Genomic DNA, 460210 nt, shown 5'->3' with positions numbered 1-460210 from the left:
TCTCACCGCCGGAAAAGCCGACGTTCAACGGGCGTTTGAGCATATCCATGTCGATTTTAAGTTCACCCGCGGCTTCCTTGACCTTTCGGATGAAGTCCGGCGTGGACAACTCGTCTTCGCCCCTCGCCTTGCGCTGCTCGTTCATCGCAACCTTGAGGAACTGCATGGTGGCGACGCCGGGGATCTCGACCGGATACTGAAAGGCCAGAAAGATACCGGATGCAGCGCGTTCGCTGACATCCATTTCCAGGATGCTTTCGCCATTGTAGAGGATATCGCCCTCGGTCACTTCGTAGTCTTCGCGACCCGTCAAAACATAGGACAGCGTAGACTTGCCTGACCCGTTCGGTCCCATGATAGCAGCGACCTCGCCGGCCTTGACCGTGAGATTCAGGCCGCGGATGATTTCCGTTCCATCTTCGGCAATCCGCGCGTGAAGGTTTTTGATTTCCAGCATTCCGTTACATCCCAACTTTCTGCGGAGCCATGGTGCACCAGCGTTCCCGGTTCCAGTGATCTCCGAATTGTCTGGCCGGCGTAGCGCCGGCGCTTGATTTTTACAGGCGGCTGATCAGCCCACACTGCCTTCCAGACTGATTCCGATCAGTTTCTGCGCTTCGACGGCGAACTCCATCGGCAATTCCTGAATGACTTCCTTGACGAAGCCGTTGACGATCAGCGCGATGGCTTCTTCTTCGGGAATGCCGCGTTGCAGACAGTAGAAGAGTTGATCCTCTGAAATCTTGGAGGTTGTCGCTTCGTGCTCGAACTGCGCCGTCGAATTTCTCGCTTCGATGTAGGGAACTGTGTGCGCACCGCAATTGTTGCCGATCAGCAGTGAATCGCATTGCGTAAAGTTGCGGGCGTTCGTCGCCTTGCGGTGCGCCGAAACCTGACCGCGATAGGTATTATCCGATTTTCCGGCCGAGATGCCTTTGGAGATGATTCGGCTCGATGTGTTCTTGCCGAGATGAATCATCTTGGTGCCGCTGTCGATCTGCTGTCGACCATTCGATACGGCAATCGAATAGAACTCGCCGCGTGAATTGTCGCCGCGAAGGATGCAGGACGGATATTTCCAGGTTATCGCCGATCCGGTTTCGACCTGGGTCCAGGAAATCTTCGAGTTCGCCCCGCGACAGTCGCCGCGCTTGGTCACGAAGTTATAGATACCACCCTTGCCTTCGGAGTCTCCGGGAAACCAGTTCTGAACAGTCGAGTACTTTATTTCAGCATCCTCGAGGGCGACTAGTTCGACGACGGCGGCGTGAAGCTGGTTCTCATCGCGCTGAGGGGCGGTGCACCCTTCGAGATACGAGACGTATGCAGCCTCTTCGCAGATGATCAGTGTGCGTTCGAACTGACCGGTGTTCTTTTCGTTGATACGGAAATAGGTGGACAGTTCCATCGGGCAGCGCACGCCCTTCGGCACAAAAACGAATGAGCCGTCTGTGAAAACCGCCGAATTGAGCGTCGCATAGTAATTGTCTGTCACCGGCACGACGCTGCCGAGATATTTCCGCACAAGATCGGGATGCTCCCTGATCGCTTCGGAAATTGACATGAAGATCACGCCCGCCTTGGCGAGTTCTTCCTTGAAGGTCGTGACGACCGATACGGAATCGAAAACGGCGTCTACGGCGATCCTCGATTCCTGCACGCCGGCGAGGATTTCCTGTTCACGCAGCGGGATACCGAGCTTCTCGTAAGTCTTGAGTAGTTCGGGATCGACTTCGTCAAGCGTTTTAGGACCCGCCATGCTCTTAGGAGCTGCGTAGTAATAAATGTCGTTGAAGTCGATTTCCGGATATTTGACACGCGCCCACGACGGCGACTCCATCGTCAACCAGCGACGATAGGCGTTCAGACGCCACTCAAGCATCCATTCCGGCTCATCTTTTTTCGCCGAAATGAAGCGAATGATGTCTTCGTTCAGCCCCTTGGGGGCCTTTTCCATTTCGATAAGCGTTTCGAACCCGTACTTATACTGGTCCACATCGATCTGGCGAACCTGATCGATCGTCTCCTGCACAGCAGGCATTGGCGCTCTCCAATCTCGCCGGATTAAAGGTCCGGCAGTTTGTCAACGTCATATTTAAAGCCGTTCGCGATTCCGCGATCGGCAACTCCGCATTTAGTGCATTGAATCTCAAATTCCAATGACGAGGGCAGCTTGTAAGCCGAAATTTATAATATTTCCAGACTAGCCTCCGATTTATTCAATGAGCGCCTTTAGATTGCGTCTTGGCGCTTCTCCGCAATACGCTTCAAAATCGAGGCGAAACGGTCAATTTCATCTTCCGTCGTGTCTGGACCAAGGCTAACCCTGAGTGCCCCCTGGTCAGCATCCATGCCCATGGCCTTCAGAACATGCGAGGGTCCAATCTTGCCCGAGGAACACGCCGACCCCGCCGACAGGGCCACCCCTTCAAGGTCGAAGGCGATCTGAGCTGTCTCTGCTTTGAAACCCGGGAACGCGAAAAAGCTTGTGTTCGGCAGACGCCGTGCTTCCCCGCTGTAGAAGATGACGTCCGGCGCGGCCATGCGAATATGATGTTCCATCTGATCGCGGAGCCTGGCGACCTCCAGTAGTGTCTCCTTGCCTTCCAGATTTGCTTGCGCAGCAGCGCCAAACCCCGCGATCGCCGCAGGATTTTCCGTGCCCGATCGGTGCCCTTTTTCCTGTCCGCCTCCGGTGATCAGCGGGACTGGCATCATGATCTCGCCCTGCGCCACGATTGCGCCGGCGCCTTTTGGCCCGCCCATCTTGTGCGACGACAGGAAAATGTAATCGGCTCCCAGGGTTTGCATGTCGATCGGAATGCGCCCCGCGGCCTGGACGGCGTCTACGACGAGGAGACCGCCAGCGGCTTTCACCAGCAGGGACACTTCTTCTACCGGCTGGATCACGCCGGTTTCATTGTTTGCAAGCATCACGGCAACTAGCGGCATCCCGCTTGTTGAGTCGTGTTTATCGAGCAGCGACTTTAAATGTCCAAGGTTTACGCGCCCCAGACTATCGACATCAATTTGGCTGATCTGATCTGCGTGAAACCGTCCGCCGCTGGTCACGCAGGGATGTTCGACCGCCGAATAATAGAGATGGCCGATATCGATTTTCGAGCGGCCCATCCTGTACCGGGGCGAAAGCAGCGTCGACGCTGCTTCAGTGGCGCCGCTCGTGAAAACGATGTTCTCGTCTGAGGCGTTCACCAGCGCGGCGACTTTTCTGCGCGCATTATCAACCCGCGCGCGCACCTTGCGTCCCTCGCTGTGAACGGAGGAAGGATTGCCTGGCAGAGCAAGCACATCAAGCATCGCTTCGCGCGCGACCGGCAACAGCGGCGCGGTCGCGTTGTAGTCCAGGTAAATTCGTGGATTTTTCATCAAGATCTGCCCGCGTTCGCCACCCGGCGTCATTTTCCTTGTAATTTCGGACACCTATGCCTTAAGACACCACTTCACTTTGCAAGCGACGGGTCCGAGATGCTTTCCCGCGCTCATACATAAGAAATATCGGGAATAGCGCAATTCCCGAAAAACAACCGGAGCCCCAATGCCTGAAGTCATCTTCAACGGTCCCGCTGGACGCCTCGAAGGTCGCTACCAACCCGCAAAGGAAAAGAACGCGCCGATCGCCATCGTCCTGCATCCGCATCCGCAATTCGGCGGAACGATGAACAACCAGATCGTCTACCAGCTCTTCTACATGTTCCAACAGCGCGGCTTTACAACGCTGCGGTTCAATTTCCGCTCTATTGGGCGCAGCCAGGGCGCTTTCGACCATGGCGCCGGAGAACTGTCAGACGCAGCGGCGGCGCTTGACTGGATCCAGAGCCTGCATCCCGACAGCAAGAGCTGCTGGGTGGCTGGATATTCCTTCGGCGCCTGGATCGGCATGCAGCTTCTGATGCGCCGGCCGGAAATCGAAGGCTTCATGTCCATAGCTCCACAGCCGAACATCTATGACTTTGCGTTTCTTGCGCCCTGCCCGTCTTCCGGCCTCATCATACACGGCGACGCCGACAGGGTCGCCCCGGAAAAGGATGTCCAGGGGCTGGTTGAGAAACTGCAGTCGCAGAAAGGCATTCTGATCACCCAGAAGACGATGCAGGACGCCAATCATTTCTTCTCCGAAAAGGTGGACGAACTGATCGCCGAGTGCTCGGAATATCTGGATCGGCGCCTGGCCGGCGAACTGGTTCCCGAGCCGCCCGCAAAGCGCATCCGATAATTTACGGCTGCGCTATCTCGCCTCCAACGGCAGGTTCGCGACATCCGGTTGTTCCCGGCCAGCTTAGCGGCAGGTCTTTTCGAGAGCGAATGGCGAGATAGGCCCAGGCTTCAGCTTCCATGGCGTCGCCGTTCAGACCCAGATCCTCGGCCCGGCATACGGTCGCAGAAGTTTTTTCGGCCAGTTCCTTCAGATCGTTCATGATAACGGTGTTTTGTCGGCCGCCGCCGCAGATGATCCATTCTTTCGGATGCTCCGGAAGATGAGCGGCGGATGCGAAGATGGCCTCAGCCGTCAGCCGCGCAAGGCTGCGTGCGCCGTCTTCCAAAGACGCCGCTGAAGAAGCGGGCGGCAGGAAGTCATTGCGGTCCAGCGATCTGCGCTTCTCGGCATGAAAAAATTTAGCGCTCAGATAGTGATCCAGCAGGTCGCGCAGCACGCCGCCTTCGCTGGCGATGGCGCCGCCCTGATCAAAGGGAATTCCGGCCTTCATCTCTACCCACTGGTCGATCAGCGTGTTTCCGGGACCGGTGTCATAGGCCACAAGCCCACCATCCTTTGCTACGCAAGTAATATTGGATATCCCGCCGATATTGACGAACGCCACTGGCCATTCACCGCCCAGTCCCTTTGCCAGCGCGCCGTGATAGGCCGGCGCGAGCGGCGCCCCTTCTCCACCGGCGACCATATCGGCCGCCCGCATGTCGTAAATAACCGGCACGCCGGTCTTTTTCGCCAGCGCCGGGCCGTCACCCAATTGCACGGTCAGTCCCGCAGCGGGACGATGCAGAACCGTCTGCCCGTGAAAGCCGATCAGGTCGATGTCATCCACTTTCAAATCGTGTTCGCTCATGAACCGGGCGACAGACTGAGCGTGGAGGTCCGTTAGTTCCATTTCGATATCGGCGAGGTCGCCGGGTCTTTGTGAACGCTCTTCGATGGACTTGGCGGTATCGAGTGATGCAGCGAGTCTTTTTCTGAAATCCGGTCCATAAGGCGCGAACAGAAATGGGCCTCGCTCGGCGATCGTTTCACCGTCACTCCTTAAAAGCGCGATGTCGATCCCGTCCATCGACGTGCCGCTCATCAATCCGATCGCTGTCAGTTCTTCCACGCGTCTCGCTCCCGTCCATAAGCTGCGTATATGCGATTCATGCAAATAAATGGCGTGAAATCTGCAGGAAACAGTGTTAAACGCCGCGCCTGTGCGGACTGTCCTGTCCGTCGTATTGCATCCGGTACAGGGAAAGAGCGGTCATGTCGGCCTTCAAATCCGATTTTCTTCATATCATGCAGGAGCGCGGCTTCATCCACCAGACTTCGGATGATTCCGGCCTCGACGACTTGCTGCAAAAGGAAATCGTGACGGCCTATATCGGCTTCGATCCAACCGCGTCCAGCCTGCATGCAGGATCCCTCATCCAGATCATGATGCTGCATTGGTTTCAGCAGACCGGTCACCGTCCCATTGCACTGATGGGCGGAGGGACAGGGATGATCGGCGATCCGAGTTTCAAGGATGAGGCGCGCCAGTTGCTGACGCCGGAAAAGATAGACCAGAACATCCAGGGCATTAATCGCTGCTTCTCCAATTACCTCACCTTCGGCGACGGCGATCGGGATGCGCTCATGATCAACAACGCCGACTGGCTTCTGGGCATCAACTACGTCGAATTCCTGAGGGATGTCGGCCGGCATTTTTCCGTCAACCGCATGCTTGCCTTTGATTCAGTGAAGCTGCGGCTCGACCGGGAACAGTCGCTCTCCTTTCTCGAATTCAACTACATGATCCTTCAGGCCTACGATTTCGTCGAGCTTAACAAACGCCACGGCTGCCGACTGCAAATGGGCGGCTCCGACCAATGGGGCAACATCGTCAATGGCCTGGATCTCGGCCATCGCCTTGGAACGCAGCAGCTCTACGCCGTGACCTCTCCGCTTTTAACCACGTCATCGGGCGCAAAGATGGGAAAGTCGGCCAATGGAGCGATATGGCTCAACGCCGACATGTTCAGCGTCTATGATTTCTGGCAGTACTGGCGCAACACCGAAGACGCCGATGTCGGGCGCTTTCTCAAGCTCTACACGACCATACCGATGGATGAGATCGACAGGCTGCAGGCGCTCGGCGGGACCGAAATCAACGAGGTCAAGAAGATACTCGCCACGGAAGTCACCGCGCTTCTGCACGGGCGTTCTGCTGCAGAGGAGGCCGCGGAAACGGCGCGCAAGACATTCGAGGAAGGCGCGCTTGCCGAAAACCTTCCGTCGATTGATGTGCCGTCCGGTGATATCGCAGGCGGGATTGGCCTTTTGACGCTCCTCGTCTCAGCCGGCATGGCCAGTTCGAACGGGGAAGCCAGACGCCACATCAAGGGCGGAGCAGTGCGCATCAATGACAAGGCTGTCGCTGACGAAAAACGGATTGTCGGCTCCGGCGACCTGACGGATGAAGGCCTTCTGAAGCTCTCTGTCGGCAAGAAGAAGCATGTTCTCGTGCGGGCTGAATGATTACTTTATTCTAATAAAATAATTTAAAAAAACATTATTACCTATTGTTTTGTAAATCTTTTTAAAAATTTTAATCCCGTTTGGCTTTGTTTCGGGAATCGACGTTTTCGCCTCACTGCGCAAATCTGGCTTTGTTTCGGGAATTGACGTTTTTAACGCACAATGTCGGCTTGGCTTTGTTTCGGGATTTCAGAATTTCGGTGTTTCCCTGTCTCGTAAGGTCAGCTGCAACATAGCATATTTGGCGGGAAAAAGCACCAAGGTTGTTCGCCCTGAAAACATCGTTTGAGATACGCAATGCAGCTCTAGCGATCCATTCGCGGTTTTGATGGCGTCACCGTATCGGCTGTTCCACCGCCCCTTCCCTGAGTAAACTGGAACATGGAACGGAAGATTCCCGGCGCGATCACGGATATCGGATTAATGGATAGTTTTGGATCATCAAACTTGCCGGAAAGACGATAGGTGATGCCGATCAATCCCCGATCGCGACCGTTTCCGAGGATTGCGCCGACGATCGGGATTTCCCCAAACAACCGGTTGACGCCGTAGAGCGGCATGAATGTGCCTGTAATGTCTATGTTGCCCCTGGCGTCGTAGACGGTTCCCTGAAACGTTGAGCCAATTTCCGGACCACGCACTACCCCGTCGCTGATGCGCAGATAGCCGGGTCCCTTGTCAATGCGGGCGTAGCCGCGCTGAAATTCGGCGCGCGTCACGTTCAGATCGCGATTGATCGCCTCGTTGAGGCTTTGACCGCCTTGCGGTTTTGAAGAGACGATCGACTCCAGGCGTTCTTCGCCGACAATTGCAAAATCATCGACGGAAACCGTGCCCAGATAAGGGCCGTTATTGGCGCGGTTTAACGCAACGGACAGTTTGCCGCCCTGGATCTTGTCATAGATGTCGACAATTCGACCTGTGGCGCCGGCGTCTCCGGATGTCACGTTGACGCGGGTAACGCCGTTCTGGGTGACCCCATTCGCCGTCAACGATTGCCGACTGCTTGTCGTGCCTTCAACACTCAGTGAAAGCAACGTGCTGCCGACGCCGGAATAGGTCATCCGGAACGGACTGACCGTTTCGTTGTGAAAACCGATCGCCTTGTCGGCGGAGACCGACAATTCCACGCGTTCGTCTGAAGCGCTGTCGGTCGCGACTTCGGAGTCGCTGAAATAGTGTTTGATCGCGGAGCGAAGGTCGACCGCGCGACCATTGACATTGATGACATAGACGTCGTTGCGTCGATTAATCTTGACATCGAACTTGTCGTCGCGCGCAAGCGTCGCGTTGCGAATGTCAGCGTTCAGCAGTCCCACTTCATCGAAATCCAGCGAGCCGGAGGCAGCGAAACCATTGCCTTTCAGAATTACGTCGCTGATCTTTATGACTTTGTTCTGCGTATCCTCGGCGCCCAGGTCGAGGAGAAAGGAAACGGACGCCTTGACCCCGCTTCCCTTGGACCATCCAATCCACGGCAATTCCAGGCGCGCCTTGGTCAGATCGGCCTCAATTCTTTGCTTACCTTCTCCGAGCAACGACAGGTCGAGTTCGATGTCGCCTTTGACGTAGTCGTTCAATTGCGGCGCAAATTTCGCGCGCGCTTCGGCGTCCGCGACGAGTTTGACGTCGCGTTGCCTGTCCTGCGGCCTGTCGTCCGACAAGGGTTCCACGAAATCGATCCGAGCATTGATCCCGTCCAGATCGGCGCTTGTGTCGAAATGGATGTCCTGAGGATCAACGAACATCTTGCCGGTTGCATTGGTTACCTTGACGCCATCGATTAACGGGCCCACGCTGACCTCGCTCAAATCGAGATCGACCGTCCAGTCTGGTTCGGGAGGTTCCTGCTCGATGATCAACCCGAACGTCACTTCCACTTTCGCCTTGATGGAACCGGTGAAGTCTTCAGGCTTGTAGGGCGTGCGCTGCAGCGCGTTGATGGGGCGATAGGACACAAGCTCCGCCACGGCGTCTGCGCTTCCGCTGACCTCTATATCGAGATCCGCCATCAGCGGATGCGCGCGGGTGTCCGGAATCGCGAAATGGCCATTTGCGATGCCGACGCTACGACCAGAAGGGAAAAAGGACCGCCCGCCGTTCAGTTCCAGTTCGAGTTGATCGCCATTCAGTTTGAAAACACCTGTGCCATTGCGCACCGGGGGAATATCGCCGGCAACGTCAAAGCGGGCGTTCTCGATATCGAAATCAAGCGTCAGTTGCCTTCCGCTCATGGAGGCGTCGGGGCCTTGCGCAATCAGTCCCTTTGGAATGAACAACCGTATAGTGCCTTTGGTCACCGTCCCGCCGAACAGGTTCTGATGGACCCAGTTTCTCGCCTGCTTTGCAATCCAGTAAGGCCAGAGCTGCTTGACCGTCGAGGTATCCATTCCGGTGACGTTTGCGACGAAGGAGATTTGCGGGCTCGTATCCGTCAACTGGATGCTCGCCGACGAGTAAAGTGCGCCTCTTCCGGCCGACACGAGAAATTCGTCAACATCAATGCGTTTCTCGTCCCGGAGATAGCGTGCGAAAACCTTCATGGCGACGGTCGCCGGAGGCTCGGACGAATCCGATGGCGCAACGATCCCCTCATCGACGACGAGGTCGAACGCAAAGCCGTTCGTTTTGATCTGGTCTGGCAGACTGTCCAGATCGATCACGCCGCCATTGAAATCATAGGATGATTTTCCGACGTTCAATTGCGAAGGAAGAAGCTCCAGGGAGTTCTTGGTTGAGTCGAATGCAAAATTGATCCTGCTGCGCCGCAGTTCGGCGCCAACACCGTCCATGAACAATTCGCCGCCGGACAATTCAATCCCGCCTGTCAGGCTGGCCTGGCGGGTCTGGTTCGGTCTTTTGACGACCAGGCGCAGATCGGCGTTTCCTTCGAGTCTGAACTTCTGGCGCGACCGTCCGGTCAATTGCCGGATCAACTCTCCGATCTTGAGATTGGAAACCGAAACCTCCAGCGAATCCGGCCGATTCCATAGCCGCGTCACTGATGTATCGATGACAACATGCACAATATCGCCGGCCATCATGACCTGGGAATCGAAGGTAATCGAATTGTCTGGATTGGACGTGAGTTTCGCGCGTTCGACCCGAATGTCCTGCAATTCGTTTTCGGTAGTCTCGCTATGCCTCGTCTCGTCATCCGTCAGCTTCGCGCCGGTGTTGAGAAAGATGAAATCGGTGAGAATGACCGTATCGACTTCCTTGCGTCGCACAATAGCTTCTATGGTTGTCAACCCATCCAGCAGCCTGTTGGCGGCAGGCCCGATATCCTTAATTGTGAACGGGCCCTTTTCCGTGTCTTCTTCATCCTCGACCTCGACCTCGACCTCGACCTCGACCTCGGCTTGCCCGATATATTTCGCATCGACATAGCCGCTGTCGATTTCCACCCGGGACACCGTCGGACGGCCTGAAAGCAACGGCAGAAGACCAAGCCCGAGTTTGACGCTGTTTGCGCCGACAATCTTTTCGCTGGTGTCCTTGCGCACCACGCTGACGCCACGGGCTTCCACGGCGATACGGCCGTTCTCGGTCAATCTCACTCCGACCCCTTGAACAGTTGGCGTTACGGCGTCGCCGAGCGCCGTCTGCATGAATTGTTGAAGCCTGTCTGTTAGCAACCGGTCTCCGGCGCCCAGATTGATCAGCACGACGAGAATGGCAGGCAGACCTATGACAACAATCAGCGTCACGAGCAGAAAACGCCGCCCGCGACCAATCCGCGGCCAATGTCGCGGCGTATGAACCACGATGGCGTCGTCATGCAACGCAGAAGGCATGGTGTCCAGAGACAGGGGTCTCTCATGACTTTCACGGTCCGTGCGACGTTTACGGCCTATCATGAGACCTCGTTTTGCCAATGTGATTGCGCCATTGGAGTTACGCCTGAAAATACGAATCGGCTGCGCAGGCGAATGTTCCCTAACAGACTATATATCGTCGCCGAATGATTGTAACAGACCTCGACCGATAGAAAAGGAACATAAGAATGACCGACATTGCCGAAGGAAACGAGGCGCCTGATTTCGCATTGCCCCGTGATGGTGGCGGAACCGTGACGCTCTCGGAATTGCGCGGTAACAAAGTCGTGCTCTTTTTCTACCCGAAGGACGATACGAGCGGATGCACCGCTGAAGCGATCGCCTTCACCGGACTAAAGAGCGACTTCGAAAAGGCCGGCGCAATCCTGCTCGGCATGTCGCCCGACAAGGCGGCGAAACATGACAAATTCATCGCCAAGCACGATCTGGACGTCATGCTTGCGTCCGACGAAGAAAAGACGACGCTGGAAAAATATGGCGTCTGGGTCGAAAAGAGCATGTATGGCCGAAAATACATGGGCGTCGAACGCACGACGATGCTGATCGACGCGAATGGCGTCATCTCCAAAATTTGGCGGAAGGTGAAAGTGCCTGGCCACTCCGAGGAGGTTCTGGATGCCGCAAAGGCCGGCTGATCCATCAGCCGCCTCATTGCGCGCCGGCGCTGTCCAGGCGGTCTCCTGCTCGGATCCGGACCAGAAAGCGCAACTGACTCGCACGCTTTCACAATCCTGGTTCGCGCGCCGCCTGTCACTGCGTTCTCCGCTCGATCCGCCGGTTCCGGATCGACCGGGGCGGCCGGAAAAGCCTGAATTGCTGCCGCCGAGGCTGGTCAAGAAACGCAACCTGAACAATCCGGCGGGCCGGATCGCCCTGCTCCATGCAATCGCTCATATCGAGCTCAACGCCATCGACCTCGCGTTGGACATCATTGCCCGTTTCGCCTCGGAAAAGATGCCGCGATCCTTTTTCGACGGCTGGATGGGCGTCGCCCGGGACGAAGCAAAGCATTTCCTGCTGGTTCGCGGACGTTTGCAGGCGCTCGGTTCCGACTATGGCGCCCTGCCCGCTCATGACGGCCTCTGGCAGGCTGCGCACGACACCCGCAACGACCTCATGGCGAGGCTGGCGGTCGTGCCGCTCATACTCGAAGCGCGGGGCCTCGACGTAACGCCTTCGCTGCAGCAAAAGATGCGTGATGTGGGAGACGCGGAATCCGCAGCCGTGCTGGACGTCATCTATACCGACGAGATCACGCATGTGGCGGTCGGCGCAAAGTGGTTCCGATTCCTGTGTGATCGTAAGAGCAAGGAGCCGGCGGCGCTATTTCAAACACTCGTGCGCGCCAATTTCCGCGGCCAACTCAAGGCGCCGTTCAACGACGTGGCGCGCGCAAGCGCCGGTCTGACGCCATCATTTTATCGCAGCCTTTCGTCCACGAATACTTCGTAGGCAAAGAAATATTAACCTTAACATTGTTTTATCGGCCCTGCGGTGCAGTTGTTCACGGGGGTTTATGTGTCTCAAGTTTCAGAAGGCAAAATTTTTGGCAGAAAACAACCGCACACCCTGATCATCGCGAATGGAGATTCCATCCGCCACTGGAATATTCATCCCTGGATGATCGGCCTTGCGGTCAGCGTCGTTTCGGTCATAGCGATCGGCTATCTGCTGGCGACAACCTATCTTGTGCTTCGCGACGATCTCATCGGCGCTTCGATGGCGCAGCAGGCGCGGGTTCAATTCGCCTATGAGGACCGCATCGCGTCATTGAGAGTTCAGGTCGACCGCATCACCAGCCGGCAGTTGCTCGATCAGCAGGTATTGGAAGACAAGATGGCGCGCCTGATTCAACAGCAACAGGTATTGAGCTCCCGGCACGGCCGTCTGGACGACCTCCTGCAACGCGCTACTTTCAGTTTCGCAGAGCCGGATACGATCCCGGTGCCCCGCCCGAGGCCCGCGCCTGGTCAATCCGAGGAAAGTCGCCGCGCCAGCGCGAATCGTCCAGCCGGCGCCCAATCAACTGAATTGCTTCTGGCCTACCAGAACGTTCAACCGGCGGCTCGCGCCAAAGCCCGCGCATCCGAAAACATTTTTGCGAAAGTGGACAAAGATCTGCACGCCATGGAACGCGAACAGTTCGACAGAATCGAGTTGCTGATCGCCAACGCCTACCGCAAGGCCGAAGCCATAGATTCGATCTTAGAGAACACGGGACTGCCTTCCGATTTGATGGATGACAGTGTCGGTGGACCATTCATCCCTGCTGCAGACAGCAATTTCGACACGAGCCTGTCTGGATTGGAGACTGCACTCCAGCATCTCAACTCCGTCAGCAGCCAGGCGCGCGCCTTGCCCCTGAAAAATCCTGTGCCGGATCAGCCGGTTTCAAGCAGTTTTGGAAACCGCCGAGATCCATTTCTCAAACGCGCCGCATTCCATTCCGGGATGGATTTCAAGACGCCTTATGGTTTTCCGATCAAGGCGACCGCGAACGGTGTCGTCACCAGCACCGGAAGGCGCGGCGGCTACGGAAAAATGATCGAGGTCGATCATGGCAACGGCATCGTGACGCGCTACGCTCACCTGTCACGGATACATGTCAATGTCGGACAGAAAGTGGAAGCCGGATCCATCATCGGTTCAGCTGGAAGCACCGGCCGATCGACCGGGACTCATCTCCATTACGAGGTCCGCGTGAACGACAAACCGCTTAATCCAAAGCCGCTTCTCAAGGCTGGCGAGCGACTTGATCCACTGTTGTGACATAATGGCACTGTGACGCAATATCGTGCAAAACAGGCCGTTTCGCATTAAATTTTTGTAAGATTTACCCTTATATCAAGTAATTGCGCCGCTTTCCTTGACACTCCCGGACGTTAGGACTAGTCGGACCACAAGATTCGCGGAAAATATCAATTCCGTCGAGTGTTAGACCGACCTGTGAACGGATTCAAAATCTCCATTGACCAGTTTTTCTGACCTGGGCCTGAGCCAGAAAGTTTTGTCGGCCGTCGAAGACGCCGGCTACACAACTCCGACACCTATTCAGCAAAGCGCGATACCGCACGCATTGGCGCATCGCGACCTGCTCGGGATTGCGCAGACAGGGACCGGCAAGACAGCGTCCTTCGTGTTGCCCATGCTGACGATTCTGGAAAAAGGCCGCGCACGGGCTCGCATGCCGCGCACGCTGATTTTGGAGCCAACGCGAGAACTCGCCGCACAGGTGGAAGAAAACTTCACGAAGTATGGCAAATATCACAAGCTCAACATCGCGCTCCTCATTGGCGGCGTTTCCTTTGACGATCAGAACCGCAAACTGGAACGCGGCGCCGACGTGCTGATCGCCACGCCCGGCCGGTTGCTTGATCATTTTGAACGCGGCAAGCTCCTGTTGACCGGCGTCGAGATTCTTGTGATAGACGAAGCTGACCGCATGCTCGATATGGGATTTATTCCCGATATCGAGCGTATTGCGAAGCTGATCCCGTTCACGCGTCAGACGCTGTTCTTCTCGGCTACCATGCCGAAGGAGATTCAGACGCTCGCCGACCGTTTCCTGCAGAACCCGGAACAAATCAAGGTCGCTCCGCCGTCCACGACGGCCAAGAACGTCACGCAGCGACTGGTGAGCGCGCCATCAAAAGATTACGAGAAGCGCGCGGTTCTGCGCGATCTTATCCGGCAGCAGACTGATCTGACGAACGCAATTATCTTCTGCAACAGAAAACGCGACGTATCGGAACTCTTCCGGTCGCTGGAACGGCATGAATTCTCGGTCGGCGCGCTGCATGGGGATATGGACCAGCGCTCCCGGATGACCATGCTGCACAATTTCCGCAACGACAAGATCGACCTCCTGGTCGCATCAGACGTCGCCGCGCGCGGGCTCGACATCCCAGCCGTCAGCCACGTGTTCAATTTCGATGTTCCCATACACGCCGAAGACTATGTGCATCGTATCGGTCGTACAGGCAGAGCCGGTCGCGCCGGCGCCTCTTTCACTCTAGTGACCCGCCGGGAGAAGAAGTACGTGGATGCGATCGAGAAACTCATCGATATGAAGATCGAATGGCAAGGCGAGGAAGTCAGCGAAGCCACTGATGCTTCGTCGGAGACGCAGGATACCGCCAAACACCGCTCCAGGAAGCCGAGATCGGAAAAGCCTGCGACTGCCAAGACCGATGAAGGAAAGGCCGCGACGCCGTCGCCTCAAATTTCAAACGGCGTCGCCAAGGACACGGCCAACAACGACAATCGTCGCAACAGCCGGAGAAAAGATCGGCGTGAAGACGGGCCGACGCCTGTCGGTTTTGGCGATGACATTCCTGCGTTCATGATGATCGGCGCGAAACCCTGATTAATGGCGCCGCCGGTAAATAGTCTGTCAACCAGGACCTAATTTTAGTTACTGATAATATGCTCAGCGCCGTTCAGGCACGGGTTTGGCAGTCTGGTGTAGTGCTGCCGGCGCGGAGTTTGTTCCTGGCGTCTGTGTGCCATTGCTCGCAGGCCACCTGTATACTCTCGAAACATGATCACGCATGGCGAACATCGGCGTCTGTACTCGGGGAAGGCTTTTTATTCCGGCGAAGTTACGGGTTGCATATTGCATCAAAACGCTCAATAAGCGGAGCAGCGATCAAGCCAACCCGAACGTACCGGAGGTCTGTCGACAGTGACCGCCAAGATTTACCGTCCAGCCAAAACCGCCATGCAGTCCGGCAAGGCCAAGACCCACAAATGGGTGCTGGAGTTCGACCAGGAATCCCCAAAATCCATTGAACCAATGATGGGTTACACGTCATCAGGGGATATGAAACAGCAGGTGAGACTGAGCTTCGAAACCGTAGAGGAAGCGATCATCTATGCAGATCGGCACAATATCGCCTATCGCTTGATCGAGCCGCACGAGTTCAAGCGCCGCCGCGTCGCCTACGCAGACAATTTCAGGTCGGACCGACGTCAGCCCTGGACGCACTGACGAACGAAATAAGGCCCCGTAGCTCAGTTGGATAGAGCGTCGGTCTTCTAAACCGAATGTCGCAGGTTCGAATCCTGCCGGGGTCGCCATTTATTATTTATTATCAGTATTCTATTTGTTTTTTCTGATGTATTGAATTCGACGCCAATTGCTCGGCTCCGTGAAGATTCCGTCGATTACTCCGTGGCGCCGCCATTGGAAAAATCTTTATTCAGATCCCTCATTCCAAGAGCAATCAGAATCGACATGACGTGTATCCTGGTCGCTGATCCAGGCTGAAAGCGCGAAGCCTGGGCGTCCACAGGAATATCCGCGAGATCCGTGTCGTCATAACGCGTGAGCATGCTGATCTGATCAGCGACGATCTGCATTTTGAGATAGTGGTCTGCAAGAATTCGCCAAACGTCTTTTGAATCGGAACGAAGCGAATGCGCTCCGGGCCGTTCGTCTTCCAACAGCTGCAGGACTTCCTCATTGCTCAGTCCGCAGATTTCCAAAGCTGTTGAGTAGAGCGTCTCCTGATCCATGACATGAACCTAGTTGGCATGACTGCGGCAGGAAACAGGCGAAGCCGTCGACGGATGGCGCATGACAATCATAAATTCAAACATGGTTAGCACGGAATTAAGTCATAGGTGGCAATATACTTCAAATAGTAGCCAACGATTGTAGCAGTTACAAATGGTCCGGCCCCAGACGCCACCCTTGCTGGCGGTCTGATTGAATGTTGGAAAGAGATGTAGCCTGATGTTTGACTCCATGACGCTTCCGGAAACACCGACAGCAATCGCCCCCGATGGATCGGAGGTGCGCGCGCTCCTGGCGCTGAAAGGAGGCAGCATGGCGCATTTTTCTCTTCCGTCCGGTCAAACGTCTATTGCAGTCGCCCACCGCACCGTCGAGGAGATCTGGTTATTTCTGACTGGCAGCGGCGAGATGTGGCTCAAATACGAGGACAGAGAAGAAATCGTTCCAGTGCGCAAGGGCGTCTGCTTGACGATTCCGCTCGACACGCACTTCCAGTTCAGATCCGCTGGTGAGGAACCCTTGTCTGCGGTGGGTATGACCATGCCGCCCTGGCCCGGTCCCGACGAAGCTTTTGCGGTTGAAGGCAAATGGCCGGCTACGATTGTTGATGACTAGGGCTCGAAGCCGCGCCGGCGACCGCGCTGTGATTCGGTTCGTCTCAACACCAGATTTATCAAACTGGTAAATTTTCCCGGCGAGGTTTCAAGCTGATAACCGGGGTCAATAGAACGCTCGGAAGCAATTTGCCTCATGGATTATTTGCTACAAAAAGCACCTGAAATCCGCCCATTTTGCCTATTTACATATTGAACTAACCTCCTGTTCGTCCGACACTCGTCTCGCCTGCGACAGGCCGGGCGCGACAGGGTGACTCAGTCTGTCGGCGGTGTGACCCGACAACAACACACCGCGTCTGTGCACTCCCCAGTGTGCAGACCGTCCGATATAGGCGCCTTCTGCGCGTCAATGAATTTCTTCATCAAATTATTTTCTTCGACAGGTGGAACCATTGGCCGGATGATGCGTTAACAGGCGACTCTTAGTTTCGAATTCCATTAAAGCCATGCAAACGATCCGATCTTCGCACTTCTTGTCAGCACAGTCGAAGCACGCGTCTTTACGGCCAGGAGTGTAAACGACAGCCATGTTGCGCCACCAGCATTTCCCTGCCGACCCCATGAATTTTCTCTCCGGCTCCAGCGAAATGGCGCAACGGATCAGGAAGTTCGACTGGGAAAACCATTCATTCGGTCCACCGGATAAATGGCCGCAGTCTCTCCGCTCCGCGCTCAGTATTTGTCTGCATTCCAAATTGCCGACCGCCATCTATTGGGGGTCAGAACTTAGATTGCTTTACAACGACGCCTGGTCGGTTATCCCCGGTCCGCGACATCCTGCTGCGCTGGGCGCGCCGGCGCGCGATGTCTGGAGCGATATCTGGCACATTATCGAGCCGCAATTCACTGAGTTGATCAGGACCGGCGAAGGGCTCTATGTCGAAGACCAGATGCTGCCGATGCAGCGGTATGGCGCTCTTGAGGAAACGTACTGGAACTACAGCTTTACCGCCATTCGAGGCGAAGACGGCCGGATTGTAGGCGTTTTCAACAGCGGCAGCGAAACCACTGACAAGGTGCTGGCGCAACGCCAGACCAGCTTTCTTCTTCGTTTTGACGAAAACTTACGCACGCGGGCTGATCCGGAGAGCGCGCGCCGCTTTGCTGTGGAATTTCTGGGAGAACATCTCAAGGTCGCGCAGGTGGGTTTTTGCGAGTTTGGTCCCAAATCCGTGGATCACCCAGTTGTCGAGACCTGGTCTGAGAGCGGCGATATTTGTCCGACGGAAATCATCGGTCTGGAGGCAATCTATCCGTCAGAGACGTACATGCTTGCAAATGGCGTAGCGTTGCGCATCGACAAAATGGACGATGACGCGGTCCCGGCGCGGCTGCGGGAGGTTTTCATTGCCGCCGGCGTCAAAGCCGCCATAGCGGCGCCCTGGATTGATCAAGGCAGACTGGTCAGTGTTCTGTTCGCGCATTCCAGCGAGCCGCGGTCATGGACGCGCTATGAAATAACCACAGTCGCCGAAGTGCTGAGACGAACCTGGGCCTGGATGGAACAACGCCGGGCGCGCGAACGCGAGAGGATCATGATTCGGGAAATTGATCACCGCGCGCGCAACGTGCTGGCGGTGACCAAATCCGTCATTCACCTCACCCAGGCGGAAACGACCGAGCAGTTTCGCGCCAAAATCGAGGACCGGATTGCGTCACTCTCGCGATCCCATTCGCTGCTGTCATCGGAAAGCTGGTCGGATATCGATCTGGCGACAATCCTCAGGGACGAATTGGAGCCCTATCGCGAAGGCGATCTGGTCGTGATCGACATGGACGGTCCCAGAGTGGACCTCTCCGCGCAGATGACCCAAAGCCTGGCGCTGGTCCTGCACGAAATGACGACCAACGCAGCCAAACACGGCCCGCTCTCAGAAGCCGGCGGGCGACTGTCCATCCGTTGGCGAACTGACAACGACCGGTTGGAGCTTGAATGGCGCGAACATGTCTTTGCCGCAAAATCGACGGCGAACGCGCCGAAGGGAGGCTTTGGTTCGAAACTCATGAACCAGATCATTCTGCAGCAACTGGATGGAACGCTGGAACGTCAAATCGAAAGCGACGGTTTGTTTTGTCGCATTGCGTTGCCTCTGGTCGACGGCCTCAGTGTAGAAAAACCAGTCGATAAGAAAGACGTCCCATCGGCTGCGCCCACACAGGGCGTCCTGATTGTCGAAGACGAGGCACTGATCGCAATGGATATCGAAATGATGATCGAGGATCTTGGCCATCGCGTGTCTGCGACGACAAACAGCGTCGCATCGGCTTTGGAGGCCATCGACAATCACACCCCTTCTCTCGCGGTCGTCGATCTCAATCTTGGGGGGGATTCCTCAGAGCCCGTCATCGCGGCGCTCGGCGCAAAAGGCGTGCCGATCATCGTCGCCTCCGGCTATTCGGATTTCGAGACGCCCGAAGGCATTGAAGCGCCAGTCACCAAATTGATGAAGCCGGTTTCTCGGGAATTGCTGGAACAGGCGATCGACAAAGTCAGCAAATCTCCGAAATAAGGCTTCTTCGGCGAATGCGTTTCACGGGTTTCCGATTGAGCGTCGTTGCATGTGAGCGCGACCGTTCAACAATAACGGGCGGTCTGTGCGTGGTGGGGAACGCACAGACTTGAGGGAGGATATTTGGGGGACACCCTACAGCACACGTCATGGAATGACGCTATCGCCCGGCCGGAGTGGCATGTCGACCATAGAGTGAAATGACAATGGGACGCAATGGAATTCTACTTTTTTTTCGGTCTAATCCAAATATTTTTTACAATTATATCAATTACTTGATAGCTAATATCCATAGCGCCAATTAATGTATTGCTAAAGTTTTAGCCTGCCGGCTGAACTTATCCAGAGTGGAAACAACTGGGAGGGCCCCGGACTTTCCGTCCTAAAAAATCGGGATATACTGGCGGCCGGGCGCTCGTTCGAGCGATATGCACACAGTGCACCGTATCACCGACGTCTTTAGTTCGTACATTTTGAGAAATGGTCGGAGCGGCAGGATTCGAACCTGCGACCCTCTGGTCCCAAACCAGATGCGCTACCAGGCTGCGCTACGCTCCGGACTGTTTTGATTCAGCCACGCTTCCCTAAAGCCTCGCCCGGATTTGTACAACCCCGAAATTGCGGATATCCGCCACTTCCGCTGCCCAAATGGCGTTATTGCGCGATTATCGGATGCGATACTCTGTGTCCGGGCTTAACGCCCAACTCCGCCGTCTTCCCTCCATTGACCTCAAGCACATAGGCAACCGGTTCGCGGGAGCTGATAATGCTTTCGTCCAGGGGGCGGGCGTTCTGATGGATATGGGCGATTACGCCATCGCTTCGGATGAAAATCATGTCGAGCGGTATGAGCGTGTTGCGCATCCACATGGTGACCGGCCGCACCTGATCGAAGCGGAACAGCATCCCTGCCCTGTCGTCAAGATGTTGACGGTTCATCAGGCCGACCTGGCGCTGCGCCGGCGTCAAGGCCAGTTCAACGTCAAACGCGTAACACCCGCTGTCTGTGATGATCTGGAGCGAGGATCCGTCTTCGCGCGCTTGTGCAAACGCGCTGCTTGCCGCGAGAAACACGATGAACAGCGCCAGCCAACAGTGTGCGGCGCGCCGGCTGAAAACCTGCATGCGAATTTCTCCCTTCGCCTTACGCCAAGGTAGCACAAAAGAGCGCCTTAGAGGCGCTAATGCGATTTCGGGAAATTATTGTCGATGTCCGGGTGGATTTCGGCGGCCATAAGACCTTTCTCGCCGTTGCCGTAGCGCACGAGCACGACCTGCCCCGGACGCAACTCGGTCAATCCGTAGCGCCGCAGGGTTTCCATGTGCACGAAGATGTCTTCCGTGCCCTCTCCGCGTGTCAGGAAACCGAACCCTTTCGAGCGGTTGAACCATTTGACCAGAGCGCGTTCCATACCGCTGGTTGGCGTGACCTGGACGTGGGTTCGCACAGGCGGCAGCTGGCTGGGATGAACCGCCGTCGACTGATCCATGGAAAGAATGCGGAACGCCTGGTATCCGCGGTCGCGTTTCTGGATTTCACAGACGACACGGGTGCCTTCAAGAGCGGTCTGATATCCGTCCCGGCGCAGGCATGTCACGTGCAGGAGGACGTCCGGCAACCCGTTGTCGGGAACGATGAACCCGAACCCCTTGGCAACATCAAACCATTTTATGACGCCAGATATCTCGATAAGATCCACAGATGCTCCGGACATCGAAGCCTCGGTGGATTGATTCTTCTGTGGAGACTTGTCCCCCATTCACCCCGGCCTCTCGAAAACGCAAACCCCGATCAACGCATGATTCTGCAGGTTAGAATAACATCGGTAGCATAAGGTGATGCAAGCATAACTTTCTCGAAATGTCAGATTGGGTGGTTTTTTTGCGTCCATATGGTATTCAAACCACAAACAGCACTCCTGAAACAAGGGGAAGATCAATGCGTTATCTTCATACTATGGTCCGTGTAAGTAACGTCGAACAGGCGCTGGACTTTTATTGCAACAAGCTGGGTCTTGTGGAAATCCGACGCACGGAAAGCGAAGCCGGACGGTTCACGCTGATTTTCCTGGCGGCTCCGGGCGATGTCGAACATATCGAGACGACGCAGGCCCCGCTCCTTGAACTGACCTACAATTGGGATCCGGAAGAGTATTCAGGCGGACGCAATTTTGGCCACCTCGCCTACCAGGTGGACGACATCCACGACTACTGCCAATCGCTGATGGACAAGGGCGTCACGATCAATCGTCCGCCGAGAGACGGACGCATGGCGTTCGTCCGCTCACCGGACGGCATCTCCGTGGAAATCCTGCAGTCCGGATCGGCGCTGACGCCGCAAGAACCATGGACGAGCATGCCCAATACAGGGAGTTGGTAGCTCTTTCCCACCCGAACCACCGGCTCAGCCGCTGCGCCATGAATTGCGCAACGCAGGCTGAGTTCCGCGCGGATTGTTCCATTCGACCTGTATTTGATTCAGAGCGCGAAATTGACTGTCACATTTTTTAGAAGAATCCCAATTTCACGCTTGCGGGAATCCGGTGACCTGACTATATAGCGTCCCGACGCGCCCTTCGTCTATCGGTTAGGACGCCAGATTTTCATTCTGGAAAGAGGGGTTCGATTCCCCTAGGGCGTGCCATCTTCCACTTATAATTCAATGTTAAAAATCCGAGCGTTAGCTTCGGTCGAGACAGGTTGCGTCCCGCCTACGTACCGGCTTTCCGTACATTCTCGGCTGCAAAGCATTTGGCCTCGCCATACTGCGTGGCCACCATGACCGGCGCCTCGACGCGACAACGGTCGAACGCCTTGACGCAGCGCGGATGAAAGACACAGCCATCCGGGGGTGAGATGGGATTCGGTATCTCGCCGATCACTTCCTCCCGTTCGCGATTCGTCATGTCCACATCCGGCACCGCGTCGAGCAGCATTTGCGTATAGGGATGCTGCGGGTCCTCGAACAATCCCCTCGCCTGCGCATTTTCCACAAGCGCGCCGAGATACAGCACGCCGATCCTGTTCGCCATATGCCTGACCACGGACAGGTCATGACTGATAAAGAGGTAGGTCAGGCCGAGTTCATCCTGCAGGTCTCGCATCAGGTTCAAAATCTGGGCCTGCACGGAAACATCCAGGGCAGATGTCGGTTCGTCGCACACGATGAATTCGGGATTCGATGAAAGCGCGCGCGCGATGGCGATGCGCTGGCGCTGACCGCCTGAAAATTCGTGCGGATACTTCGAACCGTCCGAAGCGGTGAGGCCGACCAGTTCGAGCAGTTCGGCGACGCGCGCGGCCTGGGCCTGGCGATTTTGAACCATATCGAAGGCGATGATCGGCTCTGCTACGATGTCACGGACCTTCCAGCGCGGATTGAGGCTGGCGAAGGGGCTCTGAAAGATCATCTGGAAACGCGAGCGCATGGCCCGCATTGAAGACCCGGCGCCGGTTCCGATCGGCGCGCCGTCAAACAGGATTTCACCCGAGCTCGAAGGCAAAAGCCCGACGACCATTTTTGCAATGGTGGATTTGCCAGATCCGGATTCGCCGACCAGAGCAAAAGTCTCGCCTTTTCGTATCGTGAAGGAAACATGGTCGACGGCTCTCAGAAACCGTTTTCCGTCCCTTTCCAGCACGCGGTTCAGCCAGGGCTTTGACATATCGAAGGTACGCGTCAGATCGCGGACTTCCAGCAGCGTTTCGCTCATGCCGGCGCCTCCGTCGTGGCTTCGTCGTATAGCCAGCATGACACATTGCGATTGCCGTAATGCATGAGTTCCGGCCGTTCCTTCGTGCAACGCGCGAAGACCTGATTGCAGCGCGGATTGAATGCGCACCCTTCAGGGATGTTGTTCAAACGAGGCATGGATCCCGGAATCTGAACCAGCCGATCGTCCGTGCTCGTCAACGAAGGAATGGATCCCATCAAGCCCTTGGTGTAGGGATGCAGGGCGTCCTTGATGACCGAGCGCACCGGACCGATCTCCGCCAGGCGACCCGCGTACATGACAGCGACCCGATCCGCGGTCTCGGCAATAACGCCCATATCGTGCGTAATCAGGATCACCGAAGCGTTCCGCTCCGCGCAGAGTTTCTTCAGAACGTCGATGATTTGCGCCTGAACCGATACATCGAGCGCCGTCGTCGGTTCGTCGGCGATCACCAGTTCAGGTTCTGCTGCAAGCGCGAGCGCAATGACCACACGTTGACGCATTCCCCCGGAGAACTGGTGCGGATAATCATCGATGCGCTGGCTTGCCGCCGGAATGCCGACTTCGTTCAACAAACCGATCGCCCGTTCGCGGGCTTCTTTCGCCGACACCGGCAAATGCACCCTTATGGTTTCGACCAATTGCTCGGCAATGGTGAAGAGCGGATTGAGCGACGTCAGAGGATCCTGGAAAACCATGCCGATCCGCCGTCCCCTGATCTGGCGCATGTCAGCGGACGACAGATTGTCTATTCGCTTGCCTTCAAGCGAGATGGAGCCGCCGGTGATCCGGCCTGGCGGTTCGATAAGTCCGATGATCGCTGCGCCAGTCATCGATTTTCCAGCGCCGGACTCACCCACGAGGCCAAGCACCTCGCCGCGCGCCAGATCAAACGAGACATTGTCGACCGCCGTCAGCATCGCTCCGCGAGAGGGAAACTGCACGGTGAGGTTCTTGACGGAAAGCAAGGGGTGATCTGACACTGGTTCCCCCTACTTCAGTTTCGGATTGAGCGCGTCGCGCAGCCAGTCGCCCAGCAGATTGACCGAGAGCGCCAGCGCCAGAAGCGTAATGGCGGGAAAGAACAGGATCCACCACTCTCCGGAAAACAGGAAGCCCTGCCCAATCCGGATCAGGGTGCCGAGCGAGGGCTGCGTCGGCGGCGCCCCGACCCCGAGAAACGACAGCGTGGCTTCGGCGATGATGGCCAGCGCCAGCGATATCGTGGCGATCACCAGAACCGAAGACAGGGTATTGGGCAATATGTGCCGTATCATGATCACGAAAGAAGATCGTCCGATCAGACGCGCCGCCTGCACATATTCCTTGCTCTTTTCAACCATCGTGGCGCCGCGCACAACGCGCGCAAACTGAACCCAGTCGGACAGTCCGATCGCGATAATCAGAACCCAGATAGCGATCTGGTCGCGCATGGAGGGCGGCGTTATCCCCTTGGCTATACCGAAGATAAGAAGCGCCACAAGGATAGCCGGAAACGTCAGCTGGATGTCGGCGATGCGCATGATAATGACATCTACGCGCCCGCCGACAAAGCCGGAGAGCAGCCCGAGCGAAACGCCAAGCACCATGGCGAACAGCACGGCGGAGAAGCCAACGAAGAGCGATATGCGCATGCCGTACAGGATTGTCGCATAGACGTCCCGCCCCTGATCGTCAGCGCCAAGAATGAATGTGTCGCCGGTAAACTGGTTGGGCTCCATCGGCTTTGAAAAGCCGTTCATCAGGTTGAGCGAGGCCGGGTCGAACGGGTTCTGGTTCGTTACAAACGGCGCCAGCACGGCGCCACCGATTAGAAGAACGGTTACAGCCAACGCAATGATTGCGACCGGCGACCGATTGAATTTGTAGACGAGGTCGGAATCGACAAATCGCTTGATCATTTCCATGCGGTCAATGTCCTCCCCCTGCGGAACCATCCGCCTTGAGCCTCGGATCGATGGAGAAATAGAGCAGATCCACAATCAGATTGATGGTTACGAACAATACGGAAATCAGCATGAGATAGGTCGCCATGACCGGAATATCGACGAACTGGATGGCGTTGATAAACAACAGCCCGACGCCCGGCCACTGGAAAACGGTTTCGGTGATGATTGCGAATGCAATGATTGAACCGAGTTGCAGGCCGGTGATCGTGATGACGGGAACCAGCGTGTTTTTCAGGGCGTGACGAAAGTGAATCCTGCGCGACGGCAATCCGCGCGCATCGGCGAATTTCACATAGTCCGAACGCAGGACCTCGAGCATTTCAGAGCGCACCAACCGCATGATCAGCGTCATCTGGTAGAGCCCCAGCGTAATGGCGGGCAGAATGAGCGCCTTCAGACCGCTGGCCGTCAGAAAGCCGGTCGACCAGCCGCCGATCTTGACCGTTTCGCCGCGGCCGAAACTCGGCAGCCACCCAAGTTCAACGGCGAACACGTAGATCAAGAGAATACCGATGAGGAAGGTGGGAAGCGATACGCCGACAAGCGATAGCGTCATGATGGCGTTGGACAGCCAGCCGTCTCGACGGATTGCCGTGTAGACGCCCAGCGATATACCAAGCACAAGGGCGAAAACAGCCGATACGAACGCAAGTTCAAGCGTTGCGGGCGCGCGTTCGGCGATGATGTCGGCGACCGGTCGTCCCTGACGATAGGAAACGCCAAAGTTTCCGTCGACCACGATGCCTTTCAGAAATTTGAAATATTGAACAGGAAACGGTTGATCGAGGCCCAGTTGCGACCGGACCCGTTCAATATCAGCGACCGTGCGCTCCTGTCCGAGCAGGTTTTCGACCGGGTCGCCGACGAATCGGAACAGCGAAAACGCGACCAGTCCGACCACGAGCAACACGACCACAGACTGCGCCACGCGCCTGATGATGAATGCAAGCATCTAGATGCGTCTGCCGGCTGAGGAATCCGGGGCGCTAGCTTTCGCCCCGGAAACCAATTTCAAAGGATCAGTTATACTGCAGGAACTTGAAGTGCGGCTGGTCTTCCGGCTGCACGGGGAAGTTCACATTGTCCTTCATGCCCCAGTTCAGAACCTGGTTGTGGACCGGCAGATAAACCTGTTCGTCCTGAACGATCTGCCAGATTTTGGCGATCGTATCGTCGCGCTTCTCGATGTCTGTTTCCGAACCGAGTGACTTGATCATCGCGTCGACTTCCGGGTTATTGAAGCGGGATCCGTTCCACGAGCCGCGTTCATCCGTCGTCGAGTGAACGAGGAAGTTGAAGACATATTCCGAATCGAAGGTCGGAACGCCCCAACCGAGCAGGTAGAAATCCGTTTCCTTGCCGGAAATGAGAGGGAAGTGGTTCGCCTTGGTCTGGGCGACCAGGTTCACCTTGATGCCGATCTGTCCCATCATGCCAACCATCGCCTGACAGATTGCTTCATCGTTGATGTAGCGGTCGTTCGGGCAATGCAGCGTAATTTCGAAACCATCACCATAGCCTGCTTCTTCCATCAGCGCCTTGGCGGCGGCGACGTCAGCCTTCGGATATGCGTCCAGCTCTTCCGTCCAACCGTTGACGAAGGGCGGAATGATGACGCCGGTCGGCGCCGACTGGCCGCGCATGACCACCATCTTGATGGCGTCGCGATCGATCGCCATGTTCATGGCCTTGCGAACGCGGATATCGGCGAACGGATTCTTGCCATCGATATTGTCGTTTGCGAGATCATCGTCGCCTGAGTTGATTCCGAAGAAGATCGTCCGGTTCTGGGGCGCGTTGTCGACCTTGAGGCCGTCCGCGTCGGACACGCGCTGCAGGTCCTGCACCGGCACATCCTGAATCAGATCAACCTCTCCAGACAGCAGCGCCGCGACGCGGGTCGCAGCATTCTGGATCGGGGTGTAGATGATTTCCGTGACTTCGAGTGGAAATTCCCCTTTGCCCCAATAGTCAGGATTTGCCTTGAGCACGGTTTTCGTGTCCGGCTCGCGACTTTCCAGCATGAAGGCGCCGGTGCCGTTGGCGTTGCGCACTGCGTAGGTTTCTTCACCCGTGTCGAACTCCGCCGGCGCTTCCACGCCATGAGTTTCAGCCCAGCCCTTGTCCATGATGAACAGGTTGGTGAGATTGTTCGGCAGGATCGGATTCGGTCCGTCCGTCTCCATTTCAATGGTGTAATCGTCAACTGCACGCACTTCCTTGATGGAAACCAGCAGCTCCTTCATGTCGGAGCTTTCCATTTTTGCGCGATTGAAAGAGAAGACGACGTCTTCAGCCGTAAAATCGGCTCCGTCATGGAATTTCACGCCTTCGCGCAGCTTGAAAACCCAGACGTTCGGGTCGCCATCCTTGACGCCCCATTCGGTGGCGAGAGCCGGTATCGGCTTGGCTTCCATATCCGGCGATATCAGCGGTTCGTAAATCTGCTGCGACAGCGCGTGCGTCGGTCCTTCATTCTGGGAGTGCGGATCGAGCGTCAGTGAATCACCGGCTCGGGCCCAGCGCAGTGTTTCGGCGCCGGCTATTGCAGTTGATGCCATGAGTGCGGTTGCGGCAGCGACTGCCAACAATGGACGTTTCATAAGCAACATTCCTCTCTGGTTTGCGCATTTTCTTATTTGCACCTGAAAAGCTACCAACTATCTGGAATACGCGCCAGTCTATTCCATGGCGCGCCAGGTACGACTTCTGTCGCAGAACAACCCGTGAAATGGGCGTTGGCGTTATCATACCCGGGGCGTCGCCGCGTCGATAACGCGAATTTGAACCGTGCGCCGCCCCTGCCAGTGGTTCGTCGAGAGATTTCCAGCGAAATGGAATCGGTTTCCGCGCCCTCCCAATAGCGCTGCTCCCATTTCGGATTCGGCTGCGCGAAACGCTATGGCGTCGATCTTTTGTCCAGCGGCGTCTGCGAGCCGCAATTTGACATGATCTGCGCCGACGATTCGGGCGTCCGTGACCTGATGCGCCGGCATTGCGAATACGGGCTGGGGATGACCTGCGCCGTACGGCCCCGCCTTGTCGAGCTGGTCGTATAGCTGCAGCGTTGCGCCGGACGCAGCCAGGGCAGCGTCGATTTTCAATGTGCGGACCGCCGTTAACGCCGACACTTCCTCACGCGCATAGTCTTCCGCCCATGCCCGCAATTCGCCAAGCCTTGTGCGCTCGACTGTAATACCGGCCGCCATGGCGTGCCCGCCCCCCTTGACCAGCAAGCCCTTGTCGACCGCAAGGCGAACCATTCTCCCCAGGTCGAAGCCGGCAATGGAACGACCGGAGCCGGTTCCCTGACCGGATGCGTTGAAGGCGATGGCGAATGTCGGCCGCTGGAGTTTCTCCTTGAGCCGGGCGGCGATGATGCCGACGATGCCCGCATGCCAACCCTCGCCGGCTGTTATGACCAGAACCGGAGGGTCTCCCACGCCGATTTCCGCCAGCACCTCTGCTTCCGCCTGGGCAAGCGTGTCGCGCTCGATCGCCTGTCTTTCCGCGTTGAGCCGGTTGAGCGTGTCCGCGATCTCTCCGGCTTCGGCGTCGTTGTCGAGCGTCAGCAACCGGCTGCCCAGGGCTGCGTCGCCTATCCGGCCGCCGGCGTTTATACGGGGACCGACCATAAACCCCAGGTGATAGGGCGTGAGCGGGCCGTCAATTCCACTAACCCGCATCAGGGCGGCAAGTCCCGGATTGGACATGCGACGCGCCACCTGCAAACCCTTGACGACAAAAGCCCGGTTCAAACCCTTCAGCGGGACGACATCACAGACCGTGGCCAAAGCCACGAGATCAAGCATTTCAAGCAAATCGACGCACGCCGCGGCCTTGTTTTGCCGGCGTCGCAGTTCTCGCAGCAACGCCACCAGGGCCATGAATACAACGCCCGCCGCGCACAGATGCCCCTGCCCCGAAAGATCGTCCTCCCGGTTTGGATTGACGAGCGCGTGGGCGACGGGCGCCTCAAGATTCATCTGATGATGATCAAGCACGACGACGTCCACGCCGCGTTCGGCCGCGTGCGCGAGCGCCTCCAGGCTCGTTGACCCGCAATCCACTGTTACTATGAGTTGGCAACCGCGGTCGATCAGAGCGTCGATCGCCTTCACATTCGGACCATACCCTTCGAAAATTCTGTCCGGTATGTAGATTTCGGACGGTACATCGAATTGATCGAGAAATCGTTTGAGGAGCGCAGACGACGCCGCCCCGTCAACATCGTAATCGCCGAAGACCGCCACGCGTTCACGGCGCTCGATCGCATCGGCGAGACGCTCCGCCGCCTTGTCCATATCCTGAAAGATGGATGGGTCTGGCATCAGGCCACGGAGCGTTGGATCGAGAAAAGCCTGTGCTTCGCCCTGCCGAACGCCGCGGCCGGCAAGGACACGCGCGACAATATCAGGAACGCCGTCAGTCTGGGAAATCGCCAGGGCGCGATTGACGCCGGCGGAATCGAGTCGCGGGGACCAGCGCTGTCCGAATAGTGAAGACTCCACTTCAAAAAAGGGCGTCAAATCTCTGCTAATACTCAAGTAAATATATATCCCATTCAGGATTCAACGATGCGCATGCGCACGGATATCAATCCCTGTCGCAGGACATTATTGACGTCCATAATGGTGATTGCAATTCCGTCTTTTTAGTCGAACTTGCCGAGGTCCTGGTGCCGGGCGATGATTTCGCGCACGGTGCGGGACGACGACCGCATAACGATTGTATGCGTCACGATCGCGGTTTTCGAAAACCGGACGCCGTTCAGCAGATTACCGTCCGTCACACCGGTCGCCGAAAACACGACGTCTCCGCTCGCCATCTCCTCAAGCTTGTAGATGCGGTCCGGATCGTCAATTCCCATTGTCTTCGCCCGGGCGATCTTTTCTTTCGTGTTGAGCTGCAGCCGGCCTTCCATCTGACCGCCGATGCAGCGCAATGCAGCCGCCGCCAGCACGCCTTCCGGCGCGCCGCCGATACCAAGATAGATGTCGATGCCGGTTTCTTCGGGATTGGTCGTATGGATAACGCCGGCCACGTCGCCGTCGCCGATCAGGCGTATCGCGGCGCCGGTGGAACGCACTTCCTCGATGAGACGCGCGTGGCGTGGTCGATCGAGTATGCAGGCCGTAACGTCTTTCGTTTCAACGCCCTTTGCATCGGCGACCGCCTTGATATTCTCCACCGGCGTTTTTGTCAGCGACACCGTGTTATCCGGATAGCCAGGGCCGATGGCGATCTTCTCCATATAGACATCCGGTGCGTAGAGCAGGCTTCCTTTTTCGGCCATTGCGATAACCGCAAGCGAATTCGGAAGGTTCTTCGCGCAGATGGTGGTGCCCTCCAGAGGATCGAGCGCGATATCCACCTTTGAGCCCTTGCCTGTGCCGACTTCTTCCCCGATGTAGAGCATGGGCGCTTCGTCGCGCTCTCCCTCGCCTATCACCACGGTTCCGGCGATCGGCAAGCGATTGAGTTCCTTGCGCATGGCGTCGACCGCCACCTGATCGGCCTCTTTCTCGTCGCCGCGGCCACGAAGATGCGCTGCGGCGACTGCGGCCCGCTCGGTGACTCGTACGATTTCGAGTGTGAGAATTCGATCGAGACCGCTATTGTCCGACGATTTCGCCATTGGCCGGTGTCCTGTTGCTTGTTTTCGATGCGTTGCAGCGCCAGATATCCCGTCGCCATCATGATTGGCAACGGTTCAATGTGAAAAAAGGGCCTTTGAATGGCTCGTGGAAGTAACACAGCCGGCCTAAATCGATTAAGATTACAGCATGGTCGAGACTGTCCACAGGCGACCGCCAGCAAAGATCGTCGACGCGACGATAAACATGGCTATTTTGACACGGTTCAACAAACCAGATTGCAATGGAGTTATTTGAAATGACAGATGTGAAGGTCGCCTTGATCATGGCGGGAGGAAGTGGAATGGGTGCTGAGGCCGCCCGCCGGCTTGCAAATGACGGCTATAAGGTGGCCATCCTTTCCTCTTCGGGCAAGGGAGAAGCCCTGGCGGAAGAACTGGGCGGCGTCGGCGTGACGGGCAGCAACCTGTCAAATGAAGATCTGCAGGGCCTCGTAGACAGGGCGATGCAGCAATGGGGCCGTATCGATGTGCTGGTCAACAGCGCTGGCCACGGCCCGAAAGGCCCCGTGCTGGAGATACCGGACGAAGACTGGCATCTGGGTCTCGACGTCTATCTGCTGAATGTGATCCGCCCGACGCGCCTTGTCACGCCCATCATGAGACAGCAGAAGACCGGCGTCATCATCAACATTTCCACCTTTGCTGTGTTCGAACCCGATCCAATGTTTCCGACATCCGGCGTGTTCCGGGCCGGGTTGGCGGCGTTCACGAAACTCTTTGCCGACAAATACGCAGCCGACAATGTGCGCATGAACAATGTGCTTCCGGGCTATATCGACAGTCTGCCCGAGAAAGAGGAGCGCCGTGAGAAGATCCCGATGCAGCGCTACGGCTCGGTAACAGAGATTGCAGCGACCGTGTCGTTCCTTGCGTCCGATGGCGCCGGATACATTACCGGGCAGAACCTGCGCGTGGATGGCGGGATAACGCGTTCGGTGTGATCACCGCATTTCCGTCATCAGCCTCTGGCGGACGGCGGCAAGACCACCGCCGTCAAGCGCCAGCGGCGGGGCGCTCGATACGGATGACCTGGGGTTTATCGGCAAGATAGCCTTCGGCGCCGATCGCTTTGACCGCCTTGCGCACGGACGCTTCCATCGTTGCATGTGTCACGAGGATTACAGTCTTCTTGTCGCCGTTGCCGGCGCTTCCCGGGCGCTGAACGATCGATTCAAGAGAGATCGAATTGTCCGACATGTGCTTTGACAGGCTTGCGAACACGCCCGTCCGGTCTTCCACCGTCAGGCGAATGAAGTAACCGCCCTCATGGCTGCGCATGCGCGCGCGCGCGTAGGGCTGCAGGCTCGCGGCCGGTCGACCAAGCACAGGACCGTATTGATATCCGGGGCGGCTCTTGGCGATGTCTGCGATATCGCCCATGACGGCGGACGCCGTCGCGTCGCCGCCTGCTCCGGGACCCGACATCAGCAATTCGCCCAGGACATCGGCGTCGATTGCGACGGCGTTCGTCACGCCGTCGACGCGGGCAATGACCGAATCCTTCGGAACCATGGTCGGATGAACGCGCTGTTCGATCCCGGTTTCGGTTTTCTGAGCGACGCCCAGCAGCTTGATGCGAAAACCAAGTTCATCGGCGGCTTTGATGTCCTCGATGGAAATATTCGATATGCCTTCCAGATAAATCTCGTCCGCGGCGATTTTTGTGCCGAAGGCGATGCTGGTGAGGATCGCCAGCTTGTGCGCCGTGTCATTGCCCTCGACGTCAAAGGTCGGATCGGCTTCGGCGTAACCCAGTCGCTGCGCCTCGGCGAGACATTCCTCGAAGGAGATCCCCTTCTTCTCCATCTGGGTCAGAATGTAATTGCAGGTGCCGTTCAGAATTCCGAACACGCGCTGGATCCTGTTTCCGGTCAGGGATTCGCGCATCGCCTTGATCACGGGGATGCCGCCGGCGACCGCGGCTTCGAAGTTCAAGAGCACGCCCTTGTCTTCGGCAAGCGTCGCCAGTTCCACCCCGTGCCGGGCGAGCAGCGCCTTGTTGGCCGTCACCGCGTGTTTGCCGCTGGAAAGCGCGTCCCGCACAGACTGCAGGGCCGGATCGCCTTCCCCGCCCATCAGTTCGACGAAAACGTCGATATCCGCGGAACGGGCCATTTCAACCGGGTCGGTGTAGAACTTGGCGCCGGAGAGGTCGACGCCCCTGTCCTTCGCAGCATCCCGCGCGCTCACCGCAACAACGTCGATCGCCTTGCCGCAAATCCCGTTCAGAGCCTCGCGCCGCTCGGACAAAATGCGCGCCAGCGCGGCGCCAACGGTACCCAGACCCGCAATACCGATTTTGAGGGCTTCAGACATAGAGCTTCCAGTTACATGATGTGTTCGGAGGAGAGAAACCGACCGAACGATGCGTTCGCGTTAACGCCGGGAATCCAGCCGGACGACGTTTTGCATATTTTCGTCGCCGGATGCAAGGAAGCGTTTGATGTTGCGGGCCGCCTGCCGGATTCGGTGCTCGTTTTCGACCAGCGCGATACGGACATGCGTATCGCCGTACTCCCCGAAACCAATGCCCGGCGATACGGCGACGTCCGCCTTCTCGATCAACATCTTCGAGAAATCGAGCGACCCCATTTCGCGATAGCGCTCAGGCAGCGGAGCCCAGGCGAACATTGTTGCAGCCGGCGCCGGCACCGGCCAACCCGCCTTGGTGAAGGTGTCGACCATCACGTTGCGACGCCGCTTGTAGGTGTTTCGCACCTCTTCAATTTCGGATCCATCGCCATTGAGCGCAGTCGTCGCCGCAACCTGGATGGGCGTAAATGCGCCGTAATCGAGATAGGATTTTACCCGCGCCAGCGCGGCGATAAGACGTTCGTTGCCAACGGCGAACCCCATGCGCCAGCCGGGCATGGAGAAGGTTTTCGACATCGAGGTGAATTCAACGGTCACATCGACGGCGCCGGGAACCTCCAGAACAGACGGTGGCGGCGTATCGTCATAATAGATCTCCGCATAGGCGAGATCCGACAGGATGATGATGTCATGCTTTTTGGCGAAGCTCACCACATCCTTGTAGAAATCCAGCGATGCGACATGCGCCGTCGGGTTGGACGGATAGTTGAGAATGAGCGCAATCGGACGCGGAATGGAGTGACGCACCGCCCGCTCCAGCGAGTAGAAAAAGCTTTCATCCGGCTCCACAGACATGGAGCGGATGACCCCGCCCGACATGATGAACCCGAAAGCGTGAATCGGATAGGTCGGGTTGGGACACATGATCACGTCGCCGGGCGCCGTAATGGCCTGCGCCATATTGGCGAAGCCTTCCTTCGAGCCCAGCGTTGCGACAATCTGCGTGTCCGGATTGAGCTTCACGCCGAAGCGGTTTTCATAATAGCGCGCCTGCGCCTTGCGAAGACCAGGAATACCGCGCGACGTCGAATAGCGGTGCGTGCGCGGATCGCGCACAACTTCGCAAAGTTTGTCGACGATGCTTTGTGGCGTCGGCAGATCCGGATTGCCCATGCCGAGATCGATAATGTCGGCTCCGGCCGCTCGCGCGTCCGCCTTCAGTCTGTTGACCTGCTCGAATACGTAGGGCGGAAGGCGGCGAACTTTATGAAACTCTTCCATTTCGATTCCGGATGGTTGTCTGTGTTTTCGGTGGTTTGAGCCCGAACCGTGGCGAAGCCGGGACGGTCAGAGCCTATTATACGCCCTATTGGCGGGAAGCGGAAATAGTCAGGCAGGCCGTGCTCGAACGCCCGGCGATCAGTTCTCGATTTCCGCCTTGGCCTCGTCGCCATGACTGCGCGCGATCGCTTCGAATTCTTCGGACTGCTTCTTGTAGGCGTCACTTGTCGCTGAGGCGGATGGCGGCTTGCGTTGTTTCAGGATGGATTCCATCTCGTTCTGGATCTGTTTCTTTTCCGCCTCGCTCAGTTGCTCCATGGCGCCGGTAGGCGTCGGGCCGAAGGTGGGAAACGTATCGTCTTGAGCGGCGCCTTCCTGCACGAAAGACGTGTCTCTTGGCGGAGTCTTGCGTTCAGGCCTCGCCCGCCCCTCAGGGCCTTTGGCTGTTTCTGCAGACGGCGCCGGCTGACCCGCGGCGGGGCCGGCCGCATCGCCGGTCGTTCTCGGCGCGGCGTCCTCGAGCGAGGCCGACACGCAGCCGCCAGCCAGGATCGGTAGGATGAGAAGCGCTGCCAGTTGGATATGCGGTTTCAAGACGGGGTCACCATGCCATTCACGTTTTGAGCGAAACCCATAGCGCAGATGCGGGTTCAATGCACAAATAAATTCTACATTCTGTCAACATTTCTTGCATAATGGCCGCCATAAAGGGGAACAGAATCGGCAAAAACGGGTCGATAGTCGCCACAAACGGGAGGTCCAATTGGCCAGCAAGTCAGGCCAGAGCGCCGGGAAGAAACAGGTTTCAATGCGGACGAGCAGGCAAACCAAGAAAGCGCCTCCGCCTCCTGAAACCGCCACTCCCAAAGAGCCGGCCCCCGCGCTCGATGGCGAAGCGCACATACCCAACATGGACGCATTCGTAGTCAAGGATCCCGAAGCCATGGCGCGCAACATGGCGCACATGGTGGAGGAACTCGGAAGAGCGGCGTCCGCATGGGTTCAGCCGCGTGAAAGCGGCGAAAGATCCGATCACCTCGTCGGTCCCCTCACCGATATTATCAGAACCCTGACGAAACTCTCCGAATACTGGATTTCCGATCCGCAACGCTCGCTGCAGGCTCAGACCCATCTCTTCGGCAGTTTCATGACGCTGTGGTCGAACTCTATTCGCAAGATGTCAGGCGAGGCCTCCGAGGATCTCGCCGAAAACCACAAGTCGGACAAGCGGTTCAAGGATGAAGACTGGCGGGAGAACGCCTTTTTCAGTTTCCTGAGACAGGCCTACTGGGTCACGGCCGACTGGGCGGAAAAGCTCGCGAAGGAAGCTGAAGGCCTCGATCCACACACGCGGCACAAGGCCGAGTTCTATGTACGGCAGCTGACAAGCGCGCTCTCGCCCAGCAATTTCATTTTGACCAATCCGGAAGTCTACAAGGAGACTGTCGCAGAAAGCGGACAGAATCTCGTTCGCGGGGCAAAGATGCTGGCGGAGGATATTCAGGCCGGACACGGCGATCTCAGGCTTCGCCAATCCGATTACACCAAGTTTGAAGTCGGCAAGAACATGGCGATGACGCCGGGCAAGGTCATCGCCCAGGACGATGTTTGCCAGATCATCCAGTATGCGCCATCAACCGAAACCGTGTTGAAGCGCCCTCTCCTTGTCTGTCCGCCGTGGATCAACAAGTTCTACATTCTTGATTTGTCGCCGGAGAAATCCTTCATCAAGTGGGCCGTTGACCGTGGCCACACGGTGTTCGTTATTTCCTGGGTCAATCCCGACGCGCGTCATGCACATAAGAACTGGGAGGCCTACGGACGCGAGGGAATCAGTTTCGCCCTTGATACGATCGAGAAAGCGACAGGCGAAAAGGCGGTCAACGCCGTGGGCTATTGCGTCGGCGGCACTTTGCTGGCTGCCATGCTTGCCCTTTACGCGAAGGAAGGCGACGACAGGATCAAATCAGCGACGTTCCTGACGACACAAGTGGATTTCGAAGGCGCCGGCGATCTGAAGGTTTTCGCCGACGCTGAGAATATCGACTACATCGAAGAAACAATGCGCGAGACCGGCTATCTGGAAGGCTCCAAGATGGCGACGGCTTTCAACATGCTGCGGTCTTCAGAACTGATCTGGCCCTTTGTGGTGAGCAACTACCTGAAGGGCAAGGAGCCGATGCCTTTCGACCTGCTCTACTGGAACTCGGACGCCACCCGTCTGCCGGCAGCCAACCACTCTTTCTATCTGCGCAACTGCTATCTGGAGAACAATCTGTCCCAGAACCGTATGGAAATGGGCGGAGGAAAAATCTCCCTGCGGGACGTCACCATCCCGATCTACAATCTAGCGACCCGGGAAGATCACATTGCGCCAGCCCGGTCCGTCTTCAAGGGATGCCAGTATTTCGGTGGCGACGTGACCTACGTCATGGCCGGATCCGGTCATATCGCGGGTGTCGTGAATCCCCCTGCAAAGAAAAAATATCAGTTCTGGAGCGGCGGCAAACCGGAAGGCGATTTCGACACGTGGCTGGAAAACGCCTCTGAACATCCGGGATCCTGGTGGCCAGACTGGGACAAATGGATCAAGAAGCTGGACCGGAGAAGGGTTGACGCCCGCAAGCCGGGCGGCAATGCGCTGAACTCCATCGAGGATGCGCCCGGAAGCTATGTCAGGGAACGCGTATGATCGGCCCCGGCGGCCGACGCCTTTGACGAATGAAATTTCCCAGCCCTTTGATACCCGCCACCCTGGTGCGTCGCTACAAGCGCTTCCTGTTCGACGCTATCCTGGACGACGGGACAGCGATTACCGGTTCGTGTCCCAATACCGGCTCCATGCTCGGCCTGACCGATCCAGGCTCGCGCATCTGGCTTTCGCTTCATGAAAACAACCCGAACCGCAAATACAAACATGCGCTGGAAATCGTGGAGGCCGACGATGTCCTGGTCGGGATCAATACAGGACTACCGAACCGCATTGTCGAGGAAGCGGTGACAGCGGGTCGTGTGGACGCCCTTGCCGGTTACACGGGATTGCGGCGTGAACAGAAATATGGCGCCAATTCACGCATCGACCTCCTGCTGACGCATCCAGAGCGACCAGCCGCCTATGTCGAAATCAAGAATGTGCACTATCGTCGTCATCCGCTGCTCGCGGAATTTCCTGATAGCGCCACGGCGCGTGGGGTCAAACACCTTTCCGAGCTTGGCGACATGGTTGAAGCCGGTCATCGCGCCGTCATGGTTTATCTCGTGCAGCGTCCGGATTGCGATCGTCTCAAGATCTGCCGCGATCTCGACCCCGTCTATGGAGCGGCTTTCGATCGCGCGATTGGCCGCGGCGTCGAGGCGATCGCGCTTGGATGCAGCATCACGCCGGAAGCAATCGAGGTCGACAAGACAATTCCTGTCGACGAATCAGGCGTTGGAACAACGTCTTAACGCTCGGCTCTGGCGAGTTGGATGGATTGCTCGTTGCTGTCCTGCAGGATGGTTTCGACGGCGTCGCCGATGCGTTCGAGGCCATGCGCGTCGATACCGGCGCCAACCGGTTCGTCGTCGGCGATGAGCGCGCGGATGGCGGCGGCAAAATCAAGCGGCCTCGAGGCGACAGCCTCCGGCGCCATACGGCACCAGCCGAGTTCGGCCGCCCGGCTCGCCCGGATATATTGCTCAAGCCGCGGCGTCTGGCGCGGCACGAACAGCGCCTTCTTGTTGCGCGACACAACTTCGCAGAACGTGTTGTAACCACACATGCCGACGACCGCAGAAGCCCGGCGGATCAGCCCTTCTGGCTCCGAATCGAAATCGATCACATGCATCCGGCCCGTGCGTTGCGCCCGCGCGCGGATCGCGTGGGCCTCCTGCGGGTCCGCATAAGGCCCCAGAAGCAGTACCGCCGGCATCGTGATTTCCGCGTCCTGCTCGTAGGCGTCGACCACCGCATTCATCACGAAGTCGCCGTCGCCGCCGCCGCCAGCCGTCACCAGCAGATAGTCTTCAGGCAGTTCGGCGGGAAGCGCCGGCGCACCCGCCTGTCCGAGCGAGCGGTACAGAAAGCCGGTGAAGCTGCAGCTCGACAGAACGCTCTCCGGAAGGCTCATCTCGCGCAAGGGGTGGTGGAAGCTCTCCGTGCCGTAGATCCAGATATGGTCGTACAGCCCCTCGATGCGCTCGTAGATGCCCTTGCGCTCCCATTCCGAGCGCAGCAGAGCGGTATCGTCCAGCACGTCGCGCAGACCGAGCACAAGCGTCGCCCCGCAGGTCTTCAGATAGCCGAGCGCGGGCATCAGTTCGCCGCTGAGGCCAAGCGGCTCCTTGTCGGTGATGAAGATGTCGGCCGGACGGCGTTTGAGCGCCTCCATGATGGCGTGGCTGCGCGCCTCGATCACCTGTTCGTAGGTAAGCTGCGGGTCGGCCGGGCGGTAGCTGCCGTCCGGTTGCTTCTCGATCTGCGGGATCGGCGCGAAGTGAATGCGGTCATGGGCCGGAAACCGCGACGACAGGTCCGATCCGGTGATGATCGTCGCATGCGCGCCGCAAAACCGCTCGACCAGCGTCATGGCGATCTTGCGGCTGCGCCGCAGATGCCCGAGCCCAAAGGTGTCATGGCTGTAAAGTACAATGTGGGGGGCGTCGTTCACAAAGGCCTACCTGTCACAACAATTGTCATTCTGGACCGGAAATCAATGTGGACGTCGCCACGCCGACCAATGATCACACATGATGCCTCTGTTCAATCCCGCTGGTTTATACATGGATGCAGACGTTTGTTACTTTCCGAACCAGCAACGGTCATCGTTGATGACCGCATATTCCGAACTGCGCGCAGAGGATCACAGCTCGTCGGTTGATGCAAGTCGCACTTGTGCATGTTTGCAAAACACATTCCCTTCACGCGCTCTTGCGCCGTCTCTGTCGATTTCTATCTTTTAACTGTGACGACTGTGACAATTGATGAATGGCCGCAAGCAATCCTGAACTGGCGCCATGTCGACCGTTCGCGCAGCGTCCGCAATCTATGCTATTCGTTGGGGTTGATGCCGGCCCGATAAGGTGCAAAGTGAAATGAAGAAACCGGCGACCGGTTTGCTTGAGGTGAGATAATGGTTGGATATGTAGACGCTATCGCAGCCCCGCTGCGCAACACGGGCCAGATCAAGCTGCATGGACCGGAAGGCTTCGAAGGCATGCGTAAGGCCTGCCAGTTGACTGCGCGGTGCCTGGACGAACTCGTAGACATGGTCAAGCCGGGCGTTACCACCAATGCAATCGACAAATTCGTTTTCGAATACGGAATGGATCATGGCGCCTATCCGGCGACGCTCAACTACCGCGGATACACCAAGTCGTCTTGCACCTCGATCAATCACGTCGTTTGCCACGGCATACCCAACGACAAACCGTTGCGCGAAGGCGATATCGTCAATATCGATGTGACGCTGGTGCTCGACGGATGGCACGGCGATTCCAGCCGCATGTATCCGGTCGGCCAAATCAAGCGGGCCGCGCAAAGACTGATGGAAGTCACCCACAAGGCGCTCCTGCTGGGCATCGCCGTGGTCAAGCCCGGCGTCCGTACAGGCGCGATCGGGCAAGCCATACAGCGTTACGCCGAGGCCGAACGCTGCTCCGTCGTGCGCGATTTCTGTGGCCACGGCCTTGGCCAGTTGTTCCACGACGCGCCCAACATCCTTCATTATGGACGCGCCCATGAGGGCATCGAGATGAAGCAGGGCATGATCTTCACGATCGAGCCCATGATCAATCTCGGAAGACCCCATGTCAAAGTCCTGTCCGACGGCTGGACGGCCGTCACGCGCGATCGGTCTCTGACGGCGCAGTACGAGCATTCCGTTGGCGTTACGGCGGACGGGTGCGAAATCTTCACGCTTTCGCCGGGTGGAAAATTCGCTCCCGGCCTTAGTGACTGACACAGGTGGCTGAGCAGTCCGGCCCGACTGCAAATCCAGCCGTGTCCGCCCATGGCGGCCACCGAGACAGGCTGCGCAAGCGCTTCGTCGAAAATGGCCATGAGGCGCTCGCAGACTATGAACTCCTCGAACTGCTGCTTTTCCGGCTGATACCGCGGCGCGACACCAAACCGGTCGCCAAGGCTCTGCTGCGGCGCTTTGGAAGTCTCTCCGAGGTCATGGGCGCGCCTGTGCACCTTTTGTGCGAAGTGGACGGGATAGGAAATTCCGTTGCACTGGACCTCAAGGTCATTGCCGCCGTCAATCAACGCGCGCTGCGCGAGGCGGTGGTGAAACGTCCGGTCCTTTCATCATGGTCTTCGGTGATCGACTATTGCCGCACCGCCATGTCTTACGAGAGCCGCGAACAGTTCCGCATTCTGTTTCTCGACAAGAAGAACGCGCTGATCGCCGATGAAATACAGCAGAGCGGCACGGTCGATCATACGCCGGTCTATCCTCGAGAAGTCATCAGACGGGCTCTGGAGCTCGCCTCAACGGCTGTCATACTGGTTCACAACCACCCGTCAGGCGACCCGTCCCCTTCCCGCGCGGATATCGAAATGACGGGACGGATCGTCGAAGCCGCGAACGCAATGGGCATTCTGGTCCACGACCACATCATCATCGGCAAGGGCGATTACACGAGCCTGAAGAGCCTGGGGCACATATGAAAAAGGCCGCGTTGGAGCGCGGCCTTTCGGATCGGTTGTTTGTCGAAGCCTATTCGGCGTCAGCTTTCTTCTTCGCCGGCGCCTTCTTCTTGGGAGCGGCCTTCTTCTTGGCCGGTTTCTTCTCCTCGGCTGCGGCTTCTTCCTCGTCATCGGCCATGAGCGCTTCCTTTGTCACGGTCTTGTCCGTAACGTCGGCCAGTCCGATGATGTGGTCGATGACCTTTTCTTCGAAGATCGGCGCGCGCAGCTGGGCGACGGCGTCGGGGGTCTTCTTCAGATAGTCCATGACCTGCTGTTCCTGACCCGGAAACTGACGGATCTGGTCATACATGGCGCGCTGCATTTCCTCCTCGGTGACCGAAACGCCGGCCTTTTCACCGAGTTCGGAGAGAACGAGGCCAAGCCGTACGCGACGCTCGGCGAGTTTCTCGTATTCCGCGCGCGCTTCCTCTTCCGTCGTGTCCTCGTCCTCGAAAGTCTTGTCGTTCTGCTGGAGATCGGCCATGACCTGGCCCCAGATGTTGTTGAACTCGACGTCGAGCAGGGATTTGGGCGTCTCGATCTGATAGTCTTCGTCGAGAGCATCGAGGATCTGACGCTTCAGTTTCTGACGGGTGATCTGACCGTACTGGCTTTCGATCTGTCCGCGAACGACTTCCCGCAGCTTCTCGACCGAATCCAGTCCGAGGTTCTTTGCAAGATCGTCGTCGATCACCAGTTCGCCCGGGCTGGCTACTTCCTTCACCGTGACGTCGAAGGTCGCTTCCTTGCCGGCCAGTTCGGCCGCCTGGTAATTTTCGGGGAACGTCACCGTAATCGTCTTCGCGTCGCCGGCCTTCAGGCCGACCAGTTGCTCTTCGAAACCGGGAATGAACGTGTTGGAGCCGAGCACGAGATTGGCGTCAGTGTCAGCGCCGCCTGCGAACTCTTCTCCGTCAACCTTGCCGACATAGTCCATCGTGACGCGATCGCCGTCGGCGGCCTTGCCTTCCTTGGTCTCGTAGCTGCGGGCGTTTTCCGCGATCCGCTTGACCTGCTCTTCGACTTCGTCGTCTTCAATGTCTACGACTTCGCGCACGAGCTTGAGATTGTCGATGTCCTTGAGCTCGATGACAGGAATAATTTCGTAGCTCATGGAGAACTCGAAATCCTTGTTTGCGGAGAGGATGTCCTTTGCCTCGTCCTCGTCTTCCGTCATGGTGATTTCCGGACGCGTTGCGGATTTTTCGCCACGCTCGGAGAGAATTTCCGACGGCTTCTGGCTGATCAGTTCGTTGACGAGTTCGGCCATGACGGATTTGCCGTACATCTTGCGAAGATGCGACATCGGCACCTTGCCGGGGCGAAAACCGTTGATCCGCACCTTTTCTTTCGCGTCCACCAGCCGCTCCGTCATCTGCGATTCCATGTCCTTGGCTGGAATCACCACCTTGATTTCGCGTTTCAGTCCTTCGGACAGAGTTTCAGTAACCTGCATTTTGTAACCTTCGTTTTGCGGCCTGCCCCGAATGCCGGAACATTGCCGAAATGTTGGCTGCCGCAATGGCGTTGTTTTCGGTGCAACTGTCGCGTCCCCGCCGGGATCGGCACCTGTCGAATTTGCTGAACTTATCCACCCGAAGCGGGCTTGCTCCGATTACGGGGCATCAACTTCGAGGAAACGGTCAGCAGGCGTTCGGCGCGCAATAGCAAATTGACACACGCGGTTCAATCACTATTGCCTGCAATCTGGTGTTTCCCTGCCAAATTGGTCGGTATTAAGGCTGGTGCGGGTGGGGAGACTCGAACTCCCACACCTTGCGGCGCCAGAACCTAAATCTGGTGCGTCTACCAATTCCGCCACACCCGCATCGGGAAAGCGCCCAAATGCCACAGTCCTATGCGCAGGGTCAAGCGGACGATTTGCGCTGTTCGGAAAACGATCGCGCAGTCCAGAAAACTTTCCACCAGGCCTTACATGGCCTCATGCAAATAGGCGTAGCCTTCCGAAAATCCCGGCAGGGCGACGTCAATCGTAATTTCACGATCGTTCATCAGCACATAGCGGATCTTTGCCGTGGCGTTCTGCGCCAGCATGTTTTTCCATATGTCCTGAAACTTGAACTCAGCGAAACATCCGATGTTGCTGCAGACAGTATAATCAATCGCAAGAGGATCGGCGCCCGGAAATTGCAAAACGACGCGCTCGGCGAGCTTGACCCCGAGAGGCGTTCTCAACTGCACCTTCTCTCCACCGGCCGGATCGGGGACGATCGACAACGCAAACGCAAAAAAGCGCTGGTTGGTGGTCTTGTTCAATCCTTCAAAATTTTGCATCAGCGTACAGCGATTCTGACCCTCATTGGGCTTTACGCAAGCGACGATCCATTTTTCGAAATTCTTCTGCGCGCGCTCCTGCGCGTGAATGGGCTGCGCAGCGCCCCAGGTCATCAGCGCCACGGCAGTGAAGAGCAGCACTGAACGTACCTTCGATTTCAACGGGTGCATGGTCTATCCTCCTGCCTCAGGGCTGTTTTTAAATAATGACGCTTCGAGAGCAAGCGCGCTCCCGCGCGGTATTACAGCGATTTCGCCCATCTTCGCACTGCACAATATCGCGATGGTTTAATTTCGCATTCATTTGCACGCGTGAACATAAACCAATCATGCTCTTCGCACGCTCTTAACACCAATATCCGACATATCCGCAATAAGACGCCACAACAAACTGGTTTCCGGTTTTTTTTAACAGAAGTCGGAGCCTATTCCGCTTCAGGATTTGCTTTAGAAATTCAGCCATGCGCATGATGCATGGCACCTATGCGCATATTGCGCTGCACAAATTTGAATTTCCTTCATATATTCGGACTCAACAAGGCGGCGCCAAACAGTAATGATTACCGGCGGCCACCGAGAGTAACATAGAGTTTCACAGAGGCATAACTCCTCCTCCCAATGCCCTGTGATGTGATCGGCGATTATCCTCCTCCCAATTGCCGATCGACCTAAATGACGCCCGCTGGATCTCCTCCCCCAGCGGGCGTTATTGATTCTGGCCCGACCTGTTCTCACCCCGCTCCGCGAATTAATCCGACCCTTGCAATAATGCATACCGAACTTGCAAATATTGCACTGCACAAATTTGCTATGCGCACCTATATTGGGTTCAAGACAAACAGCAACGCAAATGAAGAGAATGTCACGATGACTTTCAAACAGTCTTTTCGCAACTGGCGCCAGTACCGCACCACTTGCAACGAACTCTACCGCATGTCGGATCGCGAACTTGGCGATATCGGCATAAGCCGCTCCGAAATTCCGTTCGTTGCCCGTCAGGCCGTACGCTAAAGAATTTGCCGGGTTAACTCCTCCTCCCATAACCCGGCAATAGGATCGGCTGTTACTCCTCCTCCCAAACAGTCGGTCACACCTACGACGCCCGCTGGATCTCCTCCCCCAGCGGGCGTTGTTGTTTCTGCATCCTGCTTTTCTCCCGCAAAAATCCGCGACCGCGACGCTTAACCGTCCAGATTCAGCCTTCTGAGCTCACAAGAGGTCTGATAACGGAGGATTTGCGCGTATCGTCTACATTATCAGCATGCTGTCTATTTTTTATGCGCATGGTTGCACATAATATATGCATAAACTGCATATCAGGGATGAAAAAATCACTCTGGAACTCTCGCCAAAAAAGAATAAATCAGCGCTGTCGTTCAACACCTAATACGGGAGAGACCTATGAACTTCTTGCGTGACTATCAGAATTGGCGCCGCTACTGGAGAACCGTCGATCAGCTCAGCAACCTTTCGGATGCAGAACTGCGCGATATCGGCCTTGAGCGCCACGCCATCAAAGACACAGCTCGCGGCTTCCACAGACATTGAGGCCAGCACTGTGATGAAACGCGACGTCAGCGCCCGGATATAGTTACCAAAGGACACTCATCCGGGCGCTGCTCATTTTTAAAGCTGCCTATTTCCAAATTTCATTGATTGGACGCGCCTGGCGGAAGTGATTAAAAGCCTGCCATGAGCGAACGCAAAAAACCCATTCACATCATCGGCGGCGGCATGGCCGGTTCGGAGGCCGCCTGGCAACTCGCCAGTGCAGGCGTGCCCGTAATTCTGCATGAAATGCGCCCCGTACGCGGAACCGAAGCCCACCAGACCGATGGTCTTGCAGAACTGGTCTGTTCCAATTCTTTCCGTTCCGATGACGCGACGGCGAATGCCGTCGGCGTTCTCCACCAGGAAATGCGTTTGGCCGGTTCGCTGTTCATGCGCGCCGCAGACGAAAACAAGGTGCCCGCCGGCAGCGCTCTCGCAGTCGATCGCGACGCTTTCTCCGCCGCTGTGACGAAGGCGATCGAGGCGCACCCCCTGATCGACATTACTCGGGAAGAAGTCGACGCATTGCCTCCGTCGGAATGGGAAGGCGCGATCATCGCGACCGGCCCCTTGACCTCCCCGGCCCTCGCCGCAGCCATCCGGACCGAGACGGGAACTGATTCGCTGGCCTTTTTTGACGCAATCGCGCCGATCATACACTACGACAGCATCGACATGTCGACGGCCTGGTTTCAGTCGCGCTACGACAAGACGGGGCCTGGTGGAAGCGGCAAGGACTACATCAACTGTCCAATGGATGAAACGCAATACAATGCGTTCATCGATGCTTTGCTCGCTGGTGATAAAACTCAATTCAAGGAATGGGAAGGCACACCCTATTTCGACGGTTGCCTGCCGATTGAAATCATGGCCGAGCGCGGCCGCGAAACATTGCGGCATGGCCCCATGAAGCCGATGGGACTGACAAACACCCATGCGCCGGACATCAAGCCCTATGCCGTCGTGCAATTGCGGCAGGACAATGCTCTGGGCACGCTCTACAATATGGTCGGTTTCCAGACCAAGCTGAAATACGGCGCACAGAAAGACATCTTTCAGATGATTCCCGGTCTGGAGAGCGCCGAGTTCGCGAGGCTGGGAGGGCTCCACCGCAACACCTATATCGATTCGCCCGTTCTTCTGGACGGAACCTTGCGAATGCATTCGCGGCCGGACATCCGTTTCGCCGGCCAGATCACCGGTTGCGAAGGCTATGTCGAATCAGCGGCGATCGGCCTGCTGGCCGGCCGTTTCGCCGCCGCCGAACGACTTGGCCTGGAAATCGTCAGACCGCCGCAGACAACGGCGATGGGCGCAATCCTCGCCCACATCACCGGCGGACATCTGACAAGCAACGAAGAACCCGGCAAACGGTCGTTTCAGCCCATGAATGTCAATTTCGGACTGTTCCCGCCCATTGCGGTGGTCAAACCCGAAGGCGTCAAACGCTTCAGGGGCAAGGACAAGGCCAGAGCCAAAAAACGACAACTCGGTGAACGCGCTCTGGCTGATTGCATGCAGTGGCTCGAAACAGGCGGCCTGAACCGACAAATGGAGGAAACCCTTGCATGAATGCATTAGAGTCTACCTTCTTCCTCGTGGAACGACATGGCTCCGTGGCGCAATTGTCGATGAACCGTCCAGACAAGGCCAATGGCATGACGCCGGACTTCTGGAGTGATCTTCCACGTCTGATAGAGCAGTTCAACGCCGATGAAACGGTCCGCTGCCTGGTACTCACCGGCGAAGGCAAGCATTTTACCGGCGGCATGGATCTGGCCGCCTTTTCCTCGATCGCAGCGCTGTTTTCAAACGAACCCGGCCGCGCGGCTTACGCCATGCGGGAGTTGATTCTGAAACTGCAGAACAGTCTCACGGCGCTAGAGCAGGCTCGTTTTCCGGTTATTGCCGCTGTCCACGGAGCCTGCCTTGGCGGCGGCATGGACCTGATCTCCGCCTGCGATATCAGGCTGGCCGCCCATGACGCCTATTTCTCGATCGAGGAAATCAATATCGGTATGACTGCCGATGTCGGCACGCTGCAACGGCTTCCGAAACTGATTGCGCCGTCGGTTGTCGCCGAACTCTCCTACAGTGGCCGGCGATTTTCCGCAGATGAAGCCCTGCGGATCGGGCTTGTCAGCCATCTCGCCGAAAATCGCGACGCGCTCATCCAACATGCGCTGCAAACGGCGCAGGAAATAGCCGGCCGTTCGCCGCTCGCGATCGCCGGCATCAAGCGCAACCTGGCCTATAGCCGAGATCACAGCGTTGCTGACGGTCTGGATTACATCGCCACCTGGAATGCGGGCATGCTGCGTCCGGACGACCTTACCAAAGCAGTCAGGGCAGCGATGACCAAATCCGAAACCTCGTTTGACAGTCTTTTGAAGCAATCAGACCTGTAATCCCTCAGAAGGCTCCGCGCCTCGCCGCCTGCCAGAGCCACCACTGTCGCCACAATTGCGACATCGCAAGTGGTTTGACCGCGACTGTTTCGCTGCGTCTGGCGGCGATTTCCAGCGTATGCGCGGCAATACCAAGCGGCAGAAACGCCGCGAAACATTCTGGCGGGATGGACGCCGTCCTGTATCTCGCTTCCAGCAGGTGGTCCTTTCCATAGGAGGCGAATGCAACAACGAGCCGCTGCAGCGCGCTCTTGTCATCGCCGGCGAGAAATCCCTCAGCGTCAAGACCCGCGGCGGAGAGGATATCCGCAGGAACGAATACCTGGCCCCTCGCCCTGTGCAGCGGCATCAGCAAGAGACACCCGGAGACAAATAGCGCGACGCCAGCATGGCCGGCTGCGTCGCTGCTTTCTGCTGCTCCATCTCTGCCAAGAACCATCGAAACGAGCTGAATCAGCCCCGAGACGCTTTCACCCGCATGGCCTTCAAATGTGTCCCGGTCAGGCATCGGGTCGTTGTAGAGATCAAATCGGCGCGCCTCGATCATGTTCAGCAGCATGGCGCGAGGAAGTTCGAATTCGTCAATGGTCGCCAATAGTCCCGCGGCGACCGGGTTGGCCGACGCCTCGCCATTATCCGAACAATTGATAAGATCCGTCCACCATTGAAGGCGCATTTCACCGATCATCGGTTCAGCGGTCACGTCCCGGACGCGCGCCAGTTCCAGATTGAAGGCATAGAGGGCCGCAACCGGCGCTCGCCTGTCTTCAGGCGTCAGAAGCGCACACAGATATCTATCGCGATCTCCCTCGCGAAGACGTGCAAGGCAGTGCTCTCCGTAGTCGGGCATCAGGCGCCTATACTGCTATGAGCGCGGCGGCCACGGCGCGCGATTCGGCAAGCATGACATTGTAGGTGCGCACCGCAGCGCCGGTGCTCATCGGATCGGATATGATCGATAGTTCGCGCAGTCTTGCTTTCAACGGCTTTGGCAGCGGGCGAATTTCATGACCGGTCCCGACCAGCAGCACGTCGATTTCGCCGGCATCCTCCAGAACCTTGGTGAAGAGGTCGATGTCGAGTTCGCTGGCTTCATTGGCGCTCCAGCCATGGATTCCGGAAGGTAGACACAGCAGCGAGCCGCGGTGTGACATATCGGCGAATCGGAACCCGCCGTTGCCATAAGCGTCTATCGGCGCCCGGCCCGGGAAATGCGCATCGCGGATTTCGATGCCGCTGCCTCTCATGCGATCTCGCGCCTACGCAATTCCTTGCGCAGATCCCTTGCTCCCGGTTTCCGGACCCTCCGCGCCAATGTCCCGCTGAAAGTTCTCAGGCCGCAGCTTAAACAGGATTAGGACCGGAGCAGCGATGAAGATCGACGAGTAGGTTCCGACGACAACGCCGAAGATCATGGCGAATGTGAAGGAGCGGATGACCTCTCCGCCGAAAATGTACAATGCCAGCAACGCCATCAAGGTGGTGACCGATGTCAGGGTTGTGCGCGACAGCATCTGATTGACCGATAGATCGAGCAAGTCCGGCAACGGCATTTTCTTGTACCGCCTGAGATTTTCCCGAACACGATCGTAGACGACCACCGTATCGTTGAGCGAATAGCCGACAATCGTCAACAACGCCGCGATACTGCTCAAATTGAAGTCGATTCCCGCAAGCACGAGCACCCCGATGGTCAATATGACGTCGTTTAGGGTCGCCACAATTGCGCCGATCGCGAATTGCCATTCGAAGCGGAACCAGATGTATATCAGGATCGCAAAAAGCGAGGCTATGACGGCGATCGTGCCCGCCCACGCCAGTTCGCCCGAGACGGTCGGACTGATTACCTCGACGAATTCGATCGTGTAATCGGTTTCCAGATCTGCGCGGACCTTGGCCACGGCGCTTTGTTCAGCGTTTGCGCCGGCTTCCTGGGACTGGACGCGGATCATCGCCTGATCGTTTCCGCCGCCATATTCCTGGACCTGGATATTGCCAAGATTCAATTCCGAGAGCCGTGCGCGGATGTCTCCGACGTCGACCTGGCCTGAATCTGCCTTTACCTGGACGATAGAGCCGCCTGTGAAGTCAATGCCGTAATTCAGGCCCGGCTTGATGAACAGAACCATCGAAGCGATCAGCGCCAGCGCAGTGAATATGAAGGTGATCTTGCGCAGCCACATGAAGCCGATCTTGGACTCGCCAAACATGTCGGAGATCCAGGCCCTGGGAAGCGCTTTCGGTTTCTTGCGGCGAACCCATTCCGCGATCATCCAGCGCGTGACTGTGAATGCGGTGAACACCGTCGTGACGATACCGATGGCCAGTGTGACAGCGAAACCGCGCACCGGTCCGGAACCGAGATAAAACAGGATGACGGCAGCTATCAGCGTGGTGATATTGGCGTCCAGAATGGTGCTGAAGGCGCGGCTGAAACCTGCGTCGATCGCCTGGATGAGCGACCTGCCCCCGCGTCTCTCTTCGCGAATGCGCTCGTAGATCAGCACGTTTGAGTCCACCGCCATGCCGACCGTCAACACGATGCCGGCGATGCCGGGCAGAGTGAGGGTGGCCCCGATCACCGTCAGCAACGCGATGATCAGAACGACGTTGAAGATGAGCGCGAGGTTGGCGATGATTCCGAGAAACCCGTAGGCCAGCAACATGAAGGCGATCACCAGGATCGCGCCGATCAGACCCGCCTTTTCGCCGGCGGCGATAGAGTCGGCGCCGAGGCTTGGCCCGACCGAACTCTCCTGCAGGATCGTCAGCTTGGCCGGCAAGGCGCCTGCGCGCAGCAGAACGGCCAGATCATTTGCGGACTGCACGGTGAAATTGCCGGATATCTGGCCCGAACCGCCGAGGATCGGCTCGTTGATTCGCGGCGCGGTGATGACGGCGCCATCGAGCACGACAGCAAACAGGCGTCCGACATTGCGCTGTGTCACCTGACCGAAACGCTGTGCGCCTTTCGTGTCGAAGCGGAACGTCACGATAGGTTCGTTGGTGCGCTGGTCGAAACCGGCCTGCGCATCGACGAGGTTTTCACCCGAAACAAGGATGCGTCGCTCCAGGAGATAGGGAATCGGAGGATCGTCGTTGGAATAGACAATTTCGGCGGTCGCAGGCGGACGCCCGTTGACGGCTTCTTCCGCAGACATGGAGGAATCGACCAGATGGAAGGTCAGTTTGGCCACCTGGTTGAGCAGATCTTTCAACCGTTCGGGATCGTCGAAACCCGGCACCTGAACCAGGATGCGATCTGCGCCCTGGCGCTGGATGATCGGCTCTGTCGTGCCGAGTTCGTCGATGCGTCGACGAATGACCTCGATCGACTGTGATGCTGCGGAGGCGACGCGGTTTTCGAGTCCCTCCTCCGTTAGCGTCAGCGTGATGCGGCCGGGTTCCGGTTCGCTCATCACGGCTTCCTGTATGGAACCGCCGCTCATAAGGCCCGCATTGATAAGCTGCGTCAGTTCCGAAAGAGCGTCTTTCGCAGCATCGATGTCCTCAGGATTCCTGATTGTAACCTGGGCGACCCGTCCGTTTCCGGAAAGCCCCGTATAGCCGATGCCGTCTTCGCGCAGCAGACGACGCATGTCGTCAACAGTCGTTTCCAGCCGCTCTTTCTCGATATCCTCCCGGTCGACTTCCAGCAGGATATGAGAACCGCCCTGCAGGTCGAGACCAAGGGTCAGTTGCTGTTTCGGGAACCAGTCCGGCAATTGCGCCAGTTGCTGCTGCGTCAGCAAATTCGGAAACGCAAACAATAGGCCGGCGAGAATGACCAGCCAGATGAGGGTCGTTTTCCAACGGGAGAAATGAAGCATGTCGCTCTCGGATTATGGGGCGGCGGTTCGCCGCCTCCGCTTGCTGATCCAATACGCCCCGTGGATCAGACCTTGTTCTATTTTACTTTTTCGCCGTTTCTTTGACGGGTTCGCCCTTGACCTTCACATCCGCCAACAGCGAACGCGCGACCCGGACTTTGACGCCTTCGGCGATTTCAACCTCGAGCTCATTGTCGTCGACGACCTTCACGATCTTGCCGGTGATGCCGCCGCCGGTGACGACCTGATCGCCGCGTCTGACATTGTTCAGCATTTCCTGTCGTTTTTTCATCTGCTGCCGCTGTGGGCGTATGATGAGAAAGTACATGATCACGAAGATCAGGATGAATGGCAGTATGAAGCCGAACGTATCGCCCATGCCGCCTGCAGCGGCCTGTGCGTATGCCGGTGTTACAAACATTTAGAACTCCTTCAGGGCATTTCGCGGATAGCCGCGTTCCCGGACTTTTGGTGAGCGGAATATAGTCGCAATGCAGGCTATTGCAACTGCGGAAGTCTCAAGGGCGGACTTTTCGCCGCCCCACCTTCGTGCTACGCGACAGCAAAAGGATGATGAAGGATAATTATGTGAAAGACGAAATGCTCATCGGTCTGATTGATCAGGTCAGGAAACTCACGCAAGCCGTTGAATCTCTTTCCGAACCCGGTTACGCCAAGAATGACCTCACTACCGCGGACTGCTTCGTCTGGGTTCCTGAATCACGATTTCTTCAACCCGTCGCGACGCCAAACCGCATCGACATCAGCCTGATCAGGGGCGTCGACCGGGTCAGAGACATTCTCTTCGACAATACGCGGCGCTTTGCAGAAGGATTGCCGGCCAACAACGTTCTGCTATGGGGCGCGCGCGGCATGGGCAAGTCTTCTCTTGTAAAATCGACGCACGCCGCGCTCCAGGCGCGGTCGCCGAAATCCGGTCCTGGGCTGAAACTGGTCGAAATACATCGGGAGGATATCGAGAGCCTGCCCGTGCTGATGGCCTTGTTACGCGACATGGAAGATCGTTTCATTCTGTTTTGCGACGATCTGTCCTTCGATCATGACGACACCTCCTATAAATCGCTGAAAGCTGCGCTCGAAGGCGGATTGGAGGGGCGCGCGGAAAACGTCGTGTTCTACGCGACGTCGAACAGGCGACATCTTCTACCCCGCGACATGATGGAAAACGAGCGCTCCACGGCGATCAACCCGTCGGAAGCCGTGGAGGAAAAGGTTTCTCTGTCGGACAGGTTCGGTCTGTGGTTGGGCTTTCACAAATGCAGCCAAGATGAGTATCTGGACATGATCGAAGCCTACGCGAAACACTTCGAACTGCCGATGGATCCCGATCAGTTGCGGTCGGACGCTTTGGAGTGGGCGACGACCCGAGGCGCGCGCTCCGGCCGCGTCGCCTGGCAGTTCATTCAGGACGCCGCTGGACGGCTTGGAAAGCAGTTGAAATAGGCTTCGCGCCTATTCCAGATAGGTCATGGGATCGACGGGCTTGGCGTCCTTGCGGATCTCGAAGTGAACCTTCGGGCGATTCGCGTCGCCGCTCATCCCCGATAACGCGACCACTTCGCCCCGTGTAACGGTGTCGCCGCGCTGAACCTTCAGTTCACGCGCATGGCCGTAGACGCTTACCAGTCCGTTGTCGTGGCGAACCAGAACCGTGTTGCCATATTCCTTCAGACCATTGCCCGCATATATGACGACGCCATTTTCAGCAGCCTTGATCGGCGTGCCTTCCGGCACAGAAATGTCGATGCCGTCGCTCTTGCGGCCATTGGTGTCCCCGCCGAAGGGCGTCATAACCTGACCTGTCGCAGGCCAGCGAAGTTTGTCTATACCCGTTGCTTTCGGCGCGTCAGCCTGCAAACTGGCCGTCTGGGTCACCGTATCGTTTTTCGGTGCAGCTTCCGTCTTCACCGGCGTCGTCGTAACAGCAGCCGTCTTTACCGGTTCGATCTTCGCGCCGGAGGCCGGAATCTTGAGCGTCTGACCGATACGAATACTCGTACCCGTCAGTCCGTTCGCCTTCTGCAGGTCGGCGACGCTCACGCCGGTGTTTGCCGAGATGCGATTGAGGCTGTCTCCCGACTGCACGACATAGGAACTGCCGGCGGCGCTGGAGGCGCTTGTCTGTTGGCTGGCATCACTCGGCGCCTGCAGGACCTGACGCGGCTCCGGTGCTGAAGAACTGGAGGCGTCGATACGCGTGTTCGTTGCAGCGCTTGCCATCTGTGTTTTCGGATCGTTGTCCGGAGCGGAAACAGGCACGCCGTTTCCGTAATTATAGGTTGGGATGACGAGCGATTGCCCGACCTGGATTGAAGAGGCGTTCGAGATGCCGTTCGCCTTCATGATGTCGTTAGCCGGAACCCCGTAGCGGCGCGACAGACCATAGACGGTGTCGCCTTGCCCGATGGTCACACGGGTTCCGCCAGCCGTCGTCCACCCTTTGCCGGCTGAGGAACCCGTGACCCCCGCTCCTCCGGCGGCCGTCGCCCTTGCCGCCGAACTGAATTCTTTATTCGCCGCCTGCGCGTCAGGGATAGCCACAGGCGCCAAGCTGGATGAATTGACTGTGCTCTGGACAGGCGCCGGCGGATAAGCGCCCTGTGAAACCGACCCGGTTTGCGTCTGGTCTAGCGGCTGCGATCCGGTTCCCGGAAAAGGCTGCGTGTAGACTGGCTGTTGTGATGCGGTTTGCGTTCCCTCGCCGACATTGCCGGGAACAGTACCGGTGAACAGGCCGTCGCTGAAGCGACTGCTCTGGTTGCATCCAGCGACCAGAACCGAGAGACACACCGCTCCCATCAATTTCGTGACAAGGCGAGGTGACGGGGTGGGGCAACTTTTACGCATCAAACTAGCTCACATACTACCGGAACAGGTGAGCTTATTAGACCGCATCAGGGTTACCGGCAGGTTAAAGCGGAGCCCCTGTTTTCGCAAATAAATCCGCGGTTAAGCATATTTCTTGAGGTTCACGCCTCAAAGAACAGCTGCAGCGCCGCTCAGCAGAGGCTGAAACCGCACCGGGAACAGGTCTTCCCGCTCGAACCGGCTGCCGGTTTTCGTCAGACGCACGAGCATCTGCGGCTCCTCGGCGGGGCCGATGGCCGTTATCATGACGCCGCGCGATACAAGCTTTTCCACGAACAGGCGCGGCATGGAATCGAATGCTGCCGTTACGAATATCCGGTCGAACGTTCCGTCAACGACGTCCTTGTCCAGCCCGTTGCCAACCTGAACAACGACATTCTTCAGCCCGAGGTGGTCGATTTTCTGACCGGCAAGTTGGGAGAGCGTCCGATATCTGTCTATGGTGACGACCCTGTCGACGATCCTCGCCATGACGGCGGCCGTAAATCCGGACCCGGTGCCAATCTCGAGCACACGTTGTCCCGCGTCCAATCCCAGAAGGTGCAGCATCCGCAGGCTGAGATCCGCGCCCTCCATGTACTCACCGCAATCGAGCGGTAGAGTTCGCCCCGAATAGGCAAGGTCGGAATAGGCCGGCGGTGCAAACAGGCTGCGCGGCGTCTGTTCGGCGGCCAGTATGAGGGTCCTGTCGGATATCCCCTCCCCGCGAAGCCGCAACATCAGCGATGCGAGACCTTCCTTCTCGGACAATCGGGAATTCAACCGATCGACTCCCTCACGCGATCGACAAGATCATGGTCCGTGAGGTCAAGTTTGAGGGGCGTGACCGAAATTCTCTTTTCATTGACAGCGTTGAGGTCTGTGCCGTCATGGAATTCATGCTGACGACGGGAAAACCGAAGCCAGTAGTAGGGAAAACCGCGGCCGTCCTCGCGCTGCTCCACCTGGAGACCGTGCGTCAACTTGCCCTGCGTCGTAACCTCGGTTCCTTCCACGTCCGCGGCTTCGCAGCGCGGGAAATTGATGTTGAGCAGCGTGCCGGCAGGAAGATCGATATCCACCAGCTTCTTCAACAGATCCGGCGCCAGGGTTTCCGCCGTATTCCAGGGCAGTAAACGGCCATGTTGCGGATCATAAGCCTGGCTGAGCGCAATCGAGCGAATCCCGAGCAAAGTTCCCTCGATGGCGCCCGCAACAGTGCCGGAATAAGTAACGTCGTCGGCGAGATTCTGCCCGGCGTTCACGCCGGACAGGATCAGATCCGGCGGCTCCTTCATCAGCTTGCGCACACCCATGATGACGCAGTCCGTCGGCGTTCCTGTAACGGCGTAGTGCCTTTCGGAAACTTCGCGCAGGCGCAACGGATGGGAAAGCGTCAGCGAATGCGCCAGACCGCTCTGATCGGTTTCCGGCGCGACGATCCAGATATCGTCGGACAGATGGCGCGCGATACGCTCCAGAACGGCAAGGCCTTCGGCGTGAATTCCATCGTCATTCGTCAGCAATATCCGCATGCGTCTCCCCGATTTCAGTTTCGTTCAACCCGCGTCATGCCGCCGGTGTATGGCAACAGCGCGGAAGGCACGGTGATGCTACCGTCCTCATTAAGATAGTTTTCCATAACAGCGATTAGCGCGCGGCCTACTGCGACGCCGGATCCGTTGAGCGTGTGAACGAAGCTGGCGCCTTTTTCACCGCTCTTGCGGTACCGCGCATGCATCCGCCGCGCCTGAAAATCACCGCAGACCGAGCAGGACGAGATTTCGCGATAGGTGTCCTGCCCCGGCAACCAGACCTCCAGATCGTAGGTTTTGCGCGCCCCAAAACCCATATCGCCAGTGCTGAGCACCATGACCTTGTAGTGAAGGTCAAGACGTTTCAGCACTTCCTCGGCGCACGAGGTCATGCGCTCCAGTTCGTCGACCGAGTCGTCCTCGTCGGTCACGGAGACCAGCTCCACCTTGTAGAACTGATGCTGACGAAGCATGCCGCGCGTGTCCCGACCCGCCGATCCGGCTTCCGAACGGAAGCACGGCGTCAAGGCCGTATAGCGGAGCGGCAGCTGGTCGTGTTCCAATATCTGCTCGCGCACCAGGTTGGTCAGCGAAACCTCTGCAGTCGGAATCATCCAGCGATCATCGGTCGTGCGAAACAGGTCCTCGGCGAATTTCGGAAGCTGTCCAGTGCCCACTAGAGCCGCGCTGCGCACCAGCAGCGGCGCATGGACCTCGGTGTATCCGTGCTCGCCTGTATGCAGATCGAGCATGAACTGGCCGAGAGCGCGCTCCAGACGCGCAAGTTGGCTGGACACGATCGTAAAGCGGCTGCCGGCGATCCGGGCCGCCGTCTCGAAATCCATCTGACCCAGGGCTTCGCCGATTTCGAAATGCTCTTTGGCGGGATGATTCCAGCCGGGCTTTCTGCCGACGGTGCGCGCCTCGATATTCGCCGACTCATCCTCGCCAACGGGCACGCCTTCCAGCGGTATATTGGGCACCGACAGCAGGCTCTCTTCCAACTTGGCGTCGAGTTCGCGAACTTCGTCTTCCGCCTGCTGGAGATCGCCTTTCAGCTTGGCCACCTCGGCTTTTAACTTGTCGGCAAGGTCGGCTTCCTTGCGGCCCATGGCGGCACCGATTTCCTTGGACGCCGAATTGCGGCGCGCCTGCATTTCCTGCATGCGCTGGACATGGGAACGACGCTCTTCATCCAACGCGATCAAGGCGTCGGAACGAGTCTCGTTGCTCCGTTGAACCATCGCCTTGTCAAAGGCTTCCGGGTTGTCCCTTATCCATTTAATATCAAGCATGCCTAAAATCCGTACCTGTCGCAGCCGGCCAATTCCTGGCTGACGGCGTCATCTGTCCATCTGTATCCGCAGTCAGGAGCTGGGCGTTTCCGCAGCCGATTCCTCAGTGTCTGAATCGGTATTGTCGGATTGTTTACGTTTCGCACGGGATCGTTCCACCCGCCTGGCGGCATAGATGGCAATCTCGTAGAGAAGGATCGTCGGAATCGCAAGACCGATCTGGCTCGCCGGGTCAGGTGGAGTGAGAACAGCCGCAGCGATGAACGCGCCAACGATTGCGTATTTTCGCTTTTTGGCTAGTCCCTCCGCTGTCACCAGCCCGGCGCGGGCCATCAGCGTCGTGACCACTGGGAGCTGGAATACGAGACCGAAGGCGAAGATCAGCGTCATGATCAGGCTGAGATACTCGGACACTTTCGGCAGCAATTCGATAGCCACCTGTCCGCCTTCGCCTGTCTGTTCCATGGACAGGAAGAACCAGAGAACCATTGGAATAAAGAAGAAGTAGACAAGCGCCGCGCCGATAAGGAAAAGAATCGGAGACGCAATGAGGAACGGCAGGAAGGCGGATCGTTCGTTCTTGTACAGTCCCGGCGCGACGAACTTGTATATCTGCGCGGCAATTACCGGGAACGCGATCAGCAGTCCGCCAAACATGGCGATCTTGATCTGCGTAAAGAAGAACTCTTGGGGCGCAGTGTAGATCAGCTCGATCTGTCTGCCTTCGAGACCTGCCCAGCTGACGGCCCATTTGAAAGGAATGACAAGCAGATTGAATATCTGTTTGGCAAAAAAGAAGCAGAACAGAAAGGCCACGAAAAACGCTCCGACGGCCCAAAGGAGCCGTTGGCGAAGTTCGATCAGATGCGAGAGAAGCGGCTGCGGCGTGTCGTCGATTTCGTCGTTGCTCACGCTTTCTCTCCGCTGCCGCTCGATGCTGTGCCGGGCGCTGTTTTCTTCGCGCCGGCGTTTTCAGCAGACGCCGCTGCCTTGGATTTCGACGCTGCGCTCTTTGCCCGCGTGGTGGTCTTGCGAGTCTTGCTTGCAGCCGGCTTTGTTGAAGCGGCTGCTTTCGTCGAGCCTGCGCCCGTCTTTGCGGCTCCACCAGCAGCCTTGGTCGAGCCGGATTTGGCCGCAGCCGACCCGGAGGCCTTCGACTTTGCTGATGCGGATTTTGCAGACGCGGATTTTGCAGACGCCGACTTTGTGGTCGTTGACTTCGTTGTTGTCGAGGCCGCCTTCCCGCTCGCCGCCGTCTTGCGGGTAGAGGACTTGCGCGTCGCCGGCTTTTTCGCAGCGGCGCCGCCTGCCGTCTTCTTCGACGTTTCAGTCGCCTTCGGCTCCGCAGATTGCGTTTTCTCGGTGACCTTTTCCGTATCCGCGCTCTTTGCAACAGAGGGTGTCGGCCCCGTGGACTTCGCCGCTTCGTTCAATCCGGCCTTGATGTCCCGACCGGCGCTTTCGAGCGGGTCGATTACATCTTTCAACGCATTGCGCGGATTGAACTTTCGCGCATCCGAAATCATCGAACTCACATCGTCGAGTTCGGCTTCTTTCAGAGCGGCATCGAATTGCTTGCGAAAATCACCGGCCATGCTTCTGAACTTTTTCGTAGTCTTTCCGAACGTCCGGAGCATCTCCGGCAAATCCTTCGGACCCACGATGAGAACAAGAACCAAGGCGACAACGATGAATTCCTGCCAGCCCAGATCAAGCATGGACGGTCATCTCCGAAGCGGTGTCATCGGCAAACAGGTGTGACATACGTGTTGTTCAGGCTGTCCCTTGCAATCAGCTTTTTTCTGCGGATTCGTCAGCCTTGTGTTCCACAGTCTTGGATTTATCCGCCTCGGCTTCCTCGTCGGACATTCCCTTGCGGAAACTTTTGATACCCTTGGCGACATCGCCCATCAGTTCCGGAATCTTGCCGCGGCCAAACAGCAGCAGCACGACCACCAGAACGATCAGCCAATGCCAAATGCTAAAACTACCCATACTCGTCTCCTTTGAGGCGTCTCATCCTGATTTAGGATGTTTCGTCGCTCATTTAAACAGCAAAATGTCCCGCTCGTTAACGCAAAGAGACACATCCTGCAAATCAGACTTAAGTGTACCGACCGGCATACGCGCCTGAATGAGTTTGTCAACGCCGGGAACGGACAGCGCAAACTGCTCGTAATCGCCAAGAAATCGTCGATATACGATGCGCGCAGGCACAGAACCGCCATTTTCCAATATGCCGATGCCCGAAACTCTAACCGCCACCGACAGCTTTTCCCCGTCACGCCAACCTTTTGCCTGAAAACGTCCGAGCGGCGTGTCGACATGGCCGGCGATCACGCGCGGGTGAAAAACGGCAATTTCGGCAAAAAAGCCGGCAACGAAAAGATCCGAAGGCGCCCGATAAATCTGTTCGGCTGTGCCGAGTTGCGCCAGTGCGCCGTCCTTCAGCAAGGCAATCGTATCGGCCATCCGCATCGCTTCTTCGGCGTCGTGGGTAACAATTACTCCGGTGGCGCCGGTTTCTGCCAGTATCGAAAGCGTCTCCGTGCGAACACTGTCCCTCAGGCGCGTATCAAGTCCCGAAAACGGTTCATCCATCAACAGCACCGATGGCCGTGGAGCCAGCGCCCGCGCCAACGCCACACGCTGCTGCTCGCCTCCGGACAAAGCGTGGGGATACTGGTCTGCGTAGTGCGCCAATCCAACCCTCTCCAGCGAAGCCATGCCTGTATCGCTGGCCTCCTTCTGCGACAGCGCAGTCAGGCCGAATTTGACATTGTCGAGGACATTCATATGCGGGAAAAGGGCGAAATCCTGAAATACGAAACCAACGCCGCGATATTCAGGCGGCACGAACACGGAAGGTCCGCTGACTTCCTTTCCATCGAGCAGAACCCGTCCACGCGTCGGCGCCTCTATGCCGGCCGCCAGGCGAAGCAGCGTCGTCTTTCCGGATCCGGAAGGGCCGAGCAGACACAGTATCTTTCCCGCCTGTGCGGTCAGCGACAGGTTTCGGATGGTGGCGTGACCGTCATAGCCATGACTGACTTCATCAAAAGTCAATGTTGCGGCGAACGCCGCGCCGGCCGGAGACCGCGATCGTTTGTTTGGCGGAAGCGAATTCACAAAGGGCCTTTCAATTCCCCCTTATAAAGTTTCGCTCACTAGTCCTCTTTTTCGACAGCCGGAGTCAAGAGGCCGAGTTCCTCGAGATCCATTTGCGTAATGGGGTCCTCGTCCTCTTCCAGTTCATCGCCCGAAGGCGGAAGCGGCACCTGGAAATCCGAAGGCACACGCGATGAGAGCAGACCTGCGCCCTTGAGTTCCTCCAGTCCGGGAAGGTCGCGCAATTCTTCCAGACCGAAATGATCGAGAAATTCGAGCGTCGTACCATAGGTGACGGGACGCCCTGGCGTCCTGCGCCGACCTCGCATTTTGACCCAGCCAGACTCCAGCAGGACGTCCAGTGTGCCGCGTGACGTCGCAACGCCTCGAATTTCCTCGACTTCGGCTCGCGTCACCGGCTGGTGGTAGGAAATGATGGCAAGGACTTCCAGCGCCGCGCGCGACAGTTTGCGCACATCCGTCTGGTCACGATGAATGAGAAACGACAGATCGGCTGCCGTCCGGAAAGCCCAGCAATCGCCGACGTGAACGAGATTGACGCCGCGCATCGTGTAAAGTCCGGCAAGACGCTTCATCACGTCAGCGACCGCAACGCCGTCGGGGATTTTCTCGGCGATCAGTTTTTCCTGAACCGGTTCCGACGAGGCGAAGACCATCGCCTCCGCGATTCGTTCGGCCTCGCGCTCAAGGCGGGCGTCGTGCGCGGGCGCCTCATCTGTGTCGTCCGCATCATCTTGCGTCTTGAAGGGCACGATGCGGGCTTGCGATCCTTCAGTCATGGGAGGCGTTTTCCTGTGTTGTCGACGAGGCGGCCGGATCGGAGGCGCTCTTCAGATAGATCGGCGCAAAAGCCTGTTCCTGGCGGATCAGCAGTTTTCCTTCCCGCACCATCTCAAGCGACGCCGCAAACGAACTGGCGATCGCGGTCGCCCTTTCCTCCGGGTCGCTCAGATAACGGACCAGAAAATGATCGAGCGCTGTCCACTCATGCAGGTCGCCGATTATCGATTTCAGAATGACCCGCGCCTCGCTCAACGACCAGACGCGCCGGCGCATGATCGTCACCTGGCGCACGGAACCCCTTTGACGCAGTTGCGCATAGGAATTGAGCAGATCGTACAGGGTGGCGGAAAACTCGGATTTGCGTTCGACCACGACCGGTTCCGGGGCGCCGCGGGCAAAGACATCGCGGCCCAGCCGGTTCCGGTTTATCAGGCGCGTCGCCGCATCGCGCATGGCTTCAAGGCGTTTGAGCCTGAAGGCCAGCTGCGTCGCCATTTCTTCGCCCGATGGTCCGTCATCGCTGTTTTGCTGGGGAATGAGCAGGCGCGATTTCAGATAGGCGAGCCAGGCGGCCATAACCAGATAATCGGCGGCGAGTTCGAGACGCAATTGCCGGGCTCTTTCGACGAAAGCCAGATATTGCTCGGCAAGCGCCAGAACGGAAATCCGCGCCAGGTCGACTTTCTGCGTCCTTGCGAGATGGAGCAGCAGATCCAGCGGCCCCTCAAAACCTTCGGTGTCCACGACCAGCGCCGGCTCGCTGACGCCGCGCTCGTCCCGATCGTCCGACCAAATCCGGTCCATCGGCGCCGCCGGCGTTTTCCTTGGATCGATATGTTCTCTGACAGCGTCGCTCATATACCCTGCTCAAACCATGACGTTGTTCGTCGAAAGGAGATCATCGAATTCCGCTCTCAGCGCAGCCTCGTCGGCCGCCTGGGGTGCTTTGAACATCGACATGACCCTATCGGCCCGTTGCAACGGCTTGCCCTGGAGCATCGGAGTGTTGTCCGCAACATCCGGCATTTCGTCCATGGAACCGTTGCAATGCAGAATTACATCGCACCCGGCTTGAAAAATTGCACTGGTCTTCGATGCGAAATCCCCAGAAAGCGCTTTCATGGATATATCGTCCGACATCAAAATGCCGTCGAAACCCAGCTTCGTGCGAACTACGTCCTCAATCACTTTGCGCGACGTCGTCGCCGGCCCATCTGCGTCAATTCCGGTGTAGACCACGTGCGCGGTCATCGCCATCGGAGCCGAAGCGGCGAGCGCCATGAAGGGAATGAAATCGCTGGCTTCGAGGTCTGAAAGTGGGGCGTCGACTTGCGGCAGATCATGATGCGAATCGACATTCGCGCGCCCGTGGCCTGGCATGTGTTTGATGACCGGAAGCACGCCGCCGGCAATCAACCCTTCCATGGCGGCCGCGCCCATGGCGCTCACCAGATGCGGATCATGACCATAGGCGCGATTGCCGATGACATCGTGGCTTCCCGCAACCGGCACGTCGAGCACCGGAAGGCAGTCGACACTGATACCAAGTTTGGCGAGGTCGACCGCATGGAGACGGGACAGAAGCCATGCGGCCCGCAAACCCTTGTCCTTGTTCACGGCATAAAGATAACCGAGAACGGACGCCGCCGGATATCGCGGCGCCAGAGGCGGTCGAAGCCGCTGGACACGGCCGCCTTCCTGATCGACAAGCACCGGCGCGTCGCTGCGGTCGACGCATTCGCGAAGGTCGCTAACCAAAGCGCGAACCTGATCCGCGTCGTCAATATTTCGCGCAAAAAGAATAAAGCCCCAAGGCCGCTCCTTCGCAAAGAAGGCGCGCTCGTCATCCGTCAGCGCCAATCCGCCGCATCCAAGGATCATCGCTTTTGATTCGCTCATGGTCGAATCATACAGACAAACCGGGAAATGACCAGCATCGCCGGATCCGCAGGCCACACCAAAACGCCTGTATTCAGGCATTTTCAGCCGCAGACGTTATCCTGATGATCCGAATTGGCGTCAGCTTCGCGAGCCGAGAAGAAACTGGCTCAACGGGCGACGAAGCAATTGCCGCCCGCGTTTTTCAGGCTATCGCAAAGCCGCGTCGCATCTTCCTTGCTGCCGGCGGGGATGCGGACGCGATAGAAAACGCCGCGGCCTTCGATATCCGCGCGCACTATCTGTGCGTTGCGGCCGCCGAGTACAGACGCGTATTGCTGCGCCTGACGGTTGTAATCAGCCCGGGCCGCGTCTTCGGAGACCTGCGAGGAGATCTGAACAGAATACCCGCCTGAGCTGGCCGTCTGGCTGCTGCCGGCGAGATTGCCCCGATCCGTTACAGCTTCAACGATATCAACCGGTTGTTCCGCCGGACGCGACGTCGGCACCGGCGCCTGAATGGAACTGCGCAAATTGGTGCCCGCGGCCTCTGTATTCGCTGTTTCGGTAGCGGCGGTAGTGGCCGATGCAAGCTGGGTCTGCGACTGGTTCGACGACGTTGCTGCAGCCGTTGACGCCGGACGCGCGGCGGGCAGCGGTATTTCCCCGCTGTTTCGTATGTTCTCGTCAATCGGCGGCAGCGCTGATGCAGCAGCTTGCTGACCGGATGTTGCGCTGCTTCCGGGAAGCGGCTCCTGTGCAGGAGACGTTTCGCCTGTTTCCTGGACGGACAGACGCGCAGAACTGCTCACCGGAAGATCTTCTCCACTCGTTGAGGCGTCGCTGGCGAAAGCGCTTCTCTCGGCGTCCGGTTCCTGCTCGCGGGAAACGATCGTTCCGTCCGGCTTGACGATCAGCGTCCGGACGCGTTTTGGCGCGACGCCGTAGCTGTCTTCCGCCGCCGCCGCGGGATCCGGATTCATCGAATCCGCAGTCAACCGGTCTTCTGACTTTGCCGGAGAACCAACTGGCTCGGCCACGCCATTGCGGCCTTCAAGCGGAAGCGATTCCGGATTGAGCGTTCTTTGCACGACGTCGATCGGTTCTTCTTCGGTGCTGACGAGATTTTCCTGCGTCGGAGTTTCTGCACCATCTCCGGCGACCCTGTCATAGACAGCGAGATCCTGGTTCGGAACAGTCTTGCCGCCCGGATCAGCCGGTTTGATTTTTACCGGATCGCTGCTGGCGGCGATGACCGGCGGTTCGCCCTGCCCGCTGCTACCGAGGCTGGAATCCCACCAGTAGAAACCCGCGCCGCCGACAAGCAACAGCGCGACGACGGCGACGCCGCCATAAAGCAGTTTGCTTCTTCCGGACTCGCTGCGGATTTCATCCAGTTCGGGAAACTCGTCCATCGCGAATTCGGGATCGAAATCGTCTTCGGCGTATCGCGCAGAGGCCGCATAGCCTTGCTGCGGATAATCATCGTCTTCGAAGTCGTCGCCTTCCGAGAATTCCTCGATGGGTTCATCCGTCCAGTCCGGCGCTTCCTGCTCGAAATGCGTGGACTGATCGTTGAACTCGTGCGACAGGGCGTTCGCATGCGCTGCCACTTCGGCGGCGACCGCCGGATCGGTGTACTCGGACAGGAACTCCGATTCGTCATAGGGTTCTTCAGAGCGATCGTCGCTCGCGTTTGCGGTGTACGAGCTTACGTCGCCGTCCACAGAGATGGCGGCAAGTTCATCTTCGAGCGACATATTGAGATCTTCATCGAGAGGAACAGTCGCGGCTGTTTCTTCCTCTTCATGCTCGGGAACGTCAATAACACCCATATCGTCGGGAGCCATGTCATCCTCGACAATGTCCCCGGCGTCGAAGGGCGACTGATCGTAATCCGTTTCGTCGCTTCCCACACTCGATTCAACCTCCCCGATCTCCGCCGCCAGCAGGTCGCCAAGATCAAGCCCCTGCTCCTCCGCGGCTTCGTTGACAGGATTGTCGTGTTCAGCGTAGCCGTCCGCATCGGACGTCGCCAGCGGCTTCGGGGTCGCATAACTCTGAAACGGGCGGATGGGTTCTTCTTCCACCGGTGTCGAGTGATCCTCATCAGGAGACGAGATCGTTTCCTCATTGTAAGGACCGTCATCAGAGCGACTTGCGTTGTCCAGTTCGGCAAGCGTTGCTGTAAACTCTGCGTCGCCCTCATAGTCGCCATAGGGGTCCGAAGACGGGTACATTGCCTGCTCTGGCCTGTTAGGATCCGCCTGACCTTGCTCGGATCCAGACTTGCCTTCAAGCGCGTCGAAGGCCGCCTGGAGCTCGGCTTCCAGACTCAGCGCTGTCTCGTCTGTTTCCTGCCTTGCATTCGGCCACTGTTCGTTTTTGGGCTCCTTGCCGGGCCCGTCATTGCTTGGTGGTCGATTCATATCGTTTTTCGCGCCTTGTGAGCCTGTACTATGCTCTTGGAATGCTTCGGGTTCCGCTGCTTCTGAATGCTGAGCATCCCCATCCGGGTCGGAGAAATCGATACCCTCAGGATCCAACTCCGATTCCAGATCAAAATCATTTTCCGTTATATCACCTTCGAATAGAGCATCAAAATCCAGCGGAGGCAAATCGGGTGAGTCGGCGAACGGATGCATGGCGGCCGGCTGGTCCGAGCGGGTATCGGCCTCTTCTGTAATCTCTTCCGCGCCTACTTGAACCGGGTCAGGCGTCACGTCATTTGACTGCTTGTCTTCACTTGCGGTCTTCTCGATTAGCGAATGCAAATCTTCCAGTGACAAGGCCTCGAGATCGACCTCCGGCTCCTCCGTCAACTCGGCGCCCGGAGGCGTTTCCTCAGGAGAGTCTTCGTCTTCAATGCTCCTGACAAACAGGGCGTCCAGATCGAAAGGGGTGGGCTCGTCGCCAGGTTCGCGAACCACTTCCTCTGAAATTATCGCGTCGGATTCAATCGAATCCTCGGAAGATGTCAGCGTTTCATCGGAAGCAGGAGCTTCTACGTTCTCGCCGTCCGACAGTGAAAATGTCGAGTAGAAAGCGTCGAAATCGATGACCGGCGTATCTGAAACGTCCTCATTCTCGGTCCGCTTCGCGTCCACCGCCTGATCCAGGCTTGCAATGGCGTCATCGTCGATCGAAGACACATCCAACAAACTCGCATCGTCGTCCAGTTCGTCGGTATTGCTACCATCCGACGCTAAATCGAACTCGCTCGACAGGTCGCCGAAATCGAAGTCGACGGAAACCCCTTCTTCTTCGGTCTCGATCTTTGCAACGGCTGCCTCATCTTCAACATGTCCAATCGCCTGATCATCTCCGGCGTCAAGCTCGCGCATCAACTCCGCTTCGAGATCGACTTCCAGGTTTGTATCGTTTTCCTGATCCTGGCTTTCTTCGGCGTCGACATTGTAGCCTACGATCCTCGCGAGCTCCGCCAGAGGGTCCTCGTCTCTGTCGTCACTCTCGCCGTTCTTGTAATCTCGTGAATACTGGTTCTCGGCCATACTCATGCCTCAAGTCCAAAATGTGCCCGGTTCGGCGGCATCCAGCGCATATGGTTCTTCTTGTTTGGATGCGCCCTGGTCCACGTCGCGACTTCAAGCGCGAGTGCGTGGAAACGGATCAATGCCAGTACATTGTGGGCAAAAGGTGACAACTATCGCATCTCCAACGGAGCCTGGGCGCCTGTAATTCCAAGACCTGACTTGAGCGTCGCTGCGACGGCGCTGACAAGTGCGAGTCTCGCCATGCTCAATTCTGGGTTTTCATGGTTAATAAATCGTAACTCCGGATTTTCCTTGCCTTTATTCCAGTGTTGGTGGAACACGCTGGCGAGATCGTAGAGGTAAAACGCCAACCGATGCGGCTCATGAGCGAGCGCCGCGCTTTCGACGACGCGGGGGTATTCCGCAAGTTTTGCGACAAGCTGCAACTCGGTTTGATCCATCTCGAACGACCGGACGGCGCCGACCGCGTCAAAGTCGCCAGGGTCGAATTCCGGGAAAGCGTCCTGCGCTTGCCGAAACACGGAGTGACACCGGGCGTGCGCGTACTGCACGTAGAAGACAGGGTTTTCCTTCGATTGCTCCGTCACTTTCGCAAAGTCGAATTCCAGTGGCTCCGTGTTCTTCCGGTAAAGCATCATGAACCGAACCGGGTCACGTCCGACCTCATCGACCACGTCGCGCAAGGTCACGAATTCTCCGGACCGTTTTGACATCCGCACCGGTTCGCCGTCCCTGAACAGCTTGACGAGCTGGCACAGGAGCACGGTCAGTTTCGACTTGCCGCCGGACACCGCCTTCGCAACAGCTTCGAGACGTTTGACATAGCCTCCGTGATCGGCGCCGAGCACATAGATCATTTCGGAGAAGCCGCGCTCGTACTTGTCGCGAAAATAGGCGACGTCCGCGGCGAAATAGGTATAGCTTCCGTCCGACTTGATCAGCGGCCTGTCGATATCGTCGCCGACTTCGGTGGACTTGAACAATGTCTGTTCCCTGTCTTCCCAGTCGTCCGGCAACTGGCCCTTGGGCGGCGGCAACTTGCCTTCGTAGACGTGCCCCTTGAAGGTCAGGTCGTTGATCGCCTCGCGGATCGCTTTCTCGCCATTGTCGTGCAGGGTTCTTTCGGAGAAGAAGACGTCGTGATGGATGTTGAGCGCATCGAGGTCGTCGCGGATCATGTCCATCATCGCGTCGATCGCGCGGTCCTTGACCACGGGAAGCCACTGCTTTTCCGGAAGCGCCATCAGATCCCGGCCGAACTCCTCGGCGAGTTTCTGGCCGACCGGAGCGAGATAGTCGCCAGGATACAGGCCCGCGGGTATCTCGCCGATATCTTCGCCCAGCGCCTCCCGGTATCTCAGATACAGGGATCTGGCCAGCGTATTGATCTGCGACCCTGCATCGTTGATGTAATATTCCCGAACGACGTCATAGCCTGCAAATTCCAGAAGATTGGCGAGCGAATCCCCGACCACAGCCCCACGGCAGTGACCGACATGCATGGGACCGGTCGGATTGGCCGACACATATTCCACATTGATTTTCTCGCTCTCGCCGACATTGACCCGACCGTAATTGTCCGGCGCTTCGACGATGCCCTGCAAGACGCCCCGCCAGTAGGCGGACGACAGTTTCATATTGATGAAACCGGGTCCGGCGATCGAGAGGGACTCGATATCCGGGTCGTCCTTCAGTTGCTCGCAAATCTGCTCTGCAAGGGCGCGCGGATTGGTCGACAGGGGCTTCGCCAGAACCATGGCGGCGTTTGTCGCCACATCGCCGTGGCTGGGGTCGCGCGGCGGCTCCGCCTTTATGCGCGAAAAACTGATGTCGCCAGCCTTCTCGCTTATAGCGTCGAGTTTGTGAAGCGCGTCGATGACACGCTCTTCGAAGTCTCGGAATAGATTCATTTCTGTTCGTCCGGGAAACCGATGCAAATGCCGCAACCTTTCCGGTCGATGCGGGCGCAATGCCTTTCGATGGAAGGGAAACCGGCAATTGTGATGCTGTGCAAAATTGCGGGGCCGCTCTAGCGCAATTGCGGCGTATGGTCAAACAAGGCCCTGTGCTGTTCGACGGCGTAGGTGTCGGTCATCCCTGCAAGATAATCGCCCACGCGGCGGGCAAGCGCGTCCGCGCTGAGGATTTCAAGGCCCTCGACCCAGTGGCCGCCCATCAATCCGGGGTTGTCGATATAAGCGTGAAAGAGATCCTTGACGATCGCCGCGGCGCCGCGGCGGACCCGCATGACGTCCGAATGGCGGTACATGTTGGCGTAGAGGAATGACTTGATATCGCGATCCGTTTGCCGCATCTCGTCGGAAAAGCGCACGACGGTGCGCCCGGCGCGTCGGATGTCGTCCGGTGAATTGGGTCGCAAATCCTTCAAGGTTTGCTGCGCCATCGCGATTGCGTCTTCCACCATCAGCGTAATTTGACGACGCATTATTTCGTGCGAAACGCGGCTTTCTTCGAGACCCGGGTAGCGGTCGCGGGTGGCCTTCAGGAGCTCGCCCAGGAATGGCACGTCCTCCAGCATTTCGAGCGTCAGAAGGCCGCTGCGCAAGCCATCATCGATGTCATGGGTGTTGTAGGCGATATCGTCGGAAATCGCGGCTGCCTGCGCCTCTATGCTGGCGTGGCTTGCAAGCTGCAGATTGTTCAGCGCGTTGTAATCGAGGACGGGCTTCGGCACAGGGCCTGACAGACTGTTTCCATCGCTTCCGACCAGCGGACCATTGTGCTTGACGAGCCCCTCCAGGGTCTCCCACGTCAGGTTCAATCCATCGAACTCGGCGTAGCGTCTTTCAAGCGCCGTGACGATGCGCAATGACTGGGCGTTGTGATCAAAGCCCCCCTGATCTTTCAGAAGCTCGTCAAGAACATCCTCGCCGGTGTGTCCGAAAGGTGTGTGCCCAAAATCATGGACCAGCGCCACGCCTTCCGCGAGGTCTTCATCCGCGCGCAAGGCGCGGGCCAGCGCCCGCGCGATCTGCGCCACCTCGATCGTATGCGTGAGGCGCGTTCGATAGTGGTCGCCTTCATGGGCGACGAAGACCTGGGTCTTGTGCTTGAGACGCCGGAAGGCCGTGGAATGGATGATCCGGTCGCGGTCGCGCTGGTATTCCGACCGCGTCGGGCTGACAGGCTCCGGAAAGAGTCTGCCGCGCGTCAGCGCCGGGTCGCACGCCCATGGGGCGCGTTCCCTGAAACCGAAACCGAGCTCGCCTGTATCCAGAGCCATGAAAGGTCCTTCCCCGTTGACGCCGCACGTCATTGTACATACCTATATGCCCAAAGCATTAACACCATATCTCGCCGGTTCTTGAACCCGGTATGGAGGTCTCATGGTAATTGACAAACAGGTCACATTGTCGGACGCGGCGGCTGTCCGCATCGCCGACATTCTCGCCGGGGAAGCCGGAAAATCAGCCTTGCGCGTCTCCGTGGAAGGAGGCGGTTGCTCCGGATTTTCCTATAAATTCGATCTCGTAGACGAAGGCGCCGGCGACGATCTCGTTCTGGAAAAGGGCAATGCGCGCGTCCTGATCGATTCGCTTTCGCTGGTTTACATGGACGGCTCCGAAATCGATTTCGTCGACAATCTCATGGGGCAGTCCTTCCAGATCAACAATCCGAACGCCGTGGCGTCCTGCGGATGCGGTACGAGCTTCTCGATCTGAATGAAGATCGCGACCTGGAATATCAACGGCGTCAAGGCCCGTATCGACAACCTGGTGACCTGGCTTTCCGATAGCCAGCCGGACATCGCCTGTCTCCAGGAAATCAAGTCTGTCGATGAGAACTTTCCGCGCAAGCCCCTTGAGGATCTCGGCTATCACGTCGAGACACACGGGCAGAAAGGCTTCAACGGCGTCGCCCTTCTCTCGAAGATGAAGCCTGACGAAGTCAATCGCGGCCTGCCGCACTATGGAGATGACGGGCCGGCCGACGAACAGGCGCGTTTCATCGAAGGCGTGTTCAGCGTGAAAGGCGGCGCCCTGCGCGTCGTTTCTCTCTATCTCCCGAACGGAAACCCGGTCGATACGGAAAAATTTCCCTACAAGCTGTCCTGGATGTCGCGTCTCGAACGCTGGACCCGGGAGCGCCTGCCGCTCGAAGAGCCGCTGGTTCTTGCGGGCGACTACAACGTGATTCCGGAACCCTTCGACTGTCACGACCCCTCCGTCTGGGAAGGCGACGCTTTGTTTCGGGAGGAAAGCCGCGCGGCGTTCCGCCGGCTGGAAAACCTCGGTCTCGCCGACGGGCTTCGCGCGACCCGCGATGCGTCGGGCGTCTATACGTTCTGGGATTACCAGGGCGGCGCATGGCAGAAGAACAACGGCATCCGCATCGACCATCTGATGCTATCTCCCGAAGCCGCAAACCGTCTCGAATCCGTTTCGGTCGAGCGCCATGTCAGGGCATGGGAGAAGCCGTCGGATCACGTACCCGTTGCGGCTTTTCTGGATTTCGAGACCGTCTGATCGGGCTCTCCGCCGCCAATACCTTGCGCATTCCCGTAATTCAGGCGATCATGACCCAATTGTTGGTCATCATGATGGTCCGGGCGCTATGGGCAAGGCATTTGTTTTCGGCGCAGTAATCGCCACCTTATCGGTTCTGCCGACTGCAGCGTTTGCAGACGAAAGCGGAATCGAGTGCAATTGCGTCGCGAATGGCGAGCGCATCGAGATCGGTCAGGTTGTCTGCCTGAGACCGGGATCCGGAAAACCTTTCATGGCCCGCTGCGAACGCGTTCTCAACAATACGTCGTGGAAGCGGCTGCAGGACGGATGCCCGACAGCCAATCTCGACATTACCGACGGACTGGAAAAACTCTGATCAGTTCTTGCCCTTGGCGATCATATCGTTCGCCAGCGCCATTGCGTTGCGCCGCTCGGCTTCGCTGGCGAGTGAAAAGGCGTGTTCCTGCAGGGAACTGATCCATTCTCGGTCGCTCATCTTGGCGCGATCCAGCGCCACCGTCATCATCGCCAGTCCACGAACCGAATTGCCTTCCTGGAAAATCGCTTCTCCAAGAAGAGCTGTCGCGCCGGGATGTCCGGATTTGCGGGCGCGGTTGAGCCACTTCTTCGCCTGGCGTTTGTTTACACCGCCGCCCTCGCCGTACCACATCATGTAGCCGAGCTGAAACTGGGCCTCGGGAACGCCAAAAGCAGAAGCAGCCTGAAAATACAGTTCACGGGCCTGGTTGAGGTCACGATTGACGGGGCTTCCTGGAATTCCCTTCTGGTAGTAGTTGGCCAGAGACACGAGTGCATTCACGAAGAAACCGGTGTCGCGAGATCCCGGCTCCACGCCCTGTCGTGCGATTTCGTCGAAAATCGTGAAGGCCTGATAGTCGTCTTCGACCACGCCGTCGCCATAGGCGTACATGTTGGCAAGAGCCCAGCGCGCGCCCGGATGTCCCTTTTCGGCCGCATGACGATAGGCCTCGACCGCGTCGTCCTTCTGGCCTTTCTTGTAGGCCGAAAATCCGAACTTGAAGAGCTGCCTCGGCTCTGATTTTTCAGAAATGCCCGCATCCGGATCAAATGCCGCCGCAGGCGCTGTAAAAGCGACCAGCGCTCCTACAACGCAGGCGACAAGACCAGATGACACTTTACCAGCTATCAGCATAACACCGTATTTTCTTCTACTCCGCAGTCACGGGCGACAACGCCTTCGTACGCGGCTACGTCTGTCTGCGCATTGTCGTGATGCGCGCCGGACGCGTCGTCTTCGCATAGTTCCTGCCCGTCAATCGCAGCGTAACAATCGGTGTATATGTTCACCGTGTGTCGCGTTTGATGCGGCGCCTGGGCGGTCATTCGACCAGCAAGTCGGATGAACTCTCCTTTTACGGTTACGCGCATCAAGTTCCTCGATAGTCGTTGCTTCAGCCCGAATTTATGCAGCTAACCCGCCGGATGAGACCGATGCGCCGAGTTTGTGGCGGGATGTGGGCAAATCCCGGCGTAGAATTTCATAGCAAAGCTTTACCAAGAATGTGTTGCCAAACAGCCACAATTGGTACGTTCGCGCCGATATTACTGCCCATTCAGGACTTTTTCTGCGGAGCGGGCATTCTGGCAACAGTCGAATACTGTCTTAAGCACCAGCTTCAGCAACCCGCTGCAGGGCAATGGAAAGACGTTCTTTCTGCTCGATCAGCTCTTTCTGCTTCTCGCGCTCGGCTTCGACGACATCCGGTCTGGCGTTTTGAACGAACTTCTCGTTTTGAAGCTTCTTTTCCGACTTCTCGATATCCGAGGACACCTTGTTGAGCGCCTTTTCCAGGCGGGCCTTTTCAGCGCCAAGATCAATAAGGTTGCCGAGAGGAAGACAATAGACCACGCCGTGCACGACCACCTGCACCGAGCCGCGCGGCGCTTCTTCTTCCAGGATTATGTCGTCAACGCGAGCGAGTCGGTTGATGGCCGGTGTGTGACGCAGCAGTCGGTCGCACACGTGTCTGTCGGCGTCGACCGTAATCAGCGGGCCTGTCGCGGAAGGCGGAATATTCATTTCCGACCGAGCCGAGCGGATCTCGGTGATCAGATCGATCAGCCAATTGATTTCGTCTGCGGCGTGGTCGTCCGCAAAGTTGTCCTGCGGCCACTCGGCGTGACACAACAGGCCGCGCCTCTTGCTGCTCTGGGTCCACAGTTCCTCCGTCATGAAAGGCATGAAGGGGTGGAGCAGCTTGTAGATCTCATCCAGAGAATAGGCCGCGCAGGCCTGCGATTCCCGACGTGATTCTTCATCATCGCCAGAAAAAACAGGTTTCAGCAATTCCACATACCAGTCGCAGAACTGGTTCCAGACAAACCGGTAGGCCGACGATGCGGCGTCATTGAACCGGTAGGTTTCGATGGCTTGCGTAATCTCGGAGCTGGTCCGGGACAGTTCCGTCAGGATCCACCTATTGATCGTCAGGCTTGCGTTTTCGGGCTTGAAGTTCGGATCGCGTGCTACGCCGTTCATCTGGGCGAACCGCGTAGCGTTCCAAAGCTTGGTGCCGAAATTGCGATATCCCTCGACCCGCTGCGGATCGAGTTTTACGTCCCTGCCCTGCGCCGCCATGATGGCCAGCGTGAAGCGCAGCGCGTCGGCGCCGTATTCCTCGATCAGTTCGATCGGGTCGATGACGTTGCCCTTGGACTTCGACATCTTGGCGCCGTTCTTGTCGCGAACCAGCGCATGTACATAAACCGTATCGAACGGCTCCTGTGGACTGTCGTTTTCATCCTTCATGAAATGCAGCCCGAACATCATCATCCGGGCGACCCAAAAAAAGATGATGTCGAAGCCGGTGACAAGCACGCTGGTCGGGTAGTAGGTCGCAAGCTCCGGTGTTTTCTCCGGCCATCCCAGTGTCGAGAACGGCCACAGAGCAGACGAGAACCAGGTGTCCAGCACGTCCTCGTCGCGAACGAGCGCTACGTTTTCGCCGTAGTGTTCGGCGGCGGCCGCGATTGCTTCTTCTTCCGTCTTGGCGACGAAGATATGCTCGTCCGGTCCATACCAGGCCGGGATCTGGTGGCCCCACCACAATTGACGCGATATGCACCAGGGCTGGATGTTCTCCATCCACTCGAAATAGGTTTTCTCCCAGTTCTTCGGCACGAATTTCGTTCTGCCTTCGCGAACGGAAGCAATCGCCGGCCGTGCAAGGACCTCAGCGTCCACGTACCATTGGTCGGTCAGGTATGGCTCGATAGGTACGCCGCCGCGGTCGCCATGGGGCACCGCGTGGACATGGTCTTCGACCTTGTCCAGAAGCCCAAGGGCTTCCATGCGTTCAACGATTTTATTGCGAACGACAAAACGGTCCTGACCGTCATAGGCGCTAATCGTCTCAGACAGTTCATCCGATGACGGCACGCCTTCAAGAAACTCCTCATTGCCGTCCAGAGTAACAATCGCCTCACGGGTCATGATATTGACGGCGCGCAGCCCTGTGCGTTTGCCAACGTCAAAATCGTTGAAATCATGGGCCGGGGTCATCTTGACGGCGCCGGTTCCTTCTTCCGGGTTTGGGTACTCGTCGTCGACGATCGGTATGCGGCGCCCGACCAGCGGCAGAATGACAGTCTTGCCGACAAGATCTCTGTAGCGCTCATCGTCCGGATGAACCGCGACGCCCGTATCGCCAAGCATGGTTTCCGGTCGAGTCGTTGCGACGACCAGATAATCCCGCGTCTCCCATTCCGTCGGATCGCCGTTTTCATCGAAGGTGACCGGATGCCGGTAGGTCGCGCCCTGCTCGAGCGGATAGCGGAAATGCCACAGATGACCCTGCGTCTCGACCTGCTCGACTTCCAGATCGGAAATGGCGGTGTTGAGCTTCGGATCCCAGTTGACGAGACGCTTGTCCTTGTAGATCAGGCCTTCGTTGTAAAGCGATACGAAGACTTCGAGAACCGCCGCAGAGAGACCTTCATCCATCGTGAAGCGTTCGCGCGACCAGTCGCATGAAGCGCCGAGCCGGCGAAGCTGGTTGAAGATCGCGCCGCCCGATTCAGCCTTCCATTCCCAAACCTTTTCTACGAATTGTTCCCGCGTCATGTCCCGGCGGTGGAGTTGTTGCTCCATCAACTTGCGCTCGACAACCATCTGGGTGGCGATGCCGGCGTGGTCCATGCCAGGCTGCCACAACACGTTTTTGCCGCGCATTCGCTCGAACCGGATCAGGATGTCCTGCAGCGTGTCGTTGAGGGCGTGCCCCATATGCAGCGAGCCGGTGACATTGGGCGGTGGAATGACAATGCAGTATGGATCGGCGTCCGGCTTGGACCCCGCGCCTGCGCGAAACGCGCCGGCGTCTTCCCAGCGTTTCGCAATTTCCAGTTCGCTGGAGGCAGCGTCATAGGTCTTTTCAAGCATTCGATCAGCAATCAGATGAGGGAGTTTTCGCAAGGGATGTACCGCCACTGGTCGCGGCTTTCAACCCGTATGGCTGTAGCTGTGGCGGATCAATGGAAGCGACGCGCAGCAGCGCGCGCCCATCTACGTGAAAAGAATCGATCAGCGTCCCTTGGCGATCCGCTCTATCTCTTCCCTTACAAGGCGCTCCACGAGAACCGGAAGATTGTTGTCCAGCCATTCACGCAACATTGGCTGCAACATTTCCTGGGCGATCTCGTCGAAGGATTTCGTCGGACCGGTAACGACCGCCTGGTTAAGATGTTCGAAGGAAGCGGCCACGCGATCACCGGTTTCGGACGACACCAACGCATTCGAGCGCAGGGCGTCGCCGACTGTAAGCTTGTCCGCCGGCTTTGACGCGGCAAAACGATCCGGCGCGGGCTTTTCAGGCATGGTGCGCGTTACCGGAGCGTCCAGCTTCTCGGGCGCTTTGGGCGCTGCGAAGCTTTGCGGATCCGGCTTGGCCGAAGCGGATGGCTGAAAAGTTCCGGCGCGCGCGGCGACTTCGGCGAGACTGACTTGCGGTCTGGTCGCTGAAGTTGCGCCCTGACCCGCCGGTTTGTAGCGGGCCTTCTCGTCCTGCGGTGGCGGCGAGTCAGACCGTGGCGGGTTTCTGTCGAAGCGGTTATCGGAAGCATCGCGAGGCGGCGTCGAAGGAGCCTTCATCGCGGTCGTTCGCGTCGCCTGAGTATTGGCGACTTCGTCCCTGACCCGAGCCAACGTCGGGCTTTCCTCTTCCTCGTCCGTCATATCACTATCGGACGTTGCAAGTTGGTGCAGACCATCATCCGCGCCGTCGGTTGTTTCTATAATCCTGCGTATGGAAGCTAAAATTTCTTCCATGCTCGGCTCACGCGCCGCATTTGACTGTGACATGCCGTTCCCCGTATTTGCCGCACAACATCCAGTGGTCGCCAACAGGCGCAACCGAATCACAGGGATAGTGTATGCCACTCGGCTGCAGATGAGAATTCCCGCGGCCGTGGCGCTGATTAAGTTTCACAGATTAATTTCAGGCGGTAACATCGCCGGCAAAGGCCGCGGCGATTGCAGCCTTTGCTTGCACGCAGGGAGCGATTACTGTCCGTCGACTGTGCGCAGACCGAACCATTTGTCCTTCACCGCTTCGTAGTGAATTTCCGGCTTGTACTTGTCGACGCCGAGATTGAGATAGTTGACTGTCAATCGACCCATCGCGCTCAGCAGGCTGTAGCTGGAAACGATCGCATCCCTGTGCGACTGCGCCAGATCCTCCTGGGCTGTCAGAACGTTTGTCTGTGTCTCGAGAACGTCAAGCTGGGTGCTCTGACCGACCTTCTGCTCCTCGACAACGCCGTTAAGCGCCAGCTTTGCAGCGCTGACCTGCGCCTCGTTTGCGGAAATCGACGCCTTCGAGGCCTGGAAATTGGTGTACATCGAGACCACGTCCTGCTGGACCTGTCGCCGCGCGGAGTCGACAAGTATTTGCGCCTGGCCCAGCGTTTCCTTGGCCTGTCTGACCTGGGCGGAAGCCAGTCCGCCCTGATAGATGGGTACAGACACATTGCCCTGAATGATACCGGTGGTGTAGCCGTACTGGCTGTGCTGGACAGTGCCCTGGACACTAACATTCGGCAGGAAGGTGCCCTCAAGCGACTTCACGTTGAATGACGCTGCGTCCACCGTATATTGCGCGCTGAGAATGGCGGGATGTTCACGCAGGCCGATTTCAACCGCCGCGGTTGTCGACGATGGCAGACCTTTTTGATACGGCGACGGCATTTGCAGGTTCTTGGGCTCGTCGCCTATGATCTGGACATAAACGGCCTCGCTTGAATTTTCGGCGGCCTGGGCGGCCAGCAGTTGCGCGCGCGCCTGTTCGAGCTGCGCCTGGGCCAAGGCCACATCGGTCCGAGTGCCTTCTCCGACATCAAGCCGCGCCTGCGCCGCGTTCCGCTGTTCGTCGAGGAACTCGAGATTTTGCTGACGCGCGGTCACGATAGCGCGGTCGCGCAGCAGATTGGCGTATATCTGGACGGCCGAAAGCAGGATCGTCATTTCATTGTTGATGAGATCCTGCCGCCCGCCAAGCACGTTCGACTTCGCCGCGTTGACATTGTTTTTTGTCTGGAAACCGTCGAACAATGTCTGGGTAAGCGTCACGCCTGCAGATGCGGCGTCGGTAATCGTAGATGTTTCGGAAGGGGCATGCCAGGTTGTCGTGCGCGAGGCCTCGACGCCGGCGATGATTGTTGGACGATAGCCGGATTTGGCTATAGCCACGCCTTCGTCGGTGGCTCTCAGGCCAGCGCGAGCTGCGTTGAGGTCGGGGTTGTTCTCGTAGGCCTTCGCCATCGCGCCGAATATCGTTTCGGCGTAAGCTGCTCCCTGTGCTGCGGCGAGACTTGCTGCAGCGACGGATAGAATTAGTAGTCTGCGGATACTTGACACTATATAAATCCCCAATTGACGAGCGAACGGCGAACATGCCGTCGTCTATCCACTACCCTGTCCCGTTATATGTAGCCGTAATGCTTTTGTTGCAACGGTTCAGCCATGCCAGGGAGTGAAGATGCCGGGACCCTGTAACCCAATGATCACACCTTGCGTCTCAAAAGACGAATTCTTCCGCTCTTTCGAAACCGTTCAACAGTTTGACGGAAGTATTGAAGCCGCGACGCGAAGACGTGTGACCGTCATCCTTCACGTAGAGCTTGGCGCGGCTTGCATTACCGTGCCCTTCGACGACGACGAGTCTGCCGCCGTCGCGCAACTGATCGAAGAGCGCCGTTGGCAGATCTTCAACGGCGCCGCCAATGAAAATCACGTCGTAGGGCGCCTCGGGCTCGTAGCCCTTCCTTAGATCTCCGGTAACCACGACGACGCTGTCATAACCGAGCCGAGAAAGGGTTTCGGTGGTTTCGGCCGCCAGGTCCTCATCGCTTTCCAGCGCAACGACGGAACCCGCCAGCAGCGACAATAGCGCAGAGACGTATCCCGTGCCGCAACCGATCTCAAGCACCACGTCGTCCGGCGTAATATCCGCCAATTGCAGCAGTTTCGCGAGCGGCGAAGGCTCCATGAGGTAGCGCGACGGGCGCCCGTCCTGACCGGTCGACACCGGAATATCGTCGTCGATATAGGCGAGAGGTTTGAATTTCTCAGGCACGAAATCTTCCCGCGCAACCTCCAGAAAGGCCCGAAGAACGGGGTGCGAGGTGACATCGGTCGTGCGTATCTGATTGTCCACCATCTTTTCGCGCGCTGCTTCGTAATCGATGGTCATGCCACTTCTCCAAATAGTCCGCCTAGCGTCTTAATTCGCACGGCTGACAGTTTCAAGCGCCCAGTGGCGCCGCATTGCCTATAACGGCGAACAGGAAGAATATGCCGCAGTATCTAATCATGAATTGGATACCGGAAACTTAATGCAAATTTTCGACAAATGCTTCATTTGCGAAGATCAGTCTTCAAGAGCGCCTGAAAGGTAGCAGATGAAATCATGGATTTCACGCTCCATCCAGGAAAGCGGTCCACCCGTGGACAGGGGCGCCCTGGCGCCCTTGTATATGCCTTCCACGACATAACGATCCTCGTCATTGACCTTGTCGAAAAAACCGATCGTGTCGCGAAGATACGCATCGGGATCGTCGAGACCGGCGAGAACTTCCGGCGCCAGGGCTGCGCCAAACCGCACATGAACCTGTCCCGTTCCCTTCGGCGTCAGCGTCAGATACCAAAGGTGGTCCGGCGCCAGCACGAACATGTGCGTCGGGAAGATCGTCGGCATGACGGAGGTCCGCCGCCACTCCCCTTCGAGGACATCGTTGTTCGCATGGGCGAGGCCGTAGGTCGCGTCCTTGTTTTTCTTGAATGTTTCGTATGTGAAGTGGCTGTGGCGTTGATCGGGAAATCCCGTGTCGTCAACCGGAAACCACGCCCCCACCGTCGCGCGGTGCGCGATCGGCAGATGATAGCTTTCCATGAAGTTTTCGGTCAGGAGCTTCCAGTTCGTGTCCCAGACGTGGTCCTGGGTCGCCACCTGGACATAATTTTCCATGCGGTATCGGTTGACGACTGGTTCGAGTTCGCGGAGCAAATCGCCAACCGGTTCAACTTTCGGGTCAAGGCTTACATACAGCCAGCCCTTCCAGATTTCACATCTGAGCTCAGGTAGAGCGTTGTCGCGCGCATTGAAATCTTCCGTCCTGTTCATCTGCGGCGCGCCTATCAACCTACCGTCAATGTCGTAGGTCCAGGCGTGATAGGGACAGACGATCCGCCGGCAATTGCCCTTGTCTTCAAGAAGAACCATCATCCGGTGAAGGCAGACATTGGCGAAGGCCCTGACTGCACCGTCACGCTGGCGAATGGCGACGACAGGTTGCTCGGAAATGGTGAATGTCAGATAGTCGCTGGGTTCGGAAAGCGCGTCAGCGCGCCCCAGGCAGATCCAGGATTTGCGGAAAATCCGCATCTGTTCCAGATCATGGATTTCCTGATTGGTGTAGATCGCCGGCGGCATGGCGCGCGCCCGTTCCATAGGCGATGCGGCAATCTGCGAGATCTGCCTCAGCAGACGTGCGGATTCGCTCTTTGCAGACGACATTGCCTGGGCCTTTCATCGGGTATAGTCATTTGTACGCCAATGATCTTGTGATCGCCGTTTTTCGTTGTAAAGGAGAATTTTGTAACGCTTTGTGTAGAGTTGGAAATCGCGCTTGGCGCCGCATAGAGATTCCAGGACAGCTATCGTCCGAAGCTGCATAAACAATGACAGGCACAGAGATGTTTTCACGCGAACATATGAATTACGAACCGGTCGATTTGCCTGATCGGATGGATTTCAGCGACGAGCGGATGCTGAGCGAGGCAGCCGCGTTCTACGACCGTATGCGCAAGCGCCACACTGTTCGCGAATATTCCGACCGGCCGGTTGAAAGAAAGGTCATTGAGGATTGCATCCTTGCAGCCGGCACCGCGCCAAGCGGCGCGAACCACCAGCCATGGCATTTCGTCGCCATCGCCGATCCTGAACACAAAAGGAAGATCCGGCTGGCGGCTGAAGAAGAAGAGCGCCGTTTTTACGAGGGCGGCGCCGGCGACGAATGGCTGAAGGCCCTGGAGCCGATCGGCACGAATGACACCAAGCCGCATCTCGAAATCGCGCCGTGGCTCATCGTGGTGTTTGCCCAGCGCTGGGGCCATTTCGACGACGGGACCCGTTTCAAGAACTATTACGTGCCGGAAAGCGTCGGGATCGCTACCGGTTTTCTGATCGCAGCGTTGCACCATGCCGGCCTGGTGGCGCTGACCCACACGCCCAATCCCATGAAATTTCTCAACGGGCTGCTCGGGCGCCCGGATTCGGAAAAGCCGGTAATGATCATCGCGGCCGGGCATCCGGCGGCGGACGCCAAGGTGCCGCAGGTTGCAAAGATCAAGAAGCCGCTTTCGGAAATCCTGACCGTGATCGACTGATCAGGAGTGCAGGAAGCCTTCGACGCTTGTGTAGAGCAGGCGTATCGAGAGGACAGCCAGCAAGATCAGCAAGGCGCGATCGAACGCCTTGGCGGACATCTTGCGGGCCGCCCAGGCGCCAAGCGGCATGGACACGAACAACGGCGGAAGCGCGGCGAGGCTCATCCCGATTGTTGTCGGCGTCATCAGTCCGAAATAGCTAAGCGCGATGACTTGCACGACTGACATTGCGACGAAGAATGCCGAAACAGTCGAGATAAACTGGGCGCGTTCGAGACGCATGGCGTTGAGAAAGCTGACAGCCGCCGGCGCCGATATTCCCGCCATCCCCTGCAGCATCCCACCGACAAACCCCATGGGAAACGCAATCTGCGACGCCCGGGCAAAAGAGAGCCGGAAATCAGGCCGTCCAATGCGAATGCCGATATAGGCGAACACCGCCGCGACAAGCAGGATGGACAGGATGTCGCCGTCAAGCGTCGTGAGCAGCACCGAGCCGGAGAACGCGCCAAGGCCTCCGGCGACAGCGAATCTCAATGCGAAACGATCCGGTAAACGCCAGGCTCGGTATTGCCATTGTTGCCAGACATTTGTCACAAGGTTCGGTATCACCATGATTACGACCGCAAGCCGGATATCCATGAACGCCGCAATCACCGGAACGGCGACAATCGGCGTTCCGGCGCCGGTCGCGCCCTTGACGAGACCTCCAAGAAACAGGGCGCACGCAATAATCGCGAGCGAGAAGAAGCTGATGTCGGACATGGAATTGTTCGCTGGCTATGGTTTTCCGCTCAACCGATATGAGCGGCAAGGAAGGCCTTGCTGCGTTCGTGCGCCAACGCCGCCGCCTCGGGCGTATAGGCGGCGGGCCGCGCATCGTTAGCGAAGGCGTGCCCGGCGTCGTAGATGTGAACCTCAAGTTCGGGCAGATAGGCCTTGACCTGTTCGATGACCTCCGGCGGCGTGTGATCGTCCGTCGATCCGAAATGGCCGATCACGGGCGCCTTGAGCGATGAATCCAGATATTGCTGCAACCGGGTGCCGTAGAAGATCACAGCGCCCACGATATCAAGCTTCTGCGCTGCACGCAGCGCCAGGCCGCCGCCCCAGCAAAACCCCATGACGCCAACCTTGCCACCCTCAACGGAGAGCGCGCGAACGGCCGCGTCGATATCCTGCATGGTCTCTGCAAGGTTCGTCGACTGCATGAGTTCCAGCCCGCGCGCAGCGTCCGAAAAAGGGATCACGGCCCCCTTTGTCTTGCGATCGAACAGCGCCGGTATCGCGACGTCATAGCCAAGCTTCGCATAGGTTTCGGCAAGGGATTTGAGTTGGTCCGTAACGCCGAAAATCTCCTGCAGGATCACTAGCCCGCCCCTGCTCTGGCCTTCGGCGGGCGCCATCCAGCATTCAAGCGCATGCCCGTCGGACGCGGTTATCTGTGTCATCATCTGGGCGAATCCATTCCGGTTACTGATTCAACACAATCGTTGTTTTCCTGAACATCATAACGGGTCGCGTTGCCATGCGCAAAGCACAGGACAGGCTTTGACCCAGCACGACAAATGGCTGGACTCCCGGCAGGGAATAACCAAATTGAACAAGTGCGCGGATGTTGGTAAGCGCTTCGCGAGCGCCTAAAAGAAGGAATCGGATGGTGCAATTCCTTGAAAGGATCCGTCAGAAGAAATCGACGGGACGCGGCATGTCCGGACGCCCGGTTCAGGCAGGTCCGGACTTTCTCTGCGTGGGCGCACAGAAAGGAGGCACGACCTGGTTCTTCGATCAACTGGAACATCATCCCGATTTCTGGATGCCTCCTGTCAAGGAGCTTCACTACTTCAACACACAGTTTCGCATCCACAACGCCGAACGGCTGTACAAAGAGGCCACCAACGGGCTGAGGAAGTTGAACAGGACGCTGAAGAAGTGGAACAAGCGTCCCCTCGAGCAAAGTGATATCGAGTGGCTCAAAGCATTCATCGAACAGGATGGCGATCCGGTCGATTTCGATCGGTACCGACAGCTCTTCTCGCCCAAGGAGAACCGCCTGTCGGGAGATGTCACGCCCAACTACGCTATCCTCCCGGATGAAACCGTTTCCACCATCTGTCGCGAACTGCCGGAAGTAAAAATCATCTATTTCGCTCGCGACCCGATCGAGCGCATCTGGTCGCAATACTGCATGGTCGTCGACATGCTGAAATGGGAAGCTCCGGAGCAGTTCGACACGTTTCTGAAATTCGCGGATCAGTTCGAAAGCAGAGAACACTCCCGTGCCGCGGCCAATGCCGGCCGCTGGAAGGATTATTCCGGCTCATCCCGGTTCGGTCTTTATTTCTTCGACGATATCCAGTCGGATGCCGACGAAGTCAGACGCCGCGTGATAGCCTTTGTCGGCGGCGATCCCGCCAGGAAAAGCGGCAATCTCGGTGGTAGTTTCAACCGGAAAAGCAAAAACCCGAAGATTGCGATGACCGAAGATATCCGCGAACACCTCGTCGACACGCTCGGCGCCGAAGTGATAGCAGCAGCCAGGGAACTCGGCGGACCGGCCGAAGCCTGGCCGGCGCGCTACGGGCTTTAAAGCCAATCGACACTCGGGTTTCGGACACGACGCGTACGGATGATCGTGGTTGTTGCGCTTGCCGCGCTTGCAATCGGAACGACGATAGTCTCGATAGTCTTGACGCTTTGGCTGCCGATCAACGTTGCCGACGAACCGGCTTCGCGTACGATCCGCTAATAATCGGCCACAACAAAGTGGTGATTGGTGGTCTGGAACAGACATTCGCACCGAAAGTGCTGGAACCAGCGACAGATCATCGCCATCCCTGTGAAGTCCTTGGGCAAAATTCGACCAGCGGTTACGCCGAGCAGCACGTAGAAGACGGCGTTCAAGATTCTCGCATTGGCCATTGGCTTGGCCGCTCGGTGGCTGGAGTCTACACGAGGCTCTTCAGACTGGCTTTGACAATCGACTCGGAGTTGGCCATCCACCCCTTGCACATGCATCGGGCCAACTTGTCAGTCAGCAAAGCGAACTGCAAACGACAATCTGTAGGATGTCTGAATTTATCCAGATTTTTTAGGTATATAGGAATGTTGGACTTTATTTTTCTTGCAGAATCAGGATGACGGTACCAGCAACAGCAGATTTCACAGCGCCATTCTGGCGCATTGGCTAAGAGTACGATTTTGGGTGTTATTTATGCATATTTTGGTCATGACCGCAGGCTGGCATTCGGCGCTTGCCTGCATACAATCATTCGGGCGGCGGGGACACCGTATCAGCGTTCCCGGACTTGGTGAGCGATCTCCTAATTCGCGATCCAGATATGTGCACAACGTGATACCGCCATCTCACGGCGCACTGTCTCTGGAAGACGCAAGTGACTTGCTGATCAAGACAACTCTTGAAAATAAAATCGATCTCGTCATCCCGGTAACAGACGAGGATGCCGAAATAGCCGCCCTCGCCCAAGCCAAGACTTCAAACACGGATCTCTTTCCAACCGGGACCGTCGAAGCTGTGCGCATCATGAGAAGTCGCAACAGAACGACCGAGTTGTGTGCGGAGTTGGGGATCTCCACTCCCGCAACCGTTTTCACACATACGGATACACTCATGTCGGACGCGGAAAAGAGGGGGTACCCATTCTTTTTGAAACAGTCCGGCAGCGTAGCTTCGAGAGGAGTGGCGCGCATTGACAATGAGAAGGTCCTGCGAACCGTAGCGCGAGACATCCGTCCCGGAACTGAGATCCAAATGCAGGAGGTGGTCAACGGAGATTTTGTCGGATTGACAGCATTCTGCCGCGCTGGCGAAGTGGTAAAGAATTTTGCTTTCCAGACGCCGTATGAGCTTTCCTTTCGTGGCAATCCGCCCTTTGCGACTGCAAAAACAGTAACGCCGCAGCTGTTGGACTGCATGCGGAAGATCGCCGGTCGTCTCAACTGGAGCGGCGGTATCGACCTCGACTTCTTGCAAGGTGGCGACGGCAAGACATATCTTCTTGAAATCAATCCGAGACTGTCTGGAACTATCGTCTTTGCTCAAAAAATCGGATTGGATTTTCCGTCTGCGTATCTGAATGTGGATGATGAAGTGTTCATACCCGGGCTCAACAGAGGCGCAGATGGTTTTATTTGCCTCCTGACCGAATCCGGTTACCTCCGGCAGGATTTCCCGAGATGGTCCGATTATGCAATCAAATTCCGTTCGGAACATATGTGTGTTGAAAGCGCATATCCCGATGACCCGGGTTTTTCGGGAGCTATGCATGCCGAATACATGAACAACATCCGCGTAGGTTGCGAAAATTCTGGCAGGAGGAAGAGATCAGGCGTTCTGCGTTCAATCCTCAAGCCAAAGCGTCGAAACCGCCCATCGTGAAGAACCGGTCGGCTCAATCGGTATTTGAATACGGAGCGGAATCAGCGCTGAGCCAATCGCCATAAGATGACTTGCAAGACGCCTGTCCGACTACAAGAGCAAGCCGGCGCGTTCGAGGACGCCGTCCAGGCGCTTCTCTAGTTCGGGCGTCAACGGCGCCATGGGCAGTCTGTGTTCGTTGCGCGAGATAACGCCTCTCCTCCTGACCATATATTTGGTGGTGATGGGCGGGGTGTCAAAGCCAATCGACGCAAAGAGCTCCGACATCTCGTCGTTCAGTTTTCGCGCGCCCGCGATATCTCCGCTGTCGAACAGTCTGCACATCTCGGCGACCTTGTCTGGAATGACGTTGGCAATGGAGATCATAGCGCCGGATACGCCCAGCGCCATCATCGCAAGCGTTGGTTGCTCCATCCCTGAAAAGATTTTCATGTCGGGATACCGGTTGAGGATCGCTGTGACCAGCCCCGTGGATTCGTCTGTGTTCTTCAATCCGGCGAAGTTGGGCGACCGATCCCGGATCGCCGCAATCGTATCGACAGTGAGCCGAACGCCGGTCCGACCCGGTATATGATAGATCATGACAGGCAGCTCCGTGCGCGCCATAACATCAACGAAATAGTCCACCATTGCCCGCTCCGGCGGCTTGCAGAAGAACGGCGTCACGATAACAATCACGTCAGGCTGGAGATCATTGTATCGGCGGATCATCTCGGCGGTCTGGGTATGCGATTCCGATGCGGTCCCAACACATACCAGAACCCGGCCGGCCGATACTTCGACGGCGACGCTCGCCAACCGCTACCGTTCCTCCATAGTCAGTGTCGTGTGCTCGCCGCTGGTGGCGTTCGTCAGGAGTCCGTTGGCGCCGTTTTCGATCTGCCATTCGCAGAGCGTGGCGTAATCCTCATAGTCGACTTCGCCGTTCCTGAATGGAACAACGAGCGGCGTAATGGATCCCCGCAAAAAATCGAGATTCTCATGGGCCATTATGGCGCCTCCATCGCAGATTGGCGTCACCCTATCACGACCTGCAATTATTACGCGCAATTTACATGGTGTGAAATTCCTGCTGAAAGGACACGACACCCGGCAGGACACATGTCCTCGGCGAAATTTAGCGCGAGAGCACGCCCGCCTTGCGCAGTTCTGCGATCTGTTCGTCCGAGTAACCGAGATCCGCGAGTATCGCATCGGCATGAACGCCGAGTTCCGGCGGCGGTCCGTCCGGCGCCTCTTCGACATCCATGAACTTCACCGGCTGCGGAACGGATCGAAAACGCCCTTCGAGACCGTCTGTCGGGCGGAAGAAATCCACGGCCTGCAGGTGCTCGTCGTGCATAAGGTCCTGCATCGTATTGACGACGGCGTGTGGAATATCCAGTCTGGAGAAAGTGTCGACCCATTCGGCCGTCGTTCGGCCTGGCAGCGCCTTTACAAGCAATCCGTACAACTTTTCCGAATTCGCGTTGCGGCCTGCCGCCGTCGCAAACCAGGCCTCTTTCATCACCGCCACTTCGCCGATGTCGGCGAGTGTCTTTTCCCAATGCGCGCCGCTGTATGGCATGACGGCGAGCCATCCATCAGAGGTCTTGTAGGGTTTGCGGTTAGGATTGAGAAGCCGGACATAGCCAGGCCTGGCGTCTTCATTGAAACTGGCGCCGTCGAGATGTTCGTTGAGCAGAAATGCCGTGATCGCTTCGAACATCGGCACTTCCACGGCGCAAGCTTCGCCAGAGCGTTCGCGATGCATCAACGCCGCTAGAATAGAATAAACAACATGCAGCGCCGCGACCTTGTCCGCCATGATTGTCGGCGCATATTGCGGCTCCCGGCCCATTTCCAGAGGCAAGGCTGCTATGCCGGACACAGCCTGGATGACGTCGTCATAGGCCGCCCTGCCTGCATAAGGACCATCGCTTCCGAAACCAACCGCCGCGCAGTGAATGATCTTGTCATTCGTCGTGCGCGCCGCCTCCAGGGAAAGGCCGAGGCGGTCTGCGGCCTTCGGACGCATATTGTGCAGCAGCACGTCGGAGTGTTTGATCAGGCGCTTCAGAACAGCCTGTCCCTCCGGTTTGCGCAGATCGACTGCGATGCTCTTCTTGTTGCGATTGTTGTTGGCGAACAGCGCGCCCATGCCGCTCGGACCAACAGTTCCGGAATAGCGCGCGAGATCGCCGTCAGGAGGTTCGAGCTTGATGACTTCAGCGCCGAGATCGGCCAGAATCTGTCCCGCCAGGGGACCCATCACGATTGTCGTTACTTCGAGGATACAAATCCCATCCAACAGCTTTTTCATTCAAAATCTCCAGCCGGCGACGAACCTTCAAGCCGCTGGCGGAATAAAAGTCAATTCCGGCAATTCGAATGACAGAAGACCGATGGCTTGAAGAGCCCGTTGACCGAGCCTAAACATCTCCGATGCGACTGGCCCGTTGGGGCCGATTTGGCGGCTCATGATCAGTTTGGGCGGCCTGACCATCGGCGCGCCGATCACAATCGGCGACCAGCCGGCTTCCGTCTGGTAACATGTGATCGGGCGATCACCACATGGTTTTCTTGTAGCCGTCGGCCAGATTGGCGTCCAATTCCTCGCCGCTCTCGGCAAGCGCGAGTTGATCGCGCATGATCTGTCCGAGCGTCGGCATTTCATTGCGGTCTGGCCAGGTGTCCGGTTGCCAGAGATGTGAACGCATGAACGCCTTGGCGCAGTGCATAAAGACCGCCTTGATCTCGACGACGAGGACCGCCAGCGCCGGTCGTTCGCCGACAGCAAACTTCTGCCGCAGGTCATCATCGGCCGTCAATCTGCCGATACCGTTGATCCGCAGCGTTTCATTCATCCCGGGAATGAGGAAAAGCAGCCCGACGGCCGGGTTTTCAACGACGTTTTCCCAGGTGTCGAGACGGTTGTTTCCCGGCCGGTCCGGGATGGCGATGGTGGTGTCGTCCAGAATTATTACAAAGCCCGGCTTGTCGCCTTTCGGCGTGGCGTCTGCGTTACCCTCTGCGTCCTGTGACCCGATCACAACGAAAGGACTGCGGGAGAGAAAACCCTTGGCATGCTGATCGAGCGTTTTCATTTCCTTGCGCACGGCGCCCACATGGGGTTCACGAAAGACCGTCCGCAATTCTTCTCTGGTTTCAATAAATTTCATGTTTCTACCTTTCATCGCCTTCGCCTCGTCCGCGATTACCGGAGGCGAGGCAAACAAAAGTTCATGCAATCGTGACGATTTTCTCCGAAGACTTTGACGAGCGCCTGATTCCACAATCAGACCCCAGATAAAGCACACCTGTGCCCAGCGCGAAATCGTATACAGCGCACAATCCATGAATAATCATAAAAATGTTGGATCGACGCGCTTGTTGCCGAGACGCTTTGGCTCGCCGAGTCTTATTCGTGAATCGGATCGGTCGTGAATTTCCCGCCCTGATAGACTGCAGCAGGATCGTCCGGTAGCGGACGCTGCGCCGAAAGCGCCACTTTCTGTCTGTAGTCATCCGACTTGGACCGCGGCGTCCAGCCGAGATACCCGACGCCCGCATTGTCCCACCAGGTCGCGCTGTTGTTCGAAGCCCCGTAAACGACCGGACATCCAAGACGCGGAACACGAAACACACATTCAACGAGCGCAACAAGATCGTCGATGCTGAGCCAGGTCGACATCATGCGGTGGTCACTCGGCTCCGCGAAACAAGAACCGATCCGCACCAGCGCAGTCTCGATCCCGAACTTGTCGTGATAGAGATTGGCCATCGCCTCGCCGAAACATTTCGAAACGCCGTAAAGCCCGTCAGGACGCAGGGTCGCCGTGGCGTCGAGCCGCTCGGTTTGCAGATGATATCCGACTACGTGATTGGAGCTTGCGAACAGGATGCGCCTTACGCCGTGGCGGCGCGCTGCCTCATAGAGATGGTATACACCATCAATGTTGGCCCGACGGATCTTGTCGAATCGGTCTTCCAGAGACACGCCGCCCAAATGGACGATTCCGTCGCAGCCTTCGACCAGGCCCATCACGTCTTCCGCGTCGCCAAGATCGCATTGGACAACTTCAGCGGCGACGCTTTCGGCTTCAAACGCCTCGATGTCTGACAGCCTTATATGCTGCGCCAGATGATCGAGCCGGTTGCGTATCGTGGCGCCGACGCCTCCCGCAGCGCCGGTTATCAATAATCGCTCCATTATCGTCACCTCATCAGATTTGGCAGGAACATGGAAATTGCGGGCACATAGGTCACCAGGAGCAGGGACGCGATAATCGCCAGATAAAATGGCCAGATCGTCCGCACGACATGGTCCATGCGCACGCCTCCCACAACGCAGCCGACAAACAGGCAGGCGCCGACGGGCGGCGTGCACAGGCCGAGGCCGAGGTTCATCATGATGATGATGCCGAACTGAATGGGATCCATGCCAATGTCCCGCGCCAGAGGCAAAAATATCGGGGTGCAGATCAGGATCAACGCCGCCATATCCATGATCATGCCGAGCAGCAGCAATACGACATTGATAAGCAGCAGGATTATTAGTGGATTGTCGCTGATGCTGGTGATGCTGGCGGCAAGCGTGTCCGGCACCCGGTAGAGCGTCAGAAGATAGGCGAACGCCGTTGCGGTCGCCACCAGCATCATGACCAGAGACGTTGTGCGAACCGAGGCGAGCACCGCCGTTATGAACCGCTCCCAGGTCAGTTCGCGATAGACCAGCGCCGTCACGACGATCGCGTAGATCGCGCCGAAGGCGCCGGACTCCGTCACCGTCATGACGCCGGACAACACGCCCCCGACAATGATTACTGCTGTCAGCAGGCCGGGAATTGCAACGACAAAACTTATGGCGAGCACCTGCCAGCCGGGAAACGCCTCTGAAGCGTAGCCGCGCCGAACGGCCACCAGATAGGCGGCAAGCGCGAGACAGACGCACATCAGTATGCCTGGCACGACGCCGGCGATGAACAGGCTGGATACCGATACGCCGCCTGCGGCGACGGCGTAGAGGATCATGTTGTGGCTAGGTGGTATGACGACGCCGGCGATCGACGAGGTCACCGTGACGTTTACGGCGTAATCCGCGTCATACTTCTTTTCCTTCATGACCGGGATCATGATCGAGCCAAGGGCGGAGGTGTCTGCTACCGCCGAACCCGATATGCCGCCGAACAACATCGATGACGCGACGTTGACGACGCCGAGCCCGCCGCGGATGTTGCCGACAGCAGCCGAGGCGAGCCGCACCAGCCTGACCGCGATCCCGCCCTGCAGCATGAGTTCTCCGGCGAATATGAAGAACGGTATGGCAAGCAGCGAAAAGACCGAGATCCCGGACATAATCCGCTGAAACGCCACGAATAATGGCAGCCCCTCATAGACGAATGTCAGTACGGTTGCGATACCGAGCGCGAACGCCACAGGCACGCCCGCGATTAACGAGAAGAAGAAGACCCCGAAAAGCAGAATGAGCCCCAAAAGTCAGTCTCCGATGTTCCTGGACCGAACGGCCAGCAGGTGATTGACGAGTGACGCAAGTTCAAAAATCGCAAACAGCGCGATCAGTCCGCCGGAAATAACCATCGGAACAGCGCGCCAGCCCTCAGAAATCTCCAGCATCGGAATGCGTCGCGCCCATGTGCCAGAGGCCAGAAGGCCGCCCTGCCACGCCATGCACACTCCGAACGCCGCCATCAGCGCAGACGCGATCAGTCTCAGGACAATCTGCATGGTGAATGACAAGGCGTCACGAACGAAATCCACGCCGAGGTGAGACTTTCGCCACACGCACGCTGCGCCGCCCAGGAAGGTGATCCAGACAACCAGGACAAGGGACAGTTGTTCCACCCAGGTCGGCGTGTCGTTGAGAGCGTATCTGCCGAACACCAGCCATCCCATCGTCCCGATCAGAACCACAAGCATCGTTCCGGCGACAAGCATGCATGCGGAAACCACAAGTTCGATAATATGGCGAACCGCCGGCCACGAACCGGCGCTGTCGGTCAAACTATCCTTGCTCGCTTCCACCATCAGGGTGCGCCTGTATCCGCCGCAAAAGAAAACGCCCGGATCTTTGGACCCGGGCGCGTTGCTATAAACCTAGTTTAGTTGGTCGCCTGGATGGACTGGACCAGGCCCTTCATGTCCGGATTTTGAGACAGGAAACCATCATAGACCGGCGCCATATGCCCCTGGAATGCGGCCTTGTCCTCGACCTCGTTGATAGCCACGCCTGAATCTTCGACCTTCTTGCGGCTTTCGAGTTCGCGCTCGGCCCAGAGCTTTCGCTGCGTCTCGGCTGCGTTGATTGCGGCCTGACTCACGATGTCCTTGTCCTCATCAGACAGGGCTTCCCAGGCGTCGGTCGAAATGCACAGACATTCCGGAATAATCAGATGGTCGGTGATCGAATAGAACTTCGCCACCTCGTAGTGATTGGAGCTCTCGAATGACGGATAATTGTTTTCCGCGCCGTCGATCACCCCGGTTTTCAGAGCCTGGTAGACTTCCGAATAGGCCATGGGCGTGGCGTTGCCGCCGAGATTGTCGACCATGTCGACGAACAGGCTGTTGTTCATGACACGGAATTTCATGCCGTCCATGTCTTCCGGTTTCATGATCGGCTTGTTGGTGTTGTAGAAGCTTCGTGAGCCGGAATCGAACCACGAAAGCGCGACCAGTCCCTGCTCCGCAAGAGCGTCGGAAAACTGCTGGCCGATATCGCCGTCCATGACCGTGTGCATGTGATCAATACCGGTAAAGATGAAAGGAAGCGAAAGCACATTCGTCGCCGGGACAATCTCGCCCATCGGCCCCATGTTGAAGTTGGCGAATTGCAGGGCGTTGTTGCGGGTCTGCTCGATAGCGTCGGATTGCGAGCCCAGCGTTCCGCTGTGGAAAACTTCCGCGGTCACCCGCCCATCCGTCTTGGAATTGACCTCGTCCACAAACTGGTCCATCGCCACAGAATTTGGATAGCCGGCGGGATGTATGTTCCATCCGCGCCAGTTGTCTGCAAGCGCGGGGGCGGCGAGTCCGGCGGCCACTCCGCCAGCAATCACGGCCGACACCGCCAGACTTCGCATATGAGTTGCAATATTCATGATCCTGTTCCTCCCTTGAAATGCGATCAGCATCCAAATTCATCATACATGTGATCATATTTGCGTCAATACATATTATAAGATAGATTGCCGCCAATAGAATTCATTTGAACCGGAGCCTGCATTCTTGGCAAAAGCAACCGCGAAATCCGGCACGCTCGTTGCGCGCGTCTGCGATGAAATCAGAGAGGCCATCATATCCGGCCGCCACGCCGTCGGCGACAAACTGCCATCGGAAGCAAAGCTGACGGAGATGTTCGCCGTATCGCGGACTGTCGTACGGGAAGCCGTCGCAAGCCTGCGGGCCGACGGCCTTGTAGAAGCACGCCAGGGCGCTGGCGTCTTTGTCATCGCCAATCAGATGTCCAGCGGCCCTTCCCTGCAACAGATCGACGCGCGCCGCGTCTCTTCGATGATCGAGATCCTTGAGCTCAGAACCGCAATCGAGCTGGAATCGGCTGCCTTGGCAGCCAGTCGCCGCTCCCCGGCGCAGGAAGAAGCAATCTATGAAAGACTGGACGATTTCACGCGGGCCTTCGAAAGCGGACGCTCCACAACGAAGGCGGATTTTGCATTTCACCTCGCTATAGCGGACGCCACGAACAATCCGCGCTTTCCCGAGATCATTGAGATGTTCGGGCATTCGGTTATTCCGAGAACATCCCTGCAGAGCGGCGCGACGGAAGACGCCAGCGCCCAGTATCTGCAACTCATCCAGAACGAACACAAGACCATAGCCGACGCTGTATCGCGCGGCGACGCACAAGCCGCGCGCGAAGCGATGCGCACGCACCTGCGCGGTAGCCAGGAACGCTATCGGCGGCTTCTGCGTGACGGACAAATCTGAATATTCATCATACAAGTAGTTGACTTGTCGTGCGTGACTTCTATCATGAATTTACGCGCAACACGAGCAACGGGCTTTGATGATGGAACCGCACGATTTGAAACTGGCCTTGGGCTCCGGACTGTTGTCCTTCCCCGTTACTGCGTTTAACGACCAGGGCGCCTTCAACGAAGCCCCCTATCGCAAACATATCGAGTGGCTGTCGCAGTTCGGCGCTGCCGCCCTGTTTGCCGGCGGCGGCACCGGCGAGTTCTTCTCGCTCGCGCCGGACGAACTCCCGGGCGTCGTTCGCGCGGCCAAGGCGGCTGCTGGCGAAACGCCGATCATCTCCGGCTGTGGTTATGGAACCAGAATAGCCGTCGACATCGCCAAAAGCGTTGAACACGCCGGTGCAGACGGCGTTTTGCTCCTGCCGCAATACCTCATCGAGGCTTCGCAGGAAGGCCTGTACCGGCATGTGAAATCTGTCTGCGACGCGGTGTCCATCGGCGTGATTGTCTATAACCGGGACAATTGCATCATCCATCCCTCGACATTGCAGCGTCTTTGCGCGGACTGTCCCAACTTGATCGGCTTCAAGGACGGTTCGGGCGATATTGGGCTGGTCCGCCAGATCACCGCCACGATGGCGGATCGTCTTGTCTATCTCGGGGGAATGCCAACGGCGGAGCTGTTTGCCGAAGCATATCTGGGCGCCGGTTTCTCGACCTATTCCTCGGCCGTTTTCAACTTCGCGCCCAAGCTTGCGATCGCCTTCTATGAGGCGCTCCACAACAATGACCATGCGCATATCGAGGCCTGCCTGAATGACTTCTTCTACCCCTTCATGGCGATCCGCGACCGCAACAAGGGTTACGCCGTCTCGGCGATCAAGGCCGGGGTCCGGCTTGCCGGGTTCGACGCCGGTCCGGTTCGACCACCGCTGACTGATCTGACGATCGAGGAATGCGCCATGCTGCGCGACCTGATTGAAAGCCAACCTCATGCTTGAACGCATACTGAGCGGTGAAAAGCCGGCAACCGTCATGCCCGCTGGCGCGACTGATACCCAGACCCACATGTTCTTGCCGAACTATGAGGCTCAACCGGGCGGCCCGCCTCTGCCGTCCGGCTGTCCGGGACCGACCGAATACCGGCGGGTCATGAACTGGCTCGGCGTGGAGCGGGTGGTGATCACGCAAGGAAATGCGCACCAGCGCGACAACGCCAATCTGCTCGCTTGCCTTGAGGAGATGGGTTCGATTGCGCGCGGCGTCGTGGCGATTGGTCCGCACACTGATGCGGAAGCTCTGAAACGCTTTCACGAGGCGGGCGTGCGCGGCGCACGAATTATGGATCTTCCCGGCGGCGCAGTCGGGCTCGAGACGCTTGAGGACATGGAGAAAACCGTCCAGCCTTTCGAATGGCGCCTGGCCGTCCAGTTCGACGGTAGCCAAATCCTGGATCATTTCGACCGGCTGGCGGCGCTGCGATGCAACTGGATACTGGATCACCACGGTAAATTCTTTGAGGGCGTCGAACCCGGCGACAAGAACTTCGATGCGCTTCGCCGCCTCATTGACGGCGGCAATTGCTGGTTCAAACTCGCCGGATGCTATGAATCCTCGCTTGCTGGCGGCCCGCACTACGAAGACATCGGCCGCGTCGCTTCTGCGATAGCAGAACACGCCCCAGATCGCGTGATCTGGGGCACCAATTGGCCGCACAATCTGATTCGCGAGACAAAAGACTATCCAAACGACGCCCGGCTTCTGGACACTGTTCTTGGCTGGATTCCGAAGCGGCATCACCAGGCCATTCTTGTCGACAGTCCGGCGTTCCTGTTCGACTTCTAGGCGGCGCTAATATTCACAGCCTCAACCAGGCAGGCTGGCTGCTACGTATCCTGCAATTGCAACGCGACCAAATCAGCTCCGCGATCCGCCTCGAATGCCTCTGTGGCGTGCGCTTCAACGCACAGGCCGCGGATCTTCTCGATCCACTGGCGGTCGCGTGCGTCGACTTCGCGCCCGGCGACGCGAAACCATGCGGCTAAAAAGCGATCCGGATGGCGAGCCACGGCGGCATGATAGATCTCCGGGTCGTGTTGACCCGTGTCGCCGATCAAAACGAACTGGAGCGACGGATTTGCCTCCAGCACCTTGTCGATCATGCTCCCCTTGTGCTCGCCGTGCGAGCCCTTGATGAATTTGTCTTCCGATATTCCAAGGTCTCGCAGGAAAAGCGGACCGCGTATCAGGTCGTTGCGACTGAAAATCTCCACCAGAAACGCATGCAAGTTCCAGGGCGAGGAACTGATGTAGAAGACCGGATTGACGCCGTTGTGAAGAGCCTGGAGAAACGCCACGGAATCCGGAAAGATCTGGCGACTCGCGACGTTTCCGGTTAGCGTATTGTAGATATTGCGCCTCAGTGACCAGGCCTGCGTGCGGATCAGCGTATCGTCGATATCCGAGATGATGCCGAACCTTGCATTGACGCCAGGGATGACGACTGGAAGGCTGGCGCTTGCCTCATGACCCGGCAGGTGGGCTTCCACCGCCTTTCTCTCGCGGTCGCCTACGGGCAGATCGATTGCGAAATAACCCTCTTCGTCCGTGGTCGTCGACAGCCCCTCCACCACGAGCTCGATATCCGGAATTTCGCGGGTGATGAACCGGGCGATCATGTTGCGAAAGTTGCTCCACCTTGAACTGTCGGCCGGCAGGTCGGCGACGGGCGATCCGTTCAGCACCCTGCCCCGCACATGGAGACCTTCAGGTGACGCGTATCCGATAAAGGGATCGATATAGGGGGAATCGAACTTTCCGCTGGGCTTCAATCTGTCCCAGATCCGCTCTCCGCGAATGGCGTTCTTTAGCAGGAAACGTTTCATACTCGGTTGGGTATATATTTATTCGTGAATTGTCCGCAATGACCGGCGATACAAGTTTCCATACTCGCATTTCAAGGCGAAGCTGTTCCCCCGACAGTGGAGTTCGATGGCGTCGAGTACGATACCGGAGTGCTGCGCTACATCGAATTCGGCAGGAACAGCACCAGGCCAGGCAACAGGATCAGGATCAGAAGCCGTACGAGATCAGTCGCCACGAATGGCAGGACGCCGCGAAAAATGCTGCTAAGCTTCACGTAGCGCGCAATCGTGTTGATGACGAAGACGTTCATGCCGATCGGCGGCGTGATCAGACCAAGCTCTACCGTCATGACGATGATCACGCCAAACCAGATCGGATCGAAGCCCAGTTGCAGGATGACGGGAAAGACGATCGGCACCATGAGAATGATCATGGCCATGGCGTCCAGAAAACAGCCAAGCACCACGAAAAGCGCCATGATCAGGAGCAGGGTTCCGTAGTCGCCCAGTCCGAGGTCAATCAGAAAGCGCGTCAGGTTTTGCGGCACCTGCGTGACGGCGAGAAAGTATCCAAACAGGATCGCTCCGATCAGGATGGTATAGATCGCCACCGAAGTTCTCAGCGCTTCGACAAGGCCTTCGAGCAATCCCGCGGCGTTGAGCCTGCCCCGCGCAAAGCTGATAAGAGCCGTCAGCACGGCGCCGACGGCGGCCGCTTCGGTGGCCGTGGCGATGCCGAAATAGATGGTGACGATCACCGCCACGAACAAAAGCGCCACCGCCCACACGCCGCGCAACGCCGAAATCGCCTCGCGCAAACTAAACGGCGCGTCCGCCGGCAACCTCGCGCCGAACCAGAGCCGCACCGTCGCCATGTACATGAAGACGGCCAGAATGCCCGGAACGATGCCGGCGATGAAAAGGGTGCCGATATCCTGCTCCGTTATGTAGCCGTAGACCGCCAGCACGACGGAAGGCGGGATGAGAATGCCCAGCGTCCCGCCCGCGGCGATGACGCCGGTCGCCACTTCGTCTCGATAGCCCGCGCGCTTCATTTCCGGATAGGCGATGTCGGTCATCGTCGCGGCCGTTGCGACGGAAGAGCCGCAAATCGCCGAAAACCCGGCGCAAGCGCCAACCGTCGCCATGCCAAGTCCGCCCTTGAACGAGCCGAGCGTGGCGTTGGCGGCGCGAAAAAGTTCGCGGCTCATGCCGGAACGCGTCGCCAGAACTCCCATCAATATGAAGAACGGTATGAGCGTCAGGTTGAAGTCGGTCACCGTCCGGATCGGCGACGTGGCGAGCAAATTGAGCGCAGGCGTCCAGCCTACAACCAAGCCGAAACCTCCGACGCCGACGATGCCCATCGCCACGCCGATCGGCACGCGGATCAGCATCAGCGCAAAGAGCACGATGAAGCCGCCTGCCGCGATCAGGTCCCGTTCACTCATTCGGAGGCTCCTCGGGAACAGGCTCGTAGTCCTCCAGATCCTCGTGATAGCGCCAGATGCGCAATATCCGGATCGACGTCATGATCAGCGCCGCGACAAGGCCGAGAACGATAGCGCCGAGAAACGGCCAGTGCGGTATGCGCAGGTCCATGGTGACCTCGCCGCCGGTCAATTGCGACAGAACCCGTCCGCTGATCTTCCAGACGAGACCGGCCGTAAAGATCAGCAGCACGGTCCATGCAGCCACGTCCAGCCAGCGGCGCATGCCAGGGCGCAACATGTGGGCCAGCAGATCGACCTTGATGTGGCTGCCCCGATAGGCCACGGAAGCGAACCCCCATATGATCGCCACGGCCAACATCAGCCTGGAAAGATCGAAAGCGTCCGGAAGCGGCGCCGTAAACAGGTAACGCCCGATCGCCGATACGAAGATGATCAGCGTCACCAAGCCCAGCATCACGGCGGCGATGCGTTCAATCCACAGAGCGACACGATCCGTCGACCGCCGGCGATCAGAAGCCATGGCGTGTTCCCTCTTTGCAAAAGGAGAGGAGCGCGCCCCTCTCCTTCTGCGTCTTCGCTATTTGTTGAGCGTGCCGTTGGCGTCGAGCGCCGAGCGCATGCCTTCGAGCACGGCGTCCGGATCGTAGCCGGCGTTCTTGACGTCCGCCTTCCATGCCTCAAGGGTCGGGACAGCCGCCTCGCGCCACAACGCGATCTCTTCAGCAGTCGGCGTATAGACGGTATGCTCCGGATCGTTCATAATTTCCTGACGAACATTCGTGTCATACTCCGTCCAGCCGGCCGAGAACTGCTTCGACCATTCCGGCGTGCAATGATTGTCGATCACCTTTTTCTGATCCGCGCTCAGGCCGTCATAGGTCGCCTTGTTGAAAAGGATAACCTGGGCCGACAGATATAGCGGCATGTCGTTGTGGAACTTGGTTTCCTCGCCGATCTTGAAGATCTTCATGGCTTCATAGGGAAAGGTCACGGCGTCTGCGGTGCCGCGGGCAATGGCTTCGCGCGCTTCCGGCGCCGGCACCTGCACCGACGAGCCGCCAAGAGAGTTGACGAAGCGGGCCATGGTCGAGTGCGCGGGACGCACGCTCAGGCCTTTCACGTCAGCCGGAACCTTGATCTCGTTCTTGCCGTGGAAACGCCCCGGCTCATGCGGATTGACCAGGCAGAAATAGACGTCGCTCATTTCCTTGTCGGCGTAGTCGAGATACCACTCGTGGATCGCCTTCGAGGCGTTCAGGCCGTCATTGGCCAGGAACGGAACGCCGACGAGTTCGAAAATCGGAAAACGGCCGGCATTGTAGCCCGGATTGACGTATCCGATATCTGCGATTCCGTCGCGGGTCATGTCGTAGTGATCTGGCGCCGCGCCCAACTGCTGAGCAGGAAACACCTCGAAAGTGATAGTGCCGCCCGAAGCGTCGGTAATCGATTCCATCCATGGTGCCATGCCGCTCTGCGGCACGGCGTGCTGCGGCGGCAGCCAGTGAGCAAATCTAAGCGTGACGTCCTGCGCCTGTGCGCCGACGACGCTCATGCAGACAGCGGCTGCCGTTAACAGTGTTTTCTTCATGTAATCCTCCCTTTCGCCCGCTAACCCGGGCTCGATAGTCCAGCAATGCTCCTCCAGCATCGACCACAAAGTGATCGATAGCCGATCATGAGGCAAGAGGTAAAGAGAGTCAGGCCGTCAATAGCCCTGTAAAAGAACAATTCTACTTGATAACAAAATCTGTCTGGATAGCGGAATGCGAAAATAATGCTCAGGACCCGGATCCTGGACGCCGGACTTCGCGCAATACGCAGCTGTCGCCGCCACCGCAGAAAAAGCGGCCGCCGCCGTCGGATTCCAGCCCGGAAACGCCGGCGCCATCAGGCATATCCAGACGCTCGAGCACCTCTCCCGTCGCCGGGTCTATACGCCGGATATCGCTTTCGGACCCTTCCCATGTGCCATGCCAGAGCATGCCGTCGACCCAGGTGACGCCGGTGACGAAGCGATCGGATTCGATCGTGCGGACCACTTTTCCGGTGTCAGGTTCGACCTGATGAATCTTGCGTCCGCGATGCTGCCCGACCCACAAAAAACCTTCCGCCCAGGCAAGCCCGGAATCCCCTCCTTCGCCTGGAGCCGGGATCTTCGCCAGCACCTCGCCGGAACCGGGATCGATCTTGCGGATCACGGCTTCGGCGATCTGGTAAAGGTGTTTTCCGTCATAGGCGGTGCCGGCGTCGGCGGCGATGTCGAGTGACTGCGTTATCTCTCCGCCTGCGGGATCAAGCGCATTCAGCTTCTTTCCGGTGGCGAACCATATCCGGTCGCCATCAAAGGTGACTCCGGCCACGTTGGCGACGTCCGGAAAGGGGCCATATTCTCTGAGGATTTCTGCAGGTGAATGTTTCATAGGCGCATCCTATCTCGCGATGGTTGATACGGGGAGTAACAAACTTGTCGGGAAACCTGGAACTTTCGGCGCCATCCACCGGCAGGCGCGCCCTCGCCCGAAGGATTCGACCCTGCTCGTTTCTGCGAGTGTCTCGAGGGCGCGCAAAACCGTCCGCGAACTGACCCCAAGCGTGAGCGCCAGCGCCGAACTCGACCAGGCCTCCCCGTCAGCAAGAAGCGCCAGCACCTCTGCGTGGTCGCTCTCGGTCGGCGGCGCCAGCACGGCGACCGCCCCCGTTCCACGCGGGTTCAGCATAAACCCGTCTTTGGTCGCAACCACATCAGCAAGCAACTCGATTTCCTTGCGTAATCGCGCCATCTCCACACGCAGTCTCGCGCGATGCGACTCGTCGGCATGGCGCGCGCGAAAAGCGCGTTCAAGCAGCGTTTCCCGCGATGCATCCTCCGGCCACGCTTCCGCCAGCGCACGAACGAGCGCCATCAGCACGGGTCGCGTTGCGAGCGAAACAGATGTCTCTCCCCGGGAAGTGACATTGCGGCAGGCATCGACAATCAGTGTATCTGTCGCCAGCAGCGCCTCCACGTCAGCGAGCCGGAGTAGACGTTCATCACCGTTGGAAATCCGGCGCGCCGCCGGAGCCGTGAAAGCGCGCATGGTGCGGTCGACCTCATTGCTCAATGCAGGTATGGCCGCTTTATGCGCATTATTCGCCGCCCGAACCAACGCCGCTTGCGCGTCGGACGCCCTGACGCGGCGGATTGCAACGCCGGCGGCCACCAGTTCGAAGCCGACGCGCGACGCCGGCGGCAGGGCGTCTGCGTCCAGATTAGCGATCATCCGCTCGGCCTCATCCAGGCGACCAATCAGCAAGTTCTGGCGCGCGTCCAGATAGCCTGCATGGGCGGCGTTGACGCGATCGCCAAGCTTTTCCAGCGTCACTTGCGCAGGGCCGAGCATACGAAGCGATTGGTTGAGATCACGCGACACAAACGCGATTTCCGCCTCGGCGACGGTGCAACGCGCGCGGGATATCTGCTCGTTTTTACCGAAGGCGCGCGCGGCCCTGCGCAACAGCTCCCTTGCGCGCGGCAGGTCGCCGAGCTGCGCCATGGCGAGGCCGCGCAATGCCAGCGCCGGGGCGTCGTCGCGCAACGCTATCCGTTTCAGCGCGGCTAGAGGATCGCCAACAGAAAGCGCGCGTCCCGCAGCGTTGATCAGTGAGTCCATGCAAATCCCGTCATACTTGTAACTCTCACCCTTTCCGCCTGTTGGCCTACATCCTTGCTCGTCCCACAACGACCGGCAAAGCCGGGAACGGACGGAGCAGAGAAAATGACACTATTTGCAGCTACAAGGAAGAGTTCGCCACACGGCGGGCCGACTCGAAACCTTGCGGACTGGCTTGCGCTGGCCGCAGCGCCAACCTTCGCGTCGATGGCCTGGCTTTCCGCGCTTGACGCGAATGGAACGACGATATGCGCGACCGCCTCAGGCTTCTCGCCGGTCAACGACATGGCTCTTATGTACCTCGTGATGAGCATTTTCCACCTGTCACCCTGGCTTAAGCTCGCTTCCGCCCGTTCACTACGCCCGGATTCTGCAACGAAACTCAGAGAAGGAGAGTAATCATGCAACACGCCATAGTTTCACATTCTGACTGGCTCGCGGTCCGCAAGGACCTGTTGAAAGCCGAAAAGGATCTGACGCGTCTTCGCGACAAAGTCGCGCAAGAGCGGCTCGCCCTGCCATGGGCGCGCGTCGACAAGGCCTACATCTTCGATACGCCGGAGGGAAAACGCTCCCTACCGGACCTCTTCGACGGCCGGTCGCAGCTCCTGGTGCAGCATTTCATGATGGGGCCGGGCTGGAAGGAAGGCTGCCCCAGTTGCTCCTTCATGGCCGACCATACCGACGGCATGAACCTGCATCTCGCGCATCACGACGTCACGATGATCGCCGTCTCGCGCGCGCCGCTTGAAGAAATCGAACCCTATCGCAAACGCATGGGATGGAACTTCAAATGGGCGTCGTCCTTCGGAAGCGATTTCAACTATGACTTCCGGGTCAGCTTCACGCCGGAGGAGATCGCAAGCGGGAGCATTGACTACAATTTCGGGGAATGGTCCATGACAGGCGAGGAGTGGCCCGGCGTCAGCGTGTTCTTCAAGGACGAAGCCGGAGACGTCTATCGCACCTACTCTACCTATGGCCGCGGCGTGGAAGTCATGATGGGCGCCTACGCCATGCTCGATCTCACGCCCAAGGGCCGCAACGAAGAGAGAGGCATGGACTGGGTGCGTCGCCACGATCGATACGAATAGATCAGTGACAAGCAAATTGCCGGATCGAAGAGGTCCGGCAATTCACCTATTAGTAAAACTTGAATTAGCCGGTTAAGGTTGCTGTACAACAAACAGTGTGAGTTGGCGTGACTCTGAACCGCACCAGGTTTGCCGGAGGCCATTTGGTTGAAGTTATGCGGCCATGGCTGGTTCGTTCAGCATAGGGTAGTAGCTTTGTTCGGCTTGGGCTGGCGGAATATTTCCGATTGGCTCCAGAAGACGGCGATGGTTGAACCAGTCGCCCTATTTATCGGTATAAAATACTGAATACTTAAAGCCCTTATCGTGCGGGCGCATTCCTATGACCTCACCTGCTGTCTCATACCTGGCGTCGTTTATCGTGGCGTCTCTTCCACTCCAATGCACCTGAGCTTTTTGCCACTTGCCCGAGAACAGGTCCCGGAAACTGGAATCACAGCTAAAGCGTGGTTTCCAAGCGCAATGAAAATCGCTGAGATCGCGGACAGCCGACTAAAACTCATTTTTTGATCCTGATGAAAAGTCAACCGACGGAGCAAATTAGTTACCCGATTTGTTACCCAATACTACATTATGCGTGATATCCGGTTCGTAAATATAAGGTAACTATCTGATTTTATTGGTGCCCCCGGAGAGACTCGAAATCTAGATACAAACTTATAAATTATTGTTTTATTTGACTTTTTATAAATATTCATTTCAAATTATGTAGCAAATATGTAGTGATTTTGTGTCGCAATTTACTTGCTACATATGTGGATGACGCGATCGGCTGAGACAGCCGAACGCGTCATAAAGGTCAATTAGTACTCTTCCAGCCGATTTCGCTTGCCATCACACGGACTAAGGACTCAAGCGTCTTCTCATTGCCTACCTGAGTTGGTCCCTTTGATTTGCCATCAAAATAGACTGTGAGCATATTGTGCTCGTCGACCGTGTATCTGACCGCCGGGTCGGTCGATAGTTGCTTCGTACTCATATGACTGACCTCACTACACGTAATTGACATCATCGCCGAGACCGGCGCTGCCATTCAATCTATCACGTACACTTGAAAGAAGCTGTCCTTGGTGGAATTCCTTCAAGGCCGCCTCTAGTTCTTCAGGTGTTTCATCGAGCTGATTTGATGGTATTCCGGTTTCCGGATCAACCGTAATGGTAGGATCGGCCGCAATCTCAGCCAAATGAGCATCACACTCCGCCTTGGACTTGGCTATTTCTTCGTCGGTGAGCGGTTCGATTGAAGCTGGCCAGACGTTCAAGCGCTCGCCGAGTTCGAGCTTCATGGCATCCGCCATGGCCTCGCGCCTCTGGTCGTCGGTGATGTTGCCGGTGAGCATATCGATCAGTCCTGCATACTTGTGATCCGGGAGGTAGCATTCGCTGCCAGCTTCGATCAGGCGTTGGATTTTCTTTGAAGACGTCATTGTTCGTCCTTTCAGGTTGTGTTGACGACGTTAGTTCTCGCTGATTTGAATTCATCCTGTCAATAAGAATATTCCTAAATAATCTTTATTATCAATAAGTTAGTCAGTTCTGACTTACTTTGGGTTTCGGGTGGGGCTTCGTCATTCACGTGTGTTTCAGCTTCGGTTATAGCAATCGGTCGTTGGTAAAACCGAAACACACTGTTCGGTAATTGTGAACAATTGCTATGGCGGCGGGATCGCCCGCAATTCGATCGGCAACGGCGGGTAGATCATGGACATGATCGGCGACCGGATATCCGGGATGGTGTTCGCTATTTCGCTAAATCGTACATAAAAGGTCACAGGCGCGCGTTCTGATTGGCGGGTGTCTTGCGACTCTGAAACCTCTTGCGCGTCTGTGGCGCTGTCTGTGCTTGAAGCTGGTGCTTTCTTTCTTAGGTTGACCGGGACGTAGGCGGGCGCTTTTTTGTGAGCTGTTAATCGAGCTAAAAGAATAAGCTAAATTAACAAAGTGCTTGAATTTATTGCGAAAAGTCTCTTGTAATCAGCGCTTAGAAGGCCCATCATTGCAATAACACGGGATTAGCTCCGTGGCCTGCCCCTGATCTCTGGCGGAAATCGGAATACGAGACCGACAACCAGACCGGCAAAACCCAAAATTCAAAAGGCAGCAATGTCAGCCATGACAACTGTCTATGCGACCCCGGTCAGGAAAGACACAACCGCCCGGTCGCATGCTTCCAGCTTGCTGGAAACCCGTGACAGTGGCGCGAAAGCGCCCGGATTAAGATGGTCAGTATCTCGCTAAGGTGTCTACCGACGATCGGCCCTGCTAAGGCCAGCCATCGAAGTTGTGTTCTCCTCAAGATGAGAGATTCTTATCCCCCGGTATCAGAACGGTTTAGCCTTTACGCTTTTCCTTTAAAGTCCACGTCGAAAGACGTGGTACTTTATTTAGTTCTGATACCGGGGGATAGAAACCTAAGATGATGGAACATAATAAGAACAAAGATACTGGTGAGCTAACTTGAAACTGACAAAACACAGTCCCGGAACAATGATTGATAACACTCCGCGCCGTAGGCGCGGGTAAGGCCTGAAAGGCCGCGCAGGGAGCGACCGAAGGGAGCGAGTATGAGCTTACCTGACCGGCGCAAATAAACATGAAGAACTTTCATGTTTGTCTTGTGTTTGATTGAAAACCTCTTTATATAAAGATCATGCGTAGGTAAGCCGCTAACTTACTTTTCTCGTATGCGCATAAAATTTGAAACCCGCCGGGAAGGCAGCCCGGCGGGTTTTCGTTTCATTGATGCTGCTTGCATACCATTTTGGTATATGGGATAATTCGTTTAGTCGGCATGATGGGCATGTCGGTATGATTGCGATAGTAATCAGCACAACCCATGCCGTCGGTCCCGTTTTCCTTTTTGTTTTCTCCTCTGTCGGGATCGGCGGTTTTTTACCTTCCTAGCATCGCGCCCGGTCTCATCTGCGCTCGCAATTCTGACGTAACAATGCCACGCATTGAGCCTTCAAGCTCGCGGCGCATTTGCTTTGCGAGGTTTGCGTTTTGCTCGGGCGTGCCCGCCGATCCGTTCACGGTGATCGGTGAGTTGATCTGAATGTTCTGACCACCGCCGCCAAAGCTTGAACTGGTGAGAGGTCGCGCACCCACTAGACCGCCCTGTGAATATCCCGGTAGCTTTCCAGCGTTGAGGTTTTCAAGCAAACCACGGTGTTTCTTTGCGACGGCGGCGCGCACGACAAACTCGCCATCCGACAGCCTTGCCGGAATGCTGTCGCTGGTCGAGGTTCCCTTCCCTTTGACGTAACCGCCACCACTAAGGCCGATCGCAGAGAACATACCGCCAAGCAATCCGCCACCGCCTGTCAGACCGGCTAGTGGTCCTTGGCCCAAAAGCGCGGCTTGAAGCGCCACTTCTAAAAGCTGATTAAGCAATCGCTCCAAGGAATCCTCAACGGATGACGCGCCAGTCACAAGGTCGGAGAACACACCAGTAACCGATGATTTCAAAAAATCGCCAGCCTGCTGAAGCTGTTCCTGAGATTGTACAGCTTTGGCGGTGGCGTTTTCGACCGTCGCCATCACCTGGGCGAGTTGTGCCAGTTCGTCACGTTGTGCGGGGCTTAAATCGATACCATGCTGTCTGGCCTGATTGAGCAAATCATATTCGAAGCGCAAGGCGCTGGCCTGCATCGCTGTCATGGATAGCGCCTGCTGTTCAAGCTGCTGTTCGGCGACGAACTGCCGACCACCTTCAAGGATGTTGGCGTAGTCTTCGGCAAGTTTGAGCGCAGCCTTTGCAGCATCATTCTTAGAACCGCCCTCACCAGTGGTCGGCAGGACTGTTTGCTTTGCAGTGTCGAGGGCTTCGCCGTATCGCTGCTTAAGAGCTGCGACCAGTTCTTTGTCGGCCTGTTGCTGCTGTCCGGAGAACGCTTGTGCAACCCTGCCATTTGCCGATAGCTCATCGCCCGGTTGATAGACACCTTCGCCGGGAACGAATACAGCGTCACTCGCACCCGTCCGTTCCGCGAGCCATTTGAAGAATTTGTTGTTGCCGAAATTTCCAAGCTTCGATTCCAAACTATCGAAGCTATCGACGACGGACACGATCGCGGACTTGGCGTTGACCTCGAAACCTCGCCAAGCCGATGCCCATTTGTCATCGAGAATTTCGGCCTTTCTGATTAGTTCCTCATCGATCGTGCCGCCCGCGTCGGCGGTGGCTTTCTCCATGGCGACTAGACCCTGCTCGCCATTCTTCAAAGCGTTGACGAAACTCGCGCCGCCCCTGCCAAAGGCATTTGTGGCGAGCGTCATCATCTCTTGCTCAGAACCGGCATTGCGGATCAGTTCGGCATATTCGCGAAGCAAGGCTTCCGTACTTTTGAACTCCCCTGCCTGATTTTTTATAGACACGCCATTTGCTTCGAGAATATCCGACAGGACACCAGTGCCCATGGATGCCTCGCCAAGGCGCTTTGCGAACGCCTCCATTCCTCGCACGAATTCCGATTGTGAGACGCCAGCCAACTGAAAACCGAATTGTAGTTCCTGAAACGCCTTGGCGTTCAATCCGATGCGGTCCATAACTTTACCCATTTGCGAAAGTTCGGAAATGGTATCCGTGACCTGCCTTGTCAGACCGACCAGCGAACCGCCGCCGATCGCGCCAAGGGCAATACCTTTGAACGCGCTTTGCACACCCAATGCCGCCTTGGACATGGTTGCCTGTAGACGGCGGGCGTTTGTGTCAGCGCGCCGTTCGATAGCTGCAAAATTCTTGTTGGCGGTTCTTTGTGCTTTGTCGAAATTCTTTTCGAAATCGCGAATTCGCGCCTCAAGCTTTACGATCAATTTTTCTGTGTCGTCGGCCATATTAGATACTCCTAAATGAATGTGATTCCGTGGCCTTCGTAGACCGATTTGCCCGTGTCGCCAGTTGAGGCGCGCCCGACTGCCATTGCGCATGCTTGCGCGCCGTCGATGCGATCGCGCGATTTGCCTTTATGGAAACTCTTATTCCCGGCCTTGTCGGTCTCGGTTGCGATGTTCTCGAAGTTCCACCGCAAAACAGGGTGTCCGCCATGCTGAAGGCGTCCGGCGATGATTGCGCGTTCAAGCTCTTTGACGGCTGGCGCCATGGTGACCCAGCCTTGTCTCATTTCAACGGCAGGGTATCCGTCATCGAGTAGATTGCCGATCATGACGCGGGCAAGGTGCGGATCGAATGCGATTTCGCGAACGTCGTATCTACGGCAAAGATCACGGATCACCGCTTCGATATGGCGGAAATCAACAACATTACCGGGCGTTGGTTCGATGAAACCTTCTTCGGACCAACGGACATACGGGACGCCATCGCGATCAGCACGCGCCCGCAGATTGTCGGCAGGACAAAAGAACCATGGCTTGACGATGTAACCTTCCTCTTCGTCTGGGAAGGCGGCGACAATGGCGGTTAAATCTGTTGTGCTCGAAAGGTCGACGCCAAGCCAGCAAGGGCGATCGGCAAGGGCTTTGTCATCGATCGGCGCATTGCCTTTGTCGTAGACGCTCATCTCGACAAACGGGCTGGCGCTATGGTCAAGCCAGGCATTGAGATTGTATTGCAGGAAGCTGTCACGATCGGCAGGTGAAACGATCGCCTTTTTGGCCTTGTCGCGGTAGCTGGCAAGGTCCGGATAGCCATGCTTCATGCCGGGATTTACCGCATTCCAAAGCTTTTCAGATTTCCAGTCATCGCCTTTTTCGGCCATGTAGATCACTGGCAAGGTGGCCGGATCCTCGATTTCGCCCTTTTGGACCTTCACCGCATAGTCGACCGTCTTATAGGCAAGATTTTCTTGCCCCCTGCCGGACGTGCTTGCGACAATCAATAGCGTGCCCGGAACCTTGACAAGCGAGCTGTCGAGCGCTTCCCATTGGCGCTGTCCGGCGCTGCCTTCCCATGCATGCAGTTCGTCGGCGATCACCACGTTAGGTGTTTTTCCGTGCTGGACTTTGCCATCTGAGGCAACGGCCATGTATCGTGACCGTTGATCATGGAAGCTGATAGAGGATGTGTAATCCCTGACTGTCAGATGCTTCGACATTCGAATGTCATTCTGCACGATCAGGGCAGCTTCGTTGAAAAGCTCGCGAGACTGTTCATGCGCCGCCGCCGCCGACACGATCAGGTTACCCGGTTGCCTTTCCGGTCCCATGAGGTGCAAGAGCGTGATTGCCGCACACAGGGAAGTCTTTCGGTTACCACGTGGGAGAAGCAACACAAGCCGACGCACGATGCGGGAACCGTCCGGGTGTCGGTGGCCATACAATTTGCGAATGATCCGCTCTTGCCAGAAATCCAATTGAAAGGCATGGCCACTAGCTGGATTCTTCGGATGCTTTAGTTTCCGCAGCCACTGCACGGCGCGCTCGCCATCGCCAAAGGTGTCTTCGATCGGGGAGCCGTCATCAATCCAAGAGGGAATCAGCATCGTCTTCGTCGTCTCGGATTGTCGGGCGCGATCGGCTAACAGGTGTCAGTCCAAGTTCGGCGGCGCATAGGCGCGCCGTTTTCATCGCTGCATCTTGGATAGTGACGGCGGGGTGTCGCTTCGGACCACTCGTCGACATGTAGGTTGAACCCTCATTGGCGATCGTTCTTTCGGCCTCACGAATCCGGGCTACCGCGGTGCAATAGCTTTCGAGCGTTCCAAGGTCCGCGTCGGTCAAGATGCGTCGCTCGACCAACAACGGCATTGTCCGCCTCCACTCCGCTTTAGCATCCTTGGCGAGCCATGCAGGCGGGCGCGGGACCGATGCGAGCGCCGCCCGATCAGTGCGCAACTGTGGTTTCGCACCTTTCATTGGGTTGCCTCACAACGCAAAAGCAAGCCACGGCGGCGGCCTATCTCGGCAATTTCCTTGATGTTGAAAGCATCGCCGTCGAAGATCACCCGATCATCGGTTGTCAGGCCGCCGAGATAGCGAATCTTGAATACCAGCACGCCGGTTTCATTCTCGCCAAAGGGCTGCATGAATTCGCGCGTGGTGCGCTCCCGCAGGCCAGCCCGCACGGTGTCAATTTCCGCCCAGGTGGAAGTCTTCTGACCGAAGGCATCAACAGTTTCGGTCTCACGCTGAAGCACGATTGTTTTGTCGAGTTTGCCGGACTGGATCATGACGCCACCTGAATCAGCGCTTCAATGGAGATGATCGCGTGGCCGTATTCCTCTTTGGGATCGCGCATGAACCGGGTTCCGGTCACCATGAAATCGACAAGGGCGTGGTCATCAATGGCGGGTGACAGGGCAAGGGCGGTTGAGACGGCACCGGCGATCGTCTTGACGTCATGAAGGCCAGCTTCCTTTGTCCAGATATGGGCGTCGAGATATACCCGGACATGCTTGCGGGCGTAGGTGATCGCTTCAAGCACGGTCTGGCCTTCGCCCATGATCACACAAGGGAAGTTTTCAGGGCGCGTTCTGCCGTCAAAGATGCTGGTTGCCGTTACAAGATCCGTAACGCCAGCGTCGGCGACAAGGGCGGCGCGGATGCCCTTCTGAAGGGCAAGGGACGATTCAAGCATGGTATTCCCTCACAGCCTTGCCGACAGCCCGTTTGATGCGCCCGGCAATGCGCTTTTTCAGGAGCCTGTAAGCTGGAAAGAAATAGGGCTGGGCCTCCATTTCAGAAGTGCCTTTCTCAACCCACCATGCATGAAAGGCGTCTTCGCTACCGGCAGAAATCACCCGTTCCAGTTCATGATCACCGTGGTTACCTTCGATGCTGTCTTTCAGGTCGCCACGATCGACAGCCACGAACTGCTTTGCGAGCGCGATCAATTCATCCTCTGATTTATCGAGGGCAGGTTTCACCGCCTCCCGGACACTTTCCGGAATCGCTTTCATGCGCCGGTTGAGACGCGCTAGCTGGTCGGATGTTCTGGCCATTAGAAGCTTCGCACCCGAAAGGGTTCGATCAGTTCCCAGACGGTGAATGGAACCTCTTGCAGTTCGGTCGGCCCGATCGCTTCGCGCTGTTCATAGAACGTCGCCGCAAGCTGAAGTGTAGCTTCGATGACCAGCGGATTTCCTAGCTCATCTTCACCGACATAGAGAGCCATCCATTCCAATGCAGCGCCCAACTTCGATGTAAGCAGGGCGTCGTCATTGTTGTCTGTTATGTTTAGATGTGCTTTCAAGTTGTCTAAAGTCATAGATACAATTCCAATTTTAGGAATTATATCCTAATTATATACTTGACGTACCAAAGGGAATAACCCTATGATTCGCGCCGACAGGCCGGCAAAGATAGTGATCAAGGTTACTCGCGATCAGGTGGACGAGGCGGAGCGCATTTTGGCATCTTTCAACCCGGAGATATGGACGGCACGGGAAGCACTCTGTCGCCTCGCTCAAACCATACTCCCGCAGCACGTTCGTCTGGAGGTTGGGGAGCGAAGTAAATCTTATTTTGGCTGAACTGCGTTGGCTCAGGGTTAAGTTCGGTGCTGCGCATCATAAGTTCCGCGAGAACTCCTAGGATCGCCACGAGATCGGCGTAAAGTTTCGGTAACTGATCGTCAAAAAAAACGGCTTTTGGGTTTCTGATGGTTGAAGGTGCCCACGCGGAATTTTTTATAGGAAGGATCTAGAACATACCGCCCCCAGCATCCATGCATTGCTGCATTCCGGCTTGGAAGCACGTCCTCCATCTTCGAAACGATTTCAGATAGCAGCTCTCTGTTTCTGGAATCGGTGGCCGTATGAATTGCAGCCTTCATGTGGGAGACTCGAGAGCCTATCATTTGATTCCCGAGAAGGCTTTCAAATACGCGGTTGTCGATTTTGAGGACCAATCGAAGGCAAGAATTGAAAGACTCATCAATTTGCCCCCACAGGATCGCGATTTTGCCCATCAGGAGAAGGTCGGGGTCGCTAAGGGGGAGATCGAACGGAGGTGGAGGTAGTTCCTTCATGACAGGCACCAAAAAAGACAAAGACCAGGAAAAGGGCGACGAGGTTCTGAGGCGGATGCTGAAAACGCCGCCGAAGCCTAAAGGGTTAGACGCTTCGGAAGAGAAAAGCCAGAAGAGTGGGAAACTGGTGAAGACTAGGCCAGATGCCTTCGGGGTTTCAACCAAAGAAAATTGATGGTTATCTTCCCCGATTATATCTGGGGAGGATGCGGTGAAAGATCTTTGGGCCGATGGCAAACAACACGCTTGGCAAGCAATCTGGCAGGGTGCATTTATCCTTCCGCCTGCTGTTCTTCTCTGGTGGCTTGATCTCGCTATTCCAGCACAGGGCCAGCTTGCGCTTGGTGCTGGCGTTTACCTAATGCTCGCCGGTAGCGCTGCGTACATATTGAGACGACGCAAGACTGCATCCGAGGTTTTGGAGAATAAAATGCAACAGGCTTTGGATCGCATGGATACGAAAACTGATGAAGGGCCTCTTGATATCAAAGCTGAAACCCAACGAGTTAAAAACAATTATGAGGAACTAAGGAAAAATTTTGAGTGGGCGTTAAGCAGGCAGAAATTGTTCTTGGACTACGAAGCGGGGAAATTAGACGAGTCCCCGATGGGGTTAGGGCCCAGCATAGACGCTAGTATAACCTCGATGAAGAAGTGGTGGACTTCGCTTTCGCGCGTACTCACGGAAGTCCCGGAGATTGCTATGGTGGGGCACGCCCCCGCAATTCCCGATCCCGAGAAAATCGAGCCCGGAGACGTTGTAGAAATTGAGCGGCTTCGTGACCTTGCTGAGGCCCGGATGGATGAATTTACTAATTCTCTCCAGAAATTAGGGCTTTCGTAGCCTTCGGGTCACGAGAAATTTTCGCGCTTTCTGCTTAAGCGTGCGCGGCTTCACCAATCCGCCGATATGTAAGACGCTTACCGCGTGCATGACGCAACAGGTCTTCGGCGCGTTCGGCATCGGAGACTTTGAGAGCCGCGCGGCGGTTATAACGGAAATCGAATTCAGCAAGGTAGCGGTGCATATGGGACTCGCCGCAATGATGGTAGACGCCCATCATGCCGCGCTTGAACACTGAGAACACGTTTTCGATTGTGTTGGTGTGGATGACGGCATCGCCTTCATAGCGAACGTATTCACCGGCGGAATGTTTGACGGTTTCGTGGTCACCATATTCCTTGCCGGTTTCGGTATAGAGGCGGGACTCGTCGGTGTAGAGCGTAGACTTGCGGTCGGCGTTACGAACAAGGATATCGCGCACTGTCGCCTTTGTGGCGTGCTGTACATGGAAAGAACGGACATTGCCGCCGCGTTCAACAAGCGCGACGACGGAACGCTTGCCAACGGCTTTCTTCTTGAACTTGTAGGGACGGCCTTTGCGTTGCGGTGAGACATAACCGTCTTCACGCTTTCCGAAATAGGTTTCGTCGGCTTCTACGGTTTTGCCTTCACCGCCGATAGGGCCGGAGGTTTGGACATCTTCCTTCATGGCTTCGCGGATACGATGGGCCATGAACCATGCGGTTTTGTAGGTCACGCCAAGCATACGGTGCAACTGGTGCGCGGACATGCCCTTTTTGGACGCGGCCATCAAATGCGTTGCCAGCACCCACTTGTTGAGGGCGATCTTGGAGCGTTCGAACACGGTGCCGACAGTCACTGAGAAAGGCTTGCGACATTCCTTGCACTTGTAGACGCCGGGACGCGTTGACTTGCCTTCCAGCTTTGTAATGCGAGCAGGATCGACGTTGCCGCAATGAGGGCAGATCGGACCATTGGGCCAGTGAATGGCTTCCAAGTGCTCCCTTGCCTTGTTGGCGTCGTTGTATATTTCGTTGGTCAAATCGAACATGACGATAACTCCTTGACTCCAATATAGGAAATCAAGCGTGGTACGTCAAGTATATAATTAGGAATTATATCCTATTTTCAGCAGTTTGGAAATTAATGAGTCCTGTAACGATGATCAGATCAATATTTGGAAAAATTAAAGGATACTTTTTTAGGCCGGATACGATCGGTCTTAGTGGAAGTAGTTTGTCTCAATTTTCCCGTTGGAGTATGTTGGCAAAAATAGGAAATTCGAGACTAGTAAAAACCACAATAATATCTCCTTTTCTCGGATACATTATTATTTTTAACAATGAAATTTTGAGATATTTAACGATATCAAGCAATTTTACGAGTAATAATAATATAGACAACTCTGAACTTTATACCCTAAATAGCCTATATTTTATCTATTTTGGCTTGTGCTTCTTGGGTATTTCTTCCTTTTTATTCTCTTTGCTTTGTCCAGAACCCATCCAAAGGGATACTAACATAATGGGTTTTGTAGACAAGATAGACCTAACTAACCTTCCCGTAGTGGCAAAATCAAACTTTAATACAGTATTAGATCTCTATCACAATCGTGAGCGTGAAGGAGTGGAGACGTCAAATAGAAACGAATATCCGTTTGAAGTTGAGGTCGCATTTGAGAGACTAATACTCGAAATGCATGATAGTGCTCACGTGCTAAATGGCGATATACCAGTTGAAGAGGACGTGCCAGATGAAGGTGAGTCAGATGACGAGCTTGCCTCCGAAATGGGTCTATATACTGGCTCTGGCTATTTGATAATAGATCGGGTTGCCGAAATGCTTTGGACTAACCCAAAAGTAATCTGGGCATTTACTCAACCAATAATAGATCAGTCAATAAAGTATTCAAAAGATATTTCATATGTATTGTATAATACTTTGGATTATTCTAACTACAATCTACGAATTCTAATTTTTTCTTTGTATTCACTAGGTTTTTTTCTTTTATCAATACCAACAATTAGAACATTCTACAAAATATTATCTAGCGCGATCTTATCCTTATTCTAAAATACTCATCACAAATACAGAAGAGTAGGAAGATATATCAATGGTAGATATGGCAGCAATCACCGGAGTTGTAACATCACTGAAAACCGTAGCTGACATGGCTAAGGTAATTCAGGAAATGAAAGTTGATGAAAAGCAACGTGCATTGCTGATCGAGCTCCAGAATGCGGTGGTTTCAGCCCAAAGCAGCACACTCGCCGCACAGTCCGAACTGTTCACTCTGATAGAACAGAATAGAGCGCTAGAAGCAAAAATATCTGAGTTTGATTCATGGGATATGGAAGCAGCGCGGTATGCATTGGTTGATTTTGGTGACGGAACTTTTGCTCATCAGCTCAAAGAAGAAGCGGCCAATGGCGAGCCGGAACACCTACTGTGTCCGAATTGCTTCTCGTCCAAGCAAAAGAAAATTCTTCAGTTCCAACATCGGACGAGCGATAAGCGACGGCAATTTCATTGCAACCATTGTAAGAGCGATTTTTTTCTTGGGAAGCGACAGCCTATATCGGGTTCGAGACTTTCGGGCCGATATACAATGTATTAAAAAAAACCCAATTGGAAAAAATGACGAATTGAGGACCGCAAGCCGGTCCCTACGGGCTCCCGAAAGTTACTACCCGCGCCCGGTGGTTGCATGCGCCGCTTTTGGCTTACCTTTGAAATTCTCTTTGGTGAATACGTTTTCGATCGGCAGTTTCAGCCTGAGACGTGCGCGCAATGTGTCGACGCTGACACCTAGATATTCTGACCATTCGCGAACTGTGAGACACTGGCCATGCACGTTATATGTCTCCCCTTTGGGTGTCTGCTTGCCCCTGAAATTTTCGTTCGTGAAAACGCGCTCATAGGGCCAACCATACTGGATACGCTGGTAGAGGGTTGCTTTAGACAGTCCAAGGTGTTGTGCCCATTGAAGCAAGGTCAGCGTTCGCCCTGCATGTGTATAGGTCGGTGCGATCGCTCCCTTTTGCTTCGCGGCATCAAACACACGATCATTCGACCAGCCCTTTCTCAAACGACTTCGTAAGGTTTGTTTCGACAGTCCAAGTCGTTTCGACCATTGATGTAGGGTTAGCGTTTCCCCATGGGCGGTGTAGGTCTTTGGTTGTTTTCCTGTTTGCCACGTTATCATGCGCGGGCGGCGGCCGGAGGTGAATACTTCATCATACGGCAAGCATTTATAAATTCTCTGCTGGAGCGTGTTGACGGTCGTGCCAAGATGCTCTGACCATTCACGCATTGTCATGGTTTTGCCATGGGCAGTGTATGTCGGATATTGTCTGGTGGTTTTCGCTTTCCGCGTGGGATGCTGGACAGGCTGGTATCGAGCGTCCTTCGGTGAAGTGATCCCCTTTATTGGCGGATGCGTGGCCTTCAGCTTTTCAAGCATCTTGATATGGGCGTCGAAAGCGCGGGGGTCAGTCGGGATTTCACATTCAACCGCCTTCGTCGGCAACCATCCGGCTTGCAATCGCAGTATGATGATGTTGGCCGGGATACCATAATCGAGCGCCCAGTCGGAGATTGGTTGTGTGATTGCGTCAACCGATAGTATGTCAGATGCCTGCAATGCCATGGTTCGTGAACGTCTGTTTGAAGGTGGCTTTCAGGGAAAAGTAATCGGGCGAAATCTGTGTCGCCTCCCAATCGTCGCAGTTGAATTTCAAGAGAGCGCTACCGGGCACGCAATAGTAGAATGTCTTGTAACCGCCGTGGCTTTTCAGAAAATCCTCGATTTGCGCCAACTCATTTTCGGAAAGCACCTGCCAGCTAAGAGTGATTACTTCGCGTATATGGTTGATGCCGTTCGGAGTTGCCTGAGTGTATCCATCACCAAATTCAGCCCTGAGAAGCTTGATCTCAGGTTTGCGCGTCATGCCGACGCTGGGAGCGATCGGCGGTTCGAATATGAGCACGTCATCAATGGCGCTCATTTGGCTTCCTGCCTTTGCTTCTTGCTCGAATGACAGGGCGTGCAAAGCGGTTGCCAGTTGGACCGGTCCCAAAAGAGCTTTCTATCGCCCTTGTGCGGGATGATATGATCAACGACTTTCGCGGGCTTGCCACACATGACACAGAAGGGATGCTTGACGAGAAATCCCGCCCTCGCCTTGTCCCATTTGGAATCATACCCTCGCTCACGCGCTGAAGGCCGGTTCGCATCATGGCGCGCTTTGCGCTCACGATCGCGAACCGCTTGGCAGGCGCATCGCGTGTTCGCCGGAACTACCTTGCCACACTGGCATATGCGGGGTGCGAGATAAGGCATTTCACCAGACAATGAATATATTCGTGGCGGTGGTGTCGGTAGCATGTATGCGCTTGACGCGCATGGGTATCATCGCACCGCCGGAGATATTGAAGGTGACAGTTTCGTCATTGAGCGCTGTAACCTTGATTGTTCCATTCTCGCAGTGAAAACCGCGCGGGATAACCGGCAGGTCGTTTTCGTCGTCGGGCGTCACATTCAAGGCGCTGGTGAGGACAGAATCCAAACCCGGACTCAGGGATTTGAAGGGATCAACTGACATTGGAGGAGCCTTTCCGGATACCAATAGATTTGAATGCGAGAAGCGCTTTCTGGTCGAGCGAAAGCGCCTTGGATTTGTCCGAGTCGCCACTACCGAAGATCATTTTCAAAAGATCAATTCGGCCCTTGTGGGCGGCGATGATTTCAGCGGGTGTAGCGCGCCATGCTTCATCGACTGGCCAGCCCATCATGCCGGTCGCGATCGAAAACAGGTTCTCGAAATACTCGACAAAGGTGATGGGTTTTACACCATCCGGCAGGTTTTCCCGGTTGTCCCGATCGACACCAGCCAGCGCCATCACGAAGCGGAGCAACGGGCGCTGAATTTCTAGAAACTCGGCAAGAGGATCACGGCCAATGCAGAAATTGAGAGCGTTTGCTGTGTCTGGATTTCCAGAGCCTTCCTCGATAACATCCGTAATGACCGACAAGCGGCCCTCCATGATGCCGTCAGCGATTTTGGCGAATGTTTCATACTTGCGCACCAGTCGAAGCGCAGCCCGCAACGACGGGCGAAGCCTAAAAACTTCGCCCGAAATCGTAATGGTGATTTCTTCGGATGCGAGCTGCATTGATCTTAAGTCGGTTCGAGGACGCCGCTGGAGATCGCAACGGTAAAGACGGTCTGTGTTACGTCATTCGCGCCGCCAAGCTGATTCCTGGCTGACGAAATCGGGCCAGTGAAATAGAAGATTTCGCCGTTCGAAAGAACCATCTTGAAGTCGTAGTGATTGGAGGTTTTTGCAGCGGCGCGCATTGCGACCTGTCCAGCATCGTCTTCCATTCGGGCGACCGTCACAGACAGGTCGCCGGCATTGCGGGTGCCGACAGCCTTTTTGACGCGAGCATCGTCGATCGTCTCGTATTCGATGATATTGGCCTCGTCGCCAAACTCGCCGATGTCGGCAAGGTCTTTGACTTCGGTCCATGGATCGACAGCTTCGTAGTCAGACTGTTCCTGACCGGCTGTCACGTCGCCGATATAGAGTTTCGTATTCGCTACGGCGGAAATGATACTCATCTTTCAGAATCCTTGTAATTGGGATCGCTGCCCGCTGGAGAAAGGACGGGCAGCGATCGCTCACCGAAAGCCTTAGGCGGCTTCGGCAATCTTGAGTTTCACAAACCTGTCGGGATTCGTCACATCGGCGCCCACACGGCGCCTTGCATGGAACCGGACTTCGCCATTCGTGGCGCGACTGTAAGGGTCACGCAAAACGGAAAGCGAAACGCGATCGACGATCCGGTAGCCCTGAAGGTCGCCAAACAGGATTGGGAAGGCGTCGGCTTCGATGTCGGGCATATCCGGACACTCAACGATCGGCCTTCCAAGCAAGGTTGCCGGCATGTCCGATTTCAGTTCATCAATAACCAAATATCTGCCGTCGCTGTCCTTCCACGTCCGGATCAGTTCGAGCGTGTTCTTGTTGAACATCCAGACTGCATTGCGAGCATGGTAGGTCGGCAACTTGTGATACATCTTGACGATTACGTCGGCGGGATTGGATGCCGGGAAACCAGATGCGTGATCCGTCACCATTTCGGCGATATCATCATTGGTCATGAGACCGACCGGCTGATCATTCGAATCGCCGGTGCCTTCGATAAACGCCTTAGCCTCCGCGATGCCGAACGCTTCGGCGAATTCCTGGCGAAGCTCGCCTTCGAGGTTGTAAACGTTATCTTCCAAGAGCGCGTTGGAAACATCGGTGTAGGTCGCCAGTTCGTGCGGCGTGATCGGCACTTGTTCATAGCTGGGCTGGGAATGAGCGCGGGCGTCACCTTCACCTTCCCAAGTAGCCGTTGGCGATCCGGTGCGGCGCGGAAACTTGATCTGTGAAGCGCCGATATTGATCACCTTCGCATACTGACGGATTGGATTGACCTCCGCCAAAAGCTTGATGATTTCCGAAGAGAATGTTTCCGGTGCTAGGTATCCGGCGGTCGCGGGTGTGCCGACGGTCAACGCCTTGCGTTCGTCCGATGACAGGGATTCCGTTCCACTGCGAATGAAGCTGAAGAAGGCCTTCTTTTCGATGTCATTGTCGTTAGCGGCGATCGGGCGGTTGTCATTCGCCGCAGTCGGGCGATTGAGTTTCGCTTCCATCTTGTCGAGACGCTCGGAAAGCTTTCCAAACGATTTGACCTCATTCGAGAGCGTCTCGAATTTCTTTTCGATTTCCGCATTGTCAGGCGCGGCAACCTGTTCAAGTTCATCTTCCATGGTATTTCCTATCGAGTTGACCGCACTTGCGGACTTTGCAGAAGTGATCCTCGCACCGGGATGCGCAGGGACCGGGACAACGCTAATCTCGTGAAGCTCGACCAGCGAAATGGTGCGCCCGCCGCCTTGGCGGGCAGTTGCTTTCTTTGTGACAAAACCGATGGAAAGGCCGGTTGCAGCGCCCTCCCTGATCAGGGCGCGAACCTCACGGGCGCGCTGAACGTCACTGATAAGAAGGCGACCTTTGACCTGTAGGCCATCGTCGGATTCTGAAACGGAATCCCAGACGCCGATCGATTGCCCTTGATCATGGGCAAACAACATTGGAAGTCTGGTAGTGATGCTGGTGAATGCCCCTTTGGTGATGATATCGCCGACGCGATCGGGAGAACCAAACGGCCATGCGGTTCCGGTAATGGTGCCTTCGTCACTAACTTCCAGCGCCGCCTTGCATTCGATGCGATCGACTTCCGGCAATATTGCTTTGCGCTCAATTCGATTCATTGGATTCGACCTTTCCGAAATACAGTTGGTGGAGAACATCGACCGCAAGCGCCAAGCTTTCCTCGAGCGGGCGCATGCCGACATAGGCGTTGACCAGTTCGGCGGCTTGCTTCGGATCTTTGCCGCCGCCGATCAGAGAGAGACGAAGTGTGTGCTGGATATCGGCAAGGCCGAACTGGCTTTTGAACAGTCGCCAACACAGGACGCCTATGCCGCTGTCGGTGACGCGTTCCAGTTCCAGAATCGTTTCGGGGGTGAGAGCGAAATTCTGGTCGCCCTCACCGAAAAATCGAACTAGCGGTGTCATGCTGCTTGCGCCTCTTCGTCCGGGCTGTTGTCGTTCACGGGCGCGTTGTTCGACGTGGTGTAGGGAGATGCGAGCGTGTCGCCGTCCGGAAGGGCGGGAAGGTTTTCGGCGCGCCTTGCGTCGTTGCCGGTGATCACTCCTGCCGATCGCAGCTTCGTGTAGCTTTCGGCACGAGCGGCAAGGTCTGCCTTCTCTAGGTCTTCGGTGACAAAATCGATGACATGCGTTTCGGCTTCGTCTTCCGTGAGAAGCTGGCGTTCGTAGGCGGATTTGAACTCAGCCATCCAAGGCCGGAGGCAGAACTTCAGGTATTGTCGGTTTTGAGTTTCCGCATTTCCCCATGTCGCGCGATCGGTGATGCCGACCATGACAGGCGGCATGTTGAATGCACGACAAATCTCATAGCCTTGTGCGGTGCGCATTTCGGCAAATTGAGCATCGACGCTGGACAGGGCAAGTTGCTGAAAGTCAGCACCCTCTTCAAGAATAGCGGTGCCGCCGGATTCTGATCCGCTATGACCAGCCTTCCAACTGGTGCGGATTCGATCGATGGCTTCTGAGGTGAGTTGGCGGGCGAATTTCAGAACACCAGATGGTTTTGCGCCGTTTCCGAATAGTCGCGCAGCGTGCGCTTCCAGTGTGATTGCCAGCCCGATAGCTTCTCGATTCAGATACACGGGAGAGACACCAGAGATGCCATCAAACGATGTCGGGGCAGCAATGTGAATGATGTCTCTGGCAGAATAGACACCCTGCACCTTGCGGTTCTGCTGGTCCTTGTAGACCGTGTAGATTGGTGCGCCGGTAGTTTGGTGCGGTGTAATCTGCACCGATCGGGGATCGATGCGCACCATGTCAATTACACGACTATCAACCCGAACCGGAAAGGCAATTCCATTGCCGTACAGAAGGGCGTCGAGAGCGAGCAGTTGGCGGAGTTTACCCGCCGATTGATATTCGTTTGCAGTGCGATGCACCAGACGATAGGCGGGATGATCGGTTGCGACTTCCTTGGAGCCATCGGGAAGTCGTTTGAACACTTTAACTGGCATAGTACCAATCGAAGTTGCGATCAGCTCAACACATGCCTTTACCGCTGGAACCGTCATGGCCGATTGTGGCGAGACTACTGGTCCCGATTGTGTATTCGGGGTCAGAAGCCAATCGAGACCGAAGGTATTGGGAGCTTCTTTTTGCTCCAAATGCTTCGGCGCGATGTAACTCGCCAGTGATTTTCGGAGCGCTTCAAGCGCCATATGGGAGGTTCCTAATTTAGCAATTAGGAATATTTTCCCATATGATAGTTGCAGACGCAACTAAAAAGTTGCAGTTGCAACTATTTGAGATCGTATGAGGGCATTTTCTTAATCTCGCGATACCGGGCCTTCAACGTCACGTCGCCGTAGTTCTCACCCGCAGTACGGGGAGCGTGTCCCTGAATCGCGTCAACCACGCGAGCATTTAATCCGTGCTCCCATGAAATCGTGTTGAACCGGTGCCGCCATCCGTGATGCGCCTGCATACCCTCCGGAACCAATCCATGTTCTTTCAGCCATCTGCGAACGTCACCCGCTTTGCTATCAGCTTTCAGACCTACATCTTCACCATGCGTAACTTCGATAAACAGATAACCCTCTGGCGATCGTTCGATAAAATCTACAAATCCTTCCGTGATTAGTTGCGGGTGTAGTGGCACGTCTTTGTAGTGACGTTCCTTTATCGCACCCGCCTCTCCTGTGATCCGGATTGCGGTAATTCCGTCGCGCTCGAAAACATCCTGCTTTCTAAGTTGAACGATCTCCGTCACCCGCGCGCCTGTATGGGCGCATAGGATCGGCACCCATTGCTTCGCCGCCGCAGTCTTTGCGGCTTCCTTTTTGCTTCGTTTGTGATTGCGTGAAGCGCGTAATATCGCCAATGCCTCATCGTCGCGAAATCCTTTTTCCCGACTACGGGCTTCCTTCGGAACCGACATACGGACGCCGGTAACTGGATTGCTGGCTATTCTGTCGTTTTCTACCGCCCAGGTGAACACTGCATTGACCGCCGCCAGATGAACCCGCTTGACCGTGGCAACCTTCCATTCGCCAAGCTGCTTGTTCTTCCAGTCGATCACCTGCTTTTTGGTTAGCTTACGGGCGTTGTCATGCTTGATGAACTTAATCAGGGACTCGATAGCAGGCGTCCATCGCAATCGGGTTTTTGGGCTTATTCCTAGTCGCTCACGCTCATCGCAGTATTCATTGAACAATTCCCGGATCGACAAAGGCGGTTCAATGTTGGCGTTAACGTCTATGTCTGGGTGTTGCGGCTGGCCGCTAAAATCGCCTACGTCGCGTTCTGCTGATCGCTTGAAAGATTCAAGCCATGCCGCTGCAATCGATCTAGCAAGGTGCCGCCATTTTGGAGAACCTTCAATCAGATCGTGATTTCCATTGTCTCTGAATACGCCGATTTGCATTGCTACCGGGACACAGTGATATATTTGCTGATCGGTCGCCCTGCCCGATGCAATCAGTTGCAACCTCTCTCTGTATCCGCCCATTGCGTTCAGGAAATCAAAGCCGCCGCTATCTCTGATGTTCTCGTCATGCTTGATCTGCCTTGCATAGTGAAGGCTGGCCATCTCCTGCACCGTCAACGGGTGTTTCCATTCGCTAGAAGAAATGGGCGACTCGCTTCCGTGCAGCTTTGCCCGTGCGGCTGTAATCGTACGTTCAAAATCAGCTAACACGAACGGCAGGCGCGCGTTTGCCTCGCGCCTGCTACCAGTTTTCAAAGACTGCCAGAGTTCATTTTTTCCGATGATCTCGCGTACGTCATCCGGAACTCTCTTGCGTGCATGATAGTTGCCGCCGCGCTTAACTGGCCCTTTGGTCATAGCGAACCCCAATTGTGTAGCAATTATGGGGCAATTCTATGCAGCTAAACCCCTTGCCTTGCAAGGGTTTATTTAATTTTCAATGAGTTAAGGTGGTGCCCCCGGAGAGACTCGAACTCCCGACCTCCTGATTACAAATCAGATGCTCTACCAACTGAGCTACAAGGGCAATGCGGTGCACTTATCATAATCGAAAAGTGTGTAAAGTTAAAATCGTCGAAATTAGACAATCCTTAATCGCTGTAACCGATAGCCCTTGTATCCGCGATCGCCGAACGCCATCCTAGAAAGAGTTCTTGAGGAATCAATCATGACAGGCTGGACACCGTCCCTGGCGTTTGTATGCAGCGAATCCGACAGCGCGCGGCGCGCGGCGAAGAAGCTCGCTGCTCTCTACGGCCAGACGGACCCGGAACAGGCCGATGTGATCGTTGTCCTCGGCGGCGACGGCTTCATGCTGCAAATGCTGCACGAGAACATGCATGCCGACAAACTGCTCTACGGCATGAACCGCGGCTCGGTCGGCTTTCTCCTCAATGAATATCACGAACAGGGACTGATCGAACGCATCGCGGACGCCGTGAAGCATAACATCCATCCACTCAAAATGGTCGCGACCGACACGCAAGGAAACGAAACAGCGGCCTACGCAATCAACGAGGTCTCCTTGCTCAGGCAGTCCTATCAGGCGGCCAAACTGCGCGTGTTGGTCGACGGGCGCGAACGCCTCGAGGAACTCATCTGCGATGGCGTCATGGTTGCTACGCCAGCGGGTTCGACCGCCTATAATCTCTCGGCGCACGGGCCGATCCTGCCGCTGGAGGCGCCTCTGCTCGCCCTCACGCCGGTCAGCGCGTTTCGTCCGCGGCGCTGGCGCGGCGCGCTTCTGCCCAACCGCGTGAAGGTCGATATCGAGATTTTGGAAAACAGGAAACGACCTGTCAACGCCGTTGCGGACCACACGGAAGTCAAATCTGTCGTCAACGTTAGCATCCGCGAATCCAGCGAAGTCACGGTCAAAATCCTCTCGGATCCGGATCACAGTTGGGAAGACAGAATCCTGGCCGAACAGTTCCTCTATTAGTCGCGAAGGATCGGTTTCGGTCGCATTGTTGTGCTATAGAAGGCGCTTACAGGCCCTGAATCAGGAAAACAGCCCGGGAGGCCGAAATGCCAACTACCCCCCTACCCTCCGATTTGAAGTCCAGCGCGCGCGCAGCCCTTCTGTCCCTTTTTCTCGCTTGCGGTCCCGCTACCATCGCGGTGGCGCAAGAGAATGCGCGCGAAGCCGCCGACGCCCTGTCACCAAAAGTGGTTGCCGTGGTGAGCGGCGGTCGATGGGAGAGTTCAGCCGACGGCGACGCCGGCAGCGGGTATTACCGCGCCGTCGCGGTTCGCTCGCAGGACAACACCTCAAGGCTCTATCTGCAGAAGCTTGGTCTCTCGGACGGCAGCCCGACCGTTCTCGATACAAGCGAGATACAGGAACTGACCGACATGAGCGCCTACATCACCGACATGCGGCCGGAAAACTCCACCGGCGTGTCGGAAAACGCCGGTTTCGTCACCTATGTTTACCTGAAGGAAGACCCGTCCATCACGGAACCAGACACCTGGGAGCTCTTTGTCGACGAGTTCGGCGATCACGAATTCCTGCCGGCGAGCAACTGATCCCGCAGCCTTATCAGGCGATATCCTCAACCACCTCGTCGCCGCCATGGACGCGGTGGGCGAGCGCCGCTTCCATGAACTCGTCAAGCGAACCGTCCAGCACGTCCTGGGGGCTCGTGCTTTCCACGCCGGTGCGAAGATCCTTCACAAGCTGATAGGGTTGCAGCACGTAGGAGCGGATCTGGTGGCCCCAACCGATATCGGTCTTTGAGGCTTCCTGCTCGCTGGCGGCGTCCTCGCGGCGCTTCAACTCTTCTTCGTAGAGGCGCGAGCGCAGCATTTCCCAGGCTGTCGCGCGGTTCTTGTGCTGCGAACGTTCGTTCTGGCACTGCACGACGATATTGGTCGGAATATGGGTGATGCGCACCGCTGAGTCGGTCGTGTTGACGTGCTGTCCACCGGCGCCGGACGCGCGGTAGGTGTCGATACGCACATCGGAATCCGGAATGTCGATTTCAATCGAATCGTCAATCACCGGATAGACCCATACGGATGAGAACGAAGTGTGGCGTCTCGCCTGGCTGTCGAATGGCGAAATTCTCACCAACCTGTGCACGCCGGATTCGGTCTTTAGCCAGCCATAGGCGTTGTGGCCCTTGACCAGCATCGTCACCGACTTGATGCCTGCCTCTTCGCCGTCGTGGATTTCGAGGATCTCCACCCTCATCTTGTTCTTTTCCGCCCAGCGGGAATACATGCGCAACAGCATGTTGGCCCAGTCTTGGCTCTCCGTGCCGCCGGCGCCGGAGTGGATTTCAAGATATGTGTCGTTCTCGTCCGCCTCGCCCGAGAGCAGCAATTCGATCTGCTGGCGCTCGATATCGGACTTCATCGCGCGCAGCGCGTCCTCGGCTTCAGTCACGACGTCGCCGTCGCCCTCTTCTTCACCGAGTTCGATGAGGCCTATATTGTCTTCAAGCCGGGTTTCGAGATCGCGCAGACCGTTGATCCGCTCTTCGAGTTGCTGACGCTCGCGCATCAGATTCTGCGCTTCCTGCGGATCGTTCCAGATATCCGGATCTTCAGCCTTGACGTTCAGGAATTCCAGTCGTTTGAGAGCCGGTTCCCAGTCAAAGATGCCTCCTCAGCAGGCTAATGGCCTGCTTGATTTCGTCGACGAGAGACTGAATTTCCGAACGCATGATATTCCCTGGTTTCTTGAAAGTGTGTGGCCGCACTCAGGCGGAATCGGGCTGACCATAGCCCCTTTCAATTTCATAGAAAAGGGCTCTGTCCGTCGCGCCGTTGATCAGATCAGTAAAGACCTCCGGCCCCGGAGCCGACAGCCCGGTTCGCCTGCGGAGAGATATCGAGAATTTCGGCGCCGGTGGCGTATTCCGCGCCGATGACAGAGAAGAAGTCGGCCGGTCCGGTGCCAGGCTTGAAGGATTCGTAGATCACGTCCGGGTCGCCGGCTCTTGCTTCCATGCCGGTCTTCCGGTTGATCGGAATGAGCTTCAGACCGGGAGGAATGCGGAAACCTATCGGCTGTCTGCCTTCCAGCGCCGCCGTCATGAACTCGTTGAAGACAGGCGCGGCAAGGCCGCCGCCGGTCGATCCCCGGCCCATGGGCGTCGGATTGTCGAAGCCAATAAAGACGCCGGCGACGAGATCGGGCGTGTAGCCGACGAACCAGGCGTCCTTTTCCTCGTTGGTCGTGCCGGTTTTGCCGGCGACGGGCCGATCGAGATTGACCTTGCTCGCCGCTGTACCGCGGGTCACAACACCTTCCAGCATCGAGGTCACCTGGTAGGCGGTCATCGGGTCGAGCACCTGCTCGCGCATGTCGATGATCTCCGGCTCAGGCTGGTTCTGCCATTCCTCGGCGTTGCACGCGTCGCAGCGGCGGTCTTCGTGCTTGTAGATCGTATGGCCGTATCTGTCCTGAATCCGGTCGATCAGCGACGGGGTTATCTGCTTGCCGCCATTCGCCAGAACCGCATAGGCGGTCACCATGCGCAGCACCGTCGTTTCGCCCGAACCCAGCGCCATCGGCAGATAAGGCGGCATGTCGTCATAGATACCGAAGCGCTCGGCATATTCGGCGACGAGTTCGATGCCCATATCCTTGGCGAGACGCACCGTCATCAGGTTGCGGGACCGCTCAATGCCGAGCCTCAACGTCGAAGGTCCGGCCGATCCGCCGCCATAGTTCTTCGGCTCCCAGATCTCGTTGCCCGAAACAATCTGTATTGGCGCGTCAAGAACCACCGACGCCGGGCTGTAGCCATTGTCCAGCGCCGCGGCGTAAACGAAGGGTTTGAATGAGGAACCCGGCTGACGCATGGCCTGGGTGGCGCGGTTGTATTGTGAATTCGAGAATGAGAACCCGCCGATCAGCGCGAGCACGCGCCCTGTATGAGGATCCATTGCGGCGATCGCGCCTTCCACTTTCGGGACCTGGCGCATGACATACTTGTTGGCGGCGTCCTGTTCGCCCCCCAGCACCTCCTCGACATAGACGACGTCGCCTACCTTCAGAATGTCCGCAACGCTTTTGGCCTTGGATGTCGCCCCGTCATTGTTGAGCCGGTAGGCCCATTCCATGTCGGCGCCGGCAATAGTAACCGTTTCACGCGCATCGTCGACTTCGCCGGACGCCGTGGTGACCGGCCTCAGGCCAAGTTGCGCCGTATCGGCGCCTGCTTCGAGAACGACGCCAAGCTGCCATTCCGGCAGGTCGCGCAGCGGTTTGACTTTCGAAACCGCCACGCCCCAGTCGCCGCTGGCGTCCACAGTCGCGACAGGGCCGCGAAAGCCGCGTTTTGTATCATAGCTCATCAGGCCGCGCTGAAGCGCCTTGCGCGCCAGTTCCTGCAGGTGCGGATCGAGCGTCGTACGCACGGAAAGTCCACCCTCGTACAGCGACTTCTCGCCATAGCGCTCCATGATCTCGCGTCTGACTTCTTCCGAAAAATAGTCGGATGCGAACAGGTAGGAGCCGAAGCGGCGCAGATTGACGCCCAGCGGCTGGGCCTTGGCGTCTTCCCCGTCCTGCATATCGACGTAGCCGTTTTCAACCATGCGGTCGATCACCCAGTTGCGCCGCTCGACGGCGGCTTCCGGGTGTCTATAGGGATGGTAGTTCGCCGGCCCTTTTGGCAGGGCGGCAAGGTAAGCGGCTTCCGGCAGGGTCAGTTCGCTGACGGATTTGTTGAAATAGATCAACGCGGCGCCCGCGATGCCGTAGGAGTTGAAGCCGAACGGGATCTCGTTGAGATAGAGCTCTAGAATCCGGTCCTTGGAATAGGCCTGCTCGATGCGAAAAGCGAGAACGGCTTCCTTGATCTTGCGCTCGATCGACTGCTCCGAGGTCAGCAGAAAGTTCTTGGCGACCTGCTGGGTGATCGTCGAGGCGCCGACGAGCCTTCCGCTGCCGGAGGAATAATTCTGGAGATTGGTGACGATCGCGCGCATCAGGCCGCCGTAGTCGAGACCCGGGTGACTGTAGAAATTCTTGTCTTCGGCGGAGAGAAAGGCGGCTTTCACACGGTCCGGCACCGCCTGTATCGGCAGATAGAGACGCCTCTCGCGGGCGTATTCCGCCATCAGGCTGCCGTCGGAGGCGTGGACGCGGGTGGTGACCGGCGGTTCGTAGCTGGCGAGAACCTCGTAGTCCGGCAGGTCCTGGGTCATATTGCCCACGTATACCCAAACGCCCGCGGCGACGATCAGGAACAACACCGTTCCAATCCCGAAGAGATATCCTATCAGCCTGACCATGAATACTATACCGTTTCCGCGTTATGCATGCCGATTCGCCGTGAGGCTTCAGTATGCCCCAATTCCGCGACGAATGTGCGCAAAATAGGGCTGCGCGTCACACCGCCCGACCAATCGATCCCCTTGCGCTGACAATGTGGCGCCAAAGCAACACGACCACCAGACCGACCAAACACTAGTCCCGGCTGAGGTTGACCTCCTCCGGCCCTTCTCCGTCGCCTCTGACAAGCACACGGAAATCGTCGACGGCTTTTGCCAACAAATCGGCCATTTCCGCAAGCCAATTCTCGTCCTGCAGCAGTTTCTCATCTTCCGCGTTGGAAAGATACCCGATCTCGACAAGAATTGAAGGAACATCAGGCGCCTGCAATACGCGGAAACCGGCGTAACGATGCGGATTGTTGATCAGTTCTACCTTGCCATCCAGGTTTTGAATGACCGAATCCGCGAAACGTACGGAAAACAACTTTGTCTCCCGCCGCATGAGGTCGATCAGGATATCCGCCACGCGCTCCGGTTTGTCCTCAAACGACAAGCCGGCAATGGCGTCCGACTTGTTTTCACGCTGCGCGAGGTCGCGGGCGTAATCGTCCGACGCCTTTTCCGACAGGGTGTAGACCGTGGCGCCCCTGATTTTTCTCAGACGGATCGAATCGGCGTGCAGCGACACGAAAAGATCGGCGCCTTGTTCCCTGGCGAAGCGCACCCGGTCGCCAAGCGAGACAAACCGGTCATCGGTCCGGGTCATGGAGACGTCGATGGCGCTGTTGTTGGACAGCAAATCCTTCAGAGCGGTTCCGAGATTGAGCGTGACCTCTTTTTCCTCAAGTCCGTTTCGTCCGCGCGTGCCGCTGTCGATGCCGCCATGACCGGGATCGATAACGACGGTGAAGTTGTTTGCAGGATCTGCAGCGGCGCCAGGCGCAGGCTCCGTGCTTTCGCCCTGCTCTCCCGAATACCATTGCTGTTTCGAAAGCAGGGCCGCGAATTCATCGTGCGATATGCTCTCCATATCGAGCACAAGCCGATAGCTGTCCGCCTCGTCGTCTTCAAGGACCAAACTCTCCGCGACCTGAACGGGGCCGGACGCCGAGACGACCATGCGCGAACGCCCGGGCGCCATCGCGCCATAGCGCACGTCGGTCAGCAGACCGCGCGGCTCGGCCTCCTCCTCGGAGAAACCGAAAACAGTCTCCGGAAAATCGACGACCACGCGGTGCGGCCCGTCAAGATAGTGGTAGGAAAACTCCGGCTTGTCCTCGAATTCAAGGACAATGCGCGTCCGGGTCGCGTCGCCTGCAATGCGAATTTCGAAGGCGAACTGCGTGTCGCCGGCCGCATCCGTCGCGCTCGACGGCGTCGTTAGCGCCGCTTCCGTGGTCATCGCGATAGCCAATAGCGTAAGCATCAGTATCACGAACTTGTGATGGAGAGCGTCAGTCAGCACCGAAATTCCGCATTCGAATCTGTTCTTCTGGCAAGCGACGATCCCGGCGCGACTCCAGGATTCGGACCGCATTTGTTGACACCTATACACGACGTTTCGCGAAGCTCAATTCAAACAAGGTCTGCATCCTGCAATTTAGCCGGAGCGCCCTCGGAAAACCGCTGTAGGGAGCCTCTCCCCCAACAGGTCCGCATGAGCCACCCGCCGCTTGGGATATGTTTAGAACGTTTAGTTACATAACAGACGTAAATACTTAATATTAATCGAAAGTTTCGAGATCCATTTAAGAGGGTACAATAGACGCAACACAACTCATCATTTAGCAATAGCTGCATCTTGCCTCTTGCAAGACCGTCCGCAAGGACATAAAAGCGGACAGAGGGTTTGATAGGCTGACGAGATAGGATTGTCCAACCCGGGCTGCCACCTGAACCAGGAGAAATGGCGCCATCGGCCGATCCGTCTGACGTCCAAGTTGCTCAGATTCTTCAAGTAATCGATCAATCCTGGAGAATTCCAGGCATCGAGAAACAGCAAATGCTGAGGCTTGTCATCAAGCCAAAATTCATTGGTCAACATTGACCGCATGTTCGTAAATATCTGTTTGGATCAAGATGCTACGAGAAACGCCTTCTGAAATCCCAAATACACCTGTATCGCGCGGCGCGTCAGGTGTGGAAGGTCGGCTCCGGCAGGGTTCAGCAGAACAATCACAAATCGACGGTACAGGCTTCAGCTGGAAAAGGGCGAGATCGCCCGATTCGGTCGGGCGTCTGTATAACGTCGTGGAGCAAACAATTCATGGCAGACAAAATGCTGATCGACGCGTCCCACGAGGAAGAAACTCGCGTCGTCGTGGTTCGTGGAAACAGAATCGAGGAATTTGATTTCGAATCGCAGCACAAGAAGCAGCTGCGCGGAAACATCTATCTGGCGAAAGTAACTCGCGTCGAACCTTCACTGCAGGCGGCCTTTGTCGATTATGGCGGTAATCGCCACGGCTTTCTCGCCTTTTCGGAAATTCACCCCGACTATTACCAGATTCCGGTCGCCGATCGTCAGGCGCTTCTTGAGGCGGAAGCCCGGGAATCCATGGACGATGACGACGACCAGCCCGAGGAAACGGAAAAGCCCGCCCGTCGCAAGAGCCGGTCAAGGCGAAGCCGCAGCAAAACGGCCGAATCCGCCGGCAAGACCGCAAAGAGCGAAAGTTCGGATGACGCCGTCGAGGCGACCGCAACTGACGACGGCTCAAGTCCTGAACCGGCTGAAGACGCAGTGCAGGCGTCTTCTGAAGATGTCGCAGCCGCTGCCCCGCAGGACGACCCGTCCGTAGACGCCCCGGAAAGCCAGGGCGCTGCAGACAATGAAGACGAAGACAAGAACTCTCCGCCAGAAACGATGGCCGCTGCTATCGACGCCGACCAGGTGTCTGAAACCGTTCGTCGGGAGCCCGGCGTCGATGATGAGGACGATGGCGACGACGACGCTTCCGAAGACGACAGCGACAGGAGCGTCGAACTCGTTGGCGCCGAGGACGCTCTGGAAGAAGTGCCCGACCGCGTGCGCAAGTCGCGCAAGCAGTACCGCATTCAGGAAGTCATCAAACGCCGCCAGATCCTGCTTGTCCAGGTCGTCAAGGAAGAGCGTGGCAACAAGGGCGCGGCGCTGACGACATATCTGTCTCTGGCCGGCCGTTATTCCGTCCTGATGCCCAACACCGCCCGCGGCGGCGGCATTTCCCGCAAGATCACCAACGTGCAGGACCGCAAGCGTCTCAAGGAGATCGCGCGCGGACTGGATGTCGCGCAAGGCATGGGCGTCATTCTGCGCACCGCCGGCGCCAACCGCACCAAGTCGGAGATCAAGCGCGATTTCGAATACCTCATGCGCCTCTGGGAGAACGTCCGCAACCTGACCCTCACCTCCATGGCGCCATGTCTGGTCTATGAGGAAGGCAGCCTGATCAAGCGCTCCATCCGCGACCTCTACAACAAGGATATCGGCGAAGTCATTGTTTCCGGAGAGGAAGGATACCGGGAAGCCAAGGACTTCATGAAAATGCTGATGCCGAGCCACGCAAAGGCGGTGCAGCCCTATCGGGACGTGCAGCCGATCTTTGCGCGGTCGGGCATCGAGGCGCAGCTCGACAAGATGCTGCAGCCGCAGGTCACGCTCAAATCGGGCGGCTACATCATCATCAACCAGACCGAAGCGCTGGTCGCCATCGACGTCAACTCCGGTCGCTCGACCAAGGAGCATTCGATCGAAGACACGGCGCTGCGCACAAACATGGAAGCCGCCGAGGAAGTGGCGCGCCAACTGCGACTTCGCGACCTTGCCGGCCTGATCGTGATCGACTTCATCGACATGGAGGAGAAGCGCAACAACCGGTCCGTCGAGAAGAAGCTGAAGGATTGTCTGAAGAACGACCGCGCGCGCATTCAGGTCGGACGCATTTCCCATTTCGGCCTTCTGGAAATGTCGCGCCAGCGCATTCGCGCCAGCGTTCTGGAAAGCACGATGCAGGTTTGCGAACACTGCGCAGGCACGGGTTACGTGCGCTCGCTGTCGTCCGTTGCCCTGCACGTCCTGCGCACTGCAGAGGAGTATCTGCTGCGCAACACCAAGTACAACATCACCCTGCGCACCTTGCCGGAAACCGCACTCTACGTGCTCAACCAGAAGCGCGACACGATCCGGGATCTGGAAGCCCGGTTCGGCCTCTCGATTACGCTCGAAGCCGACCCCTCTGTCGGCCAGCAGATGGTCACCATCATCCAGGGCGAAAAAGTCGAAGACCCGGTCGTCGTCGAAGATATCGTCATCCCGTTTGTTGAAACCGAAGATGACAATGTCGCGGTTGTCGAAAGCGTCGATGAGGAACAGGATAACGGCGATTCCGACGGCGAAGGCCGCAAGCGCAAGCGCCGTCGGCGCAAGCGGGGCGGCCGCGGCGGCGGTGAACAGCAGGAAGCCGCGACAGGCGATGCGGCGTCGGACGAAGAGCCGTCAACAGCAGAAGCCGTATCGGACGAGCAGGATGGCGGCGAAGGCGATCAAAAACGCAAGCGCCGCAGACGCGGAAAACGCGGTGGTCGGCGCAATCGCGACGGCGAAGCCGACGGTCAGGAAAATGCTGCCGCCGCTGACAGCGACAACCCTGACGCGACGGTAGCGGACAACGCCGAGGAACCCGTTGCAGCTGCGCCGGATGCAGCGGAAGCAACTGTCGCGCCGCAGCCGGCGGACGACGCCGCGCCTGCGGAAGAGGCGAAGGCCGAGGAGCAGGAAGCCGCGCCGCGCAAATCCCGGTCGCGTCGCAAACCGCGCGCGAAGGACGCCGAAGAAAAACCCGTCGTCGAGGATACGCCCGTCGTCGAGCCGCCTTCAGTCGCGCCAAATGCCGACGAAGTTGCATCGGCCACAGCCGAAAGCGAGACCAAGTCTCCGGAAAAGCCCAAGCGTTCACGCCGCAAATCCGTTTCGGTCGCCGAAGCGAGCAACGAGCCGGTTTTGACGTCCACTGCGCCTGGCGACGCCGCGGAAACGGAGGAGCCGAAGGAAAAGAAAGTCGGCTGGTGGCAACGCCGCGGCTTCTTTTAAGATCTGATCGAGACGGCCGAACCCGGGTTCGGCCGTTTCTATTTCGTAGTCAGCCAATCCTCGATACGATCCAGCGCCTCCGCCATGTCCGCGCTTGAGCCGGCATAGGAGAACCGTATCGTCTTGTGTCCGTCGACAGGATCGAAATCATTGCCCGGCGTTGCCGCCACGTCGATCGCCTCGAGCATGGTTCGGGCGAATTCGGACGTGTCATTGGTAAACCGACTGGCGTCGGCGTAGGCGTAAAAGGCGCCGTCCATCGGTGACGCGATCGAAAAGCCGATCTTCGGCAATCTTTCCAGAAACATGTTTCGGTTCTCGCCATAGACGGCCTTGACCGCCTCCAGTTCAGACGTCGCGTCGAAAGCCGCGCAGGCCGCGATCTGGGAAAGTTCCGGCGGACTGATATAGAGGTTCTGGCCAATGCGTTCGATCGGGCGCACCGCCTGCTCCGGGAGCACCATCCAGCCGATCCGCCACCCCGTCATGCAATAATATTTCGAGAACGAGTTGATGACGACTGCTTCGTCGCCAAGCGAGAGCGCCGTCGTTTCGTCGCCGGAAAATGTCAGCCCGTGGTAGATCTCGTCCGAAATGAAGGTGATCTCGTTTTCACGGCAGTAGTTCATGACGGCTTCCAGAGCGCCCCTGCCCGTCACGGTGCCGGTGGGGTTGGCGGGGCTGGCGAGCAACACACCGTCGATCCTGCCATGGGTCCTGACCGCGTCCTCCAGAACGGCCGGCGAGAGCGTGAAGTCGCTGGCGCGATCGACTGCAATCTCCACCACCTCAAGGCCAAGCGCCGCCATAATGTTCCGATAAGCGGGATAGCCCGGCCGGGTGATCGCAAGCCGGTCGCCCGGATCGAAGAGCGCCAGGAAAGCCAGATTGAAACCGGCTGAGGAGCCTGTCGTGACCGCTATCCTCGCAGGGTCGACATCAACGCCGTGTCTCCGCCGGTAGTAAGCGGCGATCGCCTGGCGCAGTTCGATCAGCCCGAGCGTATCGGTATAGCCCAACCGTCCGACGACGAGCGCCTCGCGCGCGGCTTCCAGCACCGCCCTGGGCGCAGGACTGGCCGGCTGCCCCACCGCGAGAGAGATAACCGGCCGGCCCTGCCGCTTGCGTTCGATGGCTTCGGCCAGCACGTCCATAGCGTGGAATGGCTCTACCTTGCTGCGTCTGGAAATTTTCATGGAAGGTCGTGTCCTGCGTCGGATCAAGTGATCAGCCAGACACATGCCCTATCGGCGTCCTCATCACAACCGTTCCATGCTCATCACATTCGTGCGACATGGGAAGGCATATCCCTGTGCAAAGCACGGAAACCGCGCTACACGTCAGCCCAGCCTTCAGGGGCCTGTCCGGGTAACGTCGATCACAAAGGCGACGATATTTGTTTGTAACAACCGTAGAAGTAACCGCCGATCTGGTTCGGCGCATCGAGAGGACCCAATGATACGATCAATGACAAAACGCTTTGCGACACTCCTTTTTGCCGGCGTCGCATCGATTTGCGTCGTCCTGCCTTCCCAGGCGCTCGACGATTCGGAAAAGGAAGAGCTTGGCTCGTTCATTCGGGAATACCTGATCGCCAATCCGGAAATCCTCTTCGAAGTGCAGAAAGCCTATGAAGCCAAGCAGGAAGTCCTGCAGAAGGAAAAATCCCGGGACATTATCGCCAATGCGAGCGAAACCATTTTCAATTCACCGAACAACGTCATCCTCGGCAACCCGGAAGGCGAAATCACGATCGTCGAGTTCTTCGACTACAATTGCGGATACTGCAAGCGCGCGCTCAAGGACATGGAAGACATCCTGGCCAACAATTCTGATGTTCGATTTGTGCTGAAGGAATTTCCGATCCTTGGAGACGATTCGGTCGCGGCGCACCGGGTCGCAAGCGCCCTGCATATTGTCGCGCCCGAGCACTATGCGGAGTTTCACCGCTCCCTGCTTGGCGGACACGGCAGAGCCAACGAGGAAGCTGCCATGGAAATCGCCCTGTCGCTGGGCGTCGACGAGGCCGCGTTGAAGGCGGCGATGGACGATCCGTCGATAGAAAAGGGTTATCGAGAAACCTTCCAGCTTGCGGATATGCTGGGAATCTCCGGAACGCCTTCCTACGTGGTTGGCGACGAAACTGTGTTTGGCGCGGTCGGTGTGCAGCAGCTCGCCAGCAAGATAGAGAACGTCAGGAACTGCGACAGCGCCACCTGCTGATCGTCCATTGATTGAGAACGGCGTCTAAGCACGCCGTTCGTATTCCACGGGATTGCTGCGTCGGTTGAATTCACCGGTAATATAATTTCAACAAGTTTCGAATATCAATTAGCAGAGAACCCTAAGTCAGGGCTTTTCCTGCCGAATGTGCCCGTCTATATGTCGGGGTCTGCGACGATTGAGGATAGTCTGGCACAATGGTTTCAACCGTCTATGTCCTGAACGGACCGAATCTCAACGCCCTCGGCAGGAGAGAACCCGGCATCTATGGGGGCAAGACATTGGAAGCCATTGAAGCCGACTGCCACAATCTCGGCGAAACACTTGGATTCAAGATCGATTTTCGGCAGAGCAACCACGAAGGCGTGCTGGTGGACTGGCTGCAGGAGGCCGGCGACAAGGCCGACGGCGTTGCGCTCAATCCAGGCGCCTACGGGCACACTTCCATCGCGTTGCACGATGCAATCCGCTCTATCGACATCCCGGTCGTCGAGCTGCACCTGTCCAATATTCATGCAAGAGAAGCGTTCCGTCATGTATCCATGACCGCCCCTGTGTCCAAGGGCGTCATTTGCGGTTTCGGCCCAGGCAGCTATATGCTGGCCCTGCGGGCGCTGGCCGACATGACGGGCAAATAAAAACGAAGGGCCCATTTCGATGGCAACAAAAAAATCTGGGATCGATCAGGATCTCGTTCGCGATCTGGCGACAATACTGAACGAGACCGATCTGACGGAAATAGAAATCGAACAGGACGATTTTCGCATCCGGGTTTCCCGAAGCCGCGATAGCGCCGTTACCTATTACACGCCTCCGACGCAGCAGACAGCTCCAGTTTTGGCGCCGGCCGCCTCAGGCGGCGCGACGCCCCCGGCGAGCGACCTGTCCAACGCCGTCACCGCGCCGATGGTCGGAACGGCTTATCTGGCCCCCTCGCCCGACGCGCGCCCCTTCGTCGAGGTCGGCCAGTCGGTGTCGGAAGGCGAACCTTTGTTGATCATCGAAGCTATGAAGACGATGAATCAGATCCCAGCCCCGCGCACCGGCAAGGTGACTGCGATACTTGTCGAGGACGCCCAGCCTGTCGAGTTCGGCGAACCGCTTCTCGTCATCGAGTAGGATCGCATGATGCTTTCGAAAGTTCTCATAGCCAATCGCGGCGAAATCGCCCTTCGTGTTTTGCGGGCCTGCAAGGAACTCGGCATAAGCACCGTTGCGGTCCACTCGACCGCAGACGCTGATGCGATGCATGTCAGGCTGGCCGACGAAAGCGTCTGCATCGGGCCGCCCGCAAGCCGGGAGAGCTATCTCAATATCCACCAGATCGTGGCGGCCTGTGAAATAACTGGCGCGGATTCCGTTCATCCGGGATACGGCTTCCTGTCGGAAAACGCGAAATTCGCCGAAATTCTGGAAGCCCACGGCATCACCTTCATCGGGCCGACCGCGGAGCACATCCATCTCATGGGCGACAAGATCACCGCCAAGAAAACGGCGGAGGAACTTGGCATACCTGTCGTTCCGGGCTCTGACGGCGAAGTGATCGACGAAGCCAGCGGGAAACGCGTGGCCGCCGAAATCGGCTATCCGGTCCTGATCAAGGCGACCGCCGGCGGCGGTGGCCGCGGCATGAAAGTCGCCCGTAATGAAAGCGAATTGGCGGTGGCGCTTGCAACGGCGCAGAAGGAGGCCGAGGCCGCCTTCGGAAACAGTTCCGTCTATATCGAGAAATATCTCGGCCAGCCGCGTCACATCGAAGTCCAGGTGATGGGCGACGGAGAAGGCGCCGCCGTACACCTCGGAGAACGCGACTGTTCGCTGCAGCGCCGTCACCAGAAGATCTGGGAAGAAGCGAATTCTCCCGCCCTGACCCCGGAACTACGCGAGAAGATCGGCATGATCTGCGCGCGCGCCATGCAGAAGTTGAAATATCGCGGCGCGGGCACGGTTGAATTCCTGTATGAAAACGGCGAGTTCTATTTCATCGAGATGAACACTCGTTTGCAGGTCGAGCACCCCGTCACGGAAGCCATCACCGGCATAGACCTCGTCAATGAACAGATTCGGGTCGCTTCTGGCGACGGTCTCTCCGTCACCCAGGACGAGATCCAGTTCACCGGCCACGCGATCGAGTGCCGCATCAACGCCGAGGATCCCAAGACCTTCACCCCGTCTCCCGGCACGATAACACACTACCACCCGCCGGGCGGTCTCGGCGTACGCGTGGATTCCGGCGTCTATCAGGGGTACAAAATCCCGCCCTACTACGACAGCCTGATCGGCAAGCTCATCGTGCATGGCCGCACGCGCCCCGAGGCGATGATGCGACTGCGTCGCGCGCTTGGTGAATTCGTCATCGACGGCATCAAGACCACAATCCCGTTGTTCAGCGAGCTGCTGTCCAATCCCGACATCGCCAACGGCGATTATGATATCCATTGGCTGGAGAAGCACCTGGCCGAGAACCAGGGGTAGTTTCTTATGATGCACGGGAGTGGTGGTCGGTCGAATATCACTCCGCAGCTCCTGCTGAAGGCCTACAGTTGCGGCCTTTTTCCGATGGCGGATTCTGCCGACGACCCGGATGTGTTCTGGGTGGAGCCGGAGATGCGCGGGATCATCCCGCTCGACGGCTTCCATGTTCCTAAGAGCCTGAAAAAGGTCGTTCGCCAGAAACGGTTCGAAATACGCAGAAATACGGCCTTCACCGCCGTCATGGACGGATGCGCCGAACCGGCGCCGGGTCGCCTCAATACCTGGATCAACGGCACAATACGGCAACTCTACACCGAACTGCATCATATGGGCCACGCACACAGCGTCGAGGCCTGGCGAGACGACAAGCTCGTCGGCGGATTGTACGGCGTTTCCTTCAGGGGCGCATTTTTCGGAGAAAGCATGTTCTCCCGCACGCCTGACGCCTCCAAGGTTTGTCTGGTCCATCTCGTGCGTCATCTTGTAGAGAGCGGATTCGTACTTCTCGACACGCAATTCACGACAGAACATCTGGAACGTTTCGGGGCGATTGAGGTGCCGAAAAACGTTTATCGCGAAATGCTGGAGGAAGCGCTGCTAATCGACGTGGATTTCTAAAGAACAAACCTGTCCTGCTTATTCGGTCTTCTTGTGTCTGGCATTTTTATTTCTTTCGCCCAAGCGCTCGCGCAACTCTGGCAATTTTGGCCTTGATTGCTTCGAGTTCTATTTCCTTCGGGTCGAAAGGCATTCCATACCATTCAAGCGTATCATCATGTTCTTCATGGGATTCATCGGCCATGATCTCCAGGAACGCTTCAAAACCCGGAGCGCCGCCCGCATCCTCTGGTGGAGTTCTCCACTTGCCATCGACGAAAACCGGCAAACGCTTATCCTGTGGTCTGACGAAAAGATCCTCCACCTCGATGTGGTGCTCCCAGCAGTCACCCATATCGTAGATGTACAAAAATTCCGCAATGGCCATGTCACGCAGGTCGGTCAGTCGCCTGGTTCCGGCTTCAACAACCGGAAGGGGGTCAGGGTCGTCTTCAAACAGAAGTCCGTATCGATTGCCTGCGATCTCGAATTCCCAAAGATGGCTGTTTTGCCACAGAAACGCCGCCTGGATCGTGTCGTGCAGTTCCCTGAAAGTCATAGACAACGGAACTTCGATCCGCCGCCACGGAGCAGGATCGAGATCGTGCAATGTTAGCCGCAACCGCGCGGCGTCTGGAACAAACGCATTCATTGCCAGCCCGCTTCAACAGCATTGGTGAACGAGAGTTCAAGTATCCGGAAAAACTCAGTTCGTCGCCGATGGCGGCGGAACGTCGGAATCCATCCGGCAGTTTTTCAGCCAGACATCGTAGACCGGATGATCGACGGCGTTAAGTCCAGGCGAGTCCGCGAACATCCAGCCGGTGAATATCCGCCGGATCTTGCGGTCGAGCGTGATTTCATCGACCTCCACGAAGGTTGTCGTTTTCGGCTGTTCGGTCTCGTCACGCGAATAGCAGACCCTGGGCGTCACCTGCAGCGCGCCGAACTGGACCGTCTCGTTGATATAGACGTCGAATGTGATGATGCGGCCGGTGATCTTGTCGAGGCCCGAGAACACTGCGACCTTGTTGGCGATACGCGGATCGCGCGCCGGCTCAAGCTGCTCGCTCTCGACGCCGGTGTCCATCTGCTCCGAGCCAGTCCCGTCCGCCAGCGGCGCCTCGAGATCCAGATCCCGAATTTCAACTTCCGACTGCGCGCCAGCCGGAGACGCGACGCCGGCCACAACCATGCAGACCGAAATCGCGATGGCGCAAGAGAGAGAAATGCGGGGCTTCGTGTTCATGTGCCGCAGGCTTTCCGATATCAGCTTTCCGGAGACCAGGCGTCATAGTCGCCTGTGACACGCGGGCGTTCGGCCGAATTGAGAATAGATCCCTTGGGACGATAAGCTGCTACTGTGCCGGTCATGTTCGGCAGATGCGGCAATTGCCAGTCTCGCGGCTTGTATTGCTCGTCTGCAGGCGAAACGTCCGTCCTGTGGTGCATCCATCCGTGCCAACCGGGGGGAATGGCGGACGCCTCGGCCGGTCCGTTGTAGATGACCCAGCGGCGCGTGCGTCCTTCCGAATCCTTGCCGCCCTGATAGTAGACGTTGCCGAATTCGTCTTCGCCCACCCGTTCGCCCTTGCGCCAGGTGTGAAACAGCGTTCCGATGGTCGCCTTGTGCCACCACCCAAAGACTTGAACCAGGCTGATCGTCATCAGAAACCTCTTTTGCCCGCGATCGAACTCGTCCGCTTATGCCGCGCATATCGGCGATTGTCCAGCGAATGAGACCTGATTGCACGGGAATGCGCCCATTCGGTGACGGCGCCGGCCCGGTCACAGGCTTTTCTCGAACTCCAGTGTTTGGCCGCCATCGTCCGACAGGCTCACCGCCTTTCCCGTCCGGACAAATCCCCTGCGCCTGTAAAACTCTACAGCGCGGTGGTTTGCCTCTTCCACCTCCAGCTGCACGATTCGCGCCTTTGGAAAGCAGTTGCAGATTTCGTCGAGAAGCGCCGTTCCGACGCCCTGGGTCTGGAAGCACGGCGCCACATAGAGTTGGTGCAGCGTGACGACGCGTCCACCGTTCGGGCAACGCGCAAAGGCCATCCCCGCAATGGTTTGTCCGGTATCGGCAAGGATGAATTCGGCGTCGGGGCTGTCGAGACGCTCGCGCAGACGGTCGAAGGCGTGCCACTCCGACGTTATTCGGTCGACTTCAGCGACGCCGTAAATGGAATCGTAGGTCGCATGCCAGGTTTCTGCGAGCAGATCGCGAACCGCCTGCAAATCACGCTCGCCAGCCGTCCTTATGTAGAAGACGGTGTTCGGGATGATTATTCAATCCCCAGCTTCTGCCTGACAAGCGCATTCACGGCTTGCGGATTGGCCTTGCCCTGAGTCGCCTTCATCACCTGACCGACGAACCAGCCGGCCATAGACGGCTTCTCTTTCGCCTGCTCCACCTTGTCGGGGTTGGCCGCAAGCACTTCATCCACCGCGGCCTCGATTGCAGAGGTGTCGGTCACCTGTTTCATGCCTCGTTCTTCGACAATCTTCGTCGGGTCGCCGCCCTCTTCCCAGACGATTTCGAACAGGTCCTTGGCAATCTTGCCGGAGATCACCCCTTCCTTGATGAGATCCAGGATGGCGCCGAGTTGATCCGCCGTAACCGGCGTTTCTCCAATGCTCTTGCCGGCCTTGTTGAGAGCGCCCAGGAGATCATTGATAACCCAGTTTGCCGCCGACTTGCCGTCCCGGCCTTGTGCGACGTCCTCGAAATAATCGGCAATCGCCTTTTCCGAAACGAGGATCGACGCGTCATAGGCCGACAGCCCCATATCGGCCATCAGCCTGGCTTTCTTGTCATCGGGAAGTTCGGGAAGTCCGGCGGCCAACGCCTCGACAAAGGCGTCGTCGAATTCCAGCGGTAAGAGATCCGGATCGGGGAAATAGCGGTAGTCGTGTGCTTCTTCCTTGGAGCGCATGGAGCGCGTTTCGCCCTTGGCCGGGTCGAAGAGCCGCGTTTCCTGTTCGATTTCGCCGCCGTCTTCCAGTATCTCGATCTGGCGGCGCGCCTCGTATTCGATCGCCTGCCCCATGAACCGGATGGAATTGACGTTCTTGATCTCGCAGCGCGTGCCGAAATCGCCGCCGACCTTGCGCACCGAGACGTTGACGTCGGCGCGCATCGATCCCTCGTCCATGTTGCCGTCGCAGGTTCCGAGATACCGGACGATCGTGCGCAACTTGCCGACATAGGCCTTGGCCTCGTCGGACGACCGCATATCGGGTTTCGACACGATCTCCATCAGCGCCACGCCGGAACGGTTGAGGTCGACATAGCTCATGGACGGGTGCTGGTCATGCATCGACTTGCCGGCGTCCTGTTCCAGGTGCAGACGTTCGATGCCCACCTCGATATCCTCGAAATTGCCGCTGGAGTCCGGTCCTACGGAGATGATGATCGTGCCCTCGCCGACGATCGGGTCCTTGAACTGGGAAATCTGGTAGCCCTGCGGCAGGTCCGGATAGAAATAGTTCTTCCGGTCGAAGACCGACCGGTTGTTGATCTTCGCCTTCAGTCCGAGTCCGGTGCGAATAGCCTGCTTGACGCATTCCTCGTTGATGACCGGCAACATGCCCGGCATCGCTGCGTCGACGAGCGAAACATTGGCGTTCGGCTCCTTGCCGAATTCCGTCGAAGCGCCTGAAAAAAGCTTGGAATTGGACGTGACCTGGGCATGAACCTCGAGCCCGATGATAACTTCCCAGTCGCCAGTGGAGCCGGCGATCAGTCGCTTTGGGTCAGGCGTGCGCGTATCGATGATGGTCATGTGAAGTCGCTGAAAGTTATGAGGGTCGGGATATTGCGTTACCGGTTAGCCGATCGGGGTTGATCGTTCAAGCTTTTCCCTTCGGATCGTTGCCGCGCTGCGGACGGCGGCAAATCGCCGAAAACCTTGACCTGGATCAAATGGACCCGCCGACAGGGCTGCTAAGCATCATCTCATTGATGAATTTCCGGTTTCGGAGGAGCGAATGGGCGTCAAATCATATCTGGCCAGGCTTTCAAAGCATAATCGGCTGTTTCACACCATGATGAGAAAGCTCGGCGTTCAACAGACATTGTTTGATCTGCCCCATTCGTCTGAAATATCTCGCCGGGCCGTTCAGCGCTGCATGGACTGCGCTCAGGCCGGCGATTGCGAAAATCTTCTGTCGCAGAAAGACACGCTGGACACGCCGCCGACCTATTGCAGAAACGTCGCGCTGATTGCCCGGCTCCAGAGGCTGGAAAATGCTTCACCCGAATTGGGAAAGGCCCTACTCAACTAGAGGTTTATCCCTCATTCCCTCCCTTGCGGGAGAACATCCCTCTATCTCTGCCGGAGCATCAAACGATGTCTCCGGCTTTTTTTAATGTTTCCAGACATGTTGACGTGTCATGCAACTATGCTTTTAAATCCGCATAAGATTTATTCGTTCATTTGTCTGATTCGACGCGGGTGCGAGGGGTGCGGTTTTGATTCAACTACCGAGAACGCTGCCGATACGTTTGCTTCTGACGTCGCTCTCCCTGATCTTTCTGTCGGGGTGCGGTCTCAACACAGCGCCCATACTTGATCCCAAAGGCCCGATCGCCCTTGCGGAACGGGATCTCTTGTTCGCCGCCCTGTTCGTGATGATGATCGTCGTGATCCCGGTATTCGTCATGGCCTTTCTCGTCGTGTGGCGCTATCGGGCGGACGGCGGAAAGGGCAAATACACGCCTGATTGGGGATATTCGGCCGGAATTGACGCCGTCATCTGGATCGTGCCGGCGATCATCGTCATCGTCCTCGGCGTCATGCTCTGGAACGCAACCTTCAAATTGAACCCCTACAAGCCGCTTGCGAGCAGTGAGCCGGCGCTTGAGGTTCAGGCCATCGCCCTCGACTGGAAATGGCTGTTCGTCTATCCGCAATACGGCGTTGCGACCGTCAATGAAATCGCCATGCCGGTCAATCGACCGGTCAGCTTCAGGATCACATCCGACACTGTAATGAATTCCTTTTTCATCCCGTCGCTGGCGGGTCAGATCTACGCGATGGCCGGCATGACGACGCAGCTTCACCTGGTTGCCGATTCGACCGGCACGTTCCGCGGGCGCAACACCCAATACAGCGGCGACGGTTTCGCCGAACAATGGTTTGAAGCCCATTCCATGTCGAATGAGGATTTCGAAGCCTGGATAGAAAAGGTCAAGCAGTCCGACAGGGGACTCGACGATGCTTCCTACGCGGAACTGGCTAAGCCCACGATCAAGCACGAAGTCGAGTATTATTCGAGTTTTGCGCCGGGCCTGTTCGGGTCGATCCTCCAGAAATACGCAATGAACCAGGACCACCGCAACCTGATCTGCACAGCGACGGCTCAATCGGAACCGGTCACGCCGCAACTCGCCAGCCTGAGGGAGGACGCCAATGTTCGGCATACTGACGATTGAGGCCCTGCCCTTCTACAGCTGGGTTGCTATGTCGGGAGCCGGCGTAACCGTGCTCGGCGGCGTCGCCGCGCTTGCGCTCGTCGCATGGTTCAATTTCTGGAAGCCGTTGTGGAATGACTGGCTGACAAGCGTGGACCACAAGCGCATTGGCGTGATGTACATCATTCTCGCGCTGATCATGCTGGTCCGCGGCTTTGTCGACGCCATCATGATGCGCATGCAGCAAGCCTTCGCCATGGGCAATGACGGCTATCTTCCGCCGGATCATTTCGACCAGATCTTCAGTTCGCACGGCACGATCATGATCTTCTTCATGGCGATGCCGTTCGTGTCCGGACTGATCAATATCGTCGTGCCGCAGCAGATCGGCGCGCGCGACGTCGCCTTTCCGTTCATGAACTCCGTCAGCCTGTGGCTTACCGCATCCGGCGCGGGACTGGTTCTCGTCTCGCTCGTCATCGGCAAGTTCTCGACGGCCGGCTGGACCGGATATCCGCCCTATTCCGGCATCGAATACAGCCCCGGCGTCGGCGTCGACTACTGGCTCTGGGCGCTGCTTGTCAGCGGCGTCGGCAGCACCATGACAGGCATCAACTTCATCGTCACCATCCTGCGGCTGCGCGCGCCTGGCATGACGCTGATGAAGATGCCGATGTTTTCCTGGACGTCGCTTGTCGTCGCCCTGCTGATGGCGTTCGCCTTCCCCGCCCTGACCGTTGTCGCCGTCATGCTCGGCCTTGACCGCATCTTCGGCATGCACTTCTTCACCAATGGCGACGGCGGGAACATGATGAACTTCATCAACCTGCTGTGGATCTGGGGTCATCCGGAGGTCTACATCCTCATCCTGCCGGCCTTCGGCGTCTATTCGGAAGTGGTCGCGACGTTCTCCCAGAAGCGCCTGTTCGGATACGAATCGCTGGTTTACGCCACGGCCGCCATCGGACTTCTCTCCTTTACGGTCTGGCTGCACCACTTCTTCACGATGGGATCGAGCGCCAACGTCAACGCCTTTTTCGGCATAGCCACGATGATCATCGCGGTGCCCACCGGCGTGAAGGTGTTCGACTGGCTGTTCACGATGTATCGCGGCCGCATCATCATGCACAGCACGATGTACTGGACGATCGGCTTCATCGTCACCTTCGTCATCGGCGGCGTCACGGGCGTCCTGCTGGCGCTGCCGCCGGCCGACTACCTCATGCACAATTCGACGTTCCTGGTCGCCCATTTCCACAACATGCTCATACCGGGCGCGCTGTTCGGCTATTTCGCCGGCATGAACTACTGGTTCCCGAAAGCCTTCGGCTTCAAGCTCGACGAGAAATGGGGCAAGCGCTCCTTCTGGTTCTGGATAAGCGGCTTCTATTGCGCATTCATGCCGCTCTACGTCCTCGGCTTCCTCGGCATGACGCGCCGCATGGAGCACTATGACGTGCCGGAATGGCAGCCCTATCTTGTCTTCGCGGCCTTCGGCGCCGTGCTCGTAATGATCGGCCTGATCTGCATCGGCGTCCAGATATGGGTCAGCGTGCGCGACCGCGAGAAGAACCTGGATCTGACCGGCGACCCCTGGAACGGCAGGACGCTCGAATGGGCGACCTCGTCGCCGCCCGCCGCCTACAATTTCGCGATCGTCCCGACCGTCGAGGATGTCGACGCGTTTCACGAAATGAAGAAACGCGGCGTCGCCTACGCCGCGCCGGAGCGGTACGAGGACATCGAAATGCCCGACAACACCCCGCTCGGCCTGATCATCGGCGGGTTCGGTTTCGTTCTCGGCTTCGCCATGATCTGGCACATGTGGTGGCTGGCGGTCGTCAGCATCGTCGTCGTAATCGCCTGCCTGATCATCAAGAGCAGCAACGACGACGACGAGCACACCGTTGCTGCAGCGGACATCGAGGCGATCGAGAAAGCGCGCCTCGAAGTCATCGCGTCGCAACCGCGGCATCCGGTAATCGGCGCGCCCGAGACTTCCGTCCCCGGCGGCAATCCTGTTCCCGGGAGCGCATGAGATGAGCGTGGAAGCGACAGTAGACGCCGCCGTTCACGGAGAGAACGAAAAATACGAAGAACGCGAGTTCGGGTTCTGGGTCTATCTGATGACCGACTCGCTGATCTTCGCCCTCGCCTTCGCCACCTATGTGGTGATGATCCAGAATTACGCAGACGGACCGACGCAAAAGGATCTCTTCAGCCTCGGCCACACCGCCGGTGAGACATTCCTGCTCCTGACCTCGACGCTGACGTTCGGTTTCGCAACGCTCGCTGTAAGGGCCGGTCAGGCGTCTCGTGTCATGCTCTGGCTCGCCGTCACCATGATTCTCGGCGTCGGCTTTGTCGGCATGGAGCTCGCCGAATTCAGCGGCATGATCGCCGCAGGCGCCGGTCCGCAGCGCAGCGGCATGCTCACCGCTTTCTTCACGCTGGTCGGGACCCACGGCGTTCACGTCACGCTCGGCTCGCTCGGCATATTCGTGATGATCTGCCAGGTCGCGGTAAAGGGTTTGACGCCGCCCGTGCGCTCGCGTCTCACCCGGCTCGCCATGTTCTGGCATTTCCTCGATATCGTCTGGATCGGCATATTTTCAGTCGTCTATCTGCCGGGAGTGCTGTGATGAGCAATTCGAACGCCGGAACCCACACCCTGAGCAGATATCTGACGGGTTACGTCATTGCGCTGGTGTTGACGGTCATTCCCTTTGCTTTTGCCTGGGCCGGCTGGTTTTCCGTCAGGACCACGCTCGCGATCGTCGCCGTTACGGCGATCGTTCAGGTGGTGGTGCACCTGGTCTATTTCCTTCACATCAATTACCGCACGACGCCGAAGGAGAACCTGCTCGCGCTCGCATTCGCCGGCGTTCTGATTTTCCTGATGATCGGCGGCACGCTGTGGATCATGTTCGACCTGCACTACCAGATGATGTAGCGGATCTGATTACCGGCAGACGCTGATCGTTTCGCGCAATTGCCGGTCCGTAATCACCTTTCCGAAGATCGCGTGTCCCTTCGCATTGAAGTGATTGTCGCCCTGGTTGAACGGGCTCGCGCCTTCGCGCGCAGCTTCAACGAACATCGAATAGGGATCGTAGCAATCGATGCCGGCCTCTGAGAGCGCCGGCGTCATCGCCGTGACCAGCGGATGATCCTCTGCCTGAAGAGCCAGGACATTGGGTTTGTAAGGAATGAATACAAGCGAGAAATCGGCGCCCGCGGCTTCCACCTCATCGCGCAGCCGCTTTATCAGTTGAACCGTCAGGTCGACGCCCTGGCTGTCGATCGGCCGAACTGCGCCAGGCCCCAGAACCCGATCGCGGGGATGAGCGACGGGTTCGTCGTCGCCAAAACGGGACTGCCAAAGATATTTCACATTGAGGAAACCGGTCTCGGCAAGCGCCACGACGCGACTGTTGTCCCGGAACCAGATACCGATACTGCGCGCCGGTCGATCCACCACGTGGTCGTCATGCAGAGTCAAACCGTTCTCATCCGTGAAATACGGCTTCTGATAGCGATATTGTTCGGCGAACATGTTGTTGAGGATGTCGTTGTAAGTGGTGAAAGCAAGCACCACCTCGTTCACATCGAACCGCTTGCCGAGCTTCTCGTAGAATAGCAGTTCCTGGTCGGTTCCATAGCCAGAAACGCCCAGATTGATCATTTCGACGTTGTCGTCGCCGTGCGCCGAGGGCTCTGTGAAGATATCCTCCTGGTCGGCGCCGTAGCCCCACACATAGGAGTCGCCGAGCACCAGAATTCTGCGTTGGTCTGTCTCGTCTTCGAAGGCGTGCTCCTGCGACGCGCGCAATCCCATGGCGTTCTGCCGCACCGACACGGAAAACCCGTCGCCGACGTGATACTGCTCGACCGTGGGCAACGGCGCCCAGCCGAGTTCCGGATCGAAACGCGAAAAGTAACCGCGATCGCCCCCGGCGCTGCCTGCAATATCCAAGGGAATGACGCGCAACATCACCTCGGCCGCCAGCAGCGTGAAGACGATGCTCGCCAGGATAAGCAGGATGTTGCCAAGCGCCTTTTTCATGCCGGACGCCGGGTCAGAAAAGCGTATAAATGAATGGGGCGACCACGGAGCCCTGCGCAAAGACGAGTAGCGCGCCAAGCAGCACCGCAATGATGATGATGGGCGCAAGCCAGAATTTGCGGCGCTCCCGCATGAATCCCCAGAGATCGGATAGCAGTTCGATCATCAGTATGGCCTTTCCAGGTCAGTGTCTTTCGGCGGCTTCAGCCGCACAATTCGGTAGGTTGCCGCTGCCGCGTCGCGGCTGCGATGCATCGGATCCTTGCCGATTATCTTCATGATGAGAGCCGTTGGTGTAACAATCAGAAAAAACAGGATCCCAAGAATGATCCGGCTGTTGATCCAGCCGAGCACATTGCCGAGCCGCTCCCAGCCGCGATAGACGGGCGCGAGCGACATGGGCGCAACAAGGCTCCAGACGACGAGCACCGCGGCGATGACGGCGGACGCTGTCACCGTTGACGTTTGCCAGCGCCAGGGCAGCAGCACGCATCCGAAAAATGCGAACAGCGACGCCAGTATCCAGGCGAAACGCCTTAATTGTTTTGCGGTCAGGGATGTGTCGCGGGTCAATCCAGTGCGAACTCCTCTTTCCAGGTCTCGTCCTTTTCCCACGGCGTCTGGTCTTCCTTTAACAGAAGGAAGTCGCCGACCACCAGAACGTCCATCTCGGTGCGCATGAAACACCGATAGGCGTCCTCAGGCGTGCACACGATGGGCTCTCCGCGCACGTTGAAGGACGTGTTGACCAGGACACCGCATCCGGTCTGCGCCTCGAAGGCCTTCAGAAGCGCGTGGTAGCGCGGATTGGTGCCCTCGTGCACGGTCTGGATGCGCGCCGAATTGTCCACATGCGTGATCGCCGGCAGTTGCGAGCGTTTGAGGTTCAGCTTGTCGATGCCGCTCATTTTCTGCTGTTCTTCATCGAGATCAACCAGCAAATCCTTCCGCACATCAGCAACGATCAGCATGTACGGGCTATCGGTATCCATGTCGAAGTAATCCGACACGCGCTCGCGCAGCACTGAAGGCGCAAAGGGTCGGAATGATTCCCGGTATTTGATCTTGAGGTTCATGACCGATTGCATCTTCGCCGATCGCGGATCGCCGATGATTGAGCGGCCTCCGAGCGCGCGCGGGCCGAACTCCATGCGCCCCTGGAACCAGCCTACGACCTTTTCTTCGCCGAGCAGACCGGCGAGCCGCGTCATCAAGGCTGGGTCATCCAGCCGCTCATACCGTGCGTCAGCGGAATCAAGCGCGGTCTTGATCGCCTCGTCGTCGTATTCCGGCCCAAGATAGCTGCCTCGCATGGCGTCGCCTGTAACTGCGGTCCGTTCCTTCTGCTCGTAGACATGCCAGCCAAGCAGCGCTGCGCCCAGCGCGCCTCCCGCGTCGCCGGCCGCCGGCTGCACCCATATGTCCTTGAACGGTCCCTCTCTCAAAAGGCGCCCGTTCGCAACGCAGTTCAGCGCCACGCCGCCGGCCAGACACAGCGCCGATTCTCCGGTTTCGTCATGCACCGTTTTCGCAAGTCGCAGCACCACGTCTTCCGTGACCTGCTGGATCGAGGCGGCGATGTCCATTTCCCGATGGCTGATCGGGCTTTCGGGCTTGCGCGGCGGACCGCCGAAAAGCGCGTCGAAGCGCTTGTTCGTCATGGTCAGTCCGGTTGCATAATTGAAGAAACTCATGTCGAGCCGGAAGGTGCCGTCCTCCTTCAGGTCTATGAGATTGTCGAGGATGGCGTCGACATAGGTCGGTTGGCCATAGGGCGCGAGGCCCATGAGCTTGTATTCGCCGGAGTTGACCTTGAATCCGGTATAGTAGGTGAATGCCGAATAGAGCAGCCCGAGCGAATGCGGAAAGTCGATTTCCCAAAGCGGTGTCAGTTCGCGGCCGTTTCCGGCCCAAACCGAGGTCGTCGCCCACTCGCCCACCCCGTCGAGACACAGCACGGCGGCGCGCTCGAACGGGCTCGGATAGAAGGCAGACGCGGCGTGCGACTGGTGATGTTCGGCGAACAGAAGCGGCGGAAGATCCTTCTTCTTCATGTCGCCGAGTTTCGCCAGGTCTTCGCGAATAGACTGCTTGAGATAGAGCTTGTCCTTGAGCCAGACCGGCATCGCCGCGATGAAGGAGCGAATGCCCGCCGGCGCGTAGGAGACATACGTCTCGAGAAGGCGTTCGAATTTCAGGATCGGCTTGTCATAGAAGACGATGCGATCGATCTCGCTTAAAGTCAGACCTGCGGCTCCCAGGCAATACGAGATCGCATGCACCGGAAATCCGGCGTCGTGCTTCTTGCGGCTGAAACGCTCTTCCTGTGCAGCTCCGACGATCCGGCCGTCGACAAGAATGGCGGCGGCGCTGTCATGATAAAATGCAGATATGCCAAGTATGTTGCTCACACGGATCTCTTGTCGAAAACAAATATTACAGGACAGATCCGTTAAACTGCGGATTATTCTCCCGATTGCTGGATAGAACAGTTGCTACTGTCATTTCAACCGGAATAACAATACCGTCCCCACCCAGAGCCTGCTGAGGCGTTTGTTTTTGCAACTTTTAAGTGCGAGTTTTCCAAGTTTCCCACTCCCGAAGCAACCTTGGCGCGAGAAAATTGAGCGTGCAAACCAAGACCGCTCGACCGGTCAACGCGTCTTTATACCTCGGTCTTGTCTGGGGACTCATCGCGCTTGTCCTGCTTGTCTCGACCAACGGCAATCTCGAGTTTCACTCAGACGAGCTGATCACATACCGCGTCATTCAGGAAACCTGGTCGGAAATCGTCCGCGAGCGCCTGGGGGCGACGCATTCGCCAGTCTATTTCTGGCTCATTAAACCGCTCTATTCCATAAGCGACGATCCCCACATCCTTCGTTATCCCTCGGCGCTTTTCTCGGCGCTTGGACTGGGTGTGATGGTCGCAGCGCTTGGCGCCGTTACGTCAACACGGATCGCCAATATATACGCGATCGGCCTCATGACGTGTCCGGGATGGATCTTTCTCGCGCATTTCGCCAGGCCCTACGCATTGCTCGCGATGCTCATGATGCTGGGCATGGCCAGCCTGCTCGTCATTCTCTCGCGCGCGCTTGCCAATGAACCGGAGGCGGCCGGCCAGCAGGAAGCCCCGATCCCGCATTGGATTATTCTCTCCGTCACCACCGCGCTTGCCCCGGCGGTTCTCATGTCGGGGGCGCTTTACGTGGCGGCGTTGTCGCTCACGCCGCTGCTCAATGCAGATCTCAGACGAAACAGGCAATTCGTCGCCAAATGGTGGCGAGCGATGCTGCCGGGCCTGGCGTCGGCGGCGCTTTTTTCCTGGCTGCTGTCGTCGGCGATCATCCGCAAATCCGGCGCCTATTGGGCGGACAGGAGATTTCCCCTTTCGATGGAGAGTCTGATCCGGGTCACATCCGGCACATTCTCGTCAGTCGATCCATCATGGACAAGCGCTTCCCGGACACTGGAAGCGGCCATCGCCATAGCCGGCGTTGCGCTTGTTCTGGGCGCCTTCCTGCGGCGATCCCGGCACAGAGCGTTGTTCTGGACGGCCGTGCCGGCCGCGATTGTCCTGCCCATTCTTTATGTCCTGATCAGTTTCAAGACCAGCTTGATGGTCGAGCGCTATTTCTATCTGACAACGCCAGGCTTGTTCGGGCTGATCGCCATCAGCGTCGACTATCTCTGGCGCAAGCGCATTGGCGCGGGCTTACTCCTGATCCTGCTCTCATGTCTCATACTGCAGGCATTCAACGCGCATTTCTGGCCTCATGCCCGGATACTCTGGCGCAATGCTGTCGAGGTGGTGCTGAATGCGCGTCATGACTCCGACCGGGTGGTGGTCTATCCTTCCAACCGCGCTCTTATGGTAAAGATAATACTCGACTACGAATTTTCGCTTGATGAGAACATCGAGGCGTTGCCGGGTCCCGGATCGTACGAAGAATTGGAAGACTTGATTGATGTGTCGATCAACAGCCATGGACGTATCTGGATCATCGACAAATGGAAGAGACGCAACGTCCGCGCGATCCTTGATCGTCGCTCCGATCTGGTCGGTTGCCGCATGGACCACAGAAGCAGACCCCTCTACGTGATCACCAAAGCCGCCACGCCGAACCTGTTGCCGAAAGCATGTGAGGCCGATGGAGAGACGCCAACCTCCGGCTAGCTGTCCTTCGCCAGCATTTGCCGCAGTTCCGTCTTGAGCACCTTGCCATAAGCGTTCTTGGGCAGATCCGGCAGGTGGACATATTCTTTCGGCCGCTTGAACCGCGCAATCTGATCGAGGCAATGCCGGTCCAGTTCGGCGTCGTCCAGTGTCTGTCCCTTTTCGGCCACGACGAAGGCGACGACCGTTTCCCCCCATTCGGGATCAGGTCTGCCGACGACCGACACCTGCGCCACGGAGGGGTGCGTCAGCAACGCCTCTTCGACTTCACGGGGATAGATATTGGTTCCCCCTGAAATGATCATGTCCTTGGACCGGTCGTGCAGGGTGACGAAACCATCCTCGTCCATCGTCCCTAGGTCGCCAGTGCGCAGCCAGCCGTCGCGGATCGTTTCGCGGGTCGCGGCTTCGTTTTCCCAATAGCCTTTCATGACCGGGGTTCCGTACACCCGGATTTCGCCGATTACTCCATGGGGCAATTCATTGCCTTCCTCGTCAGCAACGATGACTTCGACAGAAGTTTGCGCCACCCCGACCGAGCCCAGGCGCTCGCGCCATCGCGGATGCGTCCTGTCGACAATCAACTCACGGGAGAGCGCGGTAATCGTCATCGGGCTCTCGCCCTGGCCATATATCTGCACGAAGCGCGGTCCAAGCACGTCTACCGCCTCGATAATATCGGCCACATACATGGGGCCGCCGCCATAAACCACGGTCTTTAGCCCCTCGCCGTCATAGCCAACCGATTTTGCATGCTCCACCAGGCGACGCACCATCGTCGGTGCGGCGAACATGCATATGTTCTTCAATCCGGGCGCGAGCGCCACGATTTCTCCGGGATCGAAGCCTCCGGACTCCGGTACGATGTGGCGCGCGCCGCGCAAGGTGAAGGCGAAGCTGTAGCATCCCGCTCCATGCGATATCGGGGCGGCATAGAGCGTGCAGTCGGAATGGCTGGTGTCGTCCACGCTGCTGAAATAGGTCAGCGTCATTGCAAGCATATTGCCATGGGTCAGCATCACGCCCTTCGGACGACCCGTCGTTCCGGACGTGTAGAACAGCCAGGCGATATTACTGTGACGCTGTCGCAGCGGTTCGGCGACAGGATCCGCGTCGTAGAAGCCGACGTAAGCGTCGCTGTTGACATCGATCAGGGGCAGCCCGGCGACGGTGGCCTCCTTGCTGATCCCGGCCAGATCCTTGCCGGCGCTGATGATGAGTTTGGCGCCGGAATTCTCGATGATCCAGGCCGCCTCGCGGGGATGCAGTTTCGCATTGATCGGCACCACTGTGGCGCCAGCGATCCATACGGCGTTCATGACCTCCAGATATTCGGTCGAATTCGCCATGAAGATGGCGACGCGGTCACCCTCGCCGATCGTGTATTGGGACTGCAAGGCGCCCGCCAGTCCTTTGGCGCGGCGGTAGAACTCTTCATAGGTGGCGACAACGCGCTCGCCCTTCAGGAGCGCCGGCGCGTGCGGATAAAGCTGCGCCGCCCTTTTCAGCCACAACGCAACATTCATTGCGCTGTTTCCGCCGTTTCGAACTTTTCAAGATAAAACAACGCCGCCATCGGCCGCCTCTCCCTGGAACCGCTCCAAACCAACACATTTTGCCCCTTGCTGTTCGTTTATCATTCGGCGGCGCCGGAGACAACGAGCGCCAAATGACCTGAAAGAATCTCTTTGAAAGGTTGATTCTGGCCGGAAATTAGCTGATGTATCGAACGTTCCCGGAAGGCGTGGCGCGTAAGCGCCTCATATTCATCAACGCCTGATTTTTCCGGTCAAGATTGCCTTTTGGAGAGACGCCATGGGAGAAGAAAGCGCGAATGCTCATCTCGGGCTTCCGTGGCCAGAAGCCTATCTGGACCTGAAACCGTTGCTTCAGGAAAAATGGGGCGTGGGCAACGAGATCTATCTTCACCACAAGCTCAGCGGCAAATCCGGCGCCGCGGTCTATACGACTGACATCAACAGCAACGAGTTCAACGGCCAGGCGATCCTGAAATTCGACCATTCGAGCGATTCCGGGAAAAAGGAACGCGACGAGGACGAGCGGCATCAACTCGCCTTCGAAACAGCTCCCGAATACGCTGAAACCCATTTGCCGAAGATCCTGCACACCCTGCATCACGGCGACAGCCTGGCCATTCTGTCCACGATCGCCGGCCAGGGACTGGAATTCGCCACTCCCTGGGCGGAATGTTCGCACAGGAGACAATTGAGCGTCGTGCTGAACATGTCGCTCGGCCTGCTCGAGGGCTGGAACGCAGGCCATACTTTTTCTGAAGGGCTTCGATCGCCGCAGGACCTGTTGTGGAGCTGGCTCGACTACCGGATAGATCCCGACAATGGTGGACGCATCCACGCTTTCGTGAACCACACATGCGGCGTCGCGCCCGATGACAGCAGCTTCGTTTTCGAAGGCCGCTGGTATCCCAATCCTTTGGCGTTTACGGCAAGAGACGCCGATTTCGGCAGTCGCTTGAGATTGCGCGCCGTCATGGGACAATCCCACGGAGACCTCCACGGGTACAATGTCCTGGCAAGCACGGCGAAGAACAGCCCGACAACCTACTACCTCATCGATCTGGCCATGTACGAGAACAACCAGTTCCTGTTCTATGACCACGCCTATTTCGAGATCAGCCACCTGCTGATGTCTCGCGAATACACCGACGCGGCGAACTGGCAGTCGCTTCTCTATCATCTGAGGCCCTTCGAAGATCAAAGCACGACCATCGATCCCAGAGGCGACGATCTCGGCCTGCTTGAACTGATGAAGGAGTGGCAAAACGGTCTGACTGACTGGGTGCGGGACCACCATCAGTCACGCATTTCCTATATGCAGAACCAGTACCTGCTTGCGCGGGTCGCAGCGGGATTGAACTTCACCCACAAGATGTTGCCCGGCAAAAGCCGTCGCATGGCTTTTCTGTTTGCGGCGGAAAACCTCAAGTATTACCTCAATCACAATTCCGTCGACTGGCCGAAACACGGGTCGAATTTCATCCTGTCCAGCCCGTCGTCCGAACCTGTCGTGGCGACTTCGGTTGCGTCGCCCCAAAGTGCCGCGCCTCACGTGTCGAGACACCGCGAGACCGAGCATCCTCCGCTGCCGACAAAGCTGTCGATAGCGGTGCTGGCGTTCAAGAACCTCAGCGGAGACGTCCGCCAGGAGCGGTTCTCCGACGGCGTCACGCAGGAGATCATCACGGCGCTTTCGCATGTCGACTGGCTCATGGTCATCTCGCGCGGATCGTCCTTCTCCTACAAGGATCAGGAAGCCGACGTCGTGCGCATCGGACAGGAACTCGGCGTGCATTACGTCGTGACCGGAAGCGTGCGCAAGGCTCGCTCACGCATTCGCATTTCCGTTCAGCTGATCGACGCTCGCACCGGCCAGCACATCTGGGCGGAACGGTTCGATGACGACATTGTCGACGTCTTTGACCTGCAGGAGCAGATCGCCGACACCATAGCAGCCAATATCGATTCCCAACTCAAGCTCACCGAGCGACAGCGCACGCAACGCTCTGCCGAACATCTGGGCGTCTGGGAACGCTATCAGGACGCGCTATGGCATGTCTATCGAGCGACGGACGATCACACGGAACACGCCAAGCGGCTCCTGACCGGCATCATCAAGGACGCGCCCAATTACAGCGCAGCCCGCGCTCTTCGGGCGATCATTCTTTGCCGCGACGTCACCGTGTGCGTCACCGATACCCCGGAAACAGATATGGAAATAGCGAACCAGGAGGCGACGCTGGCGGTTTCACTCGACGAGACGGACAGCCTGCCGCGCGTTGCATTCAGCAGGGTGCTGATGCTTCAGGGTCAAACCGAACTGGCGATTGATCAGGCGGAGGAAGCCGTGGCGCTCAATCCGAGTTCCTCCATGGCCGTCATGTGCCTTGCGCTGGCGCATATCTGGAATGGCGACGCCAATGCCGCGCTCGCGCCCATCGACATGTCGATACGGCTCAGTCCCAAGGGCCCGTTCCGCGAGTTCAAGCAGGTCATGAAATGCATCTGCCTTTACATGCTTGGCGACATCGACGAGGCGGCAAGGGTCGGCCATCACGTCGCGGCCGGACAACAGACCGGCCCCGTGGGGCCCATGATCTATGCTGCAACCCTTGTCCGGCAGGAGCGATTGCAGGAGGCCTCAGATATCATCGCCAGACTGCACGAAGCCTGGCCGGGCGTCACGATCAGTCACCTGAAGAAGAACTGGAAAAACATGCATTCCGATTATCTCGCCGCCCTCGTAAAAGACCTCGCTGCGGCCGGCTTGCCGGAGTAGCCTGCAGCAAAAAGGAGGAAACAATGACAGTTGAGGGCAAGACGAGCGATTTTCGCGATGTCGTTGAAAGCCGGCGCAGCACGCGCAAATTCGTCAAGGGTAAGGAAATCGGCCGTGACGTGCTGGAGCGGATCGTCGAGTGCGGCCGCTGGGCGCCGTCGGGCGCCAATGTGCAATGCTGGGACTGCATCGTCGTTCACGACCCGGCAATGCGCGAGGAAGTCCGCCAGGTCTTCCTGCGCCAGGCGCAGCGGCTTCGCGACCATGCAAAGGGGTTTCCGGCCGTCTCCAAGAACTACCTGTCCAACACCGTCGCGATCATCATTGTGATCGGCGATCCGCGCTGGAAGGTTTGCTTTCCCCAGGCGACCAGTCCCGAATGGGACGAGGAATACCAGGACAACAATGAAGCGATCTTTCTCTGCTCGCTGGGCGCCGTGATCCAGAACATCCAGCTTGGCGTCACCGCCGAAGGTCTGACGTCGGCGTGGCTCTCCGGCGGCGGCGAAGACGCCACCAATCGCGAGCTCAGCGCCCTGCTCGGCTATCCGGAGTGGATGAAAGCCTACGGGACCATTCCGGTCGGCTTTCCCGTAGCCGAACAGGACCGGCGCTACCGCCGTCCGCTGGACCAGCTCTGCCACTGGGATCGCTATGAGCCCCGCCAGTACCGCAGGCATGAGCAGATTGATTTCTACGAAAGCACGCTGCGGCCGTTTTCGATGTACCGCGATGACGAAGACATGCGCGCCTGGCCGGATTTCGCCGAAAAACTCGGCGACTGGGCCAGCGCGTTCACAACGGCTGGACCCAATCCCTCAGGCCAGTTGGAAGACGAAGCCGACTTTTCGAAGCCGCGCACAGTCGGAAAAGCAACGAAGGCGCGTAATCGGACCTAGTCGCGCGCCGTTCCGGCCCTCAGAATGTCGCGAGGAAGCGCGCGTTGAAACCATTGGCGATGGCGCCGTCGCCATACTGGCCCTCGTAGGACGCGCCGATCATGACGTTCTGGCCGGCTTTGATATCAATGCCCGCTTCAACGACGGCCGCGTCCTGCGCAATCGGCGCGCCAACAATCGTGAACGGGCTTCCCCCGCCAATCGTCATGGTTGAGGCAGGATCGACATCCCCGAAAGCGTGGCGCCAGCCGATCATGCCGCGAGCGTGGACGTTCGAGGCGAACGTCATGGAGGAACGCAGGCCGAGCGTCGTGAAGGTGGTGCTGGTCGACTGCGAGGGCGACGAGAGCGCGGCGAGGCCGCCGCTCTCGGCAAAGGAATCCGTCTGCAGATTGATGTAGGAGACGCCGGCGAAAGGCTCGAGCGTCGCCTGCTCCATCGCCACCTTGTATCCGGCTTCGGCGAACAGCTGGAACGAACCCGCGTCATAGTCGGCCGCCAGTTCTTCCGTCACCGGATTGGTGACGTAACGCCTGCTGTCGATCGAATGCCACGTATACAGCGCGCCAAGGCTCAACCCCGCCTGACCGTTGTCCGCTCCACCATACAGGCCAATCGTGTAACTGTCGGCTTCCGCTTCCGATGACAACGCGTCAATCGTCGTATCGGTGCGGCTGTACCCGCCGAGGACGCCGAAACGGAAATGGTCGCCGAACCGGTGGTCAATGCCGGCGATCACGCCGTAAAGCGCATTGTCCATCGCAGCCGTGTTGCCGGTAGCCTCCGTCGACATCCAGTCGCCGTAACCGGTGATCCAAAAGCCGCTCGCCGGATCGTGGGTATCGCCATAGGCCGCGACCGAACTGTTGGCGTCGGCCTCGAAGGCGTCGTGAATGCGGTTGTTGATGGCTTTCACCGCCTGCTGGCCGTTCTCAATGAGCGCGCCCTTCAGCGAGGCGTGGATTTCTCCGGAAAGCTGGTCATAGGCGTCGACGACAACCCCTTCGTTGGTCAGCGTCAGCATGGTCGCCGCCAGCGGATTGTCGGAAGCCAGGCTCTCCAGGCCCCCGGCGACCGCAAGGCGGTTTCGGGTGTCGGCAAAATCGGAGAACGTCTTGTCCTGTTCGATCGACACGTAGACATAGTCTGTCCCGCCGTCCATCTCGTAGCTTAGGCTCGGCGTAAAGAACACCGAAGCCACTTCAGCGCTGTCGAAGGTCGTCGTCAGGGTCGTGTCGGTCGTCAGGATCACGACCGGTCCTTCTCCAGCAACCTCCATGTAATCGCCCTCGATCACGACGGAGCCGTCCAGCGTCGCCAGGCCGCTCACGGTCAGTCCTTGCGGATCGGTCGAGCCGTCCATGTCGACCAGGTAGGTCGAGCCGGAATTGAAGGTCACGTTGCCGGTGGCGACGCCAGTCCCAGTCAGCGCGCCGCCGCTCAGGACGTTGACCTGACCGCCCAGCATGTTGTCGATTGCAAGCGTGCCGCCATGGACGTCGGTGGCGCGCGCATAGGCGCTTCCGTCTCCGGTCAGGCGCGTGAAGCCGGCGTAGTGCGCGATCGTCGCGGCTCCGGCGCCGCTGGTGATAGACGGGGTGAATTCGTAGTCGCCCGTTTCGTCGGTATGATTGAAAACGAGCCTTCCGTCGCCAGAATAAAATTCAAAGCTCGGAAAGTCGATGACGCCAGGCGCCATTGGCGCTTCGCCCGCGGCGGCGCCGACATTGACTGTGCCGTCTGAACCAGCGCCGCTCCCGACAAACATTGCAATTCGTCCGCTGACCAGTCCGCCATTCGAAACGGTCAGCGATCCTGTACCCTGATCGCCAACACCGAAAAAATACATGTTCGTCCAGGCTGAACCGGCGCCCGTTACCGTGACGGCGCCAATTCCGACAGAAGAAACCCCGAGGAAAACATTTCCTTCGCCCTGGGTAATCGTTCCTCCGTCTTCAATCAGAATCTCGGCAGTTCCCTGGATGCCTATTTGGCTGAGTAAGTGGTTGGTCCAGGCAGAGTCCGGCCCGGTCACGGTCAAGCGACCATAGGAGTCAGGCGCCGTTGCCATGTACAACACCCCTCCGTCCATTTGACCGCTGTCCTCGATCGTCAACTCGCCGCTGCCGAAATAACCGATATACACGATTTTTGCATTGGCTCCCGTTCCGTTGAACCAAGTTGAACCGGCGCCTGTGACCGTCGCATTTCCTGTCGCGCCGGCTTCGTATCCGATGTTTCCGCCAGCGCTGGACACATATCCGCCGTCGGCGATCGTCAGCGATCCGTCATCGCCGGATCCCACGCGGAGTTCGCCGTCCATCGTCCAGGCGGACCCTTCTCCCGTCACGATCGCCTCGCCGGAAGATCCGTCCATATCGGAAATCACGCCGCTGGCGCTGGTCACCTGTCCGCCATTCTCGACAAGAAGGGAGCCTGAACCTCCATAACCTACAGCCAGCGCGCTGCTGTTCATCCAGCTTGAACCCGCGCCTGAAACGATGACAGAACCGGAACCGGATACACCGGCGCCCACATATCCTTCAGCACCTTCAACCGTTCCGCCGTCGTAAATCTCCAGAACGCCATTGCCGCTGAAACCGACAACAACGCTTTCATCATTTGTCCAGTTCGACCCTTCGCCGGTGACGGTGACCGCGCCGTTCGAGTCCGGATAGGATCCAATCGAGCCGCGAAGGCTGCTGACGACACCGCCAGTAGCGATAGTCATGGTTCCTGTGCCGTCGGCGCCGACGTTGAGTTGACCGGACATTGTCCACACGGATCCTGTTCCGGTAACGGTTACAGCGCCCGTTGCACCCATGTTGGCGCCAATATCACCGGTTTTGACCTGCAGTTGCCCGCCATCGGAAATCGTCAGTTCGGCGTCGCTTCCCGACAAAACGCCAACAAACAGCGCGGATCCCGGAAGGACATTGTTGGTTGTCGCAGACGTGATGCTGGCCGCATTGAGCGGATCTTCAGCAACGATGTCGATATTTATACTCGTTCCATCGACTGGCGCAGCATCGCCGACCCAGTTACTGGCGTCATCCCAGTCTCCCGAAGTATCTCCCTCCCAGTCTCCTGCGAAGGCTGCTCCGGACACTGATATAACCATCGGAAAAACAACACTACATATACCTGCGAAATAGCTTTTCATCTGCAATAGACCCCCGTACATAACTTACTATTGCAAAAATACTTATCGAACTCAATAATTATGTTCTGTATATTTTTTATTGCATTTTATTGTTTTGAATCATGTATTTATTGTTGTTTATATTATATCTTAATAATGTTTATTGCGCGCTTTTTACCGCTCAATTATTTGAACATGTGCGATCCAATTGACACGATTCTGCAATTATTATTGATGTTATTGAATTTGTTCCCACCCGCATCTCTGACTGTGCTGCAATCACTGCAAACTGCACTTCGCTAAAAGCGTCTGAGTTAAGCTGGAAGACCCGATGACATTACAACGCCATAGCAGAAGAGGCACGTGACTGAAGTCACGGGCCTGAGGGCTCATAAAGACACCAAAAAGAGGCGTAACGGCCAGTACGACCGGCAAGCCTCAAAAACTGTGATCAACGTTGGCCTGTATCAATATCCGGACGGACAGGCGTCGACGTAACGTCGGCCATTACGGTCGCGATAGTAGCACCGGTTCGAGCCTTCGGACACACGGCCGATCACAGCGCCCGCAACGCCGCCAACAGCCGCGCCAACTGCGGCGCCCTGTACATTGCCAGTAGCGATGCCGCCGACGACGGCGCCAGTTCCAGCGCCGATCGCAGCGCCCTTCTCAGTCGGAGTGCAGCCTGCAATTGCGAATGCGGCGAACACCAATATCAGCCATTGTTTCATGTGATGAGGTCTCCTTCTTATCGCAGGTGATAACGAGGAGAGCGCGAGTGAGTTCCATGGGAGTTTGGGAATGTGGCGTATCGCTCGGAGCGAACCGTGCTGGTGAGGAAGAGGCACGCAGGCATGACAACGGCTGCAGTTCACTGATTATGCTTATTCCTCCAGTCCCGAGCCATTGCTTCGGCTCTGGAGATTTGTTCTGGCGTCATGGTCTCGGCAAGTAGCGCGCGGTTTAGAGCAGCTTCGGCGTGATCCTGATCGATAGCCAGGGAATACCACATGTAACTCTCTACAGGATCGGCTACGCCACCCTTGCCGACCTCGTAGCGATCTCCTAGCATGAAATAGGCTTCGGAATTGTTCTGCTCTGCCGCCTTGAGCATCCAATGTAGGCTTAACTCGTTGTCCTGTTTGACGCCGGCGCCGTACAGATACATGACGGATAGGGACATTTGCGCTTCAGGCGATCCTTGATCAGCAGCCAATCGAAACCAGATAGCGGCGGCAGTTTCGTTGGCCGGCACGCCCTTGCCCAGGGAATACATCATGCCAAGCGCCAATTGCGCGATTTGTAGACCCTGATTTGCAGCGTTTCGATACCAGCGGACCGCTTCCACATCGTCTTGCTCCACACCTCTTCCAATCTCGTACGACAGAGCGAGACCGTATTGCGCGCGGTCAAGACCCTGATTGGCGGCTTCGCGGAACCATCTCGCCGCCGCTTTGAAGTCTTTCTCCACACCAGCGCCGCGTTCATACATGATCGCCAGATTGTATTGCGCCGGCATGTCTCCCTTCTCCGCCGCCTTTTGATACCAGAAAACGGCCTTGCGGTTGCTTTGCGGCGCCCCTATGCCGGATGCGTACATAAGCGCTAATCCGGTCATTGCCTCCGCCGAGCCATTTTCAGCGCCTTCCTCATAGAGTTTCCTCGCTAGTTCGTAGTCGCCGCGATTATAGGCGTCCGTTCCCTGCTCATAACTGCCTGCAAAACATACGCCGGCAGCGAGAAGAAGTATGGGTAGCGTGATGAAAATCCGGAAAACAAACATCTGGTCTTATTCCCTGACCTCGAGCCGGTCGCATATGCAGCCAAATTCGGACGGCGTGCTGAAATCCATGGCTACAAACAATTTTCCGATGATTTCTTCCCCGCTGAAGATATACCTGAACCGGGATTTGACGGCGTTGAGGTTGGATTGATCAATCTCGGTATAGAAGCAATCGAAAATGACATTTTTCGGGTGCTCGACGCAGAAGGCAATCGCATGGACGCCAAACAGATCCATTCGGAGTTTCTTCCTCTCCTCCAGTTCGAGTTGGAGAGACACTCTCTCGAATGAACAGGAAACCTGCCTGATCTCGAAATCATGCAGGCTGGGATCACGGAATTTGGAAAATTCTAGTGGTGCGTCGCCGGCCTCTGCGTTCATTTCTATCCCTTTCCTGGGGCAACAGGTCATATCAGACGGATTTTTAGACTGTAGACCGCGCGACGATGCTAATACCAGCGCTTAAGTCGATCCGGCGTCAGGCAGGCTCCGCAGCGCATAATATGGAACATAAATAGAACATAGATACTGCATCGGCCTCGCTTTTGTGCTATGACGTGGGATAAGCACAGACGTCACGACGACCACATTCAGCGGACAAAGATGGATTTTCCGGATTCCCGAAACAAAGCCAGTGGGTGCGGCTGACTCGCAGGAGAACGCGCAAAACCCGAATTCCCGAAACAAACCCAAATCAGCAGCGGCTTGAGAACCGCAGACAAAGTCTGAATCGCAATTTACCGAAACAAAGCCAGATTTCGGCGTCGCCGAATACAAACAAGGCCGAAACGACAGATTCCCGAAACAAAGCCAGATCGAAAATATCAGGGAACTGCACAGCGCCAGAGCTGCTCGAAACGCGTAGCTACGCAACCGGATACATATTGATTTTCAATGGTTTAAAATTTCTTTTTGAGACATTGGTGCGGTCAAGAAGACTCATCAGCGGCTTCCACTCTTTTCTTTTCAATAACTTAGCGACATTCAAGGCTTAAAATGTAGCACAAAAAGTAACACAAAAAGTTGCAGCTCAAGATATGCTCTCCTGACCGCAGAGTCTGAAAGCGTCAGCAGGAAACTGCATACATCCAGTGTTGAGTGTAAACCAATCCACTACCAAAACACGAGTGACAGAACGAAAATGCTCTTCCGCGACTAAACGTTCATACCATTGCACCGATACTCTCCAGACATGTCGTGCAGCCACACAATGAACGACTGGGGCCGAGAGTTGGCGCTACAACGATCTCGCATTTCCTGCAAAGATCGAACGTGTTGTGGAGTCCGAGCATGTACGTCGAAAACTGTCCAATGATCGGGGAGCAGCTCACATCATCCATCCGGTTGGAGAAGGTTGTTTCGGTTCAACTTGGCTTCCGCTTCATCCTGCAAGCGACGATATGCTTCAATCACAATTGACCGGATCCAGATGCCGCCGGCATCGTTGGCCAACCGGGAACTCCAGAAGAACCGAACGGGGACATGGCCGAGGTCAACTGGTGGGCGCAATGCGCGAAGTCCAAAGGCCTCCATGTCCCATGCCAATAGTATAGCCGGAAATGTCGCAAGGAAGTCTGACTTGGCAAGCAGCGAAGCGACGCCGGCCGAGTCTCCTATCATTGTGCTGACCCGTCGTGCGCCGGCATTAGCCTCGGCAGTAACGGGGAAAGGATTTTGCATGGACCTGGTGACGTTGACCATGAGGTGCGGATACCTGCGCCAAGCGTCATGCCCCCAGGCGTCGCATGCCGGGTGATCTTGGCGCGCGAATGTCACCCACGAGAAGGGCTCCATCACCTGGTGCTCCAGTCCGTCAGGCAGACGCGGTTCACCGCCCAGATGCGCCAGGTCGATAAGGCCCTCGCCGAGAGACTGGTAGACATCGTGATGGGCTGGCAGCCATTCTATTCTCAAGTTGGGTGCTTCAGACTCGACGCGATGCGAGACTTCCGCGATCACTCTTGTCAGCGTCGGCATGGCGATGCGAAAGACCCGGTCGCTGGCTGCCGGGTCGAACTGGCTCCGCGGCGCAATGACCCTGCGGATGCTGCGCAGGATAGCGCGCACATCTTCCACGATCATCTCCGCAAACGGGCTGGGTTGCATCGTCCCGCTGACCCGGATGAGCAGCGGATCGCCAAGTTGATCCCTGAGCCGCGCGAGGGAATGACTCACTGCTGACTGTGTGCGTCCAATCTTTTCAGCTGTGGCCGTCACATTTCGGGTCTCCATGAGAACCTCAAAAACCACGAGAAGATTTAGATCTACGCGATGTAAATCGATTTCATTCATATACGATGAAATCCTTTCGTTGGACTAAATGCGGCTTTTTCTGCCTAAGTCCTCCCAGAACGAACCAAACCAGCAGTCATGATTGATTGCATTCATAAAGGATATCTTGGATCATGGCACTCGAAATCATCGGCGCAGGATTTGGACGGACAGGCACTAACTCTCTGAAGGTAGCACTTGAACTGCTGGGCTTCGGTCGTTGCCATCACATGTCCGAGGTGATCGACAATCCTGAGCAGATAAGACTCTGGCGAGAGGCTGAGGCGGGCCGCCCGGACTTCGCAAACATCTTCGCGGACTTTCGCTCTGCGGTCGATTTTCCGGTTTCGGCTTTCTGGCAGGATGCATTGGCGACATTCCCTGGAGCCAAGGTCATATTGTCCGATCGCGACCCGAACGATTGGTACGCAAGTTTTTCCCAGACAATACTGCCGCTCATCCTCGACAAAGCATCCTGGCCCGAAGAACGCCGCACCTGGTTCGAGATGATCGACAAAGTGATCATCGGAAAGGCGCTCGGTGGGAATACCAATAGGGATGGTATCCTTGCCGCCTACCGGGCGAACACTGCAGCCGCCCGAGCTCTGGAATCCAAGGGCCAGGTGCTGGTGTTCCGTTCCTCCGACGGGTGGGAACCACTTTGTGATTTTCTTGGCGTCGAGGTGCCTTACGAGCCCTATCCCAGAACCAACGCGCGCGCCGAATTCTTTGCCGCGACGCGTGGTAGCGCAGAAGTAGCTGCTAGCTAGCTCAATCCACCCGAATTACCCACGGAGCGAACTCTGACGCTCTCCGTTAATTTTCCCGATCACCTTCAAGAAAGGATTTCCATCATGTCTGTAAACAACCAAGTTCTGGCCGCTTCGGAGAAGTTCTACGACGCGCTTAACAAGATGGCCGCCGGTGACGCCGCACCCATGTCCAGCGTTTGGGTCACAGACGCGTCAGTATCTGCTCACCATCCGATCGGCGGACGCGATCAAGGGTACGACGCCGTGATCGCAAGCTTCACGAAAGTTTCCGAAATCGCGAGTGGCGGCGAGATCAGACTCAAAGATCAACAGATCGTCGCAGGGACCGATATGGCGTTGGAAACAGGAGTCGAGGTCGGAAAGTTGGTCATTGCAGGTCACACCGCCGCGATCGATCATCGCGTGACGAATGTCTACCTGCTGGTGGGCGGAACGTGGAAGCTCGCCCACCACCACACGGATCAGTCTGAGGCGATGCTCGAAATCCTGAAGAAGTTGACCTAGTCAAAATGCAGGTGACGGACTTAATCCAAAGTGGATGCGCCGGCATCCACTTTCACTATTGTCGCCTGGGAGATCAACCCAGCCGATGCCGATACACCTCAATCCGACCATTCCGACGAATGGTTTTGGCAGCCGGCTCGCAAAAGCTACAATAGGTAGAACCCTTCGCGGTGAATTCTATCGAAAAATACATGCAGACGGTGTGGTGATAACATTGACTGTTCCGCGTTCCAGCTTCATGAACTGACCGCCGCTAGCACCGAGTTTCACAGCCACTCAATTTGCGAGATTTAGTAACAGGGTTTTATACTGTATTTTCAATAACTTGCCAGAATTGTGGCTGGTGCGATCGAGAAGACTCTTGAACGACGCCCCCTCTTTTGTTTTCAATGACTTAGCCCAATTGTAGCTGTCAAATGTAGCACGAAAAGTAGCACGAAAATACAAGCCGATCAGGGTGATATTTACTGGACGAGTTGTTCGATTTTGGATGTTCCGGCGTGACAGGCCGAGAGGTTTCAGTTTTCAATTCAATAGATTCCAATGTGCGCGTCCATCTGCAGTCGTTGAAATCCACACGAAAGCTGGAACCATATCCTGTGAGTTTATTGAAGATTGGTCTGAGCATCGCTCGAGCGATGTCACTGTGCCAAACTTCGACGTCTAATACGCTCCGGCTCTCGGCCTCAGGCGGGCGTGCGAACAATAGGTCCTATCGAGAACACGAACCATCAAATTAGGATATAAAACAGAAATTAGGCGAGTTGAAATTGACCTGTCCAGTTCGTTCTTCAAACTCGATTGGTGCATTCAATGGCCGTTGTGATCGTCCATTTCAGCATCGCTTTCGCCAGTTGCGAAAAAAGCAGTACGAATACACCGATGCCGACAAACATGTAGATGACGGTAAACACCTTGCCCAGATCTGTTTTCGGCGATAGATCGCCAAATCCAACTGTCGAAACGGTCGTCGCGCTAAAGTAAAGCGAATCGATCCACGACCACCCCTCGACGCTGCGGTAGAAAACCATACCGGAGATCAGAATGAAAACCGCAAGCGCCAGTCCGGCCCGAAATGCTGGAACATGCCTCGACTTTCCGACGGCTAACAGCAGACGGATAATGTTGAAGCCAAATGCGAACAAGGTTGTCTCCTTTGTCGTCCTCGTTGTGTGCCGACTACCGTTACTCCCGTCGCAAACAAACGCCAGTGAGGGTGGCGCACGCCACTTTTGACATCTACTCGTCTTATTGACCGATTTTCCCGTGCAGGTACCGGCTCCAGGCTTTCTCGTCCGGAAAATCCCAAGGCGGACTGATGCCAGACTGGAGCTTGCCGCGCTCGATTAGCTCTTGCGTAGAAACACTATTGTCCACCAGATCGAGTTGCTGAAACAGGCTGACCGAATCTCCGGGTAACCAGCGACGCGGATCGTACCAGGGGACGAGATTGTCAAATCGCGGGCTCAATCTTAATAGCGTCGTGAAGCAGCTTTCCGTAGCAGTCGAGTAGAAGACCGGTTTCTCGTGGATGTCCTCGGTAAATCTTAGCAGCGTCTCCAGATAGCGTCGGATTTCGTCAGAGGAACGTGTGAATTCAAAAAAGTAGAGGTCGTTCGGGGGAAGGTGCGCCAACCGTTTCCATAACACGTCGCGTTCCGTGCCGAGTACCACATAGAGCTGATCATGTCTGAAGAAGCCGGAGAGCATGTCGAAATGTGTCCAGCTTGTGCGTCTTGCTTCAACAGATACGGCAAGGTACCGGCCATCGGTGAAACGGAATGTGGTCATGACGTGAACGGTCGCCACGGATTGTCCGAAGGGCTGAAGGATCAGCTGTGCGCTTTCAAGTTTGTCCAGATCGTAGCTGGTGGTTACCCACCGGGGCTGTGATGCAACTCCAACCCGGTGAACGGCGTCACGAAAGTTCGTGATCGTCGCTTCGCTGCCGTTGATGTGAACTTCGGCCTCCTCAGCGTGCAGGGGCACCCAATCCTGCGGCACCGGGCTCTTGGTAAAATAGGTCGAAAAGAATATGATCATGAGCCCCACGCTACCAACACGTCTGGCTACTCGCCCCCTACCTGGAATGAACCACAGGCCAACCAGAACGGGGACTGCAAGAAATGCGAGTCCCAACCTGAGGTAGCCGGGCCATCCGAGCCAGTAATAGCTGCCAAGAGCAACATATATGGACAAAAGCACAACCAGGAGGCCGGCAGTGGTCCGCATCAGATATAGCAGTAAAGCACGAATTGGATTGCTCCCATTTCTACGATGCAAGGTATCAGAACTAACAGCCGGATAACGTTGCCGTATTCAAAAGCTGACAAACGCACCGGTTATGATTGCAAGTCCGTTGCGGTAGGATTGTTGCAGAGCTTCGTATCGATAGGTGCGCAACCCCAGATAAAATGTCGTCTGCCAGTCCTCAACGTCCTGAGCGAACTGGAAACCGTAGGAAGTGCTGGCATCGCCGTCCGTATCGATCGAGTTTCCGCGATAGGCGTCGACAGAAAACGCCGTTGTGCCAATCTCGAACCAGTTCGCTTGATAGCCGAGCTTGCTATAAACATAGCGTTCCGGTTCCTCGCTCTTTTCGGTGCGGCCGGCGGCGAAAGTCAGACTGACGCCAGTCTGGAGGTGTAGGGCGGACATTGATCCGTCAACGATAGTCTCATCGCCCGAGTAATTTTGCGAGTATGCCATTGCGCCAGCCAGCTTGAATGCCCCAAGCGTGTCGGAATATCGCAAAGCAAAGTCCCAGCCGAGATTGTCTTCCACGTTAGGCACGACTGTCTGACCGATCGCCGCCGACAGAGTGAAACCGTTCCATTTCGGCGTATCATAGCGAACACGCAGTCGACGCCCGAAACCGTCCATGTTGGTGTAGGTGTCGAGAATTTGAGTGTCGGACAAGGCGCCATCGGTAAGACGGTACATCTGTCCTCCTGCGATTCTGCCCACTCGGGACTGTCCGGCAAGCGTCGTACCTGAAAGATCAACCTCGGCGGTGCCGTCCGATGCCATACTTCCCTGTCCGAGAAACATTTCCCCGAATCCATCGCCGAACAGCGCGATCTCCGCCTTCCGCAGGGTGACCGACCAGTCAATGTATCGGTTCGTCTGGTTGACTGTCATGGTGGAATAGGGATCCCAACCCAGTTCCAGCCTTGCTCCTATAGCCCAGCCATTGAACTTTCGCGATTTGCCCTCAATTCCGAAACGCGACTGATAACCCCAATTGTCGACCGGAAAATAAGCCCGGGAAGAGCCGCCATCGTCGTAAGACAGAAGTCCCTTGTTCAAAAAGCCATAAAATCGATAGACGCCGGTTTCGTCTTCGACACGAAGATCGCGCTGGGGCGTCTCTTCAACAGCGGGAACCACATCTTCGTCATCGCCCGTACCCGGATCGATAGCACCGGCTTCGGAGACGATAAATATAGCGATACATGAAACAAGAAAAATGTAGACCACAGGGATCGCATGGAAGATCCTGGCTTGCCATTTTTGACACTCGGATGACTTTGGAATCTCGCACATGCGTTAGCCAGAACCGATTACAGCTATCCTGAATGGATCGTTGATGAACTGATCACTTCTCAGTTGAACACGACAATTGCACCACCGCTGCCAGAACCGGTCAGGACCTTGGCCGCCGCAGGTACATTTCCGATCATGCTGGTTCGTGCATCTCCTATCGTGTCGCCCTCATTGATTCTCTCTCCAATCAGTTGCACGATTTCAGGAGAGTCGGCGAACTTGGTGTGGTCGAGACTGGATGTATCCTTGATCTTGGAAAGATCGATCACCGTTACCCCGAGTTTTGACAATTCTTCAGCAGGCTCATTGCCAACTCGGTCGACCCCGCCTGAGATCCGCCTTGAGATCGACAAGGCCTTGTCATCTGATGAAATGAGAACGTAAAATCGACGTTGTGACTTCGCAAAAGGCTGCATCTGCTTTGCGAACAGGTCGGCATCGATATCCGGCGATGCAAGAATGATGTTTTCGAGTTTTTCAGTTGTATTGAATGCGTTGGTGATTTCGCCCTGGCGCATGGCTTCGACCGTTAGCAGGTTGCCCATCGAATGGGCGATTACGTCCATACCCGTTGTTCTGGTCGACACGACCACATTAGCCGTCGTGACCAGATCGTCGCGCGCGATAAGAGCGCTGTTGAGGTCATAGACATAGTCGAGTGTTTTGCCGCGGGATGCCCAACTGAATACAACGGGGATGCCGCTAAATCCGGAATCGTATGCAATCTGGGCAGCTCTCGACACGGAAGCAACAAAATCGGTGTTGAACCCGTGGACAAACAGCATGCTGTGCCGGTCCTTTAACGATCGTCCGGCCAAGGCTTTGTCGAGGTCATCTCGAAAAGCTTGCTTGTTGGGAAAAACGATCGGATTAAGGATGACAAACTCATTCTTCGGGTCCGGCGGGACCGATTTTGGACGTTCCACATATCCGGGCTTGTGGTTCGGTGGAATATAGATGTCGACCTTGGCGTATTGCACGCCTTCCACATGTCTTTCGCCTGTAAAGAGAATATTGGGATCGTCGGCGCGGGCGCGACTCGTTGCAATATAGACGGTCTTCTTAATGGCACCGCTTACACCGGTCACAGAAGTCCTGGGATTGTCGACGCCCACGACTGCGTCGGGAGGGCTCGCACATGCGGTTACAAGAACAGCAATGACCAACCCGGCACTTAGTCTCATGGAGTCATGACCGCAACATTGCAGCCCGGGACAGGCACTCGCAATGGACTATGCATCAGACCCTTCCCGCTTCAGTTTTTTGTCCGACAGAAGATCTTTCCAAAGAATTTGAGTCGACAAAGCTCTGTTCCTTTCGTGATAGTCAGAATTTGAAACCAACACCGATAAGAGGCCCCTGAGCCGTCAGATCGACCAGATCGCCCCTGTCCGAATAATCGGCGCCGAGACCCCGGTAACCCGCCGCAATTGCAACATGATCGTTGAATTCATAGCCGATCCCGCCAAACACATCCCACATGAAGTCCGATCCGGCGCCGAACCCGCCGATAAATCCTGTGGCAGTGATGAAGACCTTCTCCGTCAACTGCTTCTTTGCTTTCAGGCCGATCACCGGATCCCACCACTGGATTACCTTGCTAGCCGACACCCCACCGATCGGGGCAATAGCGAGATTGAAATTCGTATCTACCGCCCAGTATCTGGCGCCTGCCAATGCCTTGATCGTGGCTGTCTCATCTTCGTAGAAAGCATAGCTTCCGGCCAGTGTCCCGGCCGTCATCGCGACGCTGAGATTGGCGTCCACAACCAGCGGCCCCAACTGTGATGCTTCGCTGCCGGAAATCTTGAAATAGATCAAGTCTGCAAAAAGTCCGAAGCGTTCGTAGTTGATTTCACCGGATGCCTGAATTGTGAAATCCAGGGCATTGATGATTTCTGATGGTGTCAGCGAAAAGCTGACCGGTCCAAGGTCGTTGACGCCGGCATCACCATCAAGCCATGGCAGGAGACCATAGATCGCCAGTTCGCCGGACCAGGGTGTCTCTGCAACTGCAGCTTCCACAGGTGGTTCGGAAGCAGCCAGATCTGCAGCTTTAGATTTGATACCGCCAGCAGAAACAGTCATCATACAGGCTGCGATTGCAGCAAGTGTAATTTTGGTCATGATCTTCTTTTCCATGAACCTTGGTCATATCGCCGAAGGCAAGTGTTCGCACTTGTCCAAATCGTTGGTCAGGCTGGCGCTCGCTAAACAGTTCGCGTTGCGGGACACCGTCGCCACGCTATTGCCCTTTCGGAAACAGGAACGTTATCGCCGCGCGCGCGCCCCAATCGCCCTCATCCGGCCCGGCATCCGGACTGACGGCCCAATAGCGGGCGCCGACCTGGAACTGCACCGGTTGCTTGCCGAAATGGACCAGCTTGGAAACCATGAAATTTATCGGAACCGACCATTCATCCGTTTCCCAGTTGTAGGTCGATTCAGTGTTCAGCGCGAATGTCCAGGCATCGTGTGTGGTATAGGTCAGGAAAGGCTGCAGAAAGGTTGCACTGACATCTGACTTGTGGCTATCGCCCGCGAACGACCAGATATGATTGGCCAGCGCGCCCACTGTCCAGCCGTGTTTCTGCGTCAAAACGACGGCAGTCGGACCGGCTCCCCATTTGCCTGATGTCAAGAGATCGTCCGTGCCGGTTGGCAGCAATAAGGCTGGCCCAACACCCCAGATAATGCCGTTCCACGGCTCCTTGGGTGAAAAGAAGAAACTCTGTACTGTGTCACCCAGCCCAAACTGATCCCCGCTACCGCTGGATATGTCGTGCTGCCAAGCCACCGGAAGAATGGTTCGAGAGATCAAATTCCAGTCTTCGCTGATCGAAAACGGGATGACCGGCTGGACGTTTACGAATGCTTTTTCGCCATCGGCATCTCCGTAGCCGCTGTCATAATTGAACTGAAACGGAACACTGATGAGCGAAGCGATGGGATTTGCGAGTTGCTTGGCCAAATCTGCAGCGTTGTCCTGAGCGGTGGCTGGCAACGCGCCCAACAGAGTTCCGGTGCAGACAAGTGCGACCAGGTGAACGGAGCACAGGATCTGAGTTTTCAGTTTCTTTGTAGAAAGCATAATGGTGATTCCTTGTGGTCAGGCCGCAGCGATCTCGATGGATCTTCAGCCTGAACTTTGTGCTGAGTCCAAATCAGTCAGAAAAGACACTCTTCCAGTCGTTCTTCATGCTGATGACGTGCCAATTGTCGGCCTGATTGGCCTGATCCATGAGCGACTGTGGAAACGCTCCGATCTTCGTGTCAGGCTGGCCGTCTGCAGGTCCGTAGGCGTATTCCCTCTCGGCGTCGTCATGAAAGACGATCATCATCAGGCGCTTCCCGTCGCCGGCGCTCGTCCATTCCAGCATCTCCTTGTCGCCGCCGGAATTTCCGAAAGACGCGATCGGACGCTTGCCGATAAAACGGTTGATGCCGATTGGCTTGCCGTCCTTGTCATCGATGAATTCGATTTCCGCCAGTCGCATCAGCACTGGCTTGCCGTCCTGCATCTCGAATTTCGTCTTGATCGAGGATCCGATCACTTGCTGGGTCGGAATGCCGTACACGTCTAGCGTCATTGGGCGCATGAACTCGATCCCGCCGCCCGAAACAATATAGGTCGTGAAGCCGTTGGCGCGGAGATACTCAAGTACCTCCTGCATCGGCTGATAGGTCAGTTTCGTAAACGGTTTCTTGAACCGCGGATGTTCGGCGGTCGCAAACCATTTGGCAACGATCTGCTCGAAATCGGTCGTCGACAAGCCAGCGTGCGTCTCGGCGATGATTTCCTCAAGGCCCTTCTTTCCAGAAGCTTCAATTCCCTTCTTGTCGCCTGCAATAACCGACTTGAAAGGCTCCTTGTCCTTCCATTCCGGATGATCCGGCGCCATTGTCTTGATCCGGTCGAGGGCGAACAGCAACTGAGTATAAACGGGATGCTCGACCCACAATGTGCCGTCATTGTCGAAGGTGGCGATGCGATCGGCCGGATCAACAAAATCCGGGCCGTTCTCGTCGGTCACGGCGGCGACGAAGTCTATGATGGCCTGTTTGGTCGGGCCGTCGTTCCACGACGGCAGCGCTTCCTCCTGCGCGAATGCGCCAGTTGCCAGTAGGATTGCGCCGGCGAAGCCAACTGAAAGAATGGATAGGATTGATTTGCATTGCATGGCGCGCGCCTCTCAAATGTTGAGGTGTGAAGTTTTTTCTGCTGCTGCAGATTGGAAACGCCCCGTATAGAAACGGGGCGCTCCGGCTGCCTGCATCAGTTGCCAGTCGGCAGACCGAGATGGAAACCGTCCTTGGCCAGCGAGTCCTGCAGATATTTGAACCGCTGGTAAGCCGTGATAGTGATCGGGCCTGAATAGGTCTCGCTTTGCAGCTTGCGCGGCGGATACTTGACGTAAGTCTTCATCAGTTCCGATACCGCCTTGTTGGCGGGAACGACCGCCCAGGTGCTTTCGGTGAAGGTCGTCATAAAGATATCATAACGCTCCTGCGGATCGGCAAGCAGATCGAACACTTGCGGAACGGTCGCCACATAGCTGTCGGCGCCTTTCCAGCCGAGATTGGTGTCAACAGAAAGGCCGCCTGTCGCTGCGCCGTCGTCGCCACGCAGGTTGAACACGTACTTGAAGTTTCCTACGCGGATCGCGCCCGGCGTCAGTTCGTTCTCGGTGAAGTAGAACCAATTCTTGCGATCCGACTTGCCCGTTCCGGTCATGACAGGGGTCATGTCATAGCTGTCGAAGATGATCGGCTGACCCTCGCGGTCGTTTTCCGGCAGTTCCTGACCGGCAAGCGATGCGAAGGTCGCCATCAGATCGAGTCCGCCGACAATATCGTCGCTCTTGCTGCCGGCCTTCACATGCTGCGGCCAGCGCACGACCGCCGGAACACGGCTGCCGCCTTCGCGATCCGTGCCCTTGGTGCTGCGGAACGGCGTGTAGCCGGAGTCCGGATAGACATCCTGCCAGGCGCCGTTGTCGACGGTGTAGAAGACTACGGTGTTGTCGGACAGGCCGAGTTCATCAAGCTTTTTCAACACATTGCCAACCCGGGCGTCGAGTTCGACAACAGAGTCCGCATATTTTGACTTCGTGATCGATTTGCCTTCGTAATCCGGGTGCGGGAGATTCGGCTGGTGATTCTTCATGAAGTTGACATTGATAAAGAAGGGCGTGTCCGGATCCTCAGCTGCCTCTTCAAGAAATTCGAACGCCGCCTTCTCAACATAAGCGTCGAGATATTTGATGCCGACTTTGCCCTGCTCGGGCGTATCGGCGTCTCCAATAACCTTGAAGTCTTCCTTGGCCTTTTCACCAGCGTTTCCGGAGAGAGACCCCGTCGTGATCTTCGCGAACTCGGCCCTCAGTTCGTCGCTCATGTTCTTGTGCCAGGCGGGATCTGGATAGGTATAGGCGTTGAGGTGATAGAGGAAGGCGTACTTCATCTTATCATAGCCCTGGGCGTTGGGCAGAGCATAATCTGATTCACCGAGATGCCACTTGCCGGTAAAGTAAGTCTTGTAACCGGCTTCTTTCAGTACCGATCCGAGCGTCCACTCGGCCTTTGGCAGGCCGCCGCCTTGGCCCTGGAAGGCCACGGTGGTCAGGCCGCTGCGGTTTGGAATTCGCCCGGTTTGCATGGCCGCTCGGCCTGGCGTGCAACTCGGCTGGCCATAGAAATTGGTGAAGAACATTCCTTCTTCGGCGAGTCGGTCGAAATTAGGCGTCGGCATGCCGCGCGCCTCGCCGCCAAGATAAGGTCCAAGGTCACCCCAGCCGGTGTCGTCGGAGACGATGAAAAGGATGTTGGGTTTGTCGCCCTGCTGGGCTAGCGCTGGTGATCCGACCAAGGATACTGCCGCGCATGCCAGCAGTGTTCGGGTAATTCCAGTAATTCGAAGCATTGCTTCTCTCCGTCTAAAGTTGATCGCGAAGGATGACTTGACCGTCAGGGTAAGTGTCGATCGCTGGCTATTTCTATTAGTCAGTCTACGTATCCTAAGATCTCTTCCTCCAATTCTCTTACCGCGTGGCGATAGTAGTCAGCCTTGGCTTCATCTGTTTTCCAACGCTCGAGAGCGCTTGTCGCGACAGAGTAATCTTCACAAAGACTTCTAAAGTCCGGATCGGCGGCGAATAGCCGCCTCACTACGAATTCGCGCGTTGGAAAACGACGAATCACCTCGATTGGATACGCCATCGTGAACCCCTCGGCTCGCAACACAGCAATTTACTCTCATGCGTTGCTTGGAGAGCAAGTTACCAACAGGTGCGCACGGGTGCGCACTAAGTCATATCCTCTTGATTCCTTATGTGTTATTTTGTCGAAATGTTGAATACTTCTTGGCAACAAACACTCGTTTGATCGAACCGGAATTTGGACTTACTTTATTGCTAAAGTTTAGCTTACGTATATTTGCAACTTCGAAGCAGGCGTTCATGAAACAGCTGGAATCAACCGATCACTATGTACAGCATGAACCATCACCCGAAGAGATTCGTGAAGAACTCGAGCGGGTGCTCGGCAGCCCCGATTTCAGGGCTACTGCGCAGCGTAGAACAATGTTGAGTTTTTTGATCAAGGAAACGCTCGCTGGGCGCTCAGACAGGCTGAAAGGCTACACGATCGGAGTGACTGCGTTCGGTCGAGATGAAGGATACGACCCGCAATCGGATCCGGTAGTGCGCTTTGAGGCGCGACGGCTTCGCAGTGATCTCGACAGCTATTACGTCTCTGCAGGGTTAAACAACCCGTTACGGATCACTATTCCCAAGGGCAGGTACGTGCCTGTCTTCATCGCAAAGGAGGTGAATGACCGAGCGTCTGCTTTTGCCCCCACCCCCAACGCATCATCTTCCGAACATGCCGAACCAGGCGTGGTTGCTGCCGTATTAAAGGCAGGCCGTATTGCATATATCGCCGTAGCTATACTTTTATTGGTCGGCGCCGTGCTTGCATTCAACAACTTATCAGTGAACTATCTGGCTGCAAAAAATTCGAATGTAACGAGTTCTCTCCAGGCGCCCGCAGTGCAAATGTTGCCTTTCGATGTGCCGGGCAACCACCAGAAGGATCAGTTTCTTGCGGCAGGGATACTGAACCACCTAGCCAGCCAATTGAGCAGTTTTCCCAACATCAGGATATATTTTCCGAACATGGGCCCGGACAAGTTTGATGCCGGAATTGATGCTCTCACAGAGGACAACCGGCCGCCTCCAACCCACACTCTCACGGGCTCACTTCAATCTAACGGATCTGATATAAACATTATTGCTCGCTTAACGGAAACGCAATCAGGCAAATTGACCTGGATAAAGAACTATAATCGGAAAGTAGATACGGCTTCCCTTATAAAGGTTCAGGACGAAATTACCGCAGATATCGCCACGACTCTTGGTGAACCTTTTGGTGTTATAAATAGCGCATTAGCCGGCAGTTTATCCGAACAGCACATTCCGAGTATGTCCAGCTATGAGTGCGTGTTGCGCGGATATTACTACAAACGCAATTTTTCACCTGAACTCTACACTTCCTTGTACAAATGCATACACCACGCGGTTCTCAAAGACCCGGGTTATCCTGAAGCGTGGGCGATGCTGGCTTGGGTATATCTGGATGCAGTGCGATACAGTTTCCTGGGAGCACCTGATCCCAATATTACATATGAGACTGCATTAGAGGCCGGAAAGAATGCCATCGAATTGGATCCTGGCAGTGTGTTGGGCCTCAATGCGATGTCTGCGATCAATCACTATCAGGGAAATTACAGTGAAGGAGAACGTTTCGCCAGACTTGCGCTCGAAAGCAACCCAAACAATCCGTATACCCTGGTGCAATTGGGCTGGAGAATGGCAATACGTGGAAATTTCGCAGAAGGAATTCCACTGGTTGAGAGAGCTATCGAGCTGTCCGTGAACCCGCCTGGCTGGTATTTTCATTTGCTAACGATCGATCGCCTTATGAAAGGCGATGGTGAAGGCATGCTCATTTTTGCGGAACGCGGTAGCAATGATGAATCTGCTCTAAGCCAATCTCTTGTTGCCATGGCCTACGGTATACTGAAGAACAGAAAAGCAGCCGAACAAGCCGTTGCCCGAATGAACGAGATCGCCCCGGGGTATGACCCTATTGGCCGTCTCAGAATCCACGGTGCGACCCAAGAGATTATCGCGGCGGCGACCAAAGCGCTTGAATATGGGTGGCCTGATTTGCACAGCGAACTGTAAGACAACTTATAACGTGGCTGAACATTTGAACGGTCTCAGTTTGTTGCGTTTGCGACACTCGTCCAAATTCTTAGTTTGTTTCACTACTGCCCATTGCTGAAACGACTGAAGAGGTGGAGTCGGGTCAATATTCCGGATACATCTATTACTACGTAATTTGATGGGTAGGCACCGTCTATGTCAGCTCTTGGCATACGCACTATTAACTATGATTGTGGATTGTCATCAATAACTTGCCAGAATTGTAGCTGGTGCGGTCGAGAAGACTCGAACTTCCACGGGTTGCCCCACAGCGACCTCAACGCTGCGCGTCTACCAATTCCGCCACGACCGCACGTGGTAGAAGCCGTCACCGGCGCGCCGCATGTACCAAATCACTTTGGGCTATACAAGAGGCTTTTACGCTTTTTCCCTGTCGCTTCAATTTCAAGGACATAGTCCGCTCCGCCAGAGCCCCGCCCCCTTGCATGAACCGTGGAACCGTTCCAAATACACCCTGACGAAAGCAGGACTACGCAGCCATGAATCGTGACGCAATTGCACCGGGCTTCTTCGCCCTTCCGGGCTCTCCGCCGGTAGAGTGGAAGGTGGAGCCGGGCCTTGTCGACTATCAACAAGCAATCCGCATCATGGAAGACCGCGCCGCTGCGATCAGCGCGGGCGAAGCCGATGAGCTCGTCTGGCTCATCGAGCACCCGCCGCTCTATACGTCCGGAACCAGCGCCCGCGAGGAAGATCTCATCGCGCCGGATCGCTTTCCTGTCTTTCAGACAGGCCGCGGCGGCGAGTTCACCTATCATGGACCCGGCCAGCGCGTCGCCTATGTTATGCTGGACCTCAAGCGGCGGCGCTGCGACGTGCGCGCCTTCGTCTCGTCGCTCGAAGACTGGATCATCCGGACGCTCGACGAGATGAACATCAGGGGCGAACGGCGTGAAGACCGGGTCGGTGTCTGGGTGGCGCGGCCGGACAGGCCTCCCCTGCCCGACGGATCGCCGGCGGAAGACAAGATCGCCGCAATCGGAATTCGCCTGCGGCGCTGGGTCAGCTTCCATGGCATTGCGATCAATGTCGAGCCGGATCTGGAGCATTTCAGCGGCATCGTGCCCTGTGGCGTCGCCGATTATGGCGTCACCAGCCTGGTCGATCTCGGCCTGCCCGTCACGATGGGCGATGTCGATGTCGCCTTGAAGGCGAGCTTCGAGACCGTTTTCGGCGAGACGACGCCCGTTGCGGAGCCGGAGCCTATTCGAACTCCATGATCACGGCGTCGACGGCCAGGCTCTCGCCGGGCGCGGCGTTGAGCTTGCTCACCACAGCGTCGCGCTCTGCTCTGAGCACGTTTTCCATCTTCATGGCTTCGACCACGGCCAGCGTTTCGCCGGCCTTGACTTCCTGACCCTCGGAAACCGCGATGGAGACGACGAGGCCCGGCATTGGACACAGAAGCATCTTCGAGGTGTCGGGCGGCAGCTTGACGGGCATCAAGCGGTCCATCTCGGCGTTCGACGGCGACATGACCCGCGCCCGCACTGACAGGCCGCGCCAGTCGACGCGCAAACCGTTGAGAACCGGCCGCAGCTGGGCCGTCACGGACCTGTCGCCCACTGTGCCGCTCCAGATGAATTCGCCCGGCCGCCAGTCGGTCTCGACTGTTATGGCCGGCTGTTCGTCGATCTCGACAGACAAGGTCATCGGCTTGCCGAAACTGCTATCGACCAGATGCGCCTTGAGGTAGCTGTCGCCGATGCGCACTTCCCAGTCTCTTCTGGTCTTGCCGGAATGGGGCGCCAGCCGGTCGGCGAACCGGTCGAGCCGTTCCTTGCGCAAAAGCTCGGCCGAAAGCGCGATGGCCGCAAGCGTCATCCGCTGCTCCTCGTCGGGTTCGGCGGGATGAAAGCCGTCCGGATATTCCTCGGCGATGAAGCCGGTGGAAATGTCGCCGGAAAGCCAGCGCGGGTGCTGCATCAGGGCTGCGAGGAACGGGATATTATGCTCGATGCCTTCCACCAGGAATCCGTCGAGCGCGATGCTCATCGCCTCAATGGCGCGGGTCCTGTCCGGCGCCCAGGTGCACAGCTTCGCCACCATCGGGTCGTAGAACATGGTGATCTCTGCGCCCTCGAACACGCCCGTATCGTTGCGCACGACGATGTCGTCGAAGCGGCCTTCCTGCGGCGGCCGATAGCGTGTCAGCCGGCCAATGGAGGGAAGGAAGTTGCGATACGGGTCCTCGGCGTAAAGGCGGCTTTCGACAGCCCAGCCTTTCAGCGTCACGTCGTCCTGTTTGATCGCCAGCTTCTCACCTGCGGCGACGCGGATCATCTGCTCGACGAGATCGACGCCGGTGATGAGTTCCGTCACGGGATGCTCTACCTGCAGGCGGGTGTTCATCTCGAGGAAATAGAAATTGCGATCCTTGTCGACGATGAACTCGACCGTACCGGCGCTCTGGTATTGCACGGCCGTGGCCAAGGCGACGGCCTGCTCACCCATCGCCCGGCGGGTCGCCTCGTCGAGAAAGGAGGACGGCGCCTCCTCGACGACCTTCTGGTTGCGCCGCTGGATCGAGCATTCACGCTCGCCGAGATAGATGCATTCGCCGTGGCTGTCGGCCAGAACCTGAATCTCGATATGCCGCGGTTCGACAATGAATTTCTCGATGAAGACCCGGTCGTCGCCGAACGAGTTGCGCGCCTCGGACCTTGCGCGGTCGAAGCCGTCGGCCACCTCCGATTCGTCCCACGCGATGCGCATGCCCTTGCCGCCGCCGCCGGCGGAAGCCTTGATCATCACCGGATATCCGATCTCCGAGGCGATTTTTATCGCCTGCTCCGTATCGTCGATCTCGCCGAGATACCCAGGCACCGTGTTGACCCTTGCCTCGTTGGCGAACTTCTTCGATTCGATCTTGTCGCCCATCGCGGTGATGGCGCGTGGCTTGGGGCCGATGAATGTAACGCCCAGGCTTTCCAGCGCCTCGCAGAAGCTCGCCCGCTCGGAGAGAAAGCCATAGCCCGGATGCACGGCTTGCGCGCCGGTTTCCTTGCAGGCGGCGATGATCTTCTCGGCCACCAGATAGCTTTCCGCGGCCGCCGCCGCGCCGATATGCACCGCTTCGTCGGCCATCGCCACATGCAGCGCCTCGCTGTCGGCGTCCGAGTAGACCGCGACTGTTCCAATCCCCATGCGCTTCGCCGTCTTGATGACCCGGCAGGCTATCTCGCCACGATTGGCAATGAGGATTTTTGTGAACATAGGCTTCTCCCGAATTCCGGTCGCGTCATGCGGCCATCGCGTCCGTGCGCCCCCGCGACGCGGTCACTGTATTAGTCGGGAACAAACAGTAATGACAAGGCCTTGGCCGGTCTATTTGCTTACCGCCCTTGCAAGCTGTCGCTCGCGATAGAGAATATACAGTCCGGACGCCACGATGATCGCAACGCCGATCCATTCAATGAACTCGGGAAATTCGTTGAAGACGATGTACCCCAGGACCGCGCCCGACACGATCTCGAAATATTGGAAGGGCGCCAAAAGGGAAGCCGGCGCGAGGCGAAACGCGCTGACGATCAGCAGATGTCCGAAGGAGGAAACGACGCCGACGCCGATCAGGATCGCCACGGCAAGCGCCGAGGCCGGCGGCGTCCAGGCCAAATCCTCGATGCCGGCAACCGAACCGAAGACCAGTACGGCTGCCGAAAACAGGCATCCTCCCAGGCCGGCCGAGCTCTGCATAACCATCGAATTGTCGCGGGCCGAAAGTACCTTGTTCAGGAGCAGATAGGTGGCGAAGGTTGTGGCTGTCAGCAACGGCAAAAGCGAGACCGCGCCGAATTCAAGGAAATTGGGGCGGATAACCAGCAGCGCGCCGCTGAAGCCGACAAAGATCGCGAGCCAGCGGCGCCAGCCCACCTGCTCCCGCAGAAAAACCGCCGACATGGCTGTAAGGATAAAGGGTTCAACGAAAAATATAGCGAGCGCGTCGGCAAGCGGAACATACTTGATGGCGATAAGGAAGATGCCGCTTGCGGCCGCAAGCAGCACGCCCCTCAACAGGTTCAGAAGAAGCTGGTTTGGTCGAAGCGCGGACGCTCTGTCGAAGGCGACGATCACGGCGCCGGTCAGGATCATCTGCACGAAAAACCGGAAAAACGTGTTCGTTCCCGGCGATACGCCCTCATACAAGGTCAGATATTTGCCCCCGACGTCCATGAGAGGCATGGCGAGCATGGCGCAGGCCATGATGAACGCCGCCTGGAAACGATGATCGGGAAAGGAAAGCGCCGTACTGTTCAAATCACCACCGCGGTTGCGTGATCCTGTGCGCTCAACCATTAGCGAAGTTTGGTCGCCTGGCAAGGCGACAATGACTGGACATGTCAATCTCAGTCTTCGTGAATGACGACGAGACGTTTCGCTGAAATTCGCGTCTCTTTCGGATAGCCGTAGGCGTTGTTGATATAGGTCACGCCGTCTATCGTCACATTGCGGTTGACGTGGCTGTGTCCGTAGACGTGGATGTGGGAAGAAAGGCGCCGGACCTGCGCGTCGATACTGTCGCTGCCGAGCACCGGATAGACAAAACGCCGGTGCGGCGGAATGCGTCTCGGCATCACGTCGATCCGTGGCAGAAAATGGGAAAAGCTGATGACCTTGTTGCCGGCCGGCATGTCGGGAAGCGGTTCATTCATTGCCAGAAAACGCCGTGTCACCGACGCGTCGTCATGGCCCTGCGGCCATTTGCACAGACGGTAATCGCTCCAGGCGCTTTTCAATATGTTGCCCGGCGCGCCGAAGGAATAGTCGTACCAGCCGAAAAGCGGCACGACCGACAATCCGTCCTCGTGATGCGCCTCGGTCGAAATTCCGACGTCATCGGCGAGATCAAGCACAGCATCGAATTTGTCCAGCGACGATGCAAACTGCGTTTCATTGCGCAGCCAGAGATCATGGTTGCCAGGCACATAGAACACCTGCGCGAATTTTCGGCTGGCGCGATCGAAAACGGTTTCGATTTCCCCCAGAACATGGGAAATGTCGCCCGCCAGAATGAGATAGTCGTTCGTAAAATCTACCTCTGACAGGCTATTAAACCAGCGCGCGTTCACTTCATAATCGACGTGAATGTCCGAAACTGCAAATATTCGCACCGTTCGCCTTTCTCCGGTCTGCACCCGTCCGAAGCTTTGCAAACTGGTGTTATTCCAGATGAAATTCAATTGTTCCCCGTTTTAACTCCGGCAACTCGCCTTTTGGCAGATCACAGCGCAAACAAAAAACCCGGCGCCGCTGTTGGAAACGGCGGACCCATTTGTTAAGCGTACCCTGTTTTCTGAAATCAGACCTGCAAGGTGATCGCTATCTCAATTTCGCTGGCGGAGCAAATCGTGAATCAGTCTTTCGACATACATGATCAGGACGACACAATAGGAGGGCGGATCTCCAGAGCGCGCGACGCTCTTGAACTGTCGACCGCGCAACTGGCGCGCCGATTGGGCGTGAAGACCGAAACCGTCCAGGCTTGGGAAAATGATCGCTCGGAGCCACGCTCGAACCGCGTCATCATGCTCGCCGGCATGCTTGGCGTATCCCCGACCTGGCTTCTGACCGGCATCGGCGAACTGCCAAGCACGCCCGTCGTCAATTCGGAACTCCACGTGATGATAACACAGCTTTCCAAGCTGAAGCGGGCCCACGCATCGATGGGTAAAATGATCGACACGCTGGAGCAGGAAGCGGAACGCATGTCCCGCCAGCTTGAGAAACAGTAATTCGGCAAAGCAAATCGGCTGAAGGAGAGCACAGGTATTGACTCTGTACTGTTGCTTCTTTCTCCTTTAACGAAAATGCCGGTAAAACAAACAGATTCAGTCAGCCAAGGGAGAGCCAGCCGATGGATGTACGCGCGGCCGTTGCCGTTGAGGCAGGAAAACCACTCGAAGTCACCACGGTGCAGCTCGAAGGGCCTCAGGCTGGCGAGGTTCTGGTCGAAATCAAGGCGACCGGCATCTGTCACACGGACGAGTTCACGCTGTCCGGGGCCGATCCCGAAGGCATATTCCCGGCCATCCTCGGCCATGAAGGCGCGGGCATTGTGCGCGAAGTAGGCCCCGGCGTCACATCAGTCAAACCCGGCGACCACGTCATACCGCTCTATACGCCGGAGTGCCGGGAGTGCGAATATTGCCTGAACCCGAAAACCAATCTCTGCCAGGCAATCCGCACCACGCAGGGACAGGGCCTGATGCCAAACGGCACTTCCAGGTTTTCGGTCAATGGCGAGAAGATCTTCCATTACATGGGCACGTCCACCTTCGCCAACTACACGGTGCTTCCCGAAATCGCGGTCGCCAAGATCCATCCCGACGCGCCGTTCGAGAAGGTCTGCTATGTCGGCTGCGGCGTGACGACCGGCATTGGCGCCGTCATCAACACGGCCAAGGCGGAAGCCGGCTGCCGGGCCGTCGTCTTTGGTCTGGGCGGCATCGGCCTCAACGTCATCCAGGGTTTGCGCCTCATCGGCGCCGAGATGATTGTCGGCGTTGACCTCAACAACGACAAGAAGGAATGGGGCGAGAAATTCGGCATGACCCATTTCGTCAATCCGAGCGAAGTCGAAGGCGACCTCGTTCCCTATCTCGTGGATCTGACGAAGGGCGGCGCCGACTACTCCTTCGAATGTATCGGCAATACAAAGGTGATGCGCGACGCGCTTGAATGCTGCCACAAGGGCTGGGGCGAATCGATCATCATCGGCGTCGCCGGCTCCGGTCAGGAAATCTCGACCCGCCCCTTCCAGCTCGTCACCGGTCGCTCCTGGCGCGGAACTGCTTTCGGCGGCGCGCGGGGCCGCACGGATGTTCCAAAAATCGTCGACTGGTACATGAACGGTCAGATCGAAATCGACCCGATGATCACCCACACGCTCTCGCTCGACGAGATCAACAAGGGCTTCGATCTGATGCATTCGGGCGAATCCATCCGCTCCGTTGTCCTCTACTGACGAAAACAGGGCCGCATCCGCCTCGATCTATGTCGACGCGGACGCCTGCCCTGTAAATAACGAGATACTCAAGGTCGCCGAACGACACGGCATGCCGGTGATTTTCGTCGCCAACGGCGGCTTGCGCCCTTCGCGTGATCCGATGGTGAAAAACGTCATCGTTTCAGACAAATTCGACGCCGCAGACGACTGGATCGTCGAGCATGCGCAAAGCAACGATATCGTCGTTACAGCGGATATTCCGCTGGCCTCGCGTTGCGTGGAGAATGGCGCGCTAGTGCTCGGCCCAACCGGCAGGCGCTTTGACGCAGGCAATATCGGCATGGTCTCGGCGATCCGCGATCTCAACCAGCATCTGCGTGAAAGCGGAGAAATCAAGGGCTACAACGCCGCCTTCTCGGCGCGAGACAGGTCGCAGTTCCTGCAAACGCTCGAAGACGTCGCACGCCAGGCCCGGAACGACTGAGCGTCGGATTTGTTTTAGTCATATAGTTTGAAGTGTAATGAACTGGATTGGAGACAGTCATGGAAGTCGTATCGAAATGGAAGTCACACGGCGGAACGCAAGGCGTTTACCGTCACGCCTCCAACACCTGCTCTTGCGACATGACTTTCGCGGTCTTTGTTCCGCTCCAGGCCGAGGATGGTCCCTGCCCTGTTCTCTGGTTTCTTTCGGGCCTGACCTGCACCCATGCGAATGTCATGGAAAAGGGCGAATACAGAAAAATGGCGGCCGAACTCGGCCTGATCATCGTCTGCCCTGACACCAGTCCGCGCGGCGACGCGGTGGCAGATGTAGACGGCTGGCAAATGGGAACCGGCGCCGGGTTCTACGTCGACGCTCTCGTCGATCCGTGGAAGCAGCACTATCAGATGTACAGCTACGTCGCCGGGGAACTGCCGTCACTGATCGAGAAGAACTTCCCAGCCGACATGAAGAAACAGGGCGTCTTCGGCCACTCGATGGGCGGTCACGGCGCGTTGACCGTCGCGTTGAAGAATCCTGATATATATAAAAGCTGTTCCGCCTTTGCGCCGATCGTCGAACCCACGACAGCTGACTGGTCAGCCAAGGCGCTCGGCGCCTATCTTGGCGGCGGCCCGGAAAACTGGATGGAGTACGATGCCTGTGCGCTTGTTTCCAGCGGCGCCCGGTTTTCAGAATTCCTGATCGACCAGGGAACAGCCGACGAGTTTCTCGACGAAGGTCTGCGGCCGTGGCTTTTCGAGGAAGTCTGCAAGGACGCGGGAATCCCGCTCACGCTGCGGATGCAGGAAGGCTATGACCACTCCTACTATTTCATGTCGACTTTCATGGCCGATCACCTGCGCTGGCACGCCGATCGGCTGAAGTAGCCTCCTCGCCCGTCACAGCGGTTCGATGTCGCCCCGCGCCCATTGCTCCTGAACCTCGGCGGTGAAGTCGGCGTAGCGCCCTTCGCCAATGGCCCCACGAATGCCGGCCATGAGTTGCTGGTAGTAGTGCAGATTGTTCCAGCTCAAAAGCATGCCGCCCAAGGTCTCGTTCGACCGCACAAGATGGTGCAAATAAGCGCGTGAATAATCACGCGCCGCCGGACACGACGATTCGTCGTCCAGCGGACGCGGGTCATCGGCGTGACGCGCATTCCTCAGATTGACCTTGCCTCTGCGGGTGTAGGCGAGGCCGTGCCGTCCGGCCCGCGTCGGCATAACGCAGTCGAACATATCGATGCCTTCCGCCACGGAGCGCACGATGTCGTCCGGCGTGCCGACCCCCATGAGATAGCGCGGACGGTCCGCCGGCAGGAGCGGACACGTGGCCTGCAGCATCGCAAGCATCACGTCTTGCGGTTCGCCGACTGCAAGACCGCCGACGGCGTATCCCTTCAGATCCATCGCCGCAAGCGCGCTGGCAGAGCGTTCGCGCAAAGCGACGTCGTCCCCGCCCTGGACGATTCCGAACATCGCTTTGCCGGGTTGCTCGCCGAACGCCGTCTTGCAGCGCTCCGCCCATCGCAGTGACAGTTCCATCGCCCGCTCGATCTCGTCGCGTTCGGCCGGCAGCCGCACACATTCGTCGAGTTGCATCTGGATATCGGAATCGAGCAGCCCCTGGATTTCGATGGAGCGTTCCGGCGACATGTCGTGCCGGCTTCCGTCGACATGCGACTGGAACGTAACGCCCTGTTCCGTCACCTTGCGCAGCGCTGCCAGCGACATGACTTGAAACCCGCCAGAATCGGTCAGAATCGGCTCCGGCCAACGAGCGAATTCGTGCAGCCCACCCAACCGTGCGACACGCTCCGCGCCCGGGCGCAGCATCAGGTGATAGGTATTGCCGAGAATGATGTCAGCGCCGAGTTCGCGCACCTGGTCCATATACATGGCCTTGACGGTGCCGCCGGTGCCGACGGGCATGAAGGCCGGGGTGCGCACCTCACCGCGCGGCATGGAAATCTTGCCGCTGCGCGCCTTGCCGTCAGTCGACGACACCGTAAAGCCGAAACGTTCAGTCATGATCCTGCTCCGCCCGCGAAAGCAGGCTCGAATCCCCGTATGAATAGAAACGATAGCCGTTGTCGATGGCGTGGCGATAGGCCGCCAGCATTGTATCGCGCCCGCTGAACGCCGATACAAGCATGAACAGGGTCGAGCGCGGCAGATGAAAATTGGTCATCAGCATATCGACAAAGCGAAATTGATAACCAGGCGTGATGAAAATATCCGTCGCCCCGCGCCAGGGGCGTAGCTCACCGTCTTTGCCGGCGGCCGTTTCAAGCAGGCGCAAGGACGTCGTGCCGACGGAGACGATCCGTCCGCCCCGTTGCCGAACCGCGTTCAGCGCCTCCGCGACGTTGTTGCTCACCTCGCCGATCTCGGCGTGCATGACGTGGTTTTCCGTATCATCCGCTTTGACCGGAAGAAACGTGCCGGCGCCAACATGCAGGGTCACAAAATGTCGCTCAACGCCATGACGCTCCAGTTTCGACAGAAGATCTTCGGTGAAATGAAGTCCGGCCGTTGGCGCCGCCACAGCGCCGTCATGCCGCGCATAGACCGTCTGGTAGTCCGCAAGGTCGCGGCTATCCTCCGGACGCTTCGAGGCGATGTAAGGCGGAAGCGGCACATGCCCTTCCGCGGCGATCGCCCTGTCCAGTGCGGGTCCGGAAAAATCAAATTTGAGGGTGACCTCGCCGCCCTCGCCCCGGCTTTCGATAACGCCGGACAAGGTTCCGTCGAAACAGGCCTCATTGTCCTTGCCGAATGAAAAGCGGTCGCCCGCCCTGATGCGTTTCGCGGGACGAACGAAAGCCTTCCAGCAATCGTCTGCGACGCGCATGTGCAGTGTCGCGGAGATGTGCGAGACCGCCTCTCCATCAGGCGTTTGCCGGTATCGCGTCCCTTCCAGTTGCGCCGGAATAACCCGCGTGTCGTTGAAAACGAGAGCGTCGCCAGGCCTGAGGAAACTGACGAGATCACCAACGGTGTGATCTGACATTTCACCGCGGGGGCCAACCCGCAATAGCTTGGCGCTGTCGCGCGGCGACGCAGGCCGCAAGGCAATGCGGTCTTCAGGCAGGTCGAAATCGAAAAGGTCAACACGCATATCGTAACAATCAAAACGCCCGCGTCGACAACGCGGGCGCTCCACAAACTCGATGAAGCCTGGGATCAGAGGTCGGCTGCGACCCGCATCGTCGTGATGCTGTCCGGATCGCGAACCGGTTCGCCACGCTTGATCTGATCCACGGCGTCCATGCCCTCAATGACCTGGCCCCAAACGCTGTACTGACGATTGAGGAAAGGAGCGTCATCAAAGCAGATGAAGAACTGGGAATTGGCGGAGTGCGGGTTCTGCGCGCGCGCCATCGAGCACGTGCCGCGAACGTGGCTCATGTTGTTGAACTCGGACTGAAGATCCGGCTTGTCCGATCCACCCATTCCGGTGCCCGTGGGATCGCCCGTCTGAGCCATGAACCCTTCAATGACACGGTGAAACACCACGCCGTCATAGAAGTTTTCGCGGCTGAGCGACTTGATGCGCTCCACGTGTTTGGGCGCAACGTCGGGAAACAGCTCGATAACGACCTTTCCCTTTGTCGTTTCCATGACGATGGTGTTTTCAGGGTTCTTGTAGTCGGCCAATAGTACTCTCCTTGTCTTCAGGAACCGGTGCGAACGGTGATCATGCGATCTGGCTCCGCGACAACGCCATTCTGCGCCTTGTCGCCAAGCTTGATGTTTTCAACGTGATCCATGCCGTCGATGACCCGGCCAAATACCGTATAATCGCCGTTCAGGAAATGGCCATCTTCCAGCATGATAAAGAATTGCGAATTCGCGGAATCCGGATTCTGCGCTCGCGCCATGCCGACAACGCCCTTGTCGAACGGAACATCGGAGAATTCCTGCTTGAGATCGGGCATATCCGATCCGCCTGTGCCGGCGCGCCGGGGCTGGAATCCCTCTTCCATGTCGCCGAACTGAACGTCGCCCGTTTGCGCCATGAAACCTTCGATCACCCGATGGAAGGCGACGTTGTCGTAAGCCCCGTCTGCGGCCAGTTTCTTGATCCTCTCGACGTGGTTGGGCGCAACATCCGGCAGCAATTCGATAACCACATCCCCGTCCTTCAGGGAAATCGTCAGAGTGTTTTCCGGCGCGGCCTGCGCGTTTGCGACACCGACTAGACCGAACGCAAACATGGCTGCGCCCACTGCAATACTCAAGAATTTCATGGTGACTCCTGTTTTGGATCGTACGGATGGATCTCCGCGAAGCATCAAGAACGCTTTTTGGCGAGCGCCCTGAAAACCGGGCCAGGCACAAAGGCTTCAACGTCTCCGCCCATGGCCGCGATCTGCCTGACCAATGTGGCGGTAATGGGCCGGTTGAGCGGGCTTGCGGGAAGAAACACAGTCTGGACTTCCGGCGCCATCTGCCGATTCATACCGGCCATCTGCATTTCGAAATCGAGATCGGTGCCATCGCGCAAACCGCGCATGAGGATCGAGGCGTTGTTTTCGCGCGCCGCGTCAACGGCAAGATTGTTGAAAGACACCACCGAGATACGTTCCTGTTGACCCGGCAGGGCTTCTGAAAGCGATTCCACGATCAGCGCCGCGCGCTCTTCAAAACTGAAGAGCGGCTTTTTGGTGTCGTGAATTCCGATGCCCACAACCAGATGATCAACGATATTGAGAGACTGCATCAGAATATCGAGATGACCGTTCGTGATCGGATCGAAGGATCCCGGATAAAAAGCTGTGGTCATTGCATCACCCCGTTTAAGGTCGCTCGTTCCTGCTGAATAGCTGATCACTTGTCAAGTCTGACACCAATTCTCCAATGGTTTCAGTCTGTTCTTAATATGAATGGAATATGACCGCGAGCTTCAGCCGGCCTTAAGAAAGCTTTTCTATTATTTAGCCAGAAATTCGAGGAGTGTAGTTATGTTCATTCTGGCAATCACAGGCGCTGCTTTCATTGCGACCGTGTTCGCGTCGGCCTTTCTTCTGGCGGCGCCGCGTGAAGAACTGGCCCCGACACGGCCCGGAAGGCGCGCCTGAATCGCTCCGCCATGAAATTGCCGTCAACAATTGCAATATCACATATTTGTTGATGGATATTGCAGGTCGCGACTTCGATACTACATTATAGCAAAGCTTTCGGCGATGTTTGCTGAACGACAACGTAACCAAGGCAAGGATGAACGGGCATGATTACGGTACTCTCACTCTCGGCAGTTTTGATCGCAGCCATCTTGCTAGCGAATATGAGTGGAACCGTTCTCGCCATGAAACAGCAGCAATCACGTATTGCAGTGCGGAGCCAGAGCCGTCCCCCCCGAAATGCTCGATAGTTCCCGCTGCATAGGGTAGTTTCTGACCTCCAGTTGAAACACCCTCTACCCCGAGCCCGGATGGTTCCCCCGCCATCCGGGCTTCTTTATGGATCGGTCGCCAATCAGCTTTCGCCTTCGCCATCGGATGGCGGGTCGGAGGACTGATTGCCGCCTTCGCTTTCTGCCTCGGCGTCAGCCTCTTCGGCTTCCTCTTCCGGTTCGTTAATCCTTTCGACTGAGACGACTGCCTCGTCCGCCGCGGTCGAAAAGATCGTCACGCCCTTCGTAGCCCTGCTGGCGATACGGATGCCTTCCACCGGCACACGAATGAGTTGCCCGCGATTGGACACAAGCATGATCTGGTCTTCATTCTCGACGGGGAACGTCGCCACAAGCGGACCGATCTCATCCACCTTGCCTGTGTCCGTCGCGCGAATGCCTTTGCCTCCGCGACCGGAAATACGGAAGTCGTACGAGGACGACCTCTTGCCGTACCCCTTTTCGCTGATCGTCAGGACGAATTGCTCCCGGGCCTGCAGTTCCTGCAATCGCTCTTCAGGCATTTCGGACTCGACGGCGTCGGTGTCGGCGTCCTCCCCGACCAGTTCGACATCGCCCGCCCTGCTCCATTTTATGTACTGCGAGCGTTCGGCCGGCGTCGCCTCGACATGGGCGAGGATGGCCATCGAAATAACCTTGTCTCCGTTCGCCATGGCGATGCCGCGCACCCCGATCGAATTGCGGCCGGCAAAGACACGCACATCGGTCACGGGGAAGCGAATGCATTGCCCGAGCGCAGTCGTCAGCAATACGTCGTCAAACTCGTTGCATGTTTCGACATTCAGGATCTCGTCCTGTTCGTCGTCCAGCTTCATGGCGATCTTGCCGTTGCGATTGACCTGGACGAAATCGGACAACTTGTTGCGGCGAACCGTGCCGCGGGTCGTCGAGAACATGACGTCGAGTTCGCTCCAGCTCTCCTCGTCCTCCGGCAACGGCATGATGGAGGTAATGCGCTCGCCCTGTTGCAGCGGAAGCGTATTGATCAGCGCCTTGCCCCTGGATTGCGGCGTGCCGATCGGCAAGCGCCAGACCTTGAGCTTGTAGACGATGCCGCGCGAGGAGAAGAACAGGATCGGCGTATGCGTATTGGCGACGAATAGCCTCGAGACGAAATCCTCGTCGCGCGTCGACATGCCGGACCGACCCTTGCCGCCTCTGCGCTGGGCGCGATAGGTGGCAAGCGGAACGCGCTTTATGTAGCCGGTGTGCGTGACGGTGACGACCATGTCCTCGCGCGCTATGAGGTCTTCGTCCTCCATATCCGCGCCGCCTTCAAGGATCTCCGTGCGGCGCGGCGTTGCGAACTCGTCGCGCACGTCGGTCAGTTCCTGCTTGACAATCTCCATGATCCGCATCCGCGAGGACAGGATATCCAGATAGTCCTTGATCTCGTCGCCAATCGCGTTGAGTTCGTCCGCAATTTCGTCGCGGCCGAGGGCGGTCAAACGCGCCAGGCGCAGCTCCAGAATGGCGCGGGCCTGTTCCTCGGACAGATTGTAGGTTCCATCCTCGTTGATGCGATGTCGCGGATCGTCGATCAGCAGGATCAGCGCCTCGACATCCCTGGCCGGCCAGCGCCGTTCCATCAACTGCGAGCGTGCGGTCGCCGGATCCGGCGCGCGCCGGATAAGATTGATCACCTCGTCGATATTGGCGACGGCGATTGCGAGGCCCACAAGGACGTGAGCGCGTTCTCGCGCCTTGTTGAGCAGAAACTTCGTGCGGCGGCTGACGACCTCTTCCCTGAAGGCGATGAAAGCCTTCAGCATGTCCATCAGCGTCAGCTGTTCCGGCTTGCCGCCATTCAAAGCCACCATGTTGCAGCCGAATGACGTCTGCAGCGGCGTATAGCGATAAAGCTGGTTGATCACGACATCGGCGACGGCGTCCCGCTTCAGTTCGATAACGACGCGATAACCTTCACGGTCGGATTCGTCGCGAATGTCGGAGATGCCTTCAATCCGCTTCTCGCGAACGAGCTCCGCCATCTTCTCAATCATCCCCGCCTTGTTCACCTGGTAGGGGATTTCGGTGATGATGATGGCTTCGCGCTCGTTGCGAATGTGCTCGGTGGAAACCTTGCCGCGCATCAGCACGGAGCCGCGCCCGGTCTCGTAAGCGCTGCGGATACCCGTACGCCCCAGTATCAGTCCGCCTGTCGGGAAATCCGGCCCAGGGATGATCTGCAGGAGTTCCATCAGATCGATGGAGGGATTGTCTATGACGGCAATGCAGCCGTCGATGACTTCGCCAAGATTGTGAGGCGGAATGTTGGTCGCCATGCCGACGGCGATGCCGCCGGCGCCGTTGACGAGCAGATTGGGGAACCGCGCGGGCAAAACACGGGGCTCACTTGCGGATGCGTCGTAGTTCTCCTGAAAATCGACTGTGTCCTTGTCGATATCCTCGAGAAGATCATGCGCGACCTTGGCGAGGCGGGATTCCGTATAACGCATCGCCGCCGGCGGGTCGCCGTCGACCGATCCGAAATTGCCCTGCCCGTCGATGAGCGGCACGCGCATGGAAAAGTCCTGCGCCATGCGCACCATCGCGTCATAAATCGCCTGGTCGCCATGGGGGTGATATTTACCCATGACGTCACCGATGATGCGCGACGACTTCACATACTTTCGGTTCCAGTGAAATCCGCCTTCATGCATAGCGTATAGGATACGCCGGTGCACCGGCTTCAGCCCGTCCCTGACATCCGGCAGGGCGCGGCTGACGATGACGCTCATTGCATAGGAGAGATAGGAGCGCTGCATCTCCTCCATGATGGAGACCGGCTCGATGCCGGACGGTCCGGAGGGCGGTGTGAGCGAATTATCGTGTTCTGACAAAAACTGGCCTGTCTGTGTAAAGCGAATCGTTACCGTCATTTATAGCTGATCGGCTGCACAAATGCCAACTTGAGACGTGTTTTAAAGGTCTCCGTTTGTTATTTGTTTTCATTATGTTAAGCAGGATTTCTCAAAGCGCTTGCGGATGTTTTGCGCGGCGCCGACGCCAATTCCGCGAAATCCGGACCTGAACCGGAAAACCGTCAGTGATTCTGGCCCGATATCGCCGGCTTGGGCGCCGGTGCGCGCATGTGCTATCAGGAGGGAAATTCTTCTCTCATCGACGCGGTCCCGGTACACAGCAATGCACGGATATGAAACTCTTCTGAACGCATTCCTGACATTGATTGTGATCCTCGACCCGCCTGGCAATGCACCGCTTTTCCTCGGATTGACCACCGACATGACGAAGGCGCAACGCTTTCAGGTGGCGTTGCGCGGCTCGATCATCGCCTTTGTTATTCTGACCGTGTTTGCAATCGCCGGCTCGGGCATCCTGTCGGCTTTCGGCATCACCATCGACGCATTCCGCGTCGCGGGCGGCCTGCTGCTGTTCTGGATTGCCTCCGAGATGATTTTCGAACGGCGCACCGCGCGCAAGCAGCAAAGCGTTGACCGAAGCAATGCTGGCGACCATGTCAGCGACATCGCCGCTTTTCCACTGGCGATACCGCTGATCGCCGGTCCGGGTTCCATCTCCGCGGTCGTGCTGCTTTCGACCACATTTTCAACGCCGGTCGGCCGGCTGGAGCTTATCGCAATCATCTTCGTAGCGATCGCCCTCCTGTTTGCGACGCTCGCCATAGCGAATTCCCTTGACCGTTTCCTAGGTCAGACCGGTCGTGCTGTTCTTATCAGGCTTCTGGGCGTGCTGCTGGCTGCGCTGTCGGTGCAATATGTGGCTGACGGGACGAAGGCGCTGTTTTTGTCCTAGCAGTCGAATCAAACCGTCATGTCGGCGGTCCCGGCGGATCTGTCGCGCTCGGAACTCTTTTGGGTGGCGGCGGGCCGCGCTTCTATATAAGGGATCCCTCATCTTCCAACGGATCAGACCGAGCTTCTTATGAACAAGCCCCATAGTCCCGAACGGATAGAGTATGCGATAGAGGGCGGCCACCGTCTGTCCGGCGCGATCGAGCCTTCCGGCAACAAGAACGCCGCGCTGCCGATTATTTGCGCGGCTCTGCTAACTGACCAGCCGGTCGAACTCTCCAACGTGCCTCGTATTCGCGATGTCGAGGCCCTGATCGAACTGATCCGCTCTCTGGGGGTCGAAGCGGTCTGGACCGGTGCGAATGATTTGACAATTCATGCGCAAGTCCTACAGCCGACACAGCTCGACCCGGATTTGTGCTCGCGCATCAGGGCCTCGATCCTGCTGGCGGGACCGGTTCTCGCCCGCTGCGGAAAAATCACCCTGCCGCCGCCGGGCGGCGACGTAATCGGCCGGCGGCGACTCGACAGCCATTTCCTGGCCTTGCAACAGCTTGGCGCCGATATTTCGCTCAACCGCGAAATCGTCTTTTATGCCGATCGTCTGACCGGCGCCGACGTTTTCCTGGACGAGCCCTCGGTGACGGCGACGGAAAACGCGTTATGCGCTGCGGTCGCAGCCAGTGGAACCACGGTTCTGCGCAATTGCGCTTCCGAACCGCACGTGCAGGATCTCGCGCATTTTCTGAACCGGATGGGCGCCCGGATTGAAGGAATTGGCTCCAACTGCATGACGATCGAGGGAGGTCGACCGCTCGGACGGGTCAGCCACCGTATCGGCCCGGATCATATTGAGGTTGGATCCCTGATTGGCCTTGCGGCGGCTACAGGTTCTGAAATTCGGATTACGAATGCAGGCGTTGACCAGTTGCGTTCGACCCTGATGGGGTTCGAAAAGCTCGGGGTCAACTGCGCCATCGAGAGCGATGACGTGATCGTCTCGTCAGAGCAATCAAAGCTCATACAGCCGGACTTCGGCGGTCATGTGCCCAAGATCGAGGATCAGCCTTGGCCCGCCTTCCCCGCCGATACGATGTCGATTGCGATTGTCACGGCGACCCAGTGCACCGGCATGGTGTTGATGTTTGAGAAGATGTTCGAATCTCGCATGTTCTTCGTCGACAAGCTTATCGCAATGGGGGCAAGGATTGTGCTGTGCGACCCCCACAGAGCGGTCATATCCGGACCGACGCGGCTGAAAGCCGCACGTCTGGAAAGTCCGGATATCAGGGCTGGCATGGCCATGCTTATCGCCGCGATGGCTGCAGACGGAACGTCGATTATCAACAACGCCCAGCAAATCGAACGCGGCTACGAGCGGATCGAGGAACGACTGAACGCCATTGGCGCGCGGATTACGCGAACCCCGACCCGTCCCACCTGACAGGCGCTATTCGCCGGCTTGCAGATCAATGGTGAGTTCAGCGCCGCCGAGGCCGTGAACCTTGTCATGGCCGCGCACGATGACGCTGTGGACGCCTTCGGGAATAGCGACGCCGGACAAGCCGCGCATGAAGGGCTGTTCCTCGACATGCGGATGCAGCAAAACGCGCTCGCCATAGACTGTTCCGTCCGGACCAACGACGTCCCAGCGGTCAGCGTAATGATCCCATCCCTCGTCGTCATGGCGCAGCGTTACGGAAAACGTCCAGCTTCCATCGGCGGCCTGCCTGGCGTCGACCGCCATCACATCGACTTCGCCCGCAGCCGCCGTCGCAGTTGCAAGACTAACAGCCAAAATCATAGCCGCGCTTCTGGAAAACAGTTTGAACAATCCCATTGTTGCCTCCTTCGCCAGGAGATGCAATCTGACATTCGTAGTGGCTCGGACAAAATCAAATTCGTGCGATGAAGCCGACCGGGGCGATCGGCAATCAAAACGGAATATCGTCGTCCAGATCGTTCGCCATGCCGCCGCCGCCCTGGCGCGACGGCTGTCCGTAATCCCCCTGGTCGTCATTGTCGCCGAACCCACCACCGGACTGCCCCGGATTGTCGCCCCTGCCGTCCAGCATCGTGAGTGAGGAATTGAAGCCCTGCAGCACGACTTCTGTGGAATAGCGATCCTGTCCGCTCTGGTCCTGCCATTTGCGGGTTTGCAACTGGCCTTCGAGATAGATCTTGGAGCCCTTGCGGAGATATTGTTCGGCGATCTTGCACAGGCCTTCATTGAAGATGACGACACGGTGCCATTCGGTCCGTTCGCGACGTTCGCCTGTGTTGCGGTCGCGCCAGCTTTCCGAGGTGGCGACGCGCAAATTTGCGATCGGTCGTCCGTCCTGCGTGCGGCGAATTTCCGGATCGGCGCCGAGATTCCCCACCAGAATAACCTTGTTGACACTGCCCGCCATGACTTTTCCTCACTGGATTTTGAAAAGGTTCGCCGCGTTTGCCGCGCGACCCCTGATATTTCGCCCGACAATAGACCAATTGACCGGCCATTGCCGGATGGAATTGCTCTTTCCACAGGAGCTTTTTGTTCCTATTATGTTCTAGTTCGTGTAAAGCTGGCTGTCAAATGATTCCCCAGCGCCGAATTCTCGCCCTGTGGTCACAAAGCTATTCGAGATTACATCTCGACATTCGATGGTCAGGAACTAGATTATGAGGCTGCACAGGAAGCGGCACGAGCCAGACTTTGGCGCTTTTCAAGACAACCGGACGCATGACCGACGGAGCGCGGACGACAAGGCATGAGCGAACTGAAGACCATTTCGATACGCGGCGCACGCGAGCATAATCTGAAGAATGTCGATCTCGACCTGCCCCGTAACCGGCTGATCGTGATGACCGGGCTTTCCGGCTCCGGGAAATCTTCACTGGCTTTCGACACGATCTATGCCGAGGGCCAGCGCCGTTACGTGGAGAGCCTCTCGGCCTACGCCCGGCAATTCCTGGAGATGATGCAGAAGCCGGATGTCGACCAGATCGACGGCCTGTCGCCTGCGATATCGATCGAGCAGAAGACCACGTCGCGCAATCCGCGTTCGACAGTGGGAACGGTCACCGAAATCTACGACTATCTGCGCCTTCTCTTCGCGCGCGTCGGCGTGCCCTATTCGCCTGCGACGGGTTTGCCCATCGAGAGCCAGACGGTCAGCCAGATGGTGGACCGAGTCATGACGCTGGAGGAAGGCACGCGGCTCTATATCCTTGCTCCGCTGGTGCGCGGCCGCAAGGGAGAATACCGCAAGGAACTCGCCGAGCTGATGAAGAAGGGCTTCCAGCGCGTCAAGGTGGACGGCGAATTCTACGAAATCGCCGATGTTCCCGCGCTCGACAAGAAATACAAGCATGACATCGACGTGGTGGTCGACCGCGTCGTCGTGCGCGACGATCTGCCGACCCGGCTCGCGGACAGCCTGGAAACCTGCCTGTCCATTTCCGATGGCCTTGCGATCGCGGAATTCGCCGATCAGCCAATCGAAAACGCCGGAGAAGGCGCAAACAAGTCGAAAAACGAGACCCATGAACGGCTGGTGTTCTCGGAAAAATTCGCCTGCCCGGTGTCCGGCTTCACGATACCGGAGATCGAGCCGAGGCTGTTTTCCTTCAACAATCCCTTCGGCGCATGCCCGACCTGTGACGGGCTAGGCACCCAGCAGAAGATCGACACGACGCTGGTGATTCCGGAGCCCGGACGGACATTGCGCGACGGCGCGATCTCTCCCTGGTCAAAATCGTCGTCGCCTTACTACACCCAGACGCTCGAAGCGCTCGGCCGCCAATTCGATTTCAAGCTCGGCGCGCGCTGGAACGAACTGCCCGAAGCAGCGCAAGACGCCATCCTCTACGGGACCGATAGAAAGATCGAGTTTCGCTACGACGACGGCCTCCGGTCCTACAAGACGACAAAGACGTTCGAGGGAATCATTCCCAATCTCGAGCGGCGCTGGAAGGAAACCGATTCTGCTTGGTCGCGTGAAGAGATAGAGCGTTACATGACGGCCGCCCCTTGCCCCGCTTGCTCAGGTTATCGGCTCAAGCAGGAGGCGCTCGCCGTCAAGATCGGCGGATTACATATTGGTGAGGTCACGGCCTTTTCGATTCGCGAAGCCGCACGCTGGTTCGAAGAACTTCCCGGCGCCCTCAACAAAAAACAGAACGAAATCGCCGTGCGGATTTTGAAGGAAATTCGAGACCGGCTGAAATTCCTTAATGACGTGGGGCTCGACTATCTGACGCTCGCCCGAAATTCCGGAACGCTTTCCGGCGGCGAGAGCCAGCGCATTCGACTGGCCTCTCAAATTGGGTCTGGCCTGACCGGCGTGCTCTATGTGCTCGACGAACCATCCATCGGCCTGCATCAGCGCGACAATGCGCGTCTTCTGGATACCCTCAAACACCTGCGGGACATCGGCAACACCGTAATTGTGGTTGAGCATGATGAAGACGCCATCCTCACGGCCGACTATGTCGTCGATATTGGTCCTGCCGCCGGCATTCACGGCGGCGAGGTCATCGCCCAGGGTCCGCCCGGCGATATCATGGCCTCACCGAAGTCGCTGACCGGCCAGTATCTGTCCGGTAAGATGGAAGTGGCCGTGCCTGCCGAGCGCCGAAAGGCGAACAAGAAGCGGATGCTTTCCGTCGTTGGCGCCACGGGGAACAATCTCAAAAATGTTTCGGCTGACATTCCCCTCGGCCTGTTCACCTGCGTGACGGGCGTTTCGGGCGGCGGCAAATCGACATTCCTGATAGAGACGCTCTACAAGGCGGCGGCGCGCCGCGTCATGGGCGCGCGCGAGAACCCGGCTCCGCACGAGCGCATCGACGGACTGCAGCACATCGACAAGGTGATTGATATCGACCAGTCGCCGATCGGTCGCACGCCCCGATCCAATCCGGCTACCTATACAGGCGCTTTCACGCCGATACGCGACTGGTTCGCCGGACTGCCGGAATCAAAGGCCCGCGGCTATCAGCCTGGTCGGTTCTCCTTTAACGTCAAGGGCGGCCGCTGCGAAGCCTGCCAGGGCGACGGCGTTATCAAGATCGAGATGCATTTCCTGCCGGATGTCTATGTCACCTGCGATGTCTGTCACGGCCAGAGATACAATCGCGAAACGCTGGAAGTAACCTTCCGGGGCAAGTCGATCGCCGATGTTCTGGAAATGACCGTCGAGGAAGGTTGTAAGTTTTTTTCAGCCGTGCCCGCCGTCCGCGACAAACTGCAGACTCTGAAACGGGTCGGGCTCGGCTACATCAAGGTAGGCCAGCAGGCCACGACGCTGTCGGGCGGCGAGGCGCAAAGAGTCAAGCTTGCGAAGGAACTGTCGAAGCGTTCGACAGGACGCACGCTCTACATTCTGGACGAACCGACGACAGGACTGCATTTTCATGATGTCGCCAAGCTCCTCGACGTGCTGCATGAGATCGTCAACCAGGGCAACTCGGTCGTGGTGATCGAGCATAATCTCGAAGTCATAAAGACCGCCGACCACGTCATCGATCTTGGACCGGAGGGCGGCGACGGCGGCGGAGAAATCATTGCGACGGGAACGCCGGAAGAAGTCGTTCTCGAACCTCGATCCTTCACGGGGCAATTCCTTAAAGACCTACTCGAGCGGCGGCCCGGCAAGGACATCGAAGCCGCCGAATAATTGACAATGCCCTGGAGATTTCAATGGCAAAACACGGTGTGATCCGCACAGGTATCGGCGGCTGGACATTCGAGCCTTGGCGCGGGACCTTCTATCCAGCGGATTTGCGACAGAAAGACGAACTCAACTACGCAAGCCGCAAGCTTGGAACAATCGAGATTAACGGCACCTACTACGGATCGCAAAAACCGGAAACATTCGCAAAATGGGCTGCCGATGTTCCGAAAGGCTTCGTATTCTCCGTCAAGGGCATTCGCTATGTCTCGAATCGCAAGGTGCTGGCGCAATCCGGAGAGTCCCTCAAGAAATTCCTGAATTCAGGCGTCACCGAACTTGGCGACAGCCTCGGCCCCATTCTCTGGCAGTTCGCGCCAACCAAGAAATTCGACCCGGATGATTTCGGCGCGTTTCTCGCCTTGCTGCCGAATAAATGGAATGGCGTGGCGTTGAAACACGCCGTTGAAGTCCGTCACCCCAGCTTCTCGACGCCGGAATACGCCGAACTCTGCGCGCGTTATGGCGTCGCCAATGTCTATGCCGACCATTTCACCTATCCAGAGATCGCCGATGTGACAGCGCCCTTTGTCTATGCACGCTTGCAAAAAGGCGATGATGCGATTCCGACGGCTTACGAGGAAAGCCAACTCGACGTCTTTGCGCAGCGCGCCAGGCAGTGGGCGTGCGGCGAAGCGCCTTCCGGTCTTTCCTGCGCAGCAGATCCCAAGCCTGACGGCAAGGCGCGAGACGTCTATATCTATTTCATCCACGAGGGTAAGGTGAATGCGCCGCAAGCCGCCCTGGCCCTAGCTGATCGTCTTATACGGATATGAACATGAAAACCGCCAAAGATTGCCAGACGATGGACGACATACGCGTCGAGATCGATCGGCTGGACCGCGAGTTGATGAAACTGCTTGCGGAACGCTCAACCTTTGTTGATCGCGCCGCCGACATCAAGCGCGTGACGGGAGAAGCGCCGGACACCCAGTGGCGCGTGAAAGAAGTGCTGGACAATGCGCGGCGCAACGCGTCGAATAACGGCCTCGACCCGGATTTCGGGGAAGCGCTCTGGCGACAATTTCTGAAACTTTCGATCAGCCGGGAAACCGATCGCCTCAATCGGGGTTAGGTGGATAGTGAACGGCCAGCCAGACAGTCGGCGGATTGTCTTGCGTCCAGGTGACCCGATGACGGCAATGCGCGGGAATAAGCAACCAGTCGCCGGCCGAAAGGTCACGTTCGTCTTCTTCCCCCTCAACCATCAGGCGCGCCGCGCCTGATACCACCATCACCCACTCGTCTCTTTCCTGATCGTACCATTCGCCTTCCGGAGTCACCTGCCCGGTCGAGACGATACGCTCGATCAGGACGTTCCCGCCACCCGACAGTCGCTCGAGTATCTCTTCAGCAACCGGTTCCGCCGGTAATTTCGCGCCAATATTTCCCTTTGAAATCGTCATAACCATCAATTCTCCTGAAATGAGGAAAAGGCCGGCAGGTTGTTGGCGAGGTCTTCCGCAATCAACCCCTCGCCTGCGCGGTTGGCCGCTTCTCCATGCAGCCAGGCCGCGGCGCAAGCCGCTTCGAAGCCCGGCATGCCCTGCGCAGCGAGGCCGCCAAGCAACCCGGCAAGCGTGTCGCCCGATCCGGCGGTGGCCAGCCATGGCGGGGCGTTGTCGCAGATTGCCGCCCGCCCCGACGGATCGGCGATCACCGAATCCGCGCCCTTGTAAATAACGATCGCCCCAGTCTCCCTGGAGGCGGATCGCGTCTGCTCCACCTTCGAACGCGATGCATCGGACGCAATTTGCGGAAACAGCCGCGCGAACTCACCCTGATGCGGCGTCAGGAACAGACTGGCGTCCTGATTGGCGGCAGCCTTTGCGAGTTGATCATGGAAGCCTGCAAAGGAGGTTATGCCGTCCGCGTCAAGAACAAGTGCGCGGCCTGCGCCCAGGATGCGTTTCGCAAAATCGCGCGCCTTTTCTCCCACGCCAAATCCGGGTCCGAGCACAAAACTGTTGAACCGCGAGTCCTCAAGCAGGCCGTCGAGATCGGCGTCTCCATCGATTGTCCGCAGCATGATCGACGTCAGATGCGCTGCGTTGGCGGCGTTCGCGGAGGCTGGTGAAAGCACGGTCACAAGGCCAGCCCCCACGCGCAATCCCGCGATCGCAGCCAGTCGGGCGGCGCCTGTCTGGCGATAGCCGCCGCTGAAAACACCGAGATTCCCGCGCGTGTATTTGTGGGAGTTTGCAGCAAGCCGCGGCAGGGCGCCTCGCCACAGCGCCGGTCTGTTCAGCCAGAGATCTTCCGTCTCCGATTCGATGCAGCGGGCCGGTATGCCGATGTCCGCGATTTCCAGTTCACCGCAAAGGTTGCGTCCAGGCAGGAGAAAATGCCCGGGCTTTGGCGCGGCGAACGTGACGGTGCGGCTTGCCCTGAAAGCCGTTCCCCTAATGCGTCCACTCTCCCCCGACAGACCGGAAGGCAGGTCGGCGGCAATGATGGGAACATCCAACGCATTGACCGCTTCGATCACACGCGCAGCAACCCCTTCGACATCCCGCTGCAAGCCGGCGCCGAACAGCGCGTCGATAACAATGCGCCCGTCAGTCGGAACATAATCCTCGAGAGAAAGGATTTCATCGCCCCAGTTGTCCCTGGCGCAGGCTGCGTCGCCCGCAAGTTTTGCGGATTCGCCCAGGCTGTAACAGGCCGCCGTCATGCCCGACGCCCGCAGCCTGTTCGCAGCAACATAGCCGTCTCCGCCATTGTTGCCGGGGCCGCACAATACATCGACGCCCGTCGCGTCGCCGTAATGGCGCAGGACCGACGCCGCAATGGCGGAGCCCGCCATCAGCATCAGACGATATCCGACAATTCCGGAGTCGATTGCGCGCCGGTCGATCCGACCCATCGCCAACGGTGTGACGACTGGTTCAAGGGCAGTAATCATCTCTCCCGCGATCCTCTGGACTCGCTCCATTCCTCCCGTCGAATAGACACCAGCGCGCTAATCTCTTCAATCGAATTAAGACGAGAGAAATGAAACCGATATGATTATCTTTTATGCATTTGCACATAAATAATGCATAAGCCATTGTCCTATTTATGGGACTGGCTTAGCCTGAATGTGCAAAACCGGATGCATAGGTCAGGCCATTGGGTCCAGCGCTCCCGAAACCGAGGCAACGGAGACGGCAGCGCCCTTTGGCGAAATTATTTTTGACCGGACAGCTCTAATTGGCACGGCTTATGCATTCGGCTGGTGAGGTGGAGGCGAATCCGAAAAAACAGGATTTCATTCGCTTAGAAAATCAAGCAGCGAGACATTTCTGATGAAGAAGATCGAAGCAATAATAAAGCCTTTCAAGCTCGATGAAGTCAAAGAAGCGCTTCAGGAAGTCGGCCTGCAGGGCATAACCGTGACGGAGGCAAAGGGTTTTGGCCGGCAAAAGGGCCATACCGAACTTTATCGCGGGGCGGAATACGTCGTAGACTTCCTGCCGAAGGTCAAGGTCGAGGTCGTCCTTTCGGACGAAACGGTCGACGCGGCTATCGAAGCCATACGCAATGCGGCTCAAACCGGTCGTATTGGCGATGGCAAGATTTTCGTTTCCAATGTAGAGGAAGTCATCCGTATCAGAACTGGCGAAACCGGCAACGACGCCATCTGAATCGCACCGCTTCAAACCGGTGCAAAACTGCAATCCATCTCTGAAATGAGGAAGTATACATGACAACTGCTTCAGATATTCTCAAGCAAATCAAGGACAACGACGTCAAGTTCGTCGACATTCGCTTTACCGACCCGCGCGGCAAGATGCAGCACGTCACCATGGATGTCGCCGTTGTCGACGAAGACATGTTTGCTGACGGCATCATGTTCGACGGATCGTCCATTGCCGGTTGGAAGGCGATCAACGAATCCGACATGGTTTTGATGCCTGATACGGAAACCGTCCACACTGACCCGTTCTTCGCGCAGTCCACTCTCGCAATCATGTGCGACGTTCTCGACCCGATCACGGGCGAGCCCTATGACCGCGATCCGCGCAGCACATCGAAAAAGGCCGAAGCCTACGTCAACGCATCCGGTATCGGCGACACGATCTATGTCGGTCCCGAAGCGGAATTCTTCGTTTTCGACGACGTTCGATTCTCCGTCGACCCCTATGACACGGGCTTCAAGCTTGACAGCTCCGAACTGCCGTCAAACACCGGCTCCGAATACGAAGTCGGCAACCTCGGCCACCGTCCGCGCACGAAGGGCGGCTACTTCCCGGTTCCGCCGGTCGACAGCGCGCAGGACATGCGTTCCGAAATGCTGACCGTCATGGCTGAAATGGGCGTCTCTGTTGAAAAGCACCACCACGAAGTGGCTGCGGCCCAGCACGAACTCGGCCTGATGTTCGACACCATGACCCGCAACGCCGACAAAATGCAGATCTATAAGTACGTAGTCCATCAGGTCGCAAACGCTTACGGCAAGACGGCGACCTTCATGCCGAAGCCGGTCTATGGCGACAACGGCACGGGCATGCACGTGCACCAGTCGATCTGGAAAGACGGCAAGCCGACCTTCGCAGGCGACGAGTATGCAGGCCTGTCGGAAAACTGTCTGTACTACATCGGCGGCATCATCAAGCACGCCAAGGCGCTGAACGCCTTCACCAACCCGTCGACCAACTCCTACAAGCGTCTGATCCCGGGTTTTGAAGCACCGGTTCTACTCGCCTATTCGGCGCGCAACCGTTCGGCCTCCTGCCGTATCCCGTTCGGCAATTCGCCGAAGTCGAAGCGTGTGGAAGTTCGCTTCCCGGATCCGACGGCGAACCCGTACCTGGCTTTCTCGGCCATGCTGATGGCCGGCGTCGACGGCATCAAGAACAAGATCCATCCTGGCGACGCCATGGACAAGGACCTGTACGACCTGCCGCCGGAAGAACTGAAGGACATTCCGACCGTTTCCGCTTCTCTGCGCGAGGCGCTTGCGGCTCTCGAAGCCGACTACGAGTTCCTGACAGCTGGCGGCGTTTTCCTGCAGGACCAGATCGAAGCCTATATCGATCTGAAGATGGAAGAAGTCATCCGTTTCGAACACACACCGCACCCGGTCGAGTTCGACATGTACTACTCCTACTGACGAACGCTTATCCTACAAGCAAGAAGCCGGGCTTTGCGCCCGGCTTTTTTTGTTGTTTAATTTTTCTTAATATTTTCAGATACTTGCATAAGTTGTCTGAGAAAATGATTCCGGCATTCTTAATGCGCGATCATGACATGGCGAACCGCCGTATAGTCCTCCAGCGCATAGAGCGACATATCCTTGCCGTAACCGGACTGTTTCAGGCCGCCATGGGGCATCTCGTTCACCAGCATGAAATGCGTGTTGATCCAGGTGCAGCCGTAGCGGAGCGCAGCTGCAGTCTTCATCGCCCTGGAAATATCCTTCGTCCAGACCGAAGACGCCAGACCGTAGTCTGAATCATTCGCCCAGGTGACAGCCTGTTCGACGTCGCTGAACCGCGTGACCGAAACGACAGGTCCGAACACTTCCCGGCGGACGATTTCGTCTTCCTGCAGCGCACCAGCGACCACGGTGGGCTGATAGTAGAAACCGTTGCCGCCATGCACGGCGCCGCCGGTGGTGATTTCCATGTGCTTTTCTTCCGAAGCGCGCTGCACGAAGCTCGCGACCCGATCACGCTGGCGCTGGGAGATCAGCGGACCGATCTCGTTCTGCGCGTCATCGTCCTGGGCGTAGGCGATCTTTGAAACCTCGCTGGTAAGGTCAGCGACGAGATTGTCGTAAACCTTGTCGCCCGCATAAATGCGGCAGGCGGCGGTGCAGTCCTGCCCGGCGTTGTAAAAACCGAAGGCGCGCAGCCCTTCGACAACTGCGGATATGTCCGCGTCGTCATATACGATGACGGGCGCCTTGCCACCGAGTTCCAGATGTGTCCGCTTGACCGAACGCGCTGCAGCCTCGAGCACCTTCTTGCCGGTCGCGACGTCGCCGGTAATGGAGACCATGTCGACCTTCGGATGATTGATAAGCGCGCTGCCAACGGTCTGTCCCCTGCCCGTTACGACATTCACCACACCTTCCGGCAGAATGTCCGCCAGTATCGTGGCGAGCTTGAGCGCAGTCAGCGGCGTCTGTTCGGAAGGCTTGAAGACGACCGTATTGCCGCCGCCAATGGCCGGCGCGAGTTTCCACGCCATCATCATGAGTGGATAGTTCCAGGGAGCAATAGAGGCGACCACGCCGATCGGGTCGCGCCGGATCATCGAGGTCATACCCTCCATATATTCGCCAGCCGCGCTTGCCGGCGTGCAGCGCACGGCGCCCGCGAAGAAACGGTAACAGTCGACGATCGCCGGAATCTCATCGTTTCTCGCCGCGTTGATCGGTTTGCCGCAATTGAGCGCTTCAAGCGCAGCAAAGACGTCTGCTTCCTTCTCGATCCGGTCGGCGATCTTGAGAAGATATTCCGATCTTTCCGCGGGCGTTGTCCGCGACCACGCGCCGAACGCGGTAGAGGCCGCCTGCACCGCCCGGTCAATCTGCCCGGAAGACGCTTCCGGCACTTCAAGTATTGTTTCCCCCGTGCGAGGGTTGAGCACCTGTTCCGGCGTTTCCGTACCTTCTTCGAAGCCGGATCCGATGAGCAGACTTGTATCCATGATTTCGGTCTCCTTAAGTTGCGCTATTTTCCATGTCCGGCCGGGCTGTCGCCGTCTCGCGTAAAATAATAGGCGGCCAGTATCGGCAGAAACGTTACAAGCACCACGACCATGGCCACGACGTTGGTCACTGGCCGCTGGCGCGGACGAACCAGTTCTTCAAGCATCCAGATCGGCAACGTTGCCTGTTGTCCCGCCGTGAATGTGGTGACGATCACCTCGTCGAAGCTCAGCGCAAAAGCCAGCATGCCGCCGGCGAGCATCGCTGTTGAGATGTTCGGCAGCACCACGTAGCGCAGTGTCTGAAAGCCGTTGGCGCCGAGGTCCATCGAGGCCTCGATCAGCGAAGCGGATGTTCTCCTGAACCGCGCCACCGCATTGTTGTAGACCACGACGACGCAGAACGTGGCGTGACCGAGCACAATGGTCCAGACCGAAAACGGAATGTCCATGAGGTTGAAGGCGGATCGGAGCGATATGCCCGTGATGATGCCAGGCAGCGCTATTGGCAGAATGACCAGCAGAGAAATGGTCTCGCGCCCGAAGAACTTCGTCCGCGCCACAGCCGCCGCGCACAAGGTGCCCAGAACCAGTGCGATGATCGTGGAAATCGTCGCCACCTTGACGGAAAGCCAGAGCGCTTCCCAAACGTCAGGCCTGTTCCAGGTGACGCCCAGCCACTTGAGGGTAAATCCGGGCGGCGGCCACTGGTAGCTCTTGTCCTCGGTGGTAAAGGCATAGACGAAGATGAGCAGGATCGGCAGATGCAGGAACAGCAAGCCTGCGGTCGCGGCGATCTTCAGGCCGAGAGGCGCACGATTTTGCTGATCAGAGCGCATCGAACGCCCCCTGTCGTTTGGCCATCCACAGATAGAAGCCCATGATTACGATCGGCACGACGGTGAAAGCTGCGGCGAGCGGTATGTTTCCGGCTGTTCCCTGATGCGCATAGACCGCCTGACCGATAAACAGCCGTGACGAGCCGATGATCTGCGGAATGATGTAGTCTCCAAGCGTCAGAGAAAATGTGAAAATCGATCCGGCGACCACGCCGGGCAACGCAAGCGGCAGCAGGACATGCCGGAAGGTTTGCGCAGGATGTGCGCCGAGGTCCGACGATGCATCGAGCATGCTCGACGGAACGCGCTCGAGAGCCGCCTGGATCGGCAGGATCATGAACGGCATCCAGACATAGACGAAGACGATGAAAGTGCCGGTATAGCTCACGGAAAGCGAATTGCCGCCGAGAAGAGGCAGCGAGAGATAGGCTTCCAGCAGCCAGTTCAGATAAAGCTTGTCGAGAAGCCAGCTCAGAATTCCCTCTTTCGCGAGGATAAGCTTCCAGGCGTAGATCTTGACGAGATAGCTCGACCAGAGCGGCAGCATGACGCCAAGATAAAAAAGCGCCTTCCAGCGGCCGTGAGCATATCGGGTCGCATAATAGGCGATCGGAAACGCAATCATAGCCGACGCGATCGTAACGCAGGCCGCCGTCAGTACGGTGCGCAGTATGATGTCGAGATTGGCGGGACTGGTGAAGAGTTCTCGATAGGTCTTCAGCGTGAATTGCCGCTTGATCAGACCGGTGAACTCATCGATCGAAAAAAAGCTCTGCACGAGCAAGGCGACCAGCGATCCGACATAGACGACGCCGAGCCACAGCACGGGCGCCGCCAACATCAGGCAGATCAGCAGAGTCGGTCGCCGCCAGAGCATGTCCGACAAGCGGTCGCCAAAGCCCGATGACCGGAGGATGATGATGTCCGACATCACCCTTCCTCCAGCGGATGCAGGCGCGCGTTATCCCACGCAATGCGAATTTCTTGACCAACAGGCGGCGCATCCGCCTGGTTGGGCAGAAGAATGTTCAATCGCGTTCCATCCATATTGACAGTCAGTCGCCGGGTCGCTCCGAGAAAGCTCTCGCCAAGCACGGTCGCCGGATAGCCGACCTCCCCGACAATCCGGATCGCCTCGGGCCGCAGGCTGGCCGGGCTGTCACGGCCACTCAGCTTCAGGGCGAGCGACGCCGGCAGGATGTTCGAAGATCCGACGAAATCCGCAACAAAGAGATTGCGGGGATGGTGATAGATATCCGTCGGCGTTCCCGTCTGCACCAGCTTGCCGTGATTGAAAATCGCGATCCGGTCGGCCATCGAAAGGGCTTCGCCCTGATCGTGTGTCACGAACACGAAAGTGATGCCCAGCGAGCGCTGAAGTTCCTTCAATTCCTCCTGCATCTGCTCGCGAAGCTTGAGGTCAAGCGCGCCCAGAGGTTCGTCAAGCAGCAGGATTTTTGGCTTGTTTACCAAGGCCCTCGCAAGGGCCACCCGTTGCCGTTGGCCGCCTGACAATTGCGACGGCTTGCGCTTTCCATATCCGGAAAGCCTGACCAGCGTAAGCGCCTCTTCGGCCTGCCGCATGCGCGTCGCCTTGCCGACGCCGCGTATCATGAGCCCGTAGGCGACGTTGGCGGCGACGTCCAGATGCGGAAACAGCGCATAATCCTGGAACACGGTGTTGACGTTGCGGCGGTATGGCGGAACGCCGATTACCGACTGGCCGAAAAGGGAAATCTCGCCTGAAGACGGATGATCAAAGCCTGCGATCATCCGTAAACAGGTGGTTTTGCCGGAACCGGAAGGTCCGAGCATGGCGAAGAATTCGCCTTCCGCTATTTCGAGATCGACCTCGTCGACCGCGCGCACTTCCCCGAAGTGGCGCGAGATGCCCGAGAGCTTCACCGCTACCTGCATTCGTCCTGTCCCGTCTGAGGCCCGCCTTGCGGCGGGCCATCGTCATTTGCTGAAATCAGCGACCGCCGATTACGCCGATATAGTCGGAGACCCAACGATAATAGGGCACGCATTCATCCTGGCTCGCACACTGGGAAACCGGCGTGGTCCAGAAAGCAACCTTCTCGAAATCATCGAAACCGTTCGTTGCGCAACCTTCCGCAGTCTGCATTCCGCTGCCGTCCGTGCAGGCGTCAGGCACACTCGGATTGGCGCCGAACCAGACGGAAAGATCGCTCTGCAGATTCGAGGTCAGGGTGTGCTCCATCCACATGTAGGCGCAATTCGGATTTTCCGCATCCGCATGCATCATAGTGGTGTCTGCCCAGCCGGTCACGCCTTCTTCCGGGAAGGTCGAAGCAATCGGCTCACCCTCACCGTTCAGAAGGTTGACCTGGAATGGCCAGGAACCGGAGGCGACGACGCCTTCGTTCTTGAAGTCGTCGATCTGGATGAAGGCGTCATGCCAGTAGCGGGCGACCAGTTCGCGCTGCTGGCGAAGCAGATTGAGCGCAGCCTCGTACTGTTCCTGGTTGAGCTCATAGGGGCTCTTGATGCCAAGGTCGGGATTGTGATGCATCAGATAGTTGGCTGCATCGGCGATATGGATCGGACCGTCATAGGCCTGCACCCGGCCCTTGTTCGAGGCGCCGTCAGGCAGGGTCGTTTCTTCGAAGACAACGCTCCAGCTTGTCGGAGCTTCCGGAAAAACCTCCGTGTTATACATGAGCACGTTCGGACCCCACATATAAGGCGTTCCGTAGTGCTTGCCGTCGACCGTGTGCCACGGCGCGTCCTTCAGCCGGTCGTCGATCCTGCTCCAGCTCGGGATCAGATCCGGGTTGACTTCCTGAACGCGTTTTCCAGCGATCAGGCGAAGCGACGCGTCGCCGGAAGCCGTCACAAGGTCAAAACCGCCCTCATTCATGAGCGCGACCATTTCATCGGAAGTGTTGGCTGTCTTGATATTGACCTTGCAGCCTGAACTCTCCTCGAACTTGGTCACCCAGTCGAACGCCGGGTCGGTTTCTCCACGCTCGATATATCCGGGCCAGGCAACGATACTGACCTGACCCTCCGCAGGTCCGATCTCGGTCAACATATCGCCTAATGCGTGATGAGTGGTCAGCGCTGTCGACGCTGCAATCAGAATGCCCAGTTTCATTCGTTGTTTCATCTTGCTCTCCCGAACAGGGGTTGAATTGCAATTCTCTCGCATGCCGCCGCAAATACAGAATGTATGCAGACTCAAGAGTTCACAAATTCAAAGATCAGAATGGTAATATCGGAATATCCGAATTCACTCACGTTAACGCAACGGCCCATATGTCTTGGAATTGGCGATGAAGCGTTTCGCAGGCTCGGATATTTCAGCGCCCTTGCGCCAGACGACGCCAACCTGCACAACCGGCAGGCTTGCGGATACATCCCGGGCTTCAATGCGATCGCCTTCCAGCGACCATGGGCGATAGATGAGTTCCGGCAGCAGCGCGATGCCCGCCCCTGTCGCCACGAGGCTTCTGACAGCCTCGACCGACCGGGTCCTGAAAGCGACATTGGGTGGTTTTCCAAGCACAGCGAGCAGTTTTCCGGTCATTTCCTCGATTTCATCGACCGTCAGCAGAATCAGGGGCTCATCCGCCAGATCGGAAAGGTTCACGCTCTGCACCGTCGAGAGATCGTGGCCAAGCGGCAGCCAGAGCTTGTAGGACGAGATGCCGAGATTCTCCGCCTGAAGCGCAGACCGGTCACGCAGATTGCTCGTCACCATCACGGCGACGTCGAGTTCGCCGCCGATCAGCAGATGTTCAAGATATTCGCCCGTATCCTCGATCGCGTTGACCGCCACGCCCGGATAGGTGCGTCGGTAGCGCGACAGGAGATCGGAAAGCACATATCCGGCGACAAGCGAGGTAACGCCCAGGTTAAGACGCCCGCTCATCCTTTCGGATGGTTCGGAAAAGGCGCGACGGGCGTCCGCCACCCCGGACAGGATGCTTGTCGCGTGACGCAGAAAATTATGACCATTGTGCGTGATATTGAGGCCGCGAGAATGCCGCTCGAACAAGGTGACGCCAAGATCGGCTTCAAGCTCCTTGAGAGCTTCCGTTATGGCCGATTGCGATATCGACAACAAATGAGCGGCGCGCGTGACCGAGCCATTTTCGGCCACCGCGACAAAATACTGCAACTGTTTGAGCGTGAAGGCCATTTGCGAAACCCGTCCGGAGCTAAATGTCAGGACTGTGACAATATCCAGTTCAGCGAGGTGCGCCAATCTATCATCCGGATCGGCGTGCCGTGGCCGCCCGTCTCGAACAAAACAAAGCGCACGGGATAATCCGGTCTTGCCTGTTTCGTCCTGTCGTAGAGTTGATACTGCTGCCGCCAGGGATAGACGCTGTCCTGGCTTCCATGGGCAAGCAGTAGCGGCCTGGAATAGCGGAATGCCTCGCTTTGCAGGAATCGATCGTCCCGCTGACCTCCAAGGATGATCATGCCGGCAAGCCTTGGCGCCAGTGCTGCTTCGTGGGCGGCGCGCCAACAAAGCTGACTTCCCATGGACCCACATGCCAGCACGATGGGCGCATTGGGAGACGTCTTTGCAATATGGTCGACCAGCGACAACAGATCCCGATAACCGCCATCGGAAAAATCGGAAAAACTCGGAGCGTAATAAACGCCGCCGTTATTGACGGCGAGATTTTTGAGCCTGTTGAAATTGCCGCCAAACGACCAGTCATTTACGCCGAGCCGCCTGTCTCCCCCCCTGCCGTGCACGAAGATCACTGCGAAGCGCGCACGCGACGCTTTTCCGATCTCGTAGGTCTCCAGGGTCTGACCGTCTGACTTGAGATCGAACTTTCGCTGCTGCCGATTGGGTTTAAGCGAAACATATCGGCGCTGCACGCGGCGCTCCGGCACTTGATCTCTTTTGTTGATATCCCGTAATTCCTGATAGTCGACTTTCATGAAGCCGCCATTGTCCTGCAATTCCAGAACGCCGGGATAGGCAAAGAGATCGTCCTTGTACGGTTTCAAGGGCCCGGATGCCGCCTGGGTGTCCGTAACGATTCGAACTGCAACGAGAAAAGCCGCCGCCAAAACGGCGAGCGCAGGAAATTTTCCTCTCTTTTTCAGTTTCATAGCCAAGGAATTGATCAAAATACGCAACGATTCTCGTTGAAACTTTCCCTCAGCGGATGACATCCTCTGATTCCTGCTTTACTTTAAGCAGCGTCAAGAGATCGTCGCAAGGCGGTCTTGCATCATCCGCGGGAGAGAGCGCCGCTGGCCGGCGCCGCCGAAGGGGAAAATGCCCATAATCTCTCAGGCCAAAGGACCGTGGAATGATTGACACTCTGGAAAGTCGGAACTGCCGTTCCGCGCCGAAGGTGTAAGCGCCGCCGACAGAGATCCGGTTGCGCAAGTCTCTCAGGCTCCAGACAGAGGGGCACGTGTTCCATGCATCTGCATGGGGGTGTGCAACTGTGTCCGGAGTCAGAATGACAAAAACGCTACCACTATCAGCTTTGCATGAGGCGGCATCCGCCCGATTTGGCCCGTTTGCGGGCTATTCCATGCCGATTTCTTATCCTCTCGGCGTGATGAAAGAGCATCTGCACACGCGTTCGGACGCCGGCCTGTTCGACATTTCACACATGTCGCACATCGAGGTCGAAGGCCCGGACGCCGGTCGCTTCATTGCCCACGCCTGCCCTTATCACGCGGGCGATCAGGCAATCGGCACAGGACGCTACACCTTCATGCTAAACGAGACAGGCGGCATCATCGACGATCTTATCGTCAGCCGCCTTTCGGACACCGGCTATCTCGTCGTTGCGAACGGCGCCTGCGCCGAGAAGGATCTTGCGCACCTTCATGCGCTCGCCGCGGATTTCGACGTATCAGTGAGCCATAGACCACGCGTCTTTCTTGCGCTGCAGGGGCCAAAAGCAGCGGAAGTCCTTTCGCGTCATCTTCCGGAATCCAGTTCATTGACCTTTATGCAGGTGCTTGTAACCGACGCGTCGATGTTTGTGTCCCGATCCGGCTATACTGGAGAAGACGGCTTCGAAATCGCATTCGATCCGGGCGCAGACGCAATCGCGTTCGCCGAAAACCTCGCGAAGGAACCGGAAGTCGAATGGATCGGGCTTGGGGCGCGCGACAGTCTGCGTATCGAAGCAGGTCTGCCGCTCTATGGACAGGATATGGATGAAACCGTGGATCCGCTATCGGCGGGCCTCGTATGGGCCATTCCGAAGGATTTACGGACCGACGGCGCCTATATCGGCGCCAAGGCGATCGCCGAATACATCGAAGCTGGCGCTGACCGAAAGAAAAGCGGATTGGCGCCCGAAGGCAAAGCGCCCGTGCGGGGAGACGTGTTGCTCTATGACAGCGACAGCAATGAGGCCTCTGAAATCGGCGTTGTCACTTCGGGCGGCTTTGGTCCTTCCTGCGGACATCCCGTCGCTATTGCCAGCGTCGACCGCGCCTACGCTGTCGGCGACACGGTCTATGCCGAAGTTCGCGGGCGAAAACTCGCCTGCACGCTTCAGAAACTTCCATTCGTTCCACACAATTACAAAAGGGGAAAAGAGCAATGAGCAAAGTCTATTACACGGAAGATCATGAATGGATTCGCCTGGAAGGCGACGAGGCCGTGGTCGGCATCACCGATTACGCCCAGGAGCAGCTTGGCGACATCGTTTTTGTCGAACTGCCGGAATCCGGTAGCAAGGTTGCGAAGGAAGACCCCTTTATCGTTGTCGAATCCGTCAAGGCCGCTTCGGACGTCTATGCTCCGGTAAGCGGAGAAATTCTTGCGGTCAATGAAGCGCTGTCTGGCGAACCGGCGGTGATCAATTCCGGTGCGGAGGGCGATGGCTGGCTGGTGCGCATGCGGATCGACGACGCCTCGCAACTTGAAAACCTGATGGACGCTGACGCCTACAAGGCGTCGGTCGCTTAAGGAGCCAAACAGACATGCTTTCCAAGACTGGCGCACCCGCCAAAGACACCCGTTTTGCGGCCCGACATATCGGTCCGGACGACAATGACATACGGAAAATGCTGGCGACCATCGGCGTTCCATCCGTCGAGACCTTGATTGGCCAGACCATCCCGGAAAGCATTCGGTTCAAGGGCGCGCTCAACCTGCCCGCGCCCGTTTCAGAACAGGACGCCCTTCTTGAACTGAAAACACGGCTGGAAAGCAACGTTGTCGCGCGGAGCAAAATCGGACAGGGATATTACGGGTGCCATGTGCCTCCGGTTATCCAGCGCAATCTATTCGAAAATCCGGCCTGGTATACGGCCTATACGCCATATCAGCCGGAGATCAGCCAGGGAAGATTGGAGATGCTCTTCAATTTTCAGACGCTGGTCAGCGAACTGACGGGGCTTCCGATCGCCAATGCATCGCTTCTCGACGAGGCGACTGCGGTCGCGGAGGCGGCCGGAATCGCGTGGAGACACCATCGCATGAAGCGCCAGAAGATTGCGGTCGCCAACCGCCTGCATCCGCAATCACGCACAGTGCTGGAAACCCGGATGGCGCCGCACGGAGTGGAAATCGTCGATGGCGCAATCTCCGAGGACATGGCGGCGGTGATCATCTCGTGGCCAGACACGCTGGGCTGTTTCGACGATGTCGGCGAATTCATCAAACAGGCCAGGGACATGGATGTGGTTGTGATTGTTGCAACAGATCCGCTTGCCCTGACCTTGCTTGATCCGCCCGGACACTGGGGCGCCGACATCGTGATCGGGTCCGCGCAACGTTTTGGCGTGCCCATGGGCTTCGGCGGCCCCCACGCCGCCTATATCGCGGTGACGGAAAAACTGACGCGACTTATGCCGGGCCGACTTGTCGGCGAATCCGTCGATACTGCGGGCCGTCCCGCCTATCGCCTCGCGCTCCAAACGCGCGAACAGCATATTCGACGCGACAAGGCCACCTCCAATATCTGTACAGCCCAGGCGCTGCTGGCGAATATCGCCGCTGCATTCGCCATCTGGCATGGTCCGGACGGACTGCAGACGATCGCCCGGCACGCCGTCTCAATGGCCGGCCGCTTTGCCGAATCCGTGACTGCAGCTGGTTACGCGCTATACGGCGCAACGTTTTTCGACACTGTCACCGTGCACGCGCCGGGCAAGGCGCAAGCCCTGTGCGATGCGGCGGAAGAACACGGCTACCTGCTGCGCTTCGTTGATGCTGATCACGTCTCTGTAGCCTTCGATGAAACGAGCAGCGACCGCGATCTTGATGCGCTATGCCAGGTATTTGGATGCACGACCATTGAGAGCTCCAAATCCCGCTTGCCTAACGCCCTGCGTAGTCAGCCATGGCTGACACAGCCGATCTTTCACGCGATCCGTTCCGAAACAGATATGATGCGCTATTTGCGCAAACTCGCAGACAAGGATCTCGCGCTCGACAGGGCGATGATTCCCCTTGGCTCCTGCACGATGAAGCTCAACGCCGCAGCTGAAATGATGCCAGTCAGTTGGGAAAAAGTCGCCAACATACATCCATTTGCGCCCGATCGGCATGTCGAGGGATACCGCGCCATGGTCGACGATCTCGACCGGTGGCTATCGGAGATCACCGGCTTTGCGAAAGTGTCCTTGCAGCCCAATGCCGGCAGCCAGGGAGAATTCGCCGGGCTCCTCGCCATTAGCAAATATCACCAGTCTCGTGGCGAGGATCACAGAGACATATGCCTTATCCCCTCCTCCGCACACGGAACGAACCCCGCCAGCGCTTCCATGGCCGGCATGCGGATTGTCGTCGTCAAATGCACAGACGACGGGGATATCGACCTTGACGACCTGAAGTCGAAAGCAGATCAGTTTTCTGACAATCTGGCTGCGTTGATGATCACCTATCCATCGACCCACGGCGTATTCGAGGAAAGCGTCAGGGATATCTGCGATATCGTTCACGCTCATGGCGGACAGGTCTATTTCGACGGCGCCAATCTGAATGCAATGACCGGCCTCGCGCGGCCCTGCGATATCGGCGCCGATGTCTGCCACATGAACTTGCACAAGACGTTCTGCATACCGCATGGCGGCGGAGGACCAGGGATCGGGCCGATCGGCGTCGCTGAACATCTTGTTCCTTTTCTTCCAGGCGATCCCCTCAACTCCGAGAGCGGCGCCGTTGCGGCGACGCGTTACGGCAGCGCTTCCATACTTCCCATTTCGTGGATGTATATCCGCATGATGGGCGCCGAAGGACTGAAATCGGCGGCCGAGACAGCGATCCTGTCGGCGAACTACATCGCGAAAAGGCTGGATGACGGATACAAGGTTCTATATCGCGGCAAGCGTGGAAGAGTAGCCCACGAATGCATCGTCGACACTCGCCCTTTCAAGGACAGCGCGGGCGTAAGCGTCGAAGATGTCGCGAAGCGTTTGATCGACTACGGCTTCCATGCTCCGACCATGTCATGGCCAGTGGCGGGCACCCTTATGATTGAACCGACCGAATCCGAACCGCTTGCCGAACTCGACCGGTTCTGCGACGCCATGCTGTCCATTCGCGGTGAAATCGGCAAGATCGAAGGTCAGGAATGGAGTCGCGAGGACAATCCGCTTGTCAACGCGCCCCATACGGCTCAAGGGGCCTTGGTTAGTGAATGGACTCACGACTATGATCGTCAGCTCGCAGTTGCGCCCGCCGGCGCCGATCAGTTCGCCTTCAAATACTGGCCGCCGGTGTCTCGTGTCGACAATGTCTATGGCGACCGCAATCTTGTTTGCACCTGTCCGCCGCTGGAGCAACTCGCTAGCTGACACACAGGCTCGTAGCCTGCCCGGATAGTCCGCGCGCCGACCTTTCTTGCGAGCGTCCGCAATCCTTGTTGCGGACGCTCCGTCTGCGTCGTTAAAAGACATCGGATTGCGGTTCAGCGAGGAGAACTACAGATGAGTGTGAGAACAGACCGTGTGCGGGAGGTCGCCCAACGCTATATCGAGATGGGCGCCTATCCATCGATAGAATGGCTGGTGCGTATCAACGGTCAGGAGTGGATTCGCGGAAGTGCCGGCCAAGCGGATCCCCTCAACGGCGTCAAGGTTCCCGATAAAGCAATCTACAGGCTGTACTCCATGACGAAGCCGGTAATTTCGTCTATCGCATTGATGCTGATCGAGGAAGGCAAACTCCGACTCTACGATCCTGTAGCGAACTACCTGCCTGATTTTGCAACAATGAACATCATAGAACCGGACGGCGCCTTGCATCCTGCGAAACGGGTGATGCTGCTTGAACACCTTCTTACCCACAGGTCCGGACTGACCTATGGTTTCCTGCCGGGTTGCGCCGCCGCCCAACGCTATCGTGAGGCTGGCCTCGGCGCCTCTGCGCCACCGCTCAAGGAGATGATCGACACTATTGCGAGCCTGCCGCTTGCTTTTGAACCCGGCAGCGAATGGCGCTATTCGGTAGCGACCGACGTCGTGGCGCGCATCATCGAAATCGTCGAGGGAAAACCGTTACAGGAAATCGTTGCTGACAGGATACTCAAGCCGCTGGACCTGTCCGATACCGGTTTCGCTGTGCCGGAAGACAATCGCAATCGCCTAATGCCGGTTTTCGGTTGCGAAGATCTCGACGGATTGTTGGACTTTCCCGGTGGACCGCAACAGCTTACCCCGGTGGATGTTTCGCCGCATTATCCTGTTGACGATGCGAACTTCGCGCGCGGCGGTTACGGGCTCTATTCGACCGCTGACGATTACGCGCTGATTGGCGAGTTCCTCATGTCGGGCGTGAACCCTTCCGGAGACACGCTCCTGTCGCGGCACATGGTCGACATGATGTGGACAAACCGTATTCCCGCACGCCAGATGCCGCTTTCCATCGGACCCATTCCCCTGCCCGGCTACGGTTTCACGCTCGCCGGCCGCGTCATGGCTGATCCGATGAACGCCCTGGGTCTGACTGGGCTGAAGGAATGCGGCTGGTCAGGCGCCGCAGGCACTTTCCACTGGAACGACCCGGACGAGAAAATGGTGGGCGTCGTCATGACGCAATATCTCGGCTCGAGATATCCGCTTGCGGACGAGATGCGGACGGCGGTCTATCAGGCGCTTCCCTGATTTTTACCATTTACCAGATCACAGACAACCTCGGCGGCCAGGTCCGCCGATGGCCGCTCGGTTTGCATCTTCTCGCGCACCAGATCGAAGTCCCGAAGCATCTGGTTTCTCTCAATCGTATTGTCGATGAGACGCTCGATCCTGCGCGCAATCAAACCCGGCCGGAGGCTTTCATTGATATATTCATTGACCACTGGATAGTCGGCTATGAAGTTCGGCAATGCAGCAGTCCATGCTGTGACCCGATTAATCATCAGTCGGGCAACTCCGTCGAGCCTGTAAATGGAAACGCAAGGAATACCGGCAAGCGCAAGCTCCAGGAGCACGGTTCCGGAAGCTGCGATCGCCGCATCGGCGCGCGCAAGGGCTGAGTTCTTCGCTTCTGTATGAACCACCACTTCAGGCGACGTGCTCCACCCTTTCGTCTGCCGCTCGATTTCATCGGCAATGCGCGGCAAGGTCGGAATGACAAAGCGGATGTTTTTGTTGCGCGCCGCCAGTATTTCTGCGCAGCGCTCCAGATCAGGCATAAGCGAACGGACCTCGCCTTTTCTTGAACCAGGCAGGATAAGGCAGATCTTTTCCTCCTCATCGCCGGACACAGTCCCGCTCTCTGCCCGATTTCGTCTTCCGACCTGCTCTGAGGCGATGGCCAAAAGCGAGGAGTCACCGGCCAACCTGTGGCCGACATAGGTCAGCGGCGGCCCGCCAAGTTCAGCGAGAAATTCCTTCTCGAATGGATAGACCGCAAGAACGTGGTCAACATACGCTGTCATGGCCTGCGCCCGTTCCGGCTTCCAGGCCCAAACGGTCGGGCAGACGTAATTAACGATGGGAAGGTTGGGCAACCGTTTGCGAACAGCCGCTGCCACCCTGTGAGTGAAGGCAGGACTGTCGATAATGACAAGCACATCGGGGCGCGCCGCGACGATGGCGGCGGTCGTTGACCGTATGCGCATGGCGAGCCGTGGCAAGCTGGAGAGAACGGCGCTGTAGCCGATGATCGAGAGTTCCTGGAAATCAAAAATGGACTCCAGTCCCCGTTCAATCATTGCGGGTCCGCCAACCCCGACGAGTTCCACAGGTCTGTCCAGACGCCGCTTGAGGGCGGTGATCAGGTCCGCGCCGAGATTGTCTCCGGAAACCTCACCAGCAACAATTGCCAGCTTGAACGGCGTCGCTCCCATGTTCATTTCGATCCATTAACTTGGCCGTCGTGCGTTTCCTCTCGGCCAATTCCGATAATAAAAACGCCAGTCTCGTTCGCCAGATCGACCGTCTGCTCCCGTTCCAGCACCAGTGAGCGGCCGGCTTCCACGGCCACGCCTGACAAACCCGCCCGTACAATATTCTCGATAGTGGTGGTTCCGATTGACGGAAGATCTGCGCGTTCATCCTGCTGAGGCTTGCAGAACTTAACCAGCGCTCCCTTCTTCGTAGCCGATATGCGTCCGGTTCTGCGAAGCTCCGCAACGCGTTCAATCATCGCGTCGGTTCCTTCCGCGCCTTCGAGCGCGACAATCCGGCCGGACACTGCGACAGCGCCCTGTCCCACATCCAGTCGACCAAGCGCGAGGGCTCCCTTCCGCGCCGCTTCAATGTTCTTCCGGTCAGTCCTGTTCGGCTTTCTTGTCGTCAACGGTCCGGTCGTGGCGAGCAGGTCGGGAATAACCTCCTGGGCGCCGACAACTCTGCAATCTTCACTCTCGATTAGGCGGATGACGAGACGGAGCAGTTTGTCGTCGCCCCCGCTAAAAAGCGTTTTCACCATGGCCGGCAATTTCGACAACAGCCGGAACGGTATTCGGACTTCGGAAAGTTCGGGGCGGCGGTTGACGCCGCCCGACATCACGACGCGGTCAATGGCGTTGTCCCGCAGAATCTGATGGAGTTGCGCGACGCTTGCAAGGCCGATGAAGGTATGATCGTAATCCGAGACTTCTTTACCCGTCTCGCCCGTAAGCGCTATGATATAAGGGTCTTCGCCGGCTCGGCGCGCGGCGGCGGCGACATCGAATGGAAGACGTCCGCGTCCGGCGATGATAGCCAGGCGACCATTTGGCGCGACCTGGGTATCGGTCGGGGACACGACGATCAGTTCCTTCTGCTTTTCGCCGCTGACGACAGTCCTCGACGACTGTCCGCCTCGATAAACTCGAAGAGATCGTCAAGCACTTCGACGCCCTGATAATCGGGTTTGATGCGTTTCAATATTTCATTGATCGGCGCATCGCCGCTGAACAACAGCTTGTAGACGCGGCGGACCGCGTGAATATCCGATTTGGAGATCCCCGACCGGGTCATTCCAATGACGTTCAGCCCGCCGAGGATACCGGGATTTCCGTTCAACATACCGTAGGGAATGACATCGTTCGAACAGGCTGCAAGCCCGCCGATGAATGCATGATGACCGATCCTGCAAAACTGATGCGCCGCCGCGCCGCCGCCCATGATCACCCGGTCTCCGATAACGACATGTCCGCCAAGCATGACGTTGTTGGACAGGATTACATTGGAGCCGATGTGACAGTCGTGGGCGACATGGGAGTAGGCGAGAAACAGGGAATTGTCGCCAACGGTCGTCTTGCCGTCGGCGTCCGGCATTCCGGTGTGCATGGTCACACCTTCCCTGATCGTGCATCCACTGCCGATGATCAGTTCTGTATCTTCACCCTTGTAGTGAACATTCTGAGGCTCGGCGCCCAGGACTGCGCTGGGAAAGATGCGCGTTCCGGCGCCAATTGTCGTTCGTCCGAGGATAGAGACATGACTCATGACCTCTACATTGTCGGCCAGTGTAACGTGTGAACCAATATGACAGAAAGGTCCGACGCTCACATTGTCGCCGATGGAAGCCCCGTCCTCGATGATTGAGGACGGGTGAATTTTTGCAGATGCCGAAATCATTATCTGGGATTGTCCTCTGTGACCAACATGGCGCCGACATCGGCCTCGGCGACTTTGGATCCACGTACGATGGCGTCGCCGTGGAACTTCCAGATTGTGCCGCGCTGCTTTTGTTTGGTCACGTGATACTCCACTATATCGCCCGGCACGACCGGTTTTCGAAAGCGTGCGTTGTCGATCGTCATGAAGTAAACCAGATTGGATCGACTGTTCTGCGACCGTGCGCAAATAGCGCCGGCGGTCTGGGCTATACCTTCGATAATCAACACGCCCGGCATGACCGGGTTGCCTGGAAAGTGTCCGTTGAAATGTGGTTCGTTGACGGTCACATTCTTGATGCCGACCGCGGAATTGTCCGCGTCGATATCGACGATGCGATCGACCATCAGAAAGGGGTAGCGATGCGGCAGCACCCGCATGATCTCCGCAAGATCGGCGGTCTCCAGCGCGCTCTGATCCGTATCACTCATTTCCTGCACCTTTTTTCCGCCGGCCGAATGCTCTTGCGTTCATCTCTGCCACATCCTTCAGAAAAGCCCTCATGGGTCTTGCCGGAATTCCGCCCCATCGCGCGCCTGCAGGCACATCGCCAGCAACTGCGCTCATTCCGGCTATTTGCGCTCCGTCGCCAATTGTAAGGTGCCCGTTGACGCCGACGCTGCCACCCAGCACGACGCCATCGCCAAGTGTGACGCTACCCGATATACCGACCTGACTAACAAGCACGCAATGGCGGCCGATAGTCACATTGTGCCCAATCTGGACGAGATTATCGATCTTCGTTCCTTCTCCGATCACAGTGTCGTCCAGCGCGCCGCGATCGATGGTGGTGTTCGCCCCGATCTCCACATCATCCTGAATGATCACACGCCCAACCTGAACGATCTTCGTCAACCCGGTAGCGGACGGGGAGTAACCGAACCCGTCCTGACCAATGCGCGCGCCAGGATGCAGTATAACCCGATTTCCGAGAAAGGCGCACTGCAGCGTGACATTGGAAGAAATATGACAATTGCGGCCAATCGAACACCCCGGACCGATGACAGCGCCGGCCGATATGACGCTTCCGCGTCCGATCTCGACATTCTCGCCGATGATTGCGCCGGCTTCGACCGTCACGTCGTCTTCTAACCGGGCCGAATCAGCAACAACAGCCTTTTCTGACACGCCAGATTCGTTCAGTACAAGAGGCGGACGCAATGCGTCCGGATATAGCAATTGACCAGCCAGTGCGAATGCGAATTGAGGATCTTCGCTGATCAGCGCCGCACAACCTTCCGGAACACGATCAGCCAATTCTTGCGAACACAAAACTGCACTGGCATTGAGCCCGGGAAGCGCGTCTGCGCGTCGACGTGAAGTGATATAAGTCAGTTCGCCTTGCCTCGCTCTCGACAGCGGAGCCAGGCCATAGATCAACACCTGAGAAAACACCGGATCAGGCAAATCCGCCTTTAGCGCGCTCGCAAGCCGCTCAAGTTCGATGCCCTCATGTTGAGGAAAAAATCGGAAATCATCCATCTTTAAGACATCAGGGCCCACCTTCTCAGGCAGGCCCTTACCAATTTCATGTCGGTTGCGGTCGTTCCAGCTAAAGGAAGCCTCGCTGCAATCAGAACCTCGCGGATGTTCCGAAACGGAAGACCTGGGTCTTGTCGTAGTCTTCCTTGAGGATCGGGAAACCGAAGTCAAAGCGCAACGGACCGAATGGAGACGCCCATATCAGGCTGGCGCCGACTGATGCGCGCCAAGCCATGTCGATGCCTTCAACATCGCCCGGAGACGTCGCCCAGCTCAAATCGAGATCAGATCCATACAGAGTCGCGGCGTCAGCGAACAAAGCGCCCCTGATACCAAAGTCGCGAGGCAACAGCGGAAGCGGGAAGCCGATTTCCGCAGTGGCGTTGAAATAGGTCGTGCCGCCCAGTGCATCGCCATTGTAGTCACGCGGACCAATACCCTGGGATTCGAAGCCGCGAATGGTTTCGCCACCGATGTAGAACTGGTCGAATACACGAAGATTGTCGCCTGTAGGAGCGATATACCCACCGCCGACAGCCAACTGACCTATGATGTCCTGCGCATCCGACAGAGTGTGGAAATAGGACGCCTTACCGGTGATCGACACGTAGTCCGCATCTCCGCCGAGGCCTGCATAGGTTGTTTCGACGCTGGCGACGATGCCTTCGCGAGGCAGCGACCGATCATCGATCGTGTTGTAGATAAGCGACCATGATATCGCGGACGTCGTCCAAGGGCTTTGGTCGATTGCCTGCTGAATCGGCGGGCTCGGCGGCCGGAAGAAGCTGCCGTCCTGATCGTATTCTTCCACACTGTAGGTATAGGCGAGCTTGGTCGACAGATCGTTCGTGATCGGCGCTGTTACGCGAAGCGTGCCATAGGTCGTTGTGGTATTGTAGCCATCCTGGGAACTGTCCGTGTTGCGACCGATGTCAAAACCGGCTGCCAGACGATAACCGAGGAAATAGGGCTCGGTGAAGGAGAGCGTATAGTTCCTGGTGTCGACGCTGCCGCCGACTGCGATCTTCAGATACTGACCACGGCCAAGGAAGTTGCGCTCGGAAAGCGCGACTTCCGCCGTCGCTCCGCCGCTGCCGGTTGAGTACCCGGCGCCGATCGAGAACTCCCCGGTGGACTGATCCTTCACATCCACGAAAAGGATAACCCTGTCGGGCTCCGTGCCGGGAGACGTCGTAACGTTGACTGTTTCGAAGTATCCAAGCGCTTCCAGGCGCTTCTTGGCTTCCTGCACCAGAACGCGATTATAGGCGTCGCCTTCAGCCAGGTCGAACTCGCGGCGGATAACATAATCCGAAGTCCGGGTGTTGCCGCGGATCTCGATGCGCTCGATATAGGCGCGCTGCCCCTGGTCGATGAGATAGGTGACGTCAATCGTGCGATTGGCGAAGTTGCGATTGCCGCGCGGCGTGATCTCGGCGAACGGATACCCCTCGCCCGCAGCTGCTTCGGACATGGCCACGATCGAGTCTTCGACCTTCTCGGCGCTGTAAACCGCGCCGGATCGCGATTCGATCAGCCGACGCATTCTCTCAACGTCAATGCCGGGAACCGTGCTGTCCACCTGAATGTCGCCGAACTCATATCTCTCGCCCTCATCCAGCGTGAAGGTGATGATCCAGTTTCCAGTCGCGGGATCCACATCCGCAGTCGACGAAATAATCCGGAAGTCGGCGTAGCCGCGATTGTAGTAGAAGCGGCGAAGCAGTTCCTCGTCTGCGCGAAGTTTGTCCGGATCATACAAGTCCTTCCGCGTCAGGAAGGAAAGGAAATTCGACTGCTTCGTGTTGATGACTTCCTTGAGTCGACCGTTGGGATAAGCCTGATTGCCGACAAAATTGATGGACTCGATCTTCGTCCGTCCACCCTCGTTGATATTGAAGGCGACGTTCACGCGGCCATTGGGAAGAGAAACGACCTGCGTCGACACCTCGGCTTCCCCGCGACCGATACGGTCGTAGGCGTCCTTGATCGCCTGAACGTCATACTCGATGATCGTTTCATTGTAGGGGCCGAGCGGCTGTGCCTGCACGACCGTTTCAAGCTGGCGATCCTTGATCTTCTTGTTGCCGTTGAAGACGATCTGATTGATGATCAGGTTTTCGTCCACGGTAACGACAAGCGTGCTGCCTCGGCGCGTGATCTGAACGTTGCTGAACAGCCCCGTCGCAAAAAGACGCTTGATGGACGTGTCGATATCGGAATTATCGAAACTCTTGCCCGGCTCGATCGTAATGTTTCCGCGAACCGTATCGGCGTCTACGCGACCATTACCACGAACTTCGATGACACTTACAACAGCCGCATTTGCCGTTACTGTCGACGCGACAACGGCAGCCCCCACGCTACCGACCGCCATAAGCGTTGCAAGCGCGAGCGCACGAACAGCGCCTAGTACTCTAGAACCGGCCTTCATTGGCATCATTACCCTTAATCTCAGCGTCCCCACGAACGGACAGAACACGATTCTGTCTCACCGCCGTTTTACAATGTTTTCAGCTACAAGCAAGTCATTGAGTTAATTTCTGTTTACTTGCCCTCCATTCGTTGCCGATAAGCAACTACCGCGGTGAGTTTATGGATAACAAAGAGTTATTTCAACAACACAAGACCTGCTTGGTTTCCAGATATCCACAGACCTGACTCTGGATCGTCACACTCGGCCTCCGGACCCTATTTCTGTCAGCTAGGTCACGTCATTCCAAGTCGCATAGATCATCAACATTAGTAACAACGAGAGACCAATCTTGAAAGCAAACTCCTGACCTTTTTCTCCCACCGGTTTGCCACGCAAAAACTCGATCAGATAAAACAGGAGATGGCCGCCGTCGAGTATCGGAATCGGAAGCAGATTCAGGAAGCCTATCGAGACTGATATGAAAGCTATGAAAGAGATGGTTGAGACAAGTCCGACGGAGACCACCTGACCGCTGATCTTGGCAATCCCGATAGGACCGCTGATCTGATCCGGCCTTGCTCTGCCGATGATGATGTTCTTGAAGTACTGAACCGTCTGGCTGATGATGAAGAAGGACTGCCCTACGCCTTCAGTCAGGGCTTCAAGCGGCCCCATCTTCTCATATCGAAATGTATCCTCGTTTGCAGACGCGACGACGCCGATTTGTCCGACTTCGATCATGTCTCCAAAGCCGTTGTCGACTTCCGCGCGTTTGGGAACAAGCATGAACTCTTTGTTTCGGCCGCCGCGTTCGACGATCAACCGCAATTCAACGCCGGGCCTCGTCGATACGTAGATTCGCAGGTCGTCGAAGGAATCGATGGTTTTGCCGTCAATCTCCAGAATACGATCGCCAGGCTCAAGACCGGCTTCGGCAGCTGAGCTTGCAGGCTGAACAGACGCCACGACGGGATCCAGCACGGCCTTTCCGAAATAGCTGTAAACCGCGGTAAAGATGACGATGGCAAGTATGAAGTTTGCGATCGGACCCGCAGCTACTGTCGCCGCGCGGCGTCCGAGTGACGCGCCCTGGAAAGTTTGAGATTGTTCAGCCAGGCTCATTTCTGCAATCTTGTCTTCGTCGGGAAAGCTGGCGGCGTTCTCGTCGCCGAAAAATTTAACATAGCCACCAAGTGGAATGGCAGACAGTTTCCAACGCGTCCCGTTTCTGTCGGTGAACCCGGCGAGTTCCCTGCCGAAGCCGATTGAGAAGGTGACGATCCGAATTCCACACCATCTGCCGACGAGATAGTGACCCATCTCGTGTACGAACACAACGATCGTAAGAACGATGATGAATGGCAGAACCGTGCCGACAACGATGCTGTAGATATTTTCAAGTACGTCCATAAGTGTTCCCTGCGGCTCCGCCGCCGCCCAGAATTTTTGTCTTCTCGACCGATATCACCCGATCCGCGTCAGATCGAGCCCCGTCCAGGTTATGCTGAGCAAATAGGCTGCGATCACGGCGAAGACCAGACTGTCCACCCGATCCATGACGCCGCCGTGACCGGGAATAAGATCGCTTGAGTCCTTGACGTCAAAATGGCGCTTCAAGCCGGATTCGAACAAATCGCCGATCTGCCCGACGATCGACAAGGCGCCACAAAGAAATGCGAGCAGAACAATTTCCGGCGCCCCCAATATCCAGCCCGCAACAATGCCGCACACAACGCCGCCGGCGAGACCGCTGAGAAAACCCGACCATGTTTTCTTTGGCGAGATTTGCGGCGCAAGTTTCGGACCACCGATATTTCTCCCCCCGAAAAATGCAAAAACGTCGGTCGCCCAGATGACGGCGAACACTATGATAATCGCCATCCATCCGGTAGGCTCGCTCCCACGCAACGCGGTAAACGCGATTCCGAAAAAACCGGCGTATAGCAAACCAAGCGGCGCATAGAGATCATGTTCCTCTATCCTGCGCAGCACGGCGAGGATAATCGCGCCCGCAAGACAAAACGCCAGCGCGGTCAGCGGCATGTTGATCATGATGGCTACAGCAATCGCCAACATTGTCACGCCGCCGACGATACGATCGCTGGCGCTCAGATGCTTTTTTTCTACGATGCGAAACCACTCATAGATCAGTAGCAACATGATGGTCACCGCCAGAAGGCGGAATGGAACGCCGCCCATCCAGGTCAGAGCCAGCACGAGCACACCGAGGATCAAAGCGGAAACTGTCCGGACGAGAACCTCGTTCTGCATCAAGTCGCCGCCGCAGCGGCCCGATCCGTCGTGGCGCCGAATCGGCGGTCGCGGCATGCGTATTCTTTCAGCGCCTTGCGGAATTCCTCTTCATCGAAATCCGGCCATAGACACGGCAGAAAGATAAACTCCGAATAGGCGGACTGCCAGAGCAGGAAATTCGAGATTCTCATCTCGCCGCTCGTGCGAATGATCAAGTCCGGATCGGGGATGTCCGCTGTATCGAGACAGTCAGAAATCGTCTGTTCTGTAATTCTTGCTGGATCGAGAAGTCCCTGGGCGACTTTCAGGGCGATCGCCCTGGTCGCGCGTGTGATGTCGTCGCGACCACCATAGTTGAACGCTATAATCAGATTAAGAGCCGTGTTTTCGCGGGTCAGATCCACGGCTTCGGTCAGCAGCGCCAATATATCGGCTGAAAGACCACGCCGATCGCCGATGACATGGACGCGCACATTCTCATTGTGCAGCTCCGCCAAATCGCGCCTTACAAAAAACTTCAGCAATCCCATCAGATCGCTGACTTCCTGCTGTGGCCTGTTCCAGTTTTCGGAGGAGAATGCAAAAAGAGTCAGATATTTGACGCCGTTTTCTCCAGCAGCCTTTACGGCGTTGCGGACAGCTTCAACACCTTTGCGATGCCCGACAGCGCGCGGTTGGCCGCGCCTTTCGGCCCAGCGCCCGTTTCCATCCATGATGATTGCCACATGTTGAGGCTTGTTCAATATGTCGCTCCAAAAACCTCGTATCGAGTTGCCGAAACTCGCAGCGTCAAACCTGCATGATCTCTGTTTCCTTGTCGGTCAGCAGGCTGTCGATCTGGGATATCATGTCGTCGGTCAATTTCTGCACGGTTTCAGCCTGGTCATGGCTTTCGTCCTTGCTGATATCGCCGTCCTTTTCGGCCCTTTTCAGGTCATCCATCCCGTCTCGCCTTACATGGCGAACCGCCACGCGCGCATTCTCGGCGTAATTATGGGCAACCTTGACGAGTTCCTTGCGGCGTTCCTCGTTGAGTTCCGGCAGGGGAATTCGCAAATTGACGCCATCGGTAATCGGATTCAATCCCAGATTTGATTCTCTGATGGCCTTTTCAACGGCCGACACCATCGACTTGTCCCAGATCGAAACAGAGATCATGCGTGGTTCCGGAACGGAAATATTTGCGAGTTGGTTGAGAGGCATTCTCGAACCATAGGCCTCGACCGTCACCGGATCGAGGACGTTCGCGGATGCGCGACCCGTGCGAAGCGCTGCAATATCACTCTTGAATGCGGAAATCGCGCCTTCCATCCGCCGCTTCAAATCAACAAAATCAGCACCGTCGCTCATGCGGGTTTGCTCCCTGTTCTATTGGTCTTTTGATCGCTTCGCCGAATTACTACAATACTATTGAAGTAATTCACTTCGTACCATTCAACGCAACCGATTCAATAGCACAATACAACATCGCCTTCACCAGCTTCGTATCCGTAGCACCTTTATGCATCCTTTACGATAGTCGCTACTCCGCCTCCCTCAAGAATTGCGGCAAGTTGTCCTTTTTCATGAATCGAGAATACGATTATCGGAATTGAGTTCTCTCTGGCAAGCGCTACGGCGGCCACGTCCATTACTGCCAAACCCTTGTCCAGTATTTCATCGTGCGTCAGTTCATCATACCGCTCTGCGTCCGGGAACTGTTTCGGATCCGCCGAATAGATGCCATCGACCTGGGTCGCCTTGAAAATTGCCTGTGCGCCCAATTCCGCGGCGCGCAAGGCCGCAGCTGAGTCTGTCGTGAAAAACGGATTGCCCGTGCCGCCGGCAAAAATGACCACACGTCCCTTTTCGAGATGGTGCAAAGCCGCGCGCTGGGAAAAGCTCTGGCAAATCTCCGGCATGGCGATTGCGGAAAGCACTTCCGTTTTGATCCCGAGCTTTCGCAACGACGTCGCCAGCGCCAGCGCGTTGATAACAGTGGCCAGCATTCCCATGTGGTCGCCGGTCACACGATCGCCGCCCTTCGATGCAACGGCTACTCCACGAAAAATATTGCCTCCGCCGACAACGACTCCAACCTGAACCCCCATCGCCCGCGCTTCGGCGATGTCGGCGGCGATGCGGTCGGCGACAGTTACGTCGATCCCGAAACCCTGCTTTCCCATCAGCGCCTCGCCAGAGGCTTTCAAAAGGATCTTCTTGTAGATGGGAGCGTTGGGCATCTGGAGTTCCATGTGCAGTTTGCAGAGCCGGATACACGAAGGGCGCCGCGATGTCACGCGGCGCCCTTTCGAATTTCCCAATTTTGTTTCGCCCGGATAGTCCGGCGCAGACCGGTTGAAATCAGCCCTGCGCGGCGGCAGCGACTTCGGCTGCGAAATCGCTTTCTTCCTTTTCCACGCCCTCGCCCAACTGGAACCGCACAAAACCGGCAACCTCGACAGGTGCGCCCGCTTGGCCTTCGGCTTCTTTCAGCGCTTCGGCGACGGTCTTGTCAGGATTCATGACGAAGCTCTGTGAAACGAGAGCAACTTCCTCGTAGAACTTGCGCATGCGACCCTCGACCATCTTTTCCACAATGTTCTCGGGTTTTCCGGATTCGCGAGCCTGCTCCATGAAGATGGCGCGTTCGCGTTCGGCGACATCGGCGTCGACGTCGGCCGATGTCACTGCGAGCGGGTTGGACGCAGCGACATGCATCGCGATCTGCTTGCCAAGGGATTCAAGCGTTGCGGTGTCGCCAGTCGATTTCAAGGCGACAATTACACCCAACTTGCCAAGACCGTCAGCAACGGAGTTGTGGATATAGCTGGCGACAATCCCCTGCTCAACGCTCAACATGGCCGAACGGCGCAGATTGAGGTTTTCTCCGATTGTGGCGACCGCATCGGTGATCGTCTCTTCCACCGACTTGCCGGTAGCCGGATAGACCGCCGACTTGACGGATGCCAGTTCGCCGTCCGTGCCGAGCGCCACGTCCGCGACGCCGCTGACGAGTTTCTGGAACTCGTCATTGCGCGCAACGAAGTCGGTTTCCGAATTGATCTCGACGAGAACCGCGCGGGCTCCTTCCGCAGCAATGCCGATAAGGCCTTCCGCAGCCGTACGGCCAGACTTCTTGTCGGCCTTGGCGATGCCCTTGGCGCGCAGCCAGTCGACGGCCGCTTCAATGTCGCCGCCGGTTTCAGTCAGGGCTTTTTTACAATCCATCATGCCTGCGCCTGTCTTTTCGCGCAGCTCTTTAACCTGAGAAGCTGTAATGCTCATCCTAGCCTCTTGATAAATTTGCGTGACACACCCGCTATCGGACGCGCACGGAATTGCTCTCTGTTATGATTCGTGTGTCAGCCGGATGAAAAAGTTCATCCGGCTTGCAAGAACTAGCTCGCGGGCGTCTCTTCAGATGAAGCCGCAGCCGCCTCGGTCGCTTCCGCAGGCGCCTCTTCGGCAACGGCTTCTTCGACAACGGCCTCTTCGACAGCCTGTTCTATCGGCGCTTCCTCTGCTGCTCCGACATCGACGCCGGAGGCGCCCTGCTGGCGAGCGATGCCGTCGATGGCGGCGCGAGCGACCAGATCGCAGTACAGCGAAATAGCCCTTGATGCGTCATCGTTTCCAGGAATCGGAAACTCGACCGTGTCGGGATCGCAATTGGAGTCGACGATTGCGACCACGGGAATTCCGAGCCGCTTGGCTTCCTGGATAGCGATCGACTCCTTGTTGGTGTCGACAATGAACATCAGATCCGGCGTTCCGCCCATGTCGCGAATGCCGCCAAGAGCGCGCTCAAGCTTGTCGCGTTCGCGCTCAAGGTTAAGACGCTCCTTCTTCGTGAAGCCTTGCGCTTCAGCCGCCATGAGTTCGTCAAGCTTGCGCAGACGCTGGATCGAATGGGAAATCGTCTTCCAGTTGGTCATCATGCCGCCGAGCCAACGCGAATTGACGTAATACTGTGCAGAGCGCTTGGCTGCGTCAGCGACGACTTCGGAAGCCTGCCGCTTCGTGCCTACAAACAGAACGCGGCCGCCGCCGGCGACAGTGTCGCTGACAATCTGAAGCGCCTGCTCCAGCATCGGAACAGTCTGACTAAGATCGATGATGTGGATGTTGTTGCGCTCACCAAAAATGTACTGCTTCATCTTCGGGTTCCAGCGGTGAGTCTGGTGGCCGAAGTGCACGCCTGCTTCAAGAAGCTGGCGCATGCTGAAATCTGGCAATGCCATGCCTTTTCTCCTTTCCGGTTATACCTCCGTGGCGCTACAGCAAGCCGTTTCGACCCGCCACCGGCGGAAATGCCCGGATTTCTCCCGGACAATCCCATGCTCCACGTGTGGAATGGGCGGCTCATTACATCGTAAGATCGGGAATTGCAACCCTGTCCAACAGACCGCCTTCAGGCGACCTGTTACACGGATTAGTGGTTTGGCGTGAAACGGAGGATCAATTTCGCAAGATCGGGTTCGTCCACGCGCTTGGCCGCTCCCGTGACGGAAAACCAGCGCCGTACACGCTGCTTGCATTCCGGGTAGGACTTCTGAAGCTTTGTGACTTCCAGCGGATAGACCTCGACTTCGCACTGGATTGCAGTGTTCTTGTCGAATACCTTGTCGTAGCGATAGCAACCGATGGATTTGCCATCGGTTTTCCCGATGACGCCAGCCTCTTCCCAGGCTTCACAGGCCGCAGAGCCTTCGCCATCCTGTTTTTTGACTGGCCACCCTTTTGGCATGACCCAACGCCCGGTGTCCCGGCTTGTCACCAACAGAACCTTCACGCCGCTCTTTTGACGCGGTAGCAAAGCGCCGCATACTGATGCGGCTTTGAATCGCTTATTTTGAACTGTTTAGTCACTGTTTCGAAGTTTCGATACTGTCTTCCAACAGACTGCGTCTGCCACTAACCAAGCCATCCGGGCGTTCAACTGTTAATAACGCTTACAATGGAAGTTAGTTCCGTGATGATTCCCACGTAATAGTATCACGAAATCAGTAAGCGATGAGCGTGAGACTTGCGTTATTCGCAACTTTCGCTGTCAAATACCTCTAGCGAAGTCAATTTTCCCGTAAGTGTAAACTCGCCATAGTCCATCATGAGATCGCGCGTGACGCCGTTTTCGTAGAGCTTGAACGATATTCGATATATCGGCACGCCATCACCTTGTTCAGCCTCATCGAAATAGGCGACTGATACCGGCCAGACGGGATCATCTTTGAGCGATCCGATCGCGTCCGCCTCCTCGTCGTCCTCGATCAGACGCGGCGATCCGACAATATTCGATGTCAGCATGATTTCCTTGCCCTCTTCGGTGCCGTCATAGAGGCGCGACTGGAAAAAGCTTTCACCCGCCTTGGCTCTTTCGATCAAGGTAATCATCTGCGCCGTCGGAAACTCCGACGCCGCCAGCACCAGATCATCCGGTTTAGGAAGCTTCAGACGGACCGAAGTGGCGTCGCCTTCCAGCGCCGCATTCCCTGAAACCTCCTTGTCGAGTTCGTCGTCGACATAGGTCCGTGTCACGAAACTGAATGTGTCGTTCTCAATGTCCTCATAGGTCTGGGTCTGCTGGTCGGTCACCCGAACAGACGCTCCCGTGTCAAGCTGCGACACGAAACGAAAATCGACAGTGTAGCCCTCGCACGGCGAGCCGCTGAACTCATAGACCATGCGACCGAACATTGATTCGATGCGGGACCTTTCCGACACGTCCGCGAGTTCTATGTCATAGACAGCTCGATGAGGCGCCAGTCCTTCGGCTACGCCGGCTAACGCGACGCCGCTTTGCTGGATGATTGCGAAAACAGAAAAGGCTGCTATCAGTCGCACTGTAAAATTCCTTCCCGAACAACGGGCGCAACAGGATTGTACATCGCCGCCACGCCTGTCTGTTCCTATCAGCTTGCGCCGCCACGTTCCAATCCCTTTAAACCGGAGACATCAATGAAACAGACGATCACCGAGAGACTCGCCGAAATGGGCCTTGCGCTCCCAGAGGTCGCCTCGCCCGCCGCTAACTATGTCCCTTATGTCATCAGTCAATCGTTTCTCTATATTTCCGGCCAGCTTCCGCTCGTCAACGGGTCGCTTCAGGTCGCCGGCAAACTCGGAGACGAAGTTGATCTGGACACCGGGGTGAAGGCCGCTGAAATTTGCGCCCTGAACATACTCGGATGCGCAAACGCCGCGCTCGAAGGCGCGATGGAGCGCATCACGAGGGTCGTTAAAATTCAGGGTTTCGTTGCATCGACGCCGGATTTCGTCGATCAGCATCTGGTGATCAACGGAGCTTCTAACTTTCTGGTGGAAATACTGGGGGAGAAAGGCCGTCACGCCCGCGCCGCCGTGGGCATGTCGGCCCTGCCGATGAACGCCGCCGTCGAGGTCGACTGTCTGATAGAATTCGCCTGACCATGTCGACGCTCGACTGGATGACGGCGCGGCCGATCGCGCATCGCGGCCTCCACGATTTGAACTCATCTGTCTGGGAAAACACATCGACAGCGTTCGATCGCGCGATCGCCTCCGGATACAATATCGAGTGCGACCTCCAGATAACATCGGACAACGCGCCGGTTGTCTTTCACGACTACAAAACGGATCGGCTGTGCGGCGTTGAAGGCATCGTAAAGGAGATGACGGCAGCGGAACTCAAAAAGCTGACAATCGGCTCGTCTGGAGAACACCCGCAATCGCTAAAGGATATGCTCCGTCAGGTCGATGACGGCGCGGGACTGGTGATCGAGCTCAAACCTCAGTCAGACAGCCTCACCACAATCTTTGCGACTGCAGTGCTCGAAGATTTGAACGACTATGTCGGGCGCGTCGCCTTGATGTCCTTCGATGCGAATCTTATCCTTGAACTGATCAGACTTGGATCGCCCTGGCCGGTGGGACTGACTGCGGAAGCGCACAGTGATTACGGGCTTCACCTTGACGAGGATATTTTTGACAACGGTGTTCGTTTCGTTTCCTTCCATGTCGCTGACCTTCCGCATTCGTTTGTCGATCACGCAAAAGCCAGGGGATTGCCGGTGATTACCTGGACAGTCAGAACCGAAAAGGAACGACAACTGACCTACCGTCATGCGGACCAGATCACCTTCGAAGGATTCGATCCCGATATGCAACACTCGCGAGAACAGCGCGCTTCAGGATGACGCAGGACCATTCGGATTGCAGGGGAGATAGCGGGAGGAACAGTGAGGAAGAAGCGACATTCCGTATTCGGGTGGTCGATTCCTTCTCGGACATCGATGAAAACGCCTGGCAGGGACTGGCGGGCGCAGCACGAGGGGCGGAAGGCTACAACCCCTTTGCCTCCTATGCTTTTCTGAGCGCATTGGAAGACAGTGGATGCGCGACCGCCGAGACTGGATGGCTCGGCCAGCATCTGCTTCTGGAGACCGAAGACGGCGGGCTGCACGGCGCCCTGCCCTGTTACTTGAAGAGCCACAGCCAGGGCGAGTACGTTTTCGATCATGGCTGGGCCGACGCCTTCGAGAGAGCCGGCGGTCGCTACTATCCGAAACTGCAAGCGGCGACGCCATTTACACCCGCCACGGGTCCGCGACTGCTGACCACAGTTTCAGATCGAAGTCCCGCGATAATGCAGGCTCTGGCGGCCGGGCTCAAACAACTGGCGGAACGGCTTGGCGTTTCCTCGGCTCACGCCACATTCGTGCCAGACGCCGAAATGCAGGTTTTCACGGCGCAGGACTATCTGCACAGGACCGATCAGCAATTCCATTTCCACAACCAAGATTATGCGCAATATGCCGACTTCCTTGCGTCTTTGGCGTCAAGGAAACGCAAGGCCCTGAAGAAAGAGAGAAAATCCGCGCTTGAAAACGGAATATCCATCGAGTGGCTAACCGGGAGCGACCTGACCGAGGATGTGTGGGACCAGTTCTATGAATTCTATATGGACACCGGATCGCGAAAGTGGGGCCGCCCCTATCTCAGCCGACAATTCTACTCGCTCATCGGCGAGCGCATGCCGGACGATATCCTGCTCGTAATGGCGAAACGCGAAGGGCGATACATTGCCGGCGCGATCAACTTCATCGGCGCGGATACGCTGTTCGGCCGGCATTGGGGCTGTATAGAAGACCATCGGTTCCTGCATTTCGAGGTATGCTATCACCAGGCGATCGATTTCGCGATCGCCAAAAGGCTGGCGACGGTGGAAGCCGGCGCGCAGGGAGAACACAAGCTTGCCCGTGGCTACATGCCTGTCACGACACATTCCGCCCACCATATCTGCCATCCGGGTCTCAGGCGCGCAGTTGACGACTATCTCTCGGGCGAACGGCGGGAAGTCGACCACATGTCACAGATACTCAAGGACCATGGCCCTTTCCGGAAGGGGTGATGCTTCGAAAAAACTGGCGGGCGCTTCACCAACAGGCGCAACGACTATTGCGCGACGCCTTGACAAACCTGTATCGCGCGCAGCCTGATCTTCAGGCTGTCTCCATCCGGGTTGGCTTCTTCCAGCAGTTTTTTCGCTTCATGGAAACAAGCATCGAATTCCGTCGAACGCCACAGAATGGACGCCGCAACCAGCAGCAACCCGACAAAGATTGCAATAGCTGTCAATTCGTTCGATCGCATGAAACTACCTTCTTGGATTTTATCAGATGCTCGACGCGCCAATGATTCATTCGCCCCGATAAAGCATTCGAAACGGCTATTGTAAAGCGTCAGGCAAACAGGAAAAATGCTCTTCAACGGGCCTCCACTGCATCCAGGATTCGCTTGAGCGTTTCATTCTGCTGCTGCTGCGTCACTTCTATGCCGCGCAGCCGCTCTCGCACATCGCCCGCACGTTCCTCGGACCGTCTCAAACGATCAGCGTTCTCGGCGATATCGACAGCGTGCGTGGCGACCGCCTGTTCTACGATAGTCACCCGCTCACCAAGTCCGAACCACATGCTCAGGCCGCCGATGATCATGCCGAGAATGGTGATGATGTTGCCGACGGAGAGGCGCCAGTCGATGAATCGGCGCCCGTTGCCGTTCGTATCGTTGATCGCCATCACGTCGCCCCTGTCGTCTTTTCTTTGGTGCGCTGGCCGACATAGTAGCCGACGACGCCGGCCCAGGCGGTCATGACCGGCACGACAATGCCAATCAGCGGCAGGACAGAGGCGTCTACCGGGATCCTCGACAGGAGCATGACGCAGACCGTCGCGACGATGATTAGGCAGCCGACAGGGAAGAGAAAGCCGTTCAGCGGCCGCCAGATGCGGGTGAGCAGGTCGGCGCTGTCGCGGTCGGCCTTCACGAGTTCGATATAGGCCAGGTGCGCTTCTGCGCCGGCGCGGGCGATGGCCGCATAGTCGGTCTCGATCGTGCGCACCGTTTTCGTGAAGACCTCCGGATCGGCGTTGTAGGCTTCCTCGATCGCCTGCGGCGTTGCGTCCGTGCCGAGCTTGCCGGCGACCGTCTCGAGGACCTCGCCGGCGATCGCGCCGCCCTTGCCGCCTTTCGCCTTCAAAATGCCGGCGAGGATCGGCGCGCCGACGCTGAGCAGGATTGTGACAAGCGCGCCCATCAGACAACCGCCTTTCGATAGGCGTCGACCCGTGCGTTCGCCGCCCGCGACTGGACGATCAGCACGATAGCGATCAGCACAGCCGCCGCGGCCACGCCGCCGACGATCCAGCTCGTCAGCATGTCGAAGCCGGCCGGATCGATCGCAACGCCGCCTCCGGTGAGCGACCCGCCCGTACCGCTCGCTGCGGCCGCCTTCTGTTTGAACGCCGCCTCATCCGCGCCGTCGACAATCTCGCGCCGGGCGATCTCCTTCACCTTCTGCGCGGTTCGCTGCCTGGCTGCTTCGCTGGAGCCCTTGGTCATCGCCTCCGCCGCCATGGTGACGGCCTTGACCTCGATGTCGGCGACACGGTTCGACCAGCCCTTGCCGAAGGTCTTCCAGATCTTCAGGCTCTGCATGAAGGAAAGCCGCTTGCGGCAGATCGCGCGCGCCGTCACCGTGTGGTCACTGGAGCCAATGCTCGCCTTCAGCCATTTGATGCCGCGCGACACGCCGGAATTGACGGCCGCGTCATAGACCGCGAGATCGACGCCCGGAACCAGATTGTATTTCACCGCCGTCGGATGCCAGTATTCGTCACGATAGAGCCGCAGCGCCTCGGAGTAAGAGATCTGCCGCACCGGCTTTACCGCCAGCTTCCGCTTTTTAAGCCAAGCCTGATACGTCGCCTCCGTGACGCCATACATGGTCTTGCCACCCGGATCCGCCGCATGGTTCGACCACCCTCCCTCCCATTGGGCCGTGATTGCATGGCACGTGTCAAAGCGATCGATTCCGATAGAAATCGTCATGGGGAACCTCGATTGTTTTGATAGAAATTTGGGTGCAAGAAGACGGTCAGAGACTGAACGTCCCCAATATTGTTACGGTCACCGAGGCAGGTTCGACATAGGCACCAGTCTCGTCGACAAACTGGACGCGAACGTTCCAGTCGTTTTTGCCTCGGATCACTGGGATGACCACAGCAGGGTAGCTTGACGGCTTCGCATCGACGAGGATTTGGTAGTCCGTGTCCACCATGTCCCGGTCGAAATTAATCGCGAAATCCCAGTCAGCGTGCCGGGTGATGCTTTCGACATTCGTCGAGGTCGAGATCGTCGGGTCGGCCCCGGTGTTCGTCGTGAAGGAGACATGCACCTCGGCCTTGCCGAGACCCTGATTGCCGAACACATTCACGACATCGCTTTCGACATTGTCTTCCGCAACGAGCCTGGACGTGTCGCCGGCGAAGCCGTTCACGATCTGGTTGTCGCTCGTGTAGCAGTGGAAAACATTGTTCTTGGCGGTGAGTGAGCTGCCTGATTCCAGATAGACGGCCGTCTCGGTGGTCAGGCCGTTGTCCGGCAGGTTCACCGTCGAGTTGGTCAGCACGTTCATCTCACCGTCGAAATAGAAGCCGAACAGTGCGCAGTCGTCGGCATAACACTCGACGAAGACATTCTGGTTACCGGTGATCCGGAAGGCCGTTTCCATCGCGCCGTCCGTGGACGGGTAGCTCCAGCAGTGAACCCGGGCGAACATGCCGGAATAGATCTCGCCGGCAATGCCGCGCCAGCAGCCCTTGATGATCATGTCCGAGATCAGACAGTCGGAATTGGGAGCCGGAAAGTCGAAGTGGATGCCCTTCGGCTGGGCAGTATCGCCGTCAAAAGGATTGCCTGGTTCGCGCAGGATCAACCCGTCATGGATGATCACCTCGCCGCATTGGGTTCCCGCGTTGGAGCCCAGGTGGATGTAGTTGCCGTCACAGTCGACAAACTCGAAATCGGAGATGTGGACGTGCTTGTAGTCGTGAAAATAGATGATCCGCTCGGCCAGATAGTTGGCGTCGATCTTGCCGCCCTTGAAGAACACGCGTTTGGGCAGATCGTCGCCGGTCAGCCCCTCGAACATGGCGACCATGACCGCCGTCGCCCGCAGGTGAAACCCGTCCTCGAAGGAGAACGAGACCTTGGGCATCCATGTCAGGCCGCTTGCGAGCGCATACTGGCCGGTCAGCCCGTAGACCGTTCCGCCATCATCAAACCCCGCCGCGTAATCAATCGCCGCCTGCATGGCGGCGCTGCAGTCGGTCGCGTTGTCGGCCACGGCGCCGAAATGGTCGAAGGTGATGAATTCGTCAGCCGGCACCCAAAGCCGCCCGTCGGCGGTCGTCAGCGCCGGCGTGTCCGCGTCCGCATCCTCGACATAGCGCAGCGCGCGGCCATTGTGCGCCACCAGCAAGATCTGCGTAAAGTCGGAGATCGCCGTCGCCTCGGCGAGATCCCGGCTGGCAAAAAACTTTACCGCAATCGACGAGGCGTGCGCGGCCGCCTCAACAGAAGCCGCCAGCGCCACATCGGCGCTTTCTGAAGCGATCGCCGCGTTCGCTTCCGCATTCTCGATATCGAGGGCAGTCGGGCCGTTTTCCAGGTCCGCAGCGGTGTCGTCCCATCGCAAAAGCGCTTTCGCCTCCGGTTCGGGAAGAACCACCTCCGTGTTTCCGGAGCTTGCCTTCACCTTCGCCGCGCGGCGGATGCGGCCGTCCAGCGTCTGGAGCGCCCGCGCGAACCGGTCGAACTGGCTTTCGAACGCCTGCGCTCGGAACGTGCCGATATCGGAGACTTCCGTCGCCTGTGTCAGCGGTTCATCTCGAACGATGGTGACCGTGTCCGTCGCGAGAGGCGCTTCCAGAAATGTCACCACGCCGCTTGAGGTTTCCTCGCCCGCCACCGTGTAGTGGACGGCGATCGTCTGCAGAGTTTCCAGACCGTCCTCATCCGTCAGATAAACTGAAAGATGGCTCTCCTGCTCAAAAAAGTACGGAAAGGAGAATGCAGTCGTCGCGCCGTCGCCGGAATAGCGGATACGGCTTTCCGTAGTCGAAATGGTCATCTTTGTCCTCGATCGCGCACATGGAGACAACCGGCGCCCAAGAAGAGCGCCGAACTGCCTCGTTTGTCCTGTGAAATGAAAGGATCAGCCGGGGCTGATCATCCGAGTGGAGCGTCTATCGGAGCGGAAGACACCTTTACTCTTGCGTTTCCTCGCATTGAATCTCGTAGCCGCGACCGCTCCAATGGATTTCGCAAGTCTCGGTCTCAGCGGCTTCCTGGTCGGGCTCGCCGCCGCAGGCCTTCGGCAAAACGACGAACACGAGGAAAGCGAGGAAAGCGGCAATCGTCGCCTGCTGGAACCCGCTACCTAGCATGTCTGACCTCTCGTTTCAGTCGTTGTTGCAATTCAACTCGTATCCGATTCGATTATCGCATTGGCGGCGTGAATATTTCGTTGCTCCGTTTTCGAGCGTCGCGCGATATGATCGATTGCCTCTTCCGGCGCATATCCACGATCAGTCAGGTCCACAAAACGCTCGAGGTCGGCGCGCCAATCGACCGTCGAGAAATTCCGGTCGAATTCCCCCGGCGCCGCGTTTAAAAGATCCTTGGCCCGGTTCATGGCGTCGGCGCGCAGTTCGCTGTCTTCACTATCCAACGCGATTTCCAGGCCAATCCTCACGCGCGAAGGCAGGTAACCTGTCGCCTGCACGAAAGAAAGTTCAGCGCGACGCCGATTTTCAGGTTTCAGGCGGCTTTCCATTTCGGCCCAGACCTGATCCGCGATCTCCGCCTGACGCGGATCTTTCCCATCTGTCGCCGCATGCCCCATGGAGAAGGCTTCATGGAACTCGCGGCTGCGCGCCTGAATTTCAAGTCGCTTGTTCAGTCTGGCTTCGAGCCGCGTCCGATCAGCGAGCGCCAGGTCTTCAAGAGCAATGTCAGACCCGCTCACAGTGTCGCTGCGATCAATCGCGCTTTCGATACGCCGCGCGTTTTCGGTCCTCTTGTCGAATTGCGCGATATCCTTTTGGGCCTTGCGACGCGCAACGAGACCCCTCGCCCTTGCCTCCTCACGCAATCGCTCCGTGAAGCCGAGGAAAGCAAGGCGAGAATTGGGCTCACCCGCAATCACGCCCATTCCATCTTCCATCTCGTTGGCCAGCGCCGCCTCGAAAAGATCGCCCTGTTCTTTGTTCGGCGCTCGAAATAATCCGGTGACGCCGGGGGCATCGATCTCGGCAGCGGACGCCGACTGCCCGGCGCCGGCTGCCAGCACGCGCGTTTTGTCACCTGCCCTGTCGGCGACAATTCCAAGACCGTTTTCAAAAGCGACGACGTCTGCCCTGTCGCGGCGTCCAGCAGGTCTGGCGAATGCGCGGAGGCTGTCAGTGTAAGCCGCTACGCCTTCCGGAGAAGCATCAACCCATCCTTGTGCGAAGGCCGTCGCCTTCGCGCCTTCGTCAAGGTTCAGTCTGGCGGAGAACATCTTCCTGAACAGCTGATCGAAGACACCGGCGACAAACACGTCGCCCTCTGAAACGGCCTTTGCAAGCTTTCGGCTTTTCAGGTTTTTCCTGCCGTCGCCATTAAAAAGCGGCTGTCGCGAGACGCCCAACAATTCGCCCACCTCGTCGGGACGGTGGTCGATGACATTGTCGACCAATGCTGTCGCCAGGCGTTGTCGGATCTCCCCGCCCAACGCTTCTTTTGTCTGATCCGGCAATCCGGAAAGCGCAACCTTTTGCAAATACCCCTGCATGATATCGTCATAGGCTGCGGGCTGCTCTCTCACGGCGCTCGCGGCCCTTTCGCGTGCCTCTTCGAGCGTCGTCAACCTCTGGCCGCGCATCATATTTTTTTGCGTTGCAGCCGCCGCATCCCTGACGGGCTCCATGGCCCGATCGGCGATAGCGGCCGCCGCTTGCTGCATATGCTCCGGCTGTTTCGCACGCAAGGCGGACAGGCGAGGCTCTATGATGCGGTCGACGACGCTTGAGTAGAAGTCGCCCGGATCGCCTTCATGCTGCTGCGCTGCCTGAGCCACGTCGACGCCGGCCTGCCCTATCGTCTCTTCCAGTTCCGTCAGGAAATCGAACCTGGCGGTTTCTTCGAGACGAAGGTCACGAAGCTGTCCGATCGCGGATTCCTCCGCCACGTCCACTCCATGATTGTTCGCATTCTCCGCTGCAGCGTCGCCAATCGTATGCTGGTCCAGATTCAAACGGATACGGCTGATGGCCGCGCCCATTTGCTGAAGACCTCTTCCAGCCGCGTCGTCTACTGGCGCGCGCGACATGCCGCCCCGGTCTGTATCCAGCGAAGCTTTTGAGAAATATGTCGGTATCCTGGCCATTGTATCGTGCTAGCGCTCCGGTCAGATGGTCGCCCAATTGGTCTTTGCAGCGCCGCCGATCACGGGCGAGAGAAACCCGTAGATCGCGCTTTGTCTCACGGCGGCGGCGTTCTGCTTCTGGTATCGGGCATTGGTCATGAGGTTTTGCGTGCGCGCCTCGCTTCCGTAACGGATCGCCCTTATGTCGAGCGCAGCTTCCGCAGCCGTGTCGTCGATCACCGCAGCGGCGCTGCCCGTTGGCTTCACGCCGGAGGCGGCATAGTTGGCCAACTGGCGTCCGGCGAGCATTCTGGCCTGACGAGTGATCCTGTCGGCTTCGAAACGCCCGCGTTCGGCTTCCATTTCCGCCTGGTTCTCGTAAAGCTCGGCCTGCATCTCATACGCGTCGGCCTGCGCCTGCGAGGCCGCCATGCTGCCGAGGCCCGACAACACGCCGCCAACCAGCGGCAGCAATTGAATACACATTACGGTTCTCCTTCTACGCCCACCATGACGCTGCGTATCGTGGCGGGATAGGCCCTGTCCGAGCGGACGATCGCAACGCCGGAATTGCTCCAGCTGTCCTCCGCAGAAAGTCTTTTGCAGCCGGTGAACAATTCAGGCGCGGAGCCAAGAGTTTCGCTGCTTTTCCTGAACAGGTATTCGAACTGTCTTGCCGCTGATCCAGCCCTGATATAGCCGGTCTCCAGCAGGTCGAGACTGACGGAGACTGCGCGCATCCGGCGTCCAAGCGCCGCGCCGTCCCGGTTGCCCGCCTGGGGCAATCGCAGGGTTTCGGCGTAACTCTCGAAACGCAGGCCGTAAGTCACTTTCAGAGCTGTCGTTTCACCGGGTAAGGTGAACGCCCCGTCCGAGACGACCGCATCGCCGATATCCACGCCGTCGGCAAACACGCCGACAGTCTCGCCTTCAAGATGCTCGGCGCCGATGATTTCCGACGCTGCCTCCTCGAACGCCACCGTCCGGCTGCCGTCAAGAAACACCCCTTCCCCGATCGGCTTGCCGTCGAACGGCATGTCCAGATATTCGACGCTGCGTTTCACCGCGCCGCCGATCGTGCGTTTCACGATAAGCCAGAGACGATCGCCGCTTTCCACCGGAACCACACACCCGCTTTCGACAACAGCGCCGTCATCAGCGTAGCCGCCGGCGACAATGTGCCTTGAAACGCCGACAACCTTCTGATGGCGGTCATAGGTCGTTGCGACAAGAACGCCATCCGTTCGCCCGCACCATATCAGGCTGTCCGGCGTCTCCTGGTAGCACAGAAAGGCGATTCCCGGCTTGAAGGCGTGATCCGACAGCACAGTCAGTTCCGGCGAAAGGTAGCCATTGGCGTCGTAATTGTATGAAAACTCGTGCAGCGTTGCCTTGTGGAACCCCGCATAAATCAGCGTATTGGACACGGTCACCGGCGCGATGGAAGCCGATCCGGTCGTCGTCTGCTGCTTTTGGCGCACATTGCCCGGAGACAGCGCCTCGGTGCTTGCGGCCGGTCCAAGTGTCCGCATCGAGCCGTTGGTTCCGATAACGAGATCTCCGCTCTCTTCGATAAAGGAAATGGCGTTCAGCCGGCCGCCGGTCATCGAGATGGACAGCCCGTCGGAATCCTCGACAGGAACCGATTGCCCGAAATTGCCGAACTCCAGCGACTTTGAAAGCCAGACCGTCCTTGGCATTGCATCGTTCCGGCCGAAGGCGAGTCTTGCCTGATAGAAGCCCGCGCAGTGCGGCCACCCGCTTTGTTCCGACCATGCGCCAAGCGACCAGAAGACGATCGGATTGAGGTCCGGCAAGGCGTGGCCGTGAAGTCGAATCCGGACAACCGTCGTGGACACGACTTCCGTGATTTCCGCCCACCTGTAACGGCTGTCGGATCCAAGCAGTCGTATGTGCCGGCCCAGGTCCGAAGACTGAAAGCCGGCGTCCTGGTTGATTCCCTCCGTTGAAGACGCGGTGAGATCAAAGGGCGTCTGGTCGCTTGCCTTTTGATGAATGGCGAGTTCAGCGCTGCGCGAATACTCGCCGTCGCTTCCGCCGCCGCCGGAAAACTTCAGCTGGTAATAGGCGTATGCGGCGTCATTATCGAATTCATAATAGCGGGTTTCGCTTCCGCTCCACGCTGTCTCGCCGTCGCGGCTGTCCAGCGTGGTCCAGTTGTCTCCGTCATTCGATCCCTGGAATTCCCACTGGGTAAAATGGTCGTTGAACTTCGGTTCATTGTCGGTGGCGGTGATCCAGTAGGCGTCGGCGACTTTCCGGGCGTTATCCGCGAATTGAAACCGCAGATATCCGCTCGACCCCTCGGCAAGCGCTACCTGGGCGACCTTTTCCCTGTCAAACATGCGGAAGGCGTCCGTTGATCCGTTGCTGGCGCTCGCCGATCCTTCGGAATCCGTGTTCGACGACATCTGCGGCGTGATGTGACCCGATTTTTCAGGCGTCAGCGTCGTCGCAGTCGCGTTTTCATCCAGGTAAGGCCCGTCCTCGAATTCGAACGCCGAAAACGCCCAGTCCACCTCGCCGGACCGGATCAGCCTGTAGGGCGGATAGTCGCCGTGAACCATGTAGAGAACGTCGGCGCTTTGGGCGTAGCTCACGGAGGCAACGTCGGAAACATCATACGGGGATTCGATTTCGTAGGCTTCGCCGTCGATCTCGACCTGTCCGTCAAGCGCAAAGAAGCGGCAATAGCGATCGCCCTGTTCGACGACATAGGCTTCCGTCTCGTTGAACGCGAAAGGAAACAGGCGGGCGACGTCTGTGCTGTCCTTGATTTCCGCAACAAATACTGTTCCGGACCGGCGCCGAATGCCGCCCTGCCGCAGGACGTAGAAGTTTTCACACTTGGCGAGCCCCATGGCGTAGTGATCGGTGTCGATGCGTCCATGCAACGCCGGCGACAACTCGCCGCGCGTGAACGTTGCCTGTATGGGATAGACAGTCATTGCGCCTAACCCCGAACCGCTATCACGTCATTGGTGTCCGCGCGCTCAGTCATTCCCTGCAAGCCGTCGATCCACCGTCCGCGTTTGAGTTCCTGCTCGAAGCGGTCTGCGGCAAGTTGGGCGAAGCTCGCCTTGCCCGTAATCGCATGAGCGAGGTTCGCGGCCAGAAATGCAGCGAACGCTGTTGTGGCGACAGGCGACCAGAGCCCGAACTGGCTGACACGTTTGATGTAGCGGCATTTGAGCGGCGGCGCGGCGTCCGTCAGAATGTTCCCGTTTTCGATTTCGTGGGCAATCGTTCCGCCATTGAACAAACCCTCTTCGCGCAGCGGCAAAACGCGCAGACAATCGCCCGGAAGCGGATAGCTGTAGTCCCAGCCGAAAAAGGGTTCGTCGGCGCTGGCCGCCAGTTCCGTCCGCGCAACGGCGAAGTTCCAGGGATGCGTCGCGAGAAAAGAATCCCGCAACGCCTCGAAGTTTCTCTTGAACCGGCGCGCGTTCGGCTCGTCATCGTCGATGGACCCGATCGGCCCCTCCTGCAGCATGTCCAGCGCCATGTTGCACACGCCGGTTTCCGTCATCGCGGACGTCATGCTATTTCTCCCCGTTCTGCGCCCTTGGAGCCACTTCCGGATTTGCTTCGAGCAGGTACTTGCCCACGGTTTGCGCGGCCGATGGCGACCACTTGTTCCGCTAGCTCCCGGCGTTTCACAGCGCCGGCGTCGTCAGTCTTGACCAGGTGGGTTAGTCCATCGGCGCCGGCGGCAAGCCTCGCCAGATGGTCGCGTCGAACAATCTTGGCTCCATTGCGGAGCCGTTTGGCTTTCGTCATCTCGATCTCCTGAAAAAGAAAACGGGGGCGGTCGCCCCCGTCGCTAAGCCGGTTATCCGGCGTTGACGTCAAGCTGCGCGAGCTTGATGTTTTTCCGGTCGTAGACACGGTCCCAGTTTGTCGCGAGCACCAGTTCGGATTCGGTTGGAGAAATCCCCGAACAGGAGGCGTCCGTCCACTTCACGCCGCGCGGGTGCAGCACGCAATGCCGCCGCGTGACCATGTTGGTCTGACCGCCGCCATTGCCCTTGAGCGGAGAGCGGTCATATTCCAGCGCCTGGTCCGCATCCAGCGACGCCGACGCATAGGCGAATGCGCCGCGCCCGAACAGGTAGCAGGTGTACTTGTCGGAGTTCGTCCCCGAGGTCACCGGCATCTGGTCGTCGATGATCACCAGCCGTCCCTTGTAGTAGGGAATGTCTTTCTCAAGTTTGGAATCCTGGACATAATCGATATCGTCATTGTCCTGAACCGACAGGAAAACCGACGAGTGCATGGCGATCGCCACGACGTCGCCGAGGCGATCTCCCATTGTCTGGCAAGCCCTGTCGAAAGCCGATCGCGAGAAACGATTGGCTGCCGTCGGCGACGCGATATCCTGATAAACGGAGAAGATCATGTCGGAGTCGTCGTTGGCGGCGTTGTCTGCAAACAGGCCCTGGCAGGACGCGATGAGCATTGTCTGTTCTGCGCCCATCCAGTCTTCCGCCAGATGCTGCAGCACATGCCCCGCCGGATCCTTTCGGTGTCCACTCGCCATGATCCCGGCGATGTCCATGTGCGAGTAAGCCTTCGCCCAATAATGTTTGACGGCCTGGTCCTTGCTGGCCGTCACCTTCCTGGGTGTGATCTCCACCGTTTCGTCATCGGAAACGATGTCGGGCGCAGTGCGCGAGAGATAGTCCCAGAAGGGCATGTTGATCAGGCGTCCGCCGGCGTTCAATTGCGACTGGACTTCCTGCGGCGGCGTTTCAAGTATGCCGGACCGAACGAACAGGTTTCGCTCCGGGAACTCCTCCTTCATGTATCCGAGATAGACCTCGGGCGTAATGATGTCTGACTGATAGGTGATAGCCATGCAAATCCTCTTTCATTGGCAAGAGAGCGCGCTCACAAGCGATAGGTCGTCGGGTCCTTTCCCGCTGACTGGATGAGTTGGCGCGCGAGGGTCGGGTCGTCGCGAATGATGGAGTTCTGTTCGTCCCAGTTCCGGCTCTCGTCCGAAAACGGATTGCGTGAGGCCGCGCCTCCGGAGACAAGCTGGTCTTCGGCGAACATCCCCTCCCCGGCTTTTGCGAGAGCCATCACGATCCTGGGCGCCAGGATGCGCTGATCTTCGTCGATGACTCCCGCGTCCACGAGTTCGGACATCAGGGTTTCACCCCCGAGACCGTCGATCGCCTTCGAGAAGTGCTCGCGATTTGTCGCGTAGCGCCGGGAACCCTGAGGTCCCCAAGCCTCCTCGATCGCTTTCGTGGAGTCGTCGGCGAGCCGTTCGAAAAGCGCATTGTTTTCCGATTGCCGGGCCTGAATTGCGGTCGCAGCGTGCTGCAGAAACCAGTCATGGGCCTTTGCGGATACATGCGCCGGCAATTTCGCATCGTGCGAGAACTGCCGCCAGGCGTCGGCGAATTCGCTGTCGTAGGGCATGTCTTGCGGCAGTCCCTCGGGCAGCGAGTATTCGTAGCCGGCCGCGTCCTCTGGTCGAAGGCGCGCAGTCAGACGATCGTAGAATGTATCGACTTCCTCCGCGCTTGCATCCTCGGCCGGAAACCGGACGGACCGGCCGATCAGGCTTTCCATCTCGCGGGATTTCGTGATGAGACCGGAGAGCATCTCCGCCGGATCGTCATCGCTGATCCCGTTCGCGTTGATCCATTCCCGGCTGTCTCTGTCGAGACCGGAAAGGAAATTCGATGCGGAAGGGTTTGACCCGTTGTCACTTCCGCCTTCAGCGGCGTCAAGGCTGCCCGCATCAGTTGCGGACCTGTCGAGCGTCGTCATATGATAATTCCTTGTAGATGTTGGCTTGACCGGACTGGTCACAGGCGAATGCGCGCGGAAATCCGCCCCTGCAGTGTCGCAGCGGTCGGCAGAGCTCCAATTTGTGCTGAAGTCTCGGCCCGGGGTCCGAAGCCTTACCCCGGACGCACGAAGCCGATCGTAGTTGTTGATGTCTCTTTATAGAGAATTTTCGTCAAAATTTCCATCGCGCCGCAATGCTGCAAAAACGCATTGCAGGGTAAAAATGACTTTACCTTACTGAAATTATTTATTATTTCTCCTACGTAGACTTACGATCATTGTCTTTTCCTTCGATTGAAACGTAACTCGCAACAGTCAGCGCGAACGACGTATAAAGCTGCCGTCAACCGCTATCTCCCGACAGGCAAACAGCTCTTTTGAACAATCCACTGAGTTATCCCCTGTGGAAAAATCGCGCTCGACAGGGCGCCGTTTTTGGACAATTATTTCCTTGCAAGCCGGGGACATTCCCAACCGCCAGATGGGTAAGAAAACCGGAACATCTTGCAACCCTTGCGTGGTATTGCTGCACACGCCCATGGCGATTGCATCGTGCTACAGATGGCACAAGGGACGCACTGGAAACGGATGCATACGCGATAAAGTGTACCGATACTCCGGAAAACGGCGGTCTAATTCGTTAAATCCGGCATGTTTGTCAGACCTTCGGTCGCGACAGATCATGGGCCAGGGTTTTAAAAAGATTCTGGTTATCAGATGAGCCGGCAATTCGATTGCAGCAGAATGTCAAAGACAATCCGTTGCAGGGGGATTTCAGGTTCCATTTGAACAGGGAGGCGCTGACCGAGGTCAGCGTCTTTTTGTTTGAGCGCCGCTCATTCGTTTTCCTGGTTATTGTTCACGAACTGCACGGTAAAATCGAGCTTGAAGGTTCCGCCTTCATGCCTGACTTCCTGCATGGCGAGGACTTTGCCTAGCAGCGTCATGAATCCGCCAGGGTGCTTCTGCGCCTGCACACGCAGATATTCGACCATACTGCCGCCGCCGGCTTCCGTCGCAGCCTGCAGCACGGCGTCGCGTATCATCGGAAAATTCAATCCATTTTCCAGCAGTTCTGCAGCACTGCCACCGGCGCTGTCGGTCGGCTTCTCCTTGTTGCGCCTGGTCATGCGCGCACCGGTTCATGCATCACGGGCAACTTTAAAGGCGTACGAAGGGACGCCGCTTTCCCGATCTCGATCGGGCGTTTCGGCGCGGCGACGAAACCGTTTGCCGCGCGCCACGCATTCCATCCAGTCCTTGATGGTTTGCGCGGAGAATACCGATTCGAGGAATAGCCGCTGATCTGCATGAGGTAGCTCCATGGCGTTGGCGGCTTGTCGGTGATCGTCCATCTGAAGGAATGCCTCGATCCGGACAGATGCACAAGCAGCCCGTCCCTGTCGAAACCACTATCCGCGAGATACGCCACGTAGCCGATAGAGCTGTCCTGGCCGTCCCTCGTGATAAATCGCTGACCGAGGCGCGCCGTGTAGATCGTTTCCGGCTCCACGGTCTCTCCAGTGCGCGAAGCCTGCGACAGCCCAACGAAACGGTCATGGATGGTGTCGATCCGATGCCCGTGCGACGCGCGGATCAACGCGTCATCGCCGTTCAGGAAGACGCCGTCCCGAAAAAGAATTTCGGCAAGAGCGACCGGTCTCGGCTTGGGTGGGCGTGGCATGCCTCGCTCCCCTGCTGAATGGTCATCCGGATAGTAGCTGACATCGCCGACATTCGGGTCTCCGATGATCCGGTCGCCAAGCTTCAGACTATACCCCCAAAAATTTATTGTGGTGTCCGGATCGAAACGAACTCGATGCCGCTTGCGATCGACAAGCGCATCGATGTGGCGGAGCGTTCTTCTGTTCGGGGCTTGTGCGGATTCCGCGTCATACTTTGTCTTCTTGCTTGCGTTCAAAGCGTCACACCTTCTTCCTGATCGGCGATCAGTTCCGCCGACGCGGCGCGATAAAGCGCCGACAGATCGCCATCCGGCGACAGACCAAGCCGAATGATCCGGGCGAAGACGCGTCGCATGGCGTTGGCCTCGCGCAGCGCGTCCGCGCTTTTCTCATGCGTTTGCGCAAAGAAGTATCCGCAATAGGCGGCAAGATCGGACAGCACGATCTCCTGATCCTTGTGCGTCGAGCCTGTTTCGAAAAACAACCTGCGATAGGAGGCTTGAAGTTCGGCAAACGCCTGTCGGTCGCGCCGCTCACCGCCATCTTTTCCGGTCGACAGAGAATGATATGTGTGCGTCATCGCTGGCCACCGTCGTTTTGCACCATCGCAAGCATGTCGCCAAAGGCTGCGCTTTCTTCACCCACTGCTTTCGCTGCATTGCCGCCATTCACAGCCAGTTCCGTCAGGGTTTTGATCTGGTCAACCTGCTGCGACGCCGCTTCGGCCTGCCTTACGTCCTCGATGGGCTTGAACATCGACCGCGGGGCGCCGTGAATGTCTTGCGCAATGTCCAGCATTTCATCGAGATCGAAACGCTCCAGCACCTGCGGCTTGCCGAGTTTGGCCATGGCGCCGGCCAGTTCGAGGACCCGTTGCATGCCAACGATTTCTCCGGCCCGTCGCAATTTGTCGAGCGGACCGGTAAAGGTGACGCCGATCTCGTGCCCCTGCAATCCGCCGGGCGCCGCAAGAGGCCGGCCTGGCCGGAAGACGCCGCGACCTTCGAGAAGCGTAAACTCGCGGTCGATCATTCGCGCCAGGCCGTCCTGCAAAGAGAGCCCGGACGGACCAAGCAGGTCCCCCTTCTCCTGCGCGCGTATCGAAGCTTCCGTCGCTGTCATCTGCGGGTTCTGTATCAGGATCTGCCACAGGTTGACGTAAAGGCTTTCGCGCAGTTGGTTCTGCTTCGCCTCGATAATGGCCCGCGCAAAATCCGGTCGCTGTTGCGTCACGATCGGCCGGATGAGCAACTCGCCTGTTTCGCTAAGCAATCCCGGGTTCGGCGCTCCCGGATTGAGATTGGGAGGATTGGTCGCGTCGTCGCGCTGCGCTGTCGGCGGGTTCACCCATTGCTGGGTGGCGATATATTCCTGCTTCGAGAGCATGTTGACAGATTTGATTTCAGCGAGCGCAAGCGCCACCGGCCCCTCGCAATAAGGCCCCTGATTTTCCCGGTTCCAGTGAAACACGATGTAGGGAAAGCTCCGGTAGCCGCCCTTGGCGAGTAAATGCCGTTCATCTTTCTCGACATAGTAGGAGACGGAATCCATCGCATGGCGGTCGTCATCGGGCTTCGGCATGACCGCATGGAGAATGACAACGGCGGCGTCCTGTCTCTTCGGATCGCTCGCGCAGTCACGCACCTTTTTCGAGCATCGCTCGCCCCACCGTTCGACGCATTGCCGGGCGGTGCGCGTGAAGACGCGGAAATTGGTGTCGACCACACCTTCGAAATTCGCCGCGAGATGGTTTTCAAGCAACGGAATGTGGCGATAGGACACCGGTGCGGCGAGCGTGCGCGCCGGCGCGTCTTCCACATAGATGACGCTTGTCCCGAAAGCCGCCCTGCCCTTCACCGCCGCCTTCCCGGCCAGCGCAAACCCGGATGATGGATTGTAGCGCATCCGGAACATATAGCGTGTCAGTTCGTCGAACCATCGCAACTCCGCATCGCTCGCCGCGCTTGCAAACGGTTCGCTGCTGCGAAGCGAATGCCATGTGGCGCTTGCCGGCATAACAAGCGAGATTTCGCCCGCGGCCAGACGATCGATCGCCATCAGCGACGTGTGGTCGTAAATGTTCGGCGCGTGGTATGCCCCATAGGGCCTTGAGGCGTCTCCACCTTCGACCGCCGAGAGGATCGCCTGATGTTCAAGACCGGGCGCGACATAGCGCGAGATGTCGCGCCAATGGTTTTCCCACGACCGTCTCGCATTGGCGAGTTGTTCCAGACGCGAAAGCAGCGTCTCGACTGTCGGATCTGCAGACATCAAAGCTCCTCTTCAGAAGAGTGGTGCGTGCGCGCAGGCTGCACGAAGGTCCCGAATGCGCTGTCGCCGAGCGCGGACGTGAAAATGTTGGCGCTGGAACCGCGGGCCCGTCGCCGGCGTCTGCGCGCTTCGGACAACAGGCTCGCATCCGATTCACGTTTGACCGGTTGCGGCGTCGTTGTCTTCGGTGTCTCGATTTTGGTACTGAAGCACATGACCCCATCTCCTGTAGACTGATGCGGGCACGCCGCCGCGCACCCATTCGTAGAGTAAAAACCGCTCGCCATTCCGGCCCCATTGCTCAAGGACGCACCGTCGCCTGGCGCCGGTTGCCTCCAGCCAACGATGCGCAGACGCGTGGCTTTCGATCGACCGCGCCTCGATGCGGCGAATGCCGCGTGTCTTCCAGGCGTCGACCAGTTCGCGAAAGACGAAACGCGTGACGGCGGGAATGCAGCGTTCGAAACCGCACGCGCCATAGGACCAGGCGCTCAGAACGCCCTCGCTGATCGGGGCGAAACCGAACGCGCCGCTTGGCTGGCCGCTTCGCAGAACGACGAAGGCTTCACCAGCCGCGAGGCCGCTTGCGGCAATCGCCGCCGGCTTTGCGCCTGGCGGCACCTGACATTGGATTTCGCTTTTATCGTCTGGCCGCAAATTGGCGACGATATAGGACACATCGCGTAGTGTGGCCGGAACGATCGCAACCGCGCCTCTCGACATGGCCACTATCGCCTGCGTTTTTCCAGAACCTGCACATCGCAGGAGCCGGAGGCGACGTCGACGCGCACCCAGCACGGCGCGCCGATATCGATTGGCACGAGCCTTTGGTCCGTGATCGTCGCGCCGTCGCCGGATTTTACGTAGATGTCCTCGCCAATGCTCAACTTGATTTCGCAGGACAGGCCGGCGGCGTTGCTGATCGCGACGGCGCCGACGCCGTCGGCAAGTTCCACCGGCAGGCTTTGCGCGGTCACGCCAGTTTCATAGCTCATTCTTGGTTCCTTCCCGTTGAGAACAGTGTTTTGCCGAACGAGTGTCGCCTACCAGCCTTCCAGGGGATCAAATCCCGAAGAATTGGCCTGCAGGCCGGCGCTTGCGTTCATGCGTTCGTGGTGAACGGTTTCCGCAAAGGTCAGCGCCAGCGCGTCGGCGATGTCAGGCGACAAGAGCCCCCGCCGCTTCATGTCTTCCTTCTTTTCGATCTGGATCCGGTTTCGCGCGTCGAAACTGTATTCGGGAGACTGCAGGTCGATCATCAACTCGTCGTCGTCCGGTATGTCTCCGATATCGCGCAGCCAGTCCCGCATGCGCGACCACATTTCGGCGCGCTTGTTTCTGAAACGAAGACTGCTTGAAGCCCTCGAGCCTCCGTTGACGTCTATAACTTTCAATCCGAGTTGACGCAGTCGGTCGACCACCCCGCCTCCAACGCCCACGCCATCGACAAAGATGGCGTTGGGTTTCTCCAGAAGAGCGATCTCGCTGACCTTTCCCGCCGTCTGCATCAGGTCGAGCGTCGACCAGCGCCAGATCCGGGCAAGCTTGTAGGCGTGGCGCGCTACCAGCACGGTTCTGTCGTCCCCAAAACGCGCGACGTCGAGCCCCATGATCCTCGGACCTTCAGGCAACGCGCATTGCCTGTCTCGCGCGGCAGCGACAGTCTCGCGGGCAATGAACTGCATGTCGGAGAGGTTGCGGTAGTCGCCCAGCCACACATGCTCGTATTTGTTCTGGTCCAACGCCCGGTCACGCTCCATGTCCGCCTTCAAGACGTCCGGAAAGAACGGATTGTCGGTGTAGTTTGCCCGAACGACGACAGCGTCCTTTGGCTTTTGGCGGCGCAGGAAGCGGTCGATCGGATCCGTCGGACTTTCCGGGTTCCAGGAAAACCACAATTCGCTCCCCGGACTGCGGATTGTCGGAATGAGCAGATCCAGGCTCCTCTGGCTGACGGTTTGCGCCTCCTCGATCCAGGCAATGTTGAACCCTTCGAGCGACTTGATGGAATGGGCGTTGTGGTGTTTCAGCCCCCGGAACGCGAACAGGCTGTCGTTGGGCCCCCGGATCTGCGTGTCGGTGACGTCGAAAAACGCCTCAAGCCCGAAATCCGCGATCTTGTCTTCGATCAGTTGCTTGACCGAATCCCGGATCGAGTTCTGTGTTTCGCGCAGGCATACGGCTCTCACCTTCCCGTCAAGCGCCCTGAGACACAGCAATCCTCCAAAAAAATGTGACTTTCCGCTGCCCCGTCCGCCCCACGCGCCCTTGAAACGCGACTGACCGACGAGGGGCCGAAACACCTCGGGAAACTTGATTTTCATTGTGCTGGCTAAGTGTGCGGATCGCCCTGTTCCGGGGAAAGCGCGTTGCGTTTGCGCATTGATCCGATGTTACTTTCGATGAGGGACTTATACGGTATTTTCGGACAAAATGGAATGGACGTGACGCCGCTGCAAACCGGGATCACAGCAAACCGTACTTGCAACCAAATGAAATCATGACGTTATTCTTGATGTATCTTTACGGCGTGGATTGCAGATCAATTGGAGTCAGTGCATTTTTACTCCTGACCAAGGCGGTTATCTGGAACTGTAACAAGGAAATTAAGAGTTGATTTTTACCGGCCTGTCTGGAAGTGAACGTGCTATCTGGGCAGGATGACTCGCCGATGAACATGCAATCAGGACGCCGCGGAGATAGGCAGCCTCAGTATTCTGCGGAAGCGCGTCGCCGTTTCGTCAGCGACAGGGTCAATACGCGTCTGGTTCTCAATTTTTCCGGTTTCGAAAACACCAGCGTTCAAGCACTCGTTGATCGCCTCGCCCGTTGCGCGGAGAAGACCGGCGACGTGTTCGGATTTACGGTGGAGCGATCGCCCCGGGAGGCCCGCGAAGCCGATCATATGAGCATCACCGATTTCCACTCGAAGGGATCGGATTGGCGCGTCGACACAAGGCTCGTGCAGTTCGGCTGGTTCGATATCGTGGCGGAATACGAGAACTCGCCCTATCCGGCAGGATTCCTGGCGAACTTCGTCAAGTATCTTGCCTTCTTTGCAGACGGCACGGTGCTGCGATACATGCGCACCAGCAAGCTGTATTTTCTCTTTTCCATCTATCCGCTAGTCTTGGCGGTTCTTTTTGCTGCTGCGAGCCTTATGGCCGCGCGATGGATCGCAGACTGGCTGGGGCTGACGAACTGGCTCGTCCCGCCAGCAGCCATCGTCTTCTGGCTGATCCTGTGCCGCTGGCCCGGACGTTTTTTTTATATGCCACTGACCATCAGCGACTGGGGATTCGCCCGGGATATGGTCAATCGGAGCAATCCCAAGATCGATGATCGCATGGATCTGTTCGCCAGGCGCGTCTCCGAAGAAATCGCTTCGTCCAACCATGACGAGATCGTCATATCGACCCATAGCTTCGGGAGCCTCTGGGCTATTGGCGCGCTGACTCGCGCGCTGGAGGAAAGTCCGTCGTTGCTGGAAGGCAAGAAACTGCGCTTCCTGGCGCTCGGCTCAAGCCATCTCAAGATTGCGCTAAGTCCCAAAGCGTCATGGATGCGCGATCAACTCAAAAGAGTGCTCTCGGAGCCCGCGCTTTTCTGGCACGAATTCCAGTCGAAGGACGACGCCATCGCCTTCTACAAGTCAGATCCATTCACGCCGGCCGGTCTGACAGGCGACCCCGACCGATACAAGATTGATCGCGTCCGTTTCAAACGCGGTATGACGCCGGCCCGCTACCGGCGCATGAAACGCTCGCTCTATCGCACGCATGGCCAATATGTGCGCTATTACGACAATCCTGTCGATTTCGATTTCGGGATACGGCTGTTCGGACCGTTTGACACGAGGTCGCTTGCCGCAATACCGCACATCGTCAAGTTGCTCGCATCTGACCAGAAGGCTCTGCAGGGATAGCGTATATGTCATCAATAGACTGGTCATTGGCCGGCAAAACCGTCTGGTGGATATTCATCGTCGTCTGGGTGGCGTTGAGATGGCGGCCGAACGTCCGCGCGCGTCGTCATCGCGTCAAGCAAAGCAAGCGCAATCTCAAAGAGGATATATCACTGGCGATTTCCTTCAGCGGCCTGTTTCTTGTGCCGGTCATCTGGATGTCGACGCGATGGTTTCGGCCATTCAATCATGACATAGGCCCGTTTTCGATCGCTGTTGGAACAGTCCTTTTGATCATGTCGCTCATACTCTTCCATCTCACCCACAAGGCGCTCGGCACGATGTGGTCGAACAGCCTTGACCTCAGAACCGGCCACAAGCTCATCACCACCTCGATATACACGCATCTGCGTCATCCCATGTATACGGCCTTCTGGGTCTGGGCGCTTGCGCAGCCATTCCTCTTCGCGAACTGGATATCGGGACTGTCCGGAATCGTCGGATTCGGCGCGCTGTTTTTCCTGCGTGTCGGAACAGAAGAAGAGATGATGAAAGCTGAATTCGGGGAAGAGTACCGTTCCTACGTCAAAAGAACAAAAAAGATCATTCCCTGGATCTATTGAGTCCGCACCCAATCGGACTGTCTTCTTTCTATTTTGATGACAATTGTATAATAAATACCCGCTCGGGACTTGTTAATTCCCGCTCTGCTAGTAGTTCTACAACCGTACATGCGCTATTATCGAAGCAATGTTCGGCTAGTAATGCTGCAACGTCGGGGGACGATTGAGAGGGGTACGCTCTATGCTTGGCATCGGGAAGACGATGAATTCTGTGCTCGCCGCAATTTGCGCAGCAACACTCATAATTGCACTATCTATACCTGAAGGCTTTGCTGAAAACGACAGCAGTTACACAAACCGTCAGACCCGTGACAGCACAAATCATAGCTACAGCAACACAAAAAACCGGAAAGTAAATCCTCGCACCGGAGAGGTGTATCTGCTGCGTGGTCTCGCCAACATCTTTTCCCTCGGAATGGACGAAATTGAGAAAAAGATGGAAGCCCGCGGGCTTAACGCCAGAACCTTCAATCACAGCGGATGGAAATCCGTTGCAAACGACATTGTGCGTCGGTCAAAAGACGACAAGGTCTCGTATCCGATCGTGATCGCCGGTCACTCGCTTGGCGCCAACAGTTCAGTAACGATGGCCAACTATCTTGCAGAGAATGGTCTGGAGGTCGCCCTTGTGGTCGCCTATGATCCGACGATCAAGCGGACGGTTGGCAAGAACATCGACAGTGTCATCAATTTCTATGTGCCCAACGCCACCGATTCCAACGCCATCACCAAGGGACCGGGTTTCAGGGGACGGCTTAAAAACGTTGACATCTCCGACATGAAGAATGTTGGCCATATGAATCTGGAAAAAAACCCGAAACTGCAGGACGAATTGGTTAACCGTGTACTGAAGATAACACGCGCCAAAAGGTAGCCTCTACCCTCCGTCGCCCTTCCCGGCCATGAACCGCGTCGCTGCGGCATGGGGTAGAGCGTCGCCGGCATAGGTGAAGGTTTCACTGTGCAACACCTCTTCCGCCGCGCGCACCAGTCCGCCGAGCGCTGCGCGCGCAAAAGATCCGCCGACGCTGATGCGCTTGACTCCGGCCTGCGCGAGCTCACCAACCGACCATGTCGGACCTGACAATCCCATGACAACATTCACAGGCTTGTGGACGGAATCGCAAACGGCGCGGATGGCGGCGAGATTGGGCAATCCAGGCGCGTAGAGCACCTCGGCGCCGGCTTTGTCGAAAGCCTGCAGACGTCGGATCGTGTCGTCAAGGTCCGGCCGCCCATGAAGATAATTCTCGGCTCGCGCCGTCAGGAAAAAGTTCTGTCCTTTGCCTGCTTCGACACAGGCAGCGATTCGATCAACAGCAAGTTCGAAATCGTAAATGGGTTTGTCGGAATTGCCAGTGGCATCCTCGATGGTGCAACCGACAAGGCCCGCGGCGATAGCGCCCCCGATAATTGACGCGCAGTCTTCAGGCGATTCAGCAAAGCCGTTCTCCAGATCTGCGGAGACGGGCAGCGACGTCGCCTCCACAATCTCTTTGGCGTTGGAAAGCATCGTTTCCCGATCGAGACGATTGCTGGAATCGCGTTCGCCGAGTGCAAAGGCCAAGCCGGCGGATGTCGTGGCGATCGCTTTGAAGCCCAATGCTTCCAGTATCTTCGCGGATCCAGCGTTCCATGCATTCGCGATGACGAAGCAGCCCTCCTGGGCGTGCAAACTTGCAAAGGCGTCAAATTTTTCCTGACGTGTCGGCATGCCTGCACTCCCCGGCTGCATTATGTGATCGGAACATAACAGGAACAACCGAATGCTGCAAGCAGGAACGAGACAATAGATTTCATGGCTTGCGGCGTCAAAATATGTCAAAGAAGGCAAGCCTGTCCTATTCTACGCGACGTTAGAACGGGACAGCTACTGTCTTCTGCTGTGAGTCGCCGGGACGCAAATGGATTTCACTGACCTGATACAATTGCTGCACCACATGTGGTCCGGGGCGTTGCGGTTTGACCCGAAAATCTACGATCCGTCCGGCATGGACGACGCAACGCGTTTGGTGTCCGCTCTGATCGTCATTCTGGCGGGCGCGTCGGTTCTTATCGGCCAGTGCTTCGCCTTGTTTCTTGTGTCGGCCTCCCCCATCGGATTTCTTCTTGGCCTCTTGTTCAATGGACTTTCGCTGGCCATACGTCTTGGTGTCTGGATGGCAGCGTCGGTGATGGTCGCCAGCCTGTTCTTCGATACGGTTCTGCCGCCTTGGAACTTCATCTCCATCATCTTCATAGCGACGTCGCCTCTCGTGTTCGGTTTTCTCGCGGTCTTGCCGAGCATCGGCAACGTCATCCTGTTCGTTCTGTACGGCTGGACGACGCTGAACATGATGTACGGCATGTTTTACGCAGCGAAGGTGCCCTTCCTGTCCGGCGCGCTGTGCGCGCTGTCCGGATGGGTTGTGATGAGCCTGGTCGAGCGCCTGTTCTTTTCCAAAAGCCGCGCCGCCCATAGCGGCGGGTTCCTTTTTGCAAGTCGACGACTGTCGCGTTATTCGTCAGAACAGATCGCCGACTACGTCAAACAGCGGATAATGAACCGATGAGCGACCTGCAGGAACTGCTGACCGGAATTTTGCTCATAGCTGGCGCAACGCTGTTCGTGGCGTTGTTCACCGCTCCCTTTGAAGCGATGACGTGGTGGTCGCGCTGGACAACCACGGATGATGGCGACCTTGAAAACATCCAAGGATTGCCGATCGACAAGCTCTCCGAAGATCCGGCGACGGTCAACGAAGCCGACGACAAGGCAGTGGTGGTCTACGTCACGGGGATCGGAACAATCACGGGGGACTCGCATCCGCCGCTGGAGGCGAATTTTCTGAACGAGTTGAAAAAGGCGATGCCTTACGCGACCGTCATACAGGACTTTTTCCCGTATTCCCCGATGGGCATTCCGCTAACCGGCCAGCGCATTTTTGGCTGGTTCTGGCGCTATCTCGGAGGCCACAGCGCCAACGTGGCAAAGAACCTGATCCGATTGCGCAACATGTTTCAGGTGCTTGTCGCCGCTGACGGCAGGTATGGTCCGATCTACAGCGCAGGCACCTATCAGGTCATCCGCAAAAAGCTCTACCAGTCAGGTCAGACGCCGGGCTCCCACCGTCCTGTGATTTTGCTGGGCTACAGCGGCGGGGCGGAAGTCTCAGTCGGCGCCGCCCCCTTTTTGCGGACAGCGTTCAAGGCAAGGCTCTCGCTGTTTTCCCTTGGCGGCGTGCTTTCTTCCCATTCCGGGCTTTCCGCCCTGGATGACATTGTCCATATACAGGGCACGGCCGATCGCGTCGCCCGCATCGGCGCTGTCGGGTTCATTCACCGCTGGCGATTATTCGCGAAATCCTACTGGAACGAGGCGCGTCGCGAAGGCCGCATAACGCGGATCACTTTTCCTGGAGTTGGACACAACGGACCCAACGGCTATCTCGATGACGACAGCAGACCCGCAGAGGGTCAGCCGAGCAATATGCGGATGACGGTCGACGCCATCAAAAAGATGGTCGACAACGAAATCGCGGAAAGCGAGAGAGACCGAAACTACAAGTCCTCAACGGTCTGAAACCAAAACAATTATTCAAAGCAGAGACGAAAGAAGGAGTGCAAGAATGCAAACCGGGCAACTCGGCGACACGGTCTTCGAAACCTGGACGCCGGAGGAGGTTTACGAGGCCTTGACGCAGCATCGCATCGTGCTGATCGATGTCAGGACACCCCAGGAGTTCATGTTCGAGCACATTGAAGGCGCGCTTCTTTCACCAATGGCCTTCTTCTCGGCGCAAGATCTGCCCTCTCAGCAGGGCAAGCCCGTCGTGCTCCATTGTGGTTCCGGCGTCAGATCCGGCCGCGTTGCGAAGATGTGCAGCGAGGCCGGAGTCGACAAGATAGCGCATATGGATGGCGGTTTCGGCAAGTGGAAGGAAGCGCGGCTTCCTTATATCGGCACGGAAATGAGCACGGGCTCCCCAAAACGCATGCAGAAGGAATGATTGCGGGCGAACGCAATTTCTTCATCCTGTCCGGCTGCTCCGGCGGCGGAAAGTCCACGCTGCTTTCGGAACTCGCCGAAAGAGGCTACGCCACCGTCGAAGAACCTGGACGCAGAATTGTCAGACAGGAGATGTGCAACGGCGGAGCAGCCCTGCCCTGGCGTGATCCCGCTGCATTCGCGCGCAGGGCTGTTGCAATGGCGCTGGTGGATTTGCAGGAGGCGCAAGCAGCCGATGGACCGGTGTTCTTCGACCGTGGCCTCGTCGACGCTGCAGCCGCCTTGGAACAGGCGACAGGAAAACCTGTCCTGGAATCCGTGTGCATTCCGCGACGCTATCATCACATGATGTTCCTCGCACCGCCCTGGCCCGAGCTTTTCGGTCAGGACACGGAGCGCAGACACGATTTCGGCGAGGCCGTCGCCGAGTATGAGAGGCTTCTGAAAGCCTATCGGGCATTGAATTACACGGTCGTTCCTCTGCCCAAGGCTCCTGTTCAAGACCGGGCGGACTTCGTTGTCTCTATGATTGAAGTCTGATCCGTTCGGTTATCCAACCGCCCTTGATCGCTTTGAGGAATAGAGGCCGGCGGCGTCGAATCCGCCGAGCACTCTGCCAGTAGTCACCTCATAGTTGCTCGGCCCTGAAATTAAGACGACCGATTTTCTGCACTGTCGCCGCGGCCTATGAACTGGTCATTTCCTGCCCGTCCGCCGCTTCAGCAAAGGGTTGCTTGTCCCAGTTCTTGCCGATGCGGCCGTCACTCGACAGCAGTATGGCGATTGGTCGCGTCGGCACAAACGCCGCCATCACGATAACGACCATAGACGTCATCGGAACCGCCAGAATGGCGCCTGCCACGCCCCAGATCGCATACCAGACAGTCAGCGAAATAAGAATGATGAAGGGGCTCAGGTTAAGAGATCGGCCGAACAGCCGCGGCTCTACGACGCCACCCATGAACATTTGCGAGGCTGTCAGCGTGACGAAGACGAAAAGCAGCGAGGGGATCGAGCCGAATTGCGCTGCGGCGAGAAGGACAGGCGCGGCCACACCCACCATCGACCCCACATACGGGATGTAGTTGAGAACGCCTATGAAGACGGCGAAGAAACCCGCAAAATCAAGTCCGATCGCCAGCATTGCGACATAGCTGATCAATCCCAGCATCACATTGACGAGGGTTTTCAGCGTCAGATACTCGCCAATGCGCTGGTTGACGCTTCCAACGACATCCATTGCGGTCTCGGCGTCTTTTCTGTTGCCAGCCGCAAGCATGACCTTGCGGGGCAAATGCAGTCTCTCGGCGATCAGAAAAGTCGCATAGAAAATCACGACGAAAATCTGCCCGGCAAAGGAGCCCACGGACGTCACGGTCGTGCTTATGACCCGCTGAAGATTGATATTTTCAAGAAGCAGATTGCGTATCGTATCCCAGGTGGGCTCATCGTCGATGCCCAGATAATTCGCGACGTCTCCAATGAAAAGCAGCAATGTCGACTGGTATTGCGGCGCGAGCGCCACGATCCGCTGAACGTTCTCGGCGAACAGGAAAATCATCAATACGGCGAGGAAAATGAATAACAACAGAGCAATGACGTTGCGTAGCCAGAGCGGGATCACCGCTCCAACCACCGGAACTCGTCCAAGCACGGAAGCGATCGTCGACAGAACGTAGACGGAAATGACGCCGGAGATGATAGGGATGAATATCGGCTTTCCGATATGCAATATGTAACCGATCATGATGGCGAAGGCCAATCCGTAGACCAGATTACGAAAGCGGTCGTTCATTCAGCGGCTCCTGCGTGTGCAGCTTCTGGCGCGAAGTAGACCTGCATTCATACATGATTACAAGCCTCCGCGTCATCCTCGACAGCGCCTCTTCGGAAGTCGTGGTCCATTCAATATACTGCCGTTGTTGATTGGTTTTTTGACACCGAAACATACATTGTGACAGCGATGGATAGAGACACATGAGGGAGCCGGACAGCCCGAAATGACACTTGGACTGACCAGGTTTGCTTCCTTTCTTCGCCGGGTAGATCCCGGCGGCCTCAACCTGGTTCGCGGACTGCATTTTGGTCTTGCCACCATCCTTGCAGGCTCAATCGGTTATGGACTCTATCGCTTCGCCCCGTCGGGCTTGGCCCCGAACCTGACGATCTTCTGCGCCGCAAGCGCCGCCTTCAGCCTGCTGTTTCTGACGCCTGGGCCGAAGCCGACTGAGTTCAAGCTGATCCTGCGCAACGGCGCTGTGGTTCTTGCGGTGCTACTCGTCGGAGCGATTGTCGGCTGGGGCAGCCTCGATCCAGGCGGCAGGCTCGTCACCTATGTCTGGGTCCCCGTCATAGCGTTCGGGTTTTACTTGCGGCGTTACGGCGTCGACGGAACCCAGATCGGAAGACTGATGTCGATGATGTTCATGTTTCTCGTCATCGAGAACCCGGATCGCAGCGTTTCATGGTGGCTTCCCCTTGCTGCCCTGATTGGCGCGGGATCCGCCATCGTCGTGCGTATTCTTGGCTGGCGGCCATCTTCCCTCAATGCTTTTGCATCCGAGGAGGATTCGATTCTATCCGAGTTTGCGCGAAGACTGAGAGACAACGACGTCGCAGGTCAACTCGAGGTCGATGATTTGCGCGCGCGCTGGACCGAGTTTGCACGCCTCTCCAATATTGTCGTGTTTCAAAACCCCCAGATCAGCGACGAGATCCAGTCGCGCGTTCTGCGGGTTCTGCGCATTCTGCTTTCCGGCCAGTATATGGGCGACCTCTACAAGGAGATCAAAGCGTCGGGAAATGGCGATGTGATCGCTCGTCCGGATCTTGCAGCATTGCGCAAGGATGTTGCGCAGGTTTTACTTGGTTCAGACCGCTACAGCGCGCGTCCCTCTGATGAGGTCGAACACATTCGCGAGCGCCTCCTTTCATCCGGGGGTGGGAACGATAAAAAAGACTTCTATGAATTCAGACTGTTCGCCGCCTATGCAAGGATCTTTGAAATTTTGCAGACGACGAGCGCCGGCAAGCCGACGCCTGAGCCTCGCCGCGCCTGGCAAGTCGAAGTAGCGGATGCGGAAGCAGCAAACAGAATGGCGATACAGGGTTTTGTCGCCGCGAGCATCACTATTTTCCTGACCTCATGGCTCAATCTCGCCCACGGTTTCTGGGCCACGATGACAGTCTATATGGTGCTCAGCGGCACCGCGGGCGCGACTCTGCAGAGGATGACCGAAAGAACTGTCGGAACAGCCGCTGGCGCCGCCTTGGCGATCCTGGTCGAAAACACAATTCCGTTGACGTCGTTTCAGGCTGCAACTGCTTTGATGGCGTTGGGACTTGTCGTGCTTGCGCTTCCCGGAAATTATACAATTGCATCCGGCCTGATCAGCTACACCGTACTCATCGCCTTTCATCTTCTGGCCGACGCTGGCAGTGGAAACGAACTCGCGCGCGTCTACGACACCTTCATTGGCGCATTCACCGGGCTCGCAGCCGCGCTGCTGATTTTTCCGGTCAGATCGATCGACAAAATCGATCCTCTTTTGGCGGATATCAAAAGCAAGGCGTTGGATCTCTTACACACGACGACGGAAAGCCCGAAGCAGCAACAAAACGCCTCCCTGGCGGCGCTGGAACAGTCATCCAGGAAGCTCGCCGAGATCATTCCCGAGATCGAGGCGGAACGTCTGCTCGACCTTCAGCCGCCGAAGAAACTCAGGAGACGTTTGGCCTATGCCGACGCCCTGGTCTCCTACGTCACCCTTTATGTCGATACGCGCTCGAAGACAGAACCGTTTCAACTCTCCGATGAGACAACAGACTTTCTTCACACCGTTCAGAAACAACTGGAAAAGGCGTTCCTGCCTTCCCCCGAAGCGCCCGGAATGGCAGCCGACGCATTGAAAGAGCTGGAAATACCCCGTCTTGACGTGGACAGCCGTCGGCTGTCGATGATGCTGATCGGCATAAGATATTACGCCTACAAGACCGCCACCGTTCTGGACGAGTTGAATACGCTCAAGCCCTGAGGCCAAAAAGCTTTCGCGATTGGGAGTGTACAGGAGGTCCTTATCCCGCGCCTTGCTCCGTCCATGTTTGTTCAGACCGGTTCCGGCGACGGCGCCAGTTATTCGACTTTTCGCGCATCGACTGGAATACGAAATACAGCACCGGAACCATCAGCAGGCCCAAGGTGCTGTCTACCAGCATCCCGGCGAATACCGGCACGCCGATCGACAACCTGGCGCTCGCTCCCGGCCCGGAGGCGAAGATAAGCGGCAGGACGCCAATGACGAAGCAAAGACCGGTCATCGTGACAGGTCTGAACCTCAGCTTCGCGGCGCTCAGCGCCGCATGAGCGATGCTGGCGCCTTCGTCGCGGCGCACCTTGGCGAACTCGACGATCATGATCGCCTTCTTTGCCGCAAGCGCAATCAGCAGCACCAGCCCAATCTGTGCGTAGATATTGTTGTTCAGGAAGGAGAGAAAATACAGCGGCAACAAGGCGCCGAACACCGACATCACGGTCGACGTCATGACGGACATTGGCAAGGTCCAGCTTTCATACTGGGCGACCAGAAACAAATAGGCGAATATGACTGCAAGGATGAGGATGTAGACGACAAGGCCGCCTGCCTGGACCTCCTGAAGCGTTACGCCGCCCCAATCGATGCGATAGCCATCCGGCAGGGTTTTCGCCGCAACCTCCTCCATTATCCTGATCCCCTCGCCCGACGCAACGCCGGGTTCCGGCAATCCGGTAATCGATGAGGCCTGGAACAAGTTGTAGCGATAGATCTGGTCCGTCCCGAGAATAGGGCTTTCCGTTACGAGCGCACTGAGCGGAATCATCTCGTTCGAGTCGTTTCGAACATAGATGTCGCGGACGTCGTCGACCGACTGTCGAAACCGGGATTCCGCGGTGAGGACGACCCAGTAGATATTGCCGTCAACCACGAAATTGTTGACGTAATATTCGCCAAGATTGGCCTGTAGCACCTCGTAGATATTCGAAATATCGACACCCAGAATCTGCGCCCGATCACGATCGATCGCGAGATAATATTGCGGCGTCGTGGCGGCGAAATTGCCAAACGCCTGTTTGAATTCCGGCGTCGCGTTCAATGCAGTCAAGAACGCGCGCTGGACGGAATCGAGCTGCTGCAGACTGCCTGTATTGAGATCCAAAAGCTCGGCGGAGGTTCCGCCGCTGGAGCCAACGCCCTGTATCGTCGGCAGCGGAAAAACGACCGCCGTCGCCGAAGGCAGAGCGTTGAATTTGCTGTCGAGCGTCGCAAGAATGCTGTACCATTGGGTTTCCGGCGTTGTTCGCTCGCTCCAGTCCTTCAGGACGGCGACGATCATGCCGGTGTTCGGACGCGTCCCGTTGATGAGGCTGTCGCCGCTCACGCCGATGACGTTAAGTACCCCTGGAGTCTTTGCGGTGATATCACTCAGCTGAGCGATAACCTCCTCGGTGCGCTGCAGGGAGGCTCCGTCCGGCAATGTTATGCTCGACATAAGAACGCCCTGGTCCTCCTGCGGAATGAAGCCTGTGGGCGTTGCCTGGAACAGATAGACCGTTGCGCCAATAAAGCAGGCGAATAACACCAGCGTGACGCCTGCGAAACGCAGCATTCTGAACGCCAGCCACATATATCCGCGCCGCAGCCGATCCACCGTCCAGGGTATGATCCTCAGCGGCCCCTTGGCGTGGCCGGTGCTTCTCTTCAGCAGGAGCGAGCAAAGCGCCGGACCCAGCGTCAGCGCGTTGACTGCGGACAGCGAGAACGCAAAAACGATTGTAAGCGCAAATTCCAGATAGATTTTTCCGGTGATTCCCGGAAAAAAGCAGACAGGCACGAACACCGCGGCCAGCACAAAGGTTGTGGCGATAATCGGCCCGGTGATCTGCGACATCGCCTTGAGCGTCGCCTCTCGCGGCTCCAGTTGCTCCTCTTCCATGATGCGTTCGGCGTTTTCAATGATTACGATCGCGTCGTCCACCACGAGGGTGATGGCGAGAATGATTGCGAATAGCGTAATCATGTTGGCGCTGAAGCCGGTGAGATAGATCAGCGCTACAGCGCCCAGAAGAGAGACGGGAATTGCAATCGCCGGAATGATCGTCGCCCGCCAGCTCAAAAGGAACATGAAGGTCACCGCGATGACCAGAAGCGCGGTGATTGCCAACGTCTGCATGACTTCCCGCACCGAAGCGCGAACGGCCTTCGTCACATCATAGGTCAGATTGTAGGCGACGCCTTCGGGAAAGGATTTGGCCAGTTCATCCATCTGCTTGTAGACGCCGTCGGCGACGTCGAGGGCATTCGCGCCGCTTTCAAGCAGGATCTGGATCGCGGCCGCCGGCGTGTTGTTGAAAGTGGCGTTTGAATCGTAAGTTTCCGAACCGAGCTGCACGCGGGCGACGTCGCTCAGCCGGACCAGCGATCCGTCCGTATTGGCCTGCACGATGATCTTTTCGAACTGGTCGACCGTATCCAGCAAACCCTCGGCTTGCAGCGTGTATTGGAAGTCGATCTTGCCGTCGCCGAACGGCGGAGCGCCGACCGTTCCGGCGGTCGCCTGGACGTTCTGGGCGTTGATCGCATCGACGACGTCCGACGCCGTCAGGTTGAGGTAAGTCAGCTTGTCTGCGTCCAGCCATACCCGCATGCTGTAATTGAGTTGGCCGAACTGGGCCGTGCCGCCCACGCCCGGAATGCGGCTCAAGGGCTCTTGCACATGGTTTGCCGCATAGTTGCTGAGAAAGAGTTCGTCCCGCGACTGGTCCGGCGATATCAGGTTAATTACCTGAATCATATTGCTGGACTGTTTGGACGTAATTACGCCCTGCTGGACCACAGTGGCGGGCAAAAGCGCCGTCGCCATGGCGACCCGGTTCTGCACGTTGACGGCCGCGATATCCGGATCGGTCCCGATCCTGAAATTGACCGTCAGGACATAGTTGCCGCTGTTGTCGCTGGTCGACGTCATGTACAGCATGCCGTCGACGCCGTTGACCTGTTGCTCGATAGGTGTGGCGACGGTGTCCTGGATCACCTTGGCGCTGGCGCCTGGATATTGCGCCGTGACCGAAACCTGGGGCGGCGCAATATCTGGATAGTCCGCAATCGGAATGAATATGATCCCGATAGCGCCGACGAGCGTGGTGACGATAGCGATGACGACGGCAAATTTCGGCCGATCAATAAAGAACTCGGATATCATCAATCGCTCCCGTCAGCTCTGCTGCTCGACGGGCTTCACGATGATTCCGGGCTGCACCTTCTGCAGGCCCTGTACGATGACCTTCTGATCTTTTTTCAATCCCGAGGTGACGACCCACATCCCGGCTTTCTGCTGACCAACCTCGATGTCCTGTCTTTCGACCTTGTTGTCGTCGCCCACGAGGAAAACGAAGTGTCCCTTCTTGTCGAGTTGCACAGCAAGCTGTGGGACGGCGAGTTCCGGCTTGGCCGACGGATCCATCGTCCTTGCAGTGACGAACTGACCCGGAATCAGAATACCGTCGGGGTTGTCGAAAGTGGCTCTGATTTCGGTTGTGTCCGTCGACTGTTCGATCGCGACCCCGACATAGTTGATCGTGCCCGTTTTCGGATAAACGTCTCCGTTCGAGAGCGTGATCTCCACTTCGAGTTTCGCCTGGTCCTCTCCGATCAGCCCCCTCTGTCGCGCATCGACAAGGTCGATTTCGCTGATGTAGAACCGGACATAGATCGGATCGACGCTCAGAATGGTCGCCAAAGTGCCGCTGTCCGGGGTGACGAGATTGCCCACGTTGATATTGGTCGTGCTTATCCGGCCGTCGATCGGGCTGGTGATTGTCGTATAGCCGAGATTGATCTTGTCCAGCTCCAGTTGAGCCTTGGCTTCGCCAAGCGTCGCCTGACTGTTCTGGAGGTCGGCTTCTGCCTGATCCACCGCCGATTGCGGCTGGTCCTGCTTGTCGCGCAGGAACTTCATGCGTTCGAACGTCTTCTGATCGTCCGTCACCGTGGCCTGCGCGCCCTCTACGGTCGCCGCCGACTTGTCCACGTTCGCCTTGTAGGTGTCCTTTTCTATCTCATAGAGGACGTCGCCTTTCTTGACGGTCGCGCCTTCAGTGAAATTGCGTTTTTCGAGAAAACCGGTCACCCGGGCTTGAAGCTCGACCGTGCTGACGGCAATCACCCTGCCGACATATCTGTTCAAGGCGGCGGGAGACTGCTCCGTCACCGTCGAAACCACGACAGCGGGCGGTGGTGAAGAGCTGGCTGTTTGCGCGTGCGCCGCTATTGGCGTCAACGCCATGGACAATCCTGCTAACGCCATTCTGAAAATCATGAAAAGAACGCCTCCATGCTGTTGAGGCGCTATCCTAGCCGTTATTACTCTTGAGATCAGTAAACTATTCCTGATTTTCATCGCTCCGCCACCTCATCTACTAATGGTAGAAAAGCAATTACACTCTCTATAGTTGTATTTCTTTACGACAGACAATCTATGTATTATATTATAACGCAGTATTTCCGCGTTGCGTATCGGAAGTCGCGCGTGGTTAGCGAACGCCAGCGAGGTCGTGAACCGTGAACACGCACGCCATGACGATGGAGGATTTTCGACAGGAATTTCTGTCCGATCATCCAGATTTTGACGATCACGAACATGTCGTTTTCAGGCGGCTTCCCGAGTTTGGAGTGGACGTCATAATCGCAATCCACAGCACCGTGCTCGGGCCTGCCCTTGGCGGCGCGCGCCTGTGGAAGTACCCGACCAAGGCAGCCGCGTTGACGGATGTGCTGCGCCTTTCCTCAGGCATGACCTGCAAGAATGCCCTAGCCGGTCTGGAATTCGGAGGCGGCAAGGCTGTCATTATCGCCGATCCCGAACGCAATAAATCCCCCGCGCTGCTCAAGGCTTTTGCAAGAACAGTCAACGACCTTGAGGGACGATACATCAGCGGCGAAGACGTGGGTCTGACCCCGTCCGATATGGATATTCTGGCGGAAGTCACTCCTTATGTCAGAGGGGGAACGAAGGGTCCGGCGGGAGATCCCTCCCCCTATACGGCGCTGGGCGTCTTCGAGGGAATGAAGGAAGCACGCCGCTTCAAATTCGATGACGACTGGGTCATCGGCTTGACCGTATCCATACAGGGACTGGGAAATGTCGGATGGCGCTTGGCGGAGATGCTCCATGAAGCAGGCGCGAAGCTCATCGTGTCAGATATCAGGAGCGACCGCGTCAAGAAGGCCGAGACCACGTTCGGGGCGGCTGCCGTCGACTCTGAAAATTCGCATCGCGTTGAAGCGGATATATTTGCCCCATGCGCCCTGGGCGCCGTCATCAACGACGATTCTGTGGACGAGATTGCTGCGCCGATAGTCGCGGGTTCGGCGAACAATCAGCTTGCGGCTTCGTATCACGGTCAATTGTTAGCAGAACGCGATATACTTTTTGCGCCAGACTACGTGCTCAACGCCGGAGGCGTCATTTGTCTGGCGTGCCAGGATGAAACCGGGTCCTTGATCGGAAGCAGGGTTCGCTCGATCCCGCTGACACTCCGTAAAATCTTCGAAACCGCCGCCGAAGAGAACCTGCCGACCAGCATGGTTGCCGATGAAATGGCGCGCAGTCGCCTGAAAGCCCGGGCCGCCTGAAACCGGTTGCTATCATCTCGCAGCGCCTCGTTTCAAACGGTGCGCCGGCCCCGGATCAGCTCATGAACCAAGCATCGTAAGAGTATCTAAATATTCTGGTTACGGTGCGTTAGTAATGTCGTCACAATTGCAACTTTGGAAGTGTCAATATCCGACTTCCGTGTATATTGACGCCCGTTGAAACTCTACACGCTAGGAGGTGAGTATGAGGAAATTGCTATTGTGGGGATTGGCGGCGCTCTGCCTGCCGTTAATGACTGTTACCGCGCTGGCGCAAACGCCAGGCTATACTACAACCGGTGTGCATCTTCGCGCAGGTCCGGGAACGAACTATCCGTCAGTCGCCGTCGTGCCGGCGAATTCGGCAATCAAGATTTACGGCTGCCAGTCCGGTTACGACTGGTGCGACACCAAGTGGGGCGCGACCCGCGGCTGGATCGATTCCGAGTACATAGTCACTGTCGACAATGGCCAGAAAACACAGCTGACACCAGCTGTCGCCACTGCCGTCGGCATCGGCCTCGCGACCTTTAACCAAGCGTACTGGAACAGCTACTACGTTGGTTATCCCTGGTACAACCAGTGGGGTTACTACTATCACCCCTATGGTCCCTATGGTCCACATCACCCCTACGGACCGCCTCCTCCGCATCATCCCTATGGTCCCTACGGCCCCTATAGTCCACACCATCCGTATGGACCGCCCCCGCCGCATCACTCCGGCTACGGGCCTCATGGTGGTCCGCCTCCCGGTGTCCCCGCACATTATGGCGGCGGCATGCCCGGCGGGATGCCAGGCGGCTTTAACGGTGGAATGCCGCACGGTGGCTTCGGCGGAGGAATGCCCGGCGGGTTCGGTGGCGGGATGCCACATGGTGGTTTCGGCGGCGGAATGCCCGGAGGCTTTGGCGGCGGAGGAATGCCCGGCGGCTTTGGCGGCGGCGGATTCGGCGGCGGCCACATGGGCGGCGGCTTCGGCGGCCATCGCTAGAAAAGCGCGGGCGTCAGCCTGAACATGCAGCGGGGCCGTTCATCGGCCCCGTTTTTTGTATTTGCACTACGGCGACGTCGCCCAATAGATCTTTTCATTCCGCTGTGAACCAGCCGCGCGCTAGATGCACTCGGACACACGCAGGCAACACGGCGACAACGATTTCAGTATCGTTGAGCATACTTTTCCAGAAATAGATTCATCTAACATCATCTGAAAGCATACCAATACTATGAGTTGCATTATATAACATGATAAAAATATTTCAGAAATTGAGAGAGAATATCAATCATAGATATTCTGCAATTTCGATTTTTTGTATATATATTATTTGATGATTCTATGTTGTTCCGAGAATTTCATTGAAGAATACGATGTGCGCGTTTGGCGTTACGCTCGACTTCGCCTGATCGCCCGAACGCCTGCAGATTCAACAACTGACAGTAGAATTCACTATCTTTCCATTTGCTTGACGTGCGCCAAACGGCAGCCACCCCAAGATATCAAATATGTCAAATCACATCGCGACAGCTCAGCCGGGTTTAAGCTGGAAGCGCGGACCGTGAGAGCCACGTCCTGATGCCCGAACAGATCAAAGACCCGTATGAAAATCCCAAATCGATAGAGTTCGGTTTCAGGAAAAAACGCTTCGCCCCTTTTGAAGAGATGGTTCACGACCTGATGCCGGACACACGGCTGGTTCGCATACTCGACCTGGGGGGCACTGAAACTTACTGGATGATCGCGCGTGACCTGTTCAAAAAATATCATGGTCGGATTCACGTCACGATCGTCAACAATGAACCGGTGAAGATCAGAGACGACGAACATTTCTCGTTCGTATGCGCGGATGCAAAGGACAAAAGCCTGCTTGTCGGGGAAGAGTTCGACATTGTGCATTCAAACTCGGTTATCGAACATGTCGGCAATTGGGAGGCAATCCTTAATTTCCGGGACAACGTGCGCCGACTCGGCAAGCGTCACTTCATCCAGACGCCAAACTACTGGTTTCCCATCGAGCCCCATTTTCGTTTCATTGGCTTTCATTGGCTGCCGCTTTTTCTGCGCGCATGGTTGCTACGGCACAGAAAATGCGGATTTTACCTGCGGGAACCCGATTTCCTGAAATCGCGAGAGATCGTCGACAGCATCAAACTGATAACTGGAAAAGAAATGCGTCATCTGTTTTTCGACTCCCGGATTGTCAGCGAATCCTTTGGCGGCCTCACAAAGTCTTTCATAGCCATCAAGTAGCAATCGGATCCCGGCGCATCGCGCATCGGGATCAGCCGATCATCACCCTCCAACTTTTCTGGATACGCCTTGTCAGGCAGGTTGGCGTAAGAAACGCTCTGGAAAACGCCTCCACAGGCGACCTGTTTTATCCTATCGTGCCCGAATGGGTGACTTCCTTTCATTCTGGCGCGGAGAACGGGCTCTCGGACCATCATTCTGGTTGTTCTTCGTCGCGCCCTGCGTCGTCGTCTACGCGGCGCTGGCCGGCGTGTTGACGTTGCCCTACGTCCCGCTCATTGTTTTCGTTTGCCTGCTTGTCGCCTCTCTTTCGATTTTCGCAATGCTTTCGATTGGCGTCATCCGTGCAGGAGAGGCCCATGTCGCCGCGCGCGGCTCGCTGGCGCCCGTCTGGGGCAGCTACGTCGCCATCATCATCGTGCTGTTCATCTTCGGCACACAATGGCTGGGTCTCTATCAGCGAACGATATGGAAACCCGAGGAAGAGCTGTTCACGACGAAGATGGATCGTCTCCACGCTTCAACCTATGACTTGTCGCTGTCCGACGACGGCCGCGTTCTGACGCTCGATGGCGACGTCGCCCTCGGTTCGACGAAAATCATTCGAAATCTCTTGTCGGAGAATTCAGGCGTCAAAGCCCTGGCGCTCAACAGCAAAGGTGGAAATATCTACGAAGCGCGGGGCATCGCGCGACTGGTGTCGGAAGGACATCTCGACACGCGTATCGATGGCGAATGCAGTTCGGCCTGCACGATCATCTTCATTTCCGGCGCGAACAGAACCATGGGCCCCGACGCACGGCTCGGCTTTCATCAATACCGCCTGGACAGCACAGCCAATATTCCAAATGTGGACATTGCCGAGGAACAATTGCGCGACCGAGCATTCTTCGAAAACCAGGCGATTGATCCGGAGTTCCTGAAAAGGATCTTCAACAGTCCGCACAATGCAATCTGGTATCCTGAACGGTCAGAACTCGAAACCGCGGGCGTGATCACGACACCGGACTGATCTGCGCCTCTGACGCATCGAAATCCGCGTCGCGGCTGCCTGCCGCGTAGATTTCCTGGCTTGATCCAAATCCGTCGAAACGATGCGAGCCGATCGAAAAGACATTCTGCGGCGGGCTGCCGCCATCGCTTTCCAGCGCGTCAACGAAGTCTCGCGACATGATGATCTTGTTGCCGGTCGCCTTGCACAATCCCTCCATTCTGGTGGCGAGATTGACCGCTGGACCGATGACCGTGAAATCGAGGCGATCATGGCTGCCGATATTGCCATAGGTCACATCGCCGATATGCAAAGCGATTCCCATGTCTATCGGTGGACCATCTTCCAAAAGCCCCTTCTCGAGATTCTCCTCAACGACCCTTATCGCCTGGCGGGCCGACCGCAGAGCCAGTTCCGCCTGCCCGGCCCTGTCGTCGGCAAGATCGGAAATCGGGAAGACGGCGAGAACCGCGTCGCCGATGAATTTGAGCACTTCCCCGCCATTTTCACTGATCGGCGCCAGGACCATGTCGTAATAGCGATTGAGCATCTTCAGATAGTCGTCGCGCGGAAGCTCTTCCGCAAGCCTTGTCGAGTTTCGCAGATCGCTGAACAGGATCACGGCCTGGATATCCTCGCCGAGGCCACGCCGAATGTCGCCGTTCAACACGCGTTTCCCGGTGCGCCTCCCAAGATAGGTGTCGAGCAGCGTCTTGGTGTTCTTGCGCAAGGTCAGGACTTCAAAATACCGCCCGATCGTCCCGACGATTTCGAAGATCTGTCCCAGGTCCGCCGTTGAAAATCCATCCTCGCTGTCACTCGCGAGCGTAATCACGTTGATCTGCCCGTCCGAAAACGGAAGTGGCATCGCCACATAATCCGTCGCGCCTGAGGCCTTCAACTCATGAATGATCGGATAATCGAACTCGAAAACGTCGACGTTGAGCGGTTGGCGCACGCCGCCTTTGGCCATGCTGACATAGTATATCGGGCTGTTGACGAATTCGGGATCGTCGAGGAGATCGTAACTCGCTTCGGCCAGGCTGGCCTCGTCCGTATCGCGCTTCCAGACAATATTGGAGCCTGCAATCTCGGGATGCAGCGACCAGAGCACGACCGAAATACGACTGACGCCAATGCCGGCCTCCACGAGTTTATGCCCAAGCATGCGCGCGAGTTCCCGGCGCGTCTTGCAATTGCCGGCTCCACGCAAGATCCAATCGCTCAATGGACTGCTGATATGGGCTTCCTCGATCCGGATTTCCGGAGGTGAAACGGCAAAGTCGTACTCTTCGGCGACTTCTTCCGTGAAAGCGAGATAGCCGCCAATGCCTCGTGCTTCGGCCAGGGGTCGTTGGTAGGACCAGGTGCCGTTTTCCTTCAAACCGGACGCGGTTTTGACGTGCCAGTAGGAAGCCGTTCCCTTGAACGGGCAGAACGTCTTTTGATTGGAAGGCGACAGAATATCGGGATCGACAGCATCGGAAGGAAAGTAATAGCAGTCGGCCAAGCGTGTTTCGCGAAGCACACGAACACGTTCTGAGGATGCGACAGGCCATCCGCCGTGGAGGACCTTGACCTCGCCTTCCACGTCTCCGATCTCGATGCTGTATTTATTGCTGTTCATCCAGCGAACTTAAGCCGCTTCTAGGCAGTTTCAAGTTCATCGTTCCGTGAACGGACAGTCTGCTGGCAAAAAACGAATTGCTTGCTGCCATATTGCACCCTAGATCAGGACGAAGGTTTCGATGTTCTGATCCAGACCGCGGATCGCATGCATGCCCGTCGATCGGAAAAGCGACGGAACGAGATTCGCCACCGCGCTGGTCGCAAGAACCGTATCGCCCGTCGCCTTGCAAAGCTGTTCGACCCTGCTCGCCAGATTGACCGCCGGACCGATGACCGTGAAATCCAGCCTGTCCCGGCTTCCGACGTTGCCGTAGGTCACCTGCCCCATGTGGATTCCCGTGCCGGTTTCCAGCGGAGGCTTGCCTTGCGTCTGGCGATGCTCGTTCAATGCGTGGAGATTGGCGCGGATTTCAATGGCGGTTTCCGCAGCGCCAATACAGCGCTCTTCCTGGTTCTTCTCACCGGAGACTGGAAACACCGACAACACGCCGTCGCCCAGAAATTTGAGAATATCTCCGTCGCGGGCCTGCACCGCCTCCGCAACGATCTCGAAATAGTCGTTCACCGCCTCGATCAGTTCGGCCTCAGGCCAGTAGGCGGATTTTGCGGTAAAATCCCTCAGGTCGGAAAACATCACCACCGCGTCCATATGGACAAGATCGCCCCTGCGTATCGCGCCTTCGGCGACTTCCTTCGCCGGTCCCCGCCCGAGATAGGTCGCAAGCAGGCTGCGCATGGACCGTCTCTGCGCGCAGGGCTCCATCGCCGCTGCGATCGGATCCGTGAGTGACTGCAGCAATTCCAGGCCGCTCTTGGAAAACCCGCGCGGATCTTTCGTGACGAAGCTCGCGCCCTGGGTGGAACCGTCGCTGAACGAAAGCGCCATCGCGAAGAAATCGGTCCCCCCTGCTTCGGCCATTTCATGCAGCACGCCGTGGTCGTCCACGGGATGCAGATTGTCGAGCCGACGTCGAAATGCGCCGCGATTCTGCACGACATGTTGAAAGGGCGAACCGTGCCAGGCCGATGTCTGCAGAACGCTTGCCGGTATTGCATTTTCGACCGCCCCGTCCGGCGTCCACACCGTGCTCCAGCCGGCAATCAGCGGATTTGCAACCTGATGGTTTATGCGCATGCGCGACAGGGGAACGCCCGATGCCACAAGGCGGGTCGCCAGACCTTCGACCACCTTCAGTCCGTCACCGTGCAACCTGCCTTCGCCGATGAGCCAATTTGCGATATCCGGCGCACTGTCCGCAGAATTGGTCGTATGATTGCCCACAACGCGATCGCCCAAATGAAACATGGTCCGGAAGCAAAGACCCTCTCCGAAGGTCGAACCGGAATTACCTCCGATATGGTAACCGTTTCGCAGGAAATCAAACAGCCGGCAATGCGGCCTGGAAATCGAATGGATCAGGCGGCGGAGCGAATGCGCGCCGATGAAGCGGCCTCTGCTCCTTCAACCCTTGCGATATGCCGCAGGATGACCGGATTGATCACATCGGGATTGAAGACCGGCGCCATGTGGCCAAGCGAGGCAAAGGCTTCGGTGCGAACGTCGTGAAAGGCGCTCGTGATACGGGACGTTACGCGCGCTGAGATGTCAGGCGACTGCCCGCCACTCATCATAAGGACCGGCAGTTTGATCGCCCCCAGTTCCTGCAAGGTCCAGGTTTCAGCAAAGCCGGCGTTGAAATCGGCGATGATCGAACGCGCCTGGGATGCGAATTTGCCGCGTGACTTGCCGGGGAGCGATTCCCAGGCGCCGTCTCCGTTCCAGAAATTGATGAAGGCGCGCATGCCACGGTCGGGATTGCCGAAAGCCAGTGACACGGAAACCAGCCCCGCCAGCCTGCTGATCCGCCGGAAGAGCGTACGATCCATGGAGCATCCGCGGGAGAGGAAATGAAACGTCGCCGGCTCATACAACGCCAGGCTTTTGACCAGGTCCGGCCGGACCATTGCGATCTTCAGCGCGACGCCCGCTCCGTTCGAATGTCCGACGAGATGAACAGCTTGCCCTTTCCGCTCGATCAGTTCGATGACAGGCGCCGCAGCTGCCGCAACGCCTTTCTGGGAAATATCCCGCGTCAGGCTGGCTTGACCGTATCCTGGAAGGTCAGGCGCGATGACCTCCATTTGCCCCGCACTGTCGGCAGCGAATGCCCGCCACTGGGCTCCGCTCGAGGCCGATGAATGGAGCGCGACCGCCACTGGCGCGGACGAAAGCTGGTCGTTTTTGAAATCTGGCATCGTTGTTCATCCCGGCTTGCTTGATGACCCGGTTTTGAACGCCCGATGTTTCAGTCGATTTTCGAAGGTTCGGAATTAATGTTTCAATTGTTTTGGGGCTGCCGTCGCCTACAGGTCGTAGAGCGCACCGAATTTTGTTTCCAGGTAATCGATCAGCGGGCGGGTGGACGGCGCCTTTCCCGTCGCCTCGGCGATAAGGTCCTGCGGAGCCAGCAATCTGCCCCGACTGTGGACACGCTCGCGTAGCCAGTCGAGGATCGGCGCAGTCTCGCCTGCCCGGACCATGGCGTCGCGATCGGTCAGATCCGCCCGCATCGCCTCATCGAGACAGGCCGAATAGATGTTGCCGAGACTGTAAGTCGGAAAATAGCCGATCAAGCCGGCGGACCAGTGGACATCCTGCAGAACCCCCAGCCGCGCATCCGGCGGCGCCTTGCCGAAGTCCCGTTCAAAACGCGTGTTCCAGGCTTCCTCCAGATCCTCTGTTTCGAGACTTCCGTCGATCAGTTCGAGCTCCAGTTCAAAACGAAGCAGGATGTGCAGATTGTAATGCACCTCGTCAGCCTCTGTTCTGACAAAACCGGTTTGAACGTGGTTCACTGCGGCGTAAAGCTCCTCCGGCCCGCAGAGGTTGAGAGTGTCAAAGCGGGTCTTCAGCGAGGGGAAAATCCATTCGGCGAAAGGTTGCGAGCGTCCTATCTGGTTTTCCCAGAAACGCGACTGGCTCTCGTGAACGCCCATCGAACAATAGTCGCCCGCTGGAAGATAAGGGTGCGCCGCGCCCTGGGTATAAAGAGCGTGGCCAACCTCGTGCATTGTCGAAAAAAGACAGTCCTGGATATCGGCCTCGTCGATCCTTGTCGTGATGCGGGCGTCGCTGACCGTGCCGCTGCTGAAGGGATGGACGGAAATATCCAGGCGGCCGGCCTTGAAGTCGTAACCCATGGTCTCTGCGACGAACCGCGCCAGATCGAGCTGATCGGATTCCGGAAAAGAGCCTGTAAGCGCCGAGGGAGCCGGCTTTTCCCGAATGCGCTCGCGCAACGAGACCAGCGCCGGGCGAAGGCTTTCCAGCAATGGTTCGACATCCGCCTTTCTCGCGCCCGGCTCGAAACTGTCCAGCAGACTGTCATAAAGGCCGCCTTCCCCATCAGTCAGGCAGGAGGCCTCCTCACGCTTCAGAGCAACATTTCGTTTCAGCGCCGGCGCGAACACCGCATAGTCGTTTTGTTTGCGCGCTTCGGTCCATAACACCTGGCCCTCGGAGGCGGCTTTGGCGCTTGCTTCGGCAAGAGATTTCGGGATGCGGGTCGCCTTGTCGTATTGCCGGCGCGCCTGGTCCACGTTGCAGCGATCGAAGGGCGTGAGTTCCGCCTCGTTCAAGCCCGAGATCCATTCCATCACTTGCGGGTCGGATTGGCGCGCATGAATGGTCGCGGCAAGCGCCCCGATCTGTTCGGCGCGCAGGCTCGCGCCTTTCTCCGGCATCACGGTTTCCTGGTCCCAGTGGCTTATGTCCACTATCTGTGAAAGCAGCGAGGTTTGGCGGAGATGATCGAGGAGGAGGTCAAATGTCATGACCACGCAGTTAGACAGGATTTCACAGGATGGCAACCGACGCGTCTGCGGTCAGTCGGATATCCGCGCCAGTTCGGCATGGGCGTTCGCAAAGGTCGCCATCGGCCAATTGCGGGAATGGATGTGCCCGGCGCCGTCAGCGACATTCCAGACGAGGGTCAATTCGCCTGCTGTTTGATCGGAAAATATTTCGATCAGCGCATGGGCGGAAGGGCCAGTGAAAACACAGAGGTTCTGACTGACGCACGCCTGCGTATTCAGGTTCCAGACCGGTTTTCCATCACGTTGCAGGTACGCGCCGCTTTCCGCCGAAATCAGGTCTTCTCCGAGATAGAACGCAACCTGCATGCCTTTGCCGTCTACTCCGATCGTCGCCGACAGCGTCACCTCATAGGGTGAAAAGTCTGTGGCGTCGTAGGCTACAAAGGAATCGGCGAGACGCATGTAACAGCGCTGCCCGGATGAGATTGCTAGCCCGTCTCCTGGACTGTCCGAAACCGGATGCTTGCAGAAGGTTTTCCATTCATCGAAACGGGCATGGTGATTATACCTCCAGCCGGCGTCATCTTCACTGTGGATTCTCTCCCTGGCCTGACCAACTTCCTCCGAAGTCATGGTGACAACAGCCAGCGCTCCGGCAAGCAACACCGCAGCGGCAATCGTAAACGGACGCATATCGATTCACCGTATTTCGTTACAGGGCGATTGATCAGGAAATGGCTCTACCATCCTGAATATGAAGGTTTTTTCTATACTATGGCTACGGATATGGGGACCGACTTCCGGAATACAAGGCATGTACGAAAAACGTGATCTTCCTGCAACCGTCTGTCCATCCACATTGCCTTTCACAATTTCTGCGTGATGCAAAAAGCTGCGGCGATTGACGCCGTTCAAAGGCCAGATATAGTTGGCCAAAAGTATTTTCTAACAATATGAATTGTGGAATTGCATCAGCGATATGTCCAAGGCGCCGCGACGTGGAAAGCCCCGTTTTCTGACGATTCTTTTGGTTGGCGTCCTTGCCTTTCTTCTCTACTCGGCCTGGATCGGCGGGCCCTATCTCAAATCGATTTTTATACGGGATTCGGCGATCACCGCCTGGAAACAGCTTGCTAGCGCGCCGATAGCCGGTGAGATCGTTTCGCCCTTGCCTGAAATCGGGACGCGAGTGGGCTCGGACACATCAGCAGTACTGATACGCAACGACCGGCTTTTCACGGAAAAATACCGCGTAGACGACCTTGAACAACGGGTCAACGCGACACGCGAACAGATAGACGAAGCCCGGCAATATATCGATCAGTTGCACGCGTTGGAGAGCGAGCGCCTGGGGCGCCGAAAGGCTTATGCGCGCATATTTCGCCAGCGATTGCACAGGGAAATCGCCGAACTCAAGCAAGACAGCGCAGCACAGCTTGGTCAGATAACGGTCCTTGAGGACCTGCTGGAACGTCTGAAGTCCGCCGGAAGCGGGACGATTGTGCCACAGACGCGAATTGACGAAACCACCCTGCGCCTTTCGGAGCTCCGGCAGGATCAGGCCAACAAGGCTGCGCATTTGGCGAAAGCCGTTGAACAGCTTAAATTCGCCGAGTCAGGGCACTACCAGAATTATGACGGCGAGGTTCCCGGTTGGGCTCTGGACGATGGGAGTGATCTGCGTCTGCCGCGCTTGCAAATGGTGGTGCACAGTCAGGAACTGGAGTCGCAACTGCGCTTCCAGGAAGCCGAACTGAAACTGGCGCGCGCCGACCTTGCCCATTTGACCGAGGCTCAGGTGCCTGTGCCGATAGGCGCGACTGTTCTCAGTATCGAGTCGCGAACTGACGCTGTGGTCCTGCCCGGTCAGGTGGTGCTGACCTGGGTGGATTGTTCCGACCTTCTTGTCGATGTTCCGGTTTCTGATGCCGAGGCTCCCCTGATCCTTCCCGGCACGAAGGCGCAAGTGGTCATCGAAGGCTCCCACAGGTCCGTCGAAGCCAACGTCATGCTCGTCCGCGGTTCTGCGGCGACTTTGGGCTCTGATGACCTGGCCGCCGTCGCCAAGGGTCGTAGTCCCGGTCTCGCCCAGGTTCTGCTCTCACTCGAGCCCGACGATCTCGAAGTTGAAACCTGCCCGATCGGCCAGGCAGCCTATGTCGAGTTTCTCGACATCGGCCTCATCGACATCATCAGGGCGCGTATGAGGCTATGAGGCTACTTTCGAAGATAACGAGAGAGCCCACCAAGGTGGAAATATCCCGGGAACGGGCCGTCATCTACTCAAGCCTGGCTGATCTGATCCTGGTCCTGCTGCAGGTTGCATTCGCGATAATCACCGGCTCGCTAACCCTGCTCAGCGAATTTACCCGTTCCAGTTTCATGCTGATGATCGAGGTTTATTCGCTCTGGTTGCTGGCGAGCGTCCACCGTGGGCGCATGACGCATTTTCAATTCGGCGTGGGAAAGATCGAACAGTTCTCGTGGCTGATCATCGGTCTTGGCATGATCGCCAGCGGCGTATGGGTCGCTGGAAAGGTTGTTCATTCCCTGGTTGAACAAGGCGTGCCGCCCAGCCCGATTGGTCTCGCCTTCGCGGCAATTGTCAACGCCGCCAATCTTACGATCAACTGGGTTTCCCTGTTCGCTCTCGTTTCAGGCGAGCGCACGGAAGAATCCGATATCTACAAAGCTCAGATCAAATCTCGCATCGTCAAATGCGTCAATTCAACGTTCCTGCAGATCACGCTCACCGTCGCCACCCTCGCGAAGGATCCGGTGGTCGGTCTGGTTATGGACGGTCTCGGCGCGGCGTTCGTTGCCGTCGTCATGATCTTCAACGGACTCATGATGATTGCAAGGAGCCTCCCGGATCTCCTCGATGCGCCTCTGTCAGGGATTGAACTTTCACAAATCTCCGAAACGGTTCGCGCCCTGGATGCGCCACATGTCCAGATACTCAATATTCGGTCACGGCGCTCGGGGCAGTTTCCGCATGTCGAAATTCTCGTGTCGCCCGTCGGCGGAGATTCCGCAGGCAAACTGCTTGAAGAGATCGGGCGTTTGCGTGATGCGCTTCATGCGCTCGACAGCCATATAGACGCGACCTTTGTCGTCGCGTTGCAAGACAAGGCTTCAACCTGAGCGGGATTCAGCATTGACAACATATACCATTATGGTATATACAGAACCCATATTCCTGGTCCATACCCTTAAGCCATCTTCAATGTTCACAACTCAATATTCCTTTGAAGAATTGCCTGTGTGCATCGGCGCAATGGAAATTGCTCAGTGCTCCGGCACAGCCTTGCTCGAAGGCGAAGTCGGTCCCCATGATTATGGATTTCGCGTCATTGGCGTGGAGTTGCAAGGCAACCTTGCCGGCGATTATCGAGACAAACGACATGTCGTCCTGAACACTGGTTCAGACGACCCTCTTGCCCTGATCCTGTTTCGCAACATCGCCCGGGCGATCGAGCGGGATCGTTGCGCCGCGGACCATTACTACGACGAAATGAGTGACCTGATGCATAACGCAGCTTAGGTAGCACGCTGTTTCAATCCGGTCTGCGCCATTACAGCGTTCGCCATCCTGACGCCTCATAGTTGGTTTACATACGAAATTCTGGATAGTGGCTCTACGCCATTGTTCGGCACGGAGGCGGTTGCGGCGACGCAACCGCCTTTCCCGGTTTTAAACTTGTGCGGACTTCCCTAGATCCGCGAATCTGGTTTATCAGTCCAGCGATCAGACAACTATTCGCCAGGACAAGTCAGCATGCCAATTCCGCAAGGCCCCTTGAAAATTGCCTGTGTCGGCGAGGCCATGATCGAGCTCGTATTGAACAGCGACGGAACCGCCGCCAATGTCGGATACGCGGGCGACACGCTTAATACCGCGATCTACCTGCGCAGACAGATTGCCGCCAAAAACGAAGTGGCGTTCGTCTCTTGCGTTGGAGAAGACCCGTTTTCCGAACGCATGGCGCTCTTCATTGAATCACAGGGCGTCTCGACACGGTCGCTGGAGCGTATCGGCGACCGGTTGCCTGGTCTCTATTCCATCATCACCGACGAGAATGGCGAACGATCGTTCTTTTACTGGCGAGAAAACTCCGCCGCCCGTCAGATGTTCGCGGGAAGAGACTTCAACACCCTGGAAAACTACGACGTCATTTATCTTTCAGCCATCTCGCTCGCGATCGTGCCGGAGAATATTCGCGAAGCGCTGTTCCTCTGGATCGAGCGCTTTCGCGAAGCCGGAGGACTGTTCTCCTTCGACTCCAACTATCGACCGCGCCTGTGGGGAAGCCCCGAAGCAGCAAGAAAGGCCGTTGCACGCGCCTGGCGGATGGCGGACATAGCGCTTCCTTCCATCGACGATGAAATGGCGTTGTTCGAGGACAAATCCGAAGCGCAAACGCTTGAGCGTTTACATAGCTACGGTATTCGTTCCGGCGCGCTCAAACGCGGTCCGCTCGGCCCTGCGCCGCTCGGAGACGCGGACACTTCGAAATGCGTATTCGAGCCGGCGAAATCAGTCGTCGATACGACCGCGGCGGGCGACAGCTTCAACGGCGGGTTTCTTGGCGCCTACCTTGCCGGCGCAAGCCTTGAAGCTGCGATGCAGGCCGGTCACGACCTCGCGTCCCGCGTCGTCGGCCACAGGGGCGCGATTATTCCGAAGGACTGAACCCGGCGTTCGTCACTCAATCGGCTCGAGGCTTTCCTCAAGCTGCTCACGCCTGGATTCGTGCTCCTTGGGCAGCATGAATCCCTGGCCCAGTTCGCTCAGCTTTTCGTCCGTGTTGAAACCCGGCTCGTTCGTGGCGATTTCGAAAAGCACGCCCCCCGGCGAGCGAAAATAGATCGCGAAGAAATAGCTGCGGTTCTTGACCTGCGTCACACGATAGCCGTTGTTCAGCAGGGTCTCGCGAACCTTTTCCTGTTCCTTGCGGCTTTCAACGGCGAAGGCGATATGGTGGACAGATCCTGCGCCGGCCTTTGCCGGATCGGCGTGCGGTAATTCCTGTATGTCGATGCAATCGGCGCCATTGCCCTTCGCAAGCTGGTAGCGATGGTGATTGCCTTCCTTGCCCTGGAATTCATAGCCAATCAACTTCAGAAATTCCGCAGTCGCCGCTGCATCCGCAAGCCGCAGGCTGACGGAGTGAAGACCGCGAATCCCGATGTCGGTGGAAAGGTCTGATCCATCCCAGGCCTTGCGCTTGTCCTGGGGGTTCTCGATGATTGCGATTTCCTCGCCGTCCAGCCCCTGAAACCTCAGCCGCTTCTGTCCGAAATACTCATCCGAGCCGACAAACCTGAGTTTCAGTTCCTCGACATGCGCCTCCCAGAAGGCGCGCGCGCCCTCCGGCGCGGAAAAAGCCACGCATCCAACCTCTCCCGATCCCATGCGGCTGCCGGAAAGGCTTGGAAAGGGGAAATGGGTGATCAACGTGCCGGGCGCGCCAATGCGCGTTCCGTAATAGAGATGATAGGCGTCGGGAACGTCGAAATTGATCGTCTTCTTGACTCTTCGCAATCCGAGCCACTTCGTGAAGAAACGATTATTCGCAGACGCGTCGCGCGTCAGGGAGGTGACGTGGTGCAAACCTCTTACCTCTGAAATCATTTCCCCTCTTTCCGGACGCCGTGCATGTCAATTCGTGTGGATCGGTTGTCATAACTGTCGAACCGACAGCAACGCAAGCTGCAATACCGCAGTTATACCCAATCGCAATTCGAACTGACCCTTGCCCCTCAAGCTCAGGAAAGACTGAAACCGCGTCTGCTGGCCTTTACCGTCCGCCTCCGAGATGTTCCAGCAATTCGTCGCGCACGCCTGAAATATGTTCCCGCGTCAAACGCGCCGCCAGTTCGGCGTTTCCGTTTTCACAGGCATCCAGAATGGCCAGGTGTTCGCGATGCGCCTTTTCAACGCCATGGGAAATCGACAACTGGGTGTCAACATATCGCTCCGTCCGGTCCAGAGCATTGTCGATCATGTCCAGATGATATTTCAGTCCGCTGTCGCGATACAGGCTGTAGTGGAACTTGCGGTTAAGCTTGCTCCATTTTTTCGAATCATCCGTGCGGCGGAATTCATCGCAATATGCGCGCGCCTTGGACAGAGACGCCGATGTCATTTTCGGAACGGATGCAGCGATGACCTCGCTTTCCATCAGAATCCGGAAATCGAATATTTCAGAGGCTTCCCTGAGCGATATGCCCGCGACGACCGCGCCGCGATAGCGCCGGTTTATGACGAGCCCTTCCTGTTCCAGCTTGGACAGAGCTTCCCGCACGGGGATACGGCTTGTATTGAACTGGTAGGCGATATCATCCTGCCGCAACGGCGTTCCATCATCCAGCTCACCGTCGATGATCGCTTTTCTCAGAGAATCATAGACGATCGAACCGGCGGAGGCGCGGTTGCCGATATCAATCGATTTCAGCTTCAGATTCGACGCCATCTGCGGAGTTCCGGGGGTAATCCAAAGGGTACAAATACCTGCGTCCATCATTATCTCATTTCCTCCAAATTGTAAATTGGATCCAATTTTATTGACCACTTAAACTGATGTGGTATGGAATTGTGGCGGTCGGAATAGCGCGGCGGCCAGGAGCAGGCGAAACCGGCGAATCACAACGCCGCACCCGCTTCCCTCGGAGCCGCGAAATTTCGATCATGATATAAAACAATAGGTTGTGTTATATCTTTGCCTCACTGATAACGGGCAGAAAAAGATTAAACTTTCGCAAGGCTATGAATTGCTGCCGCGCGCAGCCAGAAAGGACGATGAAATGTGGCAAGGCGTCATACCTGCGGTCACCACAAAATTCAGCGGAGACAATGGTCTTGACCATGCGGAGATGGAGCGTTGCTACGCCCTGATGATGGACGCCGGCTGTCATGGTCTGATCGCCTGCGGCACATTGGGCGAAGGAAACATGCTGTCGCATGACGAGCGGCTCGAAGTGCTTCGCCTGTGCAAGCAGGCGACGGGCGACAAGCCCGCCCTTCTCACGATTTCGGAACCCGGAACGAGAGAAGCCTGCGACCTGGCGAAGCGGGCTGCGGGCGCCGGCGCGGACGGATTGATGATCGTTCCCTCGCCGCTCTACCACACCGGCCGTGACGAGACGATCGCCAACCTCAGGGCGATCGCCGAGGCCGGCGACCTTCCTGTCATGATCTACTCCAATCGCGTCGGCTACCGCGTCGATGTGACACCAGACATGATGGAGGAACTGGCCGATGACGCGCGCTTCGTCGCGATCAAAGAAAGCTCGGACGATATCCGGCGCACGACCGAGATCTTCAATCGTCTCGGAGATCGATACGACGTTCTGACCGGCGTCGACAATCTCGGGTTTGAGGCCCTGACGGCGGGCGCCGTGGGATGGGTCGCCGGACTGGTCGTCGCCTTCCCGCGCGAAACGGTCGCGATCTACGAACTGATCCGCAGGGGCCGATATGGGGAGGCGCTCGCCATCCATCGCTGGTTCCGTCCCCTGCTCGATCTCGATGTTTCGACCTGGCTCGTGCAACAAATCAAGCTTGCGGAAGTTATTGAAATAGGGTCCAATGATCGCGTGCGCATGCCGCGTCAACCACTCCAAGGCGAACATCGTGAAAGAGTGGAAAAGATCGTGAGGCTGGCAATTGAGAGCCGGCCTGTATTGCCGCAACTCTGATCCAGACGGACCCGCGGTAGATGAGGCGGAATGAACCTTGGCGCGGTGCCCGGTTTGAGTTGAAGTAAGTTATGACGGAACTGGGCGAATCCAAACCGAACGTCATCGTCATCGGCGCAGGCATTATCGGCCTGTCGACCGCGCTCAGCCTGCAGATGCGCGGCCAGCGAACCCTGGTGATCGATCGCGAAGGCCCTGCGGCCGGCGCATCGAGAGGCAACGCCGGCGCGTTCGCATTTTCTGACATCATTCCACTCGCCTCGCCGGGCGTGTTTCGCCATGCGCCCGCCTGGCTGATGGATCCGAGCGGGCCGCTGACGATTCCGCCGGCCTACGCCTTAAAGATATTGCCGTGGCTTCTGCGCTTCAGCCGGGCGTCGCGCCCGTCGGAGATGGCGCGCGGCGTCGCCGCGCAATCCGCGCTCATGAATCATTCGAAAAAGGCGCTGCTGGATTTCCTCAAGGACGCCGGCCTCGGGGATATGCTGCGGCGGGAAGGCAATCTCCAGGTCTATGAGAGCGGCCGCGAGTTCGAGGCGTCGCTTCCCCACTGGCGGGCGCGTGAGAACCAACTCATCCCGTTCCGGCATATCGAGGGCGTGGACGCGATCGCGGAAGTGCAGCCGGGCCTTTCCTCCCGGTTTACACGGGCAACCTTTTCGCCGGAATGGTACAGTGTCAACGATCCGCTCGACTATACGCTCAATGTCGCGGAAAAATTCCAGGACCGCGGCGGCAAGTTCGCGGTCGCCGAAGCAACATCGGTGGCAGCCGACCACGAGACGGCGAGCATTCGTTGCGCGGACGGTCGGGTTCTGGTTGCAGACAAGGTCGTCGTCTGCGCCGGAGCCTGGTCCCGGCCGTTGGCCCGCTCGCTGGGCGACCGCATTCCGCTTGAAACCGAGCGCGGTTACAACACGACTTTGCCGCCTGATGCGCTCGATCTGCGAATGCAGATAACCTTTGGCGGACACGGCTTTGTCGTCACCAAGCTGTCGAGCGGAATACGCGTTGGCGGAGCTGTAGAGCTCGGCGGTCTGGAGCTGCCCGCGAACTTGCGCCGCGCCGATATTCTTCTCAACAAGGCGAAAGACTTCCTGCCCGGTTTGCGCATCGGGGACGGCGTTCAATGGATGGGGTTTCGCCCTTCGCTGCCCGACAGCCTGCCCGTCATCGGCATGGCCAGAGCCACGAACAGGGTCATATATGGGTTCGGCCACGGACATCTCGGCCTAACCCAGTCTGCCGGCACGGCGAGCCTCATCACGGAGCTTGCGCTTGGCGAGCCGGCTTCGATCGACCTGACCCCGTTCCGCGCCGACAGGTTCTGAAGGTAACGCATGGCAAGTCACAGCTTCTTCTGCATTGATGGCCACACCTGCGGAAACCCGGTTCGCATGGTCGCCGGCGGCGCGCCGCAATTGTCCGGTTCAACCATGCTCGAGAGGCGAGCGCACTTTCTGGCCGAATATGACTGGGTTCGCACCGGCTTGATGTTCGAGCCGCGTGGACATGACCAGATGTCCGGCTCTATACTCTATCCGCCCTGCCGCGACGACTGCGACGTCGGCGTGCTGTTCATCGAAACCTCGGGTTGCCTTCCGATGTGCGGCCATGGAACCATCGGGACCGTCACAATGGCCATAGAGCATGGCCTGGTCACGCCGGCAACGCCCGGGCAGTTGCGACTGGATACGCCGGCCGGACGCGTTCTTGCCGACTACCGTATGGAGGGCGGCCGCGTCGAAGAGGTTCGATTGCGAAACGTGCCGGCGTTCCTTCATTCGACGGAACTGACGGCCGAGTGTCCGGGCCTTGGAGAAATCGTCGTCGACGTCGCCTATGGCGGCAATTTCTACGCAATCGTCGAGAGTCAGAAGAACTTCTCCGACATTGCCGATTTCAAATCGATTGACCTGATCCGCCACAGTCCGCTGTTGCGAAAGGCGCTCAACGGGAAATACGAATTCAGGCATCCCGAACATTCTGAAATAGGTGGTCTTAGCCACATTCTCTGGACAGGCGCTCCCAATCATCCCGAAGCCAGCGCGCGTAACGCCGTCTTCTATGGCGACAAGGCGATAGACCGTTCACCATGCGGAACCGGCACATCCGCCCGCATGGCCCAATGGGCCGCCAAAGGGCGCCTTCAGCCCGGAGACGACTTCATCCACGAAAGCATCATCGGATCGCTGTTCAAAGGCCGCGTCGAAGACCGGGTGAAAGTCGGCGCCTATGACGCGATCGTTCCATCCATCGGCGGATGGGCCAGAATGCATGGTCTGAACACGATATTCATCGACGACCGTGACCCATATCGCCACGGTTTCGTCGTCGAGTAAGGTGACTAGCGTCACAGGACTGTAACATTTTACCACATATCTTTGGTCGCATTTTGCGCCGCTTCCCCGCCTGTACAGCCGCGCCTGCCCTGACCTGGAATCGTCACAATAACTCACAGACAAAACTGTCCGGCGTCGCGAATCAGCAGCACCGCAACATGGCTCCAAAACCGCGAACTTCAGCCCGCGGACGCGGGAACGCAGACGGATTTCGACCAATATTTTATTTCGAATGAATATTTTTTGTGACAACCCGGATAATTGAAACGGCATTCACGTCACGACGCTTATCCCCATGATTTAGAAGCGTTTTAATCAGACAAGCGCACGAGGAACAATCGCGGCCAGATAGCGCTCGCATCAGTATCGAACGCGCGGAGATCATGACCTTTCCTGCATATGCCCTTATCCCCGCCTGCGACGGCCGACATTGCTGGCGTATCGTTTTTTCCCATGGTATTCAGGGGGATGGCGAAATGGTGGAGACTGAACCCCTGTCAAAAGACATACGACCAACGGCAAGGTTATCGGGACAGTTTCCTGCTTATGAAGGCATTTGTTGAGGCGACACGAATGAAAATTTCCGGACATGCTAACGCATGGGTTGCTGGTGGCGCACGCTTGTGCGCACAGAATCCAGCAGACCTGAACTTGAGCAGTCTTTCGACTGAGTTTTCGGGCGGCTCTCGTCGCATTACGGGCCACACCCCCTTCGTAGCTTCATGACGTTCGCAATGCAGTTTTTCGAAGGGCCGGCGCTTCAACCGATTTCCCCCATGCGGGAAATCGGAGCCTACGAATCGCTCTGGCTCGAGCCTGGATGCGATTTCACGTCCATTGCCGGACAGTTCGCCAAGAACCCCTCGGCGCTCCCCTCGAATTTCGCCAGCCTGGAAAATCGCGAAGAATGCGCCGCCGGCGTTCTTGAATATTTTCGGCTCGCCGGCGTCGATCGCTACGGCGTGCGCATCCATCGCGCCGGCGACTATCCCCAGAAACTGAGAGAGGCGCGCACGCCAGTCGAGCTCCTGTACTACCAGGGCACCTGGGAACTGGTCGAAACGGACTGTATTGCAATCATCGGCAGCGAGAACGTTTCCTGGTCAGGCGTCAATCTCGCCGACAAGATGGCGCGCGTCCTCGCCATGATGGATTACACCGTCGTCTCCGGTCTCGGAACAACGGCGGACATGACGGCTCACAGGGCTGCGATAGACGCCGGCGGCAATGTCATCGCGGTGACCAGTTCGCCGCTCGGCGACATGACCGGCCTTGTCAGTCAGGAAGTCTACGAGACGATCTCCCGGAGCTATCTCATCACGACGCCGGTTCCCGTATTGCGCTACCAGAAGCGCAAACAGAGCGACATGAAATTGTTCAGTTCCCAGATGTACGAGATGATGAGCGCGCTGACTGCGGCGACGATCATTGTCGACGCGGAAGACGATTCCGATGTCCTCATCCAGGCAAAGGCCGCGCTGTACCAGGGACGCAAGCTTTTCATTCCGGATTTCTGCTTCCAGCGCCGGGACATCAGATGGCCCCGGTTCTACGAAGATCTCGGAGCCATCCGGATACGAGAACCCGCCGATATCTGGAGGAATCTTGAATAAGATCAGGTTCCGCGAAATCGACAGTTCCAATATCGCCGACTACGATTTCCTGAGGAACGACGACAAATGCCTGTTCCTCTTCGAATATACCTCCGGCAGTCATTTCAGCGGCGGCCAGACAAACCAGCTTATTGCTGATCTGTCGATTTCGCCGAAACACCGCTTCAAACCGGCTTACGCGCGCAAGCAGGAAGCGCTGCGCAAATGCAGCGCCTATCTGCACAACGCCATCAACTGGGCCGAAATCGGGAAGATGACCTTTGTGCCCGTGCCGCCCGCACGCGAGGCGAGCGACCCCGACTTTGACGACTACATCACCCGGATGTGCCAGAACATCCATCCCGACGCCGATCTGGATATTCGTGATCTCATCATCAAATCCCGACCGGAGCCGGTTTCGGAAGAACCCCCGCTGCCGGACGTTCTTCGCAATATACTCGTTGTGAATCAGGACAAACTGAAACCTGCCCCCAAGCAGATCGTGATCGTTGACGACGTGCTGAAGACCGGCAGTCATTTTCGCGTGATGCATGATATGCTGCAAGACCAGTTTCCGACCGCTGCAATATACGGAGTTTTCATAGCGCGCAGGGTCGTTTCACAGATCGAATTACACTGAAGAACGCCGTTTTCTTCTATACGACAAGTAAACTGTATCGCTGTCGCTAATATTGCGATCCCCCGGTATCTTGCGTTATTCACGACAATATGTTTCCTGCGAAACATCAAGTGAAGGTGGGTTTTGCATGATACTCGACAGATCGTCGGTGACTGAATGGCTTGAGGTAATCAAAGCCGATGGTCAGACCGGTCAGGAGGCGTTTGCACATTGCGAGCGGCTGTGCCGTCTTATCGACCCGTCGCGCGAGAATCACATTCCGTTGCGGCATGCCGCGCCTGCCTCCTATCCGGACGATTCGTCGACGACGGCGATGGAAGCCTTCGAAGCTTGGCGCCACCGCATCAACGAGCTGATCGCCGAGGCCGGCGGTCAATTCCGGCTCGAGGTCACGAACCATGACGACGTTCCCTTCAATCAGGTTCTGTGCTGGTTCGAAGGAGAAGGCCTGCCTGAGACGGCCTCTTCACCTTCTTCTCCAAAATCTGAAGTAAAGACGCAAAAGCCTTTACCCCCGAACAACGTCCAATCGTCGAGCGCGCCCAAAACCTCGCCCGCCGCTTCCACGAAAGGCGCGATGCAGCACCTGACGGAGTGGCTGTCGGACGAAGATAAATCCCCGGTTTTTCTCCTTTTGGGCGAATACGGAAGCGGCAAATCGACGCTTTGCCGTGACATGTCTGAACGCCTGTCGCGGGGGGATTTCGACTACGAGGCGGTCTATCTCGACCTTAAGCAGGCGCGGCAGCTTTTCTACAGCGAGACGTCCAGTCTGCGAAGCCGCCGTTTTCGCGCCGACGACATACGCCTGTTGATCGACACGCTCGCCGAAATCGACGGCTACACGTCCGAAGAGGTCTATGCGAAGATCAACGCTGGCAATTGCGTCCTCATTTGCGACGGGCTGGACGAAATCGGAGCCGCGCTCCACCCGGACGAGACCTCAAGCCTGTTTCAGGCGCTTGTGGCGTTTCTCTCCATCGGCGCCGCGCGCTCGACCTCCAATCGCCTGCTTGTATCTTGCCGCAGCCATCATTTTCGCAACAAACGCCAAATTGCCGCGCTGCTTGGCAATATGAAAAATGTCTCTGCGCCGGAGATCATGTCGATGGATCTTCTGGAGCCGGAAGATCTTCGCGGAACCCTGATCGAGCTGACCAGCGACGCGGAACGCGCCCAACAGACGCTGGAGGCTCTCAACGGGCTCGCGGTCATGGCCCGGCGGCCGTCCTGGCTGCATGCGATCGCACAGCGCCTGGAAGCTCTGGACGAAGAGCGGCGAAGCGCCGGCTCCGTAAATCTTGCAAGACTGTTTGACGATCTGATCGACGATGCTCTGGCGACGGAAGAGAACCGCCAGGTTTTCGACTCGGACATCAAGAAGCAGTTGATGGTCACCCTGGCCGGCGACATGTGGGATTCGGGTCGCGCCGCCTGGTCCGCGTCGGAGCTCAACGCCTGGCTGGACGCGCAGTTGCGCACCGACGAGCGGATGAACGATATCTACGCCTCTTCCTACAAGGGCAAGGCGCGTGAATTGCTTTATGTGGATCTGCGCACCACGACGTTTCTGGTTCGCGGCCAAGATGATCTCTTCCGGTTCTCGGACAGTCCGATCAGGGCGTTTTTCCTCGCCGCCCATCTGTTCAAGTCGACAGGCGAAGGACGTTTCGATGCCTGGGAGGCCAACGAGACGGACCATGACGTCCAGATTTTCATTACCGATCTGATCTTCAACAAGGCGACGCAGAAGGAACGCAAGGCCTTCCTGCAGAGCATTGGGAAGATCCTGTCCGAACCCTACAAACCGATGTCGTCGGACCTCGCATTCGGCATTGCGCTCCAGGCGCAGGAGCGCGGCGATCCGGATGCGCCCAAGGGCGGTTTCCAGATGCCGGGCGTGGACCTTTCCCACCTGGGTAAAAAGTCGCGCCTGTCAGGATACGACTTCGCCGGATCGAATTTTGCGGGCGCTATCCTGTCCAATGCGCACATAGCCAACGCCAGTTTCCGGGAGTGCGATCTGCAGGGCGCGCGTTTCGAGAATTGCCGGTTTGATGATGTGAATTTCACTTCTGCGAAGCTGGACAAAGCGACCATATCCGATTGTACGTTCCGGAATTGCGAATTGACGGACGCAGATCTGCAAGAAGCCACCTGCACGCAAAATCTGGTCGTCCATTGCGATGGCCTGGAAAAGGAGTCGCGCACGGCGCTGATCGCCGGCGGAAACAGCGTCGCGCCTGCGACAGCCGCGGAATGGCGCAGGATAAACGTGCGGCGCGAACATCTGGCGAGGCGTCCGCAAGCAGACCGCAACATTACGACATGCGTCTACAGCCCCGACGGAAAGCTGGTGCTTTCGGCTTGCGACGACGGCGCAATGCATATCTGGAACAGCGAGACCGGCATTGAACACGTCGCCCTCAAGGGACACGCCGCAGCCGTCCGAAGCTGCGCCTTCAGCCCCGACGGACGCCTTGTCGCGTCCTGCTCCGACGACGCCACGATCAGGCTTTGGGACGCAGGCTCCGGAAAGGAGAAAACTGTTTTCCGGGGTCATACGCTTGCGGTGACCTGTTGTGCGTTCAACAAGACCGGCTCGCTGCTCGTCACGGGATCGCAAGACACGCTTCTGAAGGTTTGGGACTGCAAGTCCGGGAAGCTGATCCACACGCTCGCCGGGCACGATGACGCGATAACGGATTGCGACATCAACGCCGCTGACGCCATTATCATTTCGGCTTCGGCCGATCGCACCCTGCGCTTCTGGGACGCTGCCTCAGGCGAGGAATGTTTCCCAGCCGGCGAACACGAAGCCGCCGTCATGGAATGCGCCTTCTCCTCGTCGGGCGGCCGTGTCGTCACGTCCTCGAAAGACAATCTGCTGCATTTGTGGGATGGCGCCACCGGCAAGGCCATTGCCATTCTTCCCGACCACGAGGACAGTATCACCAGGGTGGCGTTTGCTCCGGGCGGCAAGTCGATCGTGTCCGCATCGAAGGATTCGACCATTCGCGTCTGGGACGCGGATTCAGGTGAAATCGCGAAAGTGGTGACCGACCACTCGTCGTCGGTGACCTGGCTCGATTTCAGCAATGACGGCAACACCGCCATAACGTCCACGCAAGACGGCATGCTGCGGCTTTGGGACACGAAGACCTGGCGATCGGTCTCGGCCTTTCCTAGGCAGGAATCGATAATTCTCGGCTGCTCGATCAGCGCCGACGGCCACCATATCATTTCCTGGTCAGACGCCGGCGTCATGTGCGTTTGGGATGCGGCGAGCAACCCGGAACTCGCCTGCCTGGAAGGTCACGTCGACTGGATCCACGCCTGCACCTTCAGCCCGGACGGCACGCGCATCGCATCGGCTGCGCGAGACAACACCTTGCGTTTGTGGAACGCCGAAGACGGCAGCATGATCGCGGTTCTTGGCGGCCATGACAACTGGGTTCAGTGTCTCGATTTCAGTCCCGACGGCACCCGGATCATCTCCGGTTCCGACGACAATTCGCTGCGTTTGTGGGACGGGGCGACCGGGGATCCGATCGCGCGACTGGAAGGCCATGGCGGGTCAGTCAACATCTGCGCCTACAGCGCGGACGGTTCGCGTATCCTGTCCGGCTCCGACGACGGAACCTTGCGGCTCTGGCATGGAACGACCGGCCACCAGATCGCCGTCCTGCAGGGACATTCCAACTGGGTCAGAGCCGGCGCCTTCAGCGAAGACGGAAAGCGCATTGTTTCCGGCTCCTACAACAATGGCTTGAGAATCTGGAATGGCGAGACGGGCAAGCAGATCGCGACGCTGAAAGGCCATTCGGACTCGATCACCCGCTGCAAATTCAGCCGCGACAGGAAGAAGATTGTATCGGGATCGAATGATCGCAGCGTGCGAATCTGGGATACGAAGAGCGCCACCGAATTGCTCGTTCTTGAAGGGCATGAAGCCGCTATCACCGCTTGCTGTTTCAGTCCCGACGGTCAACTGGTTCTGTCGGCCTCGGAAGATTCCACACTGCGCGTTTGGAACGCCGAATCCGGCGAACTCGCCTATGTTCTGAGCGGTCATGAGGGCATCGTCAGCGATTGTTCCTTCAGCCCGGACGGAGGCAGGATCATTTCCTGCTGCGACGACAGAACGCTCAAAATCTGGGACACCCGGTCGGGCACGATGATCACCACCCTCAGGGGACATACGGGATTTGTGAAAGTCTGCGCCTTCAGCCCGGACGGCGCGCGCATCGCATCAGGTTCCTACGACAATACTCTGCGCGTCTGGGACGGCAACGCAGGATGCGAAATCGCCAATTGCCACCATGTTCCCGACGGCGGCCACCTCACCTTCTCGCGGTCGGACGATCTGGTTCTTTCAGCCTCGGCGAACGCCTGGCGGCACTTTGAATGGCGGTTGTCGGAAGGCGCGAGCAATCCGGCCGTCATGCCGCTGGAAGCAGACCCGGAGATCGGCATGATATCTGACGAGGGATTCCACAGGACATGAACGGTCCCTCTCCCGCACGCGCGGGACGGTGAGTGCAAACGATGTTCGCTTTCTTCAGGAGGCGTGAAACGTCTATAACGCAGTCCAATCTGGCGATCGTCATCCTGTGCGGTCTGTCAGGGATGACGGCGCTCTCCATTGAGATCATTCTGCCGATGCTCGGACTGATTGCGCGCGATTTCGATGTGCCACCGGCGCGCGGCGCCTATCTGATCAGCCTCTACTTCGTCAGTTTTGGCGCAGCCCAGCTGTTCTGGGGTGCGCTCTCCGATCGGTTCGGCAGGCTCCCGACGCTTTATCTCGGGCTTGTCCTGTTCGTCCTGGCCAGCATTGGCTGTGCGCTGGCGCCGACATTCGAGATATTGCTTGCCTGTCGCTTGCTGCAGGGGGCGGCCGGAGCTGCGCCCATCATTGCGCGCTCGATTGTGCGGGACGTCCTCACCGGTCCGAAAGCGGCGCGCCAGATGGCGGTTCTGACGTCCGTGAGCGCCGCCGCGCCGCTCATTGCGCCAACTATCGGCTCCGGTCTGCTGATCCTGTTCAACTGGCGGGCCTCATTCTATCTGCTGGCCGTCGTCTCCGCGATATTGCTGCTGCTTGCCTGGCTGCGGTTGCCGGAGACAGTTGGCCAAAAACAGCCGAACGCGACGCGAATACCGTTTATGCTCGCAAGAGCGCGCATCCTGTTCACGAGCCGCGAGTTCGTTGTAGGCACGATGGTTTCCGCATTGATGTTCGGCGCGTTTTCGACATTCCTGTCTCTCGGTTCTCTCGTGGCCGAGAATTACGGCATTGCACCGGAATCTTTCGGCTCTGTTTATGCGATCGCCGCAGCTTTCTTCATTGCCGCAATTCTGCTGACACATCAGTTTGTCGAAAGGCTCGGCCTAAGGGGCATCGGCAGCCTCGCAATGGCCATCCTGTGCGTCGCCGTCGCCATGCATACCGTTTTCCTGTTCTGGGAACCGGAATTCACCATATTCTGGGCTGCTATCGCGGTCTATCTATTCGCTTTCGGATTTGTCGTTCCGACTGCCACGACATACGCGCTGCAACCTGCGCACAATATGACCGGCTTCGCCTCATCGCTGCTCGGATCGACGCAAATGCTGGTTGGCGCAGCCGCCGCCAGCCTTGCAACGCTGTTCTTCGATGGAACGGGTTTTGCCATCAGCCTCTCGATCGTCGTCTGCGGCGCAGGCGCGCTACTGGTCTTCGCGACCGGAAGAGCCATCAGCTACATTCATTGACAATGATGGGAAAAACAGGAACTTCCTGTCTCTCGCTAAAGGAGGCGCGTCGTGTCCAACGCAATCAAGATCCGTGCGGCATTGGTGTCGGTTTTCGGCATTGTCGCTCTTGCCACCGTATTCTTTCACTATACGGAGGGTTGGGACTGGGTGGATTCCTACTATTTTTCAGTGGTCACGATGGCGACCGTCGGATATGGCGACTTCGCGCCGAAAACAGATCCGGGCAAAATCGGCGCTACGATCCTGATTTTCACCGGCATCGGCGCGCTTGCCGTACTGATAAGGCTGTTTGCGGATCAGTTGATCGACATGCAGGCGCGACGGATCGCGCACTCCGCCGAACGCCATCCGCATCTGCACCGATATTGAGTTCATCCATCCGATGCGTAGAGATCGGTCGCAGTCACGGTGTGGTGAATGATGCCAGGCTCGTTGAAGACATGGCCGGCGTCATCAACGATGAAGATTTCCGATTCAGGCCATAACCGATACAATTCCCAGGCTGTGCGTGCGGGCGTCACGACGTCATAGCGTCCCTGGATAATCGTTCCCGGAATGCCGCGCAGATTGTCGATGTCTCGGAAAAGCTGGCCTTCCTCAAGGAAGGCGTCGTTCATGAAATAGTGAATTTCAATGCCGGCGAATGCGAGCGCAAATCGTGCGTCGCCATAATGGGCGGCGGTGGATTCGTTCGGCAAAAGCGTCGAGGTTTCGCCTTCCCAAAGCGCCCAGGCCTTCGCGGCTTCCTCCCGTACGGTTTGGTCCTCGCTATTGAGGCGACGACTGTAGGCCGCCAGAAGATCCTGGCGCTCACCAACGGGAATGAGGCTTATGAACTTCTCCCATTTATCGGGAAAGAGCAGAGAAGCCCCTTCCTGGAAAAGCCAGTGTATTTCGAACCGGCGCGCCGTGAAAATACCGCGCAGAACCAGTTCGCTGACCCGCTCGGGATAGGTTTCGGCGTAGGCCAAAGCAAGCGTGCTGCCCCAGGAGCCGCCAAGAACAAGCCACTCCTCGATATCGAACATCATGCGAAGCTTTTCGATATCGGCGACCAGACGCCAGGTCGTATTGTTTTCCGTGGAGGCATAGGGCGTTGATCGCCCGCTACCTCGCTGGTCGAACAATACGATGCGGTATTTCTGGGGATCGAAGAGGCGCCTGTGATCCGCCGAGCAGCCTCCGCCCGGACCGCCGTGCAGAAAAAGCGCCGGCTTTCCATTCGGATTGCCGCACACCTCCCAGTAGACATGGTGGCCGTCGCCGACGTCCAGCATACCTGAGTCATAGGGTTCGATTGGCGGAAACAACGTTCTAGAATAGCCATTTTGCGGGCCATGCTCGGTCTGCATCGCTTTCCTCTTTATCGGCTAGTCGCGGAGCCTGTTCCAAAACTAACCCCGTCTCGTCAATCGGGCAACGGCTTGCCGGTGGTCTCCTTCAAGGTATAGACGGCGATGGTCGAAATCATCGCGGTAATTATGAGATAGTAGACGGGCGCGAAATCATCGGCCGTGCGCGCCAGCAGGTATGTGGCGACAAGCGGCGCCGTGCCGCCGAACAGGCCCTGGCACAGATTGTAACCGATCGCCACGCCGCTGCATCGCACATGGGCGGGAAGCGCTTCCACCATCGCGGACGACAATGCCGAATAACCTATGGCGAACAACGTTGCGAAGCCGGCCTGCCCTATAAAAACGAGATAAACGTTCTCGTGATGCATGACGGACCACAGCGGCCAACTCAGGATCAACGTGCCGATGCTTGAGGTGTAGAGCAGCGGCTTTCTGCCGATGTGATCGGAAACATAGGCGCCGAAGCCGATTATCGGGATCATGATCATCAGCGCATAGGTGTTGATGTCGAACGCGCTGGACGTCGAGATATGCATGTATTCCGTCAGGTAGCTGCTTGCGAAGACGAACAGCAGGTAAAAGCCGACGGCCAGCGACAGGGTAAGACAGATGATTTGCAGGATTTGCCGCCAGTAGTCGCGAACGGCCTCGACGAAGGGTATGTCGCCGTGGACCTCAAGGCGGCCAAGCGTCGGCGGCTCGCTCATATGACGGCGAAAAACGACTGCGCCCACGGCTATGAGCGCGCCCAGAAGAAACGGTATGCGCCAGCCCCACTGCTCCAGGGCGTCATCGCCGATAAGCCCGCCCAGGATCGCCGCCGCGCCGTTTCCGATCAGAAAACCCATGAACGCACCGATCACCGGCCAGCTGGTAAAAAGCGCCCGGCTTTTCTGCGGCGCATGTTCGGCAAGAAAAACCACCGATCCCGGGTACTCCCCTCCGACGGAAACGCCTTGCATCAGACGCAGCAGGATCAGAAGGACCGGCGCGGCCAATCCAATCTGCTCATAGGTCGGCAACAGACCGATGAGCGTTGTGCCGACGCCCATGAGCGAGACCGAAATGATGAGCGTGGTCTTGCGGCCGATCCGGTCTCCGACAGAGCCGAGAATGACGCCGCCGACGGGTCGCGCAGCGTATCCCACTGCGAAGACGCCGAAGCTCGCGAGCAGCGATGTCAGGGGATCGCCCGACGGAAAGAACAGATTTCCGATTATTGGCGCCAGAGATCCGTAGATCGCAAAATCGTACCACTCCAGCGCATTGCCAACTGCGCCCGCAAGCGCGTTGCGCAGACGCGCGGTCTGCGTGCTGGTTTCCGTATCGCTCACTTAAAATATCGCCCGTCAATGAAACTAATAATATCAACTCGAATTCTGGACCGCGCCCGCATAAATTGCAACTCGCCAATTCCAGACAGCACTACGGAGGCAGCGGCTTTCCGGCGGTCTCTTTCAACGTGATGGTCGCCAGGAGCGAGATTGCCGCCGCAGCGATCAGATAGTAGACGGGCGCGAAGTCGTCGGACGTGCGCCGCACCAGATAGGTTGCAACCAGCGGCGTCGTGCCGCCGAACAGGCCCTGTGCGAGATTGTATCCTATGGCCGAGGCGCTGCAGCGAACATTGCCCGGCAATATCTCGATGATCGCGACAGACAAGCCGGCGTAGCCCGCGCCATAGAGCACGGCGAAGCCCGCCTGGGCGAGGAAGATCATGACGGGATCGTCATGATGCATCAGGCTCCACAAAGGCCAGGCCAGCAGCAGCGTTCCGACGCCCACGAAATAGAGCAATGGCTTTCGCCCGATACGATCGGAAAGGATCGCGGCTATGGTCGTGGCCGGCAGCATGACAACGAGCGACAACGTGCTGACGTCCATCGCTTTAGTCGTCGAGACATGCATGCGCTCCGTAAGGTACGAGGTGGCGTAGACCCAAAGCAGGTAGAAACCGACCGCATTGACGAGCGTCAGCGCGACGATCCGCGCGATGCTTCTCCAATGATCCCTGAAAGCCGCAACAAACGGCGCCTGACCGTCCGGCCCTGTGTTTTCGAACCCCGGAGGCTCGGTCATTCCCCGGCGGAACAGAACGCCGGCGATCGCGATGACGGCCCCGGAGAGAAACGGAACCCGCCATCCCCATTCCTGCATGGCGGCGTCCCCGATCGCCGTCGTCAACAGGACCGTGACGCCCGATCCCAGGAGGAATCCGATCACGCTGCCGAACATGGGCCAACTGGCGTAGTAGCCCCTTCTCCCGTCTGGCGCGTGTTCCGAAAGGAAGACGATGGAGGCGGGATACTCCCCGCCCACGGAAAGACCCTGCACGAGGCGCAGAAGCACCAGCAGAATGGAAGCCGTGACGCCAATGCTGTCAAAGCTCGGCAGAAATCCGATGGCCGTCGTCGTGACCCCCATCATAAATACCGAGAGGATCAATGACGGCTTGCGTCCGATGACATCGCCGATGTGCCCCAGAAGAACGCCGCCGATTGGACGGGATATATAACCGACGGCGAAAGCGCCGAAGGCCGCCAGAAGCGACGTGAAAGGATCATCGGAAGGGAAGAACAACTGCCCGAGAATTGGAGCAAGCGTTCCGTATACGGCGAAATCATACCATTCCAGCACGTTGCCGAATGCGCCGGATAGGGTGTTGCGGAAGCGGGATACGCTCTCCCGCTCATCTGGTATTTGCTGCTCCAGGCGCAAGACGCTCCCCCCGGGACGCAGTTCAGCCGTGCATTGTCTGGCGAACCATGACCGGCGGATACGGAAGCGTCAACCGCGTTCAAGACGCCGGCCGCTCAGTTGCAAGCGTCATTTGGACTTGCCACGTCGCCTAAATAGGCATAGGAGGGCGCGCATAGGCGCCGGGCGCCTGCCGCCTGCAGACGAAAGTCACGGTGAAGCCCGGAATTTGAAGACACCTCACCCTCGAAGCATTTCGCAGGTGGGCAACGCAGGCTCCCTTCCGTTTCGAAATGCTCTTTGTCAGGAGTGAGCGATGTCTGGCGGACTGACCTCCAGGAATGCGGCGAATAGAGATCGGACACCCCCTTCAGGAAGTCCGCGTGTCTTCCTTGCGCCGCCGTCAGCCATCCTGCCAATGTCCGATACAGGAAGAACGGCATGACCCAAACAACACTTGAAACAGTCAAGGCGCAAGCAAAAGCGCTGCGCAAAGCTCTCGATGCGCAGGGCTCCGCCATCAGCCACGCCCAGGCGCTTGAACTCGTCGCCAGGCAGCATGAAGCGCGTGACTGGAACACGCTACACGCCCGCATCACGCGCAGCAACGCCCCGCCCGAGCTCGCATTCGGAGACCGTGTAGAGGGACGCTATCTAGGACAGGATTTCACCGGGGAGATCATATCGATGTCCGGACCGGCGGATCACCGGGAGGTGGAAATCCGTCTAGACGAGCCCGTCGATGTGGTCACCTTCGAGAGTTTCTCCAACTGGCGTTCGCGGATCCGCGGCACGCTCAATGCCGACGGACGAAGTCATCGCAAGACGTCCGACGGCGCGCCGCAACTCACCGTCGCGAAACCGCGGTGACGCGGCCATGCGAAGACGGATTGTCCGATCCGTCTTCGCGGGCGCCCCTCACCCGCGTTCGAACAGTTTCTCGGCCATCACCCCGACCCGGCTTTCGATCGCCTCGCAGGCGTCGAGGATCATGTCTTCCCGGAACCGACGTCCGACGATCTGCACGCCGACGGGCAGCCCGTCATTGTAGTTGGCCGAGACATTGCCGGCGGGCAATCCCATATAGTTCATGGAGCCGACATAGTAGGCGCTGCCGATCATGTCGATGACGCCGTCCATGCCTTGCGCATCGCGATCCCACTCAAGGGTCGGCTGGTGCAGGAAGGGCGTGAGAACCAGCGGATACTCGTCCAGAAACAGCAGCCACTGCCGGATATGGTGGGACCGTCTGGCCATCGCCTGGATCAGTTCGGTTTCGCTGTATGGCTTGAAATACTCGTAGTAGTTCCGGAAAATCTCCGCGATCGTCTCGCTGCCGTATTTGAGGATATCGTCGCCGAGCAGGATCTTCATTTCCCCGAACAGCGCACTGCCCATCTCGCGGCCGATAACGTCAACCGCGGGCGGTTCGGCGTCTGTCACATCATAGCCGGCGTCGTCAAGCGCCTGCCTGGCGGTGTCGAGCGCTTTTTCGACAGCCGGATGAAGCGGAAACTCGAACGTATTTTTGGTGAAGGCGACCTTCACCTTTCCCTTCGGCTTTTCGCTCTCGAACGGCATTGGGACCATCCACGGATCGTGCGGGTCGTAGCGGATCAGCGATTTCATCGCCAGGCGCACATCGCGCGTCTCGCGGGCGATTACGCCCTGCACGGACATGATTTGGGCGAGCATACCCCGCTCCGCCGTCGCTGACGGGTTGTAGGCCGGCGTGCGCCCTAGCCCGGGCTTCACGCTGACGGCGCCTGTGGCCGCCGGCGGAAAACGCAAGGATCCGGCGATATCGTTTCCGTGCGACAACGGCCCCATGCCGGACATCACCGCCGAAGAGGCGCCGCCCGATGAACCGCCGGACGTCGCCCAGTCGTTCCAAGGATTGTAGGTGCGGCCGTGCAACTCGTTCGACGTCGTCGCCCGCATCGAGAATTCCGGCGTGTTGGTCCGTCCGATGATAATTGCGCCGGCCTTGCGGAAACTGCGCACGATCGGCGAATCCTCCGGCGCAATAATGTCCTTGAAGGCCGTCACCCCGTTCGGCGTGGCCTTGCCCTTCTGGTCGACGTTTTCCTTCACCGTCACCGGCACGCCGTGCAATGGGCCGATCGGGCCGCTCTCCTGCAGGATGCGGTCATACTCGACAGCCTGCGCAAGCGCCTCGTCCGAAAGGTCTTCCACTACGGCGTTGATTTGGGGATTGCGGTCATGCATCCGGTCGACACAGGCCTGCACGGCTTGCGCCACGGAAACGCCTCCACTTGCGATGCGTTCGGACAATTCGCAGGCGCTCAATTGCCACAACGGACGGTCGGTCATGATTTCACTCTCGCTTGTTCGGACAGGATTACAGGGAAAACTGCTTCAGAAATGCGTTTTCGCCACTCGGCGTAAACGCGACAATTCGCGAGCCGTCGATCCGCCGCGCCCACCCAAGATCGTAGATGCGCTGAAGAAAGGCGGCTCCGAGTTGGCCGGCAAGATGCGTGCGGCGAGAACTCCAGTCAAGACAGGACCGGCACACCGGACGGCGAGAGGTCTGGAATGAATGATCATCAATGCCGAATTCGGCGATGAAAACCCTTCCCTTGTCGGTCAGGCGGATCTCGCCGTCCCAGCTGATATACTCGTGCTTGACAAGACTGTCATACATGCGCACGCCGAGATCGCCGGCCAGATGGTCGTAGCAGACGCGGGCCTTGCGCAGCGCCGAATCCTTTGGACCGGTTCGGGTTCTCGTATGGCCAAGCTTCGCAGCCAGCCCCATGATCGACGCGAGCGCATTGCCGATCTCGTCGTCGCGGAGCTGGAAATAGCGGTGCCGCCCCTGCTTTCTCTGCTGGAGAAGTCCGGCGTCCATCAGCTTCGCCAGATGCGAACTCGCCGTCTGGGCGGTCACGCCTGCTTCAAGCGCAAGCTCTGACGCCGTCAGCGCCTTGCCGCTCATCAGCGCGGTCAGGATGTTGGCGCGCGCCGGATCGCCTATCAGCGCGCCGATTCGCGCAATGTCGGGACCTTCCTTCATGGTTCGACAATAATCGAACCATGAAAATACAACAAGCAACCTACCGCTTCGCCCACCGCTTGATGTCGTCGAAAATCTGACCGCCGATCAGGATGCCACGGTTGAAGAAATCGCCGGTGGTGTGGATCGCCATCACATAGCGCTGATCATTTTTCTTGTCGTAGAAATAGATCGGGCTGCCGCTCTGGCCGCCTTCTGTGTCGACCATGTATTCGACGAAACAGTCGTCGAAGGCGGAGGTTCGTCCGGCGTTGTACCAGAGCGTGCCGTAGGGTTTGTCCGGCGTCTGCGGAAAGCCGGCCGTGTTGACGAACAGCATCTGGCCGTCGAAATCATCCTCCGACAACACGTCCTTCACGCCGAAATAGCCGAGCCGCTTGCCGAGATCGGCTTCCTGAACCTGATCGGGTATGCGGATAGCAGCGTAATCCTCGCGATGCGCCTGCTCTTCCTTGTCCCTGCCGATTTCCATCCAGACGGCCGGTATCATGCAGTCTTCAGCATCCGGATCGTGACACGGCACATCGCAAACGAAGACGCCGTAGGGCGCCAGGCTGCCGTTGCGGCCCGGCACCACGCGCACCCGCGTCGCCCGCCTTGGCGGCTCTTCCCAGCCGTAATAGCTGCGGTCGACCAGCACGTGAGCGGCCGTCACGATCAGGTCGTCGCCGACAAAAAATCCCGTGCCTGCGCCGACCGGCCCCCGGTCATACTGCACTTCAAGGTGACAGATGCATCGCCACGGCGTCATTGCGGTGTCGTTGACGCGAACCCTGTTGTCCGCGCCGATGACGTTTTCGGGTTTCGCTGCGAAAGCCGGCGCATCGCCGACCGACACCATGGAATCGCTGGAATAAAAGCCGCCATCCGGCCGCGCATTCAGCACGGTCGGACCTGAGACGTAGCTTGTGTCGAAGCCGGCGGTCGCCGCCCGAAAGACATTGAACCCCGGAACGTCCTCCGGCGAGCCGCCGCCATTGGTCTCAGCCATCAGACTGCCGAGCACCCGCGGCGTCTTCTTCGATTTCGATCGGGTGGTTGATTTGGCGGCCATCAGCTTTCTCCCAGATATTCGGCAAGCGAAATGCGGCGATAGCCTGCCGGTGTTGCGCTCTCTGCTGTCGGCGTAACGAAGCGGACAGCCCCGGAGGCCGCCTCACCCCGCCAGCGATTGCGGGCGAGTTCGCTCCAGTCATATTCGAACAGCGAGGCGAAATAGGCGTTGGCCTTGGCGTTGCGAATGACGAGGCTCGCGTCGCGGTTCGGGCCGGTCCCCCCTGCGGTGAAGTTCTGGGAGCCGAGCATTACCGTGTGATCGTCGACGATCATTCCCTTGGTGTGGCACGTGTCGAAGTACCGGATATGGTCGGCGTCCGTGCGCATGCCGAATTCCTTCAGGCGGCGCAGCGTTGTCTTCTCGCTGCCGAAAAGGTTGCGGAAGATAATGCGCACGTCGAGGCCGTCCTGCTGCTTGTTCCTGATCGCGCGAGCAATGGCGAGAAAGTGCTCCGGCGTTTTGTCGATCTTTGACCAAAGGTTGAAAGACTGGTTTTCGATCAACAGCCTTTCACGCGCGCTTTCCACCAGATCCAGCACGACCTCGGGGTAGTTGTCCGGCGTCAGCAGAGGCTGAACCGTCATCTCCTCATCGAGCTCCAGCGGCGGGAATACCTGGAACCGCGTCGGCTCGGGCGGTCGCTCGGCGACAACCTCGGGAACCAGCACGTCCGGCGTCGCGCCGACTGTCTCGCTCTCGGTCAACAGCGCCGCTTCACAATCCACGTAATCCTGCTCGAGATGACGCCGAAAGGTCGCCGCCAGGTCTTCGTGCCAGACAACGGCGTGCCATTCGCGATTGAAGTCGCGCACATCGCGCCAGGTCAGATTTTCGAACGGCTTGTCGATATTCGCCTGGTTGGTCGACTGCCAGTTGCCGCTTGAGAGCCAGAACGCCTTGTCGGCCCGCTTGTTGCCGCGCAACCGGTCCGTCCAGACCGCCACCTTGATGTGATAGGCTTGGGCGAACAGGCTGTTCGCGCCAAGCGCGGCTTTCGCCCATTTGAACCGCTTCTCCATAGTCGTCTCGAGCGACTTGATCGTATCGCGTTCAGGGATGTCGTCCTTCTTCTTCTCGCCTGAAGTGTCGTCGGGATTTTTCGCCTTGTCACCGCGCTGGCGATCCAGCGTCAGAGTAATCCGGGACCGGCGGCGGCCCGCTATGTCCTCGATAGCCTCGACAACATGCGGCGCGGTCATGTGATACATGCCGATTGTCAGCTGCTCGTAGTCGTCGATCGCCAGAAACTGCCTGAGAACCGGCCACCCGCATTCCGGGCTGACATGAAGCGTCATCTTTATCTTGTCGCTCACCGGATCTAGTTTGAACCGCGGGTCGGCAAGGTCGCGGCTGTAGCGCGCCCGTCGGTCTGTGAAGGCCTCAACCGAATAGCCCAGCAGCTCTTCAGCAACAGCCTCCGGATCGGCGTATTCGACCACCACCTCCACGCCGTCCACCACCGACTGCAGACCGTAGGCGGCAAGATCCAGACTTGCGCCGGGCCGCACGCCGATGATCACCCCGTAATCGTCGCTGAGCTGACCATCCTTGAAAAGGAAGCCGGCGTTGACCTGCAAAATGCGATTGTCGTCCGGATAGGCCGCAAGATAGGCGTGGATAGCGTTGGCGGCGGCTTCGGCGCTTTGCCTGTCCGTTCGTATCGGTGCGTCGCTTGCAACGGTTTGCGGCGCCGTCGCCCCGCCGAGCTTCACCGTGATTTCCAGCGGCACGGTCAGGGTTATCGCTCCATCGCTCGAAACGGAGGGCGCCGCGACAGACACGCCGCCCTGCCCGGCTGTCATTGGCGGCCTCGCCGTGTCGACGGACATCGGCGGGCGCGGCGATTCGCCCTGCCAGGGCCTTTGCCGCGCAAGCTTCTCGAGCTCGGCTGCGGGCACCGCATAGTTGTTTCGAAACATCGCGCCCGCATAATGCAGCCCGATCGCCTTTTTCTGCTTCAGGTCCCAGACGATGGACCCGGAATTGCCCGGCAGCGTCGAACAGTCATGTGTGATGGAGGCGTGCTCGGGATCGGTCACCCTGCCCAGCGCCAGCCGCTTGATGCCGAACTCCGTGCCGAACACCTGCTTGAACCTGCGTGCGTCATAGGAGCGCGAATCGTCGCCGGGATAGCCGATGACGGCGACCGCTGCTCCGGTTTGCGCGTCGGTCGTCAGCGGCAATGGCCCGGAAAGACGATCCGTTCCAGCATTTCTGGAAACCCGCAGAAACGCGACATCGAGTTGCGACGACTGGGAAATCCAGATGATCTCTGTCACGGGGAACTCCCGCGCGACGGACCCGCCAAGCTCTTCGCGGAAGTCGATCTTCGCGCTTTGTGGAAGATTGAAGTTCGGGATGCCCGGCTTGAACACGAAGGCCGCCTGGCCGCGCTTGGCGAACAGTTTCGCGACATGGGCGTTCGTCACGACGATGTCGGACGCGCCGTCGAAATCGATGACCCAGCCGGTTCCGGCCCATTCGAAATTCGCGTTGTCGGCAATCTCGATGCGACCGATGGAAGGCAACGCCCGTTCCAGGTCGCTTCTGTTGGAGGGATCGTTAAGCGCCTCCATAAGGCCCGGCATGCCGGGCCCGTTGGCGTCGACGGATCGATCGTCCACGGCGTCGTTCGTGACCCAGAAGACAGGCCGCGACCAGCGAATCACCGCTTCGAGTTGCGCTGATTCCGAAACTTGCCCGAATGACGACTCCAGAGAAGGGCCGAGGGCTGGATCACCGATTATCTGCGCCGATGTCGCTTCCCTGACGAGCTTTTCCGGTTTGGCGCCTTCGGCCGCAGCAAGCGCGGCCACTTTCCTGCGCAGCACATCGAGGTCGTCTTTGCTGTCCGCCATGGTCGCCTCCCTGCGGTTCGCAGCCTGCAATCCGGTTAAAGATTACTATCGCAGTATACCAAAAGTTGCTCATTAAGGTGTGACAAAAACCACAAAGTGTTGGTATTGGCGGTTTTCTACATGCAATATACCGCGCGTCTGGAGCCTCTCATGATCATCAACAGTCCGAAACGGCGCGCGCATCTTCTTGCAATCGCCAGTCGCTTGCCGGAGCATGTCGCACGGCTCGGCTGGTCCGCCGAACAGATAGTAAGAGAGCGGCAAGTTCGCCTTCGAGAGACCGTCGCATGGGCCAAATCGCATTCTTCCTGGTACGCTGAAAGGCTGGCGGACATCGATCCTGAAACGATGACGGAGAACACGCTTCACGACATTCCGGTGATGACGAAATCCGACGTGATGTCGAACTGGGACGCAATCGTCACCGACAAGAGACTGACCCTGGAAGGCTGCAACGCCCACATCCAGGACAAATTGCGCGGCCGCACGAAGGATTACTACTATCTCGACGATTACGAGGTGTTTGCGACCGGCGGGTCATCCGGTTCCCGCGGCGTCTTCGTCTGGGGCTGGAACGAATTCATCGAGATCGCCTGCGTCACGTTCCGATACCAGTATCGCGACGAATCCATGCATTTCAGCAGCGGCAGGAGGGTGCTGGCGGTCATCGAAGCCGGCGAGATCGTGCATGGCAGCCCGTTTCTGTTCTCCGTCACGCCCCACCCCGACGCCGATATTCACTGGTTTCCGGCGCAAACGCCAATACCGCAGCTTGTTGATGAACTGAACAGGACGCAGCCGACGCACATCAACTGTTTCGCTTCATCGCTGCAGGAACTGGCGGGAGAAGCGCTCGCCGGACGACTCAAGATCAGACCAAGGCATATCGCCACCAATTCCGAACCGCTGATGCCGGAAGCGCGCGAGGCGGCCAGGCAAGCCTGGGGCATCGACATCAACAACATGTGGGGCTGCGTTGAGGTTGGGCATGTCGGCATTGAATGCGACCGCCACGAAGGCATGCATATGTCCGACGATGTGATCATTACCGAATTCGTCGATGCCGACGACAGGCCGACCAGAGATCCGGATGAAATCGCAAAGGTTCTCGTGACCTCGCTGTTCAACCGTGTTCAGCCGATCATTCGCTACGAACTCACGGATATCGCCATTCCGTCGGATCAGCCGTGCAGTTGCGGCGCCGCCTTTCCCCTCATCAGGGAGGTCAAGGGACGCAGCGACGACGCCTTCCGGTATCCCGCAGGCGTGTCCGTCCATCCGCTGGTATTCAGAACTCCGCTCGGCCAACATCCGATGATCGAGCAATATCAGGTGCAGCAGACGCAGAACGGCGCCGCGATCCGCATTATAACGCGCGGTGAACTCGATCTCGGCCTTCTGAAACGCGACATATCGGAAGAGTTGAAAACAGCCGGGCTTAAAGACCCTGACATCGAGTTGGACGTTGTCGAGTCCCTAATAAGACACGCCGAAACCGGCAAGCTGAAACGCTTTATTCCGATGAAGCAGTAACCGCCTCGCGGATCAGCGCCGCAAGCCGCTTCAGCGGTTCTTCCATTTCTTCCGGTGAAAAGGCGCTAAAGCCGGTCAGGAGCCCCTGTTTCCGGCGCGGCCCGTCATAGTAGGTCGAGAGCGGCGAACACGCGACGCCTGCCGCCTGCGCCGCTTTCGACAGGCGAACATCGTCCACGCCGTCGGCCAGTTCAAGGGCGATCTGCATGCCCGCCGGATTGTCGGAAAAGCGCGCCGCATTTTCCAGTTCCTTGTGCAGCATCCCGACGAACGCCTCGCGTCGTTCGCCGTAGATGCGACGCATCCGTCGTATATGGCGATGGAACTCTCCCTCCTCAATGAAGGTCGCCAGCGGCAATTGCGGCGCAACAGATGCGCGCGACCCGTATTTGCGCAAGGCCGTATTGAAATCGCTGACGAGATGTTCAGGCAACACCATGAAACCAATCTTCAGGCCGGACGAGAATATCTTGGAAAAGCTGCCGACATAGACCACCCGCCTGCCGTCATCCAGCGACGCCATTGCGGGAATGGGGCGGCCCGCGAAACGAAATTCGCTGTCGAAATCATCCTCAATAACAAGGCTGTTGTTGCGCGCGGCGTATTGCAGAAACGCCAGTCGTCTGCCGGTCGACATCGCTCCGCCCAAGGGAAACTGGTGAGATGGCGTCAAGATGATGGTCTTCATCCTCGCCGCCTCGCCGGGCAATGCGGCGCCCTCTTCCTCGACATCGAGCCATTCAGGACGAAGATTGTAGAGTTGCGCCAGGTTTAGCATTGGCCTGTAACCTGGTCGTTCGAGCCCGATCCCGTCGCCCGGCGAAGCCAGAACCCGCAAGGACAGATCCAGCGCGTCGCCGGCGCCGGCGGTAATCAATATACGCTCGGGGTCGGCCGCAATGCCCCGCCAGGACGCGAGATGCCCGGCAATCGCGGCGCGCAGCCTCGGGTGCCCGAACCCGTCCTCTTCAGCAAGCATCGCCTCGGCGGACTGTTTCGCCGTCCGCGACAGGTGCCGCGCCCACTTCGCATGCGGAAAAAGGCGCATGTCCGGAACACCCGGCGTGAACGGGCGCGGATGCAGAGGTCGTGTTTGCGCAGGTTCCGGCCGAAATGCAGGGAGGACCTGACCATGCGCATCCGGCGGCCGCACCGGCTCGATGTCGCACACGTAATAACCGGACCCCTGCCGCGCCCGGATATAGCCTTCCGCCGCCAGTTGATCATAGGCGGAAACGATGGTCGATCGCGAAACGCCAAGTTCGCGCGCCAGTTCGCGCGATGGCGGAAGACGCGCGCCGGACGCCATTTCTCCCGACATGATCTGCCGTCCAAGCGATTCATAAACCTGCTCGAACAGAGGCGCGGATTTTCCGTAGCTGATCTCGGTTTGCATAATTGGACTGATATCTTTTTCACTAATTGGATATTTTTTTTATACCAATTTTTCGCTATCCGGCAATCAGAACGAATTATTCAGGTGCAAACCCATGACCACGGAACAACTCGAACAAACGCCGCGAACCCGTCTCAGGCGCAGTCACAAGCGCGGCGATTTTGATCGCGAAACGATCAACTCGATCCTCGACGCCACGTCGCTTTGCCATGTCGGATACCTGGTCGACGGAAAGCCTGCCGTCACGCCGACGATCCACTGGAGAGAGGGCGATCACGTCTATTGGCACGGGTCGAGCGCCAGCCGCGCGCTGAAAAACAGCAACGGCCATGACGTCTGCCTTACCGTTTCCTTGCTCGACGGCATGGTGCTGGCGCGTTCCGCCATGCATCACTCCGCCAACTATCGCTCCGTCATGATCTACGGCCATGGAACCAAGGTCACCGACGTCGACGAAAAGAAGGAAAAGCTCCACACTTTTCTCGAGCAGCTTTTCCCGGGACGTTGGGACATGCTTCGGCCCATGACCGACCAGGAACTGAAGGCGACCACGATCCTCGGCATGCCGATCGAAGAGGCCTCTGCAAAGGTGAGAACCGGCGGCCCAATTGATGACGAGGAAGACTACGAGCTCCCGATATGGGCAGGCGTCTTGCCGCTTGTCCACGCCATGAAGCGCCCGGAGGCGGATCCGCGCAATCTGAAAGGCGTTGCAATTCCCGACCACGTATTTTCTTTCGCGCGTCCGTGAAACGACGACGAACCCGGTTGATCCCCTCGGCCGGGTTCGCTAACGTCGGGCGCAGGCGCCGCCCTGACCAGTGACAGGCAAATGCAGATTTCGGCAACGTCCGTGCTGCGCGCGCTTCACCTCCAGCAGAACGGGCTTGTCATGTCCTCCTCAACCACTCTCAAACTCGGACGCGTCGCCGTTACGCTTCCGGTCAGCGATATCCGGAAATCCTGCGATTCCTATCGCGACGTTTTCGGCTTCGAAAAGACGTTTGAAAACGGCAATCCGGTCGGCTTCGTGATTCTCAAGAAAGACGACGCCGAAATTCATCTGACGCTGCAAAAAACGCACCGGGCGCCTCCTTTCAATATAGCGCACATGATGGTTTCCGACGCAGCGGAGACCTGTCGTCGATGCCAGGAACACGGTTTTCGCATCATCCGGAAACTGGAGAACAAGGACTACGGTCTCAGGGCCTTCGTGTTCGCCGATCATGACGGCAATCGCATTGATGTCGGAGAGCTCCTTTAGAAGCCAATTGGGCAGTCTCCGACAACACCCGCGTTTGCTCACATTTGAAAGTTTATCTTAGAGGATGTCCGCCGAGCGGATGTCCTCCAGGGCGAAATCGATCAGCGCGCGGATCTTGCGCGGCAGCGTGCGTCCCTCCAGGTAGACCGCGCTGACCGGGCCCGTCGTTCCCGTATACTCGGCAAGCAACGGCACAAGGCTTCCCGTCGCCAGGGCGTCGTAGAGCGCGAAACGGGGCGCATAGGCGATCCCAAGCCCGTCGATTGCCAGATCGACGGCAACGCGCGCCGAATTCACCTGGAACTGGCCTTCAACGCTGACGGTGTGCTCGATATCGTCCCGGCGAAACGTCCAGCGACGGGGCGAGCGCCGATTGCTGTCCAGAATACACGCATGCGCCTGCAGGTCATCCGGCGTCGTCGGCGCGCCGTGCGAGGCGACATAGGCGGGGCTCGCCACCAGCATCGAATGAAATTCCCCGAGTTTGCGCGCCTTCAGCGACAGCATCTCCGACTGCCCGATGCGAATGGCCAGGTCGATCCCTTCGCTTGCGAGATCCGCATAGCGGTCGTTCAGCCGCAAGTCGAAGCGCAGAGCGGGATTCTTCTCGCCAAAACGCGCGAGCATCCCGCTCACATAGATTTCTCCGAAAGTGACCGGGGCGGATATGCGGATGACGCCGGAGAACCCGCGCGAACTGTCGGCGACGCCGGCAAGCAGATCGTCGAGATCATCGAGCACGGCCGGCGCCCGCGCCAACAGTTCCTCGCCCGCGGGCGTGAGCCCCACCCGACGGGTGGTTCTCTGCAAAAGCCGCACGCCCAGCCGCGCCTCCAGTTCGGCGACGTATTTCGAGGTCAGCCGGTTGGATACGCCAAGTTGCTCGGCAGCGGCCGTAAAGGAGCCTGTCTGCGCTGTCGCCACGAAGGCCCTGAGTACGTCGGTGGTGTCCATGTCATTCCAATTGAGAACGTATTGGAGATAGTCATTGAATAAAATCTCTATTTTGTTGAAAGCTTGCAAGACCTACTTTCACGCTGGACCAAAACCCACGCCATCCCGAAAGGACACCGGACATGAACTCCCCTACGAATGCCGACTACGCAGCATTCATCCTGCGCGTCACCAGCGGCATCCTGTTTCTCGCCCACGGCCTCACGAAGGTCTTCGTTTTCACCATTCCCGGAACCGTCGGCTTCTTCGAAAGCCTCGGCCTGCCGGCGATTATCGCCTACCTGACCATCCTCGCCGAAGTCGGCGGCGGCCTGGCCCTGATCCTCGGCGTGGCCACACGGCTTGTCTCCATGCCTCTCGTTTTGGTACTGCTCGGCGCAGCCTGGGCCCATGCCGGCAATGGCTGGAGCTTCTCCGCTCAGGGCGGCGGATGGGAATATCCGATTTTCTGGGCTGCCGCTCAGGTTGCGATCGGCCTGCTTGGCGCGGGCGCATTCGCTCTGCGCTTGCCGGTCGTCGAAAAGAGCCTCGGCAAATTCGCCTGAACGAACGGGCCGCCATACCGGCGGCCCTGCCTGCCTGACCAGGGAGTAGCGTCATGAGCATCGCCAACCAATTGCAAAACCTGCGCGACCGCCTGTCGCCATCCGACCGGATGCCGCTGGTGTTCCTCGGCCATGGCAGTCCGATGAACGCCATCGAGGACACTGCCTTCAGCCGCGCCTGGTCCGAACTGGGCAGGACGCTTCCCCGGCCAAAGGCCATCCTTGTTGTCTCCGCCCACTGGATGACCAGCGGCGCGACGCTGGTCGACGTTTCGCAGATGCCGCGGACAATCCACGACTTCTACGGCTTCCCGGAAGAACTCTACCGCCAGAATTATCCGGCGCAGGGAGCGCCCGACCTCGCCCGCGAGGTGGTCACGCTTCTGTCGAGCCATCACGCGCAGGAAGACGAGACATGGGGCCTGGATCACGGCGCCTGGACCGTGTTGAAGTTTCTCTATCCCGGCGCGGACGTGCCGGTGTTCCAGATCTCGATCGACATGACGAGCGGCCTCGATCATCAGCTTCGCGTCGGACGCGCGCTTTCAGAGCTGCGAGATCGCGGCGTATTGATCCTCGGATCAGGCAACATCGTTCATAATCTGCGCGCCATGCGCCCCGGCGGCGCCCCCCAGGATTTCGCCCTGGAGTTCGACAGCATGTTCGCAAACCATCTCGCCAATCGCGATATCGCCCCGCTGGCGGATCGCCAGCACTTGGGATCATTGCTTCCCATGGCGCATCCATCCGTCGACCACTACCTGCCGGCCTTGACGGTCGTTGGCGCTTCGGATGGCCGCGACGAACTGACTTTCATGACAGACACGATCGATCTCGGGTCAGTTTCCATGCGGTCCTTCGTGTTCCACGCAACCTGAGGAAACATCACGATGCTCGTCTAAGGCAAATGGATGGAAAACTGGCAGCCGGTCCAGAAATTCGACGAAAAGGGCCGGTTCGCCCGCCAGGTCTCGTCCTTTCGCAACTGGATCACACCGGATGGTAGTCCGGGGCTGACCGGCACGGGCGGTTTTGCCGCCGAGACAGGACGCTACATGTCGCGCTGATCTGCCCCTGGGCCTCGCGCGCGCTGATCGCGCGGAAGGTCAAAGGCCTCGACGCCTTGATCGAGGCGACAGTGGTGAACCTGTCTGTGACACCGCAGGGCTGGCAATACGGCGGCTATCCGGGCGCAGTCGAAGATCCACTCTTCGGCGCGTGTCACATCCACGAGTTCTAAACCCGCGCCGCGCCCTGCTTCACTGGCCGCGCCACCGTGCCGGTGCTCTGGGACATGAAACAAAACAAAAACATTCTTGCTGCATTTCGCAGCAATTTATGCTATATCGAAAGCTCCGTTTCTCTCGCCGAATAATTGCGGAAAGGTCGATGAAACGCGCAAAATTCGAGATTCCCGAAACGATCCCAGAATCCTCAAAACCCGATTTCCCGAAACAAAGCCAGAATTGCCGTGAAACTGAAATCAACGTCTGAATCGTCGATTCCCGAAATGAACCCAGAGGCCACCAAAGCCAATTTCCCGAAACAATGCCAAATTGCATGAAAAAGTTGAACTCGAGTATTTATTATTAATTACAATATCTTACTTTCTTTTCTTTTATTATAATATCAATACCAAAACCTGAAAACTCCCAATCCATCCGTCAATAATCCAATCGCCCGAACAACTCGTCGAACGGAACCATGACGGCGTCGCGATAAGCCGAACGTTGTTTCAACCGCTCATACCAACGCACGATATTGGGAATATCCGGCCGATCGATATCGACCTCGAAATAGCGATAGAGATGCGTCCCGATCGTTATGTCGGCGAGAGTCATCGTCTCTCCGAAAAGCCAGGGCTTGTCGGCCATCACCGTGTCCAGCAGTCTGAAATGATCAGCGCAGCGCGCGACGCTCCGCTCGACCGACTGCGTATCGCGCCGGGCTTCCGGCGTACGATAATATCCCCAGAAAACGCCCGTGAGAAAATCCACCAGAAGCGTGGTCTGCGACCAGTCCATCCAGGCGTCGACATGCGCGCGGTCTGCTATGTCGTCGGGCCAGAGCCCGCTATTTCCACAGCGCGACCCCAGATATCTCAGAATGGCGTGGGATTCCCACAAAACCGTATCGCCGTCCTTGAGAACTGGAACCTTTCCGTGCGGGTTCATCAGTCGGAACTCCGGCGTATCCAGCCCGCCAAACGCGCCGCCGAGTTCGATATGACGATGCGGCAGGTCAAGTTCCGCGAGCAACCACGCGATCTTTTGAACGTTGAAAGAACTGCGCCGGCCGAGAAGCGTGAGCATGGCCTCCTCCCCCTTGTTGCGCCCGGAGCTCCCGGACAGCGAAGATTCGATATTGCTTTTTCGCAGAAAACAATGGGAATATCTTGAGCAGGACGGAGCACGCCGTCTCCAATCGCGTTTCGACGCCAAAGACAAACTGCATAATCAAAGGGAACAGACATATGCGTTTCTCCAAATATCTGACATTCGGGGCAACTGCTCTGGTGGTCGCCGTCGGCATGGGCGCCGCTCAGGCGCAAATGAAGAAAATCAAGATCGGCACGGAAGGCGCCTATCCTCCGTTCAATAACCTGACATCCGACGGCAAGCTCGAAGGCTTCGACATCGACATCGCCATCGCGCTTTGCGAGGAGATGAAGGCCGAATGCGAATTCGTCACCAATGACTGGGACGGCATGATCCCGTCGTTGATCGCTGGCAAGTTCGACGCCATCATCGCCTCCATGTCGATCACGGACGAGCGTCTCGAGCAGGTCGATTTCAGCGAGAAGTACTACAACACGCCGCCGGCGATCGCCGTGCCGAAGGATTCCGACATCACGGATGCAACGGATGCAGGCCTCGACGGAAAGGTGCTCGGCGCGCAGAGCTCGACCACCCACTCCAACTACGCGGAAGAGAAGTTTCCTTCCACGGATCTGCGGCTCTACCCGACGCCTGACGAATACAAGCTGGACCTCGCAAGCGGCCGCATCGACGCCGCAATTGACGACGTTGTCGTCCTCAGCGACTGGCTGGCTTCCGACGACGGCGCCTGCTGCATGATTCTGAGCACGCTTCCGACCGACCTGGTGATCAATGGTCCCGGCGCGGGGATTGCCGTCCGCAAGGGCGAAGAAGAACTGCGCGACGCCTTCACACAGGCGATCGCCGCTATCCGCGCAAACGGAAAATACAAGGAAATCAACAACAAGTACTTTGAATTTGACGTGTATGGCGACTAAGCCGTGCCTCTAGCGCCAATTGCTGCAGGATGTTTCATCCTGCAGCACAGGTTCTGCATGATCATTCAATCAGCGTCTCCACAGGTCTGACGTCATGGATCGGACGTTGACCCTACTGAGTTTCGGGCCGAATGGCTGGATGGACCAGATCATGTATGGTTTTCTGGTCACCGGCGGTTTGGCGCTCGCCACCCTTCCGTTCGGCTTGTTCATCGGATTTCTTCTCGCCCTCGCCAAGCAAAGCGAAGTGAGGCAACTGCGGCTTGCAGCGGAAATCTATACGACCATTTTCCGCGGATTGCCGGAACTCCTCACGCTGTTTCTCGTCTATTTCGGCCTGCAGATCGGTTACAGACAAACCTTGTTGTTTTTCGGCGTCGAGGGCGGCATCGAGATCAATTCGTTTCTTGCCGGGATGATGGCGCTGGGGGTCGTCTTCTCTGCTTTTTCAAGTGAAGTCCTGTTGTCCGCCTTCAGGGCCATTCCTGCCGGGCAATATGAAGGCGCTTATGCGCTTGGGCTCGGCGGGGTTCGCACGATGACGAAAGTCATCCTGCCGCAACTGGTGCGCATCGCCCTGCCCGGCCTCGGAAATCTGTGGATGATCCTGCTAAAGGACACCGCCCTTGTGTCGGTCATCGGCCTGCCGGACATACTTCGCCAGGCGGGAATCGCCGCCCGCGTCAGCAAGGAGGCCTTTCTCTTTTTCGGCATCGCCTGCCTGCTTTACCTACTGCTCGCAATCCTCTCCTCGATATTCATCAGCGCTGTCGAGCGACGCGTCAGGCGTTCGGAGGTTCGGGTATGAGCTTCGCCGAACAGATGATCCCGCCTCGCAGTCCGCCGCCGGCAATCGCGCCGGGCTGGTCCGCCGCCAAGACAACCGGGATCATCGCCATGGCGTTCTGGTTGATCGTCGGCGTTGGCCTGATCTACTTCCTCTTCAGCGCCTGGGATCCCGCCAAGGTCGCCCGATACGGCCCGAAATATCTGTCCGGTCTCGGCGTGACATTGACGCTCGTGAGCGTCTCGATCGTTCTCGGCGCGCTTGTCTCGATACCGGTCGTCGCCGGAAGAATGAGCTACAATCCGCTGTTTTCCGGCATCGCCTACGCCTACGTTTACTTCTTCCGCGGCACCCCGCTGATCGCACAACTCTTCCTGTTCTACTATGGTCTCGGCGAGTTTCGTCACCAGCTCGAAGCCGTCGGTCTCTGGGGGTTCTTTCGCGAACCCTGGAACTGCGCAATTCTGGCGTTCACGCTGAACACGGCCGCGTATCAGGCTGAAATTCTGAGAGGCGCCATCCAGAGCGTGCCGAGGGGACAATTCGAGGGCGGACAGGCGCTGGGCCTCAACCGCGTGCAGATCTACCGAAAGATCGTGTTGCCCCAGGCCATGATCGTGGCGTTGAGGCCCTATGGCAACGAGATCATCCTGATGATCAAGGGATCGGCGGTCGTCGCCATTATCACCGTCCTCGACCTGACCGGCGAAACAAGACGCGCCTATTCCCGCACCTTTGATTTCCAGACCTATATCTGGGCCGCCATATTTTATCTGTTGATTGTCGAAGTTCTTCGCAATGTCTGGAACTGGCTGGAACGCCGTCTGACGCGGCATTTGAAGCGGTAAGAATATAAAACCGACGCCACCGGCAGAATTGATTTGAAAAAACGAAATATTATACCTATTTTGGAATAGAGAAATCATTGACGGAAAAGCCAGTTGTTTGGGTCGGAGACACCCGCAAAAGACTGATGGAATTCCCCAAAGCCGTAAGAGTCGCGGTGGGGTATGCGCTGAGCGAAGCGCAAAACGACCGGAGAGCAGATTACGTCAAGCCAATGAAAGGTTTGGGATCAGGCGTTGTCGAGATTTTTGTGGATTACGATAGCGATGCTTATCGAGCGGTTTACGCGGCAAAAATCGGAGACAGTGTTTATGTCCTCCATGCTTTCAAGAAAAAATCGAAATCAGGAATATCAACACCAAAATCTGAAATCGACCTTGTTAGAAATCGTCTCAGACTTGTGAAAGCGAGAGTGAAGAATGGGTAAGAGGGAAGAAACAATCGAATTTGAATCCGGAAGCGGCAATGTCTTTGCCGACCTCGGACTTCATGATGCGCCTGAATTGAAACTCAAGGCGGCTATCGTGGGCATGATCAACGCGATTATTCGGGATCGAGATCTCACTCAACATCAGGCAGCCGACCTTCTGGGCGTTCCTCAACCGAAAATATCGGCCTTGAAAAACGGCAAGCTTCGTGGATTTTCACTCGAGAGATTGCTGGACTTCATGGTCAAGTTGGATCGAAACGTCGAAATAAGCATCCGAAACGCCCAGAGAGACGAACGGCCAGGGTTCTCTCTCCGCAACGATGAGAAAGCCATCTCGTTGGCAGTTTGAAGCGGTAATGAAAAACCGGGCGCCCTGTGCAAACGCCCGGTCTTCCCCCAGCCGACCGACAATTGCGGGTTTGGCCGGCCCTCTCCGGCGTTCAGATTGCAGTTTGAATCTGAACGCCGGATGAACAGCCGCCCCGCTGACAACCACGAAACATTTGCTGACGGATTCCTGTCATTGCACGCCCGCGTTTTTGTGCTTATTCATTGAACCAACACACTCATAACAAGGGAACACGGGTGGTTTTCATGATCTCGAAAAAAGCAATTCTCAGCGCCGGTGTCGCCTTTGCGATCCTGGCCACAGGCGCCAACGCCCAGGACCGGGTCGTCAACGTCTACAACTGGTCCGACTATATTGCCGAGGACACGCTGGACAAGTTCACGGAAGCAACGGGCATCAAGGTCGTCTACGATGTATACGACAGCAACGAGGTGCTGGAATCCAAACTTCTCTCAGGCAATACGGGATACGATATTGTCGTTCCCACCGGCGATTTCCTGCAGCGGCAGTTGCAGGCCGACGTCTACCAGCCGCTCGACAAATCAAAGCTTCCCAATCTCGCCAACATGGACGCCGGCCTCATGAAACAGGCCGCGGAATACGACGCCGACAACGCGCATTCCGTGATCTACATGTGGGGCACGACCGGCCTCGGCTACAATGAGGACATGATCGCAGAGAGGCTCGGCGACGATTACGTCGTCGACTCCTGGGCCATCCTGTTTGATCCGGAAATCGTCTCAAAACTGCAGGACTGCGGCGTCGCCGTGCTCGACGCGCCGACGGAGCTGTTTCCCGCCGCCCTCAACTATCTCGGTTACGATCCGAACTCCTTCGAGAAGAAGGAGCTGGAGGAAGCGGCCGAACTGATGAAATCGGTTCGCCCCTACATCCGTTACTTCCACTCGTCGCAATATATCAACGACCTTGCCAACGGCGACATCTGCCTCGCCATGGGCTGGTCCGGCGACCTGTTCCAGTCGCGCGACCGGGCGGATGAAGCCGATAACGGCGTCAGCATTGCCTATGTCATTCCGAAGGAAGGCGCGCTTCAGTGGTTCGACGTTCTCGCCATCCCGACCGACGCCCCGAACCCTGAAGAAGCGCACGCCTTCATCAACTTCATCATGGATCCGCAGATCACGGCCGACATCACCAACTATGTCTGGTACGCCAGCGCCAACAAGGCGGCGATGCCGCTGATTGATGAGGAGATCACCTCCGATCCGGGCATATTCCCTCCGCAGGAAGTCCTCGACAATCTCTTCGCCGACAAGCCGCAGCCGCCTTCAGCCGATCGTCTGGTCAATCGTTTGTGGACATCGGTCAAGACCGGTCAGTGAAGCCCGCTCTGTCGCCGCCGGAGGATGGTAGGCATGAATGAGCGCCAGTCGCCTTCGGATATGCCGTGGCGGAACGATTCGGAACCGTTTGTCCGTATTGTCGATGTTTCGCGAAGCTACGGCCCCGTTGTCGCGGTCAACAACGTTTCGCTCGACATATACAAGGGAGAGCTGTTCTGCCTTCTCGGCAGTTCGGGCTGTGGCAAGACAACCTTGCTGAGGATGCTGGCCGGATTGGAAACTGTTTCCTCCGGCCGGATCGAGATTGACGGTCAGGATATGGCCGGCATCTCGCCATGGGACCGGCCGACCAACATCATGTTCCAGTCCTATGCGCTGTTTCCTCACATGAATGTCGAGCGAAACATCGCCTATGGCCTCTATCGCGATGGCGTTCCGCGTGCAGAGGTCACAGACCGTGTAGCCGACATGATCAAGCTGGTGCAGCTTTCCGGCATGGAGCGACGCAAGCCGGACCAGTTGTCCGGCGGGCAACGCCAGCGTGTCGCGCTTGCGCGCTCCCTGATCAAGCGGCCAAAACTTCTGCTGCTTGACGAACCTCTTGCCGCGCTCGACAAGAAGCTTCGGGAAGAAACCCAGTTCGAACTGGTCAACATCCAGGAAAAGCTCGGCGTCACATTCGTGGTCGTCACGCACGACCAGGAAGAGGCGATGACCCTGGCGACGCGCATTGGCGTCATGCGCAACGGCGTCATCGAGCAGATCGCAGAACCGCGCGAGATCTACGAGTATCCGCTCAACCGCTTTGTGGCTGATTTCATCGGCTCGGTGAACATGTTCGAGGGCGTCGTCTCTGAGACCGATCCGGACAGGACGCTCATCCGCTGTGAGGACGCGGACATGACGATCAATGTCTCCCACGGCGTGAGTTGCTCGCCAAACCAGCGTCTGTGGTTTGCGCTCCGACCGGAAAAGCCCGAGATCAGTCGCCATCGGCCCGAAGGCGTAGACAACGTCGTCGAGGGCGTTGTCGAGGAAATCGCCTATCGCGGCAATCTCTCGATTTTCCGTGTACGGCTGAAGACCGGAAAGCAGATCGACTTGACACGCACCAACCAGGAACGCTCGGCGGAGGAGCCGATCACCTGGGGCGATCCTGTCTTCGTTTCCTGGGACGCCGCGTCCGGCGTGGTGCTGACGTCATGACAACGGCGGTCGGCAGTTTTTTCCTGAAGCACCGCCGCCTTTTGGTGATCGCTGTTCCGATGGTCTGGCTGCTGATCTTCTTTCTCGCCCCGTTCCTGGTTGTCTTCAAGATTTCGTTTTCCGAAGCCGCGATGGCGCGACCGCCCTATCTCCCCCTGACCTCCTGGGAAGACGGCCGGTTGCTGATCACGCTCAATCTGGGCAACTACCAGTTCCTTCTGGAAGATCCGCTTTATCTGCTCTCGTTGATATCTTCCGTTCAAATAGCAGCCGTCTCGACCATCTTTGCCCTGCTCATCGGATATCCGATGGCATGGTATATCGCCCGCTCTGCGAACAGGCGACGCAATATCCTTCTAATGCTCGTCATCCTGCCATTCTGGACCTCCTTTCTGCTGCGCGTCTATGCGTGGATCGGAATCCTCAGAAGCACGGGCGTGATCAACAATACGCTTCTTGCACTGGGGATTATCGATGAGCCGCTGGTCATGCTGCAGACCAATTTCGCGGTCTATATCGGCATCGTCTACACCTACCTGCCATTCATGATTCTGCCGCTCTACGCCAATCTGTCGCGACTTGATCCGGCGTTGCTTGAAGCCGCCGCGGATCTCGGCGCAAAGCCCGCAACCACGTTCCTCACTGTGATCCTGCCAATGTCGCTGCCAGGCATTATCGCCGGCTCCATGCTCGTCTTCATTCCGGCGATCGGCGAATTCGTCATTCCCGCGCTGCTTGGCGGGCCGGACACGCTGATGATCGGCAAGATTCTCTGGACGGAATTCTTCAACAACCGCGACTGGCCGGTGGCGTCCGCCGTGGCCATGGTGCTGCTGACGATCATAGTTCTGCCGCTCGTGCGCTTCCGCCGGGCGCGCGGATAAGGGGGGACGATGAAACGCAGCCCCCTTCTCTCGATCATGGCGCTTATCGGCTTTATCTTTCTCTATGCGCCGATCCTGTCGCTCGTCGTCTACAGTTTCAACGAGTCCCGCCTCGTCACCGTATGGAGCGGGTTCTCGACAAAATGGTACGGCGAACTTTTGCGTGACCCGCAAATCCTCGGCGCCGCGTGGATCAGTCTGAAAGTGGCTGTGGCGAGCGCGACCATTTCCCTCGTGCTGGGCACCATGGCCTCGCTGGCGCTCGTGCGTTACGGCCGCTTCCGGTTTCGCGAACTCTTCAGCGGCATGACGACCGCCCCGCTTGTCATGCCGGATGTGATCACCGGCATCTCCCTGCTGCTGCTCTTCGTGACGATGGAAGCGCTGTTCGGGTGGCCGGCGGGTCGAGGATTGCTCACGATCATCATTGCCCACACGACCTTCTGCATGGCCTATGTCGCCGTCGTCGTCGAAACGCGACTGATCAATGTCGACCGGTCGGTGGAGGAAGCCGCCGCCGACCTCGGCGCCAAGCCCTTGCGCATCTTCTTCGACGTGACCCTGCCAAGCATCGCGCCGGCTCTTGTTTCTGGCTGGCTTCTCGCTTTCACGCTGTCGCTGGACGATCTCGTCATCGCGAGCTTCGTCGCCGGACCAGGATCGACCACCTTGCCGATGCTGATATTCTCCAAGGTTCGCCTGGGCGTCAGTCCCGATGTCAACGCGCTCGCCACTATCCTGATAGCGCTGGTGGCCATAGGCATTGCGATCTCGGCGTTCGTGATGACTCGCAGCGGCAGGTCGTCCGAAGCCGACACCTGAATTTTTTCCGTATTTTGATTGCGGGAAATGACCGTTTCTCCGCAATATGGTCATAGTTTCTTCCATTATGACAGTTCGGCGACACTGTCGGCGTCTTCGCCGAATCTGGAGTAGTGCGTAGTGAGTTTGAGCGTATTGTTTGTCGGCGGAACCGGTGAAATTTCGTGGTCATGCGTTCATGAAGCGGTCCGGAAGGGCTTCGACGTGACTGTCCTCAATCGCGGGCGATCCGGTGAAAAACTGCCCCTTCGCGTCAAGCACATTGACTGTGACTTTTCCGACGACGCGGCCTATCGCGCGGCGGTCGAGCAAGGCTTTGACATCGTTTGTCAGTTCCTGGTCTTCCATCCTGAACAGCTTCAGCGCGATATCGACGTGTTCAGGGACAAAGTCGGTCAGTACGTTTTCATATCCACCGCCTCGGCCTACGCAAAACCGATCAGCCGCGTCCCGATTGTCGAGACGACGCCGCTGGTTAATCCCTATTGGGAGTACAGCCGCCGAAAGGCGGCCTGCGAACAGTTGTTGCAGGCGGAAAAAACCCTTCCTTTCACGATCGTTCGCCCGAGCCATACGATCAGGAAGCGATTTCCGACCGCCATGTCGGAGGGCGACACGGCTCTTCATCGCATGGTCGCCAACAAACCGATCATTGTGCCCGGTGACGGCGCAGCGCTATGGACGCTTACCCGCAGCGAGGACTTCGCCGTTCCGTTCGTCGGCCTCTTTGGCAAATCTTCGGCGATCAATCGTGATTTCCACATCACCTCCGACCACGCCTGGCCGTGGGATATGATCTACACGACAATCGGAAGCCTGCTTGGCGTCGAGGTCGACCTGGTTCATGTTCCGACCGACACTCTGGTTCGGTTCCGGGAAGAATGGCGCGGCCCCCTTCTGGGTGACAAGGCTTATTCCGTGATGTTCGACAATTCCAAGGTAAAGTCCGTCGCTGGCGATTTCACATGTGAATCGGACATCGCCAAGCTGCTCAGAAGTCCCTTCGAGCACTGGCTCAACAAGGGCGGCCCTTCAGGCCTGCAGCCTTCGGAAGAGCTGGACACACTCTTCCACAAGATCATCACGGCCCAGCGCAGTGTCAGGCCCTGACCCGGCTCTTCAGGCGGATTTCGACATTATCCGCTTTTCCTGCATCTCCAGATAGCGCCGCGCCGGAATATTCGTTGAAAGGTCTATCGCCCTTCGGTAGGCCTTGAGGGCCGCCTCCCGTTCTCCCACCATCTCGAGAAGGCGGGCGCGTGTGGCCCAGGCCGGTTGGAACTGCTCGATGGCAGCTGGTTCGAGCTTGCCGAGACATTTAAGCCCCTCCTCGGCGTCTAACGCCATTCCTACTGACGCCGCCCAGGCCACGCCGGCGCCAATAGTCGGATGGACGCGAACCAACGCCTCGTAGAGACGGCTGATCATGGGCCAGTTCGTCACTCCGGTCGAAATTCGCTCACTGTGGACCTCCTGAATGGCCGCCTCGATCTGGAAACGTCCAGGCAGTTCTTCAACAACGTTGAGAGCCTGGGCGGCCGCAAGCAAACTGAAGGCGCGCGAGATCATCCGGAAATCCCACAGTCGGACGTCCTGTTCGTCGAGCGGCACGAGCACGCCGTCCCGTGAATGGCGCGCAGCGCTGCGCGCACAGGTGAATGACAACAACGACGCGAGGCCGAGCACTTCTGCCTGCTCCGGCAGAAGTTCAGCAAGAAGCGTGGAAAGATAAAGAGCTTCGGATGCGAGATCGTCCGCATTTGCAGAGACGCCATCAATTGACAAGGCGTAGGACCCGTAGATCGCCTCCAGCACCGCCTCGAGCCGCGCCGGCATTTCCGTTCTGCCCGGGATGGCAAAAGGAATGGCGCTCGCCTTTATCTTTCGTTTTGCGCGAACCAATCTCTGCGCCATCGCCGCCTCGGGCACGAGAAACGCCCGGCCGATTTCCGATGCCTGAAGACCGAGCACCGTCTGCAAGTTCATCGGCGTGCGAACGGATTCATCTATGGCCGGATGGGCGCATACGAAAAGGAGTTCCAGGCGCTTGTCAGGAATTGAGTCCGGGTCGATATCCGTCATTGCTACCGCCATTCCGTCGGTCAAGTCAGCCCTCGTTCGATTGGCTGCGCTCTTGTGGTGATCGCGCATGCGATTGCGCGACACCGTCAGGAGCCAGGCCTCGGGATTTGTCGGGACGCCCCGCTCGGGCCACGTTTCCAGCGCTGTTCGAAACGCATCAGCCAGCGCATCTTCCGCCGACATGATGTCACCGGTCCGGCTCCCGAGCAGAGCCAGCAAACGACCGTAAGAGAGCCGCGCCACTTCGGCGGCGCGGCCTTGTGCATCGGATAGTTCCGACTGTTTTCCTATCTCTGACCTCCTTCCGGCATCGCCGAGGGTCGGACTTCGATCAGGCCGTAATGAATGCTTGGACATTTCTCAGCCCAGGCGAGCGCCGCATCGAGATCCGGGACATCGATGACGAAATAGCCCCCCAACTGCTCCTTCGTATCGGCGTAGGGGCCATCCTGGATGCGCCTTTGGCCGTCCTTCAGGCATATACGCGTGGCGGTCGCGCTCGGCTGCAACCAGTCCGTATCCACGAAGACCCCCGCTTCCGTCAGCGCCTGGATGTATTTCCCGTATATCTCCATCTGCTGCTTCATCTGTTCCGGCGTTACACCGGCCATCGCGGCTTCGTCGTTGTACAAGAATAATGTGTATCGCATGTTTTTCGTTCCGTTCAGTTGGCGCCGGCCAGGCGGCGATCGCCCTTCAGCACGTTTTCAAGATTGGCAAGTCCGCGTTCGTATTTAGGCCCCAGTATGTTCCCCATGAAAAGACTGAAAATCCGGGGCAAGGGGTTGAATCCTGACTGCAATTGAACGGACCATGTTATTTGCGTTCCGCCATCCGCCGGGTCGAGGGTGAATGTTTGCACCGATTGCCCCATGTAACCCATGTCGATTTCCATCGTCACGGATCGATCAATCACCATGTCTACGATCGTCTGGGTTCCCCTGCCCTCGCGCCCCCGAAAGGAGAATCCGGATCCGACGCCACTTGCCGGGCCGAAGTGTTCGATTTCCAGCTTGGGATCAGCGTCACGGAAGGGATTGAAGGTCTGGAATCCACGACTTCTGGAAAGCAATGTGAATATTTCTGACGGCGCGGCGGAACTTGTCGCCGATCTCTGAACGGTTTTCTGTGAAGGGATCATCAAAAACCCGGCGGAGACGATTGCAAAGGCGCTGGCCCCGGCCAGAAACAGTGTCGATATTGTCATGTCTTGCTCCATCAATTGCTCGTTGTCTCGAAGAAGACGCTGATGTCTTCAGAGCCATGACGATCGCCCCGGCCATCAATCGACATATTTTCATATCAATCTCAAAAATGGCCGTTCCGGACCAGGGCTTGTGACCTAGCGTCTGTCCGCCTATATCAGCGGCAATTCAACCATAATCGTTACAAGAACTGGAGGATCTGTCCCACCATGAGCGAAACGGCTGCAAAGGAAACATACTCATTCCAGACCGAAGTCGGGCGGCTTCTCGATATCGTTGCGGGCTCGCTCTACTCCAATCGCGAGATCTTTCTTCGCGAACTGGTCTCCAACGCATCGGACGCCTGCGACAGGCTGCGCTATCTGGCGATCACCGCGCCGTCTCTCGTCGAGGGCGATCAGCAATTCCGCATCGAAATCAGCCTTGATGCGAAAGCCAAGACCATCACGATTCGTGATAACGGCGTCGGCATGAACCATGACGACCTGCTGGAAACGCTGGGCACGATCGCCCGCTCCGGCACGGCCGCCTATCTCGAAACCCTGGAGAAGAGCGACAAGAAGAACGGCAAAAGCGATCTCAGCCTCATCGGCCAGTTCGGCGTCGGTTTCTACTCCGCCTTCATGGTTTCCGACCGGGTTGACGTGGTCACCAGAAAGGCTGGCGAAGAAGAGGCCTGGCTCTGGTCTTCCGACGGCAAGGGCGAATTCTCGATTGAACCTTCAGAACGGGACGAGCGCGGCACGACCGTAACGCTTCATATAAAGAAGGACGCCAAGGAGTTCCTCGAAGAGCCGCGCATCCGCCATGTCATCAAAACCTATTCCGATCACATCGGATTTCCGGTCAAACTCGGCGACGAGACCCTCAACGAAGCCTCGGCGATCTGGACCAGGCAACCGAAGGAAATCACCGAAGAGCAACACAAGGAATTCTATCATCACATCGCCCACGCCTTCGATGATCCGTGGATGACGATCCACAATCGCGTGGAAGGCGTGGTGAGCTATATCAACCTGCTCTACATCCCCTCGACCCAGCCATTCGATCTTTTCGAGCCTGAACGCAAAGGACACGTAAAGCTCTATGTAAACCGCGTCTTCATCACCGAGGATACAAGCGGCCTCTTGCCGACGTGGCTACGCTTCCTCCGTGGCGTCGTGGATTCAGAAGATCTCACCTTGAACATCTCGCGCGAGATGCTGCAGACCGATCCGAAACTGGCGAAGATCCGGACAGGCCTGACAAAGAAGGTCCTCACCGAGATCAAGAAGAAGGCCGAAAAGAAACCGGAGGAGTACGAGACGTTCTGGAGCAATTTCGGAGCCGTCGTGAAGGAAGGCCTGATCGAGGACGCAACCCTGCGCGACCGGATACTGGAAATCTGCTGGTTCACCTCGACAGAAGGCAGCGGGCAGATCAGCCTCGCCGACTACGTGGGCCGTATGAAGGAAGGTCAGGACGCGATCTACTACATCGCCGGCGAAGACGCTGTAAAGATCGCCCACTCGCCACATCTCGAAGGCTTCAAGGCCAAGGGTATCGAGGTTCTGTTGCTCTCCGATCCAGTCGATGAATTCTGGATGCAGCACGTCACGGAGTATGAAGGCAAGCCATTCAAATCGATCACGAGAGGCGCTGCGGATCTTGACGCCATCAAGGGCGAAGAGTCCTCGGATGAAAAGAAGGAAGACGACGACACGGCGTCGCTCGACAGCCTGATTGCTGCGATCAAACAGGAACTCGGCGCCGAAGTGAAGGACGTCCGTTCATCAAAGCGGCTGACCGAAAGCCCGGTCTGCCTGATCGCAGATGAGGGCGACATGGATGTCAATCTGGAACGTCTGCTTAAACGTCACGGCAGGCTCCAAGGCGGCGGCATGCCGCGCATCCTCGAGATCAATCCGGGCCATACCATGGTGAAGAAGCTTGCGGAGCGCGCCGGACATTCAGACGCCGAAAACGATCCTCTGCTCAAGGACGCCGCGCACCTTCTTCTGGATCAGGCGCGAATCGCCGATGGCGAGGCGCCCGCCGATCCGGTTGAATTCGGACGGCGTCTCACCGCTGTGATGGAAAGCGCGCTGTAGACCACAAGGCCGGCGTCTGCGCCGGCCTACATCAGTTGCACGAACATCATGATCAGGCCGATAATCGAAATCAGCCACAGGCCTGTGCGCAGGAACTTTACGCCGGCCAGATAGGCCGGAAGGTAAAGTATCCGCGCGATGATCCAGATCGCAGCCCCCATTCCGCCGACGTTTCCAACGGCAATCAACGCAAGATCGAGCGCTACAAAGGGCACAAGGTTCTGGACATAGTTCTCCAGAGCCCGGCTGGCGCGCCCGCACACTGTTCCCTTAGGCTGCCTCTGTTCGTCGCGTGACGAAAACAGATAGTCGTCTCCGAACTCCGAGCGTGCGACAAGAACCTGGACTAAAACGTGGGCCAGCCAGAGGGCCATAGCGATCTGAAGGCAAAGCAACTCACTCATTCGTCTCCCCTCCTATGAGATAGACGCAGGTGTTTGAACACAACGAGTGTTACGCCCCAAGAGTACTTCACCACGCCAATTGATACAAATTGACGGTCTCCGGGCCGTCGATCGCTATTCTTTCAGGCTGCAGGCAAATTGAAATTTGAAAGACTAGGCATTGGCCGCTTTTCGGGTTTTGCGATCCGGCAATTCAGCTTTCAGAATCCCATTGATCGCGCTCACACGGGCAATCGCGCTATTCTCTTCAAAAGCCTTGTGATTGGCTTCGAGCTGTTCGAGATCGTAGAGGTAGTTGACCATGACGCCGCAGGATTGACGAATGCCGTTGGCCGAAGTATCGGCCATGGGCAGAATGTCATGAATGAGCGCGCCATTTCCAAGATGAAAGCGCGCGACGGGGTCGAACGGGAGGCCATTGGCTCGTTTCTCTTCCACGAGATACCGTGCCGCGAGGTAGCGCAGGCTGTTGGACATCGGTTCAAGAGGCTCTGCGCCCTCTTTACCTTCCGCCGCTTCCGCTGCTGAAAGGATTTCTGAAATTCGCTAATCTTGTTCCGAACTTGTCTGCTTTTCCAGCCAGGCGCGGAACCCCGGAAGCGGCGACAGCGTCACATAGGCGTTCAAACGCGGAAAGTCCCGGGAAAGGCTCTCGACGACCTGCTTGATCAGAAAATTCCCGAATGACATTCCACCGAGCCCCTGCTGAGAATTGGATATGGAATAGAAGACCGCAGTGTCTGCCTCCGATTCCGCAAGGATCCGCCTTTCTTTGGAAAGAATGTCCTGAACCGAAGCAGGTATCCCTTTGCACAGGGCGATTTCCACGAAAATCAATGGTTCGTCAGGCGTCGCGGGATGGAAAAATCCAAAGCACAACCGGTCCTCCGGCTCAATCCGCCGCCGAAGATCATCCCAATCGTCGATCGGGTGGACAGCCTCATATTCAATGATTTTTTCCAGGACGCTGGTCGGCGCTTCCCAGTCAATTCTGCGGAGCACGAATAATCCCCTCATGAACCAGGTTAAAAAGCGTTGAAAGAAATGAATGTCGATCCCGCCGCGCGACGAAGTTTCCTTCATGGCTCGGTAAAGATCAAGTCACATCATGTCAGGTTTGAAGATGCGCCGATGCGTAGCGGCGCTGAAAATGATTGGCGGCGCACCGGACAAAAACGTGTGTGCGGTGGAAACCGGTATCCGCCTCACCGCAAAGCGGTGAGGCAAAGATATTGCAGATTATAGCGACGGAAGCGGCGGAAGCTTCTGACCCAGCCACTTTTGCGAGAGTTCATCCAGCTGCCCGCCTAGCTTCTTGTGCAGAATGAAGACATTGACCCACTGGAGAAGATCAAGGTTCCCCTTCTTCACACCGATGAACGCCGGCGATTCCTTTATGATGAACTTGGTTTCGATATCGAGGTCCGGATTGTCAGCGGAAAGTTGCGCGGCGACGGTGTTGCCGGTCACGAGCACGTCAACCTGCTTTGAGAGATAGGCCGACAGCGTCGCTGCATTGTCGCCGAAGCGAACAATCTCCATACCTTCCGGACCATTCTCGGTCAGTTCAAGGTCCTCTAGCGTGCCGCCGGTTAAGCCGATCTTCTTGCCGGCCAGATCATCCATGGAGGCAATCGCAACGTCTGACGCGGCGAACGCGCCCGAGAAGAAGGGAGCGTAGGCGCTCGAAAACCAGATCGACTTGGCGCGTTCCGGGTTGGCGCCCATGGAAGAAATCACAAGATCGACGCGATCCGTTTCAAGGAACGGGATGCGCTGCTTGGAGGTTACCGGGACTAATTCAAGTTCGACGCCGAGATCCTCGGCGATGAGATTGGACACATCGACATCATATCCGACATGTTCGCCTTCATCCCCGAGCGATCCGAATGGCGGGAAATTTTCGGGCACTGCGATCTTGATCGTCCCGGCGCTCAGGATGTCCGAAAGATCGGCGTGAGCCACGCCGACCTGCAACATCATTGATGCAAGCAATCCGACCGCTGCGGCCTTGAGTGTGTTCCTCATGTCTTTTCCTTTCCTCTTCACATGAAACTCTGCGTTTAGGCGACTGCCGGCTTGTCCCTGGCCTTGACGGCGCCGAGCTTGCGTTCGAGATGACGCGACCAGGCCGAAAGCGGAAAACAAAGGCAGAAATAGATCAGCGCCATCAGCGGGTAGATGACGAAGGGCTCCGTGTCGGCCACCGGCGCGTTCGCCCAGCGGCGGCCGACGGCCATGAGATCGTGAAAGCCGATAATGTAGGCAAGCGACGTACCTTTGATGATCTGCACCATGAAACCGACGGTCGGCGCCAGCGACAGCCGAAAGGCCTGCGGGACGATGATGAGACGAACAATCTTCAGAAAACGCAGTCCGAGCGCCCTGCCCCCTTCCCACTGACCTTCCGGGATGGCCTCCACTGCTCCGCGCCAGACATCTGAAAGATAGGCGCTTGCGTACAGCGTCAGCGCGACGCCGGCTGCGATCCAGGAGTTGATGTCGACCCCCAGCAACCGCGGCACGCCCAGTCCAAGCAGGAAGAGGAGCATAAGCAGCGGGATCGACTGAAACAGCCAGATGTAGGCGCTGGCGACCGCCTTGGCCCGCTTCGATGGCGCAATCCGCATCAACATGACAGCGAGCCCGATCAGACCGCCCCCGATAAAGGCAATCGCAGACAGGTATATCGTGAATTGCGTAGCGTCGAGCAGTTGGAAAATCACGATGCCGAACGGTTTGCCGAGTATGGATACGAAGAAATCTTTCATCGCACCGTCCGCCACTTGAAGGCTGAGCGGTAGATAGCATTCAGCAAGGCTTTGAAGCTCAGCGCCAATACTATGTAAATCACCGTCAGCGCGGTAAATACCTCGAAGGAGCGGAATGTTCTGCTGTCGATGTAAAGGCCCGCATGGGTCAGATCCGCCACGCCGATTTCGGCAATCACCCCGGTTGTCAGGAACAGAAAGATGAACTGGCTGTTCAGCGACGGATACATCGCGGCAACGGCCTGGGGGAAAACGACCCTGCGAAAGATCGTCGCCTTTCGAATGCCGAGAGCCGCGCCGGCCTCCAGCTGTCCCGACGGGATCGAACTAAAACCGGCGCGCAGAATTTCAGCGAAATAAGCGGAAAAATTCAGCGTCAGCGCGAGCAACGCATGCGCCCAGAATGGCCAGCTGTAACCGAGCAGCAGTGGCAATCCAAAGGCAACAAAAAACAATTGGACGATCAGAGGCGTATTTCGGATGAACTCGACATAGGCCGCCGATAGCCGACCAAGCACAGGCACCTCGGCGTAGCGGCTGACGGCAAGAAGCGTCGCGAGAAGAAATCCCACCAGACCGCCGCCAACTGCGAGCGATGCGCTGACGCCGGCCCCCTTTGCAAGCAGCATCAGATATTCGCTGCTTCGGTAGATCTCAAAGAACCTGAATTCCAAGCCTCTCTCCTCAGGCGACGAAATATAGCCAAGCAAGAAGGGCGCCATACGATTCAGTACTGATTGCCGGACTTCGGAGCCGCCAGGCTCCAGAAGGCGCCCATTTGTTCGGCATTGGCGCCTTTATTTGCTCCGCCGCGCCTGGAAAAACCTGATTGCGAAGGCCGTCACAGCCGCAATCGCGAACAAGGACACAACCGTGTGAAACGGAGACGCGGTGATGTGACTGGCCAGCTTTCCCACCGGCAGATGGTCATGACTGCCTGGATGCGCAAAGGCCCGTCCGCTCGACACCAGAACCAGGGCTGAGACGATGGTTCGATTGATCATGGTTTTATCCTTCCTCTGAATGAAAACGCGCTTTTAAAAGAGTTACGAGATCCACGTCGTCCCGCTCGGTCAACGAGACATAGGTGAATGTCATATTCTCGCGCTCGCTGACCATTTCACCGGGAAACGGCATGTAGACGAGTTCACGCGAAGCAAAGGCCGGAGACGCGGTTCCGATCTGCCAATTCGAGACGATCGAGGCGTCGACCAGGTTCAGCGTCAGCCCGTCGGCTCCCTTCCTCGTGAACGGTATTCCCGAAAGTCTGAGATACGATGTCTTGTCGTCCGCCTTTCTGAATGCGTCGATGAAACTCGCGGCCAAAGACTGCAATTCATCCATGCGTTCGCGGTTCGGGGTTCCGTGTATGTGCGAATGCAAGTGGTCGACGGAATGATTGTGTCCGGCGCCATGAGGATGGTGCTCGTGGTCATGATGATGATGGTGGTGATCATGATCGTGATCGTGATGATGGTGTCCCATGAGCCCTACTCCACATCCGGTCCGGCTGGAATCGTGACAGGTTTGTCTATGATGGACTTTTGCGACCCCATCTTGCCGTGGGAAACGAGCGTGCCCAGCACGTCGACAATGACGCGCGTCGCGAGAAGCGCTGTGATGTCGGATGTGTCGTATGGCGGCGAAACCTCGACGACCTCGAGACCGCATATGCCTTCAGCGGCAACCAGTGAAACGAGTTCAAGCGCTTCTCTCGGCAGGAAACCGCCAGGCTCCGGCCAGCCGGTTCCAGGCACGAAGCCGCAGTCGACACTGTCGATGTCGAACGAGATGTAGACGGCGTCGGCGTCTTTCCAGGCGAGTTCCAGCGCCCGGGCAGCCGTTTCCGCAAGTCCCAGTTCCTCCACATCCCGCATGGTGAAGATGTTGGTGTTGCGCTTTCGGGCGATCTCGACGCCTTCGCGCGGCACCTGCCAGCCGCCGATGCCGACCTGTACAAGGTTGATGGCCGGCACATTGACGAGGTCCGTTGCGTGGAACCACGGAGTTGTGTGCATGCGCTCGTCGAGATCCTTCTCCTGGATATCGATGTGGCGGTCGAAATGGACAATGCCAATCCTTTTCGATGTGCATTCCGCAATTCCGCGCACGCATGGAAAGCCGATCGAATGATCGCCGCCAATTATGATTGGCAGCGCGCCGGAAGACACGACGTGGCTCACGGCCCGGGTTATCTGATCGAAGGTCTTTTCGATATTGGCTGGAATCGTGAAAACGTCGCCAACGTCGCAAAGCGTCATCTGCTCGCGCAGGTCGATTCCCATCTCGTAATTGTAGGGCGTGTAGAGCGCTGAAATCCGGCGCACGCCCTGCGGGCCGAAACGCGTGCCCGGTCGATAGGTCGTGCCGCCATCGAACGGAATGCCGATAACGGCGGCGTCGTAAGCGCTTACCTTTGTGACGTCTTCAATATAGGGGGCCTTCAGAAAGGTGTTGATGCCAGCGTAGTGAGGCAATTCACCACGCGCGAATGTGGGGATCGACTTGTCTTCAAGTCTGTCCGATCCGGTCAGTCCCATGCGCAACGCCCACTGCTTTTCCTTTTCCCACGCAGCCGTTGGCAACGTCCCTTCCTTCTCGGCCGCCTTCCAACCGCGCAATTGCAACTTGTCGAAGTCCGGATGATGGTGTCGTACAGACGCGCCCCGGCAGAGTGTTCCCGCTGCCCTATGCTTGCGGGCAGGTTCCGTCGCAAATATGTCCTTCATGCGTTTGCTCCTGTGCTTGTGTCGGCGTTCATCGCCAGTCCGGCCAGTTCCGGCGGCGGTCCCGCGTCTTTTCTGGTGAGTGGAAGGTCGTAAGTGATAGTCGCGCCATAGGCGTCCGGCGCGTGCGGATCGTGTCTGATCTTGTCGAAGACAAGAATGCGCGTTCCCAGCTTGAAGGCTTCCCGAATGTCGTGCGTGACCATGAACACGGTCATTTCGAGTTCTCTCCAGAGGCCAAGAAGCAGGTCATGCATATCGGCGCGAATACCCGGATCCAGCGCCCCGAACGGTTCGTCGAGCAGCAGCACCTTCGGGCGTTTCAAAAGCGCCTGCGCGATCGCGAGGCGCTGCTGCATGCCGCCAGACAATTGAACCGGATATTTCAGGCGCGCCGAACCAAGGCCAATCTTTTCCAATGTGTCATCAATCTCGGCGCGCGCCGCCTTTCGCGACGGGCCGAAGGAGCGGCCGAAAGGGCGAGAGCGCTCGAATTCCAGGGCGAGAATGAGATTGTCCTCGACCGTCAAATGCGGAAACACCGAATATTTCTGGAATACAATGCCACGATCAGGTGTCGGTTCTCCCGGCAATGGCGCGCCGTCAATCTCGATCCGTCCACGCGACGGCGTTTCTTGCGACAGCAGCATGCGCAGAAAGGTCGACTTGCCGCAGCCCGAGGCGCCGACAATCGTGCAGAACGCCCCCTCCTCCACGTCCAGATTGAGACGCTCAAGAACGGTCATGTCGCCATAGGTTTTTGCGACATTGCGTACAGATATTTTCGGAGGCGCGCTCACAGGGTTTCTCCGCCGAGATGATGCCAGGGGAATGCGCGTTTCGACAAAAGCAGGAGGAGTCGGTCGATGATGAAAGCAAGCAGCGTGATCCAGACGACATAGGGAAGGATCACGTCCATCGCGAGATAGCGCCGTACGAGAAAAATCCGGTATCCGAGACCTGAGGTCGAGGCGATCGCCTCGGCCGAGATGAGGAAGATCCAGGCAGGAACCAGTCCCAGGCGCATAACATTGACAAGCTTCGGAAGCGTTTGCGGCAAGACGACCCGGAAAATCATCTGCAGGACGCTCGCGCCGAGCGTCTCGGCCTTGATGATCAATTCGCGAGGGATGTTCATTACCTCCTGCGAAACTGATCGGATCATGACGGGCGCCGTCCCTACAACGATCAGCATGATCTTCGATGTTTCCCCAAGACCGAAGATGATGAACAGGATCGGCAGGATGGTGATTGGCGGAATCAGCGAGAAAGTGGCGATGTAGGGCGCAAGAGTGCTGCGCGCGTGTGGAATGAAACCGATCAAAATGCCGAGCGACAGCGTAAGGATCGTCGCCGCGCCCACGCCCATTCCGAGCCGCCAGAGACTGTCATAGGTGTCGAGCCACAGCAGCAGGTCGCCGGATCGCTTGTCCGGCACAAAGGCCATGCGCCAAAACGTTTCGCCCATATGCTGGAACGACGGCAAAAGCTTGTCTGCCGGATTTTCGAGCCGGCGATAATGGCTCGCCAGCGCGTAGACGCCAATCGTCGCCACAAAGGGCAGCGCCGTCAAAGTAATGCTCGTTACGCGCGATGGCTTGCGATTGATGATGCGCACGAAGAATACCTCGGTGCGACGGTCCGGCGGAAGGATCCCGCCGGACCGTCGGTTGCCGTGGTTACAGTTTGTCGCCCGCCGCCATCTCCATGTAGGAGGTGTCAAAGCGCAGCTTCACATTGTCCGCGTCGCCGTAAACGCTCCCATCCGGGAACTCGACCCCGACGAATTCAGGACTCGGCGCGCCTTCACCGAGAATTCCATTATCGAAGAGGAATTCAGCGACGAATTTTGAAGTCTCCGCAAGTTCCGGAGATTTGGTGAACTCGACGGCTGCATCCGGCGTGTAGAACATCATTGTCGTGGCCAATTGAGCATCATATCCAGGGAGATCGGTGCCGGAAGCTTCGGCCATCGCCGTGCGCGCCTCTTTGCCATCTTCGCTGTCGGAAGACATGATGCCCATCAGTTCGTACCAGGCGCCGACAAGCGCCCTGCCGAAATCCGGATTGTCCGCCAGCGTTTCGGAGTTGACCATCATGATGTCGATGATCTCGCCCGGAATGCCGGAGCTGTTGAATACTTCGGTAGCGTTCGCCTGGGCGACGATCTCCGACAAAAGCGGATTCCACGTGACAACCGCCGTTACGTCCGGCGTCGCATAGGCCGCAATCATGTCGGCGTCCGACGTATTGACCACCGTGATGTCTTTTTCGGACATGCCGACGCTATCCAGGGCGCGGGCGAGCAGATAGTGCGAGACCGAAAGCTCGACCAGATTGACGTTCTGGCCCTTGATCTCATCCAGCTTCGTCTTGTCCTTGAGGACAATGCCGTCATTTCCGTTTGAGTAATCGCCGACGATCAGCGCCGTCGTGTCGACGCCGCCGCCAGCGGGTATCGACAGCGCGTCCATATTCGTCATTGAGCAGCCGTCATACTCGCCGGCTGTATACTGGTTGATCGATTCGACATAGTCGTTGATCTGAACGATATCGACCGTGATGTCGTATTTGTCGGCCCATTTCTTCATGAGGCCTGAATCCTGCAGGTAACCCCAGGGCATCCAGCCGACATAGATCGACCAGCAGACTTTGAAGTCCCGTTTTTCTTCGGCATTTGCGATCGTCGCGGCAGACAACGCGGCAGCCAGCAGCGCGGTCATTCCAAGAGCTTTGATGGGTGTTCGTATCATGTCTGTACGCCTTCCTGATTTGCGCCAATCGATGATTGGCTTTCAAAACCTGGGCTCTGCGCACAAACCGGGAGAAGGCCTGCGCGCGCAAACCTGTGCAGTTGTCTCCCGGGATTTTGTCCCGCCGTGTCACCGGCTATGCATGTCGCCGGCTTGCGCCTCTTGGACCAGCGTTCCGCAATATTTGGTCGTATTGCGGAACCGGAACCCTAGGCGCGCTGCACATTAGTTGAGAAAGCAAGGGATGTGCCAATCAATTCACAACCGGTTTGACCACTCATAAAGCGAAGCATTTTCTGAAGGTTACCGTAAAATCCGGCCAAACAGAATCTGGTCGCCAGCGGATTGCCTCATAGCGCAAAGGGGCAGGTTTAGGCCTTCTGCATAAAAATTGGTCAGCGCTCTGCTACTGATTTGCGAGAAACGGCCATATAATTTCCGCCAATCTATCCGGGGCGCTCAGTTGTGGCGCATGTCCAGTCTCCAGAGTTCGGACGACAGCACCCGGCACCAGTTCCTGCATCCGTCTTTGCAACGAAATGTCGATAGACCGGTCCATGGAGCACTCCACATACAGGCGTGGCGCGGCGCCGTAGCGTTCCACGGTCCAGTTCGCTGCGACCGCGCGCCCGGACTCCGGTTGCGGCGTCAGTCTGTCAGCAGCCTCGCGCGCGGCTGCCGGATCGGCGTCATGGTAGAAAATCTCAACCGCCACGTGGGCAGTAACATTACTTGTCGATCGATCGGGCGACCACAGGAGATGGTCGCCAATTCCGATCAGGCCCTTGTCCCTAGCATTTTCCTGCGCAAGCAGGTCACCGAACGACATCCCCGACGGCAGCATCATTCCGGCAAGGTAGACTATGCGGCTTACTCGGTCCGGGCGCACCTCAGCCACCGCGGTCGCGATGTTTCCTCCGCCGGAATGCGCTACGAGGCTGACTGGCCTATCGAGGGCCTCAATGATATCCTCGACATGGCGCGCGTACAGCTCGAGGGTGACCTCCTCGGGACGCGTGGTGTCGGTTCCGTTTCCGGGCAGATCAACAGCATGACACTCAAGCCCCCTCGCCTGCAACAGCCCGATCAGGTGTTGCCATGCCCAGCTTCCCTGCCAGGCGCCGTGTATGAGAACAACCGGATCGAACACAGTATCAGCGAATTTCCCGCAGCAAGTCGCCCGGGTGGGCGACAGTTTACTTTGACAGGCAAAACGTCTAATCGGTGAGCCGCATCGGTGCAATGGTGCAAAACCAATGTGGCGCCCAACCCGGATGCGGAACAGCGGCGCCCGCCAGCAGACCCTAGTTGCGTCATGAGAATATTGCTGATCAATCTGGATCGGTCGCCGGATCGGCTGGCCTGGATGCAAAAGGAAATGGACGAACGCGGACTGACCTTCGACAGGATCAGCGCCGTTGATTTCCAGTCATTATCTCAGGAAGAGATAAGTCGACATCAGATCGATCGTGAAATCATCATGACGATCAGCCCGGGCGACGTCGCCTGCTTCCTCAGTCATCGCAAATGTTGGAATGACATGATCGAGCACGGCGACGATTATGTCTGCATTCTTGAAGACGACATCTATCTCAGCCGGGACGCTGCACAATATCTTTCTTCTGCAGACTGGATTCCAGACGGCGTCGACATCGTCAAGTTGGAGACTTTCCGAGACAAAGTCGGATATCTCGCAAAGGACCCGATTGAAGTCGGCGACCGGATTCTGGCGCCTCTGCTCGGCCGTCATATCGGCGCCGGCGGCTATATCATTTCACGCAAATGCGCCGAACGCCTGCTGAAGACAACTGAGGATTTCCACGACCCCGTGGACGAAATGATGTTTAACCCGAAACTTGGCTTGTTCCAGACGCTGGATATTCTGCAGATTGTTCCAGCGATCTGTATTCAGACCATGCACTATTACGCAGAAGCGTCCGATCCGCTTCCTGGCAGCACAATCCATACGGTGCGTTTGGAGATGCTGAAACCGAGACAGGGATGGAAGAAATTCAAACGTGAGGTGACCCGGCCTTTCATCAATTTCGGCGGATGGCTGCGGATGACCTATATTCGGTTGACGACCCCCAGCGTGTGGGGCGAAATCCCCTTCAGGGAATGAGCATGCGGCTTCTGGTCATCAATCTGGAGCGGTCCCTTGAACGGCGCAAATGGATCACGGACAGCTTCGCCGCCCAGAATCTCGTTCCCGAGTTCATATCTGCGATAGACGCCAATGCAATGGAACCAGGCGACATCGACGCCTGGAATGAATCCAGCGACGGCCCGCCCATGATGGCGGCGGAAATCGCTGTCTTCAAAAGTCATCGCAAGTGCTGGGACGCCGCTGCCTCCGGCGACGAAAAATACGTCTGTATCTTCGAAGACGACGTGCATCTGTCGAGCGACGCGCATCTTTTCCTGAAAGACGAAAGCTGGATTCCGGACGGCGCCGATATCGTCAAGATCGAGACATTCCGAAACAGGGTGCTTTGTTCCCGGCCACCTCTGCAGCCGGTTCACGGACATCAGTTGCTGAGGCTTCACGCGTTGCATTGGGGCGCAGCCGGCTACATCCTGTCGAAATCCTGCGCAGCACGTCTCCTCGAACTCTCCAAGACCCGGCTGTACGCTGCGGACGAGTTCTTGTTTTCGCCCACATTCAGTATTTTCCGGAATCTCGATCTGTTCCAGGTCAGTCCGGCCCTCTGCATCCAGGACATGCAGCTCGATGAAAGCAACAGGACAGGCAATCTTCAGAGCGTCAAGGGCGTGCGCGACGACCAGCACCTGATGCAGCAGCCTCAGGCCCCTGTTCGCGGTTGGAAAAAGGCTCGAAGGGAAATCGAAAGGCCCTTTCGGAAACTGGCCTCGTCCATCGATCGCACGGTCAAAGGCAAGTTCAGCACAGTGATCGACTTCGAGCGCTGACAGCCTCACCCATTATAGGTTCGGCGATACATTTCCTGCAGATGATCCTCAACCTTGACCGGAGCGTATTTTGGCGTTTGCCCATCGCTCAGGCAGGTCGGAATGCATGACACCTCAAAATCGGGGTTCCCGGTGAAGAAGAACGGAACCGAATACCGCTCGCGTCCCGAATGGTTGATCACTCGGTGCAGGGTGGAGCGATACGTGTCGTTCGTCCAACGAGCGATCATGTCGCCGAGATTGATGACGAATGTTCCGGGAATCGGCGTCGCCCGTATCCAGATATTATTGTCCTGATCAAAGACCTGCAGACCGCCGTTTTCGTCCTGCAGGAGAAGCGTCAAACCGCCGAAATCCGTATGGGCGCCAGCGCCGAGTTCGTCCGGGTCCGATTGCGGTTGTTGCGGCGGATAATGCAGCAGGCGCAGGATGGCAAGCGGCTCCCTCACGAAACCCTTGAAGTAGTTCTCGTCCAGATCCAGCGACAACGCCATACCGCGCATCAGCAGTTCCGCGAGATCGAGCATGGCGGCATAGTAGGCGCGCATGGCTGGCTTGAAGCCTGGCAGATCCGCAGGCCACTGGTTCGGACCGTGATTGAACTTGCCCGCCAAGACGCGCGGATCATCCTCCGGCAGTTCGTAGCCGATATAATAGCCTTCCTTGCGATCCGGCTTGGCGCCGGCCTGCAAGGTCTGTCCGCCCAGATGCTCGTAACCGCGATTGCAGGGTGAATGGGCCTTGTCGACCGCGAGCTTTGCGTCCTGGGGCAAGTCGAAGAACGCCTTCGTCTCCGCAAAGACAGCGTCGATCAGACCCGAAGGAATTCCGTGCCCGGAACAATAGAAGAAACCCTTGTCGAGACAGGCGGCGCGCAGCGCCTTGCCCACCTCAAGGCGTTCATCCTCTTTCGAAGATGACATGCCGGAAATATCGATAACCGGAAGCTGCGCCTGATCGACCGCCACAGCGCTGAGTTCTCCAGCCATCTACTGGTCCTTTTTGAAAGTTTGTCCTTGTTACTATGCGGGCATTTTCCGGCGCCGACAAGGTAAATGCCGCCATGAAGAATGCGGCGGAATCTCGTAGATCGATTCAGAAATCAACGCCATCGTTCTGAAGCAGAAGGCTACTCGGTTTCGAAATTTTCCGAAAAGGCATTGGAAAGCTGATCAACGAATCGCGCCGCCGCGACAGGCAGCGTGCGACCGCGGAGATATCCCATATAAATCATCCCGGCAGGAATATCGCGCGTGTCGATCGGCCGATGCACGAGATCGGTGTCGAGACTGTCGGTCGGCAATCCAATCGGAATCTGCAGGCCGATTCCGGAGCTCACTCGGGCGAAGCTGCGCAGAAATTCGAAGCTGTCTGACTCGATCGAAGGACGCGCCTTGAGCGTCGAGCGCTCTGTGCCGGCCTCAAGCAACGCGCGTACGCCGTATGGCGCTGTCGGCAAAGCCAAAGGCCAGGCAGCGCAGTCGCGCAGCCGCAGCACCTCGTGTGAAGCCAGTGGATGTCCCGCGCGCATCACGGCGTGAACCGGTTGCTTGACCCGCAAAATCGTCTGGAAGTCTGCGAACCGGACCGGCTCGAAAACCAACGCCAGATCGACGCTGTAATCCATCAGGGCTTCTTCGGCCGTTCGCCGGTCGCGAACATATACGCCGAAAGTAACGCCGGGATGTTCATCGCGGTAGATCGAAATCTGACGCGGCAGAAAGTAGGGAACCAAAGCCTGGCTGCAGGCGACATTGACGTTCCCGCGCCGGATGCCGGTCAAATCGGAAATCTGCGACCGCACGCGTTCGAGATCGAAAATCTGGTTGCGAATGTGATTGATCAGAATTTCGCCGGCCGCATTCAGTCGGACGCCGCGCGGCAGTCGCTCGAAAATGGGTTCACCCAGTTCTTCCTCGAAGGCCAGGATGCGCCTGTTGAGCGCCGACGACGTGATCGAGAGGGCTTCCGCCGCGCTTCTGATGGAGCCGACGCGCGCGACCGTGTCGATGTACCGGAATGTCTGGAACATCCGCATGCAGTCATACTCCAGTGATGCAAAATGTGCAGCGATGTGATGAAAAGATAACAGATGACCGAACAAGTCACCACGACTAATAGTCACGCGTCCGGACGTGTATAGTGGAGCTGCGCGACAAGCGGGAATGAAATGATACAGGACTTGCCTTTCGATATCGCCAGGCTTCGGGAAGCCTTTCAAAATGGGGAAGCTGCGGAAAACGTCGTCTCAGAATGTTTCCGCAGGATTCGCCTCGCCGACGATCCCGGAATTTTCATAAGCCTGAGGAAAGAAGCGGACGTCATCGCAGAAGCGCGGTCTCTTGGGCCTTTCGATCCTGATGAAAAGCCGCTCTATGGCGTTCCCTTCGCGGTCAAGGACAACATCGATGTCGCTGGCGTTCCAACGACGGCGGCATGCCCCGCATTTACCTATGATCCTCAGTCCGACGCCTTCTGCGTCAAGAAGCTTCGCGAGGCCGGAGCGCTGGTGATAGGCAAAACCAATCTCGACCAGTTCGCGACGGGTCTCGTTGGCGTACGATCTCCCTACCCGATACCTCGAAACGCTATCGACCCGGAGATCGTGCCGGGCGGATCGAGTTCGGGATCGGCGGTCGCAGTATCGCGCGGCATAGTCAGTTTCGCGCTTGGAACGGATACGGCCGGCTCGGGCCGGGCGCCGGCCGCGCTCAACAACATTGTCGGCCTAAAGCCAACGCTGGGCGGCATATCGTCGTCCGGCGTCGTTCCGGCCTGCCGTTCTCTGGATACGGTGTCGATATTGGCGCTGACGGTCGACGACGCCTGGTCCGTCTATCAAACCGTCTGCGCCTACGACGCGGAAGACGCCTATTCGCGTAAGCTGGCTTCGCCGGCCCTATCCGAAATGCCGCCGTCACTTACCGTGGGAATTCCCGACAGTGCTTCCATCGAGTTTTTCGGCGACACCCTGCAAGCTGACTCCTTTGCCTCGGCCGTGGAGACTTTGCGGCGTAAGGGAATGGAGATTGTGGAGCTCAACTTCGCGCCGTTCTATGAAATCGCGAAACTGCTTTATGAAGGACCGTGGGTGGCGGAGCGTTACGCCGCGGTTCGCCAGATTATCGAGACGCAGCCGGATGCTTTGCTGCCGGTCACGTACGGGATCATCTCAAAGGCGGAGACGTTCACCGCAGCGGACGCTTTCGAAGGCGGGTACCGCCTAAAGGAACTCGAGAGAAAAGCCCGCGCGTTGCTGGGATTGGCGGATATGCTCTGTGTCCCGACGATCCCGACATTTTACAGCGTCAGCGACCTGGAGAAAGATCCGGTCGGGCCAAACTCCAATTTCGGGACATACACCAACTTCGTCAATCTGCTCGACCTTTGCGGGATTGCCGTTCCGATAAAGCCAAGGGAAGACGGGCGGCCGGGCAGCGTCACGCTGCTTGGCGACGCAGGACGCGACGCGTTCCTGACGTCGATTGGCGCATGGCTCCACCACGACGCCGATGTTTCTCTGGGCGCCACCGGCTGGGCTATTCCGGAACCCGTACAGCGTACCCCGACCGCTCTCGTTGATGAAATCGCCGTTGCAATGGTTGGCGCGCATATGTCCGGATTGCCACTCAATGGTGAAGTTACGCGTCTTGGCGGACGGTTTCTCCATGCTTCCAGAACCGCTCCAAGCTACCGTTTCTACAGCCTTGCAGGCGGCCCGCCAGCCAGGCCAGGTCTTGTGCGCAGCGAGGGTGGTGGATCAGTCGACCTCGAAATCTGGGCTCTGCCAAAGGCGTCGTTCGGCGAATTCATGGCCGGCATTCCCCAGCCACTCGGCATTGGCACGATCGATATCGAGGACGGCTCGTCGGTTAAAGGATTTCTCTGTGAACCGGCCGGGCTTGAAGGCGCGGTGGAAATTACCGGTTTCGGGGGCTGGCGCGCTTACCTGGCAAGCCTGAACTGATCAAATTGCTGTTTGCTGGCGCGCCGGGTTTGCAAAAGTCGTGCTACTCGATGAACTCCACCGGTTTTTCCCACTGGATAAGGACGACGCATCCGTCCTCCGACCACACACGATGGTCGGAGCCCTTCCTGTTCACGACGAGCGAACCGGCCTCGTAACGACCGTGGTCGTCACTTTGCGATCCCTCGAGGACGAGGATCGACTCCATGCCATGATGTATGTGACGCGGCGCTTTTGCGCCTGCTTCGTAGCGAAGCAAAGCGACTTCGGGCTCTCCCTCGACCAGCCGGCATATTTCGATGCCTTCGTGAAAAGGACCAAACGTCACATTTTTCCAGCCGCCTGCGAGAAGGGCTGTAAACTCAAACGGTTCAGGCATGAAGCGCATCCACAATTTTAGAAGTAGGCGCCGTCCAGCCAACGATCGCTCCCTGCGCGCGGATCATGTTGAGCACCGCTTGCTTGAATTCCGGGAAATAGCTCTCGGTCGCGTCCTCCGCGAGAAGACAGTGATAGCCGCGATCATTGGCTTCGCGCATCGAGGTCTGCACGCAGACTTCCGTGGTCACGCCTGCAAACACGAGATGACTGATGTCGCGTTCCTCCAGCCATCCCGACAAGGGTGTGGCGTAGAACGCCCCCTTCCCCGGTTTGTCGATCACGAGTTCGCCGGGAAGCGGAGCAAGTTCGGGAACGATCTCGGCGCCGGGCTCGCCGGATACGAGAATGCGACCCATCGGGCCGTGATCTCCGATCCGCAACGCCGGATTTCCACGGTCGCGCTTGGCCGGCGGGCAGTCCGAAAGGTCCGGTTTGTGGCACTCGCGCGTGTGAACGATCGTCAGACCCGCGGCGCGAAAACCATCAATCAGGTTTCTCACGGTGGGTACGATCTGCTGAAGCAATTCGACATTGTTGCCGAGGCTTGCTCCAAAGCCGCCCGGCTCGACGAAATCCCGCTGCATGTCGATGACGACAAGCGCGATCTTTTCGTGATGAAAGGGAAAATGAAAGGGATCTGCATCAAGCAATTTCATGCGTGACCTGCCATGTGTTTTCCGATCTCTGCGACGCTCGCCTGTGCGATTGGCGTCTGATAAACGATCGCGCCCTCCGACATTACCAGAACACGATCCGACAATTCGAGGATTTCGTCCAGATCCTCGCTGATCAGCAGCACCGCGGCGCCGGCGTTGCGCGCGGTCATGATGCGGGCCCGGATTTCCGCCACAGCGGAGAAATCCAGCCCGAAACAGGGATTCGAGATGATCAGCAGATCCACCTCGCCTGTGAGTTCCCTGGCGAGCACTGCGCGCTGCACATTGCCGCCGGAAAGCGACTCGATTGGGCTTTCCGGAGAGGCGGTCTTGACCTTGAAGGCTGCGATCAGTTCCCTTGCCGCCTCGCCCATTCGGCCGCGGTCGATCCAGAAACGCGTCTTGCCGGCGTCGTTGACGTCGTATGTGCGAAAGGCGAGATTTTCGGTGACGCTCATGCGAGGCGCGCAGGCGTTGCGCAGCGGTTCTTCGGGCAGATACCGCACGTGAAATTCGCGCGCCTCGGCGCGGGTCGCGGAAAACGGTTCGTTCTCGACCCGTATCTCGCCCGCCGAATAGGGTCGCTGGCCAGCGAGGATCTCCATCAGCTCCATCTGCCCGTTGCCCGACACGCCCGCAATGCCGACGATCTCCCCGGCGCGAATGGTCAGGTCTTCGATCCGGATGGATTTCAGTCCGGACCGGTCGCTGGCGTGAACCTTGTTGACCGTGAGGATCGGCTCGCCGACTGTGCCGGACCGCTCGGCCGTCTTCTGCAACTCCTTCTCCCCGATCATCATGTCGGCCATGGCCGCGTGATCGAGATCCGAAACCTTGCTGCCTCCAACGAAGGACCCGCGCCTCAGAACCGAAACCTCGTCGGCGAAGGCGGTCACCTCGCGGAACTTGTGGGAAATCATCAGGACCGTCAGCGCGCCAGCCTCTGTCAGACCGCGAACCATACCGAGAAGCTCGTCGGCTTCCGCCGGCGTCAACACCGAGGTCGGCTCATCGAGAATGAGAAAGCGGCGCCCGAGATAAAGCTGCTTCAGCAACTCCAGCTTCTGCTTTTCGCCTGCTGCAAGCCGGTTCACTAGTTGATTTAGCGGAACACGGAAAGGCATTGTTTCCATGAAGGATTCCAGCCTTCTGTTCTCTTTTTTCCAGTCGATTATCTCCGGCGCATCGGAGCGACTTATGACCAGGTTCTCAGCCGCTGTAAGCGACGGCACGAGGGTGAAATGCTGGTACACCATCCCAAGGCCCTGCGCGTGGGCGATCTTCGGATCCCGTATCTCCACCTCGCGATTGTCGATCATGACCTGGCCGGACGTCGGGTGGTAGAACCCCATGATACATTTTACGAGCGTCGACTTTCCTGCGCCGTTTTCGCCCAGCAAGGCGTGGAAGCTCCCCGCCTTCACCTTGATGGATACGTCGTCGAGCGCGGTAAAGGCGCCAAACCTCATTGTCATGCCGACCGTCTCGACGCCGATCGCGGCCTTGTCTTTGCGCGCAGACGTCATGGCAGTGATTTAACGAAGGCTTCGGAATTGCTGACGGATCCAAAGACACCGCCCTGCATCTTGATCATCTTGACCGCCGCATCGTGATTGCCCCTGTCCGTCGCGGCGCAACAGTCTTCAAGAAGCAGGCATTCGAAGCCGCGATCATTGGCCTCTCTCATCGTGGTGTGGACGCAGACATCCGTGGTCACGCCCGTCAGGACGATGTTGTGGATACCGCGGGTGCGAAGAAGCAATTCGAGATCCGTCGCGTAGAAACTGCCCTTGCCTGGCTTGTCGATGATCGGCTCGCCGGCCTCCGGAGCGAGTTCCTCGATGATTTCCCAGCCCGGTTCGCCGCGCACGAGAATTTTCCCGAAAGGTCCCTCATCGCCGATGCCTGCGCCGATCTGTCGGGACCGCCATCGCTTGTTATGCGGCAGGTCGGCAAGATCCGGCCGGTGCCCCTCTCGCGTGTGCAAGATGTGATAGCCCTTTTTGCGCATCGCTTCGAGCACCATCCTGATCGGCTCGATTGGCGCGCGGGTGAGGCTGAGGTCATAGCCCATCCTGTCGACGTAGCCGCCAACGCCGCAGAAATCCTTCTGCATGTCAATCACGATCAGCGTCGTGTTTTCGGGGCGCATATCGCCATGGTGTGGCCAGTCATAGGGATCGGATGCGATAATGGTCATTTACGCAGCTCCTTGGTCGACAGATGTGTTTGGTTCATTTCCGCGTCCTACTTCGTTATCGAGAGCGCACCGGGCGCGCCGGCCATTGCCCGGCTCGTCGAGCTCGTCGCTATGAGCACGCCCAGCGTCAGCACGTAGGGCGCAGCGTAGAAGAGATAATAGCCCTGGGTGACGCCGATGGACTGCAGGGCTGGTCCCAGCGCCCCTGCTCCGCCGAACAGCAGCGCCGCCCATATGCAGCTCACCGGGTTCCAGCGGGCGAAGATGACCAGCGCCACCGCCATCAAGCCCTGGCCCGATGAAATCCCTTCGTTCCAGCTGCCCGGATAATAAAGCGACAGATACGCGCCGCCGACGCCGGCGAGCGCTCCGCCGACGGCTGTTGAGAAAAGGCGCACCCGGTCAGGATGGAAACCGAGTGCGCGCGCGGCGTCGGTGCTGTCTCCGACGACGCGAACCATGAGACCGATGCGCGTGGTGCGGAACATGCGCGCCATCAGGATGGCGACGACGATCGCAAGCAGGAACAGCACGTTGATCCTCAGCGCCGCCTGCACCTGCGGCAGGTCGGCCCACCAGCCGAAAGAAATCGAGGGCAGATCCGGAGCAACCGGCTGGATGTATGGCTTGCCGAAGAAGAAGGCGAGCCCCATGCCAAGGATCATCAGGGAGATGCCGATGGCGATGTCATTGACTCTGGGAAGCTTGCACATCCAACCATGGGCAAAGCCGAAGGCAGCGCCGGCGATCGCCGCGGCGATTACGCCGAGCCACGGCGAACCTGTTTGGTATGCAATGGCGTATCCGCTCATCGCGCCGAACACCAGCGTGCCCTCGAGCCCGAGATTGATGCGGCCCGAGCGCTCCGTCAGGCACTCTCCGACGCTTACCAAGAGAAATGGCGTGGAAACCCGGATGGCGCCGCCGAGAATGGCGAGCGGCACGCCCCACAGGCCGATATCGGTCTCGCTCATGCACGCCTCCACAATTCAGGTTGAAACAGCTTGAAACGTCCGTAGAGCGCATCGCTGAGCAGGATCGCAACAAAGACGAATCCCTGCAGCACAAGCACCGTGGCGTCGGGCAGATCCATTCGACGTTGCACGAGCCCGCTCGACGCCTCGAAACCGGCAAGCAGGATGGCGACGGGGATGATGGCGAGCGGATTGTGACGGGCAAGAAAGGCGATCAAGATACCGGTGTAGCCGTAGCCGGCGGCTAGCGAACCGTTGGCCGAACCGTGGACGGCGGCGACCTCGATCATGCCGGCGATCCCGGCGAAAGCGCCGCCAAGCGCCGTAAAGCCGATGATCAATCGTCCTACGGGCAAACCCTGAACCTGTGCGGCGCGCACGTTACCGCCGGCGATCCGGGCGGCGAAGCCCCAACTCGTGCGCTCGATCAGAATCCAGGAGACGATGCATGCGACAACGCCAACGGCCAGTCCCCAGTGCACGTCGAAACCCGGCATCGATCCGATACGCCAGCTCTCGAAGAGCGGCTCCGTCGACGGCTTGTTGAGGCTTGCCGGGTCGCGGAACGGCCCTTCGACGAGGTGGTTCATGATGGCGATGGCGATATAGGCCATCAGAAGGCTTGATATGGTTTCGTTGACGCCTCGCAAATGGCGAAGCGCGCCGACGAGACCAATCCAGATCCCGCCGGCGCAAGCCGCGAACAGCGCCATGCCCACCATGCCGGCCGGACCGGGCAATTCCGACGCGACCATTGCGAACGCGCCTGCCGCGACGCCTCCCAGCACGATAGCCCCCTCTCCACCGATGACGACAAGTCCGAGTCGGGCCGGCAGTGCAACGCACAGGGCCGCCAGCAGCAGAGGCGCAGTGCGCGACAGCGTGTTTTCCCATGAGAATGCAGTGCCGAAACCGGCCTTGTAGACCAACGCGTAAAAGTCGAAGGGCGACTTGCCGAGAAACAGCAGAAACAGTCCGAAAACCGCGAGACCCGCAATCAGCGCGCCAACGGGGATGACGAAACCTTCCGCGTTTCGGGCGGCCTTTTCCAGCCACTCGCGAACCGCTGTCTCCGATCCGGCGCCCGATGCCAGATCGATGCTCATTGATGGTCTCCTTCAACACAGGGCCCGGCCCTCGGTCGGACCAGGCGGCGGGTATGGTCAGCTCGTGGAGCCGACCACGCCTTCAACGAGGTAATCCATGCTCTCCAACTCGACATCCGTCTCGGCGAAGCCCTGGCCTTCCGTGGCGATCACGTTGCCCTTGTTGTCCTTCATCGGACCTTTTATGACGGCGTAGTCGCCCTTCAGGATCTCGGCCTTCGTCGCCTCGAACTGGTTGCGCGCCGCATCGGACACCGCCGGACCGAGCGGGCTCATCTTGATGAAGCCTTCCGCCAGTCCGCCGCGGACGAAATTGTCGATCTTTTCGCCGGCCAGCGTCTTGTTGATCATGTCCGTATAGACGTTGCCCCAGGCCCATTCGGCGCCTGTGAGGTATTTGTCCCCGGCGAGCGACTGCTGATTGGCGTGGTAGCCGCAGACGAACGCGTCGCGGCCGGCCGCGGTTTCCATGACAACCTTCGGACCGTCGACGTGGCAGGTGATGACGTCGACGCCCTGATCCGCCAGCGCATTCACCGCCTCGGCTTCCTTGACGGCAAGCGACCATTCGCCAGTGAAAATTACCTGGCAGGTGATTTCCGGATCGACCGAGCGCGCGCCCAGCAGGAAGGAATTGATGTTGAGCAGCACCTGCGGGATTGGCTTTGCGGCGACGAAGCCGATCTTCTTCGTCTTGGTGGCGTGCCCGGCGGCAATGCCGTTCAGATACTGGCCCATTCCGATGTAGCCGAAATAGGATCCTGTGTTGGCGGGATGCTTGTCGGCGCTCCACAGGCCGCCGCAATGCTCGAAGCGCACATCAGGGTTCTTTGGTGCAAGCGTCAGGATGTGGGGATCAAAATAACCGAAAGACGTCGGAAACAGCAGCGACGCTCCGTCGAAATTGATCATGCTTTCCATGGACTTCTGAACGTCCACGGTCTCAGCGACATTTTCTTCCTCGACGATCGTCACGCCTTCAATGCCCTTGACCACCGCAGCGCCTTCGGCATGCGCCTGGTTGTAACCGAAATCGTCTTTCGGTCCGACATAGATGAAGCCAACGGTGAGATCGGCCGCACGCGCCGAAGTCAGCGGCAGGCCGGCGCCGAGCGTCGCCAGACCGGCGATACCGGCAGACGACTTCAGGAAATGACGTCGCGTCGTATTTCTGATGATAGCCATATTCGAGTTCCACCTCTGAAATTTCCGACCGGCGTTCAGACCGGTTTGTTCTGCCGCCTCAGCCCCGATGATCGGCATCCAAAAGATGGTATGACGCGCTACCGCTTCTGTCTTGTGCTCATTCTTTTTCACAGCGCTGCAAAAATTGCAGCGATAAGATCATGTCGGCATTTGCATCTACTGCACCGCCGGAGGTGCGATTTGCTGCTTCAACATCTCAATCTCACCTTTTAATTGTTGTGTTTGAAAATCGATTCTGTTGCCGCTCTCTATCAAGCCTTGAAAAACTCCGTCCTGCGGCCACTGAATAATATTTCCATTTTCTGAAGTACTATTACTACCGCTTCTTTGGAGGGCCGCAATTTGATCTGTGACAGTTTTTAACGTTTCGGTGAGGGTAGTAACGTTATTGTTTATTGTTACTTGCTGATCAGCCAGCTTCTCGACTTGCTTGGCAAGACCTTCACCTTGCTCTCTGGTCGTGAACTTAAATCCATCACCTGTCCATTCAAAATCAACAACATTAGGTAGTATGAATAATGCCGCGGCGAGAGCAAATAGCGCTGCGTGACTCGGAGTTAGCGGGATTTTTTTATGCATAATGTAGATTGCATAAACGACCAGGATAATTGCTGCCATCGTAAACGACCAGTTGATAGCCATATTCTCAACCTCCGGATTGTATTCATAAGCTGCACCATATAATCACACAGCTATACTTACGTCCATTTTCTCATGAATAGTTTCTGCACGATAAAATACTTATATCACTGTAATTATTATTAAATTCACGTTATCATCACATTTTTTGCTTTTGCAAATATCAGCACTTCATTGCACAACCGCTTTAAAGCAAAGGTAGCAATCGCGTTTATAATGATGGCAAGATCACGCTACAAAACGGAGGATGTCACATGAACGAACCAGGACCCGACCACATCATGCGCGTCGCCATCGGCTACGGCGTTTCCAAGGCGCTGCTGAGCGCTGTCGGTCTCGGGCTCTATACGCGGCTCGCCGAAAGCCCGATGACCCTGGACGAGATCATGGCGGAATACGGCTTGCGGCGGCGACCCGCCATGGATTTCCTCGACCTTCTGGTTTCTGTCGACATGCTTGGGCGCGATGGCGACGGACCGGATGCGCGCTACCGCAACACCACAGCCACCGGCGCCTATCTCGACCGAAACAAGCCTGACTATATCGGCGGCATTCTCGAATTGTGGGAAGCGCGCAACTACCGCTTCTGGGCCGATATCGGAGAGGCCTTCAAGACCGGCGAACCGCAGAACGAATCCAAGGCTGCGGGCACGCCCTTCTTCGAGACGCTCTACTCGGAACCCGCCCGGCTCGAAGCCTTCATGGATGCGATGAACGGCTCGTCCCGCCACAATTTCGAGAAACTTGCGGAGGTTTTTCCTTTCGACAACTACAAGACTCTCTCGGATATCGGCGGCGCGGACGGCCTGCTTTCGCGTTGCGTGGCCGCGCGCCATCCGCATCTTCGCTGCACGAGCTTCGACCTGCCCAACGTGACGGAAATTGCAAAAAAGAAGATCGCGGCTGACGGTCTTTCGGACCGGATCGAAACGGTGTCCGGCGATTTCTTTTCCGATCCCCTGCCGCCGGCCGAAATTATTACGATGGGCATGATCCTGCATGACTGGAACCTCGAACAAAAGAAGGCTCTGGTGAAAAAGGCCTATGACGCGCTTCCCGAAGGCGGCGCCTTCATCGCCGTCGAGGCCCTGATCGACGACGCCCGGCGCGAAAACACCTTTGGCCTGTTCATGTCGCTGACCATGCTGATGGAGTTCGGCGACAGGGCTTTCGACTTCACCGGCGCTGAATTTCGCGAGTGGTGCAGCGAAGCGGGGTTCAGGCGTTTCGAAGTCATTCCACTTGTCGGACCTTCCAGCGCGGCCATCGCCTATAAGTGAATTGATTCAAAACTCCCTTTCAAGCTGCTGTATTAGTTGGTTAATTCAATTCTCGCGCACTTAGAGACAAATCTGGCTTTGTTTCGGGAATTTGGATTTTTTGCGTCCGCTCCTCATTTCCGCCGCGCGGACGCGCGGCGCCTGGATGCCGCATCAAGTGCGGCATGAGGGATGGTGGGAAGGCTTGTTTCCAACTCTGACTTTGTTTCGGGAAATTGGGTTTTGGGTCGTTTGGGTTTGTTTCGGGAAATGCGATTTCGGGGAGTTTGGGTTCGTTTCGGGAAATTGCCTCTTCTTCAATTTGGCTTCGTTTCGGGAATCTGCATTTTCATGGATTTCGCGCCCGATGGCGGGCGGATTTCAACGCGCATCTTATAGCACAGATCACCCTAAAAATCAGCAGGTTTGTTCATTTTTTGTTCTTCTCGCTATCGAACCTTCGCTTGGCCGCTGATCCTGGCTGATGTAGCCTTTCCGACGGACAGACAACGCAACAGGGAGCCTATCCATGGACAAGCAGCGAATCCGTATTGAACAGCACGGCGGTCTCGGCCTGATCTGGCTCGCGGGCTGGCTTTTCACCATTGGCTATCTCGACCTTGGTTTTTGGCGCGGCGTCCTCGCGCTGATCGTCTGGCCGTATTTTCTGGGCGTCGACATGGCGGCGATTGATCCGCCCGCCTGAGCATCCGGCGCTTTCGTCTGAACCGAATTCTGCTATGGATTCGACACTGAAGCGACGCCCAACTGGACACAAGATTTGATCTGGATCGATACGGATATGGGATTCGACGACATGCTCGCCGTGATGATGGTGGAGCAGTCGCCGGTCGACATCGCAGGCGTTTCCCTTGTCTATGGAAATACGAGGCTGGAACAGGTCGTCCGCAACGCATTTGACGCCTCGGACTTCCTTGGATGGACCATGCCACTGTTTGCCGGCGCTTCCCGTTCTATCCTCGGCTCCATTGAAACTGCTGAACGGATCCTTGGCCCTAGCGGCATGCCGACGCTCGGCAAGCGACTTCCGGAAAGCGCGACCACCGATATTCCCTCCGCCCTCAGCGGCCTGACGGAATGGCTTGAAAGCCTTGGCCAACCGAGGCCCGTGCTTGCGCTGGGACCGCTGACCAATATCGCCATCCTGCTGCTCGCACGCCCCGATCTTGCACCGAAAATAAGCCATGTCCTGTGGATGGGCGGCGGTTCCGGTGCGGGCAACCACACCGCATCGGCGGAGTTCAACGCCTTCAGCGATCCCGAGGCGGTCGCCATCGTTCTTGCAAGCGGCGTCGAACTGCGGATGGTCGATCTGGAATGCTGCAGGCAGGTTCTCGTCGGTCCTGATTTTGCACAATCCCTGAACGCGGCGGGCGATGAGAAAGTCTCCGTTCTGGCCGACCTGATGGGCGGCTATATCGACATCGCGATACAAAGGGGCCGTCCCGCCATGGCGCTCTACGACCCGGTCGCGGCTGCGATCGCCATTGGTGACAATGTGGCGACGCTCGAGGCGGTTCGCATCGACATGGAATTGGCCGGCGGACTGACGCGCGGCCGAACAGTCGTCGACCGCCGACCCTCAGCAGGCGCAAACGCCAGGATCGCCGTTCGACCGGACGCCGAACGCATCAGATCCATGGCGCTGGACGCCCTCGAAAAGGCAACACGACAATGACATCTTCCGCCCTCGAACCGGATGATCTGAACGAAAGACCACTGCGGGATCGCGCCGTGGCGGCGGCGCGCGGCGATGCGCCTTTCGACCTTCTGATCGTCAATGGCGACAGGCTCGATTCCGTGACCGGCGAAATCCGCAAGGCTGACATCGGCATAACAGGTCCGATGATCGCCAGCGTGCATGCGCCGGGAAGCAGAACGGACGCTGAAGAGACCATCGACGCTGCAGGAAAACTCCTCACAGCCGGACTGATCGACGCCCATATGCATGTCGAAAGCTCGATGATCACGCCCGCAACCTACGCCGAAACGATATTGCCGCGTGGCGTGACAACGGTCGTCTGGGACCCGCACGAGTTCGGAAATGTGCATGGTCTCGCCGGCGTCGACTGGGCTGTCGAAGCAACGTCCAGCCTGCCGATGCGTTTTATTGTTCTGGCGCCGTCCTGTGTTCCCTCTGCGCCGGGTTTCGAATGCGCGGGCGCGGCGTTCGGCGGACCGGAGATGGAGGCGATGCTCGCCAACCCTGGCATCGGCGGCGTTGCCGAGGTGATGAATATGGCCGGCGTCATCAGTCGTGACGCGCTGATGACGGATGTCGTCCAGGCGGGGCTTGCAAGCGGGAAGCCGGTGTTCGGACATGCGCGGGGCCTCAGCGGACCGGATCTGAACGCCTTTATGGCCGCCGGCGTGACGTCCGACCATGAACTCACCTCCGCGAACGACTTTCTTGAAAAACTCCGTGCGGGACTGACAATCGAAATTCGCGGGTCGCACGATCACCTGCTTCCCGAAATCGTCGAGGCGCTGAACGCGATCGGACATCTGCCGCCGACCGTGACGCTTTGCACCGATGATGTCTTTCCCGACGATCTCGAAAAGAATGGCGGGCTCGACGATGTGATCCGCAGACTTGTGCGTTATGGCATGCCGCCCGTATGGACGATCCGCGCAGCGACGCTCAATGCCGCCATGCGTCTGGGACGCAACGATCTTGGCCTGATCGCAGCCGGTCGCCGCGCCGATCTGGTGGCTTTCGACGACCTGCAGTCACTGAATGCGGTTTTCGTGATCGGCAATGGCGAGATTTTGGCGCGCAATAATCGACTGAATTCGCCGCCTCACCGGATCAAAACCGATTTGCTTGAGAAGTCCGTCAAAGCGCCTCAATTCAAACCGGATGATTTCAAAATAATGTCAAACGGTAATCGCGTGCGTGTAGCGACTATCGACCGGCCGCGCTTTACGCGCTGGCGCGAAACGGAAACGGATGTCAGGGATGGCCATGTCGTTTCGCCTGAAGGCGTAACCCTGATCGGCGTTTGTCACCGTCACGGACGCCTACCAGCCGAGATGAAAATCGGCTTTCTCACGGACTGGGGCGCTTGGAACGGCGCCGTCTGCACGACGGTTTCCCACGACAGCCATAATCTGACTGTGTTCGGAGGCAACGAGGCGGACATGGCGCTTGCCGCGAACGCCGTCTGCGCGATGGACGGCGGCTTGGCCGTTGTCTCGGGAGGCGTGGTTCTGGCCAGCCTGCCGCTGCCGCTTTCAGGTCTCGTCAGCGACGCGCCGATGGCCGATGTCAGCGCGGGCTTCACCGCGATCAAACAGGCGATGGACGAGGTCGTCCAATGGCAACCGCCCTATCTGATCTTCAAGGCCTGTTTCGGAGCGACGCTGGCCTGCAACGCCGGCCCGCATCAGACCGATCTCGGTCTCTCCGACCTGACCCTGGACGGGCCGCTGGAAAGCCCGGTTCTCGAAGTCATAGGTTGAGGCTTCGCGGGAAAGTGGGAGCGCGTGATATCAAAGAGCAAAACAGGAACCGAAAGCCGCAGCCTCTGTGGCTCCACAGGCCGTCCGCCGCGTCGCCGCGGGAAACGCGCTCCCGCAGAAATCCTATCCGACAGCCCCTAATGTCGCAAGTTGCGCATTGCGACCAGTGAGACGAGTTCCATCTCCTCGCGAAGGCGCTTTGGCGGTATCTGGCGAAATCCCCGGTTTCCCGGACGGCCTGTGGCGGCCTGGACGATTTTTCTGGCTATCCTGAAATCGATATCCTTCAAGTCGCCGCGACTGGAGGCGACCTTGAGCAGGGTCGCAAGACCGGGAACGGCGAAAGGGCTGTCGACATCCAGCATGACATTTGTTGCAGAGACGAGTCGCCGGGCTCTGTTCAAGGGTGTTTCTCCGGCAAACCCCGCCGCAAGTCCGTCAATCCTGGCGCAAACGCGTTTGACGAACCGCGCCTGCAAATGTGGAGCGGGGCTCAAATCACCATTACAGGCGATCGAAATGCCGAGGAAATCGATGCGATTGCCGCCCTCATAGGCGGGGTCGGCGTCTGACGGCATACCGTTACCGCTAAGCGCCACGCGGCGCTCCTTTTCCATTTTTCTGGTTACGCCAAGGCGGGCGAGAATGGGCTCCAGACTGACGTCCACCTGTTGCAGCGTCTGCAGATCGGCGTGCGCCAGGATGAAATCGTCATTGTAACGCGCATAGAAAAGGCCTTCGACGCCGTTCAGATAGACGTCCATTTCATGAACCGACAGATTGGAAACCAACGGCGTCAGGGGCGTTCCCATGGAGACACCATACGCGCGCGTGAAGGACGATCCATCCGGATTGCAGATAACCGGGCGCACCAGATCGACAATGAGAGACCAGGTCTGATCACTTACGCCGCCGCGCGGATTTCCGAGATCGGCTACCTGTCGCATTGTCTTCCAGAGCGGCGCCGTTGGCCCCATCGGCAAGGATTCGCCGAACTTGCTGAAATCGGACTTGAGCACGTGGAGCGCCGGCGGTCTTGCACCCGCCTGCCTGCGATAGCGACGGATAAAGCTGGAAAATGCAAGCGCTGCGGACAGGTTGCTGTGCCCCGGCAGATAGGAGTGCACGCCGGGCATTCCAAAGGCGCGCGCATTGCGGGTGAGCAACTGGAAAAGCACTGCGCCAACCACCTGATCCATGAAAACCGGCCGATGGGCGGGGCGAACCTTGCCGTGACGCTCAAGAAACCAAAGATCCACCGGGCTCATGCGATAGTCTCCGGCCTTGATGGTCTTCACGATTCGCGCCGCCAGAGCACGGCGATCCGTCGCTGCGCGATAGTAGCTCACGCCCGGCCCTGCGTCCGAGGACGTCCGACCGCTTTGCACGCGCTTTGCAAAGATTTTCAGAATCTCCGCTTCGTATACGGAATGATCCCGCAGACACGCCTCGATATCGACCGGCTCAACCATCGAGGCGAACCGCCCGCTCGGTCTCCGCGTCGGCGGCTTTCGCATCCTCCGTCACGGCTGCACGCCACTTCTTCAACGCCCCCTCGCCTGCTTCCTGCGGCAGCACGAGAAGCAACCGCAGCGCGCCTCCGCTGAAGACAGGCGCAAGCACATGATTGTGGATCGTCGCGGCCAGTCGTCCATCCCTGAAGCACTTCAGCGCGGTCGTCAGCGCGAGGCGGGTTATCCGGGGATCGAGGCGGTTCATGGACGCGCCGCCCTCGCCCGTCGCCAGGTCTAGATAGCCGCCATTCTCGAACTGCGCCTTGAAAAGAACTTTCTGCTCATCGATCGAGTGACGCGCGACATGGTCTTGCAGGTCGGGCCATCGCAACAGCAGCGCGGACGCCGCCGCACGACCTTCAGCAAATACCGGGTCGCCGTGACGGGCCGCGCTCGCGGCGCCGCCCGACATCACGGAAAGGTCGATATCCAGGTCACGCGCGGTCTCGCAATCCGGCAGAAAGAACAAGAGCGCGCCCTGATTTCGAAACGTATAGTGACCGTATTCGGAAATCCGGGTGCGAACAGCGCTGATCACCTGACGACGTTGCATTTCCGGCACGCGCGGCGCGAACCGCAATTCGCCGACGAACACAGGCTGATCCAAATTCCGCAGCGTATCGAACCATTCACCCGGATCGAGCTGCACGGGCAAGCGTTGCTTGCGATTTCTGAAGTGATGCAGATTGATGAGAGCCACCAGCACGACGATCATGACTGCGGTGACTTCCAGCAAATCCGACGCCGGTTGCGGATCCAGCCAGACAAGCCACAACCCGAAGACAAAGAGGCCGACGCTGCCCACGACCGAGAAAAGATGACCGTCCGCAAACATGCGGAACTGGTAGACGCCGATCAGGGAGCGAAGCAGGAAAAGCGGAAGCATCGCCAGCAGCAGCGTGAAGGAGAAATCATTCATCTGCAGCAGGCCGAGCGAGAAGCCCAGTAACCAGAACCAGGTCGCGATCAGCGGCGCGGTGAAGAGGATGCGTTTGAAGAATGAGAGCCGCAACTCCCGATATTCCTTTATCCGGCGCAGCCTTACCAGATCGAAATAGAACACCCTGGCCCAATCGTAACTGCCGGTGAACGCCGGAAGCAGCAGATAGAAGAAGGCGAAGCTATTGATGATGTGCCAGGCCGGATCGGCGGCGGTAAAGTCGATCGCGCGCGCGTTTCCAGATACGATCCCGAGGAGAACCAGCGCAAAGATCGCATCAAGCTGAAGACACAATCCCGCAACCAGAGAAAGCGCCGCACGACCCGCAGGCAAGGCTTTGATGAACGTCGAAAAACCACCGAGCTCCAGGGCTGACCCGAGCGAACGCCCGGACAATTCGTACACTCTCAGCGTATAGCGCAGGCCAAGCAGGGTTGCGGCCACCGACGAGGCGAGAATCGACAGGATCAGAGCCGCGGTGGGCAATATGGCGTATCCGATCGCAAGAATGGAGATCTGGATGGCAAGGGGCGCGAAAATCGTCCAGCTCGGGCGGAATATCCGCCGCGTGGCGTACATGCCTGCATGTATCGTCTTGGCCGGCAGTTTGGCGACGGTTTCGAGAATAATGAAGAAACTGTAGATTCCGACGATAACGCCGCCGCCCGATGTCATTACATTGCCAACGATCAAGACGGTCGCGGTGACCAGGATCGCCGCCGCAACCAACACAGACAAGACGAGCCAGTCGCCAACTATCCGATCTCTTTCCTGCGACCTGCCTTCTTCCGTCAGATCGCGCAGGCGCTCGCGCATGACTTCCAGAAGCCCCCACCAGGCCCCCTCGACAAGAAGAGAACCAACTCGGAGCGACAGCACGATGAAGGCGTCGATGTGACCGAGAACCCGGTAGACGAGGAGAAATTCGGCCGCCCGGACCACGAACATCAATGTATCGAGTATGAGTATATTGCGTAAGCGATACCGGAAATAGCGTCCCATCGAACCGGTCACGGCGCACTGGAAGAAGGAAACCAGCCTTTCTTCACTTTTCGCCGCACGCTCAAACCATTGGTCGATGCGCCTCATTGGCTGTCTCGCAAATCAGGACCCCCCCGCGTTTGGTCCCTTTTAACACCTGGTCGCGGAACAAAGGAAGCAATACGGTTTCATGTCCAAACAGCGCCGGGCTTGTTGTATTCCGCAGCGTCGCCGGTAGTATCGACCAACGGAACCAAGCGGAGACAAGGCGCTGACACGCCAGGATTTCACAGTGCTGGGCATATCGGCGGGCCTCCTGGCGGTGGCTGCAGCCTGCGTGATCTTCAGCCTATTCGTTATCGACACCCAATCGAGCGCGAACATGCGCCGGGCTGAGGAAGCAGCGCTGAGCAAGAACAGCGTATTCACGCTGAACTGGGGACCGGCTTTCTGTAAGGTCAATCCGGACAATGAAGGCTGCAGCGACGGAAGCGTCGCCCGACTGGGCGACCATTCGATCATCCACGGCCTGTGGCCGCAGCCCTACGAAAACAACTATTGCGAGGCTCCGGAAAACGACAAGCTGGCGGCCGAGCGCGGAGACATCGAACAATTGCCGCCGATCAACATCGCAAAACCGACGCTTGACCAGTTGGTCCCGTATTACTCGCGACAAGAAAACATGGGCTATGAATGGCTGAAACACGGCACTTGTTCTGGCGTCAGCCAGGAAGAGTATTTCAAGGACATTGAAGATCTGTTTGCGCAGGTCAGCAAGATTCTCGATCCGGTGTTCCAGAGAGCCGCCGGCGGCCGGTTGCAGGCAGACGCCATTCGCAGGCATCTGGACGCAACCTTGGGCAGCCGCGCCGGGTCGCGTCTGAAGCTGACATGCGTGAAGGCGCAAGGCGTGTCCGGAGAGGTCATCCTGGAAGCGGAGCTTTCACTTCCGCGCGTGGAGGATCTGCGGCGGGACGGCGCGCTAAAGCCGCTGATGGAACTCTTGCGGCACGCGCCGAAAATCGACGGTGGATGCCCTGCAGGCATCGTGGTCGCATCCAAAGACTGACCGGGAAGCGGGGCCGGTTCAGGCCGGCAGCCGCCGCTCCACCAAACGCGCCCAGAAGCTTGCGCCGGTGATGATGGCGTCGTCGTTGAAATCGTAGCTGGTATTGTGGTGCAACGCGCCGTCCCTGGCCGGCCCGTTACCAAGCCACACATAGGCGCCTGGAACGTCGCCGGAGAAAAACGCGAAATCGTCGCCGGCGGTGGATGGCGGGAATTCCGTGCGAACCGAACCGCAAACGTCCCGCGCCGCATCAAGCGCCGTCTCCGCGGCAGTCGCGTCATTGACCACCGGCGGTATGCGCCGCTGGAAGGCGTAGGACGCCTCGACGCCGAAGGCTGTTGCGATTCCCTCAGCCAGCCGGCCGATCTCCTCCTCGAGCTGGTCGCGGACTTTTGGCGTGTAGGCGCGCGCGGTGCCGCCGATTTTGACGATGTCCGGGATGACGTTGAGCGCTTCCGGATCGCCGGCCTGCACCGAACAGGCGCTGACGACAGCCGGCTGCAGCGGATCGACGACCCGACCGACGATCGTCTGAAGCGACGCGATAAACTGGCCGGCCGCGGTTACCGGATCGCGCCCGAGGTGCGGCTTCGCTCCGTGCGTGCCGATGCCTTTGAACGTGACGCGCCAACTGTCGGAGGACGCCAGTTGCGGACCGGCCACGACGGCCATCTCGTCAACCGCCAATCCGGGCATATTGTGCAGGCCGAAAACAGCGTCGCAGGGAAACTGTCGGAAAAAGCCCTCGTCGACCATGCGTTTGGCGCCGCCCCTGCCCTCCTCGGCCGGCTGGAATATGAAATGCACCGTGCCGGAGAATTTGCGCGTTTTCGCCAGATGGCGCGCGGCGCCGAGCAGCAGAACCGTATGCCCGTCATGCCCGCAGGCGTGCATCTTGCCGTCAACCGTCGACTTGTAAGGTCGGTCCGCCTTTTCCGGCATGGCGAGCGCATCCATGTCGGCGCGCAGGCCGATTGCGCCGTTGCCTTCGCCGACCTGCAGCGATCCGACGACCCCGGTTTTGGCAAGCCCGCGATGAACCGTGACGCCTGCCTCCTCCAAAAGGTCGGCGACGATGGCGCTCGTGCGCTCCTCCTCAAAGCCGAGTTCCGGATGGGCGTGCAGATCGCGCCGCAGATCGATAAGGAAGGGCAGGTCATCGCGTATGGCGTCAATCGTAGGCATGTGTCACTCCGTAGGAATAGTTCCGAAAACATAGTATCGGAAATAAGCGACGAACAGGACCTTGACCATTCATGCAAGCCATCGATTTCTGGCAGACAATCGAGCCACCCGGGACATGGGACGCCTCGCGGCAGGCGCGGTTCGACGATCTCTATCCCGCGGCGCTGCCCGACGGGCGCCAGATCGCCCTGCCCGTGCGCGTGCGTTCGGGCGGAGAAGAGGCCCTGCCCTCCCTCATCCTGAACCAGGCCAGCTTTACAGTCGTGGACGCGCTTTCCGAGGCCCTGGCGGATCGTCTGAGAGACTACCGGCCGGAGGTAATCGTCGGAATGCCGACGCTGGGCCTGACGCTCGCCGCCGAAACGGCGCGCAAACTCGGCCATGACCGCTATGCGCCGCTCGGCACCTCCAGGAAGTTCTGGTACGACATCGCGCTGTCGGTCCCGTTGAACTCGATCACCAGCCCCGGTCAGGAAAAACGGCTCTATGTCGACCCGCGCATGCTGCCGCTTCTGGAAAACAGGCGCTTTGTCCTCGTCGACGATGTGATCAGCACCGGCGCGTCGATGGCTTCAGGTTACAGTCTTCTTGAAAAATGCGTGGGCGAACCGGTGGTTCTGGCTGCCGCGATGCTGCAGACCCGTCGCTGGGAAGATTGTCTGGACTCTGCTCGAACAGGGCTTTCGCAGAAGGTCTGCAGCGTAATCGAAGTCCCTCGGCTGGTTCCCGACGGCGCCGGAAAGTGGATGGCGGGTGCTTGAATAAAACGGGCGGCGCCATGCGGCGCCGCCCGATAGATAGTTCCGTTCGAACACGGATCATTTAGGTTGTGCGACGACCCTGAGATAGGGTTTCAGGGTCTTCCAGCCATCCGGGTATTTGGCTTTCGCCTCCTCGTCCGACACGGCCGGCACGATGATGACGTCTTCGCCATGTTCCCAGTTGGCGGGCGTTGCAACCTTGTGCGCCGCCGTCAGCTGCATGGAATCGATGACACGCAGAATCTCGTTGAAATTCCGGCCGGTCGTCATCGGGTAGATCAGCATCAGCTTGATCTTCTTGTCAGGCCCGATGATGAAGACGGTGCGGACCGTCTGGTTGTCGGCTGCTGTCCTGCCTTCCGACGTGGAGCCTTCTTCAGCCGGCAACATGCCATAAAGCTTGGCGACCTTGAGTTCGGGGTCGCCGATCATCGGAAATTGCGGCAGGAAGCCCTGCGTTTCCTCGATGTCCTGGACCCACTTGGAATGACTGTCGACTGGATCGACGCTAAGACCGATCACCTTGACGTTGCGCTTCTCGAATTCCGGAGCAATACGGGCCATCTGGCCGAGCTCGGTCGTGCAGACAGGCGTAAAATCCTTCGGGTGCGAAAACAGCACGCCCCAGGAATCACCGAGCCATTCGTGAAACCGGATTGCGCCTTGCGTTGTCTGGGCCTCGAAATCCGGGGCTTCTTCGCCAATTTTCAAATTCGTCATGCCCGTTTCTCCTCTATCAGATTGCAGGACCCTGCGCACTGGCCGATACTGCGACAGCCCGGGTCCGGGTGGAGATATAGTCGCACACGCATGTGAATGCGAGTAGGAAACCGCTGCCACTTGCGACCCGGATTGCGGAATTCTTTTTCTGTCACCGTCGTTCCGGCGCGCATTACGGCTATTTCACCCTGAGCGGACTTCTCGACACGGCTTCCGCCGCCAGATAGCGAGTCCTGCCGGGCATTGCGAAGGAGGCGGGCTCTCCGCTAAAGCTATCCGCCATGCAGATACGTCCTGAAGAACCGATCGACCAGCCAACCGTCCGAGCCATTCTCCTGCGTTGTTTTCCCGGACCCGTGGAGGCGTATCTGGTGGATCAGCTGCGGGCCCAGGGCGACGCCGAAGTCTTGCTGGTTGGTGAGGTAGATGGAAAACCTGTCGCCTTTGTTGCGCTGTCGCGCATGCGCGCGCCTTTCAAGGCTTTGGGGCTTGCGCCCGTGGCCGTGCTCCCGGAATACCGAAATCGCGGCATAGCCGCCGAACTGATCCTGCGTGCGCTTGTTGACGCGAGAGACGCCGGCTGGGAAGGCGTGTTTGTGCTGGGCGACCCTGATTATTACAATCGCTTCGGTTTCACCATCGAAGCCGCGCAAGGTTTCAAATCCCCTTATGCGGGCCCGCATTTCATGGCGCTGGCGCTTGTTGGAGATCGTCTGCCGGCTTCATCCGGCGCGGTGGAATACGCGCCGGCTTTCTCGGAACTTTAGAGTATCTTTCCTGATCAAGCCCCCGCCGGCTGCGGCATGCCGCTTCTGCCGGAGCGATACCGCATCAGAATTGCGACGATGACCAGATTGATGACGCCAGCGGCGGCGGCATAACCGTAGGAGTAGCTGTACGTGCCGAGCTGGTCGTAGAAATATCCCGCCTGGAAGCCGCCAATACCCATGCCAAACCAGCCCGCCATGCCGACGATCGCGACCGCGAAACCCGTGATGCGCAGAGGCGCAGCCTCCCGGGCGCAGATCAGCAAACAGGTCATGACACCGGAAAAGAAAAATCCGAAAATGATCGAGAGCAGATAGAGCAGCGGAAGTGAGACCGTCTGGGTGAACCAGAACACGGAGGCGGTCTGGCCGATCGACGCTACAAAATAGGCGCGAAGACCGCCAATCCGGTCTGCGATCGTTCCAAACAGTATCCGCCCGACAACGCCGGACGCCATAAGCGCGAGCAGCAGGCCTGCCGCTGTTTGCGGAGACAGACCCAAATCCGTCCCGAGCGGTACGAGATGCATGAGCGGCGCCGCCATGCAGATGCAACAAAACACCCCGGCGATCGACAGCCACGCAATGGTGATCGTGTGGGGCAAACCCCAGAGATTATCGTTGGATTTTCGAACCTGCGCGCCGGATTGCTGAAGCACCGGCGGCGGCCGGAGCAGAAACATGGCCGGCAACAGCAGCACGAAATAGCAGACACCGAGCGCGAGCATGGCCGTTTGCCAGTCCCAGGTCGAGATCAGAATGCGCGCCACGTAGGGAACGAGCCCCTGCCCGAGCGCGCCACCGGCCGTGGCGATGCCGATCGCCATGCCTTTTCTCCGGCTGAACCACAGACCGGTCAGCGCAAGAAGCGGCGTAAAGAGACCGGCGAAGCCGACCCCGCCGATCAGCAGATACAGAAGATAAATCGCATACAAGTTGGTCTGATAGCCGACTGCCGCCACGGCGCCGGCCAGCGTGACGCTGGCGAGCATCGCGATCCGCCTGGCGCCGATGCGATCGGAAAGACTGCCCCAGACCAGACCGCCGAATGCAGCGCCAACGGTGACCATGGTGTATGCCATGGAAATCTCGGCGCGCGACCAGCCAAACTCGGTTTGAAAGGGATCGATCAGAACAGTAACGGAAAGATTCGCGCCGAAACCCAGAGCGAGGCTCAAGGTGGCGACCGCCACGATGACCCAACCATAGGCCTGTTCCTGGATATTTTCCTGAGCCGCCAACAGTCTTACTCCCACCCTCCGCGAGCCAATGCTGACTCGCGGGAGAACAAGGATATCTCTATTCGACCAGACCGACCAGTCTGCGGTTATCCTCGTCTCTCAGGGAAAAGTCGCCTCCGGCAAATCCGGCAGCCGCTTCTGTGCAGAGCCAAGCGGCGGCGCGTCCCGCCCAGCTTGCAGGAATGTGGACTGTTGGATCCAATTGGCTGACCGGATTGATGCCGGAGGCTTTGATGGCGACCTGCATATTGGTCGCCACCGTACCCGGGCTGAGTCCGACGACACGGATACCCTGATCGCGGTATTCCAAGTCGCCGCAGCGCGTTAGGGAGAGGGCCGCCGCCTTCGAGGAGCAATAATGGCTCCAGCCTTCAAGCGCGGAGACGGCGGCGCCGGAACTGACATTGACGATTACGCCGCCGCCTTGTTCAAGCATGACAGGGATGGCGGCGCGCATGCCGTAGTAGACGCCCTTGTAGTTGACATCGGCGACCTTCGTCCATTGGTCGGGGTCGGAATCCGCCAGCCGCGCGATCGGTTCGATCTGGCCGGCATTGTTGATCAACAGGTCGAGACCGCCGAAGCGATCGACGCATGCTTTCACCAGAGCGCTGACGCTGTCATAGCTGGCGACGTCGCATCGCATCGCTTGCGCCGAACCGCCGGATTGACGGATTTCTTCAGAAATATTTCCGATTGCATCCAGGTTACGCGCCGCCAGAAGCACCTGAACACCGAGATTGGCGAGTTCGCGGGCGCACGCTTCGCCGATGCCCTTGCTTGCGCCGGTGACAATCGCGCTTTTCCCAGATAATTCCGACATCATATAATTATCGCAACAGTTGCCATTCAAAGCGTCGCTTCAGGCGATGCAGAACACTATTCAGAAATGTTTAGACACGGTTTGAAACTTGATAAACAGTTCGACGCGCATGACATTCATGTGTATTATGCATGAATGGAAGTCGAGACGCTGAGAATATTTACCTCGGTTGCGAAACTCGGCAGCTTCGCCGCCGCCGCCAGACTGCACGGCACCGATCCCTCGACGGTGTCGCGAACGATCTCGAACCTGGAGGAAGAGCTCGGCATCCGTCTTTTCCAGCGGACCACCCGAAGCATGACGCTGACGGAAAGCGGCGATGCCTATCTCGGGCGGATTTCAACCATTCTAGAAGACATCGACATCGCCCGCGAAGACGCGATGGCGGTGAGCAAACGGCCGACTGGAACGATCCGCATCACGACGACTCACGCCTATGGCCAGATCCGGATGCTCCCGCTACTGGCAAAATTTCGCGACCGATTTCCCGGCCTGAAACTCGATCTCATACTCAGCGATGACCCGATCGACCTCGTGACGGATGAAATCGACATCGCGATCAGACTGGCGCCGCGCATCCGGGGAAACGTGATAGCAAGCAAAATCCAGGATATGCGCTACCATGTCTATGCAAGCCCGGACTATGTGGAAAAACACGGCCCCATAAACCGCCCAGCCGACCTTGAGAGACATTCTTGCATTCTTTTCCGTCTGCCAGCGTTCGGCAGTGTCTGGATGGCGCAGGACAAGAACGGGATCGAAAGGGAGATCCGCATCCAAGGCGACATGAGCATCTCATCAATCCTCGCGCTCAAGCAAGGCGCCATCGATGGGTTGGGGCCTGCATTGCTGGCCGACTGGGTGGCCGAAGACGACATCGACGCAGGCCGGCTAACTCAATTGTTGCCCGACTACAGCTTCTCTGCAATGCACGTGCAATCCGCTGTCTGGCTGGTTTATCCGAGCCGACGATATCTGCCGACAAAGGTTCGCGTGGTGGTGGATTTTCTCAGGGAGAACCTGACAGTCTAGGTCAAGCAATAGGATCAGACGGCGCCTGTTCTGGCATGGCACAGTATTTGCTTGAATAATTTACGGGAGGGTTTGATAAAAACAGGGGTTCGACATGCAATCCACCACCGCCTCATCAGATGGGAACACACTTTTTCCGATCGTTTTGTCCATCGTAGCCGCCGCGGCAACCGGAGTATTGTGGGCGTACGCCAATCCGATCCAGCTCGTGCCAGGCGTTATTCAATGGCGTATCTTTGCATTTCTGCCGCCTCTCGTAGGCATTCTACTCGGATGGAAGAGCGGTTTTATCTGCGGCTATCTGGGAACAATTGTATGGTCGTTGCTGGCCGGAACCTTTATTCCCGCTCACTCGCTGATCGTCGATGGCGTCATGGTTGGCCTGACAGGCCTCGTTCCAGGCTTGATGTTCGACCCCGCAAAACAGATATTCAACCGCGCCGCGCTGCTTAAAATCGCAGCAGTGTGCCTAATCATCGGCCTGGTGATGGTTTTCGCAGTTTCGGCCAGTCTGGCTTATCTCGGCATCTTCCCCTTCTGGTGGGCGGTCGGCTATCTCGGCCTTTCCGACATCGTGCCGATGCTGATCGGAACGCCGTTGCTGGTGATACCAGCCTACAAGATGCTGAAAAGCGCCCTGCCCGGCGGTTTCAAGCGTTTCTGAGGGTACAATCAGACGGTGCTTGCGCTCAAGGACATCACGGTCAGCCACGGCGAGGAACCCGTCCTCGCCGGCGCAAATCTGAACTTGAGCGCAGGCGAACGCCTGCTCGTCTGCGGAGCAGCCGGCTCAGCCAAGTCTACCCTTCTCAACGTTGCAGCTGGGCTGATCCCGCGCCTCGTTACTCCATCCCACTTCGCCGGTGAGGTAACACTATCGGGCGAACCTCTCTCGACCATGTCGAAGGACACGCTTTTCGCGGAAATCGGCTTGGTGATGCAAAGCGTCGAAGAACAGTCCTGGGATCTCGGCGTTGAGGATCTCATTGCCTTTCCGATGGAAAACCGGAGCATGCCGAAGGCCGAGATCCGCAAACGCGTCGACGCCTTGCTGAAGCAATTCCAACTTGATGCGCTTCGCGGACGGCGCGTCCTCACACTGTCGGGCGGTGAGCGGCGCATGGTCGCCATCGCCGCGGCAATGGCGCTTTCGCCACGCCTGCTCATCCTCGACGAGCCGACCACCGGCCTTGATCCGGCCGCCCGGCAAAGACTCACAGCGGCTCTGGGGGATACGCTCGACAGCAACAGCGCGGTGCTCGTCGCAGAGCAGGATCCGGCCGCCTTTCACGGTGTAGCCCGCACGGTCCGTTTCATTTCGGAAGGACAGGTTTCCGAGGCGCGCGGTTTCGGAACGCTGGTGAATGAGGAGCGCCTCTGGCGCGAAGCGGGCATCCTGCCGCCGCGCCGTACGGCGTCGCGCCCGAAAGCGTCGGCGCCTGGCGCAGAAATTCTTGGCGTTCGCGATGTGACGACCATTCTTTGCCGGGCTCACGGCCAACCTGTGCTGAACGGCGCGGGATTCATGGTACGGGCAGGCGAGGTGCTCGGCCTGATCGGCCGAAACGGCGCGGGCAAGACCACGCTGTTTCAATCGATTCTGGGTCTTGCCCGGATTTCGCGCGGCACAATAACGATCGAGGGCATCGACGCCACAGGCTGGACGGTGGCGCGACGCGCGCGCCGGATCGCATATCTGCCGCAAAACATGCGGCGCATTCTCTTCAACATGACCCTTGCCGAGGAAGTTCTATTCGCCATCACTGCCGGCGCCGATCCCGGTGAACCAGATCGAAACCGGGCGCAGGCCTGTCTTGAAAAATATGGTCTGGGCGGGCTGAGCGAGACTAATCCGTTCGCGCTTTCGGTCCGACAGCAGGCGCTTCTTGGACTGGCCTGCGCCGACGTCGCCGGCGCGGCTGTCGCAATCCTCGACGAGCCGCTGCTCGGACGCGATCTCAACGGACGCGCCATGCTCGACCTTTTCATCCGCTCCATGACGGACAAGGGTCGCGCAGTCTTGCTGATCTCACATGACCTCGAATTGGTCGAGGAAGTCGCAACGCGCACGTTGATTCTCGCCGACGGACGTGTCGCATTCGACGGCGATAGCAGTGAAGCGTGGCAGAGCGCCGCGTTTCGCGCTCTCGGTTGGCCGGCGCCATCCTTCACGCCGGACGGGCTAGTCGCATGAACAGCGTTCACAACGTCAATTTCTTCATCAAACTGACCTTTGCCTTTGCGATCATGGCGATAGCCTGGCTCCTGCCGGACTGGAGGAGTTCCGTTCCGCTTGCTGCCGCGACAGTTGCGCTCCTCGCAATTTTCCGCGTTCCGGGCATTCGGACCTACTTCAAAGGCGCCGCGCTTTTGGTGCTGTTGGTGACGGCAAGCTGGATCGCAAATCTGATGATCCAGGGAGAGACTTTAGTCGCTGCCGTCGAAACCGCGCTTGCAATGGCGGCGAGACTGGTGACAACGACGGCTGTTTTCTTTTTCGTTATGGAAACAAGCACGCCGGGCTCCATACTCGCCGCATCGAGCGCCGCCCGTTTGCCTCCTATCGCCACGCTCGTGCTTTCCCTGACTTTTGGCGTCATTCCAATGCTTCGACATGATTTCGAGCGCATTGCCGACGCGCAGCGCGCCCGCGGGATGGAAATAGACGACGTCTCCTTTCCGATGCGACTTCGTTTCGCTTTGGCCCGCGGAGTCCCGCTGCTCATTCAGGCGGTGAGAATGGCTCACGCGATCTCTCTGTCTCTGTCCATTTACGGCTTCGACCTGTCGCGCAAGCGCACGACATGGCGCGAAGTCGGTCTTCTTGTCGAACACCGCCTGCCAGGGATTGAAACGTCATGACCACCCCACCCACCAATGTTTCCGACCAGACCTGGACCGTTGATGTCGCCGGTCTTCCTGTTGATTTGCCTGTCGTGGCGATCAAGCCGGATTTCGCTATCTCGCTCATGATGGTCATCGATCTCGGCGTCGGCTTCATTTCGCATGTCGGCGCAGAGCTGGCCCGGAAGCTCGCGCCTCTAAAGCCCGACGTGATCGTGGGAGCGGCGACGCTGGGGATCCCGGTGGCGATCGAGGTAACACGGGCCTTGGGTCTGGACACCTACGTCATCCTGCAGAAATCACCAAAGATCCATCTCGGAGACGCGCTGACGCAAACCATCGCCTCGATCACGTCGAAGGGCGACCAGCGCCTTCTGCTCGACCGTCGCGCCGTCCCCCTGCTCGACGGCAAGCGGGTGGTCGTGGTTGACGACGTGGTCGCCTCGGGATCGAGCCTGAAGGGATCTCTTGAGCTGGTCCGCGCCGCCGGCGGCGACGTCGTCGGCGTCGGCGTGATCCTGACCGAGGCCAATGACTGGCGCGAAGCGCTAGGTCCGGACGCGGATCTGATCCACAATCTCGCCCATATCCCGCAATTCACCAAAACTGATGATGGACCGTGGGCGCCGATTGCCGGAACCTTGCTGCTCTAGCGCCAGCCCGATCTGGCTTCATGGAGCGTTTTGAACTGGGACTACTGGCCTTTGGCGAAGTCGTGAGATGGTATAGGGTAGGCAATTCCGTTCACTGCTGGAGCAGCAAATGAATTTTACACCCGGCGCCAATGATTTCAGCGAAGCCGTCGAAAGCGACCGCGCGCATGTATGGCACCATCTGAGCCAGCACAAGCGCTACGAGACATCCGATCCGATGATGATGATCGAGGGCAAGGGCTTGCGGCTCTGGGACGCCCAGGGACGCGAATTCCTTGACGCGGTTTCCGGCGGCGTCTGGACCGTCAACGTCGGATACGGACGCACGAGCATCGCCGACGCCGTGCGCGACCAGCTCGTCAAGCTCAACTTCTTCGCCAATTCGGCCGGCAACATACCGGGGGCGCTGTTCGCCCAGAAGCTGATCGAGAAAATGCCTGGCATGAGCCGCGTCTATTTCTCGAACTCCGGATCAGAGGCCAACGAAAAGGCCTACAAGATCGTCCGCCAGATCGCCCACAACCGGTATGGCGGCAAGAAGCACAAGATCCTGTATCGTGAACGCGACTATCACGGCACGACGATCACCGCGCTCAGCACGACGTCGCAGAACCAGCGACGGGACCAGTATGGTCCGTTTACGCCCGGCTTTGTCGAAGTTCCGCATTGTCTGGAGTATCGCTCGCAATTCGGCCCTTGCGAAGATTACGGCGTTCGCGCCGCCAAGGCGATTGAAGACGTTATCCTGCGCGAAGGCCCGGACACGATCGGCGGCATTGTGCTGGAGCCGGTGACGGCCGGCGGCGGCGTCATTACGCCGCCCGAGGGCTACTGGGAAACCGTTCAGGAGATCTGCCGCAAATACGACGTCCTGCTCCTCATTGACGAAGTGGTGTGCGGCATGGGGCGCACCGGCAAGTGGTTCGGCTACCAGCACTACGGCGTCAAGCCGGACATCGTGACGATGGCGAAGGGCGTCGCGTCGGGCTATGCGGCGATTTCCTGCACCGTAACCACGGAGTCGGTGTTCGACGAATTCAAATCCGACCCGTCGGACCCGATGAGCTATTTCCGCGACATCTCGACCTTCGGCGGCTGCGCCGCGGGCCCGGCCGCAGCTCTGGAAAACCTGCGCATCATCGAGGACGAGAACCTGCTCGAAAACACGACGCAGATGGGCGACTACCTGATGGGGCGGCTCGAGGAGCTCAAGCAGAAGCACGATATTGTCGGGGATGTTCGTGGCAAGGGCCTGTTCTGCGGCGCCGAGCTGGTCAGCGACCGGGAGACGAAGGAACCCGCCCCGGAACACGTCGTTCAGGCGGTGACGGCGGACTGCATGGCGCAGGGCGTCATCATCGGCGCCACCAATCGCAGCTTTGACGGTTTCAACAATACGTTGTGCCTGAGTCCCGCGCTCATCTCCACTCTCAACGACATTGACGCGATTGTAGACGCTGTTGATGGAGCCCTGGAACGCGCAACGACTTCATAGGTTAATATTGCTGCTTATAATGGGTGCTTCTCACCCGAAAATCGCGAAATAGTTGTTGCTCTCTATTGGCTTGTCTCACAGTTCCCCATAAACATGGGTTCTGAACTGCAATTTGTTCCGCCATTACTGTTGTTGCCGAATTCCCTCCAAAGAGACCCGTTCGGCTGACTGCCATGGGACGGAAACCTTGTTTCCGGGACCTTATTGTTGTGCACCGGTATAGTTGCGAATTCCTTGCGTGAATCACCCATCCCATCACTCGCAAGGTTTGTCGGACGGGGACCACTCGGTCCCCGTCCGTACCGGAACTGACCGGCCAGGACGCGCTATTCCGCGGTCCAGCCGCCGTCTATTGGTAAAAGAGAACCGGTGATGGACGCTGCTGCGTCCGAACACAGGAACACCGCCAGACCCGCGACCTGATCGACTGTGACGAATTGCTTGGTGGGCTGGGCGGCAAGAAGCACGTCGCGTTTGACCTGTTCTTCCGTCATGTTGCGGGCCTTCATCGTATCCGGAATCTGGTGCTCGACAAGCGGCGTCCACACGTAGCCCGGGCAGATGGCGTTGACCGTCACGCCGTTCTGGGCGACTTCAAGCGCAACCGTTTTGGTCAGGCCTGCGATGCCGTGTTTCGCGGAAACATAGGCCGCCTTGTCGGGCGAGGCCACCAGCGCATGCGCTGAAGCGGTGTTGATGATGCGTCCCCAGCCGCGCTTCTTCATGCCGGGCACGGCGGTTCGTATCGTGTGAAACGCCGACGACAGGTTAATGGCGATAATCGCGTCCCATTTGGCGATCGGGAAATCCTCAATCGGCGCGACATGCTGGATGCCGGCGTTGTTGATGAGGATATCGACGGAGCCGTATTCGTCTTCGGCATCCGTGATCATGGAAGCGATCTCGTCGGGCTTGAGCATGTTGGCGGAAGAATACGAGCATTTGACGCCATGTTCCGACGCTATGCCGCTGCGGGTATTTTCGATTTCGCCGGCGTCGCCGAGACCGTTGATGACGATGTTGGCGCCCTGGGCGGCGAGCGCGTTGGCGTAGGCAAGTCCAATTCCGGACGTCGAACCGGTTATCACGGCAGTCTTGTTGGTGAGCATCTTTGTCTCCGATTGTTCGGGTTAAGGGCGATCGGCCGTTGTAGGTCAGGCCAGATAGTCATAGACCACCTTGCCGAGACCGAGCGTCAGATCGGCCTTGAGATGCACGGCGGAAAGAACTTCCAGAACCGGCAGGTCAGCGACCGGCGCCAAGGCGTGGGGAAAAAGCGACAACGCGGCCGGACCCGTCCATGCGCCTTTCAATGTCACGTCTTCAAGCCCGTATTCAACGATTTCGCAAATACGGGGCGACCCATCGACATGCGGGATGATCTTCAAAAGGAAATTCGGCGCGTCGAGGCTTTTGCGCACCGCATCCAGATCGGCTTCGCGGTGTTTGTAACCCATGGTTCCCGTGGCCACGCGCACGCGGCCATAGTCCAGGGTTCCGACCAGCGTATCGATCTCCGCCTTCAGGCTTGGCGAGGCAAGCTTCTTGGGGAATCCCCAGAGCTCGCGACCGCCGGCGATGGGCGGATGATCGTTGAGGAACATGCAGTGGGTGTAGTTGCCCGCCCTGCCCTCAAACGTCACCGGTATGACCTGGCCGGTTTCCGTGTAATCGCCGAAGCCGGTCGAATCCGGCATGCGGATGAATTCGTATTTGACGACCGGCTCCGACATCTCGAGCGGTTCGGGGACAACCGCCCGCAGCCGCTCGGGATCCGTTCGATAGGTGATGGTGAAGAATTCGCGGTCGACGAACCTGTATGGCCCGGGCGGATAAGCCGGGCTGGTGAGCGGCATTGAAAAGGCGGATTTTCGCACGTCTTCCAGTTTCATGAGCCGGATTCCTCATCATGGCGGTTGGCAGCAGTCATGCGTCGTCAGGTGGTTTCCGACAGATAGTCGAACGTGTTTACGCAGGACACATTGTCGGGCCTTTCGAATATCTCCGGATGACGCAGAGAGTGAACAGCGTCGATATATCCCGAATGCCAGTGATCCTCGACGCTCAGGCGCGAGAATTCGTAGTCTCTCGAGGACCCTTCGTAGTGTTTTGAACGGTAGATAAGGTGAACGATGTTGTACACATGGTGATCCATGCTTTCCTTCAACCGTTTCGCCTCCTCGCTTTCTGCAAGGTCAGCCGGGAGTCGTGCCAAAAGCTTAGCGATATCGGCCTGCAATTCGTGTTCGCGGCTGAATTCATTGGTGCAGTGGCGCGTACGGCTTGAGAACTGGATTTCCTTCTGCCGCTCTGAAACATCGGCGAGGTTTTTCGGGAATTCGCCTTTCGCGCTCCAGAGATCGACCTGGAACGCCAGCGTGTCCTGTCGGGTGCCGCTGTCGCGCAGCACCCATTGGAGCGGCGTATTGGAGACGAGTCCGCCGTCCCAGTAGAACTCGCCCTCGATCTCAACGGCGGGAAAGCCCGGCGGCAGGGCGCCGCTCGCCATGACGTGCTCCGGCCCAATCGTGTGAGTTTCCGTATCGAAATAGGTGAAGTTTCCAGTTCTCACATTGACGGTCCCAAGCGACAGGCGCTTGCCGTCATTGTTGATCCGGTCGAAATCGATTAGGCCCTCGAGCGTCTTCTTCAACGGATCTGTGTCGTAGAAACTGGTGGCGGCCAATGAACCTGCTGGTTCGAAGAACGGCGCCGGAAAACGCGGCGTGAAGAAACCTTCGGCTCCGTTGAGGAGCGCAAGTCCGGCGCTCATCTCGTTGAACCAGGTCCGCGCTTGATCGCCCTGCGTCGCCGCGCGAAAATACTCTCGATATGGCGTCAGGAAGGAACGGTCGGATATGAGATGCCAGAACTGGTCGAGTTTCTGAACCCGGTCTTCCGGCGCATTGCCGACGATGATTGCGGCGTTGATCGCGCCAATGGAAATGCCGGCGACCCAGTCCGGCTCGATCGCCGCCTCGTTCAGGGCCTTGTAGACGCCGGCCTGATAGGCGCCGAGTGCGCCGCCTCCCTGGAGAAGCAACGCTATGCACTCGAATGGCGGGCGTTCGAGACCGTGGTGATCCTTGTACAGTCTGGAAGCTTTACTGACCATGGCGAGACCGGTTGACCGAGGAAAAGAAACGTGGCGCACTGCTGCACCGCAACAAGATAGCGCAAGTTTTACGCAACGCAACATCGCTGCAGCGAAAGATAGCGCTGCGTGCTTAACAGTCTGCTTACGGCCCGCGGTGATCCGCGGGGATCACGGTCAGTTCAGTGAATGTTTTCGAGATCTTCCTCGAGTTCCGACATTTGCTCTCCTCCCGCCATGAGGTTCAGGACCTCTTCGCGGGTCTTTTCGCCGCGTGAGAACCGGGCGGCCACCTTGCCGTGGATCAGCACCGCGAAAGCGTCTCCGACGGCCATGGCGTGGCGTGCGTTGTGCGTGATGAAGACGATCGCCACCCCTTCCGCCCTTGCCTGACGCATAAAGCGCAATACAACGGAGGCTTCCTTGACGCCAAGGGCCGAAGTTGGTTCATCGAGGATGAGCACCTTCGCGCCGAAATACATGGCCCGTCCGATCGCCAGCACCTGTCGCTCGCCGCCGGACATCGTGCCGACCAGTTGGTTGCCGTCGGATATTCGCGTGATTCCGAAACGGGCGATCTGTTCGAGCGCGATTTTATTCGCCTTCGCTTCATCGAACCATCGGAAAGGACCGACGCCTTTCGTCGGTTCGGCGCCCAGGAAGAAATTGCGGCCGACGCTCATGAGCGGGATGCTTCCGACATCCTGATGTACGGTCGCAATGCCCCGCTGGCGCGCCTCGCGCGGGCTGGCGAAGGCTATTTCCTCGCCTTCCAGCCGGATCGAGCCGGACGAGGGATCATGATAACCGGACATCACCTTGATAAGAGTCGATTTGCCCGCGCCATTGTCGCCAAGAAGGCAGAGGATCTCGCCCGGCCGGACTTCGAGCGACACATCGTCGAGCGCCCGGGTGCCTGCGAAGGCTTTGGAAATGTGTTGCAATTCGAGGATTGGTTGTTTCCGTTCCATGATCAGCGCCTCGCCATCAGCGCAAAGCGCCGAACATAATTGTTCGCGAGAACGGCGAGCGCCAGAAGCGCCCCCAGGAAGAGCTGAATCCAGTCAGTGTTCCAGCCCGTGTAGAATATGCCGGTGGAGATCACCCCGAACAGAGCGGTGCCGAGAAAGATGCCGGCGACCGAACCGTAACCGCCGCCGAGCAGCACGCCGCCGATAACGACGACGATCGGGGCCTGAAAGACATATCCCTGTCCGTACGTGGAGTTGCCGGAATTCCATTGAACGCCCTGTAGCACCCCGACGAATGCCGCCGCCACACCGGTGGCGATGAACAGAATGATTTTGACCCGCTCCACCGGAACGCCCGCGCCGCGCGCGGCCTGCATGTTGCCCCCCGTCGCGTAGACCCAGTTGCCGAAGGTCGTTTTCGACAACACCCAGCCGCCGACGATCGCAGCGCCGAGCCACCAAAGGATCGAGATGTTGGCCTGCCCCCAGCGCGCGGCGAAAACGGCGTGAGCGGTATCGGACGAGACGATGGAACTTGACGTGACATTGGCGATCAGCCGCGAAAAGCCCATCGTCGCCCCGATGACGATAAAGTTTGTTGCAAGCGTCACGATGAAGGACGGTAAATTGGTGCGCACAACGGCCATGCCGTTGGCCAGGCCTATCAGCGCGCCGATAAGCAGGGCCAGGCCGATCGCCGGCCAGATCGGCATGCCGTAGAAGCTCGTTGCGATGGCGACCACCATGGAGGCGGCGCCGACTGTCGAGCCGATCGACAGGTCGAACTCGCCGGAAATCATCAACATGCCGACAGGAATTGCGACGATGCCGAGTTCTGCAGCCAGATTGAGCCAGCCGGCGGTTCCGTTGACAGAAACGAAACCGGCGCCCTGTGTAACGATGGCGAAGAAAATGTAGGTCAGGATGAAGGCGGCGAATGCGCCCAGTTCGGGTCTGCGCAAAAGGCTCGTCATGAACCGGATTTCCAATCCTCGAATTTCACGGAAAACATTGTAGGCAACTGGCCGGGTCCATGCCAGCGGATCGCTCAAAAGATCGGGACGCAACGCGCCCCGACCTCCATCGTATGCCTCTTGCGATCACGATGCGCCGCGAACGCCGGAGAACTCCTTGTTGACTTCAAGCGTCTTGTCGACGTTGGACTTGTCGATGACCAGCGGGCCTGTTGTGACGGCGCCGATCGGGTGCAGTCCGTAATCGAGATACTGTTTGGCGGTCTGGATGGACAGAAAACCCTGCAGATAGGGCTGCTGATCCATGGCGAAGGCGATGTCACCGGCCTTGATCGCTTCGAGAACCTCGTTGGAAAGATCGGCCGTGCCGATCATCACCTCGCCTGCCTTTCCGACTTCCTGCACGGCGCGAAGAGCGCTCATCGCAGGCACGGCGTTCAAGGTATAAACCCCGTCGATCGTGCTGTTGGCCTGTAGCGTGCCCTTGATCGCCTGCAGCATAGCCTGCGGGTTGGTGGCGTCGCCCGTGCCGATGGTCTGATAGGTGGTTTCCAGACCGGCTTCCTTCATGGCGTCGACATAACCGGTGCATCGCGCCTCGACTGTCGGATTGCCCGGAACCTGATTGAAGCACAATCCGTGCTTGACGCCGCCCTCGGCCTGAATCTGTCCGGCCTTGAAGCCCATCTGATAGGGATCTTCGCCGATGAAACCAATTGATCCGTTTTGTTGCCAAAGAGTCTGGCCGGAGTTGTGAATCAGAACCGGAATTCCGGCGGCCGTTGCTTCCTTGATCAGCGGATCCATGCCGTCGGGAAAGAATTCGCCGACGAGCAGCATGCGCGGATTGCGGCTGATCGCCTGCTGCAGAAGCCGCGGATAGTCGCTGGTCATGTTTGCGGTGTCGGTAACGGCGACGTACTGGAAGTCGACGTCGAAAATTTCGGCCGCATCATCGAAGCCCTGCTTGACGGCGGCGAAGAACGGCCAGGACAACGGTCCGCTGACGACGATAATCGGTCCGTCGTCGGCAGCCTTTGCCTGCATCGCGACAAGCGGAGCCGCGCCAAGGGACAACGCCCCGGCGAGCAATACGGCGCCCAGTCCGCGCCTGCTGACGCGGGCGGCGGAATTCAAATAGTCCAGAAAGCCTCTCATGGCGATCTCCTCCTGATTTTCAAAACTGCGCCTGCCGTACAGGCGCCCTCTACCCCTGAACCGATCAAAATGACGTTTCCTGACCGATTTCGACCGTCAGAAAACACTGCAAAACAGGTCGTGTCAATAATTATTCAACTTGAATTACTAATTGACAGCTCACATCCGGCTTTCTAGTCTAGAGAGGATGAAGGCTGTGAGGAGGCATTCAGGCCATCATCCAGCATCAGGAATAAACCATTCGATTCATTAGGTTGCATGACCTTCTTCAAAGCCCGTCGAATCAGGCGCTTCGAGAGTTTTCGTCATGCCAGGGGGAACAATGAAAACCGTATTGTGCTATGGCGATTCCAACACGTGGGGGCAAACGGCTGCCGATCGCCCTGACGACCGCTATGGACCGCATGAACGCTGGCCCGGCGTGCTGCGCGATCTTCTCAGCTCCGAATGGCTGGTGATCGAGGAAGGCCTGAGCGGCCGTACGACCATCAGCGACGATCCGGTTGAAGGCCATGAGAAGAATGGAAGAACCTATTTCAAGCCGTGCCTGCAGAGCCACAAGCCGCTCGATCTCGTGATCATCATGCTGGGCACGAACGATCTGAAGGTGCGCTTCAACAAACCGGCGTCAGAGATCGCGATGGGGATCGGCGCGCTTATTCTGGACATAAAGGCGCTTACACCCGGTCACGGCGGTGGATCGCCATCAATTCTTGTGATTTCCCCTCCCCCGATACGTCGGGACCTGAAGGGGTGGGAAAGCGTCTTCGAGGGCGCTTACGAGAAGTCGCATCTGCTGGCGACCGAGTTCGAGCGGATCGCGGATGCGCACGACGCCTATTTTCTGGACGCCGGATCGGTCGTCACCTCAAGCGAGGCGGACGGATTCCACCTCGACATCCCGGCGCACAAGAAACTTGGACAGGCCGTCGCCGACTGGATCGCGTCTGTGGACTGGCCTGCGCGCGCCTGATTTTTCCGTCTTTGCGCGTGACACGTACTGAAATGATACTATGGAATACAATGCGGGAAGGAGTGCTCTGATTGCCTGACATGCGTTATGCGCCGCCATCGGCCATGCGAGTCGTGGATCGCGGCGGCGGTCTCAACCAGACAAGCGTGCGAACCTACAATGAGCGTCTGGTCATGTCGCTCCTGCGGCGTCACGGCCATCTGTCACGCATGGAAATCGGCCAGCACAGCGGCCTGTCGGCGCAAACCGTATCCGTAATCGTGCGTTCGCTGGAGCGCGACGTCCTCGTCCAAGCCGGAGAAGCTCAACGCGGGCGGGTCGGCCCGCCCTCCATACCGATGTCACTCAACCCGGAAGGCGCGTTTGCGATAGGCATGAAGATCGGGCGCCGCAGCATCGACGCCGTGCTAATGGATTTCATTGGCGGAGTCCGCACGCAAATGCATCACAATTACGCGGACCCCGAACCGGACTTGGTTTTCTCGCTGATCCAGGCGGACCTGAATGCGATGCGCTCGGCACTGGACCCGGAACAGCGGGAAAGGCTCGTTGGCGTCGGCATATCCTTGCCGGACGACGTGGAAGCCTGGTCCGCCCAGGGGGCAGGAGAAGACTGGACCGACATCAACGTGGAAGACAGGGTGGCGGACTTCTCCGAACTGCCGGTCTATCTGCAGACTGACGTCACGGCAGCCGCGGGCGCGGAACTGCTGTTCGGCGCTGCGAAAGAACTCAACGACTTCGCCTATTTCTACATCGGCTACAGATCGGCGTCGCGACTGGTGCTGAACCACCACGTCTATGCCGGCAGGAAGAGACGCACGTCGCCGGCCGCCGAGAAGCTTGCGTCGATAGCTGATCTCGAGGCGGCCGTCGTGGCGGCTGGGCTGGACGCGGAGCCCTTGTCGGCCTCCCCTTCAGCCTGGCCGGATTACGGTCAGGCGCTTGACAATTGGATTGATGAGACCGCCAGCGAATTGAGTTCTTCCATTCATTCAATGCTGGCTTTCGTCGATGTCGACAAGGTCATCATCGACGGCCGAATGCCGGCGGCCATCCGCGAGCGTCTGGCCGAAAAAGTTGGTCGCCATGCCGTCGCGGCAGGACTGCAAAAGGGTGACGGGCCATGCGTTGCGCCCGCGCTCACCGGGCCGTTCTCCAAGGCGCTGGGGGCGGCGAGTCTGCCATTCCATTCCCGGTTCATGGTGGAGCAGGTCGGGCTTACCGCGGACTGAACGTCATTTCGGCGCGATGGATAGCCCGGCTTTTTCCTGGCCTCGTTGCAAGATCAAAAAGACAACTCCGATGACTGGAAGAAAAACGTCGGTCCAGAAGATGACCCCTGCGTTTCCAGGAGCAAAATTGTGTTCGGTCACCATCTGGTAGACATGTCCCCCGGCGGCGCCCCAGAGAAAAAACGCCGGACCGAGAATGGCTGCCAAACGCATGTCAAAGCTGCTCCAGACGGCAAGCAATCCAACGACGGCGAAGCCGAGACTGGCGAATCCAACCTCATACTGGAAAGGGCTGTTTGCCCAGCCGATAAAGGAAGCCGCCGTCTCGGCGAAGATCGTATGCATGACGGCGTTGTAGAGGTAGCTTAGGCCTATCGAGAAAAACAGGAACCACTTAAAAAGGGCTTCGGTCACCACCGGTGTGGTCAGCGGCTTTTCGGTCCGCAGTAGAACAATCGCCGTTGCGACAAGCCCGATAACGAGGAAAGTCAGCGTAAAATTGCCGAGAATGAACTGGATCAGACCCGCCATCGCCGCACTCTACAGGTTCAGATGCGGCAGGTCGTGGAAGGCGGAATTCAGCGCCCTCGACCAGGCTTCCGACAGGGCGGTGAAGTCCTCGTCGTCCTTCTCGATGCGACGCTGTTTGAAAAAGCAATACTCGTCGGCCTTGATGACGGCGAGATCGAGCGGCATGCCGACAGACAGATTGGATCGCAGGGTGGAGTCCATCGAAACGCAGGCAGCCAGCGTCGCCTTTTCCAGCGGGGTTTCGGGCGTGATCACCCGATCGAGTATCGGCTTGCCGTATTTGTGCTCTCCGATCTGGAAGAACGGCGTATCGGGGGTGGCTTCAATGAAATTGCCGGCGGAATAGATCATGAAGAGACGGCACTGACCGCCTTTTCGCTGCCCGCCGACCAGCACAGTGGCGTTGAAGCTCGCGCCCTGCATCTCCATCCCTTCGCGATGTTGTTCCTGCATCTCGCGCATGGTCTCGCCAACAATCTGGGCGACCCTGAACATGCTGTCGGCGTTGAGGATCGTCTCCCGATCGGGATTTTCAAGCGATTTCTCGATCTGCTTGTCCAGCCGTGTGATAATGCCTTGCGTAATCGACAGGTTGCCGGCCGACATCATCGCGATGGCGCGCTCTCCGGGAACCTCCCAGCAATGCAGTTTGCGGTAACGCGAGATATTGTCCACACCGGCATTGGTTCTCGTGTCCGCCAACATCACCAGCCCGGCGTTCAGCCGGATAGCAACGCAGTATGTCACCCCCGTTTTACTCCATCATTGCTGCGTGCTGTCCACGACAGCGACTTCCGCAGCCAGAGATATATCTGATTCTCCCACGACATGTCCCTTTATGGGCGTTGCGTCGTCCGCATCAAGTCCACAGGCAAGTCGTATGTAATGGTCCGTCGGGCACACGGCGTTCGAGGCGTCGAAACCGACCCAGCCCAGGCCGTCGATGAAGACCTCGGCCCAAGCGTGGGTTTCCAGCGTGTCTTCCTCATCATCGGCTGCATTCAGATATCCGGTGACGTAGCGCGCAGGAATATCGATGCTGCGACAGGCGGCGATCATGACATGTGCATGATCCTGACAGACCCCCGCCCCGCCGGCCATCGCTTCGGCGGCCGTCGTGGCTGCGCTCGTTGCGTTTGGTTTGTAGGCGACAGCCTCATGCACGGCGTCGCACACCGTGTGACAGGTCGCAAGCGGGTTCTGCTTGTCGACGGCGGCCTCGGCCAACTCGCGAATTTCATCCGAAATTACGGTCAGGGGCGTACTGCGCAGAAACACGCCTTTCGGCGGGCGACGCGGGAGATCGGCGACGACGCCGTTCCTGTTTTCGGTTTCCACGACGCCTTCCGCGAGAACGATGACAGACGTCGCCGTGTCCGCGCTCTGCCAGAGGGCGATGTCGTCGCCGTAGCCGGACATGTAGATCGGATGAACCTCTTCCCCGTTGACGCTGACATTCCAGGAACGAATGTACTGGCCGTCGAAGCGGGACGGAAACAGCTTTATCCGCAGGGAGACCCGCAATGCTTCGGGTTCATAGGAATATTCCGACTTGTGGCGCACTTGCAGATTCATCAGGCCGCTCCATCAGAAGTGATAGGCATCGGAAACCTCCTGGCTGATGCGGGATGTCTTGGCGATCTCCTCATTGATGAATTCATGCAAGCCATCATTGAAAACCCCGGAAATATCGATCCGGTTAAGCCTTTCGAGTTCCTGCCGCGCCGTTTTCTGACATTTGTAGCTGCCCCCGTGATCCGTCTCCATATGGGAAAGACAATGGTCGATCTGCGAGTAGCAGAAGGCGAGCGACCGCGGGAAAATCTTGTTCAGCAAGAGGAAATCGGCGATGTTCCACGGCGCGTAATCGCTGCCGTAGTGATAGTGGTAGGACCGCAAACCGGAAACGGCGTGGAGGACCGACATCCACTGGTGATGATCGCGAGCGCCGCCAACCACTTCGGTTTCCGGCAAGAGCAGGAAATACTTGACGTTGAGCAGACGCAACGTCATGTCGGCGCGCTCAATCGAACTTCCGAGACGCAGAAAGTAATAGCCTTCGTTGCGCAGCATCGCCGTATCGACAGCTCCACGAAAATAGGCGGATTTCTTGCGCACCCATTCGAGCACCTTGGACAGCTGCGAGCGTGCTGTCAGTTCGTCCAGAGATTCCAGATAGCGCCAATCCTCGTTGAGGCTTTCCCACATTTCCTGGGTCAGGCCCGTGCGCACGGCGCGGCCATTGTCGCGGGCTCGCAACAGGCATGCCTGGATAGAGCACGGCCCTTCCGGATCGAGAATCAGGCATTTGATGACGTCGAGTTCGGAGACCATTTTGTCCTCCGGCATCTCGGCGCCGGTGGTCTGCATGACCGAGGTCCATTCGGATCGTCCCGGCGAGCCGGGCAGCATGGCCATGCGCTGCCCCATTGAAATGATGCGGGCCGTAGATTCGGCGCGCTCCATGTATCGGCCAAGCCAGAACAGATTTTCGGCGGCGCGGCTTAACATGGCGTCACTCCTGTAGCACCCAGGTGTCCTTCACGCCTCCCCCCTGGCTGGAATTGACCACCAGGGATCCCTTCTTAAGGGCAACGCGCGTCAGACCTCCGGGCACCAGTCTTATTGTTCTGCCGACAAGACAGAAGGGGCGAAAATCGACGTGCCGGCCTTCGAAACCCGTCTCAACCAGCGTCGGCGCCGTGGACAGATCCAGCGTCGGCTGCGCAATGAATTCGGAAGGGTTGGCCTTGATCCGCTCGCCATAGGCGGTGATCTCCTCCTTCGAACTCTTCGGCCCGATCAACATGCCGTAACCGCCGGAGCCGTGGACTTCCTTGACCACCAGATCCTGGATGTTTTCCAGCACATATTTGCATTCGTCCGGTTTGCTGCATTGCCAGGTCGGTATGTTTTCCAGCACAGGCTCCTGATCGAGATAGAAACGGATCATGTCCGGCACATACACATAGATCGCCTTGTCGTCAGCGACGCCGGCGCCCGGCGCAGAACAGATCGTGACGTTGCCGGCGCGATAAGCGTCGAAAATTCCGGGCACGCCAAGAACGCTGTCCGGCCTGAAGGTGAGCGGATCGAGATAGAAGTCGTCTATTCTCCTATAGATCACATCGACCTTCCGAGGGCCGCTGATGGTGCGCATCCAGACTTTTGCTTCATCGACGAAAAGGTCCTGTGGCTCGACAAGTTCTATGCCCATCAGGTCTGCGAGGAAGGAGTGCTCGTAGTAGGCCGAGTTGAGCGATCCGGGAGTAAGCAGCACGACCGTCGGAACACCGCTGCTCGCAGCAGGCGCCACCTCTTTGAGGGTGCGAAGCAATTCATTGGGATAGTGATCGACGGGACGAACCGGACCGCCGGAAAAGATCTGCGGGAACATGCGCCCCATGATCTCGCGATTTTCCAGCATGTAGCTGACGCCCGACGGCGTGCGGCAATTGTCTTCAAGGACCTGAAACTTGTCCGGTCCCGTGCGCACGATGTCGATGCCGACGATATGACTGTAGACGCGGCCAGGCGGTTCGAACCCGATCATTTCGGGCAGGAAGGCCTTGTTTTCGTAAACAAGCTCCGCCGGTATGACGCCGGCTTTTATGATCTCGCCGCGGTGATAGATATCATAGAGGAAAGCGTTGAGCGCCCGCGCTCTCTGGCGGATCCCGGTGTCCAGGATTTTCCATTCATCAGCGGAGAACGCGCGAGGCACGAGATCAAAAGGGATCAGGCGTTCGGGATCACCGCCTTCGCCGTAGACAGCGAACGTAATACCGATTTTTCGAAAGATCGCCTCGGCTTCCTCTCGCCGTCGCAACAGGAGTTCAGTCCCCGTCTCCTCGATCCACTGCGAGATGTTCTTGTAAGGCGGACGTATACCGTCCTTGCTCTCCATTTCGTCGAATGGCACGCCTAAGATCTTCCCTTCTGGCCTTAGCAGCCCTGCTTTTTGTTCTGTTCCCCAACGCTAACACGGTTATCCTGTCACAAACAAATATGACTGTGCAACGGGATTTTGCGCAGTGCGATACGAAGACCGGACCTGATTGAGGTAACGGATCGAACACACGATCGTTCCGATCTGCTCGGCGGCGAGGCTTTGCCCTTTCCGCCCTTTCCGGATTCCTGGATTGCGTTTTCGAGCGCGGATGACGGCGCCGCGATCGAGTTCCGTTCCAACGCATCGAGATATGGCTGGAAAACCGGATCCTGGTGGAAGTCCTCGATCCCGACATGCAAAAGGATTACCGCGAGGGCATGACGATCGCGAACTGGAAGGCCATGTTTGGCCTCGAATGACCGCTCAAACAGACACCGGGCTGCGGGCATCGCTGAGAATACGCCCGCCGATAGCAACGAAACATACCCCCGCGGCGCGTTCGATCCAATGACGAGAGCGGCGGAAACGGCTGATCACTGGCCGGGACGACATGAACAGGCTGACGATCGAATACCAGATCAATGCGCTGGTGAAGACGAGACCGACCATCAACGCCATCACGCAGTCAGGCGTCTGTGCGGTGACGGCCGTTGCGAACACGCTGGTGAAAAGCACGACAGCCTTGGGATTTGTCATCGTGACCAGAAAACCGAACAGGAGCGGATTCGCGCGCTTCTCGTCCGGACCGTCAACCACCTCCAGGTCTTGCGGACGGGCGAACAACAGCCGGATGCCGAGATAAATCAGATAGCAGGCGCCAAGAACCCTGACAGTCCAGGCGAACCACTGGTATTCGACAAGGATGGCCGACAGGCCGACCAGGCTGAGCGTAGCGTAGAGGCCGAGGCCGATCGAGACGCCGAGCGTGGTCAGCAGACCAGACCGCGTACCGCCCGTCATGGACGAGCGCACGACGGCGATAAAGTCCGGACCCGGCAAGATGAGCGCCGGAATGAAGATGGCGAAAACGCCTATAAGCATGATCGAAGTTTGCAAGCGCGCCATCCTTTCCCCATCCAAGTAAGCATATATCGCAAGCCTCTGAAATAGAAGTGGGGCAAGCCTGCGCCATTGCCTTTGACGCGGTGTTGGTTGTCGTTATAAGCGGGTTGAGTATCCAGCAGACGGAGACCCGCACATGCAAAAGCCTCAGATACTGGCGCATGGAAAACTCATGCCGGTTGTCAGGGAGGGCTTGCAGACCGAATTCGATCTGCGCGAGATCCCGCCAAACGCCGATCGCGAAGCCTTTCTCCAGTCGGCTGCGCCCGAGATACGCGGCCTCGCCTGCGGCGGCGGTCTGGTGGACAGCGCCTTCCAGGACAGGTTTCCAAATCTCGAGATCATCGCGAATTTCGGGGTCGGCTACGACAACATAGACGCAGTTCACGCGGCCAAGCTGGGCGTCATGGTGACGAACACGCCGGATGTCCTGACCGATGAGGTCGCCGATTTGGCGACAGGACTCATGATCGCTGCTGTGCGGGAAATCGCAGCGTCCGATCGCTGGGTCAGGGCCGGAAACTGGACGAAGTCTCCCTATCCGCTATCGCATGGAACCCTGAGGGGGAAGAAGCTGGGCATTCTGGGTCTTGGACGCATCGGCAAGGCGGTCGCGAAGCGCGCAGAGGCGTTCGGACTCGACATTTCCTATTTTGGCCGAAGCGAGCAGCCGGACCTGCCCTACTCCTTTTTCAGTTCGTTGAAGGACATCGCCTCGCACAGCGATATCCTGCTGTCGGTGCTGCCGGCGACTGGCGCGACGCACAAGGCCGTCAACGCGGACATCCTTGAAGCTCTCGGGAGCGACGGAACCTTCATCAATGTCGGGCGGGGCTCGACTGTCGACGAAGAAGCCCTGGTCACGGCCTTGCAGGATGGGACGATCTATTCGGCGGGGCTCGACGTTTTCGCCGATGAGCCCAATGTGCCGGAAGCGTTGTTGACGATGGACAACGTCGTTCTGCTCCCGCACATCGGATCGGCTTCGAAGCACACCAGAAACGCCATGGGCCGCCTGCAGCTTGAAAACCTGCGTCAGTGGTTCGACGGCAAGGGGCCTGTAACGCCAGTCGCCGAGACGCCCTGGCCTGCGGAATAGTCGCCTCCAGGCGGATCGAAGACGCTGTCGTTATTCCGACCAGCTTTCTGCAAATCCGCCAATCAATTGAACGATATATGATGCAATTGTCCATGATTTGACCACTGTGACGGCCTTTGCGGAATTGACGCCGCACCGGTCTCATTAGTTCCTGCGTCAGGAAAAGATGTGCTCCTCATCGAGCGTTTCGACCGCGCGCCTACCGCAAAGGGATGGCGGCGGAAGTTCATGGTCTCTGCCCTCACCATGCTCGAACTCGACAAAATGATGGCGCGATACGCCAGCTATCAGGATCTTGCGGAAATTATCCGACATCGTTTTTGCGATCCGGCTGCAACATAGCGAGAGATTTTTGCGCGCATCGTTTTCAATATCTTGTGCGGCACCACCGATGATCATGCCCGAAATCACGCCGCCTTCTGGGACGGTGAGACACTGAACCTGACGCCCGCCTGCGACATCTACCCGCAAGGGCGTTCAGGACAGGAAGCGACCCAGACCATGCTTGTAAACGAACAAAACAGGCTAAGCCGCATCGCTTCCTGCCTCGAAGCCGCGCATCAATTCCTCATCGACCATGGGGAGGCGCTTGCTATCGTCGAAGAGCAACTCCGGCGCATAGGAGAAAACTGGAACGACATATGTTCAGGGGCGAAATTAACTGAAGCCGACCGTAATTTTTTCTGGGATCGCCAGTGTCTCAATCCATACGCTTTCACGGTGCTTGAAGGCGATGCGGCATGATTGGTTGCGCTCGCGGATGATATTCGCCGCGCGATGTAGCCTAGATAAAAGCCACTCTATCGACTGACAGGACCTCCAGCAGCTCCTCATGGACAGAAGGGCTGGAGGCTGCGGCGACCCTGCCGTCGGATTCGAGCGTCAGCGGCTTGCCCTGCCAGTCTGTGATTACGCCGCCAGCTTCCTCGACCAGCGGAACGGCGGCCATGTAGTCGTAGGGTTTCAAGCCGTAATCGATCACGACGTCGACATGTCCGCCGGCAAGCAGGCAGTAGGAATAGGCGTCGTAGGAAAACCGCATGACGCCGCAATGTGCATTCAGGCGGCTGAGGAGATCGTCTTCGCGCGCGAGAATCCGGTCGCCCTCATTGACGTAGACCATCGCCTTGGAAAGCGGCTTGCTTTCGGCCGTGTTCAGGCGATGCTCGCCGAACCATGCGCCCTGCCCCACACTTGAGGCATATTGCTCTCCGATTGCCGGAAAGTTCAGGACCCCGAGCACCGATTGCCGCTCTTCCTGGTCAAACAGCGCAACGAGGACGCTGAACAAAGGCATGCCTGAAATAAAGGATTTGGTCCCGTCGATCGGATCGACGATCCACAGCAACCGGCTGTCGCCCCTGACAGTCCCGAATTCCTCGCCCAGAATGCCGCAATCCGGAAACCGTTCCGAAAGCCTTTGCCGGATCAGTTCCTCTGTCCGCCTGTCGGCGATCGTCACCGGAGAAGCGTCCTCCTTCGAAATAACGTCCAGCGGTTTGCGAAAATAGGGCATGGCGCCCGCGCCCGCCTCCGAGGAAATGCGCAGAGCCTCTTCCAAGTAAAGAAAAAGGTCTTCTTTCAGGTCAGTCGGCAATTTTAATATCTATCTCGTTTTCTCTCAGGGACGCCGCCAGATCACTTGGCGGGTCGCGGTCGGTGACAAGCATGTCCATGCGCGAGGGATCGGTGATGCGGACAGGCGCCGTCTTGCCGAACTTGGTTGCATCGGCGACCACAATACGCATCTGCGCCCGCTGCATGATGACCCGGGTGAATTCGGCTTCCTGAAGATCCATAAGCATGAAACCGGTCGGCGCGTTGATCGCCGCCGCTGAAAGGATGGCATATCGGACGGAGAATTGTCGAACGAAATTCATAGCCTCGATGCCGAAACTACCGCCGTCATGGCCCCGCAACTCACCACCAGCCATGAAGACGCGGTTGTTGTTGCGCGTCGCCAAGGTGTTCGCAACACTGAGCGAATTGGTGACGACGAAGAGATCGCTGTGACGCTTGAGAGCCTGGGCGACATAGGCCGTAGTGGAGCCGATATCGAGCATCAGGGAATCGCCATTGCCGATCATGTTGGCGATGTGGCGGGCGATACGCTGCTTCGCGTCGCGCTGTTCGCCCATGCGCTGCTGGAAACTCGGCTCCTGCAACGCATCTTCCTGAAGATGGACGCCGCCATGAACCTTGCGAACCACACCGGACGCCGCCAACTTACGCACATTGCGGCGGATCGTTTCTTCGGAAACGTCAAGACGACGGGCGAGATCCTGAATGCGGATCGAGCCCGAGAGCCGCAGTTCCTCCAGAATTTCCATCTGTCGCTGTGTCGAATGATTGGCCATGGCTTCCGTGTTTCTGCCGGTCAAACCACATTATCCACTTTTCCTGAAGCTAATTACAACAAAAAACCACATATTCCCACATATACGCACAAATTTGGTTGACTCGTCTCTGGAATTGACCAAGCTTGAGCAGGTCGGGCGCAAGACAGGCCGTACACAAGGCCAAAGGCGGCCCCCGACTTCCAGGGGAACAGGAAAGGGAATTCGATGCTCAAGACGCATTTTCTCGGAGCCGCATTCGCAGGCGCGCTGGCAATCGGCCTTTCGGCCAGTCCGGCACTTGCAGCCGAATCCGAAGAGCCGATCAAGTTGACGCTGCACGACTGGACCGGCCAGTTGATCACGACAAACATCATGGGCGAAGTGCTGAAAAAGGCCGGCTATAATGTCGACTACGTCCAGGCGGACTACATCGCCCAGTTTGCGGGTCTGAAAACCGGCGATCTGCACGTCGCCATGGAGATATGGGAAACCACCGGTCGCGAGGCCATGGACGAAGCCACCGCCACGGGGAATGTCGAGAACCTCGGCGAGACCGGCATGCAGGCGATCGAGGAATGGTGGTTCCCGGCCTACATGAAAGACGTCTGCCCGGGACTACCCGACTGGGAAGCGCTCAATGATTGCGCGGAAGACTTTTCTACGCCGGAAACCGCGCCAAGCGGACGTTATCTCGGCGGCCCGGTCACTTGGGGCGGTTTCGACGACGAACGCGCCGAAGCTCTGGAGCTCGACTACGAAGTGGTTCACGCCGGAACCGACGCCGCATTGTTCGCTGAACTTGAATCCGCCTATCAGCGCCAGGCTCCGATCCTGCTCTGGGTCTACGCGCCGCACTGGGCTCCGGTGAAATTCGCCGGCGAATGGATCGAGTTCCCGAAATACGAAGCCGCCTGCTATGACGACCCGTCCTGGGGCGTTAATCCGGACATGGCCTATGACTGCGGCAAGCCGCGCGGCCCGATCTGGAAAGTTGCGTGGTCGGGCGTCAAGGACAAATGGCCGGGCGCGCACGACGCCATCACGAAGTTCAAGATTTCCAATGAGGACATGGGCGCGATGGTCGCCGCTGTCGATCTCGAAGGCAAGGATCTCGACGCTGTTGTCGCTGAATGGATGAACAACAACGAAGACACCTGGAAAGCCTGGATAGAGTAAAAAACTGAGCCGCCGGGCGGAACAAACTGACAGTTTCCGCCCGGCAGCGCTTTTCCGCTACAATCGCCTCACCAAAACCACTGCGTTGTCCGAAAGTGAGCAATGAGCGACGAAGCTGTCAAACTCTCCGCCCGCAATGTGTGGAAGCTCTTCGGTGACGGCGCCGAAACCTTTCTGAAAAATCGTCCTAAACCGGAAGCATCCGACCTGAACGAGGCGGGTCTTGTCGGCGCTGTGCGCGAAGCGTCCATCGACGTTCGCCAGGGCGAGATCTTCGTCATCATGGGGCTGTCGGGCTCGGGCAAATCGACCCTTGTTCGATGCCTTTCCCGACTGATCGAGCCCACAGCCGGCCAGGTGCTGTTCGAAGGTATGGATCTGCTGCAGGCCAGCGAGCGCAAAATGATCGACATACGCCGTCACAAGATGGGTATGGTGTTCCAGCATTTCGCCTTGCTGCCGCATCTCGACGTCCTTCGAAACGTCGCTTTTCCCCTGGAAGTCCAGGGCGTAAACCGCGAAACCCGCGAAAATCGCGCGCGCGAGATTATCGAACTCGTCGGACTGGCGGGCCGGGAGAACTACTTTCCCCGCGAATTGTCGGGCGGACAGCAGCAGCGCGTGGGCATTGCCCGTTCGCTCGCCGTCGAACCGGAGATCTGGTTTCTCGACGAACCATTTTCCGCGCTCGATCCGCTGATCCGGCGCGAAATGCAGGACGAGTTCCTGCGCCTTCAGTCTGTTCTGAAGAAAACGATCGTGTTCATTACCCATGACTTCGACGAAGCGATCCGGCTTGCCGACCGCATCGCCATCATGAAGGATGGCCTAATCATCCAGACCGCGACGCCCGAACAACTCGTGCTTGAGCCGGCGTCGGACTATGTTCGGGAATTCACCAGACATATTCCGCGCGCCAAGGTGCTGACGGCCGGCTCGATCGCGCAGCCGGCGGCCGAAGGGACGGAACTGGCCGGCGAGGTTCCCGCCGACGCTCGTATCGAAGACATCGCAGACCGCGTCGAAGCGGCAAGCCTGCCCTTTGCGGTCGTCGATGCGAACGGCGACCGGATCGGTGTGATCGACGGGCGCGCCATTGTTGACGTCCTGATTGGACGGGAGCGCTGAGCGATGCGACTCCTGCGCGCCATCAGTCCTTCCGGCTGGTTCTGGATCGGGGCCTTCGCCATATCGCTGTTTCTGGCCGAACACGCAAAAAGCTGGTCGCGCGGCCATGACATGCGCTGGCTCATGGACACGCCGCGCGTAATCCGCTTTCCGATCAAGGACGATATTTCCGATTTCATGGACTGGCTGGTCAACAGCGCCACCTTCGGCCTGTTCACCTTCACGCAGTTCACGCGCGCAATCTCCTGGCTGATCGAGCAACCCTATCTGCTTGTCAAATCCATGCTGGTGACGGGCTGGGTTCAGGGGTTCGGCGACAATGCTGTGCAACTCCTGCCGCCTTTTAGCTGGATCGCCGTGATCGTCACGGTGTTCGCCATGGGTTACTATGCGCGCAACCTGTGGCTCGGTCTGTTTGTTGCAGCGTGTTTCCTTTACCTGGCGATTTTCGGCCAGTGGGAAAGCGCGATGGTGACGCTGTCATCGATCCTGATCGCCGTGCCGATCGGGGTGGCGGGCGGGCTCCTCCTCGGTATACTCGCCTATCGCTGGCGCTGGTTCAACGTGGCGATTTCGCCTGTGCTGGACCTCATGCAGACGGTGCCCATTTTCGCCTATCTGGTGCCGATCCTGTTCCTTTTCGGGTTTGGTCCGGTGGCCGCGCTGCTCGCGACCATCATCTACGCCATGCCGCCCATGGTGCGAATCACGACCCTGGCGCTGAAGTCCGTTCCGGAAGAAATACGCGAATTCGGACTGATGGCCGGCTGCACAAACCGGCAAATGACCTGGAAAGTACTGGTTCCCGCCGCGAACCGCAGCCTGATGGTCGGCGTCAATCAGGTTATCATGCTGTCGCTCAACATGGTGATCATCGCCTCGATGATCGGCGCCGGCGGCCTGGGTTACGACGTGCTGACGTCGCTACGCCGGCTCGATATCGGCGGAGGCCTTGAAGCCGGCGTCGCCATCGTGGTCCTGGCGATTGCCCTCGACCGTCTGAGCCAGGCCTTTGCAGATCGCAACCCGCCCGATCATTCCGCCCTGCCCGCCAGTCCGGTCCGTCGTCATCCGTGGATCACGACATGTCTCCTGGTGGCGCTTGGGGCCGGCCTTGCCGGCCTCTTTCTGCCGGCGCTGCAAACCTATCCGCGGGAACTGTGGGTCACCACAGGCGACTTCTGGTCGAAGCTCGTTGAATATATCAACGTCAATTTCTTCGACCAGATCGAAGCCGTGAAGACCTTCATGCTGGTGACCTTCCTCGTGCCCGTGAAGCGTTTTCTGCTTGGCCTGCCCTGGCCCTGGGTGATTGCCTTGCTGACCTTCGCGGGTTGGCAGCTCGGGCGCTGGCGGCTGGCGCTGCTGGTTTTATTGATGTCGCTCTTCATCCTGGTCAACGATCTCTGGGACAAGGCGATGGTGACCGTCTACCTGGTCGGCGTGTCGGTCATCATCGCCAGCCTGATCGGCATACCGATCGGCGTCTGGTCGGCGCAACACAAACGCGCCGACCGCGTCGTCGCCGCCGTCATCGACACACTGCAGACATTGCCGAGTTTCGTCTATCTTATCCCGGTCGTCATGCTGTTTCGGGTCGGAGACTTCTCGGCGATGATAGCGGTCGTGCTCTACGCGCTCGCGCCGGCCATCCGGTACGCCTCGCATGGCATCAAGACAGTCGATCCGCAATTGATCGAGGCCGGCATCGTCTCCGGCTGCACGCGGCGGCAATTGCTGTGGCGCATCCGGTTGCCGCTGGCGCTTCCGGAAATCATGCTCGGCGTAAACCAGACGCTCATGCTTGCGATTTCCATGCTGGTTATCACTGCGCTCGTCGGAACGCGCGAACTCGGCCAGGAAGTCTATATCGCACTGACCAAGGCCGACACGGGCCGGGGCATCGTCGCCGGCCTGTCGATCGCCTTCATCGCCATCATCGCCGACCGGATGATCGCCGCCGGCGCCGCGCGGGCAAGGAAGCGACTTGGACTGGAGGCCGCCCGATGATTTCTCCCAGAGACCGCGCAGCATCGCTTGCCTGCTGGACCGGACCGGTTAACCCGACGCCGCTCGACGGCGGCATCACCAACACCAATTTCATTGTGGAGGACGCCGGCCGCCGGTTCGTGATTCGCATCGGCGAGGACATTCCCATCCATCAGGTGATGCGTTTCAACGAACTGGCGGCCAGCCGCGCCGCGCATGCGGCGGGTGTTTCGCCCGCGGTTCATCATGCCGAGGCCGGCGCTCTTGTCCTTGATTTCATCGAGGGCAAAACGCTCTCGGAGGAAGACGTACGACGGCAGCCAGTGCTTGAGCGCATCGTTCCGATGATCGCACAGTGCCACCGAGAGATCCCGAAGCATCTGCGCGGTCCGGCGCTCGCCTTCTGGGTTTTTCATGTTCTGCGCGATTATGCGGCGACGATCACCGAAGGCGACAGTCCGCACACGGATTTGTTGCCGGTCTTGATGAAGCGCGCGGAGATCCTGGAGGAACGGGTTGGCCCGGTGACGCTCGTCTATGGGCACAACGACCTTCTGCCGGCGAATTTCATCGACGACGGCGACCGTATCTGGCTGATCGACTGGGATTACGCCGGGTTCAATTCACCGCTGTTCGACCTTGGAGGCCTGGCCTCGAATAACGGGCTGTCACCCATACAGGAAGACTGGCTGCTCGAAACCTATTTCGACGCACCGGTGACAGACGCGCTTCGCGACAGCTACCGGGCCATGAAATGCGCCTCGCTGCTGCGCGAGACGATGTGGTCGATGGTCTCGGAAATCCATTCGAGCATCGATTTCGACTATGCGGCCTACACCCATGAAAATCTTGCCCGGTTCGAAGCAAGTTGGGCGGAAATTAAAACAGGATGAGGAACGACTGATAATGTCTGACTTTCCAACTTCGGCCAGGGCCGTGATTATCGGTGGCGGCATCGTGGGATGTTCGACCGCCTATCATCTGGGGAAACTCGGCTGGACCGACACCGTTCTGCTGGAGCGCAAGAAGCTGACTTCCGGCACGACCTTCCACGCCGCCGGCCTCGTCGGGCAGTTGCGCTCGAGCGCCAACATCACCCAAATGCTGGGCAATTCCGTCGCGCTCTACAAGTCGCTGGAAGCCGAAACCGGCCAGGCGACGGGGTGGAAGATGAATGGCGGCCTCCGTCTTGCCTGCAACGAGGAACGCTGGACGGAAGTTAAACGACAAGCGACGACCGCGCATTCCTTCGGCCTGGAAATGCAGCTTCTCACGCCGCGCGAAGCGCAGGAGCTGTGGCCGATCATGGATATTTCCGATGTCGTCGGCGCAGCCTTCCTGCCGACTGACGGACAGGCGAACCCGTATGACATAACCCAGGCGCTGGCCAAGGGCGCGCGCATGACCGGTGTATCGATCTTCGAGGACACGAAGGTTCTGAAGATCCTGACGCACGATGGCAAGGTTGTAGGCGTAGAAACCGAAAAAGGCGCGATCGCCTGCGAAAAGGTGATCTGCTGCGCCGGACAATGGACGCGCACGCTGGCGGGGACCGTCGGCGTTAATGTGCCCCTGGTGTCGGTCGAACACCAGTACATGGTGACCGAACCGATCGAGGGCGTGACGACCAACCTGCCTACCCTGCGCGACCCGGACAGGCTGACATACTACAAGGAGGAAGTCGGCGGGCTCGTCATGGGCGGGTATGAGTCCAATCCAATCCCTTGGGCGATGGACGGCATCCCGGAGGATTTCCACTACACGCTGCTCGATTCGAATTTCGACCATTTCGAGCCGATGGTGGAATTGGCGCTCGGACGCGTCCCAGCCTTCGAATCGGCGGGCGTGAAGGAACTCGTCAACGGGCCGGAGAGCTTTACCCCGGACGGCAATTTCATTCTCGGCGAAGCCCCCGAGCTGGGGAACTTCTTCGTTGGCGCGGGTTTTAACGCTTTCGGCATCGCCGCCGGCGGCGGCGCCGGGCAAGCCCTGGCCGAATGGGTGACGATGGGAGAGCCGCCCTACGACCTGTGGCCGGTCGATATCCGACGCTTCGGACGACCGCATTTCGACACGGACTGGGTGCGCACGCGAACACTCGAGGCCTATGGCAAGCACTATACCATGGCCTGGCCCCACGAGGAGAACAGTTCGGGACGGCCGTGTCGTCGATCGCCGCTCTACAGCCAGATGAAGGACGCAGGCGCGTGTTTCGGAGAAAAGCTTGGATGGGAGCGGCCGAACTGGTTCGCCGACCTCGCCGCGGGCGAAGAACCGCGAGACGTTTACAGCTTCGGCCGCCAGAACTGGTTTGGCGCCGTCGCCAGGGAACACGAAGCCGCGCGCACGGACGCAGTGCTGTTCGACCAGAGTTCGTTCGCGAAATTCAAGCTGGTCGGCGCCGATGCGGAGGCGGCGCTTTCGTGGATCTGCGCCAATGACGTCGCAAAGCCTGTCGGTTCGTTGACCTATACCCAGATGCTCAATGATCACGGCGGCATCGAATGCGACCTTACGGTTGCGCGCATCGCTCAGGACGAATTCTATATCGTCACCGGCACCGGCTTCGCCACCCGTGACTTCGACTGGATCAGGCGCAATATCCCCGGCGGAATGAATACGCAGCTTGTTGACGTGACGTCGGCCTATGCGGTGCTTTCGCTGATGGGACCGAAATCGAGGGATATCCTGCAAGCCGTCACCAAAGCCGATATCGGCAACGACGCCTTCCCCTTCGGCAAGGTTCGTTCAATCGGCATTGCAGGCGCAATCGTTATGGCGCTGCGCGTCACATATGTCGGCGAACTTGGGTGGGAACTCCACATTCCGTCCGAATACGCAATCGCCGTATTCGAGGCGTTGCAGAGGGAGGGCGAGGTTTACGGTCTGCGCAACGCCGGATATCGGGCGATTGAGTCGCTTCGCCTTGAGAAGGGATATCGTGCATGGGGCTCGGATATCGGCCCCGATCACACACCACTGGAGGCTGGTCTCGGCTGGGCCGTGAAGCTCAGGAAGAACATCGACTTCAAGGGCCGCCGGGCAATCGAGAAACAGCGTAGCGAAGGCGTGCGTAAAATGCTGGCCTGCTTCACGGTCGATGATCCCGACGTCATTCTGCTCGGACGCGAGACGATTTTCCGAAACGGCGAGCGCGTCGGCTGGCTGACGTCCGGCGGTTTCGGTCATCATCTGCAAACGCCGATCGGATATGGCTATGTCCGCAATCCCGACGGCGTCGACGCCGACTTCGTGCTTTCTGGCGACTACGAATTGGAAATTGCCACGGAGCGGGTTTCGTGCGCAGTCACGCTCGATGTGCTTTACGACCCCAAAATGCTCAGAGTTAAATCCTGAGAATTTCTAAAAAAGAATCGCATTGAAAGTTGTTGGACGCTGGGCGCCTGCTGCGAAGGGCCGAGATCGATTCGGTGGAAAAAGAAAGAGGGGAAAGCGGCAGCCATCCGTTGAGGCGGAACTTCTGGCCCCGCTTTCCCTTTTGATGCAACCCGGGCGACGTGGGTCACACTCAAAACATTTTTCCCCGATGCGTTGTATTCCGCTATCAGGGACAGTTCACGTTTCCCTCAACCATACGAAGAAATTTTGGCATTCGGCTGATCAGAAATATCCGCATCAATTGCGCCGAAAGCCTTTCCTCCAAAGGTCGCTGGCAATCCGGAGATTATGCAACCATGGCGACTGACGCAATCACCCGAACGGGTGGTGGGGCATCCATATCGATATCTATAATGTTGGATTCACACGATATATTAGGACAACCATGCATATGCAGCTTGATTGGTTGGTAAAAAAAATTTGACAAAACAGGTGTTTCGGTTGAATCGCTAGTAAGAAAATTTTTTTGCTTACGATTTTGATTGTCTAGTCGCATTGTATGTAGTCACGATTTGGAATCAGCTTGCAAAATTCAATTGACGAAATACAGGTTAAAATTGCGGTTATGGAGCAGCTGGCCCGACGCGCTCCAATTTCGATCGCGACGTCCATAGTGTTCGCTTCAATTGCAGCGTTGTTTTTTGCATTCTCGGCTACGGTTCCGGAAATCATAGCCTGGTGGCTTGTCATCTTCCTGTGCTGCATTCCCCCGATGCTCTACGTGCTTGCACAGCGCACGTTTCCGTTCGACAGCGGGAACATCCAACGTTACCAGCTTGTCCACACATGCAATGCGGCTATTTCTGGGTTTGCCTGGGGCGTTGGCATCGCGATATTGGCCGATCCCTCATCGAATTATTCCCTGACATCATCGTTTCTGCTGCTTGCTTGCTACGTCATTGCAGCGATTATTGTTCTCGGTGACTTCTACCGCTCCTATATCGCGTTGCTAGTCGCGGGGCTCACACCGTTCGGTCTGACCATGCTGATGCACGGAAGCAGACAGTCATTGTCGGTCGCCGCAGTCGCGTTGCTGCTGATCCTGATCATCAGTTATTCCGTCAGGGTAATCAGTCAAAACCGCTACAGGAACATACGGGCGCAGCTTGAGAATCAGCTTTTTCTCTCACAGCTGCAGCAACAGCGCGACGCAATCCAGCGCGTCAACGAATACAAAAGCAGCTTCCTCGCCGCGACCAGCCATGACATGGCGCAACCGCTGGAAGCACAGGGCAATTTCATCGTTTCCCTTCGGCGTCTGCTCAAGAACAGGGAAGAGCGTGAGTTGCTGTCCAAGATCGAAGACAGCTGGAAAAGCATGAAAAATCTGCTTGAAGGCCTGACTGACATTTCAAGCATTGATGCAGCCACCATGATGCCACGGCCGACGGAGATAGATCTAAGCGATCTGATCGAACGTCTAATCGATGAAATCAGCATCAAAGCGCGCAGGAAATCCCTGCAGTTAAACACCAACCTCGAGCCCTGCACTGTTCGAACCGACGCGACTTTGCTTGCGAGGATTCTGCGCAACGTTTTATCCAACGCCGTCAAGTTCACGCCTTCGCGCGGCCGGATAGACATCGGCGCGGAATGCTTCGGAAACCAGGCTGTGATCTCGATCGCCGACACCGGCCCAGGCGTCCCCTCGGACAAGCATGTGGCAATTTTCAAGGACTATGTGCAACTGGGCGCCCCTGGCCGCGGGAGCGACATGGGGCTGGGGCTCGGACTTTCCATTGTCAAACGGCTGTGCGAACTGCTGGACATCGAAATGGATTTTCGCTCCGCGCCTGGCGCAGGCACGCGCTTCAGTTTCCGGCTGCCGCCGGTTGACGCCGAATCCGCCAGTCTGCCGGCGCCTTACCCCCGTCTCAAGCCTTTGCGAAAACGTCTGCTCGTCATCACCCCCGACAAGATGCTGCGCGAAGACATCTCGAGAACGCTGTCAGATTGGCAATGCGAGGTCTATTGCAGCGGCGATGCGGAAGAGGCGTTCCGGATCATCAAAACGACCGGATCGACGCCTGATGTCGCCATCGTCAGTCTGGACGACTCCGAGAAAACCGGTGAAACCGTAGTCAGTCTGCGCTCCAGAATGTCGTCGACGATCCCTGCGATCGTCCTGCGCCATGAAGGCGACGGACCACGGCCTGAACTGGACCACACGACCGTGCTCGACGCCCCCCATTCCAACAGAAAACTGCACGAGGCCGTGCTTGCCGCATCGGCGTCGAGCCTTGCAGCTGAATAGCCCGGTCGTTACGTTATGAAATGAGGCCGGTCTGCTGCGCGCGCCGGATACAGGCCGCCCTCGTCCCGACATTCAAGACCTTGAAAATGTGCTTGAGATGCGATTTTACCGTATTCTCGCTGATGTTCAGCGCGTAAGCGACTTCCCTGTTCGAATGGCCGTCGGCAATCAGGTTCAGAACTTCGATCTGGCGCGCGCTCAACTGTGAATCGGGGTGTACGGCGTTGCCGCTACGCAGGGAATAGCGGTCCTCCTCGAACAGATCCCATAATTGCGGCGGCAAGTAGGTTTCTCCGGCGAACACCGTATCGAGCGCATCCGACAACATGGCCTGCGTCGCCGTTTTTGGAATGAAGCCCTGGGCGCCCAGCCGCAGCGCCTCCTCCACCGGCGGCGCAGTGTGGACGCCCGACACGATAAGCACCGGCATCTTGAATCCTCTCGACCTGAGCGCCTTGACGAACGCGATTCCGTTCAGATTCTCCATGATGAGATCGGAAATGATCAGATCGAACAATCCGCCGTCGGCAAGAACCTCGATTGCGTCCAGCGGCGAATTGAAAACGGTGCAGCGATAGGTGTCGTCCATGTCGGCCAACAGGTGCGACAAACCGTCGGCGAACATCTCGTGGTCATCGATAATCGCGATATCGACTGTTTTTTCAGCCATCGCATTTTAACCGTGCGTTGACCATTCGATCTGCGCCCATAGACCACTTGCGCCGCATCAGCAAGTACACTCCTCAGAAAGCTTCGGCGCTGGCGCGCCGCCAGTCATCCGCGAACGCCGGCTGCACATTGTCGCCCAGAAGCTCATCCGGAGCCAGGGAGTCCTGTATTTGGGTGATGGTGCGCTCCGTCTCGTCGGCGACGCGCCGGTGGATTGCCGACGCATCAAGTTCGGACGGCTTTTCGAGCCCCATCGCCCCGATCAGGTCAAGGAAACTCTCGATCGTCGCTTTGTGGAAACTGGCGACCCTGTGCTGGCGGAGATTGATATCGACAGCCTGGGCGCGTTTGCGATCCTGGGTGGCGACGCCTGTTGGACAGGTGTTGGTGTTGCAACGCACGGCCTGAATGCAGCCCAGGGCGAACATCATCGGACGCGCCATGTTGCACATGTCGGCGCCCAGCGCGATCTTTTCAATCATGTCAAAGCCTGTGACGATCTTGCCGCTGGCGATGATTCGGATCTTGTCGCGCAGACCTGCACCGACGAGGCAGGAGTGCACAAAGGGAAGTCCCTCGTTGATGGGCACGCCCAACCGGTCGGTAAATTCGACCGGCGCGGCGCCGGTGCCGCCCTCCGCGCCATCGACCGTGATGAAATCCGGGAGGTTGCCCGTCTTCAGCATCGCCTTGACGATCCCCATGAATTCATGCCTGCGACCAATGCACAACTTGAAACCGACCGGCTTGCCGCCGCTGAGCTCGCGCAGTTGCACCACGAAGTCAAGCAAACCCTCAGGTGTCGAGAAGGTCTTGTGCGCGGGGGGCGAGATCACATCCTTGCCCATCGGAACGCCGCGAATTTCCGAAATCTCCTTGTCGACCTTCGGCGCCGGGAGCACGCCGCCGTGAGCGGGTTTTGCGCCCTGTGAAAGCTTGATCTCGATCATCTTCACGACATCGAGCTTCGCCTTTTCCGCAAATTTGTCCGGATCGAAATCACCGTCCACCGTACGGCATCCGAAATAGCCGGTTCCCACCTGGAAAAAGATGTCGCCGCCGCCAGCCAGATGATACGGGCTCAACCCGCCTTCCCCGGTGTTGTGCGCGAAATTGCCAAGGCGAGCGCCGGCGTTCAGCGCGTGGATGGCGTTCGGGCTGAGCGCTCCGAAACTCATTGCGGATATGTTCAATCGAGAGGCTGAATAGGGTTTCGTGCATTGCGGCCCGCCGACGAGCACCCGAGCGGACTCGGGATCGGCCTTTTTGGGCGCAAGGGAATGACTCGCCCGTCTGAATCCCACATCCAGTATGTCGTATTGGGTGCCAAAGGGTTGGGTTTCTATCGAGCCGTCGGCGCGCGCATAAACCAGACGTCTCTGCAGCCTGTTGTAGGGTCTGCCGCTCTCGTTGCTTTCAATGAAATACTGCTGGATCTCGGGACTGATGAACTCGAACGCATAACGGAGGTGCCCGATGACCGGATAGTTGCGCAGTACATTGTGCTGCGCCCAGTGGATATCGAATATTCCGAGCGCCACGAACGGAACGACGATCACGAGAAGCCACCAGAACGGCGCCCACAATTGCGCCAGAAGAGCAACAAGGACGAGCGCCGCCACGGACGTTATATAGAATATGTTGCGAACCACGAATTTCCTCCCGTCGGTTTTATTCCGGCCGGATTAACACCGGCTCTAATAGGCGTTGCCAAAAGATCTTCCTTCAATCCGTAAACAGCCGCCGATCCTGCAAATCCAAAAAGCACATATCGCATTTGTCGGCATTAATCGTGAGTGTTGCATAAGTGTATCAATAATCAGTTTCTTTGGAACAGTTGTATTGAACTGCGTGTTGAACACAATCCGGCCCAAGTTTGGCGCAAAACCCTTGCCATCCAGACACCCGGTAATGCGTCCGAGAATCACGCCAACAAGGAGCTCATAATGAATCCAGGCAAAACAGTCGCAGCAATCGCGCTCGCAATCACAACAGCATTTTCATCCGCGCCGGTTGTTTCGGCGGCAGACATGACCAGAGGAGCCCCCGCGCCTGCGCCGGCCTACAAGGAACGGTTCGTCAAGATCGGCGTCCTCAGTTGCCTCAGCGACGGAAGTTTCGGCTGGATCATTGGATCCCACAAGGACCTGCAGTGCAGGTTCGAGGGCCAGGGAAGCCGCGAACTCTATGCGGGCTCGATGACCAAGGTCGGCGCCGATATCGGTTTCACAGCCAAGGAAAAGCTCGTATGGGCCGTCTACGCGCCAAGCCATCAGGTACGTCCCGGCACATTGTCCGGCACCTATGTCGGCCTTTCGGCGAACGCAGAACTCGGTCTGGGCCTCGGCGCGAACGTGCTTGGCGGCAATTTCCGGGACAACATCAACCTCGTACCGCTTAGCGTCAGCGGCAGCGTGGGCTTGAGGGTCACAGCTGCGATCGGCGCACTGACGCTGACCCAGTTCTGATCTGAAAAACAATTTGACGACAGGAGCGTCCGCTGTTCGCAGCGGGCGCTTTTTTTATGATCGACGCTTTCCTGTGAGAAGACCGATAACTTACTCAATCGTAATGAAAGGTCGGTTGATATCGCCGGATCCGGTTCCGATATCGAATATAGAAAGTCAGTAAGGATCAGGCCATGAAGAATAGACTTGCAAAGGGAACGGAAACGCTCCCGGACAGATAGAACATCAACCAACCGACGGGAACGGTCGCTTCCCACCGCCGGCAAACTGCAGCCTCCGATTGCTGTCGCAATCGCGCCGCCCAAGCGAGGCAATGCCATGTTGTACGCAAACTCATACAAGGACCCAGACAACTATATCGCCATCAATCCCGACTTTCGGGCAGTCGACGTCAGCCGCAAAAAAGTGCTGCTGCGCGGAAAGCGCAAATCGGTCAAGCTCCCCGGAGAACTGAATGTCGAACTCGTTTCGCTGATGGACGGCTCATTGCGGCGGGACGAAATCAAGGACCTGCTGAGCGCGACATTCGATCAGGCCTTGGTGGAAGAGGCGATCACCCAAATGATCGATAGCGGTTACGCCATCTATGCGCCATCGGCGCATAATGCATCGGACACTGCGCGGCGTATGTTGAGCGCGCTCATTGCAAACAGGGAAAGATGGTCAGAATCGCCGAGGATCCGCTATACTGCGGACGGCGTAATGAGACCCGCTTCCGGCAGACGCCGGCGGCGCCCCGCATCGGAGTGATATCGGTGGGAGGAACATCGAAGTCCAGTTTTCGTATCGCCCGGCCAGTGGGTGGACAATCCCGGCCGGGACCATTGCGTGACGGCAGGCCCCAGACGGGAAACCGCCGGCAACGAGCAAGCCAATCATTCAAACCGCAAGCAAAAAGCCAGCAGGAAACGTCTCAATGTCGCACTATCCGCATATCTTCAGGCCGCTCGATCTCGGTTTCACAACACTGCCAAACCGCATCCTCATGGGATCGATGCACACCGGGCTTGAGGACCGCGGCGCGCATGATCGCGTCGCCGCCTACTTTGCGGAGCGCGCCCGAGGCGGCGTCGGCCTGATCGTCACCGGAGGCGTGGCGCCGAATGTCGAAGGTTCGGCGTTCCCGAACGCCGGCAAGCTTTCGGAAACAGACGAGATCGCCCATCACCTGCCCGTGACGCGCGCCGTCCACGAAGAAGGCGGCAGGATAGCCATGCAGATCCTTCATACGGGACGCTACGCCTATCACCACCGCGCTGTGTCGGCGTCCGGCGTCAAGTCTCCGATCTCTCCCTTCGCGCCGATTGAACTGGATGAAGCGGGAATCGAGAAGCAGATCTCCGATTTTGCAAATTGCGCGGCGCTTGCCCGCGAAGCCGGCTATGACGGCGTCGAAATCATGGGGTCGGAAGGCTACTTCATCAACCAGTTCCTGGTTACCCATACCAACAAACGGGAGGACGACTGGGGCGGTTCCTACGCCAACCGGATGCGGCTGCCGGTCGAGATCGTCAAACGCGTCCGCGCCGCCGTCGGCGACGATTTCATCATCATATACCGCCTTTCCATGATCGATCTTGTGCCCGACGGTTCGACCTGGGACGAAGTCGTTCAGCTCGCGAAGGCGATCGAGTCGGCCGGCGCCTCCATCATCAACACTGGCATCGGCTGGCATGAGGCACGGATACCAACCATCGCCACCTCGGTGCCGCGCCGCGCCTTCGCCTGGGTCACCAAACGCATGATGGGCGAAGTGAACATTCCGCTTGTCACCTCCAATCGCATCAACACGCCGGAGGTCGCGGAAGAGGTCCTGGCGGATGGCTGCGCCGATATGGTCTCCATGGCCCGTCCATTTCTCGCCGACGCCTATTTCGTCAAAAAGGCGCAGGAGGGCCGATCCGACGAAATCGCACCGTGCATCGCCTGCAACCAGGCCTGCCTCGACCATACATTCCAGCTGAAGACGTCGACCTGCCTGGTCAATCCGCGGGCCTGCAACGAGACCGAACTCGTCTACGAAAAAACGAGCAATCCGAAATCGATAGCAATCATCGGCGCCGGTCCGGCGGGACTGTCCACGGCGATCGTCGCGGCGGAACGCGGCCACCGGGTGACGCTGTTCGACAAGGCCGCTGACATTGGCGGACAGTTGAATATGGCCAAAAAGGTTCCCGGCAAGGAGGAATTTTACGGCCTCATCGACTACTACCGGCGGCAGCTTGAACTCCAGCAGGTGAAGGTGGTTCTCGGCGCCAGCGTCGACGCCGCCACGCTCCGTGAGCAGGGATTTGACGAGATCATCGTCGCGACCGGCGTGCTTCCCCGCATCCCGGAGATTCAGGGCCTCGATCATCCCAAAGTGCTGAGCTATGTCGATGTGCTCGCGGGCAACGCCAAGGTCGGCGGCAAAGTCGCCGTCGTCGGCGCCGGCGGCATTGGTTTCGACATATGTGAGTTTCTCACCCATGAAGGCCCATCGCCGACAGAGGATCTGGACCTCTGGAAACACGAATGGGGCGTCAGCGATCCTGCGGTCGATCGCAGCGGGTTGGCGACGGAGGGACCGCAACCGGCCCCCTCCCCGCGCGAAATAACACTGCTTCAAAGAAAGTCGAAAAAGCACGGCGCCAGTCTTGGAAAGACGACGGGCTGGATCCACCGCGCATCGTTGCTGATGAAAGATGTGAAGATGGTGGGCAACGTCAATTACGAGGAGATCGGCGACCGCGGCCTGAAGATTTCATTCGGGGAAGATCGCCGCGACCCGCGATGGCTGGACGTCGATACGATCGTGATCTGCACCGGTCAATTGTCCGACAACAGCCTGGCCGACGGGCTTGCCGCCGTCGGGATTTCCAGCCATGTCATTGGCGGCGCCGATGTGGCGGCGGAACTGGACGCGAAACGAGCCATCGACCAGGGCAGCCGACTGGCCGCCGCGCTATAGCATCGCGGCCGGTCACAACTGCGCCTTGCGCGGCGGCGACCAACTTCCTACCTGACTCCGGTCAGGGACAGGGAATCATGAAGATTTTCATCGCATCCATCGGCACCCGCGGCGACGTCCAGCCCTATGTTGCTCTCGGCAAAGGGTTGCAGGCGGCCGGTCACGCCGTAACGCTGGCGACCTGCGAGCGCTTTCGCGGCTTTGTGGAAGGACACGGCCTCGACTACGGTTATGTCAATGACGAGATCATGCAGCTCATCGACAGCGATCTCGGCAAGGAATTGATGGAGGACACCAACGGCGTACTGCGCGTGGTCGCCGCCAATTTCCGCCTTATGCGCAAGGTGGGACCGATGCAGGAACGCCTTCTCGATGACACATGGAAAGCAGCGCTCAAGGCAGACCCCGATCTGATCCTTTTCCATCCCAAGGCGATCCTGGGACCGGCCATGGCGGAAAAACTTGGCATACCAGCCATTCTGGCGAGCCCCATTCCGTTCATCGTGCCGACGGGAGACTACCCCTGCGTTGGATTTCCCGAATTGCCTCTGGGCCGAGGCTACAACCGGTTCACCTACGGGCTCGTCAACTTCTTCATGAGGCTGATCGCCGGCCGCTATGTTAAAAAGTGGAGAAAGCAGAGCGGAACACCCGCGAAACGGCGCAATTTGGACCTTCTACGCGATCCGGAGGGAAATATAGCGCCAGCCCTCTTTGCGTACTCCAACCATGTCATTCCAAAACCTTCCGACTGGCCCGACAATGTCATGGCGACCGGTTACTGGTTTCTCGACACGCAAGAGGAATGGCAACCACCCGCAGACCTGCTGGACTTTCTCGCAGCCGGCGAACCGCCGATCTATATCGGCTTCGGCTCCATGTCCGGGCGCAGCCCGGAACGCAAGGCTCGCATGGTCGTGGACGCTCTTGTCAAAAGCGGGCGTCGCGGCATTCTGGCCCGGGGCTGGGGCGGGCTCGACGCGACCGATCTGCCAGACACCATCACGGCGATCGACGAAGCGCCGCATGACTGGCTGTTTCCGCGCATGGCGGCTGTCGTCCATCATGGCGGCGCCGGAACGACGGCGGCGGGCTTGCGCGCCGGAAGACCCACATTGATATGTCCTTTCTTCGCCGATCAGCCGTTCTGGGGCCGCCAGGTCAACAGGATTGGCGTCGGGCCAGCGCCGATCTGGCAAAAAAAGATGACCGTGGACCGGCTGACGGTCGCATTCGACCAACTTGTCAACGATCAGGCGATGAGAAAAAGGGCCGAGCAGATCGGCTCCAAAATCCGGTCGGAAGACGGGATTGGAAACGCCGTCAGATTCATAGAGGATTTGAAACGCTGACGGGGCCGCTCCTACACATGCGGCGTGAAAGCGACCACCACGTCGGACGGAATATCCGTCAGGCTGTAATTGTCGGTCGTTACGAACATCAGGGACTGCTCTCCCTCACCCAGCAGTTCGCGTGCGCTGTTGAAGAGCTTGTGTTCGAGTTTTACGAATTTTCGATTGTACGTCTTGATCCGCAACCGGACGATGATTTCCTCGAACTCGCGGGCTTCGCGAATGAACTTGTGATTGAAGCTTCGCGTCAGGATATAGAACGGCGTCTGTTTGAGATCGAAATTCGGCATGCAGCGGCGGAAGAAAAGCTCCCGCGCCTTGCCGACCCAGGACACGTAGTTCGCAAAATAGATATTGCCGACGGAATTCGTGTCGGAATAGGTCGCCGTCAGCCTGATCTCGAACCACTTGCCGTCGAATCGTCCGTCGGGATCGAATGCCGGGAGAATGTCGCGAGGCTGCAGGATAACCTGTTTCTCATGCGAACCTTCCATAATTTCCATGGCGTCCAGCTTTGGCGCGGACACGATCTCCTCGCCATTTTCCGATAGCGCGCGGCGTCTTTCAATAAGCAGCGGTGACAGCGCTATAAGTCCGGCGACCGTCATCAGCAAAGGAATATCATTGAGATATCCGGAACTCATGACCAGCAACGACGCAAGACCTGCGAACAGGGTCGTCGTGGTGATTTCAGTCCTTTTCGATCCGTCCCACAGATCACGCAGCAATATAGCGCTGTATGGCACGAAAAGTGTCGCGTAGACGATCATGAAGTATTCCAGGTGACCGCCAACTGACCAGACCAGGACTGCAGCGCCCGAGGCCAGGATGAAGGCTGGAAGCGTCGATTTCAGCAGAGCCTGCGGCATCATGCGCAGCAATGGGTTGTCGTTGGCGTTGACAACCGTCGGAAGAAACCATGAAAGCGCGGACTGGGCGCTATCGAAGGTCGCCAGAAGGCAAAGCAGGACCCAGACGCAATAGAGGATCAGGGGCAATCCGCCGCCCTGTGACAGAGCCTGCGTGATGGCCGACTGCGCATGGACGAAACCATCCCGACCAATGAACGCCCCGGCTTCCAACCCGCCCGTCACCTGCAAGGCGAGCGCGCCATTGAGCATGAGCAGACAGAAAAAGATGACGCCGCCAAATGCGAAACTCCGCGCGACAGGCACGTTGCGCTTCTGCATTTCGACGGCCCGCTGCCACTGCTGTATGTCATAGGCCGGCCCGAGGAGGAGGCCGACAATCATCGGAAACAGCAGGCCTGCGAAGAAAGACAGATCGCCCGTCTGGGTTGTCGAAGCGATGGCCGGCCCATTTGCGATTAGCACGAATGCAGCGGCGGCCGCTGCGGCCAGATAGACGGCATGCAGTTTGACAAGACGACCTATTCCCGCCAGTTCGCCGATGAAAACACCGATTGCGAGAATGGAAAGGGCCATAAAGACTGCGGGGGTGGAGGTAAGCGGCGCAAGAAAGTAGGAAATCAGAGCAAAGAGGGTAAGTGCGACAGCGGCGATCTGATACAGCGAAAACAAGCCTGCGTGGCGAGCAAACGCGCTTTCGATCCACGCCTTGAGAGACGCATTTCGACTACCTCGACCTGCAATCCATCCAAAGACAACAAGACTCAACGCGTTGGGTATGGCGAAGCTGAGCAAGCCCGCCCAACCATACAGAAAGGTAAAATGCACGGAAAAAAATAGTCCCAGCCCCCACATCCAGGACAAGGCTACAGACGCACCCCATACAACACTTTTCATACGATACAAGCCTCAATACAATACGCCCTACGGCATATGTCTCTGCCCTCCCCTTTCGTATTAGTTACACGGACGGGTCGTTTTTGTACAATTTAATATTTGTATACCTATTCTAATAAAAGTATTTATTTATTTTAATACTTGTTTTCCTAAATATACATCAAACCAAAATTTAATTTTATTAAAATACAAAACAACAAAAGCGCATTAATGCAGACTCAGGCGAGCCTTGACGAATACACTACCCGTTGCCGAACTCGGGATTGTATATGAGCCCGATGGCGTTGCCCCAGGGGTCCAGCACCGACGCCGTCACGATATCGCCTCCGACATTCGTGGGCTCTTCGTGGACCGTCGCGCCCAACTCAAGAAAACGCGCGACCTCCGCATCGATGTTCTCGACGCCCCAATAGGTCATGACATTGTCTGATCTGGCTTTGTTTCGGGAATCCGGCAATAGACCGAGTTCGTACCCGCCGACGTTGAATCCCACATAGAATGCTTCATCAAAATAGGGCTGGGCCTCGAAAGCGTCCGCGAACCATTTCTTCGCGGCGGCGATGTCATCGACTTTGTAAATACAGGTTCTGAGACCAAGTGCGGACATGGGTTGACGTTCTCCAAAACAGCGACAAGGAATATATTCCTATATACGTGTCATGGCAACAGTCTGACGGGATTTATCAATCCTTCAGCGGGAAAAGGTGATCCACCATGTCGTCTATGAGCTCATCCGCGTCCAGCGCCGGCAATGTCTCGACATAGACCGGATCCGTCAGCACAGAGGCGGCGCCAACGACGCTGACGATCATGTTCAGGTATACGAATTCGACCGGCCTGTCCGGATTCCTGCTCTGGCCCTGCGCCCCCAGTATCGCCCGGGAGCTATGGATATAGAAGGCGGCCAGCACTTCCTTCACGTTGCGCCCCGCCGTGCGACTGACGTCCGGATTGCGAATCACCTCGCTCAACGCCCTGTTGTCGACATGCCAGCGCATGCAGGCTCGCGCCATCGCGCGCAACCGGTGGACCGGATTGTCGCCAGCAAGATAGCCTGCGTCGACGGTCGTCGTCAGCATGTCCTCGTAGGCATCTTCCATGATCGCGGACAGCAGATCGGCCTTGTTCTTGAAATGACGGGTGGGCGCCGAGTGGGATACGTCGAGATCCCGGGCAAGAGCGCGCAGGCTGAGGGCAGCGACCCCTTCGCGGCCGATCACATCGACGGCGGCAGCGATCAGCTCATCACGCAGATTGCCGTGATGATAGGTATCGTCGTCGTTCAGTACGTCATAAGCTACGGACATACAGTCATTCACTCAGCTAATGTGGATGCTGACAACATGCTACGCCAGCCTGACAAGGGCAAGCTTTTGTCGAACACTTACCGTGTGCTGTGGAAAACATTCCGTTATGTGACATGTGAAACTTCTAATAATTTCACAGAACACTCAGACAATACTATCGAAATGGATCCGCCGGCCATCGCTCGGTCGGCAATATTCAGGGTGTGGAAACACGGTGGTCTTTTGATTACACACAGACAGCCGTCAACAGTACTTCGCTGAGGCTGACATCAAACTTCGTTCTGCTGGTCCTGACGCACCTTGTCGCGTTTCGCCTTTTTCTGGGCTTACTTGTAGGCTTCCTCTTCGCGGCGAATCTCGTCTTCAGACAGGCAATTCTTCTCGATGGCGACCCTGGTGATCGCATCGTAACTGCCCTTGTAGCTCGCAAGTTCGGCTTCCTTGTCCTTGCCGACGGCCAGGAGGAAAAGCGCCGGCCAGAAAAGCACGACGCCCACGCCGACGGCAACCGCGTCGCCGCCAGCCTTGTCGGCCTGCTGCTTGGTGATGACCCGAACATTTTCGACGATCGTCCGACGCTCCGACAGGAGTTGATCGCACGTTTAGTCCTTATAGATGGCTGTTGAAACGTAAGTTCCGTCGATTTGGCCGGGGCGCGCAGCACAGCCGCTCACCATCGCCAGGCACAGGCCCGACACGATCATCCTGTTCACAATACATCACCCGAAACAACCAAAAGTATGTCAATACTTGCGATTAAACGATGAAGATGCTGTGCGTCACCCTTCAATGTCCAAAAGTAACATGATTTCATTTCTCATGTTGCTTACGGGTCACACCGGGACACCTTGCAAATCAGGATGGTAACATGATCTTTGCGGTCAACCCGCCACCTTCATTGTTTGCAAGCGTCAGCGCGCCCCCATGGGCCTGGACGGAAGAACGGGCGATCGCCAGTCCCAGACCGATGCCGCCGGTTTCCTCGCTGCGAGATGTCTCCAGCCTGACGAAGGGCTCGAAGATGTCGTTGAGGCGTTCTTCCGGAATGCCCGGCCCACTGTCAGTCACGGTTATCTCGACACCGTCGGGTCTCGGCGCGAAGCCGACCTTAGCCTCCTTGCCGTATCGCACAGCATTGTCGATCAGGTTGCGAAGGGCGCGCCGGATGGCGATCGGGCGACATGACACGATGGTCCGCGGAACATCCTCCGGAACCTGAAGGCTGACCGGTTGTCCCATATCCTGGTAATCGGCGACGATGGCGTCCAGGAATTCAGCAAGATTGACCCGGCCAAGCGCTTCGCGTTGCGCTTCATCGCGCGCAAAGGAGAGCGTCGCCTCGACCATCCGCTGCATTTCGTCCAGCGTGGCGATCATCTTGTCGCGGTTTTCCTCGTCATCGATGAATTCGGCGCGGATGCGCAGCGAGGTTATCGGCGTCCTCAGATCGTGGCTGATCGCCGCCAGCATCGCTGTGCGGTCGGCGATGAACCGGGTTAACCGCTCCCGCATGACTTTGAAGGCGTGAATGGCGCTGCGCACCTCTGGCGGTCCGGCTTCCTTCAGTTCCTGCGGATCATCGCCACGGCCGAGCGCGTCCGCGGCCTCGGCCAACCGTCGCAGCGGCTTTGTCAGGCGACGCACCGTAAGAGCAATCACGAGAATTACGCCAATCCCCATAAGGCCGGCTGCGAGTATTGTTCGTAGAAACGACCCACGCGGCATGCTGAGATCGGCGGCCATGTTCAGCCAGTTTCCGTCATCGAGCTGGATCGACATGGCGAAAACAAGCGGGACATTGCGCGAGCGCCGCGGCGGGGGCGGCCTGTCGTACCGCTCGCCTGGCTCGGCCCTGTCCCTGTTGCCGTCGCGGTCATCGCGGTGGTCGCGATGCGGCTTGTAGCGCGGAATCTCTATGTCGCGGCCGGCGTCCGTCCGGATCTGTCGCCCGGGACCGAGTTGCCTTTGAAGGTTCTTGAGGATGCGCTCGTTGACGCGTTCCTCTCCACTCTTCTGCAGCAGCGGCTGATCGGATATCCAGTAGTAGAGCAAGGGACTCGAGGCGGCGTTGCGGATCTGCTCGTGAAGCTGCGGGGGCGACTCGTCGAGCAACTCGACCAAGGCCGCCGTGCGCGAGACAACGGTTCCGGCAGCCAGCTCCATCAGCGCGAGGCGCCGCTCGTCCGTAAACAGCCAGAGCGCGAAGGCCTGGGATAAGACGATGGCCGCAAGCGTCAAAGAAATAAGCTGGGTGGCCAGACTTGGCGGCCACAGGCTGAACCGCCGCTTCATGCATCCGGCTCCACGACATCGGCTGCGAAAGAATACCCGCCGCCCCAGACCGTCTTGATGAGAACCGGGTTCTTCGGGTCCTTTTCGATCTTGCGCCTCAACCGGCTGACCTGATTGTCGATCGATCGATCGAAAATATTGGGCGAGCGGCCCGTAGTCAGATCAAGCAGTTGATCGCGTGACAGAACCATTCTGGGACGCTTGAGGAACGCGACGAGCAACTGGAACTCCCCGGTCGAGAGTGGCGTGATGACGCCATCCGCACCGATCAGATGGCGTTGCGCCATGTCCAGAATCCAGTCGCCAAAGCCAAGCCTTTCGCTGGAAACCGGATCGCGTTCCTTCGGCGCCAGGCTCGCCCGGCGCAGCACCGCCTTGACGCGCGCCAGCAATTCGCGCGGATTGAATGGTTTGGTCACATAGTCGTCTGCGCCGATCTCCAGACCAACGACCCTGTCCGTATCCTCGGCCATGGCGGTCAGCAGTATGACGGGCGTCCCGTCGCTTTCGACAAGGTGTCGGCACAACGACAGGCCATCCTCGCCCGGCATCATGATGTCCAGGACCACGAGGTCGATGGCGGCCGCCTTCATGACCTTGCGCGCCTGCGCCGCGCTGTCGGCGGTGCTGGCGCGCATGCCGCTTCTTGTCAGATAGCGGGCAAGAGACTCACGGATGTCGCGATGGTCGTCGACGACCAGTATGTGAGGGGCCATGTCGCTCATTCGGGCTGCCTGTCCTTGGATGTCGGACCCTACTTATTCCGGTTTGGCCCCAGACGCGAAGGAAAGTTGTAACAAGATGTATCACTGAGCCAATGTGCGACAAAGCCTGACACTAATGCCGGTTGCCAACGTATTTCTGCGACAAGTCCACCCTAAATCCTGGGCTATCGCAACAACAACCGAAAGGACAGAAGCGATGAAGCCTATCGGAAAGACAGTCATAGCACTGATGGCCACCACATTCCTGAGCGCAAGCGTATTACCGGCGCTCGCGTCGCCGGGCGAACGCGGTCACGGCGGACACGGATGGAGCCAGGGATTTGGCGGCAACTGGAAGCACTTCTCCGGTCGCAAGGCCTTCAGAGAGTTCGATGCAAACGGCGACGGCGTGGTGAGCCAGGCCGATGTCGACGCAGTCATGGCGGAGAAATTCGAAGCCATGTCGGGCGACGATGGAACAGTCAACCTGGAGCAGTTCAAGGTTTACTGGAGCGAACAAGCCAGGCCGCGCATGGTCAGAGGCTTCCAGCGACTCGACCGTGATGGCGACGGTCAGATCACCCGGGAAGAGTTCGACAGCGTTTCGAACGCCATGTTCACATTGCTTGACCGCGACGGCAGTGGCGAACTGACGCGTCCGGCGCCGGGAGAAGGTCCACGCGCGGACAACCGACCGGAACGACCTGGACCGCGCGCTGAAGGAAAACCCGGACGTGGCGGACACGACGGCCCAGAACGAAAGATGGGCATGCGCGGAGAGCACGGCGGCAAGCACCATGGCGGCCCCCGCGGCCACGGTGGACATGGTCGCATGGGTGGTCAGCTGGCCATGATGGAAATCATGGAGCGCTTCGACGTCAACGGCGACGGCAAGATCACCCGCGCCGAGTTCGACGAGGTGCGGACGGCGACCTTCAACGAGGCGGCCGGTCCCGACGGCTCTGTCGATCTTGAAGCGTTTTCCGGCGTATGGTCGACAATGACCGATCGCATGATGGTCAAGGCGTTTCAGAAGATAGACATCGACGGAAATCTTGAAGTGACCGCTGAGGAATTCAGCGCGCCAACGAAAGATATCGTCAAGCGTTTCGACCGCAACGGCGACGGCGTTCTGACAAAGGCCGACCGAAAGGCCGGAATGGACCGCAGGGGGCACGGACCTGACAAGGACGGTATGAACCGCAAGGGACACGGTCCCGACAAGGCCGGTATGGAGCGCAAGGGCCCTCCGAAACCCGAGAAGAACGACATCTGATCATGTCCCGAAACGCCGCCGAAAGGCGGCGTTTCCATTTTCCGGCCGAGCGCTACATGCGCGACAGAATGAATCCCGCCAGCGCCGGAGACAACCAGTGGATGGCGGCCATCAATCGCGCCTTTCCAACATAAGTGCGCGGTCGACCGCTCATAATGGCTTTATATATCTGTTCGGCGGCGACCTCCGGACTGATTTTTCCGGTCCCCCTGCCCGCAGTCATCGCGGTGTCGACCAGCGGCAGATACACGTCCTGAAGCCTGAGGCGCCCGTCTTTCGATTGAAGCCGCAGCGCCTTTGAGAACATCCCGAGGCCAGCTTTTGCGGCGCTGTAGACTGCTGCCGAGCTCTTTGGCTCGAGCGACAGCAAGGACTGTATGAACACGACCGCTTCGATGGAGGTTGTCTCGCACAGCGCGCCGGTCAAAAGGATTGGCGCTGTCAAATTGAGGGCGATGTTGCGTGTCAACGCATCGGCCGTGTTTTTTGTTTCGAAGAATTGCCAGTCGTCCTGGGTCGCGGCGTTGTTGACGAGTATGGCTCTATCCGACAGGGCGGCGGCGATCGCCTCACCCGCCGCCGCTGCCTGTTGCGGGTTCGACAGGTCCGCTGAATGGCATTGCAACGGACTTCCCGACGCAGTAAGGCGCTCAAGATCGCCAACGTTACGGGCCACTGCCACGACGGGATGGCCTCGCTGAAGGCACAGCGCCGTCAGGGCCCGGCCTATTCCCCGGCTTGCGCCGGTAATGATTATCGTTTCTTGTGGCATGGGATCCTCTTTTTCATTTTCGGAAACGGCGCTGTCCATTTCCTCAATTTTGTGAGTCCCTTGTGCCGGTGTGCGTAATGTCCCGCATTAACCAGGATTAATCGATGACAGGTTTGGCCGCGGAAGGACTGATGAACCGCGTCGCGCGGAAGCCCCTGCCCGACTGGCGGGTTTTTGCCGACGCGATTTCGGTGTCGCGCGTCACAGCCGGCGCGTCAGTGTTCAGGCCCGGCGACCAGGATCGTCGGATATTCATTGTCCGCAGCGGGCTCATCAAACTCGTCTACACGCTGCCCGACGGCGACGAATGGATCAAATCCTTCATTCCGGAGGACAAATTCTTCGCCTGTTCCTCGACGCTGCAATCCGGCGCGGCGGCGGGGTTTGGCGCCGAAGCCATGGAGCCCAGCGAACTGGAACATTGCGACTTCAGCGTACTGGAGAGGCTTGCCGGACAGCACATCGAATGGGCCAGGGTTATGAACGCGCTGCTGCTCGACTTCGCCGCGAAAAAGGAGGAGCGCGAGCGCGTTTTCCTGACGCTCAAGCCGGCGGACCGGTTCATGTGGCTGAAGTCGACCATGCCGCGCCTCATCGAACGGGTTCCGCAGAAGGATCTGGCCGCCTATCTTGGGGTAACGCCGGTTGGTCTCAACCGTATCATCAAGCGGCTGGAGATAACCTGACCATTCTTGCCCGCTGCGCAGCTGAGGCGCTACTGTGCCCCGATGACGATTCCGGACCAGACTTTCGCAGAAATCAAAGACATTCGCCGTGACCTGCATCGACGGCCGGAGCTCTCCGGCGAGGAATTCGCGACCGCCGAAACCATCGCTGGGCATTTGCAGGCCTTTGCGCCGGACTCAATCCTGACCGGCCTTGGTGGCGCGGGCGTCGCCGCCATTTTCAACGGTCCGGGCGATGGGCCGACCGTGCTGATCCGATGCGAACTGGACGGTCTTCCAATCGAGGATCTTTCCGGTCTCGAACACCAATCCATCGTAAAAGGCAAAGGCCACCAGTGCGGCCATGACGGTCACATGGCGATCGTTCTCGCCACGGCGTTTCTGCTGGCGCGGGACAAGCCTCCGCGGGGACGCGTCGTCCTGTTCTTCCAACCGGCGGAGGAGAATGGCAAAGGCGCGCGGGCCGTCATATCAGACCCGCGCTTTGGAACCATCACTCCGGACTTTGCGCTCTCGTTGCACAATTTTCCGGGCTACCCGCGCCATAGCGTCCTGGCGAAAAAGGGATTTGTCACCTGCGCCTCCCGTGGCATGCGCATCGCCCTTGAGGGCCGCACGGCGCACGCCTCGGCGCCGGAAACCGGCGTTTCTCCAGCCGTCGCCATGGCGGAGCTGATCCGGCGACTGAACGCCATGTGTTGTTCGGCGCGACTTGACGAGGATTTTGTTCTGGTGACGGTCGTGCATGCGCATATGGGAGAAAAGGCGTTTGGCGTCTCGCCCGGTCACGCCGAAGTCTGGGCGACGCTTCGAACCCTGACTGATGAGCGGATGACGCAGCTTGTGAGCCGTGCTGAAGAGAGCGCCCGCGAGGTCTCCACAACGCACGGCCTGCAGTTGCATATCGACTACGACGACGTTTTCAGCGCCTCGGTCAACGACAGCGCCCTGACCCGGATGATCCGGCAATCGGCTGGCGAACTCGACCTGTCGCTGTTCGATCTGGAAGAGCCTATGCGTTTTTCGGAGGATTTCGGCGAGTTCGGAAAGATATGTCCGTCTGTGATGTTTTTCCTCGGCGCCGGCGCGGACCACCCGGCGCTTCATAATCCCGACTACGACTTTCCAGACGAGCTCATTCCGACCGGCGCGGCGATGTTTCACCGCACGGTCATGCGCCTGCTTGGCGGCAATTAACGCTGCTCAATCGCCCACCGTACAGGCGAGCACGCGGCTGATATGGGAAAAGGGCCGACCGGACTCTTCGCGCCACTGATTGAACGCCTCTTGCGCCTTCAAACGGTCCCGCTTCGAGGTCGCGGCCTTGTCGACCACCCCCTCCCTCACCAGCGCCGCCACCACGTCTTGCGACAGGATGAAACTGTCGCGTCCCATGAAGCGCAGGAGATACATGCCGGTGTTACCGCTCAGACGCGTTCCGCGCTGCTTCAGCACGTCCAGCAGACCGACATAGTCCTCGTCCGGCCATTCAGCGAAGAACCGGGCGGCCGATCCGTGTTGTTTCGCCAGATCGGCGAGGAACTGCGCATTGTCGCGGATTGCGGCGATCTTGGCGCCGTTGCGGATGACGCGCTTGTCGGAGAGCAGCGCCTCGATGTCCTCGTCCGTCATGAACGCGGCGCGGGCCACGTCGAAACCGTGGAACACTTCCTCGAAGGCGGGCCACTTGTTTTCGACGACTTTCCAGTTGAAACCGGCCTGAAAGATGCATTTGCTCATCGTGGAAAGCCAGCGGTCGTCCGGTATGGCGGCCAGTTCCTCAGGCGTCTTCGGCGTCGTCAGGGTCGCTTCAAAGGATTCCGGACCGCCCTTGCGATCCGCCGCCATTTTATACAATTCATCGAACGATCTCATGCACCATCCCCGTTCTTTCGAATTACTCCGCCTCGATTGTGATACTGACGCGTTTCGGGTCAAAGGCGATACGGCCAGCCAGCATGCCGGCGAAATCGAACGGATCGGCATAGGACCAGCCCAGATTCTCGGCCAATACATGCCCGGCGCCGTCGACAACGGAGAAATAGGTGGCGTCGCCCTTCAGCGGACAATGGGTCGACTTCTCCGTTTTCACGAGTGAGACTACGATGTCGGATTCCGGAATGTAATATTGCGGCGGATAGAGCCCCTTGCCCACTTCCAGAAGCCGAAGCGGCTTCCTGGATTCGGCGACCAGCAAACCGTCCAGCACGATCCGCACCGTCTGCGACAGACCATCGAGTTGCATGTAATGCCGTTCATTGTCGGGATTATGCACTGTCTGTCGGGTCATGCTCCTACCTCGTCTCCAGGTTGACATCCGATATGGCGTCTCGGCTTTGCATTTTCGATAGGATACGCCCAACGGACACCAGCCTGGAATGCCTTAACTCCAAATAATCCATTGTTTTTATTGGTTTTATAATTTCTGGCTTTGTTTCGGGAATTCGGCTTTTATCCGATCTGGCTTTGTTTCGGGATTCGTCCGTTTTGAATAAATACGCCTTCTCAACCGTCTGAAACACGAAATTTCCAAGCAGGGAAATCACAATGTTCCTTTTTTGTTCTATCATGTCGCAGTGTTGAATTGCAAGAGCGGCAATGGCGGTAATCACAATTGCGGGGAGCTGTGATAATCAGGTCTGCAGTGTGTTTCCACGAAATGAGAGCCAGCAAATGACACCACACAACGAAGCAAACAGCGGCGATTACGCGGAAGCGGTGTTGCTTCCCGGCGACCCCTTGCGCGCCAAATGGATCGCCGAAACCTTTCTGGAAGCGCCGCGGCTCGTCAATTCCGTCCGCAATTGTCTGGGTTTCACCGGCTCATGGAAGGGCAAGCCCGTGAGCGTGCAGGCAACAGGTATGGGGCAGCCGTCGACTGCCATCTATGTGCATGAACTGGTCACTGTCTATGACGTGAAAACGCTGATAAGGGTCGGCACCAGCGGAGGACTGACCACGAAGGTCAAGGTTCGCGACATCGTACTCGGCGCAGCCGCCTCGACCGACAGCGCCATGAACGTATCCGTGTTCGCGCCCTACACCTATGCGCCATTCGCCGATTTCGGCCTTCTGCGCAGCGCCGTTGAAAAGGCGGAGGATCGAAGCCTCAAACACCATGTCGGCGGATTGGTGTCGGGCGACGTCTTCTATCACGACAATCCGGCGGAAACCTATCGCAAGCTTGCCGAACACAATGTTCTGGCCGTCGAGATGGAGGCGTCGACGCTATACACGCTCGCCGCCCGGTTCGGCGCGCGGGCGCTTGCAATATGCGCCGTCTCCGATTGCCTGATCACGCGCGAGGAGATCGACCCCGTAGCGCGACAGAGCTCGCTGCACGAACTGGCGGAACTTGCGCTCGACGTGGCGGTAGAAGCCTGATTCCTACCCCGGTAATCCGGCAAGATCGCGCGCTTCGGAAAGCGAGTTCGCAAGCGCTATGCGGGGATAATAGTCCCGCCAGGTCTCGCAATAGGCCGAGATCTTGGCCGTTGCGTTGTCGATGGCGATCACCCGCTTGCCGAGGGCTTCCGCGAAAAGCGCGCCGTGCAGCCGGTCCGTGACTATGGTTTGCTTGTCCACCAGATTTCGAAGCGCTGCGTCCACCTTTTGCCGGGCCGTAAATTGTCTGATGCGCCAGCGCATATGCCGTTCGGGAAAGGCGTTGACGAGTTTGCCCGCCCGATTCCAGAACCTGAGCGCGGGCAGATCCGGCCAGTCCCAGGCGTCCAGACCATCTCCCTCGGCGCGTTCCAGAGCCGCCTCCCCGTCCGAGCGCAAAAGGCAGGCGACGCCCTTCCCCTCATTCGAAGGCTCGGGCAGACACAGGCTCGCCGGATCGGGGCAGAGGCCGATGTCCCTGTTCATCAACCGCCCGAACAGACGCTGGCTCGCGGCGTCCCGGGCTAGCAGTGTGAGGTCCGGATGGGACTGCAGCGTCTGAAGGATTTCTGCAGCGAGCGGATCGCCCTCGCGGTCGAGCCCGGTGTTGCTTTGCGGCAGCAGCACGACGCGACATCCGGGTATCGCGCGGATCGCCACGAGCCGCATCCGGTTGTGCTTGGCGTAGAGCGCGCCGAGATTGCCCCCGCCCAGAAAGAAAACCGAGCCGTCGCCAACCGCCCTGACGCAGCGATCGGCGTCGAAACCACGCAGCGTGGACGCATAGTCGGGCTGGCGACCGTAAATCCGGCGGAGGATTTCGCAGGCGCCGAGCCATATCGCGCAGTCGCCGGGGTTCAGATAATCAGGATAGTCCACCAGCGCATACTTTCCCTCGCGGCACCACGGTCGCCAGGAATCGACGAGTTGCGTCTCGGGAACCGTCAACGCCTTTAGGTCCCGTCTGTTTCCCGCTCGCCCGTAGCGAGCGAAGCCACCGGCCAGGTTGCTCGCCGGCGCTGCATGTGGCTGTGCCGGAAAACCGCCCACTTGGTGGCGCACTGGTAACGTATATTTCTTATGAAACGGCTTATGTCGCCGCCAGCCCAGAGATGTTCTCGGTCCTGGTTGATTTCGCTTGAGGTCTGCAGCACCTCCGACGGCTGGCAAAGGGACGGCTGCACGATCTTGACGCAGGCCTCGTGGTTCCACCACTGCTTCAAATCCATATCGACCGGCAGAGAGATGCGGCAAGCCCGTTCCGCCATATAGGCGGCCGCCGGTTTCGTGATCGCATAGCCGATGGTCGACATGGGCAAGATTCGCGCCACGCCATAGTAATATCCGTATCCAAGAAACTCCCTGTCGAAGAGATTCTTCGTCTTGTCGGAATAAAGTTTCAAAATGTCCCAGTCCGGCGTGCGGCGAGCGATCTCTTGCAAGACGGCGGCGGCGTCTTTCTCGAAAGTCGCATCATCCTCGAAAACAAAGGCGGCAGGGTGATCGCCCTGCGCGATCTCCTTCCAGACCGCGATATGGGAGAGATAGCAGGCGATCTCGGCGCGCGTGAGCGGTTTCTTGATGATTGCGTGTTCGGGCTGGACCGGCTGCTCATTCACCCGGGTGCGATCCAGCTCCGCGCCGTCAATCGCCGAAAACCGCCTGAACGGGAAACCGAGCCGCAGCATCTCCTGTTCGATCGCGTCCCTGCGGTCAACCGAACGGTCAAGATTGATGACGTGAATGGGCCAATTCAACATTTTATCGGGGTGTTTCGCCACTTTACATACACTGCACAGGGCAAACCGACAGGATTCTGATCCGATATTTGCCCGCCGCCATTAAGCCATTCAACAACACAACTTCCATTCACTTCAATTTATAATATCAACCAATTGAACGGAAAACGCAGTAGCCGGTCGCCGTCCATCCGCATACCACCGCTCAAGCCGCGCTGCTCCGATCTTCGGCATCGGCTGGCGTGGAGTGCTCAAGGCCCCTACCCAACACACGATCGCCACGCAACTTGTCGCAATAATGGCAAATGGTTTCCCGTCCGCAATATTCGACCCAACAACTGATCGGCTCTTCCCGATCGTGCCAAAGCCTCTCCAGATGGTCGGCCTTTGTCGACTTGACATAAATGAGGTCGTTTGGCCGCCTTGTCTCTTCAATGAAGCGATTGAGCCGAACGACATCATCGAACATGCGCAGCCGCCCGTCGGATTCCTCAACGACCTTGCGAACAAGTTTGGATTGCTTGCCATAAAAACAAACGATGTCGGCCACTTCCAACGCCCTCCGCGCTACATTGCGATATTTGCTGCTGGCTGCGCCGCGATAGCCGGATAGCGTTCCGACAATCACGATCTTGCGGGGAGACCGGCTGTCGCGAACCACCTCCATGCTGCTTTCGAAACTGGTGATGGCGTTCTTGAAGCAGTCGAGAACGAAATAGGAGCCGTCCGGAAGGTGGTGAATGCTGTCCCGGTATAGATACGGCTCGAAGCCTTCCAGCGTTTCGCATATTTCGGCGAACGGCACGCCCAGACTTCTGGTTGTCGCGATCGCAGCGGCAATACTTACGAGCCATCGGTTGCCGGCCAATTGCGTCCTGATCTCGCGGGTTTCTTTTCCGTCAGTCACGGTCAGGCGCAGGGTGTCCGGCAGACCGTCCGACCAGTCCAGTATCCGGATATCGGCTTCTTCCGACTGACCGTAGGTAACGACCCTGCAACGGCAGCGATCGCGGATGGCAAGCACGCGGGGATCATCCGCGTTCAGGACAGCCAGCCCCTTCTTCGGCAATCGGGATGCGATGGACCCCTTTTCCACGGCGACGTCGTCGAGATCCTTGAAAGCCTTGATGTGATCGCCGGTGACGGTGGTGACGACCGAAACCGTCGCGCGCATGAATTTGTTCGCCTTCGCGAGTTGCCCCGGATAGGAGCCGCTGGCCTCCTGCACCCAGTACTTGCAGCGCCAGGGAAGGCGCGCCAGCCTCTGGGAAACCGGACGCGGCGCGTTGGCGTCAACGCCGAGATGTACCTTGCCGCGTTTGGCGAGAATGGCGTAGATCATGTTTGTCGCGGATGTCTTGCCGACGGTGCCGGTGATCGACACCACCTCTTCCGGGGCGCCGAAGCGACGGATCATGGAGCCGCGCCAGACATAGAAGTCGAACCGCCTCTCTCGCACGAAACTTCTTATGCGTCCGTTCTTGTCGCCTCGAATATCCAAGCGTAATGGCCCCCACTTACGTTCACATATATACAAAAGGACAATCGAGTTAAAAGTAAGATGAAACTATTCGGTAATTGTGGACAGCATCGAAAACTGCAAACCACTATCGAATTGACCGTGGTCGAGTTCACCGAATCCAATACTCGCAATTGTTCGCTTCTTTATCTGGATTGCTGAGAAATTGGGAGCTGTCGCGGTTATCAAGAATTGGCAAGGCCCTATGAGCGGATCGGAACCCAACGTTGAATTGCGCGTTGGTATGTTTATCCAGTACATGTGCTTCCAGTACTTCCAAGAAGGGCTGAAATTCTGAAATGGCGCTCGTCTTATTCCTGATTCTCGTGGCGCTTGCCGCTTCCGGCGGCGTCTTCTTCCGCCCCGGCAAGCACTACGAAGCGCTGAAAAAGCCGACCTGGACACCGCCCAACCGGGTTTTCCCGGTCGCCTGGACTATTCTCTACATCATGATCGCGATCGCAGGCTGGCTGGTCTGGCGCGCGGAGGGCGCAAGCGCCGCGTTGTGGTTCTGGGTCATTCAGTTGGTGCTGAACGGCGTCTGGTCGTGGTTCTTCTTCGGCCGCAAGGCCATTCGTCTGGCGCTTTACGACATCCTGCTATTGCTCGCGATGATCGTGGCCTTCATCATCGCGGCCGCGCCGGCGTCCACTTGGGCGGCGCTGCTCTTCCTGCCCTATCTCGCCTGGGTAGGATTTGCGACGGCTCTGAACTGGCGGATATTGCAGCTGAACGGACGTCAATCCAACACGTGACGACGCCAGGCGCTCTGCCCTGCCTGTAACGCCCGGTTGTACGGTTGGCGCGACCGGGGTATTTCAAAGGCGCGCAGGATTGAAACGCCGGAGAAACGCCATGACACACGGACGCTCGAAATCCGCTTCGACACTGTTGATAACAATGACGATGTTGGCCGGGACGACCGTGGGAAGCCTCGCAGCCGGCATGGCCTGCGAATCCTTCGACGTGGTGAGCGACGGCAGCAAGCGGGCTGTCGAATTCGTTGACGTCAACAATGACGGACCGGGGGTCGGCGACTACCGCATCGGCGCGCGGCAATTGCTGAACGCCGACGGCAACCCCGTTGGCGAAACCCATTGGACACTGCTTCTCATGAACAGCGTTGCCGGAGCCGCGCCACTGACCTCCATCCAATGGATCTTCATGTTCGAAGACGGAGAAATCTACTCCAACGCCGTCGGCGGAGGAACGAAGACGGCGGGAGAAACCGGCCACCCGAGCCTCAGCAGCTTCCGCGGACCAGTGAGCGGTGGAACCGGCGCGTTCAAAGGCGCGAGCGGTGTTTTCGACGGCGTGATCGACGGTCAGACGATTACGTTCACGTTCGATCTGTCGTGTGATTGAGTCGCCCTATTTCGATAATCTTCGAAATAGGGCTTGACATATCGACAACTCAGTAGCATTTCTATTTCCATGAACATCGAAATAGCATCACGCCAGCTCGAAGCGCTCGGCAACCCGTCGCGTCTCACGATCTACCGGACTTTGGTTCGGGCAGGTCATGCGGGGTTGGCCGTTGGACAGCTTCAGGAGCGCATGGACATGCCGGGCTCGACGCTGTCGCATCATCTCAAGCGGCTGATCGACATGGGGCTTGTGCGGCAGGAACGCGCCGGCACAAGTCTGATCTGCCATGCCGAGTACACCGCGATGGATGCCCTGCTCGGCTTTCTGGTCAATGAATGCTGCGCCGATGAAGGCAACTGCCTTCCGCCCGCCGCCAAGATGGTTCGGCGGACGGAAGCGGCGACCTAAAATTTGATTTTTATTTCGAAATTTCCGGAAATATGGAAGGATTAGACATGACCTCGACAAGCACTCTTCCCGTGGCGATCGTCGGCGCCGGCCCGGTGGGGCTCGCAGCCGCTGCGCATCTGGTTGCGCATGATATCGAGCCGCTTATTTTCGAACGCGGCGCGCAGGCCGGCGCGACGATAGCCGAATGGGCGCATGTGCGCGTCTTCTCACCCTGGAAATACAATGTCGACGCCGCCGCCCGGACGCTTCTCGAGGGCGACGGCTGGCAACTGCCCGACCCGGACTACCTGCCGACCGGCGGCGAGATTATCCGTGATTATCTGGCGCCACTTGCCGGCCATCCCGCCATAGCGCCGCATCTGCGACTGAACGCGGAGGTGATCGCAATCAGCCGCGAGGGCCATTCCAAGCTCGATTCGGAGCGGCGCGACGAAGCCCCCTTCACAATCGTGTGGCGAGACGCGGACGGCGTCCTGCGGCGTGCACAGGCGCGCGCCGTTATCGATGCTTCGGGCACCTGGGTGAAGCCAAATCCGATCGGCCGCGACGGATTGCCCGTTGAAGGCGAGATCGAGAACGGCGACCGCATCGTCTATGGCATACCCGACATTGCCGGCGACGCGCGTGGCGCTTATGAGGGCCTGCACACGCTGGTGATCGGCTCTGGCCATTCGGCCATCAACGCGGCGCTCGATCTCATCGACCTGAAAGACAACGCGCCGGAAACCCGCATCACCTGGGCGACCCGCTCCGGCGGGATCGGACGGCTTCTTGGCGGCGGACTGAATGACGCGCTGCCCGGCCGGGGTCGTCTCGGCCTGCGCGCGGTCGAAGCCATCCGCTCCGGCGCCGTGACGTTGCACTCCCCTTTTAGCGTGCACCGCATAGCGTCCGAGGACGGCTCATTGCAGATCGACGGGGTGGAAGACGGCGACAGCGTGCGCTTTGCCGTGGACCGCATTATCGTGGCCACCGGCTTCCGTCCGGATCTGACGCCGCTCGCAGAGCTTCGCGTGTCGCTGGATCCGGCGGTGGAAGCCCCTCCACAGCTTGCGCCGCTGATCGATCCGAACCAGCACTCATGTGGAACCGTGAGGCCGCATGGCGTGGTTGAACTGGCGCATCCGGAACAGGATTTCTACATCGCCGGCGCAAAAAGCTATGGCCGCGCGCCGACCTTCCTGATGACAACCGGCTATGAGCAGGTCCGGTCGATCGTCTGCGAACTGGCGGGCGAGCATGACGCCGCGCGCGAGGTGCATCTCGAACTTCCCGAAACTGGCGTGTGCAACACCTCCCCCCTGCCCTTGGCCGATAGCGAAACCGCCGGTTGTTGCGGCGGAGCGCCGAAACATGACGAAACCGCTTGCTGCGTCGCCGACGAAGAGGCAAAAGCGGAAGGCCTTTCCGGTTGCGGATGCGGCTCTGCCAACACCGTCAAGGAAACCGCCGACTCATGATCCTGTCCGAACGCCAACGGACGATATCCGCTCTCGGCATTGTCGAGATTTTTGCCTGGGGCAGCACCTTTTATCTGATGGCGGTGCTCGCCGGGCCGATGAGCGCGGATTTCGGCTGGAGCCCCGGCGCAATCACATCCGGTATTTCGCTCGGACTGCTTGTTTCTGGCCTTGCAGCAAGCCGCGTTGGCCGGATCATCCAGGCCCGTGGCGGCCGGCAAGTGCTGGTGGCCGGCATGGTAATGATTTCAGCGGGGCTGACGGTTCTCGGTCTGGCCGAGAGCTTTCCCGTCTATCTGTTCGCCTGGGCGCTGCTCGGCCTCGGCATGTCGGCAAGCCTCTATGACGCCGCCTTTTCGACGTTGGGGCGTCATTATGGGAGCGGCGCGCGCTCGGCGATTACCGTCTTGACCCTTTGGGGCGGATTCGCGAGCACCGTCTGCTGGCCGATCTCCGCCTTTCTTGTGGAGGCCGTGGGCTGGCGCATGGCCTGTTTCGCCTATGCGCTTTTGCACCTGACCGTGACGCTGCCGTTGTGCTGGTTCGCCCTGCCGCGCGGCGTCAGCACGGCTACGGGCCAAGATCATTCCGCCAACGGCGGATCGCGCGACATCATTGGCCGTTTCGATCTGAGGTTCTGGTGCATTGCGCTGGCGGGGACGGTTCTTGCAGTGCTGTCCTCGATCTGGTCCATCCACCTCATCACCATCCTGACGGCGGAAGGATATGCGCTGGCGGCGGCCGTCGGTCTCGGCACGCTGATCGGCCCAGCGCAGGTGGGCGCCCGGATCCTGGAAATGATGGGGCGCGGACGCCATCACGCGATCTGGACGATGATCGCGTCGACGGCGCTCAGTCTTGTCGGCTTCATTGGCCTCTATTTCCAACTGCCCGCCGCCGCCGCTCTCGTCGCTTACGGCGCCGGCAACGGCCTGTGGTCGATCGCCCGCGGCTCGCTGCCGCTCTCCCTGTTCGGCCCGCGCGACTATCCGCGCATCATGGGACGTCTGGCGACGCCCATGTTGATCGCCGCCGCAGCGGCGCCCATGCTCGGAGCATTTCTGATCGAAGGCTACGGTGCGCGCGGCACGCTTCTCGTGCTTGCGCTGGGCGCCACGATCCCCTGCCTGGCGGCGCTTGTTCTCTCTCTGGATCTCCTCAAGGAGCGCAAGGATCTCAGAAAGGCGGGCGCTGTTTAACCAGTCACTCGTCCGGGGACGTCTCCAAATTGAAGACAACGATCCAGACATAGGCGGACGACCACAACACCCCCGCAAGCGTCAGGGCGTAGAGCGCCATCTTGATGTCGTGCGACAGGTAGAGGTAGTTGGAAACCGCCCAGACGAATGCGAACGAAACCCCGGTGATCTCCGCAAGCAACAAGAGCGTGGCTGCGACCACGCCAATCATGCGGCTTGTGTCTACGATACGGTTTTCGGCTGAACGCAAGGGAGGCAGACGCAACAAACCCGCGAGACGGGAATGCATTGGACGAAACTCCGGACATGTGCGGCGTGATTGCCGCAGCAAGGCCCGGAATCATCGCCTCGATTGCGGCCGATTGGTGGCCGAACCGGTCCGAGTAGAAAATTATGTTTCGCACAGATCCTGCGTTCAGCAATCGTTATCGGCTGTAACCCAATTTGCATCCGACTGCCGACGTGACAGGCGCTTTCCGCCACAGTTCCGCCATCGTGCGCTCCGGAAATCCTGGTGCTTCGGCGACGCGCCGAAGCATTCACCAACAGGAGACTATCATGAACAGATACGTCGTGGCGTGCGCCCTCATTGGCATCGTTGCGGCAGCCGGATGCAACAACGGCGCCGGTTTCGCATCAGTCGACGCCGACAGCAACGGGACCATATCCATGGACGAAGCGGCGTCCGGAATGCAAATGGACGAAGCCAGATTCAAAGCGGCCGACACGAATGCTGACGGCTCGCTCGATTCCTCGGAATACGAGGTGGCGAGCGCCCGGTAACATTTCGCATGGGCAAGCCCTCCGTCTCCCAAGACGGAGGGTCGAATAAAATATAGACCGGGGCCTCCCTTGCGCACGCTCAATGCTCATCCCATCTGATCCTGCGTCGGAGCGCAACCGTCGTCTCCGGCCAGCTCCCACGGCTTTGACACAACAATACCGCTCAAAGAGCTGCCTCAATGGAGGTGACTTGAAGTGGGTCTCATGCTTGTCGACGCGTTCGGCTACCCCTTGTGGATGTGGCTGTCGTTTCTCGTGCTCGTTCTTGTACTGCTGGGTCTTGATCTCGGCGTCATCAACCGCCGGCGGCGGGACATCGGATTTCGCGAAAGCCTCTATCTGTCGGCATTCTACATATCGATCGGGATCGGATTTTCGCTCTGGATCGGCTATGCGCTCGGACGCGACGCGGCATTCGATTATCTGACGGGGTTCGTGGTCGAAAAAAGCCTCGCCATGGACAACATCTTCGTGATCGCGATGATCTTCGGATATTTTGCTATCCCGCGTCCCTATCAGCACAAGCTGCTGATCTACGGCATCGCCGGCGTGATCGTGTTGCGCGGCATCATGATCGGGGCCGGCGCAGCGGCCGTGACGCGGTTCGAGTGGCTGCTCGACGTTTTTGCCCTGTTCCTGGTTTTCACCGGATTGCGGCTGATGATTTCCGGCGAAAAGCAATACGATCCGGGATCGAACATCCTGATTCGCTGGGTTTATCGTCATTTTCGAGTGACAGAGGCGCTGCATGACGGCAAACTCGTGGTGCGCCTGCCGGACGCCGGCGGAAAGCTGAAATATCACCTCACGCCGCTGATCCTGGCGCTGGTCATGGTGGAAACGGCGGACGTCATATTCGCCGTCGATTCGATACCCGCCATCTTTGCGATCACCACGGATCCCTATGTCGTCTATACCTCGAACATCTTCGCGATCCTGGGCCTGCGCGCATTGTACTTCGCCCTCGCGCCGCTGCTTCAGCGATTCAGATATCTGTCTCAAGCTCTTGCGCTGATTCTCGTTTTCATCGGCGCAAAGGTGCTCGTATCCAGCCTTCTGGGGCTTGAATCGATTCCGGCCTGGATTTCCCTGTGCATCACGCTTTCGATTCTCGCCGGCGGCGTCGTCTATTCGCTGTTGCGGGATCACCGCGACAGAACTGCTGCAGGCCAGGCCGCGGAAAAATCGCAGTGAGCGCATCGGGTGACCGATCTCAAGGAGTATCTCAATGTGCGTCGGAATCTCGAGACGGAAGTATTGCTTAATATATTAAATGCTTCCTCTTGCATTGATTTGCATATTGCCGCCGACAGTCGCATAAGGGTCTTCGACATCACGTGACCACATGTCATTCGGAGATCCCTTCACGGCATGAACAAGCAGGCTGAAGATACGTCCCAACCGCCCACGCCCGCCGAAAACAACGCAGACCCGCCGGAAGATGACGGCAATAAAGGCAAACAGGGCGGCCTCTTCGACAAGATGACGATCTTCTTTGCAGCGCTTGGCCTCATTGCAGCCCTTGCGCTGACGACACAGCGCGGATCGGACGTGGTCGTCGAGTCGCTGACCGACTCCGTTTTCCTCGCAATCGGGCTGCTGCCGCAAATCGCCGTCGGCCTGTTTCTCGCATCCCTTGTCAGCGTCATGGTCCCGAAAGACACGGTCGGCAAATGGCTTGGCCAGAACTCCGGCCTGAAGGGCCTGATCGGGGCGACGATCATCGGCGCGATCATGCCCGGCGGTCCCTTCGCTTCTTTTCCGCTGGCGCTCGCCTTCATTGCGGCCGGCGCGGATATCGGCTGCATGATCGCGTTTCTGCTGGCCTGGGCGACAATCGGGCTGAACCGCCTGCTTGTCTGGGAAGCGCCCTTCATGGGCTTTGATTTCTCGATGTTGCGCTTCTTCTGCAGCTTGCCCGCTCCTATCATCGCCGGCTTCGCCGCACGGTGGCTGGTGCGCCGCTTTCCCTCGATACGACCGGATATCGGTTAGATGAGTCTCGGCTTTTACATACTGGCGGCGTTTTCGCTGGTGTTGCTCGCCGTGCTTGCGCAACGTTCGCCTGGGAAAATCCCCGAGGTCTTTCGCGCTTCGGGACGGCAGATCAGACCGCTGCTGATCCGGCTGCCGGTCGCGGTGATCGCCGCCGGGCTTCTTGGCGCGCTGCTACCAAGTTCCTTGATTGCGGAGCTTCTCGGTCGCGACACCGGACTGATCGGAATGGCGACTGCGACTGCGATCGGCGCGCTTCTTCCCGGCGGGCCCTTCGTGTCGTTTCCGCTGGCGTTGCTGGTGTGGCAGGGCGGCGCCGGCGAGGCTCAGATGGTGGCGCTTCTGACCTCCTGGTCGATCCTCGGCCTTCACCGGGTCATGGTTTATGAACTGCCGATCCTGGGCGGCCGCTTCGTCGCGACCCGGCTTCTTGCCAGCTGGTATCTGCCGCCGCTCGTCGGCCTGCTCGCCCTGCTGGTCATTTTGTCGGGCGCGGTCGGCGATTCACGCGACCATATTCCGGACAGTCCGGCCATGACGGAAGAAGCACAACCGGAGTCGTCTTCGTGATCAGAATTTTGCAACGGTTGGTTCTTGTTGCTGGAGCGATCGTTGCGATCCTAGCGGCAGGCTTCTTGAGTGTAGTCCTCATAATACAACTTCTCTACATGAACCCCATAGAGCAGCTTTCCGAGAGCATCGACGTCGGCATGGATCGCGAACAGGTGATCGCAGCGCTCGATGAATTCGCCGAAAGTCGCGACGATAAATCGTCCGGTTGGTTTGGTTACCGTTTCCGCTACAACAAGGATGGAGACGAGTTCTACATCGGCTACAGCAACGGATTCGACGGGTCGAATCTCTTCGTCAATTTCAACGAGATCAACGGTAAGGTGATCTCCAAAAGCTACATTAGAGATTGATCGGAACGTCACCCTACAAGGGGTTCGAAATCCATATCTTCCTCGATGATCGTCGCCGGGAAGGCAGGCAGGACCCAGCCGGTTTCCCGCAGCGAACATCCCGTGACCTTTGCGTCGCCGAGAACGGCGAGATTTTCGTCGCCGCATGATCCGAATTTCAGACTGGCTTCCGCAAACGCCGGTTCGGAGGCCCAGCCGCTGTGGGTGTCGATGCGGAGCAACTGACGAATCCTGTTCTTCGGATCGCCGTCCGGCGCAACGATGTGGCGCACGGAATAAAACCCCTGGAATGGGGGCACCTTCGACGGTGCGATGTCATCTCTGAGCGCGCCTTCCATCTCGATGATCGGGCTGCCGTAGCGACTGATCCTGGCGCCGAAGGTCTTGCGCGTGCCGACATCGGAGAATTTCGAGCCTTCTTCGGGAACGATGGGCCAGACAAGATCGATATCCGCCATCTTCTTCGGCCAGCCGAGCACCTCGCGCGCCTTGTAGATTGCCCAGTCGCGGTCGAGCCACATGCCGATATTGTAATGCCGCTCCGCGGGGTCCCCCGGATAGGTGACGCCGACCGTCAGGCAGACTTCATGATAGGCGGAATAGCCGATGCCGCGCGCTTCCTCGCCGACCGGATTTCTGGTGAGGTAATAGAGTTTCAGGAACGCCGAATGCGGATCGACCGCTTTGAGGGGCGCAGGAATCCACGGCGAGAGATCGGTCTCGGTTTTGAAGGTCAGATAGATGACCCGGCCGATATATTTCTCCTCCACCATGCGGTAGCTGGAGAGCGTGTCCAGCCCGTAAGGGGCGGCTGCGCCGATGAGTTTTCCGTTGCCCGTCATATCCACCTCGTTCGAACCAATCTTCATCACCTTCAGCCGGCGTTTCTTTCAGCGAAACATCTAAACTGATGGTGGAAGCGTATCGTGAGCACCCCCGACAAGCAAGCCTGCGCCGGGCGCGTTTCCGACAACACTTAATTTATTCAGCAATGGTTTTTGCGGCTTTACTACCTGCACTTCGTGGACAAAGATCGATTGCGGATCTTTCATTGATGGATCTCGAATATTTGTTCCGTTGAACGGAACGAAAGCTCCGATCGGACTCAAGCTCAAAGGATATTCACCATGGCGACAGTCGTCGACGCATCAGTCAATTACCGGGGCAAAACGAAACTGCCCTTCTACCAGTCGGAGCTGCGACGCGCCGCCCGCGAACGGGCCGAACGCCCGATGACGGCCGAAGCCCTGCTTCCCGTGCTGGACGATGCGGGCATCGACAAGGCGGTGCTGATATCAAGCATCGCCGCCTCCGGCGTGGGCGGCGAAGTGGACGCCATTCACGCCGATGAGGTCTATCCGCAACTGCAGAAGGCGCCGGACCGCCTGTTCGGCTATGTCGGCCTCAATCCGACGCTGCCGATCAACGAGAACGTCCGCTATCTGGATTACGCAATCCGCGAACTCGGCTTTCGCGGCGCCCATGTCTATCCGCACTGGTGGGGCATCCGTATCGATGATCGCCGCTACTGGCCGCTCTATGCGAAATGCGAGGAGCTCGGTGCGCCCATCATGTTGCAGGTCGGATCGCCCACGCCGCGCAACCACGCAATGATCGCCGCGAAACCGAGCTGGCTGGACCCGGTCGCCTACGACTTCCCGAAGCTGACCATCCTCGGCATTCATATCGGCTCGCCCTGGGCCAACGAAATGATCATGATGTGCCGCAACTACGAAAACGTCTACATGGTCGCCGACGCGCACAAGCCGTCGACCTGGGAGCCGGAGCTGATCGAATATCTGAATGGCGGCGGCCGCCGGAACCTCGACGGCCTCGAAAAGATCATCTGGGGGTCGGACTGGCCCATTCAGGACATCAAGGCCTCGTTCGAGGAAGCCAAGGCGCTGCCGATTTCAAAAGAGGCGATGGATAATCTGCTGGGATTGAACGCCATGCGCGTGATGAACCTGGGTTGACCGTCAGGTTCGCACAGCTCCGTCGGAACCGGCGTTGATCTTCCTCGCAACGTCGAGGACCATCGGGATGAAGCGGGCGATCGCAGCGTCGTCGAACCGGAACTCCGGCCCGCACAGGCTGATTGCGCCCACAACCACGCCGGCGGACGAGAATATCGGCGCTGCGACCGAAGCAGCGCCGGACTGGCGTTCGCCGCGGGAAGCCGCATAGCCCTGCCCGCGAATTGCCTGCAGCCTCTCCAGCAATTGTTGGCGATCTGTGACAGTTTGTTTTGTCAGACCCGGCAGTTGACCGTCCAGAATGCGGTCGCGATCCGCCTCTGCGAGGTTTGCAAGGATGACGAGGCTGGACGCGCCAGCGTGCAGCGGGTAGCTGCGCCCGATATCGACCGTCATCTTGATTTCCCGGGGAGACACGAACTGCTCGACATAGGCTCGACGATCATTGTCGAGCAGCGACAGGGTGGTGGTTTCGCGCGTGGCGTCGCGAAGCCGGACAAGTTCGGGTCGCGCCACGTCGCGAATGTCCAGGCGCGAGAGGCTGCGCGCGCCCAGAATTGCGGCCGCAGGTCCAAGGTCGTAGACGCCCCTGTCCGATGAATGCCGCAACAGCCCCTTTGCAACCAGGGACTGCAGGATTCGGTGCACGACCGCCTTGCTCAGACCCAATTGGCGCGCGAGCGCGCTGACGCCGAGACCATCATCGCTGGAAGAAAAGGCAAGCAGAACGTCTGCGACCCGGTCCGCAGCCGTCGTTCCGCGCGTGAGTTCGTTCGTTCGCACCTTTCTTGTCGGCACGGTAGCGTTCATCCTGCATTGTCAGCGCGGGCAATCCACGCCAGTCGCAATCTGTTACAGGACGAGCTCGCGACAGTTCAAGTGCCGCTGCAGCGTTGCGCAATCTTTCTACTGCGCCTTCTTTCTCAAATCGATGATCGGCTTGGCTTTCCAGCCGCCGCCGGCGAGAACCGCTTCGTTGGCGCCGACCGGCTCCATGACCGGCATCACACCGATCGTGGCCTTGACCTTTTCAGCGGCGCGGCGACCGATGTCTTCGCCGCCACTGCTCGGGCGGAAACGGATGCGCAGGCGATCCATCGAAAGCACGTCGGCTTCGTCTTCCTTGTCCACGAAGGCCTGGAAATCGGCGATGCCACCCTCCGCAGCCAGCGCATCGACGAGCGCCTGCGGATTGACGAGCATGCCCTTGATCTTGACGAAGCCGTCGCGCCGGACGGGTATGCTGACAAGGCGCTCGGTCAGCGCGCCGCAATGCGGGCATATCGTGCGCGTCAGCCGCGCCGTATCGCCCAGCGCGTAGCGCAGAACGGTCGAACCTCGCCGGTCGAGATGGGTCAGAAGGATCAGCCCCTCTTCGCCATCAGGGACCGGTTCGTGTGTTTCGGGATCGACGGCCTCGAAATAGAACTGGAGCGGCGCGGGATTGAGATAGCCCGATCCCGGCGTGCATTCGACCATGCCGCCCTGCATCTCGGTCGCGCCGTAGGACACGCTGATCTTCGGATCCCGCGCGCCAAGCCGTTTCAGGCGATCGACCAGATCGCGACGGGCTTCCTCGCCAAAACCTTCACCTGTCACGAAAACCAGCCGCACCGAGGGTAAACGCACGCCCAGTTCTTCCGCGCGGCCAAGCATCTTGCGCATGTAGGACGGCACGCCCCAGAGGATGGTCGCGCCCGACCGTCCGGCGAGCGCGCAGACTTCATCCATCCGGTTGCCAAGCTGCGGATGACGCGGGCTCGGCGCGCCCGGCATGGCCGCAACGACCGGAATACTGAAAGAGGCTGCCGCATTCATCGCCCGCGCGAAAGCCCCGTGCGGATGGCTCGTCAGGGGAAACAGGTTGAGGATCACGTCTTCGGCCGTCACCCCGCGCAGGCGCAGCATGTTGCGGTTCACCGCCAGTATGTTGACGAAATCGTAGGAGGTCGAGACGAACTGCGTCGGGTCGCCGGTCGACCCAGTCGTGTACATTACATCCCAGACGATGCGTTCGGTCGCGTCGAACGTATCCGGGAGTTTCAGCGTGAAGTCTTCCGGGCGGCTGACAAAGTCGGCCTTGCCGGTTACGGGCAGACGTCCGATGTCTTCGATGCCGGAGATATCCGACCGGGCGATGCCCTTTTCGCGATAGAGCCTGCTGTAGTGCGGGTGGTGCTCGAAAACCCGGTCCAGTGTCGCGGAGAACACCGCGTCGCGCGCCTTTGCAAGATCCTCGGGATTGGCGAAGAACAGGTCATCGGTCACGATCGGCTTTTTGATTGTCGTCATCGGGAGATGTCAGCTTCTGGTCATGTCAGGGCTCCACAGCGCGGCGTTCTCTCCCTCAACCCGCGACATGGACATGTGGTATTCGTAGATATCCGGCCGATACAGCGCGTTCAGATATTCAACGGGACGATCGTTCTGGTCGACCACCGTGCGCTTGACCCAGAGGAGCGGATAACCCGCCTCGATTTCCAGCAACGGCGCCACCATCGGATCCGCGAGCTTTGCCGAGACAGACTGGTCGGCAGCCGAAACCTTGACGCCCGCCCGCTCCATCAGGAGCAGAAGCGGCGTCTCCGAAAGCTCGCGCTCGTCGCAGTGACGTCCGATTTCCTCCGGCAGATAGGTGGTCAGATGCGAGAACGGTATGTTTTCATGAAAACGCACCCGCACGGCGCGCTGAACGGTGGCGCCCGGCTCGATCTTTAGCTTTTCCGCAATCGCCGGAGGCGCGGGAACATAGCCGAACTCAATCAGCTTGACGCGGGTCCTCAGACCCATCGCCATCAGATTTTCAAAAATTCCCTTGAGGTTCGCCGAAATGGCCTGCGGGGCCTGCGGCAGGCGGGCAAAGGTGCCCTTCCCGCGCGCGCGGCTGACGAAGCCTTCCTGTTTCAGCCGATCCATCGCGCGCCGGATCGTGATCCGGGACACGCTGAAGATCTGCGACAACTCATGTTCTGAGGGAATTTGCTTGTCGTCTGCAAACTGCCCCTCCTCGATCTGCTGACGCAGGACGACGTAGACCTGGTGGTGCAGTGGCGTGACTGTGTCGTTCGATACCGATTCTCTGCGCACGGGCCTCTCCACAAATATTGTTATATTGTTATGCTTTTTAAGTACAATGATGGCAAGTGCCTGCGCCCGCCAATTTGCCTGTCCGGGATCAGGGCTCCTCCCACACCATTGGACCGGCGCCGCCCGCAACTCCCTTCTCGCGGGCACAGACTTATCATGTCTAATCCGAATCCTGTTCAGAATTCTATTATTGTTATATCAATACATCATTATTTGGCAAAGCCCCGACAGAACGGATCATCAGGAGACAGACCGACATGGCAAAACACGTGGTTGCGGCCGCCCACGCCTCTTCGATTATGCTCGACAAGCGGGCGTCGCTCGCCAAGGCCTGCGACCTGGTGCGCGAGGCGGGACGCTCGGGCGTCGAACTGCTGTGCTTTCCTGAAACCTTCGTTCCCGGATTTCCCTACTGGATCAATCTCTATGCGCCGGCGGACCAGCACGGCATCTATGTCGGTTACGCGGATCAGTCGGTGGACCTGTCGGGCGACGAACTCAAGCCGCTTTGCGATGCGGCTTCAGAAGCGGGCGTCGCCGTCGTGCTCGGCCTCAGCGAGCGGGCCGGAGGCACGATGTACAACACCCAGGCGTTCATCGGCCAGGACGGGGAATTCCTGGGCAAGCATCGAAAGCTCCAGCCGACCTATGCGGAACGGATGATCTGGTCGCAGGGCGACGGCGCGACATTGAAAGTCCATCACATGGCGGCCGGGCGGGTCGGCGCCCTGATCTGCTACGAGCACATGCTCAACCTCGCCCGCCAGGCGCTGATCGATCAGGACATGCAGATCCACTGCGCGAGCTGGCCGACCTTCGCAAGCAACCGTGACGCCCGCAACGCGATCTACGACATGCGCGTCGAGGCGCTTATGCGGTCTCACGCCATCACCGGCCAATGTTTCGTCATCGTCGCCCAGAACCCGGTCACGCAGCAGAATGTGGACGCGATCGAAGCGGCCATGGGTCCGCAATCCGTTCTCGGCGTCGGCGGCGGATGGTCGGCGATCATCGGCCCGACCGGCGAATATGTCGCCGAACCGCACACCGGTCTGGAGGAAAAGCTCGTGATCGCCGAAATCGACCTCGAAGCCATTCGCAGCGCCAAGGTGCTAGCCGACACGTCAGGTCATTACTCTCGCCCGGAAGTGCTGTCGCTGACGGTTGACGAAAGACAGTTTCGCAAGTGAGGCGGCGCGGCGGCCGCGCCTAGCCGCGCACGCCCATGTAAAGGCGCGAGACCCTTTCGTCGGCGATCAGCGCCTGCGCCTGGTCCTGGATGCGGACCTGGCCGAGTTCCAGCACATAACCGCGATCGGAAGCCAGGAGCGCCTTCTTGACGTTCTGCTCCACCATCAGGATGCCCTTGCCGTCTTCTGCCAGCCGACGGGCGGTGGAAAACACCAGATCGACCATCTTTGGCGCGAGGCCAATGGACGGTTCGTCGAGCATTACCACCTTGGGGTCCATGATCAGGGTTCGGGCGATCTCGAGCATGCGCTGCTCGCCGCCGGAGAGACTGGCGGCGAATTCGTCCCGGCGTTCCCTGAGGATCGGAAACATCTCGCAGACCTTGACGATGCGCTCCTGCAGCAACTTGGCGTCATCCAGCAGATAGCCGCCCATGCGCAGGTTTTCGGTGATCGTCAGCTTCGGAAAGATGCTGTGGTGCTGGGGAATGTAGGCAAGGCCGGTCACCAGCATCCTGTACGGGCTGACCTTGAAGATGTCCTTGCCGTCCAGCAACACCTCGCCCTCGCGCACGGGCGTCAGGTTGAAAATGCTCTTGAGGATGGTCGACTTGCCAGCGCCGTTCTGTCCAATAACGGTCACGATCTCGCCCGCCGCGACATCCAGATCGACGCCGTCGACGATCAGCCGGCCGCCATATCCGCCTTTGAGATTTCGTATTTTCAGCATGGTCATGAGCTTATCCCAGATAGGCGTCGATGACGCTCTCGTCCGCCTGAACCTGCTCCGGCGCGCCCTGCATAAGAACCCTGCCCTGGTGCATGACGATGATCGTGCTGGCGAGCGACATGATGAACTCCATATTGTGCTCGACGATCAGGAAAACGATCTTCGTTTCCTCGTAGAGCTCCACGAGGAAGTCGCGCAGCGTGTTCAGCAGCGTCGGGTTGATGCCGGAAGCCGGTTCGTCAAGCAGCAGGATGCGCGGCTTCGACATGAAGCAGGAGACGATCTCAAGAAGCCTTCGCTGGCCATAGGACAGGTCGCTGGCGGGCTGGTCGGCGTATTGTTCGAGATTGATGAGACGCAGCAGACGCCGCGCCTCCACCTCGGCGTCGCGTCGATGTTTCGTGTTGCGCGTGAACACCTGCAACATCTCGCTTGTCATGCGCTTGCTTTGCGCGGCGAAGAGCACGTTGTCGAGGCAGGTTTCCTCCGGCAGCACGCGGCATTCCTGGAAGGTTCTGGCAAGGCCCTGGCGCGCGAGTTTGTACGGCTCGACGCCGTCGACACGCGAGGAATGAAAAAGCACCTTGCCGGCGTCCGGAACCTGTCTCCCGCAGATGATGTCGAACATCGTGGTCTTTCCGGCGCCGTTGGGACCGATCAGACCATAGATGCCAGTCTTATCGAGTGTAAACGACGCGCCGTCGACAGCCTGGATGCCGCCGTAGCTCTTCGAGATGTCGGAGACTTCAAGTATAGCGGACAACGTTCGCCTCCTTGTTGGTCAGCTTCCGGTAGGCGACCTCCGCCGCGCCGCAGATGCCGCGGGGCGCAAAGCGGGCGAGGATGAGCAGGACGAAGCCGAAAAAGATGAGTCGCATTTCCGCGGCGACACGCAGAAATTCCGGAAGCGCAATAAATGTGATGGCGCCAATGACAGGGCCGACAAGATAGCCGGCGCCGCCGAGGATAAGCATCATCATAAGATTGATGCTCTCATTCATGTCGAACGACAGCGGCGCAGCGGCGCGCAGGAACAGAACCTTCATTGCGCCGCCGACGCCGGCAATCGCCGTCGACAGGACAAACGCCGCCAGCTTGTGGCCGAATACGTTGACGCCGCGCGCCGCCGCAAGCGACTCGTCCTGACGCAGCGACGAGAGCGAGCGCCCGAAGTCCGAGCGCACCAGGATGTATTGCAGCCCGAAGATCAACGCCGCGATGATGAAGGTAAGAACGTAGAATCCCGTCAGCGAACGGAAATCCAGGACAAACGAACCAATCTCGATATTGCCTGGCCGCGGAATACCGGGCAGTCCCTCGGCGCCGCCGGTCAAGCCGTCAAGATTGTTGAACAGCGTGAAGAGAATCATGCCGACCGCAAGCGTCACGATGATGAAATAGTGGCTGCGCAGGCGCAGGCAGGGAATGCCGACCAGAAAGCCCAGAAATCCGGCGGCAAACATGCCGCCAAAGAGCGACGGGACGAAGGGCAGTCCCACATCTTTCATCAGCAGCGCGGTTGTATAGGCGCCGACGCCGGCGAAACCCATATGACCGAGTGAAACCAGGCCCGTGTAGCCGTAGAGGATATTCACGCCAATCGCGGGGATCGTGTAGCAGAGAGCCAGGGTCAGGACGTAGAGAATGTAGGGCTGACCGCCGAAAATGAACGGAGCGAGCACGCCAAATGCGAGGATGACAATGGTGACGATGGTGGAAAGGGACAGTTTCATGATCACTATCAATCCTCTCCGCGAACCCGAACGCCGAATATGCCCCAGGGCCGGATGAGCAGCATGAGGATGAGAACTCCGAATGTGATGGTGTCGCGGTAGTCGGTCGGGATAACCAGCGTTGACAGGGATTCGACGATACCGATGCCAAGTCCGCCGACGATGGCGCCGGGCACGCTGCCCATGCCGCCGATGACGATGGCCGAAAGCGCTTTCAGCATCGGCGCGTCGCCCATCTGCGGAAAGATGATAAAGAGCGGACCAAGAAGCGCGCCGCCGAGGCCCGCCAGCCCACAGGCGATCATGAAAGTCAGCGTATACACGCGGTTCGGATCGATGCCGACGACCACGGCCGCTTCCGGCGCCTGGCTGGTGGCGCGCATCGCTGTTCCGAGGCGCGTATGCGTCAGGAAGAGGTAAAGCGCCGCAACGGCCGCCGCGACCACGCCCATGATGACGAAATGCTGCAGGGTGAAGGACAATTGGCCGAACTTGACGAGTGTCTCGACGGTGGTCGGACGCATCTGAAGGGCGTGCGGTCCCCAGATCTGCACCACCCCGTTCTGGATGATGAGGATGAGACCCAGCGATGAGACGATCTGCATGCGCAAATTGTCACGAAGCGCGCGGAACACCAGTCGCTCCAGCACAATACCGATTGCGGCCAGCGCCACCATCGAACCGAGAATTGCCAGCGGATAGCTGCCTGTCCAACTGAAGAAGAAGAGATGCGTGAGGTAGCCCCCGACCATGAAGAGGACGCCATGGGCGAAGTTGAGCACATGCATCACGCCGTAGATCAGCACCATGCCAAGCGCCATGAGGACATAGATCGAGCCCATCATTGCGCCATTGATGAATTGTTCGAGAATTGCGGTCGCCATCGTGGCTCCGGTCAACAGGTGGGAGAAGCGGACAACCGCCCCGCCTGAGCGGGGCGGTCACGGTTTTCGGTCAGCCAGCGCCGCAATCAGCAGCAAGATCCTCAGGGGCAATGATCTTGCGGCTGCCGTCTTCACACCATTCGGTGATGTAGACGGGCGGTGAAGCCTGACCTTTCTCGTCGAACGAGATCGTACCGATCACGCCGTCGACAGAGATCTCTGCGAGCGCATCGCGGATGGCGGCGCCGTCGGTGGTGGTGCCTGCGGCCTTCATGGCCTCGACCGCCACGAATACGCCATCATAGGATTGCGCGGCGAAGCCGTGCGATTCCTCGCCATACTTTTCCTTGTAGGTGTCGGAGAAGTTCTTGATCCGCTCCATCGGGGCATTCGGCGGAAACGAGCTGTACTGCACCATGCCATTGAGATATTCGGCGTTCAGCCGGTCAAGAAAGCGGTTGGAGCCCATCGCCAGCGTACCGATCAGCTTGGCGTCGAGGCCTGCGTCGCGGATCTGGCGGATTGCAAGAGCGCCCGGCTCCTCGTCCATCAGCAGCATGATGGCCTTGCTGTCTTCATTGCGGATATTCGTGATGTGGTTTGCGAAATCCACCTCGCCGACATTGAAGAAGCCGATATAACCGAATTCGAAATCCTCAGGCAGCAATTCCCGCATGCCGTTGGCCCCGCCGCGGCCGGTATCGTTGTTCCAAGCGATGAAGGACAGCGGCTCGGAGTCGATTGTCTCGACAAATGCGGCAAGCGCTTCGTTAAGCTGGCCGCTATTGGCGTTGACCCGGAAGAAATAGGGATTGCCCTGTTCCGTCAGGCTCGACGCTGTCGGCACGGTGACAACGAGCGGAACCTGAAAATCCTGCGCAATCGGCGCTTCGGCGGCCGCAACAGGACTGCACAGTTCACCCAGCACGATCGGCACCTGATCGACAGTCGCCAGGCGCTGCATTGCGGACGCGCCCTCGGCGGCGTTGCAACGCGTGTCATAGACCTTGAGCTCCAGCATGTAGGTCGTGTCACCTACCTGGAAACCGCCGTTGCCGTTGATTTCGTCAACAGCAAGGTTGAATCCGTTCATCTGAAACTTGCCGGGAGCGGCAAGCGGTCCGGTTTGCGCCGTCACGATCCCGATCGTCACAGTCTCGTCGGCATAGGCCGCCGGCGCCATGAACGCAGCGGCGAGTGCAGTCGTCAACAATAGCTTTCGCATGGGTTGCTCCTTGTTCCCTTTCTTATTCCAGTCCATAGACGCGCATGGCGTTGTCCCGCAGGAACAACTGCTTCGCGTCCTCCCGAAGAGCGAGATCCTCGATCTCGTCTATCGTCCTCTTGAAAGCCAGCACGGGATAATCGGTCCCGAACATGACTTTGTGCCGCCCATACGTGTTGATGTAATGCACGAAGGATTGCGGCCAGTATTTGGGGCTGTGCGCATCCGATCCGATGAAAACGTTCTCGTGTTTCCACGCCATCGCGATCATTTCTTCCGTCCACGGTATGCCGACGTGGATGCCGATCAGCTTCAATTCGGGAAAGTCACAGGCGATATCGTCGAGCAGGATCGGTCTGGCGACGCTGCGCAGAGGCCGCTTGTCGTAATAGACCAGGGACTGGCCGACCTGCATCTGGATTGGTACGCCCAGTTCCACGCATTTTGCGTAGAAGGGATAATATTTGCGGTGGTTCGGCTCGATTTCGTACCAGTGCGGATAGGTATGCGCGCCGATGAAGCCCATGTCCCTAACAGCAGCTTCGAGGCGTCGTACGCCGTCCATGCCTTCCGTCGGGTCAACGCCGGCCAGGCCGGAAAAGCGGTCAGGCCAGGCGGCGACCGCCTCCGCAACCCATTCATAGGGCATGTGCCAGGCGCCAGGCGTGCCTTCCTGGCCAAGCTTGCAGGCAATCAGGAAGGATCGTTCGATCCCGGCCTCGTCCATTTGCCGAATCATGTCTTCATGCGTGACCGATTTGACGTCGGATTCAGCCCGTCCGATTTTCTTCGTATGAAAGGTCCGCGTCCATTCCGGCCGTGCCGCGACTATCTGCGGCGTGAGCGGATTGACCACAATATCGACGGCCTTGATTGACATTCGGGTGTCGTCTCCATCTTTCATCTGATATATTGTTATGTGAATAATACAAAACTGACAAGGAGGTTCTGAAATGGAAGTTGCGCCCGACACAGTTGGAGAAGCGTGGCTCAGGCTTTTGGCCACGCGCGGCGTCGATTTTCTCTTCGCCAATGCGGGCACCGATTTCCCCTCCATCGTCGAGGCCATCGCCCGCGCCGAGCAGACAGGCATCTCCATTCCGCGGCCGATCCTGTGCGGGCACGAGAACGCCGCAATCTCCATGGCGCACGGCCACGCGATGGTTTCCGGACGCGCGCAGGCCGCCATGGTGCATGTCAATGTCGGCACCGCGAACGCCATCAACGGCCTGATCAACGCCGATCGCGACTACGTGCCGCTCATGCTTGCGGCCGGACGCACGCCCTTTCTTGAGGAAGGACAAAACGGCTCGCGGTCGCTCAACATCCACTGGGCGCAGGAAATGTTCGACCAGGCGGGCATGGTCCGCGAGAGCGTGCGCTGGGACTATGAACTGAAGGATGTGCGCCAGCTTGTGCAGGCTACGGATCGGGCGCTTGCGGTTGCGCATTCGGATCCCGCCGGCCCTGTTTACATCACCCTGCCCCGCGAACTCCTTGCCATGCCGCCGGCGGACACAGCCATTCCCGCCAACTCCTCAATGAAGCCGGCGCGCGCAGGCGGCCCCGATCCCGACGACGTCACCGAAGCCGCACGATTGCTTTCCGCCGCAAAGTCTCCGGTTATCGTTACGGCGCGGGCCGGCGCGGACAAGGCCGTGCCGCCGCTCCTGTCGAAGTTCGCCCGGGCGTTCGGCGCCCCCGTCGTTGAATTTCGTCCGCGCCATCTCAGCCTGTCGAGTGAAGACGCAATGCACGGGGGTTTCGAAATCGGTCCATGGCTTGCCGACGCCGATCTGGTGCTGGTCATGGAATGCGACGTGCCCTGGATGCCCGCCAGCAACCGCGTCGCCGACGACCTCAAGGTTATCCAGGTCGGGATCGACCCTCTCCAGGCGCGCTATCCGATGCGCGGCTTTCGCTCCGATCTGACAATCCATTCTTCGCCGCGACTTTTCATCGAAGCGATGCTCGACGAACTCGGCGAAACACCTGCCGACCACGAACGCGCCGCTTCGGTATCGCAACGTTGCGCCGAGATGCGTGAAAGCGGCCGCGCTGCCGCACTCACGCAACCGCAACAGATCACGATGGCGTGGGCTTCGGCCTGTCTGGACCGGGCGCGCGCGGAGAATTCGATCCTCGTCAACGAATATCCGCTTGTTCGCAATGTCATGAAGACGACACATCCGGGTGAATTCTACGGTAGCTCTCCATCTGGCGGCCTCGGCTGGGGCCTGCCGGCGGCGCTCGGCGCAAAGCTTGCGGCTCCGGACAGGGAAGTGATCGCAGCGCTTGGCGACGGCAGCCACCTGTTTTCCAATCCGATCGCCTGCCACCAGATCGCCGCGGCCGAAAACATTCCGATCCTGGCGATGATCTTCAACAATGGCGGCTGGGGCGCCGTGGACCGGGCGACGCGCGCCATGTATCCCGACGGCTACGCCGCGCGCGCCAACAGCATGCCCTTGACGCGCTTCGAGCCGGCGCCGGATTTCGCCGGCGTCGCCCGCGCCTGCGGCCTCTGGGGCGATACGGTCGCCGATCCGGCGCTGCTGCCAGACGCGCTCGATCGCGCCTTTACCGAAATTCGCGAGAACGGCCGCTCCGCCGTTCTGAATGTCCACTGCGCCGGCTGATACGGAGACAAGAGCAGATGACCGATACGCTTCCCATGCACCCACTCCTGCCGGAAACCGTCACAGGCGCGGCGGCGGAGAGACGCGGACGCCCGCATGTCTTTCCGGACATCGATCCGAAAAAGACCGCCATGGTCGTGATCGACCTGCAGCGCGCCTTCATGGATGTCGGCGCGCCGTCGGAGGTTCCCCAGGCGCGCACCATCGTGCCGAATGTGAACCGGCTCGCCAAAGCGATGCGCGCGGCCGGCGGTCGGGTCGTCTGGGTTCGGGCGACGTTCGATGAAGCCGGCTGGCCGATCTTCTTCGACCATATCGTCAATCCGGCGCTTTCCGGCCGCATACTGGACGCACTGCAGGACGGCGCCGAACTGCACGAACTTTACGAAGGCCTCGACGTGCAAAAGGGCGACATGATCGTCAACAAGTACCGGCTTTCGGCCTTTCTTCCCGGAACCTCCAACCTGCCCATTCTGCTGCGGACGGCAGGGATAGATACGATCCTGATGACCGGCTGCATGACCAATGTCTGCTGCGACAGCTCCGCGCGCGACGCCGCGATGACGGACTTCAAGACGATCATGATTGAGGACGCCAACGCCACCCGCACGGACGAGGCGCATCTCGCCGCGCTGACCACTTTCCTGCAGGCCTTTGGCGACGTGCGCCGCACCGACGAAATAATAGACATGCTGTCAGGCACAGACTGACAGCGCACCGCCCTCCCGCTACTCTCACTATCGGTCGAAACAGAACATGGATCCCCAAATTCTTCCCGCATCGGACGCCAATCCCGAAACCTTTGTCGACGTCGTCATCATCGGGGCCGGCGCCTGTGGCCTGACCGCGGCGATGGCGGCAGGGGAAAAGGGCGCAGAAGTTATCGTACTCGAAAGGGACAAGTCGCCAAGAGGATCGACGTCCATGTCTTCCGGGTTCATTCCGGCGGCAGGAACCAAGAAGCAAAAGGCGATGGGAATCGACGATAATGCGGAGCTCCTGTACGACGACATCATCGCGAAATCGCACGGGCTTTCCCATCGGGCGACGGCGCGTCTTGCCGCGCGGTCAATCGGTCCGGCGATCGACTGGCTTGGCGACGCGCACGCTGTCGAATGGATCGTGATTGACGATTTCCTGTATCCGGGTTTCAGCCGGCCTCGCATGCACACGCTTGCCGACAAGACCGGCGAGGCGCTGGAAATGCGCCTGCTTGACGCGGCCGAAACCGCGGGCGTTCCGGTCGTCACCGAAGCGACGGTCGATCGCCTCTATTGTGACGGAAGAAAAGTCACGGCGGTGGGGCTGACCCGTCCGGATGGCAAGTCGGAGGTGATCGGCTGCAAGGCTGTCATACTCGCCTGCTGCGGCTTTGGCGGAGATAGCGAACTTGTCGCAAAACACATCCAGGGCCTCTCGAACGGCGTGTTCCACGGTCACGCGGGCAACACCGGCGACGCGCTGAAATGGGGCGCGGCCCTGGGCGCCGCGACGCGCGATCTTTCTGGCTGTCAGGGGCACGGTTCGCTTGCCCATCCCCACGGCATCCCTATTCCATGGGCGCTGATGTCGGAGGGCGGCATAGCCGTCAATCTCGCCGGCAAGCGATTTTCGAACGAAAGCGGCGGCTATTCCGAGCAGGCCGAAAAGGTTCTCGCTCAGCCAGAAGGCGTCGCATGGGAAATATTCGACGAAAGGCTCCACCAGTTCGGAACCGGCTTCCCGAACTATCGGGAAGCCCTGGAGATCGGCGCTGTGAAACGCGGCGACACCGTCGAGGAACTCGCGGCAGCTACAAAATTGCCCGCCGATGCTCTGGCCGAAACACTGGCGGAGCGCGCCGGGACAGGCGTCGACTGGCTGGGTCGGGATCTGACTGACCTTCCTCCGCTTGTCGCACCCTATTATGCGATCAAGGTCACCGGAGCGCTCTTCCACACGCAAGGCGGATTGCTGATCGATGACAAGGCCCGCGTCGTCGATGAAGAAGGCAAACCATTTCCCAACCTGCTGGCGGGCGGCGGAGCCGCCTGCGGGGTTTCAGGACCGCAGGCCGAAGGCTACCTCTCCGGCAACGGTCTTTTAACCGCTGTCGCCTTCGGTTGGGTCGCCGGTCAGTCGGCCGCCGATATCGCCGCGCAATAGCGCCTTCAGCCGAGTTCTGCGATCATCTCTTCAATCGTCGCGACGCGACCGACGGGCTTCAGCGCCGCAATGGCCGTGTCGTGCACCTCGGCGGAGAACGCCGCGCAACCATCCTCAAGCACGATCGCATCGAATTCCCGCACATGGGCGGCGCGGACGGTGGTGGCGACGCCGCCATTCGTGACAATGCCGGCGACCAGAAGCCGTTCGATCCCGCATTTTCGCAGAACCCACTCCATGCGCGTCTGGTAGAAGGCTGAATAGGCGATCTTCTCGACCACCAGGTCGGCGGGCTGCAATTCGTCGACAAGGGTGTGTCCCCAACCGCCCGGCATGAAATCGCCCTTCTTCAGGAACGGTCGCAGGCTTTTCAGGTGCGGCGCGATCATCGGCTCGCCGCCCTTCGCCGGCACCAGGGTAAACTGGGTCGACACGACCCACCCTCCCCGGCAGCGCAGAAGATCCGCCAGAGGCTTCAGCCGGCCCGGCAGGGCGGCGATCGACGCCGCAGTCTGCCCTGCCCGGCCGTAGGCGCCGTCCGGATGCAGGAAATCGTTCTGCAGGTCGACGATCAGAAGCGCCGTTTTCTCGATCGGAATTGCATCGCTGCTCATCAGGCGCGCTCCATGATGATGTTGCCGAAATTATCCACGCGCGCGGTGAGGTCCGGATCGACGACCACTGTCGCGTCCGGCTGCTCGAGAATTGCGGGGCCGGAAATGACCGCGCCCTCCGGCAGGTCGAGGCGCGCGTAGATCGCCGTGTTGTGCCATTCGCCCTGGAACCAGACATCCCGGTGTCCCAGCAACGCGCCTTCCACCGTGGTGTCCTTCGGCGCCGCCAGCGCTGACAGGTCGAAGCGAGGCCTGATCCCGACCGCCGCCGTGCGCAGATTGACGATGCGGACGCCGATATTCGGAAGCAATCGGGAGAAACTCGCCTCATATGCCTTCTCGAAGGCCTTGCGGATCAGGTCGACCGTTACCCCCGTCGTGCCATCTTTCACCTCGGCAGGCAGCGGCACCGCCAGCGTATGCGTCTGGCCGAGATAATGCATGTCGAGTTCGAACAGGACGTCGATCCTTTCGACCGCGAGACGAGCGCTTTCAACGATGGCGCGCGCGTGGTTCGCCTCCTCCATCATGCGCGCGTCGAGCGCTTCGATATCCAGACCATTGAGATTGGCGTTGAGCGTCTGCACCTGGTCGTGCCGGATGTCAGCGATGACGCAGCCCAGCGCCGAGGTGACTCCCGGATAGCGCGGGACAAGCGCCGCCTTCAGCCCGACGTCCTTGATCAGCGCGCCGGCGTGAAGCGCGCCGCCGCCGCCGAAGGGCACCGCAGCGAATTTCGCCGGATCGTGGCCGCGTTCGATGGACATCAGGCGAATGGCGCCGCCCATCTTGCTGTCGGCTATCCTGACGATCGCTTCGGCGGCTTCCATGACGCCGAGACCCAGCGGCTCGGCCACGTGCTTTGCAATCGCCGCCTTCGCCGCATCGACGTCCAGCCTGTCAAGCTTGCCGCCGATCGGATTTTCAGCGTTGATGCGCCCAAGCACGACATTGGCGTCGGTCAACGTCGGTCGATCGTTGCCCTGGCCGTAGCAGACAGGTCCCGGGCGAGACCCGGCGCTTTCCGGCCCGACCTCGATCATGCCGCCGGCGTCAACGCGGGCGATCGAACCGCCGCCGGCCCCGATCGTCACGATCTCGATCATCGGTGTGCGGATGACCAGTCCAAAGTCAATCGTCGTCTGCGGCGCAAGCATCGATTTGCCGTCGACCACTAGCGAGGCGTCGAATGAGGTGCCGCCGAGGTCGCCCGTTACGACATTCGGAAAGCCGGCTTCTCGGGCGATTGCGGCTGCGGCGATGACGCCGGCGGCCGGACCCGAGAGCGCCGTGCGCGCCGGCAGCGTCCGCGCCATTTCCGTGGACATGACACCGCCGTTGGATTGAACGATATGGAACTTGCCGTCGAATTTTCCCTCTGCGAGCGCATGTTCCAGCTTGCCGATGTAATTGCCGACGACGGGCTGCAGATAGGCATTGAGAACGGTAGTCGAGGTCCGCTCAAACTCCCGGATTTCTGGAAGGATCGAGGCCGATCCGACGATATGATCATTTGGCCAGACGCTGCGTGCTGCTTCAAGCGCCGCCTGTTCGTTTGCAGGGTTGGCGTAGGCGTTCATGAAGACGATCGCCAGCGCCTCGGCGCCCATGGCGATGAGTTCGCGGCAGACGGCCTTTACGGCTTCCGTATCGACTTCCGTGCGGATGGTTCCGTCAGCCATGGTGCGTTCGGCGACCTCAAGACGCAGATCTCTCGGCACGACCGGGATGAAATCGCCCGAAAGACCCCAGGTCGCCCTGCGGTCGCGACGACGCATTTCGAGGACATCGCGAAAGCCCTCGGTGGTAATCAGACCGACCTTGGCGCCCTTGCGTTCCAGAAGCGCGTTGGTCCCTACCGTTGTGCCATGGACGATCGACGCGAGTTCCGTCAGCGGACCGAAACTCGTCAGTCCCTCCAGAAAACCGACGGCCTCGTCGCCGCGATTGGACGGGACCTTGGCGGTCGAGAACGTCCCGTTTGTTTCGTTGAAGTGAAAAAGATCCGTGAATGTGCCGCCAACATCAACGCCAACTACCGAGCCGCCAGTACTGTTACTCACTTCGCATGCTCCTTCCGGCGCGATTCCGTCGCCGCTATGTCAATCTCTCCCTCTTGGTTCAGGATCACTCCATAATCCTTTTCTGCAGACGCCGCGCTGACGAAACCGAGTTCCACGTCGCGCTTCACCTGCTCGATTGGCCGCGTCAGCGGATCTCCCCAACCGCCGCCGCCCGGACTTTCCAGCCGAACCCGACGGCCCGCCGGCAGATGCAGATCGGTAATCTTGGAGACCATCGGCGGGCTTTCCTCCCCGGTTTGCGTCTGCCAGTAGAAACGGTTCATGGCGGCGGGACCGCCGCCTGCGACCCCGAAAGGCGGCGCCTTGCCGCGTTCGCCGAGCAAGGCCACGTCGGAAGGCCGAAGCGTCTCGATCTCGTAGACCGCGCCGACGCCGCCGCGATGACAGCCGGGGCCAGCGCTGTCGGGGCGCAATCCCCACCGGGTGAACATCACCGGATAGGCGGCCTCGAGAATTTCCACCGGCGGTATAGTGGCCGTGGAAATCGGATTGTTGGCGTGGTTCAGGCCATCGCTTTTTGGCGAACCGCCAAGCCCGCCGCCGAAGAAGGAGAACATCACGAACCGACGACCGTCATCGTGGCCTGAAATCGACAGAGCGTTGATCGTGCCGAAGGGACCGCCCAGCGCACGGTCGGGATCCGCCTGGGCGATCGCCCCGAAGATGACGCCGATCAGGCGCAGGATGGTTTCGGTGTACCCCGCAACCGGCTTCGGCGCTTCTGCGCCCAATATGGAGCCTTCGGGAATGACGAAATCGATCGGGCGGAGACAGCCGGCGTTGGCGGGCACGTCTGTAAACAGGTGCTTCAGCGCCACGTAGCAGGCCGCGACCGTGGTCGAGCGGGAAATATTGATCGGGCCCTTGCAGGCCGGAGACGAACCCGTGAAGTCCAGCGTCATGCGGTCGCCCTGGACAGTCGCCTTCAGCATTACCGAAAGCGCTTCGTCGACGATGCCGTCATTGTCCAGAACATCGGAGAACGAGTAGCTGCCGTCCGGCAGCGCGCTGATCGCCGCGCGCATCAGCGCTTCTGAACGGTCTGAAAATGCGGTGAACGCCGAGGCGATGGTCTTGTCGCCATATTCGTCGAGTAGCGCGCCCATGCGCCGGACGCCGAGTTCGAGGGCGTTGAGCTGTCCGTTCATGTCGCCCCAGTTTGACGTCGGCACCCGAGAATTGGCTTCCAGAATGGCGATGATGTCCTTGCGCAGCACGCCCTTCTCGTAGAGCTTGACCGGCGGAATGCGCACGCCTTCCTGAAAACTTTCCGTCGCCTTTGGATTGTAGCCGCCAGCGACATTGCCGCCGATATCGAGCCAATGGCCGACGGACGCCATCCAGCAGAACAATTCTCCATCTCTGAAAAGCGGTCTCACGAGGCGGAAATCGTTGAGGTGCGTACCGCCATCATAGGGATCGTTGAAGAGAAAGATGTCGCCGTCAGCGAGATCCCCGTCCTCCTCCACCTTCGCGATCACGGCCCGCACCGCGAATGCCATCGCGCCGACGAAGATCGGCAGACCGTTTGCGCCCTGGACCAGCGTATCGCCGGTCACCGGATCGTAGAGGCCATGGCAGGCGTCCTTGGCTTCGGCGATTGTCGGATTGAACGCAGACCGGTACAGTGTCGCATCCATTTCATCGACGATCTGTTCGAGCCGTCCCTTCAGGACGGCCAGTGTCACCGGGTCCAACGCCGCGGATTCGGCATCATTCACGCGTCATTCTCCTTCTTGCCCACCGTTTCATAGGCTTGCCCGCGGGCGAGTATCTCGGGGGTGCCGAGGATTCCGTTCAGTTGGGTAAAGTCGAACATCCGGTCCGCCATCGGCCGGTTGGAGCCGTTTTTCGCCAGGCTCTGGTAGTATTCGGTCATGGCGAACCCGAGGAAACGCACGATGCCGCCTGGAAAGATCACGATGGAATATCCAAGTTCACCAAGGTTGGTGGCGTGCATGATCGGCGTAGATCCGCCTTCGACCATATTGGCGAGCAGCGGCGTTTCCGTTCCGAGGCGGGTCGCAATTTCCGCCAGGTCGTCGCGGCTGCGCGGCGCTTCCACAAACAGAACGTCGGCGCCTGCCTCGGCGTACATCTGCGCGCGCTCGATCGCCGCCGAAACGCCCTCGATCGCCAGGGAATCGGTCCGCCCGACGATCAGGGTTTCCTCGCTCTTGCGGCTATCGACAGCGGCGTGGATCTTTCCGACCATCTCGCTTGCCGGGATGATCTGCTTGTCGGCAAGGTGACCGCAACGCTTCGGCATTGTCTGATCCTCGAGCTGGATCGCCCGCGCGCCGGCCTTTTCAAACAGCCTGATGCAACGCTCTACATTGAGAGCGTTTCCATAACCGGTGTCCGCATCGACGATGACGGGTATCTCGACGCGGTCACAGACCATGGTCAGGGTTTCGGCCACCTCGAACATGGAGACAAGGCCTATGTCCGGCCGGCCGAGCCTCGTGTAGGCAATCCCTGCGCCGGACAGATACAACGCCTCGAAGCCGCTTGCTTCGGCCACCGACGCCGTCAGAGAATCGTAGATCCCCGGCGCTACCACTGGCGTTTTCTCCTTCAGACGTGACTTGAAACTCATTGGAGAGCCCCCCGATTCATCATTCAAACTCCTTACAAACCCAAATATGCCTGTCTTAATCTTGCATCTTCGCGCAGATTGCGCGCAGCGCCTTCCACGACCACTTCCCCGTTTTCGAGGATGTAGGCGCGCGACGCGATCTCCAGAGACTGGATGACATTCTGCTCGACCAGCAGGATCGTCAGCCCCTCCCCGGCCAATCGGCCAATGAGAGTAAACATCTCTTCCACGAGCAGCGGCGACAGGCCAAGCGACGGCTCGTCGAGAATGAGCAGACGCGGCGCGCTCATCATTCCGCGCCCTATCGCCAGCATCTGCTGCTCGCCGCCGGAGAGCGTCCCGGCGTATTGCTTGCGTCGTTCCTTCAATCGCCCGAAAGTGGCGTAGACGTCCGCAACCATCGTCTTTCGCCGGGACCGGTCGCCGCGGTAGTTGCCCAGTTCGAGATTTTCCTCGACGGTCAGATTCGGGAAAATCTTGCGCCCTTCCGGAACCTGAACCAGCCCGGCCTCAACGATCTCCGCCGGACTGAGCCGGTCGATCCGCTGTCCGGTGAACTCGATCTCGCCAGACCACAGAGGCAAAATACCGGAAAGCGCCATATTCAGCGTCGATTTGCCAACGCCGTTCGACCCGAGCACGGCGACGATCTCGCCTTCGGCGACCGTCAGGTTCACGCCCCGCAGAATTTCCGTTTCGCCGTACCCGGTTCTGACATTTCGAACCTCAAGCATGGGGTTGCCCCCCTTCCGCCTGCAGACGGGCAGCGGCCCCTTGTCCCAGATAGGCTTCGATAACGGGGCGTTCGCTGCATACGATTGCGGGCGCGCCCTCGGCAATCAGCTTTCCCTCATTGAGCACGTACACGGTCTCGCAAAGGTTCATCACGGCCTGCATGATGTGTTCGATCATGAAGATGGTGACGCCGTCGTCGCGAATTGAGCGGATCACCGGAAGGATGTCGCGAATTTCCGTCGGATTGAGACCCGCGAGAACCTCATCGAGCAAGAGCAAGCGCGGCCGCGTCGCCAAGGCGCGCGCCAGTTCGAGACGCTTGCGTCCAGCCACTGTCAGGGATGAGGCTGCAAAATCCAGCATGGGACCCAGCCCCAGCCGATTGCCTACGGTTTCGGCCTCGGCGAGCGCATCCGCCCTTTCGGGGGTCCGCAAATAGGCGCCGACGGCGATATTTTCGCGCACGGACAGCCCTGCGAATGGCTGTACGATCTGGAAGGTGCGCACCATGCCGAGACGCGTGCGGTCGTGCGGCGGCATGGATGTAACCGTCGCGCCCTCGAAGCGGATATTGCCTGCATCGACGGGCACAAATCCGGTGGACATCGCAAACAGCGTCGTCTTGCCCGCGCCGTTCGGACCGATCAGCCCGGTGATGGAGCCCTGTTTGACCTGCATGCTGACGTCATCCACGGCGACGAGACCGGAGAAACGCTTGCTCAGGCGATCGATCTCAAGCATCGGCGCCTCCGTCCCGGCCGCTTTGTCCGGCGTCGCCTCCAGTCTTTCGGCGAAAGCCCTTCAGGGAAATGCCGGCCAGTCCCTTTGGCGCGAAGGCGACGGTTATGATCAGGATCACGCCGAAGACCAGCAGATCGAATCCGGGAATTCCGCCGGAAAACTCTTTCGTAATCTCGCCGGCGCCGAGCAGCACTACCGCGCCGATGAGAGGACCGAACATTGTTCCGAGACCGCCGACGATGGCGGCGAACAGGGCCTCGATGGAAATCCAGGGTCCGTAGGCGATATTGGCGTCCAGAAAGAGGAAGTTCTGAGTGTAGAGAACGCCCGACAGCGCGGTCAGAGCCGCCGACAGGGTTATCGCGCCGAGCTTGACGTTCATTACGTTGACGCCGAGCGCGCGCGCGGCGTCCTCGTTCTCGCGTATCGCGATCAGATAGGCGCCGAATTTCGACCGGTCGAGCCAGCGCGTGATCACCAGCCCGACGCCGACGCAGACCACCGCAAGCAAGACGAAGAACCGCCGGTCGCGCAGTTGCAGATTTTCGAAGCCGTAATCGATCGGCACGACAATGCCTGCTCCACCACCGGTGATCTCGGATGAATTGGCCAGAATGCGTAGCACTTCGGCGAATGCCAGGGTTATCAGCGCAAAATAGCTGCCCTTGAGACCGGAGCGAAAGGTGAGAAAGCCAATGAACGCTCCAACCAGCGAGCCAAGCGCGACGCCCAGTACGAGCGAAGCCCAGGCGTTTACGCCGTAACGGGTCTGAAGGATGGCGGCGGCATAGGCGCCGGTGCCGAAAAAGGCGGCGTGACCGAAGGACGCGAGCCCGCCATAGCCCCCCAACACGTTCCAGCCCTGGGCGGCCAACGCGACGATCATCATGAAGATCAGCAGATTGAGGAGACTGCCGGACAGTCCCAGAAACGGGAGAACTGCCAGAACAAGCATAACAGGCAGGATCGGGAACAGATCGCGGGCGCTCATATTCGCTCTCCGAACAGGCCCGTGGGCTTGAAAAGCAGCACCAGTATGAACAGCACGAAAATGCCGAGCTGACCAAGGCTGTCCCCAAGGAAAAGCGAGGATGCGGCTTCTACGACTCCGATCAGGAGGCCACCGAGCAGCGCCCCGGTGACCGACCCCATGCCGCCGAGGACAACGATGGTGAAAGCAACCAGGACAAAGGCGCCGCCGGTTTGAGGATTGACGTAGAAAACCGGCATCAGCAGGCCGGCCGCCACGGCCAGACAGGCCGACCCGAGAGCAAACGTCATGGCGTAGATGTGATTGACGTCGATGCCGACAAGCCTGGCGCCAAGTTTCTCCTTCGCGACGGCGCGGATTGCCTTTCCGGCGTCCGTCCGGTTGAGGATAAACCACACGATGACGGCCGTCGCCATGGTGACGACGAACCCGACGGCGCGCGGCCAGGACAGAAGCAGTGGCCCGATTTCGATGACCCTGAAACCGTAATCCGTTGCGATCGTCCTGGTGTCGGACTTGAAGACGACCAGCAATCCGTTCTCGATGACGATCGAAATGCCAAGCGTCACCAGCAGGATGGAATTGTCACGGCCGTGACCGGCCGGGCCAATGATAAAGCGCTGCACGCCGTATCCGAGCCCGAACATGATCGGGGTGAGCACGAGAATCGACAGATAAGGGTCGAGACCCGCGTGTTCCCACAAAAGCCAGATACCGAACATGGACAGCGTCAGAAATGCGCCATGGGCGAAATTGACGATATGAAGAACCCCGTAGATCAGCGTGAGGCCGACGGCCACCAGCGCATAGACCGCGCCGAGCATAAGCCCGTTGATCAGCGCCTCCGCGATTATGGGGATGGGGTACATTTCACTCGTCCGCTGGGCCAGACGCCGGCATGCGCGTCAGGCCTTGTCGATGAAGTGGCGTCCCGGCGACGGATGCCGCCGGGAGCCGTCAATACAATCAGTTGACCGGGAAGATCGGTTCGGCCTGCGCGTAGTCTTCCGGATAGATGACCTTGATATCGCCGTTCTGCACCTGGGTGTTCAACGGCAATGCATTCTGGTTCTGCCCGGTCTCGTCGAACTTGACGATGCCATAAGGCATGACGGTCGGATCGAATTCCTGCGTCTTCAGAGTTTCGGTCAAGGCGGCCCGGTCGGAGGAGCCGGCCTTCTCCAGCGCCTGGGCGACGACATGGATCAGCGCATAGTTGGTCGGCGTGTTGTAGGCGTAGAACGTGCCTTCGTCCTTGACCGTCTGCATCAATTTCGCAGTCGCCGGATGGTCGGGCATACCCCAGTGATTGCAGTCCATCACGCCTTCGGCTGCTTCCGGATATTCGTTGACGAAGCGATAGGAAGACGCCGCGCCTCCGAAGATCGCGTAAATTCCCTTCGGCTTGACCCGCTGCTGCTGGAGCGTCCGCGCAAACAGAACGAACTCGTTGTAGTAGTGCGACGGAATTATCAGGTCAGGATTGAGCGAGCGCAGGCGAAGCACGACATTGGACATGTCGCGCGCAGGCGTCGGGTGGCTGATCACCTCGACGATCTCGAAGCCCATGTCGGGAAGCTTTTCCTGCATCAGGCCGGCAAGGCCCGAACCGAACAGGCCGTCCTCGTGGACGAGAGCGACGGTCTTCGCCTTGTTTTCCGCGGCGTCGTTCAGTCGCTGCAGATTGGCAAGGGCGATGGTCGTTGCGATGCTGAAGCTCGGTCCGAAACGGAACGTGTTGGACAGCCCGCGTCCGGTGATCGCATCCGACACGGCCGTATCGACGATGAAAGGCAGGTCGTAGCGCGCCGCCGCCTGGGTGGCCGTCGTCGAAATGCCCGAGGCGAAACCGCCTGTGATGATGCTCACGCCTTCGTCATTCAGGGTTTCCGTCGCCTGGGCGCCCGCCTCGGCGTTGGACTGGCTGTCTCCGATGATCAGTTCGATCGGCGCGCCGTCCAGGGACTTGATGCCGCCCGCGGCATTGACCTCTTCGACGGCGACCTTGGCGCCGATTGAAGCGAGTTGACCGTCTCCGGCGAGAAATCCGCTCATCGGCTGCAGGAGACCGATCTTGACGGCCGCCGGCTGTGCGCGGAGCACGGTCGGCGCTGCAAGCACGCCCACTCCAAGCGCGGCGGCTCCCTTCAGAACCGTACGGCGTGAAAGCATATTTTTTACACTAGTCATTGTTCCACCTCTTCCTGTTGGTGTGCGCATGCCGCGCATTCTGGTTTTCCTTTTTTCTATCCGCAGGGCTCCAATAGCGGGCTCCATTGCCGCCCGAACGAACCAGATCCATCCGGAAGCCGTACCGGTCCGGCCGGTAGCGCGCTTCGAGATACTCCATGCCCCTGCCCTGGCTGTCGAGAACCGTTCTCGTCAGCGAGACAAGCGCGGAACCGACCTTGACGTCGAGGGCTTCCGCCACATCCGGCGAGGCAAGCATTGCGCTGATTTCCTGCGATGCGGCGCTCGCCTTCAGGCCCGAACGCTCGATCAGCTCCAGCAAGGGATCCCGGGAAAGATCCTCGCGTGAGTAAAGGCGGCCGATCCTTTCCGGCACCTGCGCAGTGAGATAGGAGAACGGCTCATCGTCGACGAGACGGACCCTCACCGATCGTTGCACGCGCTCGTCCGCCTCCAGCTTCAGGGCCTCGCGGACATGGTTTTCAGGAACGACATATTCGAACGACAGCATTTTGACGGCGGTGCTGCGCCCCATTTCCTTGAGATGGGTGAAAACGTTGGAGACGTCAGCGATCGCAGACTGCATCTTGCGATCGGGTTGCCTGACATAGGTTCCGGATCCGACCCGCTTCTCCACGAGACCATCGGCGACCAGTCCGTCGATCGCCCTCCTGACGGTCACGCGCGACACCGAATGCTCTTCCGCCAAAGCCTGCTCACCGGGCAGTTTTCCACTCTGACCGAAGAGACCTTCAGTGATTCTGTCCCGAAGCAGAAGATAGACCCGATGGGTTTTGGCGGGTTGGGTTACCTGTGACAAAAACGGCTGATCCGGTATTAAAAATGTTGCAATAGTTGTATTAATTATAATACAGATTGTCAACGAGAACGCCACGCCGGATTCTGTAAATTTCCAGACAATTTTCGTGGCGAGGACTGGCAGCGCAGCAGCAGGGAGCCATGACTGAAACCGACTTTCCGCATGTGATGAGTCCTCTGAACGTCGGACCGCTGACCTTCCGGAATCGCATTTTCGTTCCGGCCCACACCACTAATTACGGCGAGAACCATCTGCCGAGCGAGCGCCATCTCGCCTATCATCGTGAACGCGCAAGGGGCGGCGTCGGCGCAATCATCTTCGAATCCATACGCATTCACCTGAATTCGCTGGGCAGGCCGCAAGCCGTGCAGGGTTTCGATTCGTCCTGCATCGAACCGTTTCGCCGCATCACGGATGCGGTAAAGGCCGAAGACGCATGCATTCTCGGCCAGGTTATCCATCTGGGCAGACAGGTCGAGGGCGACTTCGAGCGCACTGTGTCCTGGGGCGCATCGCCCATCCCCTGGACCGGCACCGCGCTTCCGCCGCGTCCGATGGACGAATACGACATGGAAGCGGTGATCGACGGCCATGTCCGCTCCGCCAAAAACCTGGTCGAGGCCGGTTTCGACGGCATTGAACTGCAGATGGCGCATGGGCATCTCCTGCAGCAATTCATCTCGCCGCTCTCAAACAAGCGCGACGATCGCTATGGCGGTTCGCTGGAAAACCGTCTCAGGTTTCCGATCGCAGTTCTGCTGGCCGTGCGCGAGGCTATAGGGCCGAATCTATGTCTTGGCATAAGGCTTTCCGGCAGTGAATATATCGACGGAGGCCTGGAGCCGGCGGAGGCGGAACAGGCGGCTCTTGCTCTTGCGAAGGCGTCGCGCGTCGACTTCTTCAATGTCAGCCACGCCGCCTATCACGGTAGCTACTCACTGGCGACGCAGATGGCCGATATGGGCATGGATCCTGAGCCGTTTCGCGAATTGCCAGCAGGAATACGCTCGACGCTCAGAGAGGCGGGACACGAGATACCGGTCTTCGCCGTATGCCGTTTCACAGGTCTTTCAGAGGCCGAATCCGTAATTGCCTCGGGGACCGCCGACGCAGTCGGCATGGCCAGAGCCCATCTTGCCGAGCCGGCGATCGTCCGCAAATCCATCGAAGGTCGCGTCGACGAGATAAGGCCCTGCATCGCCTGTAACCAGGGATGCGCCGGCATGCTCGAACGCAACCTGCCAATACGGTGCCTCGTCAATCCGCGCGCCGGACTGGAAGCCCAATGGGACGAACCCGATAGCAGCCCAGGCGGGCGAAAGCGGGTCCTGGTGGTCGGCGCTGGCGCGGCCGGGTGCGAAGCGGCTGCAACCCTGGCCTCCTTCGGTCACGAGGCGACGATCTGGGAAGCCTCGGAAGGACTGGGCGGCCAGTTGGCGGCGGCGCCGCGCCTTGCCCGGCGGAACAATTTCAGCAAATTCCTCGACTATCAGGCCAAGAGCCTGGAACGCTACGGAATTACACCGGAATTCGGTGTGCGCGCCGATGCCGATATAATCGTCGAATTTGCGTCGAAAAAAGCCATAGACCATGTGCTGCTTGCAATCGGCGCCGACGAGACACGTCCGGACTTACCCGGCGACGGACCGATCGCCACCCAGATGGAAGCACTAGACGCCCCCGACCGACTGGGAAACGAAATCGCCTTCTGGGATCAGACCGGCGAATGGACGGCGCTTTCCCTGATCGAACATCTGGCGTCTCTGGGCCGCAAGGTTACTGTTTTCACAAGCCCCGCCTCGATCGCCTGGAGAACCACCATCTATTCCACACTGGCGAATTTCCGCCGCCTGCGCGAACTCGGCGTGCGCTTGCGTCCCTTGAGCAGACCGGTTCACTGGGACGGGAAATGCCTGTCCGTTGAAGATTTGTCCTGCGGAGAAGTGACTGTTGCGTCGTTTAGCGGATTAGTCGGAGCGACCCATCGCAACGCCGACCAGAGCCTCTATCTGGAACTGCGCAAACGCGGCCTACCGGTCACGCAAATCGGGGACAACAACGCGCCGAGAACGGCTCTTGAAGCAGTCTATCACGGACATCGCGCAGCCCGGGAAATTGCCGGAGCCGCCGCATGAAAATGCTCGTCACCGGCGCCGGGGGCTTCCTGGGGATTAATCTTCTCGAACGGCTTCTTTCGAGCGGCCACAACGTGTGCGCCATAAGCGATCGTCCGCTGGAACCAGTCGCCCTCCACGCATTCGCGCCTCTGCCCGGTTCTCTGGAGATCGTCACCGCGGATGTTCGCGACCGCTCCGCCGTCTGCGAGGCCCTTAGCGCTTTCCGGCCCGAAGCCGTGCTTCACGCCGCCGCCATCACGCTTGGACCACAGGCCAGGCTGGCGTCGGCCGAACGGACGCTTTCGGTCAACACGCTTTCAACGCAGATCCTGCTCGAGGAGGCCGCTCAGGCAGGCGTCCGCCGCTTCGTCTACCCCTCCTCCTCCGCGGTGTACGGCCCGGCGCCTTTTGCGGGCCCGGTTGCGGAAGCAACGGAGACGGCTCCCGCCGGGCTCTACGGCTATTCGAAGCTCGCCAGCGAATTGCTGGTCGCGGAAGCTGGACGTAGCCGTGGACTTGAAACGGCGTGCGCGCGCATCACCGCGCTGTTTGGACCATGGGAACACGATACGGGCGTGCGCGAAACGCTTTCGCCGCCCTGGCAGGTCGCCATGCGGATCAAGCGGAAAGAGTCGATCCGTCTTCCGGACGGCGGCGCGCGCGACTGGACGTCAGGCCGCGACATCGCAAAGTGCCTGGAAATCCTGCTCCAGGCTGAGACCCTGCCCCACAGGATCTACAATCTGAGCCTCGGCGCGGTCTGGACGCCGCATTTGCTTTGCGCGGCCATGGGCGTGGAGCCCGGCCATATCGAGCGCGAAGACCCGTTGGAGGTTGCCTATAATGACGATCTTTCGAAATCCCGGAATCCTGTAAGCGGCGCGCGCTTTGCGGAGGATTTCGGCTTTCAGTTCATGACGCCTGCAGAGGCCTGCGCGGATTACGCGGCCTGGCTCGACACCAACGCCGGCCAGGGAATGGTCCGGCAAACGACACCGGATGGAGTTCCAAAATGAAGATCTTATATACAGCAGAAGGCAAGGCCGTCGGCGGACGAACAGGCGCCGCCTCTACGCCTGACGGCGCGCTCGACCTGACGCTTGTGAAGCCTAAGGAGATGGGAGGCCCGGGAGAAGGAGGCACCAATCCGGAGCAATTGTTCGCCTGCGGCTATGCGGCCTGTTTCGTGTCGACGCTTGGCGTCATCGCACAGATGGAGAAAACAACGATCGGCACGCCGGAGGCCGTCGCCAAGGTTTCGATCGGTCCGAACGAGGACAAACCGGGATATGGTCTGGCCGTTGAAATGACCGTGACCATTCCGGACGTCGACCGGGACACCGCCGAGAAGTTGTTGGAAAAGGCGCACGCCATGTGTCCCTATTCAAACGCAACGCGCGGAAATATTCCAGTCAATATTACGCTGACCGACTGAAAATCGAGGTTGAATGCCCCTTACACTGTTTGACAAGGTCTGGAACGAACATGTCGTCGTCACACGGGAGGACGGCGAGGATCTTTTATGGATCGACCGGCATTTCGTTCACGAAGGATCGCATCACGCCTTCGCCAAGCTCAAGTCACGCGAAGCGAAAGCCGCAAGGCCGGACCTGACATTCGGCGTGGCCGACCATTACGTGCCGGTGCGCACCCGCCGACGCGAAGACTTCGCGGATGATATCCGCACGATGCTGGGCCGGCTCGAAAACA

Annotated in this window: 428 protein-coding genes, 6 tRNA genes, 4 pseudogenes and 2 riboswitches (2 of these 440 only partly in view); of the genes and pseudogenes, 171 read left to right on the top strand and 267 right to left on the bottom strand. The window is 58.1% G+C overall.

The genetic code is table 11. The annotated features are described in order from the left end of the window. The 3 genes from sufC to AAFN47_RS02470 form a co-directional block, all read right to left on the bottom strand. Positions 1-457, bottom strand: partial view of a Fe-S cluster assembly ATPase SufC gene (sufC, locus tag AAFN47_RS02480; protein ID WP_499807622.1) — the 5' portion only. 299 nt of this gene lie to the left of the window's left edge; the window shows 457 of its 756 coding nt (coding positions 1-457); its start codon is at positions 455-457; its stop codon lies beyond the left edge, outside the window. Positions 458-571: 114 nt separating this feature from the next. Further along, entirely contained in the window at positions 572-2041 is a 1470-nt protein-coding gene (gene sufB, locus AAFN47_RS02475) for a Fe-S cluster assembly protein SufB (protein ID WP_499807621.1), read from the bottom strand. 191 nt (positions 2042-2232) lie between these two features. Then, a complete protein-coding gene (locus tag AAFN47_RS02470; protein ID WP_499807620.1) occupies positions 2233-3387 on the bottom strand; it encodes a cysteine desulfurase family protein in 1155 nt (384 codons plus the stop codon). A 169-nt stretch (positions 3388-3556) separates the two neighbouring features. On the opposite strand from AAFN47_RS02470, the gene AAFN47_RS02465 reads away from it, so the two are divergent. Continuing rightward, complete coding sequence (locus AAFN47_RS02465; protein ID WP_499807619.1) at positions 3557-4234, top strand: alpha/beta hydrolase; 678 nt, start codon at positions 3557-3559, stop codon at positions 4232-4234. A 1-nt stretch (position 4235) separates the two neighbouring features. Here the strand turns inward: AAFN47_RS02465 and AAFN47_RS02460 are convergent, their stop codons facing one another. After that, the gene (locus tag AAFN47_RS02460) at positions 4236-5348 is read right to left on the bottom strand and encodes an anhydro-N-acetylmuramic acid kinase (RefSeq protein WP_499807618.1); all 1113 of its coding nucleotides are present in this window, start codon (positions 5346-5348) and stop codon (positions 4236-4238) included. A gap of 143 nt (positions 5349-5491) precedes the next feature. Here AAFN47_RS02460 and tyrS point away from each other — a divergent pair, with 143 nt between their 5' ends. Further along, a complete protein-coding gene (tyrS, locus tag AAFN47_RS02455; RefSeq protein WP_499807617.1) occupies positions 5492-6745 on the top strand; it encodes a tyrosine--tRNA ligase in 1254 nt (417 codons plus the stop codon). Between the two features lie 305 nt (positions 6746-7050). On the opposite strand, the gene AAFN47_RS02450 is transcribed toward tyrS, so the two are convergent. Then, positions 7051-10605, bottom strand: coding sequence for a YhdP family protein (locus tag AAFN47_RS02450; RefSeq protein ID WP_499807616.1), 3555 nt, complete (start codon positions 10603-10605; stop codon positions 7051-7053). Between the two features lie 146 nt (positions 10606-10751). On the opposite strand from AAFN47_RS02450, the gene AAFN47_RS02445 reads away from it, so the two are divergent. The 6 genes from AAFN47_RS02445 to AAFN47_RS02420 all read left to right on the top strand — a co-directional run bounded on the left by AAFN47_RS02445 (position 10752) and on the right by AAFN47_RS02420 (position 15663). Beyond that, positions 10752-11219 (top strand): peroxiredoxin, encoded by a 468-nt coding sequence (locus AAFN47_RS02445; RefSeq protein ID WP_499807615.1) that lies wholly within the window; start codon positions 10752-10754, stop codon positions 11217-11219. After that, complete coding sequence (locus AAFN47_RS02440; RefSeq protein WP_499807614.1) at positions 11200-12036, top strand: ferritin-like domain-containing protein; 837 nt, start codon at positions 11200-11202, stop codon at positions 12034-12036. The genes AAFN47_RS02445 and AAFN47_RS02440 overlap by 20 nt, the downstream gene beginning before the upstream one ends. Before the next feature lie 66 nt (positions 12037-12102). After that, a complete protein-coding gene (locus tag AAFN47_RS02435) occupies positions 12103-13353 on the top strand; it encodes a peptidoglycan DD-metalloendopeptidase family protein (RefSeq protein WP_499807613.1) in 1251 nt (416 codons plus the stop codon). A 199-nt stretch (positions 13354-13552) separates the two neighbouring features. Next, positions 13553-14950, top strand: coding sequence for a DEAD/DEAH box helicase (locus AAFN47_RS02430; protein ID WP_499807612.1), 1398 nt, complete (start codon positions 13553-13555; stop codon positions 14948-14950). A 318-nt stretch (positions 14951-15268) separates the two neighbouring features. Next, positions 15269-15574, top strand: coding sequence for an ETC complex I subunit (locus tag AAFN47_RS02425; protein WP_499807611.1), 306 nt, complete (start codon positions 15269-15271; stop codon positions 15572-15574). Positions 15575-15586: 12 nt separating this feature from the next. After that, positions 15587-15663, top strand: a tRNA-Arg gene (locus AAFN47_RS02420). A gap of 87 nt (positions 15664-15750) precedes the next feature. On the opposite strand, the gene AAFN47_RS02415 is transcribed toward AAFN47_RS02420, so the two are convergent. Next, on the bottom strand, positions 15751-16101 hold the full coding sequence (locus tag AAFN47_RS02415) for a hypothetical protein (protein ID WP_499807610.1): 351 nt from the start codon (positions 16099-16101) through the stop codon (positions 15751-15753). Between the two features lie 220 nt (positions 16102-16321). Between AAFN47_RS02415 and AAFN47_RS02410 the strand changes: the two genes are divergently transcribed. Both AAFN47_RS02410 and AAFN47_RS02405 read left to right on the top strand, forming a co-directional pair. Next, positions 16322-16717 carry a cupin domain-containing protein gene (locus tag AAFN47_RS02410; RefSeq protein WP_499807609.1) on the top strand — a complete coding sequence of 132 codons (396 nt, stop codon included), beginning with the start codon at positions 16322-16324 and terminating at the stop codon, positions 16715-16717. 733 nt (positions 16718-17450) lie between these two features. Continuing rightward, positions 17451-19229 (top strand): HWE histidine kinase domain-containing protein, encoded by a 1779-nt coding sequence (locus AAFN47_RS02405; RefSeq protein WP_499807608.1) that lies wholly within the window; start codon positions 17451-17453, stop codon positions 19227-19229. A gap of 481 nt (positions 19230-19710) precedes the next feature. On the opposite strand, the gene AAFN47_RS02400 is transcribed toward AAFN47_RS02405, so the two are convergent. The 3 genes from AAFN47_RS02400 to AAFN47_RS02390 form a co-directional block, all read right to left on the bottom strand. Next, positions 19711-19787, bottom strand: a tRNA-Pro gene (locus AAFN47_RS02400). A gap of 96 nt (positions 19788-19883) precedes the next feature. Next, positions 19884-20354: a DUF192 domain-containing protein gene (locus tag AAFN47_RS02395; protein ID WP_499807607.1), complete on the bottom strand. Its 471-nt coding sequence runs from the start codon at positions 20352-20354 to the stop codon at positions 19884-19886. 56 nt (positions 20355-20410) lie between these two features. Further along, a complete protein-coding gene (locus AAFN47_RS02390) occupies positions 20411-20944 on the bottom strand; it encodes a cold-shock protein (RefSeq protein WP_499807606.1) in 534 nt (177 codons plus the stop codon). A gap of 224 nt (positions 20945-21168) precedes the next feature. Between AAFN47_RS02390 and AAFN47_RS02385 the strand changes: the two genes are divergently transcribed. Both AAFN47_RS02385 and AAFN47_RS02380 read left to right on the top strand, forming a co-directional pair. Continuing rightward, positions 21169-21609, top strand: coding sequence for a VOC family protein (locus AAFN47_RS02385; protein WP_499807605.1), 441 nt, complete (start codon positions 21169-21171; stop codon positions 21607-21609). A gap of 189 nt (positions 21610-21798) precedes the next feature. Continuing rightward, positions 21799-21873 (top strand) — tRNA-Glu (locus AAFN47_RS02380). 67 nt (positions 21874-21940) lie between these two features. On the opposite strand, the gene AAFN47_RS02375 is transcribed toward AAFN47_RS02380, so the two are convergent. From AAFN47_RS02375 to glpX, 7 genes are all read right to left on the bottom strand, one after another. Then, positions 21941-22942: an ABC transporter ATP-binding protein gene (locus AAFN47_RS02375; RefSeq protein ID WP_499807604.1), complete on the bottom strand. Its 1002-nt coding sequence runs from the start codon at positions 22940-22942 to the stop codon at positions 21941-21943. Then, positions 22939-23865, bottom strand: coding sequence for an ABC transporter ATP-binding protein (locus AAFN47_RS02370; protein WP_499807939.1), 927 nt, complete (start codon positions 23863-23865; stop codon positions 22939-22941). Before AAFN47_RS02370 ends, AAFN47_RS02375 begins: the two co-directional genes overlap by 4 nt. 72 nt (positions 23866-23937) lie before the next feature. Further along, entirely contained in the window at positions 23938-24852 is a 915-nt protein-coding gene (locus tag AAFN47_RS02365) for an ABC transporter permease (protein WP_499807603.1), read from the bottom strand. Between the two features lie 4 nt (positions 24853-24856). Continuing rightward, positions 24857-25846: an ABC transporter permease gene (locus AAFN47_RS02360; RefSeq protein ID WP_499807602.1), complete on the bottom strand. Its 990-nt coding sequence runs from the start codon at positions 25844-25846 to the stop codon at positions 24857-24859. A gap of 67 nt (positions 25847-25913) precedes the next feature. Then, positions 25914-27455, bottom strand: a complete 1542-nt coding sequence (locus AAFN47_RS02355; protein WP_499807601.1) for an ABC transporter substrate-binding protein — start codon at positions 27453-27455, stop codon at positions 25914-25916. A 186-nt stretch (positions 27456-27641) separates the two neighbouring features. Then, a complete protein-coding gene (gene recJ, locus AAFN47_RS02350) occupies positions 27642-29441 on the bottom strand; it encodes a single-stranded-DNA-specific exonuclease RecJ (RefSeq protein ID WP_499807600.1) in 1800 nt (599 codons plus the stop codon). 107 nt (positions 29442-29548) lie between these two features. Further along, complete coding sequence (gene glpX / locus AAFN47_RS02345) at positions 29549-30532, bottom strand: class II fructose-bisphosphatase (RefSeq protein ID WP_499807599.1); 984 nt, start codon at positions 30530-30532, stop codon at positions 29549-29551. Between the two features lie 257 nt (positions 30533-30789). Here glpX and AAFN47_RS02340 point away from each other — a divergent pair, with 257 nt between their 5' ends. Beyond that, positions 30790-31494, top strand: coding sequence for an SDR family oxidoreductase (locus AAFN47_RS02340; protein ID WP_499807598.1), 705 nt, complete (start codon positions 30790-30792; stop codon positions 31492-31494). A gap of 52 nt (positions 31495-31546) precedes the next feature. Here the strand turns inward: AAFN47_RS02340 and AAFN47_RS02335 are convergent, their stop codons facing one another. From AAFN47_RS02335 to AAFN47_RS02325, 3 genes are all read right to left on the bottom strand, one after another. After that, positions 31547-32869: a homoserine dehydrogenase gene (locus tag AAFN47_RS02335; protein ID WP_499807597.1), complete on the bottom strand. Its 1323-nt coding sequence runs from the start codon at positions 32867-32869 to the stop codon at positions 31547-31549. A gap of 60 nt (positions 32870-32929) precedes the next feature. Next, a complete protein-coding gene (locus AAFN47_RS02330) occupies positions 32930-34147 on the bottom strand; it encodes an LL-diaminopimelate aminotransferase (protein WP_499807596.1) in 1218 nt (405 codons plus the stop codon). A 138-nt stretch (positions 34148-34285) separates the two neighbouring features. Then, positions 34286-34741: a hypothetical protein gene (locus AAFN47_RS02325; protein ID WP_499807595.1), complete on the bottom strand. Its 456-nt coding sequence runs from the start codon at positions 34739-34741 to the stop codon at positions 34286-34288. Between the two features lie 316 nt (positions 34742-35057). On the opposite strand from AAFN47_RS02325, the gene AAFN47_RS02320 reads away from it, so the two are divergent. Together AAFN47_RS02320 and sfsA are read left to right on the top strand one after the other, a co-directional pair. Further along, positions 35058-36839 (top strand): PHA/PHB synthase family protein, encoded by a 1782-nt coding sequence (locus AAFN47_RS02320; protein WP_499807938.1) that lies wholly within the window; start codon positions 35058-35060, stop codon positions 36837-36839. A 29-nt stretch (positions 36840-36868) separates the two neighbouring features. After that, complete coding sequence (gene sfsA / locus AAFN47_RS02315) at positions 36869-37594, top strand: DNA/RNA nuclease SfsA (protein ID WP_499807594.1); 726 nt, start codon at positions 36869-36871, stop codon at positions 37592-37594. On the opposite strand, the gene AAFN47_RS02310 is transcribed toward sfsA, so the two are convergent. Then, positions 37591-38796 carry a glycosyltransferase family protein gene (locus AAFN47_RS02310; RefSeq protein WP_499807593.1) on the bottom strand — a complete coding sequence of 402 codons (1206 nt, stop codon included), beginning with the start codon at positions 38794-38796 and terminating at the stop codon, positions 37591-37593. The two genes, sfsA and AAFN47_RS02310, sit on opposite strands and share 4 nt — an antisense overlap. Before the next feature lie 462 nt (positions 38797-39258). Here AAFN47_RS02310 and map point away from each other — a divergent pair, with 462 nt between their 5' ends. Together map and radC are read left to right on the top strand one after the other, a co-directional pair. Further along, on the top strand, positions 39259-40086 hold the full coding sequence (gene map / locus AAFN47_RS02305; RefSeq protein WP_499807592.1) for a type I methionyl aminopeptidase: 828 nt from the start codon (positions 39259-39261) through the stop codon (positions 40084-40086). After that, complete coding sequence (gene radC / locus AAFN47_RS02300; RefSeq protein WP_499807937.1) at positions 40083-40799, top strand: RadC family protein; 717 nt, start codon at positions 40083-40085, stop codon at positions 40797-40799. The genes map and radC overlap by 4 nt, the downstream gene beginning before the upstream one ends. 49 nt (positions 40800-40848) lie before the next feature. On the opposite strand, the gene tig is transcribed toward radC, so the two are convergent. From tig to AAFN47_RS02285, 3 genes are all read right to left on the bottom strand, one after another. Next, on the bottom strand, positions 40849-42276 hold the full coding sequence (gene tig / locus AAFN47_RS02295) for a trigger factor (RefSeq protein ID WP_499807591.1): 1428 nt from the start codon (positions 42274-42276) through the stop codon (positions 40849-40851). Between the two features lie 287 nt (positions 42277-42563). Continuing rightward, positions 42564-42648, bottom strand: a tRNA-Leu gene (locus AAFN47_RS02290). Between the two features lie 104 nt (positions 42649-42752). Next, positions 42753-43286 (bottom strand): invasion associated locus B family protein, encoded by a 534-nt coding sequence (locus AAFN47_RS02285; RefSeq protein ID WP_499807590.1) that lies wholly within the window; start codon positions 43284-43286, stop codon positions 42753-42755. A 696-nt stretch (positions 43287-43982) separates the two neighbouring features. Here AAFN47_RS02285 and AAFN47_RS02280 point away from each other — a divergent pair. The 4 genes from AAFN47_RS02280 (at position 43983) to AAFN47_RS02265 (ending at position 47074) form a co-directional block, all read left to right on the top strand. Then, complete coding sequence (locus AAFN47_RS02280; protein ID WP_499807589.1) at positions 43983-44126, top strand: DUF1127 domain-containing protein; 144 nt, start codon at positions 43983-43985, stop codon at positions 44124-44126. A 390-nt stretch (positions 44127-44516) separates the two neighbouring features. Continuing rightward, a complete protein-coding gene (locus AAFN47_RS02275) occupies positions 44517-44663 on the top strand; it encodes a DUF1127 domain-containing protein (protein ID WP_499807588.1) in 147 nt (48 codons plus the stop codon). Between the two features lie 144 nt (positions 44664-44807). Then, positions 44808-46238: a methylenetetrahydrofolate--tRNA-(uracil(54)-C(5))-methyltransferase (FADH(2)-oxidizing) TrmFO gene (trmFO, locus tag AAFN47_RS02270; RefSeq protein WP_499807587.1), complete on the top strand. Its 1431-nt coding sequence runs from the start codon at positions 44808-44810 to the stop codon at positions 46236-46238. Next, the gene (locus AAFN47_RS02265) at positions 46235-47074 is read left to right on the top strand and encodes a crotonase/enoyl-CoA hydratase family protein (RefSeq protein WP_499807586.1); all 840 of its coding nucleotides are present in this window, start codon (positions 46235-46237) and stop codon (positions 47072-47074) included. The genes trmFO and AAFN47_RS02265 overlap by 4 nt, the downstream gene beginning before the upstream one ends. Before the next feature lie 4 nt (positions 47075-47078). Here the strand turns inward: AAFN47_RS02265 and AAFN47_RS02260 are convergent, their stop codons facing one another. The 4 genes from AAFN47_RS02260 to yajC all read right to left on the bottom strand — a co-directional run bounded on the left by AAFN47_RS02260 (position 47079) and on the right by yajC (position 51325). Further along, a complete protein-coding gene (locus AAFN47_RS02260) occupies positions 47079-47924 on the bottom strand; it encodes a phytoene/squalene synthase family protein (protein ID WP_499807585.1) in 846 nt (281 codons plus the stop codon). A gap of 7 nt (positions 47925-47931) precedes the next feature. Next, positions 47932-48321 carry an Mth938-like domain-containing protein gene (locus tag AAFN47_RS02255; RefSeq protein WP_499807584.1) on the bottom strand — a complete coding sequence of 130 codons (390 nt, stop codon included), beginning with the start codon at positions 48319-48321 and terminating at the stop codon, positions 47932-47934. A 12-nt stretch (positions 48322-48333) separates the two neighbouring features. After that, positions 48334-50904: a protein translocase subunit SecDF gene (gene secDF, locus AAFN47_RS02250; protein ID WP_499807583.1), complete on the bottom strand. Its 2571-nt coding sequence runs from the start codon at positions 50902-50904 to the stop codon at positions 48334-48336. 82 nt (positions 50905-50986) lie between these two features. Beyond that, positions 50987-51325, bottom strand: a complete 339-nt coding sequence (gene yajC, locus AAFN47_RS02245) for a preprotein translocase subunit YajC (protein WP_499807582.1) — start codon at positions 51323-51325, stop codon at positions 50987-50989. 167 nt (positions 51326-51492) lie between these two features. Here yajC and AAFN47_RS02240 point away from each other — a divergent pair, with 167 nt between their 5' ends. Next, the gene (locus tag AAFN47_RS02240) at positions 51493-52368 is read left to right on the top strand and encodes an ATP-binding protein (protein WP_499807581.1); all 876 of its coding nucleotides are present in this window, start codon (positions 51493-51495) and stop codon (positions 52366-52368) included. Positions 52369-52377: 9 nt separating this feature from the next. On the opposite strand, the gene AAFN47_RS02235 is transcribed toward AAFN47_RS02240, so the two are convergent. The 14 genes from AAFN47_RS02235 to AAFN47_RS02170 all read right to left on the bottom strand — a co-directional run bounded on the left by AAFN47_RS02235 (position 52378) and on the right by AAFN47_RS02170 (position 69151). Then, complete coding sequence (locus AAFN47_RS02235) at positions 52378-53724, bottom strand: peptidoglycan DD-metalloendopeptidase family protein (RefSeq protein WP_499807580.1); 1347 nt, start codon at positions 53722-53724, stop codon at positions 52378-52380. 177 nt (positions 53725-53901) lie between these two features. After that, entirely contained in the window at positions 53902-54555 is a 654-nt protein-coding gene (locus AAFN47_RS02230) for a protein-L-isoaspartate(D-aspartate) O-methyltransferase (protein ID WP_499807579.1), read from the bottom strand. Next, positions 54552-55307, bottom strand: coding sequence for a 5'/3'-nucleotidase SurE (surE, locus tag AAFN47_RS02225; RefSeq protein ID WP_499807578.1), 756 nt, complete (start codon positions 55305-55307; stop codon positions 54552-54554). The genes AAFN47_RS02230 and surE overlap by 4 nt, the downstream gene beginning before the upstream one ends. A gap of 14 nt (positions 55308-55321) precedes the next feature. Further along, a complete protein-coding gene (gene serS / locus AAFN47_RS02220; protein WP_499807577.1) occupies positions 55322-56602 on the bottom strand; it encodes a serine--tRNA ligase in 1281 nt (426 codons plus the stop codon). Positions 56603-56674: 72 nt separating this feature from the next. Beyond that, on the bottom strand, positions 56675-57514 hold the full coding sequence (tatC, locus tag AAFN47_RS02215; protein WP_499807576.1) for a twin-arginine translocase subunit TatC: 840 nt from the start codon (positions 57512-57514) through the stop codon (positions 56675-56677). Next, on the bottom strand, positions 57511-58320 hold the full coding sequence (gene tatB / locus AAFN47_RS02210) for a Sec-independent protein translocase protein TatB (protein ID WP_499807575.1): 810 nt from the start codon (positions 58318-58320) through the stop codon (positions 57511-57513). The genes tatC and tatB overlap by 4 nt, the downstream gene beginning before the upstream one ends. Positions 58321-58393: 73 nt before the next feature. Further along, positions 58394-58597, bottom strand: coding sequence for a twin-arginine translocase TatA/TatE family subunit (locus AAFN47_RS02205; protein WP_499807574.1), 204 nt, complete (start codon positions 58595-58597; stop codon positions 58394-58396). 48 nt (positions 58598-58645) lie between these two features. After that, entirely contained in the window at positions 58646-59731 is a 1086-nt protein-coding gene (locus tag AAFN47_RS02200; protein WP_499807573.1) for an ABC transporter ATP-binding protein, read from the bottom strand. 38 nt (positions 59732-59769) lie between these two features. Continuing rightward, a complete protein-coding gene (gene scpB / locus AAFN47_RS02195; RefSeq protein ID WP_499807572.1) occupies positions 59770-60510 on the bottom strand; it encodes an SMC-Scp complex subunit ScpB in 741 nt (246 codons plus the stop codon). Then, a complete protein-coding gene (locus AAFN47_RS02190) occupies positions 60503-61372 on the bottom strand; it encodes a segregation and condensation protein A (protein WP_499807571.1) in 870 nt (289 codons plus the stop codon). The genes scpB and AAFN47_RS02190 overlap by 8 nt, the downstream gene beginning before the upstream one ends. Positions 61373-61381: 9 nt before the next feature. Further along, complete coding sequence (gene nagZ / locus AAFN47_RS02185) at positions 61382-62413, bottom strand: beta-N-acetylhexosaminidase (protein ID WP_499807570.1); 1032 nt, start codon at positions 62411-62413, stop codon at positions 61382-61384. 149 nt (positions 62414-62562) lie between these two features. Continuing rightward, positions 62563-65910, bottom strand: coding sequence for an SPOR domain-containing protein (locus tag AAFN47_RS02180; protein ID WP_499807569.1), 3348 nt, complete (start codon positions 65908-65910; stop codon positions 62563-62565). Between the two features lie 146 nt (positions 65911-66056). Further along, positions 66057-67817 carry an arginine--tRNA ligase gene (gene argS, locus AAFN47_RS02175; RefSeq protein ID WP_499807568.1) on the bottom strand — a complete coding sequence of 587 codons (1761 nt, stop codon included), beginning with the start codon at positions 67815-67817 and terminating at the stop codon, positions 66057-66059. A gap of 119 nt (positions 67818-67936) precedes the next feature. Beyond that, entirely contained in the window at positions 67937-69151 is a 1215-nt protein-coding gene (locus AAFN47_RS02170) for a deoxyguanosinetriphosphate triphosphohydrolase (protein ID WP_499807567.1), read from the bottom strand. Positions 69152-69254: 103 nt separating this feature from the next. On the opposite strand from AAFN47_RS02170, the gene AAFN47_RS02165 reads away from it, so the two are divergent. From AAFN47_RS02165 to AAFN47_RS02155, 3 genes are all read left to right on the top strand, one after another. Next, complete coding sequence (locus AAFN47_RS02165; protein WP_499807566.1) at positions 69255-69590, top strand: HesB/IscA family protein; 336 nt, start codon at positions 69255-69257, stop codon at positions 69588-69590. Next, the gene (gene xth, locus AAFN47_RS02160) at positions 69591-70394 is read left to right on the top strand and encodes an exodeoxyribonuclease III (protein WP_499807565.1); all 804 of its coding nucleotides are present in this window, start codon (positions 69591-69593) and stop codon (positions 70392-70394) included. It begins immediately after the preceding gene. An 88-nt stretch (positions 70395-70482) separates the two neighbouring features. Next, positions 70483-70752 carry a hypothetical protein gene (locus AAFN47_RS02155; RefSeq protein WP_499807564.1) on the top strand — a complete coding sequence of 90 codons (270 nt, stop codon included), beginning with the start codon at positions 70483-70485 and terminating at the stop codon, positions 70750-70752. Here AAFN47_RS02155 and AAFN47_RS02150 read toward each other — a convergent pair whose 3' ends face one another. The 6 genes from AAFN47_RS02150 to AAFN47_RS02125 form a co-directional block, all read right to left on the bottom strand. Then, positions 70753-71550 carry a tetratricopeptide repeat protein gene (locus AAFN47_RS02150; RefSeq protein WP_499807563.1) on the bottom strand — a complete coding sequence of 266 codons (798 nt, stop codon included), beginning with the start codon at positions 71548-71550 and terminating at the stop codon, positions 70753-70755. Between the two features lie 471 nt (positions 71551-72021). Continuing rightward, complete coding sequence (locus tag AAFN47_RS02145) at positions 72022-74799, bottom strand: valine--tRNA ligase (protein ID WP_499807562.1); 2778 nt, start codon at positions 74797-74799, stop codon at positions 72022-72024. 141 nt (positions 74800-74940) lie between these two features. Then, positions 74941-75591: a PopZ family protein gene (locus AAFN47_RS02140; RefSeq protein ID WP_499807561.1), complete on the bottom strand. Its 651-nt coding sequence runs from the start codon at positions 75589-75591 to the stop codon at positions 74941-74943. A gap of 327 nt (positions 75592-75918) precedes the next feature. Further along, positions 75919-77271 carry a TolC family outer membrane protein gene (locus tag AAFN47_RS02135; protein WP_499807560.1) on the bottom strand — a complete coding sequence of 451 codons (1353 nt, stop codon included), beginning with the start codon at positions 77269-77271 and terminating at the stop codon, positions 75919-75921. Between the two features lie 160 nt (positions 77272-77431). Further along, positions 77432-78100, bottom strand: coding sequence for a protein-L-isoaspartate O-methyltransferase family protein (locus tag AAFN47_RS02130; protein WP_499807936.1), 669 nt, complete (start codon positions 78098-78100; stop codon positions 77432-77434). Positions 78101-78283: 183 nt separating this feature from the next. Further along, positions 78284-79429 (bottom strand): aromatic ring-hydroxylating oxygenase subunit alpha, encoded by a 1146-nt coding sequence (locus AAFN47_RS02125; protein ID WP_499807559.1) that lies wholly within the window; start codon positions 79427-79429, stop codon positions 78284-78286. A 179-nt stretch (positions 79430-79608) separates the two neighbouring features. Here AAFN47_RS02125 and AAFN47_RS02120 point away from each other — a divergent pair, with 179 nt between their 5' ends. Next, positions 79609-80301, top strand: a complete 693-nt coding sequence (locus AAFN47_RS02120; RefSeq protein ID WP_499807558.1) for a nitroreductase family protein — start codon at positions 79609-79611, stop codon at positions 80299-80301. Here the strand turns inward: AAFN47_RS02120 and AAFN47_RS02115 are convergent, their stop codons facing one another. Next, on the bottom strand, positions 80302-81066 hold the full coding sequence (locus AAFN47_RS02115; RefSeq protein ID WP_499807557.1) for a sulfite exporter TauE/SafE family protein: 765 nt from the start codon (positions 81064-81066) through the stop codon (positions 80302-80304). 29 nt (positions 81067-81095) lie between these two features. Continuing rightward, complete coding sequence (locus AAFN47_RS02110; RefSeq protein WP_499807556.1) at positions 81096-81755, bottom strand: dienelactone hydrolase family protein; 660 nt, start codon at positions 81753-81755, stop codon at positions 81096-81098. 206 nt (positions 81756-81961) lie between these two features. Here AAFN47_RS02110 and AAFN47_RS02105 point away from each other — a divergent pair, with 206 nt between their 5' ends. Continuing rightward, positions 81962-82891, top strand: a complete 930-nt coding sequence (locus AAFN47_RS02105; protein WP_499807555.1) for a sulfotransferase — start codon at positions 81962-81964, stop codon at positions 82889-82891. A 155-nt stretch (positions 82892-83046) separates the two neighbouring features. Here AAFN47_RS02105 and AAFN47_RS02100 read toward each other — a convergent pair whose 3' ends face one another. Then, positions 83047-83223, bottom strand: coding sequence for a hypothetical protein (locus AAFN47_RS02100; RefSeq protein WP_499807554.1), 177 nt, complete (start codon positions 83221-83223; stop codon positions 83047-83049). A gap of 202 nt (positions 83224-83425) precedes the next feature. Here AAFN47_RS02100 and AAFN47_RS02095 point away from each other — a divergent pair, with 202 nt between their 5' ends. After that, on the top strand, positions 83426-84700 hold the full coding sequence (locus AAFN47_RS02095) for an ATP-grasp domain-containing protein (protein ID WP_499807553.1): 1275 nt from the start codon (positions 83426-83428) through the stop codon (positions 84698-84700). A 90-nt stretch (positions 84701-84790) separates the two neighbouring features. On the opposite strand, the pseudogene AAFN47_RS02090 reads toward AAFN47_RS02095, so the two are convergent. The 7 genes and pseudogenes from AAFN47_RS02090 to AAFN47_RS02060 all read right to left on the bottom strand — a co-directional run bounded on the left by AAFN47_RS02090 (position 84791) and on the right by AAFN47_RS02060 (position 91800). Then, a pseudogene (locus tag AAFN47_RS02090) lies at positions 84791-85690 on the bottom strand (dihydrodipicolinate synthase family protein). A 127-nt stretch (positions 85691-85817) separates the two neighbouring features. Then, a complete protein-coding gene (locus AAFN47_RS02085; RefSeq protein ID WP_499807552.1) occupies positions 85818-87002 on the bottom strand; it encodes a CaiB/BaiF CoA transferase family protein in 1185 nt (394 codons plus the stop codon). Between the two features lie 244 nt (positions 87003-87246). Beyond that, on the bottom strand, positions 87247-87861 hold the full coding sequence (locus AAFN47_RS02080) for a pyridoxamine 5'-phosphate oxidase family protein (protein WP_499807551.1): 615 nt from the start codon (positions 87859-87861) through the stop codon (positions 87247-87249). A 239-nt stretch (positions 87862-88100) separates the two neighbouring features. Further along, positions 88101-88892, bottom strand: coding sequence for an NAD-dependent epimerase/dehydratase family protein (locus AAFN47_RS02075; protein WP_499807550.1), 792 nt, complete (start codon positions 88890-88892; stop codon positions 88101-88103). 5 nt (positions 88893-88897) lie between these two features. After that, positions 88898-90175 (bottom strand): TRAP transporter large permease, encoded by a 1278-nt coding sequence (locus AAFN47_RS02070; RefSeq protein ID WP_499807549.1) that lies wholly within the window; start codon positions 90173-90175, stop codon positions 88898-88900. A 3-nt stretch (positions 90176-90178) separates the two neighbouring features. Continuing rightward, a complete protein-coding gene (locus tag AAFN47_RS02065) occupies positions 90179-90727 on the bottom strand; it encodes a TRAP transporter small permease (RefSeq protein ID WP_499807548.1) in 549 nt (182 codons plus the stop codon). Between the two features lie 74 nt (positions 90728-90801). Continuing rightward, positions 90802-91800, bottom strand: coding sequence for a TRAP transporter substrate-binding protein (locus AAFN47_RS02060; RefSeq protein ID WP_499807547.1), 999 nt, complete (start codon positions 91798-91800; stop codon positions 90802-90804). A 127-nt stretch (positions 91801-91927) separates the two neighbouring features. On the opposite strand from AAFN47_RS02060, the gene AAFN47_RS02055 reads away from it, so the two are divergent. The 3 genes from AAFN47_RS02055 (at position 91928) to AAFN47_RS02045 (ending at position 94482) form a co-directional block, all read left to right on the top strand. Further along, positions 91928-92647 (top strand): FadR/GntR family transcriptional regulator, encoded by a 720-nt coding sequence (locus AAFN47_RS02055; protein ID WP_499807546.1) that lies wholly within the window; start codon positions 91928-91930, stop codon positions 92645-92647. 82 nt (positions 92648-92729) lie between these two features. Continuing rightward, positions 92730-93638 (top strand): 5-dehydro-4-deoxyglucarate dehydratase, encoded by a 909-nt coding sequence (gene kdgD / locus AAFN47_RS02050; protein ID WP_499807935.1) that lies wholly within the window; start codon positions 92730-92732, stop codon positions 93636-93638. After that, complete coding sequence (locus AAFN47_RS02045) at positions 93631-94482, top strand: amidohydrolase family protein (RefSeq protein WP_499807545.1); 852 nt, start codon at positions 93631-93633, stop codon at positions 94480-94482. The genes kdgD and AAFN47_RS02045 overlap by 8 nt, the downstream gene beginning before the upstream one ends. A 41-nt stretch (positions 94483-94523) precedes the next feature. On the opposite strand, the gene AAFN47_RS02040 is transcribed toward AAFN47_RS02045, so the two are convergent. The 6 genes from AAFN47_RS02040 to AAFN47_RS02015 all read right to left on the bottom strand — a co-directional run bounded on the left by AAFN47_RS02040 (position 94524) and on the right by AAFN47_RS02015 (position 100608). After that, on the bottom strand, positions 94524-95522 hold the full coding sequence (locus AAFN47_RS02040) for a phosphatase domain-containing protein (RefSeq protein WP_499807544.1): 999 nt from the start codon (positions 95520-95522) through the stop codon (positions 94524-94526). A 137-nt stretch (positions 95523-95659) separates the two neighbouring features. Continuing rightward, positions 95660-96952, bottom strand: coding sequence for a TRAP transporter large permease (locus AAFN47_RS02035; RefSeq protein ID WP_499807543.1), 1293 nt, complete (start codon positions 96950-96952; stop codon positions 95660-95662). Next, positions 96945-97475, bottom strand: coding sequence for a TRAP transporter small permease (locus AAFN47_RS02030; protein WP_499807542.1), 531 nt, complete (start codon positions 97473-97475; stop codon positions 96945-96947). Before AAFN47_RS02030 ends, AAFN47_RS02035 begins: the two co-directional genes overlap by 8 nt. Before the next feature lie 57 nt (positions 97476-97532). Next, on the bottom strand, positions 97533-98546 hold the full coding sequence (locus AAFN47_RS02025) for a TRAP transporter substrate-binding protein (protein WP_499807541.1): 1014 nt from the start codon (positions 98544-98546) through the stop codon (positions 97533-97535). 190 nt (positions 98547-98736) lie between these two features. Continuing rightward, complete coding sequence (locus AAFN47_RS02020; protein WP_499807540.1) at positions 98737-99378, bottom strand: Vgb family protein; 642 nt, start codon at positions 99376-99378, stop codon at positions 98737-98739. A gap of 9 nt (positions 99379-99387) precedes the next feature. Further along, positions 99388-100608 carry a winged helix-turn-helix domain-containing protein gene (locus tag AAFN47_RS02015; RefSeq protein ID WP_499807539.1) on the bottom strand — a complete coding sequence of 407 codons (1221 nt, stop codon included), beginning with the start codon at positions 100606-100608 and terminating at the stop codon, positions 99388-99390. A gap of 105 nt (positions 100609-100713) precedes the next feature. On the opposite strand from AAFN47_RS02015, the gene AAFN47_RS02010 reads away from it, so the two are divergent. Together AAFN47_RS02010 and AAFN47_RS02005 are read left to right on the top strand one after the other, a co-directional pair. Beyond that, positions 100714-101007 (top strand): hypothetical protein, encoded by a 294-nt coding sequence (locus tag AAFN47_RS02010; RefSeq protein WP_499807538.1) that lies wholly within the window; start codon positions 100714-100716, stop codon positions 101005-101007. A 2-nt stretch (positions 101008-101009) separates the two neighbouring features. Beyond that, a complete protein-coding gene (locus AAFN47_RS02005; RefSeq protein WP_499807537.1) occupies positions 101010-101702 on the top strand; it encodes a DUF899 domain-containing protein in 693 nt (230 codons plus the stop codon). 992 nt (positions 101703-102694) lie between these two features. On the opposite strand, the gene AAFN47_RS02000 is transcribed toward AAFN47_RS02005, so the two are convergent. From AAFN47_RS02000 to AAFN47_RS01960, 9 genes are all read right to left on the bottom strand, one after another. Further along, positions 102695-103129 (bottom strand): hypothetical protein, encoded by a 435-nt coding sequence (locus AAFN47_RS02000; protein ID WP_499807536.1) that lies wholly within the window; start codon positions 103127-103129, stop codon positions 102695-102697. A gap of 1465 nt (positions 103130-104594) precedes the next feature. Then, entirely contained in the window at positions 104595-106538 is a 1944-nt protein-coding gene (locus AAFN47_RS01995; RefSeq protein WP_499807535.1) for a hypothetical protein, read from the bottom strand. Between the two features lie 11 nt (positions 106539-106549). Further along, on the bottom strand, positions 106550-108142 hold the full coding sequence (locus AAFN47_RS01990) for a terminase large subunit (protein WP_499807534.1): 1593 nt from the start codon (positions 108140-108142) through the stop codon (positions 106550-106552). After that, positions 108120-108515, bottom strand: a complete 396-nt coding sequence (locus AAFN47_RS01985) for a phage terminase small subunit P27 family (protein WP_499807533.1) — start codon at positions 108513-108515, stop codon at positions 108120-108122. Before AAFN47_RS01985 ends, AAFN47_RS01990 begins: the two co-directional genes overlap by 23 nt. Continuing rightward, entirely contained in the window at positions 108512-108829 is a 318-nt protein-coding gene (locus AAFN47_RS01980; RefSeq protein ID WP_499807532.1) for a phage head closure protein, read from the bottom strand. Before AAFN47_RS01980 ends, AAFN47_RS01985 begins: the two co-directional genes overlap by 4 nt. After that, complete coding sequence (locus AAFN47_RS01975; RefSeq protein ID WP_499807531.1) at positions 108826-109236, bottom strand: DUF3168 domain-containing protein; 411 nt, start codon at positions 109234-109236, stop codon at positions 108826-108828. Before AAFN47_RS01975 ends, AAFN47_RS01980 begins: the two co-directional genes overlap by 4 nt. Further along, a complete protein-coding gene (locus tag AAFN47_RS01970; protein ID WP_499807530.1) occupies positions 109229-109600 on the bottom strand; it encodes an HK97 gp10 family phage protein in 372 nt (123 codons plus the stop codon). Before AAFN47_RS01970 ends, AAFN47_RS01975 begins: the two co-directional genes overlap by 8 nt. Next, the gene (locus tag AAFN47_RS01965) at positions 109600-109866 is read right to left on the bottom strand and encodes a head-tail connector protein (RefSeq protein ID WP_499807529.1); all 267 of its coding nucleotides are present in this window, start codon (positions 109864-109866) and stop codon (positions 109600-109602) included. The genes AAFN47_RS01970 and AAFN47_RS01965 overlap by 1 nt, the downstream gene beginning before the upstream one ends. A gap of 366 nt (positions 109867-110232) precedes the next feature. Then, complete coding sequence (locus tag AAFN47_RS01960; protein WP_499807528.1) at positions 110233-110628, bottom strand: hypothetical protein; 396 nt, start codon at positions 110626-110628, stop codon at positions 110233-110235. Here AAFN47_RS01960 and AAFN47_RS01955 point away from each other — a divergent pair. After that, the gene (locus tag AAFN47_RS01955) at positions 110627-110803 is read left to right on the top strand and encodes a hypothetical protein (protein ID WP_499807527.1); all 177 of its coding nucleotides are present in this window, start codon (positions 110627-110629) and stop codon (positions 110801-110803) included. The genes AAFN47_RS01960 and AAFN47_RS01955 overlap by 2 nt on opposite strands. A gap of 36 nt (positions 110804-110839) precedes the next feature. Then, positions 110840-111472, top strand: coding sequence for a hypothetical protein (locus tag AAFN47_RS01950; RefSeq protein ID WP_499807526.1), 633 nt, complete (start codon positions 110840-110842; stop codon positions 111470-111472). A 34-nt stretch (positions 111473-111506) separates the two neighbouring features. On the opposite strand, the gene AAFN47_RS01945 is transcribed toward AAFN47_RS01950, so the two are convergent. Further along, positions 111507-112484, bottom strand: a complete 978-nt coding sequence (locus AAFN47_RS01945) for an IS1595 family transposase (RefSeq protein ID WP_499807525.1) — start codon at positions 112482-112484, stop codon at positions 111507-111509. 473 nt (positions 112485-112957) lie between these two features. Between AAFN47_RS01945 and AAFN47_RS01940 the strand changes: the two genes are divergently transcribed. Further along, entirely contained in the window at positions 112958-113506 is a 549-nt protein-coding gene (locus AAFN47_RS01940) for a hypothetical protein (protein WP_499807524.1), read from the top strand. A 40-nt stretch (positions 113507-113546) separates the two neighbouring features. Then, on the top strand, positions 113547-114050 hold the full coding sequence (locus tag AAFN47_RS01935; RefSeq protein WP_499807523.1) for a hypothetical protein: 504 nt from the start codon (positions 113547-113549) through the stop codon (positions 114048-114050). Positions 114051-114119: 69 nt separating this feature from the next. Here AAFN47_RS01935 and AAFN47_RS01930 read toward each other — a convergent pair whose 3' ends face one another. The 11 genes from AAFN47_RS01930 to AAFN47_RS01880 all read right to left on the bottom strand — a co-directional run bounded on the left by AAFN47_RS01930 (position 114120) and on the right by AAFN47_RS01880 (position 122121). Further along, positions 114120-115082: a hypothetical protein gene (locus tag AAFN47_RS01930; RefSeq protein WP_499807522.1), complete on the bottom strand. Its 963-nt coding sequence runs from the start codon at positions 115080-115082 to the stop codon at positions 114120-114122. Continuing rightward, positions 115063-115440, bottom strand: a complete 378-nt coding sequence (locus AAFN47_RS01925; protein ID WP_499807521.1) for a phage tail protein — start codon at positions 115438-115440, stop codon at positions 115063-115065. Before AAFN47_RS01925 ends, AAFN47_RS01930 begins: the two co-directional genes overlap by 20 nt. Beyond that, the gene (locus tag AAFN47_RS01920) at positions 115437-115577 is read right to left on the bottom strand and encodes an HNH endonuclease signature motif containing protein (protein WP_499807520.1); all 141 of its coding nucleotides are present in this window, start codon (positions 115575-115577) and stop codon (positions 115437-115439) included. Before AAFN47_RS01920 ends, AAFN47_RS01925 begins: the two co-directional genes overlap by 4 nt. Before the next feature lie 199 nt (positions 115578-115776). Further along, positions 115777-116037: a spike base protein, RCAP_Rcc01079 family gene (locus tag AAFN47_RS01915; RefSeq protein WP_499807519.1), complete on the bottom strand. Its 261-nt coding sequence runs from the start codon at positions 116035-116037 to the stop codon at positions 115777-115779. Continuing rightward, complete coding sequence (locus tag AAFN47_RS01910; RefSeq protein WP_499807518.1) at positions 116027-116608, bottom strand: hypothetical protein; 582 nt, start codon at positions 116606-116608, stop codon at positions 116027-116029. Before AAFN47_RS01910 ends, AAFN47_RS01915 begins: the two co-directional genes overlap by 11 nt. A gap of 5 nt (positions 116609-116613) precedes the next feature. Next, entirely contained in the window at positions 116614-117057 is a 444-nt protein-coding gene (locus AAFN47_RS01905; protein ID WP_499807517.1) for a phage tail tube protein, read from the bottom strand. Positions 117058-117129: 72 nt separating this feature from the next. Beyond that, positions 117130-118764, bottom strand: a complete 1635-nt coding sequence (locus AAFN47_RS01900) for a phage major capsid protein (protein ID WP_499807516.1) — start codon at positions 118762-118764, stop codon at positions 117130-117132. Then, positions 118751-119071: a gene transfer agent family protein gene (locus AAFN47_RS01895; protein ID WP_499807515.1), complete on the bottom strand. Its 321-nt coding sequence runs from the start codon at positions 119069-119071 to the stop codon at positions 118751-118753. Before AAFN47_RS01895 ends, AAFN47_RS01900 begins: the two co-directional genes overlap by 14 nt. Further along, a complete protein-coding gene (locus AAFN47_RS01890; protein WP_499807514.1) occupies positions 119068-120327 on the bottom strand; it encodes a phage portal protein in 1260 nt (419 codons plus the stop codon). The genes AAFN47_RS01895 and AAFN47_RS01890 overlap by 4 nt, the downstream gene beginning before the upstream one ends. Positions 120328-120407: 80 nt before the next feature. Further along, positions 120408-121952, bottom strand: a complete 1545-nt coding sequence (locus AAFN47_RS01885) for a DUF6538 domain-containing protein (RefSeq protein ID WP_499807513.1) — start codon at positions 121950-121952, stop codon at positions 120408-120410. Positions 121953-122045: 93 nt separating this feature from the next. Continuing rightward, a tRNA-Thr gene (locus AAFN47_RS01880) sits at positions 122046-122121 on the bottom strand. Between the two features lie 141 nt (positions 122122-122262). Here AAFN47_RS01880 and AAFN47_RS01875 point away from each other — a divergent pair. Further along, positions 122263-123036, top strand: coding sequence for an NAD kinase (locus tag AAFN47_RS01875; RefSeq protein WP_499807512.1), 774 nt, complete (start codon positions 122263-122265; stop codon positions 123034-123036). Between the two features lie 86 nt (positions 123037-123122). Then, positions 123123-123623, top strand: coding sequence for a hypothetical protein (locus AAFN47_RS01870; RefSeq protein ID WP_499807511.1), 501 nt, complete (start codon positions 123123-123125; stop codon positions 123621-123623). Between the two features lie 13 nt (positions 123624-123636). Here the strand turns inward: AAFN47_RS01870 and prfB are convergent. From prfB to AAFN47_RS01855, 3 genes are all read right to left on the bottom strand, one after another. Beyond that, a protein-coding gene (prfB, locus tag AAFN47_RS01865; protein WP_499807510.1) for a peptide chain release factor 2 occupies positions 123637-124765 on the bottom strand; the annotation gives its coding sequence in 2 pieces (ribosomal slippage) (positions 123637-124695 and positions 124697-124765; 1128 coding nt in all). A gap of 112 nt (positions 124766-124877) precedes the next feature. Further along, positions 124878-127346, bottom strand: coding sequence for a penicillin-binding protein 1A (locus tag AAFN47_RS01860; RefSeq protein ID WP_499807509.1), 2469 nt, complete (start codon positions 127344-127346; stop codon positions 124878-124880). A 175-nt stretch (positions 127347-127521) separates the two neighbouring features. After that, positions 127522-128754, bottom strand: coding sequence for an N-acetylmuramoyl-L-alanine amidase (locus AAFN47_RS01855; RefSeq protein WP_499807934.1), 1233 nt, complete (start codon positions 128752-128754; stop codon positions 127522-127524). An 840-nt stretch (positions 128755-129594) separates the two neighbouring features. Between AAFN47_RS01855 and AAFN47_RS01850 the strand changes: the two genes are divergently transcribed. After that, positions 129595-132399, top strand: coding sequence for an Rne/Rng family ribonuclease (locus tag AAFN47_RS01850; protein WP_499807508.1), 2805 nt, complete (start codon positions 129595-129597; stop codon positions 132397-132399). A 38-nt stretch (positions 132400-132437) separates the two neighbouring features. On the opposite strand, the gene AAFN47_RS01845 is transcribed toward AAFN47_RS01850, so the two are convergent. Next, complete coding sequence (locus AAFN47_RS01845; protein WP_499807507.1) at positions 132438-133595, bottom strand: pyridoxal phosphate-dependent aminotransferase; 1158 nt, start codon at positions 133593-133595, stop codon at positions 132438-132440. A 271-nt stretch (positions 133596-133866) separates the two neighbouring features. Between AAFN47_RS01845 and AAFN47_RS01840 the strand changes: the two genes are divergently transcribed. The 5 genes from AAFN47_RS01840 to aat all read left to right on the top strand — a co-directional run bounded on the left by AAFN47_RS01840 (position 133867) and on the right by aat (position 137715). Continuing rightward, entirely contained in the window at positions 133867-134622 is a 756-nt protein-coding gene (locus tag AAFN47_RS01840) for a DsbA family protein (protein WP_499807506.1), read from the top strand. Between the two features lie 197 nt (positions 134623-134819). Next, positions 134820-135260, top strand: coding sequence for a type II 3-dehydroquinate dehydratase (aroQ, locus tag AAFN47_RS01835; protein WP_499807505.1), 441 nt, complete (start codon positions 134820-134822; stop codon positions 135258-135260). A 19-nt stretch (positions 135261-135279) separates the two neighbouring features. After that, complete coding sequence (accB, locus tag AAFN47_RS01830) at positions 135280-135741, top strand: acetyl-CoA carboxylase biotin carboxyl carrier protein (protein WP_499807504.1); 462 nt, start codon at positions 135280-135282, stop codon at positions 135739-135741. A gap of 9 nt (positions 135742-135750) precedes the next feature. Continuing rightward, positions 135751-137097, top strand: a complete 1347-nt coding sequence (gene accC, locus AAFN47_RS01825; RefSeq protein WP_499807503.1) for an acetyl-CoA carboxylase biotin carboxylase subunit — start codon at positions 135751-135753, stop codon at positions 137095-137097. Between the two features lie 9 nt (positions 137098-137106). Next, a complete protein-coding gene (gene aat, locus AAFN47_RS01820; RefSeq protein WP_499807933.1) occupies positions 137107-137715 on the top strand; it encodes a leucyl/phenylalanyl-tRNA--protein transferase in 609 nt (202 codons plus the stop codon). Between the two features lie 46 nt (positions 137716-137761). On the opposite strand, the gene AAFN47_RS01815 is transcribed toward aat, so the two are convergent. From AAFN47_RS01815 to gatB, 5 genes are all read right to left on the bottom strand, one after another. Then, complete coding sequence (locus tag AAFN47_RS01815) at positions 137762-138346, bottom strand: plasmid pRiA4b ORF-3 family protein (protein WP_499807502.1); 585 nt, start codon at positions 138344-138346, stop codon at positions 137762-137764. Between the two features lie 54 nt (positions 138347-138400). Then, a complete protein-coding gene (locus tag AAFN47_RS01810; protein WP_499807932.1) occupies positions 138401-138784 on the bottom strand; it encodes a DUF2155 domain-containing protein in 384 nt (127 codons plus the stop codon). Positions 138785-138963: 179 nt separating this feature from the next. Continuing rightward, positions 138964-139362, bottom strand: a complete 399-nt coding sequence (locus tag AAFN47_RS01805) for an NADH:ubiquinone oxidoreductase subunit NDUFA12 (protein ID WP_499807501.1) — start codon at positions 139360-139362, stop codon at positions 138964-138966. Between the two features lie 120 nt (positions 139363-139482). Beyond that, on the bottom strand, positions 139483-139935 hold the full coding sequence (locus AAFN47_RS01800) for a GNAT family N-acetyltransferase (protein WP_499807500.1): 453 nt from the start codon (positions 139933-139935) through the stop codon (positions 139483-139485). A gap of 47 nt (positions 139936-139982) precedes the next feature. Continuing rightward, a complete protein-coding gene (gene gatB / locus AAFN47_RS01795) occupies positions 139983-141482 on the bottom strand; it encodes an Asp-tRNA(Asn)/Glu-tRNA(Gln) amidotransferase subunit GatB (protein ID WP_499807499.1) in 1500 nt (499 codons plus the stop codon). A 205-nt stretch (positions 141483-141687) separates the two neighbouring features. Here gatB and AAFN47_RS01790 point away from each other — a divergent pair, with 205 nt between their 5' ends. From AAFN47_RS01790 to cyoD, 5 genes are all read left to right on the top strand, one after another. Further along, complete coding sequence (locus tag AAFN47_RS01790; RefSeq protein ID WP_499807498.1) at positions 141688-141984, top strand: DUF6455 family protein; 297 nt, start codon at positions 141688-141690, stop codon at positions 141982-141984. 187 nt (positions 141985-142171) lie between these two features. Beyond that, the gene (cyoA, locus tag AAFN47_RS01785) at positions 142172-143134 is read left to right on the top strand and encodes a ubiquinol oxidase subunit II (protein ID WP_499807497.1); all 963 of its coding nucleotides are present in this window, start codon (positions 142172-142174) and stop codon (positions 143132-143134) included. Next, positions 143112-145151, top strand: a complete 2040-nt coding sequence (cyoB, locus tag AAFN47_RS01780) for a cytochrome o ubiquinol oxidase subunit I (protein WP_499807496.1) — start codon at positions 143112-143114, stop codon at positions 145149-145151. The genes cyoA and cyoB overlap by 23 nt, the downstream gene beginning before the upstream one ends. Before the next feature lies 1 nt (position 145152). Then, positions 145153-145755: a cytochrome o ubiquinol oxidase subunit III gene (cyoC, locus tag AAFN47_RS01775; protein WP_499807495.1), complete on the top strand. Its 603-nt coding sequence runs from the start codon at positions 145153-145155 to the stop codon at positions 145753-145755. Continuing rightward, complete coding sequence (gene cyoD, locus AAFN47_RS01770) at positions 145755-146066, top strand: cytochrome o ubiquinol oxidase subunit IV (protein ID WP_499807494.1); 312 nt, start codon at positions 145755-145757, stop codon at positions 146064-146066. Before cyoC ends, cyoD begins: the two co-directional genes overlap by 1 nt. A gap of 9 nt (positions 146067-146075) precedes the next feature. Here cyoD and AAFN47_RS01765 read toward each other — a convergent pair whose 3' ends face one another. Genes AAFN47_RS01765 through AAFN47_RS01750 form a run of 4 tightly spaced genes read right to left on the bottom strand, consistent with a single transcriptional unit; the run spans position 146076 to position 149590 of the window. Beyond that, complete coding sequence (locus tag AAFN47_RS01765) at positions 146076-147179, bottom strand: SGNH/GDSL hydrolase family protein (protein ID WP_499807493.1); 1104 nt, start codon at positions 147177-147179, stop codon at positions 146076-146078. 13 nt (positions 147180-147192) lie between these two features. Continuing rightward, positions 147193-147342: a DUF5989 family protein gene (locus AAFN47_RS01760; protein ID WP_220231263.1), complete on the bottom strand. Its 150-nt coding sequence runs from the start codon at positions 147340-147342 to the stop codon at positions 147193-147195. Positions 147343-147344: 2 nt separating this feature from the next. Continuing rightward, the gene (locus AAFN47_RS01755; RefSeq protein WP_499807491.1) at positions 147345-147752 is read right to left on the bottom strand and encodes an SxtJ family membrane protein; all 408 of its coding nucleotides are present in this window, start codon (positions 147750-147752) and stop codon (positions 147345-147347) included. Beyond that, complete coding sequence (locus AAFN47_RS01750) at positions 147749-149590, bottom strand: carbamoyltransferase family protein (RefSeq protein WP_499807489.1); 1842 nt, start codon at positions 149588-149590, stop codon at positions 147749-147751. The genes AAFN47_RS01755 and AAFN47_RS01750 overlap by 4 nt, the downstream gene beginning before the upstream one ends. A gap of 218 nt (positions 149591-149808) precedes the next feature. Between AAFN47_RS01750 and AAFN47_RS01745 the strand changes: the two genes are divergently transcribed. Next, positions 149809-151359, top strand: coding sequence for a hypothetical protein (locus tag AAFN47_RS01745; protein ID WP_499807488.1), 1551 nt, complete (start codon positions 149809-149811; stop codon positions 151357-151359). Here AAFN47_RS01745 and AAFN47_RS01740 read toward each other — a convergent pair. Beyond that, positions 151356-152885 carry a class I adenylate-forming enzyme family protein gene (locus AAFN47_RS01740; RefSeq protein ID WP_499807486.1) on the bottom strand — a complete coding sequence of 510 codons (1530 nt, stop codon included), beginning with the start codon at positions 152883-152885 and terminating at the stop codon, positions 151356-151358. The genes AAFN47_RS01745 and AAFN47_RS01740 overlap by 4 nt on opposite strands. A 289-nt stretch (positions 152886-153174) precedes the next feature. Between AAFN47_RS01740 and AAFN47_RS01735 the strand changes: the two genes are divergently transcribed. Together AAFN47_RS01735 and AAFN47_RS01730 are read left to right on the top strand one after the other, a co-directional pair. Further along, the gene (locus AAFN47_RS01735; RefSeq protein ID WP_499807484.1) at positions 153175-155673 is read left to right on the top strand and encodes a hypothetical protein; all 2499 of its coding nucleotides are present in this window, start codon (positions 153175-153177) and stop codon (positions 155671-155673) included. Between the two features lie 23 nt (positions 155674-155696). Next, positions 155697-156572: a nitroreductase family protein gene (locus AAFN47_RS01730; protein WP_499807482.1), complete on the top strand. Its 876-nt coding sequence runs from the start codon at positions 155697-155699 to the stop codon at positions 156570-156572. 19 nt (positions 156573-156591) lie between these two features. On the opposite strand, the gene AAFN47_RS01725 is transcribed toward AAFN47_RS01730, so the two are convergent. From AAFN47_RS01725 to AAFN47_RS01705, 5 genes are all read right to left on the bottom strand, one after another. Further along, on the bottom strand, positions 156592-159681 hold the full coding sequence (locus tag AAFN47_RS01725; RefSeq protein WP_499807480.1) for an autotransporter domain-containing protein: 3090 nt from the start codon (positions 159679-159681) through the stop codon (positions 156592-156594). Positions 159682-160181: 500 nt separating this feature from the next. Continuing rightward, complete coding sequence (locus tag AAFN47_RS01720) at positions 160182-160445, bottom strand: YMGG-like glycine zipper-containing protein (RefSeq protein WP_499807478.1); 264 nt, start codon at positions 160443-160445, stop codon at positions 160182-160184. Positions 160446-160585: 140 nt separating this feature from the next. Then, complete coding sequence (locus AAFN47_RS01715; RefSeq protein WP_499807477.1) at positions 160586-161497, bottom strand: SEL1-like repeat protein; 912 nt, start codon at positions 161495-161497, stop codon at positions 160586-160588. A gap of 6 nt (positions 161498-161503) precedes the next feature. After that, entirely contained in the window at positions 161504-161878 is a 375-nt protein-coding gene (locus AAFN47_RS01710; protein WP_499807475.1) for a hypothetical protein, read from the bottom strand. Positions 161879-162829: 951 nt separating this feature from the next. Then, positions 162830-163789, bottom strand: a complete 960-nt coding sequence (locus AAFN47_RS01705) for a LysR family transcriptional regulator (protein ID WP_499807473.1) — start codon at positions 163787-163789, stop codon at positions 162830-162832. Between the two features lie 113 nt (positions 163790-163902). Here AAFN47_RS01705 and AAFN47_RS01700 point away from each other — a divergent pair, with 113 nt between their 5' ends. Together AAFN47_RS01700 and AAFN47_RS01695 are read left to right on the top strand one after the other, a co-directional pair. Next, the gene (locus AAFN47_RS01700; protein ID WP_499807472.1) at positions 163903-164538 is read left to right on the top strand and encodes a sulfotransferase family protein; all 636 of its coding nucleotides are present in this window, start codon (positions 163903-163905) and stop codon (positions 164536-164538) included. 84 nt (positions 164539-164622) lie between these two features. Beyond that, the gene (locus AAFN47_RS01695) at positions 164623-165045 is read left to right on the top strand and encodes a nuclear transport factor 2 family protein (protein ID WP_499807470.1); all 423 of its coding nucleotides are present in this window, start codon (positions 164623-164625) and stop codon (positions 165043-165045) included. Positions 165046-165836: 791 nt separating this feature from the next. On the opposite strand, the gene AAFN47_RS01690 is transcribed toward AAFN47_RS01695, so the two are convergent. The 8 genes from AAFN47_RS01690 to AAFN47_RS01655 form a co-directional block, all read right to left on the bottom strand. After that, entirely contained in the window at positions 165837-166190 is a 354-nt protein-coding gene (locus AAFN47_RS01690; protein ID WP_499807468.1) for a potassium channel family protein, read from the bottom strand. A gap of 103 nt (positions 166191-166293) precedes the next feature. Then, a complete protein-coding gene (locus tag AAFN47_RS01685; protein WP_499807466.1) occupies positions 166294-167277 on the bottom strand; it encodes a lipoprotein N-acyltransferase Lnb domain-containing protein in 984 nt (327 codons plus the stop codon). 87 nt (positions 167278-167364) lie between these two features. Continuing rightward, positions 167365-168525, bottom strand: coding sequence for a porin (locus tag AAFN47_RS01680; protein ID WP_499807464.1), 1161 nt, complete (start codon positions 168523-168525; stop codon positions 167365-167367). A 125-nt stretch (positions 168526-168650) separates the two neighbouring features. Next, positions 168651-169706 (bottom strand): alpha/beta hydrolase, encoded by a 1056-nt coding sequence (locus AAFN47_RS01675; RefSeq protein WP_499807462.1) that lies wholly within the window; start codon positions 169704-169706, stop codon positions 168651-168653. 211 nt (positions 169707-169917) lie between these two features. Then, positions 169918-170733 (bottom strand): hypothetical protein, encoded by an 816-nt coding sequence (locus AAFN47_RS01670; protein ID WP_499807461.1) that lies wholly within the window; start codon positions 170731-170733, stop codon positions 169918-169920. Between the two features lie 103 nt (positions 170734-170836). Next, positions 170837-171682 (bottom strand): transporter family protein, encoded by an 846-nt coding sequence (locus AAFN47_RS01665; protein WP_499807459.1) that lies wholly within the window; start codon positions 171680-171682, stop codon positions 170837-170839. 73 nt (positions 171683-171755) lie between these two features. Next, on the bottom strand, positions 171756-172772 hold the full coding sequence (locus AAFN47_RS01660) for an HAD family hydrolase (RefSeq protein ID WP_499807458.1): 1017 nt from the start codon (positions 172770-172772) through the stop codon (positions 171756-171758). A gap of 95 nt (positions 172773-172867) precedes the next feature. After that, a complete protein-coding gene (locus AAFN47_RS01655; RefSeq protein ID WP_499807457.1) occupies positions 172868-174514 on the bottom strand; it encodes an arylsulfatase in 1647 nt (548 codons plus the stop codon). 535 nt (positions 174515-175049) lie between these two features. On the opposite strand from AAFN47_RS01655, the gene AAFN47_RS01650 reads away from it, so the two are divergent. Further along, positions 175050-176837: a tetratricopeptide repeat protein gene (locus AAFN47_RS01650; protein WP_499807455.1), complete on the top strand. Its 1788-nt coding sequence runs from the start codon at positions 175050-175052 to the stop codon at positions 176835-176837. A gap of 249 nt (positions 176838-177086) precedes the next feature. Here the strand turns inward: AAFN47_RS01650 and AAFN47_RS01645 are convergent. Further along, positions 177087-177171, bottom strand: a tRNA-Leu gene (locus AAFN47_RS01645). Between the two features lie 187 nt (positions 177172-177358). Here AAFN47_RS01645 and lipB point away from each other — a divergent pair. Beyond that, entirely contained in the window at positions 177359-178099 is a 741-nt protein-coding gene (lipB, locus tag AAFN47_RS01640; RefSeq protein WP_499807453.1) for a lipoyl(octanoyl) transferase LipB, read from the top strand. On the opposite strand, the gene AAFN47_RS01635 is transcribed toward lipB, so the two are convergent. The 3 genes from AAFN47_RS01635 to AAFN47_RS01625 form a co-directional block, all read right to left on the bottom strand. After that, positions 178083-180095, bottom strand: a complete 2013-nt coding sequence (locus AAFN47_RS01635; protein WP_499807451.1) for an acetyl-CoA carboxylase biotin carboxylase subunit — start codon at positions 180093-180095, stop codon at positions 178083-178085. The genes lipB and AAFN47_RS01635 overlap by 17 nt on opposite strands. A gap of 111 nt (positions 180096-180206) precedes the next feature. After that, entirely contained in the window at positions 180207-181136 is a 930-nt protein-coding gene (locus AAFN47_RS01630; protein ID WP_499807449.1) for a DMT family transporter, read from the bottom strand. A gap of 89 nt (positions 181137-181225) precedes the next feature. Then, complete coding sequence (locus tag AAFN47_RS01625) at positions 181226-181990, bottom strand: metallophosphoesterase (protein WP_499807447.1); 765 nt, start codon at positions 181988-181990, stop codon at positions 181226-181228. Positions 181991-182227: 237 nt separating this feature from the next. On the opposite strand from AAFN47_RS01625, the gene AAFN47_RS01620 reads away from it, so the two are divergent. From AAFN47_RS01620 to fghA, 4 genes are all read left to right on the top strand, one after another. After that, the gene (locus AAFN47_RS01620) at positions 182228-182611 is read left to right on the top strand and encodes a helix-turn-helix domain-containing protein (RefSeq protein ID WP_499807446.1); all 384 of its coding nucleotides are present in this window, start codon (positions 182228-182230) and stop codon (positions 182609-182611) included. Positions 182612-182733: 122 nt separating this feature from the next. Then, the gene (locus AAFN47_RS01615; protein WP_499807444.1) at positions 182734-183843 is read left to right on the top strand and encodes an S-(hydroxymethyl)glutathione dehydrogenase/class III alcohol dehydrogenase; all 1110 of its coding nucleotides are present in this window, start codon (positions 182734-182736) and stop codon (positions 183841-183843) included. Beyond that, positions 183830-184309 (top strand): YaiI/YqxD family protein, encoded by a 480-nt coding sequence (locus tag AAFN47_RS01610; protein ID WP_499807443.1) that lies wholly within the window; start codon positions 183830-183832, stop codon positions 184307-184309. The genes AAFN47_RS01615 and AAFN47_RS01610 overlap by 14 nt, the downstream gene beginning before the upstream one ends. A gap of 59 nt (positions 184310-184368) precedes the next feature. Then, complete coding sequence (fghA, locus tag AAFN47_RS01605; protein WP_499807442.1) at positions 184369-185199, top strand: S-formylglutathione hydrolase; 831 nt, start codon at positions 184369-184371, stop codon at positions 185197-185199. 12 nt (positions 185200-185211) lie between these two features. On the opposite strand, the gene tgt is transcribed toward fghA, so the two are convergent. The 6 genes from tgt to gyrA form a co-directional block, all read right to left on the bottom strand. Beyond that, on the bottom strand, positions 185212-186342 hold the full coding sequence (gene tgt / locus AAFN47_RS01600; RefSeq protein WP_499807440.1) for a tRNA guanosine(34) transglycosylase Tgt: 1131 nt from the start codon (positions 186340-186342) through the stop codon (positions 185212-185214). After that, complete coding sequence (gene queA, locus AAFN47_RS01595) at positions 186335-187432, bottom strand: tRNA preQ1(34) S-adenosylmethionine ribosyltransferase-isomerase QueA (RefSeq protein WP_499807439.1); 1098 nt, start codon at positions 187430-187432, stop codon at positions 186335-186337. The genes tgt and queA overlap by 8 nt, the downstream gene beginning before the upstream one ends. A 65-nt stretch (positions 187433-187497) precedes the next feature. Next, the gene (locus AAFN47_RS01590; RefSeq protein ID WP_499807437.1) at positions 187498-187971 is read right to left on the bottom strand and encodes a peptidylprolyl isomerase; all 474 of its coding nucleotides are present in this window, start codon (positions 187969-187971) and stop codon (positions 187498-187500) included. Between the two features lie 17 nt (positions 187972-187988). Next, complete coding sequence (locus AAFN47_RS01585) at positions 187989-188564, bottom strand: peptidylprolyl isomerase (RefSeq protein WP_499807435.1); 576 nt, start codon at positions 188562-188564, stop codon at positions 187989-187991. A 44-nt stretch (positions 188565-188608) separates the two neighbouring features. Then, the gene (gene coaD / locus AAFN47_RS01580; protein WP_499807434.1) at positions 188609-189100 is read right to left on the bottom strand and encodes a pantetheine-phosphate adenylyltransferase; all 492 of its coding nucleotides are present in this window, start codon (positions 189098-189100) and stop codon (positions 188609-188611) included. A 692-nt stretch (positions 189101-189792) separates the two neighbouring features. Then, the gene (gyrA, locus tag AAFN47_RS01575; protein ID WP_499807931.1) at positions 189793-192507 is read right to left on the bottom strand and encodes a DNA gyrase subunit A; all 2715 of its coding nucleotides are present in this window, start codon (positions 192505-192507) and stop codon (positions 189793-189795) included. A 370-nt stretch (positions 192508-192877) separates the two neighbouring features. Here gyrA and AAFN47_RS01570 point away from each other — a divergent pair, with 370 nt between their 5' ends. Together AAFN47_RS01570 and murA are read left to right on the top strand one after the other, a co-directional pair. Continuing rightward, on the top strand, positions 192878-193507 hold the full coding sequence (locus AAFN47_RS01570; RefSeq protein ID WP_499807433.1) for a MarC family protein: 630 nt from the start codon (positions 192878-192880) through the stop codon (positions 193505-193507). A gap of 129 nt (positions 193508-193636) precedes the next feature. Next, positions 193637-194950, top strand: coding sequence for a UDP-N-acetylglucosamine 1-carboxyvinyltransferase (gene murA, locus AAFN47_RS01565; protein ID WP_499807432.1), 1314 nt, complete (start codon positions 193637-193639; stop codon positions 194948-194950). A 6-nt stretch (positions 194951-194956) separates the two neighbouring features. On the opposite strand, the gene AAFN47_RS01560 is transcribed toward murA, so the two are convergent. Next, positions 194957-195346, bottom strand: coding sequence for a hypothetical protein (locus AAFN47_RS01560; RefSeq protein ID WP_499807431.1), 390 nt, complete (start codon positions 195344-195346; stop codon positions 194957-194959). 94 nt (positions 195347-195440) lie between these two features. Continuing rightward, a complete protein-coding gene (locus AAFN47_RS01555) occupies positions 195441-195917 on the bottom strand; it encodes a single-stranded DNA-binding protein (protein WP_499807430.1) in 477 nt (158 codons plus the stop codon). A 342-nt stretch (positions 195918-196259) separates the two neighbouring features. Between AAFN47_RS01555 and uvrA the strand changes: the two genes are divergently transcribed. Genes uvrA through AAFN47_RS01540 form a run of 3 tightly spaced genes read left to right on the top strand, consistent with a single transcriptional unit; the run spans position 196260 to position 200298 of the window. Then, the gene (gene uvrA, locus AAFN47_RS01550) at positions 196260-199169 is read left to right on the top strand and encodes an excinuclease ABC subunit UvrA (RefSeq protein WP_499807429.1); all 2910 of its coding nucleotides are present in this window, start codon (positions 196260-196262) and stop codon (positions 199167-199169) included. Between the two features lie 23 nt (positions 199170-199192). Continuing rightward, complete coding sequence (locus AAFN47_RS01545) at positions 199193-199999, top strand: DUF72 domain-containing protein (RefSeq protein ID WP_499807428.1); 807 nt, start codon at positions 199193-199195, stop codon at positions 199997-199999. A 2-nt stretch (positions 200000-200001) separates the two neighbouring features. Next, positions 200002-200298: a chorismate mutase gene (locus AAFN47_RS01540; protein ID WP_499807427.1), complete on the top strand. Its 297-nt coding sequence runs from the start codon at positions 200002-200004 to the stop codon at positions 200296-200298. Here the strand turns inward: AAFN47_RS01540 and AAFN47_RS01535 are convergent. After that, positions 200285-200629, bottom strand: a complete 345-nt coding sequence (locus AAFN47_RS01535; RefSeq protein WP_499807426.1) for a cupin domain-containing protein — start codon at positions 200627-200629, stop codon at positions 200285-200287. The two genes, AAFN47_RS01540 and AAFN47_RS01535, sit on opposite strands and share 14 nt — an antisense overlap. Positions 200630-200634: 5 nt before the next feature. After that, on the bottom strand, positions 200635-202128 hold the full coding sequence (locus AAFN47_RS01530; RefSeq protein WP_499807425.1) for an NAD(P)H-hydrate dehydratase: 1494 nt from the start codon (positions 202126-202128) through the stop codon (positions 200635-200637). Positions 202129-202510: 382 nt separating this feature from the next. On the opposite strand from AAFN47_RS01530, the gene AAFN47_RS01525 reads away from it, so the two are divergent. Both AAFN47_RS01525 and glnA read left to right on the top strand, forming a co-directional pair. Next, positions 202511-202849: a P-II family nitrogen regulator gene (locus AAFN47_RS01525; RefSeq protein ID WP_220231157.1), complete on the top strand. Its 339-nt coding sequence runs from the start codon at positions 202511-202513 to the stop codon at positions 202847-202849. Between the two features lie 59 nt (positions 202850-202908). After that, positions 202909-204318: a type I glutamate--ammonia ligase gene (gene glnA, locus AAFN47_RS01520; RefSeq protein WP_499807424.1), complete on the top strand. Its 1410-nt coding sequence runs from the start codon at positions 202909-202911 to the stop codon at positions 204316-204318. Between the two features lie 119 nt (positions 204319-204437). Here the strand turns inward: glnA and AAFN47_RS01515 are convergent, their stop codons facing one another. The 7 genes from AAFN47_RS01515 to AAFN47_RS01485 form a co-directional block, all read right to left on the bottom strand. Further along, positions 204438-205862 (bottom strand): gamma-aminobutyraldehyde dehydrogenase, encoded by a 1425-nt coding sequence (locus tag AAFN47_RS01515; RefSeq protein WP_499807423.1) that lies wholly within the window; start codon positions 205860-205862, stop codon positions 204438-204440. A gap of 23 nt (positions 205863-205885) precedes the next feature. Beyond that, a complete protein-coding gene (locus tag AAFN47_RS01510) occupies positions 205886-206701 on the bottom strand; it encodes an ABC transporter permease (protein WP_499807422.1) in 816 nt (271 codons plus the stop codon). Then, positions 206691-207632: an ABC transporter permease gene (locus AAFN47_RS01505; RefSeq protein ID WP_499807421.1), complete on the bottom strand. Its 942-nt coding sequence runs from the start codon at positions 207630-207632 to the stop codon at positions 206691-206693. Before AAFN47_RS01505 ends, AAFN47_RS01510 begins: the two co-directional genes overlap by 11 nt. Then, complete coding sequence (locus AAFN47_RS01500) at positions 207632-208618, bottom strand: ABC transporter ATP-binding protein (RefSeq protein WP_499807420.1); 987 nt, start codon at positions 208616-208618, stop codon at positions 207632-207634. Before AAFN47_RS01500 ends, AAFN47_RS01505 begins: the two co-directional genes overlap by 1 nt. 55 nt (positions 208619-208673) lie before the next feature. After that, entirely contained in the window at positions 208674-209759 is a 1086-nt protein-coding gene (locus tag AAFN47_RS01495; RefSeq protein WP_499807930.1) for an ABC transporter substrate-binding protein, read from the bottom strand. A gap of 207 nt (positions 209760-209966) precedes the next feature. Further along, positions 209967-210869, bottom strand: coding sequence for a LysR substrate-binding domain-containing protein (locus AAFN47_RS01490; RefSeq protein ID WP_499807929.1), 903 nt, complete (start codon positions 210867-210869; stop codon positions 209967-209969). Positions 210870-210895: 26 nt separating this feature from the next. After that, positions 210896-211699: an alpha/beta hydrolase gene (locus AAFN47_RS01485; RefSeq protein ID WP_499807419.1), complete on the bottom strand. Its 804-nt coding sequence runs from the start codon at positions 211697-211699 to the stop codon at positions 210896-210898. Positions 211700-211923: 224 nt separating this feature from the next. Next, positions 211924-212013: riboswitch (glycine riboswitch) on the top strand. A 150-nt stretch (positions 212014-212163) separates the two neighbouring features. Here AAFN47_RS01485 and gcvT point away from each other — a divergent pair. The 4 genes from gcvT to AAFN47_RS01465 all read left to right on the top strand — a co-directional run bounded on the left by gcvT (position 212164) and on the right by AAFN47_RS01465 (position 217777). Then, positions 212164-213270, top strand: coding sequence for a glycine cleavage system aminomethyltransferase GcvT (gene gcvT / locus AAFN47_RS01480; RefSeq protein ID WP_499807418.1), 1107 nt, complete (start codon positions 212164-212166; stop codon positions 213268-213270). Then, on the top strand, positions 213267-213635 hold the full coding sequence (gcvH, locus tag AAFN47_RS01475) for a glycine cleavage system protein GcvH (RefSeq protein ID WP_499807417.1): 369 nt from the start codon (positions 213267-213269) through the stop codon (positions 213633-213635). Before gcvT ends, gcvH begins: the two co-directional genes overlap by 4 nt. A gap of 14 nt (positions 213636-213649) precedes the next feature. Next, positions 213650-216469, top strand: a complete 2820-nt coding sequence (gene gcvP / locus AAFN47_RS01470; protein ID WP_499807415.1) for an aminomethyl-transferring glycine dehydrogenase — start codon at positions 213650-213652, stop codon at positions 216467-216469. Between the two features lie 132 nt (positions 216470-216601). Then, complete coding sequence (locus AAFN47_RS01465) at positions 216602-217777, top strand: serine hydrolase domain-containing protein (protein WP_499807414.1); 1176 nt, start codon at positions 216602-216604, stop codon at positions 217775-217777. Here the strand turns inward: AAFN47_RS01465 and lpxB are convergent. The 15 genes from lpxB to AAFN47_RS01390 form a co-directional block, all read right to left on the bottom strand. After that, entirely contained in the window at positions 217762-218964 is a 1203-nt protein-coding gene (lpxB, locus tag AAFN47_RS01460) for a lipid-A-disaccharide synthase (RefSeq protein WP_499807928.1), read from the bottom strand. The genes AAFN47_RS01465 and lpxB overlap by 16 nt on opposite strands. Positions 218965-218966: 2 nt before the next feature. Further along, on the bottom strand, positions 218967-219866 hold the full coding sequence (locus tag AAFN47_RS01455; protein ID WP_499807413.1) for an LpxI family protein: 900 nt from the start codon (positions 219864-219866) through the stop codon (positions 218967-218969). A 5-nt stretch (positions 219867-219871) separates the two neighbouring features. Further along, positions 219872-220684, bottom strand: coding sequence for an acyl-ACP--UDP-N-acetylglucosamine O-acyltransferase (gene lpxA, locus AAFN47_RS01450; RefSeq protein WP_499807412.1), 813 nt, complete (start codon positions 220682-220684; stop codon positions 219872-219874). Beyond that, positions 220684-221154 carry a 3-hydroxyacyl-ACP dehydratase FabZ gene (gene fabZ / locus AAFN47_RS01445; RefSeq protein ID WP_499807410.1) on the bottom strand — a complete coding sequence of 157 codons (471 nt, stop codon included), beginning with the start codon at positions 221152-221154 and terminating at the stop codon, positions 220684-220686. Before fabZ ends, lpxA begins: the two co-directional genes overlap by 1 nt. Beyond that, positions 221147-222205 carry a UDP-3-O-(3-hydroxymyristoyl)glucosamine N-acyltransferase gene (lpxD, locus tag AAFN47_RS01440; RefSeq protein WP_499807409.1) on the bottom strand — a complete coding sequence of 353 codons (1059 nt, stop codon included), beginning with the start codon at positions 222203-222205 and terminating at the stop codon, positions 221147-221149. Before lpxD ends, fabZ begins: the two co-directional genes overlap by 8 nt. Positions 222206-222296: 91 nt before the next feature. Continuing rightward, a complete protein-coding gene (gene bamA, locus AAFN47_RS01435) occupies positions 222297-224639 on the bottom strand; it encodes an outer membrane protein assembly factor BamA (protein ID WP_499807927.1) in 2343 nt (780 codons plus the stop codon). Positions 224640-224909: 270 nt separating this feature from the next. Then, complete coding sequence (gene rseP, locus AAFN47_RS01430; protein ID WP_499807408.1) at positions 224910-226031, bottom strand: RIP metalloprotease RseP; 1122 nt, start codon at positions 226029-226031, stop codon at positions 224910-224912. Positions 226032-226085: 54 nt separating this feature from the next. Further along, positions 226086-226892, bottom strand: a complete 807-nt coding sequence (locus AAFN47_RS01425) for a phosphatidate cytidylyltransferase (RefSeq protein ID WP_499807406.1) — start codon at positions 226890-226892, stop codon at positions 226086-226088. After that, positions 226892-227617, bottom strand: a complete 726-nt coding sequence (locus AAFN47_RS01420) for an isoprenyl transferase (RefSeq protein ID WP_499807404.1) — start codon at positions 227615-227617, stop codon at positions 226892-226894. Before AAFN47_RS01420 ends, AAFN47_RS01425 begins: the two co-directional genes overlap by 1 nt. Before the next feature lie 46 nt (positions 227618-227663). Next, the gene (gene frr / locus AAFN47_RS01415; RefSeq protein WP_499807402.1) at positions 227664-228224 is read right to left on the bottom strand and encodes a ribosome recycling factor; all 561 of its coding nucleotides are present in this window, start codon (positions 228222-228224) and stop codon (positions 227664-227666) included. A gap of 149 nt (positions 228225-228373) precedes the next feature. Further along, on the bottom strand, positions 228374-229096 hold the full coding sequence (pyrH, locus tag AAFN47_RS01410; RefSeq protein ID WP_499807401.1) for a UMP kinase: 723 nt from the start codon (positions 229094-229096) through the stop codon (positions 228374-228376). A gap of 121 nt (positions 229097-229217) precedes the next feature. Further along, a complete protein-coding gene (gene tsf / locus AAFN47_RS01405) occupies positions 229218-230141 on the bottom strand; it encodes a translation elongation factor Ts (RefSeq protein ID WP_499807399.1) in 924 nt (307 codons plus the stop codon). A 113-nt stretch (positions 230142-230254) separates the two neighbouring features. Continuing rightward, complete coding sequence (gene rpsB, locus AAFN47_RS01400) at positions 230255-231097, bottom strand: 30S ribosomal protein S2 (protein ID WP_499807398.1); 843 nt, start codon at positions 231095-231097, stop codon at positions 230255-230257. 191 nt (positions 231098-231288) lie between these two features. Further along, the gene (locus AAFN47_RS01395) at positions 231289-231672 is read right to left on the bottom strand and encodes an NUDIX hydrolase (RefSeq protein ID WP_499807396.1); all 384 of its coding nucleotides are present in this window, start codon (positions 231670-231672) and stop codon (positions 231289-231291) included. 215 nt (positions 231673-231887) lie between these two features. Next, on the bottom strand, positions 231888-232697 hold the full coding sequence (locus AAFN47_RS01390) for a cell envelope integrity EipB family protein (protein ID WP_499807395.1): 810 nt from the start codon (positions 232695-232697) through the stop codon (positions 231888-231890). A gap of 114 nt (positions 232698-232811) precedes the next feature. Between AAFN47_RS01390 and AAFN47_RS01385 the strand changes: the two genes are divergently transcribed. The 3 genes from AAFN47_RS01385 to AAFN47_RS01375 are packed head-to-tail and all read left to right on the top strand — an operon-like array spanning position 232812 to position 235242. Next, a complete protein-coding gene (locus AAFN47_RS01385) occupies positions 232812-233279 on the top strand; it encodes a RidA family protein (protein WP_499807394.1) in 468 nt (155 codons plus the stop codon). Between the two features lie 2 nt (positions 233280-233281). Beyond that, positions 233282-234028 carry a glycerophosphodiester phosphodiesterase family protein gene (locus tag AAFN47_RS01380; RefSeq protein ID WP_499807392.1) on the top strand — a complete coding sequence of 249 codons (747 nt, stop codon included), beginning with the start codon at positions 233282-233284 and terminating at the stop codon, positions 234026-234028. Next, the gene (locus AAFN47_RS01375; protein ID WP_499807391.1) at positions 234025-235242 is read left to right on the top strand and encodes a GNAT family N-acetyltransferase; all 1218 of its coding nucleotides are present in this window, start codon (positions 234025-234027) and stop codon (positions 235240-235242) included. Before AAFN47_RS01380 ends, AAFN47_RS01375 begins: the two co-directional genes overlap by 4 nt. A 44-nt stretch (positions 235243-235286) precedes the next feature. Here the strand turns inward: AAFN47_RS01375 and AAFN47_RS01370 are convergent, their stop codons facing one another. Genes AAFN47_RS01370 through AAFN47_RS01350 form a run of 5 tightly spaced genes read right to left on the bottom strand, consistent with a single transcriptional unit; the run spans position 235287 to position 239304 of the window. After that, positions 235287-235601, bottom strand: a complete 315-nt coding sequence (locus AAFN47_RS01370) for a hypothetical protein (protein ID WP_499807390.1) — start codon at positions 235599-235601, stop codon at positions 235287-235289. Further along, positions 235598-235909, bottom strand: a complete 312-nt coding sequence (locus AAFN47_RS01365; protein ID WP_499807388.1) for a hypothetical protein — start codon at positions 235907-235909, stop codon at positions 235598-235600. The genes AAFN47_RS01370 and AAFN47_RS01365 overlap by 4 nt, the downstream gene beginning before the upstream one ends. Further along, on the bottom strand, positions 235909-236427 hold the full coding sequence (locus tag AAFN47_RS01360; RefSeq protein ID WP_499807387.1) for a 3TM-type holin: 519 nt from the start codon (positions 236425-236427) through the stop codon (positions 235909-235911). Before AAFN47_RS01360 ends, AAFN47_RS01365 begins: the two co-directional genes overlap by 1 nt. Beyond that, the gene (locus AAFN47_RS01355) at positions 236427-237221 is read right to left on the bottom strand and encodes a glycoside hydrolase family 108 protein (RefSeq protein WP_499807385.1); all 795 of its coding nucleotides are present in this window, start codon (positions 237219-237221) and stop codon (positions 236427-236429) included. The genes AAFN47_RS01360 and AAFN47_RS01355 overlap by 1 nt, the downstream gene beginning before the upstream one ends. Before the next feature lie 46 nt (positions 237222-237267). After that, positions 237268-239304, bottom strand: a complete 2037-nt coding sequence (locus AAFN47_RS01350; protein ID WP_499807384.1) for a hypothetical protein — start codon at positions 239302-239304, stop codon at positions 237268-237270. Positions 239305-239488: 184 nt separating this feature from the next. On the opposite strand from AAFN47_RS01350, the gene AAFN47_RS01345 reads away from it, so the two are divergent. Continuing rightward, positions 239489-239617 (top strand): hypothetical protein, encoded by a 129-nt coding sequence (locus tag AAFN47_RS01345; protein ID WP_499807382.1) that lies wholly within the window; start codon positions 239489-239491, stop codon positions 239615-239617. A gap of 35 nt (positions 239618-239652) precedes the next feature. Here AAFN47_RS01345 and AAFN47_RS01340 read toward each other — a convergent pair whose 3' ends face one another. From AAFN47_RS01340 to AAFN47_RS01275, 14 genes are all read right to left on the bottom strand, one after another. After that, complete coding sequence (locus tag AAFN47_RS01340; RefSeq protein WP_499807381.1) at positions 239653-241602, bottom strand: hypothetical protein; 1950 nt, start codon at positions 241600-241602, stop codon at positions 239653-239655. Between the two features lie 21 nt (positions 241603-241623). Continuing rightward, on the bottom strand, positions 241624-242067 hold the full coding sequence (locus AAFN47_RS01335) for a hypothetical protein (RefSeq protein ID WP_499807380.1): 444 nt from the start codon (positions 242065-242067) through the stop codon (positions 241624-241626). Continuing rightward, positions 242067-244550, bottom strand: coding sequence for a phage tail protein (locus AAFN47_RS01330; protein WP_499807379.1), 2484 nt, complete (start codon positions 244548-244550; stop codon positions 242067-242069). Before AAFN47_RS01330 ends, AAFN47_RS01335 begins: the two co-directional genes overlap by 1 nt. A 5-nt stretch (positions 244551-244555) precedes the next feature. Beyond that, positions 244556-245143, bottom strand: a complete 588-nt coding sequence (locus tag AAFN47_RS01325) for a phage connector family protein (RefSeq protein ID WP_499807378.1) — start codon at positions 245141-245143, stop codon at positions 244556-244558. Further along, on the bottom strand, positions 245140-245382 hold the full coding sequence (locus tag AAFN47_RS01320) for a hypothetical protein (protein ID WP_499807377.1): 243 nt from the start codon (positions 245380-245382) through the stop codon (positions 245140-245142). Before AAFN47_RS01320 ends, AAFN47_RS01325 begins: the two co-directional genes overlap by 4 nt. 52 nt (positions 245383-245434) lie before the next feature. After that, positions 245435-246460: a major capsid protein gene (locus tag AAFN47_RS01315; protein WP_499807376.1), complete on the bottom strand. Its 1026-nt coding sequence runs from the start codon at positions 246458-246460 to the stop codon at positions 245435-245437. A gap of 32 nt (positions 246461-246492) precedes the next feature. Then, a complete protein-coding gene (locus AAFN47_RS01310; protein ID WP_499807375.1) occupies positions 246493-247386 on the bottom strand; it encodes a hypothetical protein in 894 nt (297 codons plus the stop codon). A gap of 857 nt (positions 247387-248243) precedes the next feature. Further along, positions 248244-248537, bottom strand: a complete 294-nt coding sequence (locus AAFN47_RS01305) for a hypothetical protein (RefSeq protein WP_499807374.1) — start codon at positions 248535-248537, stop codon at positions 248244-248246. Beyond that, the gene (locus tag AAFN47_RS01300) at positions 248534-249328 is read right to left on the bottom strand and encodes a hypothetical protein (protein ID WP_499807372.1); all 795 of its coding nucleotides are present in this window, start codon (positions 249326-249328) and stop codon (positions 248534-248536) included. The genes AAFN47_RS01305 and AAFN47_RS01300 overlap by 4 nt, the downstream gene beginning before the upstream one ends. Continuing rightward, positions 249325-249672 (bottom strand): hypothetical protein, encoded by a 348-nt coding sequence (locus AAFN47_RS01295; RefSeq protein ID WP_499807370.1) that lies wholly within the window; start codon positions 249670-249672, stop codon positions 249325-249327. The genes AAFN47_RS01300 and AAFN47_RS01295 overlap by 4 nt, the downstream gene beginning before the upstream one ends. Continuing rightward, entirely contained in the window at positions 249669-251363 is a 1695-nt protein-coding gene (locus AAFN47_RS01290; protein ID WP_499807368.1) for a portal protein, read from the bottom strand. The genes AAFN47_RS01295 and AAFN47_RS01290 overlap by 4 nt, the downstream gene beginning before the upstream one ends. Before the next feature lie 153 nt (positions 251364-251516). Next, on the bottom strand, positions 251517-252086 hold the full coding sequence (locus AAFN47_RS01285) for a hypothetical protein (protein ID WP_499807367.1): 570 nt from the start codon (positions 252084-252086) through the stop codon (positions 251517-251519). Between the two features lie 5 nt (positions 252087-252091). Further along, complete coding sequence (locus AAFN47_RS01280; RefSeq protein WP_499807365.1) at positions 252092-252358, bottom strand: hypothetical protein; 267 nt, start codon at positions 252356-252358, stop codon at positions 252092-252094. Positions 252359-252406: 48 nt separating this feature from the next. Further along, positions 252407-253687 (bottom strand): PBSX family phage terminase large subunit, encoded by a 1281-nt coding sequence (locus tag AAFN47_RS01275; protein WP_499807364.1) that lies wholly within the window; start codon positions 253685-253687, stop codon positions 252407-252409. Between the two features lie 347 nt (positions 253688-254034). On the opposite strand from AAFN47_RS01275, the gene AAFN47_RS01270 reads away from it, so the two are divergent. From AAFN47_RS01270 to AAFN47_RS01260, 3 genes are all read left to right on the top strand, one after another. Then, entirely contained in the window at positions 254035-255288 is a 1254-nt protein-coding gene (locus AAFN47_RS01270; RefSeq protein WP_499807363.1) for a hypothetical protein, read from the top strand. Between the two features lie 5 nt (positions 255289-255293). Beyond that, a complete protein-coding gene (locus AAFN47_RS01265; protein ID WP_499807362.1) occupies positions 255294-255890 on the top strand; it encodes a protein-S-isoprenylcysteine O-methyltransferase in 597 nt (198 codons plus the stop codon). 373 nt (positions 255891-256263) lie between these two features. Continuing rightward, positions 256264-256764 (top strand): lipase family protein, encoded by a 501-nt coding sequence (locus tag AAFN47_RS01260; RefSeq protein WP_499807361.1) that lies wholly within the window; start codon positions 256264-256266, stop codon positions 256762-256764. Between the two features lie 3 nt (positions 256765-256767). Here AAFN47_RS01260 and AAFN47_RS01255 read toward each other — a convergent pair whose 3' ends face one another. Continuing rightward, positions 256768-257604: an isocitrate lyase/PEP mutase family protein gene (locus tag AAFN47_RS01255; protein WP_499807360.1), complete on the bottom strand. Its 837-nt coding sequence runs from the start codon at positions 257602-257604 to the stop codon at positions 256768-256770. Between the two features lie 190 nt (positions 257605-257794). On the opposite strand from AAFN47_RS01255, the gene AAFN47_RS01250 reads away from it, so the two are divergent. The 4 genes from AAFN47_RS01250 to AAFN47_RS01235 are packed head-to-tail and all read left to right on the top strand — an operon-like array spanning position 257795 to position 260418. After that, positions 257795-258442, top strand: coding sequence for a hypothetical protein (locus AAFN47_RS01250; protein WP_499807358.1), 648 nt, complete (start codon positions 257795-257797; stop codon positions 258440-258442). Beyond that, a complete protein-coding gene (locus tag AAFN47_RS01245) occupies positions 258439-259452 on the top strand; it encodes a hypothetical protein (protein WP_499807356.1) in 1014 nt (337 codons plus the stop codon). Before AAFN47_RS01250 ends, AAFN47_RS01245 begins: the two co-directional genes overlap by 4 nt. A 46-nt stretch (positions 259453-259498) precedes the next feature. Next, complete coding sequence (locus tag AAFN47_RS01240; RefSeq protein WP_499807355.1) at positions 259499-259879, top strand: rhodanese-like domain-containing protein; 381 nt, start codon at positions 259499-259501, stop codon at positions 259877-259879. Continuing rightward, positions 259876-260418, top strand: coding sequence for an AAA family ATPase (locus AAFN47_RS01235; protein ID WP_499807353.1), 543 nt, complete (start codon positions 259876-259878; stop codon positions 260416-260418). Before AAFN47_RS01240 ends, AAFN47_RS01235 begins: the two co-directional genes overlap by 4 nt. A 145-nt stretch (positions 260419-260563) precedes the next feature. Here the strand turns inward: AAFN47_RS01235 and AAFN47_RS01230 are convergent, their stop codons facing one another. Further along, a complete protein-coding gene (locus AAFN47_RS01230; RefSeq protein WP_499807352.1) occupies positions 260564-261673 on the bottom strand; it encodes an AI-2E family transporter in 1110 nt (369 codons plus the stop codon). Positions 261674-261878: 205 nt separating this feature from the next. On the opposite strand from AAFN47_RS01230, the gene AAFN47_RS01225 reads away from it, so the two are divergent. After that, the gene (locus AAFN47_RS01225) at positions 261879-263912 is read left to right on the top strand and encodes an FUSC family protein (RefSeq protein WP_499807350.1); all 2034 of its coding nucleotides are present in this window, start codon (positions 261879-261881) and stop codon (positions 263910-263912) included. A gap of 40 nt (positions 263913-263952) precedes the next feature. On the opposite strand, the gene AAFN47_RS01220 is transcribed toward AAFN47_RS01225, so the two are convergent. Then, on the bottom strand, positions 263953-267114 hold the full coding sequence (locus AAFN47_RS01220; RefSeq protein ID WP_499807348.1) for an efflux RND transporter permease subunit: 3162 nt from the start codon (positions 267112-267114) through the stop codon (positions 263953-263955). A gap of 12 nt (positions 267115-267126) precedes the next feature. Then, the gene (locus tag AAFN47_RS01215) at positions 267127-268230 is read right to left on the bottom strand and encodes an efflux RND transporter periplasmic adaptor subunit (protein WP_499807347.1); all 1104 of its coding nucleotides are present in this window, start codon (positions 268228-268230) and stop codon (positions 267127-267129) included. A gap of 242 nt (positions 268231-268472) precedes the next feature. On the opposite strand from AAFN47_RS01215, the gene AAFN47_RS01210 reads away from it, so the two are divergent. The 4 genes from AAFN47_RS01210 to AAFN47_RS01195 all read left to right on the top strand — a co-directional run bounded on the left by AAFN47_RS01210 (position 268473) and on the right by AAFN47_RS01195 (position 272803). Then, complete coding sequence (locus AAFN47_RS01210) at positions 268473-269546, top strand: Leu/Phe/Val dehydrogenase (protein ID WP_499807346.1); 1074 nt, start codon at positions 268473-268475, stop codon at positions 269544-269546. 205 nt (positions 269547-269751) lie between these two features. After that, the gene (locus AAFN47_RS01205) at positions 269752-270537 is read left to right on the top strand and encodes an SH3 domain-containing protein (RefSeq protein WP_499807345.1); all 786 of its coding nucleotides are present in this window, start codon (positions 269752-269754) and stop codon (positions 270535-270537) included. Between the two features lie 579 nt (positions 270538-271116). Beyond that, positions 271117-271791: a class I SAM-dependent methyltransferase gene (locus AAFN47_RS01200; RefSeq protein ID WP_499807344.1), complete on the top strand. Its 675-nt coding sequence runs from the start codon at positions 271117-271119 to the stop codon at positions 271789-271791. A 145-nt stretch (positions 271792-271936) separates the two neighbouring features. Further along, positions 271937-272803, top strand: a complete 867-nt coding sequence (locus tag AAFN47_RS01195; protein WP_499807343.1) for a COG3904 family protein — start codon at positions 271937-271939, stop codon at positions 272801-272803. On the opposite strand, the gene AAFN47_RS01190 is transcribed toward AAFN47_RS01195, so the two are convergent. From AAFN47_RS01190 to AAFN47_RS01170, 5 genes are all read right to left on the bottom strand, one after another. Continuing rightward, positions 272787-274409 carry a DUF427 domain-containing protein gene (locus tag AAFN47_RS01190; protein WP_499807342.1) on the bottom strand — a complete coding sequence of 541 codons (1623 nt, stop codon included), beginning with the start codon at positions 274407-274409 and terminating at the stop codon, positions 272787-272789. The two genes, AAFN47_RS01195 and AAFN47_RS01190, sit on opposite strands and share 17 nt — an antisense overlap. A 99-nt stretch (positions 274410-274508) precedes the next feature. Further along, positions 274509-275693: an adenylate/guanylate cyclase domain-containing protein gene (locus tag AAFN47_RS01185; RefSeq protein ID WP_499807341.1), complete on the bottom strand. Its 1185-nt coding sequence runs from the start codon at positions 275691-275693 to the stop codon at positions 274509-274511. A gap of 134 nt (positions 275694-275827) precedes the next feature. Continuing rightward, positions 275828-276667, bottom strand: a complete 840-nt coding sequence (locus AAFN47_RS01180) for an alpha/beta fold hydrolase (protein WP_499807340.1) — start codon at positions 276665-276667, stop codon at positions 275828-275830. A gap of 108 nt (positions 276668-276775) precedes the next feature. Then, the gene (locus AAFN47_RS01175; RefSeq protein WP_499807338.1) at positions 276776-278245 is read right to left on the bottom strand and encodes a carboxypeptidase M32; all 1470 of its coding nucleotides are present in this window, start codon (positions 278243-278245) and stop codon (positions 276776-276778) included. Positions 278246-278296: 51 nt separating this feature from the next. Next, complete coding sequence (locus AAFN47_RS01170) at positions 278297-278920, bottom strand: hypothetical protein (RefSeq protein ID WP_499807336.1); 624 nt, start codon at positions 278918-278920, stop codon at positions 278297-278299. A gap of 286 nt (positions 278921-279206) precedes the next feature. On the opposite strand from AAFN47_RS01170, the gene AAFN47_RS01165 reads away from it, so the two are divergent. The 4 genes from AAFN47_RS01165 to AAFN47_RS01150 all read left to right on the top strand — a co-directional run bounded on the left by AAFN47_RS01165 (position 279207) and on the right by AAFN47_RS01150 (position 282920). Then, positions 279207-280442, top strand: a complete 1236-nt coding sequence (locus AAFN47_RS01165) for an efflux RND transporter periplasmic adaptor subunit (RefSeq protein WP_499807334.1) — start codon at positions 279207-279209, stop codon at positions 280440-280442. Continuing rightward, positions 280439-281371: a cation diffusion facilitator family transporter gene (locus tag AAFN47_RS01160; RefSeq protein ID WP_499807333.1), complete on the top strand. Its 933-nt coding sequence runs from the start codon at positions 280439-280441 to the stop codon at positions 281369-281371. Before AAFN47_RS01165 ends, AAFN47_RS01160 begins: the two co-directional genes overlap by 4 nt. Positions 281372-281384: 13 nt before the next feature. Beyond that, positions 281385-281771: a hypothetical protein gene (locus tag AAFN47_RS01155; protein ID WP_499807331.1), complete on the top strand. Its 387-nt coding sequence runs from the start codon at positions 281385-281387 to the stop codon at positions 281769-281771. A 234-nt stretch (positions 281772-282005) separates the two neighbouring features. Further along, positions 282006-282920, top strand: a complete 915-nt coding sequence (locus AAFN47_RS01150) for a sugar kinase (RefSeq protein ID WP_499807330.1) — start codon at positions 282006-282008, stop codon at positions 282918-282920. Positions 282921-282932: 12 nt separating this feature from the next. Here the strand turns inward: AAFN47_RS01150 and AAFN47_RS01145 are convergent, their stop codons facing one another. Next, complete coding sequence (locus tag AAFN47_RS01145; protein WP_499807328.1) at positions 282933-283862, bottom strand: VOC family protein; 930 nt, start codon at positions 283860-283862, stop codon at positions 282933-282935. Positions 283863-284028: 166 nt separating this feature from the next. Continuing rightward, on the bottom strand, positions 284029-284703 hold the full coding sequence (locus tag AAFN47_RS01140) for a GntR family transcriptional regulator (protein WP_499807326.1): 675 nt from the start codon (positions 284701-284703) through the stop codon (positions 284029-284031). Positions 284704-285034: 331 nt separating this feature from the next. Between AAFN47_RS01140 and AAFN47_RS01135 the strand changes: the two genes are divergently transcribed. The 8 genes from AAFN47_RS01135 to AAFN47_RS01100 all read left to right on the top strand — a co-directional run bounded on the left by AAFN47_RS01135 (position 285035) and on the right by AAFN47_RS01100 (position 296631). Beyond that, complete coding sequence (locus AAFN47_RS01135; RefSeq protein ID WP_499807325.1) at positions 285035-285928, top strand: dihydrodipicolinate synthase family protein; 894 nt, start codon at positions 285035-285037, stop codon at positions 285926-285928. 71 nt (positions 285929-285999) lie between these two features. Then, the gene (locus AAFN47_RS01130; protein ID WP_499807324.1) at positions 286000-287259 is read left to right on the top strand and encodes an NAD(P)/FAD-dependent oxidoreductase; all 1260 of its coding nucleotides are present in this window, start codon (positions 286000-286002) and stop codon (positions 287257-287259) included. Positions 287260-287268: 9 nt separating this feature from the next. Next, positions 287269-288270, top strand: a complete 1002-nt coding sequence (locus tag AAFN47_RS01125) for a 4-hydroxyproline epimerase (RefSeq protein WP_499807323.1) — start codon at positions 287269-287271, stop codon at positions 288268-288270. A gap of 734 nt (positions 288271-289004) precedes the next feature. Continuing rightward, a complete protein-coding gene (locus AAFN47_RS01120; RefSeq protein WP_499807322.1) occupies positions 289005-289883 on the top strand; it encodes a DNA-processing protein DprA in 879 nt (292 codons plus the stop codon). Then, a complete protein-coding gene (locus AAFN47_RS01115; RefSeq protein WP_499807321.1) occupies positions 289876-290502 on the top strand; it encodes a hypothetical protein in 627 nt (208 codons plus the stop codon). The genes AAFN47_RS01120 and AAFN47_RS01115 overlap by 8 nt, the downstream gene beginning before the upstream one ends. Before the next feature lie 127 nt (positions 290503-290629). Next, entirely contained in the window at positions 290630-295009 is a 4380-nt protein-coding gene (locus tag AAFN47_RS01110; protein WP_499807320.1) for an NACHT and WD40 repeat domain-containing protein, read from the top strand. A gap of 41 nt (positions 295010-295050) precedes the next feature. Next, the gene (locus AAFN47_RS01105; protein WP_499807926.1) at positions 295051-296259 is read left to right on the top strand and encodes a Bcr/CflA family efflux MFS transporter; all 1209 of its coding nucleotides are present in this window, start codon (positions 295051-295053) and stop codon (positions 296257-296259) included. 51 nt (positions 296260-296310) lie between these two features. Further along, positions 296311-296631 (top strand): potassium channel family protein, encoded by a 321-nt coding sequence (locus tag AAFN47_RS01100; protein WP_499807319.1) that lies wholly within the window; start codon positions 296311-296313, stop codon positions 296629-296631. A 2-nt stretch (positions 296632-296633) separates the two neighbouring features. Here AAFN47_RS01100 and pip read toward each other — a convergent pair whose 3' ends face one another. The 3 genes from pip to AAFN47_RS01085 all read right to left on the bottom strand — a co-directional run bounded on the left by pip (position 296634) and on the right by AAFN47_RS01085 (position 300335). Beyond that, complete coding sequence (gene pip / locus AAFN47_RS01095; RefSeq protein ID WP_499807318.1) at positions 296634-297614, bottom strand: prolyl aminopeptidase; 981 nt, start codon at positions 297612-297614, stop codon at positions 296634-296636. 56 nt (positions 297615-297670) lie between these two features. After that, positions 297671-298951, bottom strand: coding sequence for an MFS transporter (locus tag AAFN47_RS01090; protein ID WP_499807317.1), 1281 nt, complete (start codon positions 298949-298951; stop codon positions 297671-297673). 91 nt (positions 298952-299042) lie between these two features. Continuing rightward, the gene (locus tag AAFN47_RS01085) at positions 299043-300335 is read right to left on the bottom strand and encodes an MFS transporter (protein ID WP_499807316.1); all 1293 of its coding nucleotides are present in this window, start codon (positions 300333-300335) and stop codon (positions 299043-299045) included. A 420-nt stretch (positions 300336-300755) separates the two neighbouring features. On the opposite strand from AAFN47_RS01085, the gene AAFN47_RS01080 reads away from it, so the two are divergent. After that, complete coding sequence (locus AAFN47_RS01080) at positions 300756-301184, top strand: glyoxalase superfamily protein (RefSeq protein WP_499807315.1); 429 nt, start codon at positions 300756-300758, stop codon at positions 301182-301184. A gap of 48 nt (positions 301185-301232) precedes the next feature. Here the strand turns inward: AAFN47_RS01080 and AAFN47_RS01075 are convergent, their stop codons facing one another. Genes AAFN47_RS01075 through AAFN47_RS01060 form a run of 4 tightly spaced genes read right to left on the bottom strand, consistent with a single transcriptional unit; the run spans position 301233 to position 307269 of the window. Further along, positions 301233-302648, bottom strand: coding sequence for an amidase family protein (locus AAFN47_RS01075; protein ID WP_499807314.1), 1416 nt, complete (start codon positions 302646-302648; stop codon positions 301233-301235). A gap of 28 nt (positions 302649-302676) precedes the next feature. Then, a complete protein-coding gene (locus AAFN47_RS01070; RefSeq protein WP_499807313.1) occupies positions 302677-303354 on the bottom strand; it encodes an ArsR/SmtB family transcription factor in 678 nt (225 codons plus the stop codon). Between the two features lie 40 nt (positions 303355-303394). Further along, complete coding sequence (locus tag AAFN47_RS01065; protein WP_499807312.1) at positions 303395-304408, bottom strand: trypsin-like serine peptidase; 1014 nt, start codon at positions 304406-304408, stop codon at positions 303395-303397. Continuing rightward, the gene (locus tag AAFN47_RS01060; protein ID WP_499807311.1) at positions 304408-307269 is read right to left on the bottom strand and encodes a phospholipase D-like domain-containing protein; all 2862 of its coding nucleotides are present in this window, start codon (positions 307267-307269) and stop codon (positions 304408-304410) included. Before AAFN47_RS01060 ends, AAFN47_RS01065 begins: the two co-directional genes overlap by 1 nt. A 150-nt stretch (positions 307270-307419) precedes the next feature. Between AAFN47_RS01060 and AAFN47_RS01055 the strand changes: the two genes are divergently transcribed. After that, positions 307420-308802: a phenylacetate--CoA ligase family protein gene (locus AAFN47_RS01055; RefSeq protein ID WP_499807310.1), complete on the top strand. Its 1383-nt coding sequence runs from the start codon at positions 307420-307422 to the stop codon at positions 308800-308802. On the opposite strand, the gene pdxR is transcribed toward AAFN47_RS01055, so the two are convergent. After that, positions 308783-310198 (bottom strand): MocR-like pyridoxine biosynthesis transcription factor PdxR, encoded by a 1416-nt coding sequence (gene pdxR / locus AAFN47_RS01050; protein ID WP_499807309.1) that lies wholly within the window; start codon positions 310196-310198, stop codon positions 308783-308785. The two genes, AAFN47_RS01055 and pdxR, sit on opposite strands and share 20 nt — an antisense overlap. Before the next feature lie 94 nt (positions 310199-310292). Between pdxR and AAFN47_RS01045 the strand changes: the two genes are divergently transcribed. Together AAFN47_RS01045 and AAFN47_RS01040 are read left to right on the top strand one after the other, a co-directional pair. Further along, positions 310293-310949 carry a pyridoxamine 5'-phosphate oxidase family protein gene (locus tag AAFN47_RS01045; protein ID WP_499807308.1) on the top strand — a complete coding sequence of 219 codons (657 nt, stop codon included), beginning with the start codon at positions 310293-310295 and terminating at the stop codon, positions 310947-310949. A gap of 141 nt (positions 310950-311090) precedes the next feature. Beyond that, positions 311091-311462: a VOC family protein gene (locus AAFN47_RS01040; RefSeq protein WP_499807925.1), complete on the top strand. Its 372-nt coding sequence runs from the start codon at positions 311091-311093 to the stop codon at positions 311460-311462. 57 nt (positions 311463-311519) lie between these two features. Here AAFN47_RS01040 and AAFN47_RS01035 read toward each other — a convergent pair whose 3' ends face one another. After that, the gene (locus AAFN47_RS01035; protein ID WP_499807307.1) at positions 311520-312416 is read right to left on the bottom strand and encodes a LysR family transcriptional regulator; all 897 of its coding nucleotides are present in this window, start codon (positions 312414-312416) and stop codon (positions 311520-311522) included. Between the two features lie 122 nt (positions 312417-312538). Between AAFN47_RS01035 and AAFN47_RS01030 the strand changes: the two genes are divergently transcribed. The 3 genes and pseudogenes from AAFN47_RS01030 to AAFN47_RS01020 form a co-directional block, all read left to right on the top strand. Beyond that, entirely contained in the window at positions 312539-312961 is a 423-nt protein-coding gene (locus AAFN47_RS01030) for a DoxX family protein (RefSeq protein WP_499807306.1), read from the top strand. A 53-nt stretch (positions 312962-313014) separates the two neighbouring features. Further along, positions 313015-313839 (top strand): 4,5-DOPA-extradiol-dioxygenase, encoded by an 825-nt coding sequence (gene ygiD / locus AAFN47_RS01025; RefSeq protein WP_499807305.1) that lies wholly within the window; start codon positions 313015-313017, stop codon positions 313837-313839. Between the two features lie 33 nt (positions 313840-313872). Beyond that, positions 313873-314279: pseudogene (locus tag AAFN47_RS01020) on the top strand (glutathione S-transferase family protein); the annotation flags it as partial. Positions 314280-314625: 346 nt separating this feature from the next. Here the strand turns inward: AAFN47_RS01020 and AAFN47_RS01015 are convergent. Continuing rightward, on the bottom strand, positions 314626-315273 hold the full coding sequence (locus AAFN47_RS01015) for a glutathione S-transferase family protein (RefSeq protein ID WP_499807304.1): 648 nt from the start codon (positions 315271-315273) through the stop codon (positions 314626-314628). Positions 315274-315434: 161 nt separating this feature from the next. Between AAFN47_RS01015 and AAFN47_RS01010 the strand changes: the two genes are divergently transcribed. From AAFN47_RS01010 to AAFN47_RS00965, 10 genes are all read left to right on the top strand, one after another. Then, the gene (locus tag AAFN47_RS01010) at positions 315435-316217 is read left to right on the top strand and encodes an ABC transporter substrate-binding protein (RefSeq protein WP_499807303.1); all 783 of its coding nucleotides are present in this window, start codon (positions 315435-315437) and stop codon (positions 316215-316217) included. A 94-nt stretch (positions 316218-316311) separates the two neighbouring features. Beyond that, a complete protein-coding gene (locus AAFN47_RS01005) occupies positions 316312-317025 on the top strand; it encodes an ABC transporter permease (protein WP_499807302.1) in 714 nt (237 codons plus the stop codon). Further along, positions 317022-317852, top strand: coding sequence for an ABC transporter permease (locus AAFN47_RS01000; RefSeq protein ID WP_499807301.1), 831 nt, complete (start codon positions 317022-317024; stop codon positions 317850-317852). The genes AAFN47_RS01005 and AAFN47_RS01000 overlap by 4 nt, the downstream gene beginning before the upstream one ends. Positions 317853-317929: 77 nt before the next feature. Then, the gene (locus AAFN47_RS00995; RefSeq protein WP_499807300.1) at positions 317930-318277 is read left to right on the top strand and encodes a type II toxin-antitoxin system RelE/ParE family toxin; all 348 of its coding nucleotides are present in this window, start codon (positions 317930-317932) and stop codon (positions 318275-318277) included. After that, positions 318270-318629 carry a helix-turn-helix domain-containing protein gene (locus AAFN47_RS00990; RefSeq protein ID WP_499807299.1) on the top strand — a complete coding sequence of 120 codons (360 nt, stop codon included), beginning with the start codon at positions 318270-318272 and terminating at the stop codon, positions 318627-318629. The genes AAFN47_RS00995 and AAFN47_RS00990 overlap by 8 nt, the downstream gene beginning before the upstream one ends. Before the next feature lie 245 nt (positions 318630-318874). Then, positions 318875-319972: a polyamine ABC transporter substrate-binding protein gene (locus tag AAFN47_RS00985; RefSeq protein ID WP_499807298.1), complete on the top strand. Its 1098-nt coding sequence runs from the start codon at positions 318875-318877 to the stop codon at positions 319970-319972. A gap of 33 nt (positions 319973-320005) precedes the next feature. After that, complete coding sequence (locus tag AAFN47_RS00980) at positions 320006-321139, top strand: ABC transporter ATP-binding protein (RefSeq protein WP_499807297.1); 1134 nt, start codon at positions 320006-320008, stop codon at positions 321137-321139. Further along, a complete protein-coding gene (locus AAFN47_RS00975; RefSeq protein ID WP_499807296.1) occupies positions 321136-322023 on the top strand; it encodes an ABC transporter permease subunit in 888 nt (295 codons plus the stop codon). Before AAFN47_RS00980 ends, AAFN47_RS00975 begins: the two co-directional genes overlap by 4 nt. A 9-nt stretch (positions 322024-322032) precedes the next feature. Continuing rightward, positions 322033-322845 carry an ABC transporter permease subunit gene (locus tag AAFN47_RS00970; protein WP_499807295.1) on the top strand — a complete coding sequence of 271 codons (813 nt, stop codon included), beginning with the start codon at positions 322033-322035 and terminating at the stop codon, positions 322843-322845. Positions 322846-322965: 120 nt separating this feature from the next. Next, entirely contained in the window at positions 322966-323955 is a 990-nt protein-coding gene (locus AAFN47_RS00965) for an NAD-dependent epimerase/dehydratase family protein (protein ID WP_499807294.1), read from the top strand. A 9-nt stretch (positions 323956-323964) separates the two neighbouring features. Here AAFN47_RS00965 and AAFN47_RS00960 read toward each other — a convergent pair whose 3' ends face one another. From AAFN47_RS00960 to AAFN47_RS00950, 3 genes are read right to left on the bottom strand one after another with little or no spacing between them, the layout of a single operon-like run. Next, positions 323965-325284 (bottom strand): RNA polymerase sigma factor, encoded by a 1320-nt coding sequence (locus tag AAFN47_RS00960; RefSeq protein WP_499807293.1) that lies wholly within the window; start codon positions 325282-325284, stop codon positions 323965-323967. Then, positions 325215-325577 carry a YciI family protein gene (locus AAFN47_RS00955; protein WP_499807292.1) on the bottom strand — a complete coding sequence of 121 codons (363 nt, stop codon included), beginning with the start codon at positions 325575-325577 and terminating at the stop codon, positions 325215-325217. Before AAFN47_RS00955 ends, AAFN47_RS00960 begins: the two co-directional genes overlap by 70 nt. A 14-nt stretch (positions 325578-325591) precedes the next feature. After that, complete coding sequence (locus AAFN47_RS00950) at positions 325592-326134, bottom strand: SRPBCC family protein (RefSeq protein WP_499807291.1); 543 nt, start codon at positions 326132-326134, stop codon at positions 325592-325594. A gap of 207 nt (positions 326135-326341) precedes the next feature. Between AAFN47_RS00950 and htpG the strand changes: the two genes are divergently transcribed. Beyond that, on the top strand, positions 326342-328222 hold the full coding sequence (htpG, locus tag AAFN47_RS00945; RefSeq protein ID WP_499807290.1) for a molecular chaperone HtpG: 1881 nt from the start codon (positions 326342-326344) through the stop codon (positions 328220-328222). A 26-nt stretch (positions 328223-328248) separates the two neighbouring features. On the opposite strand, the gene AAFN47_RS00940 is transcribed toward htpG, so the two are convergent. The 12 genes and pseudogenes from AAFN47_RS00940 to AAFN47_RS00885 all read right to left on the bottom strand — a co-directional run bounded on the left by AAFN47_RS00940 (position 328249) and on the right by AAFN47_RS00885 (position 338026). Next, positions 328249-328626, bottom strand: a complete 378-nt coding sequence (locus AAFN47_RS00940) for an MAPEG family protein (RefSeq protein WP_499807289.1) — start codon at positions 328624-328626, stop codon at positions 328249-328251. 153 nt (positions 328627-328779) lie between these two features. Beyond that, positions 328780-329628: pseudogene (locus AAFN47_RS00935) on the bottom strand (malonyl-CoA decarboxylase domain-containing protein). Positions 329629-329865: 237 nt separating this feature from the next. Continuing rightward, complete coding sequence (locus AAFN47_RS00930) at positions 329866-330654, bottom strand: transporter substrate-binding domain-containing protein (protein WP_499807288.1); 789 nt, start codon at positions 330652-330654, stop codon at positions 329866-329868. Positions 330655-330689: 35 nt separating this feature from the next. After that, the gene (locus tag AAFN47_RS00925; protein ID WP_499807287.1) at positions 330690-331397 is read right to left on the bottom strand and encodes an amino acid ABC transporter permease; all 708 of its coding nucleotides are present in this window, start codon (positions 331395-331397) and stop codon (positions 330690-330692) included. Further along, on the bottom strand, positions 331394-332071 hold the full coding sequence (locus tag AAFN47_RS00920; RefSeq protein ID WP_499807286.1) for an amino acid ABC transporter permease: 678 nt from the start codon (positions 332069-332071) through the stop codon (positions 331394-331396). Before AAFN47_RS00920 ends, AAFN47_RS00925 begins: the two co-directional genes overlap by 4 nt. Positions 332072-332194: 123 nt before the next feature. Then, the gene (locus tag AAFN47_RS00915) at positions 332195-332401 is read right to left on the bottom strand and encodes a hypothetical protein (protein WP_499807285.1); all 207 of its coding nucleotides are present in this window, start codon (positions 332399-332401) and stop codon (positions 332195-332197) included. Positions 332402-332405: 4 nt separating this feature from the next. After that, positions 332406-332882 (bottom strand): hypothetical protein, encoded by a 477-nt coding sequence (locus AAFN47_RS00910; protein WP_499807284.1) that lies wholly within the window; start codon positions 332880-332882, stop codon positions 332406-332408. Between the two features lie 5 nt (positions 332883-332887). Further along, entirely contained in the window at positions 332888-334126 is a 1239-nt protein-coding gene (locus AAFN47_RS00905; protein WP_499807283.1) for an agmatinase family protein, read from the bottom strand. Continuing rightward, positions 334123-334923, bottom strand: coding sequence for an ABC transporter ATP-binding protein (locus AAFN47_RS00900; RefSeq protein WP_499807282.1), 801 nt, complete (start codon positions 334921-334923; stop codon positions 334123-334125). The genes AAFN47_RS00905 and AAFN47_RS00900 overlap by 4 nt, the downstream gene beginning before the upstream one ends. Further along, positions 334920-335741, bottom strand: coding sequence for an ABC transporter permease (locus tag AAFN47_RS00895; RefSeq protein WP_499807281.1), 822 nt, complete (start codon positions 335739-335741; stop codon positions 334920-334922). Before AAFN47_RS00895 ends, AAFN47_RS00900 begins: the two co-directional genes overlap by 4 nt. A gap of 61 nt (positions 335742-335802) precedes the next feature. Continuing rightward, positions 335803-336873: a putative urea ABC transporter substrate-binding protein gene (locus AAFN47_RS00890; RefSeq protein WP_499807924.1), complete on the bottom strand. Its 1071-nt coding sequence runs from the start codon at positions 336871-336873 to the stop codon at positions 335803-335805. A 106-nt stretch (positions 336874-336979) separates the two neighbouring features. Then, positions 336980-337100: riboswitch (guanidine-I (ykkC/yxkD leader) on the bottom strand. 182 nt (positions 337101-337282) lie between these two features. After that, positions 337283-338026 carry an alpha/beta fold hydrolase gene (locus AAFN47_RS00885; protein ID WP_499807280.1) on the bottom strand — a complete coding sequence of 248 codons (744 nt, stop codon included), beginning with the start codon at positions 338024-338026 and terminating at the stop codon, positions 337283-337285. Positions 338027-338191: 165 nt separating this feature from the next. On the opposite strand from AAFN47_RS00885, the gene AAFN47_RS00880 reads away from it, so the two are divergent. Together AAFN47_RS00880 and AAFN47_RS00875 are read left to right on the top strand one after the other, a co-directional pair. Beyond that, positions 338192-338998, top strand: coding sequence for a glycosyltransferase family 25 protein (locus AAFN47_RS00880; protein WP_499807279.1), 807 nt, complete (start codon positions 338192-338194; stop codon positions 338996-338998). Positions 338999-339000: 2 nt separating this feature from the next. Beyond that, positions 339001-339807 carry a glycosyltransferase family 25 protein gene (locus tag AAFN47_RS00875; protein ID WP_499807278.1) on the top strand — a complete coding sequence of 269 codons (807 nt, stop codon included), beginning with the start codon at positions 339001-339003 and terminating at the stop codon, positions 339805-339807. A 5-nt stretch (positions 339808-339812) separates the two neighbouring features. Here the strand turns inward: AAFN47_RS00875 and AAFN47_RS00870 are convergent, their stop codons facing one another. Together AAFN47_RS00870 and AAFN47_RS00865 are read right to left on the bottom strand one after the other, a co-directional pair. Next, a complete protein-coding gene (locus tag AAFN47_RS00870) occupies positions 339813-340796 on the bottom strand; it encodes an isopenicillin N synthase family dioxygenase (protein ID WP_499807277.1) in 984 nt (327 codons plus the stop codon). Between the two features lie 140 nt (positions 340797-340936). Then, the gene (locus AAFN47_RS00865) at positions 340937-341845 is read right to left on the bottom strand and encodes a LysR family transcriptional regulator (RefSeq protein WP_499807276.1); all 909 of its coding nucleotides are present in this window, start codon (positions 341843-341845) and stop codon (positions 340937-340939) included. 132 nt (positions 341846-341977) lie between these two features. Between AAFN47_RS00865 and atzF the strand changes: the two genes are divergently transcribed. Further along, positions 341978-343774 carry an allophanate hydrolase gene (gene atzF, locus AAFN47_RS00860; protein WP_499807275.1) on the top strand — a complete coding sequence of 599 codons (1797 nt, stop codon included), beginning with the start codon at positions 341978-341980 and terminating at the stop codon, positions 343772-343774. Between the two features lie 43 nt (positions 343775-343817). On the opposite strand, the gene AAFN47_RS00855 is transcribed toward atzF, so the two are convergent. The 8 genes from AAFN47_RS00855 to AAFN47_RS00820 all read right to left on the bottom strand — a co-directional run bounded on the left by AAFN47_RS00855 (position 343818) and on the right by AAFN47_RS00820 (position 350939). After that, positions 343818-344153, bottom strand: a complete 336-nt coding sequence (locus AAFN47_RS00855) for a cupin domain-containing protein (RefSeq protein ID WP_499807274.1) — start codon at positions 344151-344153, stop codon at positions 343818-343820. Beyond that, positions 344146-344811 (bottom strand): cysteine hydrolase family protein, encoded by a 666-nt coding sequence (locus AAFN47_RS00850; protein WP_499807273.1) that lies wholly within the window; start codon positions 344809-344811, stop codon positions 344146-344148. The genes AAFN47_RS00855 and AAFN47_RS00850 overlap by 8 nt, the downstream gene beginning before the upstream one ends. Then, positions 344808-346337, bottom strand: coding sequence for an ABC transporter ATP-binding protein (locus AAFN47_RS00845; RefSeq protein ID WP_499807272.1), 1530 nt, complete (start codon positions 346335-346337; stop codon positions 344808-344810). Before AAFN47_RS00845 ends, AAFN47_RS00850 begins: the two co-directional genes overlap by 4 nt. Then, entirely contained in the window at positions 346334-347011 is a 678-nt protein-coding gene (biuH, locus tag AAFN47_RS00840; protein WP_499807271.1) for a biuret amidohydrolase, read from the bottom strand. The genes AAFN47_RS00845 and biuH overlap by 4 nt, the downstream gene beginning before the upstream one ends. Positions 347012-347058: 47 nt before the next feature. Next, on the bottom strand, positions 347059-347985 hold the full coding sequence (locus AAFN47_RS00835) for an ABC transporter permease (RefSeq protein WP_499807270.1): 927 nt from the start codon (positions 347983-347985) through the stop codon (positions 347059-347061). Continuing rightward, positions 347982-349091: an ABC transporter permease gene (locus tag AAFN47_RS00830; RefSeq protein WP_499807269.1), complete on the bottom strand. Its 1110-nt coding sequence runs from the start codon at positions 349089-349091 to the stop codon at positions 347982-347984. The genes AAFN47_RS00835 and AAFN47_RS00830 overlap by 4 nt, the downstream gene beginning before the upstream one ends. Before the next feature lie 57 nt (positions 349092-349148). After that, complete coding sequence (locus AAFN47_RS00825) at positions 349149-350276, bottom strand: BMP family ABC transporter substrate-binding protein (RefSeq protein ID WP_499807268.1); 1128 nt, start codon at positions 350274-350276, stop codon at positions 349149-349151. A gap of 177 nt (positions 350277-350453) precedes the next feature. Further along, on the bottom strand, positions 350454-350939 hold the full coding sequence (locus AAFN47_RS00820) for a hypothetical protein (RefSeq protein WP_499807267.1): 486 nt from the start codon (positions 350937-350939) through the stop codon (positions 350454-350456). 251 nt (positions 350940-351190) lie between these two features. Between AAFN47_RS00820 and AAFN47_RS00815 the strand changes: the two genes are divergently transcribed. The 4 genes from AAFN47_RS00815 to AAFN47_RS00800 all read left to right on the top strand — a co-directional run bounded on the left by AAFN47_RS00815 (position 351191) and on the right by AAFN47_RS00800 (position 355678). Then, positions 351191-352216: a methyltransferase gene (locus AAFN47_RS00815; RefSeq protein ID WP_499807266.1), complete on the top strand. Its 1026-nt coding sequence runs from the start codon at positions 351191-351193 to the stop codon at positions 352214-352216. 508 nt (positions 352217-352724) lie between these two features. Then, positions 352725-352901, top strand: a complete 177-nt coding sequence (locus AAFN47_RS00810) for a hypothetical protein (RefSeq protein WP_220230542.1) — start codon at positions 352725-352727, stop codon at positions 352899-352901. Between the two features lie 75 nt (positions 352902-352976). After that, complete coding sequence (locus AAFN47_RS00805; RefSeq protein ID WP_499807265.1) at positions 352977-353894, top strand: nucleoside hydrolase; 918 nt, start codon at positions 352977-352979, stop codon at positions 353892-353894. After that, positions 353891-355678: an adenine deaminase gene (locus AAFN47_RS00800; protein ID WP_499807264.1), complete on the top strand. Its 1788-nt coding sequence runs from the start codon at positions 353891-353893 to the stop codon at positions 355676-355678. Before AAFN47_RS00805 ends, AAFN47_RS00800 begins: the two co-directional genes overlap by 4 nt. Positions 355679-355815: 137 nt before the next feature. Here the strand turns inward: AAFN47_RS00800 and AAFN47_RS00795 are convergent, their stop codons facing one another. Together AAFN47_RS00795 and AAFN47_RS00790 are read right to left on the bottom strand one after the other, a co-directional pair. Then, on the bottom strand, positions 355816-357150 hold the full coding sequence (locus AAFN47_RS00795) for an RNA-dependent RNA polymerase family protein (protein WP_499807263.1): 1335 nt from the start codon (positions 357148-357150) through the stop codon (positions 355816-355818). Further along, positions 357143-359221 carry a hypothetical protein gene (locus AAFN47_RS00790; RefSeq protein WP_499807262.1) on the bottom strand — a complete coding sequence of 693 codons (2079 nt, stop codon included), beginning with the start codon at positions 359219-359221 and terminating at the stop codon, positions 357143-357145. Before AAFN47_RS00790 ends, AAFN47_RS00795 begins: the two co-directional genes overlap by 8 nt. Positions 359222-359405: 184 nt before the next feature. Between AAFN47_RS00790 and AAFN47_RS00785 the strand changes: the two genes are divergently transcribed. Further along, positions 359406-360182, top strand: a complete 777-nt coding sequence (locus AAFN47_RS00785) for a ribonuclease T2 family protein (protein WP_499807261.1) — start codon at positions 359406-359408, stop codon at positions 360180-360182. 18 nt (positions 360183-360200) lie between these two features. Here AAFN47_RS00785 and AAFN47_RS00780 read toward each other — a convergent pair whose 3' ends face one another. After that, entirely contained in the window at positions 360201-361367 is a 1167-nt protein-coding gene (locus AAFN47_RS00780) for a M20 aminoacylase family protein (protein ID WP_499807260.1), read from the bottom strand. A gap of 71 nt (positions 361368-361438) precedes the next feature. Between AAFN47_RS00780 and AAFN47_RS00775 the strand changes: the two genes are divergently transcribed. Continuing rightward, the gene (locus AAFN47_RS00775; RefSeq protein WP_499807259.1) at positions 361439-362128 is read left to right on the top strand and encodes a phosphoribosyltransferase; all 690 of its coding nucleotides are present in this window, start codon (positions 361439-361441) and stop codon (positions 362126-362128) included. A 57-nt stretch (positions 362129-362185) separates the two neighbouring features. On the opposite strand, the gene AAFN47_RS00770 is transcribed toward AAFN47_RS00775, so the two are convergent. After that, a complete protein-coding gene (locus AAFN47_RS00770) occupies positions 362186-362848 on the bottom strand; it encodes a peroxiredoxin (RefSeq protein WP_499807258.1) in 663 nt (220 codons plus the stop codon). 281 nt (positions 362849-363129) lie between these two features. On the opposite strand from AAFN47_RS00770, the gene AAFN47_RS00765 reads away from it, so the two are divergent. Continuing rightward, on the top strand, positions 363130-363615 hold the full coding sequence (locus tag AAFN47_RS00765; RefSeq protein WP_499807256.1) for a GNAT family N-acetyltransferase: 486 nt from the start codon (positions 363130-363132) through the stop codon (positions 363613-363615). Positions 363616-363629: 14 nt separating this feature from the next. Here the strand turns inward: AAFN47_RS00765 and AAFN47_RS00760 are convergent, their stop codons facing one another. Further along, on the bottom strand, positions 363630-364856 hold the full coding sequence (locus AAFN47_RS00760; protein ID WP_499807254.1) for an MFS transporter: 1227 nt from the start codon (positions 364854-364856) through the stop codon (positions 363630-363632). 58 nt (positions 364857-364914) lie between these two features. Beyond that, positions 364915-365679 carry an SDR family oxidoreductase gene (locus AAFN47_RS00755; RefSeq protein ID WP_499807253.1) on the bottom strand — a complete coding sequence of 255 codons (765 nt, stop codon included), beginning with the start codon at positions 365677-365679 and terminating at the stop codon, positions 364915-364917. 135 nt (positions 365680-365814) lie between these two features. Here AAFN47_RS00755 and AAFN47_RS00750 point away from each other — a divergent pair, with 135 nt between their 5' ends. The 6 genes from AAFN47_RS00750 to AAFN47_RS00725 all read left to right on the top strand — a co-directional run bounded on the left by AAFN47_RS00750 (position 365815) and on the right by AAFN47_RS00725 (position 371703). Then, entirely contained in the window at positions 365815-366711 is an 897-nt protein-coding gene (locus AAFN47_RS00750; protein ID WP_499807252.1) for a LysR family transcriptional regulator, read from the top strand. 94 nt (positions 366712-366805) lie between these two features. Next, complete coding sequence (locus tag AAFN47_RS00745; RefSeq protein ID WP_499807251.1) at positions 366806-367375, top strand: aminotriazole resistance protein; 570 nt, start codon at positions 366806-366808, stop codon at positions 367373-367375. A 15-nt stretch (positions 367376-367390) separates the two neighbouring features. Continuing rightward, a complete protein-coding gene (locus AAFN47_RS00740; protein ID WP_499807250.1) occupies positions 367391-368905 on the top strand; it encodes an ABC transporter ATP-binding protein in 1515 nt (504 codons plus the stop codon). After that, complete coding sequence (locus AAFN47_RS00735) at positions 368902-369573, top strand: energy-coupling factor transporter transmembrane component T family protein (protein ID WP_499807249.1); 672 nt, start codon at positions 368902-368904, stop codon at positions 369571-369573. Before AAFN47_RS00740 ends, AAFN47_RS00735 begins: the two co-directional genes overlap by 4 nt. Then, positions 369570-370208: a phosphoribosyltransferase family protein gene (locus tag AAFN47_RS00730; RefSeq protein WP_499807248.1), complete on the top strand. Its 639-nt coding sequence runs from the start codon at positions 369570-369572 to the stop codon at positions 370206-370208. The genes AAFN47_RS00735 and AAFN47_RS00730 overlap by 4 nt, the downstream gene beginning before the upstream one ends. Positions 370209-370317: 109 nt before the next feature. Further along, on the top strand, positions 370318-371703 hold the full coding sequence (locus AAFN47_RS00725; protein WP_499807247.1) for an aminotransferase family protein: 1386 nt from the start codon (positions 370318-370320) through the stop codon (positions 371701-371703). A 326-nt stretch (positions 371704-372029) separates the two neighbouring features. Here the strand turns inward: AAFN47_RS00725 and AAFN47_RS00720 are convergent, their stop codons facing one another. From AAFN47_RS00720 to AAFN47_RS00695, 6 genes are all read right to left on the bottom strand, one after another. Beyond that, on the bottom strand, positions 372030-372812 hold the full coding sequence (locus tag AAFN47_RS00720) for a 3-hydroxybutyrate dehydrogenase (protein ID WP_499807246.1): 783 nt from the start codon (positions 372810-372812) through the stop codon (positions 372030-372032). 45 nt (positions 372813-372857) lie between these two features. Further along, positions 372858-373595, bottom strand: coding sequence for an acetoacetate decarboxylase (locus AAFN47_RS00715; protein WP_499807245.1), 738 nt, complete (start codon positions 373593-373595; stop codon positions 372858-372860). Positions 373596-373639: 44 nt separating this feature from the next. Then, entirely contained in the window at positions 373640-374818 is a 1179-nt protein-coding gene (locus tag AAFN47_RS00710; protein ID WP_499807244.1) for a patatin-like phospholipase family protein, read from the bottom strand. Between the two features lie 161 nt (positions 374819-374979). After that, entirely contained in the window at positions 374980-375768 is a 789-nt protein-coding gene (locus tag AAFN47_RS00705; RefSeq protein WP_499807243.1) for an ATP-binding cassette domain-containing protein, read from the bottom strand. Between the two features lie 2 nt (positions 375769-375770). Next, entirely contained in the window at positions 375771-376742 is a 972-nt protein-coding gene (locus tag AAFN47_RS00700) for an ABC transporter permease (protein ID WP_499807242.1), read from the bottom strand. Between the two features lie 126 nt (positions 376743-376868). After that, positions 376869-377900, bottom strand: coding sequence for a sugar ABC transporter substrate-binding protein (locus AAFN47_RS00695; RefSeq protein ID WP_499807240.1), 1032 nt, complete (start codon positions 377898-377900; stop codon positions 376869-376871). Positions 377901-378222: 322 nt separating this feature from the next. Between AAFN47_RS00695 and AAFN47_RS00690 the strand changes: the two genes are divergently transcribed. Beyond that, a complete protein-coding gene (locus tag AAFN47_RS00690; RefSeq protein ID WP_499807239.1) occupies positions 378223-378873 on the top strand; it encodes an SGNH/GDSL hydrolase family protein in 651 nt (216 codons plus the stop codon). 80 nt (positions 378874-378953) lie between these two features. Further along, positions 378954-380108: an ROK family transcriptional regulator gene (locus tag AAFN47_RS00685; protein ID WP_499807923.1), complete on the top strand. Its 1155-nt coding sequence runs from the start codon at positions 378954-378956 to the stop codon at positions 380106-380108. Positions 380109-380111: 3 nt separating this feature from the next. Here AAFN47_RS00685 and AAFN47_RS00680 read toward each other — a convergent pair whose 3' ends face one another. From AAFN47_RS00680 to AAFN47_RS00655, 6 genes are all read right to left on the bottom strand, one after another. Next, the gene (locus tag AAFN47_RS00680; protein WP_499807238.1) at positions 380112-380639 is read right to left on the bottom strand and encodes a DUF6790 family protein; all 528 of its coding nucleotides are present in this window, start codon (positions 380637-380639) and stop codon (positions 380112-380114) included. A 9-nt stretch (positions 380640-380648) separates the two neighbouring features. Continuing rightward, a complete protein-coding gene (locus tag AAFN47_RS00675; RefSeq protein WP_499807237.1) occupies positions 380649-381386 on the bottom strand; it encodes a proteasome-type protease in 738 nt (245 codons plus the stop codon). A gap of 15 nt (positions 381387-381401) precedes the next feature. Then, entirely contained in the window at positions 381402-382214 is an 813-nt protein-coding gene (locus tag AAFN47_RS00670; RefSeq protein ID WP_499807235.1) for a transglutaminase domain-containing protein, read from the bottom strand. 12 nt (positions 382215-382226) lie between these two features. Beyond that, a complete protein-coding gene (locus AAFN47_RS00665) occupies positions 382227-383150 on the bottom strand; it encodes an alpha-E domain-containing protein (protein WP_499807234.1) in 924 nt (307 codons plus the stop codon). 4 nt (positions 383151-383154) lie between these two features. Beyond that, positions 383155-384546: a circularly permuted type 2 ATP-grasp protein gene (locus tag AAFN47_RS00660; protein ID WP_499807922.1), complete on the bottom strand. Its 1392-nt coding sequence runs from the start codon at positions 384544-384546 to the stop codon at positions 383155-383157. A gap of 408 nt (positions 384547-384954) precedes the next feature. Next, positions 384955-385587: a LysE family translocator gene (locus AAFN47_RS00655; protein ID WP_499807233.1), complete on the bottom strand. Its 633-nt coding sequence runs from the start codon at positions 385585-385587 to the stop codon at positions 384955-384957. A 142-nt stretch (positions 385588-385729) separates the two neighbouring features. On the opposite strand from AAFN47_RS00655, the gene AAFN47_RS00650 reads away from it, so the two are divergent. Together AAFN47_RS00650 and AAFN47_RS00645 are read left to right on the top strand one after the other, a co-directional pair. Then, positions 385730-386692: a 2-hydroxyacid dehydrogenase gene (locus tag AAFN47_RS00650; protein WP_499807232.1), complete on the top strand. Its 963-nt coding sequence runs from the start codon at positions 385730-385732 to the stop codon at positions 386690-386692. Positions 386693-386860: 168 nt separating this feature from the next. Continuing rightward, positions 386861-387436 (top strand): annotated as a pseudogene (locus AAFN47_RS00645) (HipA domain-containing protein). Positions 387437-387476: 40 nt separating this feature from the next. Here the strand turns inward: AAFN47_RS00645 and AAFN47_RS00640 are convergent. Then, positions 387477-388289 carry an inositol monophosphatase family protein gene (locus tag AAFN47_RS00640; RefSeq protein ID WP_499807231.1) on the bottom strand — a complete coding sequence of 271 codons (813 nt, stop codon included), beginning with the start codon at positions 388287-388289 and terminating at the stop codon, positions 387477-387479. After that, on the bottom strand, positions 388279-389073 hold the full coding sequence (locus AAFN47_RS00635) for a DeoR/GlpR family DNA-binding transcription regulator (protein WP_499807229.1): 795 nt from the start codon (positions 389071-389073) through the stop codon (positions 388279-388281). The genes AAFN47_RS00640 and AAFN47_RS00635 overlap by 11 nt, the downstream gene beginning before the upstream one ends. Before the next feature lie 183 nt (positions 389074-389256). On the opposite strand from AAFN47_RS00635, the gene AAFN47_RS00630 reads away from it, so the two are divergent. The 6 genes from AAFN47_RS00630 to AAFN47_RS00605 all read left to right on the top strand — a co-directional run bounded on the left by AAFN47_RS00630 (position 389257) and on the right by AAFN47_RS00605 (position 398977). Then, positions 389257-390207 carry an ABC transporter substrate-binding protein gene (locus AAFN47_RS00630; protein ID WP_499807228.1) on the top strand — a complete coding sequence of 317 codons (951 nt, stop codon included), beginning with the start codon at positions 389257-389259 and terminating at the stop codon, positions 390205-390207. A 102-nt stretch (positions 390208-390309) separates the two neighbouring features. Next, positions 390310-391335, top strand: a complete 1026-nt coding sequence (locus AAFN47_RS00625) for a quaternary amine ABC transporter ATP-binding protein (RefSeq protein ID WP_499807227.1) — start codon at positions 390310-390312, stop codon at positions 391333-391335. 3 nt (positions 391336-391338) lie between these two features. Further along, on the top strand, positions 391339-393345 hold the full coding sequence (locus AAFN47_RS00620) for an ABC transporter permease (protein WP_499807226.1): 2007 nt from the start codon (positions 391339-391341) through the stop codon (positions 393343-393345). Beyond that, positions 393345-394217 (top strand): phosphotransferase, encoded by an 873-nt coding sequence (locus AAFN47_RS00615; RefSeq protein ID WP_499807921.1) that lies wholly within the window; start codon positions 393345-393347, stop codon positions 394215-394217. Before AAFN47_RS00620 ends, AAFN47_RS00615 begins: the two co-directional genes overlap by 1 nt. A 13-nt stretch (positions 394218-394230) precedes the next feature. Continuing rightward, positions 394231-396681 (top strand): GcvT family protein, encoded by a 2451-nt coding sequence (locus tag AAFN47_RS00610; protein ID WP_499807224.1) that lies wholly within the window; start codon positions 394231-394233, stop codon positions 396679-396681. A gap of 655 nt (positions 396682-397336) precedes the next feature. Further along, positions 397337-398977, top strand: a complete 1641-nt coding sequence (locus AAFN47_RS00605) for a hybrid sensor histidine kinase/response regulator (protein WP_499807223.1) — start codon at positions 397337-397339, stop codon at positions 398975-398977. A gap of 13 nt (positions 398978-398990) precedes the next feature. On the opposite strand, the gene AAFN47_RS00600 is transcribed toward AAFN47_RS00605, so the two are convergent. Both AAFN47_RS00600 and AAFN47_RS00595 read right to left on the bottom strand, forming a co-directional pair. Next, entirely contained in the window at positions 398991-399647 is a 657-nt protein-coding gene (locus AAFN47_RS00600; RefSeq protein ID WP_499807222.1) for a response regulator, read from the bottom strand. Positions 399648-399720: 73 nt separating this feature from the next. Next, complete coding sequence (locus tag AAFN47_RS00595) at positions 399721-401298, bottom strand: FMN-binding glutamate synthase family protein (protein WP_499807221.1); 1578 nt, start codon at positions 401296-401298, stop codon at positions 399721-399723. Between the two features lie 294 nt (positions 401299-401592). On the opposite strand from AAFN47_RS00595, the gene AAFN47_RS00590 reads away from it, so the two are divergent. From AAFN47_RS00590 to AAFN47_RS00575, 4 genes are all read left to right on the top strand, one after another. Next, positions 401593-402114: a DUF992 domain-containing protein gene (locus AAFN47_RS00590; protein ID WP_499807219.1), complete on the top strand. Its 522-nt coding sequence runs from the start codon at positions 401593-401595 to the stop codon at positions 402112-402114. 318 nt (positions 402115-402432) lie between these two features. Further along, complete coding sequence (locus AAFN47_RS00585) at positions 402433-402864, top strand: hypothetical protein (protein WP_499807218.1); 432 nt, start codon at positions 402433-402435, stop codon at positions 402862-402864. A gap of 166 nt (positions 402865-403030) precedes the next feature. Next, entirely contained in the window at positions 403031-405064 is a 2034-nt protein-coding gene (locus AAFN47_RS00580; RefSeq protein WP_499807217.1) for an NADPH-dependent 2,4-dienoyl-CoA reductase, read from the top strand. A 77-nt stretch (positions 405065-405141) separates the two neighbouring features. Then, positions 405142-406416, top strand: coding sequence for a glycosyltransferase (locus tag AAFN47_RS00575; RefSeq protein WP_499807215.1), 1275 nt, complete (start codon positions 405142-405144; stop codon positions 406414-406416). 11 nt (positions 406417-406427) lie between these two features. On the opposite strand, the gene AAFN47_RS00570 is transcribed toward AAFN47_RS00575, so the two are convergent. From AAFN47_RS00570 to AAFN47_RS00545, 6 genes are all read right to left on the bottom strand, one after another. Next, a complete protein-coding gene (locus AAFN47_RS00570; RefSeq protein WP_499807214.1) occupies positions 406428-408182 on the bottom strand; it encodes an acyl-CoA thioesterase in 1755 nt (584 codons plus the stop codon). Positions 408183-408423: 241 nt separating this feature from the next. Next, positions 408424-408789, bottom strand: coding sequence for a VOC family protein (locus AAFN47_RS00565; RefSeq protein ID WP_499807213.1), 366 nt, complete (start codon positions 408787-408789; stop codon positions 408424-408426). 76 nt (positions 408790-408865) lie between these two features. After that, a complete protein-coding gene (locus AAFN47_RS00560; protein WP_499807212.1) occupies positions 408866-409489 on the bottom strand; it encodes a TetR/AcrR family transcriptional regulator in 624 nt (207 codons plus the stop codon). Between the two features lie 326 nt (positions 409490-409815). Next, positions 409816-409986, bottom strand: coding sequence for a hypothetical protein (locus AAFN47_RS00555; protein ID WP_499807211.1), 171 nt, complete (start codon positions 409984-409986; stop codon positions 409816-409818). Positions 409987-410344: 358 nt separating this feature from the next. Continuing rightward, on the bottom strand, positions 410345-411781 hold the full coding sequence (locus tag AAFN47_RS00550) for an ATP-binding protein (RefSeq protein WP_499807210.1): 1437 nt from the start codon (positions 411779-411781) through the stop codon (positions 410345-410347). After that, positions 411778-412506, bottom strand: a complete 729-nt coding sequence (locus AAFN47_RS00545; protein WP_499807209.1) for a response regulator — start codon at positions 412504-412506, stop codon at positions 411778-411780. Before AAFN47_RS00545 ends, AAFN47_RS00550 begins: the two co-directional genes overlap by 4 nt. Before the next feature lie 196 nt (positions 412507-412702). Between AAFN47_RS00545 and AAFN47_RS00540 the strand changes: the two genes are divergently transcribed. Further along, entirely contained in the window at positions 412703-413761 is a 1059-nt protein-coding gene (locus AAFN47_RS00540) for an EF-hand domain-containing protein (protein ID WP_499807208.1), read from the top strand. Between the two features lie 52 nt (positions 413762-413813). Here AAFN47_RS00540 and AAFN47_RS00535 read toward each other — a convergent pair whose 3' ends face one another. Further along, the gene (locus tag AAFN47_RS00535; protein WP_499807207.1) at positions 413814-414533 is read right to left on the bottom strand and encodes an SDR family NAD(P)-dependent oxidoreductase; all 720 of its coding nucleotides are present in this window, start codon (positions 414531-414533) and stop codon (positions 413814-413816) included. 104 nt (positions 414534-414637) lie between these two features. Here AAFN47_RS00535 and AAFN47_RS00530 point away from each other — a divergent pair, with 104 nt between their 5' ends. Both AAFN47_RS00530 and AAFN47_RS00525 read left to right on the top strand, forming a co-directional pair. Further along, positions 414638-415219: a Crp/Fnr family transcriptional regulator gene (locus AAFN47_RS00530; protein WP_499807206.1), complete on the top strand. Its 582-nt coding sequence runs from the start codon at positions 414638-414640 to the stop codon at positions 415217-415219. Positions 415220-415261: 42 nt separating this feature from the next. Continuing rightward, positions 415262-416416 (top strand): amidohydrolase, encoded by a 1155-nt coding sequence (locus AAFN47_RS00525; protein ID WP_499807205.1) that lies wholly within the window; start codon positions 415262-415264, stop codon positions 416414-416416. Positions 416417-416422: 6 nt separating this feature from the next. On the opposite strand, the gene AAFN47_RS00520 is transcribed toward AAFN47_RS00525, so the two are convergent. Together AAFN47_RS00520 and AAFN47_RS00515 are read right to left on the bottom strand one after the other, a co-directional pair. Then, the gene (locus tag AAFN47_RS00520; protein ID WP_499807204.1) at positions 416423-417094 is read right to left on the bottom strand and encodes a DNA-3-methyladenine glycosylase I; all 672 of its coding nucleotides are present in this window, start codon (positions 417092-417094) and stop codon (positions 416423-416425) included. Between the two features lie 22 nt (positions 417095-417116). Beyond that, a complete protein-coding gene (locus tag AAFN47_RS00515; RefSeq protein ID WP_499807203.1) occupies positions 417117-417509 on the bottom strand; it encodes a DUF427 domain-containing protein in 393 nt (130 codons plus the stop codon). 383 nt (positions 417510-417892) lie between these two features. On the opposite strand from AAFN47_RS00515, the gene deoD reads away from it, so the two are divergent. Next, the gene (deoD, locus tag AAFN47_RS00510) at positions 417893-418603 is read left to right on the top strand and encodes a purine-nucleoside phosphorylase (RefSeq protein ID WP_499807202.1); all 711 of its coding nucleotides are present in this window, start codon (positions 417893-417895) and stop codon (positions 418601-418603) included. A gap of 3 nt (positions 418604-418606) precedes the next feature. Here deoD and AAFN47_RS00505 read toward each other — a convergent pair whose 3' ends face one another. From AAFN47_RS00505 to AAFN47_RS00495, 3 genes are all read right to left on the bottom strand, one after another. After that, positions 418607-419551, bottom strand: a complete 945-nt coding sequence (locus AAFN47_RS00505) for a polysaccharide pyruvyl transferase family protein (RefSeq protein ID WP_499807201.1) — start codon at positions 419549-419551, stop codon at positions 418607-418609. 5 nt (positions 419552-419556) lie between these two features. Continuing rightward, entirely contained in the window at positions 419557-420363 is an 807-nt protein-coding gene (locus AAFN47_RS00500; RefSeq protein WP_499807200.1) for a glycosyltransferase family 25 protein, read from the bottom strand. 184 nt (positions 420364-420547) lie between these two features. Next, positions 420548-421843, bottom strand: a complete 1296-nt coding sequence (locus AAFN47_RS00495) for a Mur ligase family protein (RefSeq protein WP_499807199.1) — start codon at positions 421841-421843, stop codon at positions 420548-420550. 317 nt (positions 421844-422160) lie between these two features. Between AAFN47_RS00495 and AAFN47_RS00490 the strand changes: the two genes are divergently transcribed. The 5 genes from AAFN47_RS00490 (at position 422161) to AAFN47_RS00470 (ending at position 426299) form a co-directional block, all read left to right on the top strand. Continuing rightward, the gene (locus AAFN47_RS00490) at positions 422161-422616 is read left to right on the top strand and encodes a TspO/MBR family protein (protein WP_499807198.1); all 456 of its coding nucleotides are present in this window, start codon (positions 422161-422163) and stop codon (positions 422614-422616) included. Positions 422617-422716: 100 nt separating this feature from the next. Next, positions 422717-423226 carry a hypothetical protein gene (locus AAFN47_RS00485; RefSeq protein ID WP_499807196.1) on the top strand — a complete coding sequence of 170 codons (510 nt, stop codon included), beginning with the start codon at positions 422717-422719 and terminating at the stop codon, positions 423224-423226. A 69-nt stretch (positions 423227-423295) separates the two neighbouring features. Beyond that, positions 423296-423637 (top strand): ArsR/SmtB family transcription factor, encoded by a 342-nt coding sequence (locus AAFN47_RS00480; protein ID WP_499807195.1) that lies wholly within the window; start codon positions 423296-423298, stop codon positions 423635-423637. 47 nt (positions 423638-423684) lie between these two features. Further along, complete coding sequence (locus AAFN47_RS00475) at positions 423685-425100, top strand: FAD-dependent oxidoreductase (protein WP_499807193.1); 1416 nt, start codon at positions 423685-423687, stop codon at positions 425098-425100. Then, entirely contained in the window at positions 425097-426299 is a 1203-nt protein-coding gene (locus AAFN47_RS00470; protein ID WP_499807192.1) for an MFS transporter, read from the top strand. The genes AAFN47_RS00475 and AAFN47_RS00470 overlap by 4 nt, the downstream gene beginning before the upstream one ends. 4 nt (positions 426300-426303) lie before the next feature. Here AAFN47_RS00470 and AAFN47_RS00465 read toward each other — a convergent pair whose 3' ends face one another. Then, positions 426304-426588 (bottom strand): hypothetical protein, encoded by a 285-nt coding sequence (locus AAFN47_RS00465; RefSeq protein ID WP_499807191.1) that lies wholly within the window; start codon positions 426586-426588, stop codon positions 426304-426306. Between the two features lie 269 nt (positions 426589-426857). Between AAFN47_RS00465 and AAFN47_RS00460 the strand changes: the two genes are divergently transcribed. The 5 genes from AAFN47_RS00460 (at position 426858) to AAFN47_RS00440 (ending at position 430000) form a co-directional block, all read left to right on the top strand. Next, positions 426858-427082, top strand: a complete 225-nt coding sequence (locus AAFN47_RS00460) for a hypothetical protein (protein ID WP_499807190.1) — start codon at positions 426858-426860, stop codon at positions 427080-427082. A gap of 204 nt (positions 427083-427286) precedes the next feature. Then, positions 427287-428276, top strand: coding sequence for a TerC/Alx family metal homeostasis membrane protein (locus AAFN47_RS00455; protein WP_499807920.1), 990 nt, complete (start codon positions 427287-427289; stop codon positions 428274-428276). 177 nt (positions 428277-428453) lie between these two features. Continuing rightward, entirely contained in the window at positions 428454-429077 is a 624-nt protein-coding gene (locus AAFN47_RS00450; RefSeq protein WP_499807189.1) for a permease, read from the top strand. Further along, a complete protein-coding gene (locus tag AAFN47_RS00445; protein ID WP_499807188.1) occupies positions 429078-429647 on the top strand; it encodes a hypothetical protein in 570 nt (189 codons plus the stop codon). Between the two features lie 65 nt (positions 429648-429712). Continuing rightward, entirely contained in the window at positions 429713-430000 is a 288-nt protein-coding gene (locus AAFN47_RS00440; RefSeq protein ID WP_499807187.1) for a hypothetical protein, read from the top strand. 8 nt (positions 430001-430008) lie between these two features. Here the strand turns inward: AAFN47_RS00440 and AAFN47_RS00435 are convergent, their stop codons facing one another. Continuing rightward, positions 430009-430869 (bottom strand): acetoacetate decarboxylase family protein, encoded by an 861-nt coding sequence (locus tag AAFN47_RS00435; RefSeq protein ID WP_499807186.1) that lies wholly within the window; start codon positions 430867-430869, stop codon positions 430009-430011. Positions 430870-431127: 258 nt separating this feature from the next. Here AAFN47_RS00435 and AAFN47_RS00430 point away from each other — a divergent pair, with 258 nt between their 5' ends. Beyond that, complete coding sequence (locus AAFN47_RS00430; RefSeq protein WP_499807185.1) at positions 431128-431976, top strand: amidohydrolase family protein; 849 nt, start codon at positions 431128-431130, stop codon at positions 431974-431976. Positions 431977-431979: 3 nt separating this feature from the next. Here AAFN47_RS00430 and AAFN47_RS00425 read toward each other — a convergent pair whose 3' ends face one another. From AAFN47_RS00425 to AAFN47_RS00415, 3 genes are all read right to left on the bottom strand, one after another. Then, positions 431980-432774 (bottom strand): IclR family transcriptional regulator, encoded by a 795-nt coding sequence (locus AAFN47_RS00425; RefSeq protein ID WP_499807183.1) that lies wholly within the window; start codon positions 432772-432774, stop codon positions 431980-431982. A gap of 108 nt (positions 432775-432882) precedes the next feature. Beyond that, complete coding sequence (locus tag AAFN47_RS00420) at positions 432883-434268, bottom strand: phenylacetate--CoA ligase family protein (protein ID WP_499807182.1); 1386 nt, start codon at positions 434266-434268, stop codon at positions 432883-432885. Positions 434269-434277: 9 nt separating this feature from the next. Then, complete coding sequence (locus tag AAFN47_RS00415) at positions 434278-435063, bottom strand: GntR family transcriptional regulator (RefSeq protein WP_499807181.1); 786 nt, start codon at positions 435061-435063, stop codon at positions 434278-434280. A 257-nt stretch (positions 435064-435320) separates the two neighbouring features. Here AAFN47_RS00415 and AAFN47_RS00410 point away from each other — a divergent pair, with 257 nt between their 5' ends. Beyond that, positions 435321-436253: a carbon-nitrogen hydrolase family protein gene (locus AAFN47_RS00410; protein ID WP_499807180.1), complete on the top strand. Its 933-nt coding sequence runs from the start codon at positions 435321-435323 to the stop codon at positions 436251-436253. 19 nt (positions 436254-436272) lie between these two features. Here AAFN47_RS00410 and AAFN47_RS00405 read toward each other — a convergent pair whose 3' ends face one another. The 6 genes from AAFN47_RS00405 to AAFN47_RS00380 form a co-directional block, all read right to left on the bottom strand. After that, complete coding sequence (locus AAFN47_RS00405) at positions 436273-436989, bottom strand: ABC transporter ATP-binding protein (protein WP_499807178.1); 717 nt, start codon at positions 436987-436989, stop codon at positions 436273-436275. Positions 436990-436993: 4 nt separating this feature from the next. Beyond that, the gene (locus AAFN47_RS00400) at positions 436994-437746 is read right to left on the bottom strand and encodes an ABC transporter ATP-binding protein (RefSeq protein ID WP_499807177.1); all 753 of its coding nucleotides are present in this window, start codon (positions 437744-437746) and stop codon (positions 436994-436996) included. Beyond that, on the bottom strand, positions 437730-438716 hold the full coding sequence (locus AAFN47_RS00395) for a branched-chain amino acid ABC transporter permease (RefSeq protein ID WP_499807176.1): 987 nt from the start codon (positions 438714-438716) through the stop codon (positions 437730-437732). The genes AAFN47_RS00400 and AAFN47_RS00395 overlap by 17 nt, the downstream gene beginning before the upstream one ends. Before the next feature lie 8 nt (positions 438717-438724). Beyond that, positions 438725-439600 carry a branched-chain amino acid ABC transporter permease gene (locus AAFN47_RS00390; protein WP_499807175.1) on the bottom strand — a complete coding sequence of 292 codons (876 nt, stop codon included), beginning with the start codon at positions 439598-439600 and terminating at the stop codon, positions 438725-438727. A gap of 70 nt (positions 439601-439670) precedes the next feature. Further along, on the bottom strand, positions 439671-440825 hold the full coding sequence (locus AAFN47_RS00385; RefSeq protein WP_499807174.1) for an ABC transporter substrate-binding protein: 1155 nt from the start codon (positions 440823-440825) through the stop codon (positions 439671-439673). Between the two features lie 22 nt (positions 440826-440847). After that, positions 440848-441705: an amidohydrolase family protein gene (locus AAFN47_RS00380; RefSeq protein WP_499807172.1), complete on the bottom strand. Its 858-nt coding sequence runs from the start codon at positions 441703-441705 to the stop codon at positions 440848-440850. A gap of 73 nt (positions 441706-441778) precedes the next feature. Between AAFN47_RS00380 and AAFN47_RS00375 the strand changes: the two genes are divergently transcribed. The 3 genes from AAFN47_RS00375 to AAFN47_RS00365 are packed head-to-tail and all read left to right on the top strand — an operon-like array spanning position 441779 to position 445609. Next, a complete protein-coding gene (locus tag AAFN47_RS00375) occupies positions 441779-443464 on the top strand; it encodes a thiamine pyrophosphate-requiring protein (RefSeq protein WP_499807171.1) in 1686 nt (561 codons plus the stop codon). A 17-nt stretch (positions 443465-443481) separates the two neighbouring features. Further along, the gene (locus AAFN47_RS00370) at positions 443482-444174 is read left to right on the top strand and encodes an isochorismatase family protein (protein ID WP_499807170.1); all 693 of its coding nucleotides are present in this window, start codon (positions 443482-443484) and stop codon (positions 444172-444174) included. A 46-nt stretch (positions 444175-444220) separates the two neighbouring features. After that, positions 444221-445609: an FAD-dependent oxidoreductase gene (locus AAFN47_RS00365; protein WP_499807169.1), complete on the top strand. Its 1389-nt coding sequence runs from the start codon at positions 444221-444223 to the stop codon at positions 445607-445609. A 5-nt stretch (positions 445610-445614) separates the two neighbouring features. On the opposite strand, the gene AAFN47_RS00360 is transcribed toward AAFN47_RS00365, so the two are convergent. The 10 genes from AAFN47_RS00360 to AAFN47_RS00315 all read right to left on the bottom strand — a co-directional run bounded on the left by AAFN47_RS00360 (position 445615) and on the right by AAFN47_RS00315 (position 456383). Further along, on the bottom strand, positions 445615-446223 hold the full coding sequence (locus AAFN47_RS00360) for a cysteine hydrolase family protein (RefSeq protein ID WP_499807168.1): 609 nt from the start codon (positions 446221-446223) through the stop codon (positions 445615-445617). Further along, the gene (locus AAFN47_RS00355) at positions 446223-448286 is read right to left on the bottom strand and encodes a hydantoinase/oxoprolinase family protein (RefSeq protein ID WP_499807167.1); all 2064 of its coding nucleotides are present in this window, start codon (positions 448284-448286) and stop codon (positions 446223-446225) included. The genes AAFN47_RS00360 and AAFN47_RS00355 overlap by 1 nt, the downstream gene beginning before the upstream one ends. After that, entirely contained in the window at positions 448283-450028 is a 1746-nt protein-coding gene (locus AAFN47_RS00350) for a hydantoinase B/oxoprolinase family protein (protein ID WP_499807165.1), read from the bottom strand. Before AAFN47_RS00350 ends, AAFN47_RS00355 begins: the two co-directional genes overlap by 4 nt. After that, positions 450025-450906 (bottom strand): isocitrate lyase/PEP mutase family protein, encoded by an 882-nt coding sequence (locus tag AAFN47_RS00345; RefSeq protein ID WP_499807163.1) that lies wholly within the window; start codon positions 450904-450906, stop codon positions 450025-450027. Before AAFN47_RS00345 ends, AAFN47_RS00350 begins: the two co-directional genes overlap by 4 nt. 32 nt (positions 450907-450938) lie before the next feature. After that, entirely contained in the window at positions 450939-451640 is a 702-nt protein-coding gene (locus AAFN47_RS00340; protein WP_499807162.1) for an ABC transporter ATP-binding protein, read from the bottom strand. Then, positions 451633-452382, bottom strand: coding sequence for an ABC transporter ATP-binding protein (locus AAFN47_RS00335; protein ID WP_499807161.1), 750 nt, complete (start codon positions 452380-452382; stop codon positions 451633-451635). Before AAFN47_RS00335 ends, AAFN47_RS00340 begins: the two co-directional genes overlap by 8 nt. Then, positions 452375-453373, bottom strand: a complete 999-nt coding sequence (locus tag AAFN47_RS00330) for a branched-chain amino acid ABC transporter permease (protein ID WP_499807160.1) — start codon at positions 453371-453373, stop codon at positions 452375-452377. The genes AAFN47_RS00335 and AAFN47_RS00330 overlap by 8 nt, the downstream gene beginning before the upstream one ends. Then, entirely contained in the window at positions 453370-454242 is an 873-nt protein-coding gene (locus tag AAFN47_RS00325; RefSeq protein WP_499807159.1) for a branched-chain amino acid ABC transporter permease, read from the bottom strand. The genes AAFN47_RS00330 and AAFN47_RS00325 overlap by 4 nt, the downstream gene beginning before the upstream one ends. A 97-nt stretch (positions 454243-454339) precedes the next feature. Then, entirely contained in the window at positions 454340-455563 is a 1224-nt protein-coding gene (locus tag AAFN47_RS00320; RefSeq protein ID WP_499807158.1) for an ABC transporter substrate-binding protein, read from the bottom strand. Then, positions 455556-456383 (bottom strand): GntR family transcriptional regulator, encoded by an 828-nt coding sequence (locus AAFN47_RS00315; protein WP_499807157.1) that lies wholly within the window; start codon positions 456381-456383, stop codon positions 455556-455558. Before AAFN47_RS00315 ends, AAFN47_RS00320 begins: the two co-directional genes overlap by 8 nt. A 140-nt stretch (positions 456384-456523) precedes the next feature. Between AAFN47_RS00315 and AAFN47_RS00310 the strand changes: the two genes are divergently transcribed. The 4 genes in view from AAFN47_RS00310 to leuC are tightly spaced (at most 13 nt apart) and all read left to right on the top strand, a layout consistent with a single transcriptional unit that may run on beyond the window. Beyond that, positions 456524-458518: an oxidoreductase gene (locus AAFN47_RS00310; RefSeq protein WP_499807156.1), complete on the top strand. Its 1995-nt coding sequence runs from the start codon at positions 456524-456526 to the stop codon at positions 458516-458518. Further along, the gene (locus AAFN47_RS00305; RefSeq protein WP_499807155.1) at positions 458515-459516 is read left to right on the top strand and encodes an NAD-dependent epimerase/dehydratase family protein; all 1002 of its coding nucleotides are present in this window, start codon (positions 458515-458517) and stop codon (positions 459514-459516) included. Before AAFN47_RS00310 ends, AAFN47_RS00305 begins: the two co-directional genes overlap by 4 nt. Next, positions 459513-459935, top strand: coding sequence for an organic hydroperoxide resistance protein (locus AAFN47_RS00300; RefSeq protein ID WP_499807153.1), 423 nt, complete (start codon positions 459513-459515; stop codon positions 459933-459935). The genes AAFN47_RS00305 and AAFN47_RS00300 overlap by 4 nt, the downstream gene beginning before the upstream one ends. A 13-nt stretch (positions 459936-459948) precedes the next feature. Continuing rightward, positions 459949-460210: the 5' end (the start) of a 3-isopropylmalate dehydratase large subunit gene (gene leuC, locus AAFN47_RS00295; protein WP_499807152.1), read on the top strand. 1145 nt of this gene lie beyond the right edge of the window; the window shows 262 of its 1407 coding nt (coding positions 1-262); the start codon lies at positions 459949-459951; its stop codon lies off the right edge, out of view.

This window comes from Hoeflea sp. CAU 1731, assembly GCF_039888615.1.
Classification (GTDB): Bacteria; Pseudomonadota; Alphaproteobacteria; order Rhizobiales; family Rhizobiaceae; genus Flavimaribacter.
This window is presented reverse-complemented; position numbering and strand designations above follow the sequence as displayed.

What these genes read in the sequence shown, in the direction of transcription:
- AAFN47_RS00620 (WP_499807226.1), top strand. Translation starts at nt 391,339, where the DNA reads ATGCGACTCCTGCGCGCCATCAGTCCTTCCGGCTGGTTCTGGATCGGG.
- argS (WP_499807568.1), bottom strand. Translation starts at nt 67,817, where the DNA reads ATGAATCTATTCCGAGACTTCGAAGAGCGTGTCATCGACGCGCTTCAC.
- AAFN47_RS00720 (WP_499807246.1), bottom strand. Translation starts at nt 372,812, where the DNA reads ATGCTCACCAACAAGACTGCCGTGATAACCGGTTCGACGTCCGGAATT.
- AAFN47_RS00795 (WP_499807263.1), bottom strand. Translation starts at nt 357,150, where the DNA reads ATGGTTGAGCCGGTCGATATCGAGGCGTGTCTGCGGGATCATTCCGTA.
- gcvP (WP_499807415.1), top strand. Translation starts at nt 213,650, where the DNA reads ATGCTTTCCAAGACTGGCGCACCCGCCAAAGACACCCGTTTTGCGGCC.
- AAFN47_RS00335 (WP_499807161.1), bottom strand. Translation starts at nt 452,382, where the DNA reads ATGCTTGAGATCGATCGCCTGAGCAAGCGTTTCTCCGGTCTCGTCGCC.
- AAFN47_RS01005 (WP_499807302.1), top strand. Translation starts at nt 316,312, where the DNA reads ATGGATCGGACGTTGACCCTACTGAGTTTCGGGCCGAATGGCTGGATG.
- AAFN47_RS01240 (WP_499807355.1), top strand. Translation starts at nt 259,499, where the DNA reads ATGCAAACCGGGCAACTCGGCGACACGGTCTTCGAAACCTGGACGCCG.
- AAFN47_RS01235 (WP_499807353.1), top strand. Translation starts at nt 259,876, where the DNA reads ATGATTGCGGGCGAACGCAATTTCTTCATCCTGTCCGGCTGCTCCGGC.
- AAFN47_RS01560 (WP_499807431.1), bottom strand. Translation starts at nt 195,346, where the DNA reads ATGGGATTGTTCAAACTGTTTTCCAGAAGCGCGGCTATGATTTTGGCT.
- AAFN47_RS00360 (WP_499807168.1), bottom strand. Translation starts at nt 446,223, where the DNA reads ATGAGCAGCGATGCAATTCCGATCGAGAAAACGGCGCTTCTGATCGTC.
- AAFN47_RS00910 (WP_499807284.1), bottom strand. Translation starts at nt 332,882, where the DNA reads ATGGGACACCATCATCACGATCACGATCATGATCACCACCATCATCAT.
- AAFN47_RS02320 (WP_499807938.1), top strand. Translation starts at nt 35,058, where the DNA reads ATGGACGCATTCGTAGTCAAGGATCCCGAAGCCATGGCGCGCAACATG.
- AAFN47_RS00490 (WP_499807198.1), top strand. Translation starts at nt 422,161, where the DNA reads ATGGCGCTCGTCTTATTCCTGATTCTCGTGGCGCTTGCCGCTTCCGGC.
- tig (WP_499807591.1), bottom strand. Translation starts at nt 42,276, where the DNA reads ATGCAGGTTACTGAAACTCTGTCCGAAGGACTGAAACGCGAAATCAAG.
- AAFN47_RS01425 (WP_499807406.1), bottom strand. Translation starts at nt 226,892, where the DNA reads ATGCAGAACGAGGTTCTCGTCCGGACAGTTTCCGCTTTGATCCTCGGT.
- AAFN47_RS02265 (WP_499807586.1), top strand. Translation starts at nt 46,235, where the DNA reads ATGAATGCATTAGAGTCTACCTTCTTCCTCGTGGAACGACATGGCTCC.
- AAFN47_RS01570 (WP_499807433.1), top strand. Translation starts at nt 192,878, where the DNA reads ATGCACGGATATGAAACTCTTCTGAACGCATTCCTGACATTGATTGTG.
- AAFN47_RS01030 (WP_499807306.1), top strand. Translation starts at nt 312,539, where the DNA reads ATGAACTCCCCTACGAATGCCGACTACGCAGCATTCATCCTGCGCGTC.
- AAFN47_RS00990 (WP_499807299.1), top strand. Translation starts at nt 318,270, where the DNA reads ATGGGTAAGAGGGAAGAAACAATCGAATTTGAATCCGGAAGCGGCAAT.
- AAFN47_RS02110 (WP_499807556.1), bottom strand. Translation starts at nt 81,755, where the DNA reads ATGATGACACAGATAACCGCGTCCGACGGGCATGCGCTTGAATGCTGG.
- AAFN47_RS01965 (WP_499807529.1), bottom strand. Translation starts at nt 109,866, where the DNA reads ATGACTTTAGACAACTTGAAAGCACATCTAAACATAACAGACAACAAT.
- AAFN47_RS01290 (WP_499807368.1), bottom strand. Translation starts at nt 251,363, where the DNA reads ATGTCTGCAGATCCGACAGTCGAGACGCTGCTTTCGCGTCTGGAACAA.
- AAFN47_RS02440 (WP_499807614.1), top strand. Translation starts at nt 11,200, where the DNA reads ATGCCGCAAAGGCCGGCTGATCCATCAGCCGCCTCATTGCGCGCCGGC.
- AAFN47_RS01815 (WP_499807502.1), bottom strand. Translation starts at nt 138,346, where the DNA reads ATGAATGCGTTTGTTCCAGACGCCGCGCGGTTGCGGCTAACATTGCAC.
- AAFN47_RS00535 (WP_499807207.1), bottom strand. Translation starts at nt 414,533, where the DNA reads ATGCCACAAGAAACGATAATCATTACCGGCGCAAGCCGGGGAATAGGC.
- AAFN47_RS02010 (WP_499807538.1), top strand. Translation starts at nt 100,714, where the DNA reads ATGACACTATTTGCAGCTACAAGGAAGAGTTCGCCACACGGCGGGCCG.
- rpsB (WP_499807398.1), bottom strand. Translation starts at nt 231,097, where the DNA reads ATGGCATTGCCAGATTTCAGCATGCGCCAGCTTCTTGAAGCAGGCGTG.
- AAFN47_RS01250 (WP_499807358.1), top strand. Translation starts at nt 257,795, where the DNA reads ATGGATTTCACTGACCTGATACAATTGCTGCACCACATGTGGTCCGGG.
- AAFN47_RS02140 (WP_499807561.1), bottom strand. Translation starts at nt 75,591, where the DNA reads ATGACGGACGAGGAAGAGGAAAGCCCGACGTTGGCTCGGGTCAGGGAC.
- AAFN47_RS00430 (WP_499807185.1), top strand. Translation starts at nt 431,128, where the DNA reads ATGGCGACAGTCGTCGACGCATCAGTCAATTACCGGGGCAAAACGAAA.
- AAFN47_RS01320 (WP_499807377.1), bottom strand. Translation starts at nt 245,382, where the DNA reads ATGACGAAAGCCAAACGGCTCCGCAATGGAGCCAAGATTGTTCGACGC.
- AAFN47_RS00625 (WP_499807227.1), top strand. Translation starts at nt 390,310, where the DNA reads ATGAGCGACGAAGCTGTCAAACTCTCCGCCCGCAATGTGTGGAAGCTC.
- tsf (WP_499807399.1), bottom strand. Translation starts at nt 230,141, where the DNA reads ATGAGCATTACAGCTTCTCAGGTTAAAGAGCTGCGCGAAAAGACAGGC.
- AAFN47_RS01515 (WP_499807423.1), bottom strand. Translation starts at nt 205,862, where the DNA reads ATGGATACAAGTCTGCTCATCGGATCCGGCTTCGAAGAAGGTACGGAA.
- accC (WP_499807503.1), top strand. Translation starts at nt 135,751, where the DNA reads ATGCTTTCGAAAGTTCTCATAGCCAATCGCGGCGAAATCGCCCTTCGT.
- AAFN47_RS00320 (WP_499807158.1), bottom strand. Translation starts at nt 455,563, where the DNA reads ATGACTAGTGTAAAAAATATGCTTTCACGCCGTACGGTTCTGAAGGGA.
- AAFN47_RS00865 (WP_499807276.1), bottom strand. Translation starts at nt 341,845, where the DNA reads ATGCGGATGTTCCAGACATTCCGGTACATCGACACGGTCGCGCGCGTC.
- AAFN47_RS01925 (WP_499807521.1), bottom strand. Translation starts at nt 115,440, where the DNA reads ATGAGCGCCATTGATGACGTGCTCATATTCGAACCGCCGATCGCTCCC.
- map (WP_499807592.1), top strand. Translation starts at nt 39,259, where the DNA reads ATGGTTGGATATGTAGACGCTATCGCAGCCCCGCTGCGCAACACGGGC.
- AAFN47_RS01700 (WP_499807472.1), top strand. Translation starts at nt 163,903, where the DNA reads ATGGCACTCGAAATCATCGGCGCAGGATTTGGACGGACAGGCACTAAC.
- AAFN47_RS00580 (WP_499807217.1), top strand. Translation starts at nt 403,031, where the DNA reads ATGTCGCACTATCCGCATATCTTCAGGCCGCTCGATCTCGGTTTCACA.
- AAFN47_RS02470 (WP_499807620.1), bottom strand. Translation starts at nt 3,387, where the DNA reads ATGAAAAATCCACGAATTTACCTGGACTACAACGCGACCGCGCCGCTG.
- AAFN47_RS01895 (WP_499807515.1), bottom strand. Translation starts at nt 119,071, where the DNA reads ATGACACCGCTAGTTCGATTTTTCGGTGAGGGCGACCAGAATTTCGCT.
- AAFN47_RS01510 (WP_499807422.1), bottom strand. Translation starts at nt 206,701, where the DNA reads ATGCGCTCTGATCAGCAAAATCGTGCGCCTCTCGGCCTGAAGATCGCC.
- secDF (WP_499807583.1), bottom strand. Translation starts at nt 50,904, where the DNA reads ATGCTTCATTTCTCCCGTTGGAAAACGACCCTCATCTGGCTGGTCATT.
- AAFN47_RS00345 (WP_499807163.1), bottom strand. Translation starts at nt 450,906, where the DNA reads ATGAGTTTCAAGTCACGTCTGAAGGAGAAAACGCCAGTGGTAGCGCCG.
- AAFN47_RS00665 (WP_499807234.1), bottom strand. Translation starts at nt 383,150, where the DNA reads ATGTTAAGCCGCGCCGCCGAAAATCTGTTCTGGCTTGGCCGATACATG.
- AAFN47_RS01270 (WP_499807363.1), top strand. Translation starts at nt 254,035, where the DNA reads ATGAACATGCAATCAGGACGCCGCGGAGATAGGCAGCCTCAGTATTCT.
- AAFN47_RS01055 (WP_499807310.1), top strand. Translation starts at nt 307,420, where the DNA reads ATGATCATCAACAGTCCGAAACGGCGCGCGCATCTTCTTGCAATCGCC.
- AAFN47_RS02285 (WP_499807590.1), bottom strand. Translation starts at nt 43,286, where the DNA reads ATGCACCCGTTGAAATCGAAGGTACGTTCAGTGCTGCTCTTCACTGCC.
- murA (WP_499807432.1), top strand. Translation starts at nt 193,637, where the DNA reads ATGAACAAGCCCCATAGTCCCGAACGGATAGAGTATGCGATAGAGGGC.
- AAFN47_RS00545 (WP_499807209.1), bottom strand. Translation starts at nt 412,506, where the DNA reads ATGAGCGACATGGCCCCTCACATACTGGTCGTCGACGACCATCGCGAC.
- AAFN47_RS01530 (WP_499807425.1), bottom strand. Translation starts at nt 202,128, where the DNA reads ATGATTACTGCCCTTGAACCAGTCGTCACACCGTTGGCGATGGGTCGG.
- AAFN47_RS00710 (WP_499807244.1), bottom strand. Translation starts at nt 374,818, where the DNA reads ATGGTCAGTAAAGCTTCCAGACTGTACAAGGATCACCACGGTCTCGAA.
- AAFN47_RS01715 (WP_499807477.1), bottom strand. Translation starts at nt 161,497, where the DNA reads ATGTTTGTTTTCCGGATTTTCATCACGCTACCCATACTTCTTCTCGCT.
- AAFN47_RS00565 (WP_499807213.1), bottom strand. Translation starts at nt 408,789, where the DNA reads ATGTCCGCACTTGGTCTCAGAACCTGTATTTACAAAGTCGATGACATC.
- AAFN47_RS00330 (WP_499807160.1), bottom strand. Translation starts at nt 453,373, where the DNA reads ATGAGCGCCCGCGATCTGTTCCCGATCCTGCCTGTTATGCTTGTTCTG.
- AAFN47_RS01540 (WP_499807427.1), top strand. Translation starts at nt 200,002, where the DNA reads ATGAAAACCGCCAAAGATTGCCAGACGATGGACGACATACGCGTCGAG.
- AAFN47_RS01315 (WP_499807376.1), bottom strand. Translation starts at nt 246,460, where the DNA reads ATGGCTATCACCTATCAGTCAGACATCATTACGCCCGAGGTCTATCTC.
- AAFN47_RS00845 (WP_499807272.1), bottom strand. Translation starts at nt 346,337, where the DNA reads ATGACGTCTGCGCGCAAAGACAAGGCCGCGATCGGCGTCGAGACGGTC.
- AAFN47_RS00725 (WP_499807247.1), top strand. Translation starts at nt 370,318, where the DNA reads ATGAATTTTACACCCGGCGCCAATGATTTCAGCGAAGCCGTCGAAAGC.
- AAFN47_RS01375 (WP_499807391.1), top strand. Translation starts at nt 234,025, where the DNA reads ATGACGCAGGACCATTCGGATTGCAGGGGAGATAGCGGGAGGAACAGT.
- AAFN47_RS01670 (WP_499807461.1), bottom strand. Translation starts at nt 170,733, where the DNA reads ATGGAAAAGAAGATCATGACCAAAATTACACTTGCTGCAATCGCAGCC.
- AAFN47_RS01615 (WP_499807444.1), top strand. Translation starts at nt 182,734, where the DNA reads ATGGATGTACGCGCGGCCGTTGCCGTTGAGGCAGGAAAACCACTCGAA.
- glpX (WP_499807599.1), bottom strand. Translation starts at nt 30,532, where the DNA reads ATGGCGAAATCGTCGGACAATAGCGGTCTCGATCGAATTCTCACACTC.
- AAFN47_RS01940 (WP_499807524.1), top strand. Translation starts at nt 112,958, where the DNA reads ATGGGTTTTGTAGACAAGATAGACCTAACTAACCTTCCCGTAGTGGCA.
- AAFN47_RS01805 (WP_499807501.1), bottom strand. Translation starts at nt 139,362, where the DNA reads ATGACGATCAGCCTGGTTCAAGTCTTTGGGTGGTGGCACAAGGCGACC.
- AAFN47_RS01045 (WP_499807308.1), top strand. Translation starts at nt 310,293, where the DNA reads ATGACCACGGAACAACTCGAACAAACGCCGCGAACCCGTCTCAGGCGC.
- AAFN47_RS02060 (WP_499807547.1), bottom strand. Translation starts at nt 91,800, where the DNA reads ATGAATATTGCAACTCATATGCGAAGTCTGGCGGTGTCGGCCGTGATT.
- AAFN47_RS02040 (WP_499807544.1), bottom strand. Translation starts at nt 95,522, where the DNA reads ATGAAACGTTTCCTGCTAAAGAACGCCATTCGCGGAGAGCGGATCTGG.
- AAFN47_RS01145 (WP_499807328.1), bottom strand. Translation starts at nt 283,862, where the DNA reads ATGATTTCAGAGGTAAGAGGTTTGCACCACGTCACCTCCCTGACGCGC.
- kdgD (WP_499807935.1), top strand. Translation starts at nt 92,730, where the DNA reads ATGGAACCGCACGATTTGAAACTGGCCTTGGGCTCCGGACTGTTGTCC.
- AAFN47_RS01955 (WP_499807527.1), top strand. Translation starts at nt 110,627, where the DNA reads ATGACAGGCACCAAAAAAGACAAAGACCAGGAAAAGGGCGACGAGGTT.
- AAFN47_RS00420 (WP_499807182.1), bottom strand. Translation starts at nt 434,268, where the DNA reads ATGACGACAATCAAAAAGCCGATCGTGACCGATGACCTGTTCTTCGCC.
- AAFN47_RS01140 (WP_499807326.1), bottom strand. Translation starts at nt 284,703, where the DNA reads ATGGCGTCGAATCTGAAGCTGAAATCGATTGATATCGGCAACCGCGCC.
- AAFN47_RS00450 (WP_499807189.1), top strand. Translation starts at nt 428,454, where the DNA reads ATGAACAAGCAGGCTGAAGATACGTCCCAACCGCCCACGCCCGCCGAA.
- AAFN47_RS00755 (WP_499807253.1), bottom strand. Translation starts at nt 365,679, where the DNA reads ATGTCGGAATTATCTGGGAAAAGCGCGATTGTCACCGGCGCAAGCAAG.
- AAFN47_RS00690 (WP_499807239.1), top strand. Translation starts at nt 378,223, where the DNA reads ATGAAAACCGTATTGTGCTATGGCGATTCCAACACGTGGGGGCAAACG.
- AAFN47_RS02145 (WP_499807562.1), bottom strand. Translation starts at nt 74,799, where the DNA reads ATGCTTGAAAAGACCTATGACGCTGCCTCCAGCGAACTGGAAATTGCG.
- AAFN47_RS02085 (WP_499807552.1), bottom strand. Translation starts at nt 87,002, where the DNA reads ATGAAAAAGCTGTTGGATGGGATTTGTATCCTCGAAGTAACGACAATC.
- AAFN47_RS02410 (WP_499807609.1), top strand. Translation starts at nt 16,322, where the DNA reads ATGTTTGACTCCATGACGCTTCCGGAAACACCGACAGCAATCGCCCCC.
- AAFN47_RS00730 (WP_499807248.1), top strand. Translation starts at nt 369,570, where the DNA reads ATGACCACCCCACCCACCAATGTTTCCGACCAGACCTGGACCGTTGAT.
- AAFN47_RS00365 (WP_499807169.1), top strand. Translation starts at nt 444,221, where the DNA reads ATGGATCCCCAAATTCTTCCCGCATCGGACGCCAATCCCGAAACCTTT.
- AAFN47_RS02355 (WP_499807601.1), bottom strand. Translation starts at nt 27,455, where the DNA reads ATGGCATCAACTGCAATAGCCGGCGCCGAAACACTGCGCTGGGCCCGA.
- AAFN47_RS00735 (WP_499807249.1), top strand. Translation starts at nt 368,902, where the DNA reads ATGAACAGCGTTCACAACGTCAATTTCTTCATCAAACTGACCTTTGCC.
- AAFN47_RS02120 (WP_499807558.1), top strand. Translation starts at nt 79,609, where the DNA reads ATGTTTTCACGCGAACATATGAATTACGAACCGGTCGATTTGCCTGAT.
- AAFN47_RS01295 (WP_499807370.1), bottom strand. Translation starts at nt 249,672, where the DNA reads ATGACGCACACATATCATTCTCTGTCGACCGGAAAAGATGGCGGTGAG.
- AAFN47_RS01385 (WP_499807394.1), top strand. Translation starts at nt 232,812, where the DNA reads ATGAAACAGACGATCACCGAGAGACTCGCCGAAATGGGCCTTGCGCTC.
- AAFN47_RS00390 (WP_499807175.1), bottom strand. Translation starts at nt 439,600, where the DNA reads ATGGCGACCGCAATTCTCGAACAATTCATCAATGGCGCAATGATGGGC.
- AAFN47_RS01705 (WP_499807473.1), bottom strand. Translation starts at nt 163,789, where the DNA reads ATGAATGAAATCGATTTACATCGCGTAGATCTAAATCTTCTCGTGGTT.
- AAFN47_RS01545 (WP_499807428.1), top strand. Translation starts at nt 199,193, where the DNA reads ATGGCAAAACACGGTGTGATCCGCACAGGTATCGGCGGCTGGACATTC.
- AAFN47_RS00520 (WP_499807204.1), bottom strand. Translation starts at nt 417,094, where the DNA reads ATGAGATCGTTCGATGAATTGTATAAAATGGCGGCGGATCGCAAGGGC.
- AAFN47_RS01060 (WP_499807311.1), bottom strand. Translation starts at nt 307,269, where the DNA reads ATGGCGGACAGCAAAGACGACCTCGATGTGCTGCGCAGGAAAGTGGCC.
- AAFN47_RS01205 (WP_499807345.1), top strand. Translation starts at nt 269,752, where the DNA reads ATGAGGAAATTGCTATTGTGGGGATTGGCGGCGCTCTGCCTGCCGTTA.
- AAFN47_RS00780 (WP_499807260.1), bottom strand. Translation starts at nt 361,367, where the DNA reads ATGCCTACGATTGACGCCATACGCGATGACCTGCCCTTCCTTATCGAT.
- AAFN47_RS00660 (WP_499807922.1), bottom strand. Translation starts at nt 384,546, where the DNA reads ATGGAGAGCAAGGACGGTATACGTCCGCCTTACAAGAACATCTCGCAG.
- trmFO (WP_499807587.1), top strand. Translation starts at nt 44,808, where the DNA reads ATGAGCGAACGCAAAAAACCCATTCACATCATCGGCGGCGGCATGGCC.
- AAFN47_RS01855 (WP_499807934.1), bottom strand. Translation starts at nt 128,754, where the DNA reads ATGCTTACGCTATTGGCTATCGCGATGACCACGGAAGCGGCGCTAACG.
- AAFN47_RS01490 (WP_499807929.1), bottom strand. Translation starts at nt 210,869, where the DNA reads ATGGCCTTCACGCTCAAACAGTTGCAGTATTTTGTCGCGGTGGCCGAA.
- AAFN47_RS00875 (WP_499807278.1), top strand. Translation starts at nt 339,001, where the DNA reads ATGCGGCTTCTGGTCATCAATCTGGAGCGGTCCCTTGAACGGCGCAAA.
- AAFN47_RS01975 (WP_499807531.1), bottom strand. Translation starts at nt 109,236, where the DNA reads ATGCTTGAATCGTCCCTTGCCCTTCAGAAGGGCATCCGCGCCGCCCTT.
- AAFN47_RS00465 (WP_499807191.1), bottom strand. Translation starts at nt 426,588, where the DNA reads ATGCATTCCCGTCTCGCGGGTTTGTTGCGTCTGCCTCCCTTGCGTTCA.
- AAFN47_RS01215 (WP_499807347.1), bottom strand. Translation starts at nt 268,230, where the DNA reads ATGATTTTCAGAATGGCGTTAGCAGGATTGTCCATGGCGTTGACGCCA.
- surE (WP_499807578.1), bottom strand. Translation starts at nt 55,307, where the DNA reads ATGCGGATATTGCTGACGAATGACGATGGAATTCACGCCGAAGGCCTT.
- AAFN47_RS01890 (WP_499807514.1), bottom strand. Translation starts at nt 120,327, where the DNA reads ATGGCGCTTGAAGCGCTCCGAAAATCACTGGCGAGTTACATCGCGCCG.
- AAFN47_RS00705 (WP_499807243.1), bottom strand. Translation starts at nt 375,768, where the DNA reads ATGGAACGGAAACAACCAATCCTCGAATTGCAACACATTTCCAAAGCC.
- AAFN47_RS00310 (WP_499807156.1), top strand. Translation starts at nt 456,524, where the DNA reads ATGACTGAAACCGACTTTCCGCATGTGATGAGTCCTCTGAACGTCGGA.
- AAFN47_RS01850 (WP_499807508.1), top strand. Translation starts at nt 129,595, where the DNA reads ATGGCAGACAAAATGCTGATCGACGCGTCCCACGAGGAAGAAACTCGC.
- AAFN47_RS01040 (WP_499807925.1), top strand. Translation starts at nt 311,091, where the DNA reads ATGTCCTCCTCAACCACTCTCAAACTCGGACGCGTCGCCGTTACGCTT.
- AAFN47_RS01915 (WP_499807519.1), bottom strand. Translation starts at nt 116,037, where the DNA reads ATGTCAGTTGATCCCTTCAAATCCCTGAGTCCGGGTTTGGATTCTGTC.
- accB (WP_499807504.1), top strand. Translation starts at nt 135,280, where the DNA reads ATGGCAACAAAAAAATCTGGGATCGATCAGGATCTCGTTCGCGATCTG.
- coaD (WP_499807434.1), bottom strand. Translation starts at nt 189,100, where the DNA reads ATGACCACAGCTTTTTATCCGGGATCCTTCGATCCGATCACGAACGGT.
- AAFN47_RS00600 (WP_499807222.1), bottom strand. Translation starts at nt 399,647, where the DNA reads ATGGCTGAAAAAACAGTCGATATCGCGATTATCGATGACCACGAGATG.
- AAFN47_RS01105 (WP_499807926.1), top strand. Translation starts at nt 295,051, where the DNA reads ATGTTCGCTTTCTTCAGGAGGCGTGAAACGTCTATAACGCAGTCCAAT.
- AAFN47_RS02275 (WP_499807588.1), top strand. Translation starts at nt 44,517, where the DNA reads ATGAACTTCTTGCGTGACTATCAGAATTGGCGCCGCTACTGGAGAACC.
- AAFN47_RS00470 (WP_499807192.1), top strand. Translation starts at nt 425,097, where the DNA reads ATGATCCTGTCCGAACGCCAACGGACGATATCCGCTCTCGGCATTGTC.
- AAFN47_RS01255 (WP_499807360.1), bottom strand. Translation starts at nt 257,604, where the DNA reads ATGCCGACACGTCAGGAAAAATTTGACGCCTTTGCAAGTTTGCACGCC.
- AAFN47_RS02340 (WP_499807598.1), top strand. Translation starts at nt 30,790, where the DNA reads ATGACAGATGTGAAGGTCGCCTTGATCATGGCGGGAGGAAGTGGAATG.
- AAFN47_RS00850 (WP_499807273.1), bottom strand. Translation starts at nt 344,811, where the DNA reads ATGAAATTGCTTGATGCAGATCCCTTTCATTTTCCCTTTCATCACGAA.
- biuH (WP_499807271.1), bottom strand. Translation starts at nt 347,011, where the DNA reads ATGACCATTATCGCATCCGATCCCTATGACTGGCCACACCATGGCGAT.
- AAFN47_RS01735 (WP_499807484.1), top strand. Translation starts at nt 153,175, where the DNA reads ATGGGAGAAGAAAGCGCGAATGCTCATCTCGGGCTTCCGTGGCCAGAA.
- AAFN47_RS01340 (WP_499807381.1), bottom strand. Translation starts at nt 241,602, where the DNA reads ATGGCCAGGATACCGACATATTTCTCAAAAGCTTCGCTGGATACAGAC.
- AAFN47_RS00830 (WP_499807269.1), bottom strand. Translation starts at nt 349,091, where the DNA reads ATGAGCATCGATCTGGCATCGGGCGCCGGATCGGAGACAGCGGTTCGC.
- AAFN47_RS01335 (WP_499807380.1), bottom strand. Translation starts at nt 242,067, where the DNA reads ATGTGTATTCAATTGCTGCCGCTGGTTGGCGGCGTGTTGTCGGGCCTC.
- AAFN47_RS01960 (WP_499807528.1), bottom strand. Translation starts at nt 110,628, where the DNA reads ATGAAGGAACTACCTCCACCTCCGTTCGATCTCCCCCTTAGCGACCCC.
- AAFN47_RS01310 (WP_499807375.1), bottom strand. Translation starts at nt 247,386, where the DNA reads ATGACGACGCTCGACAGGTCCGCAACTGATGCGGGCAGCCTTGACGCC.
- AAFN47_RS01740 (WP_499807486.1), bottom strand. Translation starts at nt 152,885, where the DNA reads ATGAATGTTGCGTTGTGGCTGAAAAGGGCGGCGCAGCTTTATCCGCAC.
- AAFN47_RS02165 (WP_499807566.1), top strand. Translation starts at nt 69,255, where the DNA reads ATGGTAATTGACAAACAGGTCACATTGTCGGACGCGGCGGCTGTCCGC.
- AAFN47_RS01985 (WP_499807533.1), bottom strand. Translation starts at nt 108,515, where the DNA reads ATGAAAGGTGCGAAACCACAGTTGCGCACTGATCGGGCGGCGCTCGCA.
- AAFN47_RS00445 (WP_499807188.1), top strand. Translation starts at nt 429,078, where the DNA reads ATGAGTCTCGGCTTTTACATACTGGCGGCGTTTTCGCTGGTGTTGCTC.
- AAFN47_RS00570 (WP_499807214.1), bottom strand. Translation starts at nt 408,182, where the DNA reads ATGAAAAGTGTTGTATGGGGTGCGTCTGTAGCCTTGTCCTGGATGTGG.
- AAFN47_RS00300 (WP_499807153.1), top strand. Translation starts at nt 459,513, where the DNA reads ATGAAGATCTTATATACAGCAGAAGGCAAGGCCGTCGGCGGACGAACA.
- tatB (WP_499807575.1), bottom strand. Translation starts at nt 58,320, where the DNA reads ATGCTTGATCTGGGCTGGCAGGAATTCATCGTTGTCGCCTTGGTTCTT.
- AAFN47_RS02360 (WP_499807602.1), bottom strand. Translation starts at nt 25,846, where the DNA reads ATGCTTGCATTCATCATCAGGCGCGTGGCGCAGTCTGTGGTCGTGTTG.
- AAFN47_RS00610 (WP_499807224.1), top strand. Translation starts at nt 394,231, where the DNA reads ATGTCTGACTTTCCAACTTCGGCCAGGGCCGTGATTATCGGTGGCGGC.
- AAFN47_RS02395 (WP_499807607.1), bottom strand. Translation starts at nt 20,354, where the DNA reads ATGCAGGTTTTCAGCCGGCGCGCCGCACACTGTTGGCTGGCGCTGTTC.
- AAFN47_RS00985 (WP_499807298.1), top strand. Translation starts at nt 318,875, where the DNA reads ATGATCTCGAAAAAAGCAATTCTCAGCGCCGGTGTCGCCTTTGCGATC.
- AAFN47_RS01810 (WP_499807932.1), bottom strand. Translation starts at nt 138,784, where the DNA reads ATGGACACCGGCGTCGAGAGCGAGCAGCTTGAGCCGGCGCGCGATCCG.
- AAFN47_RS01225 (WP_499807350.1), top strand. Translation starts at nt 261,879, where the DNA reads ATGACACTTGGACTGACCAGGTTTGCTTCCTTTCTTCGCCGGGTAGAT.
- AAFN47_RS00770 (WP_499807258.1), bottom strand. Translation starts at nt 362,848, where the DNA reads ATGACGAATTTGAAAATTGGCGAAGAAGCCCCGGATTTCGAGGCCCAG.
- AAFN47_RS01305 (WP_499807374.1), bottom strand. Translation starts at nt 248,537, where the DNA reads ATGACCAGGCGCAACAAGGAGAAGCCGACCGACAGCGCCGGTGGCAGT.
- AAFN47_RS01635 (WP_499807451.1), bottom strand. Translation starts at nt 180,095, where the DNA reads ATGTTCACAAAAATCCTCATTGCCAATCGTGGCGAGATAGCCTGCCGG.
- AAFN47_RS01160 (WP_499807333.1), top strand. Translation starts at nt 280,439, where the DNA reads ATGAGGCTACTTTCGAAGATAACGAGAGAGCCCACCAAGGTGGAAATA.
- AAFN47_RS00950 (WP_499807291.1), bottom strand. Translation starts at nt 326,134, where the DNA reads ATGACAATATCGACACTGTTTCTGGCCGGGGCCAGCGCCTTTGCAATC.
- AAFN47_RS01765 (WP_499807493.1), bottom strand. Translation starts at nt 147,179, where the DNA reads ATGAAAAAGGCGCTTGGCAACATCCTGCTTATCCTGGCGAGCATCGTC.
- lpxB (WP_499807928.1), bottom strand. Translation starts at nt 218,964, where the DNA reads ATGGGAGCGACGCCGTTCAAGCTGGCAATTGTTGCTGGTGAGGTTTCC.
- gcvT (WP_499807418.1), top strand. Translation starts at nt 212,164, where the DNA reads ATGACAAAAACGCTACCACTATCAGCTTTGCATGAGGCGGCATCCGCC.
- AAFN47_RS01885 (WP_499807513.1), bottom strand. Translation starts at nt 121,952, where the DNA reads ATGACCAAAGGGCCAGTTAAGCGCGGCGGCAACTATCATGCACGCAAG.
- AAFN47_RS02190 (WP_499807571.1), bottom strand. Translation starts at nt 61,372, where the DNA reads ATGAGCGACGCTGTCAGAGAACATATCGATCCAAGGAAAACGCCGGCG.
- lpxD (WP_499807409.1), bottom strand. Translation starts at nt 222,205, where the DNA reads ATGGATGATTTCCGATTTTTTCCTCAACATGAGGGCATCGAACTTGAG.
- AAFN47_RS00715 (WP_499807245.1), bottom strand. Translation starts at nt 373,595, where the DNA reads ATGAAACTGGAAGACGTGCGAAAATCCGCCTTTTCAATGCCGCTCACC.
- AAFN47_RS02390 (WP_499807606.1), bottom strand. Translation starts at nt 20,944, where the DNA reads ATGTCCGGAGCATCTGTGGATCTTATCGAGATATCTGGCGTCATAAAA.
- AAFN47_RS01345 (WP_499807382.1), top strand. Translation starts at nt 239,489, where the DNA reads ATGGATTTCGCAAGTCTCGGTCTCAGCGGCTTCCTGGTCGGGCTCGCC.
- AAFN47_RS01730 (WP_499807482.1), top strand. Translation starts at nt 155,697, where the DNA reads ATGACAGTTGAGGGCAAGACGAGCGATTTTCGCGATGTCGTTGAAAGC.
- rseP (WP_499807408.1), bottom strand. Translation starts at nt 226,031, where the DNA reads ATGGACGTACTTGAAAATATCTACAGCATCGTTGTCGGCACGGTTCTG.
- AAFN47_RS00750 (WP_499807252.1), top strand. Translation starts at nt 365,815, where the DNA reads ATGGAAGTCGAGACGCTGAGAATATTTACCTCGGTTGCGAAACTCGGC.
- pyrH (WP_499807401.1), bottom strand. Translation starts at nt 229,096, where the DNA reads ATGCCCAACGCTCCCATCTACAAGAAGATCCTTTTGAAAGCCTCTGGC.
- AAFN47_RS01505 (WP_499807421.1), bottom strand. Translation starts at nt 207,632, where the DNA reads ATGTCGGACATCATCATCCTCCGGTCATCGGGCTTTGGCGACCGCTTG.
- AAFN47_RS01585 (WP_499807435.1), bottom strand. Translation starts at nt 188,564, where the DNA reads ATGAAATTCTTGAGTATTGCAGTGGGCGCAGCCATGTTTGCGTTCGGT.
- AAFN47_RS01650 (WP_499807455.1), top strand. Translation starts at nt 175,050, where the DNA reads ATGAAACAGCTGGAATCAACCGATCACTATGTACAGCATGAACCATCA.
- AAFN47_RS02020 (WP_499807540.1), bottom strand. Translation starts at nt 99,378, where the DNA reads ATGAAACATTCACCTGCAGAAATCCTCAGAGAATATGGCCCCTTTCCG.
- AAFN47_RS01660 (WP_499807458.1), bottom strand. Translation starts at nt 172,772, where the DNA reads ATGCAATGCAAATCAATCCTATCCATTCTTTCAGTTGGCTTCGCCGGC.
- AAFN47_RS01665 (WP_499807459.1), bottom strand. Translation starts at nt 171,682, where the DNA reads ATGCTTTCTACAAAGAAACTGAAAACTCAGATCCTGTGCTCCGTTCAC.
- lipB (WP_499807453.1), top strand. Translation starts at nt 177,359, where the DNA reads ATGAATCGTGACGCAATTGCACCGGGCTTCTTCGCCCTTCCGGGCTCT.
- AAFN47_RS00630 (WP_499807228.1), top strand. Translation starts at nt 389,257, where the DNA reads ATGCTCAAGACGCATTTTCTCGGAGCCGCATTCGCAGGCGCGCTGGCA.
- AAFN47_RS01875 (WP_499807512.1), top strand. Translation starts at nt 122,263, where the DNA reads ATGACAGGCTGGACACCGTCCCTGGCGTTTGTATGCAGCGAATCCGAC.
- cyoD (WP_499807494.1), top strand. Translation starts at nt 145,755, where the DNA reads ATGAGCAATTCGAACGCCGGAACCCACACCCTGAGCAGATATCTGACG.
- AAFN47_RS01360 (WP_499807387.1), bottom strand. Translation starts at nt 236,427, where the DNA reads ATGGGCGCGCTTGTCACAATCCTGCTCAGCGTCGGCGCGCCGATCCTC.
- fabZ (WP_499807410.1), bottom strand. Translation starts at nt 221,154, where the DNA reads ATGAGTGATACGGATCAGAGCGCGCTGGAGACCGCCGATCTTGCGGAG.
- pip (WP_499807318.1), bottom strand. Translation starts at nt 297,614, where the DNA reads ATGCAGACCGAGCATGGCCCGCAAAATGGCTATTCTAGAACGTTGTTT.
- AAFN47_RS00940 (WP_499807289.1), bottom strand. Translation starts at nt 328,626, where the DNA reads ATGAGTGAGTTGCTTTGCCTTCAGATCGCTATGGCCCTCTGGCTGGCC.
- sfsA (WP_499807594.1), top strand. Translation starts at nt 36,869, where the DNA reads ATGAAATTTCCCAGCCCTTTGATACCCGCCACCCTGGTGCGTCGCTAC.
- aroQ (WP_499807505.1), top strand. Translation starts at nt 134,820, where the DNA reads ATGGTTTCAACCGTCTATGTCCTGAACGGACCGAATCTCAACGCCCTC.
- uvrA (WP_499807429.1), top strand. Translation starts at nt 196,260, where the DNA reads ATGAGCGAACTGAAGACCATTTCGATACGCGGCGCACGCGAGCATAAT.
- AAFN47_RS00560 (WP_499807212.1), bottom strand. Translation starts at nt 409,489, where the DNA reads ATGTCCGTAGCTTATGACGTACTGAACGACGACGATACCTATCATCAC.
- AAFN47_RS01010 (WP_499807303.1), top strand. Translation starts at nt 315,435, where the DNA reads ATGCGTTTCTCCAAATATCTGACATTCGGGGCAACTGCTCTGGTGGTC.
- AAFN47_RS01280 (WP_499807365.1), bottom strand. Translation starts at nt 252,358, where the DNA reads ATGAGCTATGAAACTGGCGTGACCGCGCAAAGCCTGCCGGTGGAACTT.
- AAFN47_RS01230 (WP_499807352.1), bottom strand. Translation starts at nt 261,673, where the DNA reads ATGAACGACCGCTTTCGTAATCTGGTCTACGGATTGGCCTTCGCCATC.
- AAFN47_RS00460 (WP_499807190.1), top strand. Translation starts at nt 426,858, where the DNA reads ATGAACAGATACGTCGTGGCGTGCGCCCTCATTGGCATCGTTGCGGCA.
- AAFN47_RS00695 (WP_499807240.1), bottom strand. Translation starts at nt 377,900, where the DNA reads ATGAGAGGCTTTCTGGACTATTTGAATTCCGCCGCCCGCGTCAGCAGG.
- AAFN47_RS02260 (WP_499807585.1), bottom strand. Translation starts at nt 47,924, where the DNA reads ATGCCCGACTACGGAGAGCACTGCCTTGCACGTCTTCGCGAGGGAGAT.
- AAFN47_RS02150 (WP_499807563.1), bottom strand. Translation starts at nt 71,550, where the DNA reads ATGCTGATAGCTGGTAAAGTGTCATCTGGTCTTGTCGCCTGCGTTGTA.
- AAFN47_RS01790 (WP_499807498.1), top strand. Translation starts at nt 141,688, where the DNA reads ATGGGCGTCAAATCATATCTGGCCAGGCTTTCAAAGCATAATCGGCTG.
- AAFN47_RS01990 (WP_499807534.1), bottom strand. Translation starts at nt 108,142, where the DNA reads ATGCTGATTCCCTCTTGGATTGATGACGGCTCCCCGATCGAAGACACC.
- AAFN47_RS01200 (WP_499807344.1), top strand. Translation starts at nt 271,117, where the DNA reads ATGCCCGAACAGATCAAAGACCCGTATGAAAATCCCAAATCGATAGAG.
- sufB (WP_499807621.1), bottom strand. Translation starts at nt 2,041, where the DNA reads ATGCCTGCTGTGCAGGAGACGATCGATCAGGTTCGCCAGATCGATGTG.
- serS (WP_499807577.1), bottom strand. Translation starts at nt 56,602, where the DNA reads ATGCTTGATATTAAATGGATAAGGGACAACCCGGAAGCCTTTGACAAG.
- AAFN47_RS00375 (WP_499807171.1), top strand. Translation starts at nt 441,779, where the DNA reads ATGGAAGTTGCGCCCGACACAGTTGGAGAAGCGTGGCTCAGGCTTTTG.
- AAFN47_RS00590 (WP_499807219.1), top strand. Translation starts at nt 401,593, where the DNA reads ATGAATCCAGGCAAAACAGTCGCAGCAATCGCGCTCGCAATCACAACA.
- AAFN47_RS01365 (WP_499807388.1), bottom strand. Translation starts at nt 235,909, where the DNA reads ATGGCGATCAACGATACGAACGGCAACGGGCGCCGATTCATCGACTGG.
- AAFN47_RS00800 (WP_499807264.1), top strand. Translation starts at nt 353,891, where the DNA reads ATGACATCTTCCGCCCTCGAACCGGATGATCTGAACGAAAGACCACTG.
- AAFN47_RS01465 (WP_499807414.1), top strand. Translation starts at nt 216,602, where the DNA reads ATGAGTGTGAGAACAGACCGTGTGCGGGAGGTCGCCCAACGCTATATC.
- AAFN47_RS00530 (WP_499807206.1), top strand. Translation starts at nt 414,638, where the DNA reads ATGACAGGTTTGGCCGCGGAAGGACTGATGAACCGCGTCGCGCGGAAG.
- AAFN47_RS02370 (WP_499807939.1), bottom strand. Translation starts at nt 23,865, where the DNA reads ATGCTGACGGCGGTCGACAATGTCTCGTTTGATCTGGCGCGCGGCGAG.
- AAFN47_RS01355 (WP_499807385.1), bottom strand. Translation starts at nt 237,221, where the DNA reads ATGACGATTTCTATCGGAATCGATCGCTTTGACACGTGCCATGCAATC.
- AAFN47_RS02235 (WP_499807580.1), bottom strand. Translation starts at nt 53,724, where the DNA reads ATGGGAGCGGTGTGTCTCTCGGTTCTGGTCGCTGGATGCAACCAGAGC.
- AAFN47_RS01135 (WP_499807325.1), top strand. Translation starts at nt 285,035, where the DNA reads ATGTGGCAAGGCGTCATACCTGCGGTCACCACAAAATTCAGCGGAGAC.
- AAFN47_RS00340 (WP_499807162.1), bottom strand. Translation starts at nt 451,640, where the DNA reads ATGCTTGAGGTTCGAAATGTCAGAACCGGGTACGGCGAAACGGAAATT.
- AAFN47_RS01325 (WP_499807378.1), bottom strand. Translation starts at nt 245,143, where the DNA reads ATGACGTCCGCGATGACGGAAACCGGCGTGTGCAACATGGCGCTGGAC.
- xth (WP_499807565.1), top strand. Translation starts at nt 69,591, where the DNA reads ATGAAGATCGCGACCTGGAATATCAACGGCGTCAAGGCCCGTATCGAC.
- lpxA (WP_499807412.1), bottom strand. Translation starts at nt 220,684, where the DNA reads ATGATTTCGGCATCTGCAAAAATTCACCCGTCCTCAATCATCGAGGAC.
- AAFN47_RS01380 (WP_499807392.1), top strand. Translation starts at nt 233,282, where the DNA reads ATGTCGACGCTCGACTGGATGACGGCGCGGCCGATCGCGCATCGCGGC.
- AAFN47_RS00680 (WP_499807238.1), bottom strand. Translation starts at nt 380,639, where the DNA reads ATGGCGGGTCTGATCCAGTTCATTCTCGGCAATTTTACGCTGACTTTC.
- AAFN47_RS01995 (WP_499807535.1), bottom strand. Translation starts at nt 106,538, where the DNA reads ATGGCCGACGACACAGAAAAATTGATCGTAAAGCTTGAGGCGCGAATT.
- tyrS (WP_499807617.1), top strand. Translation starts at nt 5,492, where the DNA reads ATGTCGGCCTTCAAATCCGATTTTCTTCATATCATGCAGGAGCGCGGC.
- AAFN47_RS02335 (WP_499807597.1), bottom strand. Translation starts at nt 32,869, where the DNA reads ATGTCTGAAGCCCTCAAAATCGGTATTGCGGGTCTGGGTACCGTTGGC.
- AAFN47_RS01190 (WP_499807342.1), bottom strand. Translation starts at nt 274,409, where the DNA reads ATGAACAGCAATAAATACAGCATCGAGATCGGAGACGTGGAAGGCGAG.
- AAFN47_RS02255 (WP_499807584.1), bottom strand. Translation starts at nt 48,321, where the DNA reads ATGAGAGGCAGCGGCATCGAAATCCGCGATGCGCATTTCCCGGGCCGG.
- AAFN47_RS02450 (WP_499807616.1), bottom strand. Translation starts at nt 10,605, where the DNA reads ATGATAGGCCGTAAACGTCGCACGGACCGTGAAAGTCATGAGAGACCC.
- AAFN47_RS01180 (WP_499807340.1), bottom strand. Translation starts at nt 276,667, where the DNA reads ATGCCAGATTTCAAAAACGACCAGCTTTCGTCCGCGCCAGTGGCGGTC.
- AAFN47_RS00980 (WP_499807297.1), top strand. Translation starts at nt 320,006, where the DNA reads ATGAATGAGCGCCAGTCGCCTTCGGATATGCCGTGGCGGAACGATTCG.
- AAFN47_RS01970 (WP_499807530.1), bottom strand. Translation starts at nt 109,600, where the DNA reads ATGGCCAGAACATCCGACCAGCTAGCGCGTCTCAACCGGCGCATGAAA.
- AAFN47_RS01685 (WP_499807466.1), bottom strand. Translation starts at nt 167,277, where the DNA reads ATGCGGACCACTGCCGGCCTCCTGGTTGTGCTTTTGTCCATATATGTT.
- AAFN47_RS01165 (WP_499807334.1), top strand. Translation starts at nt 279,207, where the DNA reads ATGTCCAAGGCGCCGCGACGTGGAAAGCCCCGTTTTCTGACGATTCTT.
- AAFN47_RS01175 (WP_499807338.1), bottom strand. Translation starts at nt 278,245, where the DNA reads ATGACATTTGACCTCCTCCTCGATCATCTCCGCCAAACCTCGCTGCTT.
- AAFN47_RS00790 (WP_499807262.1), bottom strand. Translation starts at nt 359,221, where the DNA reads ATGAGGCGCATCGACCAATGGTTTGAGCGTGCGGCGAAAAGTGAAGAA.
- AAFN47_RS00380 (WP_499807172.1), bottom strand. Translation starts at nt 441,705, where the DNA reads ATGTCAATCAAGGCCGTCGATATTGTGGTCAATCCGCTCACGCCGCAG.
- AAFN47_RS01860 (WP_499807509.1), bottom strand. Translation starts at nt 127,346, where the DNA reads ATGGTCAGGCTGATAGGATATCTCTTCGGGATTGGAACGGTGTTGTTC.
- AAFN47_RS00975 (WP_499807296.1), top strand. Translation starts at nt 321,136, where the DNA reads ATGACAACGGCGGTCGGCAGTTTTTTCCTGAAGCACCGCCGCCTTTTG.
- AAFN47_RS00575 (WP_499807215.1), top strand. Translation starts at nt 405,142, where the DNA reads ATGAAGATTTTCATCGCATCCATCGGCACCCGCGGCGACGTCCAGCCC.
- AAFN47_RS02035 (WP_499807543.1), bottom strand. Translation starts at nt 96,952, where the DNA reads ATGAGTGAACGGGACCTGATCGCGGCAGGCGGCTTCATCGTGCTCTTT.
- scpB (WP_499807572.1), bottom strand. Translation starts at nt 60,510, where the DNA reads ATGACTGAAGGATCGCAAGCCCGCATCGTGCCCTTCAAGACGCAAGAT.
- AAFN47_RS00855 (WP_499807274.1), bottom strand. Translation starts at nt 344,153, where the DNA reads ATGCCTGAACCGTTTGAGTTTACAGCCCTTCTCGCAGGCGGCTGGAAA.
- AAFN47_RS01220 (WP_499807348.1), bottom strand. Translation starts at nt 267,114, where the DNA reads ATGATATCCGAGTTCTTTATTGATCGGCCGAAATTTGCCGTCGTCATC.
- AAFN47_RS00515 (WP_499807203.1), bottom strand. Translation starts at nt 417,509, where the DNA reads ATGACCCGACAGACAGTGCATAATCCCGACAATGAACGGCATTACATG.
- AAFN47_RS00405 (WP_499807178.1), bottom strand. Translation starts at nt 436,989, where the DNA reads ATGACCATGCTGAAAATACGAAATCTCAAAGGCGGATATGGCGGCCGG.
- htpG (WP_499807290.1), top strand. Translation starts at nt 326,342, where the DNA reads ATGAGCGAAACGGCTGCAAAGGAAACATACTCATTCCAGACCGAAGTC.
- queA (WP_499807439.1), bottom strand. Translation starts at nt 187,432, where the DNA reads ATGCGTGTTGACCTTTTCGATTTCGACCTGCCTGAAGACCGCATTGCC.
- AAFN47_RS02025 (WP_499807541.1), bottom strand. Translation starts at nt 98,546, where the DNA reads ATGAAGAAAACACTGTTAACGGCAGCCGCTGTCTGCATGAGCGTCGTC.
- AAFN47_RS02005 (WP_499807537.1), top strand. Translation starts at nt 101,010, where the DNA reads ATGCAACACGCCATAGTTTCACATTCTGACTGGCTCGCGGTCCGCAAG.
- AAFN47_RS00670 (WP_499807235.1), bottom strand. Translation starts at nt 382,214, where the DNA reads ATGAATCTGCAAGTGCGCCACAAGTCGGAATATTCCTATGAACCCGAA.
- AAFN47_RS00385 (WP_499807174.1), bottom strand. Translation starts at nt 440,825, where the DNA reads ATGCGAAAGCTATTGTTGACGACTGCACTCGCCGCTGCGTTCATGGCG.
- AAFN47_RS01695 (WP_499807470.1), top strand. Translation starts at nt 164,623, where the DNA reads ATGTCTGTAAACAACCAAGTTCTGGCCGCTTCGGAGAAGTTCTACGAC.
- pdxR (WP_499807309.1), bottom strand. Translation starts at nt 310,198, where the DNA reads ATGCAAACCGAGATCAGCTACGGAAAATCCGCGCCTCTGTTCGAGCAG.
- AAFN47_RS01000 (WP_499807301.1), top strand. Translation starts at nt 317,022, where the DNA reads ATGAGCTTCGCCGAACAGATGATCCCGCCTCGCAGTCCGCCGCCGGCA.
- AAFN47_RS02125 (WP_499807559.1), bottom strand. Translation starts at nt 79,429, where the DNA reads ATGTCGTCTGCAAAGAGCGAATCCGCACGTCTGCTGAGGCAGATCTCG.
- AAFN47_RS01535 (WP_499807426.1), bottom strand. Translation starts at nt 200,629, where the DNA reads ATGACGATTTCAAAGGGAAATATTGGCGCGAAATTACCGGCGGAACCG.
- AAFN47_RS01035 (WP_499807307.1), bottom strand. Translation starts at nt 312,416, where the DNA reads ATGGACACCACCGACGTACTCAGGGCCTTCGTGGCGACAGCGCAGACA.
- AAFN47_RS00810 (WP_220230542.1), top strand. Translation starts at nt 352,725, where the DNA reads ATGGACAAGCAGCGAATCCGTATTGAACAGCACGGCGGTCTCGGCCTG.
- AAFN47_RS00325 (WP_499807159.1), bottom strand. Translation starts at nt 454,242, where the DNA reads ATGTACCCCATCCCCATAATCGCGGAGGCGCTGATCAACGGGCTTATG.
- AAFN47_RS01015 (WP_499807304.1), bottom strand. Translation starts at nt 315,273, where the DNA reads ATGCTCACGCTTCTCGGCCGGCGCAGTTCTTTCAACGTTCAAAAGATC.
- AAFN47_RS00500 (WP_499807200.1), bottom strand. Translation starts at nt 420,363, where the DNA reads ATGTTGAATTGGCCCATTCACGTCATCAATCTTGACCGTTCGGTTGAC.
- AAFN47_RS01150 (WP_499807330.1), top strand. Translation starts at nt 282,006, where the DNA reads ATGCCAATTCCGCAAGGCCCCTTGAAAATTGCCTGTGTCGGCGAGGCC.
- AAFN47_RS01920 (WP_499807520.1), bottom strand. Translation starts at nt 115,577, where the DNA reads ATGTGTGGCAAGCCCGCGAAAGTCGTTGATCATATCATCCCGCACAAG.
- AAFN47_RS02045 (WP_499807545.1), top strand. Translation starts at nt 93,631, where the DNA reads ATGCTTGAACGCATACTGAGCGGTGAAAAGCCGGCAACCGTCATGCCC.
- ygiD (WP_499807305.1), top strand. Translation starts at nt 313,015, where the DNA reads ATGAGCATCGCCAACCAATTGCAAAACCTGCGCGACCGCCTGTCGCCA.
- AAFN47_RS02415 (WP_499807610.1), bottom strand. Translation starts at nt 16,101, where the DNA reads ATGGATCAGGAGACGCTCTACTCAACAGCTTTGGAAATCTGCGGACTG.
- AAFN47_RS00960 (WP_499807293.1), bottom strand. Translation starts at nt 325,284, where the DNA reads ATGTCCAAGCATTCATTACGGCCTGATCGAAGTCCGACCCTCGGCGAT.
- AAFN47_RS00835 (WP_499807270.1), bottom strand. Translation starts at nt 347,985, where the DNA reads ATGAGCGAGACCGATATCGGCCTGTGGGGCGTGCCGCTCGCCATTCTC.
- AAFN47_RS02075 (WP_499807550.1), bottom strand. Translation starts at nt 88,892, where the DNA reads ATGGAGCGATTATTGATAACCGGCGCTGCGGGAGGCGTCGGCGCCACG.
- AAFN47_RS00650 (WP_499807232.1), top strand. Translation starts at nt 385,730, where the DNA reads ATGCAAAAGCCTCAGATACTGGCGCATGGAAAACTCATGCCGGTTGTC.
- AAFN47_RS00905 (WP_499807283.1), bottom strand. Translation starts at nt 334,126, where the DNA reads ATGAAGGACATATTTGCGACGGAACCTGCCCGCAAGCATAGGGCAGCG.
- AAFN47_RS00765 (WP_499807256.1), top strand. Translation starts at nt 363,130, where the DNA reads ATGCAGATACGTCCTGAAGAACCGATCGACCAGCCAACCGTCCGAGCC.
- atzF (WP_499807275.1), top strand. Translation starts at nt 341,978, where the DNA reads ATGATACAGGACTTGCCTTTCGATATCGCCAGGCTTCGGGAAGCCTTT.
- AAFN47_RS01930 (WP_499807522.1), bottom strand. Translation starts at nt 115,082, where the DNA reads ATGGCATTGCAGGCATCTGACATACTATCGGTTGACGCAATCACACAA.
- fghA (WP_499807442.1), top strand. Translation starts at nt 184,369, where the DNA reads ATGGAAGTCGTATCGAAATGGAAGTCACACGGCGGAACGCAAGGCGTT.
- AAFN47_RS02385 (WP_499807605.1), top strand. Translation starts at nt 21,169, where the DNA reads ATGCGTTATCTTCATACTATGGTCCGTGTAAGTAACGTCGAACAGGCG.
- aat (WP_499807933.1), top strand. Translation starts at nt 137,107, where the DNA reads ATGCACGGGAGTGGTGGTCGGTCGAATATCACTCCGCAGCTCCTGCTG.
- AAFN47_RS00435 (WP_499807186.1), bottom strand. Translation starts at nt 430,869, where the DNA reads ATGAAGATTGGTTCGAACGAGGTGGATATGACGGGCAACGGAAAACTC.
- AAFN47_RS02205 (WP_499807574.1), bottom strand. Translation starts at nt 58,597, where the DNA reads ATGGGTAGTTTTAGCATTTGGCATTGGCTGATCGTTCTGGTGGTCGTG.
- AAFN47_RS00820 (WP_499807267.1), bottom strand. Translation starts at nt 350,939, where the DNA reads ATGGCTATCAACTGGTCGTTTACGATGGCAGCAATTATCCTGGTCGTT.
- AAFN47_RS01905 (WP_499807517.1), bottom strand. Translation starts at nt 117,057, where the DNA reads ATGAGTATCATTTCCGCCGTAGCGAATACGAAACTCTATATCGGCGAC.
- AAFN47_RS02465 (WP_499807619.1), top strand. Translation starts at nt 3,557, where the DNA reads ATGCCTGAAGTCATCTTCAACGGTCCCGCTGGACGCCTCGAAGGTCGC.
- AAFN47_RS02445 (WP_499807615.1), top strand. Translation starts at nt 10,752, where the DNA reads ATGACCGACATTGCCGAAGGAAACGAGGCGCCTGATTTCGCATTGCCC.
- AAFN47_RS01845 (WP_499807507.1), bottom strand. Translation starts at nt 133,595, where the DNA reads ATGAAAATTTCCAGACGCAGCAAGGTAGAGCCATTCCACGCTATGGAC.
- AAFN47_RS01120 (WP_499807322.1), top strand. Translation starts at nt 289,005, where the DNA reads ATGCAGTTTTTCGAAGGGCCGGCGCTTCAACCGATTTCCCCCATGCGG.
- AAFN47_RS01275 (WP_499807364.1), bottom strand. Translation starts at nt 253,687, where the DNA reads ATGAAAATCAAGTTTCCCGAGGTGTTTCGGCCCCTCGTCGGTCAGTCG.
- AAFN47_RS02000 (WP_499807536.1), bottom strand. Translation starts at nt 103,129, where the DNA reads ATGACGTCTTCAAAGAAAATCCAACGCCTGATCGAAGCTGGCAGCGAA.
- AAFN47_RS00410 (WP_499807180.1), top strand. Translation starts at nt 435,321, where the DNA reads ATGGCAAAACACGTGGTTGCGGCCGCCCACGCCTCTTCGATTATGCTC.
- AAFN47_RS01110 (WP_499807320.1), top strand. Translation starts at nt 290,630, where the DNA reads ATGATACTCGACAGATCGTCGGTGACTGAATGGCTTGAGGTAATCAAA.
- AAFN47_RS01125 (WP_499807323.1), top strand. Translation starts at nt 287,269, where the DNA reads ATGGCAAGTCACAGCTTCTTCTGCATTGATGGCCACACCTGCGGAAAC.
- AAFN47_RS00395 (WP_499807176.1), bottom strand. Translation starts at nt 438,716, where the DNA reads ATGAAACTGTCCCTTTCCACCATCGTCACCATTGTCATCCTCGCATTT.
- AAFN47_RS02365 (WP_499807603.1), bottom strand. Translation starts at nt 24,852, where the DNA reads ATGGAAATGATCAAGCGATTTGTCGATTCCGACCTCGTCTACAAATTC.
- AAFN47_RS00455 (WP_499807920.1), top strand. Translation starts at nt 427,287, where the DNA reads ATGCTTGTCGACGCGTTCGGCTACCCCTTGTGGATGTGGCTGTCGTTT.
- AAFN47_RS01910 (WP_499807518.1), bottom strand. Translation starts at nt 116,608, where the DNA reads ATGCAGCTCGCATCCGAAGAAATCACCATTACGATTTCGGGCGAAGTT.
- AAFN47_RS00370 (WP_499807170.1), top strand. Translation starts at nt 443,482, where the DNA reads ATGACCGATACGCTTCCCATGCACCCACTCCTGCCGGAAACCGTCACA.
- AAFN47_RS00775 (WP_499807259.1), top strand. Translation starts at nt 361,439, where the DNA reads ATGCAAGCCATCGATTTCTGGCAGACAATCGAGCCACCCGGGACATGG.
- deoD (WP_499807202.1), top strand. Translation starts at nt 417,893, where the DNA reads ATGACACCACACAACGAAGCAAACAGCGGCGATTACGCGGAAGCGGTG.
- AAFN47_RS01710 (WP_499807475.1), bottom strand. Translation starts at nt 161,878, where the DNA reads ATGAACGCAGAGGCCGGCGACGCACCACTAGAATTTTCCAAATTCCGT.
- AAFN47_RS02015 (WP_499807539.1), bottom strand. Translation starts at nt 100,608, where the DNA reads ATGGACTCACTGATCAACGCTGCGGGACGCGCGCTTTCTGTTGGCGAT.
- AAFN47_RS01525 (WP_220231157.1), top strand. Translation starts at nt 202,511, where the DNA reads ATGAAGAAGATCGAAGCAATAATAAAGCCTTTCAAGCTCGATGAAGTC.
- AAFN47_RS00585 (WP_499807218.1), top strand. Translation starts at nt 402,433, where the DNA reads ATGTTGTACGCAAACTCATACAAGGACCCAGACAACTATATCGCCATC.
- gatB (WP_499807499.1), bottom strand. Translation starts at nt 141,482, where the DNA reads ATGACCATCATCGATACGCGCACGCCTGACCCAAAGCGACTGATCGCC.
- AAFN47_RS00305 (WP_499807155.1), top strand. Translation starts at nt 458,515, where the DNA reads ATGAAAATGCTCGTCACCGGCGCCGGGGGCTTCCTGGGGATTAATCTT.
- AAFN47_RS01900 (WP_499807516.1), bottom strand. Translation starts at nt 118,764, where the DNA reads ATGAATCGAATTGAGCGCAAAGCAATATTGCCGGAAGTCGATCGCATC.
- AAFN47_RS00915 (WP_499807285.1), bottom strand. Translation starts at nt 332,401, where the DNA reads ATGATCAATCGAACCATCGTCTCAGCCCTGGTTCTGGTGTCGAGCGGA.
- AAFN47_RS01195 (WP_499807343.1), top strand. Translation starts at nt 271,937, where the DNA reads ATGGGTGACTTCCTTTCATTCTGGCGCGGAGAACGGGCTCTCGGACCA.
- AAFN47_RS01945 (WP_499807525.1), bottom strand. Translation starts at nt 112,484, where the DNA reads ATGTTCGATTTGACCAACGAAATATACAACGACGCCAACAAGGCAAGG.
- AAFN47_RS00550 (WP_499807210.1), bottom strand. Translation starts at nt 411,781, where the DNA reads ATGAAGCGGCGGTTCAGCCTGTGGCCGCCAAGTCTGGCCACCCAGCTT.
- AAFN47_RS00485 (WP_499807196.1), top strand. Translation starts at nt 422,717, where the DNA reads ATGACACACGGACGCTCGAAATCCGCTTCGACACTGTTGATAACAATG.
- AAFN47_RS02065 (WP_499807548.1), bottom strand. Translation starts at nt 90,727, where the DNA reads ATGGTGGAAGCGAGCAAGGATAGTTTGACCGACAGCGCCGGTTCGTGG.
- AAFN47_RS01840 (WP_499807506.1), top strand. Translation starts at nt 133,867, where the DNA reads ATGACAAAACGCTTTGCGACACTCCTTTTTGCCGGCGTCGCATCGATT.
- AAFN47_RS00685 (WP_499807923.1), top strand. Translation starts at nt 378,954, where the DNA reads ATGCGTTATGCGCCGCCATCGGCCATGCGAGTCGTGGATCGCGGCGGC.
- gyrA (WP_499807931.1), bottom strand. Translation starts at nt 192,507, where the DNA reads ATGGAGGAGATGCAGCGCTCCTATCTCTCCTATGCAATGAGCGTCATC.
- AAFN47_RS01655 (WP_499807457.1), bottom strand. Translation starts at nt 174,514, where the DNA reads ATGCTTCGAATTACTGGAATTACCCGAACACTGCTGGCATGCGCGGCA.
- AAFN47_RS01130 (WP_499807324.1), top strand. Translation starts at nt 286,000, where the DNA reads ATGACGGAACTGGGCGAATCCAAACCGAACGTCATCGTCATCGGCGCA.
- AAFN47_RS01495 (WP_499807930.1), bottom strand. Translation starts at nt 209,759, where the DNA reads ATGTTGACCGAGATCGGACCTGCGGAGGGTCAGGTCAGTATCGTTGCC.
- AAFN47_RS00700 (WP_499807242.1), bottom strand. Translation starts at nt 376,742, where the DNA reads ATGACGAGCCTTTTGCGCAGACCCGAACTGGGCGCATTCGCCGCCTTC.
- AAFN47_RS00540 (WP_499807208.1), top strand. Translation starts at nt 412,703, where the DNA reads ATGAAGCCTATCGGAAAGACAGTCATAGCACTGATGGCCACCACATTC.
- AAFN47_RS01330 (WP_499807379.1), bottom strand. Translation starts at nt 244,550, where the DNA reads ATGACTGTCTATCCCATACAGGCAACGTTCACGCGCGGCGAGTTGTCG.
- AAFN47_RS01935 (WP_499807523.1), top strand. Translation starts at nt 113,547, where the DNA reads ATGGTAGATATGGCAGCAATCACCGGAGTTGTAACATCACTGAAAACC.
- AAFN47_RS01720 (WP_499807478.1), bottom strand. Translation starts at nt 160,445, where the DNA reads ATGAAACAATGGCTGATATTGGTGTTCGCCGCATTCGCAATTGCAGGC.
- yajC (WP_499807582.1), bottom strand. Translation starts at nt 51,325, where the DNA reads ATGTTTGTAACACCGGCATACGCACAGGCCGCTGCAGGCGGCATGGGC.
- AAFN47_RS00970 (WP_499807295.1), top strand. Translation starts at nt 322,033, where the DNA reads ATGAAACGCAGCCCCCTTCTCTCGATCATGGCGCTTATCGGCTTTATC.
- AAFN47_RS02375 (WP_499807604.1), bottom strand. Translation starts at nt 22,942, where the DNA reads ATGAGCGAAACGCTGCTGGAAGTCCGCGATCTGACGCGTACCTTCGAT.
- AAFN47_RS00525 (WP_499807205.1), top strand. Translation starts at nt 415,262, where the DNA reads ATGACGATTCCGGACCAGACTTTCGCAGAAATCAAAGACATTCGCCGT.
- frr (WP_499807402.1), bottom strand. Translation starts at nt 228,224, where the DNA reads ATGAGCGACGGTGCTGATTTTGTTGATTTGAAGCGGCGGATGGAAGGC.
- AAFN47_RS00745 (WP_499807251.1), top strand. Translation starts at nt 366,806, where the DNA reads ATGCAATCCACCACCGCCTCATCAGATGGGAACACACTTTTTCCGATC.
- AAFN47_RS00475 (WP_499807193.1), top strand. Translation starts at nt 423,685, where the DNA reads ATGACCTCGACAAGCACTCTTCCCGTGGCGATCGTCGGCGCCGGCCCG.
- AAFN47_RS01350 (WP_499807384.1), bottom strand. Translation starts at nt 239,304, where the DNA reads ATGACCATTTCGACTACGGAAAGCCGTATCCGCTATTCCGGCGACGGC.
- AAFN47_RS00815 (WP_499807266.1), top strand. Translation starts at nt 351,191, where the DNA reads ATGAACGAACCAGGACCCGACCACATCATGCGCGTCGCCATCGGCTAC.
- AAFN47_RS01245 (WP_499807356.1), top strand. Translation starts at nt 258,439, where the DNA reads ATGAGCGACCTGCAGGAACTGCTGACCGGAATTTTGCTCATAGCTGGC.
- AAFN47_RS02030 (WP_499807542.1), bottom strand. Translation starts at nt 97,475, where the DNA reads ATGGCTTCTGATCGCCGGCGGTCGACGGATCGTGTCGCTCTGTGGATT.
- AAFN47_RS01065 (WP_499807312.1), bottom strand. Translation starts at nt 304,408, where the DNA reads ATGGCCGCCAAATCAACCACCCGATCGAAATCGAAGAAGACGCCGCGG.
- tgt (WP_499807440.1), bottom strand. Translation starts at nt 186,342, where the DNA reads ATGACTGAACGTTTCGGCTTTACGGTGTCGTCGACTGACGGCAAGGCG.
- AAFN47_RS01075 (WP_499807314.1), bottom strand. Translation starts at nt 302,648, where the DNA reads ATGACCGACCGTCCGTTGTGGCAATTGAGCGCCTGCGAATTGTCCGAA.
- AAFN47_RS00880 (WP_499807279.1), top strand. Translation starts at nt 338,192, where the DNA reads ATGAGAATATTGCTGATCAATCTGGATCGGTCGCCGGATCGGCTGGCC.
- AAFN47_RS00825 (WP_499807268.1), bottom strand. Translation starts at nt 350,276, where the DNA reads ATGGCTATCATCAGAAATACGACGCGACGTCATTTCCTGAAGTCGTCT.
- AAFN47_RS02080 (WP_499807551.1), bottom strand. Translation starts at nt 87,861, where the DNA reads ATGAAATTTATTGAAACCAGAGAAGAATTGCGGACGGTCTTTCGTGAA.
- AAFN47_RS02180 (WP_499807569.1), bottom strand. Translation starts at nt 65,910, where the DNA reads ATGAGTATGGCCGAGAACCAGTATTCACGAGATTACAAGAACGGCGAG.
- gcvH (WP_499807417.1), top strand. Translation starts at nt 213,267, where the DNA reads ATGAGCAAAGTCTATTACACGGAAGATCATGAATGGATTCGCCTGGAA.
- AAFN47_RS00925 (WP_499807287.1), bottom strand. Translation starts at nt 331,397, where the DNA reads ATGAAAGATTTCTTCGTATCCATACTCGGCAAACCGTTCGGCATCGTG.
- AAFN47_RS01555 (WP_499807430.1), bottom strand. Translation starts at nt 195,917, where the DNA reads ATGGCGGGCAGTGTCAACAAGGTTATTCTGGTGGGGAATCTCGGCGCC.
- AAFN47_RS00870 (WP_499807277.1), bottom strand. Translation starts at nt 340,796, where the DNA reads ATGGCTGGAGAACTCAGCGCTGTGGCGGTCGATCAGGCGCAGCTTCCG.
- AAFN47_RS02155 (WP_499807564.1), top strand. Translation starts at nt 70,483, where the DNA reads ATGGGCAAGGCATTTGTTTTCGGCGCAGTAATCGCCACCTTATCGGTT.
- AAFN47_RS00480 (WP_499807195.1), top strand. Translation starts at nt 423,296, where the DNA reads ATGAACATCGAAATAGCATCACGCCAGCTCGAAGCGCTCGGCAACCCG.
- AAFN47_RS01870 (WP_499807511.1), top strand. Translation starts at nt 123,123, where the DNA reads ATGCCAACTACCCCCCTACCCTCCGATTTGAAGTCCAGCGCGCGCGCA.
- cyoB (WP_499807496.1), top strand. Translation starts at nt 143,112, where the DNA reads ATGTTCGGCATACTGACGATTGAGGCCCTGCCCTTCTACAGCTGGGTT.
- nagZ (WP_499807570.1), bottom strand. Translation starts at nt 62,413, where the DNA reads ATGAGCGAATCAAAAGCGATGATCCTTGGATGCGGCGGATTGGCGCTG.
- AAFN47_RS01285 (WP_499807367.1), bottom strand. Translation starts at nt 252,086, where the DNA reads ATGTCGAGAGGCGCGGTTGCGATCGTTCCGGCCACACTACGCGATGTG.
- AAFN47_RS02170 (WP_499807567.1), bottom strand. Translation starts at nt 69,151, where the DNA reads ATGGCTCTGGATACAGGCGAGCTCGGTTTCGGTTTCAGGGAACGCGCC.
- AAFN47_RS02280 (WP_499807589.1), top strand. Translation starts at nt 43,983, where the DNA reads ATGACTTTCAAACAGTCTTTTCGCAACTGGCGCCAGTACCGCACCACT.
- AAFN47_RS01500 (WP_499807420.1), bottom strand. Translation starts at nt 208,618, where the DNA reads ATGCAGGTAGCGGTGAAGCTCTCGGGCATCTCGCGCCACTTCGGGGAA.
- AAFN47_RS01080 (WP_499807315.1), top strand. Translation starts at nt 300,756, where the DNA reads ATGACCCAAACAACACTTGAAACAGTCAAGGCGCAAGCAAAAGCGCTG.
- bamA (WP_499807927.1), bottom strand. Translation starts at nt 224,639, where the DNA reads ATGAAGGCCGGTTCTAGAGTACTAGGCGCTGTTCGTGCGCTCGCGCTT.
- AAFN47_RS01170 (WP_499807336.1), bottom strand. Translation starts at nt 278,920, where the DNA reads ATGCGTCCGTTTACGATTGCCGCTGCGGTGTTGCTTGCCGGAGCGCTG.
- AAFN47_RS01070 (WP_499807313.1), bottom strand. Translation starts at nt 303,354, where the DNA reads ATGAAGGAAGGTCCCGACATTGCGCGAATCGGCGCGCTGATAGGCGAT.
- AAFN47_RS01980 (WP_499807532.1), bottom strand. Translation starts at nt 108,829, where the DNA reads ATGATCCAGTCCGGCAAACTCGACAAAACAATCGTGCTTCAGCGTGAG.
- AAFN47_RS00955 (WP_499807292.1), bottom strand. Translation starts at nt 325,577, where the DNA reads ATGCGATACACATTATTCTTGTACAACGACGAAGCCGCGATGGCCGGT.
- AAFN47_RS00930 (WP_499807288.1), bottom strand. Translation starts at nt 330,654, where the DNA reads ATGAGGAACACACTCAAGGCCGCAGCGGTCGGATTGCTTGCATCAATG.
- AAFN47_RS02330 (WP_499807596.1), bottom strand. Translation starts at nt 34,147, where the DNA reads ATGGAAGAGTTTCATAAAGTTCGCCGCCTTCCGCCCTACGTATTCGAG.
- AAFN47_RS02115 (WP_499807557.1), bottom strand. Translation starts at nt 81,066, where the DNA reads ATGTCCGACATCAGCTTCTTCTCGCTCGCGATTATTGCGTGCGCCCTG.
- glnA (WP_499807424.1), top strand. Translation starts at nt 202,909, where the DNA reads ATGACAACTGCTTCAGATATTCTCAAGCAAATCAAGGACAACGACGTC.
- AAFN47_RS02100 (WP_499807554.1), bottom strand. Translation starts at nt 83,223, where the DNA reads ATGGCCAATGCGAGAATCTTGAACGCCGTCTTCTACGTGCTGCTCGGC.
- cyoC (WP_499807495.1), top strand. Translation starts at nt 145,153, where the DNA reads ATGAGCGTGGAAGCGACAGTAGACGCCGCCGTTCACGGAGAGAACGAA.
- AAFN47_RS01265 (WP_499807362.1), top strand. Translation starts at nt 255,294, where the DNA reads ATGTCATCAATAGACTGGTCATTGGCCGGCAAAACCGTCTGGTGGATA.